Source organism: Shewanella mesophila (assembly GCF_019457515.1).
Lineage (GTDB): Bacteria > Pseudomonadota > Gammaproteobacteria > Enterobacterales > Shewanellaceae > Shewanella > Shewanella mesophila.
Window position 1 is genome coordinate 576715 of record NZ_CP080421.1, and the last position, 461373, is coordinate 1038087.

399 protein-coding genes, 5 tRNA genes, 1 other RNA gene, 3 pseudogenes and 1 riboswitch (1 of these 409 only partly in view) are annotated in these 461373 nt (G+C 44.8%); of the genes and pseudogenes, 222 read left to right on the forward strand and 186 right to left on the reverse strand.

Going from position 1 to position 461373, the window contains the following annotated elements; all coding sequences use genetic code 11:
- A protein-coding gene (locus K0I73_RS02580; RefSeq protein ID WP_220062994.1) for an efflux RND transporter permease subunit crosses the window boundary here: on the forward strand, window positions 1–1539 show its 3' portion. Its footprint begins 1692 nt before the window's first position; the window shows 1539 of its 3231 coding nt (coding positions 1693–3231); its start codon lies beyond the left edge, outside the window; the stop codon is at window positions 1537–1539.
- A gap of 231 nt (window positions 1540–1770) precedes the next feature.
- On the opposite strand, the gene K0I73_RS02585 is transcribed toward K0I73_RS02580, so the two are convergent.
- From K0I73_RS02585 to K0I73_RS02600, 4 genes are all read right to left on the reverse strand, one after another.
- Window positions 1771–4047, reverse strand: a complete 2277-nt coding sequence (locus K0I73_RS02585; protein ID WP_220062995.1) for an aminotransferase class V-fold PLP-dependent enzyme — start codon at window positions 4045–4047, stop codon at window positions 1771–1773.
- Between the two features lie 289 nt (window positions 4048–4336).
- The gene (locus K0I73_RS02590) at window positions 4337–4798 is read right to left on the reverse strand and encodes a NanQ anomerase/TabA/YiaL family protein (protein ID WP_220062996.1); all 462 of its coding nucleotides are present in this window, start codon (window positions 4796–4798) and stop codon (window positions 4337–4339) included.
- A gap of 64 nt (window positions 4799–4862) precedes the next feature.
- Window positions 4863–5885 (reverse strand): DUF3080 family protein, encoded by a 1023-nt coding sequence (locus K0I73_RS02595; protein ID WP_220062997.1) that lies wholly within the window; start codon window positions 5883–5885, stop codon window positions 4863–4865.
- Between the two features lie 76 nt (window positions 5886–5961).
- Window positions 5962–6417, reverse strand: a complete 456-nt coding sequence (locus K0I73_RS02600; RefSeq protein ID WP_220062998.1) for a hypothetical protein — start codon at window positions 6415–6417, stop codon at window positions 5962–5964.
- 116 nt (window positions 6418–6533) lie between these two features.
- Between K0I73_RS02600 and K0I73_RS02605 the strand changes: the two genes are divergently transcribed.
- The 3 genes from K0I73_RS02605 (at window position 6534) to K0I73_RS02615 (ending at window position 9374) form a co-directional block, all read left to right on the forward strand.
- Complete coding sequence (locus K0I73_RS02605) at window positions 6534–7601, forward strand: patatin-like phospholipase family protein (RefSeq protein WP_258405268.1); 1068 nt, start codon at window positions 6534–6536, stop codon at window positions 7599–7601.
- Window positions 7602–7810: 209 nt separating this feature from the next.
- Window positions 7811–8389 (forward strand): LON peptidase substrate-binding domain-containing protein, encoded by a 579-nt coding sequence (locus K0I73_RS02610; protein ID WP_220063000.1) that lies wholly within the window; start codon window positions 7811–7813, stop codon window positions 8387–8389.
- 76 nt (window positions 8390–8465) lie between these two features.
- Window positions 8466–9374, forward strand: coding sequence for a pseudouridine synthase (locus K0I73_RS02615; RefSeq protein WP_220063001.1), 909 nt, complete (start codon window positions 8466–8468; stop codon window positions 9372–9374).
- Between the two features lie 13 nt (window positions 9375–9387).
- On the opposite strand, the gene K0I73_RS02620 is transcribed toward K0I73_RS02615, so the two are convergent.
- Together K0I73_RS02620 and K0I73_RS02625 are read right to left on the reverse strand one after the other, a co-directional pair.
- Window positions 9388–11271, reverse strand: coding sequence for an alkaline phosphatase D family protein (locus K0I73_RS02620; protein ID WP_220064229.1), 1884 nt, complete (start codon window positions 11269–11271; stop codon window positions 9388–9390).
- Between the two features lie 59 nt (window positions 11272–11330).
- Window positions 11331–11999, reverse strand: coding sequence for an MliC family protein (locus tag K0I73_RS02625; RefSeq protein ID WP_220063002.1), 669 nt, complete (start codon window positions 11997–11999; stop codon window positions 11331–11333).
- Between the two features lie 209 nt (window positions 12000–12208).
- On the opposite strand from K0I73_RS02625, the gene yegS reads away from it, so the two are divergent.
- From yegS to K0I73_RS02640, 3 genes are all read left to right on the forward strand, one after another.
- Entirely contained in the window at window positions 12209–13117 is a 909-nt protein-coding gene (gene yegS / locus K0I73_RS02630; protein ID WP_220063003.1) for a lipid kinase YegS, read from the forward strand.
- 225 nt (window positions 13118–13342) lie between these two features.
- Entirely contained in the window at window positions 13343–14587 is a 1245-nt protein-coding gene (locus K0I73_RS02635) for a sensor histidine kinase (protein ID WP_434086695.1), read from the forward strand.
- Window positions 14587–15117: a response regulator transcription factor gene (locus K0I73_RS02640; RefSeq protein WP_220063004.1), complete on the forward strand. Its 531-nt coding sequence runs from the start codon at window positions 14587–14589 to the stop codon at window positions 15115–15117. The genes K0I73_RS02635 and K0I73_RS02640 overlap by 1 nt, the downstream gene beginning before the upstream one ends.
- A gap of 115 nt (window positions 15118–15232) precedes the next feature.
- Here K0I73_RS02640 and K0I73_RS02645 read toward each other — a convergent pair whose 3' ends face one another.
- Window positions 15233–17242 (reverse strand): TonB-dependent receptor, encoded by a 2010-nt coding sequence (locus K0I73_RS02645; RefSeq protein ID WP_258405269.1) that lies wholly within the window; start codon window positions 17240–17242, stop codon window positions 15233–15235.
- A gap of 166 nt (window positions 17243–17408) precedes the next feature.
- Window positions 17409–17996, reverse strand: coding sequence for a response regulator transcription factor (locus tag K0I73_RS02650; protein ID WP_220063005.1), 588 nt, complete (start codon window positions 17994–17996; stop codon window positions 17409–17411).
- Window positions 17997–18196: 200 nt separating this feature from the next.
- Here K0I73_RS02650 and K0I73_RS02655 point away from each other — a divergent pair, with 200 nt between their 5' ends.
- Window positions 18197–20053 carry a sensor histidine kinase gene (locus tag K0I73_RS02655; protein WP_220063006.1) on the forward strand — a complete coding sequence of 619 codons (1857 nt, stop codon included), beginning with the start codon at window positions 18197–18199 and terminating at the stop codon, window positions 20051–20053.
- A 407-nt stretch (window positions 20054–20460) separates the two neighbouring features.
- Complete coding sequence (locus K0I73_RS02660) at window positions 20461–20640, forward strand: hypothetical protein (RefSeq protein WP_220063007.1); 180 nt, start codon at window positions 20461–20463, stop codon at window positions 20638–20640.
- 288 nt (window positions 20641–20928) lie between these two features.
- Here K0I73_RS02660 and K0I73_RS02665 read toward each other — a convergent pair whose 3' ends face one another.
- Together K0I73_RS02665 and K0I73_RS02670 are read right to left on the reverse strand one after the other, a co-directional pair.
- Window positions 20929–21138 (reverse strand): TOBE domain-containing protein, encoded by a 210-nt coding sequence (locus K0I73_RS02665; protein ID WP_220063008.1) that lies wholly within the window; start codon window positions 21136–21138, stop codon window positions 20929–20931.
- A 47-nt stretch (window positions 21139–21185) separates the two neighbouring features.
- Window positions 21186–22085: a DMT family transporter gene (locus K0I73_RS02670; protein WP_220063009.1), complete on the reverse strand. Its 900-nt coding sequence runs from the start codon at window positions 22083–22085 to the stop codon at window positions 21186–21188.
- Between the two features lie 198 nt (window positions 22086–22283).
- Here K0I73_RS02670 and K0I73_RS02675 point away from each other — a divergent pair, with 198 nt between their 5' ends.
- Window positions 22284–22781 carry a MarR family winged helix-turn-helix transcriptional regulator gene (locus K0I73_RS02675; RefSeq protein ID WP_220063010.1) on the forward strand — a complete coding sequence of 166 codons (498 nt, stop codon included), beginning with the start codon at window positions 22284–22286 and terminating at the stop codon, window positions 22779–22781.
- Window positions 22782–22807: 26 nt separating this feature from the next.
- On the opposite strand, the gene K0I73_RS02680 is transcribed toward K0I73_RS02675, so the two are convergent.
- Complete coding sequence (locus tag K0I73_RS02680; RefSeq protein ID WP_220063011.1) at window positions 22808–24007, reverse strand: GGDEF domain-containing protein; 1200 nt, start codon at window positions 24005–24007, stop codon at window positions 22808–22810.
- A gap of 281 nt (window positions 24008–24288) precedes the next feature.
- Here K0I73_RS02680 and K0I73_RS02685 point away from each other — a divergent pair, with 281 nt between their 5' ends.
- Both K0I73_RS02685 and K0I73_RS02690 read left to right on the forward strand, forming a co-directional pair.
- Complete coding sequence (locus K0I73_RS02685) at window positions 24289–25737, forward strand: MBL fold metallo-hydrolase RNA specificity domain-containing protein (RefSeq protein WP_220063012.1); 1449 nt, start codon at window positions 24289–24291, stop codon at window positions 25735–25737.
- Window positions 25738–26065: 328 nt separating this feature from the next.
- Window positions 26066–27274: a cation:proton antiporter gene (locus K0I73_RS02690; RefSeq protein ID WP_220063013.1), complete on the forward strand. Its 1209-nt coding sequence runs from the start codon at window positions 26066–26068 to the stop codon at window positions 27272–27274.
- A 111-nt stretch (window positions 27275–27385) separates the two neighbouring features.
- Here K0I73_RS02690 and K0I73_RS02695 read toward each other — a convergent pair whose 3' ends face one another.
- Window positions 27386–28555 (reverse strand): MFS transporter, encoded by a 1170-nt coding sequence (locus tag K0I73_RS02695; protein WP_258405270.1) that lies wholly within the window; start codon window positions 28553–28555, stop codon window positions 27386–27388.
- Between the two features lie 387 nt (window positions 28556–28942).
- Window positions 28943–29950, reverse strand: a complete 1008-nt coding sequence (locus K0I73_RS02700; RefSeq protein ID WP_220064233.1) for a class I SAM-dependent rRNA methyltransferase — start codon at window positions 29948–29950, stop codon at window positions 28943–28945.
- Window positions 29951–30071: 121 nt separating this feature from the next.
- Between K0I73_RS02700 and K0I73_RS02705 the strand changes: the two genes are divergently transcribed.
- The 3 genes from K0I73_RS02705 (at window position 30072) to K0I73_RS02715 (ending at window position 33073) form a co-directional block, all read left to right on the forward strand.
- A complete protein-coding gene (locus tag K0I73_RS02705) occupies window positions 30072–30650 on the forward strand; it encodes an esterase/lipase family protein (protein WP_220063014.1) in 579 nt (192 codons plus the stop codon).
- 86 nt (window positions 30651–30736) lie between these two features.
- A complete protein-coding gene (gene mnmC2 / locus K0I73_RS02710) occupies window positions 30737–31420 on the forward strand; it encodes a tRNA (5-methylaminomethyl-2-thiouridine)(34)-methyltransferase MnmC2 (protein WP_220063015.1) in 684 nt (227 codons plus the stop codon).
- Between the two features lie 114 nt (window positions 31421–31534).
- Window positions 31535–33073 (forward strand): FG-GAP repeat domain-containing protein, encoded by a 1539-nt coding sequence (locus K0I73_RS02715; protein ID WP_220063016.1) that lies wholly within the window; start codon window positions 31535–31537, stop codon window positions 33071–33073.
- Between the two features lie 48 nt (window positions 33074–33121).
- Here K0I73_RS02715 and K0I73_RS02720 read toward each other — a convergent pair whose 3' ends face one another.
- The 14 genes from K0I73_RS02720 to K0I73_RS02785 form a co-directional block, all read right to left on the reverse strand.
- Window positions 33122–34357: a sensor histidine kinase gene (locus tag K0I73_RS02720; protein ID WP_258405271.1), complete on the reverse strand. Its 1236-nt coding sequence runs from the start codon at window positions 34355–34357 to the stop codon at window positions 33122–33124.
- 43 nt (window positions 34358–34400) lie between these two features.
- Entirely contained in the window at window positions 34401–35096 is a 696-nt protein-coding gene (locus tag K0I73_RS02725; protein ID WP_220063018.1) for a response regulator transcription factor, read from the reverse strand.
- Window positions 35097–35186: 90 nt separating this feature from the next.
- Window positions 35187–36554 carry a magnesium transporter gene (gene mgtE, locus K0I73_RS02730; RefSeq protein WP_220063019.1) on the reverse strand — a complete coding sequence of 456 codons (1368 nt, stop codon included), beginning with the start codon at window positions 36552–36554 and terminating at the stop codon, window positions 35187–35189.
- A 126-nt stretch (window positions 36555–36680) separates the two neighbouring features.
- A complete protein-coding gene (locus K0I73_RS02735; protein ID WP_220063020.1) occupies window positions 36681–36953 on the reverse strand; it encodes an HPr family phosphocarrier protein in 273 nt (90 codons plus the stop codon).
- Window positions 36943–37797, reverse strand: coding sequence for an RNase adapter RapZ (gene rapZ, locus K0I73_RS02740; protein ID WP_220063021.1), 855 nt, complete (start codon window positions 37795–37797; stop codon window positions 36943–36945). The genes K0I73_RS02735 and rapZ overlap by 11 nt, the downstream gene beginning before the upstream one ends.
- On the reverse strand, window positions 37794–38237 hold the full coding sequence (gene ptsN / locus K0I73_RS02745; RefSeq protein WP_220063022.1) for a PTS IIA-like nitrogen regulatory protein PtsN: 444 nt from the start codon (window positions 38235–38237) through the stop codon (window positions 37794–37796). Before ptsN ends, rapZ begins: the two co-directional genes overlap by 4 nt.
- Before the next feature lie 2 nt (window positions 38238–38239).
- Window positions 38240–38527, reverse strand: coding sequence for a ribosome hibernation promoting factor (hpf, locus tag K0I73_RS02750; RefSeq protein WP_220063023.1), 288 nt, complete (start codon window positions 38525–38527; stop codon window positions 38240–38242).
- Between the two features lie 30 nt (window positions 38528–38557).
- Window positions 38558–40051 (reverse strand): RNA polymerase factor sigma-54, encoded by a 1494-nt coding sequence (locus K0I73_RS02755; protein ID WP_220063024.1) that lies wholly within the window; start codon window positions 40049–40051, stop codon window positions 38558–38560.
- A 128-nt stretch (window positions 40052–40179) separates the two neighbouring features.
- Window positions 40180–40911, reverse strand: coding sequence for an LPS export ABC transporter ATP-binding protein (gene lptB / locus K0I73_RS02760; protein WP_220063025.1), 732 nt, complete (start codon window positions 40909–40911; stop codon window positions 40180–40182).
- Window positions 40908–41450, reverse strand: coding sequence for a lipopolysaccharide transport periplasmic protein LptA (gene lptA / locus K0I73_RS02765; protein WP_220063026.1), 543 nt, complete (start codon window positions 41448–41450; stop codon window positions 40908–40910). Before lptA ends, lptB begins: the two co-directional genes overlap by 4 nt.
- Window positions 41437–41994 (reverse strand): LPS export ABC transporter periplasmic protein LptC, encoded by a 558-nt coding sequence (lptC, locus tag K0I73_RS02770; protein WP_220063027.1) that lies wholly within the window; start codon window positions 41992–41994, stop codon window positions 41437–41439. The genes lptA and lptC overlap by 14 nt, the downstream gene beginning before the upstream one ends.
- Window positions 41991–42542 (reverse strand): 3-deoxy-manno-octulosonate-8-phosphatase KdsC, encoded by a 552-nt coding sequence (gene kdsC / locus K0I73_RS02775; protein WP_220063028.1) that lies wholly within the window; start codon window positions 42540–42542, stop codon window positions 41991–41993. Before kdsC ends, lptC begins: the two co-directional genes overlap by 4 nt.
- 2 nt (window positions 42543–42544) lie before the next feature.
- Entirely contained in the window at window positions 42545–43522 is a 978-nt protein-coding gene (locus K0I73_RS02780) for a KpsF/GutQ family sugar-phosphate isomerase (RefSeq protein WP_220063029.1), read from the reverse strand.
- A 40-nt stretch (window positions 43523–43562) separates the two neighbouring features.
- Complete coding sequence (locus K0I73_RS02785) at window positions 43563–44522, reverse strand: calcium/sodium antiporter (protein WP_220063030.1); 960 nt, start codon at window positions 44520–44522, stop codon at window positions 43563–43565.
- A gap of 166 nt (window positions 44523–44688) precedes the next feature.
- On the opposite strand from K0I73_RS02785, the gene K0I73_RS02790 reads away from it, so the two are divergent.
- The 10 genes from K0I73_RS02790 to K0I73_RS02835 all read left to right on the forward strand — a co-directional run bounded on the left by K0I73_RS02790 (window position 44689) and on the right by K0I73_RS02835 (window position 53365).
- A complete protein-coding gene (locus tag K0I73_RS02790) occupies window positions 44689–45516 on the forward strand; it encodes an ATP-binding cassette domain-containing protein (protein ID WP_220063031.1) in 828 nt (275 codons plus the stop codon).
- Window positions 45503–46288 (forward strand): lipid asymmetry maintenance ABC transporter permease subunit MlaE, encoded by a 786-nt coding sequence (gene mlaE / locus K0I73_RS02795; RefSeq protein ID WP_220063032.1) that lies wholly within the window; start codon window positions 45503–45505, stop codon window positions 46286–46288. The genes K0I73_RS02790 and mlaE overlap by 14 nt, the downstream gene beginning before the upstream one ends.
- Before the next feature lie 72 nt (window positions 46289–46360).
- Window positions 46361–46834, forward strand: coding sequence for an outer membrane lipid asymmetry maintenance protein MlaD (gene mlaD / locus K0I73_RS02800; protein ID WP_220063033.1), 474 nt, complete (start codon window positions 46361–46363; stop codon window positions 46832–46834).
- A gap of 32 nt (window positions 46835–46866) precedes the next feature.
- Window positions 46867–47499, forward strand: coding sequence for an MlaC/ttg2D family ABC transporter substrate-binding protein (locus tag K0I73_RS02805; RefSeq protein WP_434086708.1), 633 nt, complete (start codon window positions 46867–46869; stop codon window positions 47497–47499).
- On the forward strand, window positions 47499–47792 hold the full coding sequence (locus tag K0I73_RS02810; protein ID WP_220063035.1) for an STAS domain-containing protein: 294 nt from the start codon (window positions 47499–47501) through the stop codon (window positions 47790–47792). The genes K0I73_RS02805 and K0I73_RS02810 overlap by 1 nt, the downstream gene beginning before the upstream one ends.
- Before the next feature lie 13 nt (window positions 47793–47805).
- Complete coding sequence (locus K0I73_RS02815) at window positions 47806–48063, forward strand: BolA family protein (protein ID WP_220063036.1); 258 nt, start codon at window positions 47806–47808, stop codon at window positions 48061–48063.
- Between the two features lie 9 nt (window positions 48064–48072).
- On the forward strand, window positions 48073–49332 hold the full coding sequence (murA, locus tag K0I73_RS02820; protein ID WP_220063037.1) for a UDP-N-acetylglucosamine 1-carboxyvinyltransferase: 1260 nt from the start codon (window positions 48073–48075) through the stop codon (window positions 49330–49332).
- 202 nt (window positions 49333–49534) lie between these two features.
- Window positions 49535–50884: a sensor histidine kinase gene (locus K0I73_RS02825; RefSeq protein ID WP_258405272.1), complete on the forward strand. Its 1350-nt coding sequence runs from the start codon at window positions 49535–49537 to the stop codon at window positions 50882–50884.
- Window positions 50865–51494, forward strand: coding sequence for a response regulator (locus tag K0I73_RS02830; RefSeq protein WP_258405273.1), 630 nt, complete (start codon window positions 50865–50867; stop codon window positions 51492–51494). Before K0I73_RS02825 ends, K0I73_RS02830 begins: the two co-directional genes overlap by 20 nt.
- A 194-nt stretch (window positions 51495–51688) precedes the next feature.
- Entirely contained in the window at window positions 51689–53365 is a 1677-nt protein-coding gene (locus K0I73_RS02835) for an Ig-like domain-containing protein (RefSeq protein ID WP_220063040.1), read from the forward strand.
- Between the two features lie 489 nt (window positions 53366–53854).
- On the opposite strand, the gene degS is transcribed toward K0I73_RS02835, so the two are convergent.
- Both degS and degQ read right to left on the reverse strand, forming a co-directional pair.
- A complete protein-coding gene (degS, locus tag K0I73_RS02840) occupies window positions 53855–54931 on the reverse strand; it encodes an outer membrane-stress sensor serine endopeptidase DegS (protein ID WP_220063041.1) in 1077 nt (358 codons plus the stop codon).
- Between the two features lie 242 nt (window positions 54932–55173).
- Window positions 55174–56526, reverse strand: coding sequence for a Do family serine endopeptidase DegQ (gene degQ, locus K0I73_RS02845; RefSeq protein WP_220063042.1), 1353 nt, complete (start codon window positions 56524–56526; stop codon window positions 55174–55176).
- 365 nt (window positions 56527–56891) lie between these two features.
- Between degQ and zapE (K0I73_RS02850) the strand changes: the two genes are divergently transcribed.
- The 10 genes from zapE (K0I73_RS02850) to K0I73_RS02895 all read left to right on the forward strand — a co-directional run bounded on the left by zapE (K0I73_RS02850) (window position 56892) and on the right by K0I73_RS02895 (window position 66563).
- Window positions 56892–57998: a cell division protein ZapE gene (gene zapE, locus K0I73_RS02850; protein ID WP_220063043.1), complete on the forward strand. Its 1107-nt coding sequence runs from the start codon at window positions 56892–56894 to the stop codon at window positions 57996–57998.
- 277 nt (window positions 57999–58275) lie between these two features.
- Window positions 58276–58707 (forward strand): 50S ribosomal protein L13, encoded by a 432-nt coding sequence (gene rplM, locus K0I73_RS02855; RefSeq protein ID WP_220063044.1) that lies wholly within the window; start codon window positions 58276–58278, stop codon window positions 58705–58707.
- 14 nt (window positions 58708–58721) lie between these two features.
- A complete protein-coding gene (gene rpsI / locus K0I73_RS02860) occupies window positions 58722–59114 on the forward strand; it encodes a 30S ribosomal protein S9 (protein WP_220063045.1) in 393 nt (130 codons plus the stop codon).
- Window positions 59115–59285: 171 nt separating this feature from the next.
- Window positions 59286–59474, forward strand: a complete 189-nt coding sequence (locus K0I73_RS02865) for a DUF2065 domain-containing protein (protein ID WP_220063046.1) — start codon at window positions 59286–59288, stop codon at window positions 59472–59474.
- 66 nt (window positions 59475–59540) lie between these two features.
- Window positions 59541–60836 (forward strand): adenylosuccinate synthase, encoded by a 1296-nt coding sequence (locus tag K0I73_RS02870; protein WP_220063047.1) that lies wholly within the window; start codon window positions 59541–59543, stop codon window positions 60834–60836.
- A gap of 176 nt (window positions 60837–61012) precedes the next feature.
- Window positions 61013–61633, forward strand: coding sequence for a tetratricopeptide repeat protein (locus K0I73_RS02875; RefSeq protein ID WP_220063048.1), 621 nt, complete (start codon window positions 61013–61015; stop codon window positions 61631–61633).
- 42 nt (window positions 61634–61675) lie between these two features.
- The gene (gene rnr, locus K0I73_RS02880; RefSeq protein ID WP_220063049.1) at window positions 61676–64129 is read left to right on the forward strand and encodes a ribonuclease R; all 2454 of its coding nucleotides are present in this window, start codon (window positions 61676–61678) and stop codon (window positions 64127–64129) included.
- 29 nt (window positions 64130–64158) lie between these two features.
- Window positions 64159–64899, forward strand: a complete 741-nt coding sequence (gene rlmB, locus K0I73_RS02885) for a 23S rRNA (guanosine(2251)-2'-O)-methyltransferase RlmB (protein WP_220063050.1) — start codon at window positions 64159–64161, stop codon at window positions 64897–64899.
- Between the two features lie 674 nt (window positions 64900–65573).
- Entirely contained in the window at window positions 65574–66230 is a 657-nt protein-coding gene (locus tag K0I73_RS02890) for a hypothetical protein (protein ID WP_220063051.1), read from the forward strand.
- A gap of 126 nt (window positions 66231–66356) precedes the next feature.
- Complete coding sequence (locus K0I73_RS02895; protein ID WP_220063052.1) at window positions 66357–66563, forward strand: hypothetical protein; 207 nt, start codon at window positions 66357–66359, stop codon at window positions 66561–66563.
- Between the two features lie 14 nt (window positions 66564–66577).
- Here K0I73_RS02895 and K0I73_RS02900 read toward each other — a convergent pair whose 3' ends face one another.
- A complete protein-coding gene (locus K0I73_RS02900) occupies window positions 66578–67732 on the reverse strand; it encodes an IS110 family RNA-guided transposase (protein WP_220061777.1) in 1155 nt (384 codons plus the stop codon).
- A 119-nt stretch (window positions 67733–67851) separates the two neighbouring features.
- On the opposite strand from K0I73_RS02900, the gene K0I73_RS02905 reads away from it, so the two are divergent.
- Window positions 67852–68274: a hypothetical protein gene (locus K0I73_RS02905; protein WP_220063053.1), complete on the forward strand. Its 423-nt coding sequence runs from the start codon at window positions 67852–67854 to the stop codon at window positions 68272–68274.
- 453 nt (window positions 68275–68727) lie between these two features.
- On the opposite strand, the gene K0I73_RS02910 is transcribed toward K0I73_RS02905, so the two are convergent.
- A complete protein-coding gene (locus K0I73_RS02910) occupies window positions 68728–69471 on the reverse strand; it encodes a DUF481 domain-containing protein (RefSeq protein WP_220063054.1) in 744 nt (247 codons plus the stop codon).
- A 226-nt stretch (window positions 69472–69697) separates the two neighbouring features.
- Between K0I73_RS02910 and rpsF the strand changes: the two genes are divergently transcribed.
- The 4 genes from rpsF to rplI are packed head-to-tail and all read left to right on the forward strand — an operon-like array spanning window position 69698 to window position 71141.
- Window positions 69698–70108 (forward strand): 30S ribosomal protein S6, encoded by a 411-nt coding sequence (gene rpsF / locus K0I73_RS02915; protein ID WP_220063055.1) that lies wholly within the window; start codon window positions 69698–69700, stop codon window positions 70106–70108.
- A gap of 8 nt (window positions 70109–70116) precedes the next feature.
- Window positions 70117–70422 carry a primosomal replication protein N gene (priB, locus tag K0I73_RS02920; RefSeq protein ID WP_220063056.1) on the forward strand — a complete coding sequence of 102 codons (306 nt, stop codon included), beginning with the start codon at window positions 70117–70119 and terminating at the stop codon, window positions 70420–70422.
- An 11-nt stretch (window positions 70423–70433) separates the two neighbouring features.
- Window positions 70434–70661, forward strand: a complete 228-nt coding sequence (rpsR, locus tag K0I73_RS02925) for a 30S ribosomal protein S18 (protein ID WP_011867078.1) — start codon at window positions 70434–70436, stop codon at window positions 70659–70661.
- Window positions 70662–70688: 27 nt separating this feature from the next.
- Window positions 70689–71141 (forward strand): 50S ribosomal protein L9, encoded by a 453-nt coding sequence (gene rplI / locus K0I73_RS02930; RefSeq protein WP_220063057.1) that lies wholly within the window; start codon window positions 70689–70691, stop codon window positions 71139–71141.
- A gap of 274 nt (window positions 71142–71415) precedes the next feature.
- On the opposite strand, the gene K0I73_RS02935 is transcribed toward rplI, so the two are convergent.
- Entirely contained in the window at window positions 71416–73620 is a 2205-nt protein-coding gene (locus K0I73_RS02935; RefSeq protein ID WP_220063058.1) for a S46 family peptidase, read from the reverse strand.
- A gap of 123 nt (window positions 73621–73743) precedes the next feature.
- Between K0I73_RS02935 and dnaB the strand changes: the two genes are divergently transcribed.
- The gene (gene dnaB, locus K0I73_RS02940; RefSeq protein WP_220063059.1) at window positions 73744–75150 is read left to right on the forward strand and encodes a replicative DNA helicase; all 1407 of its coding nucleotides are present in this window, start codon (window positions 73744–73746) and stop codon (window positions 75148–75150) included.
- A 102-nt stretch (window positions 75151–75252) separates the two neighbouring features.
- Entirely contained in the window at window positions 75253–76329 is a 1077-nt protein-coding gene (gene alr, locus K0I73_RS02945; RefSeq protein ID WP_220063060.1) for an alanine racemase, read from the forward strand.
- Between the two features lie 109 nt (window positions 76330–76438).
- Here alr and K0I73_RS02950 read toward each other — a convergent pair whose 3' ends face one another.
- On the reverse strand, window positions 76439–76903 hold the full coding sequence (locus tag K0I73_RS02950) for a chemotaxis protein CheX (protein ID WP_220063061.1): 465 nt from the start codon (window positions 76901–76903) through the stop codon (window positions 76439–76441).
- Window positions 76904–77328: 425 nt separating this feature from the next.
- On the opposite strand from K0I73_RS02950, the gene dusA reads away from it, so the two are divergent.
- The 4 genes from dusA (at window position 77329) to K0I73_RS02970 (ending at window position 79627) form a co-directional block, all read left to right on the forward strand.
- Window positions 77329–78318: a tRNA dihydrouridine(20/20a) synthase DusA gene (gene dusA / locus K0I73_RS02955; RefSeq protein ID WP_220063062.1), complete on the forward strand. Its 990-nt coding sequence runs from the start codon at window positions 77329–77331 to the stop codon at window positions 78316–78318.
- A gap of 282 nt (window positions 78319–78600) precedes the next feature.
- A complete protein-coding gene (locus K0I73_RS02960; RefSeq protein ID WP_220063063.1) occupies window positions 78601–78888 on the forward strand; it encodes a hypothetical protein in 288 nt (95 codons plus the stop codon).
- A 152-nt stretch (window positions 78889–79040) separates the two neighbouring features.
- Window positions 79041–79247: a PspC domain-containing protein gene (locus K0I73_RS02965; protein WP_220063064.1), complete on the forward strand. Its 207-nt coding sequence runs from the start codon at window positions 79041–79043 to the stop codon at window positions 79245–79247.
- Between the two features lie 20 nt (window positions 79248–79267).
- Entirely contained in the window at window positions 79268–79627 is a 360-nt protein-coding gene (locus K0I73_RS02970) for a hypothetical protein (RefSeq protein WP_220063065.1), read from the forward strand.
- A 24-nt stretch (window positions 79628–79651) separates the two neighbouring features.
- Here K0I73_RS02970 and K0I73_RS02975 read toward each other — a convergent pair whose 3' ends face one another.
- The gene (locus tag K0I73_RS02975; RefSeq protein WP_220063066.1) at window positions 79652–80389 is read right to left on the reverse strand and encodes an enoyl-CoA hydratase; all 738 of its coding nucleotides are present in this window, start codon (window positions 80387–80389) and stop codon (window positions 79652–79654) included.
- Window positions 80390–80439: 50 nt separating this feature from the next.
- Between K0I73_RS02975 and K0I73_RS02980 the strand changes: the two genes are divergently transcribed.
- The 3 genes from K0I73_RS02980 to K0I73_RS02990 are packed head-to-tail and all read left to right on the forward strand — an operon-like array spanning window position 80440 to window position 82638.
- Window positions 80440–80907 carry a copper chaperone PCu(A)C gene (locus K0I73_RS02980; protein ID WP_258405274.1) on the forward strand — a complete coding sequence of 156 codons (468 nt, stop codon included), beginning with the start codon at window positions 80440–80442 and terminating at the stop codon, window positions 80905–80907.
- Window positions 80908–80919: 12 nt separating this feature from the next.
- Window positions 80920–81891: a DUF2333 family protein gene (locus K0I73_RS02985; protein WP_220063067.1), complete on the forward strand. Its 972-nt coding sequence runs from the start codon at window positions 80920–80922 to the stop codon at window positions 81889–81891.
- Between the two features lie 3 nt (window positions 81892–81894).
- Window positions 81895–82638 carry a TIGR04219 family outer membrane beta-barrel protein gene (locus K0I73_RS02990; RefSeq protein WP_220064235.1) on the forward strand — a complete coding sequence of 248 codons (744 nt, stop codon included), beginning with the start codon at window positions 81895–81897 and terminating at the stop codon, window positions 82636–82638.
- 67 nt (window positions 82639–82705) lie between these two features.
- On the opposite strand, the gene tolC is transcribed toward K0I73_RS02990, so the two are convergent.
- Complete coding sequence (gene tolC, locus K0I73_RS02995; protein ID WP_220064236.1) at window positions 82706–84031, reverse strand: outer membrane channel protein TolC; 1326 nt, start codon at window positions 84029–84031, stop codon at window positions 82706–82708.
- 276 nt (window positions 84032–84307) lie between these two features.
- On the opposite strand from tolC, the gene nudF reads away from it, so the two are divergent.
- The 7 genes from nudF to parC all read left to right on the forward strand — a co-directional run bounded on the left by nudF (window position 84308) and on the right by parC (window position 92685).
- Window positions 84308–84916 carry an ADP-ribose diphosphatase gene (nudF, locus tag K0I73_RS03000; RefSeq protein ID WP_220063068.1) on the forward strand — a complete coding sequence of 203 codons (609 nt, stop codon included), beginning with the start codon at window positions 84308–84310 and terminating at the stop codon, window positions 84914–84916.
- Window positions 84913–85359 (forward strand): DUF1249 domain-containing protein, encoded by a 447-nt coding sequence (locus K0I73_RS03005; protein WP_220063069.1) that lies wholly within the window; start codon window positions 84913–84915, stop codon window positions 85357–85359. The genes nudF and K0I73_RS03005 overlap by 4 nt, the downstream gene beginning before the upstream one ends.
- 9 nt (window positions 85360–85368) lie before the next feature.
- Entirely contained in the window at window positions 85369–86208 is an 840-nt protein-coding gene (gene cpdA, locus K0I73_RS03010; protein WP_220063070.1) for a 3',5'-cyclic-AMP phosphodiesterase, read from the forward strand.
- A gap of 489 nt (window positions 86209–86697) precedes the next feature.
- Window positions 86698–87276, forward strand: a complete 579-nt coding sequence (locus K0I73_RS03015; protein ID WP_220063071.1) for a YqiA/YcfP family alpha/beta fold hydrolase — start codon at window positions 86698–86700, stop codon at window positions 87274–87276.
- 48 nt (window positions 87277–87324) lie between these two features.
- A complete protein-coding gene (parE, locus tag K0I73_RS03020) occupies window positions 87325–89217 on the forward strand; it encodes a DNA topoisomerase IV subunit B (RefSeq protein WP_220063072.1) in 1893 nt (630 codons plus the stop codon).
- 58 nt (window positions 89218–89275) lie between these two features.
- Complete coding sequence (locus K0I73_RS03025) at window positions 89276–90421, forward strand: PQQ-dependent sugar dehydrogenase (RefSeq protein ID WP_258405275.1); 1146 nt, start codon at window positions 89276–89278, stop codon at window positions 90419–90421.
- Window positions 90418–92685, forward strand: a complete 2268-nt coding sequence (parC, locus tag K0I73_RS03030) for a DNA topoisomerase IV subunit A (protein ID WP_220063074.1) — start codon at window positions 90418–90420, stop codon at window positions 92683–92685. Before K0I73_RS03025 ends, parC begins: the two co-directional genes overlap by 4 nt.
- 71 nt (window positions 92686–92756) lie before the next feature.
- Here parC and K0I73_RS03035 read toward each other — a convergent pair whose 3' ends face one another.
- From K0I73_RS03035 to rsgA (K0I73_RS03065), 7 genes are all read right to left on the reverse strand, one after another.
- A complete protein-coding gene (locus K0I73_RS03035) occupies window positions 92757–92948 on the reverse strand; it encodes a bacterioferritin-associated ferredoxin (RefSeq protein WP_220063075.1) in 192 nt (63 codons plus the stop codon).
- A 186-nt stretch (window positions 92949–93134) separates the two neighbouring features.
- On the reverse strand, window positions 93135–94061 hold the full coding sequence (locus K0I73_RS03040) for a D-2-hydroxyacid dehydrogenase (RefSeq protein WP_220063076.1): 927 nt from the start codon (window positions 94059–94061) through the stop codon (window positions 93135–93137).
- A gap of 330 nt (window positions 94062–94391) precedes the next feature.
- Window positions 94392–95087, reverse strand: a complete 696-nt coding sequence (locus K0I73_RS03045; protein ID WP_220063077.1) for a glycerophosphodiester phosphodiesterase — start codon at window positions 95085–95087, stop codon at window positions 94392–94394.
- Window positions 95087–98275, reverse strand: coding sequence for a mechanosensitive ion channel domain-containing protein (locus K0I73_RS03050; protein ID WP_220063078.1), 3189 nt, complete (start codon window positions 98273–98275; stop codon window positions 95087–95089). The genes K0I73_RS03045 and K0I73_RS03050 overlap by 1 nt, the downstream gene beginning before the upstream one ends.
- A gap of 148 nt (window positions 98276–98423) precedes the next feature.
- Complete coding sequence (locus K0I73_RS03055; RefSeq protein ID WP_220063079.1) at window positions 98424–99305, reverse strand: DMT family transporter; 882 nt, start codon at window positions 99303–99305, stop codon at window positions 98424–98426.
- A gap of 8 nt (window positions 99306–99313) precedes the next feature.
- Window positions 99314–100174 carry an archaetidylserine decarboxylase gene (asd, locus tag K0I73_RS03060; RefSeq protein ID WP_220063080.1) on the reverse strand — a complete coding sequence of 287 codons (861 nt, stop codon included), beginning with the start codon at window positions 100172–100174 and terminating at the stop codon, window positions 99314–99316.
- Between the two features lie 36 nt (window positions 100175–100210).
- Complete coding sequence (rsgA, locus tag K0I73_RS03065; RefSeq protein ID WP_220063081.1) at window positions 100211–101266, reverse strand: small ribosomal subunit biogenesis GTPase RsgA; 1056 nt, start codon at window positions 101264–101266, stop codon at window positions 100211–100213.
- A gap of 115 nt (window positions 101267–101381) precedes the next feature.
- Here rsgA (K0I73_RS03065) and orn point away from each other — a divergent pair, with 115 nt between their 5' ends.
- The 28 genes from orn (at window position 101382) to K0I73_RS03205 (ending at window position 128234) form a co-directional block, all read left to right on the forward strand.
- Entirely contained in the window at window positions 101382–101927 is a 546-nt protein-coding gene (gene orn, locus K0I73_RS03070) for an oligoribonuclease (protein ID WP_220063082.1), read from the forward strand.
- 103 nt (window positions 101928–102030) lie between these two features.
- Window positions 102031–102106, forward strand: a tRNA-Gly gene (locus K0I73_RS03075).
- A gap of 47 nt (window positions 102107–102153) precedes the next feature.
- Window positions 102154–102229 (forward strand) — tRNA-Gly (locus K0I73_RS03080).
- A gap of 9 nt (window positions 102230–102238) precedes the next feature.
- Window positions 102239–102339 (forward strand) — tRNA-Gly (locus tag K0I73_RS03085).
- Window positions 102340–102386: 47 nt separating this feature from the next.
- Window positions 102387–102462 (forward strand) — tRNA-Gly (locus tag K0I73_RS03090).
- Window positions 102463–102501: 39 nt separating this feature from the next.
- Window positions 102502–102602, forward strand: a tRNA-Gly gene (locus tag K0I73_RS03095).
- A gap of 280 nt (window positions 102603–102882) precedes the next feature.
- On the forward strand, window positions 102883–103338 hold the full coding sequence (locus K0I73_RS03100) for a hypothetical protein (RefSeq protein WP_220063083.1): 456 nt from the start codon (window positions 102883–102885) through the stop codon (window positions 103336–103338).
- A gap of 692 nt (window positions 103339–104030) precedes the next feature.
- Window positions 104031–105509 (forward strand): NAD(P)H-hydrate dehydratase, encoded by a 1479-nt coding sequence (locus tag K0I73_RS03105; RefSeq protein ID WP_220063084.1) that lies wholly within the window; start codon window positions 104031–104033, stop codon window positions 105507–105509.
- A 106-nt stretch (window positions 105510–105615) separates the two neighbouring features.
- On the forward strand, window positions 105616–106089 hold the full coding sequence (gene tsaE / locus K0I73_RS03110) for a tRNA (adenosine(37)-N6)-threonylcarbamoyltransferase complex ATPase subunit type 1 TsaE (protein ID WP_220063085.1): 474 nt from the start codon (window positions 105616–105618) through the stop codon (window positions 106087–106089).
- Entirely contained in the window at window positions 106076–107398 is a 1323-nt protein-coding gene (locus tag K0I73_RS03115) for an N-acetylmuramoyl-L-alanine amidase (protein ID WP_220063086.1), read from the forward strand. Before tsaE ends, K0I73_RS03115 begins: the two co-directional genes overlap by 14 nt.
- A gap of 10 nt (window positions 107399–107408) precedes the next feature.
- Window positions 107409–109265 carry a DNA mismatch repair endonuclease MutL gene (mutL, locus tag K0I73_RS03120; protein ID WP_220063087.1) on the forward strand — a complete coding sequence of 619 codons (1857 nt, stop codon included), beginning with the start codon at window positions 107409–107411 and terminating at the stop codon, window positions 109263–109265.
- Window positions 109266–109293: 28 nt separating this feature from the next.
- Window positions 109294–110184, forward strand: coding sequence for a tRNA (adenosine(37)-N6)-dimethylallyltransferase MiaA (gene miaA, locus K0I73_RS03125; RefSeq protein ID WP_434086709.1), 891 nt, complete (start codon window positions 109294–109296; stop codon window positions 110182–110184).
- 92 nt (window positions 110185–110276) lie between these two features.
- Window positions 110277–110552, forward strand: coding sequence for an RNA chaperone Hfq (gene hfq / locus K0I73_RS03130; protein WP_220063089.1), 276 nt, complete (start codon window positions 110277–110279; stop codon window positions 110550–110552).
- Window positions 110553–110572: 20 nt separating this feature from the next.
- Entirely contained in the window at window positions 110573–111871 is a 1299-nt protein-coding gene (gene hflX, locus K0I73_RS03135) for a ribosome rescue GTPase HflX (RefSeq protein WP_220063090.1), read from the forward strand.
- 43 nt (window positions 111872–111914) lie between these two features.
- Entirely contained in the window at window positions 111915–113057 is a 1143-nt protein-coding gene (gene hflK / locus K0I73_RS03140) for an FtsH protease activity modulator HflK (RefSeq protein ID WP_220063091.1), read from the forward strand.
- Window positions 113058–113059: 2 nt separating this feature from the next.
- Window positions 113060–113938 carry a protease modulator HflC gene (gene hflC, locus K0I73_RS03145; RefSeq protein WP_220063092.1) on the forward strand — a complete coding sequence of 293 codons (879 nt, stop codon included), beginning with the start codon at window positions 113060–113062 and terminating at the stop codon, window positions 113936–113938.
- A 327-nt stretch (window positions 113939–114265) separates the two neighbouring features.
- On the forward strand, window positions 114266–114856 hold the full coding sequence (gene petA / locus K0I73_RS03150; protein ID WP_220063093.1) for a ubiquinol-cytochrome c reductase iron-sulfur subunit: 591 nt from the start codon (window positions 114266–114268) through the stop codon (window positions 114854–114856).
- A complete protein-coding gene (locus tag K0I73_RS03155) occupies window positions 114856–116070 on the forward strand; it encodes a cytochrome b (protein ID WP_220063094.1) in 1215 nt (404 codons plus the stop codon). The genes petA and K0I73_RS03155 overlap by 1 nt, the downstream gene beginning before the upstream one ends.
- Window positions 116070–116771: a cytochrome c1 gene (locus tag K0I73_RS03160; protein ID WP_220063095.1), complete on the forward strand. Its 702-nt coding sequence runs from the start codon at window positions 116070–116072 to the stop codon at window positions 116769–116771. The genes K0I73_RS03155 and K0I73_RS03160 overlap by 1 nt, the downstream gene beginning before the upstream one ends.
- Before the next feature lie 110 nt (window positions 116772–116881).
- A complete protein-coding gene (gene sspA, locus K0I73_RS03165; RefSeq protein WP_220063096.1) occupies window positions 116882–117511 on the forward strand; it encodes a stringent starvation protein SspA in 630 nt (209 codons plus the stop codon).
- The gene (locus K0I73_RS03170) at window positions 117511–117966 is read left to right on the forward strand and encodes a ClpXP protease specificity-enhancing factor (RefSeq protein WP_220063097.1); all 456 of its coding nucleotides are present in this window, start codon (window positions 117511–117513) and stop codon (window positions 117964–117966) included. The genes sspA and K0I73_RS03170 overlap by 1 nt, the downstream gene beginning before the upstream one ends.
- A 283-nt stretch (window positions 117967–118249) precedes the next feature.
- Window positions 118250–118825 carry an anthranilate synthase component II gene (locus tag K0I73_RS03175; RefSeq protein WP_220063098.1) on the forward strand — a complete coding sequence of 192 codons (576 nt, stop codon included), beginning with the start codon at window positions 118250–118252 and terminating at the stop codon, window positions 118823–118825.
- A gap of 171 nt (window positions 118826–118996) precedes the next feature.
- A complete protein-coding gene (locus K0I73_RS03180) occupies window positions 118997–121471 on the forward strand; it encodes a S9 family peptidase (protein WP_220063099.1) in 2475 nt (824 codons plus the stop codon).
- Between the two features lie 143 nt (window positions 121472–121614).
- Entirely contained in the window at window positions 121615–122760 is a 1146-nt protein-coding gene (locus tag K0I73_RS03185) for an HDOD domain-containing protein (protein ID WP_220063100.1), read from the forward strand.
- 407 nt (window positions 122761–123167) lie between these two features.
- A complete protein-coding gene (locus K0I73_RS03190) occupies window positions 123168–124385 on the forward strand; it encodes an aspartate aminotransferase family protein (protein ID WP_220063101.1) in 1218 nt (405 codons plus the stop codon).
- 137 nt (window positions 124386–124522) lie between these two features.
- Window positions 124523–125542 (forward strand): arginine N-succinyltransferase, encoded by a 1020-nt coding sequence (astA, locus tag K0I73_RS03195; protein WP_220063102.1) that lies wholly within the window; start codon window positions 124523–124525, stop codon window positions 125540–125542.
- Between the two features lie 9 nt (window positions 125543–125551).
- On the forward strand, window positions 125552–127012 hold the full coding sequence (gene astD / locus K0I73_RS03200) for a succinylglutamate-semialdehyde dehydrogenase (RefSeq protein WP_220063103.1): 1461 nt from the start codon (window positions 125552–125554) through the stop codon (window positions 127010–127012).
- A 424-nt stretch (window positions 127013–127436) separates the two neighbouring features.
- Window positions 127437–128234 (forward strand): DUF1338 domain-containing protein, encoded by a 798-nt coding sequence (locus K0I73_RS03205; RefSeq protein WP_220063104.1) that lies wholly within the window; start codon window positions 127437–127439, stop codon window positions 128232–128234.
- 61 nt (window positions 128235–128295) lie between these two features.
- On the opposite strand, the gene K0I73_RS03210 is transcribed toward K0I73_RS03205, so the two are convergent.
- The 4 genes from K0I73_RS03210 to crp form a co-directional block, all read right to left on the reverse strand.
- On the reverse strand, window positions 128296–129630 hold the full coding sequence (locus K0I73_RS03210) for an ATP-binding protein (RefSeq protein WP_220063105.1): 1335 nt from the start codon (window positions 129628–129630) through the stop codon (window positions 128296–128298).
- A complete protein-coding gene (locus K0I73_RS03215) occupies window positions 129627–130301 on the reverse strand; it encodes a response regulator transcription factor (RefSeq protein ID WP_220063106.1) in 675 nt (224 codons plus the stop codon). Before K0I73_RS03215 ends, K0I73_RS03210 begins: the two co-directional genes overlap by 4 nt.
- Window positions 130302–130408: 107 nt before the next feature.
- The gene (locus K0I73_RS03220) at window positions 130409–130747 is read right to left on the reverse strand and encodes a PepSY domain-containing protein (protein ID WP_258405276.1); all 339 of its coding nucleotides are present in this window, start codon (window positions 130745–130747) and stop codon (window positions 130409–130411) included.
- An 80-nt stretch (window positions 130748–130827) separates the two neighbouring features.
- Window positions 130828–131463 carry a cAMP-activated global transcriptional regulator CRP gene (gene crp, locus K0I73_RS03225; RefSeq protein WP_011864391.1) on the reverse strand — a complete coding sequence of 212 codons (636 nt, stop codon included), beginning with the start codon at window positions 131461–131463 and terminating at the stop codon, window positions 130828–130830.
- Window positions 131464–131910: 447 nt separating this feature from the next.
- Here crp and K0I73_RS03230 point away from each other — a divergent pair, with 447 nt between their 5' ends.
- The gene (locus K0I73_RS03230; protein WP_258405277.1) at window positions 131911–132690 is read left to right on the forward strand and encodes a tetratricopeptide repeat protein; all 780 of its coding nucleotides are present in this window, start codon (window positions 131911–131913) and stop codon (window positions 132688–132690) included.
- A gap of 290 nt (window positions 132691–132980) precedes the next feature.
- On the opposite strand, the gene K0I73_RS03235 is transcribed toward K0I73_RS03230, so the two are convergent.
- From K0I73_RS03235 to K0I73_RS03245, 3 genes are all read right to left on the reverse strand, one after another.
- A complete protein-coding gene (locus K0I73_RS03235) occupies window positions 132981–133868 on the reverse strand; it encodes a phosphoribulokinase (RefSeq protein ID WP_220063107.1) in 888 nt (295 codons plus the stop codon).
- Window positions 133869–133969: 101 nt separating this feature from the next.
- Window positions 133970–134215, reverse strand: coding sequence for a YheU family protein (locus tag K0I73_RS03240; RefSeq protein ID WP_220063108.1), 246 nt, complete (start codon window positions 134213–134215; stop codon window positions 133970–133972).
- A gap of 11 nt (window positions 134216–134226) precedes the next feature.
- Window positions 134227–135192, reverse strand: coding sequence for a hydrolase (locus K0I73_RS03245; protein ID WP_220064239.1), 966 nt, complete (start codon window positions 135190–135192; stop codon window positions 134227–134229).
- A gap of 135 nt (window positions 135193–135327) precedes the next feature.
- Between K0I73_RS03245 and K0I73_RS03250 the strand changes: the two genes are divergently transcribed.
- Both K0I73_RS03250 and K0I73_RS03255 read left to right on the forward strand, forming a co-directional pair.
- Window positions 135328–135834, forward strand: coding sequence for a twin-arginine translocation signal domain-containing protein (locus tag K0I73_RS03250; protein WP_220063109.1), 507 nt, complete (start codon window positions 135328–135330; stop codon window positions 135832–135834).
- Window positions 135835–135896: 62 nt separating this feature from the next.
- Complete coding sequence (locus K0I73_RS03255) at window positions 135897–137489, forward strand: GMC family oxidoreductase (protein WP_220063110.1); 1593 nt, start codon at window positions 135897–135899, stop codon at window positions 137487–137489.
- Between the two features lie 55 nt (window positions 137490–137544).
- Here the strand turns inward: K0I73_RS03255 and K0I73_RS03260 are convergent, their stop codons facing one another.
- Together K0I73_RS03260 and K0I73_RS03265 are read right to left on the reverse strand one after the other, a co-directional pair.
- On the reverse strand, window positions 137545–137985 hold the full coding sequence (locus K0I73_RS03260) for a TIGR02444 family protein (protein ID WP_220063111.1): 441 nt from the start codon (window positions 137983–137985) through the stop codon (window positions 137545–137547).
- A 51-nt stretch (window positions 137986–138036) separates the two neighbouring features.
- Window positions 138037–139950, reverse strand: a complete 1914-nt coding sequence (locus tag K0I73_RS03265; protein WP_220063112.1) for an ABC transporter ATP-binding protein — start codon at window positions 139948–139950, stop codon at window positions 138037–138039.
- Window positions 139951–140126: 176 nt separating this feature from the next.
- On the opposite strand from K0I73_RS03265, the gene K0I73_RS03270 reads away from it, so the two are divergent.
- Window positions 140127–140327 carry a YheV family putative zinc ribbon protein gene (locus K0I73_RS03270; RefSeq protein WP_220063113.1) on the forward strand — a complete coding sequence of 67 codons (201 nt, stop codon included), beginning with the start codon at window positions 140127–140129 and terminating at the stop codon, window positions 140325–140327.
- 56 nt (window positions 140328–140383) lie between these two features.
- On the opposite strand, the gene K0I73_RS03275 is transcribed toward K0I73_RS03270, so the two are convergent.
- Both K0I73_RS03275 and K0I73_RS03280 read right to left on the reverse strand, forming a co-directional pair.
- Window positions 140384–140695, reverse strand: a complete 312-nt coding sequence (locus tag K0I73_RS03275; RefSeq protein ID WP_220063114.1) for a hypothetical protein — start codon at window positions 140693–140695, stop codon at window positions 140384–140386.
- A gap of 139 nt (window positions 140696–140834) precedes the next feature.
- Complete coding sequence (locus tag K0I73_RS03280; protein WP_220063115.1) at window positions 140835–142757, reverse strand: methyl-accepting chemotaxis protein; 1923 nt, start codon at window positions 142755–142757, stop codon at window positions 140835–140837.
- Between the two features lie 290 nt (window positions 142758–143047).
- On the opposite strand from K0I73_RS03280, the gene K0I73_RS03285 reads away from it, so the two are divergent.
- From K0I73_RS03285 to K0I73_RS03310, 6 genes are all read left to right on the forward strand, one after another.
- Window positions 143048–144481, forward strand: coding sequence for an MFS transporter (locus K0I73_RS03285; RefSeq protein ID WP_220063116.1), 1434 nt, complete (start codon window positions 143048–143050; stop codon window positions 144479–144481).
- 282 nt (window positions 144482–144763) lie between these two features.
- Window positions 144764–146167 carry an ATP-dependent RNA helicase DbpA gene (dbpA, locus tag K0I73_RS03290; protein ID WP_220063117.1) on the forward strand — a complete coding sequence of 468 codons (1404 nt, stop codon included), beginning with the start codon at window positions 144764–144766 and terminating at the stop codon, window positions 146165–146167.
- 714 nt (window positions 146168–146881) lie between these two features.
- Window positions 146882–147439, forward strand: a complete 558-nt coding sequence (locus K0I73_RS03295) for a GNAT family N-acetyltransferase (RefSeq protein ID WP_220063118.1) — start codon at window positions 146882–146884, stop codon at window positions 147437–147439.
- Window positions 147440–148241: 802 nt separating this feature from the next.
- Window positions 148242–148541, forward strand: a complete 300-nt coding sequence (locus K0I73_RS03300; RefSeq protein WP_220063119.1) for a hypothetical protein — start codon at window positions 148242–148244, stop codon at window positions 148539–148541.
- A gap of 150 nt (window positions 148542–148691) precedes the next feature.
- On the forward strand, window positions 148692–149015 hold the full coding sequence (locus tag K0I73_RS03305) for a hypothetical protein (protein WP_220063120.1): 324 nt from the start codon (window positions 148692–148694) through the stop codon (window positions 149013–149015).
- A gap of 122 nt (window positions 149016–149137) precedes the next feature.
- Complete coding sequence (locus K0I73_RS03310) at window positions 149138–149464, forward strand: hypothetical protein (RefSeq protein ID WP_220063121.1); 327 nt, start codon at window positions 149138–149140, stop codon at window positions 149462–149464.
- Between the two features lie 1086 nt (window positions 149465–150550).
- On the opposite strand, the gene K0I73_RS03315 is transcribed toward K0I73_RS03310, so the two are convergent.
- The gene (locus tag K0I73_RS03315; RefSeq protein ID WP_220063122.1) at window positions 150551–150976 is read right to left on the reverse strand and encodes a GFA family protein; all 426 of its coding nucleotides are present in this window, start codon (window positions 150974–150976) and stop codon (window positions 150551–150553) included.
- Window positions 150977–151177: 201 nt separating this feature from the next.
- Complete coding sequence (locus tag K0I73_RS03320; RefSeq protein ID WP_220063123.1) at window positions 151178–152647, reverse strand: DEAD/DEAH box helicase; 1470 nt, start codon at window positions 152645–152647, stop codon at window positions 151178–151180.
- A gap of 415 nt (window positions 152648–153062) precedes the next feature.
- On the opposite strand from K0I73_RS03320, the gene K0I73_RS03325 reads away from it, so the two are divergent.
- The 3 genes from K0I73_RS03325 (at window position 153063) to cydC (ending at window position 157196) form a co-directional block, all read left to right on the forward strand.
- Window positions 153063–153395, forward strand: a complete 333-nt coding sequence (locus K0I73_RS03325; protein WP_220063124.1) for a DUF3622 domain-containing protein — start codon at window positions 153063–153065, stop codon at window positions 153393–153395.
- A 184-nt stretch (window positions 153396–153579) separates the two neighbouring features.
- Window positions 153580–155391 (forward strand): heme ABC transporter permease/ATP-binding protein CydD, encoded by a 1812-nt coding sequence (gene cydD, locus K0I73_RS03330; RefSeq protein ID WP_220063125.1) that lies wholly within the window; start codon window positions 153580–153582, stop codon window positions 155389–155391.
- Window positions 155388–157196 carry a heme ABC transporter ATP-binding protein/permease CydC gene (cydC, locus tag K0I73_RS03335; protein WP_220063126.1) on the forward strand — a complete coding sequence of 603 codons (1809 nt, stop codon included), beginning with the start codon at window positions 155388–155390 and terminating at the stop codon, window positions 157194–157196. Before cydD ends, cydC begins: the two co-directional genes overlap by 4 nt.
- Window positions 157197–157202: 6 nt before the next feature.
- Here the strand turns inward: cydC and K0I73_RS03340 are convergent, their stop codons facing one another.
- From K0I73_RS03340 to K0I73_RS03360, 5 genes are all read right to left on the reverse strand, one after another.
- Window positions 157203–157379 (reverse strand): helix-turn-helix domain-containing protein, encoded by a 177-nt coding sequence (locus K0I73_RS03340; RefSeq protein WP_220063127.1) that lies wholly within the window; start codon window positions 157377–157379, stop codon window positions 157203–157205.
- A 136-nt stretch (window positions 157380–157515) separates the two neighbouring features.
- Window positions 157516–160695 carry a bifunctional proline dehydrogenase/L-glutamate gamma-semialdehyde dehydrogenase PutA gene (gene putA, locus K0I73_RS03345; protein ID WP_220063128.1) on the reverse strand — a complete coding sequence of 1060 codons (3180 nt, stop codon included), beginning with the start codon at window positions 160693–160695 and terminating at the stop codon, window positions 157516–157518.
- Window positions 160696–161009: 314 nt separating this feature from the next.
- Window positions 161010–161585: a TIGR04211 family SH3 domain-containing protein gene (locus K0I73_RS03350; RefSeq protein ID WP_258405278.1), complete on the reverse strand. Its 576-nt coding sequence runs from the start codon at window positions 161583–161585 to the stop codon at window positions 161010–161012.
- A gap of 244 nt (window positions 161586–161829) precedes the next feature.
- Complete coding sequence (locus K0I73_RS03355; RefSeq protein WP_220063129.1) at window positions 161830–163098, reverse strand: inorganic phosphate transporter; 1269 nt, start codon at window positions 163096–163098, stop codon at window positions 161830–161832.
- 24 nt (window positions 163099–163122) lie between these two features.
- On the reverse strand, window positions 163123–163803 hold the full coding sequence (locus K0I73_RS03360; RefSeq protein WP_220063130.1) for a TIGR00153 family protein: 681 nt from the start codon (window positions 163801–163803) through the stop codon (window positions 163123–163125).
- A gap of 253 nt (window positions 163804–164056) precedes the next feature.
- Between K0I73_RS03360 and K0I73_RS03365 the strand changes: the two genes are divergently transcribed.
- Window positions 164057–165541: a CYTH domain-containing protein gene (locus tag K0I73_RS03365; RefSeq protein ID WP_220063131.1), complete on the forward strand. Its 1485-nt coding sequence runs from the start codon at window positions 164057–164059 to the stop codon at window positions 165539–165541.
- A gap of 62 nt (window positions 165542–165603) precedes the next feature.
- On the opposite strand, the gene K0I73_RS03370 is transcribed toward K0I73_RS03365, so the two are convergent.
- The 8 genes from K0I73_RS03370 to K0I73_RS03405 all read right to left on the reverse strand — a co-directional run bounded on the left by K0I73_RS03370 (window position 165604) and on the right by K0I73_RS03405 (window position 172481).
- On the reverse strand, window positions 165604–166392 hold the full coding sequence (locus K0I73_RS03370; protein ID WP_220063132.1) for an ion transporter: 789 nt from the start codon (window positions 166390–166392) through the stop codon (window positions 165604–165606).
- A 66-nt stretch (window positions 166393–166458) separates the two neighbouring features.
- Window positions 166459–166791 carry a hypothetical protein gene (locus K0I73_RS03375; protein ID WP_220063133.1) on the reverse strand — a complete coding sequence of 111 codons (333 nt, stop codon included), beginning with the start codon at window positions 166789–166791 and terminating at the stop codon, window positions 166459–166461.
- A 79-nt stretch (window positions 166792–166870) separates the two neighbouring features.
- Window positions 166871–167518, reverse strand: a complete 648-nt coding sequence (locus tag K0I73_RS03380) for a DUF4178 domain-containing protein (protein WP_220063134.1) — start codon at window positions 167516–167518, stop codon at window positions 166871–166873.
- Window positions 167519–167602: 84 nt separating this feature from the next.
- A complete protein-coding gene (locus tag K0I73_RS03385; protein WP_220063135.1) occupies window positions 167603–168289 on the reverse strand; it encodes a PspA/IM30 family protein in 687 nt (228 codons plus the stop codon).
- Between the two features lie 81 nt (window positions 168290–168370).
- Window positions 168371–168784, reverse strand: a complete 414-nt coding sequence (locus K0I73_RS03390) for a YjfI family protein (protein WP_220063136.1) — start codon at window positions 168782–168784, stop codon at window positions 168371–168373.
- A 73-nt stretch (window positions 168785–168857) separates the two neighbouring features.
- Window positions 168858–170588, reverse strand: coding sequence for a polyamine aminopropyltransferase (locus K0I73_RS03395; RefSeq protein ID WP_220063137.1), 1731 nt, complete (start codon window positions 170586–170588; stop codon window positions 168858–168860).
- Between the two features lie 23 nt (window positions 170589–170611).
- Window positions 170612–171511 (reverse strand): DUF350 domain-containing protein, encoded by a 900-nt coding sequence (locus K0I73_RS03400; protein WP_220063138.1) that lies wholly within the window; start codon window positions 171509–171511, stop codon window positions 170612–170614.
- A gap of 13 nt (window positions 171512–171524) precedes the next feature.
- Window positions 171525–172481 carry a hypothetical protein gene (locus tag K0I73_RS03405; protein WP_220063139.1) on the reverse strand — a complete coding sequence of 319 codons (957 nt, stop codon included), beginning with the start codon at window positions 172479–172481 and terminating at the stop codon, window positions 171525–171527.
- 242 nt (window positions 172482–172723) lie between these two features.
- On the opposite strand from K0I73_RS03405, the gene glnE reads away from it, so the two are divergent.
- Both glnE and K0I73_RS03415 read left to right on the forward strand, forming a co-directional pair.
- Window positions 172724–175588, forward strand: a complete 2865-nt coding sequence (glnE, locus tag K0I73_RS03410; RefSeq protein WP_220063140.1) for a bifunctional [glutamate--ammonia ligase]-adenylyl-L-tyrosine phosphorylase/[glutamate--ammonia-ligase] adenylyltransferase — start codon at window positions 172724–172726, stop codon at window positions 175586–175588.
- A 142-nt stretch (window positions 175589–175730) separates the two neighbouring features.
- Complete coding sequence (locus K0I73_RS03415) at window positions 175731–176426, forward strand: substrate-binding periplasmic protein (RefSeq protein ID WP_258405279.1); 696 nt, start codon at window positions 175731–175733, stop codon at window positions 176424–176426.
- A 46-nt stretch (window positions 176427–176472) separates the two neighbouring features.
- On the opposite strand, the gene K0I73_RS03420 is transcribed toward K0I73_RS03415, so the two are convergent.
- The 7 genes from K0I73_RS03420 to K0I73_RS03450 all read right to left on the reverse strand — a co-directional run bounded on the left by K0I73_RS03420 (window position 176473) and on the right by K0I73_RS03450 (window position 183749).
- Window positions 176473–177261 carry an ABC transporter permease gene (locus K0I73_RS03420; RefSeq protein WP_220063142.1) on the reverse strand — a complete coding sequence of 263 codons (789 nt, stop codon included), beginning with the start codon at window positions 177259–177261 and terminating at the stop codon, window positions 176473–176475.
- Window positions 177262–177296: 35 nt separating this feature from the next.
- On the reverse strand, window positions 177297–178439 hold the full coding sequence (gene zapE / locus K0I73_RS03425) for a cell division protein ZapE (RefSeq protein ID WP_220063143.1): 1143 nt from the start codon (window positions 178437–178439) through the stop codon (window positions 177297–177299).
- 108 nt (window positions 178440–178547) lie between these two features.
- Window positions 178548–179984 (reverse strand): OmpA family protein, encoded by a 1437-nt coding sequence (locus tag K0I73_RS03430; protein WP_220063144.1) that lies wholly within the window; start codon window positions 179982–179984, stop codon window positions 178548–178550.
- Window positions 179985–180079: 95 nt separating this feature from the next.
- Window positions 180080–181630, reverse strand: coding sequence for a leucine-rich repeat domain-containing protein (locus K0I73_RS03435; RefSeq protein ID WP_220063145.1), 1551 nt, complete (start codon window positions 181628–181630; stop codon window positions 180080–180082).
- Between the two features lie 171 nt (window positions 181631–181801).
- Window positions 181802–182203, reverse strand: coding sequence for a hypothetical protein (locus K0I73_RS03440; RefSeq protein ID WP_220063146.1), 402 nt, complete (start codon window positions 182201–182203; stop codon window positions 181802–181804).
- A gap of 35 nt (window positions 182204–182238) precedes the next feature.
- Window positions 182239–183012 carry a hypothetical protein gene (locus tag K0I73_RS03445; RefSeq protein WP_220063147.1) on the reverse strand — a complete coding sequence of 258 codons (774 nt, stop codon included), beginning with the start codon at window positions 183010–183012 and terminating at the stop codon, window positions 182239–182241.
- A 173-nt stretch (window positions 183013–183185) separates the two neighbouring features.
- On the reverse strand, window positions 183186–183749 hold the full coding sequence (locus tag K0I73_RS03450) for a hypothetical protein (RefSeq protein WP_258405280.1): 564 nt from the start codon (window positions 183747–183749) through the stop codon (window positions 183186–183188).
- A gap of 65 nt (window positions 183750–183814) precedes the next feature.
- On the opposite strand from K0I73_RS03450, the gene K0I73_RS03455 reads away from it, so the two are divergent.
- Window positions 183815–184792: a transposase gene (locus K0I73_RS03455; RefSeq protein ID WP_220063148.1), complete on the forward strand. Its 978-nt coding sequence runs from the start codon at window positions 183815–183817 to the stop codon at window positions 184790–184792.
- Window positions 184793–185072: 280 nt separating this feature from the next.
- On the opposite strand, the gene K0I73_RS03460 is transcribed toward K0I73_RS03455, so the two are convergent.
- The 23 genes from K0I73_RS03460 to K0I73_RS03570 all read right to left on the reverse strand — a co-directional run bounded on the left by K0I73_RS03460 (window position 185073) and on the right by K0I73_RS03570 (window position 210545).
- Window positions 185073–185822 (reverse strand): hypothetical protein, encoded by a 750-nt coding sequence (locus K0I73_RS03460; protein ID WP_220063149.1) that lies wholly within the window; start codon window positions 185820–185822, stop codon window positions 185073–185075.
- 28 nt (window positions 185823–185850) lie between these two features.
- Window positions 185851–186351, reverse strand: a complete 501-nt coding sequence (locus K0I73_RS03465) for a hypothetical protein (RefSeq protein ID WP_220063150.1) — start codon at window positions 186349–186351, stop codon at window positions 185851–185853.
- Between the two features lie 61 nt (window positions 186352–186412).
- The gene (locus K0I73_RS03470; RefSeq protein WP_220063151.1) at window positions 186413–190381 is read right to left on the reverse strand and encodes a hypothetical protein; all 3969 of its coding nucleotides are present in this window, start codon (window positions 190379–190381) and stop codon (window positions 186413–186415) included.
- A gap of 61 nt (window positions 190382–190442) precedes the next feature.
- Complete coding sequence (locus K0I73_RS03475) at window positions 190443–191126, reverse strand: TadE/TadG family type IV pilus assembly protein (protein WP_258405281.1); 684 nt, start codon at window positions 191124–191126, stop codon at window positions 190443–190445.
- A complete protein-coding gene (locus K0I73_RS03480) occupies window positions 191123–191611 on the reverse strand; it encodes a tetratricopeptide repeat protein (RefSeq protein ID WP_220063152.1) in 489 nt (162 codons plus the stop codon). The genes K0I73_RS03475 and K0I73_RS03480 overlap by 4 nt, the downstream gene beginning before the upstream one ends.
- Window positions 191599–191943, reverse strand: coding sequence for a DUF192 domain-containing protein (locus tag K0I73_RS03485; protein ID WP_220063153.1), 345 nt, complete (start codon window positions 191941–191943; stop codon window positions 191599–191601). The genes K0I73_RS03480 and K0I73_RS03485 overlap by 13 nt, the downstream gene beginning before the upstream one ends.
- 1 nt (window position 191944) lies before the next feature.
- A complete protein-coding gene (locus K0I73_RS03490; protein WP_220063154.1) occupies window positions 191945–192808 on the reverse strand; it encodes a type II secretion system F family protein in 864 nt (287 codons plus the stop codon).
- 9 nt (window positions 192809–192817) lie between these two features.
- Window positions 192818–193669 (reverse strand): type II secretion system F family protein, encoded by an 852-nt coding sequence (locus K0I73_RS03495; protein ID WP_220063155.1) that lies wholly within the window; start codon window positions 193667–193669, stop codon window positions 192818–192820.
- Complete coding sequence (locus tag K0I73_RS03500) at window positions 193662–195356, reverse strand: TadA family conjugal transfer-associated ATPase (RefSeq protein ID WP_220063156.1); 1695 nt, start codon at window positions 195354–195356, stop codon at window positions 193662–193664. The genes K0I73_RS03495 and K0I73_RS03500 overlap by 8 nt, the downstream gene beginning before the upstream one ends.
- A gap of 9 nt (window positions 195357–195365) precedes the next feature.
- Window positions 195366–196676: a type II and III secretion system protein family protein gene (locus K0I73_RS03505; protein WP_220063157.1), complete on the reverse strand. Its 1311-nt coding sequence runs from the start codon at window positions 196674–196676 to the stop codon at window positions 195366–195368.
- Entirely contained in the window at window positions 196673–197569 is an 897-nt protein-coding gene (gene cpaB / locus K0I73_RS03510) for a Flp pilus assembly protein CpaB (RefSeq protein WP_220063158.1), read from the reverse strand. The genes K0I73_RS03505 and cpaB overlap by 4 nt, the downstream gene beginning before the upstream one ends.
- 14 nt (window positions 197570–197583) lie before the next feature.
- Window positions 197584–197775 carry a hypothetical protein gene (locus K0I73_RS03515; RefSeq protein ID WP_220063159.1) on the reverse strand — a complete coding sequence of 64 codons (192 nt, stop codon included), beginning with the start codon at window positions 197773–197775 and terminating at the stop codon, window positions 197584–197586.
- 6 nt (window positions 197776–197781) lie between these two features.
- The gene (locus K0I73_RS03520; RefSeq protein ID WP_220063160.1) at window positions 197782–198453 is read right to left on the reverse strand and encodes a hypothetical protein; all 672 of its coding nucleotides are present in this window, start codon (window positions 198451–198453) and stop codon (window positions 197782–197784) included.
- A 3-nt stretch (window positions 198454–198456) separates the two neighbouring features.
- On the reverse strand, window positions 198457–199320 hold the full coding sequence (locus K0I73_RS03525; RefSeq protein ID WP_220063161.1) for a hypothetical protein: 864 nt from the start codon (window positions 199318–199320) through the stop codon (window positions 198457–198459).
- Window positions 199320–200711: a hypothetical protein gene (locus K0I73_RS03530; RefSeq protein WP_258405282.1), complete on the reverse strand. Its 1392-nt coding sequence runs from the start codon at window positions 200709–200711 to the stop codon at window positions 199320–199322. Before K0I73_RS03530 ends, K0I73_RS03525 begins: the two co-directional genes overlap by 1 nt.
- A gap of 43 nt (window positions 200712–200754) precedes the next feature.
- A complete protein-coding gene (locus K0I73_RS03535) occupies window positions 200755–201057 on the reverse strand; it encodes a pilus assembly protein (RefSeq protein ID WP_220063162.1) in 303 nt (100 codons plus the stop codon).
- A 91-nt stretch (window positions 201058–201148) separates the two neighbouring features.
- Window positions 201149–201421, reverse strand: coding sequence for a Flp family type IVb pilin (locus tag K0I73_RS03540; protein ID WP_220063163.1), 273 nt, complete (start codon window positions 201419–201421; stop codon window positions 201149–201151).
- Window positions 201422–201532: 111 nt separating this feature from the next.
- Window positions 201533–202168, reverse strand: coding sequence for a response regulator transcription factor (locus K0I73_RS03545; RefSeq protein ID WP_220063164.1), 636 nt, complete (start codon window positions 202166–202168; stop codon window positions 201533–201535).
- Window positions 202169–202356: 188 nt separating this feature from the next.
- Entirely contained in the window at window positions 202357–203640 is a 1284-nt protein-coding gene (locus tag K0I73_RS03550; protein ID WP_220063165.1) for a M16 family metallopeptidase, read from the reverse strand.
- Between the two features lie 224 nt (window positions 203641–203864).
- A complete protein-coding gene (locus K0I73_RS03555) occupies window positions 203865–205301 on the reverse strand; it encodes a M16 family metallopeptidase (RefSeq protein WP_258405283.1) in 1437 nt (478 codons plus the stop codon).
- Window positions 205302–205327: 26 nt separating this feature from the next.
- Window positions 205328–206875, reverse strand: a complete 1548-nt coding sequence (gene norR, locus K0I73_RS03560; RefSeq protein ID WP_220063166.1) for a nitric oxide reductase transcriptional regulator NorR — start codon at window positions 206873–206875, stop codon at window positions 205328–205330.
- Window positions 206876–207058: 183 nt separating this feature from the next.
- Window positions 207059–209350 (reverse strand): nitric-oxide reductase large subunit, encoded by a 2292-nt coding sequence (locus K0I73_RS03565; protein ID WP_220063167.1) that lies wholly within the window; start codon window positions 209348–209350, stop codon window positions 207059–207061.
- Between the two features lie 268 nt (window positions 209351–209618).
- Window positions 209619–210545 carry an LpxL/LpxP family Kdo(2)-lipid IV(A) lauroyl/palmitoleoyl acyltransferase gene (locus tag K0I73_RS03570; protein WP_220063168.1) on the reverse strand — a complete coding sequence of 309 codons (927 nt, stop codon included), beginning with the start codon at window positions 210543–210545 and terminating at the stop codon, window positions 209619–209621.
- Window positions 210546–210648: 103 nt separating this feature from the next.
- Here K0I73_RS03570 and hldE point away from each other — a divergent pair, with 103 nt between their 5' ends.
- Together hldE and K0I73_RS03580 are read left to right on the forward strand one after the other, a co-directional pair.
- On the forward strand, window positions 210649–212079 hold the full coding sequence (gene hldE, locus K0I73_RS03575) for a bifunctional D-glycero-beta-D-manno-heptose-7-phosphate kinase/D-glycero-beta-D-manno-heptose 1-phosphate adenylyltransferase HldE (RefSeq protein ID WP_220063169.1): 1431 nt from the start codon (window positions 210649–210651) through the stop codon (window positions 212077–212079).
- Window positions 212076–212912, forward strand: a complete 837-nt coding sequence (locus K0I73_RS03580; protein ID WP_220063170.1) for a hypothetical protein — start codon at window positions 212076–212078, stop codon at window positions 212910–212912. Before hldE ends, K0I73_RS03580 begins: the two co-directional genes overlap by 4 nt.
- A 77-nt stretch (window positions 212913–212989) precedes the next feature.
- On the opposite strand, the gene K0I73_RS03585 is transcribed toward K0I73_RS03580, so the two are convergent.
- From K0I73_RS03585 to K0I73_RS03595, 3 genes are all read right to left on the reverse strand, one after another.
- Window positions 212990–213274, reverse strand: a complete 285-nt coding sequence (locus K0I73_RS03585) for a hypothetical protein (protein WP_220063171.1) — start codon at window positions 213272–213274, stop codon at window positions 212990–212992.
- Between the two features lie 311 nt (window positions 213275–213585).
- The gene (gene pntB / locus K0I73_RS03590; RefSeq protein WP_220063172.1) at window positions 213586–215070 is read right to left on the reverse strand and encodes a Re/Si-specific NAD(P)(+) transhydrogenase subunit beta; all 1485 of its coding nucleotides are present in this window, start codon (window positions 215068–215070) and stop codon (window positions 213586–213588) included.
- A gap of 11 nt (window positions 215071–215081) precedes the next feature.
- Window positions 215082–216608, reverse strand: coding sequence for a Re/Si-specific NAD(P)(+) transhydrogenase subunit alpha (locus tag K0I73_RS03595; RefSeq protein WP_220063173.1), 1527 nt, complete (start codon window positions 216606–216608; stop codon window positions 215082–215084).
- A 641-nt stretch (window positions 216609–217249) separates the two neighbouring features.
- Here K0I73_RS03595 and K0I73_RS03600 point away from each other — a divergent pair.
- The 5 genes from K0I73_RS03600 (at window position 217250) to K0I73_RS03620 (ending at window position 224319) form a co-directional block, all read left to right on the forward strand.
- Entirely contained in the window at window positions 217250–219028 is a 1779-nt protein-coding gene (locus K0I73_RS03600) for an assimilatory sulfite reductase (NADPH) flavoprotein subunit (protein ID WP_220064244.1), read from the forward strand.
- 59 nt (window positions 219029–219087) lie between these two features.
- A complete protein-coding gene (cysI, locus tag K0I73_RS03605; protein WP_434086710.1) occupies window positions 219088–220812 on the forward strand; it encodes an assimilatory sulfite reductase (NADPH) hemoprotein subunit in 1725 nt (574 codons plus the stop codon).
- Window positions 220805–221557, forward strand: coding sequence for a phosphoadenylyl-sulfate reductase (locus tag K0I73_RS03610; RefSeq protein ID WP_258405284.1), 753 nt, complete (start codon window positions 220805–220807; stop codon window positions 221555–221557). Before cysI ends, K0I73_RS03610 begins: the two co-directional genes overlap by 8 nt.
- A gap of 538 nt (window positions 221558–222095) precedes the next feature.
- Complete coding sequence (locus K0I73_RS03615; protein ID WP_220063176.1) at window positions 222096–223814, forward strand: hypothetical protein; 1719 nt, start codon at window positions 222096–222098, stop codon at window positions 223812–223814.
- 91 nt (window positions 223815–223905) lie between these two features.
- Window positions 223906–224319, forward strand: a complete 414-nt coding sequence (locus K0I73_RS03620) for a DUF3010 family protein (RefSeq protein WP_220063177.1) — start codon at window positions 223906–223908, stop codon at window positions 224317–224319.
- A 94-nt stretch (window positions 224320–224413) separates the two neighbouring features.
- On the opposite strand, the gene K0I73_RS03625 is transcribed toward K0I73_RS03620, so the two are convergent.
- The 3 genes from K0I73_RS03625 to K0I73_RS03635 form a co-directional block, all read right to left on the reverse strand.
- Window positions 224414–224947: a peroxiredoxin gene (locus tag K0I73_RS03625; protein ID WP_434086711.1), complete on the reverse strand. Its 534-nt coding sequence runs from the start codon at window positions 224945–224947 to the stop codon at window positions 224414–224416.
- A gap of 104 nt (window positions 224948–225051) precedes the next feature.
- The gene (locus K0I73_RS03630) at window positions 225052–226506 is read right to left on the reverse strand and encodes a S41 family peptidase (protein WP_220063179.1); all 1455 of its coding nucleotides are present in this window, start codon (window positions 226504–226506) and stop codon (window positions 225052–225054) included.
- A 21-nt stretch (window positions 226507–226527) separates the two neighbouring features.
- Window positions 226528–227457: a phospholipase A gene (locus tag K0I73_RS03635; protein WP_220063180.1), complete on the reverse strand. Its 930-nt coding sequence runs from the start codon at window positions 227455–227457 to the stop codon at window positions 226528–226530.
- Window positions 227458–227734: 277 nt separating this feature from the next.
- Between K0I73_RS03635 and cobA the strand changes: the two genes are divergently transcribed.
- Entirely contained in the window at window positions 227735–228556 is an 822-nt protein-coding gene (gene cobA / locus K0I73_RS03640) for a uroporphyrinogen-III C-methyltransferase (protein ID WP_220063181.1), read from the forward strand.
- On the opposite strand, the gene K0I73_RS03645 is transcribed toward cobA, so the two are convergent.
- Together K0I73_RS03645 and K0I73_RS03650 are read right to left on the reverse strand one after the other, a co-directional pair.
- Window positions 228543–229367 (reverse strand): TIGR03899 family protein, encoded by an 825-nt coding sequence (locus K0I73_RS03645; protein ID WP_220063182.1) that lies wholly within the window; start codon window positions 229365–229367, stop codon window positions 228543–228545. The genes cobA and K0I73_RS03645 overlap by 14 nt on opposite strands.
- Before the next feature lie 80 nt (window positions 229368–229447).
- Window positions 229448–230617, reverse strand: a complete 1170-nt coding sequence (locus K0I73_RS03650) for an MFS transporter (RefSeq protein WP_220063183.1) — start codon at window positions 230615–230617, stop codon at window positions 229448–229450.
- 229 nt (window positions 230618–230846) lie between these two features.
- Here K0I73_RS03650 and K0I73_RS03655 point away from each other — a divergent pair, with 229 nt between their 5' ends.
- The 9 genes and pseudogenes from K0I73_RS03655 (at window position 230847) to K0I73_RS03695 (ending at window position 240892) form a co-directional block, all read left to right on the forward strand.
- Window positions 230847–232241: a hypothetical protein gene (locus K0I73_RS03655; protein ID WP_220063184.1), complete on the forward strand. Its 1395-nt coding sequence runs from the start codon at window positions 230847–230849 to the stop codon at window positions 232239–232241.
- A 42-nt stretch (window positions 232242–232283) separates the two neighbouring features.
- Window positions 232284–233435 (forward strand): imelysin family protein, encoded by a 1152-nt coding sequence (locus tag K0I73_RS03660; RefSeq protein WP_220063185.1) that lies wholly within the window; start codon window positions 232284–232286, stop codon window positions 233433–233435.
- 87 nt (window positions 233436–233522) lie between these two features.
- A complete protein-coding gene (locus tag K0I73_RS03665) occupies window positions 233523–235145 on the forward strand; it encodes a di-heme oxidoredictase family protein (protein ID WP_220064245.1) in 1623 nt (540 codons plus the stop codon).
- A 208-nt stretch (window positions 235146–235353) separates the two neighbouring features.
- Complete coding sequence (hemG, locus tag K0I73_RS03670; RefSeq protein ID WP_220063186.1) at window positions 235354–235875, forward strand: menaquinone-dependent protoporphyrinogen IX dehydrogenase; 522 nt, start codon at window positions 235354–235356, stop codon at window positions 235873–235875.
- Between the two features lie 27 nt (window positions 235876–235902).
- The gene (locus K0I73_RS03675) at window positions 235903–236430 is read left to right on the forward strand and encodes a cytochrome b/b6 domain-containing protein (protein ID WP_220063187.1); all 528 of its coding nucleotides are present in this window, start codon (window positions 235903–235905) and stop codon (window positions 236428–236430) included.
- Between the two features lie 603 nt (window positions 236431–237033).
- Entirely contained in the window at window positions 237034–237624 is a 591-nt protein-coding gene (locus K0I73_RS03680; RefSeq protein WP_220063188.1) for a hypothetical protein, read from the forward strand.
- Window positions 237625–238020: 396 nt separating this feature from the next.
- Window positions 238021–238647 (forward strand): annotated as a pseudogene (locus tag K0I73_RS03685) (transposase); the annotation flags it as partial.
- A gap of 88 nt (window positions 238648–238735) precedes the next feature.
- Window positions 238736–239701: pseudogene (locus tag K0I73_RS03690) on the forward strand (transposase); the annotation flags it as partial.
- Between the two features lie 321 nt (window positions 239702–240022).
- Window positions 240023–240892: a delta-class carbonic anhydrase gene (locus K0I73_RS03695; RefSeq protein ID WP_434086696.1), complete on the forward strand. Its 870-nt coding sequence runs from the start codon at window positions 240023–240025 to the stop codon at window positions 240890–240892.
- 775 nt (window positions 240893–241667) lie between these two features.
- On the opposite strand, the gene K0I73_RS03700 is transcribed toward K0I73_RS03695, so the two are convergent.
- A complete protein-coding gene (locus tag K0I73_RS03700) occupies window positions 241668–242996 on the reverse strand; it encodes a sensor histidine kinase (protein ID WP_220063189.1) in 1329 nt (442 codons plus the stop codon).
- A gap of 38 nt (window positions 242997–243034) precedes the next feature.
- The gene (locus K0I73_RS03705) at window positions 243035–244588 is read right to left on the reverse strand and encodes a DUF3369 domain-containing protein (RefSeq protein ID WP_220063190.1); all 1554 of its coding nucleotides are present in this window, start codon (window positions 244586–244588) and stop codon (window positions 243035–243037) included.
- Window positions 244589–244828: 240 nt separating this feature from the next.
- Between K0I73_RS03705 and K0I73_RS03710 the strand changes: the two genes are divergently transcribed.
- From K0I73_RS03710 to K0I73_RS03745, 8 genes are all read left to right on the forward strand, one after another.
- Window positions 244829–245644 (forward strand): cobalamin-binding protein, encoded by an 816-nt coding sequence (locus K0I73_RS03710; RefSeq protein WP_220063191.1) that lies wholly within the window; start codon window positions 244829–244831, stop codon window positions 245642–245644.
- A 91-nt stretch (window positions 245645–245735) separates the two neighbouring features.
- The gene (locus tag K0I73_RS03715; RefSeq protein WP_220063192.1) at window positions 245736–246119 is read left to right on the forward strand and encodes an MAPEG family protein; all 384 of its coding nucleotides are present in this window, start codon (window positions 245736–245738) and stop codon (window positions 246117–246119) included.
- A 297-nt stretch (window positions 246120–246416) separates the two neighbouring features.
- Window positions 246417–250088, forward strand: coding sequence for an ATP-binding protein (locus K0I73_RS03720; protein WP_220063193.1), 3672 nt, complete (start codon window positions 246417–246419; stop codon window positions 250086–250088).
- Window positions 250089–250742: a hypothetical protein gene (locus K0I73_RS03725; RefSeq protein ID WP_220063194.1), complete on the forward strand. Its 654-nt coding sequence runs from the start codon at window positions 250089–250091 to the stop codon at window positions 250740–250742.
- A gap of 1 nt (window position 250743) precedes the next feature.
- Window positions 250744–251964: a phosphoenolpyruvate carboxylase gene (locus K0I73_RS03730; protein ID WP_220063195.1), complete on the forward strand. Its 1221-nt coding sequence runs from the start codon at window positions 250744–250746 to the stop codon at window positions 251962–251964.
- A gap of 550 nt (window positions 251965–252514) precedes the next feature.
- Window positions 252515–253783, forward strand: a complete 1269-nt coding sequence (locus tag K0I73_RS03735; RefSeq protein ID WP_220063196.1) for a dicarboxylate/amino acid:cation symporter — start codon at window positions 252515–252517, stop codon at window positions 253781–253783.
- A 302-nt stretch (window positions 253784–254085) separates the two neighbouring features.
- Complete coding sequence (locus tag K0I73_RS03740) at window positions 254086–254646, forward strand: hypothetical protein (RefSeq protein ID WP_220063197.1); 561 nt, start codon at window positions 254086–254088, stop codon at window positions 254644–254646.
- The gene (locus K0I73_RS03745; RefSeq protein WP_220063198.1) at window positions 254643–257591 is read left to right on the forward strand and encodes a prolyl oligopeptidase family serine peptidase; all 2949 of its coding nucleotides are present in this window, start codon (window positions 254643–254645) and stop codon (window positions 257589–257591) included. Before K0I73_RS03740 ends, K0I73_RS03745 begins: the two co-directional genes overlap by 4 nt.
- 61 nt (window positions 257592–257652) lie before the next feature.
- Here the strand turns inward: K0I73_RS03745 and K0I73_RS03750 are convergent, their stop codons facing one another.
- Entirely contained in the window at window positions 257653–259029 is a 1377-nt protein-coding gene (locus K0I73_RS03750) for a sigma-54-dependent transcriptional regulator (protein ID WP_220063199.1), read from the reverse strand.
- A 3-nt stretch (window positions 259030–259032) separates the two neighbouring features.
- A complete protein-coding gene (locus K0I73_RS03755; RefSeq protein ID WP_220063200.1) occupies window positions 259033–261003 on the reverse strand; it encodes an ATP-binding protein in 1971 nt (656 codons plus the stop codon).
- A 397-nt stretch (window positions 261004–261400) separates the two neighbouring features.
- Here K0I73_RS03755 and K0I73_RS03760 point away from each other — a divergent pair, with 397 nt between their 5' ends.
- Window positions 261401–263197, forward strand: a complete 1797-nt coding sequence (locus K0I73_RS03760; RefSeq protein ID WP_220063201.1) for a flavocytochrome c — start codon at window positions 261401–261403, stop codon at window positions 263195–263197.
- A 251-nt stretch (window positions 263198–263448) separates the two neighbouring features.
- Here the strand turns inward: K0I73_RS03760 and K0I73_RS03765 are convergent, their stop codons facing one another.
- On the reverse strand, window positions 263449–264606 hold the full coding sequence (locus K0I73_RS03765) for a membrane dipeptidase (protein WP_220063202.1): 1158 nt from the start codon (window positions 264604–264606) through the stop codon (window positions 263449–263451).
- A 294-nt stretch (window positions 264607–264900) separates the two neighbouring features.
- Complete coding sequence (locus K0I73_RS03770) at window positions 264901–265572, reverse strand: type 1 glutamine amidotransferase domain-containing protein (RefSeq protein WP_220063203.1); 672 nt, start codon at window positions 265570–265572, stop codon at window positions 264901–264903.
- A gap of 196 nt (window positions 265573–265768) precedes the next feature.
- Between K0I73_RS03770 and K0I73_RS03775 the strand changes: the two genes are divergently transcribed.
- Window positions 265769–266656 carry a LysR family transcriptional regulator gene (locus tag K0I73_RS03775; protein ID WP_220063204.1) on the forward strand — a complete coding sequence of 296 codons (888 nt, stop codon included), beginning with the start codon at window positions 265769–265771 and terminating at the stop codon, window positions 266654–266656.
- A 12-nt stretch (window positions 266657–266668) separates the two neighbouring features.
- Here K0I73_RS03775 and K0I73_RS03780 read toward each other — a convergent pair whose 3' ends face one another.
- On the reverse strand, window positions 266669–267244 hold the full coding sequence (locus tag K0I73_RS03780; protein ID WP_220063205.1) for a TetR/AcrR family transcriptional regulator: 576 nt from the start codon (window positions 267242–267244) through the stop codon (window positions 266669–266671).
- 78 nt (window positions 267245–267322) lie between these two features.
- Window positions 267323–268747, reverse strand: a complete 1425-nt coding sequence (locus tag K0I73_RS03785) for a coniferyl aldehyde dehydrogenase (protein ID WP_220063206.1) — start codon at window positions 268745–268747, stop codon at window positions 267323–267325.
- A gap of 343 nt (window positions 268748–269090) precedes the next feature.
- Here K0I73_RS03785 and K0I73_RS03790 point away from each other — a divergent pair, with 343 nt between their 5' ends.
- From K0I73_RS03790 to K0I73_RS03800, 3 genes are all read left to right on the forward strand, one after another.
- Complete coding sequence (locus tag K0I73_RS03790) at window positions 269091–269468, forward strand: SpoIIAA family protein (protein ID WP_220063207.1); 378 nt, start codon at window positions 269091–269093, stop codon at window positions 269466–269468.
- A gap of 135 nt (window positions 269469–269603) precedes the next feature.
- Complete coding sequence (locus tag K0I73_RS03795) at window positions 269604–270035, forward strand: universal stress protein (RefSeq protein ID WP_220063208.1); 432 nt, start codon at window positions 269604–269606, stop codon at window positions 270033–270035.
- 79 nt (window positions 270036–270114) lie between these two features.
- Complete coding sequence (locus tag K0I73_RS03800) at window positions 270115–270558, forward strand: universal stress protein (protein ID WP_220063209.1); 444 nt, start codon at window positions 270115–270117, stop codon at window positions 270556–270558.
- Between the two features lie 51 nt (window positions 270559–270609).
- Here K0I73_RS03800 and K0I73_RS03805 read toward each other — a convergent pair whose 3' ends face one another.
- Window positions 270610–271200 carry a TetR/AcrR family transcriptional regulator gene (locus tag K0I73_RS03805; RefSeq protein ID WP_220063210.1) on the reverse strand — a complete coding sequence of 197 codons (591 nt, stop codon included), beginning with the start codon at window positions 271198–271200 and terminating at the stop codon, window positions 270610–270612.
- A 156-nt stretch (window positions 271201–271356) separates the two neighbouring features.
- On the opposite strand from K0I73_RS03805, the gene K0I73_RS03810 reads away from it, so the two are divergent.
- A complete protein-coding gene (locus tag K0I73_RS03810; protein ID WP_220063211.1) occupies window positions 271357–272397 on the forward strand; it encodes an alkene reductase in 1041 nt (346 codons plus the stop codon).
- Window positions 272398–272526: 129 nt separating this feature from the next.
- On the opposite strand, the gene K0I73_RS03815 is transcribed toward K0I73_RS03810, so the two are convergent.
- Window positions 272527–273636, reverse strand: coding sequence for a PepSY-associated TM helix domain-containing protein (locus tag K0I73_RS03815; RefSeq protein ID WP_220063212.1), 1110 nt, complete (start codon window positions 273634–273636; stop codon window positions 272527–272529).
- Between the two features lie 161 nt (window positions 273637–273797).
- Window positions 273798–275897 carry a TonB-dependent siderophore receptor gene (locus K0I73_RS03820; RefSeq protein WP_258405336.1) on the reverse strand — a complete coding sequence of 700 codons (2100 nt, stop codon included), beginning with the start codon at window positions 275895–275897 and terminating at the stop codon, window positions 273798–273800.
- A 348-nt stretch (window positions 275898–276245) separates the two neighbouring features.
- Between K0I73_RS03820 and K0I73_RS03825 the strand changes: the two genes are divergently transcribed.
- A complete protein-coding gene (locus K0I73_RS03825; protein WP_258405285.1) occupies window positions 276246–277220 on the forward strand; it encodes a zinc metalloprotease in 975 nt (324 codons plus the stop codon).
- 56 nt (window positions 277221–277276) lie between these two features.
- Entirely contained in the window at window positions 277277–277735 is a 459-nt protein-coding gene (locus K0I73_RS03830) for a hypothetical protein (RefSeq protein WP_220063213.1), read from the forward strand.
- 59 nt (window positions 277736–277794) lie between these two features.
- Here K0I73_RS03830 and K0I73_RS03835 read toward each other — a convergent pair whose 3' ends face one another.
- The 4 genes from K0I73_RS03835 to K0I73_RS03850 all read right to left on the reverse strand — a co-directional run bounded on the left by K0I73_RS03835 (window position 277795) and on the right by K0I73_RS03850 (window position 281359).
- The gene (locus tag K0I73_RS03835) at window positions 277795–278553 is read right to left on the reverse strand and encodes a sulfite exporter TauE/SafE family protein (protein ID WP_220063214.1); all 759 of its coding nucleotides are present in this window, start codon (window positions 278551–278553) and stop codon (window positions 277795–277797) included.
- 87 nt (window positions 278554–278640) lie between these two features.
- A complete protein-coding gene (locus tag K0I73_RS03840; RefSeq protein WP_220063215.1) occupies window positions 278641–279195 on the reverse strand; it encodes a DUF924 family protein in 555 nt (184 codons plus the stop codon).
- A 9-nt stretch (window positions 279196–279204) separates the two neighbouring features.
- On the reverse strand, window positions 279205–280719 hold the full coding sequence (locus K0I73_RS03845; protein WP_350355291.1) for a PH domain-containing protein: 1515 nt from the start codon (window positions 280717–280719) through the stop codon (window positions 279205–279207).
- Window positions 280703–281359 carry a PH domain-containing protein gene (locus tag K0I73_RS03850; RefSeq protein ID WP_220063216.1) on the reverse strand — a complete coding sequence of 219 codons (657 nt, stop codon included), beginning with the start codon at window positions 281357–281359 and terminating at the stop codon, window positions 280703–280705. Before K0I73_RS03850 ends, K0I73_RS03845 begins: the two co-directional genes overlap by 17 nt.
- A gap of 184 nt (window positions 281360–281543) precedes the next feature.
- Here K0I73_RS03850 and K0I73_RS03855 point away from each other — a divergent pair, with 184 nt between their 5' ends.
- Together K0I73_RS03855 and K0I73_RS03860 are read left to right on the forward strand one after the other, a co-directional pair.
- Window positions 281544–281834 carry a winged helix-turn-helix domain-containing protein gene (locus K0I73_RS03855; RefSeq protein ID WP_220063217.1) on the forward strand — a complete coding sequence of 97 codons (291 nt, stop codon included), beginning with the start codon at window positions 281544–281546 and terminating at the stop codon, window positions 281832–281834.
- Window positions 281835–282114: 280 nt separating this feature from the next.
- Window positions 282115–283521 (forward strand): NAD(P)/FAD-dependent oxidoreductase, encoded by a 1407-nt coding sequence (locus K0I73_RS03860; RefSeq protein ID WP_258405286.1) that lies wholly within the window; start codon window positions 282115–282117, stop codon window positions 283519–283521.
- Between the two features lie 100 nt (window positions 283522–283621).
- On the opposite strand, the gene K0I73_RS03865 is transcribed toward K0I73_RS03860, so the two are convergent.
- The gene (locus K0I73_RS03865) at window positions 283622–283945 is read right to left on the reverse strand and encodes a DUF2956 domain-containing protein (RefSeq protein ID WP_220063218.1); all 324 of its coding nucleotides are present in this window, start codon (window positions 283943–283945) and stop codon (window positions 283622–283624) included.
- A 250-nt stretch (window positions 283946–284195) separates the two neighbouring features.
- On the opposite strand from K0I73_RS03865, the gene K0I73_RS03870 reads away from it, so the two are divergent.
- Window positions 284196–285980, forward strand: coding sequence for an ABC transporter transmembrane domain-containing protein (locus tag K0I73_RS03870; protein ID WP_286670429.1), 1785 nt, complete (start codon window positions 284196–284198; stop codon window positions 285978–285980).
- Window positions 285981–286067: 87 nt separating this feature from the next.
- On the opposite strand, the gene K0I73_RS03875 is transcribed toward K0I73_RS03870, so the two are convergent.
- A complete protein-coding gene (locus tag K0I73_RS03875; protein ID WP_220063220.1) occupies window positions 286068–287048 on the reverse strand; it encodes a DUF4382 domain-containing protein in 981 nt (326 codons plus the stop codon).
- 269 nt (window positions 287049–287317) lie between these two features.
- Here K0I73_RS03875 and K0I73_RS03880 point away from each other — a divergent pair, with 269 nt between their 5' ends.
- Complete coding sequence (locus K0I73_RS03880; protein WP_258405287.1) at window positions 287318–287836, forward strand: lipocalin family protein; 519 nt, start codon at window positions 287318–287320, stop codon at window positions 287834–287836.
- A gap of 105 nt (window positions 287837–287941) precedes the next feature.
- On the opposite strand, the gene K0I73_RS03885 is transcribed toward K0I73_RS03880, so the two are convergent.
- The 4 genes from K0I73_RS03885 to K0I73_RS03900 form a co-directional block, all read right to left on the reverse strand.
- Complete coding sequence (locus K0I73_RS03885; RefSeq protein WP_220063221.1) at window positions 287942–289540, reverse strand: AMP-binding protein; 1599 nt, start codon at window positions 289538–289540, stop codon at window positions 287942–287944.
- A gap of 213 nt (window positions 289541–289753) precedes the next feature.
- Window positions 289754–291229 (reverse strand): cytochrome c oxidase accessory protein CcoG, encoded by a 1476-nt coding sequence (ccoG, locus tag K0I73_RS03890; protein ID WP_220063222.1) that lies wholly within the window; start codon window positions 291227–291229, stop codon window positions 289754–289756.
- Between the two features lie 200 nt (window positions 291230–291429).
- A complete protein-coding gene (locus K0I73_RS03895; RefSeq protein WP_220063223.1) occupies window positions 291430–292869 on the reverse strand; it encodes a sigma-54 interaction domain-containing protein in 1440 nt (479 codons plus the stop codon).
- 91 nt (window positions 292870–292960) lie between these two features.
- Window positions 292961–293497: a thioredoxin family protein gene (locus tag K0I73_RS03900; RefSeq protein ID WP_220063224.1), complete on the reverse strand. Its 537-nt coding sequence runs from the start codon at window positions 293495–293497 to the stop codon at window positions 292961–292963.
- A gap of 485 nt (window positions 293498–293982) precedes the next feature.
- On the opposite strand from K0I73_RS03900, the gene K0I73_RS03905 reads away from it, so the two are divergent.
- On the forward strand, window positions 293983–294597 hold the full coding sequence (locus K0I73_RS03905) for a LysE family translocator (protein WP_220063225.1): 615 nt from the start codon (window positions 293983–293985) through the stop codon (window positions 294595–294597).
- 120 nt (window positions 294598–294717) lie between these two features.
- Here the strand turns inward: K0I73_RS03905 and K0I73_RS03910 are convergent, their stop codons facing one another.
- Together K0I73_RS03910 and K0I73_RS03915 are read right to left on the reverse strand one after the other, a co-directional pair.
- On the reverse strand, window positions 294718–295035 hold the full coding sequence (locus K0I73_RS03910) for a DUF3144 domain-containing protein (RefSeq protein WP_220063226.1): 318 nt from the start codon (window positions 295033–295035) through the stop codon (window positions 294718–294720).
- 135 nt (window positions 295036–295170) lie between these two features.
- Complete coding sequence (locus tag K0I73_RS03915; protein WP_220063227.1) at window positions 295171–295707, reverse strand: prepilin-type N-terminal cleavage/methylation domain-containing protein; 537 nt, start codon at window positions 295705–295707, stop codon at window positions 295171–295173.
- A 132-nt stretch (window positions 295708–295839) separates the two neighbouring features.
- Here K0I73_RS03915 and ung point away from each other — a divergent pair, with 132 nt between their 5' ends.
- From ung to K0I73_RS03930, 3 genes are all read left to right on the forward strand, one after another.
- Complete coding sequence (ung, locus tag K0I73_RS03920; protein ID WP_220063228.1) at window positions 295840–296508, forward strand: uracil-DNA glycosylase; 669 nt, start codon at window positions 295840–295842, stop codon at window positions 296506–296508.
- Between the two features lie 187 nt (window positions 296509–296695).
- On the forward strand, window positions 296696–297283 hold the full coding sequence (locus tag K0I73_RS03925) for a hypothetical protein (RefSeq protein WP_220063229.1): 588 nt from the start codon (window positions 296696–296698) through the stop codon (window positions 297281–297283).
- A 359-nt stretch (window positions 297284–297642) separates the two neighbouring features.
- A complete protein-coding gene (locus K0I73_RS03930; RefSeq protein WP_220063230.1) occupies window positions 297643–298605 on the forward strand; it encodes a substrate-binding periplasmic protein in 963 nt (320 codons plus the stop codon).
- 261 nt (window positions 298606–298866) lie between these two features.
- Here K0I73_RS03930 and K0I73_RS03935 read toward each other — a convergent pair whose 3' ends face one another.
- The 3 genes from K0I73_RS03935 to K0I73_RS03945 form a co-directional block, all read right to left on the reverse strand.
- The gene (locus tag K0I73_RS03935; protein WP_434086697.1) at window positions 298867–299550 is read right to left on the reverse strand and encodes a 5-formyltetrahydrofolate cyclo-ligase; all 684 of its coding nucleotides are present in this window, start codon (window positions 299548–299550) and stop codon (window positions 298867–298869) included.
- Window positions 299551–300085: 535 nt separating this feature from the next.
- Window positions 300086–300266, reverse strand: a non-coding RNA gene (gene ssrS / locus K0I73_RS03940) — 6S RNA.
- A 118-nt stretch (window positions 300267–300384) separates the two neighbouring features.
- A complete protein-coding gene (locus tag K0I73_RS03945; RefSeq protein ID WP_220063231.1) occupies window positions 300385–300693 on the reverse strand; it encodes a cell division protein ZapA in 309 nt (102 codons plus the stop codon).
- Window positions 300694–301006: 313 nt separating this feature from the next.
- Between K0I73_RS03945 and K0I73_RS03950 the strand changes: the two genes are divergently transcribed.
- The 17 genes from K0I73_RS03950 to K0I73_RS04030 all read left to right on the forward strand — a co-directional run bounded on the left by K0I73_RS03950 (window position 301007) and on the right by K0I73_RS04030 (window position 323342).
- Window positions 301007–301579: a UPF0149 family protein gene (locus tag K0I73_RS03950; RefSeq protein ID WP_220063232.1), complete on the forward strand. Its 573-nt coding sequence runs from the start codon at window positions 301007–301009 to the stop codon at window positions 301577–301579.
- A 91-nt stretch (window positions 301580–301670) separates the two neighbouring features.
- A complete protein-coding gene (ubiH, locus tag K0I73_RS03955) occupies window positions 301671–302951 on the forward strand; it encodes a 2-octaprenyl-6-methoxyphenyl hydroxylase (RefSeq protein WP_220063233.1) in 1281 nt (426 codons plus the stop codon).
- Window positions 302952–302962: 11 nt separating this feature from the next.
- Window positions 302963–304171, forward strand: a complete 1209-nt coding sequence (locus tag K0I73_RS03960) for an FAD-dependent monooxygenase (RefSeq protein WP_220063234.1) — start codon at window positions 302963–302965, stop codon at window positions 304169–304171.
- A gap of 461 nt (window positions 304172–304632) precedes the next feature.
- Window positions 304633–305727 carry a glycine cleavage system aminomethyltransferase GcvT gene (gene gcvT, locus K0I73_RS03965; protein ID WP_220063235.1) on the forward strand — a complete coding sequence of 365 codons (1095 nt, stop codon included), beginning with the start codon at window positions 304633–304635 and terminating at the stop codon, window positions 305725–305727.
- Between the two features lie 207 nt (window positions 305728–305934).
- Complete coding sequence (gcvH, locus tag K0I73_RS03970) at window positions 305935–306324, forward strand: glycine cleavage system protein GcvH (protein WP_220063236.1); 390 nt, start codon at window positions 305935–305937, stop codon at window positions 306322–306324.
- A 134-nt stretch (window positions 306325–306458) separates the two neighbouring features.
- Window positions 306459–309347, forward strand: a complete 2889-nt coding sequence (gcvP, locus tag K0I73_RS03975; protein ID WP_220063237.1) for an aminomethyl-transferring glycine dehydrogenase — start codon at window positions 306459–306461, stop codon at window positions 309345–309347.
- A 342-nt stretch (window positions 309348–309689) separates the two neighbouring features.
- Entirely contained in the window at window positions 309690–309986 is a 297-nt protein-coding gene (locus K0I73_RS03980; RefSeq protein ID WP_220063238.1) for a hypothetical protein, read from the forward strand.
- A gap of 12 nt (window positions 309987–309998) precedes the next feature.
- Entirely contained in the window at window positions 309999–310454 is a 456-nt protein-coding gene (locus K0I73_RS03985) for a hypothetical protein (RefSeq protein ID WP_220063239.1), read from the forward strand.
- A 789-nt stretch (window positions 310455–311243) separates the two neighbouring features.
- The gene (locus K0I73_RS03990; protein WP_220063240.1) at window positions 311244–312077 is read left to right on the forward strand and encodes a TnsA endonuclease N-terminal domain-containing protein; all 834 of its coding nucleotides are present in this window, start codon (window positions 311244–311246) and stop codon (window positions 312075–312077) included.
- The gene (locus K0I73_RS03995; protein ID WP_258405288.1) at window positions 312070–314316 is read left to right on the forward strand and encodes a TnsB C-terminal domain-containing protein; all 2247 of its coding nucleotides are present in this window, start codon (window positions 312070–312072) and stop codon (window positions 314314–314316) included. Before K0I73_RS03990 ends, K0I73_RS03995 begins: the two co-directional genes overlap by 8 nt.
- The gene (locus K0I73_RS04000) at window positions 314316–315713 is read left to right on the forward strand and encodes an ATP-binding protein (RefSeq protein WP_220063241.1); all 1398 of its coding nucleotides are present in this window, start codon (window positions 314316–314318) and stop codon (window positions 315711–315713) included. The genes K0I73_RS03995 and K0I73_RS04000 overlap by 1 nt, the downstream gene beginning before the upstream one ends.
- Window positions 315710–316585, forward strand: a complete 876-nt coding sequence (locus K0I73_RS04005) for a hypothetical protein (RefSeq protein ID WP_220063242.1) — start codon at window positions 315710–315712, stop codon at window positions 316583–316585. Before K0I73_RS04000 ends, K0I73_RS04005 begins: the two co-directional genes overlap by 4 nt.
- An 11-nt stretch (window positions 316586–316596) precedes the next feature.
- Window positions 316597–318003 carry a TnsD family Tn7-like transposition protein gene (locus K0I73_RS04010; RefSeq protein ID WP_220063243.1) on the forward strand — a complete coding sequence of 469 codons (1407 nt, stop codon included), beginning with the start codon at window positions 316597–316599 and terminating at the stop codon, window positions 318001–318003.
- A gap of 170 nt (window positions 318004–318173) precedes the next feature.
- A complete protein-coding gene (locus tag K0I73_RS04015; RefSeq protein ID WP_220063244.1) occupies window positions 318174–319280 on the forward strand; it encodes a DNA cytosine methyltransferase in 1107 nt (368 codons plus the stop codon).
- A 113-nt stretch (window positions 319281–319393) separates the two neighbouring features.
- On the forward strand, window positions 319394–321271 hold the full coding sequence (locus tag K0I73_RS04020) for a DUF262 domain-containing protein (RefSeq protein ID WP_220063245.1): 1878 nt from the start codon (window positions 319394–319396) through the stop codon (window positions 321269–321271).
- A 14-nt stretch (window positions 321272–321285) separates the two neighbouring features.
- Window positions 321286–322407 carry a DUF3696 domain-containing protein gene (locus K0I73_RS04025; protein ID WP_220064254.1) on the forward strand — a complete coding sequence of 374 codons (1122 nt, stop codon included), beginning with the start codon at window positions 321286–321288 and terminating at the stop codon, window positions 322405–322407.
- Window positions 322404–323342, forward strand: coding sequence for a hypothetical protein (locus tag K0I73_RS04030; protein ID WP_220063246.1), 939 nt, complete (start codon window positions 322404–322406; stop codon window positions 323340–323342). The genes K0I73_RS04025 and K0I73_RS04030 overlap by 4 nt, the downstream gene beginning before the upstream one ends.
- A gap of 557 nt (window positions 323343–323899) precedes the next feature.
- Here the strand turns inward: K0I73_RS04030 and K0I73_RS04035 are convergent.
- The gene (locus K0I73_RS04035) at window positions 323900–324700 is read right to left on the reverse strand and encodes a Crp/Fnr family transcriptional regulator (RefSeq protein ID WP_220063247.1); all 801 of its coding nucleotides are present in this window, start codon (window positions 324698–324700) and stop codon (window positions 323900–323902) included.
- 488 nt (window positions 324701–325188) lie between these two features.
- On the opposite strand from K0I73_RS04035, the gene K0I73_RS04040 reads away from it, so the two are divergent.
- The 7 genes from K0I73_RS04040 (at window position 325189) to K0I73_RS04070 (ending at window position 333752) form a co-directional block, all read left to right on the forward strand.
- The gene (locus K0I73_RS04040) at window positions 325189–326109 is read left to right on the forward strand and encodes a DmsE family decaheme c-type cytochrome (RefSeq protein WP_434086712.1); all 921 of its coding nucleotides are present in this window, start codon (window positions 325189–325191) and stop codon (window positions 326107–326109) included.
- Between the two features lie 14 nt (window positions 326110–326123).
- The gene (locus tag K0I73_RS04045; RefSeq protein ID WP_220064255.1) at window positions 326124–328109 is read left to right on the forward strand and encodes an MtrB/PioB family decaheme-associated outer membrane protein; all 1986 of its coding nucleotides are present in this window, start codon (window positions 326124–326126) and stop codon (window positions 328107–328109) included.
- Between the two features lie 33 nt (window positions 328110–328142).
- The gene (locus tag K0I73_RS04050) at window positions 328143–330689 is read left to right on the forward strand and encodes a DMSO/selenate family reductase complex A subunit (protein WP_220063249.1); all 2547 of its coding nucleotides are present in this window, start codon (window positions 328143–328145) and stop codon (window positions 330687–330689) included.
- A gap of 13 nt (window positions 330690–330702) precedes the next feature.
- The gene (locus K0I73_RS04055) at window positions 330703–331380 is read left to right on the forward strand and encodes a DMSO/selenate family reductase complex B subunit (protein ID WP_220063250.1); all 678 of its coding nucleotides are present in this window, start codon (window positions 330703–330705) and stop codon (window positions 331378–331380) included.
- Between the two features lie 72 nt (window positions 331381–331452).
- A complete protein-coding gene (locus K0I73_RS04060) occupies window positions 331453–332109 on the forward strand; it encodes a TorD/DmsD family molecular chaperone (RefSeq protein ID WP_220063251.1) in 657 nt (218 codons plus the stop codon).
- A gap of 11 nt (window positions 332110–332120) precedes the next feature.
- The gene (locus K0I73_RS04065) at window positions 332121–332573 is read left to right on the forward strand and encodes a hypothetical protein (RefSeq protein WP_220063252.1); all 453 of its coding nucleotides are present in this window, start codon (window positions 332121–332123) and stop codon (window positions 332571–332573) included.
- A gap of 321 nt (window positions 332574–332894) precedes the next feature.
- Window positions 332895–333752 (forward strand): AraC family transcriptional regulator, encoded by an 858-nt coding sequence (locus K0I73_RS04070; protein ID WP_220063253.1) that lies wholly within the window; start codon window positions 332895–332897, stop codon window positions 333750–333752.
- Here the strand turns inward: K0I73_RS04070 and K0I73_RS04075 are convergent.
- Complete coding sequence (locus K0I73_RS04075) at window positions 333714–334307, reverse strand: LysE family translocator (RefSeq protein ID WP_220063254.1); 594 nt, start codon at window positions 334305–334307, stop codon at window positions 333714–333716. The two genes, K0I73_RS04070 and K0I73_RS04075, sit on opposite strands and share 39 nt — an antisense overlap.
- Before the next feature lie 438 nt (window positions 334308–334745).
- Between K0I73_RS04075 and K0I73_RS04080 the strand changes: the two genes are divergently transcribed.
- From K0I73_RS04080 to K0I73_RS04095, 4 genes are all read left to right on the forward strand, one after another.
- Window positions 334746–335180: a hypothetical protein gene (locus tag K0I73_RS04080; RefSeq protein ID WP_220063255.1), complete on the forward strand. Its 435-nt coding sequence runs from the start codon at window positions 334746–334748 to the stop codon at window positions 335178–335180.
- A gap of 195 nt (window positions 335181–335375) precedes the next feature.
- On the forward strand, window positions 335376–337235 hold the full coding sequence (locus K0I73_RS04085) for a hypothetical protein (protein ID WP_220063256.1): 1860 nt from the start codon (window positions 335376–335378) through the stop codon (window positions 337233–337235).
- Between the two features lie 278 nt (window positions 337236–337513).
- Window positions 337514–339565, forward strand: coding sequence for a WD40 repeat domain-containing protein (locus K0I73_RS04090; protein WP_220063257.1), 2052 nt, complete (start codon window positions 337514–337516; stop codon window positions 339563–339565).
- The gene (locus K0I73_RS04095; protein ID WP_220063258.1) at window positions 339546–340415 is read left to right on the forward strand and encodes a toll/interleukin-1 receptor domain-containing protein; all 870 of its coding nucleotides are present in this window, start codon (window positions 339546–339548) and stop codon (window positions 340413–340415) included. The genes K0I73_RS04090 and K0I73_RS04095 overlap by 20 nt, the downstream gene beginning before the upstream one ends.
- A 130-nt stretch (window positions 340416–340545) precedes the next feature.
- Here K0I73_RS04095 and K0I73_RS04100 read toward each other — a convergent pair whose 3' ends face one another.
- Window positions 340546–341421 (reverse strand): DODA-type extradiol aromatic ring-opening family dioxygenase, encoded by an 876-nt coding sequence (locus tag K0I73_RS04100; RefSeq protein WP_350355292.1) that lies wholly within the window; start codon window positions 341419–341421, stop codon window positions 340546–340548.
- 83 nt (window positions 341422–341504) lie between these two features.
- On the reverse strand, window positions 341505–341954 hold the full coding sequence (locus tag K0I73_RS04105) for a DoxX family protein (RefSeq protein ID WP_220063259.1): 450 nt from the start codon (window positions 341952–341954) through the stop codon (window positions 341505–341507).
- 173 nt (window positions 341955–342127) lie between these two features.
- On the opposite strand from K0I73_RS04105, the gene K0I73_RS04110 reads away from it, so the two are divergent.
- Window positions 342128–343060, forward strand: a complete 933-nt coding sequence (locus K0I73_RS04110) for a LysR family transcriptional regulator (protein ID WP_220063260.1) — start codon at window positions 342128–342130, stop codon at window positions 343058–343060.
- Between the two features lie 411 nt (window positions 343061–343471).
- Window positions 343472–343933, forward strand: a complete 462-nt coding sequence (locus K0I73_RS04115; RefSeq protein ID WP_220063261.1) for a hypothetical protein — start codon at window positions 343472–343474, stop codon at window positions 343931–343933.
- A 361-nt stretch (window positions 343934–344294) separates the two neighbouring features.
- Here the strand turns inward: K0I73_RS04115 and K0I73_RS04120 are convergent, their stop codons facing one another.
- The 3 genes from K0I73_RS04120 to K0I73_RS04130 all read right to left on the reverse strand — a co-directional run bounded on the left by K0I73_RS04120 (window position 344295) and on the right by K0I73_RS04130 (window position 346946).
- Window positions 344295–345377, reverse strand: coding sequence for a hypothetical protein (locus K0I73_RS04120; RefSeq protein WP_220063262.1), 1083 nt, complete (start codon window positions 345375–345377; stop codon window positions 344295–344297).
- A 474-nt stretch (window positions 345378–345851) separates the two neighbouring features.
- The gene (locus K0I73_RS04125) at window positions 345852–346412 is read right to left on the reverse strand and encodes a DUF2726 domain-containing protein (RefSeq protein WP_220063263.1); all 561 of its coding nucleotides are present in this window, start codon (window positions 346410–346412) and stop codon (window positions 345852–345854) included.
- Window positions 346413–346511: 99 nt separating this feature from the next.
- Window positions 346512–346946 carry a dCMP deaminase family protein gene (locus K0I73_RS04130; RefSeq protein WP_220063264.1) on the reverse strand — a complete coding sequence of 145 codons (435 nt, stop codon included), beginning with the start codon at window positions 346944–346946 and terminating at the stop codon, window positions 346512–346514.
- Between the two features lie 298 nt (window positions 346947–347244).
- Here K0I73_RS04130 and K0I73_RS04135 point away from each other — a divergent pair, with 298 nt between their 5' ends.
- On the forward strand, window positions 347245–347616 hold the full coding sequence (locus tag K0I73_RS04135) for a TM2 domain-containing protein (RefSeq protein ID WP_220063265.1): 372 nt from the start codon (window positions 347245–347247) through the stop codon (window positions 347614–347616).
- Here K0I73_RS04135 and K0I73_RS04140 read toward each other — a convergent pair.
- Complete coding sequence (locus K0I73_RS04140) at window positions 347613–348638, reverse strand: substrate-binding domain-containing protein (protein ID WP_220063266.1); 1026 nt, start codon at window positions 348636–348638, stop codon at window positions 347613–347615. The two genes, K0I73_RS04135 and K0I73_RS04140, sit on opposite strands and share 4 nt — an antisense overlap.
- Before the next feature lie 210 nt (window positions 348639–348848).
- On the opposite strand from K0I73_RS04140, the gene K0I73_RS04145 reads away from it, so the two are divergent.
- Together K0I73_RS04145 and rsgA (K0I73_RS04150) are read left to right on the forward strand one after the other, a co-directional pair.
- The gene (locus K0I73_RS04145) at window positions 348849–350090 is read left to right on the forward strand and encodes a serine hydrolase domain-containing protein (RefSeq protein ID WP_258405289.1); all 1242 of its coding nucleotides are present in this window, start codon (window positions 348849–348851) and stop codon (window positions 350088–350090) included.
- A gap of 295 nt (window positions 350091–350385) precedes the next feature.
- Complete coding sequence (gene rsgA, locus K0I73_RS04150) at window positions 350386–351552, forward strand: ribosome small subunit-dependent GTPase A (RefSeq protein WP_220063267.1); 1167 nt, start codon at window positions 350386–350388, stop codon at window positions 351550–351552.
- A gap of 118 nt (window positions 351553–351670) precedes the next feature.
- Here the strand turns inward: rsgA (K0I73_RS04150) and K0I73_RS04155 are convergent, their stop codons facing one another.
- Both K0I73_RS04155 and K0I73_RS04160 read right to left on the reverse strand, forming a co-directional pair.
- Complete coding sequence (locus K0I73_RS04155) at window positions 351671–351916, reverse strand: DUF3297 family protein (RefSeq protein WP_220063268.1); 246 nt, start codon at window positions 351914–351916, stop codon at window positions 351671–351673.
- Window positions 351917–352056: 140 nt separating this feature from the next.
- Window positions 352057–352719 carry a glutathione S-transferase gene (locus K0I73_RS04160; RefSeq protein ID WP_220063269.1) on the reverse strand — a complete coding sequence of 221 codons (663 nt, stop codon included), beginning with the start codon at window positions 352717–352719 and terminating at the stop codon, window positions 352057–352059.
- A gap of 138 nt (window positions 352720–352857) precedes the next feature.
- Between K0I73_RS04160 and K0I73_RS04165 the strand changes: the two genes are divergently transcribed.
- The gene (locus K0I73_RS04165; protein WP_220063270.1) at window positions 352858–355152 is read left to right on the forward strand and encodes a peptidase U32 family protein; all 2295 of its coding nucleotides are present in this window, start codon (window positions 352858–352860) and stop codon (window positions 355150–355152) included.
- Between the two features lie 76 nt (window positions 355153–355228).
- On the opposite strand, the gene nqrM is transcribed toward K0I73_RS04165, so the two are convergent.
- Together nqrM and K0I73_RS04175 are read right to left on the reverse strand one after the other, a co-directional pair.
- Complete coding sequence (gene nqrM / locus K0I73_RS04170; protein WP_220063271.1) at window positions 355229–355426, reverse strand: (Na+)-NQR maturation NqrM; 198 nt, start codon at window positions 355424–355426, stop codon at window positions 355229–355231.
- 83 nt (window positions 355427–355509) lie between these two features.
- Window positions 355510–355785, reverse strand: coding sequence for a DUF134 domain-containing protein (locus tag K0I73_RS04175; RefSeq protein WP_220063272.1), 276 nt, complete (start codon window positions 355783–355785; stop codon window positions 355510–355512).
- Between the two features lie 103 nt (window positions 355786–355888).
- Here K0I73_RS04175 and K0I73_RS04180 point away from each other — a divergent pair, with 103 nt between their 5' ends.
- On the forward strand, window positions 355889–356395 hold the full coding sequence (locus tag K0I73_RS04180) for a PaaI family thioesterase (RefSeq protein ID WP_220063273.1): 507 nt from the start codon (window positions 355889–355891) through the stop codon (window positions 356393–356395).
- A 93-nt stretch (window positions 356396–356488) separates the two neighbouring features.
- Window positions 356489–356872, forward strand: coding sequence for a ribosome recycling factor family protein (locus tag K0I73_RS04185; RefSeq protein ID WP_220063274.1), 384 nt, complete (start codon window positions 356489–356491; stop codon window positions 356870–356872).
- A gap of 36 nt (window positions 356873–356908) precedes the next feature.
- Here the strand turns inward: K0I73_RS04185 and K0I73_RS04190 are convergent, their stop codons facing one another.
- The 3 genes from K0I73_RS04190 to K0I73_RS04200 form a co-directional block, all read right to left on the reverse strand.
- The gene (locus K0I73_RS04190; protein ID WP_220063275.1) at window positions 356909–358168 is read right to left on the reverse strand and encodes a PepSY-associated TM helix domain-containing protein; all 1260 of its coding nucleotides are present in this window, start codon (window positions 358166–358168) and stop codon (window positions 356909–356911) included.
- 52 nt (window positions 358169–358220) lie between these two features.
- Entirely contained in the window at window positions 358221–360356 is a 2136-nt protein-coding gene (locus K0I73_RS04195) for a TonB-dependent siderophore receptor (protein ID WP_220063276.1), read from the reverse strand.
- Window positions 360357–360551: 195 nt separating this feature from the next.
- Window positions 360552–361448, reverse strand: a complete 897-nt coding sequence (locus K0I73_RS04200) for a substrate-binding periplasmic protein (protein ID WP_220063277.1) — start codon at window positions 361446–361448, stop codon at window positions 360552–360554.
- A 538-nt stretch (window positions 361449–361986) separates the two neighbouring features.
- Between K0I73_RS04200 and K0I73_RS04205 the strand changes: the two genes are divergently transcribed.
- The 4 genes from K0I73_RS04205 to K0I73_RS04220 all read left to right on the forward strand — a co-directional run bounded on the left by K0I73_RS04205 (window position 361987) and on the right by K0I73_RS04220 (window position 368125).
- Complete coding sequence (locus tag K0I73_RS04205; RefSeq protein WP_220063278.1) at window positions 361987–363303, forward strand: anaerobic C4-dicarboxylate transporter; 1317 nt, start codon at window positions 361987–361989, stop codon at window positions 363301–363303.
- Between the two features lie 279 nt (window positions 363304–363582).
- Complete coding sequence (locus K0I73_RS04210) at window positions 363583–363807, forward strand: hypothetical protein (RefSeq protein WP_220063279.1); 225 nt, start codon at window positions 363583–363585, stop codon at window positions 363805–363807.
- 299 nt (window positions 363808–364106) lie between these two features.
- Complete coding sequence (locus K0I73_RS04215; RefSeq protein ID WP_258405290.1) at window positions 364107–365678, forward strand: sensor domain-containing diguanylate cyclase; 1572 nt, start codon at window positions 364107–364109, stop codon at window positions 365676–365678.
- 260 nt (window positions 365679–365938) lie between these two features.
- Window positions 365939–368125, forward strand: coding sequence for an OsmC domain/YcaO domain-containing protein (locus K0I73_RS04220; protein WP_220063280.1), 2187 nt, complete (start codon window positions 365939–365941; stop codon window positions 368123–368125).
- Between the two features lie 104 nt (window positions 368126–368229).
- On the opposite strand, the gene K0I73_RS04225 is transcribed toward K0I73_RS04220, so the two are convergent.
- On the reverse strand, window positions 368230–368844 hold the full coding sequence (locus tag K0I73_RS04225) for a DsbA family protein (RefSeq protein WP_220063281.1): 615 nt from the start codon (window positions 368842–368844) through the stop codon (window positions 368230–368232).
- A 207-nt stretch (window positions 368845–369051) separates the two neighbouring features.
- Here K0I73_RS04225 and K0I73_RS04230 point away from each other — a divergent pair, with 207 nt between their 5' ends.
- Both K0I73_RS04230 and K0I73_RS04235 read left to right on the forward strand, forming a co-directional pair.
- Complete coding sequence (locus K0I73_RS04230; protein ID WP_220063282.1) at window positions 369052–369300, forward strand: hypothetical protein; 249 nt, start codon at window positions 369052–369054, stop codon at window positions 369298–369300.
- Between the two features lie 29 nt (window positions 369301–369329).
- The gene (locus K0I73_RS04235; RefSeq protein WP_220063283.1) at window positions 369330–369812 is read left to right on the forward strand and encodes a cupin domain-containing protein; all 483 of its coding nucleotides are present in this window, start codon (window positions 369330–369332) and stop codon (window positions 369810–369812) included.
- A gap of 114 nt (window positions 369813–369926) precedes the next feature.
- On the opposite strand, the gene yghU is transcribed toward K0I73_RS04235, so the two are convergent.
- Window positions 369927–370784 (reverse strand): glutathione-dependent disulfide-bond oxidoreductase, encoded by an 858-nt coding sequence (gene yghU, locus K0I73_RS04240; RefSeq protein ID WP_220063284.1) that lies wholly within the window; start codon window positions 370782–370784, stop codon window positions 369927–369929.
- A 200-nt stretch (window positions 370785–370984) separates the two neighbouring features.
- Entirely contained in the window at window positions 370985–373054 is a 2070-nt protein-coding gene (locus tag K0I73_RS04245) for a M13 family metallopeptidase (RefSeq protein WP_220063285.1), read from the reverse strand.
- A 585-nt stretch (window positions 373055–373639) separates the two neighbouring features.
- On the opposite strand from K0I73_RS04245, the gene ptsP reads away from it, so the two are divergent.
- Together ptsP and ptsG are read left to right on the forward strand one after the other, a co-directional pair.
- On the forward strand, window positions 373640–376228 hold the full coding sequence (gene ptsP, locus K0I73_RS04250) for a phosphoenolpyruvate--protein phosphotransferase (RefSeq protein ID WP_220063286.1): 2589 nt from the start codon (window positions 373640–373642) through the stop codon (window positions 376226–376228).
- 37 nt (window positions 376229–376265) lie between these two features.
- Window positions 376266–378017 (forward strand): PTS glucose transporter subunit IIBC, encoded by a 1752-nt coding sequence (gene ptsG, locus K0I73_RS04255; RefSeq protein ID WP_220063287.1) that lies wholly within the window; start codon window positions 376266–376268, stop codon window positions 378015–378017.
- Between the two features lie 90 nt (window positions 378018–378107).
- On the opposite strand, the gene K0I73_RS04260 is transcribed toward ptsG, so the two are convergent.
- The 5 genes from K0I73_RS04260 to K0I73_RS04285 form a co-directional block, all read right to left on the reverse strand.
- The gene (locus K0I73_RS04260; protein ID WP_220063288.1) at window positions 378108–378764 is read right to left on the reverse strand and encodes a nitroreductase family protein; all 657 of its coding nucleotides are present in this window, start codon (window positions 378762–378764) and stop codon (window positions 378108–378110) included.
- A gap of 542 nt (window positions 378765–379306) precedes the next feature.
- On the reverse strand, window positions 379307–379615 hold the full coding sequence (locus K0I73_RS04270; protein WP_220063289.1) for a DUF1840 domain-containing protein: 309 nt from the start codon (window positions 379613–379615) through the stop codon (window positions 379307–379309).
- A 155-nt stretch (window positions 379616–379770) separates the two neighbouring features.
- Window positions 379771–380007 carry an HP1242/YdcH family protein gene (locus tag K0I73_RS04275; RefSeq protein ID WP_220063290.1) on the reverse strand — a complete coding sequence of 79 codons (237 nt, stop codon included), beginning with the start codon at window positions 380005–380007 and terminating at the stop codon, window positions 379771–379773.
- 219 nt (window positions 380008–380226) lie between these two features.
- A complete protein-coding gene (locus K0I73_RS04280; RefSeq protein ID WP_220063291.1) occupies window positions 380227–381294 on the reverse strand; it encodes a PepSY-associated TM helix domain-containing protein in 1068 nt (355 codons plus the stop codon).
- Window positions 381295–381515: 221 nt separating this feature from the next.
- Window positions 381516–383219 (reverse strand): GGDEF domain-containing protein, encoded by a 1704-nt coding sequence (locus K0I73_RS04285; protein ID WP_220063292.1) that lies wholly within the window; start codon window positions 383217–383219, stop codon window positions 381516–381518.
- Between the two features lie 461 nt (window positions 383220–383680).
- Between K0I73_RS04285 and K0I73_RS19090 the strand changes: the two genes are divergently transcribed.
- From K0I73_RS19090 to K0I73_RS04300, 4 genes are all read left to right on the forward strand, one after another.
- Window positions 383681–383803: a hypothetical protein gene (locus K0I73_RS19090; RefSeq protein ID WP_258405291.1), complete on the forward strand. Its 123-nt coding sequence runs from the start codon at window positions 383681–383683 to the stop codon at window positions 383801–383803.
- 510 nt (window positions 383804–384313) lie between these two features.
- On the forward strand, window positions 384314–384994 hold the full coding sequence (locus K0I73_RS04290) for an energy-coupling factor ABC transporter permease (protein WP_220063293.1): 681 nt from the start codon (window positions 384314–384316) through the stop codon (window positions 384992–384994).
- Between the two features lie 279 nt (window positions 384995–385273).
- Complete coding sequence (locus tag K0I73_RS04295; RefSeq protein ID WP_220063294.1) at window positions 385274–386920, forward strand: endonuclease; 1647 nt, start codon at window positions 385274–385276, stop codon at window positions 386918–386920.
- 324 nt (window positions 386921–387244) lie between these two features.
- Window positions 387245–387742 (forward strand): VF530 family protein, encoded by a 498-nt coding sequence (locus K0I73_RS04300; RefSeq protein ID WP_220063295.1) that lies wholly within the window; start codon window positions 387245–387247, stop codon window positions 387740–387742.
- 59 nt (window positions 387743–387801) lie between these two features.
- Here K0I73_RS04300 and K0I73_RS04305 read toward each other — a convergent pair whose 3' ends face one another.
- Window positions 387802–388701, reverse strand: coding sequence for a dienelactone hydrolase family protein (locus K0I73_RS04305; RefSeq protein WP_220063296.1), 900 nt, complete (start codon window positions 388699–388701; stop codon window positions 387802–387804).
- Window positions 388702–389038: 337 nt separating this feature from the next.
- Here K0I73_RS04305 and K0I73_RS04310 point away from each other — a divergent pair, with 337 nt between their 5' ends.
- On the forward strand, window positions 389039–390340 hold the full coding sequence (locus K0I73_RS04310; RefSeq protein WP_220063297.1) for a glycerophosphodiester phosphodiesterase family protein: 1302 nt from the start codon (window positions 389039–389041) through the stop codon (window positions 390338–390340).
- 141 nt (window positions 390341–390481) lie between these two features.
- Here the strand turns inward: K0I73_RS04310 and proC are convergent, their stop codons facing one another.
- The 9 genes from proC to K0I73_RS04355 form a co-directional block, all read right to left on the reverse strand.
- A complete protein-coding gene (gene proC, locus K0I73_RS04315; RefSeq protein ID WP_220063298.1) occupies window positions 390482–391294 on the reverse strand; it encodes a pyrroline-5-carboxylate reductase in 813 nt (270 codons plus the stop codon).
- Window positions 391295–391494: 200 nt separating this feature from the next.
- Complete coding sequence (locus K0I73_RS04320) at window positions 391495–392742, reverse strand: glutamate-5-semialdehyde dehydrogenase (protein WP_220063299.1); 1248 nt, start codon at window positions 392740–392742, stop codon at window positions 391495–391497.
- Between the two features lie 2 nt (window positions 392743–392744).
- On the reverse strand, window positions 392745–393845 hold the full coding sequence (gene proB, locus K0I73_RS04325; RefSeq protein WP_220063300.1) for a glutamate 5-kinase: 1101 nt from the start codon (window positions 393843–393845) through the stop codon (window positions 392745–392747).
- Between the two features lie 10 nt (window positions 393846–393855).
- A complete protein-coding gene (gene putP / locus K0I73_RS04330; protein ID WP_220063301.1) occupies window positions 393856–395352 on the reverse strand; it encodes a sodium/proline symporter PutP in 1497 nt (498 codons plus the stop codon).
- A 3-nt stretch (window positions 395353–395355) separates the two neighbouring features.
- On the reverse strand, window positions 395356–395532 hold the full coding sequence (locus K0I73_RS04335) for a hypothetical protein (RefSeq protein ID WP_220063302.1): 177 nt from the start codon (window positions 395530–395532) through the stop codon (window positions 395356–395358).
- A gap of 651 nt (window positions 395533–396183) precedes the next feature.
- Window positions 396184–397815: a sigma-54-dependent Fis family transcriptional regulator gene (locus K0I73_RS04340; RefSeq protein ID WP_220063303.1), complete on the reverse strand. Its 1632-nt coding sequence runs from the start codon at window positions 397813–397815 to the stop codon at window positions 396184–396186.
- A gap of 194 nt (window positions 397816–398009) precedes the next feature.
- On the reverse strand, window positions 398010–398402 hold the full coding sequence (locus K0I73_RS04345; RefSeq protein WP_220063304.1) for a cytochrome c3 family protein: 393 nt from the start codon (window positions 398400–398402) through the stop codon (window positions 398010–398012).
- Entirely contained in the window at window positions 398403–399593 is a 1191-nt protein-coding gene (locus K0I73_RS04350; RefSeq protein WP_220063305.1) for a DcaP family trimeric outer membrane transporter, read from the reverse strand.
- A 57-nt stretch (window positions 399594–399650) separates the two neighbouring features.
- Window positions 399651–401183, reverse strand: a complete 1533-nt coding sequence (locus K0I73_RS04355; protein ID WP_220063306.1) for a flavocytochrome c — start codon at window positions 401181–401183, stop codon at window positions 399651–399653.
- A gap of 513 nt (window positions 401184–401696) precedes the next feature.
- On the opposite strand from K0I73_RS04355, the gene K0I73_RS04360 reads away from it, so the two are divergent.
- The 3 genes from K0I73_RS04360 to K0I73_RS04370 all read left to right on the forward strand — a co-directional run bounded on the left by K0I73_RS04360 (window position 401697) and on the right by K0I73_RS04370 (window position 404821).
- Window positions 401697–402170 carry an Hcp family type VI secretion system effector gene (locus K0I73_RS04360; protein WP_220063307.1) on the forward strand — a complete coding sequence of 158 codons (474 nt, stop codon included), beginning with the start codon at window positions 401697–401699 and terminating at the stop codon, window positions 402168–402170.
- 398 nt (window positions 402171–402568) lie between these two features.
- Window positions 402569–403834: an MATE family efflux transporter gene (locus K0I73_RS04365; RefSeq protein ID WP_220063308.1), complete on the forward strand. Its 1266-nt coding sequence runs from the start codon at window positions 402569–402571 to the stop codon at window positions 403832–403834.
- Window positions 403835–403939: 105 nt separating this feature from the next.
- Window positions 403940–404821 carry a mechanosensitive ion channel family protein gene (locus K0I73_RS04370; RefSeq protein ID WP_220063309.1) on the forward strand — a complete coding sequence of 294 codons (882 nt, stop codon included), beginning with the start codon at window positions 403940–403942 and terminating at the stop codon, window positions 404819–404821.
- 80 nt (window positions 404822–404901) lie between these two features.
- Here K0I73_RS04370 and mgtE (K0I73_RS04375) read toward each other — a convergent pair whose 3' ends face one another.
- A complete protein-coding gene (gene mgtE, locus K0I73_RS04375; protein ID WP_220063310.1) occupies window positions 404902–406257 on the reverse strand; it encodes a magnesium transporter in 1356 nt (451 codons plus the stop codon).
- A 1409-nt stretch (window positions 406258–407666) separates the two neighbouring features.
- Between mgtE (K0I73_RS04375) and K0I73_RS04380 the strand changes: the two genes are divergently transcribed.
- From K0I73_RS04380 to K0I73_RS04390, 3 genes are all read left to right on the forward strand, one after another.
- A complete protein-coding gene (locus K0I73_RS04380) occupies window positions 407667–407936 on the forward strand; it encodes a type II toxin-antitoxin system TacA family antitoxin (RefSeq protein WP_220063311.1) in 270 nt (89 codons plus the stop codon).
- Window positions 407933–408466 carry a GNAT family N-acetyltransferase gene (locus tag K0I73_RS04385; RefSeq protein WP_220063312.1) on the forward strand — a complete coding sequence of 178 codons (534 nt, stop codon included), beginning with the start codon at window positions 407933–407935 and terminating at the stop codon, window positions 408464–408466. The genes K0I73_RS04380 and K0I73_RS04385 overlap by 4 nt, the downstream gene beginning before the upstream one ends.
- 233 nt (window positions 408467–408699) lie before the next feature.
- Window positions 408700–409850 (forward strand): IS3 family transposase gene (locus tag K0I73_RS04390; RefSeq protein WP_220063313.1). Its coding sequence is split into 2 segments (ribosomal slippage): window positions 408700–408937 and window positions 408937–409850, totalling 1152 coding nucleotides; the frame shifts between segments, so codons are not numbered across the junction.
- A gap of 77 nt (window positions 409851–409927) precedes the next feature.
- Here K0I73_RS04390 and ppiC read toward each other — a convergent pair.
- Complete coding sequence (ppiC, locus tag K0I73_RS04395; RefSeq protein ID WP_220063314.1) at window positions 409928–410206, reverse strand: peptidylprolyl isomerase PpiC; 279 nt, start codon at window positions 410204–410206, stop codon at window positions 409928–409930.
- A gap of 235 nt (window positions 410207–410441) precedes the next feature.
- Here ppiC and K0I73_RS04400 point away from each other — a divergent pair, with 235 nt between their 5' ends.
- Window positions 410442–411335: a LysR family transcriptional regulator gene (locus K0I73_RS04400; protein ID WP_220063315.1), complete on the forward strand. Its 894-nt coding sequence runs from the start codon at window positions 410442–410444 to the stop codon at window positions 411333–411335.
- Window positions 411336–411417: 82 nt separating this feature from the next.
- Here K0I73_RS04400 and K0I73_RS04405 read toward each other — a convergent pair whose 3' ends face one another.
- The 3 genes from K0I73_RS04405 to K0I73_RS04415 are packed head-to-tail and all read right to left on the reverse strand — an operon-like array spanning window position 411418 to window position 414133.
- A complete protein-coding gene (locus K0I73_RS04405; RefSeq protein WP_220063316.1) occupies window positions 411418–411987 on the reverse strand; it encodes a LutC/YkgG family protein in 570 nt (189 codons plus the stop codon).
- Between the two features lies 1 nt (window position 411988).
- Entirely contained in the window at window positions 411989–413380 is a 1392-nt protein-coding gene (locus K0I73_RS04410; RefSeq protein ID WP_220063317.1) for a lactate utilization protein B, read from the reverse strand.
- 9 nt (window positions 413381–413389) lie between these two features.
- Window positions 413390–414133, reverse strand: coding sequence for a (Fe-S)-binding protein (locus K0I73_RS04415; RefSeq protein WP_220063318.1), 744 nt, complete (start codon window positions 414131–414133; stop codon window positions 413390–413392).
- A gap of 463 nt (window positions 414134–414596) precedes the next feature.
- Between K0I73_RS04415 and K0I73_RS04420 the strand changes: the two genes are divergently transcribed.
- Both K0I73_RS04420 and K0I73_RS04425 read left to right on the forward strand, forming a co-directional pair.
- Window positions 414597–416834 carry an acyl-CoA dehydrogenase gene (locus K0I73_RS04420; protein WP_220063319.1) on the forward strand — a complete coding sequence of 746 codons (2238 nt, stop codon included), beginning with the start codon at window positions 414597–414599 and terminating at the stop codon, window positions 416832–416834.
- Between the two features lie 216 nt (window positions 416835–417050).
- Window positions 417051–417830 carry a CLCA_X family protein gene (locus tag K0I73_RS04425; RefSeq protein ID WP_220063320.1) on the forward strand — a complete coding sequence of 260 codons (780 nt, stop codon included), beginning with the start codon at window positions 417051–417053 and terminating at the stop codon, window positions 417828–417830.
- A 51-nt stretch (window positions 417831–417881) separates the two neighbouring features.
- Here K0I73_RS04425 and K0I73_RS04430 read toward each other — a convergent pair whose 3' ends face one another.
- The 6 genes from K0I73_RS04430 to K0I73_RS04455 form a co-directional block, all read right to left on the reverse strand.
- Window positions 417882–420050 (reverse strand): cation:dicarboxylate symporter family transporter, encoded by a 2169-nt coding sequence (locus K0I73_RS04430; RefSeq protein WP_220063321.1) that lies wholly within the window; start codon window positions 420048–420050, stop codon window positions 417882–417884.
- A 217-nt stretch (window positions 420051–420267) separates the two neighbouring features.
- Window positions 420268–422097, reverse strand: a complete 1830-nt coding sequence (locus K0I73_RS04435) for a tetratricopeptide repeat-containing diguanylate cyclase (protein WP_258405292.1) — start codon at window positions 422095–422097, stop codon at window positions 420268–420270.
- Window positions 422090–422359, reverse strand: coding sequence for a hypothetical protein (locus tag K0I73_RS04440; RefSeq protein WP_220063322.1), 270 nt, complete (start codon window positions 422357–422359; stop codon window positions 422090–422092). The genes K0I73_RS04435 and K0I73_RS04440 overlap by 8 nt, the downstream gene beginning before the upstream one ends.
- A 39-nt stretch (window positions 422360–422398) precedes the next feature.
- The gene (locus tag K0I73_RS04445) at window positions 422399–423196 is read right to left on the reverse strand and encodes an SAM-dependent methyltransferase (protein ID WP_220063323.1); all 798 of its coding nucleotides are present in this window, start codon (window positions 423194–423196) and stop codon (window positions 422399–422401) included.
- A gap of 96 nt (window positions 423197–423292) precedes the next feature.
- The gene (locus tag K0I73_RS04450) at window positions 423293–423820 is read right to left on the reverse strand and encodes a GNAT family N-acetyltransferase (RefSeq protein WP_220063324.1); all 528 of its coding nucleotides are present in this window, start codon (window positions 423818–423820) and stop codon (window positions 423293–423295) included.
- A 67-nt stretch (window positions 423821–423887) separates the two neighbouring features.
- Window positions 423888–425468, reverse strand: a complete 1581-nt coding sequence (locus K0I73_RS04455; RefSeq protein ID WP_220063325.1) for a pepsin-like aspartyl protease — start codon at window positions 425466–425468, stop codon at window positions 423888–423890.
- 123 nt (window positions 425469–425591) lie between these two features.
- Between K0I73_RS04455 and K0I73_RS04460 the strand changes: the two genes are divergently transcribed.
- The 5 genes from K0I73_RS04460 (at window position 425592) to K0I73_RS04480 (ending at window position 430717) form a co-directional block, all read left to right on the forward strand.
- Window positions 425592–426017 carry a hypothetical protein gene (locus K0I73_RS04460; RefSeq protein ID WP_220063326.1) on the forward strand — a complete coding sequence of 142 codons (426 nt, stop codon included), beginning with the start codon at window positions 425592–425594 and terminating at the stop codon, window positions 426015–426017.
- A 192-nt stretch (window positions 426018–426209) separates the two neighbouring features.
- Window positions 426210–426560, forward strand: coding sequence for a DUF805 domain-containing protein (locus K0I73_RS04465; RefSeq protein WP_220063327.1), 351 nt, complete (start codon window positions 426210–426212; stop codon window positions 426558–426560).
- Window positions 426561–426753: 193 nt separating this feature from the next.
- A riboswitch (cobalamin riboswitch) is annotated at window positions 426754–426970 on the forward strand.
- Between the two features lie 100 nt (window positions 426971–427070).
- Window positions 427071–429008, forward strand: a complete 1938-nt coding sequence (locus K0I73_RS04470; RefSeq protein ID WP_220063328.1) for a TonB-dependent receptor — start codon at window positions 427071–427073, stop codon at window positions 429006–429008.
- A gap of 114 nt (window positions 429009–429122) precedes the next feature.
- Window positions 429123–429734, forward strand: a complete 612-nt coding sequence (locus K0I73_RS04475; protein WP_220063329.1) for a GDSL-type esterase/lipase family protein — start codon at window positions 429123–429125, stop codon at window positions 429732–429734.
- A gap of 251 nt (window positions 429735–429985) precedes the next feature.
- Window positions 429986–430717, forward strand: coding sequence for an HDOD domain-containing protein (locus tag K0I73_RS04480; RefSeq protein WP_220063330.1), 732 nt, complete (start codon window positions 429986–429988; stop codon window positions 430715–430717).
- A 121-nt stretch (window positions 430718–430838) separates the two neighbouring features.
- Here the strand turns inward: K0I73_RS04480 and K0I73_RS04485 are convergent, their stop codons facing one another.
- A complete protein-coding gene (locus K0I73_RS04485) occupies window positions 430839–431738 on the reverse strand; it encodes a LysR family transcriptional regulator (RefSeq protein ID WP_220063331.1) in 900 nt (299 codons plus the stop codon).
- Between the two features lie 205 nt (window positions 431739–431943).
- Here K0I73_RS04485 and metE point away from each other — a divergent pair, with 205 nt between their 5' ends.
- Window positions 431944–434214: a 5-methyltetrahydropteroyltriglutamate--homocysteine S-methyltransferase gene (gene metE, locus K0I73_RS04490; protein WP_220064260.1), complete on the forward strand. Its 2271-nt coding sequence runs from the start codon at window positions 431944–431946 to the stop codon at window positions 434212–434214.
- Window positions 434215–434307: 93 nt separating this feature from the next.
- Here the strand turns inward: metE and K0I73_RS04495 are convergent, their stop codons facing one another.
- Window positions 434308–435861 (reverse strand): methyl-accepting chemotaxis protein, encoded by a 1554-nt coding sequence (locus K0I73_RS04495; protein ID WP_220063332.1) that lies wholly within the window; start codon window positions 435859–435861, stop codon window positions 434308–434310.
- A gap of 318 nt (window positions 435862–436179) precedes the next feature.
- Entirely contained in the window at window positions 436180–437733 is a 1554-nt protein-coding gene (locus K0I73_RS04500) for a glutamate synthase-related protein (protein WP_220063333.1), read from the reverse strand.
- Window positions 437734–437860: 127 nt separating this feature from the next.
- On the opposite strand from K0I73_RS04500, the gene K0I73_RS04505 reads away from it, so the two are divergent.
- From K0I73_RS04505 to K0I73_RS04515, 3 genes are all read left to right on the forward strand, one after another.
- Window positions 437861–438592 (forward strand): gluconate 2-dehydrogenase subunit 3 family protein, encoded by a 732-nt coding sequence (locus tag K0I73_RS04505; RefSeq protein ID WP_220063334.1) that lies wholly within the window; start codon window positions 437861–437863, stop codon window positions 438590–438592.
- Window positions 438593–438616: 24 nt separating this feature from the next.
- Complete coding sequence (locus tag K0I73_RS04510; protein WP_220063335.1) at window positions 438617–440329, forward strand: GMC family oxidoreductase; 1713 nt, start codon at window positions 438617–438619, stop codon at window positions 440327–440329.
- Between the two features lie 62 nt (window positions 440330–440391).
- Window positions 440392–440595 (forward strand): dodecin, encoded by a 204-nt coding sequence (locus K0I73_RS04515; protein WP_220063336.1) that lies wholly within the window; start codon window positions 440392–440394, stop codon window positions 440593–440595.
- A 19-nt stretch (window positions 440596–440614) separates the two neighbouring features.
- Here the strand turns inward: K0I73_RS04515 and queG are convergent, their stop codons facing one another.
- A complete protein-coding gene (gene queG, locus K0I73_RS04520) occupies window positions 440615–441784 on the reverse strand; it encodes a tRNA epoxyqueuosine(34) reductase QueG (RefSeq protein WP_220064261.1) in 1170 nt (389 codons plus the stop codon).
- A 354-nt stretch (window positions 441785–442138) separates the two neighbouring features.
- Between queG and K0I73_RS04525 the strand changes: the two genes are divergently transcribed.
- On the forward strand, window positions 442139–442912 hold the full coding sequence (locus K0I73_RS04525; protein WP_258405293.1) for a substrate-binding periplasmic protein: 774 nt from the start codon (window positions 442139–442141) through the stop codon (window positions 442910–442912).
- Here the strand turns inward: K0I73_RS04525 and K0I73_RS04530 are convergent.
- A complete protein-coding gene (locus K0I73_RS04530) occupies window positions 442909–444771 on the reverse strand; it encodes a GGDEF domain-containing protein (RefSeq protein ID WP_258405294.1) in 1863 nt (620 codons plus the stop codon). The two genes, K0I73_RS04525 and K0I73_RS04530, sit on opposite strands and share 4 nt — an antisense overlap.
- 281 nt (window positions 444772–445052) lie before the next feature.
- On the opposite strand from K0I73_RS04530, the pseudogene K0I73_RS04535 reads away from it, so the two are divergent.
- Window positions 445053–445555: pseudogene (locus K0I73_RS04535) on the forward strand (IS5 family transposase); the annotation flags it as partial.
- Between the two features lie 274 nt (window positions 445556–445829).
- Complete coding sequence (locus tag K0I73_RS04540) at window positions 445830–446255, forward strand: DUF3069 domain-containing protein (RefSeq protein WP_258405295.1); 426 nt, start codon at window positions 445830–445832, stop codon at window positions 446253–446255.
- A 53-nt stretch (window positions 446256–446308) separates the two neighbouring features.
- Here the strand turns inward: K0I73_RS04540 and rsuA are convergent, their stop codons facing one another.
- Complete coding sequence (rsuA, locus tag K0I73_RS04545; RefSeq protein ID WP_220063338.1) at window positions 446309–446998, reverse strand: 16S rRNA pseudouridine(516) synthase RsuA; 690 nt, start codon at window positions 446996–446998, stop codon at window positions 446309–446311.
- 387 nt (window positions 446999–447385) lie between these two features.
- Here rsuA and K0I73_RS04550 point away from each other — a divergent pair, with 387 nt between their 5' ends.
- From K0I73_RS04550 to K0I73_RS04565, 4 genes are all read left to right on the forward strand, one after another.
- On the forward strand, window positions 447386–449470 hold the full coding sequence (locus K0I73_RS04550; RefSeq protein ID WP_220063339.1) for a M13 family metallopeptidase: 2085 nt from the start codon (window positions 447386–447388) through the stop codon (window positions 449468–449470).
- 164 nt (window positions 449471–449634) lie between these two features.
- Window positions 449635–450414 (forward strand): RelA/SpoT domain-containing protein, encoded by a 780-nt coding sequence (locus K0I73_RS04555; protein ID WP_220063340.1) that lies wholly within the window; start codon window positions 449635–449637, stop codon window positions 450412–450414.
- 108 nt (window positions 450415–450522) lie between these two features.
- A complete protein-coding gene (locus K0I73_RS04560; RefSeq protein WP_220063341.1) occupies window positions 450523–450924 on the forward strand; it encodes an SMI1/KNR4 family protein in 402 nt (133 codons plus the stop codon).
- Window positions 450925–450971: 47 nt separating this feature from the next.
- Window positions 450972–451472, forward strand: a complete 501-nt coding sequence (locus tag K0I73_RS04565) for a DUF4447 family protein (protein ID WP_220063342.1) — start codon at window positions 450972–450974, stop codon at window positions 451470–451472.
- Between the two features lie 192 nt (window positions 451473–451664).
- Here K0I73_RS04565 and K0I73_RS04570 read toward each other — a convergent pair whose 3' ends face one another.
- A complete protein-coding gene (locus K0I73_RS04570; RefSeq protein ID WP_220063343.1) occupies window positions 451665–452300 on the reverse strand; it encodes a glutathione S-transferase family protein in 636 nt (211 codons plus the stop codon).
- A gap of 245 nt (window positions 452301–452545) precedes the next feature.
- On the opposite strand from K0I73_RS04570, the gene K0I73_RS04575 reads away from it, so the two are divergent.
- From K0I73_RS04575 to K0I73_RS04600, 6 genes are all read left to right on the forward strand, one after another.
- Window positions 452546–453106 carry a PH domain-containing protein gene (locus tag K0I73_RS04575; RefSeq protein ID WP_220063344.1) on the forward strand — a complete coding sequence of 187 codons (561 nt, stop codon included), beginning with the start codon at window positions 452546–452548 and terminating at the stop codon, window positions 453104–453106.
- The gene (locus K0I73_RS04580; RefSeq protein ID WP_220063345.1) at window positions 453100–454374 is read left to right on the forward strand and encodes an Nramp family divalent metal transporter; all 1275 of its coding nucleotides are present in this window, start codon (window positions 453100–453102) and stop codon (window positions 454372–454374) included. The genes K0I73_RS04575 and K0I73_RS04580 overlap by 7 nt, the downstream gene beginning before the upstream one ends.
- 85 nt (window positions 454375–454459) lie before the next feature.
- Complete coding sequence (locus K0I73_RS04585) at window positions 454460–455617, forward strand: serine hydrolase domain-containing protein (RefSeq protein ID WP_220063346.1); 1158 nt, start codon at window positions 454460–454462, stop codon at window positions 455615–455617.
- A gap of 79 nt (window positions 455618–455696) precedes the next feature.
- Complete coding sequence (locus K0I73_RS04590) at window positions 455697–456161, forward strand: YehS family protein (RefSeq protein WP_220063347.1); 465 nt, start codon at window positions 455697–455699, stop codon at window positions 456159–456161.
- Window positions 456162–456360: 199 nt separating this feature from the next.
- The gene (locus K0I73_RS04595) at window positions 456361–458049 is read left to right on the forward strand and encodes an NAD-dependent malic enzyme (protein ID WP_220063348.1); all 1689 of its coding nucleotides are present in this window, start codon (window positions 456361–456363) and stop codon (window positions 458047–458049) included.
- Between the two features lie 317 nt (window positions 458050–458366).
- A complete protein-coding gene (locus K0I73_RS04600; RefSeq protein ID WP_220063349.1) occupies window positions 458367–458600 on the forward strand; it encodes a hypothetical protein in 234 nt (77 codons plus the stop codon).
- A 112-nt stretch (window positions 458601–458712) separates the two neighbouring features.
- On the opposite strand, the gene K0I73_RS04605 is transcribed toward K0I73_RS04600, so the two are convergent.
- From K0I73_RS04605 to K0I73_RS04615, 3 genes are read right to left on the reverse strand one after another with little or no spacing between them, the layout of a single operon-like run.
- Entirely contained in the window at window positions 458713–459657 is a 945-nt protein-coding gene (locus K0I73_RS04605) for a DUF4097 family beta strand repeat-containing protein (RefSeq protein ID WP_220063350.1), read from the reverse strand.
- Window positions 459654–460169 (reverse strand): hypothetical protein, encoded by a 516-nt coding sequence (locus tag K0I73_RS04610; RefSeq protein ID WP_220063351.1) that lies wholly within the window; start codon window positions 460167–460169, stop codon window positions 459654–459656. Before K0I73_RS04610 ends, K0I73_RS04605 begins: the two co-directional genes overlap by 4 nt.
- Window positions 460169–460669 carry an RNA polymerase sigma factor gene (locus K0I73_RS04615; protein ID WP_220064264.1) on the reverse strand — a complete coding sequence of 167 codons (501 nt, stop codon included), beginning with the start codon at window positions 460667–460669 and terminating at the stop codon, window positions 460169–460171. The genes K0I73_RS04610 and K0I73_RS04615 overlap by 1 nt, the downstream gene beginning before the upstream one ends.
- Window positions 460670–461373: the final 704 nt, after the last annotated feature.

Sequence of the window (461373 nt, forward strand, 5' to 3'; positions counted from 1 at the left end):
ACGATGGCGCATCCAAAGGTTGTGGTGATAACGGCGCTGCTGATGTTTGCCATGAGCATGGTGTTATTGCCACGGCTAGGCACTGAGTTTGTGCCCGAACTAGAGGAGGGCACTATTAATCTGCGTGTCACGTTGGCGCCTACTGCCAGCTTAGGTACGTCATTAACGGTTGCACCTAAGTTGGAGCAGATGTTGCTCGAATTTCCGGAGGTGAAATATGCCTTGAGCCGTATAGGGGCTCCAGAGCTAGGTGGCGACCCAGAACCTGTGAGCAATATTGAGATCTATATTGGCCTAAAACCCATTGAAGAGTGGCAATCGGCGAGCAATCGTTTTGAGCTGCAACGTCTGATGGAGCAAAAATTAAGTGTGTTCCCCGGACTATTGCTGACCTTCTCACAGCCCATTGCTACGCGGGTGGATGAGCTGCTATCAGGGGTGAAGGCTCAACTTGCGATTAAGATATTTGGCCCCGATCTCGAGGTGTTATCTGAAAAGGGCCAAGTGCTGACCGATCTTGTTAGTCGAGTCTCTGGTGCCGTAGATGTGTCGCTGGAGCAGGTGTCGGGTGAAGCGCAATTAGTCGTGCGGCCTAAGCGGGACCTGCTTGCGCGTTATGGTATCAGTGTCGATGAGGTGATGACTCTCGTGAGTCAGGGCGTTGGTGGTGTCAGCGCCGGACAAGTGATCGATGGCAATGCCAGATACGATATCAATGTGCGTTTAGCACCTGAATATCGCAGTGCACCCGATGCGTTAGGGGATCTGCTGCTTAATGGTGTTAACGGTGCGACGGTACGTTTGGCAGAAGTGGCCGATGTGGTGATTGAGATGGCCCCGCCGAATATTCGTCGTGACGATGTACAGCGCCGTGTCGTGGTGCAGGCCAACGTCGCAGGTCGGGATATGGGATCGGTTGTTAATGATATCTATGCCATCGTACCGCAAGCAGAGCTCCCACCCGGTTATACCGTGGTGGTCGGTGGCCAGTATGAGAACCAGCAGCGTGCGCAGCAAAAGTTGATGCTAGTGGTGCCTATCTCTATTGCGTTGATTGCCTTGCTGCTCTACTTCTCATTTGGTTCCATTAAGCAAGTGGGGCTCATTATGGCTAACGTTCCATTGGCCTTAATCGGTGGTATTGTTGCGCTCTATTTCAGCGGTACATACCTGTCGGTGCCCAGCTCGATAGGCTTTATCACCCTGTTTGGTGTGGCAGTGCTCAATGGCGTGGTATTGGTCGATTCTATCAATCAGCGCCGCGCCGCGGGTGAGCCACTTTATACCTGTGTGTATGAAGGCACCGTCGGGCGTCTGCGACCAGTATTGATGACGGCGCTGACTTCCGCTTTAGGTCTTATTCCTATTCTATTCTCTAGTGGCGTAGGCAGTGAGATTCAACAGCCACTCGCTGTGGTGATCATCGGTGGCCTATTTAGCTCGACAGCACTGACACTGCTAGTACTGCCGACTCTGTATCGTTGGCTGTATCAAAGCAGTACGCTCAAGGGCGATAAGGAGCTAGAAGCCTTGGATTAAGCCACATAGGGGTTGAGTTAACCGAGCCGTTTTACCTGGACCGTTTTATATCGACCAAGGAGGGGCAGAGAATGCCAGATCAGAAAGCGCCTCTAGGCACTCGCTGCATGAAATTGGCTGGTGGAGGCAGTGTATACACCTGTTGAGTCAAGCTGTATCACAATCAATTTAAATGAGCTAAAAAGGGCGCTGGATTGGTGACAATCCGCGCCCTTTTTTTGAAACGATAGGTTAACTACTTAATGCATAGCCACCTTTAAGGTGAGCTATGTTGCTAAAACCTAGGCGGTGCATGGCTTGAGCCGCCACCATAGAGCGACTACCACTACGACAGACTAAGACCCACTCATCTTGCTTGTCATGCTGATGCTGCTGAATAAACTGCACCAGTCGTGTCATTGGGATATTAATGCTGTGTTCGCTCAATTCACCGAGTTCATGTTGCAAAGCGTATTCATGGGGCTCACGAATATCCAGGAGTTTGATTGTCCGTGCTTGCTGAAACTGCTGCTTAAGACTGCTAGCATCGTACTCTTTGATCACGGCTTTATCGCAACTTCCAGTGTAGGCACCGCAGATGATCTCTGTGCCCATCTCATCATTGAGATGGGTATCGAGTTGCGCTTTTTGCTGCTCAAATAGGCCAACTGGCATCACGCCATTGATGGTCTCGTCAAGCAGTGCATTACGAGTAAACTCAGCGCCAAAACTGGTGGTAAACTCATTATTGTAGTCGTGGCTTGGGCACAATAAGGTGTGGTTGCCAATCAAGCTGTGCAGCAGTTTTAGGCTGTAAAACATCTGTTTAGCACAGCTGGAATCAAAGTTGGTTCTGCCTAGGCTGCCCATTAATATCATGTCACCGCAGAAGGCAAACAAGACAGTGCCTTGTGGGTTAACCAGCAATAGGCTGATGCTGTCTTTGGTGTGGCCTGGTGTGGCCAGCTTAATCAGTGTCAACTCGCCAAGCTTAACCGCTTGCACTGGGCGACCGCCAATATCGGTTAATGTATGGTCTGCTGGCCAACCAAGGTGATCGGCTGCCTGCAGCGGTAAGTAGCGCTCGGCTAATGCAGCGCGGCCCGAGACATGATCGGCGTGACCATGAGTGTCGATAAAGGCGATAGGCGTTAATTGCTGACACTGCAACAGGGTGTCAATGCGCTGCTCTAGCTCTGGCAGAGGGTCGATGATCAGCGCTTGTTTACTCTTGTGATCGGCATAAATCCAAGTGCAACTAGCACCTGACTTGAGCTGTACTAAACCATTGAGTGGGGTTTTATCCTGCACATTCGCATCAATCTTTAATGATAGACAACTATTGCCAAGGGCATTAGCGGCCGATTGAATTCGCTCGCAGGCTAGATCGACTTCTGCTTGTGTCATGGCGGGGCCAAATGAGAGGCGAATGGCGGATTCGCTTTGCCACGCGGGCAATCCCATGGCATCGAGAACAAAGCTGCGTGTGACTTTCGAGCTACAGGCAGAACCTGAGCTGACACTAATATTGGCGGCATCGAACAGATTCATGATCTCTTTACTACTAAAACCCGGCACGGCGAAATTGAGTGTGGTGGGAACGCTATTGCTAAAGCTGTGGTTAAATACAATGGTTGGAAATGCGCGCTGCAGCGCCTGGGTGAGCTGCGTCCGGTAGCTATGCAAGCTTGCTATTGGAAAGAACGCACTATCATCCTGGTTGAGCAGCATCTCAAACACCACGTTTAACGCCGCCATACCAGGCAGATTTTCGGTGCCAGAACGAAGGCCGCCCTCTTGACCACCGCCTGCAATAAATGGGGTAAACGGCGCACTTTCGCGAATATATACAAAGCCTATACCTTTTGGGGCGTAGAGTTTATGGCCACTAAACGGTGCGTAATCTATGCTGGTTTCTGCCAGATTTAAGGCTCGCTTCCCGAGTGCTTGGACGCAATCTACCATCCAAAACAGATCGGGATTATGCTGACGAATGAGGCAGTCTAATGCGGCTAAGTCTTGGTAGACACCAGTTTCGTTATTCACCGCCATGGTGCAGATCATTAAGGCATTCGCCGCCTCTTGGGCGATAAAGTCACGATCCAGCTCACCGCTGCCGTCCACTGGAATCGCTTTGAGCTCGGCATTGATACCCAATAGTTGGTTCCAGTGCGCTAACGAGTTCGGTACGGCTTTATGTTCTGTGGCGCCGTAAAGTAGGGTGTAGTTTTTGTTTGGCTTTAGTGATGCCTTAGCGTGAACTAGCGCAGACAAAATAGCCGTTTGTATCCCTTCGGTTGCGCCGCTGGTAAAGATAATTTTGCCTTGGTTTGCACCGAGTAATTGCTTTGCATTATGTCTGGTTTGCTCCATAAGGCTTTTTGCTTTGAGGCCTGTGATATGGCTACTCGATGGATTGCCAAATAGCTCCTCCATCGCGCTCATGGCAGCTTTGGCGGCTTGTGGCAGAACAGGGGTAGTGGCGTTGGCGTCGAGATAAATTTGGCTAAGGCTGGTGGTTTGGCTCATGGGATACTCACAAAATTATTTTTATTATTAGAAAAAAGACCCATATAACAAAATGGAATAACTAATTCGATGCGGCTATATTAGCAGGTTGTGCGTATTGATCAAGATCACATTTTTAGGTTGCGAGTTGGTGGGAGCAGTTGGGAGTATTAGTCTTGTTGTGGAGGTTTTTAAGCGAAGTTAATATCGCTAAATATGGGAACGATTTGGTGGTGTTGATATTAAAGAGCCTCCCGTTGATGGAGGCTTTAGCTATTGCTTCACAGGTTTAAAGGTGGTGCTTTTGGTGTTAAATTTTTACTTTAATCACCACTTTTCTTACCGTTTTAGGTGTGGCTGAAGTGCCAGGCATATGCATGTCTTGTGGGAAAAACAGGGCAAACATCCCTGCTTTTAAGGGGATAAATGCCGCACCGTCTTTATTGGACTCATAATCATACTCTGCGTAGTCGTGTTTCTCAAAGTAGGGTCTTGATGGTGTCTGATCCGCAAGCGGCAGATAACCAAACTCCTCTTCACCGCTGACCACATATTGCACGTCGATATAGCGGCGGTGTACCTCAAAAGGCTCCACTTCTCTTGGCTTAGTTTCATAGTCGTTAACGATAACAAACAGATCTTTGCCGTCGAGTTCATAGGTACCCACTTCGAGTCGGCTGAAGTCGGTATCGACCAAGTGCTTAAGTGCTGTAGCGATGCGTGGACCAAGGTGGGTGTATTGTTCAATATTATCGAGAGTGTCTACTATCATGGCTAAAAGTCGGTGAGTTAAATAAAGGATTAGTTTAGCAAGCTTTTTAGCGCTCTAGGTAGCATTAGCTTCCGGGGATAGCAATATTGCATGATTGCCTAAAATCCTTCCACCATTTAACGTGGTGCTTCATCTGCCGTTTGAGTTGTGCGGGCAAGGCATCGTCGTCATCAGCAAAGTGAGCATTAACATAGTCCTGATAAATGGTGCCCTCAAAAAGTTGCTGCATCGGCTGACTTAAACGGTAATGCAGTTGATTTAGTTGGGATAGATAAGCCTGAGTTTGAGCCAGATAGTATTTGTGAAACACATTTTGCAAAATTGTTTGTTGCTGATTTGCATGGCCCGGACGGCAAGCGGCGCGGGCTTGATGTTGAAATAAATAATCATTGAGTTCCCTCAGCTCAAACACACTCACCGATAGTGATCTTAGGTATTGGTTGAGTAGGGGATGACGGTGAAAGATAGCTAAGGTCTGCTCTAAATCATCGATTTCAATTTGCTGCCAATCTTGGGTGATGATCTGCAGCTTAATGCCATTGAGCTGAGTCAGTGCACTCTCAAATTCAAGCCTACCATACTGCATCTCATCTAGCGTGAGCGAGTCGTAACCGATGAATAACCGCTTGTTGATGCTTCTATCGCGTGTCAGCATTTGGATAAAAACATCGAGCGCCTGCTGCTGCTTTTGCGCAAGGCCTTGCCTCTGTGTGGCGATGAGTGCCGCATCGTCAAGGCTTGCTATGCATGCAGGGGCGAGTTGAATAAAACGAATATGATAAATGAGTCGTTGGCTTGGGGGCGCGACCTTGCCAAGGGAACTGTTGTGGTTCGCAATGAGTTCACCGAGTTTACAATGGTTGAGCTTAAAGCTTTGTAAGATTGAGATGTTCAAACGTGAAGGCATTTGGTGAGCGGCTTTAGGCAAGATTAATGGGGCAAAGTCGGTCGACTCGAACGGAACCTCTAATACTGCTTCAAGCCGTTTGGTGTAATCATGCCAAACGTAGTCGGCATCTCTATCTGGCTGACAGCCACAAAGTAAAAACGCCGCTATAAGTATGAGGGCTGCTGTTTTTGCAGTCATAATCGCATCGCCCCGCTGCATAAATTTATCTTACAATATAGCGGCTAAGCGCATCGGTAACATCATTGTCTGTGCGCTAGGGCTTGTGCATGACTAGGCTAGAGTTGACCTCAAAGGCGATGCCATGAGTTTCAAAGGCTGACTTGAGTGCAGCAGCAGTTTTGGAGTGAGGCTTTAGTGGAAAGCTGATTTTGCCTCTTGTGCCATGAATAAACAGATGATCACCGAGCAGGCGAACTGAGTTTATCTCATCAAAACTTAACCGCAGATCGCGAGGCTGAGTGAAATCACTCTCTACAGACATCTTGATAAAGTTAACCGACTTAGCCGAGAAAATGATTTTTTGGCTGTTAATCGCTACGGCCCAATAAAGCATTGCAATGCTATATGCTGCAAATAGCAGGTATTCTGCGAAGCTCTCTCGTTGCTTAATAAAAAAGTTAATGCCAACCAATACTATCGTTAGGGTAATAATAAAACGCCCTAAGGTTTTATAGGGCCTAATGCAGATGTTTTCGTGTAACGTATCCATTGTCGTTCTCCCTGTGACTTCCTGCCACAGCGGTATTTTAGAACACTGACCAATGACAACCCAAGTAAAATTCCTTTAATATGCTATTTTTTTACAAAATAGAGGGAGACCGCAGGGTGCCTAATTTTAAGCCAAGAGTTCGTTTTCTTGCGGGCCCAACGGCCTTTAAACTGATCCGTGAGCGAGGCCTGAATCCTGCACTATTTTCTCAATTGCTGGCGGCATCGGGTGGCCCTAAATGGATCGGGCTTGCGGCTTTAGATCGTCTGCTATTTAGTGAGTTTTTTAAAGATAGAGATAAACCGCTACATACCTTAGGTGCATCATCTGGGGCATGGCGTTTAGCTTGTCTGGCACAAGATGATCCGCTCTTGGCCTATGATCGCTTAGAGCGAGCCTATATTCAGCAGCGATATGATGTGAAGCCGACACCTCGCCAAGTCTCGGATCAAGTTACAGGGATTATTGATGAGATATTGGGCGATAATGCAGGTCGGGATATCCTTGATAACCCAATCATTAATAGTCACTTTATTGCGTGCAGAGCGAGACATTTAAGTGCTCTGCCTAATCGTGTGGCATTAGGCTTAGGGCTGACAACCACAGCGATAAGCAACCTGCTAAGCCGAAAAACCTTAGGGCTGCATTTTCAGCGCTATCTTTTTGGTCGTGAGCTCGTCGATTCTCCTTTTTCCTCACTGCAAGACCTACCGAGCCATTATGTGGATCTCGGACCAAATAACATTAAGCAAGTTTTGCTCGCTACGGGATCTATCCCTTGGGTATTAGCGCCCGTTAAACAGATCTCTGGTGCACCAAAAGGTGACTACTATGACGGTGGGATTACCGATTATCACTTTGACCTGCCGATTGAGGGCGCGGATGGGTTGACCCTCTATCCGCACTTTAACAGCAATATATTGCCTGGCTGGTTTGATAAATCCCTATCTTGGCGTCGTGCCAAAGCCAATTATCATAATGCGTTAATTTTGGTGCCAAGCCATGAGTTCCTTGCCGCTTTACCCTACGGAAAATTGCCCGATCGTCGGGATTTTTCATGTTTAAGCAGTGATGAAAGAATTCGCTACTGGCAACAAGCCGCGACCATGAGTCGGGTGTTAGCCGATGATTTTTATGCCATTTGGCAAAGAGGTGAGATCGCACAACATATGGAGCCGTTTTAGATTGAGTCATCACTGCAACAAAATGGCTTATGCCTAGGTCTAATGAGAGAATGGAGTGCCGTTTGATTGGCATGGTTAGCCTAATTCAGTAATGAGTTTACAGCAGCAATTTTTGCTAGCTGCTACACTTTACTATTATTGCTTCAGGTCAAAATTCAACCGCTTTTGAGAGGTGTGTTAGGCGAGTGACCCTGGAGAAGGAGGTTGCTATGTTAACTCAAGAGATGGCGTTAATCACTCGTGATGATCTACTGTTGCCTGGCGGCAGGATTGAAATACGAGTTGCGGGACCGAGTGCTTTGAGTTTAATCGCCGAAGTGCTAAAAGGTCATTATTCATTGGCGTTTGCGATGAGTAAACTCAATGAAACTCCCCCCTGTTATCCCATAGCAACCCAGTGTGAAATTATCGATTTTAATCAATTGGATGATGACTCTTTAGGTGTTGTTTTAGAAGGGAAGCAAAGGGTTAAGATCCTGTCTGCAGCAAAACGCCGAGATGGCAATTGGATAGCGAGGACGTTAGCTTGCAGCAATTGGCAAGAGGAGCCAATCCAAGGCGAATTTGAACTCATTAGTGCGGCGTTACAGCAGTTTTATGATGTTAATCCTGCACTGTTTGAGCTTTATGGCGATCTCCATCTTGAGGACGCAACTTGGGTGAGCCAACGTTGGTTAGAAGTGTTACCTCTGTATAACAGAGACAAGCAAGTCTTAGTTAACCAACCTGATTGCCACAAAACCATGAACTTTGTACTCGAATTAATTAAGTCCCATGTAGGTCATTAATCTGATCGCGGTTATCTATTTTTGCTAACATAGCCGCCTCTTTGTTTTTGGCAGCACTTTCTTAGGCAGTATATCTATGGTTCGGGCGACTCAGGCATCCTCAGTTGTATTACCTTTACGTCAGCATGCTCCAGCCACTGTGCTTGAGTTTTTAACCGCTCAATTTCCGCAAATTCCCTATGACGTTTGGTATGCCAGAGTGCTCGACGGCAAGGTGCATTGGCAAAATGGCGATAGGATTACTCTCGACAGTCAATATGTGGCAAAACAGAGAGTGTGCTATTACCGTGAAGTGGTTGAAGAGCCCAAAATTCCGCTCTATGAGTCGATTGTCTATCAAGATGAGCGAATCATTATTGCCAACAAGCCGCATTTCCTCGCGCTTCATCCCAGTGGTCAATACGTTAACGAGTGTTTAGTCAATCGCTTGCGGATAAAAACGGGTTTCGAACAACTAGTGCCTGCTCACAGGCTCGACAGAGCAACTGCGGGGCTAGTGATTTTGATTAAAGAGCCACAATATCGAGACGCCTATCATGGGCTGTTTCGTGATGGCGCGATCAATAAAACCTATCAAGCGCTTGCGCCGTTAACGGCTGAGCTTCGCCAGCAATATGCTGATGGTCTGCTGGCGCGGCCTGTGTACTGGAGTGTAAAAAATCGGCTAGTTAAAGCTGAGCCTTCATTTTTAAGAAAGGTGATTGCAGGAGAGGCTAACTCTCATTCAGAAATTGCTCTGCTGGAGGTTTGTGATGGTATTGGGCGATTTGAACTGTCGCCAATTACAGGTAAAACCCATCAGCTAAGAGTACATATGCAGAGCCTAGGGATGTCCATCCTTAATGACAGATGTTACCCCCAATTATTACCCAATGCCGGGGATGATTATACCCATCCGTTAAAGCTATTGGCACAAAGAGTCGAGTTTACCGACCTTATTAGTCGTCGCCATATCGATATTCAGCTGGATGACCTTAAGTTTTAACCAATAACCAATACTATTCTTTACAGTTTCTCGGTGGGTTAAATTGCGTTTGGGAGTTATCAGCATGCAATACACTGATCTGTTTCGGGGCGCCATTGGCACTAAAGGTCACCAAGCCTACACCACTTTTATTGATCAGCCGCTGGCTGCGATGACCATTTGGTCTGCGGCCTCGAATTGACATACGTTTTCGCTTAGTAAAGAAGTTTAGCGGGGAAAAATGGCCGTAGAGCCAGCCGTTTAACTTATCAAAAACAGGTAACAGTTTTTCGGGAAATTGATTCTTTATCCCGCTGCTGGTGATCTGATAAATTTTAGGGCTCATGGAACGAAATCGGATCCCTATGTCATAGGCAAAAGAGTAATGCACATCACCCGATAGGATCACAAACTGCTGTGGCGTTTTTCGATGTTGAAAGATACTCAGTAACGTATTGGCCGTACCAGGGTGGGCCATCCAGTTTTCAGCATCGACTAGCAGTGACGCGCCAAAAAAGGTGGCGATACCTTGTACCGCTTCTATCAGTTTTACCCCAAATATCGGCGCCGCCGAGACGATAATCACCTTATCTTGACCGACAAGTTGCTGCTGCAGCTCCATTAAGGCTTCCCAATCCATCAGACCCGAGGGTTTAGCGAGGTTCGATTCGCTACGCCAGCGCTGAGTTCGTGTGTCGAGCACCACAAGTTTAGGGCTAGTATTCAGGCTATAGTGCCACCGTTCAAAGGTTAGCAGGGTGTCTATTAAGGCATCATGTTGCGGCTCATCGGGGCTGGCTAAAAAAGTGGTTAACTTGGGGATGATCTCTGATTTAAATTTTTCAGGCTGATTACCAATGCCTTGAAACAGGGCGTAGCCTATCAATGCATTACCTATGATACGTTTCGAAAATGGGTGGCCGTAGGCTGCTTGTTCCCATTTTGCGGTTAGGTTCCAGTCGTCGGTAATATCATGATCGTCAAAAATCATATAGGTCGGCAGGTGAGCCAATAGCCGCCTAACTTGAGTGAGTCCCGCCTTAAATTCGAGTAAATGGGTCCATTCTCGCTGCCAGCGGCTGCTGTTAGGGGCCGATAGTCCGCTAACGTGCTTGGGAATATCGATCAGCTGCCATAGCTCTGGTGACCAATAGAGCAGGTATAGCGCGGTGATCTCCGCCAAACTGGTCAAGTGGTTTTCGGCTATCGATGATGTGAATATGGGGTGATTAATATACCAACGTACTAAAGCGCTCCCTGCTGGATATTCGGTACGTGGGAGCAAGTTTTTATGCCTTTGATACATGGCCGCAGGATGATAGCTGATCTGCTTGCTATTAATCAGGGAGGTTTGTTGAAAATGTTCATCATCGAGCTGCAAGAGTTCGATGGTTTTGCCTATGGCGAAAAGCATAGGGCCTGCCACATCATCTACATAAACTTGATCGCCACTTAACATGAGCAGAGCGGGTCTGGCGGTTTCACTTAGGTCCTGCTCTAGCAATGTATCACAAGCGACTAAGGCGTCGCCGCTATGGTGATGTGCGTTGCGACAAGAACCATGCAGGAGTTTATCTATTTCTGGCTTGATAACAAATTGAGGATGAGTTTGATTTAAATAGGTTAAGCCATCGACCGCACTAAAAAGATCACCGTGAACACTGTCGATAAGTCGATAATCTACGCTGGTATTGAGCGGGTTTAACTCCAGGCGATTGAGATGGATCAGGTACTGATGAGCTCGCTCACCCAATTTAAAATAATGGATCTCTTCTTGGCTTAGATGACTTTTTTCTGCGCCTAAATACAAATCGAGATCATGTAAAGGCGCGCTGGTGACCAGCCACAGCGTGAAGTTTTCTTGATCGCAATGACGCAGGATTGGACCGGCTAGTAGCAAAGGAAGTGCGGGTGCCATTATCTGTTGATTTTCATCCATTAGGTTATTCTGTCTACTCTATCCTGCACCGTTTTGGCCTATTGGGCTAGTTTGCATTTCATCTCTGGCGATTGAAACCCCCAAGTGATCATCGCTTCACCATTATGTTCCCAAAGCTGCTCATTTTGACCTTGATACTTAGCGCCGCTAGCACTGGGCTGTATCGTCATAAACGACACTCTGTCACCATACTCGGCGATGAGGCTGGCAGGAGAGGTCTCAAAGTAAGTGACAATAACCTCGTTAGCTGGGGTGTTATCACAGGTGTAAAGTATTGGCTTTGAGTGTGCAACCAGACGGTATTTAGCTTGTAGCTCTGTGATACGGCGAATGTAGTTACCGGTGACACAGAGCTTTTTATCATCACTTTTCCAACAATCGTTACGGCCTTTTATCCATCCCCGTTGTTCTGCTTTTAAGATGGGAGGATATTCATTGTTGGCTTTGATCACCGCTTGCCGATAAACCTTGCTCATCTGATTATCCAGCGTAGCCAGTTCATCATCTTGGCAAATAAGTGTTTCGATGCTCGTTAATGATGAACTGTTGCAGTCATAGCTGGGTGACACATGAGCGGGTGAGGCATGCTTAGTTGAGATAGAGTTAGGTGAGGCATTGGGAGCGATCGCTGAGCCATTATCTGCCGTTACGCTGCATCCTGCGAACATGATGCTCAAAGCCAGAGGAAGTAAAGTCAGTTTGTTCATGGCGTTAGCTCCCGATTGGTATAAATCCATAGTGCAGTAGAGGATATCCCTTCATTCCGCGTACGGCAAACATTTACGATTAATTAAACTTAATCAGTATCTTAGCTATACTTGTTCGATAACGCGCAAAGCGGAGGGCGATCACTTTTAAAGTGAGGGTAAAAGGGGCATTATTAAAAGTCAGCGATGTAGAGGGGGCTGTAGCCAAGATGAAAACACGTATCATATTAAATGGTAAGAAAGCGACAGTGGAAGGCGTAAGGCTGGCGATTGAAGAGGTTCGTAACCAATATGAGCTTGAGGTTAGAGTAACCTACGAAGCTGGCGATATAGCAAGATTGGTCAGCGAGTCTATTCGTGACCAGTGTTCGCGGATTATTGCCGCTGGTGGTGATGGTACTGTAAATGAGGTGGTTGATGCCTTAATGCAGCACCCGAAAAACGAGCGTCCCGAAGTCGCAATCTTTCCACTAGGTACCGCCAATGATTTTGCTTCGGCTTGCGCTATTCCTGAGGATTTCGTTGAGGCCTTGTCATTAGCTGCGGCTGGAAATACCTATTGGATTGACGTTATCAAGGCAAATGAGCGTCATGTTATCAACGTCGCCAGTGGTGGCTTTGGCGCGCAAGTGACATCTAACACCCCGGTGGCATTGAAAAATTTCCTTGGCGGTGGTGCCTACACCTTATCTGGCGTGATTCAAGCCCTTAATTTTAAGCCCTATAAAGGCGAGTTTATTATCGGTGATGAAACTGCTTCTAGTCATCTGCTAGCCGGTGCTATCTGTAATAGTCGCCAAGCTGGAGGCGGCCAAGTATTAGCGCCACATGCCTATATCAATGATGGCTTGATGGATTTAGTGGCGCTGCATGATTTTCCAATAGAGGCGTTATCTCAAGTTATCGAAGAGTTTGGTGAGCCCAAGGATGACAATCAATATGTTATTTATACGCAAAAATGTTCGGCGTGCTGGCGCAGTGATCCACCTATGCCGATTAATTTGGATGGTGAACCCATCTCTGAAAACGAGGTGAAGTTTGAGCTTGTTGCAGATGCGGTTAAAATGGTTCTGCCATCAGATTGTCCAACCTTAAGGCCGGGCAGTCAGTCATTGTAGCCAATCTGGGCTATTAGTAAGATAAAATAGGATCCTGTCCATCTTAGCGCTTTCATTCACTGACAATAGACAGGATTTTTGCCAGCTTGTAGAGTGCTTATGGCTCATGATTAAACACTACTGTTTTTACCTTGGTCAAATAGCTAAGGGATTGCGAAAAAGTAATCATGAAGCCCATTTTTTCCCATCTCATTAGGCGTTAGCCTCTCTAAATAAGGAAATAGCGTGTCCACGTTTGCTTCGACTCGATATCGCGCTGCCGATCAGCTCGCGCTACTCAGAATGATGGGGTTGGCGTTAAAGTTATGTTTAACCTTCTTGCTGGCCGACACCTTTGGTTTATCCCTGCATAGCCCCGCGTTGAATTTGACCTTGATTTTAGAAGCCTTCTATCTGGGCTTTACCTTTTGGTTAAGAAAGCCTCTATTTAACAGTGATACAGGGCTATTTATTGCACTATTGATCGACACATTGTTGTGGATCACTTGGCTCTATTTTTCCGGCGGCGCCACCAATGCGTTTATCTCACTGCTGCTTTTGCCTATTGCCATCGCTGCCGTGTTGTTGCCAAAGTGGGCGCCCTGGTCGTTAACTCTATTATCAACCTTAGCCTATAGCTTAATGCTGTTTAGTCTGCCTGAGCATGAGATGCAGCACCACGGCATGGACATGAGCTCACATTACTTAGGCATGTGGTTCAACTTTGTGATCTCTTCGTTAGTGCTTACCACAAGCGTTGCCTTTATCGCCCAACGCATGCGCCGTCAAGACGCTGAGCTTGCCTATATGCGTGAAGCTCAGCTGCGCCAAGAGCGTTTGTTGGCATTGGGTACAGCGTCGGCGCAGATGGCGCATCAATTGGCAACCCCCATAGGCAGTTTACGTCTATTAGTCGATGAGCTTACGGAGGAGTCTGACAGTGACAATCAGGTGCTTGATGAGATGCAGGGGGCACTTAATGTCTGTGAAAGCACTCTGTCAGAGTTACGCTTAGCCACGGAATCTATTCGTGCGGGGCAGTTTAATGTTATTTCTATTAATCAATTGCTTGAGGCATTACAGCAGCAAGTGAGGTTATTGATGCCTAGTGTCGAACTCGAAGTAGATTCAAAGCGCTGTGATGGCAATAAACAACTTAGAACCGATGCCAGTCTGTTGCCTGCATTACTCGCATTAGTTGAAAATGGCGCTCGAGCCAGTGAAGAGGTTACGGGTCATAGCAGGGTCACACTGTCATTTGAGTGTCAGGCGGGAGAGATAATGATATGTGTGCGAGATTTTGGTAGAGGCATCTCGAGTTCATTGCTTACCCAGTTAGGGCATAAGATTATCGATAATCCTAAGGGGTTAGGTGTGGCATTGCTATTAAGTCATGCCAGCTTCGAGCGTTTAGGCGGGCGGCTCATTCTTCGCAGTCATAGTGAGAGTGGCGCTATCGCCCAAGTTCATTTACCTGCGCAGGAGGCGTAATGAAACGCTTATTGATTGTCGAGGATGATCTGAGCTTTGCGTCGATTTTAGCCAGGCGAATGAGTAAGCATGGCTTTGAGTGTCAGCTTGCCCACGATGCGACAGACGCATTGTTGCGTTCGCGGCAGTTTAAGCCAACGCATCTCTTGCTCGATATGAAATTAGCCGAAGATAATGGTCTAGCTCTTATCGAACCCTTAAGACGCTCTTTACCCGAGGTTGTCATGGTGTTACTCACTGGGTACGCCAGTATTGCCACCGCTGTTGAGGCGATCCGAATGGGCGCCGATAACTATTTAGCCAAACCCGCAGATACTCAAACTCTGCTAAATGCACTTAATTGCGCGGCTTCTAAGGCCGTTGATCCCATTGTCGATGAGACGCCATTAAGCCCTAAGCGGGTAGAGTGGGAACATATTCAACAAGTCTTGAATGCGAATAAGGGCAATGTTTCTGCCACTGCCAGACAATTAGGAATGCATCGACGTACTCTGCAACGTAAATTGCTTAAGAAGCCTGTTACGCCTTGAAGTGAATAGCACTGCGACAACGCCATCGATAATGAGCCAAAAAAATCCCCGAGTACAGAGGAGTTCTCGGGGAAGGGGAAGCGCAGTGGAGTGGCCCCATAAACTTTACCGGTATTTAGAAGCGGTACTCTCCTGTCAGCCAAGCATTGAGTCCAACGCCAGGCATACGTTCGCCAATGGAGATATCGCTGTTAGCAACGCGATTGTAGCCAGCGAGATGATCTTGATAGTCACGATCGAGTAGATTGTTTACACCTGCTTTTATTAACCAATTGTCGGCATCATAGGCCAGTGATAAGTTGACCAGACCATAGCCTGCGGTAGTTTGCTCGAGTTGAGTTTGTGACACTTTATCTTGTCCACTCACTGCAACACCTTCGATTCGAGCTAACCAGTTACCACGCTGATAATTGAGGCCTAAATTAATTTTTGGTGGCGCAATGCGATACAGATTATCCTCGATATCACGGCGTTCACCGCTGACATAGTTTGCGAGCATCTCTAGTTGCCAGTGAGGCGTTAGTTGGTAAATCGCGGTAATGTCCATCCCAAAGAGCTGGGCATCGACATTGGCAAATTCCATTGGGTTATTATCGCCCATCATCTTTGCCGCCATGATGACGGCGGGATCGGTCGCGGTTACCCCTTGTATATAGTCGTCAATACGATGGAGGAAGATGCGTGGACTCAAGCTGAGTCTGTCGTTGTGATAGTCGGCGCCTAGCTCTAGTTGATAAGCGGTTTCTAACTCGAGGTCCATCTTGCCCACATAGGTGCGACCATCTGCAAGGCCACCCGTCGATTGCATAGGTACCCATAGGTAGCGCTGCTGGTAACTTGCACTATCTTGTTTGCGGGCGAGTCCGATAATCCAACTCAGAGATTCATCAACTCGATAGCGGGCATTAACCACTAGGTCGAAACCTGTTTGTGATTGGGAGCGATCGCTATTGTTGTATCTGTCCATCAATACCTTGATAGCTGGCATGCTTGCTGCCATCGAGTGGTTAACCTCATCGGCATCGGTTTGATAGTGTTTTACTCGCAATCCAAGTTGCCAGTTCCATCGGTCTATATCCTGCTGCCATTGACCAAATGTGCTGAGGGTATTATCGGTAACGCCATTAAAGTTATCGACGCTGAACATAGGTTTGGTTGGATCGGTGATCACCGAGTTATGCTCACTCAATTGAGCATCTAATCCGAAGATCCAAGCATCTTTAGCCAGAGACAGTGCGCTGTCATAACTTTCACTTTCGGCATTGTTATAGCGCGCACTAACATTATCGTTTTTAACTCGTTCACTGAAGTTATTCATGCCATGGCGAGCATCGCTATAGGCTAGATGCCAATTCAGATCCCAGTCGCTAAGATCATGCTGTCCTTCTACTTTAACTCTGTCGGTACGAATAAAATCAATATCCATCGGCAGTGCTGGCGTTCCTGCATCGGTAGTTTCTAAGTGTTGATAGCCGATGGCGATGGATTCATCGTTTACGGAATTGTTACTTAAGTTAAACCGGTATTGGCCACCCACAATGGTTTTATCGTAAGTTGTCGGTGAAATCGCAAGGCTTGTGCCTGTTTGTTGATCGTCATTACCTTGCATCTGGTCGCCATAGACCAATACCGCATGTTTTTTATTACCAAGGTTGGCTTTTGCTCCTATATGGGATTGCTCGCCGTTGTCTTGATATTGCGCCGCGACCTTGCCGCTAACATCATCGAATGAAGCTTGTGATTCAACAACCTTTACGCTTCCACCAATGGTATTAGCGCCTGCTGAAACGGGGGCAATACCTCGGGTCATCTCTACGCGTTCACTATTGATTAAGCTCGCATAGCTAAGTGGTGTGTCCATCGCGTTGGGGCCTGCGCCCGCGAGTGAAACGCCGTTGACCTTTGTATTGACTCGGTCACCAAACAGACCTCGATATTGGGCTATGCCCGTTAGTGGCCCGTTACCATTGACCTCTGTACCGGGCAGCTTTGAGAGCAGGCCACTAATATCGGCAACAGGAGTGCTGGCTTCTGGAGTGACAGTGCTGTAGCTCCCCTGATGGCTTCCGGTGACTTCAATAATTTCAAATACAGACTCTTGCGCTACGACTGCAGGTGCAGTCATTAGGGTAGCGCTAATAGAAAGGGCTAAATAAGAGAGGCGTAATGTCATGTTTTTGTTTTGGTTATCATTAATATGTGACAATTGTGTCAGTACAGATAACCGCTGACAAAGATAATGTCTGATAGTGCGACAAGGTGTCGCAGGCTAAGTCGGTGGCAAAGTAAAATTAAATTTGGCTGTATTTTGCTAATTCAGCCATGTTGTGAACCTTGAGCTTTTTCATCACATTAGAGCGATGCACTTCAATTGTTCGAAGAGATAGGAATAGTGCTTCGGAGATCTGCTTATTGGTCTTGCCTTGCACTAACAGCTCGAGCACCTGATGCTCGCGTTCAGTTAATTTGGCTAGATTCTGTTTTAATTGCAGCGTCTCATAGTGCTGTTGACTATGAGTCATGCTCTTATTTATCGCTTCGGCCAGGGCTTGTCCCGATACGGGCTTTTGGAAGAAATCACAGGCTCCTTTGCGAAAAGCGCATACGGCCATAGGAAGATCGCCATGACCCGTTAAAAAGATGATGCCTAGTGGGCTATTGGCATCGAGCAGGCGCTGTTGCAGCGCTTGACCTGTGATTTCTGGCATTCGACTGTCGAGAATGACGCATCCCGCCTGTGTTAGATCAACAGTGTTTAAGAAGTCGATCCCGGAAACAAAGGGAGTTAACACAAAGCCGAATTGGCGCAGCATAAAGCCAAGCGAATCAAGAACTGCTTCGTCATCATCAACGAGATACAGAGGAGATTGTTGTTTCATTTGAGCTTATCTTTATCATCCAAACAGCTACAGAGTATGTCACTCATCACTTGGCTGGCAACAGGATGTTATAGAGCTTTGAAGCCGATCACTAAACCAACATTTTAAGGTTATATTAGCGATTGTAGTTTGCGACGACTCACATCAATTATTGGCTTTTTCTCCTAAATTAGCCGTTCTGCCATATTGATGAGAGCAAGATGATAAATCCCCTACAGAAATGGAAACAAATATCTATTTGTTTTGCGTTTGCCTTGGTCTTTAGCCATAGCACTGCGGTTTATGGGGTGACATCATCAGTCGATGAAAATCAAGATAGCGTTGTCGTTGAACCCTTACATTTTAGAGTGGGTGTGCTGGCTAATCACGGGGTGCAGAAAGGGATTTGGCGTTGGCAGCCGATGATGGATTACCTGTCCCAATCGGTTCGGGGAACTCGTTTTGAGGTGGTACCCGTTGATTTCGATGAGATGAGTCGGCAGCTACTTGCCCATGAACTGCAGTTTATTGTGACCAATCCTGGGCAATATTTTAATCTCAGCAGTAATTTTCCGCTTTCATGGTTAGCAACGATGAAGAGCCACCAACATGGTGGGGCTACGTTTGCCATTGGCTCGACCATTATTGTGCGTTCGGATAGTCAGATATACACGCTAAAAGATTTAGAAGGAAAGCACCTTGTGGCAAGTGATCCACAAGCATTGGGCGGCTATCAGGCTGCTATTGGGCTACTCCACAAAATGGGTTATAACCCTGAGAATTACTTTGGTTCGCTACGCTTTTTAGGCTTTCCATTAGAACCTATTGTCTATCAGGTGCGTGATGGAACAGTGGATGCGGCGATCACGCCTTTTTGTACGCTAGAGGAGATGATTGAAGACGGCCTAGTGAATCAGGCCGACTTTAGGGTTATCCACCCGACAATGCCGGCAGGCTATGATTGTATAGTGAGTACTCAGCTATATCCCAACTGGTCATTTGCCGCCGCCGATACCGTCCCTTCTGAGATCACCCAAAAAATTACCCAAGCGCTTTATGCGTTGCCATCGGATCACCCCGCCGCGATCAGAGCAAAAACATTGGGCTGGACGGCGCCAATTAGTCAGCTAAAGGTGATTAAGCTGTTCAAAGAGTTACAACTAAAGGCACCACCTCCGCCGCTGCATCAGACCTTTTTAAAATGGATGCAGCGTAATAAAGAGTGGGGATTAGCCATCCTCATGCTCTTCTTGGTGTCGACGATTTATCATCTGTGGTTAGAGTACAAATTTAGGCAGAAAAGCGAGTTTCTTATTGAGACTGAACGCCAGCTCAAAGACAAGGCATTACAGCTTGAACGTATGCAGAGCGCGGCGATTCTCGGTGAAATTGGCTCGGGACTCGCACATGAACTTAATCAGCCTATCGCTGCTATTACGCAATACAGCGAAGGTGGAATGATGCAACTTAATCATAGTGGAGACAGTGACTCAGCACTGTATGAGCTGCTGGCGAAGATAAATGCGCAATCCACAAGAGCCGGGGCGGTAGTTCATCGTATTCGAAGCCTGCTGAAACGAAGCCGATCCAGTTACGAAAGCATCACCTTAGACGAGGTGATTAATAACTCTCTAGTGTTATTTCGAAGAGAGTTTGCCCTTCACAAGGTCACATTATTGCAGCAGATCACTGGCAGACGTTTCGCCATTCTGGGTGATGAAGTGGGGCTTAGCCAAGTGTTAGCTAATCTGATTAAAAATAGTCTGGATGCTATGAATGAGGTTCAAAGTGGCAAAGATAAGCAAATATCAGTGACGCTTCGCTATGATGCCAGCCAGGCCATTGTGAAAATTATAGATAATGGTCCAGGCCTACAACGTCAACCCCAAGAGCTAATGGCATCGTTTTGTTCGACCAAAGATGATGGACTAGGGCTTGGATTATCCATCTGTCGAGATGTCATTAGCCAGCACAAAGGTGATTTTAGTCTTGATAATTGTAACGAATTGGATGATCTACCTTGGACCGAGGGATGTGTGGTAACCATCAAGCTGCCTAAATATGACCCGAGTCTATAATTTTGTCTGAGATTTAGGTCAGCCATCGAGGCTAACTTTACGACCCGTATCGTTGCCATTCGGTACCAATAGAATCACATATTCAAACAGGTGTTTGTTTTAATGAGCGCATGAATTTGATGAACATCAGAGATTAATTAATTATTTTTTATAGGGCATTCTGGGGGCTGGTTTATTTTTTTAGGTGTTTTGAATACAAAATACAGTTATGTTTGTTGTTTAAAATTAGAGTTTTGCTAATTTATTTTGATGTTCTTGCTGTTTTTTGGTTCAGTTGTATGACCAAAAAAATTGTTTGACAAACGATGAGTTAACGCTATAAATCAGTACTGTGGTGTTTGATAAATCAAACGCTCCGTGAGTTTTACTGTGCTGCCAAATGCTTAATTAGCGTTAGGCAATTATTAATGAATGAACATTTGGTATGTATTATGGAAAACAACTTCAATCAAGCATCGACGTTATCAGAGAAAGAGTCTGACCATTTCAAAAGGCAGCGTAATTTATTTCTTAAGCGGATATTAGATGGTGACGAGACAGATCTTAAAGATGAAGAGCCTGATTGCTACGTGCTGGGATATAACTGATTATTAAACCATTGCTGCTCGTTAGGCTAACGAATATAAGTTTAATACCAATCAGTATCAAGATCTGATCGCTTAGCGAGAGTTTAGCGCTTTTCAGGCGCTTTTTTATTACCATCGTGTTTAGCGGTCAGAGCTAATCGTCAAGGGGAACAGGGAGAAGAGCTTAGAGGAGTTTGCTGCTTGGTGGTTATCGACCCAAGCTTTGATTTATTTAAGCAACATTTCCTCGTTAGTTATCAGTTGAAAATAGCGATAATATTGGCTCTATTACCGCTATTTTATGTCGTGTTAGTCAACAGCAACCATAACATTACTCGCTTTGATGATGGCATAAGCACTGCCACCCACTACAAGCCCGAGCTGTTCACAAGATTTCTTGGTTACCACTGATGTGATCTCTACACCCGGTGCGAGTTCAATCACGACTTCATTGTTAACTGACCCGATTTCGATTGCCTTTATTTTGCCTGTTAACGTGTTACGCGCGCTTATCTTCATTCGAATACTCCATGATTTGAACGATAAAGCTAAAGTTTAACACTTAGTTAAGCAGATTGCTTAGTATCTCTTAATCTGATTTTTTGCCTAATTATATCAATAATTTGAGGCATTAATGACGCTAATATCATGCCAGTCATAAGGAGATATTGATGTGGGGTAAATGTTTCATTTAATAGGACCATGCCCGCGACGATACCCGCGACAGGGTTAGCGATACCACCAAAGGTAAAATCAACGACGCTCATGCGTTGCAGTAACCAGACATACATTATGTATCCCAGTACGGTATTGAGAAGTATGATCCACATTAGCCCTATCCCATTGTTTAAGTTGAATCGACTCATGCTCTCTATGTAGCTTTGGGGTTCAATTAAACTGTGAATAAACGCGACTAATGTCAGAATTGTGCCGCCTAAAATCAATTGCCAAGTTAATACCGTCCACCAATGAATTCGGTTGCCTAGCGCTTTGGTGATCGTGCTCCCGACTATGATGCATCCAATTGCCGCTAACATGGCCGCAAGCCCAATGGGGTTGAGGTTAATGGCGCTAGGATCAAACAGAAACCAAGCCAGTATAATTAATAATGCGCCAAAGAATGAGGGGACTTTACCCGGGCGACGTTTGCTGATCATCCAATGAAATAACATGGCAAATACGGGGACAGAGATCATTCCAACCCCAGATATTGCCGATGGCAATGTCAGTGCCATCACAAATATTAGGCTGAAAAAGGTCGCTATATTAATAAAGCCGAGTTTGAGTAACATCGACCAATCTTGCCGTTGTGGCAATGTTGGCTTTATGGCTAGTAATATCAAGCCAGCTGGCAATGCACGAAGTGCGCCAAGCAGTAGTGGTGGCCAATCTGGCAAAGTGAACTGGGTCATAGCATAAGTGGTTCCCCAGAAAAAGGCTGGGATCATAGCCAACAGTACATTCATATTTACCTCTATAAAGAGTATCTTTATGTGAAGATAATTAGTTTGCGCTTAAATTTACTCTTTGTAAAGTATCTCACAGTTAATTATCTTCGCATCAAGATAAGGTTGTTCATTTAAGATATGATAGAGCGTGCGACTAGATGATATGCATTTAGGCGATAGGCTGAGTCATAATTTCTCTGTAGGGCGATATAAAATATGAATTCGATTCAAGATGATGTTGATAACCTTGTAGCCCAGTGGGCGAAGGAAAAACCTCAGTTAGATACTGTGCCTATGGCAATATTGGGGCGCATGATGAGGCTGTTTAAACATATTGAAGCAGACATATCTGCATGCCACAAACAGTTTGGATTGACGATGGGAGAGTTTGATGTGTTGGCCACTATTCGCCGCAATGGTGAGCCTTATTCATTGACCCCTTCTGATCTGCTGTCGTCAATGATGTTGACCTCTGGCGCTATGACTAATCGCGTCGATAAGCTAGAAAGCAAGGGATTGATCGAGCGCACTCACTGCACTCAAGATCGTCGCAGTGTAAAGGTAGCGTTAACCGCTGAAGGCTTGGGTTTAATTGATAAGGCCGTTGAAGCCCATGTCGCGATTCAACAGCAACTGACTCAGGGATTATCTGCCGAAGACAAAGTGCTACTTAATACCCTGTTTAAACAGTGGCTACTCCAGTTTGAGCCATAAACGATGATGTTGAGGTAGGTATAATATCAAGCTGTAGCGTTCAATGGTGTACTTGGTAATGTTGCGCAGCAGATATTATTTCGCCCCGTCCGTTTAGCGTGGTACATGGCCTGGTCCGCCTTAGCTAGCATGGTTTCTGGGGTATCTAGTTGGCTTACGGTTATTGTGCCAAAACTGGCGGTGATAGGAATAGAGGCATCTTGCCAAGTTAATGGTAACGAATTCAGTGTTGATCTCAGTTTCTCAGCGATAAGCGCTACTTGCTTAGCATCTGTCGCGGGTAAGATTATCAAAAATTCCTCACCGCCATATCGGCTAAAGGTATCAATTGCTCGTATCACCTTGCCTAATGCAGTTGCCGTTTGAATAAGGACATGATCACCAGCTGCATGACCGTAGTTGTCATTTATCTCTTTGAAGTAATCCAGATCAAATAAGATCAAGCTGTAGGCGTTGCCATCTCTAAGCCAGCATTGGTGAAGAAGTGCTAATCGTTGATGCATCGAGCGGCGATTCCACAGACCGGTTAGATAGTCTCTGTCCGCTTGCAAACGAATTTTTTGTACCAGTCGCGTTAGTGCATTCCCGATCATGATCACGTTAACTAGCAGTGTCATTATGACAAAAAACCACAGCATAGGGATAGCGTCTGCACTTTGGAGTGTGGCGATATGAGAACTTAAGCTGGGTACGAATATCAGTAGCAGCGCACGTATGCTAAAAATGACCGCTAGAACAATGATGGGACTCAGTAGTAACAAGATAAAAGTTAGATTAAGAGAAGGTGTCAGTGCAATCCGATTGTCTTTCGCTAAAAGTAGAAAGCTGATCGCAGTCATTAAAGAAAATAAGATACCTAAAATTTGATTCGATTGTGAACTCGGTTCCTGAATGAGAATGAGTAGAGCAAATACGGTCAGTAATAGGCTGTCGATTTTGATACTGCTTTTTAGACGAAAAAGCCGTTGGGTGCCATGTCTTAACAATATAAAGCCGGTTAATATCACTATGTCGGCAATGGGCCAATAGAGATAACTGGGATCGCTACCTCTTTGACTGTTTAAAATCACCCCGATTAATACCAGTAAGTTCGCACAAGAAAAATAACTACAAGCTCGCGGCGCAATGCGCAGAGGATAAGCCATCGCTCCCCATGCGATGGTTGCCGTCGTCGCAAGTAGGCAGATGAAAAAGATAAGCTGTTGAGCTTGAGGATCGATAATCATAAAAAGCTTATTAGTTTTTTATCAACTATAGAGGATAACGCGGGTAATAGTGAACTTTATTCTGATGTTTTACCTGCTAATTGGTCGGTAATTTAAGCGCTTGTCTTTTAATGCTTAAACCTAGCAAGTTTTTATTTTAAATGTGGTTTTCGCCCATCATTTGCCATTCATCGAACTATACTTTGATTAGTATAAACCGATAAGTAGACGAAATCTTTGGCTCTATCGCCTATCTGCTTCATAGCCTAATTTCGTCCAACCACTATATGAGGATGGTGAGCATGAAGATGACGCTGACATTTTTAGGAGCCACTCAAGAGGTGACGGGATCCTGTCATCTGCTTAATATCGATGGCCGCCAGGTGTTACTCGATTGCGGCATGATACAAGGCGGTAAGCTCGATGCCATGCGAAATCATGAGCCGTTTCCTTTCGATGCGACGCAGATCCACGCAGTTGTGTTAAGCCACGCTCATATCGATCATTCTGGTCGTTTGCCGCTACTCGTTAAATCTGGTTTTACTGGACCCATTTTCAGTCATAAAGCGACAGTAGAACTGTGTGCGGTAATGCTTAAAGATGCCGCAATGTTGCAATTTCGCGATGCTGAGCGGACCAATAAAAAGCGCGCTAAAAATAATCTTGAACCTATCGAGCCGCTTTTTACCGAGGAGGATGTCGATACCGTCATGCAGCAGTTTGTTGCGCTAGAGTATGATCAACATACTCAAGTGGTCCCCAATTTAACAGTGTGCCTATGCGATGCTGGACATATTCTAGGTTCGGCAATTGTTGAGTTATGGATGGGGCCAAAAGATCAGCGTAAAAAAGTGGTCTTTAGTGGCGATTTAGGTCGAGCGGGCATGCCAATACTCGATGACCCCACCTTGATAGAGGAAGCCGATTTAGTGTTGATGGAAAGCACTTATGGTGACAGGCTCCATAGAAGCTGGGTTGATACATTAGCAGAGTTGAAAACCATTTTTGCCAGTACCATTAAGCGAAGCCGAGGCAATATTCTGTTGCCTGCATTTTCAGTGGGGCGGGCTCAGGAGCTACTCTACCTTTTTCACCTGTATGCTAAAGAGTGGGAGCTTGGTCGTTGGCGGATCTGTTTAGACAGTCCTATGGCGATCAGAGCGACACAAGTTTATGTTGGCAATTACAACTTGATGGATGAAGACTTTAAGCGTTTTACTCGCCTATCACCAGGCCTACATCCTTTATTATCCAATGTAGATTTTATTGATACTACCGACGAGTCAATGGAGCTTAATCATATTCATGAAGGGCTTATCATTATCGCGGGTAGTGGTATGTGTAACGGTGGGAGAATTCGTTGCCATTTAGCACATAATCTTGCCAATCCATTATCGGATGTCATTATTTGTGGGTATCAAGCCATGGGAACCCCTGGGCGTTTGCTCGTCGATGGCGCTGAGAGTTTGACGATACATGGAGATAATATTCCCGTGAATGCCAAGATCCATACCATAGGTGGGTTGTCGGCTCATGCGGATCAAGCTGAACTACTTAACTGGTATCGCCATTTCAACAATACCCCACCAGTCGTCTTGGTACACGGCGAAGTTGAGGCGCAAAAAGGACTGCTTAAGCAGTTACAAGTGGGGGGCGAGATGCCTCCCGTTCATGGCGTCATCGCTGAGTTTGGCGACTGCCTCGACTTGACCAGATTACCGCAACTGATCTGGATTTCTCAGTCATCATAAGTTTAGTGGTGTGAGTGATGCTGATGGTGCGTTAGCGCTGTGGTATAAGGTTAAAAAAACGTTATCATCAGCTTTACAGACTACGTCGTTGAAAGGGACGTAGCTGATTTACTAAACATAGCCATTCTCTTGTCAACGCCCCTAATATGGCAAGACCGCCTTGTTTGCTCCTAGAATCTGTTGCTATTTAATCCCATATCAATTACCAATGCTAGAGGCATGAATAACGGCTGTCAGAAAACCAAAACTTTGATAGATTACGCTTGATGATCTCACTTTGATCCCAACAAAACTGATACTAACCAAACACGAAAGGATTCGCCAAATTATGGATGAGCATATTGTTATATTAGTCATCGCCTTAATCGTATTGTTGTATGGTTATATATCAAAGTGGCTCGCACGTTTTGATATCTCAGGGCCGATGATGTTTACTGGGCTGGGATTGTTATTATCCCCGCTTGGATTGCACATTACCCAAGTTCAGATCGATGCTGAATTTGTGACCATCTTAGTCGAGATTGCCCTCGTACTCGTGCTGTTTAGTGATGCGGCTTTGCTCGACCTTAAGTTGCTTAAACAGTCTTGGAAATTACCTGCTCGGCTCTTGTTTATTGGTTTACCCCTGACCATCGTCGCAGGGACGTTTGTGGCGCAGCAGTTTTTTTCTGATCTGCCATTAACCTATCTGATATTACTCGCATTACTCTTGACCCCTACCGACGCGGCGCTCGGTAAAGCTGTGGTGTCGGATCCTAAAGTGCCCAAAGTGATACGCTCGACGATTAATGTCGAAAGCGGCCTTAATGATGGCATCATCTTTCCAATCTTATTGACTGTCGTCGCTTTGATTGGAAGTGGCGTAGAACATGCCCAAGGTAATGGTTGGATTGGCTATGTCGCCGAGCAGATTATTTTCGGCGCTTTGGTCGGCGCTGCCGTGGGGTACTTAGGTACACGCTTACAAATAGCCTGTTGGAAACGCGATTGGATGGTGGAGAGCTACCAAAACCTCATACCTATAGCATTGGCGATATTAGCCTACTATTTGGCAGAAGATTTCTCGGGTAATGGGTTTATCGCTGCATTTTTTGCAGGGCTATATGCCGGTAATACCAGCGAGATGGCCCGTAGTCACATAGAGGATTTCGCTGAGAGTGAAGGTGAGTTATTTGTGTTGATTAGCTTCTTTATTTTTGGCTTGGCGTTCGTGCCTATTACCTTGCCATTTGTCACCGTTGAGGTGGTGGTTTACGCACTGTTTAGTTTAACCCTTTTACGAATGGTCCCTGTGATGATCTCCCTTATCGGGGCTAAGTTGGATATAGCGACTATGGCGTTTATCGCTTGGTTTGGCCCACGCGGAATTGCTTCAATCCTCTACGTGCTCATTGTCGCTCATGAAATGGAGACAATTAAAGGTTTTGAGACCCTGTATGCCGTGGTTACTGTGACGGTTCTGATGAGTATCCTTGCTCATGGTCTGTCCGCCCAGCCATTGGCTAATTGGTATGCTAAACGCCATAAAGCAGAGTAATGAATCCAAGTACGAGTCTGCTACCGAATGAATCGCGCTGATATTCAGCGCATTTCATTTGGTTAATGGTTTGGTGCATTAACTCGATAACCAGGCTTATACTGATTGGCATTAGCCCACAACAGGGCTTTGGCCAGCGGATATTTTCTCACTACTTTTAATGAGCATATAGATGCTTGTCGTTAACAGGCATCCTCCTAGATAGAAGATAATATTATCACTCGCATCGGATAATTTGACTGCTAGTATCGGGCCTAATACTGAGCCAATACTGTAGCTTAACAGCATCACTTCGGTAGCAGAGACAATTTTAGCTGCTGGCAGTAGATCACAGGCTAGGGTGATAGCGATAGGATAGAGGGCGAAACTACAAGCCCCCAATAATAGATAACTTAAGGCTAGCATATTAAAGCTACTGCTTTTCAATATACCTAATACGCTTAGGGTTCCTAGCAGACAAAACATGGCCATTAATAAGCTTTTGCTCATCCGCGTCGATAGATAACTGACTAATGGTTGGACCAACATTCCACCAATAATGATGCAGGCCATCAGTAGTCCTGTTTGCTGCGCGTGATCTGCTTGTGAGGCGATATAGACAGGCATTAACCCGTAAATTGGACCGAGTAATAACCCTGATACCAAACAGCCCAAAATTGCCGGACGACTGAGTGTTTTGATCTCTTTTAAGGGTAACTTTTGCTGCTGTTGTCTTTCTGGTTGACCAGAGGTGATTAACAGCGGCGCCAAGATCGCGAGTCCGAGCAAGCAAATTGCGAAGAGATAGGGGGTTGTCCCCTCGGTACCCAGAGGGCCAATGGCAAGCTGTCCGAGGGCGCTTCCGCCATAAAGTGCCATCATATATAGGCCTAGACGTTTAGCTCTCGCTTTGGGGGTGTCGGCCATTAATAACCATGATTCGACAACCACAAAAACACCCGCCACGGCCATGCCTGCAATAAATCGCGCAGCTAGCCAGACCGCCGCCGTGGTGATGGCAAGCATAGTCACTACGCTAGAAATAAGTAGGCCAAGAAATAGGATAAAAGCGACTCTATGGCCTGTTTTAGCCAGGATCCGTTCGATAGTAGTGGCCCCTATCAGAAGGCCTAGATAGAAAATGCTGGCAAGCCAAGGAACCAGTGCGCTATCTAGTTTAAAGTGAGCGAGCGACAATGGGATCAAGCTCATCAAAAAACCTGAGGCGACAGCAAAAAATGACAAGCCAATTACGGGTGCTGCAGGATTGTTCAATTTGCAGTTAATGAGGGTTTTATCCACCGATTATTCCAACTTAAATATAACAAATAGCAGTTTGATTCCCGATCTATTGGTTATCTGTTATTTGTTGTGGTTTCACTGGGCGGCGAATGTAAGTTGGCGCAGAGGTTAAGTAAAGCTTTTTTCAATGATTGTGCAAATAATGTTGTAATTATGCCGTATGTAGCGCATTTTATATTCTGTTTGTTTGGGTGATGACATGTATCTGGACTAGTTTTTAAAAGCAACTTTAAAACATATCCCATTGCTAATGGGATGTTATCAGCCATAAAACCCATTAGGTATTTAGGGTTTATGGCTACTTGGCGTTCCTATTAATTATTACTGCTTTAAAGTGAGTGTTAATGCTTAACTGTCAGTTGTTCTTGGGTAATGTTTGATTTGTGGCTATGCCACTTCAAGGGCTACAATTTTTAGTGGATGCTTGCCATCAAAGGAGGGGAAATCAGGATGACAATTTAGCCACTGATGTTGGATCACACTGCGCCCTTGCTTCTCAGCACAGCGAACTAAGGCGTCAAACCAAGCTTGCTTGTCGACTTTAGCGACATTGTTGCAACAGACGATAGTGCCGCCTTTCTTGGTGGCTAACATGGCAGGTTTAAATAGGCTTTGATAATCATTGATTAAATCAACTGTGCCGAAGGGGCTTTTCGCAAACCTAGGTGGGTCCAGAAAAACCAAATCGAACTGAGTCGGGCTGAGCTTAGGGTAGCTAGGCAATTTTTGGTTGCGGCGACCGCCAACCTTCATACCTGCAAGCTGGCGCATCGCCGGAAACGCATCGCTTTGGACAAATTCACACACAGTATCCACTCTGTTTAGTAGGGCATTTTTTCTGCCCGCCGCTAAGGCAAATGAGGAAAAATCGACATTCATGACTCGAGTCGCGCCGCCAACCGCAGCCGCGGTGCCTATGCCACAGGTATAGGAGAAAAGATTGAGTACCGATTTATCCTTACTATGGGCTTTGACATATTCCCGACCTATACGCATGTCGAGAAATAACAGCGGATCTTGGCCCTCATGGCGTAGTTTGCTGCTGAACTGGATACCGTTTTCATGCATCACTTGCTCAGAGGTGGCAAAAGCCTCTAATGTTTCATCTAATGGGTTGAGAATGCGAGAGTTCTTATCCGATCTGTCGTTATAGATCACCCGAAGATCTTCGAACTTCCTGAGTATGATGCTAATCTCCTCAAGTTCTTTGGCGGTTAAAGATTGATGAAAGGTTTGAATTAGCCATGCATTACCATAGCGGTCTATATTGAGGCCATTGCTGCCTTCGACTGTGCCATGAAATACGCGGTAGCAATCAGTATTATTGGCTTTAGCGTCAGCGATTAACTGACTGCGTTGATCTAATGCCTTGGCTAATAATGCATTAAGCGACATGGCTTGAGTGTCCGTATTGATATGAGGTGGGAATAAGGGCGCAATCATAACAAAGATCATTTGTCTGTTGGTGAAATTCTTAGTCGCACATCGATTATAAATGTTTTTTGGGGGGGGTAGAATGAAGTTGGTATTGGTACATGGGATATTTAATACCGGGCATGTGATGGGCTGGATGCGCAAGCGTTTTGAACGCCAAGGTTACGAGTGTATCTCTCCTTCAATCGCCCCCTTCGATGGTCGTCATGGGATAGAGTATGCTGCTGCCCAACTTAAATTGGCGATAGAGACCCAGTTTGGTAGTGAAAGCCCAATTGTGTTGATCGGATTTAGTATGGGCGGCGTAGTTGCGCGCTATTATCTGCAATGTCTTGGCGGTGCGAGTCGAACCAAGGCGCTGTTTTCTATCTCATCGCCTCATCGAGGGAGTTATTTAGCCTATCTACCTTACCCATCTAAGGCGATGCGCCAACTTCGTCCCGACAGTAAGCTATTGCAGCAGCTCAACCTTGAGCAAGACGTTTTGCGAGATGTAGCGCTTTACTCTTATCGTACACCAATGGATCTAACCATAGTGCCGAGTCGAAGTTCTCACTGGGACGTGGCGAACAATAAGGTTTTTATGGTGCCATTACACCTATCGATGATTTTTAGTCGGCGAATTGTGAATGAGATTTTAGCCCTAATACCTAAAGGTTGATGTCAGGTAGGGCTATGTTTATGATCGATGGAATTATACCTAATTCCCTAAATATCATTTGTTTGCATTCTATTGAGTTAGCCTAGATGAATAATATCCATGTCCAGATGACAAAAGATGGTACTCATACCCTGATGAGTAGCCTGTTTGATGATAGCTATCATGCCCATAATGGTGCGATGACTGAATCAGAATATGTTTACATTGAATCGGGTTTTAAGTCGCTATCCACTGACTTTACAAGGGTGAGTATTTTAGAACTGGGGTTTGGTTCGGGTATGAATGCGATCTTAACCTTAAAGCATGCACTCGCTCAAACGGGCAAGATAGTTAAACCGATTCGGTTTGTCAGCGTCGAGGCTTATCCCGTTGCCTCCGAGGTGATCAGGCAACTGAATTATAAACAGCATTTTAATGCGGAACTTGCAGCGCTATTTGATGAGTTACATCAGGCGCCTTGGGATTGTGATGTCGAAATTATCCCTGGATTTATTCTGCACAAGGTGCATGGCAAGCTTGCAGATTATCGTGCGCCAGAGCAGACGATTAACCTGATCTACTATGATGGATTCGCCCCAAGCAAGCAGCCAGAACTCTGGACACAAGACAATTTCGATCGTCTTTACCCTATGATGATGCAAGCAGGGATGCTGGTCAGTTACTGCGCCAATGGTCAGTTCAAGCGTAATTTAAAGGCGGCAGGCTTGAGGGTTAAGTCGCATCCAGGTGCATTGGGACGTCGCGAGATGACACGGGCTTGGAGACCTTGATTGCCTGGGCTTAGGGATTTGTTTGTAACAAGCAGTTAACTTATCTTTCCTTTTGCGCTGAAGTCGCTAGATTAGAGCCATCGTGGTTTAAGTTAATAAGGACGTTGTTACAAAATGAGAAATGCCAAAATAGGCTTGGAATATATCGTTGGATCACTGCTGTTGCTACTCTCCTCATCGGCAATTGGGGCATCGATTAATAGCCAGCTCTCTCTGTTCTCGCAAACTATTGAGACAGGATTTCGGCTAACTCATCCTGTCTTGCCCGTTAACCTATTTGGTGATGCCACTAAAGAGCTGGTCGCTATTGGTGTCGATGAAAATCAAGCTCGATGGTTGGCTATCTATGGCTTTGATCTCATTTCTGCTCAATATAAACAGCAATATAAGCAAGCCTTACCTAGAGAGTTATTTGCTTTCGATATCACTCCTGTCGATGATGATCATCGTCAAGGGTTGCAGTCACTCTATTTCCTTTCCAGCGAGCAACTGCTTAAGTTAGATGTGACTGGGGAGTTGCTGGCATTTAAGTCGCTAATGAGTATAAGCCCACTCATTATGACTTCACGACCTGACTTTATCTCGCGTGGTCGCTTTGTCCATGATTTAAATAAAGATGGTTTAGATGATTTTGTTATCAGCGGCTTGAGTCAAGCAGAACTGCTCATTCAACAAGCCGACACCTCGCTGCTTCGGCAGTTTTTACCGATAAAACCCCAAGTATTATTGTATCGAGATGGTGCCAAGTATATTGAAGCAGACCTCTATTTTGCCGATCTTAACCTTGATGGGAGAAACGATATTGTTAAGGTCGCAGAGGGTGAACTTGAACTGTATGCGCAGCAATCTGATGGAACTGTCTCAACTATCGCCAAGTATTTACCTGTGAGCCTAGCGATAAGTGGTCTCGATTGGTGGAACAAGCGAGATGCTTATGGTGAGGCGTTAGATCAGAGTGACCTGATTTATCGTAAGGTCGAATTGCTAAAGGATGTCAATAACGACGGCTTGGTTGATATGGTTGTACGCTATACCAAGAGTTCTGGCGTACTGGACAGAGTCAATGATTACGAGTTGTATCTTGGTGAAAAAAAGGCCCAAGGGGTGACCTTTGGTAGACAACCGAGTAATGTCATTCGTGCCGATGGGACCTTAACCGGATTTGAGCTGGTGGATATTGATGATGACAATATCGACGAGGTATTAGTCTCTGGTTTCGATATCGGATTATCGCAGATTATTGGGGCGTTAGTTTCTGGCAGCATAGATCAAGATGTCTATCTTTTTAAGATGAATGCGAACGGACAGTTTCCGAAAAAGGCCAATATAAATAAGGAAGTCGAGCTGAGTTTCAGCCTGACCTCTGGTCAAAGCGGGAGCCCGATCGTTAAGCTTATCGATCTCGATGGTGATGGCTATCAAGATCTATTGTTATCTGATGGCGAGGAGTCACTTCGAGTCTATCTGGGGCGAAATGATAGTGATCTGTTTAGTCGTGATAGTGAGACCTTAAAGGTGCGTCTTCCTAGCGATGGAGAGATGCTCAGCGACGATGACCTTAATCATGATGGCAGAAGCGAACTCATCATCAACTATGGCCGCCAAGATAGCCAATCTCTGCAGAGTCAGTTCATCGTCATTATGGCAAAATAGCTTGTGGTGGAGAGGTATTTTTGGCTACGGATTCATATCCACAAAGGTTTATCTGTTCGGCTGTATGATTAACGGATTGAAATGCAGGGTGGCGATACAGCCTTTTTCGGCATCGACCAATGAGAAGCGCCATTGATAGCGTTGACAGAGTGCTTCAACAATTTCCAGTCCAAGCCCATGCCCGCTAGGTGTTTTTTCACTAGCGGCAACACCACGTCCTTTGTCTATGACCTCTAGACTATCTTCATTTACATGGATCAAGATCTCGCCGCCGTCACTTGCATTAATCGCGTTACTCAATAGGTTAATCAATAACATCCTAAATACGGCACTACTTGGACTAATTTGCGGAGACGCGTTCATTGTTAACTTGATAGACAAAGCTTTGGTATCAGCAAGCGGTTGTAGATCCGCCATGACTTGCTCAATTTCCTTGGCGGTCAGCTGCCTGAGCGTATTACCATTAATCCCTTTCTCATGTTTAACCAAGCTTAATAGGGCATTTATGGTGTGCTGCATGTCGCTGGCAGCCTTGTCAATACGCTTCCGCTGTCTGGTGCTAAAGGCTTCATCTTTTGGGTGTTGAAGTAAACGGCTCGCGCCTTGAATAATTGTTAGTGGTGTACGAAGCTCATGGCTGGCATAACGAGAAAAGGCTTGCTCTTGGCGAATAAGTTGCTGTATTTGCGCTTCATAATGATTAAGGCTTCGGGCTAACTCACTGAACTCTAGAGTCGCATCTGCCGAGACACTAAAAGTGACATGACCTTGAGACTGATTTAGTTGTTTGCTGAGTTGATTGATTGGCGCTATTAGGCGGCGAGTCACCTTGGTGATCGCAAAGCCAAAAAGAACAAATAGCAGTAAAGTTACCGAGATGATAAACAGACTAATGTTATTCCATTCACCATGACTCAACTCAACTTGTTCACCGTTCATCATCAAGACTAATGGCACTAGCTGATTATTTTGCTGGTATTGGGTTCGGTAGATGAACATGTCTTGCGTAAAAACATCATGAACTTCATCGATAAAGCCGACGGGTAGTTTTTTAGCGGCTTCAAAAGAAGGTGGCAATTCTTTCAAATCATTAAAAGCTTGTATGGTTGTGCCTATTGCCAAAGGGGACTGGGCACCTGCTTGAAAAGCACTAATGGCGCTAGGCGCCATCTGCACTAATGTACGGCGATTAAGCTCATCTTCAACCCAGTTGAGCAAAGATAGGCTTAATAGATATAAAATAGCACCTACTAATAACGCGATAGCACTGAAATACAATGTCATTTTTCGCGTCAAGCTGCTGGCGCTTTTTTGGCCCTTGGAGTGGTTATTCTGGTGCATTAGGCTCTGATTCAAGTTTGAACCCCACTTTAGGTACTGTGGTGATCATAGGAAACTCAAAGGGTTTATCCACTTGATTTCGTAACTGATACATATGACTTCTCAGGCTGTCGGCACTTGGGGTTTGTTCGCCCCAGAGCAACTGTATCAGTTCTTCCCGTTTGACTATATTTGGCGCCCGGTTCATTAGCAGCTGCAATATCTGATAGCAGGTTGGGGTGAGCACCAGCTTTTGTCCGTTACGATAGGCACTGTGCTCTGCGGTATTTAACTCTAGCGAACCGTAACGCAAAACGCCTTTGGCAACATTGCCCCGATGACGTTTGATTAGGGCCCTTAGGCGAGCAGCGAGTTCATCTAAATCGAACGGTTTAGGGAGATAATTATCGGCACCAGAGCTAAAGCCTTTGAGTAAGTCTTGTTTAGTGTCGAGAGCGGTGAGCATCAGGATTGGAGTGGTGCATCCTTGGTTACGCAAGTTTTCAGCGACAGTTAATCCGTCCATTTTAGGTAGCATTAGATCTAAGATGATGGCATCGAAGTTGTTGTCACTGGCGAGTTGGTAGCCATGTTCACCATTGGTGGCAAAGTCGACTATAGCCCCCAGTGATTCAAGGAAATCGGCTAATATCCCGGCCACATCAGGATTATCTTCAACTATCAGGATTTGTGCATTATGCATCGAACCATCTCCATTTGCATGGCAGTGAGTCTACATTAGTTTGAAAACTTGGTCTAAAGTTCAGGTTTACTCCCGCTCTAGACAGGTTTGTTAGTGCAACAAAAACAGCGTTGCCAAACCAAGAAAAGCAAATAATCCAATAACATCGGTAACCGTAGTGAGCACCATACCGCCGGCTAGTGCGGGATCGATATTCAGTTTCTTTAATAACAAGGGTATACAGGCACCAGCTAATCCCGCGACCGTCATATTGATCAGCATTGCGCCGCCTATCAGGCCGCCAAGGGCGATATCTCCTTTCCATAGCCACACAGCAGCAAAAACCAATATCGACCAAAGCAGCCCGTTGAGAAAGCCAATAGCGAGCTCCTTACCGATCAGCCAGCGGGAGTTACTCTGGCCGATTTGGCCTAGGGCTATGCCGCGAATGACCAATGCTAAGGTCTGATTACCAGCCACTCCACCCATACTCGGTACGATAGTCATTAAAATCGCTATGGTGGCAAACTTCTCCAGGGTCCCTTCAAACATGTTACTGACCGATGCGGCGAGCAGTGCAGCGAATAGATTGATCGTAAGCCAGAGCGAGCGTCTAAATGTACTCTTTAGCACGGGACCGAAGGTATCTGTGTCATCATCCATACCAGCCATACCCATCATTGAGTGTTCGGCATCTTCACGGATCACGTCAACCACATCATCGATAGTAATACGGCCTAGCAATCGATTAGTCTGTTCTTCCACTACGGGGGCGGACACCCAGTCGTGCCGCTCGAACAGCTGAGCGACTTCGCTGTCATCCATGGCTACAGGTATGCCTTCGAGATCGTCATTCATGATATCTCGCACCGATGCATTGGGATCGCAGGTGAGTAGATCTGCAATTCTTACCCCGCCAAGAAGGCTATCATGTTTATCGACCACATATAGGGTATCTGTGGCCTCAGGCAGCTCACCGCGAATACGCAGATAACGAAGAATGACATCGATATTGACATCAGGCCTAAGGGTTACCGTATCGGTATTCATCAGACTTCCGGCGGTATCTTCGGGATAGGAGAGTGCTTGCTCGACACGAGATCTATCTTGTGAACTCATCGACTGAAGAACTTGATTAAATACACTGTCGGGTAAGCTACGCAGAATGTAGGCGAGATCATCGGTATCCATACCTTCGGCGGCCTTAGCGACACGCTCTGGGCTCATCTGGGTAATAAGATGATCTTTTAGTTCCTCACCGAGTTCATCTAAGATTTCGCCCGTATGGGCTTGATCGATAAGCTGCCACAATACTTGACGAGTACGTGGTGGCGATGACTCTAAGATAAAGGCGATGTCGGATGCCGCCATGTCCTGGAGCATATTGCGCACGTGGACAAACATACCGCTACTAAGGGCTTGAGTAAGCCGGTGCATCCGCTGATCTGTGGTTTCACTATCTAATACTTCAATCGGCATGGCTCCCCCGAGGAATCAAAATGACTAAATCAGCTTTTGGGTATGTAAGTTGATGATTATTATAGAACGGAGCGTGCTACTTATAGCGATAAAAAACGTTAGCGGCATCAACTAACGGTGGGCAGATTATACGGCTTCTTCGAATTTAGCGTCAATAAGCGCGCTGATGGCATCGAGTGCTGCTAACGCATCTTTACCCTCACTAGTGATCGTAATGGTTTTCCCCATACCAGTTTCAAGCATGAGTAAGCCTAACACACTTGCGGCAGAGGCTTGCTTATCTCCTTGAATCAAGGTGACTTGAGCATCAAACTTTGCCGCCAATACCGCCAGTTTGGTTGCCGCCCTTGCATGTAGGCCGAGTTTATTGCAGATGGTTAGCTGGCGCTCAAGCTTCATGTCGCTTCAACTCTCTGTGTCGCGCTTGAACCTTGTGTTTGCCCTTATTAAATAATTTAGCGAGCTGGTCGGTGACATAGACAGATCTATGTTGGCCTCCAGTGCAGCCAATAGCGATGGTGAGATAGCTGCGATTGTTACGCTCAAGATGAGGTAGCCAGGTCTCGATAAGATTCTCTATTTGCCAAATAAACTTATTCACTAAGGGTTGCTGACTTAAGAATTGCTGTACTGGCTCATCTAGGCCCGTTAGTGGCCTTAGCTCTTGTTCCCAGTGAGGATTAGGTAAGAAACGTACATCAAACATAAAATCGGCTTCAGTGGGCATCCCGTATTTAAAGCCAAATGATTCAAAGTTGATCACTAACTCTTTATCAATGGTGCCAAGTAAGATCTCTCTTACTCTGTCACTTAAGTCATAGATGTTGAGGCTGGAGGTATCGATATAATGATCGACTAACTTAGCGATCGGCTCGAGCATTCTCCCTTCAAGTCTAATCGCTTCCTTCAGGGAGACTTGAGCACGAGATAGCGGGTGTAACCTGCGGGTCTCGCTGTAGCGTTTAAGCAGCACTTCATCTGATGAGTTAAGAAAGAAGCTTAATAATTCGATATCTTTCGGAAGGTTAGCAAACTGCTTATCTAGCTGGATATCTTGGGTCGGCATATTGCGAACATCGACACTGATGGCGACCAGATCGTTGCTGCCTTTAAGCTGGGCTAACAGTGACTCCATCATCTGCAGTGGCAGATTGTCGACACAGTAGTATCCGAGATCTTCTAACACTCTTAGTGCTACTGACTTTCCCGATCCTGAGCGCCCGGATACTATGACTAACTTCATTGGGTGATCACCTGATAGAGCTCTGCTTCATCTTGAGTTTTCCTTAGTTGTTTCATGATAACTTTATCATTTAACTTCTCAGCCATAGCGGCTAGTGTACTAAGGTGTTGCTCGCATTGATCTGCGGGCACGAGTAACGCAAATAAGATATCGACGGGCTGGTTATCAATTGCATCAAATGCGATTGGTTCAGCACATTTTATCAGCACGGCGACGGGTTGATCTATGTTGGTTAGTCGCCCATGAGGAATCGCAATACCATTGCCTATACCTGTGCTGCCCATTTTCTCTCTCGCCAGAAGGCTTTCAAAGATCTCTTGAGAGGAAAGGGTGGGGTACTGGACAGCGGCTAAGTCGCTGATAAGTTCCAGTACCTTTTTCTTACTGCCCGGAGTGGCGCAGGTTGTGCACTCCGGCCGCAGGATGGTACTAAGTTCCATCGTTAATGTTTAGTTTGCTTCTCTTTGTGTTTAATGACCTGACGATCTAATTTATCGATCAGGGAGTCTATCGCGGCGTACATATCCGCGTGTTCCGATGTTGCGAAGACTTCTCCACCTCGGAGATGTAACTTTGCTTCAACTTTTTGCATCAATTTTTCGACATTTAATACAACGTGGACATTATTGATCTGATCGAAATGTCGTTCAAGCTTTGTGAATTTCTCTTCAACATAGTTCCGTAGAGATTGGGTTATCTCAATGTGGTGCCCTGTAAGGTTTATTTGCATAAATTCACTCCTCCGGTTTCCAGTTGTTGATTACAAACTTTTACGTTGGTTCGATGGCGGTATCAACATAGCCTCTCGATATTTAGCAATTGTCCGTCTTGCGACTTTAATGCCTTGTTCTGCCAAAAGTTGCGCCATTTTGCTGTCGCTTAACGGCTTCTTCTGGTTTTCTGCTGCGACGAGCTTTTTGATAAATGCTCGTATTGCAGTAGAAGAGCACTCTCCGCCATCGTCGGTTCCCACATGGCTAGAGAAGAAGTATTTTAGTTCAAAAATGCCTCTCGGGGTGTGCATATACTTTTGCGTTGTTACTCGAGAGATGGTCGACTCATGCATTTCAACGGCTTCAGCAATATCGTTTAACACCATCGGCTTCATCGCTTCTTCACCAAACTCAAAGAAGCCTTGTTGAAAATCAACAATACAGTTAGTGACTTTTAACAGGGTTTCGTTGCGACTCTCTAAACTTTTCAAGAACCATTTAGCTTCTTGTAGGTGACCTCTAATAAATTGTCCATCGGCCTGACTCTTAGTGCTGCGAGCCATTGCGGCATAATGCTGGTTTACATTAATCTTAGGCATACTATCGGGATTAAGCTCTACGACCCAACGACCTTTTTTCTTCGTCACGGTGACATCCGGGATAACATATTCGTCTCGGCTGGCAGTAATAGCCAAACCTGGACGTGGATTGAGAGTCTGTATCAGTGAGATAGCATCGCGTAAATCGTCTTCTTTTAACTTAGTTTTTCGCATCAATAGGCGAAAATCTCTACCAGCGATAAGATCTAGATGTTCGCTAATCAACATTCTTGCATTGGCAATATGAGGGGTATCATTACCGTATTGTGCTAGCTGAATAGTTAAACATTCGCTGAGATCTCGCGCTGCAACGCCAACAGGATCGAAATGTTGGACGCGCTTTAGTACCGCTTCTATTTCATCCAGTTCAATTTCTGGATCGCCCATGGCCTCAAGAATATCGTCGCAGGTTTGAGTGAGGTAACCGCGTTCGTCGATGGCATCGATAATTGCGGTAGCGATGGCTAAGTCGTTATCAGAAAAGGGAGTAAGATTTTTTTGCCACTCGAGGTGTTCATACAAGCCTTCACTAGTTTCCCCTTGAAAAGGCATATCATCGTCGCGCATTGCCCCCGAACTGGAGTTAGGTGACGCTGTGTATACCTCATCCCATGTAGTATCAACTGGGAGTTCATCGGGCATGGAATCTTGGGTGAGCGCGTCGGATGTTTCTAAGCCAGAATTATCTTCACTCGAGTCGACTTGTAGCTTGTTTTCATAGTCGACCTCGTAGGTTTCATTGTTATCATTGCGCTCTTCTCGAGCGCCGTTGTCGGCGCCCTCTTGCTCCTCATCTAACTCTAAAAGCGGGTTAGATTCTAATGCCTGCTGGATCTCTTGTTGCAGCTCCAATGACGACAATTGCAACAAACGAATTGCTTGCTGTAATTGGGGTGTCATGGTTAAATGCTGACCCATTTTGAGCTGAAGTGACGCTTTCATCGTACTGCTATTCCCTTGTTTCTAATTATAAAATGAGAAAGCTTTGTTGGTGGCCTTAAGTCGTTAAAGGCAAATATTAATTATGTACGGCAAGGTATTTAACCTATGCCGATCGCTTATAAGATTAACTATAGCTTGAATTGTTCACCTAAGTACACTGCTCGTACTTGCTGGTTGTCTAAGATTTCAGCAGGAGTTCCCTCGGCAATCAAATTGCCATGACTCACAATGTAAGCTTTCTCACAAACATCGAGAGTTTCGCGCACATTATGGTCGGTGATTAATACACCTAGTCCGCGATTTTTCAGCTGTTCGATGATCTTTTTGATGTCGATAACCGATATAGGATCGACGCCAGCGAAGGGCTCATCGAGCAAAATAAACTTAGGATTAGCGGCTAATGCTCTGGCGATTTCAACTCGGCGACGTTCGCCTCCCGATAGTGCCATGCCTTGACTGTCACGAATATGAGTGATGTGGAACTCTTCGAGTAGATGTTCTAATTGCTCTTCACGTTGATCGTTGCTGAGTTCTCTTCGTGTTTGCAGTACTGCCATGATGTTGTCACGTACCGAAAGCTTTCTAAAGATACTCGCTTCTTGTGGCAGATAGCCAATCCCTTTACGGGCTCGCAGATGCATAGGGTCTAAGGTGAGGTCGTCTTCATCGATAAAGATACGTCCTTTATCGCTCTGAACTAGACCCACAACCATATAAAACGTGGTAGTTTTTCCTGCTCCGTTGGGCCCTAGTAGCCCCACGATCTGTCCTGTTCTTACGGTCAAACTTACATCTTGAACAACGGCACGGCTTTTGTAACTTTTAGCTAAATTGACCGCTTTTAATGTCATATCTGTCATTGCTTTTCCTGCTGCTTAGGTTGCTCTTCAGCGGGAGTTTTCGGGACTTCTTGGTAATTCTCAGGTTGAATAATAGTGATCACTCGATCGTTACCCGTGCTTTCGGCAATCAGTTGCTGTTGCTCAATATTGTAACGGATCTGGTCACCCGTCACTTGGCTGCCTTCTTGTTCAAGAGTGGCATTACCTATCAGTATCAGAGTACGGCTCGATAGTTCGTAGCGGATCTCTTTGGCGCTGGCTGAAGCTGGCCGTCCATTTTCCATCACTTGGGTGTATGTTGCGGGATTTCCCGTCGCGACCAGGATTTTGCCATTGCTGTTTTCTTTGCTAAATGCACGTAACTCATCTGCTAGGATCTTTATTGAGCCTTGGGTTACTTCAACTGGGCCATTGAAGATAATCTGATTATTCTTAATATCGGCTTCTTGGCTAGCGGCAGAGATCTTAACCTCTTGCAGTAGATCATTGTCCTTGGCTGTGCTACCTAAGCTAACTAGGGTTAGCGCGCAAGCAAGAATAAGGTTATTTAGTTTCATATGTTCCTTCTACCTGACTAGTCAGTCGTACATTTTGTGCATTCAGGTCAGCATGCAAACCTTGGCCTGTGATCAGAAAATCTTTACCTGTAATTCGAATGGTGCGGTCTGAGGTCATGATCATAGTATTTAGATCGAGTTCCAGATAGCTTGTCTCAATGGTTTGGATCGGTTCTTCTGGGCTAATAGCATCAATGATAACATTATTTTCTAGGGTTACTCGTCCGCTATTTTTATCTAAGGTACCTTTGGTTGAGCGTAAGCGCCATTGAGCATCACCATTTGCAGGATAGACTAAGTAAATGGGATCTGAAAAATAGGTCATATCTCGGTCGGAATAATACTCCATATGGCTTGCCGATACGCGACTGTTGATATTGCCTTGCTCGTTATACTGCACGCTTTTTAAGTCGTTGACGATATAATCTGGACGCTCAGATGCATCGAAAATCTGGTCGTTAGCCCCACGTTTTGTCTGCACCTGCCAGTAGAGGATTAATGCCGCACCAAAAAACGCTAAAATCGCCAGCGTGACTCTATTCATATACTCATTCCGTGCGCTGACTCAAACTTATCTTGGCTGAGTAAAATAAGATCCGTTAGCTCTCTAAGTGCGCCGTGTCCACCTTTAATCGTGGTGACCATATCGGCGTGTTGTTGCACATAAGGATGGCCATCGGCGACACAGACGGATAAGCCGACTTGCTGCATCACTGGCAGATCAACCATGTCATCACCTATGTATGCGACTTGCTGTGGGGTGACTTGGTAGAGCTTTAGCAACTCTTGATAAGGCACCATTTTATCATCGACGCCTTGATAGATATGCGTAATGCCAAGGGCTGTCATACGGTCTTCAACAATGCGTGATTTACGCCCTGTGATAATCGCAACCGGAATATCACTTGTTAGCAAAGAGCGCACACCGTAGCCATCGCGAGTATGGAAGGTTTTAAGCTCATCGCCAGAATTGCTCATATACACTAGCCCGTCAGAAAAGACGCCGTCCACATCGCAGATAAGCAGTTTAATCTGTTTTGCTTTTTGCCAGATCGCATCAGCGATTGGGCCGTAAAAACCTTGATGAGCCATGATTAAATTACTCCTGCTTTGACCATATCCAGCATATTGAGTGCACCAATAGGTTGTTGATTAGTATCGGTAACAATCAGGCCATTTATCTCTTTCTCATCCATGATTTTAAGCGCCTCAGCGGCCAAGATACCATCACCGACAGTAACACAACCCTGGGTCATGACTTGGCTAATAGAGGTGGTTCTTAGGTTCACTTCTGCATCGATCACTCGGCGCAGATCGCCATCGGTAAAAATACCCACTAATCGACGGTTGTCGTCAATGACGGCCGTCATGCCCAAACCTTTTTTCGATATTTCATATAAGGCTTCGGTGATACTGATATCTTGTGATACTAGAGGTAGGTTTGCACCTGTGTGCATTACATCGCTAACTTTAAGTAGTAGTTTACGACCTAGGCTGCCACCTGGGTGCGACAAGGCAAAATCATCTTTAGTGAAGCCACGGGCTTGTAGTAGCGCAACGGCTAACGCATCCCCCATGACTAAGGTCGCTGTGGTGCTTGAAGTGGGAGCTAATCCAAGCGGGCAAGCCTCCTCTGGCACTTCGATACATAAGTGCACCACAGAGTGTTTGGCCATGTTCGAATGAGGTTTACCTGTTACAGCAATAATGGGTAAGCCCATACGCTTAATGACTGGCATTAAGGTTAATATCTCGCTGGACTCCCCAGAGTTTGAGATCGCAAGCACGATATCGTTTTCACTGAGTACACCTAAATCACCGTGACTTGCTTCACCTGGATGAACGAAGAAAGCTGGCGTGCCTGTACTGGCTAACGTGGCAGAGATCTTATTGCCGATATGGCCAGATTTCCCCATTCCCATGACAATTACTTTTCCTGTGCAGGAGAGGATGAGTTGGCACGCTTTAGCAAATTCGATTGAATCTACGTATTGATAAAGATTGTCCAACGCATTGCGCTCGATATCGATAACATTGCGTCCCCATTGACGTAATTGTTTTGCATTTACCATCTTGTTCTCTCTTTGTTGTCAGCTGGTGCTGAACGTGAAATTAGGATAGAAAAAGTACCGCTTGGTACGCAACAAAAGTCACTAATAACACCCCTCCATGCCAAGGTTTTAACTGGCGATCCTTGCCCGTTAGCAGAATGAGTATGGCTAAGGCGCTACTTGTCGCTAATACCATATAAAAGTCTCGAGTGCTGGCAGACGCATCCACCGATCCTGGTGCGATAAGCGCTGGCAGTGCCAGTACCGCTAAAATATTAAATAGGTTTGAACCAACAATATTGCCAATAGCAAGGTCGTCTTCCTTCTTTAAAACGCCAGCAACACAGGCGGCCAATTCGGGCAAACTGGTCCCTACGGCAATAATGGTTAGACCTATCACGAGATCGGAAAGGTGGTACGCCTTTGCAATACCAACGGCACCTTGCACCATCCAGTCTGCTGACAGCGGCAGCAATACAATACCAACGACAAGCCAGAGCATAGCTTTAGCGGTTGGCACCCCTTGGGGGATTTCGCTCTCGGCTTCCTCGACAAATGGGTCAGATTCTTTGTTCGTGACCGCATGCCAAATAAGATAGCCCATTAAAGAGAGAAACAGTGCCATTAATATTCCCCCTTCGATGCGAGTCAACTGACCATCGAATAGGAAATATCCAGCAAGTAGCGTTGCCCCAAGCATCATGGGGATTTCACGTTTTAGGGTTTGAGAGCTTACCGATATCGCACCCATGAGTGCAGTGATCCCTAAAATCAGGGTGATATTGGCGACGTTTGAACCTAATACATTACCAATGGCGGTATCTGTCATGCCTTCCATTGAGGCGGTGGCTGCTACAAACATTTCTGGTGCTGAGCTTCCCATGGCTACAATTGTTAAGCCAATAAGCATAGGTGGCAGCCCTAAATTACGAGCAAAAGCTGCAGCGCCATAGACAAATTTATCGGCACTCCATACTAGGGCACCCAATCCTGCAATCAGTAGAAAAATATTAAATAGCATTAAAGTTCATTATTGTTTGGAAGTCTGCCGCGCATTTTCGCTGGATTTGAACAAAATTGAAAGTATTGAGGCAAGATAGTGTCGATTCGGTTGTGCACAATAGGTCAATTACGTACAATTTGTCTCTTTTTCTGTCGTTTTACCATGGAACACATTAGGCCTTACTATGAGTAATGAACAGGTAAATGATAACGCTAGGCCCCTAGTCGAGATCACCAATCTCGGTTTTAGCCGCGGATCTCATGTCATTTATGAGGATGTTAGCCTGTCTATTCCTAAAGGAAAGGTGACCGCTATCATGGGCCCAAGTGGTATAGGGAAAACCACATTGCTCAAGCTCATTGGCGGGCAATTACAGCCTCAGCACGGCAGGATAAAAGTCGATGGTATCGATGTTCATAAATGCAATCGGGGCGAGCTGTTTGAACTGCGCAAGCGTATGAGCATGTTGTTTCAAAGTGGTGCCTTGTTTACCGACATGAATGTGTTCGATAACGTTGCCTTTGCATTGCGCGAGCACTCAGGACTTCCCGAACCCATTATTAAGCGTATTGTGTTGATGAAGTTGGAAGCTGTTGGACTGCGCGGCGCGTCTAAGATGATGCCGAGTGAACTCTCTGGTGGTATGCAGCGTCGTGCGGCGCTAGCGAGAGCCATCGCATTGGAACCTGAGTTAATTCTTTATGACGAGCCTTTTGCTGGCCAAGATCCGATCTCTATGGGGGTGCTGGTTAAACTGATCCGTGAACTGAGTGACGCGCTGAATCTGACTTCTGTGGTGGTGTCCCATGATGTGCAAGAGGTGCTAGGCATTGCCGATTATGTCTATGTCTTGGCTGATAAGCTAGTGATCGCTCATGGTACACCGCAAGAGTTAAGGTTAGCTGACAATCCAAAGTTGAAGCAGTTTATTGGTGGAGAGCCTGATGGGCCTGTGCCGTTTCATTTTCCCGCTCAAGATTACCAAAAGGAGATGTTAGGTGAGCTTGACTGATCATATTGCCAATTTAGGCCGTAGTGCGATAGCCAGTGTTACAGGCCTTGGCCGGGCTGGGTTAATGTTATGGGGAGCCATTGCTAGACTGCCCAAGCCAGCTAAAGGCATTCCCTTGCTGGTTAAACAACTCTATGTTATCGGTGTGCAATCTATGGTGATCATTTTGGTCTCAGGATTGTTTATTGGCATGGTGCTGGCGTTGCAGGGCTATAATATTTTGGTGGGATTTGGCACTGAAGATAGTTTAGGTCCCATGGTAGCGCTGAGCTTACTTCGTGAGCTAGGGCCTGTCGTGACCGCACTGCTGTTTGCTGGGCGGGCAGGATCTGCACTTACCGCTGAAATTGGTTTAATGAAAAGCACCGAGCAGCTGTCGAGTCTAGAGATGATGGCGATCGATCCACTCAGGCAGATCATAGCACCACGATTTTGGGCGGGGGTGATCAGTTTACCCTTACTGGCTTTGATGTTTACTGCCGTGGGTATTTACGGTGGGCATATTGTCGGCGTCGAATGGAAAGGGATCGATAGCGGAAGTTTTTGGTCTATATTGCAAGCTTCGGTCGAGTGGCGACAAGATATCGTTAACTGCTTGATAAAAAGCTTAGTGTTCGCCGTGGTGGTCACTTGGATTGCACTTTATCGTGGTTATCATGTGATCCCCAACCCCGAAGGTATTAGTCGTGCTACGACGCAAACCGTAGTGCAATCTAGCTTAGCTGTATTGGCGTTAGACTTTCTGTTAACGGCGATGATGTTTGGTAGTTAATTAAATATTGTTTATGGATGAACTTATGTGCCGCGCGTCGTGGTATGTATAAAACTGAGTGGTAATGAGAGTATGTTGACTCGAAAAATTGAACTATTAGTTGGCTTGTTTATTCTGTCTGGTTTGATGGCGTTTTTAGTGTTGGTATTCAATGTGGCGAATGTCGAAGTCAAACCTGGCCAGAGCCATTACACCCTGTACGCCAAGTTCACCAACATTGGTGGGCTTAAGGTTCGCTCCCCAGTAAAAGTTGGTGGCGTGGTGGTTGGCCGAGTAACGAATATTAGTCTAGAGCCCCAAGAGTTAGTGGCGGTTGTCGAGCTGGCAATGGATAAGCAGTATGATCAGTTTCCTGAAACCAGTAGCTTGTCTATCCTGACATCGGGTTTGTTAGGTGAGCAATTTTTGGGCCTGACCCCGGGCTTTATTATGGATGATATCGGCATGCTTAAAGATGGTGACAAGATCCAAGATACGCATTCAGCCTTAGTGTTAGAAGATTTGATAGGCCAGTTTTTGTATAGCGTTAAGTCAAAAGATAATTAATAGAGATGATTATGAAACATGTATGGAAAGTGATGCTGTCTGGTGTGGCGATGTTAGTTAGCATTGCAGCATTTGCACAGGAGATCGAAGTCAATATTAAAGACCCCTATGCGATGGTTGAATCGGTCGCGAATAAGACATTTGCCCGCTTTCATCAGGATATTGACACAATTAAGGCGAATCCTGACCACCTTAAGGTGATAGTCTCTGACGAGCTGATGCCTTATATCGACTATAAGTATGCTTCTTATAAGGTGATGGGAACCTATTTAAGGCAAAGTACACCCGAGCAGCGAGATCGCTTTTCTGAGGCGTTTAAAAGTTACTTAGTTGCAACCTATGCTCAGGCATTTACTGAATACACAAATCAGAGAGTGGAGTTTGAACCCGCGAAGAGTTTTGCTGACGAGAAGATGGTCGATGTCAATGTACAGATCATCGAACAGGGACGGCCACCGATTAAGTTGCAATTTAGAGTTCGGCGCTTAAAGGATGATACGTGGAAGGCATTTGATCTAGTTGCGGAAGGGGTGAGTTTACTGTCGTCAAAAAGCGCTGAAATTTCTAATTTAATCCGTCAAAATGGAATTGATTCAGTGATTGAAGATTTAGAGAATCACACCAGCAGCCATATTAGTTTAGGTAAAAAGGATGCCAAGCTGTAATGCTTGAATTTAAGGACGAAGGAAACACCTGCTATGTCAGCGGTGAGTTATCACAAACTGAAGTGATACGGCTTTGGCCTAGAGTCGACAAGTTAGTGACTCTAGGAGTCGCCTCTATAGACTTGTCAGCGATTAATTATAGTGACACCGCAGGCGTCGCACTGTTATTACATATCGTTGCCCTGCAGCATCGGGCTGGCGCTAGTTTGACTCTATGCCATCCACCGCAGCAGTTGCAGAAATTAATAGATTTATATGATTTACAAGACTTCTTCGTCGAAGAAGCCAATTAAAGGTTATAAGTTCATGGAATGTAAAGAAATTGAGCAGCTTCTGAGTGAGGCACTTTCCCTAGAAGAGGTGCATGTGAGCCAAGATGGCACGCATTATAAAATCGTCGCGGTTGGCGAGTGCTTCGATGGCGCGAGCCGCGTTAAACAGCAGCAGATGATTTATGCACCATTGATGGAACAGGTCACTAGTGGTGCGTTACACGCCATCACAATCAATGCATTTACTCCGACGCAATGGAAGCGTGAAAAAATCTTCAACATGCCAGGTTAGAGACTCATTGTGGATAAACTAAAAATTCAGGCTAGTGGTGCACTTGCCGGTGAAGTGGTTATTTCTGGGGCAAAGAATGCTGCCCTTCCTATCCTTATGGCAGGTGTTTTAGCCGAATCAGACTTTGTGGTCAGTAACGTTCCTAACCTCAGAGACGTTAATACCAGCTGTGAGTTGTTACGTTGCTTAGGTGCTGATGTTCAACGCGCTGATAATGGCGAAATCACCATTTCAACCACTGAACTTAATCAGTTTTGTGCGCCATATGAGTTAGTGAAAACCATGCGTGCTTCTATCCTGATCTTAGGACCATTACTCGCTCGTTTTGGTACTGCGGATGTATCGCTACCCGGCGGCTGTGCTATCGGTGCTCGTCCTGTTAATTTACATCTGCATGGTTTAGAGCAGATGGGGGCTAAGATCGAGGTCAAGGAGGGTTATATCAAAGCCCGTGTCGATGGACGCTTGAAAGGCGCACATATCTTCATGGATATGATTAGTGTTGGCGCAACCGAAAACCTGATTATGGCGGCAGCGCTTGCCGACGGCGAGACGGTAATTGAAAACGCAGCGCGTGAACCTGAAGTGATCGATTTGGCTAATTGCTTGATCGCCATGGGTGCAAAAATCACTGGCGCAGGTACAGATACTATCCGTATTCACGGTGTGGAAAAGTTAAGCGGTTGTCATTATCGTGTCATGCCAGATCGTATTGAAACGGGGAGCTTCCTTGTTGCTGCGGCAGTCACTCGCGGTAAAATTCGTTGCACCGCTGCCGACCCTTCAACCTTGGAGTCAGTGCTAGCTAAGTTAGAAGATGCTGGGGCTAAGATCGAGACTGGTGAAGAGTGGATTGAGCTCGATATGCAAGGTAAACGAGCGAGTGCCGTTAATATTAAAACCATGCCTTACCCTGGTTTTCCTACGGATATGCAGGCGCAGTTTTGTGTACTTAATGCATTAGCACAAGGCACTGCAACCATTACTGAAACCATCTTTGAGAATCGCTTTATGCATGTCCCTGAGTTGATCCGTATGGGGGCCAACATGGAGCTTGAGGGGAATACCTGTATCATTAAAGGTATAGAGAAACTTAATGGTGCTCAGGTAATGGCAACCGACCTTCGTGCGTCCGCCAGTTTGGTTATTGCAGGCCTTGTTGCTGACGGTGTTACTACGGTTGACCGTATCTATCATCTAGATAGAGGCTATGAGCATATCGAAGATAAGTTCAAAGGCCTTGGCGGAGAAGTGGTTAGAGTGAGCTAATCATTTGACTACTAATTTGCAATGATTTCAAAGCCATCGATATTTCGATGGCTTTTTTATTTGTCGTATTCTTATGTTCTAAATTGCCAATAAGCTCACTATCGCCTTGGTTGATAGCTGCTATTATGCGCCGATGTCGACATTTATTATTTTTAATATTTATCTCTTCTACGGCTTGGTATTTTTTTCCATTGGCTGCGTAGTGCTATTTCGTAATTTTAAGTATAGCCAGTTGTCTATCTCGCCCACGCTTTGGGCGCTCGCGTTATTTGGTTTCTCTCATGCTTTCCATGAATGGTCAGAGCTGTATGTCATTTTGTTTGAAGATGACATTCAGCCTCAATATCAAATATTAGTGGAGTGGCTAAGGCTGCTTAAATTAGCACTCTCATTTGCTAGTTTAATGATTTTTGCTTGGTTGCTGTTTGGTATCGTCCCAGCGGCTATTGCTAAGGTTGGTCGGGGGCTGATCATCGCGATTTTAGCGGTTTACTTTATGGTGGTGATCTATTTTTCTAGCTCCTTAAACCTGTCCGAGGAGTTGTTTCGAGAGGCCGCCCATTACACTCGACTCTTGCTAGGCTTTGGCAGTGCATTTTTAGCTGGCTGTGGTATTGGGATTTATGGTTATAGCTTAATGAAAGCTGAGCATGAATACGGGCACTATTTTATTGCCACAGGATTAGGCCTATGGATCTACGGCATCATGGCAGGTTTGGTTGCAACAGACCTACATGTTGGGGTTCCAGTGTTACGGACATTAGCCAGTGGCATGATTTTGTTTACCCTATTTAAAGCCTTAAAAGTATTTGATATTGAACGAGAGATGCAGACTGAAGCTAAACTAAAGCGCGCGATAGAGGCTGACAAGTTTAAAGCCATTGGTCGATTAGCCACTGGGGTCGCCCATGAGATCAATAATCCTTTGGCTTCATCCTCACTCGCCCTTGAGTTGTTGGAACGAAAATACCCCATAACCGATAGTGCGCAGCAGGAGTATGTTAACCGAGTTAGGATGGGAATTAGTCGCGCTGCCGATATTAGCAAAGAGTTACTGGCCTATGCTCGGCCTCGTTCTGAGTCATTTTCGTTGGTTAACCTTGCCAAGGTTTCTCAGGCAGCGATAAGGCTGTTGTCTCATAAACGGCGCGATTTTCAGATCACCGTTGAATGCGATCAAGATATCCAAATGAATGGCCAGAAGATTAAGCTCGAAGAGTTATTGATAAACCTGCTGTCTAATGCGATGGATGCGAGCGAACCGGGAGGGACGATCCTGCTGACGATTAACAGTCATCAGGACGCTATCTGTCTATCGGTACGAGATTTTGGCCATGGTATGGATATTGAAACAGTGAGTCGTGCTACCGAACTGTTCTTTTCAACCAAAGCTATAGGTCAGGGCACTGGCTTGGGATTAGCTATCTGTGATGCCATTGTTCGCGCTCACCATGGTGAGATGGGAATACAGAGTGAGTTAGGCAAGGGAACACAAATCGATATTTATTTTCCCATCGATGAGGAAGGTGACGGTGAATATTTTAATTGCTGAAGATGATGCCGATCTGCGTATCAATATGGTGGAGATATTAGAGCTTGAAGCGCATCAGGTGACCGCGGTTGATTGCGCTGAAGCGGCGATTGTGGCTTGTGAGCGGGATACTTTCGATATTGCTTTGATGGATCTGCTCATGCCGGGGATGACTGGGGTCGAGGCGATATCTAATTTGCGGCAACTGAATCCTTTTCTAGCCATAGTCATCATTACCGCCTACGCGACCGTTGATACCGCTGTCGATGCGATGAAGAAAGGCGCTGATAGCGTGATGACCAAGCCCTTTAATGCTGGCGAGCTATTGATGACCATAAAGCGCAGTATTGCAGAGAAGCAGCTATTAAAATCAGCGTCTGATATCGATCCCGATAGTGTTTATGCCGCCTTAGCCAACCCTTTGCGGCGACAAACCCTCAAGCAATTAGGCACCCATAAACAGTTAAAGTTTATGGATCTCTGCCGTTTAGTTGATGTGGAAGACCACACCAAATTTAACTTTCATCTGCGGCAATTAAAGAAAGCGGGCCTAGTGCAACAAAATGAGAACAAGCTCTACCTTTTGACGACGACTGGTCAATTCGTTCTACAAAATCACAACCTGTCATGATTTGCAATTTGTTGATTTAGATTGTTTTTTTATTCTTCTGATAACTGAAATTCACAAACGCTGTGTTGTTGTGAAATCGCCTCATCTATCCCTTTAGTGATAAAGCGCAAATACTGTGCTCATGTCCAAAGAGACATATCAATCGCCCTCCCTGCAAAGTTGGTGATTGTCATAAGCCACGAGAGGATGAACAAATGAACAATCAAATTCCATGTAAAAAGCTACTGTTAGCTAGTATGATTTCTATGCTAGTGGCCTGTGGTAGTGATAATGACGAAACGGTAACGCCACCAGTCGAAGAGAACAGTGCGCCTGCAGCGGTTGCTGATACGGCTAAAGTGACAACGTCTGAAATGGTTACCATTGACGTGTTAGCCAATGACACAGATGCCGATGGTGACACCTTAATGCTTGTATCTGTTGATTCAACCAGTGCAGTGATAAAAGAGGGTAAAGTCGATTTTACTGCAGGAACATCGGCAGGCGAAGTAAAGTTCGCTTATACCATTACAGATGGCACCGATGAGGCGATTGGCGAAGTCACAGTGACCGTTGAGGCCGCCGTCATGCCAGAGCCTGAAGTGCTTGCCTATGTTGGCTCGGCAGCCTGTGCTGGATGCCATGGTGATAAGCATGCATCCTTTTCTAAGACTGGCCACAACTTCAAAATTCAAAAAATTAACGCGGGTGAGCAGCCAAGCTTCCCCTATACGCCAGAAACGACCATTACTGGTGCAATCGACTTATTGGTTGATTCTACGCCGAATAATGATCTTGGTGCGCCAACCAGTTATGACGATGTAACCTATGTTGTTGGTGGTTATCAGTGGAAGATGCGCTGGATGGATAAAGACGGTTATATTGTGACTGGTAAAAACGTTCAATATAACATCCATAACAGTAAGGGCGAGCTTAATACACCAGATAATCATCCTGCAGACCCTGATGTGATGGGTAACTACAAAGATACCGAATTTAATGTGAAATACAGTTGCGGTAACTGCCATACCACGGGGTGGAAACGCACCACAGATGTGGCGGGTGGGGATGATCGTAATCCTGATCGACAAGACGACCTGCCGGGTATGAATGGTACTTTTGCCGAACAAGGGATTCAGTGTGAATCTTGTCACGGAGCCGGTAGCTTCCATGTCAAAGCACCTTCGAAAGACAATATTACCAAGATAGCGACTGCGCGTACTACCCAAGACTTCCTTGCTGATGATATGGGTTATGGCAAAGCTGTGACTTGTGCTGAGTGTCATACTCGTGATGGTGAGAAAGATTACCCATCATTTGTGAGCCACTACAATGAAGCATTCCCTAACGGTACAAAAGTGGGTGGTCGTATTATCGCTAAGGGTGGACTTGCGCAGCATCATCAAACTGCTGATGAGCTGTTAGGGGTTGTACCTGAAGATCACGGCACTTATAAAGCGGGTGATGAAATTGGTCCGAAGAGCAGTATGACGTGTACCACTTGTCACGATTCACATAAGTCGACCAAAAATCAAGATAGTAGCGATGGTCTGCATATGAATGCGGTGAAAGCATGTACTGACTGTCACACTATGGCGTTCACCGATGGCGGCGGTTCAGTTGGGCATGGTGTGATGGCTGAGTGTACCGATTGTCATATGCCGAAGCTGGCTAAGAGTGCAGTAACGACAGCGCCTAAGATGGGGACTTCTGATGTGGTATTTGGTGACATCAAGTCTCACCTATTTACCTTAGACCTTGCAGCAGATGCGAAGCAGTTTACCGATGATGGCAAGTACCAAATGCCTTGGGGTACAGCTAAGTTTACCTGTGGTAACTGCCATGGTGATTACACCGATAAAGCGGCAGCGCTCTCTAAGGTGCATAAATAGCGAAGTTCACTATGTAGAAAGTGGAAAGTTAACCAAGTAAAAGCTGCCTAACTTTCTCTCTCGTTAAGTAAGACCACTTTAGTCTAAGGATCAAAGTGGTCTTTTGTTGTGGGAGCCGGTGGTGTTCAAAAAAGTCGTTAGGGATCAACAGGCCCTAATAACGGGATGTTTATTCAATTTAATCATAAAAGCAGATAAGCTGTTGAGCTTGTATAATTAAATACGGAAGAATAGATAACTAAGGAGAGGTTATGGGGCATGGCAAAAGGATTGCTGTATTAATTGGGCTATTAGTAGCGGCTTTAATCTGCTACGGCATAGGAATGCAACTGGGAGCACTGGTCTTTTTGCTCATAGGTGCAATACTGGAGTGTGCATTTTGGCTCAGGTTATTTAAGACTGACTCAAACAAATAGTCCATCTATAGTGTCCTAAGTGTGCACGCTATAAAAAAGCCAGCTGATTGCTGGCTTTTTTATAGCGGTTAACTTATTGGCCTGAATTTTCACCTATGGTCACAGGAACTTCGTAATATTTACCATCTCGAATGATGGTCATTTTTACCTGAGTGCCTGGTGGGGTTTCGGCTATTCTATCCATTAGCATCTCAACTCCAGGAACCGTTTCTTCATTAAACTTGGTGATCACATCGCGTGGTCTTAGCTTGGCTTGGGCCGCAGGACCCTGATGGTCAATATCGGTGACCAATACGCCAGTTAAATCAGGAAGATTGAGGATTTGCGCCATGACTGGATTAATCGGTTCACCAGTAATACCTAATGCCCCACGAATCACTCGGCCATCTTTGATCAGTTTACCCATAATGCTATGAGCCAGTTTGATGGGTATAGCGAAGTTAATGCCATGACCGCCACCTTCGCCGCCGACTTGGAAGGCCGCCGTATTGATGCCGATAAGTTGACCGCTTGTGTCGATAAGTGCGCCGCCAGAGTTACCAGCGTTAATCGCTGCATCGGTTTGCAAGAAATCAAGATAACCAGAACTAAGGCCATTGCGCCCAGTGGCACTGATAATCCCCTGAGTGATGGTTTGTCCTAGATTATAAGGATTACCGATCGCTAGCACGACATCACCTACTTGAGCTGGAATGTCTAGATTGATCGGTACAACAGGGAGGGTATCACCTTCGACCTTTAGTACAGCGATATCGGTTACGGCATCTGAGCCGACGACCTCGGAGGTAAACTTACGACCATCTTGCAAGGCGACAACGATCTCGTCAGCCTTTTTAATCACATGATAGTTGGTAAGAATGTAACCTTCCTTGCTCATTATCACCCCAGAACCTAAGCCTTGGAGCGAGCCTGAATTGAGAGGACGGCTTTGATCTATGCTTAGGCTGTAGATATTGACCACAGCTGGAGCGGCGCGCCTTACTGCTTGTGAAAATGACAGTTCAATGCCGTGTTGACCGCGAGATTGAAAAAAGCTGTTCTGTTGCTTATTGCCTGTAATAAGTGGCGTAATGACCAGAAAGACAGCAGCCATGATTAGGCCAAATAGTGCTGCTTTGCCAATATAGATCACCGTGTCTTTTAGAGTCATGATTCAGATAATTATGCGAAAAGTAGTGTTAGATTAACATGTTTATTTATACGGCACTAATGGCGATTTTTCAGAAGCTGAGATGACACCATGGCGTAATAAAGAATGTGATAAATCAGTGCTCATATTAATAAAGTCGCTCAAACAGTGTTTTTATCCGTTTTCTCGGTTGAATTAGCTAATATACAGGGCAAATGAAAGAGGCCATGAACATCTCATGGCCTCTTTGCTAGGGCTAAATTCTATCTCAATACAAGGTAAAGGTTGTTTCCATCGCGTAACAGTTTAAGTGCAACGGCACCATGGGTGTCTTTAAGTTCTGCTTTTAGCTCTTTAAGGTCATCTATACGAGTACGGTTAATGCCAACGATAAGATCGCCTTTTAGTAAGCCACTTGCCGCAGCGGCAGAGCCTTGAGCGACTTCCGTTATCTCAACACCTTTTTTCGCATTCTCAAGTGTCGCGCCATCGAGCATTTCATGGATGGCGCCAGCGGCTGTTTCTGTCGACTGACTCGCTTCACCTAACACGGCGGTCACTGTTTTTTCATCACCATCGCGAATTAACCCAAGTTTGACTTTCGCGCCAGCGCCCATTGTAGCCACTTTGGCGCGGAGTTCTTGGAATGACTTAATGGGGCGTTCGTTAACGCTAACAATGATGTCACCTGCCTTAATACCAGCTTTGTCTGCGGCGCTGTCTGACATCACTTCGTTTACGAATCCACCGTGCTGCGTATCGAGACCAAAGCCTTCGGCCAACTCTTTATCCAGATCGCGACCACTGACACCTAGAACCCCACGGCGAACTTCACCATGTTCGATAATTTGGTCTACCAGATTGTTAACCATGTTTGCCGGAATGGCAAAGCCAATGCCCACATTCCCGCCGCCTGGCGCCACAATCGCGGTGTTGATACCAATTAACTCACCATTGAGATTGACCAGTGCCCCACCCGAGTTACCGCTGTTTATTGCAGCGTCGGTTTGGATAAAGTTCTCTAGCATCTCTATCCCTAAACCACTTCTACCCATGGCGCTGACAATACCTGAGGTCACGGTTTGCCCAAGTCCAAATGGGTTACCAATCGCCACCGTAAAGTCACCTACGCGTAACTCGTCAGAATCAGCACGTTTTAAGGCGGTTAAGTTTTTGGCTTTTATCTGCAATAGGGCAATATCAGATTCAGCATCGGCACCGATCAGTTTAGCTTCAATCTCGCGGCCATCTGATAAGCCAATGAGAATTTCATCGGCGCCATTGATGACATGGTTGTTGGTGACGATATAGCCTTCATCTGCATCGATGATCACCCCTGAGCCTAAGCCTTTAAAAGGGCGTTCTTGTACCTGTTCTCTTGGTGCATTCGGGCCAAAGAAATAACGAAATGCATCAGGCACTCTCTGCTTAGAGACATGGGTTCCTGAAACCGCGACAGCAACTACGGCTGGGGTGGTTTTTTCTAGCATAGGCGCAAGGCTCGGAACTTGTTGGCCGCCAACGGCTAATGGAATCGCAGCCTGTGATACGGCTGGCATCACCATAAGAGTGGCACTTAATACTGCTGCTGAAATTAGTGATAGTTTTGTTTTCATCAATTCATGACTCCAAATTGGGGATAATGGACTTATGATCACCCTAGATATAAGGCTGTTTTACCTCAAATCAAGTTGTTAATCTTAAATCTGCTATCCAATCCGACTATAGGTATTTAGCTAAAGTTCACCTTGATTAACAAAGGTTAATTATTTGATCATGATAGGGTTTAGCGATCAATCGATTATCTCACTTCTCCTAATAAGCTAGATACGGCCGAGCATGTCGTTACTGACTGTAAGGCAAGGAGTAATATCTAACTTGTTCATGGTCGGGTTATGTTCGTCAACAGATATCTATGGGAATTACTGACTGTCGTGATACCATTTGGCCGTTGAATTAAGGATAGAAGAGAATATTTACTGTGCCGCATCTCACCCCTTGGGAACATTACCAGCAAGATTTACAGCGTGCCGAGTTCTCTCATGATCTCGCACAAGAGCAAGCGGTCAAATTACTGCAGCGTGTCTATGACGAATTAGTTGCGGCTCAGCAGCCTGTTTCGGGTATTTCTAAGCTGTTTGGTTTTTTGGGGAAATCGAAATCACAAGTCAAAGGGCTTTATTTGTGGGGCGGCGTAGGACGTGGCAAGACCTACCTGATGGACACCTTTTTCGATGCCTTGCCTGGTGATAAAAAGCTAAGGGCGCATTTTCATCGCTTTATGCACCAAATTCACCTAGACTTAGATGGCTTGAAAGGCCAGCGTGATCCCTTATTGGTGATAGCCAAAAGAATGGCCGAGCAATATCAAGTTATCTGTTTCGATGAGTTTTTTGTTTCAGATATTACCGATGCCATGTTGTTAGGTACCCTGTTTGAGGCATTATTTGCCGAAGGCGTCGCCTTGGTGGCCACATCGAATATCATTCCTGACGAGTTGTACCGTAATGGCTTACAACGGGCGCGTTTTCTTCCCGCTATTGCGGCCATTAACCGGCATTGTGAAATCCTCAATGTCGATAGTGGTGTCGACTATCGTCTGCGTACACTTGAGCAGGCTGAAATCTACCATTTCCCATTAGATGCGCAGGCCGATACAAACTTGATTAGCTATTTTGATCAATTGGCTCCCGAATCAGAAGTATCAGAAGCACCAGTTGATATTGATGGTCGTGAAATTGCTATACGTAAACAAGCTCAAGGCGTATTGCTGATTAATTTCAGAGACCTATGCGATGGCCCACGCAGTCAGCGAGATTATATGGAGATGGCCTGCATCTATCATACTGTGTTGCTTAGTAATGTTGAGCAGATGGGCAGTCAAACGACTGGGGATGATATCGCGCGCCGATTTTTGGCAATGGTGGATGAGTTTTATGAGCGTAACGTTAAGTTGATTGTTTCTGCAGAGGTGGCACTAGAACAGATCTACATCGAAGGTTTGTTGTCGTTTGAATTTAGACGCTGCCGTTCACGACTCACCGAAATGCAATCTCATGAATATCTCGCGCTAGAGCACTTGCCTTAATACTTCAAATGGCAAAAGGAATAATTGTTACTTTTAACCATTTCACCACTTCTAGAAGGCAAAGCTGAAGAATTCCTGCAAATTAGCTAAAAAATTAGATGATTTTTAACTCAGCTTTGTCTATAATTCGCGACCTGCCCTCGTTACTCCGCTAATAAGGCGGAAGATGTAAAGCCTTATTCTTTGCTCGAAGGGGTAGAGAATGGCACTTTTTGTGTTGTTATTTAATGATGAATGACGGCATGTGAGACAGAATTTTAACATTGGGTTTTTGTAAATGAAGACTACTTTTACTGCTACACCAGAAACCGTTACTCGCGACTGGTATGTTGTTGATGCTGAAGGTAAAACTTTAGGTCGTATCGCTACTGAGATTGCTGCTCGCCTACGTGGTAAGCACAAGCCTGAGTATACTCCTCATGTAGATACTGGCGATTACATCATCGTTATCAACGCTGAGAAAGTTGCTGTTACTGGTAATAAAGCGAAAGGCAAAGTGTACTACTCGCACTCTGGTTTCATTGGTGGCATCAAGCAGATCACCTTTGAAAAGCTGCAAGATCATAAGCCTGAAATGATCATCGAGAAAGCAGTTAAGGGTATGTTACCTAAAGGTCCTTTAGGACGTGCCATGTTCCGTAAACTTAAAGTTTACGCTGGTACAGAACATAACCACGCTGCACAACAACCTCAAGTTCTTGATATCTAAACAGGATTAAGCAAATGGCTGCAACTCAGTACTACGGCACTGGCCGTCGCAAAACATCTACTGCTCGCGTATTCGCTAAAGTAGGTAGTGGTAACATCGTCGTGAACCAACGTCCACTTGACGAATATTTTGGTCGTGAAACTGCTCGTATGGTTGTTCGTCAACCACTAGAGCTAGTTGAAATGACTGACAAGCTAGACATCTATGTAACTGTTAAAGGCGGTGGAATCACTGGCCAAGCAGGTGCAATCCGTCACGGTATCACTCGTGCATTGATGGAACTTGATGAAGCTCTACGTCCTTCTCTACGCGCTGCTGGTTTCGTTACCCGTGATGCTCGTAAAGTTGAGCGTAAGAAAGTGGGTCTACGTAAAGCACGTCGTAAGCCACAATTCTCTAAGCGTTAATATTTCGCTTCGAAAATTCAAAAACCCAGCATTATGCTGGGTTTTTTTATGGCTAAATTCTGCTATTTTTAGCTCATCTATTCGCTTTTAATCAGTTTACCGAAGACACGCGGAGTCGATCGCTTCGTTATACTGATGGGCATTACTGTTCTGTATAGGAAACACTCGTTTATGTCATTTCAACTTCTGATGTTAGTGTTGGCGATAGTGCTCATTATTGAAGGTATTGGGCCACTTTTATTTCCCAACCGTTGGCAAGCATATTTGAAGGAAATTTCTAATCAAAATCAGCGGGTTTTGCAAAGGTTAGGTGGAGCTTTAGTGACCGCAGGCATCGTCATATTGATTATTTTTTCATAAATTACTTGCCACTTCCCCCCTAAGATCTGCTAAAATCCCGTTTTAACCACTACCTTGCAGCAAATAATGGGCAAAAACGTCGTAGTTCTCGGCACCCAATGGGGTGACGAAGGAAAGGGTAAGATAGTCGATCTACTTACCGAACAGGCCAAATATGTCGTTCGTTACCAAGGTGGCCACAATGCGGGTCACACACTGGTAATCGATGGTGACAAAACCGTTCTTCATCTTATTCCATCAGGGATTTTACGCGATAATGTAAAATGCATTATCGGTAACGGTGTGGTGCTTGCGCCAGACGCTCTGATGACTGAGATCAACATGCTTAAAGAGCGTGGCGTACCTGTAGAGGAACGTCTACTTATCTCTGAAGCGTGTCCTCTGATCCTTCCATTCCATTGTGCGTTAGATATCGCTCGCGAAAAAGCGCGTGGCAATAATGCTATTGGAACTACGGGTCGTGGTATTGGTCCAGCATACGAGGATAAAGTTTCTCGTCGCGGTTTACGTGTAGGCGATCTGTTTGATGCAGAATTGTTTGCGGCTAAACTAAAAGAAGTCATGGCTTACCATAACTTCATGCTGACTGAATACTACAAGTGCGAAGCAGTTGATTACGAAGAGACATTGAAAGATGCTCTAGCAATTGCTGATTACTTGAAGAGCATGTGTACAGATGTATCTGAGCTGCTTGATCAGGCACGCAAAGCTGGCGAGCCAATTCTATTTGAAGGTGCTCAAGGCACGTTACTAGATATCGACCACGGTACTTATCCATATGTAACCTCTTCTAATACTACCGCAGGTGGTGTTGCAACAGGTTCAGGATTTGGTCCACGTCATCTAGATTACGTTTTGGGTATTATGAAGGCATACACCACTCGTGTTGGTGCAGGTCCTTTCCCAACGGAATTGAAAAACGAAATCGGCGACTACTTAGGTACTAAGGGGCACGAGTTCGGTGCGACTACTGGTCGTAAGCGTCGTCCAGGTTGGTTGGACGTTGTCGCGATGAAGCGCGCAGTTCAAATCAACAGTGTTAGCGGTTTCTGCTTAACTAAACTAGACGTTCTAGACGGACTAGAAGAAGTTAAGATCTGTGTTGGCTATCAATACCCAGATGGTACCGTAGCAACCACCACTCCGCTAGCGGCTGAAGGTTATGAGCAGGTAACACCTGTTCTAGAAACTATGCCTGGTTGGAGTGAATCAACTTTCGGTGCAACTTCTGTTGATCAATTGCCACAAGCGGCATTGAACTACATCAAGCGCCTTGAAGAGTTGCTGGAAACGCCAGTCGATATTATCTCAACGGGTCCCGATAGAAACGAGACCATGATTCTAGTGAATCCGTTCAGTTAATATTAAGGGCCGCATTAAGCGGCCTTTTTATTGAGTCAGATAAAAGAAACCGTTATAACTAGGCAAGAGTCTTTAAGGTAATTGCCAAGCGGCCGATAAGATAAGTTATACTGCCCAGTGTTGAATATATGCCGAGAGGCGATGCAGGGCGCGAAATCGATATAGAGAATTTTGTTATGCTACGATTTGTATTCTTTATTATTTTGAGTTCCTTATCTTTAGTGAGCTACGCAGAAACTCAAGCTGTGAATATTTACAGCCAAGAGCAATTAATCGATATGATCCGAGATAAATCTTATCTTACCCAGGTCAAAGGCGATGATTGTCAGTTGGTGCAAGATATTGAAGCGCGCGCTGAAGTATTAAAACAACCCTTATATCAGTACCTTTGGGCGGAGATGCTTAATTATGGCATCTGTGTGCCAGCTAATCCGCCGAGGGGAATTTCACTGCTTCGTGATGCAGCCGAGCAAGGCAGCGCAGAAGCAATGGTGAGGATTGCCGAGTATTACCATGATGGTAAGTTTGTGATCCAAGATAAAGAGCGCGCAGTGCAATACACGCTGCCCGCAGCCGCAAGTGGCGATCTACCAGCACGAATGATGTTAGTAAGATTGTTTGGCGAAGGCTATGGTAGCCCCAGAGATTACGAGATGGGTTATCATTGGCTATACAATGATGTATTTAGTGATGAGGCAACGAAGCAACAAGCCTTAAAATTATTGATGGTGCTAGAAGCAAAAATGCCCGCCAGTGCGGTAGATAGGGCAAAGCAGGAGCATCTGAGATCCCGGTAATTGCCCTACGCAAGAAGCAAGGGCTGACATTTTGGATATTGAATGATCAAAGATCCGCATTTAAAGCGTGAACAACAGAAGTACGACAACCCCATTCCCAGTCGTGAGTATATTTTAGATTACTTGCGTTCAGAGAAATCACCCCTCAATCGTGAAAAAATAGCCCAAGCGCTAAAAATTGTTGATGAAGAACAGTTAGAAGCATTGCGTCGTCGCCTACGAGCGATGGAAAGAGACGGCGAGTTAGTGTTTACTCGTGGTCAAGCCTACGGTTTACCAGAGCGTATGGACTTACTCAGCGGCACGGTTATCGGCCACCGCGATGGTTTCGGCTTTCTAAAACTCGATGAAGGTGGTGACGACCTTTATATTAATAACCGTGACATGTTGATGTACTTTCACGGCGACAAGGTGCTGGCGCAAAAAGCAGGCGTCGACAGAAAAGGTCGCCGCGAAGCACGTATTGTACGCTTAACTCGTCAACGTACAGCGGCATTGGTCGGACGTTTCCACATCGACTCGGGTATGGCGTTTGTTATTGCCGATGATCGTCGTATTACCCAAGAGATCTTAATCCCAGATGAAGATCGTGGCGGTGCCCGTCAAGGCGACGTAGTGGTGCTTGAGTTAACTCGACGCCCCGGTCGCCATATCAAAGCGGCAGGCAAGATCACCGAAGTTTTAGGTAAAGAGCTAGCGCCTGGGATGGAGATTGAGATTGCACTGCGCAATTACGATCTGCCTCATACTTGGTCGAGTATCATCGAAAAGAAACTGCGTAAGATCCCAGATGAAGTGACCGAGGCCGATAAGCAGGGCCGTGTCGATTTGCGGCATCTGCCGCTGGTCACTATTGATGGCGAAGATGCACGCGATTTCGATGACGCTGTGTATGCCGAAACCAAAAAAAGTGGTGGCTGGCGTTTATGGGTAGCGATTGCCGATGTGAGCCATTATGTGCGCACCGAATCCGCCTTAGATACAGAAGCGCGTGCTCGAGGTAACTCGGTTTATTTCCCATCGCAAGTGATCCCAATGCTGCCAGAGAAGATCTCTAATGGCTTATGCTCCTTGATGCCAGAGGTCGATCGTCTGTGTATGGTGGCTGAGATGACTATCTCAGCAGCGGGTAAGTTATCTGGCTATAAGTTTTACCCTGCGGTGATGCATTCCCATGCTCGACTAACCTATACCCAGGTTGCCGATATGCTGGAAGGCGGCGAGGTGAGTGATAAGCTAAAGCCAATATTCCCGCACCTGAAGACACTACAATCTTTGTATCTCACGTTGGATGAAACCCGTGCTCAGCGCGGTGCTATCGCCTTTGAGACCACAGAAACCCAGTTTATCTTTAATGCCGATCGTAAGATCGATCGCATCGAGCCACGTACCCGTAATCAGGCACATAAGATCATCGAAGAGTGTATGATTTTGGCCAACGTCGCGTCGGCTAAATTTGTGCAGAAGCATAAAGGTGAAGTGCTTTATCGTGTGCATGAAGCGCCATCTGAGCAAAAGCTAGCCAACTTTAAGGAGTTCCTTAAAGAGCGCGGGCTAACCATGAGTGGTGGCCTAGAGCCAACGCCAGCCGATTATCAAGGGATAATGGAAAAGATCGAAGGTAGACCCGATGCCGAACTTATTCAGGTGATGTTGCTGCGCTCAATGCGCCAAGCGACTTATACCCCAGATAATCAAGGCCACTTCGGTTTGGCATTGGAGGAGTATTCACACTTTACTTCCCCCATTCGCCGTTATCCCGATCTAGTGCTGCACCGGGTTATTCGTTACTTGTTAGCCAAAGAGCGTGGTGAAAGCATCGATAAGTGGACCCCTGATGGCGGTTATCACTATAAGATTGAAGAGCTTGATCTACTTGGCGAAGAGTGTTCTACCACTGAGCGCCGCGCCGATGAAGCGACTCGCGATGTGAGTGATTGGCTCAAGTGCGAGTTTATGCAAGATCATGTGGGCGACACCTTCGATGCTGTCATCGCCTCGGTGACTCATTTTGGTATGTTTGTTCGTCTTAACGATCTGTTTATCGACGGTCTAGTGCACATCTCTAGTCTAGGCAGTGATTATTATCAATACGATAATATGCGCCAACGCTTAGTGGGTGAAGCTTCTGGAAAGATCTATCAACTTGGCGACCCAGTGACCGTAAAAGTGGCTGGCGTTAACCTTGATGATCGTCAAATTGATTTGATGATGGTCGATGATGAAGGACGCACACCAAGAAGAGCTAAAGCCAAAAAGCCACTAACAGCCCGAGAGCGAGTTAACCTTGAAGGGGCTAAAGCGGGTAAGGCTGGCGATACAAAGGCTAAAAAGCCTCGTCGCAGCGGTGCTAAGGCTGGCGTGAGTAAACCCGCTGCAAGTAAAGCCAGTGGTAGTAAAGCGGGCGGCGCTAAAAGTCGCACAGCCAAAGCCAAGAGCAGTACCGCTAAAACGGGTGCCAAGAAACGTAAACCCGTTAAGCGTAAAGCAAAATAATAAGCGCAGAAATAAGAGAAACCAAATAGATGAAAAAACAAGATATCACCTTCGGCATTCATGCACTTGAAGCTGTGCTAAACCATAGTCCCGAACGTGTGATTGAGATGTGGGTATTACAAGGTCGTGACGATCAGCGTTTGGCCCCTTTACTTGAAATAGCGGCTCAGTATGGAGTGTCGATTCAGAAGACCTCACGTAAGGCGCTGGATGAAAAAGCGGGCAGCACTCAGCATCAAGGTGTATTAGCGCGAGTTAAAGCGGTTAAACAGCTCAATGACAATGATCTATTGGCATTGGTCGAAAAGACCGAAACGCCATTTTTGTTGATCCTTGATGGCGTTACCGACCCTCATAACTTGGGTGCCTGTTTACGTAATGCCGACGCTGCTGGCGTTCATGGAGTGATTGTTCCCCGTGATAACTCAGTTGGTTTAACACCTGTAGTGAGTAAGGTTGCTTGTGGCGCTGCAGAAGTGGTGCCGCTATTTCAGGTGACAAACCTTGCGCGTACTATGAAAGCATTACAAGAAAAGGGTATCTGGATCGTTGGTGCTGCTGGTGAAGCCGAGCACGATCTTTATAAAGCCGATCTTAAAGGTCCGATTGCGATTGCCATGGGTGCAGAAGATAAAGGCCTACGCCGTTTAACTCGCGAGGGTTGCGACTCGCTAGCGTCAATCCCTATGTCGGGTAGCGTTTCAAGCTTGAATGTCTCGGTAGCAACCGGGATCTGTTTGTTTGAGGCGGTTCGCCAAAGGTTGGGGTGATCGGGAATTCGATCTTTGAATTTTGAGTCGGTGACTCAAGGTTGATGAATGCCGATGAGGGAGACTTCATCGGCATTTTTGTATCTGTCGTTTGACGACATGGTCATTTAGTTACGTGGTTTTAGCGTTACCGTCGCTGTTGTTTATAGCCTGCGGCTCGCTTATGTGCAGATACATCTGCTACACGCCGTGAATCCCTCCCTGGAGGCTCGACGATGGCATCCCTGCCATCGACGTCCGCAGATGCATCTACACCCAGTATTTTCATCTCTTCGATTGAACGGTATTTGTGTGTTTCAGGAGCTAATTAGCTAGCTTATTTATGCCCCAAAGTGAGTTAGCACCTGGTTTGCGGAGTAGTTACAAGCAGACTTTCTCGCCTAGAAATTTTCATCCATTTCACTCAAATGTTGCAATGCTTAAAAGCTGGACAGGCATACAGTCATATTGAAATCATGACGATTTTTATCCCAACTTCGTGCGCGTTTTCACATTCCGATATAAATAAATGTGATTAAAATCATGTGGTTATAAAGCATGTAGGTTAGATAATAGGTTTGGGAAACGCGCATGCGCGTTTTTCCGGATGGTATATTTAACAGAATACTGTTAAGTTCTTTACATACAGATAGTTAACTGTGCGCGTTTTCACTGGTCCAACGAGGTAAACGCGCATGCGCACGAATAAGCTGTTAGCTTTCTCCGAGGTTACTTTGATAAGAGCAACAAAAATTAATATTCAAGACGCAATTATCGAAGCAATTGTGTCTGCATCAAAAGAATCATTTGAAAATACCGGGGTTCATATAAGAAAAATGCCTGAGTATTATTTGAATGTTCTTATTGCTCATAGGTTAACTAATATTTTCCCTAGTCTTGGTTATAGGCTCGAGATGCCAGTTAAGGAGGCTCTTCTTGGCTTGGGAGTAAATAGTGCAGAAAACGGTGATGATCTCAGAGATGGTGGGAGATTTGATATTGTTCTTACCAGTAAGAAAAGTAGGAAGCTAAGGCATGTAATTGAAGTGAAGCGATCGTTAAGTAATCGTCAGTTGCTTAAAGACGCAAAGAGGTTGAAAGCTCTAGCGACTGAACGACACCAGTCAAAGCGTCTGGAAACAGGGTTCATTGCAACAGTCAGTAGGCTTAGAATTAGCCCAAGAGCAAATAATATTGATGGACTGCTTGATACTCGAATGAGCAATATTCAAAGGTGTCTTGGAAGTAGCATGAATGTAAGTTGCCGCTTTCAAGTGCTTGATTCAGGGCTATTTGGTTTTCCTGTAAATGAATCGCTTGTTGTGACAGTTTTTTGCTTACAAAAAAGCTAACAAAGCATTGCAGCGGACAAACCGCTGAATGAGGCGTTGGTATGACTCCCCACGTCAAGCAGAACGTAACAATATAGGCCTAAATTTTTAAGCCAATTTTAGTTTACCCCCTATGGGATTGAGTTAATGCAGACGATGAGGCAAGTACTTTCGTCGGTTGTCATGCTGGGATCCGTGGATTACTCATTTTTCAATAAGCAGCGCCTACCTTACTTGATCCGTCGTGGCACCTGTCGTCAGTCTATGTTCGTGGTTCAATACAGGATTAGCCGTATTGCCATCCTAACGCCGTCGGTGGTTGTGCCACACCCGATGCCTAATCAACCGCATTAACTCAAAATCGTTACTCATGCAGGAACTCTCGCTATCCGTAATTTAGGGTCAACTTGTACTAACACCACTTCTCTTGCAATAGCCCAAATATAAGCAATCATCTCTCGTGCAATAGCCGTCACGACGACATTGTAGTGTTTACCTTTATACATTAATCGTTGATAGCGTCTGCATAACCTTAATTGCGCTTGCCATGCGATATCAATAATCTGCTTTGGTAAGCCTTCTTGTCGTTTTTGTAAATCCGTTGAGATGTTAGCTGAGTAACGGTAAGTATGAGCACCTTCTACTAATAATCGGCGAGCACGGCTATTACCGCATTTTGTGATGGCTCCAATATGCCGTTTCCCGCCGCTTGAATGTTCTGAAGGTACTAACCCCAGATAGCTCATCAGTTTTCTAGGGTGATCAAACCGGGTGAGATCTCCTAGTTCAGCAATCACTCCGGTAGCCACTAACAGCCTTACACCTCTAAGAGCTTGGATTGCTTTCACAACAGGATAATAGCGCCAATTCTTTACATGATGTTCCAATTCATTATCGAGCCGCTTAAGCCTTGATAGGCGTTCGGTAATGGTTTGTAAATATTCTTGTAAGACAATCTGTTGACTAGGATGGGGCAAGATGAGTTCTGTTAACCAGCGTAAATGTTGTAGTGACCAGTTAGCGGTGCCTTTATAGTTGATATTATTTCGTAATAGCAGCGCTTTGAGCTGATATTTGGCATCTTTTAAATCTTTCATTGCCGTTTCTCGCGCACGTGATAAGTCACGGATAGCTTCATCTTCTGGCTCTGGTACATATATTGGGGTTAAGTCTTCAGATTTAAGTAACTTTGCTAATTTAAGCGCATCTCGCTTATCCGTTTTGACCTTCTCCCCAGGCTTTTTAGGAACTAGAGAAGGAGCTATTACATAGCAACAATGACCAAGGCTTGTGAGTAAGCGATAAACCCAATAGCCACAAGGTCCAGCTTCGTAGACGAAATGCAATATAGCGTTAGGATATTTTGATTGGAATTGTTGAGCGAGTTTGGTGATTGAGGCCTTCGCACTAGAAACTCTACCGTAATGAACGGCTTGCGCTCCACGTTGTTCTTCAATATAAGCAACTTCAACGAATTCTTTATGCGTATCAAGGCCAATAAAAAGTGTGCTATGTTGTTTCATGCTGATCTCCAATTTTTAGTTTATGAACAAAACTAGTATGGCTCTGGCTTTCAGCTAACCCACGATTGATTGGAGATCAGCATCTTTGTGGGGAGTCATTATGTCTACATGTACGAATCATGAGAAATATCGAAGCCATAATTAAAGACATCGAAGAGTACACACCAGTCAATGACGAGTGGGAGTCTCTTGATGAACTAATAGATGAAGCCTGCAATGCAAATGATCGAAAGGCTGTTAAGCCTTTACTTGGTTTGTTAGAGCGCAACCAAGATCATGATGGCTATGGTGTCTTTTGGTCAATTGTTCACGGTTTAGAAGGTTTAGGTGGTTACGAAACTGAACTGGCAGCCTCTGTATTAAGTAAGCCCCATGAAATGAGCGTATTTATGCTCAACCGGATGATAAACGGTGGCATTCAAGCAATTGATGGTAGGCCGGTATTGGAAATACTTAGAGAAATTGCAACTAATACTTCCTTTCCAAATAGTGTGCGAGAAGATGCTAAGCGCTTGGTGGCCTATCAGCAAGAAAACATGTAACAAGCCAATGCACGCGGAGCCAGCTATGTTGCGCAATTTTTGTGGTGTCGCTACGCTCCTTTATACCACAAAAATTGCTCCACTCCGCTGGCCCGGTGATTGGGGCGTTAGCCATAGAAATATTAATCTTAAACTCACATAGTAGAGCAAAAGTCCTAACTCAAAATGTCCAAAAATGTTTTAGAACTTGGCCGCTCAGTAACGTTAAATCGAAGAGACGTTGGATACCTGGTGTAGATACGCCAGTGAGCTTCCGAAACAGGGATGTTTCGGTAGAGCCTATAGGGATATATTCACGGCGTCTCACAGGCATATCTGCACATGAGCCCACCGCAGGTGATAAATACACCAAGAAGCCATGGTTCAAAGCACCCTTTCAAATACATAAGTCAGGTAGACGCTACCTTATCAAATCAGCATTGAAACCTTGTGCTCATCAAGGTTCGCAAACTTTTATTTAAAGGTATAAAGCAGATTAAAGGTGGTGACGGTATCTGTCTGCTTTGAGCCTTCGGGAACCACGTCAGTGTACTTGACGTTCATGCCTATCTTAAACGCCCAATCTTGGAAGAGGGTGTTCTTGTAACTCATGTCTAGGGTCAAGGTGTTATTGGACTCGCCCACTTCGGCGGTGAGATCGGCGTTGAAACTGGTGTATTCGTGGATTTTTTGCTCAAATTTGGCCGCGGTACGAAGAATTATCTCGCGGTCGGCTTCAGGCTCTGGGATGGTTTCACTGCTTTGTGGCAAGTTGTACCGATAACCTGGGCCGACCTCTAAACTGAGCTTTGTGCTACTGCCGTTGATGGCATCGAAACCGTAACCGGTTGAAACGATGGAGATACGAGTGTAACTACCAAATCTATCGTCGGTAAAATCACCGCGTGCAAACACATAACCTTTGTAGAATTTATAGCTCGACTGAAGTTGGATATCATACTTCTCAGAGGTGGTCGTTTCTGCATCGGCTGCGTAATAAGCTTTAAATACGCCTTCTTGGCGAAACTTATCGGTGTCATAGACCAACTTAGTTCGGCCATTAAAGCTGCTTGAATCTGTGTTACCTGTATTGATCTGCAAGCCAGCTTCTATCTCGGCTGAGAAGTCGCTTGGAGGCTCCTGATAGTCTGGTGGCACCAATGCCCATGCACTATGAGATAGACAAAGCGATGCGAAAAAAAAGCTGGCTCTTAACATTATTTTTATTCTTGAACGAGTCGAATTGATGGAGGCTTTATTTAAGTGGACCATCATACCGTTTCACTGTCCGATGGGCAAAGGCAATAGCGAAAGATATCGCTTGAGTTTAATCCTCTTCCCATGTAATATTCCGCGGCTTAATTCAGTCACTTTAATTAGTTCCTTGCCTCCATTTGGTCTGACTGAGCCAACAACGAGGCTAGATAACCGTAAGGAGCAAAAAATGCGTCATTATGAAATCGTATTTTTAGTTCACCCTGATCAGAGTGAACAAGTGCCAGGTATGATCGAACGTTACACGGGTATTCTTACCCAAGCTGGCGGTCAAGTTCACCGTTTAGAAGATTGGGGCCGTCGTCAATTGGCTTACCCAATCATCGAATTGCACAAAGCTCACTATGTTCTTATGAACGTAGAAGCGACTGCAGAATCGGTTGAAGAGCTAGAAACAGCTTTCCGTTTCAACGACGCTGTTCTTCGTAGCATGGTTATGCGCACTAAAGGTGCCATCACTGAAGCTTCTCCAATGGCTAAAGCGAAAGACGAGCGTGATTCACGTCGTTCTAGCGAAGACCGTCCAGTTGCTGATGCATCTGATGAGTCTGAAGAAGCCGCTGAAAACACAGCTGAGTAAGTTTTTCTGTGACCACCAATCATTTGGTGTTATCTGGAACCATAACCCGTTCTAGAAGCTTTAAAAGCCCAGCGGGCATTGCGCATAGCGTGATTATGTTGGAACACAAATCGCAGGTTTATGAAGCAGAAATGCTCCGAAACGTATACTGTCAGATGCAAGTGGTATTGAGTGGTGAACGCTTTGAAAGCGTTACAGACAAGCTGAAAACCGGTGTGGATATCGAGGTTCGAGGTTTTATTGCCCTACAACAGGGGCGAAATGGCCAAAACCGTTTGGTATTACACGCTGAAAATGTCGAATTGAAAACTTAGGAGACTGTCACATGGCACGTTATTTCCGTCGTCGCAAGTTCTGCCGTTTCACTGCAGAAGGCGTTACAGAGATCGATTACAAAGATATCGCTACTCTAAAGAACTACATCACTGAAAGTGGTAAAATTGTTCCTAGCCGTATCACTGGTACAAACGCTAAATATCAACGTCAACTAGCTCGCGCTATTAAGCGTGCTCGTTATCTTTCTCTACTGCCGTACACTGATTTACATCAGTAATACCGCATCAATTTAGAGGAATATAAAATGAACGTTATTTTACTAGATAAAATCGCTAACCTAGGTAACTTGGGTGACCAAGTTTCTGTAAAAGCGGGTTACGCACGTAACTACCTTTTACCACAAGGTAAAGCTGTTGTTGCTAACGCTGCTAACACTGAAGTTTTTGAAGCACGTCGTGCTGAATTAGAAGCTAAGTTAGCTGGTGATCTAGCTGCTGCAAACGAGCGCGCTGAGAAGATCAACGCACTTGAGCCTGTTGTTATCGCTTCTAAAGCTGGTGACGAAGGTAAGCTATTCGGTTCAATTGGTAACCGTGATATCGCTGATGCAGTAACCGCTGCTGGTGTTGAACTTGCTAAGAGCGAAGTTCGTCTTCCACTAGGTGCTATCCGCACTACTGGTGAATACGAAATTGATGTTCAAGTTCACACTGAAGTTAAAGCTGTTGTTAAAGTTTCTGTTGTTGCAGAAGACTAATACCTCAGTTTAAAAGCTTTAAAGAAAACACCGCACTAAGTTGATTAGGCGGTGTTTTTTTTATGCCTGAAATATGTTAATAAGCTAGAAGCTAGAAGCTAGAAGCTAGAAGCTAGAAGCTAGAAGCTAGAAGCTAGAAGCTAGAAGCTAGAAGCTAGAAGCTAGAAGCTAGAAGCTAGAAGCCGACGACGTCGGCGATCTCGTAGGGCTTAGCCCGTTCTAGCAGCCACTCAGTGGTGATCTCGAGGCTAAAACAGACTAGGCCCTTTGAGCGTTAGTTTCTCACTAACTCCAGTTCTTTGAGCAAGTTGTCGGCATGGTCGACTTCATCCATCATCCAAAGGATATATCTAAAGTCGACGTGAACAGCGCGAGTGATCGTTGGATTGAAGAACCAATCTTTAGTGATGGCTTCATAGGTTGAATCGAAGTTCAATCCCACGAGTTCGCCTTTGCCGTTAAACACGGGTGAGCCCGAGTTTCCGCCAGTGGTATCAACACTGGATAAGAAGTTAACTGGCACAGATCCAAAACTCTCTGGTTTGTCTAAACAAGAGAACAGACGGCACAGCCAAGACGCTGGATCTTGATAAACAGACTCAACTTTATGGCTGCCATAGCGCTTAGCGTTAATTGCATCTAATACCTTTTGCGGCGCATTAAATGGCTCAACACCTGTGTGCTTCGCTAGGATACCTTCAAGGCGTGTGAAAGGCTGCTTGTAGAGCGCATCTTTCGATTGATAGCCATCAACCATACCGTAGGTGATACGCAAAGTGCCGTTGGCATCTGGATACACTGGCCAGTTGTTGGCTTTATAGTAGGCGATAACGGCTTCCATATAAGCTGGTCGCGCTTTGGATAGCTGACCCGCTAAGGTCTTTTTCGCCTTTTCTTGTGCCATATTGGTGTCGTATAAGGCAACGGCAAGACGAATAAAGGGATCGGCACTGGTCTCAAATGCATTAACGTCCGCATCCATCCAGGCTAAACGCTTAGCTTGGTCGGTGAGCGAGGTTAGTGAGTAGAGACCGTCTAATTTATCTGATAGTGTTACGCTGCTATCTTCAATTTTGAGCATCTCGTCGAGTTCGGCAACCCGATTTTCTTGCGCCATATATGCGTTAAGATCCTGCAACCATAAAGTTTTATCGACCGATACCGCAAAACTTGAGTCGATACGTTTGAGACGTGCCTTAAACATCTTCATGTCACGTACCTGATAGCCCTCTTCACGCTCTGCATCGGGCTTGGCTTTCTCTTTTGCGAGTCGATACAGTTGGTTGGCAGCTGTTAACAGGGCGCTAGATTGGGCATTTTCAAAGAAGTAACGGGTTTGCTGGGCGGTGTGCTGCTTAACTAATAGGTTTTCTAGCTGATCAAATTTAGCCTGATAGCTTTGATATTGGCTATCGGCCGCTAACCATTTGCTGAAATCATCTTCGCGAGCTTGCTTAATCCCTGCAATATCGGTGGCCTTAAAGCCATCAAGCAAACCATTGTATTTCTTCATTCGGTTTGCCATCGAGGCCAAGGTGCCTGCATATTTGATGGCAATCGCCGCATCACTATCACCCATAGCTTCAATGGTATCTATGCGTAGTTGATAGCGCTTAGCTAGGGTTGGGTAGAGCCAATCGCTGGCGAATTTCAGTTCGCTGGTTAAACGGTAACGGCTGGTTGAACCAGGATAACCCGCGACAAATACGCCATCGCCAGCTTTAACGCCGTCGGCATTGATTTTCAGGTAGCTATTTGGTTTAAAAGGCACGTTATCGGCTGAATAGGCTGCTGGCTTTCCATCTTTGCCCACATAGGCGCGCAAAAAGGTAAAGTCGCCTGAATGACGTGGATACTCATAGTTATCTATATCTCCGCCGAAAGCGCCAACACTTTTAGGTGGTGCATAGACTAAACGAACATCGCGGATAATGAGTTGCTTGATAAGATAATATTCGAGACCGTTATGAAAACTTCGCACCGAGCAGCGATAATTCTCATCGCTTTCACACTCTTTTATCAGTGATTTACGGTTGGTTTGGATCTCTTCAAAGCGCTTAAGTGGGTCATCGCTCAAACCACTCATCACCTTGCTGCTCACGTCGGTAACCGCTTCAGTAATATACAGACGCTCGTTAGGACCTGCCGAAGGTTCTTCGGTCATCTTTTTGGCTAGGAAGCCATCGGCGATGTAGTTGTGCTCTTTTTTACTATTGTATTGTATTGCACGATAAGCGCAGTGGTGATTAGTGACAACTAAACCTTGGGGCGACACGAAACTGGCGGTACAATACCCGAGGCCGACAACCGCATTCATAGGATATTGAGTCAGATCGGCAAGTTGTTTTGCTGGAATTTGAATACCACGTTCGCTAAGTTTATCGGCGATCGACGGCATTTGATAAGGTTGCCACTGCCCTTCATCGGCAATAGCTATGCCCGATGACAGCATTAAGGCTGCAACCAATGCTTTGCGCATGTTTATTCCTTAATTATTATATGTGTGTTTGTTGGACGAACAGGCGTAGGCGGCCTGTTTGAGTTCTGCTTGACTCGGGTTTTATACCATATTTTGCCTAATCGTTGGAAATTTGGAGATTTAATGGCACAGCAAGGTGGTTTTCAGGCTAAGAAAAAGCCGAGAGATTTACAACTCGATGCATTGAAGATGCCGCCACACTCTATTGAGGCCGAGCAATCTGTGCTCGGTGGCTTGATGTTAGATTCAGACGCTTGGGATAAAGTTGCCGAAGCCGTGGTGAAGGAGGACTTTTACTCTCGTTCACATCGGATGATCTTCGTTGCGATGGAGGCCTTAGTCGCTGCTGGTCAACCGATCGATTTAATCACGGTATCTGAGCAACTCGAACTTGAAGACAGCCTTGAAGATGCCGGTGGTTTTGCCTATTTAGGCGAAATTGCGAAGAATACCCCGAGTGCGGGCAACATTTTATCTTACGCATCGATTGTGCGCGAACGTGCGGTTGTACGTGAAATGATTAAAGTCGCCAACGAAATAGCCGATGCGGGTTTTAATCCTGAAGGGCGTAACTCTGGCGAGCTATTGGATTTAGCCGAAAGCAAAGTTTTTAAAATTGCCGAGCAGCGCGCCAATGCTAATGAAGGCCCCGAGGGTATCAAGAGCATTTTGGAAAAAACGGTCGATAAGATTGAAGAGCTGTACAATAACCCACATAACGGTGTTACCGGAGTATCGAGCGGTTTTGGCGACTTAGATAAGATGACCGCGGGCTTCCAGTCGGGCGATTTGATTATTGTCGCGGCGCGTCCATCTATGGGTAAAACCACCTTTGCGATGAACCTGTGTGAGCAGGCGGCGCTCAATGAAGACAAGCCTGTGCTTATTTTCAGTCTCGAGATGCCTTCAGAACAGATCATGATGCGTATGTTGGCATCCCTTGGTCGCGTCGACCAAACAAAGATCCGTACCGGTCAGCTTGACGATGATGATTGGGCGCGAGTGTCGTCGACTATGGGGATCATGCTCGAGCAAGGAAAGATGTATATCGATGATGGTTCGGGCTTAACGCCAACCGAAGTGCGAAGTCGTGCTCGTCGTATTGCCAGAGAACATGGTGGCCTGTCGATGATCATGATCGATTACCTTCAGTTGATGCAAGTTCCAGCGTTATCAGACAACAGAACACTAGAGATCGCCGAGATCTCTCGCTCGCTCAAGGCACTTGCCAAAGAGTTAGAGATCCCCGTGATTGCGCTGTCGCAGCTTAACCGTTCATTGGAGCAACGTGCCGATAAGCGCCCTGTTAACTCAGATTTGCGTGAATCGGGTTCTATTGAGCAAGATGCGGATTTGATCATGTTTATTTATCGTGATGAAGTGTATAACAACGATTCTGAAGATAAAGGCACCGCAGAAATCATTATTGGTAAGCAGCGTAACGGTCCTATTGGGCGGGTGCGCTTGGTGTTCCAAGGTCAATATTCTCGCTTCGATAACTATGCTGGTCCTCAATTCGAAGAAGATTAATTCTTAATTAGGGGTAAGATTAAGCATGGTTTATTTTGCCCCTTTGCGACTCATTTTAGGTTATTTTCATATTAAGTTTATTTGCTTCTATAAGGTTATTGTTTGAAACCCTTTCCCCGTGCAGAGATCAGTGGTGATGCGCTGACATCTAATTTACAGCGATTACGAGAGCTTGCGCCTCATAGCAAGGTGATGGCGGTCGTTAAGGCTAATGGTTATGGCCATGGCTTACTTAATGTCGCTAAATGCCTGACGACTGCTGATGGTTTTGGTCTTGCCAGATTGGAAGAGGCCTTAGAGCTTAGGGCGGGCGGAATTAAAGCCAAGCTACTTCTTTTAGAAGGTTTTTTTCGCCAAAACGATCTTAATACTCTGGTTGATCATGATATCGATACCGTGGTTCATCATGAGTTTCAAATCGAGATGTTAGAAGCCGCTAAGTTAGATAAGCCTGTGACGGTATGGATGAAAGTTGATTCGGGTATGCACCGATTAGGTTTCAACCTAGCGCAGTTTTCCTCAACCTATCAGCGTTTACTCGATTGTCCACAGGTGGCTAAACCTATTCACCTGATGACTCATTTTGCATGCGCCGATGAGCCTGAAAATCCGGCGACCACTAATCAAGCCAAGCGTTTCAACGAGATGACTAAAGATTTACCCGGTGATAGAACCTTGGCTAATTCGGCTGCCGCACTTTATTGGCAAGAGACCCAAGCCGATTGGATAAGACCCGGTATTGCGCTTTATGGGGTATCACCCGTAGTTGGGGACTTTGGCTGTAATCATGGTTTGATACCTGCTATGGAGCTGGTTTCTCAGTTGATCGCCGTTAGAGAGCACAAAGCTGGAGATCCCGTTGGCTATGGTAGTTATTGGCACGCTAAACAGGATACTAAGCTCGGCGTGGTCGCGATAGGTTATGGTGATGGCTATCCCCGCAATGCACCAGAAGGAACGCCTGTTTGGATCAATGGCCGTTTGGTTCCTGTCGTTGGGCGAGTATCCATGGATATGCTGACGGTGGATTTAGGTATCGATGCAACCGATGCAGTGGGTGACGATGTACTGCTTTGGGGAAAGGCCTTGCCCGTTGAAGATGTTGCAGAGCATATCGGCACGATAGCCTATGAGCTGGTTACTAAGCTGACCCCTCGCGTCGCTGTGTGTTTGGATTAATATTTATCCTAACTAACCGTGAGCACGTGAAAAGGCTCGAGGAGAAAGGGGAAACCTCCTCGATGATGAGATTGTCATTATCACTAATTAGATTGTGGCTTGATGAGCATTAAAGCTCGAAGCAGATCTCAATGTACGCATTTCCATAGTTACTGGTAAATGGCATTATGATTTTTTGGCCGTCAGATTTATGGGCTATGGTATGGTCTTTACCTGAGACGACGATTGGTGTGGCCATTTCGAAGTCATAGCCTTTATCCCCCAAGAGGTTTTTAGCACCACCTGTCACCATATTGGTGATTTCGCCAACCAGATCGGTAACCTCTTCATTAACCTTAGAAGGTCTCTCTCCTAGCATGTTGTTCATGATCTCTAGAATTAATGACTCTTCGAAAGTGATAGAGAGCGAGCCTTTGGTTTGAGGGCCAACCATACCGATCAAACCCGATACGTCCCCCTTTGCGATATTATCTTTTTTCAGATTAGGCTTCCCAGGCTTAAGCTCCATGCTCGCCATGGTCTTGAGGACATTAAGTAGCGATTCTAAAAACGGATTGATAAAGTTCACATTCATTTGGAAAGAGGCTCCTATTTGTCTCTAAATGGGTTGTCGATGCCTGACTATAAGCTTAGGAGAGTTTTTCTTCAAAATCTTAAAAATCTCATATTTTTACCATAGCACAGCGTCATCTTAGCTGTATAAATTGTTGAGATTTAGCTTTCGATTCTTTTAGGATCTGTGACCATCATACAATTATTCAGTCGTCCATTTTTTGCAAGGCCAGCGTCCCTTTCCCATGATTACGATGAGGTTGTTATATTGCTGTTGTTTATGGCTCAGGCTGCTTTTGATTCTATATTGCGTCTTTATACTGATTGGTATTAGATTCAGATTTTTGCTATTGAATAGGAGCAAGCCTGTGCATTTTTTGGTGACCAGTGTAAAATGCGCGGCCACGCCCTTTACTCTGGGCTGTTCAACTATGGGTTACTGTTTTTATGTCACGAAATACCATGCCAGATACCATCAATCGCACTTTCAGCATTGCGCCTATGCTCGATTGGACTGATAGGCATTATCGCTACTTTGCTCGCTTGATGTCTGAGCAAGCTTTGTTGTATACCGAAATGGTAACGACGGGGGCGATTATTCATGGTAAAGGTGACTATCTTGCCTATAACGAGGAAGAGCACCCTTTAGCGTTGCAGCTGGGAGGCTCTAATCCAGCCGATCTCGCCACGTGTGCTAAGTTGGCCGCAGAGAGAGGCTATGATGAGGTTAACCTGAATGTGGGTTGCCCGTCAGATCGTGTGCAAAATGGGCGTTTTGGTGCCTGTTTGATGGCTGAGCCCAAGCTGGTTGCGCAATGCGTCGATGCAATGCGAAACGTGGTCGATATTCCTGTGACGGTTAAAACTCGCATTGGTATCGATGAGCAAGACAGCTATGAGTTCCTTACCGATTTTATCGATACTGTTAGCGCAGCAGGTTGTGACACTTTCATCATTCATGCTCGAAAAGCTTGGTTGCAGGGATTAAGTCCAAAAGAGAATCGCGAGATCCCCGAGCTTAATTATGAGCGGGTTTATCAGTTAAAGCGTGATTATCCACAACTAAGTATTTCGCTTAATGGCGGAGTAAAATCATTGGGCGAATGTACAACCCATCTTGAGCAATTAGATGGGGTGATGGTGGGACGAGAAGCCTATCAAAATCCCTATATACTCGCCGAGGTCGATCAAAGCTTGTGTGGTAGTGAGAAACCTGTTTTGAGCCGAGATGCTGTTTTGGAGAGAATGATTCCTTATATAGAGAAACATCTCGCTGATGGTGGTCGTCTGAATCATATTACTCGCCATATTACAGGCCTTTATCAAGGTGAAGTGGGCTCGCGCGCTTGGCGTCGCTATGTGAGTGAAAATGCTCATCGCCAAGGTGCAGGTATTGAAGTCATACATCAGGCTAGAGCCAGCATGGATTTCAAGTAAAGCTTATTAAATCAATGATTTGTTTTTTTCTGCTGAGGGCCTTCATTTACAGTGAAGGCTTTTTTGTTTGTTTTTTAGTCTTTTCACTTCTAAATAGTGAAAATTACTAACGGGTAGTGAAGCTTGCTATTTCATTCGATAATTCTATCTTCCAAATAAGCCCTGATTATCCCCCTATCTTTTTAATTTTTTTAAAAACAGTTGGTTAACTCACTTTTACAAAGTTGGCATATCCTTTGTATTGTCTTACTTGTCACAACCGAATATGAAAAGGAAGACATTATGAACAAGCTAACTAAAGTATCACTTATTGCCTCTTTACTTGTAGGCGCGAGTTTCTCTGCAAATGCCGATGAGTTTATCCCATCAAATATCAGTGCAACGCTTGAGCGTAACCTTGCTACGCAGATGCAAGAGATGATGGTTGTCGCTCAGCAGGAACTTAGCCTTTCACTACAAGCACAGTTATCTGAGTCTCTATTTGAAACCAGCCTAGAGCAAGCAGTAGATGTTGCGGACAGCGAACAGAGTGATAACACTGGGATCACTAGTGCGATGGCTAAGGAATAATGATGACTTATCTGTTTGAACTAGCAGCGATATTGTTGTTACCTGTATTGGGCTTTGCGTTGTGTGCCGCAGTGGTATGTACCTTCAACTGGCACAAGGTCATTTAATAGAGCAACGAGCTCAATACCCATTTATGTCACCAGGAGTTACCAATGAATATAGATAATCTAGTCAGTCGACTGAAGCGCCCAAGAGCGATTATATGTGGTATTGCAGCAATGATGGCGGATAAATTTGGCTGGTCATGTTTGTGGACGAGAGTGGTATGGGCTGCAGCCGTAATAATGAATCCAGCGATCAGTTTGTTAGTGTATTTTGTACTGGCCTTGGTATTGCCCAAATGGGATCCACAATACTAATTTAGTAAGAGAATAAAAGTGTGAAGGGACATCCGCAATTATATCGGGTTTTAAACAGCGTCATTGGGTTAGGTATCGTTATTCTATTAGCATTGATGCTGTTCGTGTTTAGTCGGTACATCGACGATGGATGGTTCTATGTCAGTGTAGAATCGTTTCAATGGATAGATATTAGTTTGTGGGGGATCGCACTTACCTGCGTCGTGTTGCTTACTATGTTATTTTGGCTGACTTTAGCTTTTAGTTTTGTCGCCGTAGTGTCTGCAATCTGTGTATTGTCTGCCATGGTTATGATGTTTTCAGGTTTTTCTTTGGTATGGCCGCTGATATTATTGTTACTCGCAGCTTGGGGTGTTGGCCAAGCTAGTCATTTAGACTAGAGACTAGCTTAACCTAGATCTCTATTATCGATTTAGGAATGCTTGGAATCTTTCTTTTGCCTCATCGCTTTGTAATCTAATAGCAAACTCTTTTAGCTCCTTATTCATTTGTGCTCGGACTATTTCTTGATCGTAACGCATCAATTTACGGCTGGCTTGCAATGCCTGTGGCGGCTTTTGAGCGAGTTTAATCGCTTGGGTCTTGGCATAGTCAAATAATGAGTCAGATGGAATGATCTTATTAACCAAGTTCATCTGATAGGCATCATCGGCATTGAAGCTTTCACCGAGTAACAATAGTTCGGCAGCTTTTTGCGGCCCAACGAGGCGAGGGAGTAGCAAGCTAGCACCAGCTTCAGGCACTAGAGCTAAGTTGACAAACGGTAGCTGAAACTTGGCACTGTTATCAGCATAAACAAGATCGCAATGTAGCAGCAAAGTAGTGCCTATACCGACAGCGGCTCCTGTGACAGCCGCAACGATAGGTTTGTCAAGATCTAGTAGTGTGAAAAGGAATTTGAATGCTGGATGATCTGGTCCTAAGTTACTATTTTTTAAAAAGTCAGCAACATCATTACCTGAGGTAAAACAATCGGTCTGGCCTTTAATCATAAAGGCATTAATTCCATTGTCGGATTCCCCTTGGATAAGGTATTCTGTGAGCTGAGTGTACATATCGAGGTTAAGCGCATTGCGTTTATCTGGGCGATTTATCGTGATGATGCGAACGCCTTGCTCATCCTGAATTTGAATGGTACTCATTGGTCAATAGTCCTTATTATGGCAAATGGGATTAAAAGGAGTTTAAGACATTGAAACATATTTTCAAACATGCGTTTAATTTTATTTTGCTATCATGCACTTCATTCTCTGTCTTGGCAAACGTGATGCTTGTTGAAGGTTACATTAGGGCGATGCCTCCGAGTGTTCCTAATACAGCGGCTTACTTTACCCTTATGAATCATGGCCCCGAGATCAAACTTGTTGGGGTAGAAACCGCTATTGCTAAAGAAGCTCAACTGCACACCATAGTTGAAGAGGCTGGCGTTATTAAGATGAAGCAACGGATGAGTTTCACTATTGCAGCGCACGGCAATCTTGAATTGGCGCCTTCTGGTGATCACGTTATGCTCTTAGGATTGAAACAGCCGTTAAAGGTTGATGAAGACGTTGATTTAACGCTTAAGTTTGATGATGGCACTGAGCAAGTCATTAGTATAAAAGTGACTAAGCAAGATATGACAAAGCAACATGGTGAAATGGAACATCATCACCATTAATGGAGTAATTGTATGCAGATGACATGGAAACGAGGCGGACTAGTAGCCGTAGTTTTATTTTTAATTGGTTATTTTATCAGTGTGTGGTGGAGTGTTGAGCCTGAACCGCTAACCCCGCAGCAGTTGAATAGTTCGACGGGGAAAAATGTGGTTGGCTATGCTACGACGACATCGCTTATTCTGACCGTTGAAACCTTATTGGATAAGAATGGCGGCTGGTTATCTAATGACATTATGCCACCATCCTTATTTATGGATAATATGCCAGCATTTGAGTTTGGCGCTATTGAACAGGCTCGAGATCTCGCGTTAGTAATGCGCAAGGAGTTTAGCCGTTCTCAATCGCAATCTACAGCGGACAAAGACCTGCTGGCGGCACATTCAAAACTCAATATTGAACATACTAGCTGGTTGGTGCCTAGCGCCGAAGGAGAGTATCGAGATGCCATTAAGTTATTAAAGCTGTATCGGGCTCGTATCGCCGATCCCAATACTCCAGATGCCCAATTTTATGCTCGCGCAGATAATCTTAATGAGTGGTTAAAAGAGATCCAAAAGCGTCTTGGCAGCATGTCACAGCGTTTGTCTGCCAGCGTAGGTCAAGAACGACTTAATACCGATCTTGCTGGTGAAGCAGAAGCGAGTCAGTCGACACCAAATCTATCGAGTCAGCAGATAAAAACCGGTTGGTGGCAAATAGATGATGTGTTCTACGAGACGCGTGGAGCAACATGGGCACTGCTCAACTTCATGAAGGCGATTGAGGTCGATTTTGCCGATGTATTGAAAAAGAAAAATGCTGAAGTGAGTTTGCAACAGATTATTCGTGAATTGGAAGAAACTCAGCAACCAGTGTGGAGCCCGATGATCCTAAATGGCTCAGGCTTTGGCATAGTGGCCAATCACTCTTTAGTGATGGCAAATTATATTTCCCGCGCAAATGCTGCGGTAATCGATCTAACTAACTTATTAACTCAAGGTTAAATGATGAAAAAAACACTACTTGTATGTGCGTTGCTAGGTTCTTTCGCGGCAACTTCTGCCCAAGCTGCAACGCTAGTTGGCTTTAAGGTCGGTGGTGATTACTGGCAAGCTGACACTAGTGGTACTTTTGCTGAAAAAGGCCAAACTCAACAAGATTTTGATTACAGTTCATCTTCTCAAGGTAGTGTGTGGGTGGCAGTTGAGCATCCAATTCCGCTAGTGCCAAATTTTAAGATCCGTGAGAATCGTTTGGAAGCCGATGGGAACGCAACTTTAGCTGGTGATTGGGCATTCGGAGAGCATACGTTTCAAGCGGGAGATGTCACGACTGTAACAAATCTGAGTAATACCGACTTTGTACTTTATTATGAGATCTTAGATAACGATATGGTTGCACTCGATGTGGGGGCTGCTTACAAGAAGATGCATGGTTCATTTCGCGTAGCTGACGCGGGTCATCCTGAGCAGAAAGATTTAAGTGACGGCATTGTGATGGCCTATGTGAATGCCGAGGTGGGTATTCCTGGTCTCGGTTTATATGGCTTTGCTGATGTAATGCTAGGTATCGATGAAACGAGTGTATATGATTATTCAGTGGGTTTAGGTTGGATGTTTGATGGCGTTGCGTTAGATACTAAACTTCGTGTTGGCTACCGTGACTTTAAATTTGATGCGAATGGTTTTGACGGTGTCACTGCCAACTCACAATTTAAAGGTGCCTTTGCCGGTGTTGAATTAGTCTTCTAATTTAAGTTGGTATAAGAGCCATAAAAAAACCGCCAATGGCGGTTTTTTTGTCTGTAAATCAGCTAGATTACTGGCTTACTTCTGGAGCCTTTAGGCCATTGTTGATGGCGATGACGTCATCTTCGTTTAGTGTTCCAGCAGCTTGCTTAAGCGCTAATATCGAGTTTACGTAGCCGTAACGCGCATTAGATAGTTGACGCTTCGAATCGTATAGATCACGAGTTCGGTTTAGTACGTCAACAATGGTACGAGTACCGACTTCAAAACCCGCTTGTGTGGCTTTAAGTGCACTCTCTGAAGAGATCACTGATTGCTCGTAAGCTCGGATTGAGCTAATCGAAGCACCGACGTTGTTGAAGTTATTACGCACGTCTTTAACGACTTTACGGTAAGTTTGCTCCATTTTTTCACTGGCTTCAACATATTGGTATTGAGCCTGATTGACTTTCGAACTAACTCTGAAGCCTTCAAAAATCGGCACGCTTAAGGTTAAACCTACGTTGGCATTGTCATAATCATCTTTACTGCCAATCTCATTTTTTTGCTCAAGGTTAGTGGTGTAACCTGCGTTCAAACTTAGCGATGGCATATGGCCAGCTTTATATAGTGAGATGGTTTGCTGAGCAATATCTTTACCGATACGAGTGGTCATCAAATCTACGCTGTTGGTTTCAGCCATTTTTAACCAATCGCTAGAGCGTTCTGGTGATGGCGTGACAGCGGTAAAGCGAGTCGTGTCGAGGATATCGATCGATTTATGATCTAGACCCGTAATTTCGCGTAATGCTTCGTAGCTGTTGATTAACTGGTTCTCAGCTAAAATCTCTGATGCGCGAGCCAAATCGTATTGTGCTTGCGCTTCATGTACGTCGGTGATAGCTGTTAATCCAACAGCGAAACGTTGTTTGGTTTGTTCTAGTTGGCGTTCAATCGCACGCTTTTCAGCGCCCTTAAATTCGTAGTTATCTTTAGCCGATAACACATCGAAGTAAGCACTTGTTACGCGAATAATAAGGTTTTGCAAGGTTGAAGCATAAGCCGCATCGGCTTGAGAAGCCGCTAGTTCTGCTAGATCTAGGCCGACCCATGCACTGTGGTCGTAAACGACTTGCTTAAGTGATACACCTGCATTGAGACCGCTGGTATAAGTGCTATCTGATACATTTGACCAGTTCTTACCATAGCCGACAGTGGCACTGATAGAGGGCAGTAATGGAGCACGATTTTCTTCAATCTGCTCATACAGTCTGTCACGTTGAGATTGGGCTTGAAGCGCAATAGGGTCATTGGTTAGCGCTTGTTGGTATATCTGTAGTAGATCATCGGCGTGCACGGCTGAAGTGGTTGCCGCAAGACTCAAGGCTGCACATAGGGTGCGGATCTTAAATTTCATTACCTGTCCTTTTTTAGACATAAATACTCCTTACTTGGAGCAATTTACTTAAAAGTTAAGTGATGCTTTACTCAATTGGTTGAGTAAAGCGGTTTGCGCTTCCCGACGCTTCCCGATACATCTAAACTTAATAGACTTAAGATATTAAGAAATTAACCAATTTTAAGTCAACTATGAAGTGTAACAGTTTTTGATTTTATGTCTGCAAATATTGATGGATTACGTGATATATTGAACCATATTAGAGATGAGTCATATTTATCTGCGAGCCGTAGCATGAGCCAGAAATTTACCAGTGACGATATAGAGATGCTGAGTCAGCGAACCTTATACAAGGGATTCTTTCGATTGGACGAGTATCGGTTTAAGCATCGCTTATTTCGCGGTGGCTGGAGTGAAGTTGTTACTCGCGAAGTTTTCGAGCGTGGACATGCGGTAGTGGTTTTGCCCTATGATCCAAAAGAAGACAAAGTGGTCTTGATCGAGCAAATTCGAATTCCTGTCTTTGCCGCAACAGAGCAACCTTGGTTGCTCGAATTAGTCGCAGGTATGATTGAGGATGGCGAGAGCGCTGAGCAGGTGGCTCATCGTGAGTTGCACGAAGAGGCTGGCTTAGTCGCTAATCAGATGGAATTTATTAGTCGTTACTTTTCTAGCCCTGGAGGAACGAGCGAACGGTTTGATTTTTATTGGGCCGAGGTCGAGTCTATCAGTGCTGCTGGCATTCATGGGTTGAGTGAAGAACATGAAGATATTAAGGTCCATGTGATGTCTAGAGAAGCGGCTTATCAGGCTGTTTGTGATGGCGTGATTAATAATGCATCGACAGTGATCGGCTTACAATGGTTACAGCTTAACTACCTGAAATTAAGAAGTAAGCCGTGAGTATCTCTCTAAATAAAAGACACAATAGCTATCAAGTGGATGTGAGCCGCTTTTTGGCGCTATGTTCTCGCAACTATTTTAATATATTGCGATGGTTGCCTGCTTCTTCTCTGCAAGGCGAGAGCTGGCAAGTTGAAGGTGATTTCGGCCGCTTAGACGTCAAATTGCTTGAAAATACCCAATATACGCAATTGATTGAGATTTCCAGAGCGATAGAGATCTCGCAATTAATTGATACCCCTAAAGTTGTAGTACGTGTTTATCATGACGCTAAATTAGCAGAAGTGTTAACTAGTCGACAGATTTATCGTTTAAGAGCGGTATATGATTATCCAAATATACGTATGCATCATCGCGATGAAAAGTATCAGGTAAATGCTTTTCTTGAAGAGTTATTAATTATTGACAATCATGTTCGTGTTATTTGTCAGTCGGAATTTTAGGGTTTTAATGTGCTAAAAGAGGCTATCTCTTATTCTATTAACAACAATGAGAGTGTCAGACTTGTTCAAGTGACTGATCCTCATCTGTTTGCAGATCCCGAAGCTCAGCTTTTAGGCGTTAATACCGCGCACAGCTTAGAGGCCGTTCTTAATACGATTAAGGCCGTCGATTATCCCGCGCATTTTATGCTGGTTACAGGCGACATTAGCCAAGACTATTCAAACGAGTCTTATCAGAATTTCGTAAAAGCGATCGCTCCCCTAAAATTAGCGTGTCACTATTTACCAGGGAATCATGATGATCCTAGGATCATGAATCTGCATATGCAGGGTCCGAACATTCATGGTGGTCGTCGTATTCTGGCTGGAAACTGGCAGATAATTATGTTGGATTCGACGGTGCGGGGAAAGCCTGGTGGCCACATGGCCGAAAGTGAGTTTGACTTAATTGAATCGGCTGTTAAACAACATCCAGATAAATACACCTTGTTAGTGATGCACCATAATCCGATTTTGGTTGAGTGCAAGTGGCTCGATCAGCATTGTATGGATAATGGCAGTGACTTTATCGATAGGGTCAGCAAACTTCCTCAAGTTAAAGGACTGTTGTGGGGGCATGTTCATCAGAGCCTAGATCAAACTCATTCTTCAGATGCTGGCAGTATGCGGTTAATGGCGACTCCATCTACCTGTATTCAATTTAAGCCGAAATCCCCCTATTTTGCTTTAGATGCTCAACAGCCTGGTTATCGATTACTTGAGCTGAAGGCCGACGGTAGTATATTGACCAATGTTTATCGCGTTCCTGGAAATAAATTCTCCCCTGATCACGACTCTAAGGGGTATTAGGTCTGTTGATCGTTCAAGGTTGTTTTTGCAGCGAATTGTTGGATATCTATACAAGGCAGTAGTTTTGTAGTGGCATTATTCTGCATAAATAGCTGAAACGGCAGTAGAAATAACCAACAAATGTTGCCCGAAGGGTTCGGCTAAAAACATTTTACTCTTTGTTAAGTGAATTTTGCGTAGCATGATTATGCTACAGTCCACTGCCTCGATTAACACGTTGTTGTCTCGAACAAGATTCAACCAATAAAGTTCAATAGGCCCTAGCATATTTCAAAGACCTTGAGCAGTTATGGGCGACGTGGGTTGATAATACTCAAACACGAAAGCTTTATTTGGCTAAACGCGCAGCGAATGTTAGCATCCTTATACTTGCGGTAAGGTTTATTTGACTCTGCTTATTGTAAGTCGCTCGGCTGCGATTACTTGATGATAGTGTAAAAACACTATTTTTATTGTCGCAATTTGGACAACAACGGTTATCGAGGAAATATGCTGCTTTATATCCATGGGTTTAATAGTTCCCCTCAGTCCGATAAAGGGGTGATTACCGCCGAATATATTGCTAACCATTTTCCGCAACTCTCATTTTTTCAACCTCAATTACCCTCAATACCGAAAGATGCGATGGCTTTGCTTATCGACATTGTTGAGCGAGAGAGGGCTAAAGGTGAGCCACTTCATTTTATCGGGTCATCTCTTGGTGGCTATTTCGCTAGCTATTTAGCTGAAACCTATGGTGGAAAGGCGGTGCTCATTAATCCTGCGGTAACACCATTTGAGTTGTTTGATGAGTTTCTCGGGCCACAGTACAATCCCTATACAGATGAAACCTATGAGGTGTTGCCTGCGCATAAGCAAGAGGTTGCACTTTATGATACTGAAGTCATTTTTTACCCTGAACGTTTTTTTGTATTACTGCAATCAGGTGACGAAGTGCTTGATTATAAACAAGCAGTGAATAAATACCATTGTTGTCAGCTGCTGATTGAAGCGGGTGGTGACCATAGTTTTATCGGCTATGAACAACAGTTGGATAGGATCTGCCAGTTCCTGTTTCTTGACAAATAGACATGTAGGGCCGCAACATGGCCTGAATAACTATATATTGTGTGTGCTATGACTAACCAATACACCTCTGATTCAATTGAAGTCCTCAATGGGCTCGACCCTGTAAAACGCAGACCCGGCATGTACACAGATACCTCTCGTCCTAATCATTTGGGACAAGAGGTTATCGATAACAGTGTTGATGAAGCATTGGCTGGTCATGCGACCAAGATCGATGTGATTCTCCATAAAGATAACTCGTTAGAGGTTATCGATGATGGTCGTGGTATGCCCGTGGATATTCACCCTGAAGAGGGGATCTCAGGCGTCGAGTTGATCCTAACTAAGCTGCATGCGGGTGGTAAGTTTTCTAATGAGAACTATCAGTTTTCAGGGGGCTTACATGGCGTAGGGATCTCGGTGGTTAACGCGTTATCTAATCGCGTTGAGATCACGGTTAGGCGTAATGGCCAAGTCTATGACATGGCATTTGAACACGGTGATAAAGTTGAAGACTTAGTCGTTACAGGTACCTGCGGTCGACGTAATACAGGCACTCGAGTGCATTTTTGGCCAACGGCCAGCTATTTTGATTCGCCTAACTTTTCAATTCCAAAATTAATCTATTTGCTACGCGCCAAGGCGGTATTGTGCCCTGGATTGCGAATTAAATTCTCTAATAAACAGTCTGGTGAAACCGAAGAGTGGTTTTATGAAAGTGGCTTGACCGACTATTTACAAGCGTCTGTTAATGGCGCTGAGATGTTACCGAAAGAACCCTTTATCGGCACCATGACAGGTAACACCGAAGCGGTTGATTGGGCGATAACTTGGTTACCCGAAGGTGGTGACTATCTTAACGAGAGTTATGTTAACCTCATTCCAACGCCGCTTGGCGGAACTCATGTTAATGGTTTTCGACAAGGTTTGTTAGAAGCCATGCGCGAATTCTGTGAGTTTCGCAATCTAATTCCTCGTGGTATTAAGCTTTCACCTGAGGATATCTGGGATCGCTGTAGCTTCATTTTATCGATTAAGATGCAAGATCCGCAGTTTGCGGGGCAAACTAAAGAGAAATTATCGAGCCGTCAAAGTGCGGCATTTGTGTCGGGAATTGTCCGTGATGCTTTTAGTCTATGGCTTAATACCAATACAGAGCAGGCTGAAGCATTAGCTGAACTGTGTATTAACAATGCACAAAAACGTCTAAAAGCAGCAAAGAAGGTTGCACGTAAAAAGGTAACCTCTGGACCTGCGCTTCCCGGAAAACTGACCGATTGTAGTGGTCAAGATCCGATGCGAGGCGAACTGTTTTTGGTCGAGGGTGACTCGGCTGGTGGTAGTGCGAAACAGGCTCGAGATCGCGAGTTTCAGGCGATCATGCCACTGCGAGGTAAGATTCTTAATACTTGGGAGGTCGAGGCGTCTCAGGTGCTTGCATCCCAAGAGGTACATGACATTTCAGTTGCCATAGGATGTGATCCTGACAGCAGTGATATCTCTGAACTGCGCTACGGTAAAATTTGTATTCTAGCCGATGCCGACTCCGATGGACTGCATATTGCTACTCTGCTTTGTGCTCTTTTTATGCAGCATTACAAAGTCTTAGTCGAGAAGGGCCATATTTATGTGGCCATGCCACCTCTGTTTCGAATCGATATTGGTAAAGAGGTTTTTTACGCGCTAGACGAAGCCGAGAAGCAAGGTATTTTGGATCGTATAACGGCAGAGAAAAAGAAAGGTAAAGTTCAGGTAACTCGCTTTAAAGGTTTGGGTGAGATGAATCCATTGCAGTTACGCGAAACCACAATGGATCCTAATACTCGTCGTTTGGTTCAGCTAACGATTGAAGACGGTGATGATACTATGGCGCTGATGGACATGTTATTGGCCAAGAAGCGTTCAGGAGACAGAAAAACTTGGTTAGAGACCAAAGGTGATTTGGCCCTTTTGATAGACTAAGTTAAAAATAGTAGTGAGAGATGATTTGACTCAAAATAATAATATGAACAATAAAACAATGAGTTGTAGGTTTTCTTTAGCCCTAGTGACCTTGGTGGCAGCGATTGTTTCAGTCTCGGCAAGCGCCGAAAGTCAGCCCATTATGATCACAGTGACTAAAGGGTTTGGCCTGTCTTTATATGCCTCGGATTTGGGGGATGCAAAGCAGATGGCGCTCGGGGATAAGGGTACACTGTTTGTTGGCACCCATAAATCGGGCATGATCCAAGCATTAGTCGATAGCAATGCCGATGGCAGAGTGGATAAGCGCTACGTTGTAGCCAAGGGGCTTGAATATCCAGAAGCACTAGCGTTCCATAATGGCGATCTCTATGTCGCCGAAGAGGAACGTATTATTCGTTACGTCGATATTGAAAATCGTTTGCGTCGTCCAGGGCGCGGTAAGGAGGTCTACGATCGCTTGCCTGGTAAGCCCAACAAGAGTCACCGAGCGATGCATTTTGGACCAGATGGTCGTCTCTATGTCTCTGTCGGCGCGCCATGCAATGTCTGTGAGCCTCAAGCGCCGTTTGGCAGTATTATCGCTATCGATGTCGACACGGGCAGCAGTGAGCAAATCGCGACTGGCATACGCAATGTCACTGGATTTGACTGGTCTCCAGTAGATGATAAATTGTGGTTTGCCGACTTAGGACGCAACTGGATGGGTGACAGGCTCCCACCCGATGAGATTAATCGTGTGGATAGCGTGGGCGCACATTATGGTTTTCCTTATGTTCATGCTACCAGTGTGCTGGAACCATCCTATGAAAAGCCAAAAAGTTTAAAGGTGACCCCGCCAGTATTTGAGTTGCCTGCCCACGTTGCACCTATGGGATTAATGTTTTATCGAGGTAAGCAATTTCCCGAAAAATATCATGATCAGATGTTCGTTGCCGAGAATGGTTCATGGAACCGATCGAGCAAAATCGGCTATCAAGTGACTATGTTGACTATTGAAGACAATGAGGTCACCGATCGTCAAACTGTCGTCAGTTTTCTTGACGGCGAATTTCCCGTTGCAAGACCTTATAGCTTGTTAACGTCCCCCGATGGTGCAATGTATATTTCTGATGATTTGAAAGGCAATGTTTATCGCTTGTTTTATAAAGATAACAATGCCCAAGAGAGTGATGCGAGTGAACAACAGGATCAAAACCAATGAGTGATGCGATAGATTTAAGCCTCGATGGCGTCGAGCAGATGCCACTGAGACGTTTCACCGAAGAAGCTTATCTTAATTACTCAATGTACGTCATCATGGATCGTGCATTGCCCCATATCGGCGATGGTTTAAAGCCAGTTCAACGCCGAATTATTTATGCCATGAGTGAACTTGGACTCTCGGCTCAATCGAAGCATAAGAAGTCTGCTCGTACTGTGGGTGATGTGTTAGGTAAGTATCATCCTCACGGTGATAGTGCCTGTTACGAAGCTATGGTGCTGATGGCACAGCCATTCTCCTATCGTTATCCGTTAGTCGATGGTCAAGGTAACTGGGGGGCACCAGATGATCCTAAGTCATTTGCGGCGATGCGTTATACCGAAGCTCGTCTGTCTAAGTTTTCAGAAGTCTTATTAACCGAACTGGGCCAGGGAACGGTAGATTGGGGCGTTAACTTTGACGGCACCATGAAAGAACCCTTGGTTTTGCCAGCACGTCTGCCTCATATCCTACTCAATGGCATTACGGGGATTGCCGTGGGGATGGCGACAGATGTGCCGCCTCACAATGCTCGTGAATTAGTGAGCGCCTGTATTGAGTTGCTCGATAACCCCAAGACCGAACTCGAACGCATAATGGAGTTGGTGCCAGGGCCTGATTATCCTACCGAAGCCGAAATTATTACGCCTAAGGCTGATATCGCTAAGATATACAGTACTGGGCGCGGTTCTATCAAGGCGCGCGCGGTGTACACCATAGAAGCGGGTGAAATTGTAATTACCGCATTGCCTCATCAAGCCAGCAGTGGCAAGATTTTAGAACAGATAGCGGCACAGATGCAGGCGAAGAAGCTGCCTATGGTTGCCGATCTTCGTGACGAGTCCGATCATGAAAGTCCAGTTCGTATGGTGGTGGTGCCGCGTTCAAATAGGGTCGATTGCGATCAGTTGATGGCGCATCTGTTTGCGACCACAGATCTTGAAAAGAATTTCCGCGTCAATCTTAATGTACTTGGTCTAAATGGTCGCCCACAGGTCAAGGGGCTTAAGCAGCTACTTACCGAATGGCTCGAATTTAGATTAACGACGGTAAGGCGTCGTTTAGAACATAGACTCGATAAGGTATTAGCAAGATTACATATTCTTGATGCCTTGATGATAGCGTTTCTCAATATTGATGAAGTGATTGAGATCATCCGTTATAACGATGATCCTAAAGCTGAGTTGATGTCGCGTTTTAGCCTGACTGATGAACAAGCCAACGCGATCCTTGACCTGAAACTACGCCATCTGGCTAAGCTTGAAGAGTTTAAAATTAAGGGTGAGCAAAGCGAACTTGAAGCCGAGCGTGACAAGCTAGAGTTGCTGCTTAGTTCAGATCGTCGCATGAAGACCTTGATCAAAAAAGAGCTGATGCAAGACGCTGAAAACTATGGTGACGATAGACGTTCGCCGCTGGTCGAGCGCAGCGAATCTAAGGCGTTGACCGAACAAGAGTTGATGCCAGCCGAAGCGGTAACGGTTGTATTATCTGAAAAAGGCTGGGTACGTTGCGCGAAAGGGCATGATATTGATCCGACAACGTTATCTTACAAGGCGGGTGATGGCTTCCTTTGTGCGGCGTCGGGGCGAAGTAATCATCCGACCGTCTTTATTGGTACAACCGGACGAGCATTTGCAACAGATACGCACACCTTGCCATCGGCCCGTAGTCAAGGCGAACCGTTAACCACACGTTTCCAGCTCTCGCCGGGTGAAACCATCGAGCATGCCTTGATCGGCGAAGATGGCCATTGCTATTTGCTGGCCTCGGATGCAGGCTATGGCTTTATTGGTGACTACAAAGATATGGTATCGCGTAATAAGGCGGGTAAAGCGCTATTGAGTTTGCCTGCTAACGCTAAGGTGTTGCCACCTAAGCGGGTAGATAAATCTCGTAATGAATCGATTCTGGCTATAACCAACGAAGGTCGGATGCTACTCTTCTCTGTCGATGCGCTTCCACAGTTATCCAAAGGCAAGGGCAACAAGGTGATAGGCATTCCGAGTGAACGCGCTAAGAGTCGTGAAGAACTATTGACTCATCTACATGTGGTACCAGAGGATACCCCTGTCACGTTATGGGCGGGTAAGCGTAAACTCACCTTGAAGGCGAGTGATCTTGAACATTATCGCGGCGAACGTGGACGTCGAGGTGCGAAATTACCAAGAGGACTACAGCGTGTCGATAAAGTTGAATTAGGCGATGATGAGGCTGTTCTATAGCCTTGTTGTCTAGATGACGAGAATAAAAAAGCTGCTTTATGCAGCTTTTTTATTGGAATTTTATCGAGGTATTAGGCGACTTCATAGAAGTTAGGCACTACATCCAATCTTGCTTGGATAATCTCACTCGCCATACGAGTACATTTGCCACACTGGCTACCAACGCCTAGGCGCTGTTTAACATCCGCCAACGAGGAATCGCCTTGGTCGACAGCCTGTTTTATCTGGGTGTCAGTGATGGCATAGCATAAGCAAACATACATACTAATAGCTCTTTCAGTTTCGATAGCTGTAATTGTAAGTGAAAACAATTCTCAATACCAATAACTATCGGTTATAAATCTGAACTTATTTGGCTAAACAGAGCTATTAAAAAAGGTGATGGAGCTCTCACTTCGTTGCCTGTAAAAGCTCGCTTCAACTGCATCACTTCTGCTTAAAAGTGTGGCTTAATATCCTCGTTCAAAATTGACTTGATTGTTCAATGGCTCATTATTGATGAGCTTGTGATAGTTATTGGCAAATATTTCGACGACTTGTTCTGGAAGACTTGGCGCCGCAATATGCGGAGTAATAATCACATTGTTGAGTGACCATATGGGGTGCTCTTGCGGCAAAGGCTCCTGATTAAACACATCTAAAATAGCTTGCAGTTGTTTACGCTTACTTAACTCTTTGTGGAGAGCATCAAGATCGAGCACATCACCACGACCGAGATTGAATAGGATAGCATCATCTTTGAGTAGGCCTAACGTCTGTTGGTCTAAAATACCCTGAGTGTCCGGCGTACTGGGTAAAATAGCAGCAATCGCATCCGCTTGAGCAATATGTTGAGGTAAGTTGGCTAAGGTGTCTATATGGTCAAAGCCTATGGTCGGCTTGGCGCCTCTGTTGATGCCAGTCACATGCATACCAAAGTGTTTGGCCGTTTGTGCAATATGCTGCGCAATACTGCCTGTACCGAGTAACAATAAATGTTGTCCTTGCAGGGTTTTAAAATTCCCTGGTCGCCATATTTTTTCTGCTTGCTGTGATTTATATTGTTGGTGATGACGTTGATGTGCAAGCAGATATCCAAACAGATATTCACTCATCAAGGGGCCAAAAATGCCTTTAATATTAGTGAGTAAGTAATCCCTACGTAGCCGAGGTTTGATTAACAGGTCCACCCCTGCATAAGTCGATTGCAGCCAAGTAATGCTTTTGGCATGTCCAATTAGCGGCGCAGCTAAAGGAGGCTCCGCAAGCCAAATATCTGCTGTTAAGATACTTTGGGGATCATCACCGAGTATGGTTAAGTTAGGCAAATGGCATGAGGTGAGGAGTTCTCGATATTTTTGATTGTCACTGGTGAGGAGCATCAGTCTGTGTTCCATAGTGAGTCCTTATTGCTGTTATTCTTGTTATTTAATCTGTTGTTATCTTAGCGTGACGTTTGTATTTAACCTGAACTCGGGATAATAAACGTATCTCAAATAGCCCTTTATTCCGCTAATTGCGTTGGATTCACTTGCAATAGGCGGGCTATTGACGCGTAAATACGCCTTGTTAGCAAAACAAATGACAAGTTTGAGATGAAGTAAGCGTAAAACGGCTAATTCATTTAGCGTTATGCCATCTCTTAACCAGAGTTCAGGTTATTTAGATCAGGTTTACAAAAATATTGATAGGTGTCTAGGGTAAATCAATAGCCTGTTTGTCGTTGATTAATAACTATCGATAGTTTGTTGGCTTAAGTCTGGATAGTTACTAAAAATCCCATCGACACCCAAACCCATTAGGTAGTTGATATCTTCTGGGTTATCGACAGTATAAACATAGACTTTAGCACCGCGTCGATGGGCATCGGCAACTAGCTCCGCTGTAATAAAGCTTAAACTGAGATGCAGTGAATAGGCTTCTAAGTGACTGACGATTGCTGCATCATCTTCTGGAATACCTTCGAGTAAAGGCGCAACTAATGCGTGAGGGTATTGTTGCTTAACAGCTTTAATAAAATGATGATTAAAAGAGGATATAAGCAATTGCTCTGGCTTAAAGTTGAGCTTGGTTAATATCTGAGGGTACAAGTTTAGAAAAGGTTTAAGCGATCTCATTCCTTTTAATTCAATATTTAATAAGCTATCAAAATCTTGCAGGTAAACGAGTAATTCCCAGAGTTTAGGTATCGGCTCACCATCGACGTTGAGTGATGCTAAATAGCTTTGGCTCACCTCTTCAATCAGGCCTGTGCCACTGCTTTTGCCATCGAGGCGTCTGTCATGAAATACGCATAACTCACCCTCGACATTATGCACATCTATCTCAATAGCTGTGATGCCAAGTTCAATCGCCTTCTTAATTGCGGCTAAGGTGTTTTCGGGGGCGTAACCGCTGGCCCCACGATGTGCAAATACTCGCATCAGCTTCTAATGAGTCCTTGAGTCTCTTTTGTTTGATTACCCTTAATATGAACTTCTAATTGAGGGTAAGCCAGCTCAAGATGGTTCTCTTTCAATTTTTTACTGACCTTATTATGCAGCGTATGCCGAAGCGGCCAGCGAGCGCTCATATCTTTAGCGTAAGCACGGATCTCATAATCTTGAGTATGCTTGCCAAAACCTGCAAACCATACTTCAGGCTCAGGTGTGAGTAAGGCTTCCTCACACTCTTTAACTGCCTGATATAAAACGGCTTCAACTTTTGCAGGATCCGAATCACGAGCGACAGAGACATGGACGATAACGCGAGTGATAGGATCTGACAGCGACCAGTTAATTAGCTGTTCTGTAATAAAGGCTTTATTGGGAATAATGATCTCTTTTCTGTCCCAATCAACAATAGTCGTCGCCCTGATCTGGATCTTGCTCACAGTGCCAGAGAGATCGCGAATGGTGATGGTATCGCCGATACGAACCGGCTTTTCAAATAGAATAATGAGACCAGAGATAAAGTTGGCAAAAATCTCTTGTAAACCAAAGCCTAAACCAACAGATAAAGCGGCAACTAACCACTGTAGCTTGGACCATTCCATCCCTAGCGTCGAGAAGCCGCTAAGCATGCCAAAGAAAACCACTAGGTATCGAGTGACCGTTGTGACGGCAAAACCCGTTCCCTGAGAGAGATCGAGGCGTTGTAATATCATCAACTCGAGCAGACCAGGTAAATTGGTGGCGACCATCAAAGAGAAGCCAACAATAATTAGGCCTAATAGTAAGGATTTTAAAGTGATGGGTAACTGCTGAGAAATACCATCGACAACCGTTGAGCTGGTCCATAGGGTGATGCCATCTAGGAAGGAGAACACAGCACTATGTGTCTGAGTCCACAAACCGATTAAGCTTATCAAGAACGCCAAAGTCAGTAATGAGCGTACCAAACCTAAAGATTGGCTCGATATGGTTTCTAGATCAACGACAGGCTCTTCATAGGTATCGCCTTGTTCGTTGTTTGGGCTGTCATCCTCTTTCTCTCGTTGCGCTAATATTTCAGCACGTTTGGCTTTCGCACGGTTAAACGCAATACGTCTGCGCTCAATAAGCATCCACCGCTTAATTAATAGATATAACAGCATAAAACTTAAGGATAGGATGAGCGATAGTTGCAGCTGCAGTAACATCTGAAATGCGGTGTAGTAATAGCCTCTAAAAGCCAATATGGCACAGGCTACAGGGAGGATGAGCAGTACAGCCCAAAGTGCTTTCTGCAACAAGCGTTTATTTTTATCGTCTTGATGGTACTGATGCTCTTGTTTCGATAGTTGCAATATATCTTTGTAAAACCAAAACAACATGATGGCAAATAGGATAAATGCGCCTCTACCTATGCTATTTCTGATCATCGAGGTCTCGAGTATTTCTGTAAAACCAAGAATGCCTATGATTGGCATAGTGATGAGAGTAAAGCTATGCAAGCGCTCTTGAGTTGCATGAATGAGTTTGGCATCTCCCTTGAAGTGGCCAATTAATATGCCGTTATCTAATGCCAGCAGGTGGGTGATTCTATACAGCCAATAAAGCGCGCCAACAGTGAGCATTGCCATACCAACCGATGAGACTAAGTTCTGGTTAGAGAGGAAGAAGATAACCCCCGCAGCAATGACTGGAAGAGGTTTAATCGCGCTATATAATATCGAGGTGATGAGCGCCGAAAAGGTATAGATAAATTTATCTTGGGTTACATTACCGACAAATGCGGCGTTGTGGTTCATAGTGCGGTGAAAAATAGGTGTCAGCAGATCTTGGGTGACTAGACATAGCACTAAGAGGATCAGCCAGCCTGACCATAATGAACCTTGTTCAGATAGGGACTCCGACAGCTGTTGCCATGGTGCTTTTGTTAATAGCCATTGGCTGCTTTGTAGCAGATCGCTAAACCAGAAACGATCTATGCTGTTGGCATTTGCAACCCAAAAAAGGTGCTCATTTAACGTGGTTTTTAGGGTGCGATACTGTTGGCCTAACTGTTCATAAATAACACGTAGTTCTGCGAGTTCACCTATATAGAGATCATAGTTTTCCAGCAGTTGATGCTGAAGTTGCTGTTGAGAGGCAAGCAGTTTAGTCTGCAGTTGAGTCTGCTCTATCTCAGGGTCAATCGTACCAGTATATAAGGCTTGATCTTGCTCTATTTGATAGCGTGATAGGCGTGCATTTGCTATCTCATTGCTAATGTGGTCCTGATTGGGTGGCTTGGGGAGAGAAGACAAAATCCGTAAAAAGCGTTCTCCAAATGCAGAGTTAAGTTTAACTAAGGCTATTTGCTGCTGAATATTGGTCAGTTGCTTTGCCTGAAATTGATACTGAGTTTCAGCCTGCTCCTGCTTAGTCGCAACCAGTGTCATATCCTGAGTGAGCTGTTGTAATTGTTCGCTGTAGGCTCGATTCTGTTCGTTGAGTTTAAGTGCAACCGTGTCATCGGTGACTAATCGCTCTATTTGGCTTGCTGCAATAGTTGCCGCCGTCGTTTTGTGACGGGCAATCGAGATCGCACTATTAAGCTCTTCGATTAGACGCTCTTGTTGAAGCAACTGCCGACGAACCACGTTCAGTTGCAATTGGTTTAGTGCTATCTGTTTCTGGCTGCTCGCAAGTTCCGCTTCTAATGTTGACAAGTTTTGGCTAGCAAGCCGTTTTTGCGCTTCAATCACTAGATTATTCTTATCGGTCGCCGTTTTTTTGTATTGGGCCACAGTCAGGTTTGCTTGGGTGATCAGCTCTGGAAGTTGATGTTGGCGTTGGATCTGTTGGTTGATCTGTTGGCTCAGATTCGCTTCAGTTTCTTTAAGCTCTGAAAGGCGTAAATAAGCCATAGACGCTTGCTGACCAAGATCGTGGTTTTGCTGCCAGGTCAATGCAGAATCCGCTTCTTTGAGCTGCTCATTGAGAAGTCGTTTCTTGCCATGGTATTGATTTTGAATTGCTTCAAAACTCGCTTGTAGAGAGCTTTGTTCACTAATTTGGGTTTCAAGTAAGGCGAGTTGCTCTTCTATTGATTTTTCTGCAACGGGATTGGATGGTCCGAGGCCTAATCGCTTATCAAGAGAAAGCGGCGAATTAGCATAGGTGCTGATGGAAAAAAGGCACAAAAAAATCAGTGAAATACGAAACATAGTTGCTTTATTCGCGTTAACGCGTGAATGGACAACTCATAGTATACCAACTTCTTTTCAGATGTGATCCTTAAGTGTTAATTCGATTAAGGAAATTCAGGTTAACTTCAAACATTGGTGGAGAGGTTGGCTGGCTAAATTGGGCAAACTATTTAGCTATTCGCTGTGCTTTACGGCTTTGTTGAGTTTCATAGATCGCGGTGATAACCACCAGAGCGCCACCGATAATGGTCTTCAAGGCTAACTCTTCGCCTAATAATAACAGTGCGAGCACCGCCCCATATAAAGGTTGTAGGCAGGAGACCAAACTCACTGTCTTTGCGCTAAGCTGACGCAGTGCGGAGGTGAACAAGGCATGGGGCGCCGCGGTAAAAAATACCCCTAACAGTAGAATCAACCACCAAACATGACTATCAATGGCGGTAATGTCAGCCTGATGCCAAGGCAGAAGAAATGGTACAGCAACTGCAGTTTGATAAAACATGGCTTGTGGGCCGCTATATGCTGAAAAGTAGCGTTTATGCAGTAGATTTCGTGTAGTAAATAACACGGCAGACAAAATACCGATAACAATGCCTAAAGTGACATCATTGCCTAATGTTGCTTCAGGAATGAGTAGGCTTACACCACAAAGTACGCTTATGCCGCTAATCAAATCCGCTAGCTTGAGTCTGGCTCTTGTAAAAAGGGGCTCTATTAATACTGTCATTACTGGATAGGTGAAGAAGGCGATCATGCCAATCGCAACCGACGACAGCTGCATAGATGCAAAATAGGTGACCCAATGCAGGCTGACGATGATGCCCAGGCCCACTGCTACAAAATAGTCCTTTTGGTTTTTGAGGCGAAGTTGAGTCCCGGTACTTTTGACAATAAGGGCTAAGATCACGGCCGCCACAGCGCAGCGCAGCAAGGTAATGTCGAGTGCGCTAAGAGGGATCAGTTTTGAGAATAATGCCGTTCCACCAAAGAGCAGTACGGCAATATGAAGCTCGATTAACCCTGTGTGGTTGCTTGATCTCGTGTCCAATATTATCTCTAGTCTATTTTTGCAAATGCCTGACCCATCCGCGTTACAGCTTTGGGTTTTACACCGTCAGCAAATTCTTCAAGCGCATCTTTGGCAAACAGCATTACGACAGTGCTACCGAGTTTAAATCGGCCCATTTCATCGCCTTTATCTAGGGTTAAGGCTTCTGGACCTTCCGTTGGATAGTCCCAAGTAAACACTTGCTTACCCGTTGGTGGTGTCACAGTGCCTGCCCATACGGTTTCTATGCTGGCGACAATAGTCGCACCAACGAGCACCATAGCCATTGGCCCAATTTCTGTTTCAAATATGGCTACTACACGCTCATTACGAGCGAACAGTCCTGGCACATTCTCAGCCGTTAACGGGTTTACCGAAAACAATTCGCCAGGGACATAGGTCATTTTCGACAAGGTGCCTTTAATCGGCATATGAATCCGATGATAATCTTTAGGCGCTAGATAGATGGTTGCAAAATCGCCACCTTCGAAGCGTTTGGCATCATCGCTTTGATCGCCTAGCAGCGCAAGTGATGAGTATTCATGCCCTTTGGCTTGGAAAATACGCCCCTCTTTAATTGGGCCGCATTGGCTGACTGCACCATCAACAGGGTGAACAATGTAATCATCATCTTGGCACAATGGACGGATCCCAGGTTTTAAGGCGCGAGTGAAAAACGCGTTGAAACTGGAGTATGCTTCGGGTTCACTCTGAGCTGCTTCGCTCATATCGATCTTATATTGTTTGATAAACCATTTGATGACGCTAGTCGTTATGCTACCTAGCTCAGCAGCGGCCAATTTACCGACAAGTCGCGATAGCAGGTGTTTTGGCATTACGTATTGCAAAGCAATTTTCAGTTTGTCCACGTTATTTATCCTTCAAATACAATATGGCTTTTTTTGTTAGTCGTTATCATTTCTGAAATGGCGCGCATGGCGCTGCTCATCGAGACTATCTATGATGCGATGATAGTTATTATATCTGTCTTCAGATATCTTCCCTTCTTCAAATGCGGCAGTAATGGCACAGCCGGGATCATGTTTATGTTTACAATCTCTAAACTTACAGGCGCCAATATAATCTCTAAATTCAACAAAACACCAGCCGACGCGTTCGGCAGGGAGATGCCATAATGCAAACTCGCGAACACCTGGAGAGTCGACTAGATCTCCGCCACTAGGAAAGTGTAATAGTTTAGCGGTCGTTGTGGTGTGTTGGCCTAGGCCTGAGTTAGATGATACATCGCCTGTAATTAACTCTGCATCAGGAAGTAATGCGTTAATTAATGACGATTTACCTACGCCAGATTGGCCGACAAACACGCTAACTTTATCTTTCAGTAGTGACTTTATTGTTTCTACGCCGTCACCTTTGATGCTACTGACTTGATACACCTGATAGCCAATATCTTGATAACGTTTCAGTGCAGCTTCAACTTGAGGAGCTTCTTCTTCACTGAGTAGATCGATTTTATTGAGAATGATCACGGGTGAAATCCCCGTATCTTCAGCGGCAACCAAGTACCTGTCGATTATCTGGGTAGTAAAACTTGGCACGACCGATGACACTATTAAGATTTGGTCAATGTTGGCGGCAATAATTTTAATGCCATCATAGAGATCGGGCCGAGATAACGAAGAGTGCCTTGGATGTACTGCCTCGACAACACCGGCTATGGTAGCGGTTGTCTCGTTAGCTAAACGGACAATCACTTTGTCACCAGTAACTAAGCTTTCGATATTTCTGCGAATATTACAGCGAACGAGCAGGCCATCTTCGGTTTCAATATCTGCATGTTGACCGAAACGGGATATCACAGTACCGAGTAGTTCTGGGCCGAGTGAGCTATCCTGTAGTTCAGGAGTTGTATCTCCAGCGTCTTTTCGCTGCAAACGCTTTTCGTGATTGGCCCGCATACGGCGGCGTTGGCCTTGGCTTAGGGGTTTCTTTTTACTCACAGTGTCATCATCGTCAAAATAAGGTTATTTTGTGTCGTCTAAAAAAGCAGTATGATACACGGTCTTAAACAAAAAAGCCTGAATTTAGGCGAACACTAATTTATAAGGCAGATATATGGCTGCGGATGAAAGTAATCTGATTTGGGTTGATTTGGAGATGACTGGGTTAGAACCTAACATCGATAGAATTATTGAGATCGCCACTATTGTAACTGACAAGGAGCTAAATATTTTAGCTGAAGGTCCAGTGCTTGCGATTTTCCAACCTGATGATGTGCTAGCAAATATGGATGATTGGAATCAAAAGCATCATGGTGAATCAGGGCTAATTGATCGAGTAAAAGCGAGTAATGTTAGTGAATCTCAAGCGATTGAGCAAACTATCTCCTTTCTGGAACAATATGTGCCAAAAGGTGTTTCACCTATGTGCGGTAACAGTATTGGCCAAGATAGACGTTTTTTAAATCGTTATATGCCCGAGCTTGAAGATTACTTTCACTATCGCAATATTGATGTTAGTACGATTAAAGAACTGGTTCGTCGTTGGAAGCCAGAAGTGATGGAAGGGCTCAATAAGCAAGGTACCCATCAAGCGCTGGTTGATATCCAGGAATCTATCGCCGAATTGCAATTTTATCGTGACAAAGTATTTAAAATTTGACCAAACGATAGAATTTTTTAAAGAAGGGGTTGCAGCCGAGCGAAATTCTCCTATAATGCGGCCTCAACTTTTTGCTAGCGACCTAGTTAGTAAAGTGTGAAATGCGACATTAGCTCAGTTGGTAGAGCGATACCTTGCCAAGGTATAGGTCATCGGTTCGAACCCGATATGTCGCTCCAAATTAAAATTTATAGCGTCACCAAATGCTATAAATAACAAGTTTTACGCGACATTAGCTCAGTTGGTAGAGCGATACCTTGCCAAGGTATAGGTCATCGGTTCGAACCCGATATGTCGCTCCAAATTTGATTGCGACATTAGCTCAGTTGACTCTTTGTATAGAGCAAAAGGGCGATACCTTGCCAAGGTATAAGTCATCGGTTGTTTGTTTCTAATCCGATATGTCGCTCCAAATTAAAATTTATAGCGTCACCAAATGCTATAGATAACAAGTTTTACGCGACATTAGCTCAGTTGGTAGAGCGATACCTTGCCAAGGTATAGGTCATCGGTTCGAACCCGATATGTCGCTCCAATCTTATTTTCAGTTTTAGCTTCCCCTTTAAAATTAATCATGGCATTAGCTCAGTTGACTCTTTGTATAGAGCAAAAGGGCGATACCTTGCCAAGGGATAGGTCATCGGTTATTTGTTTCTAATCCGATATGTCGTTCCAATCTTCCTCTTATTTCTATCTATCTCTCCCAAATCAAATCACTACATTAGCTCAGTTGATTGCCTAAATTTATGCCATTGCAATTCAATATGTTTGCCTAAAGATCACAGAATCATTATAAGCGTGATATAGCCCCAACTTCTTTAACCATGGCTAATGTAGTTGCGACAGAACTACCTAAACTATGACATTGTTCAAAAAAAGATTAGCAAAATGCTCTCATAATAGAATCGTCTATGTATTAACGCCTCACCTAATGGCATCGATTGGAGAAAGTAAGATGAGATTTCAACAGCTTAATGAACAGCTAGCATATGTCTCTAAATGTCGTTTAGAGATGGCTAAGTTGTATCGTCGTTTGCATGGTGGTGTCGACTCATCTCGAGTGAAGTTAATGCTTGAATACCTACAGCAGCATCAGAAAGAGGTATCCGAGAAGATCGATAACTATATTGAAGAGGCTCCTACTCGGTTGCTTGAGCTCTGGTACAACGATATCGTTTTTGAGGATTTCGTGAAGCGCTGCCAAGATCTCGTTGTAAAAGCCAATATGGATGAAGATGATCTACTTGAGTTACATTTAGATTTAGATAATCGACTCATCGGGCTATTGCAAAAAACAGCTGAGTCATCTGTTCCTGGTGATGTTAAAAATGCACTTAATGATTTGGTTCGTGTTGAGAAGATCCAGCAGCAACGGTTAGTCCATAATAGTATTCGTATGGAAGATATTTAGTCGCTGTGTTAGTTATTCTTATATTAACCACTAAGCATCTAGAACGGTGGCTTAGCTAATTTGGCCAACCTAGTTATGTGATTCTTAAAGCCTGATTTGGGTATCGACTCAAGTCAGGCTTTTTTGTTTGGCGTAATTTATACCAATCAGTATAAGAAAGTGAACTATTTGGCGTGTTTTTAGCGCTTTCGATGCTGTGTTAACGAGTTTGACTCTAGTTCAGCAATGCTCTTCACTCGTTGCAATTAACTGGGTCTTGCATGTTCCCGAGATACTTAAGACATTCCCTTCATTCCTGGAGGTCAGATGTTGTGAATGCCCTTCATGCACGACTTTATGGATATAGGGCGAAGCACGACTGAAGGGATTTAGGAGGTAGGGTAACGCATGGCGCAGTTACCGAGGATGCTAGAGCCGAGGAGCAATTAAGGCCTCGCCTCATAGGCGCTAAACTCTCGCTGAGCGATCAGACCTTTATACTGATTGGTATTGCATGAGCGTGCATCGTCTATGGATTGAACTTGTCGTAAAAGCATCTCTGCGAGACCCCATTTTTTGTGCAAGATCAATCTTCCTTCAATAAGCTCTGCTTCTAATGAATCTAATCAGCAATAAAGCGGTCAATATCGAATATGCTTAAGCCTTATCTAAGGTAACTGTTTTATAAAAAGCTTTTCTTAAGGAGATTCCCTATGTTGTTTACTGAAGCCCTGCTTCCTCAAGAATTATATTCTGCGCAAATGATTAGGGATGCTGAAGTCAGCTTTATAGATTCACAAGAAGTGAGTTTGATTGAACTGATTGAGCGGGCTGGGCAGGCAGCATTTGAATTATTAAAAAATGTTGAGCGCCTTAGCGGTAATATTTCAGTCTTTGCAGGTTATGGAAACAACGGGGCCGATGCTTACATTTGTGCCACTTTACTGTTAGAAGCGGGTTGTAATGTCCAGTTATACGCCATGGAGAGGGCAGAACCTAGAGTAGGTATTTCTCATGCTAAAGCCGCTTTTATTGCCGCCGGTGGGCGAGTGCTCGATGACGTTAAACTCGCATTAGATGGCGCAGATGTCGTTATTGATGGCCTGCTGGGAACGGGCTTTCATGGCGAAGTCGAAGCGCCTATCGCGAGTATTATCGATGCTATTAATAAGCATAACGGCTGGATACTCTCTTTAGATATACCTTCTGGAATCAAGGCTGATACAGGGGCTGGTGTCGTTGCGGTGAAAGCTGATGCGACCTTAACCTTTGGTGCGGTCAAACAAGGGTTAGTCACTGGTAAAGCACGTGATTGTGTAGGGTGTTTATGGCTTGCAGATATAGGTCTGACGCCATTTTTACCGCAGACAAGCTGCTTTAATATAGCCCATCGAATGACAGATCTTGGCTTACCTACACGAGCTAGAAATAGCCACAAGGGAGCGTGCGGCAAGGTGACGGTTATCGGTGGCGATGTGGGAATGGCTGGAGCGCCGAGATTGGCTGGAGAAAGTTGTCTGCGAGCGGGCGCAGGTTTAGTGGCGGTAGTATCACGTCCTCAACATTTACCTGTCATCAATTCCGGTAGGCCTGAGCTAATGTTTTGGGGATGCGAGCTCGTTGATATGGAAGTTTATCAACGGCTTGGCTGGGCTGATGTGTTGCTCATTGGGCCCGGTTTAGGTAAGCGTGATTGGGGATATAATCTATTAAAAGCGACCGGATTAAGTGATAAACCTAGTGTGGTGGATGCTGATGCACTGAATCTGTTATCGCTTGAACCGCAAAAACAGAACAATTGGGTGTTAACACCTCATAGTGGTGAAGCTGCTCGACTGTTAGGCGTCAGCATTGACGAGGTTGAATGTGATCGGTTTGCAGCTGTATATGCACTACAGAAAAAGTATGGTGGCGTCATAGTATTAAAAGGCGCTGGAACCTTGATTTATGATGGTACCCATTGTCATGTGGCGCCTGTAGGCAATCCAGGATTAGCGAGCGGTGGCAGTGGCGATGTACTAGGCGGTATTATCGCAGCCTTAATGGCTCAAGGTATGAACAATATGGATGCTGCTAGTGCTGGTGTCGTGGTGCATGGCGTGGCTGCCGACATGGCCGCTAAAGAGGGAGAGAGAGGAATGCTCGCTTGCGATCTTTTCCCCTATATTCGATTGCTGGTAGATAAGATTTAGGCTGCTGAGGTTAAAAAGCGCTAATGTTTGTTTAGCTAGCGATCACTTTCGGGTAAAGTATCTGGTTATAAGAGGGTTGTGATACATGGGTTGCGGCGAATAAGTGATGGTGCCAGTGAAAGTTTATCTTGAAAATGAGTCTGAAACGGTTAGCTTAGGTAGCAAGTTAGCACAGGCGATTAAACCGCCTCTGACCCTCTATCTTAGTGGTGAATTAGGTGCGGGAAAAACCACATTTAGTCGTGGCTTGATTCAAAGTTTAGGCCACTGCGGGGCAGTAAAGAGTCCGACTTATACGCTTGTCGAACCCTATGAATTAAATGGAATAGATGTGTTTCATTTTGATTTGTATCGATTAAGTGATCCTGAAGAGTTAGAGTTTATGGGCATAAGAGATTATTTTGCCGCGTCGAGTTTATGTATCGTTGAGTGGCCTGATAAAGGCGCAGGCATTTTACCCGAAGCCGATTTATTGATTGATATAAAGTACCTTAATGAGGGGCGAGAGGTTAATCTTACTCCACAAACCCTTGCAGGTCAGACGTTGTTAGATAGCCTACATAATAATGATAAGAATTGATCCTATTATAAAATCTGTTTTAATCCTGTTGCTGTTATGCGTGCCGATAATCGCACACAGTGCCAATAAGTTAGAAGGTGTGCGTATTTGGGCGGCGCCTGAGTCGACTCGGGTGGTTTTTGATCTGAGTGAAGCGCCTAAATACACTCATTTCACCCTTACCAGTCCATATCGTCTCGTGGTTGATTTGAGCTCTAGCGCGACAAAAATAGACCTGAGTAAGATTGAGAATAATAGTAAGCTTGTCAAAAAGGTGCGTATTTCCCAGCCTCCGTCGAAAGGTACCCTACGTCTGGTTATTGATCTCGTTAAGCCTGCGAAAGCCAATCTTTTTGCATTGTCTCCCACCGCGCCATACGGCAATCGTTTAGTCGTTGATCTTGATAGTGGTGCTGGTGGCGCCAAGCAGGCTCCAAAAGTAACCCCTTCTGAAGAAATGAGAGATGTTATCGTTGCCATTGACGCCGGTCATGGGGGCGATGATCCTGGTTCAATAGGCCCATCGGGTACTTATGAGAAGAAGGTCGTGCTTCAAATTGCGAAGAAAGTCGAAGCAAAAATTAATGCGACTCCAGGCATGAAAGCGGTGATGACACGCTCTGGTGATTATTTTGTTAACTTAAATAAACGCTCTGAAATCGCGCGCAATAGTAAAGCCGATCTGCTGGTCTCGATTCATGCCGATGCGTTTACCTCACCTCAGCCGCAAGGGGCATCGGTCTGGGTATTATCGATGCGCCGTGCAAACAGTGAAATTGGTCGTTGGTTGGAACAAAAAGAGAAGCATTCTGAGCTCTTAGGTGGTGCTGGTGAGATTATTCAAAACACGGACAACGAACAGTATTTGGCCATGACTTTGCTGGATATGTCGATGGATCGCTCTATGGCCATCAGCCACAACATTGCAGGTGATGTATTGTCTAATTTGGGTAGAGTAACCAAGTTACACAAGCATCAGCCTGAAGCGGCAAGCTTTGCGGTGCTCAAATCCCCAGACATCCCTTCCATATTGGTTGAAACGGGTTTTATTTCTAATCATAAGGAGGAGCGGCTGCTAACTCAGCGGGAGCATCAAAATAATATCGCAAACGCGGTACATAAAGGGGTTGTTCGTTATTTTGAAAACAATCCGCCAGCAAATACGCTAATGGCTAAAAATAGCGCCACCAGTCACAAGGTGGCAAAGGGTGAATCCTTGTCTGTTATTGCGCATCGTTACCAAGTATCGATAGCCAGTATAAAAAAGGCGAATAAATTAACCTCAAATACGTTACGCATCGGCCAGAAACTGGTAATCCCTCGCGCTTAAAGGAGTCAAAATGTCGATTAAAATTTTGCCTCCACAGCTTGCTAACCAAATCGCAGCGGGGGAGGTGGTTGAGCGTCCAGCTTCGGTGATTAAAGAGTTGGTGGAAAATAGTTTAGATGCTGGCGCGACCAGGGTCGATATTGAGATCGACAAGGGCGGTAGCAAGCTGATTAAGATCCAGGACAATGGATCTGGGATCCCAAAAGAGCAACTCAACCTCGCCCTATCACGTCATGCGACTTCGAAGCTGGCGACCTTAGATGATCTCGATGCTATTTTAAGCTTTGGTTTTCGCGGAGAGGCCCTTGCGAGTATTAGTTCAGTGTCGCGTTTGACTCTGACTTCGCGCACCGCCGAACAAGCTGAGGCGTGGCAGGCTTATGCCGAAGGCTCTGATATGGCGGTTAAGGTGATCCCAGCTGCCCATCCTGTGGGCTCAACGGTTGAAGCGGTTGACCTTTTCTTTAATACACCAGCTCGGCGTCGTTTCCTTAAAAGTGATAAGACTGAGTTCACTCATATTGATGAATGGTTAAAGCGCATTGCGCTGGTGCGCCGGGATATCCATTTTATGCTAAAGCATAATGGTAAGATGGTTCGTCATTATCGTCCCGCTAAAAATGAGCAGCAGTACCTGCAACGATTAGCCCAGATCAGTGGCAAACAGTTTGCCGAGCAAGCATTAGCTGTGGATTGTGAACACAATGGCTTACAGTTAACAGGTTATATTCAATCGCCCTATTTTGAAGCGAACTCTAGCGATACTCAGTATTTTTATGTCAATGGTCGATTAGTTCGCGATCGTTTAGTTAACCATGCCGTTAGACAGGCATTTGCACAGCAACTTGAAGGTATTCAAGTGGGTTATGTGCTGATGCTTAATCTCGACCCGCATCAGGTGGATGTGAATGTTCACCCGGCTAAGCATGAGGTGAGATTTCATGAAAGTCGTTATGTGCATGATTTTATTCTGCAGGCATTACAGTCTGCATTGTCCCAAGCTGAACAACTGCCACTAACATCTGAAGAAGGTTGCTTAGCGGTCGGGGATGACGCGCAAGTCGACGAGGGTTATGGCACCCAAGCAATTAAACCTAGTCTTAATGAGTTGTCTGTTCGTCATGATCGGGGAAATGGGGCATTATCTTGGTCGGCACCAACAATTCAATCGGGAGTCCGCGAGCGTGCTTCTGTTGCTTATGCCGGAGATTACAGCAATCGAGGCGGGAGAGCCGATAGCTATCGCGGGCCCGAGTTACCGTCGCAAGCCGCGCTCAATAACTATGCTCAATTGATGACAACGCCTAATTTAAGGTGTCATGAAGACAAGCCTGTGGACGCTAAAGCTATGCCGGCTGTGCTTGCGGGCAAGTTTTGGGTAATAACCGAAGCCGATGAGCTACGATTGATCCCATTTTCAATGGTTGCCGACGAAGTCGCTCGTAGCCAAATTAGCAGCAAGCTATCATCGGGACTTGTTGGTCAGCCACTATTAATGCCAGTATCGATAAAAGTCGATGATGATTGGCAAGAGACCATAGCCCAAAGAGAGCTGCTTATTAGAAAGTTAGGAATAGAGTTAACTATTCGTCTTGGTCAGTTGATTATTAAAAAAGTGCCCCCATATCTAAGGCAGAGTCAGTTGGCTAATGTGATACCTGAGTTTTTACAATGGATTCGTTTTGAAGAACCTGCAGATGAAGCGATCACCAACTGGTTAGTCGCACAGAGCAGAGCGAGTTTTAGTTCAGCGGTAATACTTTGGACTGAGTTCTGTCAATTATCAGAGTCGCAGCAACAACATATTATATCTGAGTCTAAGGTTTTACCTTGGCAGAATTGGTTAGGTGAGCAAACGAGTGAATAGCAACAACAAGCCGACAATCTTGACCCTTATGGGACCGACGGCCTCCGGTAAGACGGCGCTAGCTATTGAACTCGTCGAAAAGCATCAGTGTGAAATTATCTCTGTGGATTCGGCATTGATCTACCGTGGCATGGATATTGGTAGCGCTAAACCTAACGCCGAGGAGCTTAGCCGAGCACCGCATCGGCTGATTGATATTCGCGATCCCAGTGAGAGCTATTCTGCGGCGGATTTTCGTCGTGATGCGCTTATTGAGATCGAAGATATTATTGATGCAGGTAAGACCCCATTGTTAGTGGGCGGCACCATGCTCTATTTTAAGGCGCTATTGGAAGGCTTGTCGCCATTACCTGCAGCTAATGAGCAGATCCGTGCTGAAATAGCGAAGCAAGCTGAAACCCTTGGTTGGCAAGTCTTGCATCAAGAGTTGCAACAGGTTGATCCTGTCTCTGCGCAGCGGATTCATCCGAATGATCCGCAGCGATTATCGAGAGCGTTAGAGGTTTATCGTATCAGTGGTAAAAGCCTTACTGAGTTAACTGAAGTTAAATCAGAAGCATTACCCTATTCGGTTGTGCAATTTGGCATCGCGCCTAACGACCGTAAAGTGTTGCATCTCGCTATAGCAGAACGATTTAAGTTAATGTTAAGTCAAGGTTTTATCGAAGAGGTCGAGGGGTTAAAAGCGCGATCCGATCTGCATTTAGACCTTCCTTCGATGCGTTGTGTTGGTTATCGCCAGGCTTGGCAATATCTCGATGGCGACTATGACTATGATACTATGGTCGAAAAATCTGTTGTTGCGACTAGGCAATTGGCTAAGCGTCAATTAACATGGTTGCGAGGGTGGTCTGAGCTAAATTGGCTAGAGAGTGGCAATGAATCAAATCTAGCCCGACTAAAACAGTATTGTCGCTAGCTAATTCATTCACTCTATATAATACTAAAACCAAACCAGAAATTGATGCTGTATTAGGTTTTATTTAATTTTAATAAAAAGGAAATTACATAATGGCAAAGGGGCAATCTTTACAAGACCCATTTTTGAACGCATTACGACGTGAACGCGTTCCGGTATCTATCTACCTTGTTAACGGTATCAAGCTTCAAGGACAGGTTGAGTCATTCGATCAGTTTGTTATTTTATTGAAGAATACTGTCAGCCAGATGGTATATAAGCACGCTATTTCTACTGTGGTACCTGCGCGCCCATTTAACGTTAGCAACCACCACACACCAAATCAAGCTGGCGGTTATAACGCACCGCAAGATGATAGTGCTGAGTAATTTCCTGAGGAGTTTGCTTTTTGTTTGATCGCTATGAAGCGGGAGATGCTGCAGTTCTTGTTCATATCGACTTTTCGGATGAAGACAGTAGAGAAGATATTACTGAGCTTCGTTTATTAGTTGAGTCGTCAGGTGCTGAAACCGTTGGTGTGATAACGGGAAGTCGTCGCTCTCCAGATCGTAAGTTTTTTGTTGGTTCAGGTAAAGCGGAAGAGTTAGCAGCGCTTGTTGCTGCAACAGAAGCCACTGTGGTGATTTTTAATCATCCACTAAGCCCTGCGCAAGAGAGAAATCTTGAGCAGGTGTGTCAATGCCGTGTATTAGATCGCACTACATTGATCCTTGATATTTTTGCCCAACGCGCACGTACTTATGAAGGTAAGTTACAGGTGGAGCTAGCGCAATTGCGCCACATGTCGACGCGCCTTATTCGAGGTTGGACCCACCTAGAAAGACAAAAAGGCGGGATCGGCCTGCGCGGCCCAGGTGAAACACAGCTTGAAACTGATAGGCGTCTATTGCGTGGTCGTATTAAGACCATTAACAAGCGTCTGGAGAAGGTCGATAAACAGCGAGAGCAGAGTCGACGAGCTCGTCAGCGGAGTGAATTAGCCACGGTTTCTTTAGTGGGTTATACCAATGCGGGTAAGTCAACACTGTTTAACTCGCTCACAGTTTCTGAGGTTTATGCCGCAGATCAATTATTTGCTACCCTTGATCCAACGTTAAGAAAGTTAGAGTTAAAAGACGGTCCGGTGATTTTAGCCGATACCGTTGGTTTTATTCGGCATTTACCTCATGATCTTGTTGCGGCATTTAAGGCGACGTTACAAGAAACCCGTGAAGCTGATCTGTTACTGCACATTGTCGATTGTGCTGATGAAAACATGGGTGATAACTTTGAGCAAGTTCAGCTTGTACTCAAAGAGATTGGTGCTGATGATATTCCACAATTGGTTGTCTGTAATAAGATTGACCTATTGGAAGATGTGGGCCCTAAGATCGATTACGATGATGAAGGGGTTCCCACGCGTGTTTGGGTTTCGGCTCAACAGCAAAAAGGCTTGGAAATACTCGAAGAGGCAATCAACAAAATTGTTGGACGTGTCATTTTAGAGTTAACCTTGCAAATCCCAGCGACGGCTGGGCATTATCTTGGTCAGTTTTATCGACTGGATGTGATACAGCAGAAAGAGTATGACGATCTGGGGAACTGTATTTTGTCTGTACGTTTATTGGAGGCCGATTGGCATCGATTAACGAAGCAGAGCCAAGGGGAGTTGGAAACCTTTATTGTTGAAACAGCAGCAGTAGAGTAGTTTTTAGTAATCTCGTTTATTTCATACACCTATGGAGTGATAAATGGCTTGGAACGAGCCCGGTAACAAGGGGCAAGACCCTTGGGGAAACAAAAACGGCAATGACAAGGGGCCACCAGATCTTGACGAAGTGTTTAAGAATATCTCTAAACGCTTTGGCGGCAAAGGTAATGGTTCTGGCGGTGGATTCAGTGCATTAGGATTCGTTATTGTATTAGGCATCGCAGTGGTTGTATGGGGACTGTCAGGTTTCTATACGGTTAAAGAAGCTGAGAAAGGCGTGGCATTGCGTTTTGGTCAATATATTGGTCAAGTAGAGCCTGGTCTACAGTGGAAAGCGACCTTTATTGATGAGGTTTTTCCTGTGAACGTGAGTAACGTTCGCTCTATACCTGCATCAGGAAGCATGCTTACCGCTGACGAAAACGTGGTATTGGTTGAGCTTGATGTGCAATATATTGTAGTCGATCCTTATCGCTACATGTTTAGTGCCGTTGATGCTAATTCAAGTTTACGTGAAGCGACCGATAGTGCGTTGCGCTATGTGGTTGGTCACAACAGGATGGATGACATCTTGACCACTGGTCGAGATCAGATTCGTCGTGATACTTGGGATGAAGTGAATCGCATTATCGAGCCCTATAATCTGGGTATTGAGATCCGTGATGTCAACTTCTTGCCTGCGCGTCCACCTGAAGAGGTGAAAGATGCGTTTGATGATGCCATTTCAGCACAGGAAGATGAGCAGCGCTTTATTCGTGAAGCCGAGGCTTACTCTCGTGAGATTGAACCAAAGGCTCGCGGTACTGTTCAGCGTATGGAGCAACAAGCTAACGCGTATAAACAACGTGAAATTCTTGAAGCTCGCGGTAAAGTGGTTCGTTTTGAACAGCTTTTACCTGAATACAGAGCTGCACCAGAAGTGACTCGTAATCGTCTTTACATCGACGCTATGTCTAAGGTTTATTCTGGAGCCAATAAGGTTTTGGTTGATGCTAAAAGCAATGGCAATATGATGTATCTACCTTTGGACAAGTTAATGGAGCAGGGTAGGTCAGCTAAGCAACCTAAAGCGGTTGTTAGCGAGTCATCTACCGATTCTGTCAATAGCGTAGTTAATAGTGTTGGAATGCCACTTGATGGGCGTCCTTCTCGTAGCGACAATATTCGCCAGGGGAGAAACTAATCATGGGTAGATTTTCAGTAATTATTGCGGCGATTTTGATCGCTATCGGCTTGTCATCATTGTTAGTGGTAAATGAAGGCGAGCGAGCCATTGTTTCTCGTTTTGGTAAGATCTTGAAAGATGATGGTGTAACGCGGATCTATCAGCCGGGCTTACATATTAAGTTGCCAATGATCGATAAGATTAAATTCTTAGATTCACGTATCCAAACAATGGATGGTGCAGCCGATCGTTTTGTGACATCAGAAAAGAAAGATTTGATGGTCGATTCGTACGTTAAGTGGCGTATTTTAGATCATGAAAAATACTATCTTGCCACGAATGGCGGTAACAAGGTTCAGGCTGAGTCTTTACTGCAACGTAAGATAAATAACGATTTGCGTACTGAGTTCGGTCGCCGCACTATCAAAGACATTGTTTCTGGTAGTCGTGATGAATTGCAACAAGATGCCTTAAGAAATGCGTCTGATAGCGCCAAAGACTTGGGGATCGAAGTCGTCGATGTGCGTGTAAAGCAGATTAATTTACCGGCAAACGTGAGTTCAAGTATCTACCAGCGTATGCGTGCCGAACGTACCGCGGTAGCGAAAGAGCATCGTGCGCAAGGTAGAGAGCAGTCTGAAATCATTCGTGCAAAGACTGATGCAAGCGTGACTATCCAAATTGCGGAAGCCGAGCGTAAAGCCTTAGCGGTTCGTGGTGAGGGGGATGCGATTGCAGCTAAGATTTATGCGGACGCTTACAATAAAGATCCTGAGTTTTACTCATTCTTACGTAGCTTAGAAGCATATAAGGCAAGCTTTGAAAGTGGTTCTAACGTCATGGTGTTAGAACCTGACAGCGACTTCTTTAAATATATGAAGCACGCCAAAGGCAAATAAGCATTATAATTTTAAAAAGCCCGACTAGTTCGGGCTTTTTTTATGTTTGCTTTACTAAATAACTAATTTAGATAAAGTTGTTATTTGTTTTTTAGCTATTTATACAGGATGAAAATGGGCTATATGCTGACTTTGTTGTTAAGCATAATGCTCAAGATAGGCTATTTTGCTTACATAGTTAACTTTGTTCTTTGTTTTACTATGATCTGCTTCTAATTTTTGGCTATAATGAGCCCCGCCTCAAATTTGATTTTTGCTCTTTGGGGTAAAACCCCATTTTCAAAAATTTTTAAAACAAAAATTCCAACACTCTCTGGAGATAAGTGGATGAGCAATGCGCCAGTCGATACCGGACGTCGCAGATTTCTGACCGCAGCAACCGCCGTAGTAGGTGGTGCTGGTGCCGTCGCTGTGGCGGTTCCGTTTATAAAGTCATGGAATCCGAGTGCCAAAGCGAAAGCTGCAGGTGCGCCGGTTGAAGTAAATATTAGTAAAGTCGAGCCGGGTCAGCTGATCCGTGTTGAGTGGCGTGGAAAGCCTGTATGGGTTGTCCGTCGCACAGAAGAGATCTTAAAAGGTCTTGCCACACATGATGATAAGCTACGTGATCCAAGCTCAACTGAAGAGCAGCAACCTGTCTATGCGCAGAATGCCGTTCGTTCAATTAAGCCTGAGTTCTTTATCGCTGTAGGTCTTTGTACTCACCTAGGTTGTTCTCCTACGTATCTCCCCGATACTTTTGGTGAGCAGGTTGAAGGTGTTGCGTCTGGTTTCTTCTGTCCATGTCATGGTTCTAAGTTTGATATGGCAGGTCGCGTATTCCAAGGCGTACCAGCTCCATTGAACCTTGTTGTTCCACCTCATCAATATATTGATGACGGCAACGTGATTATCGGTGTCGATCAGGGGGCTGCGTAATGGTTAAGAATATTATTGATTGGATTGATGCACGCATCCCGATGACGGCAACTTATAACCGTCATGTCGGACAATATGCTACGCCAACTAACTTTAACTTTTGGTACTTCTTTGGCTCGCTAGCCATGTTGGTACTTGTTAACCAGCTACTTACTGGTATCTGGTTAACCATGAACTATGTTCCAACTGCTGAAGGCGCATTTGCTTCTATTGAATACATCATGCGTGATGTTGAATATGGCTGGTTGCTGCGTTATATGCATTCTACGGGGGCATCTGCCTTCTTCGTTGTTATCTATCTGCACATGTTCCGTGGTCTTATCTACGGCTCATACCAAAAGCCTAGAGAGCTTCTCTGGTTGTTTGGTATGTTGATCTTCCTAGTGTTGATGGCTGAAGCTTTCATGGGTTACCTACTGCCTTGGGGACAGATGTCTTACTGGGGAGCTCAGGTAATTATCTCGCTATTTGGCGCGATCCCTGTGATTGGTGATGATTTAACACTATGGATCCGTGGTGACTTCGTTGTTTCTGGCGCGACACTAAACCGTTTCTTTGCATTGCATGTTATTGCGCTGCCATTGGTGTTGGTTGTGTTGGTATTCCTACACTTAATCGCGTTACACGAAGTGGGTTCTAACAACCCTGACGGTATCGAAATTAAGAAGAACAAAGATGAGAATGGTTGGCCAAAAGATGGTATCCCATTCCACCCTTACTACACAGTTAAAGATATCATGGGTGTCGCTGGCTTCCTGATCGTCTTCTGTTATGTGCTGTTCTTTATGCCTGAAGGTGGTGGATATTTCCTCGAGAAGCCAAACTTCGAAGCGGCGAACCCGATGAAGACACCGCCGCATATTGCGCCAGTGTGGTACTTCACGCCATTCTATGCGATTTTGCGTGCGATCCCTGACAAGTTGTTAGGTGTTGTTGGCATGGGCTTAGCTATTGCTGTGTTGTTCGTATTGCCATGGTTAGATCGCTGCAAGGTTAAATCTGTGCGTTACCGTAGCATGATCCATAAACTGAACATAGGTCAGTTTGCTGTATCTTTCATTGCTTTAGGTTACTTAGGTGCGGTTCCAGCAACGCCAGCGTTAACAATTGCTGCACGTATTTTTACTCTGACATACTTCGGCTTCTTCCTTGCTTTATGGATTTATAGCAAGAACGAGAAAACTAAGCCTGTACCAGAGAGGTTGACTCACTAATGAAGAAATTATTAATTGCATTAGTTACATTGGTGCCATCTATTGCCTTTGCTGCAGGTGGAGCACATGTACATTTAGAAAGTGCTAACGTCGATCTTAAAGATACAGAGTCACTGCAGCGTGGTTTAGAGTCATTCCAGCAGTATTGCTCTGGTTGTCATAGCACTCAATACCAACGCTATAATCGTGTTGCTGAAGACTTAGGCATTTCAATAGATGATATGCGTAATAAACATATGTTTATTGAGGGCGCTAAAGTTGGCGATCTGATGGAAAATGCGATTCCTGAAGTTTATGCGGCAAAATGGTTTGGCGCAGCACCTCCGGATTTAACTCTGGTTGCTCGTGTGCGTGGTGAAGATTGGATCTACACCTACCTGAAGAGCTTCTATCAAGATGATAGTCGTCCTTTTGGCGTCAACAATACCGTATTTCCTTCGGTAGCAATGCCTCATGTTCTGCAAGAGTTACAAGGTCTATCTGTTAAGCAAGAAGATGGCACTTTAGTCGCTACGGGCGGTAAGTTAACTGCAGAAGAATATGATCAAGTGGTTCGTGATATCACCGGTTTCCTCGTTTATTCGGGTGAACCAGTTAAACTTGAGCGTGAAAGCTTAGGTTGGTGGGTTATGGGCTTCCTGTTTATTTTCTTTATTGTGGCCTACCTCCTAAAGAAAGAGTATTGGAAAGATGTACACTAACCCCCAATAAAGGTTAGAATGTATTATCCGCATATTCTAAACGGGGGGCTTTGCCCCTCGTTTGTTTTTTGCTTTTTTTAGCTTTTTGATTTTAATTTTGGAGGGTATCAATGGCTGTTGCTGCCAATAAACGCTCAATCATGACCCTGTTTTCAGGCGCAGACGATCTCTATAGTCACCAAGTCCGTATTGTCTTGGCTGAAAAAGGAGTAACTGTCGATGTTCTGCAGGTTGACCCTAGCGAGATGCCTGAAGATCTAATTGAGCTAAATCCATATAATACAGTTCCTACACTCGTTGATCGTGAACTTGTCCTATATAACTCACGTATTATTATGGAATATCTAGATGAGCGTTTTCCTCATCCGCCACTAATGCCTGTTTATCCTGTGTCACGTGGTCAGACTCGTTTGATGATGCATCGTATCGAAAACGATTGGTACACTTTGGTCGATCGTATCCGTAATGGTGATCGCGCCGATGCTGCTCGTAAACAGTTACAAGAGAGCCTAACTTCTATTTCGCCAATCTTTAATGAAATGCCTTATTTCATGGCAGAAGAGTTTGGCTTAGCAGATTGTTACCTAGGACCACTACTTTGGCGTTTGCCTGTATTGGGTATCGAACTCGATAGCCGTACAGCAAAAGAAGTTAAAGCCTATATGACGCGTATTTTTGATCGTGAATCATTCAAAGCATCATTAACAGAAGCCGAGCGCGAAATGCGCATGGGTATCTAATGAAGCCGATGACACCTAATCGTCCATATTTGCTACAGGCATATTATGACTGGTTAATGGACAATGAACTGACACCACATGTAGTGGTGGACGCTTATGTTCCAGGTACACAAGTGCCGCAGCAATATGTTAAAGATGGGCAGATAGTGCTTAACATTACCGCTAGTGCAGTAGGTAATCTTCAGATAGGTCATGACTTTATTGAGTTTAATGCTCGCTTTGGCGGCGTACCTCAACAGGTTTTATTACCTATGGCTTCAATCGTTGCTATCTATGCACGGGAAAATGGTGCAGGTACTGTCTTCGATCAGGAAGAGGCGTATCAGTTGGCGCCAGAAGCTGAAGATACTGGTCTGTCGGTTGTCGACGATAAACCTGCGGCAGAGTCTGAGGTGAAGTCAGCGACAGAAGAAGCTAAGCCTAAGCGTCGAGGTCACCTTACCGTGGTTAAGTAGCTAGTAGCTAAGTAGGTATGACGTTGTGATGAAAACCAGCCAAGAGGCTGGTTTTTTTGTCGCTAAAATTGACTCGTTAACCTGTGTATTGGCCGACGTCTTTGACAGATATCGTGGCTGAATGTCGTCGCCAATAAACAACCATTACTTCATCTATTTGGCTTGAATTCGTTGTCAAAAAATACGCTGAGTCGTGCACTTTGTTATACTGATTGGTATGACTCTGTGTTAGCATCTGCGCCAATAAATAACCTCTTAATATGTCTGGTGTGCGAACAATAATATGATCTTAATGATCGACAACTATGACTCTTTTACCTTTAACTTAGTGCAGTATTTTCAGCAGCTAGGGCAAGAGATCGTCGTTAAGCGTAATGATGAAATCACATTAGATCAGATTGAGGCCTTGTCGCCGACATTATTAGTGATCTCTCCAGGCCCTTGCTCGCCTAATGAGGCGGGTATTTCATTGGCTGCCATTAAACATTTTGCGGGCAGACTGCCGATACTAGGGGTTTGTTTGGGGCATCAGGCCATTGCACAAGTGTTTGGCGCAAATGTTGTACGTGCCAAGCGAGTGATGCACGGTAAAACCAGTTCCATAGCTCATCGTAGTATTGGTTTGTTTACCAACCTGAACCAACCACTCAAAGTGACTAGGTATCACTCCTTGCTAGTTGATAAGGTACCTGAGGAGTTTGAGCTTGATGCTTGGTATGATGACCCTGTGCATGGCCGAGAAATTATGGCGATGAGCCATCGTAGTTTGCCCATATATGGCGTGCAGTTTCATCCTGAATCAATATTGACTGAGCAAGGGTTAGAATTGCTAAAGAACTTTGTGGAACAATCTCGCTAATCTGTGTTACTTGTTAACCGTTGCCCCTAAATTGTCGATTTCCTTTTCAAACTGTTACAAGATTTATCAGTTAACATCCGCGTTTCTCCGTTATTTTATGATATAAAAGGCAGCAAAATAACTGCCTAAGCAGCGAAAGCTGCTTGTGCAAAATAACGATAAGGAAGCAAGATGAAGGGTGCTTTTCGTGGTTTTGGTCTAAGTATATTGACCCTCACCATTTTAGGGGGATGTGCCGCCACTCCCCAAGATGAATCATCTCAGGCGATTAATTCAGTGTCTGTCTCTTTAGTTACACCGCCAAGGGTTGAGCAGCAATTAACGCTCAATCAAATTATGGCTAATCCCGATTGGATGGGCATTTTCGCTAAAGGTGAATATTGGAGCGATGACAGTCGGTCTGTCTATTTTGCTCGCCAGCCACATAGTTCACCGTTACGGGATTACTACCAGCAACCTCTTGATGCGATGAACGCGACACAGCTGACCATTGAACAGCTACATCTTGCCGATCAGCAGCGAGGTGTTTATGACACCAGTCGCAGCCATAAAGCTTTCATCTATCAAGGTAACTTGTTTGTGAAAGAGCTCGCAACAGGTGCGGTACGTCAGTTAACTCGGCAGAATACCAATGTTGATGGGGTTCGTTTTTTAGATAATGGTGATATAGCCTATTGGCAGGGAGAGCAGGTATTTAGGATCCATCAAGATACTGGCTTATATGAGCAGCTTGCGAATATCAAAATGACTAAAGCCCCTGAGGGTGTTCAAGATCCCGATAGCTATATCGCCAAGCAGCAGCATAGATTGATCGAGTATGTGGCATTACAACAAAGTAATGCTAAGCAAAAAGAGCAATATCAAACCGAACTCACTAAGTTAGATCCAACTGTTGCAGCTAAAACCTGGTATCTCGGTGATGCTGAGGTAATTTCTGAGATGAGTTTGTCACCCGATGGTCGTTACATGCTCTTATCTCTTGTCGATAAAAATTACAGTTGGCGTAGCGAACATGACATCATGCCCAACTATTTGGGCAGTAAAGGCTATGTTGATGCAGTGCCTGCACGAGCCAGAGTTGCCGAGGATAATCCTCCTGGGGAGCGTTTAGTGTTGCTGGACTTAAAGCAGCACGATAAGCGTGACATCACCATCGAAGGACTCGACGGGTTCGATGCTGATGTGCTTAGCGCGGTTAAAGCTGAAAACGCTAAAGCGAAAGGTGAGTCCTATAAAAGTCACAAGTCGCCACGTAAAGTCCAACTCATGCAAGATTGGGGCTGGAGTCAGAGTGCAATTCAGTGGCAAAGCGATGCTAACCAAGTTGCCATTATGCTTGAAGCTGTTGATAACAAAGATCGTTGGTTAGCTAGAGTCGATTTGAACGCGGGCAAGCTAATTACCGAGCATAGGTTGCATGATGATGCGTGGGTAAACTACAACTTTAATCAGTTCGGCTGGTTACCTAACAGTGATACCCTCTATTACCTTTCTGAAGAAACGGGATACTCACACCTTTATTTGAAAGCCAAAGGCAGTAAGGCTAAAGCATTAACTCAAGGTAAGTATGTGGTTAGTGATATCACCTTGGGGCCTAAAGCTAAGTTTATCTATTACAAAGCCAATAAAGACCATCCAGGCATAGATAATGTATATCGCGTCGAAATCGCTTCAGGTCAGAGTGAGCAATTGACCCAATGGGATGGTCAGCTTGATTATAGCTTGAGCCCAGACGGGGCTAAATTGTTGCTCAATGCATCACGCCGTACTCAGCCTAGTGAACTCTTTATTCAAGCAATTGGCGGTGAACTGAAACAGTTGACTCACTATACCAGTGAGGCGTTTAAGCAGTATCCTTGGCAAGCGCCAGAAGTTGTTAAGGTAGCATCCACCCATGGCGCTGAAGATATCTATGCTCGGGTCTATTTACCGCAAGGTTATAATAAAGCCAATGCAGACAAGTATCCTGCCGTTATCTTTAACCATGGTGCCGGGTATCTGCAAAATGCACATTATGGTTTTTCGGGTTACTTCCGTGAATTTATGTTCCATAACCTATTAACTCAAAATGGTTATGTTGTTATGGATATGGACTATCGGGGATCTAAGGGGTATGGACGTGACTGGCGCACTGCAGTGTATCGCAACATGGGCCACCCTGAAGTTGAAGACTTGAAAGATGGCGTAAGTTGGATGGCAAGCAATGCTAACGTCGATGCTAATCGTGTGGGAACCTATGGTGGTTCATACGGTGGCTTCTTAACGTTTATGGCGCTATTTACTGAACCTGAACTGTTTCAAGCGGGCGCAGCGCTAAGGCCTGTGAGTGATTGGGCTCATTATAATGCGCCTTATACCTCTAACATCTTAAACACGCCTGATATCGATGCTATCGCCTATGAGCGCAGTTCTCCGATAGAGCATGCGGCTGGATTACAAAAACCGCTGCTTATCATGAGCGGTGTGCTTGATGATAATGTGTTCTTTCAAGATAGCGTGCGGTTAGTGCAGCGTCTGATAGAGCTTGAGAAGCCGATGTTCGAGACAGCTATTTATCCGGTCGAACCACACGGCTTCCGTCAACCATCGAGTTGGTTAGATGAGTATCGCCGTATTTTCAAACTCTTCGAACAAGAGCTTAAATAATCCGAGTTCAGCTAAATAATAATTGAACGGGTCTCCATTGGAGGCCCGTTTTGTTTGGCGTTAATCAATTTTCTTCCAAGTCAGTGATTTGGTGTAATATATGCTAAGTTTAAGTCGATTAGCTTGGGTGGAGACAGTGTTAGGTGGGTAAATCCGTTTCGGGTGGCGTACGCCCCGGTATAATTATTGAGATCGAGCATCGGCTGTTGAAGCAAGTTATAGTGGGTAAGCAAAAAGCTGCCGCATCTATGTTTGACGAGCTAGATAGAGAACTTGAAGGCGATGCCAATAAGCTCGCCATTGAGCGAGATGCGGTATTTGAGCGTTTATCTAAGCAAATTCAAACTAAACAAGTATTTGAGGCCGTATCTGCCCAGTTAATTACTACGGTTAATTCCACCCTAGATAACCAATTGGCGTCTCCAGAGCTGTTACTAAAGCACTCCGGGATCAATGAAAATCAGATGTTGATGCTAGAAGCCTTGCATCAAAAGAATCTCGATTTAAACCGATTGCGTCTGCTTATCAGTGATCTTCCTTGGCTTTGCCGAGATTTAACCAATATCGTTAACAGCGCTTCTTTTCGTCATCAACGCCAACAACGTTCCGATGTCAAAGTCACCGAAATAAAATTAGTGCTTAATTTCATCGGTGTTGAAAATTTGCGGATGCTGATCCCCTATTTTTGCTTACGCAATTGGTTGCCTACTGGTCATGCTAACCTATTATGGACAACTCGAAAGCTATGGCGTTACGCCATGTTAACTGGAATTGCATCCAAAGCGCTCGCCGAGTTAAATGAGCAAGATGCTGCGCTAGCATATACGTGTAGCTTGCTGCATCAATTAGGGACCTCTGTCGTTTTAAAAAACGGGGCTAAAGTCTATGAGAATATCTGGGGTAATTGGCTTAGAGAAGCCAGCAGTAGCCGGGATAAAGAGCTTTATGACGCCGTTTTGGCCACTGAGTTTCCAGCAGATAATATCTACCAACAAGTGCTAAAACACGCACCAAAGCTTAATTGGCAGCTGTTAGGCTTGCTCAATTTTAAGCAGAGCGCCTTGACTCAAGTTCAAGCAGAATTAGACCAGACCCTAAGTTATAGCGAGTTATCCGACTATGCGGCGCTGGTTGCTCGGGCCAGTTGCTTTGCTAAGGTGCTAATGTTAGAGGAGATGCGGATGATCTCTCCTAAAGAAAAACGCTTAATGTATGATTATTATGAATTATCAGAGCAAGAGCTTATTCGTCTCAAAGGGCAAAACTATCGAAAACTCGACTTAATCTAAACTAGCTTAGGGTTTTGAAAATGATAAGGCAGCTATCGGCTGCCTTTGTTGTGTTAAAAAACAGCAAAATTAAGAAACCTGAAAGCGAAAGGGGAACGGTAAGATGTTTACATATGCACTATTGATGCATGCTTAGTAAATATGGTCGCAAATAAACTTTTTTATGACTAATTATGCCGAAAACCCCCACAGTAAACGCTTGTATAACTCTTAAGCTCAAATCTTTATGCACTAATCATGCTTCCTATCATTACCTAGAGTGTAAGAAACTGGTATTTTGATCACATTTTCGTTATTAATGTCACTTAAGATAACTAAACAACCGTCGCCGCTATAGGCAATCATTAAGATAAAAGACGGGTACGACAGGCTTTTTAGCCATCGGCAACAAATAAAGGATGAGAGGAATGAGTGTGAACAATACGTTAACCAGAGCCCAATTTGATGAAGTAATGGTGCCTAACTATGCACCATCTGCTGTTATTCCTGTGCGTGGAGAGGGAAGCAGAGTTTGGGATCAGGATGGCAACGAATACGTCGATTTCGCAGGCGGTATTGCTGTTAACTGTTTAGGTCATTGTCATCCCGCGCTTGTGAGCGCACTAAAAGAGCAAGGCGAAAAGCTTTGGCATCTTTCTAATGTTATGACAAACGAGCCTGCGTTAGCACTAGCAACTAAGCTGGTCGATGCGACCTTTGCTGATAAAGTGTATTTTGCTAACTCTGGCGCGGAAGCAAACGAAGCCGCGTTGAAACTGGCTCGTCGTTACGCTTTAGAGAAGTTTGGTGCTGAAAAAGATCAAATTATCGCTTTCGATAAAGCCTTTCATGGACGTACTTTCTTTACCGTTAGTGTCGGTGGACAAGCGGCTTATTCAGATGGTTTTGGTCCTAAGCCACAGAGCATTACCCATTTACCATTCAATGATATTGCCGCGTTAGAAGCAGAAGTGTCTGATAAGACTTGTGCGATTATGCTAGAACCGCTTCAAGGCGAAGGTGGCATTATCGATGCGGACATTGAATTCTTGAAAGCCGTACGCGCCCTTGCCGATAAGCACAATGCATTGGTTATTTTCGATGAAGTACAAACCGGTGTTGGTCGTTTAGGTGAACTATATGCCTATATGCGTAATGACGTTGTGCCAGATATCTTAACCACAGCTAAAGCCTTAGGTGGCGGTTTCCCAATCGCCGCTATGTTAACCACCAATGAGATCGCTGAACATCTTAAAATTGGTACTCACGGTTCCACTTATGGTGGTAACCCATTAGCCTGTGCTATCGGTAATGCTGTGCTAGATGTTGTGAATACGCCAGAAGTACTTGATGGTGTTAAGCGTCGCGAACAACTGCTACGCGATGGTCTGAACAAGATCAACGACAAGTACCATGTTTTTGAAATGGTCCGTGGACAGGGTCTACTGATCGGTGCTGTATTGAATGAGCAGTATCAAGGTCGTTCTAAAGAGTTCCTGGTTGCATCTGTCGCTGAAGGCTTAATGACGCTAATTGCTGGTGCAAATGTTATTCGTTTTACCCCTTCTCTGGTTATTCCTGAGGCCGATATTGCCGAAGGTCTTGCTCGCTTCGAACGTGCAGTAGCGAAAGTGGTTGCTGGCTAATAGATAGATTAAGCGCGGATAGGTTATTCGCGCTTTTTTTTGTCAGTAGAAATACTTGAACCTCAGATGCTAAATGCCTGTCTTATGTTTAACAGGGGTTAGCATTTGAGTGACGAGCAAAACTGAGGAGACCAAAGATGTTAATTATCCGTCCCATTCGTGCCAGCGATTATGAGGCTCTATATCAAATCGCTGTGGAATCAGGTCATGGATTCACGTCTTTACCCGTCAACGAAGCGCTATTAAGAAGTAAAATTGCTCGCGTCGAGGCGTCATTTGTTAAACAGATCGAAAAGCCATTTGATGAAGGCTATCTCATGGTGCTCGAAGATACCGAGACTGGTGAAGTGGTCGGTACCTGTGGTCTGGAAGCGGCGGTAGGCATGGTGGATGCGTTTTATCATTACCGCTTAGGCACTGAAGTTTATTATTCAGAACAAATAGACGTACGTAACGAAGTTGAAACGCTAACGTTGTGCCACGATTACACTGGTTCTGCTGAGTTGTGTACGCTGTTTTTACGTGAGTCTTATCGTAAAAATAATAACGGCCGTATGCTGTCACGTAGCCGCTTTCTCTTTTTAGCGCAACATGCCGCCCGTTTTGGTGATGTGGTGATTGCAGAGATGCGTGGTGAGAGCGATGCAGAAGGTAATTCACCTTTTTATGGCTGGTTACAGAAGAACTTCTTAGGAATCGATTTTGTGCAAGCGGACTACTTGTCGGGTCTTGGGCAAAAGGCTTTTATGGCCGAGATGATGCCTAAAAATGCCGTCTATGTTTGCTTGCTGCCTGAAGAAGCGCAGAAGGTGATTGGCGAAGTGCACACCAATACACGTCCAGCATTGAATCTACTTCAAGCGGAAGGTTTTAGATGCCGTGGCTACGTCGACATTTTCGATGGTGGCCCAACGGTAGAGTGTAACCTTAACGATATTCGTGCGGTTAGAGAGAGTCGTTTATTGACCGTGAATATCGGTGATATGCCAGAATCAAAAAGCAGTTTTATCCTCTCAAATACTTTGTTAGCGGATTATCGCGCGACGTCGGCAAATTTGCTGGTCAGTGATGAAACCGATGAAGTGACTATTTCATCCGAACTAGCAACCGCATTGATGGTTGCCCAGGGTGAGCAGATCCGCGTCTTGGCAATTTAGGAATTTATAATGAGTCAATTTATTAACGGCCTGTGGGTTGCCGGTCTTGGTCACGATGTGACATCGAAAAACCCTGCTAATAATGAAATTATTTGGCACAGTAAAACGGCGACAGCAGAGCAAGTTAACAACGCGGTTGAGGCTGCACGTAATGTGCAGTTCGACTGGTTTATGCTTGGTCTTGAAGGTCGCTTAGCGATTGTCGAGGCTTACCGTGATCAGCTAGATGCCAACAAGACTGAGATCGCCGAAACTATTGCCCAAGAAACAGGCAAGCCTCAGTGGGAAACCGCTACAGAAGCGGGTGCCATGATTGGTAAGATTGGCTTATCGGTTGCGGCGTATAACAAGCGTACAGGCACCAGCGAAAGCGACACGCCAGCGGGACGAGCGGTATTGCGCCATAAGCCGCACGGCGTTGTTGCGGTATTTGGACCATATAACTTCCCAGGTCACCTACCTAATGGTCATATTGTTCCTGCCTTGCTTGCGGGCAATACCGTGGTGTTTAAGCCTTCAGAACTCACCCCAAAAACGGCAGAACTAATGCTCAAGCTTTGGGAGCAAGCTGGGCTTCCAGCTGGTGTGATCAACTTAGTTCAAGGCGAAGTCGAAACGGGTAAAGCATTGGCCTCACATCCTCAGATTGACGGTCTATTCTTTACCGGTAGTTCGCGCACGGGGCATATTTTACATCAACAATATGCAGGCCACCCAGGTAAGATTTTAGCCCTAGAAATGGGCGGCAATAACCCGCTTATTATCAAAGGGGTTGAAGATACTAAAGCCGCGGTGCATGACATCATTCAGTCGGCTTACATCTCTTCGGGGCAGCGTTGTACCTGCGCTCGCCGTCTATACGTAGAAAAGGGAGCCCAAGGGGATGCGCTATTAGCTGAACTGACCAAAGCCGTTAAGCTGATAAAAGTGGGTCCGTGGAACGCTCAGCCTCAGCCATTTATGGGATCGATGATCTCTGAAGCAGCGGCTAAAGGTATGGTTGAAGCACAACGCAATTTAATTAACCTAGGCGGCACCGCCTTGGTTGAACTCACTCATCTTGAGGTGGGTACAGGCTTGGTTTCACCAGGCCTTATCGATGTCACTCAGGTGATTGAACTGCCTGATGAAGAGTATTTTGGTCCATTGCTACAAGTGGTTCGCTACAGCGATTTCGATGAAGCGATTAAGCTGGCCAACGATACTCGCTATGGTCTTTCTGCCGGCATTTTGGCCGATAACCGCGATGATTACGAATATTTCCTCGCGCGTATTCGAGCGGGCATAGTTAACTGGAATAAACAGATTACTGGCGCGTCTGGCGCGGCACCATTTGGTGGCGTCGGCGCCTCGGGTAATCACAGAGCGAGTGCATTCTATGCCGCAGATTACTGTGCTTATCCAGTGGCTTCGGTCGAAGCCGATGCTGTTAGCCTGCCAGCAACCTTAAGTCCAGGCTTAACTGTTTAATATGAAATGATGGGATATCTTATTGAGATATCCCATTTTTATAGCTCGTATATTAAAGAGATGACGCTGTACTCTGGTTATACTAATTAGTATAAAGATGTTATCGCTCAGCGAGAATTTAGCGCTTATGAGGCAAGGCAACGAGTGAAGAGCATAGTTGTTCTACGGTCAAACTCGTTAACACAGTATCGAAAGCGCTAAAACTCGCCTGTTAGGCGTGTTTTTGGCTTCCTACTTCTGCGTTGAATGGCCTCACAAGGGAATAACCATTCCATCATCCATTCGCCTTGAATTAGTTGCCAAAAAACACGCTGAGTAGATCACTTTCTTATGCTGATTGGTATTAGTTAATATCGTGATAACAATAATGCTAACGTGGCGAGAGCTAATGATTGGCACTAGGATACCGTTGAGGATTAAATTGATGCACACAGATGTAAATAAACTATTTGCTTCCTTATGGGAAGATTATGTTGAGATGACGCCTTCCGCGGCGAAAGTACACCAATTACTGGCCAAAGGTGGCGACATTATTAACGATCATATTGCGCTACGTACCTTTAATATTGATAAAGTAAACTTGAGCGTACTGGCGAAGCATTTCGAGTCAATCGGATATGTAGCATGTGGTGATTATCACTTCGAAGCGAAGAAGCTAAAGGCGAAGCACTTTGAGCATTCAGATCCGACTCAGCCAAAGGTTTTTATTTCTGAATTGATGGTTGAAGAGTTTAGTCCTGAACTACAAGCCACAATAAAGGGGTTGGTTGATCAAGTTGAAGAGGCTGCTACTACCGCCGACAACTTCCTATATTCTGGTCGCCACTGGGAATTAGATTCTAGCACCTATGAAGCATTGCTTGCCGAAAGTGAATATGCCGCATGGGTAGCCGCATTTGGCTATCGTGCAAACCACTTTACGGTCTCGATTAACCATCTTCCAGGTTTCGATACCATAGTTGAAGTCAATGATGCGCTTAAACAGGCTGGCTTTGTGCTAAACAGCGTCGGTGGTGAAGTGAAAGGATCTGCCGAGGTGTTGCTTGAACAATCTTCAACCATGGCGGATAAGATTGATGTGGCCTTTAAAGACACCGTAAAGCGTATTCCAAGCTGTTTCTATGAGTTTGCCCTACGTTATCCAAAAGCAGACGGTGAGCTCTACACAGGCTTTGTGGCGGCTTCTGCTGACAAGATTTTTGAAAGCACGAATGCGATGTAAACATATTGATGAAAAAACAAAGCCGATGTTAATTCATCGGCTTTTTTATTAACTATAACAATTACTGTTTCTTAAACAGTAAGCTGATCTTTAATCCACCGAGAGCGTGGCTGCGATCGAAGGCCAGTTTAATCTCATATTGTTCGGCAATATCTTTGACAATCGAAAGCCCTAAACCATGACCCATAATGGCTTCGTCTAGACGCTTTCCTCTGCCTGTAAGCAATGATAGCTCGTCATTCGGGACCCCTGGGCCATTGTCTTCAATAATAAACTCAATATTATCGCCCTTGTTGATGACGTTAATGGATACCTGTGAATTGGCCCATTTGTAGGCGTTATCGAGTAAGTTACCTATTAACTCCATGCCATCTTCACGGTGGATAGGCAGACGTGGAATGGTATCGGGGATCTCAAACTGACAAATCACCTGTTTTGCTTGATGCACTTTATCTAATGTTTGAGTCAGGTCGAGCAGATCTTTTGGCAGTTGCATCTGAGCGGCAGGCAGCATGTCACCGGTTATTCGCGCCGCAGCTAATTTACGTTCGATCATCTTATGAATTTGATCTAGCTGTTTTTGCAGTGCAATGGCCGAGTCTGGATCTTTCAAAGCAAGAGTTTCAACTTGCTGTTGCATTACCGCGAGTGGTGTCTTCAAGCCATGACTAAGGTTACCCAAGTTATTACGGCTACGCTCCATCTGTTTACTCGCGTATTGCAGTAACTCGTTATATGTTTGGGCAATCGGTGCAAGTTCGGGAGGGATCTTGTTGATGTCTAATGAGGTGATCTCACCCTCGCGTAGCCTGATGAGTGCTTGCTGCATGGCACTTATTGGTTTGAACGATTGCCTTAAAACAATAAAAATACCGCAAACCATGGCCACTAACATGGCGAGGTTAACCCCTAACTTAGTGCCGTAGACTTGGGTGAATACTTGACGGCCAATACTCAAGTCTTGAGCGACTGTCAGGGTCGTTTGTATATTCGCAGTCTTACTACTGATGCCGATTGAAAGCAGTTGAATGTCGTGATTCTGAGGGCCTTTTGTCTGCCAAACCCGGGTTTGACCTTTTGTCAGCGGGCGAACATCTAGGCGTTGATCCCACAGAGAACGAGATCTCAGCTCGATATCATCCACATTGAGTTGATAATAGCGGCCAGAATAGACAGGTTTATAGAAACTGGAGAGTTGGCTATTGTCTATGCTTATCTCGCCATCTTCAAAGGTGATAGCAACCAATACTTGCTGTAGATCTTCTTCTAAGCGGGCAATAATTGAGTCATGAAACGCTTGTCGCAACATGGACTCAAAAATGACAATTGCCACGAAGGTGGAGATGATCACTAAAGCCGATAACCATAGGCTTAGCCGAGTCCGAATCGATATCATTGTTTCAGGCCATGGAAGATATATCCTTGGCCTCGCCGAGTTTCGATAGCGGTTTTCCCGAGTTTCTTACGCAGATGGGTAACATAAACTTCGACTACATTGCTCTCTTTTTCATCATCAAACTGATATAGTTTATCGGTCAATAATGCTTTAGATAGTAGCTTTTTAGGTGACATTAAAAAGATTTTTAGCAGTCTAAATTCCATGGCAGTAAGTTCAAAATTTTGCTCTCCCACCATTACGCTTTGCTGATTCTCATCTAAGACAACGCCTTCGAAACTCAGTTCTTTGGTCGGTGTGTTGGTTTTGCCATGCGCGCGGTTGATCAGAGCATGGATCCGAGCCAGTAACTCTTGGGTATGAAATGGTTTGCCAAGGTAATCGTCGGCGCCGGCGTTAAAGCCTTCGACCTTTTCGTGCCACTGACTGCGTGCAGTTAGCATGATCACTGGTGTGTTTAGCCCTTGAGTACGCCATTTTTGCAGCAGATCTAATCCATTACCGTCGGGAAGGCCAATATCAAGAATGATGCAATCATAGTGAGTCTCTTTGGTCAGGTAGTCTGCTTCACTGACTTTATCTGTGACGTCGGTGACATAGCCAGCTTGTTTGAGCTGCTTTGCGAGCTCTTCAACTAAAAGGGGATTATCTTCAACTAGCAGCAATTTCATAGTAAGCATCTACCTATTTTTAGGTTGTAAGTGACTGACTGAACATTAGGTCAATGTTTAGGTTAATCAGATAATACACCCTTTAATTTACTGGATGTAGCATAGGGTTATTTTTTGTCGATTCGACATGCGATGGGGAGCTGGGTGTATTGTTGTGGTTTACCCGTTGTCGCATCAATACTCAATGAGATCATCTCTCCTGAGTCACTACGTATCTGCAGATCATAATGCCACTCGCCTTGGGTTTGATAAAGATGGGCATCAAGTAATTTACCAGAGCAATAACGCTCCATATGGGTAAGTGCAAAGTCGAGAGAGACAATTTTGCCTTCACTAACAAGCTGTTTAGCTTGATTGTGTTCCAGTTCGATAAGCGGCAGCGCCTGAATCGACGAGACAGATATGAGTGAGAGCATTAATGCGCTAACAGTGTATATCGGTTTCACTAACGCTGTCCTAAAAAAATGGCCTGACAAGATGTCAGGCCACTTTATATAAGATCTCTTAAATCTAACTTAATACTAGCTTAGCGAGTGCCGTATACCACGATTGTTTTACCGTGCGCTTGAATAAGATTTTGTTCTTCAAGCATTTTAAGGATACGACCAACGGTTTCACGTGAACAACCAACGATCTGACCAATCTCTTGACGAGTGATCTTGATCTGCATTCCATCAGGATGGGTCATAGCATCTGGTTGCTTAGCTAGGTGCAGTAAAGTCTGCGCAATGCGACCAGCAACATCGAGGAAGGCAAGATCGCCTACTTTTTGGCTGGTGCTTTGTAAACGATACGCCATCTGCGAAGACAGTTTCATTAAGATTTCAGGATTAACTTGGATAAGTTGCTTGAATTTCTTATATGAGATCTCTGCAATTTCACATGCTTGTTTCGCACGAACCCATGCAGTACGCTCAGCTTGCTCTTCAAACAAACCTAGTTCACCGATGAAGTCACCTTGGTTGAGGTAAGAGAGGATCATCTCTTTACCTTCTTCATCTTTAATCAAGACAGCGACAGAACCTTTAACGATGTAATACAAAGTATCAGAGTCTTCACCTGCATGTATCAGAGTGCTTTTGGCTGGGTATTTATGAATGTGACAGTGTGATAAAAACCATTCCAAAGTTGGATCCGGTTTAGGCTTACCAATCAGAGCCATGCCTGTGTTCCTCGACTGATTAATGTAAATACAAGAATATGCTAAATAAGCAGATTACGTCAATTGAGCTAGAAAAACCTCGTTGGAGATCAAACTTTACCGTAAATATTCAAGGTGCTACTCAATTCTACTGCCACTCATATATGAAGGTTCATTTTGATACATTAGTAATATATGTCAACTAATACCTTAAAAACTGGATGTTATTTGCGTGACAATGCTGCGTAAATCACATCTAACTCAGTCTCGCTGTCTTTACTCGAATATGGCTACAAGGAGATTAAAAGCACTTTAATGTGCTTTTCTCTCGACTTGAGAGGTTAATTATTGCTAACGTTGTCCTGCATTCGTTTTATGTTAATGTCAGATTGAAACAACTTCAGAGTCGAGATTGAACCTATTAACGATTGTGCGGCGTTGATGGATTAGTCTAGGATAAAGTAAATCGTGAAAATTAGTGCTTGGATAATGACTGTTGGGTTATTGGTTGGCATATCAGTCAGTCAAGGTGTGTTGGCATTTTCTCTTCCGCAGACAGAGCAATCGTTGAAAGCAAGCAAGTTAGCCCATATTCAGCTTAAGGCGACTCAGGGAGAATCTGAGGCGCAGTTTTTACTGGGTTTAATGTATCTCTCGGGACGTTTTGTAGAACAAGATCAAAATCTCGGGGTGAATTGGGTTATAAAGGCGGCTGAACAGGGTCACTTGAAAGCCGCTCAAACTATCGCTGATTTGGCCTTCGATGGAAAAATCATCAAACGAGATCTTGCCTTAGCTGAACATTGGTATCAGCAACTCGCCGCAAAAGATGATAAATGGGCCCAATTTCGCCTTGGTTTTATTTATGCCGCTGGTGGCCAAGGGATCGAACGTAACTGTGGCAAGGCGGTTGATCGATTTTTAGCCGTAGGTGATGATGTTTCTCTTGGGAATGTGGTGTGGATATTATCTACCTGTCCAGAGCCTGAGTATCGCAATGGTGACAAGGCCATTGAGATAGGTAAAGGACTCGTTGCCGCCAATAATCAAGACCCGACTAATTTAGATAACTTAGCCGCCGCTTATGCGGAAATTGGTGATTATGCTTCGGCGATCAACACTCAGCAGCGCGCCATTGAGGCCTTGAAGCATACGGCTGAGTATAATCGTTACGATGAGTTTGAAGCTAGGCTACTTCATTATCAGCAACAAAAACCCTATCGAGAAGTGATCCCTTTGAGTGAGTAGTTACTCAACTCCAGCTTATGTAAACTAGAGTGTAATGCGCCAATGTCGAGAGAGGTTGGCGTTTTTATTTGCGTAAAATTAATGGACGTTTGTCTTTGGTATTACTGACGGGATGACAAGAGGGGGATTAGGGACGCTAGCATACTCAAGGAAGCAAACAGATCAAGATGGGGGAATTCACTCCCAAGAGTATACTAACTATCAGTCTTTCGCCTGAAATCCCGATAACGATAAGTCTACGCCTACAGACTTAAACGAAGCTTAAGTTAATTCACCTGAACTCGGCATCACTATTCATTATCTAAGTCGAGCAGATGCTGTCTCTTCTCTAATAGATCGCGGATCAGCGGTGTTAATATCAACTCCATTGCCAAGGACATCTTGCCACCAGGCACAACCAAGGTATTGATGCGAGACATAAACGAGCCATCGATCATCTTTAAGTAATAGGGAAAATCGACATTCTTTATGCCGCGAAAACGTATCACTACAAAGCTCTCATCTAAGCTGGGGATCGTTTTGGCACTAAACGGGTTTGAGGTATCTACCGTTGGTACGCGTTGAAAATTAATATGGGTTCGCGAAAATTGTGGTGTCATGTGATTGATGTAATCGTCCATGCTACGCACTATTGACCCCATCACTTTTTCGCGGCTATGACCTCTGTCTGAGGTGTCTCTAATGATTTTTTGGATCCACTCAAGATTAACAATAGGCACCATGCCAATAAGCAGATCGACATGCTGTGCGACGTCGCACTCTTCGGTAACTACGCCACCATGCAAGCCTTCGTAATAAAGCATGTCGGTGTTTTCTGGCAGTGGACGCCACTGGGTGAAGGTGCCCGGCATTTGATTGAAGGGAACCGCCTCATCAAAAGTGTGTAAGTAGGAGCGAGTCTCCCCCTGACCCGTTGCACTATAGTCTCTGAAACACTGTTCTAGCTTCGGGAAGTCATTGGCTTCAGGGCCAAAATAGCTGATATTTTTGATCTCATTTTGAGACTGACGAATTTTCAACTCCATCTCTGGGCGGGTGTAGTGATGAAAGCTGTCTCCCTCGATCACGGCAGCATTGATTCCGAGCTGACGGAATATATGACTGAACGCTGTCGTCGTGGTTGTTGTGCCGGCTCCAGAGGAGCCTGTAACGGCAATAATAGGGTGTTTAGCTGACATTTATTTACCTAAGAAACGCTGAAAATAGACACCGTTGCAAAGCAGCGGTGGAGCAATAGTTATACGGCACAGACCCGTTAAAGGTCAATCTCCCTGTTAATTCATGGGTGCTGCGCAAGCGTGTTATCTTTGTGTCGAATCGCTATAGATTCGTCATCTTCACTGTATTCCACCACAAGTTCAGAGCGCGATAATGCTTGCTTACATTGTGCTATAGCACTCGCCATCGCGTGATCATCCATCGCAGCAAAACTGCCATCTTCCATCTGGGTCAATAAAAACTCTTTTATTAAGTTCTCCAATGTTGCTTGGGGAAGCTGCAATAACGACTGATATGGCACTAACATGGTTTTTATCCTTAGCCGAACAGAAAGTGGAGAATACGTTTTTCTAAATAGTATTTGGGATGCAAGGGACTACCCCCATCAATAAAGCCAACGTGTCCCCCGTTGCTATGCAGTTCATAGGTGACGGCTGGGGCTAAATCATCGTGGGCTGGGATCACTTCATCATTCATAAAGGGATCGTCTTTAGCGTGAATCACCAGTGTTGGCTTGGTGATATGGCGCAAATAGGGAAGGCCACTGGCACGCTGGTAATAATCTTCAACGCCAGTAAATCCATGCAGTGGCGCCGTCACCCTGTCATCAAATTGATGAAAGGTGGTTAATTGGGCCACTTCAGCTTGTGTGACAGGCATTTGGGTATTTAGGTTTGGAAGGCTGAGTTTATCATGCACTTTTTGTTGTAGCTGCTTGATTAAGTAACTCTGATAGACTTTTGAAAAGCCACTCTTGAGCCTTGTTGCGCAGGCGCCGAGTTGCAATGGGGCCGATACGATCACGCCAGCGTTAACTAGGCTTGTCTCTCTGTGTTCACCCAAATACTTGGTCAATACATTGCCGCCAAGGCTATAGCCCACTGCGGATATCGGGCTATTAGGATATTGCGCTGCAATCATGGTTAAGCTGGTGTGTAAGTCTTGAGTATCGCCACTGTGGTAACTTCGAGCCAGACGGTTGGTGACACCCGAGCAACTTCTATGGTGATGGACGACTGCACATATGCCCTTATCAGCCAACATGGTGAGAAGGCGCCTAATATAATGTGAGTCAGCGCTTCCCTCTAGGCCATGAACCAGTATGACTATGGGGTTACCTTGAGTTGGCGTACCCAGCCAATCGAGATCAATAAAATCACCATCATCTAGCTCCAGCCGTTGCCTTGTTAACTCAGGTCTGTCCACCTTAGTCAGTACAGGCAGGATCGTTTGGATATGAGGGTTTCTCGCCCACCATGGTGGCGTAAATAGAGGCTTTGTCATCATTGGCTATTGCTGAATATTAAAACGTGTGTTTAATTATGAGAAGTAACGCTAGTGTAACACAGATCCTTGGACTGAAATTAAGGCACCTTTTGGCCTAACATCCACGGCGTAATATTAAGGATAGCGGAGACAATGAATAGACGTACTTTTTTAGTCACGGCTCTCGCGGGGACAGGAGCGCTAGCGATCGGGGTTAATCTCTACAGTCCTTCCTACGTGGGCGTGAACAAGAATCTCGATAGTGAGCATCGACTGGTATTTAGCTTACTTGTCCCCGTGTTTCTTGATGGCGCTCTACCACAAACTGGATCCTTACGAGTAGCGGCGCAAAACCGTACTATAGATGCAATTGTGGCAACGGTGGCCTTGTTACCCGCAGATGCTCGCGAGGAGTTGGAACAACTGTTAACACTGCTAGAATCTCGTCTGGGATTACTGCTGCTCACTGGCAGTATGACACCGCTGCTACTTAGATCGCCCCATGAACTCATCGAGATGTTAGAAAAATGGCGATCGAGTTATCTCGATATGATGGTAATCGCTTACCAAGGATTAAGAGAGCTGGTGATGGCCAGTTATTACGCTTGTCCAGAGCATTGGGGGCGATTAAATTATGAGAAGCCCATCTTGTTCGGCTAACCCGCTATCGTCGGTTTGTCACTTCATAATATAAAAAGATTATTCAGCTCGGAGGTAGAGTCTTGGCCATACAAGATCCCATAGTAGAAGGTTTAGCCAAGGGCTGGAATCATATTGATGCCAGCCAAGTTAGCACTCCCTTAACGCTCGAAGCCGACGTGGTTATCGTTGGTAGTGGCGCAGGTGGCGGCGTAGCTGCAGAGATCATGGCTGAAGCTGGCTTATCGGTGATCATTGTCGAAGGCGGGCCACTGAAGTCGTCCGAGAGCTTTAATATGGAGGAGCGACGAGCCTATCCAAACCTCTATCAACAAGCTGCGTCGATGAAAACCAAAGATAAAGCGATTGGGATATTTCAAGGCAGGGCGGTGGGAGGTTCAACCACAGTTAATTGGACTACATCGATCCGTACACCTGATAATGCATTAGCGTTTTGGGCAAAAGAGAAATCTGTTAAGGGGCTATCCACAGAATCACTTGCCCCTTGGTTTGCCAAGATGGAACAGCGACTCAATATCAGTAAATGGGAGTTTGAGCCCAATCGTAACAATATGGCGCTAAAGCAGGGATGTGAGGCATTAGGTTGGGATCACACAGTGATCAAACGTAATGTGGCTGGTTGTTGGAATACGGGATATTGCGGTATGGGGTGTCCTGTTAATGCGAAGCAATCGATGTTGGTGACTACCATTCCAGCGGCGTTAGAGCGTGGAGCCACCTTAGTTAGCCGTGCAAAAGTGGCCAAAATTGAATATCACCAAGATAAAATTTTTGGATTGAAGGCCCAAGCACTCAGTGAAACATTAACGCCTACTGGCGTTGAGTTGTTATTTAAGGCCAAACATTACATCTTGAGTGCCGGCGCGATTCATACTCCTGCCTTGATGATGCGATCTAAACTGCCCGATCCCTACGGCATTATCGGCAAACGGACCTTTTTACACCCAACGGTACTGAGTGGTGCGCTGTTTAACGATGCGATTAACGGTCATAGCGGTGCGCCGCAATCTATCTATTCAGATCAATTTGTTTGGCAAAATGGGGCCGCTGGCGATCTGGGTTACAAGCTGGAAGTACCGCCTGTTCACCCGATTTTAATCGCGTCGAAAACCTTAGGTTATGGCCAAAGCCATGCGGATCTGATGGCGCAGTTTAATCAACTTCAAGTCACGATTGCCTTGGTCAGAGATGGTTATCATCCCGATAGCCAAGGTGGACAGGTCGAATTAACTGAACACGGATTTACCCTAGACTACCCTCTCAGCAATGCTTTCTGGGAAGCGGCTCGACGGGCATTTGCCAGCATGGCAGAGCTTCAATTTGCCGCTGGTGCCGAAAAAGTATTACCCATCAGCGAGGGCATGTCGATGCTATCAAGTTGGCCACAAGCCAAAAAAGCGATTGCAGAGATGAACTTAGCACCGCTAAAAACCATAGTGGCGAGTGCACATGTGATGGGAGGTTGCCCAATGGGAGAAGACCCTAAGATGTCGATGGTGAACAGCGAAGGGCGCTCACACTACTTTGAAAATCTGTCGGTGATGGATGGCTCGTTATTTCCAACCAGCTTAGGCGCTAATCCGCAGCTGTCAATTTATGGGATCACCGCAAGAAACGCGACACTGCTGGCGGAAGAGCTTAAGTCAAAAAGCTGATGTAGGTTCCTCAGCTCAACTTTACTTAGTTTAATTTACTTCAGATCACTTTACCTCAGGAACTCAAAAGCTCCGGGTAAAGGTTTGCGTCGATACCAAACAAACTAAGATAGCGTGGCAGATTATGCGAGGTTTCTTCGGCCGCATACTGTCTTAACTTATGTAAAATCAGCCCTTGTTCTTTACGCTCTAGCATCAATTCAACATCGAGCATTTGCTGATATTCATTCTCTGCTAGATTGTGTTTACTTAGTTTTCTAAGGCGGCGGTAAGGTTGTAATATCCGCTGCTCCCACCTGTCTATTTGCTCAAAAAGTTGCTGCCATGCGTCGGTACTGAGCCAATAACTTTGGCTGTCTAGCCAACGGGAGAGTAGCAGCAGATTAACGTTAACGCCGTGCGCGTCTTGTAATTTAATACACGCTTCCTGCAGCTTGGCATAAAGCCCATCACACTCTTGCCATAGCGACAAATCGAAGTGGTTTAGATAGGTCATTATTGTCATCCTTGTTACAAATAAATGTTTAGATCTGTGAGTATTGGCCGCTTAGATTAACTCGGCTTTGACACTTTGCTCTACCGTCTCGATCTCTTCTTGCAGTTCAAGCCATTCGAGTTCACTCTCTTCAAGGGCCTGAGTTAGCTTAGTTCGCTCACTTAATACCTCGGTGAGCTTGGCTTTATTATCGGCATCATACAAGCTGGTATCTGCGAGCATATTCTCAAGCTCACTTAACCTTTCGGTATACTGCTGCTGGCTTTTTTCCAGTTTGTTTTGCACTTTCTTCATGGGCGAAAGTTTTTGTCTTAATTCCGCTTCGAGACGTTTTTGCAATTTTTTATCTTGAGCCGGTGATGCCTCTAGCGCAGTTTCGCTCTTATTTTCACTCTTGGCGGCATCGAGTAACCACTGATGATAGTCATCCAGATCGCCATCGAAGCTGCGCACTTCGCCCTGATCGACCAAGTAGTAATCGCTGCAACTGAGGCGCAACAGGTGCCTATCGTGGGAAACGATGATCATTGCACCTTCAAATGACTGCAGCGCCATCGTCAGCGCATGACGCATCTCAAGATCTAGATGGTTGGTGGGTTCATCGAGCAGCAATAGGTTAGGGCGTTGCCATACCAGCAGCGCTAACACTAAGCGCGCCTTCTCTCCGCCAGAGAAGGGACGGACAGGAGCGAGCGCCATATCACCGTTAAAACCAAAGCCGCCTAAGAAGTCGCGCAGCTCTTGCTCTCTATGATTAGGTGATAGACGACTTAGATGTTGCAATGGCGAATCATCTAAGCGGAGAAATTCAATTTGATGCTGAGCGAAGTAACCAATATTAAGCCCTGGATTGGTTTCATAGATACCGCTCATGGGCTTAAGCTGTTCAGATAACAACTTAATGAGTGTCGATTTACCCGCGCCATTACGGCCAAGTAGGCCGATACGCGCACCAGGGACTAAGTTTAGGTGTACATGATTTAAGATGGCTTTATCGCCATAGCCCACTGAGACCTGCTCCATTTTTACCAATGGGTTAGGGAGCGCCTCAGGTGCTCTGAACTCCATATAAAATGGACTATCGGCTTTAGAGGGCAAGAGTTCAGTCATGCGTTCGAGTGCTTTTAGGCGACTCTGCGCTTGCTTAGCCTTACTGGCTTTATAGCGGAAACGGTCGACAAATGACTGCATGTGCGAGCGTTCTTTCTGTTGACGCTCAAAAGCCACTTGTTGCTGCGCCATGCGCTCGGCTCTAATACGTTCAAAGGCGCTGTAATTACCTTTGTAGTAGTTAAGTTTATGGTGCTCTACATGGACTATCTCGTCGACAATCGCATCGATAAAGTCTCTGTCATGACTGATTAAGATTAGTGTGCCCTGATAAGACTTAATCCAACCTTCAAGCCAATACATGGTATCTAAATCTAAATGGTTGGTTGGCTCATCGAGGAGTAGTAGTTCTGAGCGACACAATAGTGCTTGGGCCAAGTTAAGGCGCATGCGCCAACCACCGGAAAAGCTCTTAACGGGATTTTTTTGCTCACTTTCACTAAACCCCAAGCCAGCTAATAAGCTTGCTGCACGAGAATGAATAGCATAACCGCCAATGGCATCGATCTTTCCATGGAGTAACGCGATTGCATGGCCATCGTCATCTAGTTGGGCTTGATGCAGCTGCTGCTCAAGCTGACGATATTCTCGGTCACCATCGATAACATACTCCAGCGCACTGACATCCAGCGCTGGCGTTTCCTGTGCCACTGTAGATATTTGCCAGCCGCTTGGAACATTGATCTCACCCTTATCTAAGCTCAAGTGCCCTAAAATTAAGGCGAGTAGTGATGACTTACCTGTGCCATTGGCACCAACCAACCCCACTTTATGCCCGGGATAGATGGTTAGTGACGTTTCGTCCAATAAGGTTTTGGTGCCACGAATAAGCTGCGCTTGAGTAATGGTGATCATTGCGGTCGATTTGATACTACATGGAGACAATTGGGAGAGGATAATAGCGTAGAAACGGCTATTTTAGCCACTCTTTAGGCGGAACTATTTCCAACTAATTGGAGTCTTTTTGATCTGCTTATGGCAAAATGCATCCATCAACACAGCTATTGTTATGTCAGCAGGTTAATTGCAGCGTGAGTAGAATCAGAGTCAAGAAACGTTTTGTTGCTGGGGCAAAGTGCCCTAAATGTAAAGCGGCCGACACCATTGTCTTATTTAAAGAGCAGGGCGTTGAGACCGTTGAGTGCGTCGAATGCGACTATCGCGACCAGCAAACCGAAGAGCAAGTGGCCGCTAAGGCAACAGGCGGCGTCATCGGTGTGTTTAAGCCATAGCCGCGCCGAGTCTACTCTATGCTAGAAGCTAGAAGCTAGAAGCTAGAAGCTAGAAGCTAGTCTCTAAAACCATCTTGTAAGAATAGATGCCGGGTTTGGTTAAAGCGTGATTCGTCGGTGTCGATGAAATCGATGGCAAGTTGTGCATTCTCTTGGCGAAACTTGTCTAACTTGGCTATCTCATATTCATTCATTACGATATTCATCGCTTCAATAGTCCATTCGCACTCACCTAAGCCAATATCGACCTCATCGGGATCATAATGGCTTACCATCCAATCTTGTAATTGCTCGGCTGAGATCTGCTTGTTTTTCCACAGCATTAATTGCTCAACTAGCTGAGCTTTGCTGATGTTTGCTTTTGTCATTATCTCTAACACTCTATTTCTTATACTGATTGGTATAAAACATTGTCAATTAATGGCAGCTAGGATAACCATTAATGGCCAAAGATGCGACGGCTTAAGCGAGGTTAAGCACTTAAGCCGTTTGGCTGAGAAAGGTTCACTAAAACTTAAATCGTGATACCAATTCGTTTAGCTGCACCGCCATCTCTCGCAGATCGCTACAATCTAAAGAGGTCTGGCGTACGACTTCACTGCTGGCTCTTGAGATATCTGCAATCGCGGTAACATGGGGGTTAATCTCACCGACCACATTCGATTGTTCGCCGGTTGCGGTTGCGATCTGCACACTCATCTCATTCATTGCCAAAATATTCTCAGAGATACTTTGCAGATGTTCGCCAGAGGTGATCGCCTCCTGCTGGCTTTGTTCACTTAAGGCGGTGCTCTGGGCAATGGCTTCAACTACATCGCGGGTTTTAGCTTGCAGCTTTTCGATGATATGACGAATATCTTCAGTTGATGCGTGGCTGCGTGATGCTAAGGTTCGCACTTCGTCGGCGACCACAGCAAAACCGCGTCCTTGTTCGCCAGCTCTAGCGGCCTCAATGGCAGCGTTAAGCGCCAGCAGGTTCGTTTGTTCAGACACTGCGCGGATCACTTCTAACACGGTATCAATGGAGTTGGCATCTTCCGCCAGCTGACTAATGGTTTGGCTGGTATGGTTGAGCTGCTCACTCATGGTGGCGACACTGGCTATGGTGTTTTGCACCGACAGGTTACCTTGGCCGACAGATTCATCGGCGACTTGCGCATTTTGCGCGGCATTATTTGCACTGCCTGCGATCTCTTCGGCTGTCATACCCATCTCATGGATTGCGGTCGCCACTTGTTCAATTTTACTCACCTGCTCATTGATCTCATGTTCCATATGTTTGGCTTGATTATCTATGCGCTCGACGGCATCAAACAGATCATTCCCAGTTGCAGAAACACTCTGTAAGGTTTTACTAAGATAGCCAACAAATTGGTTGTACCCCTGTGCCATACTGCCGGTCTCATCTTTTCGGGTGTCATCGAGCCGTATGGTCAGGTCGCCTTCTCCTTCGCCGATAGACTTGAGCATTTTGGCTAACTCACCAAACGGGGCGATGAGGCGGTTAATTAGCCAGGTGCTGCTGACCATGATAATTAGCGCCAGTACTATCCCCATAATCACTAACGACCAAGTTGCATCATTGATGGCGCCATACAACTCATCTTTGGGTATTTCTGCAATCAGGTACCAACCTATGGTGTCGAGATAACGACTCGCCACTAAGGTATCCACACCGTCTTTGCGGTATTCAGAGGTTGCAAACACTTTTTGATTCATCAGTTGACTGACATCGATATCGCCCAGTTCGCTAACACTCTTACCTACGTTGGCGGTATCGGCGTGGATTTTGATTATCCCTTTCCCGTCGGTTAAAAATACCAAGCCATTCTCGCCGATATGATACTGCCTAACATTGTTAGCTAAGCTGTCCAGCGATAGTCCCACCCCAGCCACACCGCTAGCTTGACCGTTAATTTTGACCAAATAATTAATAAATAAAGTCAAGGTATGGTTAAGGTCATCAACATCAATGGCGAGATCATATTCTTTACCACTGGCGAGAAAGTTATAGAACCATTTATCGCGACTGTCTGTTGGCGAAATGGTTTTAAATAAGCCCTCGTGAGTAAAGTAATTGCCTGTATTTTTAGAGACTAAGAAAGCGGTAATGGTATTGAATTTTTGCTGAATATTCGCAAGTGACTCGATCAGTTCAGGTTGAATATCTTTTGGTTCGCTTTGGTTAATATAAGATTGATATTTAAGATTATTCACCATCACTTTGGAGATAGTTATCGGCGTTAACAGTTGACCATTGACGTCATTAGCGACCTCGCCAAGTGCAGCGGGTAGTTCTCGATTAAGGGTGCCGTCTAAGATGATGTTGCGACTATTAGTCATCGCATAGAGACTAATTAAAAAGATGGATAAAACCACTGATATGATAGTAGCGAGTACAACTTTTTGGCGAATATTGAGTGTTAGCATAGCGCTTTCTCCTTATATGGAAATAAGTATAGGAGAGAAACGCCATGCTGGAGCGGAATGTCTCAATAGAAATGACTGATAAATTTGAGGTTATTAGCAGCAAAGAATTAGTTCGAAAAAGTACTATAACTTAAATAACTATGGTTGAATTTGGCCCCAGATCTAGGCCTGTTATTGGATGTGGTATGGATCGCAATCAATGAAAAATAGTTGTTAATGGCGGTTACAAGTGTTGCGTTGTGACTGGGCTCGCGGTAGTTTGATGTGTTTTTTATCTTGGATCACATCAAATGAATAATAAAGTCACATCCAAACCTAGCAGCAACACCAAAACCGTTTTTCCGCGGATGTTCTGGATCGCTAACGGGGTCGAACTACTTGAGCGCGCCGCCTATTATGGCGTGTTTATTGTTATCACTCTTTATCTATCGCGTATATTGGGTTTTAGCGATGTTGAAGCGGCTTGGCTTGCGGGCTCCTTCTCTGCAGGTCTCTATTTCTTACCCACATTCAGTGGCGCGCTGGCCGACAAAATTGGCTTTAGAGGCGCCTTGTTATTGGCGTTTGGCCTATTGACCATAGGTTATGCGTCACTCGCCATTTTCCCGATATTAATCGAGACTCAAGGGCTGGTGGAATACGGTAAAGACACCGTCTACCATGGCTTGAGAGAAGCCGATATTCGCTGGGCGATTATTCCGATCTTAGTCGTCATCATGATCGGTGGCTCCTTTATTAAGGCGGTGATCACCGGAACCGTTGCGTTGTCGACGACCACAGAGACGCGTGCCAAAGGTTTCTCTATTTTCTACATGATGGTTAATATAGGGGCGTTTTCGGGTAAAACTGTGGTTAAACCCCTGCGTGAGTCTATGGGCGATCTGGGGTTAATTAACCTCAACTACTTCGCTGCCACCATGACATTTATCGCTTTTGTCAGTATTTTCCTGTTCTTTAAAAGTACCGACAACGAGCGCTCAGGCAAGAGCCTTGGTCAAATTTGGCAAGCATTAACTAAGGTGCTGGCGAATGGCCGTTTGATTTCGCTTACTGTGATCATTTCTGGCTTTTGGATGGTGCAACATCAGCTTTATGCCACCATGCCAAAATATGTGTTACGCATGGCAGGCGAAGGCTCATCGCCGTCTTGGTACGCTAACGTGAATCCGCTGGTAGTCTTCTTGTGTGTGAGTCTGGTTACCGCAATGATGGCTAAACGTAGCGCGCTTTCTTCGATGACCATAGGCATGTTTATTATGCCAGTATCGGCACTATTAATGGCATCGGGCAATATGTTTGCTGGCAGTGAAACCATTTTAGGTATGCATCCTATTGCGGCTATGATGATCATAGGGATCGTATTTCAAGGGTTAGCGGAGTGCTTTATTTCGCCTCGTTTCTTGGAATACTTTTCATTGCAGGCACCTAAGGGCGAAGAGGGCTTGTACTTAGGTTTCTCTCATCTGCATTCGTTTATTAGTTCACTGCTAGGCTTTGGTTTGTCAGGATATTTGCTCGAAGCGTATTGCCCAGATCCTCGTACCTTTAGCGACCATGCTTTGTGGGTTGAAGCCTCATCACATGCACACTACATCTGGTATGTGTTTGCCGGTATTGCTAGTGTTTCAGCAGTATCTCTAATTATCTATGGCGCAGTAATTAAACGTCTCGATGCCAAAGACAGTGATAGCGATAAAGGTGAGGCCGAACTCGCCAACGCTTAACTCTTCAAATCTTATACTGATTGATATTAACCCCTGCGCTGCATTTATGCTGGCCAAGCGCAGGGGCTTTTTATTGATTAACCCGTTTAACCACTCTTACCTAACGCACTTTCGGTAAAACATTGCTATAATCGCCGCCAATACAGGGCAGGGCTTAACGCATTTGGTGATCATAGATGTGGTTGGGTTAGCTAGCCTATCTAAAAGCGATAACATTCGATTAGCTGCGCACGCACGATTAATACTCGGCCTAGCTCAGCATGATCCGACTAGGAAAATACCGTGAGCCAAGCCGACAAAAACACTGCTACTGGGTTTAATAGCCTGCCGTTAAAACCAGAGTTACTCAATACCTTAACCACCATAGGTTTTGCATCCATGACGCCTATTCAGGCGCAAAGTTTACCAGCGATCCTTAATGGCGAAGATGTCATTGGTCAGGGCAAAACGGGCTCAGGCAAAACCGCGGCCTTTGGTTTAGGTCTGCTGAATAAGCTTGATGTAAAACGTTTTCGTATTCAGGCACTAGTCATGTGCCCAACCCGTGAATTGGCCGACCAAGTAGCAGCCGATCTACGTACCTTGGCGCGTGGTATTCACAATATTAAAATCTTAACCCTTTGCGGCGGCGTACCTATGGGGCCACAAATTGGCTCACTAGAACATGGCGCGCACATCATTGTGGGTACACCAGGTCGTATTATCGATCATCTCGATCGCGGCCGTTTAGATCTTGAGAACGTTAACATGCTAGTGCTCGATGAAGCCGACCGCATGTTAGAGATGGGTTTTCAAAAAGAGCTAGACGCCATCATGCTTGAAGTGCCGCGTGAACGTCAGACTTTGCTATTTAGCGCCACTTTCCCTGAGCAAATTCAAACCATTAGTGAACAGTTCTTGGTGAATCCCGTGATGGTTAAAGTGGAAGGTAACCATGACGGTAACACTATCGACCAGCATTTTTATGAGTGTGGTAATAACAATGATCGCATGAAAGCCTTGCGTCTGCTGCTACTGCATCATAAGCCAGAAAGTGCCGTAGTGTTCTGTAATACCAAACGCGAAACCAAAGATGTGGCCGCAAAATTGGCTAATGATGGCTTTTGTGTGGTCGCCCTTCATGGCGATTTAGAGCAGCGCGATCGTGATCAGATGTTACTTCGATTCGCGAACAAGAGTGCCAGCGTGATGGTGGCAACTGACGTAGCCGCTCGCGGGCTGGATATCGATGCACTGGATATGGTGGTCAACTACCATGTTGCCTACGACACTGAAGTGCACATTCACCGTATTGGCCGTACCGGCCGCGCCGGCAGCAAAGGCGCAGCGCATACTTTTTATAATCATGAAGATGGCTATAAGATTGCACTGCTTGAAGATGAAATCGGCCGTGACATCGTTGATGAAGCGCTGCCGAGCGAAAGCTTACTCGATACCTATCCACCTCAGCCTCGCATGGTGACGATTCAAATTGACGGTGGTAAGAAGAACAAAGTACGTCCTGGCGATATCTTAGGTTGCCTAACGGGTGACAACGGCATCGAAGGCTGCGAAGTGGGTAAGATTAAGATCACCGAATTCCGCTCCTATGTTGCCGTTGATCGTAAAGTGTTGAATAAGGCGCTCAATAAGATCGTCAAAGGTAAGCTCAAGGGTAAGAGTTATCGGGCGTGGGAACTGCGCTAACTTATCGCGCTAATTCATTGCGTTAGCTAGCGATTGGCTTAATTAGCTATAAGGATTTAGCTTGCGTGGGTGTTTGCTATTAACACTGATTTGATGAGAGGAGCTAACTAACATTAGCTCCTTTTTTGTGTTTTTTAGGGTTTAGCGTATGGCTGGATTGGGATTGGTTAAGTGGGGGGAGCCCTTCATCGCAAATTATCACCCTCGGTGGATGCACCAATGTCGTGAACACATGGATGTGATAGAACGACCTAATGTGCAAACGCTTCTACGACACGGTGAGTGAAGCGTAGCTTAGCGCTAACGAACGAGAGGCATGGACGACGAACTGGTTTTTAGACATGGACGTAGTTCAAGCACATCCTTGTGGGCTTTTCGCCAGCATCTGACGTGAATGGATTCACAAATGCCGCGGTGACATGGATGCCAGAGAGTGGCCATGCTGGCAAAGGCCGCAGACGAGTTTACACTTAGTCATTTCGTCTCTTCGATTTGGCTGTGTTTGGTACCATAAGTGAATTCATGTACGGCTGCATATATTGAAACCTGAATCAGGTTGTGGATCTAATGGCGCTGAGTATTGATATTCGCTAGAAGCTGGTTATGTTGTTGATAAATCATGGTTGGCTATCGCTTTATTCTGATGCTTTCCCTCGTCAGCTAGTCGTGCTTCTGTTATCTTCTCTGCTTCTACTTGTTACACTGATTATATATATGAAATCAAAAGTTATTATTGAAACTTCACGCACGAGTTTAATGATGCTAGGTCCTAATGATGCGTCCTTGATGGTTGAGTATTACTGTCGCAACAAACAGCATTTAGCGCAGTGGGAACCAAAGCGTGAGCCTGATTTCTATGGTGTTGGCCATTGGAAAGCAGCATTGATTGAAAGCTATATGATGTATGAGGCTGGATCTGCTCTTAAGTTGGTCGCACTGAATAAGGAGAGAAGCGAGGTAATTGGTGTCTGTAATTTTACTAATATCATCGGCGGGATATTTCAAGCATGCAACCTAGGTTATGGCTTGAGTGAAAAGTATCAAGGGCAAGGTTATATGCAAGAGATACTCGAGGCGAGTATCGAACACATGTTTTCTAAGCTCGGGCTGCATCGAATTATGGCCAACTATATTCCGACGAACCTTCGCAGCGAAGCGCTGCTGACTCGACTCGGTTTTGAGAAAGAAGGTCTCGCGAAGTCTTATCTTAAAATTAACGGAAAATGGCAAGACCATATACTGACCGCTAAGGTAAATCATGCTCAGGATTAACGGGTTTTATCTGAGCGTTTGTACTGGTTTAGTGGGTTTGAAGGTCGCCCCCTTTGCTGTTACTTAACGCCTGTCCGGCTAGGAATGTGCAAGCACTCTTTTGGCTCGGTGAGTGAAGCATAGCTTCGTGCTTATGAACGAGAGACAGGGATTGTCGAACTGGCTTTTAGATAGGGATATCGTTGCGAGCACATCCATGTGGGCTCTGCGAAATCATCTGACCTCCAAGGACGGAGGGAATGCCGAAAAATGTCTGGAACATTTTCGGCCATAATTTCGAAGGCCAAAACCGCACTTACACTGGGTCATTTTATCTCTTCGATTTGACAGTGTTTGGTGTGACTTGAGAATTAAAAGCTAAGAAGCTTTGCCCCAATTCCGTGTTTCGACTCGTTATCTCAATCGAAAATCCCTACTTTTGTGCCATACAAAATCTCATCCATTTACCTAGTGTTTGGCCTTACCAGAAATCGGCTAATAATGTATGGGTATACAGTCGTATTTAAATTTAGATTTTTTGGTATAAATTTTAGACAAAATCAGTGCACACTAATTCCATTCGCAATAAATAAAATCCCATAAAATCAATTAACTATGGTGACAGGTTTTTAGTTAATAGGTTTGGAAAACGCGCATGCGCGTTTTTCCTGATGGATTACTTATATGAAAAGCGGCAAAATGCTGATAAGTTCTTTGCATACAGATAGTTAACTGTGCGCGTTTTCACTGGTCCAACGAGGTAAACGCGCATGCGCACGAATAAGCTGTTATATTTTTTGTGATTTTATAAGGGAACTTTATCTTGAAAGTAATTCGTCATGAATTCAATGAGGCTATCAATAATGCAACTTCAATTGATTTATCTGAATTGCAATTAAAAGAATTAAAAAGTTATTTACTATCTTGTAAAGCGGTATTGAAAGCATCTCATCCATATCATCCTCAAATTAATAGTGCGCTAACTTTATTAGAGCATAATTATGGCAATATATTTAAATGGTATCAAAAGCCATTAGGTTTAGTTCTCATTGCTGGATTGGGTGGTGTTGTTACTTATGGCTTATTAATCCTTTTAGGCTGGGTTAATTTACCGCAAGGTTAGGTTTGCTTATTTGAAGCAAAATATAACAAGGCAAATCAATCAGACGCATAACGGTTGTCGCCGTTTTTGCTAAAACAAAAAGCCAGCAAAAACATCGCCAACCTACGCGCTGTTGTTTGCGGCGTTAGTTTCCAAAAATAGGATCGAGAAATGTTCGGTATATTCAAGAAAAAGGAAGATGAATGGCCATTCGATCAGCCGAAGAACTGTGCTGTTTTTACTATTCGGCAAATCATAGAAGGTGAATATCCGATTCAAGTTGTATATCACGACTTGGAAGATGATGGGTGGCAGTTTGTAAGCAATATTGAATACACAATGGAAGATGCCAAACTGGTTGGCCTAGAAGAAATTACTAAAATTGACCCTACTGTATTCGAGGTCGCCAAGATCGAACCAGGCTACCACGCTTGGCGAAACAAAGTCGGTGACAAGTGGACAATCGCCAAAACTCCCGAGCAACCCGATGAGTAAACTAACAAACGGCTGCACCGGACAAATTTTCGCTGTCACCTTTTTTGCGCGGCAAAAAAGCCGCCATCAAAAATTTGCTCGGTGAGCCGGGCGTTAGAGCTACCACAAGGATTGGAGTCAAATTGAAACTTTTCATTCTATTTCTCGCACTGTTTTCGGCTGCTGCAAGTTCCCAAGAAACACATGACTCACCTGTTAAAGCTGTTGGCAGTTCTTGCTTTAAAGAGCCTACTTGGCCTAATGAAAGTGCCAGCAAATATTTGTGTGTCTTTGAGCTAAATACTGTTAGCCCTTTCTTTGAAGAAAACAAACGTGTGGAAGTTATAAATAGCTTTGTGAAATCTCAAAGCTCGAAGTGCGTGGTATCTGATGGCGTTGAAATGACAGATCCAAAAGCGACTATCGATCATGCTATGTTTTTAATTGTCTATCATGTCAGTTGCGGTTAAGTTAGGCTCTAACAAGCTAATAAATAAGGACAAAAAACAGTTTGCTGTTTTCGTTCCTCAACATTTCAGCCAACAATTTTTTGCCCATTATTAGGGCGTTAGCCATAGAAATATTAATCTTAAACTCACATAGTAGAGCAAAAGTCCTAACTCAAAAATGTCCAGAAATGAGTTAACTTGTGATTGCCCAAGAGGTACCAGTAAGGTCAAATCGAAGAGATAGAAAACTCGGTGTGAACACAGTTGTGACCTTCCGAGGCATGGACGCCGAGGTAGAGCTCACATGGAAGTGCTCGTAGCGCGTCACAAATGTGTTTGCACATGAGGCCTGCTGCAAGCGATTCAAAACAATGAAGGTTAACGCTACCATCAGCCATACCAAAAACCAATTCAGCCAAATGTTATAAGCCAAAAATGCCAACACCTTCATTCAAAGGTAAACCCACTTTTGTCCAAAAATAAGTCAGATTGTGCTAGTCGCACAATTACCGTTAAATCGAAGAGACGATAGATATGGGTGTAAACACGTTTTTGGCCTTCGAAATCAGGACCGAAAATGTTCCCGACATTTTTCGGCATTCCCTACATCCATGTAGGTCAGATTATTTGGTAGAGCCCACAGGGAAGTACTCGAACAACCTCCCTGTTAAAGGCCAGTTCGGCATCCCTGCTTCTCGTTCGTTAGCATGAAGCTGTGCTTCACTCACCGTGCCAAAAATGTGTTTGCACATAAGCCTGCCGTAGGCAATTCAAAACCATGAAGGTCAACGCTGCCATCAGCGAAGTAAAAACCTATGCTGTTAAAGGTTACAAGCTAAAAAGCCAGTACCTTCATTCGAAGATCTACATACTTTTGTCTAAAAATAAGTCAGCTTGTATGTACGAGTCACACTATTAACGCTAAATCGAAGAGACGATAGACGCCCAGTGTAGATACACTGGTGAGCGGCCCTGTCAGTGCGGCATTAGTGAGTCCATTCACATCAGATGTTTCGGCAGAGCCTACAGGGAATGTACTTGTGGCGTCTCACTGGCATCTGCACATGAGCCCACCGCAGGAGATAAGCTCACCATGAAGCCTTAATATTATCCTTCACTGCGGCTCTGGCGGTATTTGGGCAGATCATCGCTTATCTTGAGCCAGTCTGCCTGCTGATCTGTGTGAATATGATATCTGGGCGCCACAGCGTTTGGGTTATCCAGCGAGGCGATGCTCAGGGTGTAGTAATCTGGGTAATCGGTACTGCGGTAGCTGATACTGGTGCCGCATTGGTTACAGAAACCACGGCGAATGGTGGTTGATGAAGCATATTCCGTTGGCGATCCCTTAAGCCAAGTGATCTGCTCGGTTTTAAAATCCACCCAGCAGGCGGCCATCGCGCCTGTGCTCTTGCGGCATTGGCTGCAGTGACAGTAATCACTGTCAAACGGCATGGCAGATACTTGATAACGCAGTGCGCCGCAAAGGCAGCCGCCTTGGAGTGCTGCTGTATTTTTGATTTTTGAAGTCATAACTTTCCCTGTTTATTGCTAGCTATTAAGAACTATAGCCAAGCATACCCATAACTTATATAGGCTGTTACCGTCCTTGAATGCTGACGAGAAGTCAATGTTGCTCTGTAGGCAGATGATTTGGGCAGAGATGTAACGAAACAAAGGTTAATCGTCAAAAAGGGGCGCAGACCTGCCTGGCCCCAGCTAACAATTATGCTACTACTTTGTCAGTGCTGCCGCATTTGGGCGGCGAGTACGACGGCGTGCTGGTGCGTTACCATCTCTGTGTTCGCTCTTGCCTTGGTAAGGACTCTTGCTTTCTCCTTGCCCTTGGCGATTCTGACCTTGACGATCTTGACTCTGGCCTTCGGCGCTAGGCTTGCTGGCTGCGCCACTGCGACGCTTACTTTGGCCTTCGCGGTTGGCTTGTGGCTTATCGTCATTGCGGTTGTGTCCGCCACTATTACGCGGTGCGCGGTTGCCGCTTGGCTTGGTATTACGTGGACCACGGTTTTGGTTGTGGCGCTTAGGCGTCAAGTCTGTTTCTGGCAGCTTGTGAGTCGATTCAAACCCTACCACTTCGGTGCGAGGCAAGTTTTTACCAATAAGGCGCTCAATATCGGCCAGCAGTTTAAACTCTTCGCTGCTGACCAAGGAGATAGCTTTGCCATCGGCACCCGCGCGGCCAGTACGACCGATACGATGCACATAATCCTCTGGCACGTTGGGCAGATCAAAGTTGACCACCTGTGGCAGTTGGTCGATATCGAGACCACGAGCGGCAATATCGGTCGCCACTAACACACGCACTTCACCAGTTTTAAAGTTGGCGAGGGCTTTGGTTCGTGCACCTTGGCTCTTATTGCCGTGAATCGCCGCCGAGGTGATACCTTTGGCATCTAAGTTCTTGGCTAAACGGTTGGCGCCATGCTTGGTACGACTAAATACCAATACTTGTTGCCAATCATTTTGTTTAATGAGTTGCACCAGTGCCGCCGATTTTTGAGTTTTGTCCACAGGACAAATTAACTGCTCAACAGTGTTAGCCGTGGTGTTACGTGGGGTCACCGAGATCTCGACTGGGTTATTCACTAAGCCTTTGGCTAAGGTGCGGATCTCATCGGAGAAGGTGGCCGAAAACATTAGGTTTTGGCGTTTTGGCGGCAATATGGCCAATACCTTTTTGATATCGTGAATAAAGCCCATGTCTAGCATGCGGTCGGCTTCGTCGAGTACTAAGACTTCGAGTTGGCTAAAGCTTAAGGCTCTTTGATTATAAAGGTCGAGTAAACGTCCTGGTGTTGCCACCAGAATATCGACGCCGCGATTAAGCTGGCTGATCTGTGGGCTAATACCTACACCACCAAATACCACCGCGCTGCGAAGCGGAAGGTATTTACCGTATGTGGTGACGCTTTCTGCGATTTGTGCTGCGAGCTCTCGTGTTGGTGTTAATACCAAGGCGCGCACTTGCTTAGCGCGAGCACGCTCGCCTTTGCTCAGTAGTTCTAGCAGTGGCAGGGTAAAGCCTGCCGTCTTGCCCGTGCCGGTTTGTGCCGCCGCCATCACATCCTTGCCTTCTAACACCGCAGGAATTGCCTGTGCTTGGATAGGGGAGGGTGTTTCATAACCTTTTTGGGCTACAGCTTTTAAAATTGGGGCGGATAAACCTAGGGAGGTAAAACTCATAGATGGGTCTCTTGGGGCTGCCAAGGGCAGCGAAATTCAGGTGCCAGGTACGCTGGCGGGCGTGCATCTTACAGGATCTGGTTAAAAATCGCTAATTATTCGGTGGAACTCGGCGGCAAAATATACAGTTTTAGCGCGACATATAGTCTTGTCTGTGGTTAAAAGTATAGGTTAATTGCTTTGCTGGTGTAAAAATCGACTCGCTATCGTTTGTGGTGTGCTGGTGGAATGGCGATTATTTGTCAAGCGGGTTAAGTAAAATCAATTTAATGCTATTATTCTCTCGCTCATGATTGAGTTTTGTGCAAAGGAGACTACAATAGCCGCCTTTCTGCTTTACATCATATTTATGTCAGCAGCACCCAACCCATATTGATAGCGAACTAGACACTCGAAGATCGAATTAGGAAATACAATGACGCAACAAAAGAAATACGGTCTTCGTGTGATCGAAGCCGAAGGTACATGGACTGCACAAGTGACTCGCCGCATGACTGCACGTAAGACGGTCGTCTCTAAATCTCAAAAGGGTTTTGCTACTGAAGCAGAAGCCAACGAGTGGGGCAATAAAGCACTACAACAGATTGTTGAAAATCTAATGGTGCGTAACGAACGTCGTGCTAAGCAACGTAATGAGCGTAACGAAGCGCTAGCGGCAAAAGAAACGGCGGCACAAGAGTGGCGTGATGCGCACGGCGATAACGAAGCAGACGATGATGAAGACGAGATCTATATCAAGCAAGATTAATTTTTGCTGAAAATATGTCGTGAAAAAGCCAGCCAGTTGCGCTGGCTTTTTTGATCTAGCTCAATTTTTGTGAGCCTCATAACATTTACGTTAGCCGCTATTTATTCCCAGTTCATTGCCTGCGATACTTCACCAATATTGAATATGCCCCTCTAGCCCTTGAACCCGTTCTCTTCGGAGCCCCATGGATAAAAGCTTAGAAAAAGTATTGTCTGCTTGGTTGAAACAACAAAAATCGACTTGTGGTATCTACCTTAATCTTACCGTTATGTTTGGTGTGCTGACGGGGGTTGCCTTAGTACTGCAAGCTTACCTACTCGCCACTATGTTACATGGAATGATTATTGAGTCTTTGCCTAAAACTCAGTTTATTAATCACTTCTATGCCTTGCTTGCAGTCATCGCGCTTAGAGCATTATTAGCCTACGCCCGAGAGCGAATTAGTTTTAAGGCTGGGTGCTTACTAAGAGGCGCGATTCGTAAGGCTGTTTTAGATAAGTTGACCGAGCTTGGTCCCATCTTTATTAAGGGAAGACCGGCGGGAAGCTGGGCGAGTATTGTATTAGAGCAGGTCGAAGATCTACATGACTTCTATGCTAAGTACCTGCCACAAATGATGTTAGCGGGATTTATTCCGTTAACCATTTTAGCCGTGGTGTTTCCTATTAACTGGGCGGCGGGCATTATTTTGTTAGCCACTGCGCCGCTTATTCCGCTATTTATGATCTTGGTGGGTATGGGGGCGGCCGATGCCAATCGGAAGAACTTTAGCGCGCTGGCGAAGCTCAGCGGCCACTTTATGGATCGCCTAAAAGGGATGAGTACCATCAAACTCTTCGACCGCGGCGACAGCGAAGTTAAGGCGATTGAAACGGCTTCAGAAGAGTTCCGTGAGCGCACTATGTCGGTGCTGCGGATGGCATTTTTAAGCTCTGCGGTGCTTGAGTTTTTCGCTGCGGTATCGATAGCCGTGTTGGCGGTTTATTTTGGGTTTAGTTTTCTCGACCATTTAGATTTTGGTCACTACGGCGCGGGGCTGACGCTATTTACTGGCTTGTTTGTGCTTATTTTAGCACCAGAGTTCTACCAGCCTCTGCGCGATATGGGCACCCATTATCACGCCAAAGCCCAAGCCATTGGTGCGGCAGAAGCCTTGATGGAGTTGCTTAACCATCAAGTTGAAGCGGATAAAGCATCTAGGTCAATGCAGCCTTTTTCTGCAATTGCTCCACTGCAGTTAGAGATGCAAGATGTTATCGTTAACAGCCTCGATGGCAAAAGGCTAGTCGGGCCTATTAGTCTTGAATTAAGTGCTGGACAACATATTGCACTCGTTGGTCCAAGTGGTGCGGGTAAGAGTAGTTTACTTAATATGTTACTCGGTTTTTTACCCTATCAAGGCTCAGTATTGGTCAACGGCATTGAGTTGAGTCAACTCGATAAGGTGAGTTATCGCAGTCATCTGGCGTGGCTCGGCCAAGAGCCACAACTGTTTCATGGCACGGTTCGTGACAATATCGCGATGAGTGATCCAGAGATGAGTGATAGCACCATTTTGTCACTGCTCGATAAAGCCAACATTGGTGATTTTGTCGATAAACAAGTATTGGGATTGTCTCATCCCATTGGTGAACAAAGTGCAGGGGTTTCTGTTGGCCAGGCCCAGCGTCTGTGTCTCGCCAGAGCACTGGGCCAAGACGCCAAACTGTTCTTACTCGACGAACCGACTGCAAGTTTAGATAGCCACAGCGAGCAAGCGGTTCTATCTGCGCTCAGCAAAGCGATGAGCCACGCATCATCATTGATGGTGACTCACAGATTGGAGACCTTAGCTCAGATGGACACTATTTTTGTGTTAGACAAAGGGCTTGTGGTGCAACAGGGGAGTTATAGCGAGCTCGTTCGTCAGCCTGGGGTATTTCGCGATATGTGCCACGATCAACAAGGGATAGAACAAGGGGCAGTAAAAGGAACCGAAGATGAGGTGCGACTATGAAGCGTAACGGCGCGGCGCATCTGCTGCCATTTTTAACACTGTTTCGGCGTCAGTGGTTGATGATGCTAATCGGTTTAACTTTGAGTATTACCACCTTAATGGCTGGCATTGGCTTGTTGTCACTGTCTGGCTGGTTTTTGTCGGCCACTGCGGTTGCGGGTTTGAGCGTGGCAACGGCGCAGGCATTTAACTATTTTACCCCAGCAGGTGGGGTGCGCTTTTTATCCATAGCCCGAACAGCCAGTCGTTATGGCGAGCGTCTTGCCACCCACGAAGCCACCTTTAAATTACTGACAACCCTTCGTTGTTGGGCGTGGTGCAAACTAATGCCGCTCAGTGCGAGTGACCTTAAGGGAGTGCGTAGGGGCGATCTGCTTAACCGTTTGGTATCAGACATAGATACGCTAGATCATCTCTATCTGCGTTTAGTGACTCCAATGGCGGCCTCACTACTGATGATCGCGGCGCTCTATCTTTTTCTCGGTTGGTTTGATTCAACACTGGCATTGACCCTGTGCAGTCTGCTGTTGCTGTTGTGGCTACTGCTGCCGTTAACGTTTTACCAGTTGGGGCATAAACCCGGCATTGAACAACTGGACGCTAAGCGTCATTTTCGAGTACTGATGCTCGAATATCTGCAGGGACAATCTGAGCTAACTCTCTTTGGTGCTGTGACACGTTTTCGCGGCGAATTAGATAAGGCTCAGTCGCGACTCTTTGCCAGTCAATCTGCGATGGCCAATGTTACCGCGCTCAGTCAGGCCGCGTTAGTCTTATGTCACGGGCTAGCCGTAGTTGCACTATTATATTTAGCCGCAGATGGTGTTGGCGACAACCTGCCGCCAGGCCCCATGCTCGCTCTCGTTGTATTCTCGACCTTGGCCTGTATCGAGATGTTGATGCCACTGGCTGGGGCATTTCAGCATCTATCTGCCTGTGTTTCAGCGGCTGAGCGAGTTAATCAGCTGGTGGATCAAACGCCAAGTATCCAGTTTGAGGAAACCTCGAATCGGCAAGTTACCCAAGGTGCGCTTGTGCTTAAGGATATTGATTTTGCTTATGTTACAGGGCAGAAGGTGCTCAATGGGATCAATTTGACCATTAATGCGGGCGATAAGGTCGCGTTACTTGGGCAAACGGGCTGCGGTAAATCGAGCCTGTTATCGTTAATTACTCGGGAGTGGCAGCAACAAGCGGGTGAGCTGACCTTAGATGGGCAATCTATTGAGCACTACAGTGAGCGTGAGCTACGCCGCGGTATGACAGTGGTGAGCCAACGTATCTATCTGTTTGCTGGAACGCTGCGAGATAACTTAACCTTAGCCCAGCTTGATCAGATCCCCCAAGGCTTAACTCGCACAGAGACAAAGGCGGCCGTTGCTGCTAATGATCTTAAGCTGATAGAGGTGCTTAATCGAGTCGGGCTCGCTACATTGACTCAAGGCGATAAGCCGCTAGATATTTGGATTGGTGAGGGAGGGCGTCAGCTTTCAGGAGGCGAGCAGCGCCGTATTGGCGTCGCTAGAGCTTTGTTGCGCGATGCACCGTTACTGTTACTCGATGAGCCAACAGAGGGGCTAGATCAACGCACCGAGCGTGAGATCATGGCGCTGCTGTTAGCATTTGCACAAGGTAAAACTCTATTGATGATAAGCCATCGTCTGACGGCGATGGCACAGATGGATAGGATTCACCTGATGGAAAACGGGGTTATTCGTCGCAGCGGCGATCATCAAACTTTGTTGCAACAAGACACGCATTACGCCAGTTTACATCGAAGGCTGAACAACTCGAGTGTAGACTAAATGAGATTAACCTAAGCGTTTGGCAAACTCTAAATAGCGCAGCACTTCGGCTTCGTTGAACAGGTAACCATCTCCTTCTGCGACATTCGATAGCAGGTTTTCTCGGGCATAGCGTTTAATGGTTGCGGGCGTTTTATCGAGTAGGGTGCAGACTTCATCTAGGGTGAGTTGTTTTTCGCTCATGCTATTGTTCCTATTTGGATGTTTTGCGTTTGGCATTTGATGCTTGATGTTTAAGTATAGGAGCTGATCTGCAAGGCGGTTCAAAATAAAAAAGCCAGTGGTGTGAACCACTGGCTTTACTGACAAGTCGCTAAAACTACTCGTCGCTATCGCCCAAGGAGAGTAGCGTCGCGTTACCACCGATAGCGGTGATATTGTTGGTGCGGGTCTTCTCGGTTACGAAACGAGTGAGGTAGTGTGGACCACCGGCCTTTGGTCCTGTACCAGAAAGACCTTGACCACCAAATGGCTGTACGCCCACAACTGCGCCAATTTGGTTACGGTTAATATAAACATTACCCACGTTAACCTTGTCGGCCACTTCTAGCGCATGGCCTTCGTTGCGGCTATGGATGCCCAATGTTAAACCAAAGCCAGTAGAGTTAATCTCATCGATAACTTTTGGCAGATCGGATGCTTTGTAGCGGATCACGTGCAGGATAGGACCAAAATGTTCTTTCTCAAGTACCTTGATTGAGTCGATCTCTACAGCTGTTGGTGCAACAAAGTGACCATTTTCGCTGCCCGCTGGTAACTCAAGCTGATTAATCAAACGACCCACTTGCTTGATGTAATCGATATGGGCATTTAGGTTTGCCTTAGCGGTGGCATCAATTACTGGCCCCACATCGGTTTTGACGAAGCTTGGGTCACCTATGGTCAGTTCGTTCATCGCCCCTTTCATTACGTCGATAACGCGCTCTGCAATATCTTCTTGCAAGAACAATACGCGCAGCGCCGAACAGCGTTGACCCGCACTGGTGAATGATGAAGAGACCACATCGTTAACCACTTGCTCTGGCTGTGAGGTTGAATCGACAACCATGGCATTTTGGCCACCCGTTTCGGCGATTAGCGGAATGATCGCCCCATCACGCTGAGCTAGGGTTAAGTTGATGCGTTTGGCCGTAACGGTCGAACCAGTAAAGCAGACGCCACCAATACGCTCATCGGCGGTGATCGTTGCGCCAACCGTTGCCCCAGTACCCGGTAGGAACTGCAGCGCTTCTTTAGGAATACCCGCTTGGTGAGCCAGTTGCACCGCGCGGAAGCCAACGATAGAGGTTTGCTCGGCAGGCTTAGCGACAACCGTGTTACCTGCGGCAAGCGCTGCGGCGACTTGACCTAAGAAGATAGCCAATGGGAAGTTCCATGGGCTGATACAAACAAACACACCGCGGCCTTGCAGGAATAGCTCGTTAAGTTCGCCCGTTGGGCCAGGAAGTAGTTCAGGTTTAGCCATCATCTTCTTCGCTTGTACGGCGTAATAGCGACAGAAATCAACCGCTTCGCGAACTTCGTCGATACCATCTTGAATGCTCTTACCCGCTTCGCGAGTACAAAGCGCAATAAGCTCTTCACGATTTTCTTCTAACAGATCGGCGAGTTTTTGCAGTGCATTAGCACGTACTTCAACAGGCGTTGAGCACCAACTACCAAAGGCATTGTGAGCGCTGGCAAGCGCCTGCTCAACCGCTTGGTTATTGGCAAATGCGACTTTACCGACCACCTTAGTGGTATCGAATGGACTGACGACTTCTATGGTTTCACCGCTGAGGATCTCGCCATTGACGATAGGGCCTGCAGACCATGTAGTGTCTTTAAATTTGTCTAAAGCCGCGAAGAATGGCTCTGACTCAGAAATGATATTCATGTTGATTCCCTTAGAGTTTTTACGTTCGGCACCAAATATATCTTCTGGCTGAACTATCTTGTTATTAGCTAGGGTTTTGTAGCCTTGTAGGGTCGTCAAAGGATGGACAACCAAAGATTCAATCGGTGTCTTAGGGTCGACTAACTTGTGTACAAATGAGGTGTTAGCGCCATTTTCAAGTAAGCGACGAACTAAGTAGGGCAGTAGATCTTTATGAGCACCCACAGGGGCATAAATACGCACCGTACTGACACCGCTTTCAGCAAGTAGTGTGTCGTATAGCTCTTCGCCCATGCCATGTAAGCGTTGGAACTCATATAAGCGATCGCCTGCCATATCTGAAATAGCCGCAACAGTTTGCGCGTTGTGACTGGCAAACTGAGGATAGATGGCACCACGAGTGGCATCAGATAATAGGTAGCGCGCGCAGGCAAGGTAAGAGACATCTGTGCCAGCCTTGCGTGTGTAAAGTGGGTAGCCACTCTCACCCGCGACTTGTGCCCATTTCAGCTCGCTATCCCAGTAAGCGCCTTTTACTAGACGCACAGGGATTTCATCGCCTTGATTTTTAGATAAACGGGTAAGCCAACATAATACTGGCAGAGCACGCTTAGAGTAGGCCTGAACGACGATGCCGAGTAATCCCCATCCCTTAGCGGCATCTGAGTTATACAACTTCTCAAACAGTTTTAAAGATAGCTCTAGGCGGTCGACCTCTTCGGCATCGATAGAAACACCGACATTGAGGCTGCGGGCTTGGGTGACGAGCTTGACTAAGGTGTCGTATAGCTCTGTCATGGTTCTGTCTTCGTTAGCCACTTCATAACGAGGATGTAGTGCAGACAGCTTGATAGAAATCGTCGGGCGTGGTGCCTCGGTTTCATCGTAATTTTCGGCACCTAGGGTCGCGATGGCGTTTGAATAGTCATCGAAATATTTCTGTGCGTCCTTCATGGTGAGCGCTGCTTCACCTAGCATGTCATAGCTGTGGGTATAGCCCAGCTTACGTTTGTTAACGCTGTTTTTAAGGGCTTCTTTTACTGTGCGTCCAAGTACGAACTGCTTGCCCATGATCTTCATGGCGGCGAGCATGGCTTGACGGATCACTGGTTCGCCTAAACGGTTGACTAAGCGGTTAAGTAAGCTGCTTGGCTTGCCGTCGATATTCTTATCCAGATTAACGATTTTACCCGTTAGCATTAGTCCCCAAGTGGAGGCGTTAACCAGTGTCGAATCACTCTTGCTTAGGTGTTCATCCCACTTGGCGCCAGAGAGCTTGTCTTCGATCAATGCATCTGCAGTTTCCGCATCAGGAATACGCAGCAGGGCTTCGGCTAAACACATCAGGATAATGCCTTCCTGTGTTTCTAGGCTATATTGTTGCAAGAAAGCATCGATACCGACCATAAGGCCTTTTTTATCGTATTGGCGAACCTTACCGACTAAGTCATGGGCGCGCTGAGTGACTCGCTGGATCTCTGCTTCACTTGATGGAACCAGTTTAATCAGTTCAGCGAGGTATTGCTCTTCATCGACAATATAGTTGTTAGTGATCGCTTGAAAAAGCTCATCTAGGGTAGCTGAGTCGTAACGACCAGTCAGAACTTCACTTGCTTGGAACATAGTAATTACTTCCACCTGGACCTAATTAGGGACAGTTTTGGCTTGAACAAAATGTATGTGTTAAGACGCTTATTATTTTTTGTATACAATCTGGCGCCTTTTTCGCGCCGATTATACCTCCAAAATGTGATGAGGAACACTGTTGTAAGTGGGAATGTGAACTTTGCTTGATCTGGTCGGGGGAGATGGTGCGCTAGCTCAGTGTTTACGGGGCTTTGGCGGGAGATGGATGTTGTCGATTTGTTATCGTTTTTGAGGCAAAACAAAAAAGCCAGCAATCAAAGTGCTGGCTTTAAATCTGTTATCGCTTGGGATCACCAGCGATTCTTTTGGCGACGGCGAGGTCTAGGGAGATAGGCAATGATAACGCCTAAGATTAATCCGATACCTGCGATCATCCCGCCTTGCTTGAGCTGTTCGAAACGCTGATTATTTTGTATCTGAGCCAATTCACGCACAGCGCTATCACGTTCGTTGCTAGCGGTAGAAAGTTGCTCTTCAGCACTGGCAAGCTGTGAACGTAGTTGACGAATGGTTTGGTCACTACTATTGGTTTGTGCGATAAGCTCGTCGAGTTCGGCCTGAACTGTCTCTAGCTTAGTCTCCACTTCAGGAAGCTGCACCCTAAAGCTCTTGTCTCTAGAGACGAGCTTGCCATCAATCCAGCCTTCACGGCCCTTATGGTCAATAATTTTAACGTAATCATCTTGAGTCTCACCTAGATAGGTGATGGGCTGGCCAGCTTCGACACTGCCTAAGATACGGTACTGAGTGCCAGGGCCTCCATGGAGGAAGGTGAAGACGTTATCCGAAATATATCGGGTTTGCTCAGCTGCCAAAAGAGTGGGTGACAGCAACATCAGTGCAACGATAGATAGTAGTCTTAACACTTTGAGTTCTCTTCAACGAAATATTGCCACATGCTAGGGATTTAGACACAATTTTGCAAGGGTTAGTTAAATTGAACCTAGGATAACAAAGCTATCTCAAACAGGCCTTTATACTGATTGGTATTATCCCTCTCATTGCGTTGTATTGGTAATAGGTTGACTACAGAGCTTGGTATCAAGCGCCTGAAACAAAAAAGGAAGCCGTTTGGCTTCCTTTTTAGATGCATCTCTATATTAAGGTGGATTATCCGAAGATACCCTTAATCATAAAGAAGAACACGATAGACAGTGCAGCACCAGCTGGTAGTGTGACTACCCAAGATACGACGATGTTACGTACAACGCCAATATTGATAGCAGCAATACCGCGAGCCATACCCACACCTAATACCGCACCGACTAAGGTTTGTGTAGTAGAGATAGGAAGACCTGTACCCGATGCAATAACAACGGTAGAAGCTGCTGCTAGTTCGGCGGCAAAACCACGGCTAGGTGTCAGGTGAGTGATGTTCTTACCAATGGTTTGCATTACGCGCTTACCAAAGATAGCTAGACCCATCACGATACCGACGGCACCAAGAGGTAGGATCCACCAAACAAGCGGTGCTTTGCTGCTGATCTCTCCGCCACTGTTAACAACCGATACAACCGCTGCTAGGGGCCCAATGGCGTTAGCAACATCGTTGGAACCGTGAGCGAATGCCATACAACATGCTGTCACAACCATTAAGATAGCGAACACTTTCTCAACGTTACCAAATTGGGTTTGACGGTCGGCTTTGTCGCTCATTTTTAGGCGCTTGATGGCAACCATGCCAGCTAAGCCAACTAGCACTGCAATAGCAATAGCTAGAGCATAGGCTTCCACGTTAGTAAAGTGAAGACCAACGTGTTTTAGACCTTTCTTGATGGTAACCAGTGACATAACAAAGCCAGCGAGTGCCATATAGAAAGGGACATAACGTTTAGCATTTTCGAGAGGCTTATCGGTATTGAAAATCAGCTTTTGCACACTTTGGAATATCATAAAGGCGATAAAACCAGAGATAGCGGGTGTGACAATCCATGAGCCAACAATACCAAATACTTTACCCCAAGCGACAGAGTCTGCGCTCACACCAACAGAGGCGAAACCAACGATTGCACCTACGATAGAGTGTGTTGTCGATACAGGCCAGCCTAATGCTGAAGCTACGACTAGCCAGATACCTGCAGCAAGAAGAGAGGCAATCATACCGTATACCAGCAGTTCTGGAGAGTCGATGAAGTAAGCCGAATCGATGATCCCTTTACGGATCGTACTCGTTACTTCACCACCTGCTAGATAAGCACCGGCAAATTCGAAGATCATTGCAATAATGATCGCTTGTTTAATAGTAATAGCGTTAGAACCCACAGAGGTTCCCATAGCATTAGCGACATCGTTCGCGCCAATCCCCCACGCCATTAAAAATCCAAATGCGGCTGCAATAGCAATAAGCCATGGCCCATTGGTGACTAATACATCAACCATGTTGATACCTTGATAACTTGTGTTTTAGACGCGAGCTAACATTAGCTCTAGGCGGGAACCGACGCGCTCAGCAAGATCTGCTAAGTCTCCAACCCACTCAATTATCTTATAGAGGAACATCACATCGATAGGATTTAGCTCATTTTCAATGCTAAATAACTGACGACGGATCTTGATTTGTAGATCATCGGTATCTTCCTCGATCTGGTCGAGTTCACCGATCATTTTAGCGACAAGATCAACCTCACGTCCGCGAAAACCAGTTTCAAGTAGGTCATCGAGTTCGTTAATGGCTTGCTTTGCCTGCGCAACCGCGTCTAAACAACGCTGTAGATATGCAGAAAAAGGCTCTTGTATTGCTTCAGGGACAAGTAGTTGACGGCCAATGATTCGGCCTGAAATGTCTTTCGCTTTATTAGCGATCTTATCTTGCTGGGTAAGTAGCTCCAGTAAGTCAGTTCTTTCAACTGGCATAAATAAGCCACCAGGCAGAGTCAGACGGATCTCTCTTTTGAGTTCATCTGCTTCTCTTTCCGCTTGGCTGATTTGCTTGCGAAGTTGAACAGCTTTGTCCCAGTCTCCTGCGACAGTAGCTTCAAAAAATGGCACTAGAATCGACGCACAATCGTGCACTTTATCTATGTGTTCTTGTAACGGTTTTATTGGCGATTTTGCAAACACGCCCAAAATAGAGTTTACTGGCATTGCCGTGTACCTATTTAGGTTATTCCACTGTTGGAAAATGCGGGCGCATGTTAACCCAAGCGTCCGCGTATTGAAACTGTGTTTTTATATAAAAACTCACAGTTTTTATTCTAACGAGTTATATATAAACTTCAAAGCGTAATCCTAAAGGGTGTTTATTACAGCAATATTACACTATGACTGTTTGATTAAATTATAATTAAACTTTCATGACACATTCTGATTGGTTAATCAAAAAGTGAGCAATTGGCGAATGGAAGCCGAAATAGAACTTAAATTATTTTTCCCCGAAAAAGCACGAGAAGCCTTGGTATCACTGTTAGATAGTCTACCTCATAGTGAGCCAAAAGGATCAAAACATCTTAGTAATAGTTACTTCGATACCCCCGACTTGCAACTACGTCACTGGGACATGGGATTGCGAATTCGAGGCTGTGACGCTTGTTTTGAGCAAACAATAAAGACGGCGGGGACTGTAGTCGGCGGAGTTCATTCCCGGCCCGAATATAATATTGATATTGATCAAGCAAAGGTCAATTTATCGCTTTTCCCTGAACAAATTTGGCCAAGCGGCGCAAATATTGAGCAGGTTGAGCAGCAATTACAGTCGCTGTTTGAGACCGATTTTACTCGGATGAAATGGCATATTTACCTGCAAGATAGCTTAGTCGAAGTGGCACTCGATATCGGCACAGTCTCTGCAAATGGGATGATCGAACCGATTTGTGAGCTCGAATTTGAACTACTCGCGGGGGACACTCAGGCGTTATTAACTCTTGCTGAAGGCGTCGCTAAACAGATCCCCACTAGACTCGGACGAGCTAGCAAGGCCGAGCGAGGTTATCGTCTTGCCGCGATGGCGAGTCCGTTGCAATTAGAGGCATTGGAGTTTATTAAATTAGGTGAGGTTAATAGTCTAAAACAAGCATTTATCACCTTGCTAAGTACCGGGATCGAACGTTGGCAGTTACTCGAATCTATGCTTCTAGACGCTACAGATTGTCTTGAGCAATTGCCACTACTGAGCTATCGACTTCGAGCATGCGCACGTCTGATCCGCTGTTCATTGTCCCAGTTTGATCTGTTGGATGCAGAGCTAAACCAAGAGTTTGATTGTATTGAGCGCCATCTTGAATATGTCGAGTCTGGGCTGAGCTTAACCGAGCTCCTTGATAATGATGCTGCTTTACTTGCTAGTTTACCCCAAGCACAGCAGATAGCTATTGCCGCGAATCAAGGCTTAGTGGGATTAAATATGCCTAGTGCGATAGATGCCATGCTCGCTGATATTTGTTATGGCCATCTGCAACTCAAACTGGTGAATCTCTTGTTCGAGGTTAAGGCGGGTAAAATTAATCTCGATGTTGGCATGGGGCTGCAACATTTTGCAAATAAGATGCAGGAAGCATCTTGGCAACGTATTACGCAAATGATGCCCTCACAGGCCAACCTTAACAGTGAAGATTATCAGTCATTTGCGAGGGCACTCGATGAAAGCATCTTTGTGGGAGTCGCTTACGGTGAGCTTTATGATGGCAAGGCTAGAGATCAGTTTCGAGCGCCGTGGCGTGATTTAGTGCTGGGGATTAGAACCTTAGCCGCATATAGAAGTTTGAATCAGCTAAGTAACAAGCTCAATATCGATCTTCAAGATTGGCTAGAAAATAAGGAGCATAGTTTGTTATTTGCGATGGAACACTCGAGACGTTCGGCTCTCAAAGCTCAGCCTTATTGGTAGACGAGGTTCCCATTAAAGCCCTGACTAAGTGCACTTCTCAGGGCTTTTCTGTTTTATTGGCTTTATTTCTCATTTACTTGTTGTTTTAATTCGGCAATTTGTTGCAGAAGAGCTTGTTGGTTTAGTTCCATTCTCGCCAATGCGAGTTCGATTTCGCTGCGTATCTCCTGATTTTGGACTTCTATTTTTTCGTTTTCATCGGGAGCAATAAAGATCGATGCCATATAGCCCGAAATGACCCCAAAGAAACTGACGCCACAGACAATCACGATCCCGCCAATAAAGTGTCCGACGGTAGTGACTGGGTAGTAGTCGCCGTAACCAACCGTTGAAATAGTCACCAGCGCCCACCAGATTGCATTCTCTGCGGTGTGGATGTTAGCGCCCGGCTCGCCACTTTCGACAATTAGAATTAACACAGAGGCAAAGGTTAATATGGTGACCATAGCGACTAATAGGCTGGCTAATGTCGCTTGACGCCGCTGCTTCATCATAGGAACCAAAATTGAGCGGGTCATTCTTATTAATCTAATGACGCGTAATATCTGGAACAGACGCGCCATTCTGAGCGGTTCGACGGCGGGAATACTGGCAATAAGGTCGATCCAGTTATGCTTGATGTATTCGAGTTTACTGTCGGCGCGGAATAAGTTGATCAAGAAATAGCTGATGAAAATGGTACAGATGCTGGTATCGACAAACAGGAGTACTCGACGGGTTTCACTGTCTAGTTTGGCGAAGGTTAGCATCAGCACTATGATCACGGAGATCAGTGATAACACCATCATCGCCAATTGAAATGGCGTTGGCGCCTGATTGATTGGAAGCAACCAACGCTTCTTTTCTGCCATAAAATAATCCCTTAGCTTTGGCCAAATCGAGTTTTGACTCTTTGTCAGTGGTTTCGATTAATCAGTTTATTCTTTTCCATCCACAAAATGAACCAAGTCATCGAGTACTCTGCGCTTTATTTCCAGTTGTTCACTCGCATCGAGTTGGTATTTCTCGGCCAGTTTTTCATAGTCATCTAGGCTTAATGAGACGGTGAGACGGGGCCGTTTGGGGCGTTTAGTGACCGATAGCCCAAGGATGGCACGTATTTGATCCGACGGAGAGACGCCTGAATCGAGTGCTGCTTTACGGATAGAATATTGAAATTTTTCATCAAGATCGAAGGCGACTTGAGTTGCTTTAGCGGCCTTTTGATTTTGCAGCCATTGCTCTGGAAGTGGATTTTTGCTTTTAGTCATTAACTCACCTTAGGTCATATCGCCTATCGATTATTCATACGCATAATGTCCCCTGTTTAACATTATGCCCCGTCTGTTGTTATGCCTTACCTGGCCAGTATTCGCGGATATCACTTAAGGGGCGATATAGTGTCAGCATTACATCGGTTTCGCCACCCTCATAGACTTCGACTTCAACGGCAAAGCGCTCTTCATCATCGAGTAGTTGATAGCTTTCAAACTGATCGCCAGTTGCACCGCTTTCATCTTGTGGTGGACGTTGGCCTCGGTAGTCTTGACGGTGAAAATAACCGAACTGGGCAAAATTTATTTGATGGTATTGTGCTGCTAACCAAGGTTCAAGTTGCTCGACAACCGGCGTTTGCACCGTGAGATGAGCCTGAACATCTTCTTCAAAGATATCACTAAAGGCGTCGAGATCGAATAGCTGCTCTACCTGTGCTCGATTGATCTTCAGAGAAAAGCCCAGATAAGTTTCATCGTCCTCATCGAGTGATAAAAACAGGGTGTCATTGCCATGGCCTTTTAATACCCACTCAGTGATTTGTTTGCGCTCAAACTCATAGGTATTAACGGCTTCGACTCGCAGCTGTTGGCCACGTAGCTGCACGGGTAGGGCAAAGCTATCGTCCATCGATATCATGTCACCTACTTGCAGGTGATTGGGGTGATTTAGTTGTCGTGGCGGTGGTGCTTTTTTACCAAAAAGCCCTTTCAAGAATCCCATGAAATACTCCTAACGCTGAAGGTGATGGCTAAAAAGCACCTGTAGGCTAGGCCTAGAGGTGCTTTTTTAAATAGGCTAACTCGTTTACTTACGAGCTTTAAGGCGCTCTAACACAGCATTAGCATTAGATTTCTGCTCGCCTATCCCAGCTTCTGCTAATTTTGCGTGCAGCGATTTATCACTGTTCTCTTCAGCTAGTGTCTCAGAGGCTTTGAGGCGGTCATCAAACTGCTGCTGACGAGCCTTGATGCGCTCTAGAGAGTCTTTAGCATTGAGCAGTTTTGAGTTGCTGCTGGCAAATGAGTCTGTGATCGTTGCGGTTGCCTTTTGTACGCTCTCGGTGGTTTTAACCATAGAAAGTTGACGTTGGTAATCCGCTAGTTGGCGCTCTGTTTTACGCACGAGTTCTTTAAGACGAGTAGCATGAGCGCTGAAGCTATCATTTGCAGTCTGCTGCTCTGCGAGTTCCTGATCTAGCATGGCAATCTTTTCTGCCACTTCTAATGCCAAGACTTCATTCTCTTTTTCAAGTGCTTGTGTAGCATAACCTTCATGCTCAGAGATAGAACGCTTTAGGCGGTCGACTTCTCGGCTAGCCTGCATCTCTTTCGCCATCACGTCGGTAAGTTCGCGTTTGGCTTTGGTGAGATGTTTCTCTGCATCACGGATCTCTTGTTCGAAAATACGAGTAGAGTTGGCATCGACGATACTTTGACCAACCTCGGTTGCACCACCGCGAAACGCGGTTAAAATCTTATTTAGAATGCCCATAATGAGACTCCTTTACAGTGTAACGGCTAGCTAAAGCACTGGTGCTTAGGTCACCATCACATGATTTAATTTGGTTAATAGTTAGTTTAAGAAATCAGCGAGTTCATCGATAACTTCTAGACAGTTATCGGATAACACAGATAACTCTTGCTCAATTTCAAGCATGCTCGATTGCACTGACAGAGCGCCATAAACCACATATTTGTCGTCAATCTTTGCAAAAGATGACAGTGGCATTGGAATGTTTAGCTCTAACATGGTTTCGAACATCTCACTGCGACGTTCTTGGTTAACTTCATCTTCGCCCCAAAGGTAACTAATACACAGCACTTGGTTTTCCGTTACCGATACAAACAGTGGGATCTCTTCACGTCCTATAATATTGACCTGCAATACTTCAACATCACCGTCAATGGGATAGCAATCAAACTGAAAGCCTGTCTGGCTGTTGTCACCAAGAGCGTTGAGGTGGTTTGCAATATTGTGAATGTTCATATTTGTCCTCTATGACATATTATGTCTGCGGTTAAAGATAGCACTGCGACATAATATGTCAAGTGCTATTTTGCTATTCAAAATGCGTCAGGTTTTCACTTTCAGACCAAGCCTGCTGATGGTAACGATACAGTTGCGTTGAGCCTATTGTGTTGATCTTTACCTCATCAGCTTGATCGTAATAATTGCCAGGAAATTCGAAGCTACCCTTAATCAGCCCTGGTGTCAGCCAATTTTCGTTAATCGACAGCCTAGTTAATGTTTGTAGACGTTGCTTGGCATCTTTGCCTGAAATAGTTGCAATACTCCAGCCCCACTCACCAAAACTCGGCACGTTGTGATGGTATTGCTGTACATTAAAGCCGGCACTCGCGAGGGTTTTACCTACAGAAATAAAGGCTTTAGGAGCATGGTAAGGGGAGGTTGACTGGACCGTTAGCGCGCCGTCCGCACTCAAGAGTTCCTTGAGCTTACGGTAGAACATGTCTGAATAGAGTTTGTTGAGATCGGGATGACTGGGATCGGGAAGATCCACAATAATGGCATCAAACTTGTCGCCACGCTTTATCAGTTTGTCCGCACCATTAAAGGCATCATCGAAGATCAACTCTAGCCGTTTATCGTTAAGAGCATTATCGTTGAGTTGGGCTAGTGCATGGGAAAGTCTGGTTGGCATCTGTTGATCGCCAGACTTAAATAGTTTAACTAGATCCGCATCGAGATCCATCAGGGTTACATGCTCTGGCTGCCACTTAAGCACTTGCCTTAGCCCTAGGCCGTCTCCGCCACCTATGATCAAAATATTGTTGTGTCTTGCACTCGCTTCGAGTGTCGGGTGGACCAAAAACGAGTGATAGATGTGCTCATCTTGACTGGCAAACTGTAAACGGCCATTGATATAGAGTGAATAAACCGGTGCTAGATTATTACCCCGTACACGCTCGGTAAAGGTGAGTTGCTGAAAACGGGTTGATTTGGCGAAAATTACTTTGTCTTTGTAGAGCAGATTATTGAATTGCTGTTCCCATTGTGGCCCGTGTGTCGCTAAAATCAGCAGAACCACACTGGCAATGAGATGCCCTGTTAGTAATATTTTTACATGACGAATTTTATGCCAAAAGCGCCAAATAAAAATAAAGCCTGCCAATAGATTAAAACTTGCCGTCAGTGCTGCCGCCAGCTGAATATCGATGGCAAGCATGAGTGTCACCCAGATCGCTGCCCCAATCCCGGCACCTATATAGTCGGCGCCATAAATAGTCCCTGCGTTATGTAACAGATGCTCTTCACACAGGGATTGTCTCACCCTGGCGATGAGCGGAATTTCCATCCCTATCATTAAGCCCAACAATATCCCCCAGAAATAGGGTAAGTACTCACTCAGTTTTTGAAGTGTGCCAATAAAGCCACCCTGAGGCAGTTGGTCGGGTGGCAGCCCTATGGTGCTGGCGATAATCATCGGCAGTTGTTGGCCAAAACCAATCACGGCGGCGGTGATCAGAATCGCCAAGGCGCCACACAGGGCTACGCTGAGTTCTAATATGGCAAATCCTGTAAAGGCACAGCGGATTTTACGGGCAGCAAATGCGCCAATCCCCATGGACACAATCATCAGGCCTATCATGGTGTAGATAGCGGCTTCTAATGCGCCAAGTACACGACCAGCGTAATGGGAGAGTAGGTATTCGTATATCAGACCACAGGCAGCTAATACGGCCATAATGCCAAGCAGGAGGAGATCATCGAACCAGGTTAGTTTTTTAGCGCCAACAGAGGTTGGCGCTGGAGAATGAGTTGATTGCATTAAATCCTTTAAAGCGCGAGCTGTTAGATCATTAGACTGGTGAGAATAAGTGCAATTGCCACGCTAATGGCGAGTTCTACCGTCGCAATACCAATATTGTGTTGCTGTTCTACTTCGGCCGCTAAATTAATGTTGGCAAGTACTAACTTTTTCACTAACGCTTGAAGTAATGATAGTGCCACTAACATGATCACCGAGAATAACAACCAACCCATAATATTGCCTAGATAAGCCTCTGGCGCAAAAATGATGAAATGGCTCGCCGCGTTAAAGCTTAATGCCATCGCCAGCATATAACCGCTATGGCGGATTGCGACTGCGGTATGACCTTCGGCAAGTGCTTGTTGCATCGAAGCATTCTGGTTACGTTTAGCGTAGCCCTTTTCACGCATTCTCGTCAGCAGTACCAACATCAACTGAGAGATAGCAAAGGCGCTAAAGATAGCGATAAAGGTATCTATGGTGAGGTCTTCAACCCAGATGAGTACCGCGCGAATGATTATCGCCGTGGCAATTGCAGCGGTTGCATCGACTATCGCGACAGAGACGTTACCTTTTAGGATAAGCGCGTTTTTATCTATCTCATTAAGGGCTACTTTGTCATGTAGTCGGCGGCCAAACTTAATTAAGACTAGTCCAAAAATACCATAGGCACTCATGCCTATCGCCTCGGTTAAATAAGATTGAGCCGCTTCACCCGTTATTGCACCTGTTAGCACAATACCTAAGCCTGCCACAGCCCCAGCAGTACTTATCCCAAAGGCGAAATTATCTCGCTCAGCGAGTTCGTGAGTACTATTAACTTTGACGCTCCAACCTTGCAGGTAACGCATTGCTGTTAATAGCACTATCGCAATTGCAAGATCGATACAGAGTATGATTGCTAGCTCTTGTGTGATGCCGAAGTTTTGAAAAATTGTCATCTCGATTTCCTGTTTATTTGCCTCGACGGACACCGCGAGTCGTGCGACTTCCTGAATTTCTAAAATTACTATTCTTTGAATAGTTTGAACGGAACTTACTGCCACCCGTAGCCTTGCCTACAGTATTGGCCTTCGGCACACTGCTACTTTGACGAGAAAGGCTAGTAGAGCCCGTCCGTGATTTAGCATAAGGGCTGTCAAAACGCTTACCTTGATTAGCAAACTGCTTCTTGGTGCGCTCAAATGTTTGATTCTGTGCACTCGCCTGTTTTGGTGAGGTATAACGATAGCGACCGACGTCGTTGTAGTAACTATAGTTACGGCGGCTAGACCAACGGTCGTAATAGATTGGGCCCCGTATGACGTTCGAAAACATCGAATACATGCCATACCACGCCCAAAATGACATGCCATTGGATCCAGTTTGCCAGCCACCATAGGCGGGATTACCGACCAATTGGCTACCAGCACCAAAATCTTCGGCGCCATTGGCGAGTACGGCGGCCTCTCGGCTAATAGAGTTGACCCGCGCCAAGGCCCCATCAGACATATCGGCGACAACGTTAACGGGATCGGAGAGCATGTCGTTAAACAGGCTTGGGTCGGCAGCTTGGTAGAGATTATTTGCCTCGTCGAGTTGTTGATCGAGATCGACGAAATTATTGCCATTGCCAAGTTCGCTCAAACGGCGCTTTAGCGAGGTATACATGGGTCCCTTGCTGGTGCCATCTTTGGCTAACTCATTGAGCAGGGGAACCAGATCGGTTTTTTGACCTTCGAGTATATTGGTGTATTGCTTGAGGAGGTTGGCGTTGCGGATCTCGCCATTGTCCAACATCTGACCTAAGGTGTTGATACGTTCCTGAGATAATTGCTGAAATTTTGCGATTTTTTCAGGCCTATCATCACCACAACCCGTTAAGGATATGAGTAATATCAGGGTGACAACTCGCATTAGCATCACTGCCATGTGTTCTCCATAAAATTTAGTTTAGATTGAGACTGATAATGGATGATCAGTTAATCACTTCTTTGCATAATATCGCGATTAGATGGATTATAGTAACCCTTAAGCGTGATCAATTAATTATCTATCGCTGTTTGATCACGGCCCAGTGCCGAGATGATCACCGCTTAGTTTCAATTGACACATATCTATATCATTCAAGACATATTATGTCGACCGTTTAAATGTTAGGGATTGTTTGGGCTATGGAAAATATTCGAGATCAAGTGTTACCCCAAGTAGTCAATCAAGCTGCTGAGCAGCACTGGCAGCGTCTTATTGATGTGTGGCCTGATATGCCCGAACAACTGACGACAACGCAAGAGATAGAGTTGCGGAAGATCATGGGGCTTAGCGAATTCGTTGCGGAGCAATTATGTCGCCATCCCAACTGGATCATGTCATTTTTTGAAGGCCAACTTCAACTGTTGGAACGGTCCACATTTTCATCTGAGCTGGGATCTCTGCTCGGTGGCGCAAGTGATGAAGATCAGGCGAAAGCGATATTACGTCGCTATCGAAATCGGCAGATGGTGCGTTTGGCTTGGCGTGATTTTCTCGGATATAGCGATCTCAATGAATCATTATTAGATCTCTCGGCATTAGCCGAAGCCCTCATCATCGCTGGGCGTGATTGGCTCTACGGCCAGATGTGCCAGCAATATGGTACCCCTTGTGATAGCGACGGTAATCCACAACCGTTAATGATTCTTGGCATGGGAAAGCTGGGGGGGCGCGAGCTTAACTTCTCCTCCGATATCGATCTCATTTTTACGTTTCCTGAGCATGGTGAAACGGTCGGTGGTCGCCGCTCTCAAGATAACCAGCAGTTCTTTATTCGCATGGGGCAGCGTTTGGTTAATCTATTGCATCAAGTTACGGTCGATGGGTTTGTCTACCGCGTCGATATGCGCCTGCGGCCCTATGGCGAAAGTGGCCCATTAGTGGTGAGTTTTAGCGGTCTTGAAGATTATTACCAAGAGCAGGGACGAGATTGGGAGCGTTATGCCATGGTTAAGGCTCGAGCATTAGGGCCTTGGAATGCGTTCTCCGATGAGTTACACGATATGCTGCGCCCGTTTGTTTACCGACGTTATATCGATTTTTCGGCTATCGAATCCCTGCGTAAGATGAAGCAACTTATTACTCAGGAAGTAAGACGTCGTCAGCTAACCGATAACATTAAGCTGGGGGCGGGCGGGATCCGTGAGGTTGAATTTGTGGTGCAAAGTTTTCAGCTGATTCGAGGGGGAAGAGAGCCCGCGCTGAGGCAGCAGAGCCTATTTGCGGCGATTGATACTCTCTACAGTCTTGGCCAGTTGGAATACCTCGCAGTCGATGAGCTTAAGCACAGTTATCTCCTCCTTCGGCGTGTCGAAAACCTGCTGCAAGCCATTGGTGATAATCAGACCCAAACCTTGCCCCATCATCAGTTAGATTGGCAACGACTCTGTTTTGCTATGGGAATGGCGGGGGAGGCCGAGTTACGCACTCATATTGAAGATGCGATGAGTAAAATACATCGCTATTTTAGAGAAACCGTGGGGGGTCATGATAATGATGAGATCAGTGATCTGTGGACCCAGCAATTGTGGAATTTGCAAGATGATGAAGATGCTGTCAGCCTGATGGCAGAGCAAAGTATCGAAGATCAAGATCTGTGGCCTGCACTCAAAAATTGGCGGGACACGGTAGCCAAACGAACGATTGGGCCGCGGGGGCGCGATACCTTAGATAAATTGATGCCGCTGCTATTGCAGGAATTTACCCATCTGCCTCATCCTTCTAAGGCATTTGCACCGGTATCTAAGGTGTTAGATCAAATTCTGACTCGTACCACCTATTTAGAACTCCTGTTTGAAAACCCTGGCGCGCGGCAACAACTGGTGAGCTTGTGCCTTGCCAGCCCATGGATTGGTGAGCAGCTGGCGAAGTTTCCCATGTTGCTCGATGAACTTATCGATCCCGCCCAGCTTTATGATACGACCTCTCTCGATGACTACCCGAGTGAACTACGCCAATATCTACTGCGCGTCCCCGAAGAGGATATGGAGCAGCAGATGGAGGCGCTGCGCCAGTTTAAGTTATCTCAACAGTTAAAAATTGCCGCCGCCGATGTCACAGGCGTCTTGCCTGTGATGCAGGTGAGCGATCATTTAACTTTCTTAGCGGAAGCCATTATTGAACAGGTGGTGGCACAAGCATGGCAACAAGTCAGCGCGCGTCATGGCGTACCAAGTTATCTCGACGCCGGCGACATGGGTTTTGCCGTCATCGGTTACGGTAAAGCTGGAGGTATTGAACTAGGTTATGGCTCAGATCTTGATTTGGTTTTTTTGCACGATTATAACCGCGAAAAATACCCAAATAGCATAGAAACCAATGGGGATAGACCGATAGATATTGGTCACTTTTATCTCAAGTTAGCCCAACGTGTGTTGCATCTATTTTCGACTCGCACCACCTCGGGTGAACTCTATGAAGTCGACATGCGTTTACGTCCATCGGGTGCCTCTGGCTTATTAGTCAGTGAAATTGAATATTTTGGAACTTATCAAAAAGAGGAGGCGTGGACATGGGAGCATCAAGCATTGGTGCGAGCGCGATTCCTATTTGGCGACAATGCGCTGGCGGCCCGATTTAGTCAGCTAAGGGCTGAAGTATTAGCGACTAAAAGAGATACAGTACAGCTGGCAAAAGAGGTACGAGAGATGCGTCAGAAGATGCGAGCGCATTTACTGAAAGTCGATGAAGGTTATTTCGATTTAAAACAGAGTGCTGGAGGCATTGCCGATATCGAATTCATTGCGCAATATTTGGTGCTCGCTAATACTCACGCGCATCCAGAGTTGGCTATCTGGTCCGACAATGTCCGTATTTTCGAGGTGCTATCTGAGCTTGAACTCTTACCTCATCTGAGTGCACAGCATTTGACGCAGGCTTATTGTTATCTTCGTGATGAGAACCATCATCTTACCCTACAACAACAAATCGGCATACTTCCGATAGAAATGGTGGAGTTGCATACCCTGAGAGTGTTGGATATTTATGAGCAGATCTTGGGCAGTTAGCAACAGGTTGATTTAGTCTCAGTCTGCTACACTCAAATTAATCTGTGTTTAGCGGTATATTCATGTGACAATATTGAGACTCTTGTTCCTCTATTTGGTTTGTTTATACTCCAGCTTTGGGACTGTTGCGTTAGCTAACAACTTGTCCCAACTCACTTATTTTACCGAATCCTATCCACCTTATAACTACCGAGAAAATAATCAATTTACGGGGATCTCTGTCGACCTGCTCGATGCTGCGATTACTAAATCTGCACCTGAATTCGATCGCACCCAGATCCAACTTGTACCTTGGGCTCGAGGTTATAAACTGACCCGAGTGGGTAAAGATACGGTACTATTTTCTACTACACGGACGGCCTATCGTGAGCCAGTGTTTGAATGGGTTGGCCCAATAGCCGCCACAAAAATCGTGCTGTTTGCGGCGAAAGATAGACAGCTAAAAATTACCAAACAGAGCGATCTGGAACAATATAACATTGGCGCGATCAGAGATGATATTGGCGAGCAGTCATTGCTCGCCATTGGGATAAGTAAAAGTAAGATACGTCGAGCACATGATGCGACTTCTTTGGCGCAAATGCTTGAACGCAACCGTATCGATCTGTGGGCATATGATGAGGTCGTCGGTCGGTGGCTGCTCAAAAATGGAGGGTTGAACACGGATAAGTTTGAAGTAGTGTATGTACTAAAAGAGAGTCAGCTCTATTATGCTTTTAGTCGCGATAGCGATCCGTTATTACGCCAACAACTGCAACAAGGCATAGATAAGGTTAAAACCAATGTGCAAGCGAATGGCTGTACCGAATATGAAAACATCGTAAACAAGTACCGTTAGCTCTATTCATGTTTTAAAGCCCCTTATGTACTAACGAACTCAGTCTCTAATTATTCCTATGTATAAGCAGTTTTCCACTTGGGTTTAGTGCTGTCCGTACAGAGAGTTGTAGGGTAATGGTGACGCACACGCTCAGGACCACAAAGATAGCCAATAAGATTATCAGTTGATATTTAATGGCCACCATAGGGTCGCTACCGCCGAGAATTTGACCTGTCATCATTCCTGGCAGAGTCACTAATCCCGTGGTTGTCATAGATGCTAATATCGGCGCAAAAGATTGTTTCATGGCCGATTGTACAAAGGGCTGTGATGCTTGCTTTGGCCTCGCGCCTAAGGCTAAAGCGGCTTCATATTCACTTCGATTATCTTCTAGTGAAGTGAATAAGCGTTGCAGTGCTACAATATTGCCATTGAGGCTATTGCCAAGAAGCATTCCAGCTAACGGGATTAGGTATTGCGCGCTATACAGTGGCGTTGGTTTGAGCAGCCACAACAGTAAAATGGCTAATATTGGCAGCAGCGCGACACATAAACTGACCATCATAGGTGCAAACAGCGTTTTAGGTGGCAATTTGGCTCCCGATAACACCGCGCTTGCGCCGATCATGATCATCGCACTGAGCCAAATCAAGTTGAGCCAACTGTTATTAAGATTGAACAAGAATTGCAGATAGAGGCCGACCAATAGCAGTTGTAATGTCATCCGAACTACTGCGATGACGACCTCTTTGGTGATCGCTAGTTGGAAATGCCTGCCGATTGTTAAGGGTATTAGCGTCAGTAGCATGAATAAGCTTAAGTCAATCCAACTGATATCAATCGTGGCTTGCATACTAAACCCTCTTAATGAATTCGCTTATGGGGTGACTAGCTCAGAGTTTCGCTGATACGGTTACCGGCCGAATCGAGACCGAGATATTCCTTTGATTGCATCTCAATTAGACGACTGATGGTGCGCTTAAATTCAAATGCTAATGCGCCAGGCGTATAAAGTTCAGTCAGGGGAAGTGCAGCATGGAGATAAAGCGCGACGCCTTGATCATAAAGCTCATCAATCAGGGCGATAAAACGTCTGGCTGGATCATCATTGGCGGCATAATTTAATTGCCGCTCGCCAGCTTGAGTGGCGACAGCGCCATCTTCGGTGCCACGGGCTCTGATCCACGAGCGTGGGCGACCGCCTAAAGGGGGAATGTCGCTGATTAGTATGGTGCGATAACGACTGGCTAACTGAATGTAATCCAGTTGAGATCTTGGTCCTTCACATAGCGCATCGAAATTTGCCCATAAAAGATTATCACAATGTTTTATTACCGGAATATCTCGTCCTAATATGGTGATGGGCTGGGTTTCAACTTTAACGTTATTTCGAAGTCGGTGAAATAGCGATTCAAAATCAACATGGGCGTCGTGGAAATAGGTTTGTTGTTCGTTGAGCTGTTGCAGTCTGTGGTCGACATGACCGTCGAGATGATAAGAGTCTGTGTACTTAAGTAACAACGCGATAGTAGGCATAAACCGATCCCGAGCGAGACCATTTTCATAGAGTTTGTCTATCGGGGTATTTGAGGTGGCAACCAAGGTGATCCCTTGCTTAAATAGTGCCTCAAAAAGTTTACCTAAAATCATCGCATCACCAATATCTGACACGAAAAACTCATCGAAGCAGATAATAGAACACTGGCTTGCAATACGTTGAGCGATGCGTGACAAGGGATCACGATGCCCCGTTTCATCTCGCATCTCATCGTGGATCCTCGCCATAAAACGATGAAAGTGCAGCCGAACGGCCATACCTTCAGGCAGGCTTTGGTAAAAGGTATCCATTAGCATGGTTTTCCCTCTGCCAACATCGCCCCAAAGGTAAAGCCCTTTAGGTTGATTCTGTTTACCTAAAAGCTGCTTATAGAGGCGATCTAATAGCTCGATCACTTCGATTTGGCTAGGATCATGAACAAAGCCGTTTTGGCGCTGCAGTAATTCGAAGTGCTGGCTTGGAGAGAGAGGCATAAACTTGCAAGGTGATTGGCTCAGAGTATGACTATGCTAGCATATTTGTACTGCAATAGGGGCGCCGAACGGGCGTTCGGCGCACATCTAAAGCTATATCAATCAGTATTACTTATTATCGGAGCGAAGTACCAGTTCGACACGGCGATTAAGCTGCTTGCCTGCATCGTTACTATTGTTTGCAACGGGGGCATATTCGCCAATCCCCTTGGCGGTGAGTTGTTGCTTGTTTATGCCGTGCTGACGAGTCAGTGCTTGCACTACTGCTTTAGCCCGCTTTTCCGATAACACTTGGTTGTAACTCTGCTTACCTTGGTCATCGGTGTGACCGATAACATAAAAGTCTTGCTTCGGGTGAGCCTTAAGATAACTTGCCACAATCGTTATCACTTCGGCGGCCTCTGGTAACATCTCATCGCTATCAAACTTAAACAATAGGCCGTCGAGTGCGACGTGACCAGTTTGCGCAATCTTGTCGGTTAGTCCTTCTAGATCAATAACTAATCTATCATCTACTAGGCTGGTTTCTTCAACGAGCTTAAGCTCGCTCCATAGGGCATTCTCGTAACCTATAATGTAGACCATGGCATGCACATTACCCTCTGGGCGAGCTAAGGTATAGAGAGAGTAAAACTGATTTTCATCTCGCCCGATATGTGCAAATGTTTTGATGCGTGGATGAATATTTCGTGATTGACCACATTCATTACCTTGGCAGTGAAATCCGCGCACAAAACCGAGTTTTTCTAACGCCGCCTTGTAATTGGCATTGACCTCATACTCAGAATAACCACGAGGAAGTTTGTAGTTTATATCGGTGATCTTACCTTCAAGGGTTTTGATTTTGTGTTGATCTTTATCGACGCCATCGAACACTAAGGTTTGGCCAAATCCTTGTTGTAGGTAATCATGGATATAGGCACCGGGTAGTCTGGCTATCATGGGATGATCGCTAGCGCCTTGTGTATCCTTGCTCGTTCTGTCTTTAAATGACTCTTGTTCTACCGCCGCACCGAGATAGGTTTGATTGGTTGTTAGCAGATCCAGTGGCTCATCGATTGCCTCGATAATGTCCAGTTGCAGCCCAGCACCATTGTGCCAATTAGCCGCATAGACTGAGAGGTAAACTTGTTTGTTTTTAAGGGGGAGCTTAGCCGTGAGTAGTGCCGGAGATTTTTTAGGAATATTGTGAAGCGGATTAACTTGTTTCGATAGTTTGTTCTTGTTACCACAAGCATCTCGCTGACACTCAAACAGTATGTTGCCTCCTAGCTTTATAATTTGCGCTTTATAGTTATTAACGGCATGGCTAGGGTCATAGCTGGTGGGAAGTTCATAATAGATGCGTTTTAGCTGTCCGGCATAAGTTTGAGTTTGATATTCCCCCTTATCAATACCTGAGATAAAGGCGAACGGAATATAATGACGAGTCTGTTTTTGATAAACCTGACTATCGGCAAGCGGTGCGAAGGGCAGTTGCTCTGGCTCTGCTTGAGCGCTGACGGCTAAAGTACAACATAGCGCTAATAACAGTTTTTTTATCATTGTATTTCCTTTTACTGTTTATGGGCTAAAGGCAATTGATTGTCTATGCCGCTTAGTTTCCCAGACCTAATTTGTTAAGGTTTAACTTTTGATGCTTAGCTGTTTGGGGCTGTGCAATTCGTTAACACTGTCAGCGATTTGTTGCCCTTGTCCACCTGTTGCATTAACGCCATCATCTCATTGGGGTTAAGTCCTTTATACATTAGGGCGACATTAGGCTGATGTGCTAAAGGGGCTAACCGCGAGCAATCTGTAATGTTCATGATCGAGATAGAGCTAGCTTGACTCTGTGCCAGTGCCTGCCAATCTTGAGTGTCGATATTTGACAGCGTCAGGTTGGCTGATAATCGGCTAATATCGCCAAATTTGGTTATCTGATTTCGCTCTAAGTTGAGCATCTCTAACTGCGCTAAGCTCGATAAGGGAGATAAATCAGTGAGCTTCCCGCCCATTAAACTGACTGTTTGCAGTTGTTTGAATTTTTGTAGGTCGTCAAGATTTACTGTGGATGACAGACGGCAGTTAAGCTGGGTAAGTTCATTGCTGTTAGTCAATTGAAGCTGCTTGGCGGTAGCTTTTATACAGCTTGCTATTTGTGGGTCGTTAAATGACATTGCATCGATGGAAAATGACGGCGAGCGGATCAGTGATATATCTAAGGTGACTCGCTCATTGTCGGTTTCGATAACACCGGTAATACGGGCTTGGTATGGCAGGCTTATATCTGCTGATGCTGCATCAGGCAGCTGTAACCGAAGTTGGTCATTAATACTGAGTTGATTGGTCAGCGTAAGTTGCTTGAGTTCAGAGATATCGCTGACTTCAAGAGTGCTAAGATCGTTAAAATAAGGGAGATCATTAGCCGTAAATTCATAGCTTAGCGTCAGTGTTTCAACTGACTTGTTCTGTAGCAGCAGTGCTTGAGGCTTTGGCTCAGGAGCTCTTGTTAGAGCCGTCTGCGACGTCGCGTTATCAAATTCATCTGTCGCCCCGTGTTGTATCAGTTTCTCAACCAGTTCAGTCTCGACACTCTGAACGTCTTCAACCAGAGAGGGGAGGGCCTCAGACAAATAGCAGAATTTAGATATCTCAAACATGTCTACAAGCATATTGACCTGAGTTTGACCAAGATTGAACGCCATTAATGCCGAGAACGCTTCGGCTTCATCTCGTGTTGTTAGCAGGGAGTCGATGTTATCGACATAGTCTTGCAGTTCAGTTGTAGTTTGTTGAAATTGCGCTAATTGCTCGGGTTGGTAGCAGTTATTGTCTTTGTCGATGTTTGCGAGAAAATGCTGATAATGAGGTAAATACTGGTTAGCGAGTGCTAACATTTGCTCGGCAGTCTGTGTCATGTCGCCAATGAATTCGCTTTGTAGCACGATTTTGGCGCTTTGAGTCTCGTCTAGCTTTTGTGATAACAGCTCCATTTGCCGAGCATGCTGTTTACTGAGTCTATGAGATTGCTCGACGATAGTGCTGGTATCTTGTTGGAAATTCAGGATGGCATCGCGGGTCGACATTGCGAGTAGCTCGCTGCTGTATGTGATCGCTGTGATAACAAGCACAATAGATATTACCGAGCTTAATTGTTTATCTGTGAAACTGCGGTAGAGTGCTAGTTTTAATAACCGCCTGATTGCCATTCGCTTCCCTGTTTATACAATCAATTTAACCTTGATTGACGACTCTCCATAAAAGTTGCCCACAAAGCTGATTTATAAAACCTGATTTATAAAACCTAGGCCACAAAAGATGGGCCATGAGATATTAATTCAGGGGGGAACAAGCCCCCTGATTGATCGTCAAGCCGAAATTTAGAAATATAAGTTATCGACTAACTTTTCATTGACGTATAACTCGCATTTATCGGCAGTGCTGCTCTTTGAAGACTGCACAACACTAGCGATGGCACCAAAGGCGCCGCCTTGATTACCTAACACCGAACCAAAGTAGCAGTGACTGCGTACAGCAAAATCTTTGTATTTTGCGTTTAAGTTCTGAGTTGGAGTGTAAGGAGGAAAACGGCCTTGCATAATGGGGTCGCCGTTTACGGTTAAGATCAAAATATTTTTCTTGTCATGATAGCTGCCGTTAAATTTGAGCACTGTACCATCGACTTCGACCGTTTTTTCGAGTGCCATACGAGGGCCTGGATCTGAAGCACAACCAGTAAGAATCGCGGCAAGTGCTAAGGCAGAAAGTGAAGCATATTTCATTTAAATAGTCCTTTATATCAAGAGTAAATCGTCCATCAAGGAGTGGATGTTAATCTAGACAAAAAAGCATCACAATGAGATGTAACCTTATTTGCTAAAAATAAAACTTTAGTTTTACGCACAGATCTTATCCTAAAGTTATGACCCGCTGTATTATCCTTTCGGGTGTATTTTGATTGGACGTTAGACTTATTCGCACCTTCCTTAGGCAAAAAAGTCCATGACCAATTGCCGTGCTGCGTTTTCATTGGATAGTCAAAAAAACGCAGCAGGTAAACAATGTGCTTAAGCGGGAAATACATCGCATTAAGGGTAATGACTTCACCGTTTTTTAGCTTAATATCACAAGCGGTAATATGATTGCGCACATGTAGACGATGCATTTGAGATTTATACTTTACCGTGAGGTGCTCAATGTCATCGCGTTGTAACTCCAACGTCCCCAACGGTTTTTTGATTATCGCATTAGCAGGAATGGCTAGACGCTGCTGGCTCACATAGCAACGTAATGTCCCACTAATACCGTAACGTCGCCTAACCAGCCAATACCGCCCTATTAAATAGACAGGTAATAATCCCACGTTGATTAATACTAATGCACGAGCAAGCTCAGTATTAGGGAAGTTAAGAGGTAACACAGCCAAACCGACCATCAAAATAAGCAATAACAGCGAAACACCTAAAGAAAGAGGGTAACCTATATTAGCGACATATAAACTCACATCACTCTGTGCATTAAAGTTACGCATCCCTTTAATGTGCAGGTTATAAAACCAAGATTTATCATCTAACTCTATTTTTTTAGCCATATTTACTTCTAATTATTTGCTCTTTCTATAAATTTACTCTTTATTCTCATAATAGTTTTACACTGACCATCGCAGAGATAAAACGACAACAAGTAAACAGAGGTTAATGTATGCCACATAATGCGAATAAGCGTTTAATGCATAAAACTGTGCCCCTTTCGGGGCGAGTTAAATTAATTACCAGTCGTAGGGCACTCTGTTGGCTCAGCTGCAGACTCATTCAGTAATACTAATGGTGCTGAAAGCTTAGATTTACTTTTACTGACAACACTAGAGCCACTTTTAACCGTTAGCTGATAAGTCTTATGTGTGTTAGGGCATAAATCTCGTCCAGATAACTCATCTCCGCTGACACTAATAACATCACCTGCAAACTCGATATAATAAGTTGCAATACCGTCATCAGCCCTAATACCCGTTAATTGTACAGTGTGATCACCATCATCTAATGCAACTGTTAATGGGCCCACATTTCGTTCTGGTTGGTTATTATCATACACCACCCGGTTATCCACACTGAGTTTAAACACATCATCGTTCAAATTACCGTTATCTCCAAAAGTAATAAGTACAGCTGCTGGACCGGAGAATGGATATTCATTGCTTAAACCACCAGCTACTTCAACTGTTACATAACCAGAGGCAACCCCACTAGGGAGAACAACCGTTAGTGAGTCAGTAGATGCAGATTTGACTGGGGCAGTTAGGCGTTGACCATTAAATATATAGCCACCCATAGTTAATGTGCATCAGAAACGACTTTCTACTAAGCTTTGAATGAGCATTAGACAAGGAGGTTGTTATGCCACGCCCTCGCCGTACCCAAATTAGTCTTGAAGACACTCCCTATTATCATTGTTGTAGCCGTGTAGTGAGGCGAGCCTTTTTATGTGGTGATGATGCCTATTCGGGGAAAAATTATGATCATCGCCGCAGTTGGATTGAATCGCTGCTATTTGAGCTTGCAGCGGCTTTTGCCATTGATGTGGCCGCGTTTGCCGTAATGTCGAATCACCTTCATGTGGTGCTACGTATCGACATTGAGACCGCAAATCGCTGGACTGACCGAGAAGTGCTTGAACAATGGCATAAGCTGTTTAATGGTGATGACCTAACCCGTAAGTTCACAAAAGGTGAGTTAGTTGAACCCCATGAAGTGGTTAAACTCAAGCATACTATCGCGATTTACCGAAGTCGATTATGTGATATTTCATGGTTTATGCGCTGTTTGAATGAACCGATAGCAAGGCAAGCGAATCAAGAAGATAACTGTATGGGTCGATTCTGGGAAGGACGCTTTAAATCCCAAGCTTTGTTAGATGAAGGCGCGGTTTTAGCCTGCATGGCCTACGTTGATTTGAACCCCATTCGAGCCAAGATGGCCGCGACACCTGAGCAGTCAGAGCATACCAGTGTTCAACTACGCATTCAGGCTGCCTTAAAGGGGGAACAGCCCAAAAAGCTACTCCCTTTTATCGGCAATGAACGCGACAATCAACCGAATGGTATTGCTTTCTCCTTAACAGACTACCTCGAACTGGTAGATGATACTGGACGTAATATTCGTGACGATAAACGTGGCGCCATCAGTGAAAAAAGTGCCAACGTACTGACAAGATTGAATATCCCCCATGAAAATTGGGTTAAGCTCATTAGCGAATTTGGTCAATTTTTTCATGGTCCGGTGGGCACATTACAAGCACTCACCCATTACTGTGAACACTTAGAGAAGCGACGACGGCACTTTGCGATGAGCTGCAAGCATTTCAAAATAGACTGATATTAACGCTTTAATGCAAACAAAACCTGTTGTTCTTCTGGTGCAATTGGTTGGTTTAGTGCAGCTGAAATACGCTATTTTCAAGTCAGCAAGCTTAATGTCGTCATACATCGATATTCCGGCAATATTGCTTCGACCTAAAATGGCCAAATTACGTTACGCCGATTGAACATGAACAGAAAGCGTATTATGTTTTTGTTTTATAATGGGTGGCTTGTTTTTTTGTTTTTATAATGGGTGGCTTGTTTTTTTTGCTTTTTCCACTACAGTTAACATCTTGTTATTTCGATAAATACAAACCAACTAAATATAATAAAAATAGCCCCAACAATACCTTTAATGGCGTTGGATAAGAAAAAGTAAGCTCGGGCGAATGCTTGTCACTGATGTATTCAATTATTTCAGGTAACGCAAAAAGATTTGCTCTTGATATATTTATCTCTTCACCGGTATTAAGCGTTATTCGTGCATGAGTATAGATATCAGCTTTCGATATTTGTCTATACCATTTCCCAGGGGTTTCACGTTTATAACTAAATCGGTAGCGCTGAATATGGATAGCGCTGATACGGCTCAAACGAATGTAACTTTGTATTGTAGATTTGCAAAACGCATCAGGAAGCGCTAAAGCCTCTTTAGTTAAACTCGTCACCAACCCTGATTTAAAGTTAACCCAACAATGGAATATTAATACTACGGCTGTACTGATTAATGTTACTGGCAAAATAGCATCTGGGGATGCCTGTAACACAAACATCAATATCAAAGGTACACCAATTAAACTGGTTAATAACAATAGCCAAGTTAACATTGAAAAAGGCGAAATGAGGATCCGAGAGACAAATGTGACTTTATGACGCTCATCTAATTTCATTTCGAGTGTCGTATTACTTTTAAAAATACTAAAACTCTGTTTAATCCACGGCATCGGCAAGGGCTCTACTTTACAACAATCATTAACATCAGAAACTAATACGTCACTGAACATTGTTAAAATAAAACCAACAGTCAACTGACTGCTGGTTTTCATCTACAAAGTGGTAATTTATAACGCAATACTAAAAGGGTAAATCATCATAAAAATACCATTGGCCATCATCTTCAAATAGCACGCACCTTACACCACCGATACTATTTTGACCATTCTTCATTTTGAACTCATAACTATAGTTAATATCTACTACACGTGTGGTATTAGGGTAGTTTCCTTTTAAATTTGCGCTTGGCTCAATAAACCCTGACTTTTCAGGTGTGAACACCAAAAAATCTAAAAGCTCCACTCCATCTGCAGTTCTTTTATAACCCCCTAAACTAAGCTTAATCAACTTTTTAGCTCTTTTCCCATCCTGCCATTGTTGCATCATAGGGTGATACCCTTTGATAATTTCATCTATTTTTTCATCACGAATATCTCGCATTACTTGATCGCAACGCGGCTTTAACTCATCAACTTCTTTAGGTAAACTGGCCTCGGTGGCTATTGCTGAAGCCCCTATAATTAAGCTACAAACTGCTGCTAAATGGCAATATATGAATCTTTTACCCTTAAAAAATGTCATGTAATGACTTCCCTCTTGTCCAAACCTAAACAAAGGCAGTTTTCGCTGCCTATATAAAATTTTATTCTTTCCATAAAATTGGAACAGCAATACTACCATTTGCTTCTTGGATAATATAATTGCACTGACTAACTACTTTGCCACTGCCAGGATTAACCTGTACCCGCCAACTGAGTACTTGATTTTCTTGAGTTAACAAGTCCTTTGCGGATTGGCTTGGTCCATCAATAATACTTACATTATCAGAAAAACATATATAGTAGGTGCCGCGAGCATCTGGTACGGTATTTGCCGTCATAGTAACCGTCATTTCACCCGGCTCAGTTAGGCGATAAAACTCTTTTAAGCGTTGTCCCTCCTTATCCATTGCGACACCAGCGTCACCATTAATACCAACGGTAAACTTATCATCGGTTACGTTTCCGTTATCACCAAATTGTACGGTAATGCCTGCTTGAATGATTGTTAACAATAAAGTATTAGAATTTACCCCTGCTACTTCTGCCTGGATATTACCCGTTACTGTATCAAGCGGAAGTATAATTTCTACACGATTATTAGTAACCGAGACAATGTTAGCAGTGGTGCGTCCTGTTTTACTGGCTACAGTAACAACGGTTTTATTTGGGATGAACCCTACACCTTCAATAACAACCTTTTGCCCAGGTAGCGCTTCGTTTGGCAAAATGTTAGAGAGCTGAACTTTATCAACAAATTTAATCTTTTCTGGTGCCTGTATATGTATATTGCCAATAAAAGCAGATAACTGTAGCTCCCCTTCCGTATTTTTTAACTCGTCACTGTTAATTTTTATAGTCACTTCGGTGGCATCGCTATTTACAGCAATATCAACCATTTTCACTTTAATTTTTTTACCTTTAGTGTCAATTAATTCAATTTCTGGAAGTAAGAAGTTACACGTCAACCAACCACAATCCTCATAGCCTAATCCATGACCAGTAATAGTAAACGTTTGATAAGTAGTTAATTGATCTTTAATGAGTAAAATAGGGTCTACACGACGAATGACAGATGGCCATTCAGCATCGAATTTAACTAAGTTAGGTACATCGATAAAGTCATGTAAAGATTGGCCCATTTGATTCGCTAGGTTCAAACCACCTAATGCTTCAATAACAAGGTCAATCTCACCAACAACCGGAATAAACTTTACCGATATCCAAATTGCTACTTCTTTACCAGCGGTTTCTAATACTTTATTTCCTAGGCGAGTTCTTAGAAAGTCTGATAAGGGTTGTTGATAACCTTGACCTGTTAAATCTTTATAAACCAAGTCTGCAAAAATTTTTAGCCTATCCCAGTTGCTTGTTGCATTGGATAAATCAAAAGCTGCTTTTGTATAAGGGTAAATAGCCTTCAATAGATCACCTGTAAATTGTTTATCTTTAAACAAACCAGAATTACTGATGAATTTATCCATTACAGGTAATAGAAACTGCTCTACTAATGTTCTAGCAATTAAATAATTTTGCGCCGTTTTCTCAATATCTTTAAGTGCCTCTCCACTAAAACCTGGAGTCACAATACTTACATGACATTTTCTATAGCTACAGTGATCAAATGACTTTTTTTCAGCAATGTTAAGGAACCCCCAACCTTGCGGACCTATTATTGTTGGAGAGAACCATGAATCTGCATGGGCGATTAACGGTGTCGCACTTGGAGATGCAAGATCTAAATATGAAAACTCTGGGCTTAAAAATAATGCGGTGTCATTACTTACCTCAAAATTACCAGTATAAACATATAGCTGCTCGATGCTATGTAACTTTTCAGTTGGATTTAAATCAATGGTGTTTTTAGCTCTGGCCCAATATGCTGTAATAATTGGTCCATTTGCAGGAGAGCCATTAGACGAGTTATTAGAGTCGGCTTGATTACGGTATAATCTTATTTTAGAACCTACTTTAGTTTGAACCGACTGCACACCTTGTGTATCTAACAATAAATTAACGGCATCCCCTGCTGCAGCAACCAGCTTAAAAAATTCAATATCATTAAATTTTTCTGGTTCCGTTATATGTGCCTCAATATAATTTTGAAGCAAGATAACGGCTTCAAGTTGCTGAGTTTGAGAAAATAAAGCATCATAATTAACGATTGGTGTTTCAGCATCTATCCGGCTGAACCCCCAAGCTTTTGCTGCTGCCGCTGTTGCAAAGCTTACAATGATTTCAGATTGTCCATAATAAATTGCATTTAATACCTCATCATCACCATAAAATATTGCAATCTTATCAAAGCCACTATTAGATACGGGCAACACAACTTCTCCAGAAGCTTTAAAAGGAGTTGAATCTACATTCTGGCTACCTAATGATATTGCTGATAATGTTGTTATATCTAACTGTAAATCTTCTGCGTTTATCCTTAAAGTTACTGCATTGTTAACAATAAGTTTTATGGTGTTACTTTTTCCGTAAGTATTTTGCACATATAAATCACCAGATATAATTGAATTAGGAATATTGACAGTAATTTCTGTAGGCGTAATTGTCTTTGGTATTATTTCAATACCTGAAACAAAAACTGTAGTCTGTTCATTAAAGTTTTTGCCTTTTATCACTAGGTCCGCATTAGGTGCAGTCTGCAACTCCTCTTGACCAAACAGTAAAGGTATATATTGATTTCTATATTGAATAGTAATGACGTTAGTTGTTCTAGTGTTTAATGCTACAAAGTACATCTTGTTGACATCTTCAGGTAACACAAAATCAATACTACCGTCTAAATTTACACTCACAGGAATATTAATTGGCACACCTGAGTCACGACTGAATACTAACAGGCCATCAGTAAGCCCTTCACCCGTTAAACGGTGTTTTTTATTCGAAATCATGACATCTTTTATTGGTAATTGCCCATCCAAAAGATAATAGATATTAGCTAGTTCTTTGTAATTTTCAGTTGCATAAGCTGCTGACTGAACTTTAGAAAGTGGCTCTTGATCATTTACATCTAGAATAAGATCATTGTCATCATCTAAATCGATAAAATCAGCAATTGTATCTGCGTCAAAATCTTGAGGTGAGCGACTATTCTCACCTACTTCTAACTCATCACTTATGAGATTACCATCCGAATCCAAGTCAACTAAAGCAGCAAAACCATCTTCATCTAAATCAGAGGCCCCTTCTAATCTGTCACTTATACCATCACCGTCTGAATCATCATCTAGCCAATTTGGAAGTCCATCGTCATCCATATCATGCAACATTACATTGTCGTATTTATATACATAAAACTCTTCGCTGTCATAAACACCATCTAGGTCAGTATCTTGTGAATACGACTCAAATCCAAAAGCAGGCTCGATTTCATCATTTATAGCATCAACATCATTATCAAAAAATATATCTAACGTGTAATCATAATCTGAACGCCCGCGGAGCAGTTTATCATTTACAACTAAATAGTAAGTTCCAGATACTCTGGGTTTTACTTGAATAGCACGCTTATAACGGCCAACAGGGTTATAATTAGGTGCCCAAGCATTGATAGCTATCCCTTTATTATCAAGTACAGCCATGCCAGGAGAAAAGTCATCGCTTTGTGATGAAAGCAAAATGGTTACGGACTTTTCTGATTCTAAATCTAACTTATAAAAATCAAGATCATTTACTTGTTGCACTGCACCAGAAACTCTTAATGGAATATTGTTCAATTCTGTTGCTACATCTTGATTATTATTAAACTCTTCCTCATAGACCAATTTGTATTCAGATTGACTCGCATCAAATGGATAATCATCCAATTCATCTGGCACCCCATCACCGTCTTCATCCTTGTTTTCCCAAGTGCCAACAAACTCTATTGGGTCGGTTGGATCCGGATCCGTTGGGTCTGGGTCGGTTGGATCTGGATTAGTCGGATCGATAGGATCGGTTGGCACTTCTGTGCCTTGTCCTTCGCCTTCTTTGAGTTCACCGTTGCAACCACTTATCGCTATGGTTGAAGTGAGTAATAATGCTAGCCAGTGGTATTTGGTTAGCTTGAACGTGTATTTCATCTTTGTATGTCCCTATATGTTGGAATACCCAAATAGTACTAATTAATGTTTGGTCGTTGGTTTACATGCGAAATGGCGTTTGCATCCGCATCAGCCCTTGAGAAGTTAAGGCTAAATAACTGTCGCCAGTCGCAAGTCCTAGCGCATTACAGGCAAGTTGATCTCGACTCGGCTGATAAAGTACCGAGGTGACGATCTCCTCTATGATGTAATTGGCGAAGGGCACTATGAGTTTTTGACACCAGCGCACTTCAATCTGCAGTAAGTTGGCATCCTGTACATTGAGCTGGCGATTATTGCCGACATTTTTGAGGCCGGGACTTCGATACATCAAGTTATTGTTGGGGATCTCGTAAATATGGCCACTAGGGTATCTACTTCTGACTTTAAATTGATCGAATGTGGCTTGATCTGGGCTAAGAACGCGGATTTCTGCTTGGACGTTCGCAGCTACTTGCGCCCTAACCAAAGCCTCAAGTGTGTCAGTCATGCCTGTGCCGTGAGCAAATAGCGGCATCATGCCTTGGGCAAGCCCTTTGCGGATATCTCTGATATTGCCGTGATGCAGTGTTCCTGCTCTCACCGCCGATACGGTGGCTGCATCTAAGGTGCTCTTGCTGGCATAGATAAATCCCCACTGGACGATCAACATCATGGCGACGAGGATGATAGGCATTAAGAAGGGCAGGGCGAGATTAAACTCGACCATGCTTTGGCCTTTCTGCCTAGTTACTTGCAACATCATAGTGATGCCTGTGCCTGTGCCTCGGCTTGAGGTTGGCTCTGCAGTTGATTCAATGCATCGAGTAGTGCTCGAATTTGACGTCCAACAGGTGAATTTTTATCGCCTTGGCCGCTGGCACTTGTCAACACATTAGTCGATTGCTTAATGCGAACCAATCCCATGTTATACCAAGCTTTTTGATTGTTAGGCTCAAGTTCTATGCAACGCATATAGGCCGAGATCGCCGCCTCATGGCGACTGGTGCGAGTGTAGATATTTCCGAGCCTAAACCAGGCTGGGGCATAGTTAGGAACACTTTGCAGAACCTGTAAGTAGAGACTCTCAGCTTGATCTAGCATGGCTAACTTATAGGCTCGCTCAGCTTGAGACTGAATCGCGATGATCTGCTCATTACCTTGATGCTCCTCCTTTTTTGGAGTTGAAGAGCATGCTGCCAGTAAAAGGGCAAATATGGCGATGAGTGTGCGCAACCTTATTCTGTCCATGTTAACGTATCTCCTGGTTTGATCTGCTTCTGGCTAGAGTTGCCTGCCATTAATTCCAATACTGTGGTCGCTCCTCTGCAAGCACTGCTGCGCCAAGGCTTTAGATCTCTAGTGACTTTAAGTACCTTGTTGTGTTTATTGAGGTAAACGATATCCAGTGGATAACGCATACCTATGGTGTGTACTGAGTTACAAGGTGAGATAAGCAGCCCTTGTTCGCTTGAAAGCGGACGCCTACCGAGTAAGCCTCTTAGTCTTAGCCATGGAGTATTTGCGATAAATACCTCTGATATCGCATGCCCTTTTGGCGTGGTTATTGTTGATTTTTTCATGTTATAGCTCATACATAAATTTCATTAAAATCGGGAATGCCAAAATCATAAAGGTTACTGGAAAGATGAAGATGATCAGTGGGAATACCAGTTTTACCGGGGCTTCTAGTGCTTTTTTCTCTGCACGTTGAAAACGTTCCACTCGGCGTTGATCCGATTGAATCCTTAAGGTTTGACCCAAGCTGGCGCCGGTTTTTTCTGCCTGAGCAAGCGCACTGACTAGGCTGTTGACTTCGGATACTTGAACTCGGTTTGCCATATTACGAAACGATTGGGCCCTAGACATACCCGCTCGCATATCACGGATCACCTTTTCAAATTCGATTCTGAGCGGCCCAGCAGGCCCGCGCTCGACGGCTTGGCTAAGGGCGCCTGTCATGTTGAGTCCCGCTTCGATCGACATTGTTAAGTAGTCTAGATAGACGGGTAAGCTTTTAACTATTTGCCCTTGGCGCTTCTTACGTAGGTCGTTGAGGGTCATTACTGGGAGGAAGTAACCGAATACGCCTGCTAGTAATAGATATTGAGTAACGTAGGTGTCAAGTAAGGCACTGCAGATAATGGCTAAACCTAGCGCAAACAGGGTGCTTAAAATACGAATGGCGAAGTATTGCTCGGCCGTCATGATGTATGACAAGCCTGATACTTGTAACTTCTTTGAGACTCGCTCTAGATAATCAACACTTAAGTTTTCACTGATATAAAAAGCGACCAGCCTGACAAGCGGCCAAATAAGTTTTAACCCCGGAGAGAGGGGATCCATAAACTCGCGACTTTCAGTTGGTACTCTGCGATAGATTCTAATGCAACTAACCGCGAGAAAGACGACGGAAATTACAAAACAGGCAACAATGAGATTGACCATAAATTTATCCTATACGTCTATTGCTACGATTTTACGAATCGACAGGTAACCACTTGTCAGCATGATGGTGATCATGGCGATTAGCGCCCAACCTAAGGGTTCGGTGAGAATTCTCCCCATAGCACTAGGTTCCATGTGATATAGCACCACTCCGATGAAGATGGGGAGCAGGGTCATCACTACACCCTGCATCTTACCTTGTGAGGTGAGTGCATCGATTTTGCCTTCCATCTCTATCTTTCGTCGCAGGGTAGATGATAGACGTTGGAGAACTTCTGCCAGATTTCCACCGACCTCTCTAGATATCTGCATCCCTGCTGTAACGAGTTGAAATTCATCCTCAGGAATACGTTTAAACATATTGTCTAATGCCGTATTAAACTCTACGCCGAGTCTTTGTTCTCTTAAAAACAGTTGAAATTCCTGTTTTGCTGGCGCTTCCATCTCTTCTGCCATAAATTCGATGGCACTGCTGACGTTGGCCCCCGATTGCATTGATGAGGCGATCATGTTGAGCGCGTCGGGTAGCTGGTGGACAAACTTACGTCGACGTCGCTTGTGAAGGAACTTGTAAGCAAAACGAGGCAGTAGCGCCAAAATGATACTGATAATAAAACCCAGTACCCATGAACCTAAAAACACTCTAATTAAAAAGGGCACTGCGATGAGTGTGAGCATATTTATCCAGAACAGCTGCCGAGGCTCGATAAAGAGAAACATATCGAATAGGTTGGTTCTGGCTGAACTGGTAAAAGTTTCCTGATAGCGCTTGGCGAATCGGGTTGATAGATGTTTTAGCGCCCATATCAACAAGCTGACCGAGAAGAAGGCTAGAATAGCCGCGAATATCGGACTACTCATGACCAGTTTCCTTGTCAAAAATGTCGAGTTTAACGGCAACACCTTGCTTTCTTAGTTGCTCATAGAACTCTGGTAAGGTGCCTGTTGCGGTGTAATATCCTTGTACTTTTCCTTGTTCGTTGAAGCCCGTTTGTTGAAACTTAAAGATCTCCGATAGCTGTACCATCGAACCTTCGATCCCTGTGACTTCACAGATGCTGGTAATTCGTCTCGACCCATCGGAGAAACGAGATTGCTGCACTATGATATTAACCGCAGAGGTGATCTGTTCACGTATTGCCATTACTGGCAGATCCATTCCTGCCATCATCACCATCACTTCGAGGCGGGAAATACAGTCTCGTGGTGAGTTTGAATGAGCTGTTGTTAGTGAGCCATCATGCCCCGTGTTCATTGCCTGCAACATATCTAGCGCCTCACCACCACGACATTCGCCAATAACCACTCTATCTGGTCGCATACGTAGGCAGTTTTTCACCAGATCGCGGATCTCCACCGCTCCCTTGCCTTCTTGGTTAGGTGGCCGGGCTTCTAGCGCCACTAGATTGGGTTGGTAAAGCTGTAGTTCGGCTGCATCCTCTACTGTGACAATGCGTTCGTTGTCGGGGATAAAGTTTGATAGCACGTTCAGTAACGTTGTTTTACCTGAGCCCGTACCGCCAGAGATGACGATATTACGTTTTTGCATGACAGCCATTTCGAGAAAGTCCGCCATGGCTTCGCTCATCGAGCCGAACTTGACTAAGTCGGTGCAATTGAGCCTGCGTTGCATAAACTTACGTATTGTTATGCAGGGACCTTTTAGCGCTAGAGGAGGGATAACGGCATTAACCCTTGAGCCATCTTTTAGGCGAGCATCGACCATGGGCGAGCTTTCATCTATTCGCCTACCTATAGGTGTTACGATCCGCTCGATCGCACCTAAGACAGCTTGATCATCTGAAAAGGCAATATCTGAAAGATAAAGGTTACCTGCCTTTTCATAGAAGATCTGATCATGGCTATTAACCATGATCTCTGTGACATCGATATCGTCGATCAGTGCTTCTAAAGGACCTAGGCCTATGGTCTCGTCAAGTACCTCTTTGGTTAACGCAGCTACTTCGATCTCTTGTGGAAGATTGATGTTGTCGATGATCTGTTTGATCAATACTTCGCTTTGCGCTCTGAGTTCAACGTCACTCATTTCGTTAACGTTAACGCGGCGCAGATCCATCTGCTTAAGCAGTTCGGTATGTACCTTACGACGCCATTCGTTGCGCAGTTGTATCTTGGCGGCTAGCTCTGAATCTATTGTCGTTGGTGGTGCTACATCCTTTTTGGGGAGTGGCACTGCCGGCGTTGGAGCAGGCTGAGGCGCCGAGTCGGTCGCTGGTTTACTATTAAACTCAGGATCGCTGCTTTGCACTCTTAACTGGTAATCACCCACCTGTATTTTATCTTTGAGTGATAGCGGGCCAAATTCTTGATGCTTTTCATCATTGACCCTAATACCCGTTCGGCTCTTGTTATCTAGAATGAAAATCCCTTGTTCATTTTGGCGTAACGTCGCGTGATGCTTAGAGATCTTAAAGCCTCTTAACACGATCAGTTGTTCTGGGTCTTTTCCAACAATGCACTCACTATGAATACATTGAAACTCGCCAACCTTGGTGCCTTTTGTTGTACTCACTAAGACATTAAACATGTGACACTCCTAGTCCAAGATATAGAAAGCTTCGAGCTTAGTTGCTTCTTCGGCCATCTCTAGGCCACGATTGAGTTGAGCATCGTGATCTTCTTGCCCCGGATAGACAACGACTGGGGTGACAAAGATGACTAATTCGGTCTTGTCATCTTTAAAGTCACGTGACTTGAATAGCTCTCCGAGGATGGGGATATCGCCGAGAATAGGAAACTTATTGACGATTTTTGACATTTCGCTGTTAACCAAACCGGAGATCACTATGGTCTCGTGATTTTTAACATTGATGACAGATTCGGTGCGTCGGGTTAGCATGCCGGGAACGCCGTCAACGGCAACGGAGGGATCGATAGAACTGACCTCTGCCATCACTCGGCTGACAATATTGAGCTCATCATCAACAACCGGCTCGATATCTAGTTTGATGCCATATTCTTTAAATTCGACATCGACAGCACCTAAACCGCTGACGCTCCGAATTGGAAACTCACCACCAGCTAAGAAACTGGCTGACTCGCCACTGCGAGTGGTTAGGTTAGGCTCGGCGAGCATACGAGCATCACCCTTTTCCGATAACAGTTGGATCTGCGAGCCGATACCAGAGACGATACCCAGTGAGCTCCATCCGCGAGTATCTAATACGCCGATATTACCTGTGATCGCTTCGGTTATTGCTTCGGTGTACTGGCCTGGAGAGGCGACATTGAATATGGGGTTAGCGGTAAAACCTTTTGCCACACCATAGGCGGGGCCCGCCATGGCGGTTTCCCATTTTATGCCGACATTGTTTAGTGTCGACTTATTGAATTCGACGATTTTGACCTGCATCTTCACCATGGGAGCCATGGTTTTAGCAAACTTTAGATACTTCACCAGAGATACAATATTTGGACTGCCCTCAAGGATCTTCTCCAGTTGCTCTTTTTGCCCAAGTGCTGCTTCACCTTGCACTATGATTAGGCCGTCACTTTCGGTGACGGTCAGCGATGGAAAGGCGCTGAGCATCTTCTTTACCATTGCAGTTGTGCGTAGACTGTTATCGGATGTCACAGTAAGACTTAGCTTGATCAACTTGCCATCTTTTTGCCAAAGCTGAAGATCGGTATTTCCCGGTGCTTCGCCGATAAGTAACACTCCCTTATTATCAACGACTTTAGCGCTAAGTACTTTGCCGTTACCTACCACAATGCGTTCTACGTTGCTGGCCTTATAGAGTTCAACAGCTCCAACATAGAGTTTCATCTGTTTATTATTGTGTGCCATGGTGACAGAGGGCAGCATGAGGCAAACCCCAAAAAAGGCGATGATTTTTAATAGTTTCATAATACGGCTTTATCTTTTTGTTGACTGAGCTGCTCTAACATCTCGTTTGAAAGGGGGTAGGTTTGGGTACTGGTCTTGATGCCGCTGCCACCGGTGATCACTTCGACACTATTTTCTAGTCTCTCTTCTGAGGTATCGAAAATCTGTCCCTCATGTAACGAGACAAACTCTAGGGCTGAGGTCTCTTTTTGGTTTCTTAGTAGGGTAACGAAATTACCTTTCTCCTTGGCTAGTGCGACTCGCGCGGCATCTTCAACCGATAGGGCTAATGTCACTGTGTTGTAGGCATTTGGATTATCATAGAGGGTATCGACTAGCTCGGGGTTGATATCAATACTGCGTCGTCCGGTCGCTAATACCGTTGCATCTTCGATAAGAAGTTGTAACTTTTCACGATCTTTGCCGTCTTTATCTTCCTTAAAAGCGAGTAACACATCGATATGATCTGAAGGCACGAGCATGCCTGCCGATGAGTTAATTTCATCGATATCTATGGTAATGGCTCGCTGACCCTCTTGGAGAATGTCTGAGAATTGGGCTACTCGCATACCGGGTAGATAGGTTCCAATGAGTGGTCTGCCCGGTAACATTGGCTCAAGTATCATCTGGCCCGCAACTTCGCCGAAGCGACTTGGGTGAATAGCATCCAGAGGCAGGGTATCGGCACGAATTTGCCGAACCGACATATTTTGATCTGAAATAATATCCCCTTTACGCAGCTCTTTGGTAGCAACGATGACGTCAGCCATCTCAATATTGTCACGTGACAGTTCATCACGTAGTTGTTGCTCTTTGGTGATAAAGTAATTTTTGGTTGCCCACGCTGAAATACCACCTAATACCAAGGCAATAACTAGCAATATCCAATTGAAATCAATTGATTTAAGTTTCATTGTAAAACCTGAAATTAGTTAGGAAGAATCGATAAAGACTTGCTATAGGCAAAAGCGGTGTACCAATCGGTTAAGGTATCTGCGCTAATTTCTAAAACATTCTGATTATTGGATACCGGCGTTAGCAGTGCCGCGATGAGCGCCCCACATACCACTAGATATTCGACACTAGCCTGACCCCGGCCGTGTTTTCTGTTAAATCGCATTGGTTATCATCCTTGTGTAACTTGATTGGCAACTATGTATACTTGTGAATTTTTGGTATCGAAACTAATGTCGACACTGTCCGTTCCTTGACTCATTTGTAGGGCGGCTTTACCTGCCTTGGTATCAAGAATGGCCGAGTTTTCAACCCAACCTCTTTGTTGAAAGTGTCTGCGGTAATAGTGGTAGTTACTCGATAAACTCTGAGTGCTGCTGAGGATGACTGTTCTTCCCTGTTTATAGAGATCCTGTGATTGGATATCGGACAGTACAGCCGTGCCGCTAGGTTTGGGGAATTTGTCACGATTTACTTTAGCCAGCTGGGTGTCATCCATGTTCTTGGTGATGCCGACATAAGCGACAACTCCTTGATATTGCTGATTGATACGTGCTGTGAGTAGATAAGGTGGTTGGAGGCTATTGATCACATAGTCGCCGTTAAACATGCGGGCATCGAAGCGTTCACTGTCTGCCTGCCACTGCTTTTTAAAAAAGTCGGCCATCACCATCAAACTACGCTTATCTTTGACCACCCATGTCTTCATTGGGTAGCCGTTGTATTGCATCTCATCGGCAACAATTTCCACTTCCGAAGTGTCTGGAAACTCGACATTGGGCCAATCTTTGCCGTAAGCGAAGACGCTAACAAGGGTCAATGCGACGAACAAACTGGATTTCATAGATTAGCCTCCACAATTTTTGGTGCCATAGGTGCATAGGCGGTTACTAGGTAAGACATCAGGTTTCACAAAACCCAGCTTGAGTCGATTGGGCTTGAGTTCTTTGCCAAAGGGAATGATGCCGACAAGACGTTGCGCGGTTCTGATCACGCCAACATCCATATAGTTGGTCAGTACCAAACGGCGTACGCGGTTTTTAACATGGTGAGGTCCTGCGGCGTTCCACCCCGATGCGAGTAGGGCGCTTTGACCTTTGATCTTGAGGTTTAATTTGTCAAAAGGGGCGAGATATAGGTTCTCTAAATCCGTACTTACGCTGGCTCGGTAGTATTGGTCAAGTTCGAGGTCAAATCCTGTGTAAGAGATTAGATCAACCGCCTTCTCTACACTCTTACCGTAGAGGCCAGGAGTATCTCCGCCACGATTACTCGCGGTGAGTCTATCTAGCTCATTTTGGTTATTTGGTGATTCTTGAGTTGATTTTAAAATGGTAGCCTGTTGAGTATCTTGCTCCATTTGATGTTTAAGCAAGGGGTGAACATTCTGCTGCCAGTCCCATTTATCTTGATATCGGCTCGTAATTTGCTGGCCGTCAGTTTGATAAAAACGCCAAGGAATCTGTTTCATTAGCTCCGTTTCAGAGCGCTTTGCCACATACAAACCACTTCGGCTTGGCATCTGGTCTGGATTACGTTCTTTCCAAACGGTACGCTCCCATGCGCTGTAATGGGCCGCTTGTTCTGCTCTGTGCTGTGCTCCAGTAATTTTTGAGAGAAATGGCATCATGATCAGCAACGGGATCACCACGAAACTTAAGCCTATAATGCTTTCGATCAGAGCTTGACCGCGTTGAGAGAATATAGCCATTACAACATCCTCGTTAAGGCTAGTACGATGCTACGCTCGCCATTGCTGGAGTCGGTTAAACGAGTCTGCCAGAACGGATTATAAAGATTACCGTACTCATGGCGGCCATCGGCCCTGACCCAAGCAGATAGATCGCGAGGACGTGAATAATAAGCTTGTGCGGTCGACAGTGCGGTCATTCTATCGCCCAGCATCTCTTCATCGACAGCGGGATCTATTCCCTTTCCAACAAGCGTTGCAGTGTCAGTGGTGCGGACCTTGTCGCGAGACTTGGAGACGACGATAGCAATGTTATCTGTTTGGCTCTTTTTATAAGCATCGTTCGATAGGCCATAGAAAGGCCGTACACCACCGTAATCACCATGAGTTTCTTGGTTGTAGGCCGCGTATTTGGCTGCAGTTCCATTTGTTCTTCGACTTTCTCCCCAAGTGTTTCTGTTACCAACGCTCCATATGTCTGCACGATCATCTGAGGTAGTTGCACCCCAACCGAGTGGGATTTCGTTGTAGCCACGCCAGCGACAGCCAGACCAACTGCAACGGAATCTAGATAGATGAAAACTGATAGTATCCATAGAGGTCCAAGTTTCCGCCTCATTTTCACCATTGCTGATCAACTCACTGCCGCCAGTCTTATGGGTTTTCCAGCGCAGAGGGAAAGCGGTAAGTGACCAAGGGAATCCGAGCTTGTAGCTGCGTTTCTCACTGAATGAATCGCGAGAATTCAAGGTGACCCCAATGAAATCTCTAAATTGAGTACTCTTACCTGAATTGGCTTGCCTAGAATGGCGGTTTTGGAATTTCATCCAGACGTCGCGAACATCACCAAGCAATTGTGGATTTTGCATCAAATCTAGCTTTGCGTTAGGGTCATTAGCCTTTACAACATCGCCAGCAGAGGCAACACTCGATGCAAGTCCTGCGTAATGAATAACTTGTTGTGAGCTGCTTAGTGCCCAGAGCATTTTATCTTCGAGAAAAATCATCCCTTCGAGGACAGGTTGAGCGACCTGATTTATGGTACCAACGGCGCTCTTAATTCCTGAAAGTACCTGACCAAGATAAGGCACCCAGCAGAGAGTGTTACAGGCATTTTGGGCGAATCGGTCCGTCATGTTAAACCAAGAGGAAAGCCCCACCATTTGGGCGATTGCGACTTGGTTTGCTACCGATGCGCGGTTGGTATAAGCCTTAAAGTTGAAGTCTCGAGCGGCGAAGGTGGCAACGCTGTAGGCGGTGTTATCGGCGGTATTTTGCAGCTTGGTGCCATTAAGGTTTAACTTTGATGTGTTAAAGCTGTACATGACGGTCATTAGCGCAAGTGACATTAACATTAACGATAATGCCATCGCTTGGCCACGCTGTTTAAAGCGTGTCGATATTGAATTCATAGGGGGGATCTCTTGGAGTTAAAACGTCAGCGAAACAGCGATATTAATCTACGCCGCTACCGCCTCCAGAACCCGTTCCACCGCTTGCGCCGTTGGCTCCTTCATTGTAGTTGCCTAAGTTGTAATCTTTATTGGCGACTTGAGTTGCTTTGCCAGCTGAGCTCTTGGCTGCGCCAATTTGTGCGCCTGAATCCTGGCCTGAAAGTTCGGCTGCTAAGCCTGCAACTTGATTGCGCATGGTTTTCCCGAAAAAGCTATAAACCCCAATGGCTGATACAGCAATTAAGGCGACTATGATGATGTATTCTGTCATTCCTTGACCCAGTATTGTTGATTTTTTCACCATAAACTCCTTTTATGATCGGATTTAAAGCAAGAAGCACGCTACTTCTTGCTTATATAGTATTAGTGGCTTGGAGTAGCGCTAATAGGTATTTCTAGTTGCTTTTAGCGCTGCTATTAGCCGCCTTGTCGTAGGAACCAAGGTTATAATCTTTATTTGCTACTTGGTCTGCCTTGGTTGCAGCACCTTGTGCATTAGTAATTTGACCGGAAGAATCATTTCCCGACATTTCTGCCGATAGTCCAGCGACCTGATTACGGATGGTTTTACCGAAGAAGCTGTATACACCGATAGCCGAAACGGCAATGAGTGCAACGATAATGATATATTCAGTCATACCTTGACCGCGTTGTTTTTTATTTAACATCTCTTTTCTCCTTGAGAATACATTTTTTAGACTAGGCTATTTTATCGTCACAACTTTGTTACTCAATTATCCAGATGGATAATATTTTGTATTCTACTCTATCCATTGTAATTACATTTGCTGTTGGTATTTTACCAATAGTTGCCCTCTGCTTCTGCAATTTGTTTTTTTATAGATGTTTTGCAGATGCATTTTTACTGTGTTGACTGAAACATTCATCTTGTTAGCGATTTCAGAATTTCTCAGTCCTTTACAGACAAAAGAGAGTACTTCTTTCTCTTTCTTGGTTATGCCTGAAAATAAGGTCACTTGATTACTTGAATGTGATTTTTTTTGCTGAGTTAGGATATATTTTGAAAGTGCTTTTAGGCTGAAATGTAAGTTTTCTCTCAGAACATTACCAACCATTTTCAATATGTTGTGAGGCGGTTCTTCGGTGTTAGTTGCAGCAGAGAAGCCGAGTTTTAAAAGAATCAGCTCATCATCTAAAGATAGCGTTTCACAGATAGCGACATGTTTACCATCTTCCATTACCGCTGGTGGAATATTGATAAGATCATTTTGGACATTATTGATAAAGTGAAATAGGATCTTTTGCTCATGTTTAGAGTTTTTCCATGAGACGAGTGGATCGGTATTTTGGTGTGTGAGTATATTTGTTTTTAAGTTGAGTAAGCCCGCAGTGCTTCTTAATAATTGGATATTTCTAGGACATCTACTCAGGGTAAATAATTCACCATTATACATTTCACTTCCTTATGAGACTTATAATGTACTACTTTGTTACTAGGATTATGTTTGAAACGACTAAATCGTACGACTTTATTGTTATGTTAGTTGTATCAAAATATGTTGGCTATTTTATCTATATATTAATTAAACACAAGCCCGTAGGTTGCTAGCCTTACAATGTGGCAGAAATGAAACAAGTAAGTTTATGGTGTCACTATCTGCCAATCTGGTAGTTTTTCCTGGAGATCGGGTTTTATTTTATCGAGATCGCCACGAATAACGATCACTGGGGAAGCATGGAACACTTGCTGTGCAGCTTGCTGTAATGTCAACGAGTTGAGGCGTTGCCATTGAGCTTGCTGATTCACTATCGCTTGCCACTCTTGCTGTTTACTCAGCAGCTGAATATAGCGCGCTGTACGATGAGCGGAATCATCAAACATTAAGTTGAATTGGTTTTGATTGTAATCTGCTAGGGCTTTAACCTCGTCGTCTTCGGCGAGCTCAATTTGGGCTAGTTGTAAATGATCTAAAATCCCTTTAATAAAAGCCCCTGTGTGCTGTAACTGGGTACTACCATAGTACTTTAAAATTGTCGCCATGGGGTTGTCGAAGCAACGTCCATAAATTCCATAGGTGAGTCCTCGTCGTTCACGCAGATCATAGTAAAGTCTGCCTGAAAAACTTCTTCCTAGCCAACGGCTCAGAAGTTCGCAACTAAAAGAGCTGTCTATCTGGCCACTATCACTGCTGTGAGCCTGTAATGGCAAATGGTAACCAAGGCGAACTTGGGTTTGTACGCTGCCCGGCGCGTCGATAACGTAGAGGGTTTTACCATAGGGTTTAAAGCTATCTAGCTTTGGTTCACTGAAACTCGATGGCACAGGCAGTCGTTTCATCTGCGCTGCGATAACTGTTTTTTGCTGCGACTCAATTGACGCGTCGCGTTCGATGATTAGGTGCCACTGGCTTTGGATCGCTGCTTGATGAACAATCTTTTCAAGAGACTGATGTGTTAGCGTTTTTTGCTGTGCTTCATTATTGAGCGCGCCATTATAGGGATGGGTTTGTCCCAATATTTTTTCCGCCCACAGCTTCTCTATTTCGTTACCATTAAACGCGTTGATATGTTTATCGAGTGCGAGTTGTCGTCTTAGTTTGGCGATATCTAAATTGCTAAAACTTTTAGCTGACCATATATCGACTAATAGCGATAAGGCCGTTTCAAGCTGGTCATCAGGGCAGGCCAAGGTAAGCGTAACGCTATGTAGACTCACTTGTGAGTTAACGCTTTCTATGCAGTTGAGAGGTGTTTTTGCAGATGGCTTATTTGCTAGCCAAAGCCCTTTTTCAGTAAAGACCTTGGCCAAGATATCCGCATCTTGATAAGGCTGGTTTGGGCTAACTGCGACTAAATGAATGCGGTTAAGCGTAGAGAGTCTGCCTGGGAGTATATGCAGGAGATGAAAGGCGTCTAGCACACTCACTTGTGGCGCCAAATGGTGTTCTGCTAGGCTCGAATCTTGTGATTCAACTATAGGTGCGTTGATTAAAGGTTTGAAGCTAGGGGGCACGGGGGATTGAACTTGTGTAAAGGTTATTTTGGTTTGCTGACAACCACCGCAAATTAGCAAGATGAGAAAAAAACTGAGTAAGGGGCATGACTGTATACTGCACTGCTTTATGCCGCACAGCTTCACGACAAACGGCCTCATAGCACTTGCTCCTCTAATGAGTCTGTCCATCCTGTCGGTAGCCATTCGAGTACCGCTTTACTCCAGCGAATATACCAAGGCGGCAGCAGATCTAAACGGACGACACCAGGCTGTAAATATTGTCGAGTGACCCGAATAATATCGTCGTTGGTGACGGCCTTGATGCGTTCCCATGGGCCAGATAGTGGGGTAAATCTATCTTGTTTAAGGGTCGCGCTGAGCGTTGTCGCTAAGCTGATATCGTTATCTAGTTTTACCAGCTGCTGCTGTAGTGATCGTAGTTTTAACTGCTTAAGTTGTTCGGATGTGAGCCCATCGGCTGCAAGGTCATCGATAATCGCTGTGATCTGCTGGGTGAGCTGATCTAGGGCGGTGTTGGCCCTTGGTACCATCACCAGGTTCATCACGCCAAAATGTTCCATAGTCAATGGCAATGAGTAATACAGCAACTGTTTAGGCTCCTTAAGGCTGAGTTTAGCCAATACACTTGAGCGGCTTTGTAACAGGTAGGATTCAACTAAACTGATGGCGGCGGCATCTTGATGCGAACGACCTACAGTGTGCCATGCCAGCAATAAACCTGGCCAAGGGCCTCGAGCATCGATGATCTCATGGTGCACAGACTGCCTATTCACCTGGAGTGGATGAAAGCCTTGGGGTGTGTTGCTTGGCATCGGCCAGTCAGCAAAATACGCTTTTACCCAGGTGAGTGTCTGTGATGGCACTTGCCCCACTATGCTTAGTTGCAGGGTATCAGGGCGGTAAAATGTCTGATGAAACTGAGTTAGGCTCTCGGTTGTCGCCGCTTCAATATCAGTTTTAGATCCGATCACTGCATGACCATAGGGGCTGCCTTTGACTTGACTTAGCAAGAATTCCATAGCAGGACGAATATAGGGCTGATTATCTATGGTGGTCGCCATCTCCTCTAGCACGGTTTGTTGCTGATTTTTGACGGTTTGCTCCGTTAATGCTGGACGAATAAAACGATCTGCTTCTAACCATAGTGCTAGCTGTAGGGCGCGGCTTGGGACATTCACATAGTAATTGGTGTAATCGAAGAAGGTACTGGCGTTAAATTTGCCACTCAGGGAGCTCATCGTTTGGCTGTAGCTGTCTCCGGGAGCATTTTTACTGCCTTTGAAAAGCATATGTTCAAACAGATGTGCGTAACCAGTTTGACCGACTGCTTCGTTGCGGGAGCCGACCCCGAATTGACTTGCCAGCGCGACACTCTGCTTATTTCTAAGGGGTAACAGCCTTAGCTGCAAACCATTATCGAGGCGCTGGTATTGTATGGTTTGTTCTAGTTGGTAGAGCGGCGCGGCTAATGTCGTTAACTCCTGCTCGCTCGCTTGAACAAGAGTCGATATAAAGGGCATTGCTATTATCAGCAATGGATTAATCAAGCGCCAAGCAGTGTTCAATTTCACCGATACCGCCCTGTATGGGGAATATGTTATTTTTTAGAATGCTTTAACCCTAGCCGTTTTGCTAGTCTGTGTAAATTTCCTGAATCGATATTTAACACCCGAGCGGTCGCGGCCCAATTATTCTCATGTTGAGTTAGCACCTGATTAATATAACCCGCTTGAAATTGTTCGGTGGCCTGCTTGAGGTTGCCAGCGATAAGGCTTGGTTGAATCTCTAGCGAGGACGGCTCAGAAGACTGGGCATTGGCTGAAAACTCAAAGTGTTCTGGGGTAATAAGCGCGATATTATTCGTGGACTTTGCTCTGGCCAATATCCCCGCACGGTAGATGCTATGTTCTAACTCCCTGACGTTACCCGGCCAAGCATATTCACCGAGTAATTTGAGGCTTGCTGAACTGAGTCTTAGGCTTTGTAAACCCAGCTGTTGGCGACTGCGCTCGACAAAGAAACCGCATAGTAAGGTGATATCTTGGCCGCGCTCTCTCAGTGGTGGGGCAACTAAAGGAAAGACGCTGAGTCTATGATAAAGATCGGCGCGGAATCGGCCTGCCAAAACCTCATTCTTTAGGTTTTTATTGGTCGCGGCAATAATACGAACATCGACCTTAAGACTGCGATCATCACCTATTTTTTGCAGGTCTCCATATTGCAAGACCCGCAGTAATTTAGCTTGCAGCGTTAGTGGTAATTCACCTATTTCATCTAAGAATAGCGAACCTTTGTCGGCCATCTCAAACTTGCCGCTACGATTACTAATGGCACCAGTAAATGCACCTTTGACATGACCAAAGAGTTCACTTTCGGCGACGGACTCAGGCAATGCGGCACAGTTTAAATAGACTAATGGTTGGGCTGCGCGGGTTGAATTTTGGTGGATCGCATTGGCGATAAGTTCTTTACCCGTCCCCGTTTCACCGAGAATCAGTACATTCAGATCCGTCGGTGCAGCTACAGCAATCTCTTGCTGCAATGTTTGCATCACAACAGATTGGCCAATTAACTCGGTTTCTAAGGCATTGATTCGCGAGTTACTCGGTGCACTATCCCATTGGAGTTGAACCGCTTGTTTCTCCAGCTTATCAATCAAGAGGGCGTTATTAAGTGACGCGGCCGCGATAGCACTTATTCCCCTTAGTTGCTCATTACTAAAAGAGTTAAATTGTTCTGGGTCGAAACCATCTATGGTGACGGCACCAATCAAGCTGCCGTCGGCGATCAACGGCAGGCCTATACAGGCGTGTACGGTAAGATTGTCACCTTGGTTCGGAATCAGTCCATCATAAGGATCGGGCAGATCGCTATCGGAAGGAAAACGTACAATGTCGCCCGCGCGAGCTATGGCTTCGAGTCTCGGATGATCTTGTAAAACAAAGCGTCTGCCGAGAACATCAGGACTAAGACCATCAATCGCAAGTGGGGTAAATTGTTGTCCGCTAAATTGGAGTAGGGCTGCTGCATCGCACTTTAGGCATTGGCGAACAGTATCGAGTAAACGGGAAAATCTGTCATGGTTCGACAAGCCCGAGGTGATATCTAGGGCCATGCGAGTCAGTTCAGTTTGACTTAGCGCCATGTGAAATCTCCGAGTGTATAAGGGATGGCGGATATATCGGTTAACCATTATGACACACAAATATTAGTAATTTTACTCTTGGATAGTGTTAGCCGTTTAAATTCATACCCTGCTAATTGTGATAATTAGTCGTCAATAAAAAGGGGTCGCAATGACCCCTTCAATTAATGGTTTGTGAACACTCTATGCATTAGCAGAGAGTGGCTCATGGCTTAATGCTGGCTGTGACTTCTTATTGATGGCTTTTTTGATAATATCAACAAGAAATACCCCCATAAATAAGCCGCCTGCACCAAACAGTATGTCGCCTGGCATACGCATCCAAACTAAGGTTTCAACGAGTGGGCTGTGGATCACCTCTGGTGACCGCGCAAACCAGTAGCCATTCTCGAGTACCGCGAAGAACTGGGTGATCCCCACAGGTAGGAGTGACATAAACACCATGGCGGCAAGGCCAATGTTAAGGCTCCAAAACGCGCCTTTAAGTAGCTTTTCATTCCAGACAATTTGCCCAGTCAGTCCGCGTAAGCAAAACAGCATCAGTCCCATTCCTAACATGCCATACACTCCCATAAACGCGGCGTGACCATGGGTTGCTGTGGTGTTCAATCCTTGGATGAAGTACAGGGCAATAGGTGGATTGATTAAGAAACCTAACACACCTGCACCCACTAAGTTCCAAAATGCGGTAGCGACAAAGAACATGATGGCCCATTTATAGCGGATCATCCATGGACTTGCTGCACGTAAACGGTAGCTTTCCATAGCTTCGAAACCAATGATGGCTAATGGAACCACTTCTAGGGCCGAGAAAATAGCGCCCCATGCGATAACCGCCGTTGGCGTACCAGTGAAATAGAGGTGATGCAAGGTACCAATCAGGCCACCGGTTAAGAATATCACTGTGGTAAATAACACGGCAGCGTTAGCGCTACGGCCACGGATCAAGCCTAGACGAACCAGCATGAGTGCGATAACCGAAGTCGCAAATGTTTCAAAGAAGCCTTCAACCCATAAGTGTACGACCCACCAACGCCAATACTCGGCAATAGCAAGGTTGGTGTGCTTACCCATGAACAAGCCTGCACCATAGAAGAGGCCAATGGCGACACAAGAGGCATACAGTACCCAGATGACAGGGCGCATTTCGCCTTTAACTTTCAATGCTGGGCGAATAGCTGCAGTCACTAACGCTAGCCAAATGAGTAGCCCTGCAAGCAGCAATACCTGCCAGACGCGGCCGAGATCGATATATTCGTAACCTTGATGGCCGAGTAAAAAGTTGGTGTCGAGATCGAAATATTGTTGAACACCTATCCACTCGCCAGCCATAGAACCGAGAACGACGATAACTAAAGCAACCCAGAGTACATTTACACCTAGGCGTTGGAATTTAGGTTCATGCCCTGAGAGCGCTGGGGCAATATAGAGGCCGGTACCTAGCCAAGCGGTTGCGATCCAAAATACTGCCAGTTGGGTATGCCAAGTACGAGTCACTGAGTAAGGGAGAATTTCAGACAGCGGGATACCATAGAAGTTTTGCCCCTCGACAGCATAATGCGCTGTGATCCCGCCTAAGAAAATTTGCAGTAAAAATAGACCAATAGCGGTAACGAAGTATTTTCCTACCGCTTTTTGTGATGCTGTAGGTTTAGTTAAAAACAGTGGGTCTTGACTCGCTGGCTTAGGTAGATCTTCATGCTTACCTGCTGCATGGTGCCAAACTAAGGCACCGATACCTGCGATAAGAGTAACAATACTTAAAATAGACCAGACGATATTATCTGACGTTGGTGTATTACCGATCTGTGGATCGTAGGGCCAGTTATTGGTGTAGGTGTAATTCTCACCCGCTCGTTCGGTAACGGCTGCCCATGCTCCCCAAAATAGGAAGGCATTGAGTTTTTGCCGTCTCGCTAAATCAGGAACCGTGCCTTCTTTCATCGCATACTGTTCTCTCAGCGTAGAGAGAACAGGATCATCACCAAATAATGTGATGTAGTGTTGAGCCACTTGCTCAATCGCTGCTATGCGGGTGGCGGACAAGGTAATCGTTGTGACGCCGTTAGGAGTTATGACCACACTATTTTTTCGCATATCTTCGCGTAGTGCTTGCTCTAATCCTGCTTGAATTTCAGAGTTTAGCTCTCTAAATGGTATGTCATAACGATTTTTTGCCGTGATATCTAGCCAAGCTTGAGCTTCTTTGTGGAGCCAGTCAGCGGTCCAGTCTGGCGCGACATATGAGCCATGTCCCCAGATAGATCCGAGTTGATGCCCCCCCATTGAGCGCCAGACCAGTTGTCCTTGCTCTATATCATCTTGAGTGTAAAGCGCTTGTCCTTGTTCATTCACAAAGGCGGTGGGGATTGGGGGTTTCTCACGATATATCTCACTGCCGATACTCAGCAATACAGTAAAAGATGCAATTAGCACTAGTAGTAAAGCTATTGCCGTTAGCCGTTGTTTGCTCATAAAGCCTCTCTGTACAAATTTAGTAGGGGTATTAATAAGCTTGTATAGAGCAGAGTTTGTGCCAATTTCTTAATTTATTGTTTTATATGGTTTTACTTCTTTGTTGTCGTATTGTTGTTGTCAATATGATATTGCTTGTTAATGTCATAAGTACACTAAAGTGTCTATTTGACATTTTGTGGAGTGTCGAATTGATAATGAGGGTGTTGAGCTAACAGCCGTTATCAAAAAGCCAGCGAAATACTGGCTTTTTAACATGAGTCATCTGCTATTTATACAGTGACGGGTCGTCTCGATCAGGGCGGGTCTTAAAGCGGCGATGTAGCCACATATATTGGGCACGATTTCGATCGATTATCGATTCGATGATCTTATTGCCGCGAATCGCATCCTCAACTTCATTGTCGCCAGGGAAGTTTTCTAAAGGCGGCAGGATCTCAATGGTGTAGCCGTTATCGTCGGCATTACGCTCAACCACGAAAGGAAGCACCTTAGCTTTACCTAATCTCGCTAAGGTGGTTGCCCCAGTGATCGTGGCCGCTTCTGCAACATCATAGAAAGGAATAAACACAGCGCTAGAGCGGCCGAAATCTTGGTCTGCGGTATACCAGATCACATCTGGATTACGCAGACTTCTTACCATTTGACGTAGATCGCGTTTGGGTACTAAGCCTTTATTTGAGCGCAGACGTCCATTGACCTGTAAATATTCCATTAGCGGATTGTTGTGCGGTCGATAGACCCCAATACCGGGTTGAAACTGGCCAAAGATCCGTGCGCCCATCTCTAGGGGCAGGCAGTGTACGGCAAATAAAATGACCCCTTGGCCATCGGCAATCGTTTGTTCTACATGTTGCTGACCCTTTATGGTCATATGACGTTGAACCTTCGCGTCTGACCACCACCATGCATTGGCGATATCGAAGATCGCTTTACCTGTCTCTTCAAAATTGCGTGTTAGCAGTTGAGCCTGATCGGTAGCGGACATATGAGGAAAGCACAGGGCGATATTGCGCTTAGCGGTATTCACACGACTGCCTACAATCGTTTTAGCTAAACGTCCTATCCATTTACCTAAAGACATCTGCATTGATAGTGGTAACAACTGAGTTAGGCGCATCAGTCCGACGCCCAACCAGATCAGCCAATATTTAGGGTGGAAAAACTGTGAGGAGAATTGTGCTTTATCGACCACGGACGTCTCAGATCTATTAACGAAAATTACTGCTTATTCTAACTCAAAAAATCGCTAAAATTAGGTATAATCATGGATTAATTTAAAAAAAGACAACCGCAATATGAAGATTTCTCTGCCAGCATTTGAAAAAGCCAAAGTTCTCGTAGTCGGTGACGTGATGTTAGATCGTTATTGGACTGGTGCGACAGGCCGTATTTCTCCTGAAGCGCCAGTGCCAGTGGTGCGGGTTAATCAGGTTGAGGATAGACCCGGTGGTGCGGCTAACGTCGCCTTGAATATTGCGGCCTTAGGTGGTCAGGTTCATTTAGCTGGTATCGTCGGAGAAGATGAAACGGCGGAGGCATTAACTCAGGGGGTCAAAACCCTTGGCGTTGAGCCCAAATGGCACCGAGTGGCTGACAAACCGACGATCACTAAGCTTAGGGTTATGTCGCGAAATCAACAGCTATTGCGTTTAGATTTTGAGGAGCCTTATGCCGCCTCCCACAGTCAAGCGCTGCTGACACAAGCCGAGTCAGAACTTGAAAATGTTGCCGTGGTGGTGCTTTCCGACTATGCCAAAGGCGCTATCGATAATCCGCAAGCTTTTATTGCATTAGCGAGAGCAAAAGGCGTTAAGGTCCTTGTCGATCCTAAGGGCAGTGATTTTTCTCGCTATCGCGGCGCGAGTTTACTGACACCGAATATGGCTGAGTTTGAACAAGTTGTCGGCAGCGTCACTAGTGAAGCCGATCTTGTGGCAAAAGCTCAAGCATTGTTAACCGAATATGATTTAGACGCTATGTTAGTTACGCGATCGGAGAAGGGCATGACGCTGATCACGCGCGCATCTCCTGAGTTACATATCCCGACCGTGGCTCGAGAAGTTTATGATGTCACTGGTGCGGGCGATACAGTGATTTCTGCGTTAGCCACGGCGCTAGCTGCGGGAAGTGACTTGCCACAGGCTTGTGCTATTGCTAATACGGCAGCGGGTATCGTGGTTGGCAAACTCGGCACCTCGACCGTGAGTCGTATTGAACTGATTGCGGCATTAAATCTAAGCCATGGCGAAACGGGTTTTGGTGTGCTCAGTGAAGATCAATTGGTTTACGCCCTCGAGGAAGCCAAGCTTCGCGGTGAACGTGTGGTGATGACTAATGGTTGCTTCGATATTTTGCATGCTGGGCATGTTAGCTACCTTCAGCAGGCTAAAGCGTTGGGCGAGCGTTTAATTGTGGCGGTCAATGATGATAATTCGGTTAAACGTCTTAAAGGCGATGGTCGTCCGGTAAATACCCTAGATAGACGCATGGCGGTGCTCGCAGGACTCGCTTCGGTTGACTGGGTGGTCTCTTTCAGTGAAGACACGCCTCAGCGTATTATCGCGAGGTTATTACCCAATATGCTGGTTAAGGGCGGTGATTATAAGGTTGAGGATATTGCTGGTGGTAAAGAGGTTATCGAGGCGGGCGGCAGCGTCGAAGTGTTAGGTTTTGAAGATGGCGTATCAACCACGGCCATTATTGAAAATATCATGGCTAAGCAGTGATAGCAGAGGCGCTGCTGCTTGCATCGGCTTGGTTTTGGGCGCCTATGCCTCAAGGCCAAGCTTTAGTATGTCAGACGCCTCAACTTATTGAATGTCTAGCTCAGCTGCCCGAAGATGTTCGGCAACAACTGCCTCAAGATCCTAGCCTGTTACTGCAAGAGATGGGACTGCGAGGCGCTATGGCTAGGCCGGTTCGGCATCAGTCTATTACCGGGGTAATACTGCTCGCTACCGATAACATTCCTCGTGCCTCTTCGGCACTTGTGAATGGGCAGGTGTACAGTTTAACCTTGCAACATGCGGTACAATTGACCCTGTTACATGAGTTAGGTCATCTGGCTATTGCCTCATCTCATTCACCTCATCTGAGCCGTCAACGGTTATCAGCCTATCAACATGAATGGCTCGCCGATATCTATCTGCTTTGGTCTTTAGCAAAGACAAACCAATCAAATGAGTTAGCTTGGCAGCAATATCATCGGCGAAACTTAGCCGTGTTTGACAGCACTTTAGCTATGTCTCACTGGACGACGCCTATGCTTGCGCAGTTGATGCAGCGTTATAGCTGGGAGCAGTTGGCTGAATTTGAGCAGTTCGATATATTGATCGACGATCTTTACCCTCGACTGACCCAATATAATCAAGATGAGCTCGATGAGTTTTCGAGTCTAATTCAGCGGGTTTTTGGCTCAGGGGTGATGCACAGCTTACCCCATTATATGTTTTGGCGTCGCCCTGAGATGGGGCGCTATATTCGTCCCACGATAGAGGCGGTAATGGGCAAGCAAGCTGCGGCGTCTTGGCTGACACAAAATGCCATGAGCAGTGAATGAAGCAAAACGTAAAAAGGAGCCTTGAAGCTCCTTTTTATTTTAGGCATTTTTTACTTAGTGATGATTGTAATTACGGATCATTGTTGTCTGGGAGGGCGACGCTCACGCAATACGACATCTGGGCTAAAATCGATATCACCATCATCGTCTATGGTGACCAATTGCTCATCTTGTTTGGCAACCGCAGTGCTAGTGGTTGGGGTTTGCCTAACAAACAATAACTGATAACCCAGTTTTGCTAATGTATAAAATGCGAAACGTTGTGCAGTGGTTAATCTATCCCAATGCTCACCAGATTTAGCATGGGCAATGCGTCTATCTTCGCGAGATAGAAAACTGTTGTCGATTGCTGATGCGTGCATTTCAGTTGCCTTTTTAGGGTGATCTAATTTAAGTATCGTCGATAATATAATCAGATGTGGGAAATTTATGCAAGTAGTTCGAACTGACTCATTGATCCTAGCAGGGTATTTAGGTAAAAATTTGTATAAATCAGCTTGAAATGAATGTATTGGCAAAATACCTGCATAATAAATCAGTCATATTTTCACCGATCTTATACTGATTAGTATTAATGAATCGTGACGCTAAGGTTATGCAGCATTAGTTGTAGTGGAATGGGTATTAAAAGGGAGCGACTAGCGCTCCCTTTTAATCTTGACTATCGATAGATTTAAAGCGCTTTTAAAATCGCTTCAACACTGGCTTTTGCATCGCCAAACAACATTTGGGTATTGTCTTTAAAGAACAATGGATTTTGCACACCGGCATAACCTGTGTTCATTGAGCGTTTAAAGCCGATAACATTTTGTGCTTTCCACACTTCAAGCACAGGCATTCCTGCGATTGGACTGCCTGGATCTTCCATCGCTGCTGGGTTAACCGTATCGTTCGCACCTATGACTAACACTACATCTGTGTCGTTAAAGTCATCGTTGATCTCGTCCATCTCTAGCACGATATCATAAGGCACTTTAGCTTCGGCAAGCAGTACGTTCATGTGACCCGGTAAACGCCCTGCAACAGGATGAATACCAAAACGCACTTTCACACCGCGATCGCGCAGTTTTTGGGTGATCTCTGCAACCGGATATTGCGCCTGCGCAACGGCCATACCATAGCCTGGAGTGATAATAACCGAAGTTGCATTTTTCAGCATATCAGCCACATCTTCGGCATTGGTTTCGCGGTATTCGCCCATCTCTTCATCGGCTGTAGAAGCAACGCCATCGCTACCAAAACCACCAGCGATAACTGAGATGAACGAGCGGTTCATCGCTTTACACATGATGTAAGAGAGGATCGCACCAGAAGAGCCTACGAGCGCGCCAACTACGATCAATAGATCGTTTGATAGCATGAAACCTGCTGCCGCCGCTGCCCAACCTGAATAGGAGTTGAGCATTGAAACAACCACAGGCATATCTGCACCACCGATCGACGCCACTAAGTGCCAGCCGAAGGCGAAGGCAATCAGGGTCATTAGTAGTAGCGCCGGCATAGTGCCGCCAGCGTTAACGAAGTACACCATCAAGGCGAATGATACCAATACCGCTAGCAGATTAAGCTTATGGCGATGGGGTAGCATCATAGGTTTCGATGAGATAATGCCGCGCAGTTTACCGAAGGCAACAATCGAACCTGTGAAGGTGACTGCACCGATAAAGATCCCGAGGAACACTTCAACCAAGTGAATATTAAGCATTGCACCGGTTAAATGTACCTTATCTGCTGTGCTTGCAGCATCGCGGTAGGCCTCCTTGACGGCAGCTAATGTGCTGTCAAGATCGCTACCAACGGCCACGACGACTTCATTTACTGCTTGTGGATGTAGGTCAATAAAGCTATTAAAACCGACGAGCACCGCTGCCAAGCCCACAAAACTGTGAAGCACGGCAACTAACTCTGGCATTTCAGTCATTTCGACTTTTAATGCCAAGCGCACACCGATCGCGCCACCAATGACCATGGCGAGGATAATCCATTGCACACCATTGGTGTCTGGGTTGAGTATGGTTGCGCCGAGGGCGATAGCCATACCTATGATTCCGAATAAGTTGCCATGTTTGGCCGTTTCTTGCTTCGACAATCCTGCGAGACTGAAGATGAAGAGTATGGCTGCAACTATATATGCTGCTGTTACCAGTCCTTGAGACACGTTAAACCCCCTTAATCCTTACGGAACATCTTCAGCATGCGCTGAGTGACGGTAAAGCCGCCAAAGATGTTAATACTGGCAATAAGCACAGCGATAAAAGCCAGAACAGTGACTAAGGTCGAGCCTTGGCCGATCTGTAGTAAGGCGCCGACAACGATAATGCCTGAAATGGCGTTAGTCACTGACATCAGTGGTGTATGCAGTGAATGGGATACGTTCCATACGACGTAGTAACCCACCACACATGCCAACACAAATACTGTAAAGTGCGACAAAAACTCTGGAGGCGCGACAGAGGCAACGGCGCCAAAGCCAACCACGCCTAACGCAGCTAAGATGTACTTGAGCTTTGAAGGCTGTTTCACCTCAGCCGTTTTAGTTTCCACTTTCACAGCAGGTTTTTGCGGCGCAGCAGAAACTGAAATCGCTGGTGGCGGGAAGGTGATCTCGCCCTCTTTAGTCACAGTCATATTACGCATGACAACATCATCAAAGTTAAGTACGGCATTGCCGTCTTTTTCTTTGCACATTAACTTCATCAAGTTGACTAGGTTGGTACCATACAGTTGTGATGACTGAGCGGGTAGGCGCCCAGGTAGATCTGTGTAACCAATCACTTTCACACCATTGTCGGTGACAATCAACTCACCGGATTGGGTGTACTCACAGTTACCGCCAGTGGCCGCGGCGAGATCCACAATCACAGAGCCAGGCTTCATGCTATCGACCATCTCTTTGGTGATGAGCTTTGGCGCGGGGCGACCGGGAATTAATGCGGTGGTGATGATGATGTCGACCTCTTTTGCCTGCTCGGCAAATAGGGCCATCTCTGCGGCAATAAATTCATCCGACATGGTTTTAGCGTAGCCATCAGATGAACCACCTTCTTCGTCACCGAAGTCGAGTTTTAAGAACTCTCCGCCCATAGATTCGATCTGCTCAGCCACTTCTAAGCGAGTATCAAATGCACGTACAATAGCGCCTAAAGAGCCTGCAGCACCAATGGCAGCAAGACCGGCAACACCTGCACCAATGACTAACACTTTGGCTGGTGGCACTTTACCTGCGGCGGTAATTTGTCCGGTAAAGAAGCGGCCAAACTGATGCGCGGCTTCAACGACGGCGCGATAACCGCCGATGTTGGCCATAGAAGATAGGGCATCGAGCGACTGAGCGCGTGAAATACGCGGAACCATGTCCATTGCCATCACAGTGACATTGCGCTGGGATAGTTTTTCTACTAATTCAGGGTTTTGAGCGGGCCAAATAAAGCTAACAAGCGTTGTGCCTGCTTTTAGCTGCTCAATTTCGGCGTCCGTTGGTGCGTTAACTTTAAAAATAAAGTCAGCGTCCCATACCTTATCGACGACACTCGCTCCGGCAGCTTCAAAGGCTGAATCATCGAAACTAGATAGCTGGCCTGCACCAGCTTCAATTGCAACTTCAAAGCCGAGCTTTTTAAGTTGCTCTACGGTCGCCGGGGTCGCTGCGACCCGGGTTTCTCCATTGAGACTCTCTCTCGGTATTCCAATCTGCATGACTATTCCCTGATAGTTAATGAATAATAGCCTGATCTATTTTCTGCTGTGTAACGCAGTTAAATACGCTATCGGTTTATCTTTCGATAATAACTTCTATCTTTCTAAGGTGTTTGGGTGAAGCGTTGAGCTATTACTCACACCTTTGTCGTCTTCATGTGGACCAACACATGAGAACCCATTCAATCTCACTTGGATTGCTTTTTTAGGCAAAACAAACAGAAAAATTATCGTGTTGTAGGGCTAAATCCATTTAGCTTAAAGCTCAGAGCTGGGCTTAGTATCAATAAGCCGTTAGCCCAAATGGATAATAAGTGTGGACTCTATTCCCATTCGGGTGACATTGCTTTTATGTCGATGCTCAGTTGTACAAATTTAAACCATTGTAAATAAGAGAAAATTGACTTGTGGCATCGGCCACTCATTGTGGCAATTGTGTGGCGAGACACAAGTGCATATTTCTCATAGTGACTATTTCTTAACTGGTCGGAGCAAAAACTTTTAACCAGTCCACACTTTTGTAGCTTAATTCTTGTACTTTGTATATTCCAAAATCGAATTAAAAATTAGATTTTATTCTTTTTTGCTTTTTGAATATAGGATTAAGCTGAGTGAATTACACTGATAAAGGGCCGTCTTCCATGTTGTTAAAAGAGCTTTCATCGTTGGCTTCTCCATTGTCCCAAGGACAGGTGGATAAGCTTAAGCAACTCACTTCTGAACTGAATGCCGTGCAGCTGGCATGGGTGGGCGGTTACCTTTCTGCCACCGCAGAATTTGGCATCAATACGGGAAGCGCCGAAAGCACGCCAGAGCAAACCATTACGATTCTATATGGCAGCCAAACGGGCAATGGTCGTGGTGTTGCCAGCGTTCTGGCTGAAAAAGCCCAGGCTCAAGGCTATGCGGTTAATCTGGTCTCAATGGCCGACTATAAAGTGCGTCAGCTTAAGCAAGAAACCCTATTATTGGCTGTAGTCAGTACTCATGGTGAAGGTGAAGCCCCCGATGATGCTATCGAACTGCATAAGTTTTTAGCGTCGAAGCGTGCCCCGCGTTTAGAGCATCTTAATTATTCCGTGTTAGCGTTGGGAGACTCTAGCTACGAGTTCTTCTGTCAAACGGGTAAAGATTTCGAGCAGCGTTTATCGGCATTAGGTGCAAGATCCATAGTGCCGCTTGCCGAGTGTGACGTTGACTATGAAGCTGCTGCGAGCACGTGGCAACAGCAAGTATTAGAAGCGATTAAGCCTTTAGTGTCGGTCTCTAGCGCGAGCGTGGTCTCCATAGGTAGCAGCGTGACCACTTCGGCTTATACCAAACAGAAGCCTTTTAGTGCTGAGTTGTTAACCAGTCAAAAACTCACAGGTCGAGACTCAGACAGAGATGTACGCCATGTCGAGATAGATCTTGGTGACTCAGGGCTCAATTACCAAGTCGGCGACGCCTTAGGAGTATGGTTTAGTAACTCAGACGCTTTGGTCAGTGAGATCTTGACTGGCTTGTCACTCGATGGCGAAACAGACGTAACCATAGCTGACGAAAACCTTTCTCTATTCGACGCGCTAAAAGATAAGCGTGAATTGACTCAGCTTTATCCTGGTTTAGTGAAAAACTGGGCGCAGCTCAGTGGTAGTGAGTCTTTACAGGCGTTAAGTGACGATAGAGAGCAAACACGTCAGTTTGTGCTTAATCATCAGTTGGCCGATCTGGTTGCTAATTATCCAGTGAAGATTACGGCGTTTCAATTGATTGAGTTGTTACGCCCAATCACGCCGCGTTTGTATTCGATTGCCTCGAGCCAAGCGGAAGTCGAAGCAGAAGTGCATTTAACTGTGGCTTTAGTTGAAGAGGAGCGTGATGGCATTACGCGTTACGGCGGTGCATCTCAGTTCCTTGCTAGCGCAGAAGAGGGCTGTGAGGTGAAGGTTTATGTCGAGCCTAACAATCATTTCCGTCTACCCGAAAATCCAGCAACACCAGTGATCATGATTGGTCCTGGTACGGGCGTTGCGCCGTTTAGGGCCTTTATGCAGGAGCGCAGTCAGCAAGGGGCGAGTGGCGAGAGCTGGCTATTCTTTGGCAATCCACACTTCGAGCAAGACTTCCTCTATCAGACCGAGTGGCAGCAGTATCTCAATGACGGTACTTTGACTCGTTTAGACTCGGCTTTTTCGCGCGATCAGGCCCATAAGATCTATGTGCAGCACCGTATTGCCGAGCGAGGCGAAGCCTTATGGCAATGGTTAGAAAATGGCGCACATCTTTATATCTGTGGTGATGCAGAACGTATGGCGAAAGATGTCCATCAGGCATTGATTGATGTGGTGAAACAATACGGCGGTAAAGATGACGAGCAGGCAGCAGAGTATTTAGAAACGCTTCGTAGCGACAAGCGTTATCAAAAAGATGTCTATTAACCCTAGGTCTTGATACCCGTAAATTTGACTAAAAAGATTAACGAGCAGTGATAACAAGATTGCTCGAAAAGGATAAGGCAGTAGCCATGAGCGAACAAAAATTATCAGTAAACGAGTACCTAAAGACTGACAGCAATTATCTACGCGGCACCATAGAAGAGGGGCTAGATACGTCACTGACCGGATCTTTTAGTGACGGTGATCAGCAGCTTATTAAGTTTCATGGTTTCTATCAGCAAGATGATCGTGATTTACGTAACGAACGTAAAGAGCAAAAGCTTGAACCTTTATATAGCTTCATGCTGCGTGCTCGCGTGGCTGGTGGTGTGTGTACGCCTAAGCAGTGGTTAGGGGTCGATAAGATTGCCTCGACATTGACCAGCTCAAATAGTATTCGTCTAACGACGCGCCAGACGTTCCAGTATCACGGTATTCCTAAGCGCAACTTGAAGACACTGATTCAAGATCTCGATAAAGAAGCACTCGATTCAATTGCCGCCTGTGGTGATGTGAACCGTAACGTGATGTGTAATCCAAATCCGGTGGAGTCTAAGCTGCATCAACAGGCTTATTATTGGGCGAAGAAGCTGTCGGATAACTACTTACCTCGCACTAAAGCCTATGCCGAAATTTGGTTAGGCGATGACAAGGTTGCGGTGAGCGAAGGACATGAGGTTGAGCCTGTGTATGGCAAGACCTACCTGCCGCGTAAGTTTAAGATGGCAGTTGCAGTGCCGCCAGATAATGACGTCGATGTGTACACCAATGACCTAGGTTTTGTTGCCGTTGCCGAAGAAGGCGAGCTGGTTGGCTTTAACTTAGTCGCGGGTGGCGGTATGGGGTCAACCCATGGTGAAGTGGCTACCTTCCCACGTCTTGGTGATGACTTTGGTTTTATTCAAGCCGAAGATTGCCTCAAATTTGCCGAAGCGGTCCTTAAAGTGCAGCGCGATTGGGGTAACCGCTCCGATCGTAAGCAGTCGCGTCTTAAGTACACCATAGTTAAACATGGTTTCGAGGCGTTTAAGGCAGAAGTTGAGCAGCGAGCGGGTATCAAGTTTCAGCCTAAGCGTGATGTGGTGATCGGCGATCGCGGCGATCGCTATGGTTGGATCAAAGGGGTCGATGATCAATGGCATTTAACCTTGTTCATCGAAGGTGGCCGCATTAAAGATCTGCCTGGTCAGCCATTGCAGACGGGATTACGTGAGATCGCATTAGTGCATAAAGGCGATTTCCGCATGACCTCAAACCAGAATATTATCATCGCAGGCGTCGCCGAAGCCGATAAGGCCCAAATTGAAGCGATTGCTCGCAGCCACGGCTTGATGGGCAAGTTGATCACCGAAACCCGTGGTCACTCTATCGCTTGTGTGGCATTGCCAACATGTGCCTTAGCGATGGCGGAAGCTGAGCGTTATTTCCCTGATTTTTTGACTAAGGTTGAAGCGCTGCAAGAGCAGCATGGTTTTCTCGATCAAGGCATAGTGATCCGCATGACAGGTTGCCCTAATGGTTGTGCTCGACCATTTGCCGCCGAAATCGGCTTAGTGGGTAAGGCGCCTGGACGTTATAACCTTTATCTCGGTGCGAGTTTTGAAGGCACGCGCTTGAATAAGCTTTATCGTGAGAATATTCAGGAAGCTGAGATCTTATCTGAGCTGGATGGGCTGTTTGCGCGCTACGTGAGTGAGCGTGAAGCGGGTGAAACTTTTGGTAACTTCACTGTGCGCGTTGGCGTAGTGAAGGCGGTTTTAGATGCCGCTAAGGATTTTCATGGATAAATCCGTGATCTCTGCCGATGCACTTTTGGCGCTACTCAATGCGCCCAAAGTCGAGCAGCAAGCCGAACTGGTTAGGGTAAATAGGTATCTTGAAACCTTGAGTCCTGCTCAGCGAGTGGTGTGGGGACTGGCCTATTTACCAGGTAATCATGCGCTTTCATCGAGCTTTGGTATCCAAGGCGCGGTGATGTTGCATCTGGTGAGTCAGATCCAAAGCGATATTCCAGTGATCTTAACCGATACAGGCTATCTGTTTAGCGAAACCTATCAATTCATCGATGAATTGACCGAGCGTTTAGGGCTTAACCTTAAGGTGTATCGAGCACCTATGAGCGCTGCTTGGCAAGAGGCTAAATATGGTCGCCTTTGGGAGCAAGGGCTTGATGGTCTGGAGCAGTATAACCGGCTCAACAAGGTGATCCCTATGCAGAATGCGCTGCAAGATCTTAATGTTGGAACCTGGTTTGCAGGGCTTAGACGGTCACAATCGAGCACTCGTGAAGCGCTTCCTGTATTGGCTATTCATGGCAATCGCTATAAATTATTGCCGATCTTAGAGTGGAGTAATAAGGATGTGCATGAGTATTTAACCACTCATCAACTGCCATATCATCCACTTTGGGAGCAAGGGTATGTGTCAGTGGGAGATACTCACTCGAGTAAGCCATTAGAGCTTGGAATGACAGAAGAGGAAACCCGTTTTAACGGTTTGAAACGCGAATGTGGTTTGCACTACGAGATCTAATGGCGACTCGTACGAGGAGCTGAGTTCTGCAGAGCTATTATGCCAACAAGCAGACACTCTTAGGCTAAAGGATTAGCACTTTATTATGAATTGTGCACTTTTTTTGCACAATGTTATGCACAGGTCGTTGAGTTGATCTATAGTGGTAAGTTCCCGTAGATGGTTTTGATATGTTGTCTGTATCCGATTTAATTTGGATCGCGTAACTTTTCTTCCTCTTTTAAGTTACAGGCAGAGCCGCCAACAATATCGAAACACCCTCGCTCTGGCGAGAGCTTGATGTTTGATTGGTTTGCTGGCGCATGCTAATTAATAGCTTTAGGCCCTGGATAGTCCGTTGTGGCTATCCAGGGATCTTCCAATCACAATCCCTAATATCCATTTCTCGATATCTTTAAAGATACAAGTTAAGTCACAAGAGTTATTTTCCTTTCTATTCATCCATATAGTATTATCTGTGCCACGATTTGTGTGTAAGCGAGTTTTAGGCTGAATTTATAGCCCTAGACGCTATTATGATATTTAAAGGGAGTTTTTAATGAAAAAGGCATTAGTGGCGGCGGCAGTGATCGCTATTGGGGCAGGCGCATACTGGGCTACTCAGCAGAAGGGAGCCGAGCCTAATAATGCGATGTTGGCATTCGTGCCGGCGGATACGCCAGTTTTTTCGGCGCAGTTTAAGCCATTTCCAATCAAAGACTACATAGATTCAATTCCTGATGCTCAAAAGCAATATCCTCAAGAGCTTCAGGACCTTATGCAAGATGAAAATGATCCACGAGCTAAGTTTTTCCTCGGGTTATTTAATCGTTATATGACTGGCATAAAAGATGGGCAAACATTTGTCGATACCTTTGGCCTACCAAATAGCCTTACGAGTTATTTTTATACCTTAGGCGCTTTGCCTGTACTTAAGCTCGATATTGCTAAGCCCGACGTGCTTTGGGCACAGCTAGATGGCATCGAAGCCGAAAGTGGTCTAACTCACCAGCTGCGAACGATAGGAGGCATTAGTTACCGTGCCTATCCGCTACTGGATGAAACGGAAAATGAGACGATCGATCTGGTATTGGCTATCGATAAAGGGGTGTTAACGATCACTTTAGCAACCAGCTTTAGCGATCCAGCCCTGATTGAAACAGCGCTTGGGATCAAAGCTGTCCCTAATCCACTGAGTGAAACGGGTATTGTCGAAGATATTTTTGCTAAGCATGGTTTCTTAAAAGATGGTCTCAGTTATATCAATCATCAAGAGCTAGTTAAGGCGATCACTACCAGCGATGGTAATCAGCTGGCTAAACAGTTGAATCATTTTTATTCCATCACTAAAGAAGATCCTTTTGCAGATCTGAGATCCGAAGTCTGCCACACTGAGTTAACAGGCATAGCGCAAAACTGGCCTAGAACCGTCATCGGTTATACTGATTTTGAGATTAAAGATAAGCAGACTCGCATGGGCTTTAGCACTGTGATCGAAAGTAATAATCAGGTGATCATGGGCGCACTAAAGCAGATCCGTGGATTCTTACCCGCCTATACCCAGGATGTGAATAACAGCGTGTTTTCATTTGGCTTAGGTGTCGATGTCAACGAGTTTGTTCCTGCCTTGACTAAGGTATGGAACGAGCTGCTAACGCCTTCATATCAATGTGACCCATTGCAGCAGATGCAAGCGGAGATGGAAGATCAATCTCCTGCTATGTTAGGTATGTTCACCGGTATGGCAAATGGAGTTAAAGGTTTGTCTATGTCTCTTATCAATTATGAATTGAGTGAGGGAACTGAGCAGGTCGAACTTAAAGGCTTAGATGCCATAGTGACGTTATCGGCTGATGATCCTGCGACCCTATTTAACATGGTGAAACCTTTTGCTCCTGAGCTTGCAAATATCCAGCTACCAACAGATGGCAGTGCAGTTGATCTCAACAGCGCATTGCAACTGCCGCCATATCTTGGTTTTACCGCCAATATGGCACTTAAAGGCAATCACTTAGCTATCTATAGCGGTGGCAAGAGTGAAGAGATCGCAGATGGTTTAGCAAAAGAGACATTGTCGGCGAATGGTTTGCTGAGTATGTCGGCTGACTACGGCAAGATGTTTATGCCTATGATGACTCTTATGGAGATCAGTGGTGAGACGCTCCCGCCTGAGTTTACTAACCTTAAAGATTACAATATGAAGGTTAAGCTCGATGTAGATGTGAACGCTCAAGGTATTGTTATCGATTCCTTTGTGCAGACCCATAACAGCAAGTAATACCATTAGTAAAAGCAAGTTTCTCTTAAAGCCTTATCACTATGACTTAGCATGATGATAGGGCTTTATATTTTGGGTAGAGGTAAAGGTTTTGATTACGACAGGTGTATTTTTAAAGGGCAACGAGGTGCGTCTAGTTAGCCTTGAAGGGACGCGTGCCGCGCATCGAATGGTGGTCTCTAAGGTCAATAAAATTGCCATTCCCAAGGCGCCAACCGTAGAAGATATCAAGGCTTTTCGTGAAGCATTCGGCGCATATTGCACTGAGCACAATGTGCAGCAACTAGTGCTAAATCGCCGTGCTACCACGGGGCAAGGTGCTGGCGGGGCGGGCACATTTATACTCGAAGGGGTGTTATTGACGATTACGCCAGTGCCGCTCATTTTTGTGCATCCTGCGACGCTCAAAGCCACAGATAAGAGAAATAGCGAATTAAAAGCGGATAAGCCCAAGACGCTCGATTTAGGCAAGGCCTACGACCTTGCCTTCGAAGCGCTAACGTGATTAGTTAACATGAACTTGGGTTAAGAGATGGAATAACGCCAGATGAATTATCCCGAGTTCAGGTTAATTATATTAAAATAGATAGTTACAGAGCTTAGCCTTGTTTCTCTTCAATGTGCTTCTCAACGCCGAGCTGCGCTAATGTTGCTGCAATATCTTCAGCTGCCGTTTCAGGGTTGATGTCATCATCAATTTTTAAGATGGTGCCATCTTTACCTATATAGAAAGTGACGCGGCTAGCGACTCGAACCAAATTAAGTACATCGTACGCCTTGGCAACCTCTTTGGTTGGATCGCTGAGCATGGGAAAATCGGCTCGCTGCTCTTTGGCAAATTTCTGATTGTCCTCTAAATCATCGACGCTCGCCATCATATATACCGCATTGTATTTACGAATAAGATCGCCTTTCTGCACTAATGATTTGCACTCGAGAGTACAGCCTCGTGTGTTTGCCATGGGGTACCAAGCTAGGACTAAAGTTTGCTTACCAAGATAATCACTGAGCTGATAAAAATAACCATCGGTGGCTTGTAGGCGAAACTCTGGCGCCTTGTCACCCACTTTGAGGTCAGTTGCCTGCGCTAAGGTAACTGTAAAGGCGCTGATGATGAGGCCTGCACTGATCATTAAGTTTTTAAGAAGGGTATTCATGTTGGACGTCCTTTTGTCGGTAATTTTGTCAGGTACGGTATTGCACCTGAGGATTATTGCTAATTGCTAATGGCTAATGGCTAATGGCTAATGGTTTGGTTGTGCTCGTTAACTAAGGCAAGGATCCCTTGCCAGTAGAGTATCTCATCGATGGGGAGTTCAATATCGGGCTTGGTGGGAACTCCCGACAAACGCTGTCCTACCATGTCATAGATGATACTACTGGTGACAGACACTGTGATGCCACTGCTGGGTAATCTGAAATGATGATGCTTGCCGAAATCTCCCCGAGTAGGTTCGCCAATTAAGATGGTCTTGGGCCACTGTTTCGCAAAATGCGCTATCCATTGGCATTGCTGACGACAGTCGGGTCCGATTAATAGTACCAATTTCCCCGGTTTAGGTTGAGGCAATAGATGTAGCGGAAGAGCTTGTTGCTGCCATTTTCGAACATGCCACTGGCTAAAACCGTCATCGAACTGAGTCTCTATCTGCTGCTCTGTCAGATCAACTTCATACTGATCCTGTCTCGACAATGAATCGTAGGGGATAAACTTCATTGGCGTCAGGTAGTCGCCTCGAACGTTTGCAGCACGTCTATAACGAGCGATGGCATAGGTGTTTGATAGGTTCACTCCACTGAGTGGCGCCGCCACTGTTGGACTGTAATAACTGGCTAGCCAAGCTAATAACTGTTCGCCATTGCCATAAGCATGACGTAAATCCAATATGGTGATCGGTGAAAACAGGGCGCGCTTCAGAGAATGTTCGAGCGGGTTGTCGAGCGTAAATTTGCTGAGATCTGAGAAGCTAAAAAATCCCTCTGGCGTATTGTTGAAGTTTGTCGTTGTCTTCGATGGTTGCAGCGCTCTAGGTATGTCCCGTTCTACGGTCAAGCTGATTTGGCGAACATGCTCTCGATGATCACTGAGTGTCAAACGAACCGTTTCGCTACTCGAAATACCTATCTCTTGTCGTAATATCGATAACATCCGCAGTATCTTGGCTTGCTCGGTCGGCACGGACTGTATCGATGATGGCAGAAATTGTTGGCTGGCATCAACCCAGCGTTTTAATGGAAGGCCATCTATATGAGTGATAAAAGGAAAATCCGCATCTAGAGGCTCATCGTTACTGTTTAAGGCCAACCAGTCATCATCCATCTGACGCAGTGTGATGGGGAGATATTGTTTGGCTCGAATGTCAGACACTCGACTAGAAATATCATCGAGTGGCGCGAGCACTTTAAGGAGTTGGATGGCAAATTCACCGCGATTGATGCTTGATCTAGCTGAATTAGCGACTTGCATCGCCCGTTTTTTTAACTGCTCAAAATGCTGGGGAGCGATAGCGGCCAAAGAGGAGTGAGTGGCAATTGTCTGCTTAAGCAGTAAGAGATCCGTGTGGATCTCATGTTGACTAAGTAGCGCCTTTGGCGGCTCACTCCTAAGTGCGATAAGGGTGAGTTGAATACAGCTGATGAGCATGATCAGTCCGAACCCATTGATAATGGTTTGATGTCCGAATTTCATCATGCTCCTTAGTTTATTTTAGGGTTATAAGATGTCGTTGATCGACACGCCGATACCGATACGGTTGGTATGAGCATTATAGTCGATAAGGCTCTCGCCGTAGCCATTAAAATATTGCGCATAGAACCTGAGTGTGCCCATTATCGGGTAGCTCCAAGTCGCTTCTATCGCACCATAATTAGGCTTTTCAAGGTTGTTTCTCACTAACAGGCTAAACCTATGTTCATCAATTCCATAGATGGCGTGAATTTCGAAATTCCCCATGTAATCTAAGATGTCAGGGTTGTCATCACCTCTAGGTGAGGTGGGAGACTCCTTTTCATCTTCAGGGATGCGCCACCATACTTTTGCCGCCAATGCTAATGGGCCGTCATCAAACACCATAGTGCCATAAATACGGTTCCAACTGCGGGAGAGATCACCCGATTGTCCATTCGATTGATGCACAGCGCCGAATCCCCAGAGAGAATTGGTCAATGAGCCAATTTTCCAATCGTTGTTGAACATCATAAATATTTCGGGTTCATGGTTGGTTTCACGAAAGGGCGATGACACCTCTTTATTGTAAACTTGCCAGTAGGATTGGTTGGTATAGGCGAAAAACAGATGGCCATTATCACCAAAGACGTTATACATCAGGGGAAATTTGAAGCTAATTTGAAACTTAGCTTCAACCTTGTCCACTTCAGAAGAGGTTCTTTCTATCTCCTCTTTAAAGGGATCTTCATTGGGTGTGCTGTTATAAGTCACGGGCAAGATGTAGTTTACCTTGTGAGGGGTGATCACAAAAGGTAGCTCAGCCGTTGCTAATTCATCTTTGATCCTCTCATTGAGTAATGAATCGCTACTCTCTTTTGGTGGCTCTTCCGCTGGTTTTTCTGCGCTATAGGTTTGCGAGGCAAAGGCCAGTAGACCAAATAGAGACAGGCATAAGCAATAATGAGCAATTTTCATCCTTGGGTTCCTTGTTTGCACCATTTAGCACAGATCTTATGTTGGGGGGTGTGCGTAAAATTAACAGCAGTTTTAACATCTGAAGCGCAATTCTGCACCTTTTTATATTTTTCAGTTTATCTCACTTCTATACCATTGATCTATTTTACAAAAATAACTCACATCATCTCTGTTACTATTTTTAATAACTAAAAGGAATAAATGTTAACTATTAGCTCTTTTTTAGGGAATAAGAATGGCGGTATATTAGTCTGACTACACTGTAAGAGATGCGAACATGGAACTATTTACTTTACCCAGGCAGCAGGCACTCGGCAAGGTCTGGCTAGTTGGGGCCGGACCTGGAGACGTTGAGCTATTAACGCTTAAGGCTTATCGCATCTTAAAAAAGGCCGATGTGGTATTGTTTGATGCCTTGGTGAGTGACGAGATCATGGCATTGGTGCCTGCAGATGCTGAAAAGATTGCCGTAGGCAAACGCGCAGGTAAACACAGTGCGGCGCAGGACGAGATCAATCAACTCTTAGTCACCAAAGCCTATACTCGTCAAAACGTGGTGCGGCTCAAGGGCGGCGATCCGTTCATTTTTGGTCGTGGCGGCGAAGAGTTAGAAACCTTAGTTGAGGCTGGTGTGGCGTTTGAAGTGGTTCCAGGTATTACAGCCGCCAGCGGCACCTCTGCTTATGCCGGTATTCCTTTGACCCATAGAGATCATGCTCAAGGGGTCACTTTTATTACCGGTCATTGCAAACTTGAGAGTCGTCCAACCGACTGGAAAAGTTATGCCAATAGCCAAAATACGCTCGTTATCTACATGGGTATTTTAAATGCAGGCACCATACAGCAAGGCTTGATCAATGCGGGCCGCGCTGCCTCTACGCCAGTGGCGATTGTCTCTAAAGCAACCACGGCAAATCAGCGTAGCTTTATTGGTACTTTAGGTGAGCTAGAGCAGTTAGCGGCATCACCAGAACTTAGAATGCCAGCGCTGATGATTATCGGTGAGGTTGTTGGTTTAGCTGCTAGCTTAAACTGGTTTAATCCGAGTGACGCTAATCTCTCTGCTGAAGAAACCCTTGCCGTCACTAATCAAGTTTAAAATCTTTAGTGAATAGGGCGCCTAGCGCCTTAGCATACTCTTCGTCTGCTTTGGGGCGAACCAGCTGGGCTAATTCATCCCCAGTAGAGGTTAAGCGATAATAGCTTAAGATCAGATGCCCATGCTTGGGGGTGAGGAGCTTTTTACTGCCCGCTAGGGTAAAGCTGATTGGGTTCTTTGAATTGAGCTCCCCGGTTTCAAACTCACTTCGATGAAGCAAGCCTGCATCCATAAGGGTGAGTATTGAAGAGTAGGGCAATCCAAACAGCGAAAAGGCGATATTAACGCTTTCAGATTTTCTAAACAGTTGCCCAATGCCTCCTGTATGGCGATAGCCATTGATAAGCTTAAGCTTAGAGTCACCATTAATGGTGACCGCCATGGTTAAGATCTTCTCGAACATCTGCGCTTCTTTATGAGTCAGCTGTTTGAGTGTCGCTAAACTTCTTAAACTAAAATTCCCTGGGTTGCTGACTTCATTGGCTAATATACGTCCCCATAACTCTTGCATATTGCGATTATGGATCTGCTCTGCCAGCTTAAAGAACTGATGCACCCAGTCAGGATCTAAGTCCGCACCGGTGACATCGGACGAACTATGAGAGATAGCAATAGCATAGATGGTCTCAATATTACTCTGATATTGACTAGCCAGTTTAAGCGCTCTATGTTCGGCGCGCTCAATGATAGATGCATTCGATGGTCGATAGCCCTCCTCGCTACCCAAACCTAATTGTCGTCCTAACAGCAAGGTTTTCTTGCGCGCAGAGACATCAAGTTGGTTGGAGGATACCTTGACGACTTCAGCCATGTTTACATCGCTCTATGTTCTATGTGCATTACACAAGTTTATCTCAAAAATACCACATACCCTAGCACCCCGCAGGGCAATTAAGAGTTAGCGTTTACAGGCCAGTTAACTTGCTTGTCTGTACTTGGATGGCGCGGGATGTTGAACGCCAAAATTAAGGAGCACAGCGCAAAACCTGCGCCGATAAAGAACACCATTTTATTGGAGTAGAGCCAGAGTATTCCCAGTAGTGCAGGGATAACCACCGCCGCGATATGGTTAATGGTGAAGCTAACCGACATGGTCGCGGCGATATCTTTTGGATCGGCAATCTTTTGGAAATAGGTTTTTATCGCAATCGCCATGGCAAATAGGAGGTGATCCATAACGTACAGTGCTGCAGCAAACTCGCTCTGTTCGACAAAGGCATAACTGGTAAAAATGATGATCAAGCCGATATATTCTAAGGTCAGGGCATTACGCTCGCCGATGCGGCCAATAAAGCGCCCAATCGCTGGTGCAAACAATAGGTTAACCACGTAGTTAATCAGAAATAGCGCGGTGATCTGGCTAACGCTGTAACCAAACTTTTCAACCATCATAAAGCCGGCAAAAACCATGAATATCTGTCGTCTGGCGCCTGAGAAAAAGGTCAGCAAATAATAGAGCCAATAGCGCTTACGTAAGATCACCTTCTTGTGTTGGATCTCCCCCTGAGGAAACTGTGGGAAATAACCCGTTAAGATAATTACCATCACCAGCCCTAGCATACCTATGATGGCATACATCCACTGATAATCGAGTTGCAGCCAAGTCATGATAATCCAAATACTGGCGTATCCCGTGAGCGCCGCAGCCGATCGCCAAGCCAGTGCTTTACCTAAAAAACCAGCCGCCTCTTGTTTGTCGACCCATTGTAATGTCAGTGATTGATTTATCGTTTCAAAGTAATGAAACCCAACAGACATCAATATGGTGGTGAGATAGAGGCCAACCACCTGTGGAAAAAATCCAGTAATGGCGACGCCTATGGTCAGCAAGGCTAATGATAAAAGCGCGAATGTCTGCTCTTTTAGCAGCAGTAAAATAAAGATGGCGGTGAATGCAAGAAATCCAGGAACTTCTCTCAGACTCTGTAATATCCCTATCTCTGCGCCAGTAAAGTTGGCGCGTTCGATAACGAAGTTATTCAGTAAGACTTGCCAAACAGAAAACACCAGTGACATAACAAATGTCATTAATAACAAAAGTTTTTGTGGACTTTTCTGCATGAGTTGTTGCTTCGTTATTTGGCGGGAACAGGTGCCGCTAGTCTACATCATGTTTATTTAGCCACCAAGATTGATTCAATCTTTGCTAATTCTTTCTGTTTGATCTTTTCCTGTGCTCTTTATTTTGCATGGCTGTTATTAACAAATGTAAATTGTAATGAGAATGATTTGCATTTGATGTATCTTGCTCGCATTTAGGGGGAAGCTGTTTATTCAGCGTGGAGAAAATATGAAGTGGAATTTAAATGCCGTGGCACTAGGGATGAGTGTTTTTTTATCGACTAACGCCTTGGCCGCGGTGGATCCTGAAGCCTTGCAACAGGCGGTTGAGCGTCAAGAATATGAGCTTAAGTTACTCAAGCAGCAATTGGCGGCGATGGCTGAACAACAGCAACAGCAACAGCAACAACAGCAGCAAGCAAAGCAGCAGGAAGTCGTCAAAGCTGCAGTGCAATCGGAAGAGGCTAAGCGCCCTTGGAGCCGATTTAAGTTCGAATCATATGGCAGCGTTAATTACACCAGTGACGAATACTACGACAATGTTCAAGATACTTCGCCTGAGCGCCGAGGCCGTTTCGATCTCGAGCGTATTGTGACCGAGTTTGGCTATCAGTTTACTGATGAATGGGACATGGAGGTCGAAATTGAATATGAACATGGCGGCACCGGGAGCGCGCTAGAATACGATGGTTTTGATGAGTTTGGTGAGTTTGAGTCGGAGGTCGAAGCGGGCGGTGAAGTGATGATCGAAAAGGCTCAGCTTCGCTATCGTCCTAATCAACACTTTGGGATTAAGTTCGGTAACATCCATCTGCCTATCGGCTTGTCTAGCATATTACATAAACCTAACCAGTACCTGACTGTACTGCGTCATCGCAGCGAAGCGGCTATGTTACCCGCGGTATGGAATGAAACCGGGGTAGGCATTTTTGGCGAATATGCCGATTTCCACTATCAGGCTCAAGTGATTAGTGGTTTGAATTCTGAATATTTCCGCACCTATGATTGGATAGCGTCAGGGCATCAAAAGCGTTTCGAAAGAGTCAATGCCGATGACTTAGCTTATGCCTTACGCCTAGATTATGGAAGTTTCAAACAGGGTACAGCCGTTGGTGTGGCCTACTATTACGGTAACACTAGCGGTAATCGCCATAAGAGTAACAAGGTAAGCGGCGATGGTAGTGTCAGCATTCTTGCCGTGTCAGGAGCCTATGTTGAAGGGCCATGGATCTTACGTGGTCAATATCTGCATGGCACCTTGAGTGATGCCGATGCGATCACTCAAGCGAATAAATCGACCCCAGGCTTAAAGCCGGGTAACTTTGCCCAATTGGGCAGCGAGTCTGAAGTCTTCTTTATCGAAGCGGGTATCGACTTGCACCACTTCTTTGACCTTCCATTAACGGTATTTGCCAATCTCGATTATGCCAATCCGCTTGCCGATGTGGACAGCGGCAGCGCAACCAAACGGTACGAAAACACGTGGACCAGCCTTGGGGTTAACTACTCACCAATTCCAGAAATAGTCATTAAGGCTGAGGCGGGGCGTCAGCAAGTTGCCGTTGCGGCCATTCCAGATACCAACTTTTTCGCTTTAGGTGTTGGATATCAATTTTCACTATAAGTGGCGCTGACCGTCATTTCGAATAAATAAATGGAGTTATCAATGAAACAACTTAAATACAGTGCGATCGCCTTAGCCCTTATCTCTTCTTTAGCCGCTTGTGGTGGCTCTGGTAGCGACGATACACCAGTCGTGGAGCCAGAAACGGGCTTTAGTTTTTCGGCTGACGAGATGATAGTCAATCTAAGTGATGACGTGATTGTTAGCGGATATTCGATTTTAGCCGATCGCGGTGCGGCATTACTCTTAGCGACCCAAACCTTAGTGGCTACACCAACTCAAGCCAATTTGGAGGCGGCGCAAGCCGCTTGGAAAAATGCGCGTCAACCTTGGGAGCAGGGGGAGTCGCATATTTTTGGCCCAGTAGATTCATTAGGCATCGATCCCCATTTAGATAGCTGGCCGCTAAACACCACAGATCTGCAAACTGTGCTGGCAAATAGCTCAGGCTTTGATGCAGACACCATCAAAGTGTGGAACGATGATGTTCAAGGGTTCCATACCATGGAATACCTGCTCTTTGGCGATGGCGTCACTAACAACGTTAAAAGTATCGACGAGCTTAGCGTGAACGAGCGCGATTATCTCATGGGACTTGCCGAAGTGTTTCGTGACTACACTCGGATCCTCGCCGATGCTTGGTTAGTGAGTCATGATGGCCAGTCTGGTGCTGCCTATGGTGAGTTGCTCAAGAATCCTGGAGTGAATGACAATACTTTTTATAGCTCTCAAGTGGGGGTCATAGAAGAGTTAATTCAAGGGATGATCGGCATCGTCGACGAAGTGGGTAACGGTAAAATAGCCGATCCCTTCGGTAGCTCGGTGCAGACCGCCGACACCTCCAAGGTCGAGTCTCAATACTCTTGGAACTCGCTAACCGATTTTAGCGACAACATCATTGGGGTGCGTAATGTCTACCAAGGTGAATTTACAGGTGAAGCCGATAAGCAAGGTATTGTCGATTTTGTTAACGCGGCAAACCCCGAGTTAGCCAATCGTGTTGGCCGTGAAATCGATGATGCTATTTTGCAGATCCGCGCCATAGCTGGAACCAATGACATGCCATTTCGTCAGGCAATACAAGATACCGAAGGGCGAGTAAGGGTACAAAAGGCGGTAGATGCGCTGTCCAAGTTACAAACTAGCCTACAAAACGAGGTGCTGCCATTACTGCAAGAGTGGCAAGGGAAATAGGTTAATACAAAGGGGAGGCGCTATGCGTTCTCCTCTTTTTTTGCCATAAAGCCCCCAGTTTTATTAAGGCTAAATGTGAGTAAGTTAATGATTAAAAACAGTATTAAATACCAAACACTCGGCGCGGTAGCCATCGTTTATTGTTTAAGCGGTTGCGGTGGTTCCGGTGATGAAGTGACAACCCCAACGCCAGATAAAGTCTACCCAGCCTATACCGATGTAACGGCATTGGGTGGAGAGACGACAACCTTCGATTCGGCTTCATCTGGTCATGGATTTTCCACGCCTGCGGTCAACCTTAATCCAGCAGAACTCAGCCAGCATCTCGCCGGTGACGTCAACTTTGAAACCGCCTTTACCACGGCACCTAATCGCGAGCATCCAGAGCTTGATGGCTTAGGCCCTGTGTTTAACAATGCCGACTGCAACTCTTGTCATCAGCGAGATGGTCGTAACTCAACGCCGGTGGTTCCCGCAGGAAAAACCCGTATTAAACTGGGCTCAGATGCGGGGATCTTTCTAAGAATAAGTAAAGCGCCCGCAATCTCCTGTACCGTGGTTTCGTTAGCCAATGATTACTGCGCGCCGATCCCCGTGCCAAATTTTGGTGGGCAACTCTTCCATCGAGGCGTGCTTCAGGCGCGTGCCGATTGGGAGCAAAATCTGTTTGGTGGTCAGGCAGATGTGTATCTCTCCTATGAGACTCATACAGTGACGTATCCCGATGGCAGCAGCGTCAATTTGAAAAAACCACTGTTTGAGGTAGAGAACCCTTTTGACGCGCCGGGTGAAACTAAGGCGAGCAGTAACCTGACTTCGAACCTGTTGCAAGATGATGTGCTGATGGGCTGGCGAAACGGCATGCCTGTCTTTGGTCTAGGTTTGTTAGAGGCGATTCCTGAGGCCGATATTGTCGCCCTCGCCGACGAGAATGATGCCAATGGTGACCATATTTCTGGTCGTCCTAATTATGTTTTCGATGCGGTTAAGGCGCAAAAGGGAGTTGAACCTCCAGTGTCACTCGGGCGTTTCGGTTGGAAAGCCAATACCCCAAGCGTACGGGTGCAGTCTTTAGGTGCGCTGAGAGGCGATATTGGGATCACCAACCCGTTGTTTCCTGACGAAAGCATTGTCGGCACCTCGTTGCATGATAGCTATTTAACCCGCACAGGTTTTACAGATACGGGCAGTGATGAAAGTGGTGCTCCAGAGGCCAGCGCGGAGTTTAGTGATGATGTAGTGTTTTACGCAGAAACCTTAGCGGTGCCAGCACGGCGTAATGTGCAAGACACTGATGTACGTGAAGGTGCACGCCTATTTACCCAGCTCAACTGTACAGGGTGTCATCAACCGAGCTTTGTGACTAAATCATCGGGAGATATTGGTGGTATGCCAATGATCGATGCATTAAAAGGGCAAACTATTTATCCATTTACCGACATGTTGCTCCACGATATGGGAGAGGGACTTGCAGATGGTCGTCCTGATTTTTTAGCTAATGGTAATGAGTGGCGTACTCGGCCGTTATGGGGCATAGGTTTAACTCAAACGGTGAATCCACAAGCGGGTTTTTTGCACGATGGGCGAGCCAATACCATAGAGGAGGCGATTTTATGGCACGGCGGTGAAGCGCAAACCAGCACAGATAATTTTATGGCTCTGAGCGCCAGTGAACGGGCGCAGCTAATCGCTTTTGTGATGTCGTTATAGTTTAGGTTATACCGACAACCATAAGGTAAAAGCGGAGCTTAGCTCCGCTTTTTACTGTCTGTATTTTGCACCGATGGAATTAATTTGTGATATAGGTAAACTTACTCGATGTTTTGCACTTATCCCTCGTGATCTGTTTCAACTAAATGTTGGCCTAGATGGCTTATGATGATGTTATAGATTGAAATTAATAATGTTAGAGGTATCAGTGAGTAAAATTTTAATCATCTATTCCAGCGTTCATGGACAGACACGCAAAGTCACTGACTATCTAAAACGGCAGTTAGAGTCTTATGGCAATGAGGTGACATGCGCCAGTATTGAACAATCGCCCGCGCTCGATGTTTTCGACAAAGTGGTGATCGGTGCCAGTATCCGCCATGGTAAACATAATCCTGCGGTTTATGATTTTATTAGCCGCAATATCAATCTGCTTAGTGATAAGGCTGGTAGCTTTTTTTCGGTGAGTTTAGTGGCGCGAAAACCGGCTAAAAATACCCCTGAAACCAACCCTTATATGCAAGCGTTTCTAGCGAAGACAACTTGGAAACCTAAGTTGTTAGCCGTCTTTGGCGGTAACTTAGATTATCAAGGTTATAACGCGCTCGATAGAAACATTATTCGTTTTATCATGTGGTTAACTAAAGGACCAACTGCGGCGAATACTAAAGTGGAATATACCGATTGGGATAAAGTCAGTCAGTATGCGCAGCAATTGCACCAACTCTAATTTAAATCCGTATTGAGGAGATGATAGATGGCTAAACTGCTCACCTCATTGGGCAAGAAGGTAGTTGAATATCAACATCTGATGCTGATCCTATTATCGCTATTTTTAATCTCCACCAGTGGTTGGCTACTCATGGGCCGCGCCATTAGGACTAATGCGTCTATTTGGGACTATTTACACATTTACCTCGGGATGTTGGTTGCCTGTTTCTCGATTTCTATCTTGCTGACCAATGTAGTTAAAGGTAAATGGCGTCAGTATTTTCCTTGGCTTGCAGGCGACTTTAGCCAACTGAGCAATGATATTTGCGGCCTCAAGCAAGGTAAAATCCCCTTAGCGGGAGGTCGAGGACTGTTTAGTGTTATCGAAGGAATTGGCTTAGTTTTACTCGTTTTAGTGTCGTTTACTGGTGTAATGTGGTTTGTGACTCAGGGCAGCAGCGAGGCGCTAAATTGGCGCAGTTATCACCATAGCGCCGCCCATGGGTTTATCGGTTTTATCATAGTGCATAGTATTTGTGCGGCTGCGCACCTACTGGATTTTATCCGTAATTAGACCGAATTAGGTTTTAGGTTTTTTGGGATTGCTTTGGTTTGAGTCGGTTTGTGCTCGGTGGTGCCTGGGGTTAAGTTGAATGTGTTTGAAGGGCGAACCTTCAATGGTAGTTAATTGCCTGCCGCAGGCCTTATGTGCAAGCGCTCTTTTGGCTCGCTACGAGCACGTCCTTGTGAGCTCTGCGAAACCATCCATGATTTCGAAGGCCAAAAGCGCGCTTACACCTATATCTAACGCCTCTTCGATTTAGCCGTATTTGGTGTGAATTCAGAATTAAAAGTGCCCCCAAAATGAGTTAACAAGTTGTCGGTGGATCAGTAACGAACGGACTTTATGGCCTAGCAATTTTCATCGCTACACCCGTGTGATGTAATTCACTACTCCCCATTAAAAACTAGATAAGTATACAGCTATATTAAAATCATCAGGATTTTGAACGATTTTCATCCTGTATTCGTGCGCGTTTTTCCAGATGATATATTTAGCAAAATGCTGATAAGTTCATTATATACAGATAGTTTACTGTGTGCGTTTTCACTGATCCAACGAGGTAAACGCGCATGCGCACTAATAAAATGTTAGCTCTCATCAAAAGAGGTAAGCATGACTAATATAGAATTTGTTAACAGCGCTAATCCACATAGCTGGTTTCTAGTAGCGGATGACCTTCATTCTCAAGCTGAATTTTTGATGAAAAGTTTTGGTCAAGGTGAGTTAATACGCAGAGATGTCGTAAATGGAAGGTCCGATTCTTGGGACAATATTAACAGGCCTGTATTTCTGTTAGCTTCTTTCGCATTAGAGAATGCAATCAAAGCATTCCTTGTGTACGAAAATCCTGACTGGATATCTAATGGTGTGATATCAAAGAAAATGAGAAGTCATAGCCTTTCGAATTTGGTTCAGATGTCCAATCTAATACCGTATAAAGATAGAGGTCATGCGATATTAACAATCTTTGAAAATGGCAATGAATCATGGGCTCGATATCCTTGTTATTTGACAAAGGATTCCACAGCAGATCCAATAGCACTAGATAAAAAATTATGGGCTCGATACCAGTGGCTTATAGGTGCATACGGGAAACGACTAGTGAAACTGCTAGAAAAAAACTGGGAGGGGCCTCATGGTTTTTCAGGTCATTATGAGATATCGGGTTGCTTTTTTGGCGTTAACTTTGAGAAAAAGAGCTAACAAATAAGGATAGGCCGCGCGCAGCCGCGTCCTTATCCCGAGTGTTGAACAAGCCCGATTGATACCTTTAATTGTAAATAACAGATCGAGAGTTCGGTCTGTTTGAATGATTGGTCAGTAGTTTGTTTTCACCAGAACATATCTAGCCCTTAGCAAAGCAGCCAATTAGACAAGTCCCGCTATATCAGTGTGTTGTATTTACTCCCCTTCTTTTAACTCAGTGTTACCGTTATCCTTATTCTTCCAGCGCTAGGCTGTGAACATTGAACTCGTCGGTCGTCTGTTGAGATGAATGCCCATGAAGCGCATTGCAAAATAAATGGACACCCATAGTTAATGTGCATCAGAAACGACTTTCTACTAAGCTTTGAATGAGCATTAGACAAGGAGGTTGTTATGCCACGCCCTCGCCGTACCCAAATTAGTCTTGAAGACACTCCCTATTATCATTGTTGTAGCCGTGTAGTGAGGCGAGCCTTTTTATGTGGTGATGATGCCTATTCGGGGAAAAATTATGACCATCGTCGTAGTTGGATTGAAACGCTACTGTTTGAACTTGAAACCGTTTTTGCCATTGATGTGGCCGCGTTTGCGGTGATGTCGAATCATCTGCACGTGGTGTTGTATATCGATGTGGAAACCGCTAATCGCTGGACAGACCGCGAAGTACTAGAGCAGTGGCATAAGCTGTTTAACGGCGATGACTTAACGCGAAAGTTTGCAAAAGGTGAGTTAGTTGAACCTCACGAAGTGGTCAGACTAAGGCATGCTATTGCGATTTACCGAAGTCGGCTGTGTGACCTTAGTTGGTTCATGCGATGTTTAAACGAACCCATTGCTCGGCAAGCAAATCAAGAAGATAACTGTACGGGTCGCTTCTGGGAAGGACGCTTTAAATCCCAAGCCTTGCTCGATGAAGCCGCAGTATTAGCCTGTATGGCTTACGTTGATTTGAACCCCATTCGAGCCAAGATGGCTGATACACCTGAGCAGTCAGAGCATACCAGTGTTCAATTACGCATTCTGCAAAATAAATGGACACCCATAGTTAATGTGCATCAGAAACGACTTTCTACTAAGCTTTGAATGAGCATTAGACATGGAGGTTGTTATGACGCGCCCTCGCCGTACCCAAATTAGCCTTGAAGACACACCTTACTACCATTGTTGCAGCCGCGTTGTGCGGCGTGCTTTCTTGTGCGGTGATGATAAGTTTTCAGGCAAGAATTATGACCATCGTCGTAGTTGGATTGAAACGCTACTGTTTGAACTTGAAACCGTTTTTGCCATTGATGTGGCCGCGTTTGCGGTGATGTCGAATCATCTGCACGTGGTGTTGTATATCGATGTGGAAACCGCTAATCGCTGGACAGACCGCGAAGTACTAGAGCAGTGGCATAAGCTGTTTAACGGCGATGACTTAACGCGAAAGTTTGCAAAAGGTGAGTTAGTTGAACCTCACGAAGTGGTCAGACTAAGGCATGCGATTGCGATTTACCGAAGTCGGCTGTGTGACCTTAGTTGGTTCATGCGATGTTTAAACGAACCCATTGCTCGCCAAGCAAATCAAGAAGATAACTGTACGGGTCGCTTCTGGGAAGGACGCTTTAAATCCCAAGCCTTGCTCGATGAAGCCGCAGTATTAGCCTGTATGACTTACGTTGATTTGAACCCTATTCGAGCTATGATGGCTGATACACCTGAGCAGTCAGAGCATACCAGTATTCAGCTACGGATTAAGGCCGCTTTAAAAGGTGAGCAGCCCAAAAAACTATTGTCTTTCATTGGTAACGAGCGAGCGCATCAACCCAAAGGCATCGCTTTCTCATTGCAAGATTATCTTGAGCTTGTGGATGATACAGGGCGAATTATTCGTCATGATAAGCGTGGTGCAATCAGTGAGAACAGTGCCAAGTTGCTGACGAGGTTGAACATCCCCCGTGATAACTGGCTCAAGCTGACCACTGAATTTGGCAAGCTATTTCATGGCCCAGTAGGTACGCTGCAAGAACTTACCCATTACTGTGAGCATTTAGAGAAGCGACGACGGCATTTTGCAACGAGTTGTCAGCACTTTCCTGCTGACGAGTACTCTCCCTCGATTTTTCTCAACCCATCGATTAATTCCTTAAAGCTATATAGGGCAGGGTCATCACGACTTAAAAATACCATTTTTAAGTGAAGTAGGCCGATTTCGTCAAAGATCTAAAGCTTAGGCATGTCTAATCGACCTGTTAATGGGCTGAACACCTTGCGTCACTTGAACATAAACCGAAAGGGCATTATGTTATTGTTTTATTATGGCTGGCCAGATCCTCACTAAGACGTTAGCGGCTCACAGCGAATACGACGGATTTAGTTCACACTTTAACCATAGCATCACTATAGGAGTGAAACCTTGAAAACAAAGACTCTAATTACTCTAGTTGCGGTGATAGCCTTACCACTCAACGTTCTTGCTAAAGATAGCCATTCTGGTGGTCATGGAATGGTTTCAGATGAAGTCATTGCACATCAACGCGAGAATTTAGAGAAAAATTCCGATGGAAAGGGCTTTGGCCCACAATCCCCAAGGGACATTGACTCGATTGAGGGTACCAATATGGTTTCGTTCGGTACAGCACCAGAATACACAGCTATGAACTTGTGCAACATTCATTTCCACAAGAATGCCGAGCACAAAGGCGGTGAATTTACCAAATACGCAGGTAATGGTGATGGTCATGGTTATCAATCAGGTTTCAAATATTCCGGTACTCTTTCCAAGGCCGAGTTAGCCCCTCTTGATCATGAGGTATGCCCTAGCGAACATGGTGGACTGCAGTCTGGAGACACAATCGAAGTGCATTACGTTCACTCGTCCGCCCAGATAAAACCCGGCCCAACTTTAGGTGCATGCCTGAACGAAGCCATCAAGAACCCGCAATTACGAGTTGAAACTCAAGTCTATGTCTTGGTGAATGATTCTAATGCTTTGGATTTCACGAAACTGACAGCCCATGGAGAGAATAATGGTTTTCAGCAAGCCTTGGGTATTCCAAGTAATACTGGAAGCCCGATTCAATATGCAGGTTCTACGACTGGTCCAAGTTACAACGAGCAAGGCTCTCCTTTTCAGGTCTCTTGGAGCGTTCGCCCTAAAGTAGCCAAGGTTAATATCAGCACTGTAGGCGAGTGGTGTAAAGGAAATGTCTTCAACGAAGATCATGCTCATGGTGTAAGAAACCTAGTAAAAAACCTAAAGCTCATTTCCAAGATTGAGAACTGATCCCCAATCAAGAACAGAATGCGCTAACAATGCCTTCCAGCGGACGCAGTCGCAGTCGCTGAAGGCGGCGTTAACCCATATTTTTATCTGAACCAGACGCATTAGAGTTAAGGCTTTAACTCGGAAATGTCCAAAAATGATTCACCATTGACAGTCCTGTGGATACAAAATAAAGCTAAATCGAAGAGACAAAATGACCCTGTGTAGATGCGGCTGCGGACGTTGATGGCAGGGATGCCATCGTCGAGCCTCCACGGATGGATTCACGGCGTGTAGCAGCAGTATCTGCACATTCCTCGCCGGACAGGCGATTAATTACAGTAAAGATACAAATTTCAAAGACACTCTACCAACACTAATTCAGCCAAATGTTAAACCACAAAAATGCCAACCTTCATTCGAAGGCCAACAAACTTTTGTCCAAAAACGATTTAACTTTTGATTGTCCGATTGATACCCGAAAGGCTAAATCGAAGAGATAAAATAACATCGTGTAGATGCGGCTGCGGACGTTGATGGCAGGGATGCCATCGTCGAGCCTCCACACGGACGGATTTACGGCGTTTAGCAGAAGTATCTGCACATTCCTCGCCGGACAGGCGATCGATAATAGTTAAGGTAAAACTATAAACACACTAAACCAATATCAATTTGGCCAAATACGACAAGTTTAAAATGCCAACCTTCATTCGAAGGTCTGCTCATTTATGTCCAAAATCTTCCCATAGGCTCAAATCGAAGAGAGTGATAACTCGGTGTCAGAGCACATCAGATATTAACCTTTGTCTAATGGCAAGGTTATCTTAAGTGTTAAGCCCGTTTCTGTATCTGGTATGGTGATTTCGCCATTAAAATTACTCACTATGTTATAGACAATATGCATGCCTAGGCCACTACCGCCTGTGCCGCGGTTGGTGGTAAAGAAGGGGTCAAATATATGGGTTTTGACTTCAGGTGTGATACCAATACCATCATCGGCAAAGGTAATATTAACCTGCTGGTTTTTAAGCCCTATCGTGACAGTGACTAGACCGCCATTACCGTCGGGGAAGGCATGGGTTAGGCTGTTCATTATCAAATTAGAAAACAGTTGAGCCAACTTTCCCACATGGATATGCATAGTGACGCTATCAAGTATCTTGAGTCTATAGCTGACTTTGGCTTTTCGCATGGCAGCCGCATGGGCGACAAAAACACTATCTATGTATTCGCCGAGATCGATTTCTGAATTGTGCTCATTACTCTGATCAACGGCTAACTGTTTAAAACTACTTATTAAACTTGCCGCTCGTTGCAGGTTGCCATCGATGAGCTGTGCGCCTTCAGTTATCAACTCAATCAGCTCTTGTAGTTCTTCTCTGGTCACTTCATCACTATTGAGGCGTCGATCCATTTCGCTTGCAAACTCAATCAGGCTAGATGCACCTGTCACGGCAACGCCTATCGGGGTGTTAATTTCATGGGCAATGCCCGCAACCAGTGAGCCTAAAGCGGCCATTTTCTCTTTTTCTAATAGACTTTGTTGGGTTTTCTTTAGTGCTGCAGTTCGCTGTTCAACTAAGCTCTCGAGTTGGTTCTCTCTATCTTGGTGTTGTAGCTCTGCGGCGCAACGAGTGGCGAATATTGAGAGCAAAGACAGCGCCAACAAGCGCTTATTGGCATCGATGGGCTTTTTATCTAATGCGACCAGTATCCCTAAGGTCTCACCATGGGTATCGACCATAGACATACCGATATAGCTGTCTGCCTCCATATCTACCAGGAGTTGATCTTTGGGGTAGAGTTGACATATATGACTGCCATGAAAGCACATGCTGTCGGTCGTGACCTCGTGGCAAGGGGTATCTTGGAGTGGATAACTGATATTTCCCATGTAGTCGTTACCAGCCCATATGGCAATGGTTTGGTTACATACTGTTTGTGTTTCATCTTTGACGATACGGCCCGCGATAACATAGAAGACATCCAGCGCTTGAGCGAGATCTTTCACCAACACCTTAAAGAAATCATCACCGGTTTTGCGAGAGGTGTTTTCAGATATTTTTCGCAGTGCCGCCTCAGCTAATATGCGGCTTTCTGTATCATCAAAGAGTGTTGTCTTCATAGTGTCGCCTATTACGGTCATTTAACGGCATCAGTTATTCAAGATAGATTAGGGGTATCTGGATAACGTTCATAAATCTGTTCTAATTGATCTAGATTTAAAAACAGTATGTTGATGAGCCTTGGGTCAAAGTGCTTACCGCTTTCAGACTTTACGTAGTCGAGTGCATCAGACAGACGCCAAGACGCTTTGTAGCAACGTCTACTCACTAAGGCGTCAACTACATCCGCAAGTGCAGATATTCTTCCTGCAACATCGATATCCTCGCCTGCTAACCCTTGAGGGTAACCCGTGCCATCCCATTTTTCATGATGTTGATGGGCGATGGTCGCGGCCATTTGTAATATACGTTTATCGGAACTGGCCAGTAGTTCGTAACCGATAAAAGCATGTTGTTTCATGATCTCCCACTCATCGGGTTCAAATTTACCTGGTTTGTTGAGTATGGCATCAGGGATCCCTATCTTGCCTATGTCGTGTAGCGGCGCAGCTTGGAGAAGATCACTGATATAGCGCTCTGGTAAGGCTAATCCTCGTCCCAGCAGCGCAGATATTTCACCGACGCGTTTAACATGAGCCCCAGTTTCTTTGGAGCGTTTTTCGACCGCTTCTCCGAGAATGTAGATGGTCGATCTTTGGGTGTCCTCTATCTCTTCTCTAAGTAACAAGCTTTCATAAGTGATAGCGACATTGGCGGTGAATATCTCTAATAACTCTTGCCCTTCGGCTTCAATTTTATTGTCAAACGAGAGGTAGACAACGGTTTCACTGCCCACTTTACTGCGGTAATAGCAGGTGACTGAATAGTCATCGAAGTGATGCTGTTTGTTTTGCAGCGCCCTATGGATAGAGGCTTTAGCCGCTGGTGGCAGATTATCAATGCTGTTGTTTAATTGCAGAGCTGAATAGGCATCGGTTGCCGCTAAGATCTTAAGTTGACCCTCATTGGAGCTTGCCGCATAGCTTTCGGTGATGCTGGCACATAGCCCATCACCGTTAAAGTTTAACAGGTCATTAAGCTGTTCAAGTACTGCCGAGGCGAATTCTCGTAGGTTCTGCACATCGTAAACGGATGAAATGGCACTGATTGCTCGTCTAAGGGAGAGTTTTGCTCTTTCAAGCTTAATAATATCTCGATAGCCTCTAAGGCTTGCATAGAATACGGTGACGAGTTTCGCGTGGGTTAGTTCGGTTTTTTCTTTGTAATCATTGATATCGAAATCTCGAATCACTTTTTCTTCAGGAGCCTGACCCGGCTGGCCGGTACGCAGTACAATTCGAATATTGAGATTACCCAACTCTTCCCTTATCCAGCGGGTTAGTTGCAGCCCCGCATCGTTGCTTTCCATCACGACATCGAGCAGCGTCATCGCTATGTTGGGGTTGTCTGTTAGGATCTGCTTGGCTTGTTCGGCGTTGAAGGCCGATATGAATTCGATATTTCGTCCACAAAATTCAAAACCACGCATCACTAGTTTAGTCACTTGATGAACCGCATCGTCATCATCAACAATCAGGACCTGCCAAGGGGGAAGTGTGTTACTCGGTTTGGCTAGTTTAGGTTTATTGCTGAATTTCAGTGATGTAGACAAAGGTGGATACTCCGTTGCTTTGTATTTTCGCTAGTGAGTCATTAGTTGATTAAAAGTATAGACACTATATTTAAGAGTGTTTCCATTAGTCTAAATGTCTGTGCTGGTTAATATTTCATCTGACACAATGCTACTTTAGCTTGTGTACAAACGCTATACTAGTCATCTCTGTTTTCGTGGCGTAAGTTCGAAAACTGTGTTCCTACAATATTGTTCTTAATCACTTTGATACGAGTAGATATGTTTTATAGATGGTTGATCTTATCCTTACTGTTATTTTCAGGTCTTTTATCTGCCGCGCCCGCGAGCCGGATTATTGCGCTTTCCCCTCATGGGGTGGAGATGCTTTATGCGATAGGTGCGGGAGACAGTATTGTGGCGACGACAGATCATGCCGACTTTCCCGAGGCAGCAAAACAGATCCCACGCATTGGTGGTTACTATGGTATCCAGATAGAGCGGATTATTGAGCTTAATCCAGATCTTATTGTGGTGTGGGGTAGCGGTAATAAACTTGAAGATATTGAGCGCTTAACTCAGCTTGGTTACCCTATTTTTAATAGTGACCCCAAATCCTTAGAGGCGGTTGCCGATGATCTAAAGGCGCTTGGTGAGCGTACAGGTCATCAAAAGTTGTCACAGCATGTCGCAGAGCAATACCTTGCCAAGCTGCAAGCTTTACGCCTTAGTAATAATGAAAAGAGTGCGGTAAAGGTGTTTTATCAGCTGTGGTCAACGCCGCTAATGACAGTGGCAAAGGGCAGTTGGATTGAGCAGATCATCGAGGTGTGTCACGGCGAAAATGTATTTGCCGATGCCGACAATGAGTATCCTCAGGTGAGCCTTGAGGCCGTGCTGCTGAAAATGCCGCAGGTGATTTTGCAAAGCCAAGATGAGGGTAATATCAATGGTATCGATTGGTCCAAATGGCAAGAGATCCCAGCGGTGAAACAAGCACATATTTACCCGCTAAATGCCGATCTACTGCACCGCGCAGCGCCAAGAGCTATTTTGGGTATCGAGGCGCTCTGTGATGCGCTCGATAAGGCGCGATGATGACTAGCATATTAGAAGCTAGCACTTAGTAGCTAACACCTAGACCCAACGGCTAACCTCTACAACCTGAGTGATAAAAGGAATATCAAGCATGACAATACTATTAACTTGCTTATTGATAGCAATGCTATTGCCTTATCTGGCTAAAGGGCCTGTGGCAGTGGCGATGGCCAAACTGGGGGGATATGACAATCATCATCCTCGAACTCAGCAGGCGCAGTTAACCGGATTTGGCGCCCGCGCTGTAGCTGGGCATCTAAATGCCTTTGAGTCTTTGCTGCTGTTCGGTTTATCGGCGTTAACTGTCATCGCGTTGGATAAGGTCAACGATACCGTCGCGCTTCTTGCTATCGTCCATGTGCTTGCGCGCATCCTGTACCATATTTTGTATCTGCTTGATAAAAGCACCATGAGATCGATCTCTTGGTTTGTCGGAGTGTTCTGCACATTTGGCATCTTTGCCCAAGGGTTTTAATTTTTCTTATTTCTCATGTCCCGCCCTCTGAAGAGATCGACCACAAGAATCGCATTATTCTTGTGGTTTTTTGTCTCTTTCCTGTTTGTTTCTTGTACCAATTTGTGCACTCAGCGCGCTTTTTAAACGTCTAAAAGCTGCTATCTTCGGCCTTAATTGCCAAGCCTGCTGCTTTGATTTACTTTAGTGGGATTATATTGCAGACCCTGTCTAGTGATCTCTTAATATCGACTGGATTTTATACGGGCTAACGTCGATCTATTGTCGAGTATTAGACCCGTTTGGATAAGGATACAGATGCCAAGCTTGAATCGAATAGTGCTGATTAATACGCACCTCCCCGGCGTAGTGGAACTCGCCCTCGACGGACATACTAATATTTGTGGTACTAATGCGTCGGGTAAGACCACCCTACAACGTTTAGTTCCGGTATTTTATGGTGAATATCCGAGCCGAGTCGTGCCCTCTACTCGCGACAGCTTCGAGCGTTGGTACCTGCCTCATGATTCAAGTTACATCATTTACGAGTATAAGCGTGATGATGGGCTATTTAGCCAAGCGGTATTGGCCTCAGCGGGTGACGGTAAAGGGGTTAACTACCGCTTTATCGCTAAAGCGTTTGAGTTAGACGATTACGTTAAGTCGCAGCAAGGCGATTCGATTCTATGCCATAACATGGCTGAACTTGGGCGTGAGATGAAGCGAGCCGGCGTCGCGGTCAGTAACTTGCTCAATACCCGTGAATATCGTGCCATTATCCAAAATGATCGCGCCCTGTTGAGCACGGGCAGTAATCGCAGTGAGCTTAGGGCGTACGCGCGTCAATTTTCACTGTGCCAGAGCGAGCACTCGCTGCGTCATATCGAGAAGTTAGCCAAGGCGGTGCACTCGAAAGAGGGCAAGATGGAAACGATCAAATCGATGATCGCCGCCATTCTTGAAGAAGATGGGGTTAACCCGCCGACCTCGCGACTCAATCCACAGCGTGTAGAAGCTTGGATTAGAGAGAGCCAGCTTATTCAAGGCTTCGAGCAGATCCGGCCCGAATTCGACAAGTTAGAACAAGAGTTCAACCAGTTGCTGAGCGCCGAGCAGCGTCTTGCGAGCTTAAAGCGGGGCTATGGTAAAGATGAATCCGCAGAAGTTGAGCGCCAAGAACTGCATCAGCAGCGCTCTAAAGAGCTGGGCACTAAGCTACGTCAACTCGATGATGAGTGGAAAGAGGTGCGTGACGAACTTAACCTCGATCTCTCGGCGGCAAAAGGTGACGTGGCTAAGATTGAGTATGAACTCGATGCCATCGAAGATCAGCATGGTTCGTTTCTCGATGCCGATATTGAGCAAGCCAAGCTGGATCTTGAGCAGTTACCTAGCTGGCGGGGCAGTTTAGAAAACTTAACCGAGCGTCATAAGCTGCAAACCGAAAAACACCAAGATATTGAGGCGGCCTATAATGCGCGCCGTAGTAAGATTGGTGAAAATCTTAACCGTGAGCTAGAGCTACTCGATAAAGAGCAAGATAAACACCGTGAGGCCAGAGATAAACAGCAAGAGTTAGGTCGTAATGAGCTAGCCGCACTGGAGCAACAATGGCGCGAACAGATGGATGCCGGACGAGCTAAGCACAGCGAACAGAAATATCAGCTTAAACTGACCGCGGCAGAGTTGACCATGCAGGTCAATAATGTCACCTATAGCGAAGAGGAAAAATTGGCGCTTGCGGTATTTGATGAGCGGATCTCGCGCGCCGATGAGGAGCAGGAGGTCTGTAACCTTAAGGTCGATAGGCTTAGCGGTGAAGAGCGTAAGCTCAGGGCTAAGCGCGATCAAGCCAACGAGGCATTGCGTCAAGCTGGCTTGCGCGTTATTGAGCGTCAGACTCAGCTCGATGAGCTGCATCATGTGCTTTTCCCACAGTCGCACACCTTACTCGAATATTTGCGCAAAGAAGTCTCCAGCTGGGAAACCAATATAGGTAAGTTAATCAATCCAGAGCTACTACATCGTAGCGATCTGCATCCGACACTTGCCGAGTCTCAAGACAGTTTCTGCGGAGTAACGCTCGATCTAAAAGTGCTTGATATCCCTGAATACGCGGCGTCTGAGCAGGAGCTACGTGGTCGCTATAGCGAAGCGGAAGAATTATTAAATGCAGCCAAAGCGCTGCAGGCCGAGGCGGAAGATCAGCTGGTGGCGATTAACGCCGAACTAGATAAGCTCAATCGTGAACTGACCTTTGCTAAGACGGCTTATAAGAATAGCCGTGATGATTTACGCCGCCTATTCGACGAGAAACGTAGCGAGCAAGAGAAGATCAATAAGGCGCTAAGTGGTCGTAAGGCCGAGGCGCAGAAGCAACTTAGCCGCCTCGATAGCGAGGTTAAGCAGCTTGCATCTCAACATCAAGCGTGGATCGAAGAGCAAAAAGAGCAAGCCCTCGAAGCGCGGATGGAGAAAAATGCATACTGGCAGGAGGTTGTCGGCGTGCTCGACAATCAGCTAGCACAGGTTAAAAACAATATTAATCAGCGCCGTCAAGATGCCAAAAATGAGCAGAAAGCCTGTGAGCAATGGTACAAGAATGAGCTTAAATCTCGCGGCGTAGATGAAGACAAGATCGTTAAGCTTAAGCAAGAGATCCGCGATCTCGAAACCAATATAAGCAAGGCCGAACAGCGCCGCAGCGAAGTGCTGCGTTTCGATGACTGGTATCAGCACACTTGGCTTTCACGTAAACCTAAGCTGCAAACAGAGTTAAGTCAGGTCAAGATAGCCGCATCCGAACTAGAGCAGCAGCTAACAGCTAAGGCCAATGAGGTTAAACATCAGCGTCAAACCCTCGATGGTGAACGTAAGCAATCGGATGCGATTCAGGTTGAGGCGTCCGAAAACCTTACTAAGCTACGTAGCGTGATGCGTAAACTGGCGGAGTTAAAACTGCCAGCCAATAACGATGAGCTTCAAGGTGGTTTGACCGAACGTCTGCGCCAAGGTGAAGAGTTATTATTGCGCCGTGATCAGCAACTTGGGGCGGTTAAACAGTATATCGAGCACTTCGATTCGGTAATTGCCAGCAAGTCGGGTTCGAGTCTGTCAGAAACCTGGGAGCGCGCTCGTGAAGAGTCGAGCTTTATCAACGATAAAGGTATTCGTCTGCTGGATTATCGTAAATTGGTGCCCCAGCTTGAGCAGTTACTCAATGTGATGGTGCCGCAAGCGGTAATGGGGCTGCGTGAACAGGGGCGTAACTTCGGTATCGATCTGACCGCCTTTTATGATGTACTGGCCGATATCGATCGCCGTATCGCCTCGCAAAGTGCCCGTATTACTCGCGAAGTGGGTGAAGAACTGTTTCTCGATGGGGTCAGCGAATCTGCGGTACGTATCCGTTCACGCATTAGTGAACTGGAGTTTTGGCCTGAGCTTGAGGTGTTTGTTAAGGCGTTCCGTCAGTGGAAGGCCGATGGCTTTGCCGAGTTGCCCGATGAGCACTACACCAACAGTATGCGCCGTGCCCTCGATATTATAGGCCGCGCTGCGTTAACTGGCGGGATCGCTAAGTTGCTCGAGATTGAACTACGTCTGAAAGAAGGTAACAGCGACCTTATCATTCGAACCGACAGACAGTTAAATGAATCCTCGAGCCACGGAATGGCTTATCTGATCTTGTGTAAATTCCTGCTTGCCTTTACCCGACTGCTCAGAGGGCGTGCCGATGTCACTATTCATTGGCCTATCGATGAGCTCGGCACCTTACACCACGGCAACGTGAAAAAGATTTTTGATGCCTGTGAAAACAACAATATAAGTGTATTAGGTGCGTTCCCGAACCCAGAGTCAGAGGTGCTTAACCTGTTTGTTAACCGTTACATCATCAACAAGCAGACCAAGAAATTACAGGTGGTTAAGCCGCAAGTTAATCCTATCGCCGACAAGTTAAGCCAACGATTTTCCAAGGAGGCTGTGTAAATGAGTAGCACCACACAAACCGTATTAGTTGGTCAGGGCGCATTGATTGAAAGCTTGTTGCGCGGCGAGTTTATCTGCCGCACCAGTAACGAAGAGGCGTGGCGCGCGCTTAAATCTCAATCGACACGCGATAGCGTTGAGCAATACCTGAATCAGATTAACCGTACCGTCGCTTCGGCTGGTGAAGGTGAGGTGTTTTTCTGTGGTTATCAGCAGCTAGGTGACGATGAGCGTAAAGTGATATCGAGCCAGTTTCGCGATATCTGTAATGCATTGATCCCGCTGGTGGAATGGTTGGTTCTAGTACAAGAGGCGAGTGGTCAAGATGCGCCGTTATCTGAAGGCGCTGCCGTGCGTTTAAGCGAGTTGCAGATGCGCATCGAAGACACTCCCGCGTTTCGCGAGCAACTGGCTAAGATCAGTCACTATCGTCTGTTTGGCTCTAGCAGTACTCAAGTGGATGCCCAGATTAAGTTGGTGTTTAAGCGTTTGGTGGAGCTTGGGTATTTGTTGCGTCCTAATATCGAGAAGCAGATCTATATCGCTACGGGTAAGCTCGATTATCTCTATGAGGTGATCCGCTTTATCGATGAAACTGAAGGACTAAGCTTAGAGGCACAAGCCGAAACCGCCACCCAAAGGGATCTTATCTGATATGAGTAGTAACTTACACCAAGCCGGGGTAACGCTACTTAAACAGCTTGGGCGGCATGCCGAGTTGGTGATGGATGTTTACCTATCGGGTTCGGTTGCCGAAGATGGCGAGAATGCCGCCGCAGTAGAGAAGCTGCGTAAGGCCGATATCTTGTGGCGCCCAGAACCCGATCAAGAGCTGCGCCTTAAGCGCTCGGTGCGTGCACTATTGGAAGAAGCCTTAAGCGATGAACGCAATCGGCAAATCGACGCCAATGTCGGCTCTGGGCTTGCCACGATTAAGACCTTAGCCGATCACTATAAAGAAGCTCGTCATGCGGTGGATTACAGTGCTAGCGAGGCCTATCTGGCTGATTTAAGTGAGCATGTCTATAGCTTTGCCGAGGGAATACGCTATTCGATCCGGGTACTTTGGAGCCGGATTAACAACGAGTTTGGCTATGTCGGTACCATTAATGCCAAGATCCGTGAAAACGAATTAGCTCAGAGTCAGGTTTCTGAGTTGCTTAACGGCTTAGACATGTTCCAGTTTAGTGAATTGGGGGAGATAGCAGGTGATATCCGTGAGCTGCGTAAGTTACTGATCACCACACTCCAGGAAACCTTGAGTGACTGTACTCAGGAGCTGAGTGTCGTGCAGGGCCGTTTACTCGAACTACTCGGTCGTTTTAGGCAGATCCAGGGGCGTACTCGTTTGCTTAAAGGCTGGTTACTCTACACCGACCAACATCCCGACTATCAGGTGGCCGATCACGTTGGTCATAAACAGCTGCCGACACTCTTTAATCGCGCCGATGCGATATTGGCTCCCGCCGCAGTCGATGTAAATAATACCGGATATGAGCGGGACCTGTTGCAGATGGTGGCGCAGATCAAGGCGATCTCCCGTGTGGGGCGCGAGGCGATTGTGCGTGAGCACGATGTGCCATTTGCCTTAGTCGATGCGGAAGATTTTGATATTCCAGATAATCCATTAAAACTGGCGGTCGATGAGTACTTCTGCGCCGTGATCGATTCTGGATTGCGCCAGTCGGCGCTGGAATATCACCATGAGCTCGCATTGGAGTGGGATCAAGAGAGTTGGCTGTATCAGGTGATCTGTGGCTATGAAGGCCTACCTGAAGATCATCGTCGTTATTTTGAGCTTGAACCTATAGGTGAACCTCACCCCGTTTATACCGGAAACTTTATTATTCGTGATGTGGAGCTTTGGTTAGCTTAATCGCGCAATGATTATGTATTAGGTCGACTTAACTATCTAAGTTTCCCCTGTTAAGACTGCTAAATCAATTGGTTATACTAGTTGGTTTAGTGGTTTTTATTTTGTGCTGCAAGAGTGCTAGGGATGCTTTATATGCCAGTAACATCAGTGCGATCCACTACCAATACTTACCTTGCGGTAAATTCATTTGTCTTAAGTGATTTTCGTGGCTTTTAATACTGTAATTTTTATGGTTTGCAGTTATTTTAGCTGTGATTTTTGACGATTTTTCATGTTTTAGGTTGATCAATATGGGTAAAAGTAAAAGTTGATTTTTGGTTTTAACTTATCTCGCATTATTATTTGTTTTATTTCAGTTTGTTATGTTTGATTTTTAATGTTTGTGAGTTGTTGGTTATTTAACTTATTTGAATTGGTGTTGAAATTGATGCCAGCATGATTCACTATCTTTGCCTACTTACTGGGGTTACCCGCCTCGAGTCTTGATTCTCAAATGATGAGAAGCTCAGAGAAAAGCGTACATTAGATACGCTAAATTAAAGGCAAGCATATGACAAAATCACTTTCAACTCGGATCTTTATTGGTCTGTTTTCTGGCTTAATTTTTGGCTCCATTATTCAGTACTTTCTTGCGGATATCTCGCTCTTTTCTGGCACTTTGATCTCGATCGCTTCAGGCGTAGGCACTATGTTTGTCAACATGATCATGATGATGGTCGTTCCGCTGGTCTTCGTCAGTATTGTTTGTGGTGTGTTGGAGTTAGATGATCTTAAAAGCTTTGGACGCTTAGGTGGAAAAACCTTTGGTTTTTACATCATCAATACCTTAGTCGCTATCTTTGCGGCATTGGCGGTCGCACTGCTATTAAAACCGGGTCTTGGGGTCGATATGTCGGGTGGCACTGGGGCAGAGATCACCGCGACCGCACTGCCTAATTTGATGCAGCTTATTGTCAATATTGTGCCTAATAACCCCGTTTCGGCATTCACCTCTGGCAACATGCTACAAGTCATCTTTATGGCATTGTTAGTGGGTGGTGTGCTCAAGTCGATGGGCAGCGCGGTACCTTTGCTGACTCAAGGTTTCCAAGAGGGTAACAAGCTGATGATGAAACTCATCAGCCTAGTGATGCAACTGGCGCCTTTCGGTGTATTTGCGTTGATGCTTAAACTTGGAGCTACCTTAGAGGCCAGTTTGTTCATGAGCGTTATCGAATATATGGTAGTGATTATCTCATTATTACTACTGTGGATTTTCGTGGTATACCCTGTTGCCGTGAGTCTATTTACGCCGATTAGTGCGAGAGAGTTTCGTGCAAAGACTCAAGAGCAGATCCTGTTTTCACTATCGACAGCCAGCTCAAATGCCACTATTCCTGTGACCATGCGCACCTTGACCGAAAAGTTGGGGGTTAAGCGCGCCGTAGCTGGCTTTGGTGTTCCGCTCGGGGCGACGATGAACATGGGCGGCGTGTCGATTTATATCACGATCGCTATCTTCTTTGTGGCTAACTCTTTTGGCGCGCCTATCGCGATGGATCAACTGCCAGCACTGCTATTTAGTATCTTCCTATTGTCTGTCGGAGCCGGTGGTGTGCCAGGTGGCGGAATGGTGATGATAGGTGTGCTTATTCATCAGATGGGCTTACCTATCGAAGCCTTTGTTATTGTGGCTGCGCTCGATCGACTCATCGACATGGTATTGACCTCATGCAACGTGGTGGGTGATGCCGCCGTGTTAACCATTGTCGATGCCACAGAGAAAGAGCACGAGGCCGAAGAGGCTGGCGATAGCATTGTGCAAACCAATCAAGCCTAAATATTACTGTTTGAAGCTAAAAAGCTCGCCTTATGGCGTAATGCCGACCGTTTAAGAGCACTTAAACGATTTTGCAGGTGATTGATCATCCCTGCCAGTATTCTGGTGGGGATTTTTTATGTTTGCTCAAGAGCTTGAATTAGTACATGAGTCTGTTAGCTATTACTGCTTTAAGTGTTTGGTAAATATTTTGATTTATTGTGAATTATTGGTATCTTTGAATCGGGCAGTATCAGTACAACAATAATAAAAGTAGTTGTATAGAAAGCTATATAACCTTGGAATTAATGAAAGGGATTTTAATGAAACCACTATTGAATTTAGTGCTAATGCTTGTCATTGGCACGCTTTTCGGCTGTGCTCAGAAAATTGAGGGTATCTCTAAAGATGTGGACAAACAGCTTGCTGAAAACAGCGGGTATCTATTAATAGGTATTGATACTAACCGAGGGCTGCATAGCATCATTATTGGTGGTACCAAATCATTGATGCTGACCGACAAAGATCTCCAGTTTGGGAGCAACTATATATTAGTCGACGTGCCTGCGGGCCAATATCAAATAGAAGATATTAAGTTTGGTCGCTATGTCTATATGGAGCTCGAGGAGGGATATTGGGATTTTGAGGTGAAGCCCAATCAAGTCAGTTATGTTGGCGATCTATACGTAAAGACCGTTGGGTTTTGGATGGTATCTTCTGCGGAAATTCTACTTGAAAACCGCTCGACCTCAGCACAACTATTTTTAGAAGAGAAATTCCCTAACATCTTAAAGTCTCGTCAAGTTCGTTATTCGGGACCTGGTGAGGATAAGTTTTTAGAGTATGCCGAAAGGCTGCTTACAGGTAAGGAGGCCGTACTATGAGAACACTGATTGCACTGTGTTTATATTGCTTGGCGTTTTATGCTCAAGCTACACCTATACCTGCAAAAGAACTATTTCGTTCTCCAGTTATGTCCCAAGTAGGCTTCTCACCAGATAATCGCTATATATCGGCACTAATTGTTGAGGAGGGAAAAAGCTACCTATCTCTGATAGGTATAGATGATAAGATTTATCAGCATTTGGTTGTTTTTGATTCCAATGAACAGCTCAATAAATATGTATGGATTAATAATAAGACTTTATACATTAGCTACAATCATCGTGGCCAACCTCGTCAAGCGGTGTCATTGTTATCTGAAAACGCAGACAAGATAAGCGCAAAATTGGTGAATCTTCCAAATGATGGCTATCTGGTTGATCCCCTTATCGCTGATCCAAAGCATGTCTTATACGCTAAAAACCGTTATGACAATCGTCCCAGTAATCGCCTTTATAAGTTGACCTTAGATGAACTGATAAATAAACAGTTTAACTCCGCTAAATTTGAAGAAAAAAAACTGAAGGATGTTGCTGCATTTGCTTTCGATAGTGTTAGCGAACAGCTTTTTGCCGTGACTGCTGATATTGAAAATATGCACGGTGAAGTACTTTATCGGTCGCTAAATGAAAAACGTTGGAATTTGCTGTATAAAATCGATGATTCAGAGGTGAGCTTTACTCCAATTGGGTTTATTCGTAATAAAACTCTGGCGGTGCTAAGCAATAAAAATACCGATAAAGTTGCCTTATATGAGTTTGATATTCCAAGTCAGACATTGGGGAAAGTCTTGTACGAACACCCAAAATATGACTTAGTTGGTGGTGAACTTGATGACTCGGGAAAGACTGTTAAGTTAGTTCGCTATGTCGAAAATGGTCATCATGTGAGTCATTTTTTCGACAACGGTATTAACGAGGTAAAATCGCTGTTTAATAACGCGTTTCAAGGTAAGGAAACTGTTATCAGTGCATATTCAAATGATGCCAAACATATGCTTATTTTTTCCTATGCCTCTGATGATCCAGGCACTTACTATTTATTTGATCTAGAAAACAAGAAAGCTGAGTTACTCACGGAGCTATATCCTGACTTAGCCCAATATGAGCTTAGGCAGACTGAAGTATTTACTGTTACGAGTACCGATGACGTTGATGTTGAAGCCTATTTAACACTACCTAATCAAAATAACGCTAACGGTGTGCTTTTGGTTATGCCCCATGGTGGACCGATTGGTGTTCGAGATTTTAACTATTTCGATAGTGAAGTGCAGTATTTTGCCAGTCGTGGCTTTGCTGTTCTTAGGGTTAACTTTAGAGGTTCTGAAGGTTACGGTAAACAGTTTCTAAACAGCGGTAAGAGAGAATTTGGTAAGGCTATTGAGCAGGATATTACTGCGGCGGTAAACCAAGTCAGAAAGCAACATAAGTTTAATCAGATGTGTGCTATTGGTGCTAGCTATGGCGGTTACTCATCGCTGATGCTTGCGATTAAGCATCCAGGCAATTATCAGTGTGCAGTGGGTGGGTATGGTATTTATGATCTACCACTGTTGTTTAATGGAAATAACATAAAAGTATTGGATGAGTATCGCAAAGGTGTTTCTAAAGTTGTGGGTGAATTGAGTGACGATTTGATCGAGTATTCCCCTGTTTATTTGGCTAAAGCGATTGAAAGTCCCGTATTGTTGATCGCGGGGAAAATGGATCGTATTGCTGATTTTGAACATTCGATGAGGATGGAATATGTACTTAAAAAGCAGGGGAAAGAGGTTGAAACACTCTATTACCAACAAACTGGTCATGGCCAAAACTCATGGTATTGGCAGCGTCATGAATCCATCTATATCGCTGATTATCTTAAACGTACCTTAAAGCTCAATGAATACCATTTGATGAGTGGAATTGATGATGAGGAAGTTAAACAACTGGGTGACGATATCGTGCTAATTGCCGATGCATTTTATTTTGATGATCGAGTTGAAAACAATAAGCCCTTAGCCCTGAGATATTATCGAAAAGCCGCGAATATGGGACAGGGTCGAGCGGCTTACAATTTGGGACGCTTGCTTGTCGATAAGGGGCTCGAACTCAAGAAAAACATCACTTTTGGCGCGGGTGTTATGGCTGGTGTTAATGATGAAGAGAATGCGCTAGAAATGATTGAAGAAGGTATTGAGTGGGGTGATAAGGCTGTTAAGTTTGGTTATGCTAGTGCGGGGTATTGGCTCGGTATTGTTTATGATTTGGGTGATTTAGTTGACAAGAATTGGGCGCTATCACTTAAGTATTTTACTGCAGCGGCGGAGCTAGAATATGATGCTCAAGCGCTATTGAGAATGGCGAGAATCTATTGCCGAGCTCCTGAACCAATACGGGATATTCAGCATTGTAGCGAACTACTTTCACTCTCTGAATTAGAAAAGCAGCCAACTGGTGAGCGGAAAAATGCAATAACATCAGAGTCTCATAAGACTCTAAATTGGGTGATTGGAGATATCTTTGCGAAAGGACATTATAACCAAAATGAGCTGTTGTTGTTGCAAAATGTCGTTCAGAATGAGTATCAAGCCTCACCTGTCAAGATTGATATAGACGATTTTCAATTTGGCGAATTGACTTATAACAGCTATCGTAATCGCTTTGAAGTCTCTAATGATGCTAAATCTTTTGTCGGTAAAAATAAGCTGAATTTAGGAGCGGTATTCGATGTGGAATTTGAACGTGGGGGCGGCAAGGTGGGCCTGATTGGTAAATGGATTAAGCAAGGACCGAACGGAGAGCCCCAGGTTTTTGACAGTTCCTTTGTCTATGGCGATGCCGAGGTAAAGAGTTGGGATATTCGATACACATTCGGTGAAGATGAGCTATTTAAAGGTTCGTTAACTCTAGAGATTATCGATCTAAATAATAACCTTTTAGCGAGTAGAACCGTCGAATTGCTTTAACATATTATCAGTGCAAACCGGCCTTTTCTTTGTCCTGAGAAAAAGCCGTTTTTATATAAAATTAACCTTTTAGGCGTCTACTTAGCGCACTTTGACTGATCCCTAATATCTGTGCCGCCGCCGTTTGATTATTGGCGGTGCGGCTCATGGCTTCATCCATAAGGGCCTGATTCATCTGCGCTAGGGTGGGTAACACCTTGGGGAAGATAATCTGATCTTGGGGTATTTCGGTCAGGGATTTGTGCTCATTTATCGCTTCAATGAAAGGTGATGTGTTAAGTGCGATGCCATCGCTGCGGCTGACGGCGTCAAACACCATTCCTTTTAACTCGTGTAGGTTGCCAGGAAAATCATAATTGGCCAGTCTCGGCGCTAAGTCTGACGGTTGGATCGGCGCGGGTAAATTCATTTCGGCTGCGGCTAGGGCAATGAAATGATTGATCAACATAGAGATATCCAGCTGACGAGCCGCTAGTGGGGGTAATTTAATTTTATGGGCGCGTAAACGGTAAAGCAGATCACTGCGAAACTGACCCGTTTGATGAAGTCTGAGCAAGTCATCTTGAGTCGAAACCACAAACTTACATTTTACTGGGTAGGGGGTATCGCTACCTAAAGGATAATATTGTTTGGTTTCTAATAGTTCTAATAGCTTAACTTGGGCACTAAGCGGTAGCGCCCCAATCTCATTAAGATAGAGCACGCCACTGCCGACTTGATGGAGTAAACCCGCAACGGCTTCTAGTTCGCCATTGCTGTGATGATAGAGTTGGCCACACATTTTCTGTTCGAACGATTCGCTGCTAATACCCGCTAAGTTGATGCTAATAAAGGGCTCGTTTGGGCTATAAAGGTTATGGCAAGACTTGGCGAATTCGCTTTTACCTGTTCCGCTAGCTCCATAAATGAGTAAGGGCTCAGGACTACATGAGACGGCTTCGAGATAGCGAAATTGATCTAATAGCTGTGGTTCGCAGGTCAGTATATTGTTAAAGGCTTGGGGGTTATCTAAGCTACGACTTAAAAACTTCTCTTTGATGTAGAGATAGTTTCTCTCTAGGCCGACCACTTCGAGTGCACGGCGCACTGTGTGGGCAAGATCGTCCACATTGTCTGTTTTAATGAAGTAATCATAGGCGCCTTTTTTAATGCAGCGCACCGCGGTGTCGACCTCATTTACGCCCGTCACAATGAGTACTCGCGTATTGGGGAAGTCACTGCGGATCATTGCTAATAGCTCTTCTCCAGAGTGAAATGGCATGGTGAGATCGAGCAGTACTAACGCATAGTCACCCACTTGAAGTCGGTTCTTCACTTGGCGACTATCGACGCAGGTATCAATATCGGCTTCGGGAACCAGACGGTTAAGGGTTACGGCGAGTGTTCGTAGCCAAGAGGCTTCATCGTCGACTAAAAGAATATTTCTGGCCAGTTTCATGTGCTAATCCTGTTGTTCCAATGCGAAGGTTAGGCGGATCTGTGTGCCTTTACCTAAACTCGACAGCATCTGCATTTCTCCTTGATGCTCTTTGATTATTCGGCTGCATACCGATAATCCAAGTCCGCTGCCACCTTGGTTGCGTCTAGTGGTGAAAAAGGGTTCTGTTATACGTTTTAAGGTGGCGCTATTCATTCCATCGCCATTGTCTACGATACTCAATATGGCTTTATTATCTTCGACATGGGTTTCTATCACTATGGCTCCCGACTGCTGTGAACAGGCATGACAAGCATTTTGAATAAGATTAATGAGTACTTGATGTAGCTGCTGATCATCCCCCTTAATACGGGGACCCGGTTCATGCAGCATAGTGGTGATTTGATGATACTTGGTTTGATTCGCCGTTAGGCGCAGCGCCACCTGCACCACATCATTGAGACACACTTGGGTATATTCATTGGCAATATGGGGCATGGCGTAACGTTTTAGATCGTTTACGATACGACTGATCCGTTTTGCTCCCTCTTCGATGGTATTGCAGCTATGATTGAGCTCCTCCATGGCGACTTGGGGTTGTAGCCCTGCAACCAGCCAAAAGGGATTTTGCTTCTGATAATGTACTGTGGCAGGAGTTAAGTCTTTTATCGCTGCGCTAAATAGCGATACTGCATGTACGATTATGCCTGTCGGATTATTAATTTCGTGGGCAATGCCAGCAGATAACTCTCCGAGGGATGCGAGCCGGCTGGCTTCTTCGTTGGCTTGCCTCAGGCGATGTTGCTCTGTGGACTCTTCAAGCAAGATAACCACTTGATCTGTGGCTATCGGGTGTATTTGCAGTTGCCAGAACTGTTGCTGGAATAGCATATCGGCAATGAAGGACTTCTGGCTTGATAGCACATCAAGCACCGCCGTTTTGAGAATGAAACTGCGATTGTCGATATAGTAAAACTCGTCTGAAACCAGCAAGTGGATGTTGTTGTCGTTGCTCCATAAGCGTTGTAGCTCTTGGTTGACTATGGTTACTCCATGAGGGATGCCATCGAGGACGGATTGGAACTGTTTCGATAATTCTGAGATCTCCACTTCGATTCGACTGCGTTGAATTAACTCGGCGTCGAGTGCCTTAGTATGGCGACGTAGGCTAGCACTGATAAATCCAGTGTAGATCATCCCTATCGCTGAGATAATAGCGACTAAAATGGCAACAGAGAACATTCGCTGTTGAGTTGAGGTTAAATCGACTTTCTCTCGACCTGTACCAAACCATTTATTGACTAACTTGTCATATTCACCAGAGAGTTTAAGTTGCCTAAGGGCATCGTTGATCTGGTTCATCAACACGTTTTTTTTGCCGTTGCAGACAAAGTTAAAGGCGCCGTAGATTAACGCATCACTGGAGCTGCGTACCGACGGGTAGAGGGGGAGCAAACGCCTTGCGACGAAGCTTTCTGCAATAACAACATCGACTTCATTATTAATTAACTGTTGAAAACCCGTCTCGTAGAGGTCGACATCCACGCGCTTAAAGTTTTGTGGATAGCCAGATAAGTATACATCTACAAAAGCACTTTTTTTAATGGCCACACGCTTACCTACCAGATCGGCCCAGTTGTTTATCAGTGCTTTACCTTGCAAGGTATACGCTTTGGCATGGGTGGCATAGATGGGATCAGATTGACTTAATTTACGGTCTACATTTACTGGGCTCACCACAGCGATAACATCGATATCGCTATTAGGATCATGCACATCTTTTAATAACTGTTGGAAGCTCTTGCGGCGCACTATGATGCGCTTATCAATGAGCTGGCCAATTCGATTAATCAATTCGATGTTAAACCCTTGATCGACGCCGTTATTGCGCCACTCTAGTGGGGCTGTCTTTGAGTGAACGCCAAAGACAATGCTCTCCTGTGCCAGCAGGGGCGAACTGACGATAGTGATAAGAATGAGTAATAGATATTTCATAGCGCGATTCTACCCACAACTTGCCGCAGAAACTGTGCAGCATTGCGCGAATTAGCAAATCGTTATGTACCTTTTATGCAGATGTTTATTCAACGTGATCTATCGCTACATAGGTTATGCAAAATTGCATATACCTCTTTGTAGCTATGCATCTTTGCATAGCTGATTTTACTGCTTGTGATTGAGGTGTCATTTATCAATCTACTTCTGGTTATTCTATTGCTGGGCCAAGGGCTATAGGTAAATATTTAGTGGAGCGAGAGTAATAGTCGTTCAAATTGAGATGAGTTTGACGCTACTTTCGAAAGTGAATATCACTTCAACCTTAATAAAATAATGAGAGAGCTTCTATAGTTAATGGACTTAATTGTCGTTAAATATAGAAAGGGGAGCAAAAATGAAAAAGATGAAACTTGCAGTCTGTCTTGCCACATTAATGGGCACAGCCGGTCTAGTGGGCAATGCGGTTGCGGCTGATAACTTAGCCGAATTCCACGCTCAAAACCAAGAGTGTGATAGTTGCCATACACCAGACGGTGAACTATCTAATGACAGCCTAACCTATGAAAATGCACAATGTGTTTCTTGTCACGGCACACTAGCTGAGGTGGCTGAAACCACTAAGCATGAACATTACAATGCTCATGACTCTCATTTCCCTGGCGATGTAGCATGTACCTCATGTCACAGCGCTCACGAAAAATCTATGGTGTATTGCGACTCTTGCCATAGCTTCGATTTCAATATGCCTTATGCTAAAAAGTGGGAACGTAACGAGCCTACTATCGCTGAATTAGCAAAAGACAAATCAGAACGTCAAGCGGCTCTTGCTAGCGCACCGCATGATACCGTTGATGTTGTGGTTGTCGGTTCTGGCGGCGCAGGTTTCTCTGCTGCTGTTTCAGCTCACGATAATGGCGCTAAAGTCATTCTTATCGAGAAAGAACCCGTTATCGGTGGTAACGCTAAGTTAGCCGCTGGTGGTATGAACGCGGCTTGGACCGATCAGCAAAAAGCCAAAGACATTACCGATAGTCCAGAGTTAATGTACAAAGACACCATGAAAGGTGGCCGTAACATTAACGATCCTGCCTTAGTTGAAATTTTAAGCTCACACTCTAAAGGTTCTGTTGATTGGATGACAGGAATGGGTGCTGATTTGAATGATGTAGGCCGTATGGGTGGTGCATCCGTTAACCGTTCACACCGTCCAACCGGTGGTGCTGGTGTTGGTGCTCATGTTGTTCAAGTGCTTTACGATAATGCGGTTAAACGCAATATCGATTTACGCATGAACACTCGCGGTATCGAAATTCTTAAAGACGATAGCGGTAAAGTTAAAGGTATCCTAGTTAAGGGTATGTATAAGGGTTACTACTGGGTTAAAGCCGATGCGGTTATTCTTGCTACTGGTGGTTTCGCTAAGAACAATGATCGCGTCGCTAAGCTTGATCCTAAGCTAAAAGGTTTCATCTCTACTAACCAACCTGGTGCGGTAGGTGATGGTATCGATGTGGCTGAAAATGCTGGCGCAGCGATGAAAGACATCGAATATATCCAAGCTCACCCAACACTATCAGTTAAAGGTGGCGTAATGGTGACCGAAGCGGTACGTGGTAACGGTGCAATTTTAGTTAACCGTGAAGGTAAGCGTTTCGTTAACGAAATCACTACACGTGACAAAGCTTCTGCGGCCATCCTTAATCAAACTGGTAAGTCAGCCTTCTTGATTTTCGATGATTCAGTACGTAAGTCACTGAAGAAAATTGATAAGTACATTGGCTTGGGCGTAGCACCAACCGCCGATAGCTTAGTTAAACTAGGTGACATGAAAGGTGTTGGAATTGACGGTAAAGCCTTGACGGAAACCGTTGCACGTTACAACAGCTTTGTGACTAGCGGTAAAGATGCTGATTTCGAGCGTCCAAACCTACCTCGTGCACTCAACGAAGGTAACTACTACGCTATCGAAGTGACTCCTGGTGTTCACCACACTATGGGTGGCGTAATGATCGATACTAAAGCTGAAGTCATGAATGCTAAGAAACAGGTTATCCCTGGTCTATATGGCGCTGGTGAAGTTACTGGTGGTGTTCACGGTGCTAACCGCTTAGGTGGTAACGCTATCTCTGACATCATCACTTTCGGTCGTCTAGCGGGTGAAGAAGCCGCGAAATACTCTAAGAAGAACTAATCTTCTTATCAACCTAACTCATAGGTTATTGACATAGCTTATTAATATAGTTTGTCGACATAGTTTAGTAAGACCCAAAGGTGGCTAGGAAGCCACCGCTAAAAAACCACAGTATTGCACTGTGGTTTTTTTTGTTTTGTGCCGGGGAGGTTTTTGGTGACCTCTTTGCTTGGAAAGTGTATTTGAAGGCTATCTATCACCTGCAGCAAGTAACTGATGCACCATGAGGTTATGGCTTGAAACTAACCCAATTACCCTAAAACCTGGGTCAACACGCGTTGCCAGTTACCGCCCATGATCTTATTGCGATCGCTGCTACTAAAACCGGCGCTCGATAAGGCACTGTCGATATGCTCCATGCGATCGATATTGTTAAGTTCTGGGATCACCACGTGTTCGGGCTCAATATCAAAGCCTAATACGCCGCGAGCGCGCAGGCTATGCCACCACTCGATGTACTCTTTCACTCCCTCGGCATTGTTGTTACCCAGCTTAATCAGGTTTTTATGGCCGCGAAGGGGGTAGTCATTAGCGATAGCAACGGCGTCGATACCACCGATGTTGGCCACATGTTTAAGGTGCGCTAAATAATGCTCAGCGGTTGGCACTCTATCGTTTGTCAGCCAGAAGGTCATCATAAACACGCCAAACAGGCCACCCGTGTCGGCAATGGCTTTAATCACCTCATCGGGTGAGCAGCGAGCATGATTAACGATAGCGCGCACGGCGCCATGGCTTTGCACTATGGGGACTCGGCTTGCCTTTGCGGTATCGAGCGCCGATTGTGGGCTAGAGTGACTGACATCGATTAGCATCTTACTGTGATTGAGCTTGTCGATTAACTGATGACCCGCGGCAGTTAAGGGTAAATTGAGCCCCTGTTTACCATCGTTATCTAATGCGCCACCGCTAAATTTATTGCCATAGTGATGAGTCAGTTGCAATACTCGTAGGCCACGCTGATAAAACTCATCAACTTGATTAAGATCGCTGTCGATACTCTCTTCGACACAATCGGCGCCTTGGATCTGAAATATCACCGCTGTGCGTCCAGTGTCGTGGGCGAGCGAAATATCGCTGGTGCTTTTGCCGAGCAGGAGCTTATCAGGGTTGGCGTTAACCCGTGTTAATGCATCGCTAATACTTTTAACGCAGGCATTGTAAGTGCGCTTATAATTGGTGGTGCCGTCGGCCTGTTCAATGGCTTCGATGGCTGAGATATCACACAAGTAGGCATCGAGTTTCGAGGCGCTAAGATCGGCTAAATCATCGGGAAGAAAAGAGAGACCATCGATATAGAGCGGCTTAGCCATTGGCTGTGCAAATGCGTTGAGTGGCACGAACTGGCTAACTATGCCTGCTGTGGCTAATGCTTTGATAAGATTACGTCTGCTGACTTCGATTGCCATCTAGCTGTCCTTTGGACCCTCGCTTTCCCTTGGGTCATTGTTTTAGTGCTATTGAGTGAGTCAGTGATATTAACATCAACAATGTGGTTAAGGTAAGATAGCGGCACGGCGCTGCGGAATGAAGCAACTAGTTTTAATCAGAGCAGTTTAAGGCTGCGAAAATGCCAAATAGAAACGCCAAGTAAGATAACTCACTTGGCGTTTGCTGATATCGTATTTTATCGCTATCGCTGAAGGTGTGTCCGTAGCCAGTAGCCCGCAACTCATAGCCCTTTGCTGTTAGCTATGTATTGCTTATGCTAGGTGCTTAACGATAGCTCTACCTACTGCTCCAGCACTTGCCGGATTTTGACCTGTGATCACTCGGTCGTCTTCGATAACAAACTCATTCCAAGGTTGCACCTTGTTATAACGTGCCGCAGTGCGTGTTAATGCCTCTTCGAGCAAGAAAGGAATTTTATCGATAGTGGCATAATCCACTTCCTCTTCACGGGTAAAGCCAGTAACCGACTTGTCGGCAATCAGCTTTTGACCATTGCTCAAGGTGATAGGCAGTAAACCTGCAGGGCCGTGACAAACCGCGCCAATCACGCCGCCTTTCTCGTAGTGAGATGCACTCAATTTAGCGACGCTCTCATCTTCTGCTAAATCTGACAGTAGACCAAATCCACCTGGATAGAAGATCGCCGCGTAATCGTCGATATTGATCTGTGATGCTGGGATGGTGTTGTTGACTCGCGTTTGGAAAGATTCGTCAGCCAAGATTGCAGCATTGACGGCATCATCTTCAAGATCGGTACCGTAAAGCGGCGCCTTACCGCCCTTGATTGACACGAGATCATATTCAAGGCCTGCATCAAGCATCTCATGCAGTGCATGTGTCAGCTCAGGTGCAAAGGTGCCATTGGCTTCATCTGTGGTGCCTAGGGTTGCATGGTTCGTCAATAGGATAAGTACTTTTTTCATCGTTAGATAACTCGTTTGCTGAAAGTGGAGCTATTGTAATTGTTGCAGAGTGTTATGATAATCGGTTTGATTTGCAAATTACTCTTGTTATATGGCAATAATGTTCAAGCGACAACTGGAGCGATTTTAGGCTGTGTTGCTGTGGAGTGTGTTTTGACCTCGATTGTGGGATGAGCTTTGAGGAGAGTTAAGCGTTATGGATAGCTTTGAAGGTATTGTTGAGTTTATTGCCGTGGCTGAGTCCAATGGTTTTTCGGCGGCGGCTCGGCAATTGGGGAGTTCGACCAGTCATGTGAGCCGCCAGATCTCACGCTTAGAGACTCGGCTGGGTTGTGCGCTGTTTGCACGAACCACCCGTAGGGTCAATTTGACTCAGGCTGGGCAGAGTTATTACCAACAGTGTAAAAATCTGCTGGTGGGATTAAAGCAAGCCAACGAAGAGGTGAGTCAGCAACAGCTCAAGCTTAATGGCACATTAAGGGTCAGTGCCGCTGGAGCATTTGCCGAGCAATATATCGCGCCTGTGTTGATCAAGTTTGCCGTAGAGCATCCAGAGTTAACCATAGATATGGACTTTAATAGTCGCATGGTTAATTTTGTCGAAGATGGTATCGACTTTGCTATTCGTTTTGGCGCGCTAAAAGACTCAGGTTTGGTAGCGCGTAAATTGGCGAGTCGGGATATGATGGCGGTGGCTAGCCCTGAATATTTAGCTGAGCACGGTGCGCCGAAAATGCCTAACGATCTTAAGCGCCACAGCTGCATTATTTCTAATAATGATCACTGGTTGTTTCATCATCCAGATACTGAGGCTGAGCTTAATATAAAAGTGGAGGGACGTTGGCGCAGCAATAATGTACCCGCCGTTATCGCTGCTGCCGAGCAAGGGTTAGGCATAGCCTATCTGCCCAAGAGTAGCTTTGTCACCTCTGTTCAAAAAGGCAGCTTAACGCCAGTATTAAGACCATATTGGACGAGTGGATTAACCAGCTGGATTGTTTATCAAAATCGACGTTTTCTCCCCATGAGAGCCAGAATGGCTATCGACTATTTAGTTGCGCACTTCCAAGATTGGCAAGAGTAAGCTTGCCACATATCAAGTTGCCGCCATTCCATTCCAAAAAAGCTTGAAGCTGGCTTCTCTATGTTCATCGAGTTGCCAGTGTTGTGGGTGGTCGATGAAGTAACGTGTCGCCGCCAGATATTGGCCGTGGCAATTGTCTTGCATTAACCCAATAGGATAATCGGCTATCAGCCCCTGTTGCTGACCAGCTGCTATTAATGTGGTGATAAAGCCCAAAATGGTATTCATCGCTTGGAAGCGAATCGATGGATCTATGGTGGGTGACATAGAGTAGAGCTGGAAAAACTCCTGCTTAAGTGGATTGGCAATGGCCCAGCTAAGAGCGCAGAACCACAGATTCCTAGCGTTGGTTTTTAGATCGGTCGATTGGTTAGCGCTACCGACGATAGCATCGGCAAATTCCTGTTTAATCGATAAAAAAAGATAGTCTAATAGCGCATCTTTGGATGCAAAATGATGAAACAGCGTGCCCGTTGCCACGCCAGCTTGGCGCGCGATGGCTGCGGTGGTTGTGGTATGGAATCCCTGGGCAACAAATAGCGCTAATGCGGTATCTAGGATGGCTTGTTTCTTATCGGTAATGCTCATATTTGTCTCTATTTTAGCGCACCATTTATGGTGATAAATGGCGCTTCGTGTAACTCAAGCCGCGTTAATAAAAAGGCGTTAGCGTAAAAACAGCTTCATCAGCAGTTTCTGTATTGGATTACCATAGGGCGGATGCACTAGCTTTCCGGTGTTGAGTTTGCCTCGGCTCAAAATGGTTTTTGCATGGCTCATGGTTAGGAAACCCTCTTTACCATGATAGTGGCCCATTCCCGAGGGGCCTATGCCACCAAATGGCGCATCATCGGCGGCAACATGAAATACCGTTTCATTGATACAAACGCCACCTGAATGGGTGTGAGACAAGATATATTGCTGAGCCGCCGCATCAAAACTCATGATATAGAGCGCCAGCGGGCGAGGTCGATCATTAACATAATCGATAGCGTCATCTAAGGTGTCATATTCGATAATGGGCAGCAGTGGACCAAAGATCTCATCTTGCATCAAAATCATCTCATCACTGACCTGAGTGATCAGTTGGGTCGGGATTTTTCGCTGATCATTATCGATTGCTTCACCGTTGGCTGAGGTGATCTGCGCGCCTTTGGCTTTGGCATCGTCAATTACCGTCATGAGCCTATCAAATTGGCGTGCATTGATGATGGCGCCGTAGTCCTCATTCTTGCTAATGGAGCCATACATAGCATTGAACTTAGTTTGAAAAGCGAGTTGAAAGCCTTCGACTTTTCCCTTGGGGACTAACACATAATCGGGTGCTACACAGATCTGTCCAGCGTTTAAACACTTACCATAGATCATGCGCTCTACGGCTTCATTAAGCGGCATATCTGGCGCGACAATTACAGGTGATTTACCGCCAAGCTCTAAGGTGACAGGAGTAAGATTTGCGGCAGCGGCGCGCATCACATGACGACCAACACTCGTTGAACCAGTAAATAGTAGGTGGTCGAAAGGCAATGACGAGAAAGCGGCGGCAACCTCAGCTTCGCCTTCGACAACGGCAACAAGTGTTTCATCAAATAGACTGCTAAGTAGTTGCTTTAATACGGCGTTAGTCTGGGGAGTAAATTCTGAAAGCTTCAACATGGCGCGGTTACCCGCTGCCAGCGCCGTAATGAGTGGGCCAATTGACAGCATCACAGGAAAGTTCCACGGCACGATAATACCTACGACGCCTACGGGTTGATATTGAACCGTGATTTTAGCTGGGGCGAGTAAGATGCCAGCATGACGACGGCTAGGTTTCATCCAGGTTTTAAGGTGCTTGAGGGTGTAATTGATATTGTTGATACAGGGCATGATGTCGGAGATACGGCTGTCATCTTTCGATCTATGACCATAGTCCTGACTCAATGCCGTGATGATCGCTTCTTGGTGTGCTAGCAACGCCGTTTTTAGCGCTTGGAGTTGTCTTTTACGCTCATCTAATGTCGGGGCTGGTTGCTGTCGATAGCTGGCTTTTTGTTTGGCCAATGTCTGTTGCAGTTGCTCATTTGGGTTAAGTTCAAGTGGCATGTTCATTAAGCCTTTCCTTATTCAATAGATGGCAAACTTTAGCCAAGATAGTCTGGTTGTTCTGTTAGCACGGGATGAGGCTGTTTGGTCATCGTGAATTAGCCACATATGCAACCCTTGCAAGGTGCTTTGTGCTGATCTTGATAAATAACAAAACTCTTCAAAACAGGTTGATTGAAACACCAGACCGACTAATCAGTCGGTTTGATGTTAGCGAGTTTATAGCCTAAGGTCAATTATTGAACTACCCAGCCACAAAGTGTGATATCGATCACAAAAAATAGATGCCATAAAACTACACTTAAAGAGGTAACAGAGCGTCTTTATTCATGAACAACAGGAGGTTGATATGAGCGAAGTAATTCATGGTATCTCTATCGGTATCGAGCGTAATGGAGAGCACTTTTATCTAGGCCTTAAGGCGGTGGGAAGTTTGTCTCACGATGATTACCGACGTATGACTCCAGTACTCGAATCCGCTCTTAGTGGTATTGAAGATCCCGAGATTTATGCGTTAGCTGATATCACCGAACTCAAAGGTATCTCTTTGCATGCCGCTTGGGATGACCTAAAGCTGGGTTTAAGGCATGGTAAAGAGTTTAAGAAGGTGGCAATTGTAGGTAAAGGTGATTTGCAACAGTGGATGGCTCGGGTGGTTAATTGGTTTACACCAGGAGAGTTCAAGTTTTTTGAAGATAAGGAGAAAGCGCTCGATTGGCTAAGCTAATTTAATTTTAATGTTAGCTCAGGTTTTTGTGGCTAATAATTTGTTTTAATAAATAAAATTTTAGCCATAAACCTTGTCAACGAGGTGTCATTATCCAGTGATAGTGTATCCGCTATTAATGCTAAGGAGTTTACTATGAGAGCAGGTCCCATTTTATGTCCGACAGATTTTTCAGAAACGGCATCACATGCCCTTGCTTATGCCATTGAGATGGCGAACCTGTATCAGGTTGGATTTCGCTTGTTGCATGTGGTTGAGCAGCCGCTGGGTGATGAGAATTTTCAAATCCTAGCGATCACTCCCGATGAATTAGCTAAGTCGATGGAAGATGCCGCAGCGCAAAAGATGAAGTCGCTACTGGCCAAACTCGATAGCAAGTTAGCCGTTGATACCATGATACGCCGTGGTGAAGCAGTGACTGAAATCTTAGCCGAAGCCGAAGAGAGCCATGTCGGTATGATAGTGATTGCCAGCCATGGTCGCACTGGGGTATCACATTTTTTACATACCAATGTGGCCGAGTCTGTGGCAAACAAGGCTAAATGTCCGGTGTTGGTTGTTAAGTAGCCATTACCTCTACCGTTTATCGACCTGAAAATCCTTCATCATCATAATGATGTGGTGAAGGAAGATGAGGAGAAGGGAGATGCGTACACGTCAAATATTATGCCCGACAGACTTTTCTGAAACGGCATCCCATGCATTAGGCTACGCCGTAGAGATGGCTTCCCTTTACGGGGTTGATTTACGGATTATTCATGTGGTGAGCGAGCCCTATGGTGCCCATAACTATGGCATTATCGTCGAGAGTGATGAGGAACTTGAACAGCACCTACATGCCTATGCTAATGGTAAATTGGATAAGATAGTTCAAGATACTCAAGCGAGTATGCCTGCAGGATTAAAAGTAATTGGTCAAGTAAGGACTGGCGGTGTGTTAGGTCAGGTGATCTTAGATGCCGAAGAAAACGATGTGGGTATGATAGTGATTGCCAGTCACGGCCATACCGGGCTTTCGCATCTGCTTAATCCTAGCGTCGCCGAAGAGTTGGCCAATAAGGCCAAATGCCCTGTGATGGTGGTGAAATAAATAGGCTCTCTAGCCTGCGCTAGAGGTTAGCGGTAGAACTTTTGTCGACCTCTAGCTAAAGCGTAAACAGGTATCTTGATAGAGCTGCTCAGCCAGATCGTTTAGTACTTCTGGCTCGGGGTGGCTTTGGGCAAAAGTACGTAAACCATAGATCCCCATAACAAAGTAACGCGCCAGATGCAGACTACTCTTAGGCGGGGTAAGTTGGCCGTTCTCTATTGCAGCTTGAAAGTTAACCGCCAAGGCTTGATGCCAGCTTTGTAAATACCGATTGATAATGTTGCGCACGTCATCATCTTGTTCTGCGAGTTCGTTTAATGCCTTAGTCAGAAGACAGGCCTTAGCGGTATCACAGCTCAAACACTCTTGGACTATGTTGTCGAGATACGCTTTTAACTGCTTGGTAAAGTTGGTGCCGTTATTGAAAAACAGGGCAAACTCTTCATTACGATCACTGACATATTGTTCCAAAGCGGCCAGTAGTAATCCGCGTTTATTATCAAAGGCGCAGTAGATAGAGCCAGGGTGTAAACCTGTGGCTTTGGTCAGATCTTGCATACTGGTTTTAGCATAGCCTTTTGCCATAAAGGCGGTCATGGCTTGCCGTAACACTTGCTCTCGGTCAAATTCGGCGTTTCGCATCTTCTAATCTATTTTCAACATAATATGGCCTAGTGTAATCATTTTTGAATGTTTGTTCAAAAAAGTTCTTGAATGCGCATTCAAGTCAGTTTATCTTGAATGTATATTCAAGAAAGGCGTTTTATTAAAGCAAGTTTTATCAAAGAGAGTTTTATCATGACAGCTAACCTGTTTACTCCCGTTAAACTGAACGACAGTATTACATTAGACAATAGAATTTTGATGGCGCCGCTCACGCGCTGCATGGCAGATGATGAGCTTGTGCCGACTCAGACAATGGCTGATTATTACGGTCGCCGCGCAGCTGCAGGACTGATCATTTCTGAAGCCGTAATTATTCGCCCCGATGGTCAGGGTTACCCGAATACGCCGGGTCTGTTTACACCAGCACAGATCGATGGCTGGCGCTTGGTCACGAGCGCGGTGCACAGTAACGGCGGCAAGATCTTTGCTCAACTCTGGCATACCGGCCGTGTGGCTCATTCCCATTTCTTTGGTGGACAGATTATTGCGCCTTCGGCGATTGCCATTGAAGGCAGTGTGCCAAGACAGCGTGAATTAACCTATGAGACACCCAAAGCGGTGACCCATGAAGATATTGAGCAGTTGATTAGCGACTATTCGCAAGCGGCAGCCAATGCGATAGATGCGGGCTTTGATGGGGTAGAGATCCACGGCGCTAACGCTTACCTTATCGATCAGTTCCTGCATCATGATAGTAATCGTCGCACCGATGAATATGGCGAAACCCCAGAAAATATGGCGCGCTTCCCATTGGCGGTTGTCGATGCTATTTGTGAGCGCATTGGCAATGAGCGCACAGCGCTGCGCGTATCACCTGGTGCCTATGTCAATATGAAAGGTGATAGTCGCGATCGTCAGGTATTTGATTATTTCCTTGCACAGTTAGAGAAGCGGGATCTGGCATTTTTACACATTGGTATCTTCGATGATGCCATGGAGTTCGACTATTTAGAGGGTAGTGCATCAAGCTATGCTCGTAAGCACTACAGTAAGACGCTAGTGGGCGTTGGAAGTTATACGGCGCAAACTGGAGCTGAAGCAATTGAGGGCGGGAAGTTTGATCTGTTAGCGATTGGTCGCCCATTTATCGCGAATCCTGACTATGTTGAGCGAGTGCGTGATAATCAGCCTTTGATTGAGTATTCAGATGAGATGTTAGCTAGCCTAGTTTAATTCATTCTAGTTTCATTTAATCTGCAACAGGGTATCCCTCGTTATTGATGCTAAGCCAGCAATTCACTGCTAAGTGATTGCTGGCTGTTAATTGGTGAGCCTCATTGTCGCTGTCTCAGCTAGAATAGCCTAAATGGGACTCAGCGTTTGTCGAGTTTGCCTCGCCTGGCGTCGGTTACCCCGTCGCTGCCAATAGAGGTAAAGTCCTGTTAACGATAACCATAGCGGACTCAAGCCCAAGACAGCCCATAGCACGCGGGTAGTCAGTCCGCCAAAATAGCCAAAGTGCAGTTTACGAAAACTATCTAGAAAAACCCTGAGCCCGCTGGCCTCGCGAATATCACTCTTCGATAGCAGTTTACCGTTGGTTTTATCAAAACTAACCACACTCGCGTACTCGCTATTAAAGGGATTTGAGCTATCGACTTCACCGTAGAAGGTGATGTCACGTTTGGGCTCATGTGGCATAGCCAGATAACCCGCTTTAAAGCTCTCTATCTCCTTGGTGCTCTGCAAACGAAGTGATTCAAAAGCGATATCTGGGCTGTAAAGCGGCGCACTGATGTAAATATGCTCTTCATCAGCATGTTCGTTGACTTCGTGAATAATGCCGGCAATATTCCAATAGCCCCCCGTAAAGGCGACTAGTATTAGTACCGGAGAGCTGCTTATGCCGATCATCTTATGTAGATCGCTATAGAAGATTCGTTTGGCGGCAGTAAAGCGTAGGGTAAAAAATTTCGCCCAAAAGCGGCGATAGAGAATGATGCCGCTGATCCCAAGAAACAACATGATTAATGCGACAATAAAGCCAACCGTAGCCCCTTTTACATGCAGCAGAAAAGAGTAGTGCAGTTCGAGTAACCAGTCGGTGAGGTAATGGGTTGTCGATTGCGGCGTCGACAATAACTTATTTTGATATTGGTCGATGTAGACTTTGGACCACTCATCTGTGCCACGTTTTATCAAGTAACTCGCATCGGAACGACTTTTATCATCAAACAGCTCCCAACCGCCAAGTTCATAGCCAGGATTATTGTAAAGTACCGTCTGCATCAGTCTGTCTAAGCTGATCCGTGGGGAATCAGGTTTGGCATCGACTAACATATGTTGGGGGCGGAGCCAGCTATCTATCTCCACTTTAAAGACCAAAATGCTGCCTGTTATTGAGATAATCATTACAGGGATCAGGGTGATTAAGGCACTAAGGGAGTGCCATTTAAATAGTTTTTTTCTCATCGCGACTATTAACCTCTTATTCCTAATTGCTGGCGGCCTAGCAATGTTGGAGAAATAAAATGCAATAAACCGTCATGCAGTCGATCTCCATGACGGTTATTGTTACTATTTGAATTAATTCACATTTTAATTAGCATTAGATTTGGCACAGTTGAAAATGGCTACATTTTCCAACTGACAGTGGCGCTATAGTTTGCTGGGGCGCCGTAGAATCCCTGTGCCCAATAGAGGCTATTGATGTATTTCTCGTCGGTGACGTTGTTGGCATTAACGCTTAATTCCAAGTGGTCATTAAACTGATAACGTGCCATTAAGTCGACGATGGCATAGGCGTCTTGGCGAGTAATGATCTTTGCGCCTGCGTTGGCAAAATCTTTGCCTACAGTGCCTTGTTTGCGATAGATATCATCTTGCCAGCGCATATTCATGCCCACAGATAGTCCCTCTATTACTGCGACATCATAGGTTGCTGCAAATTTTAATAGTTTGCTTGGGGTGTAGGCGGCTACGCTCTCATTACCCTCGATGTCAAAATCGGTGAAGCCTAGGCTAAGGTTTAAACCATCGAACAGTTCTCCAGCGACTTCAAATTCATAACCCTTGCTGTTGATCCCATCGGCGCCTATGTAACGTTGCTGAGTCGGAGGAAGTTCAGAGGTGCTAGGATCGGGCACAGCCAAGTTGACTTGCTGAATGTCGAAGTAGGCGATACTGGCGAGTAGGCGGCCGTCGAACAGTTCGCTCTTAAAGCCAACCTCCTTACTTTCACCTGTGACGGGCGCTAAGTTTTGCTCGTTGATATCGAGCTCAGTTTGCGACTTAAAGGTCTCGGTATAGCTGGCATAAGCGACAAGTTCGGGAATAAATCGATAGACCATACCGAGATAAGGAATAAACTCACTGTCTTTGGCATCTTGTGTTTTACCGTAGGCTAAGCCTTCTGCTTGCCATTTGTTAAAACGCCCGCCTGCGATCAGATGAAAGCCATCGAATAGATTAAAGCGACCCGTAATATAGGCTGCCTGTTGTTTGGCGCTGACATCGCTACCACTGGGTTTATCGGTAAATGTTGGCTTAGGTGTATTGCCATCCCAGGTATTGAGATCGGGTATTGGTGGGAAGCCATTACCTGTGGTGTAATCGTAGAGAGAACGGTCGGTATAGTTAACCTCGGCGTAGTTAACCCCAGTTACTAGTTGATGTTCTCGGCCGAATAGCTCGAAATCACCGCTGATATAAACATCGGCAAGATCATGTTTCTCATCTAAGTCATATTCGCTGCCATAGCCAGTTAGGCCAAGTTCAGTGGTTTTATCTGGGGTGCCATAAATATAGAACAGTTCGGTATCTTCATCTGTGGTTCTATGTGAATAGGTACCACGTAACCGCCAATTATCGTTAAAGTAATGACTCAGTTCGACGACGGTGTTTTGCTTAATCACTTTCCAATTTGACCAATCTGCAGAGGTGTTCGTCGAGCGATCATAATTGGTTGCGCTGCCGTCGGTGTAGAAAAGAGGCAGTGCTCCCCAGTTATTGCCCTTGGCATCATTGTCGGTATAACTGTGGCTAACCGAGATGCTGGTGTCGTCACTGAGGTTGGCTTCAATAAAGGCATATAGCACGGTTTTATCGGTTTCGTAGCGATCTAAATAGGAATCTTTAGTCTGCTTTACGGCAACGATTCGCGTGGCAAAGGTGTCATTAAGGCGGGCGCTACCATCGGCTTCTAGCCTAGTGTTATTCCAACTCCCATAGCTTGCGCTTAGGTTGAGTTGATTATCTGCTGTGGGTCGCTTACGAATAAAGTTCACCGTAGCGGAAGGATTGCCCACGCCTGTCATTAGGCCGTTAGCACCGCGAATCACTTCGACGCGATCATAAATGGCCGTGTCTTCGTCGGCATGATTATTACCATTAGTGAGCGGTAAGCCCACGCCATCAATTTGAAAATTGGTAACATCAAAACCGCGGGCGGTGTAATAGGTTCGGTCTGTTTCAATGCGTTCGACATTAATCCCTGTTGCACTGTCTAATGCGGTATTAATATCGTTAAGCTGAAAATCCCTTAGCTGAGCATCGGTGATCACAGATACCGATTGTGGAATGTCGCTAATAGCGAGATCGAGCCGTGATGCGCCGCTGACCGAGTGGGCGTTATACCCTTGTATGTATCGACCCGTCACTTCAATTTTTTCGATATCATCTTTTGTCGAAGTTTTATCAGTCGGTTCATGAGTATCGGTTTGGGCATAAGTCATTGGCGCAGCAATACTTAATGCACAGAGTACGGCAAGACTCGTCGGTTTCAGTTTCATCATTTGTTTCATCATCTCAAGGCGGAAAAATAAACTGGGCAAATAGTCATAATGCTGATGTTTGCCTAGCGTTAATTTAACAAATGATACCTAGATATCGGTAAAACCTAAATGTTAATCATTATCATTTACACTTGTTCGATTTGTAAAGAACCTCATCGATAAATGGCGCTGACCTCTGGTCTGCTGTGTTTGCCGATGACGGCAAGTTTGCTGCGTTTTTCTATACTAAAGTTATCACTTGTTAGAAAGGTATTTTGGCTTGTGCCGATATGCCGAGGAAGAAAGCTTATGAGCACCTTAAAAGTTGTGATGGTTTTTGTGCTTACCATGATTATGCCTCAATGGGCGTTGGCTGCTGATCCTGAATCACAGCCTCGCTCCATGTCCCCAGCATTTGATGTAGCTAATGGCAATGCGGCATTTTTACGTTGCGGTACCCGAACGCCTAGTGATTTAGAAGTTAAAATGCTTAATGACTATGTCAATGCGATGAAGAAGCCTGCTGGTGTGGGTAACGGTAATGGCAATGGTAATGGCGGCGGAGATGGTGGTGGCACTTCGACGGCATATACTCCTATAGGTAAGGTTATCCCTGTTTATTTTCACGTTATCACTGCCGATGATGGCTCTGGGGATGTGAGTTCTTTAATCGGCGATCAATTAAATGTACTGCAACTTGCTTTCTCCGGTGCCGACGGCAGTGGTGGCTTTGATACCAAATTTACCTTTGAGCATAAAGGTACCACGCTCAGTGCTAATGATGCTTGGTACACTGCAGGCCCTGGTACTTTAGCCGAGAGTGAGATGAAACAAGTATTGCGTCGTGGCGGTGCTGAGACCTTAAATATTTATGTTAATAACATGGGCGGAGGCCTATTAGGTTGGGCTACGTTCCCAACGGACTATGCTCGATATCCTGTGAATGATGGCGTGGTTGTACTGAATCAATCTCTGCCAGGAGGCACTGCAGCCCCCTATAACGAAGGCGATACCGCTACTCATGAAGTGGGTCATTGGCTAGGGCTTTATCATACCTTCCAAGGTGGATGCCAAGGTGGCGGCGACTTGGTCAGTGATACGCCTGCTGAACGATCTGCTGCTTATGGATGCCCAATTGGTCGTAATAGTTGTAAACGGAATGCCGGAGATGATCCTGTAGAAAACTTTATGGATTATACCGATGACAGCTGCATGTTTGAGTTTACTTCTGGGCAATCTGAGCGTGCAGATATCTTAAGTGGAACCTATCGTTGGCCTAATTAATCATAGCCTGCGGTGCCGATATCCAGAAGACTCAATATGATACTTAAGATGTGAAGGTGAAGATTCAAGGCGTTATAGATAAGATTAAAGCAGTGGGCATACGCTCTACAGCATTTGGCCTAGGGATATGTTCCCTAGGCTTTTATTTGTTTTTCGGATTAGGTGACTCATTTACATATGCGCTAGCAGATGAGCGGCTTCGTCCACCGCAGTCGATAACATGTTCCCCCAATCAACTGACTTCATGGCAAGGCGTGCTCGTTAATTATCGGCGCGACGATAGAATTCTCTCTACGTTAATCAACACTTTTGATGGAACCCAAGAGTCGTTAATTATTACCTATCAGTTAGAAGACTTCCTCATTGATGGTCAGCCTTTTAGCGTCGATGATTGGGTTAAAATCGAAAGCGCTAAAGGGGTAGTTAGACCTCAAGTCTCGGTACGAGTATGGCTATGTCACAAGGGGGACAAAATGCAGGGGGCTGTGATTGATTGGCAGTCTCCTAAACATTAGCGGCATACCCTAGGCTAAAAATAGCCTTAACTCAGTTGGCCACAACCTTTTGCTTATGGTTAGCTCATCATGGCAGCTACGCTACCGCACAAGGTCATGATAAATAGGAACCATTTTAAGGTGCTTGGGCTCACTTTTATGGCAAGTTTTACCGCGATATGCGCGCCAACCATAGTGCCAGCAGCTAATATCAATCCAGGAAGCCAAAGAATAAGATCTTCTGCAATGAAAATAACCAACGATGCCAAGGTAAACATCAAGGTGCATAGTACCTTTAAGGCATTTGCTCTGACCAAGTCGTAACGTAAACTTCCCGCCAAAGCAGCAAGCAACACAAAGCCAACGCCAGCCTGGACGAAGCCGCCATAAATACCAGCAATCGTTAGCCAAATCCATGAACTTGGGGTTTGGCTGACTTTGTTTACTGGTGTTCCCAGTGCAGGGGAGATCATGGCGGGTTTGACTAAAATAATTAGCGCCATTATTAACATGGTGCCGAGCAGTAACGGCTTGATAATCCCCGCTGGTGCGTATGCCGCAGCGCCCGCACCTATAAATCCACCAAGGATGGTTGGCACTAAAATAGGGCCTTTATCATGGGTATCGAGTTTGCCGTGCTTTCTAAAGCCTATTAGCGCAGTGATTGATTGGACGGTAACACCGACGCGGTTGGTGGCATTAGCAACTTCTGCAGGCATTCCCATCACCATTAATGCCGGCAGGGTCAAGTTAGAACCGCCGCCTGCGAGCGTGTTAATGATGCCTGCCAAGAAGCCTGTCGCAAGCAGTAGTAGTGCATGGGTAACTGTAACATCCATCTTTAATCACCTAGTTTGAGCCTAGCTCTTATTGTAAGAAAATCAGTTGTTAGTATTTGGGGGGTGGTTCTATCTTTTGCCACTGAGTTAAAAGCTCGAACCTGGTTGCTCTAAGAACATGAGCTCTTCCGCTGTAGATTGTCGTCCTAAGATCGGGTTTCGATGAGGATAGCGACCAAATTTGTCGATAATGGCCTTGTGTCTACGTTCAAACTCTAAGTTGGTTGCTGCGGCCTCGCGGCTAAATAGCACCATAGCGACCTCGTGAATAGCGCTCGATTCACTGTGCATATAAGGCATATAAAGAAAGGGCACCTGTTTGGGTTTAAGTTCATTATCTATGCCTAACGCCACCGCTTCTTGAGCTAGCGTGAGTGCCATGGGATCGGCTGCAAAAGCCGCTGGTGTATCGCGATAGATATTGCGGCTGAATTGATCCAGGATGATGATCTCCGCCAATCGTCCAGCAGGGCTGGTGCGCCAATGATATAGCTCGCCTTGTTTTGCCTGTTCTAACAAATTACCGAAACGCAGTTTGATTATTTCATCAAAATTGAGATCCTTCTCGAACCAAGATTTTGGTTCAACCTCCTCGAACCAGAAATGGATAATATCATCGGGTGTAAAGGCTATTCTGTGCATAGTGACTCCTTATATCCAATTGGTGTGATCCTGCTTGGTTAAGCTTAATGCGGTTTCCGCGATCAACCTAGCATCTGCAAGGGGGAAGTAGGGGATTTTCTGTTCGCCACACGCTAAGCCAATATAGAGGCTGGCTAACCGGTTCTGCTTCTGCCCTTTGGTTTGGCTTATGCGTACATGCTGTACTTTTTTTAGGGGGATCAACTGCCAGCTTTGGCCTAACACACCAGTATGGATCCATAGAGCATCTCCCTGTAACAGATAACCCCATTGGCGATATCTGAGGTATAGCCCTGCTACAAATATTGTCGAGCCAAGCCAAAGTAACTCGGTGAAAGGGTTAAGGCCTAAAATCAATGAGTGAACCAAGGGGATAAGGATTGGCAAAAGGGCACGTCGCCAAAACCAACCCAAATGGATGCCGTTATAATGGGTTGGCATTGCGGTAGCACTGCTACTGATGCCCTTGAGTTTTGGCAATGTTTGGGTAATTTGCAGCCTAGTCATACTGGGGATTAGCATATGGCGTTTAGCCACTTGCTCGACTTCTGTACCTTGAACTTGTTTAAAATTAACCGTCCACAGCTTAATGATTCGTCCAATAACGGGTTGGTCAAAGCTGATCAATTGTACCCTTGCTAGGGCTAAGGCATCTTGTTGTTTTGCCAGTAATCCGCCAGTTCTATGTAAGGTTTTATGTCGCTGGCTTAGTTGGTAGGGGTGATATTTTAATACGGCCGAAGCGATAGATATCAGTGATAACAATAGATAGAGGCTCACCAGCGCTAGCACGCTAAATATCAGCTCATTAAGTAGGCTGGAGGCTATGTGGTGTTGATACCAATTTAGAGTCGCAGTTGCAAGTTGGCTACCGGCTATCTGGCTCCAATCCAGTTGCCCAAGTATCGAACCCGAAATAATCGATAGCCAAAACAGGTTGTTCTGATACAGGCCAAAAATAACCAATTCTTTAAGGCTTTTTCTTACCACAACCCCATGGATAGTGGGTGTGCTTGCCTGAGTTAGCGCTTGCTCATTGGTGGCGCTTGTTGTTGCAGAATGTTGAAATAACAACTTCTTTAGCTGCATGGCTTGGCGATAGTTGACTGCAGATAACACGGCTTCATCTTTCTTCGAACCCGCGGTTTCTACTACTAAACTAAATAACCCTAGGGGGCGAAAATAGAGTGGCTGTTCGAGGCGAACATTTTGGATCTTGTTCAGCGGTATTTCATGGGCGTTTTTGAATATTATTCCCTGCTTAATACCGAGCTTTGCATCGACTAGCCGATAGCGGTATTGGGTCCACTGCGCCGTGGCAAAGGTAAATATGGCTAGGATAACGCCGACGATAGCGATAATGACCCAAGGGGAGCTAACCCCCTGTTGCCAGCCCGTATATACGATAGGGATCATAGCGTACCCATTATTAATCATGGTCTTAAGCGCTTGTAGACTAAAGCTGATGATGGACCAAGGGGATAGGCTTGCCCAACTGGAAAAACGCTTACTCATCATCATCATTTCCTGCCACTGGATGAGATGGCACTGCTTGAGATGGACGTTGTGGGGATTGCGTCGGTAGTGATTCTTGCTCTGGGGGCGAGACATCTTGCTGCGCTTGACGTACGGCCGCGGCTTTGGCAAGTAAGTGCTGGCGCAAAGACTCGGCTATATCAGAGTTTAAGCCTGGCAGACTGATCTCAGCGCTACCGCTTCCCGCGCTGAAACACTTAAGAGTATGTTGTTTAAAATAGCGTTCTAATGGCCCCTGAGACAAGCTTACATGTTGTAATCGAGTGTAGGGCAGTGATATTTTTTGATGCCAAACAATCCCTTTTTGCATGACAAATTCATGCTCAAATGCGCCATAGGCAAGAGAGAGTGCGTACCGATGACGCCCATAGCTTATGATGCCAGCCAATAGCAGGGCTAAACTCACAACGGCTAACAAAATTGTCATCGGTAAGTTAATCACTATGCCCGCTATCGGCAGGACGATAAGGAAAGGGATGAACAAGGTGAGGTTTTCTATTTGCACCTGTCTAACATAGCTAGGTTCTACTGGCGTCAGTGGGATCTGGTCGAAACTAAGCCATTCTTTGGGGGATAGCTGGGTTCTTGTAAGGTCTATTTTTTGGCTAAGCGGCTTAACATCTTCCATTTGTTATCCTAGGCATTTTAGTTTTTGTTGTTAATTTAGACTATATCAGCATCTTACAGGACTTAATTAGTGATATGCACCATACAAATTTTAGTGTTAAGCATCATACAATTTTGTTAGTAACTATGGTTAGGTCTGTTATGTTACAGAGTGTTGATTTTCATTATGACTATGAGGTGTTTGAGTGAGTGATGTCGTGTCAAAACAGAAAAAGGCGTTTCTTCGAAAGCTCTATCTCGCCCATCTTATCGATAACGATCGGCATAATTTATTGTCTCTAAATAAACTCACCGGAATGCCGAGGCGCACCTTGCAAGATGCCATTGCCGCACTTGTCGATCTAGGTATCGAATGTCATTTTATTCAAGATGGTGAGCGTCATGACGCAGGTTACTATCAAATTAGTACCTGGGGGCCAATAAGCAGTAGCTGGGTTTGCACTCATATTGATGAGCTATTGAAGCTGCTTAACTAGGTTCTGTTGACCATTTTAGGAGACCATTCAAGGTTGTTTTTGCAGCGAATTGCAGGGAGTTTATATAGGGTAGAGGCTTTGCGGTGTCGTTATTCTACATAAAAATCAAAGAGCGCCGTAGAAATGATCTGCGAACGTTGCCCAAAGGGGTTGGCTAAAAACATTTTACTCTTTGTTAAGTGAATTTTACTGAGATTACTAGGCCGCAATCCACTCGCCTCGATTAACACGTTTTTGTATAGAACAAAATTTAACCAGTAAAGATCAACAGGATCTAGGCATGAAGAGTACGCTTCATCAGAGTTTATGGTTTGATACCTTAGGTGAGTCAATGGAGTGTCGCGCGCCATTGACTGCAGATATAGAGGCCGATGTGGCCATTATTGGTGCTGGTTATACAGGGCTTTGGACCGCGTACTACCTAAAACAGAAATCGCCATCCCTAAAGATTGTAGTCGTCGATGCTTCGGTTGCTGGAGAGGGCGCATCAGGCCGCAATGGTGGCTGGCTGATGGGCAGCTTTGTTGGTGACACTCATTACCTTGCAGGCCTTTCTGGCACAGGCTTTTCTCAAGCAAAACGGTTAATTCAAAGTCCCATAGATGAAGTGTCAAGGGTACTTAAACAACATCAAGTGGACTGCGATTGGGTTCATAGCGGTAATGTGCGCGTTGCCGCCCGTTATCCCGAGCAACTTCAAGCACTGCGGGCTGAAATAGCGCTATTACATCGACAAGGATTTACCGAGCAGGATTATCGCTGGTTGGAGGGCTGTGAGTTCAATCAAGCGATCAATATGCGTAAAGGTGCTGCGGCGATCTATACCCCTCACTGCGCTACCATTCATCCGCTGAAGCTGGTGCGAGGTCTTGCACGTATCGTTGAATCTCTGGGGGTCACTCTATATGAGCATAGCCCTGTAACTGCATTTGGCAGCGGCCTGGTAAAGTGTGAAACAGGGTCTATTCGCGCCGATATTATTGTGCCCGCGCTCGAAGGTTATCAAGCCGAGGTGAGTCAATTAGGGCGCTACACTCTGCCTGTTCAAAGTTTATTAATCGCCACAGAACCACTGAGCGAGAGTCTATGGCAGCAGATAGGTTTGGCGGATCGCGCCACTTTTAGCGATGCGGCTCGGCAGGTGACTTATGGTCAGCGAAGTAAAGATAACCGTTTGGTGTTTGGTGCCCGCGGCGGCTATCGTTTTGGTGGTGAGACTCAAACTCAGTTTGCGACTGGCAGTGACGCATTTGCTTGGCGAGCGAGGTTAATGGTCGATCTTTTCCCTGCACTTAAAGATATTAATATCACTCATCGCTGGGGCGGCACGCTTGCGATGGCGAGAAAGTTTGCCCCCCATGCCATCTTCGATAAGCGGAATGGTATCGCACTTGTTGGTGGTTATGGCGGCGAAGGTGTCGGGGCGTCCAACCTGTTTGCCCGAACCTTAAGCGATCTTATTCTTGAGCGTGAAACTGAGTTATCCCATATGCCTTGGGCGCATTTGAGTGAGATAAAACAAGTATTAACCCCTTGGGAACCTGAGCCATTTCGCTGGTTAACTTATCAATTGATTAATAAGATTTTTAGCTGGGAGGAGCGCCTGTGCCTGCAATCGAACCCGTCAAGCCTGCAAAAGCGTATCGCGATCCAGTTAGCCCAGCGCCTAGATAGCTTGATGCACTAATTCGATGGATTGATTGGATGGACTAAGTTCGACGAACTAACTTGATGCACTAGTTTAATGCGTTAGCTTTATGCCTTGGTTTGATGTTCTGGCTTTTGAGCTAGCGCATCAAAAGATAAGCGAAAAATCCAACCCAACTGAGTAGCAGCAGTGCCCAAGGAAGCTTGGGGGGATTTCCGTTTGAGTCGACAATTTGAACCTCATCGGTTTGCTCTGAATCGCGATTTTTGGCTTTTATTTCTTGTTTGCGGGCTTTATCTTTCTCACGCGCCTTACTCTTTTGCTGTTTTTTGTATTCGGCGATCCCTTTCTCAATACCCAGTGCAATCAGCTTGGTTTGCTCTTTAGTCTGTCCGGGCTTTTGAGTGGCTTTAGCGACTTTCATTGCTTCATTCTTGGTTTCGTTGGAGATGCTTTTATTCATGAACCTTTGCTCTTTTTGTTGTCGGGTGAATTATATCATAAAGCGTCATCATAAAGTGGCGTGGACGAGTACTGGCCTTATCATTCAAACAGGTAATCTAAATTGAGGCGAGATAAACAAATATCATTTCATGGCGATATTTTTGGTACTCTTGTGATTATTGACCTAGTAACCTTAGCCAAATATGAGCGATAACAAATCTGCCGCCCCATCTGAGCGCGCTCTATCTTCGATTGAAAATGTATCTGCAATGCTATCGCCTGTTAGTAAGCGGGCAATATTGCCTTGGATCGCTGCCTTTTTAAAGCCTTATCGTGGTCGGGTGATTGCCGCGATCGTATTTCTGTTTATTGGCTCCTTAGCTTGGTTATCCCTTGGCCAAGGAGTGCGTTTAATGGTGGATGAGGGTTTTTTAAAAGATAATGGCGGGCGTCTTAATGAGATCATCCTGTTGGTGATAGGGATCACCGCCCTCAGTAGCTCTGCAATTTTTTGTCGTTTCTATTTAATGACTTGGCTCGGTGAGCGAGTCAGCGCCGACATTCGCTTAACCGTTTACGACCACCTGTTAAACTTGTCCCCCGGCTTTTATGCCAAGCTCAGAACTGGAGAGGTGATCTCGCGTTTTACTGCCGATTCAACCCTGTTACAGTCGGTGGTTGGTTCAAGCCTTTCTATGGCGCTTAGGGCCAGTGTGACTGTGATTGGTGGCATAGTGATGATGGCGATCACGAGTATAAAGATGACCGCCTTAGTCTTGCTCGCCGTCCCTATGGTGCTTGGGCCTATCTTCTTTTTTGGTCGCAAAGTGCGCGATCTGTCGCGCCAGAGCCAAGATAGAGTCGGTGATCTTGGTGCCTATGTCGATGAAACTCTGCATGAGATCCATACGGTACAAGCCTATTCCCATGAAGATAGAGATCGCGTGCTATTCAGTCAGCGAGTCGAAGCTGTCATGGATGCCGCTAAAGGGCGTATCAAGTACCGCTCTATTTTGATTTCACTGGTGATGTTTCTTAGTATTTTGGCTATAGCATTAGTGACTTGGGTTGGTGCTCATGATGTGATGCAAGGTGCAATCACTGGTGGTGAGCTGTCTGCTTTTATGTTTTATGCCGTGATGGTTGCAGGCTCCGTTGCGACCATTAGTGAAGTCATCGGCGAGATACAGCGAGCCGCTGGCGCGACGGAGCGATTAATTGAGTTAGTTGAAACGCCGATTGATATTCCACTGCCTGCTAATCCTATGACGTTGCCAGCCAAAGTGCGCGGCGAACTTTCATTAAACGAGGTGCGATTTTCCTATCGAGATATAACCACGTTAGATCGACCTAGCGAACTTAGCCAAGAGGTGATCTGCGGCTTAAGCCTACAAATAAAAAGTGGCGAACGGGTGGCGTTAGTCGGCGCAAGCGGCGCAGGAAAAAGCACCTTATTTGAACTGCTGCAACGCTTTTATACCCTTAATAGCGGCAGCATCACGCTCGATGGTATCGACATTGCCAATTTATCAGCGCAGGAGTTACGTCAGCAGTTTGCCCTCGTGCCTCAGGAGTCGGTGATCTTTGCTACTAGTGTGTTAGAAAATGTTCGCTATGGTCGGCCAGATGCCAGCGAGGATGAAGTGATTAAAGCCTGTATTGCGGCGCGTGCCCATGAGTTTATAAGCGAATTTCCTCTAGGCTACCAAACCTATTTAGGCGAGCGTGGTGTTAGGCTTTCTGGCGGTCAGAAGCAACGAATTGCTATTGCTAGGGCCATTCTTGCTGAGCGTCCCGTGTTACTTCTCGACGAGGCAACCAGTGCACTCGATGCTGTTAGCGAGCAAAAGGTGAAGCAGGCTCTAGATGTATTGATGCAGGGCAGAACCACCATAATTATCGCTCATCGATTGGCGACGGTACTCAATGCCGATCGTATTCTAGTGATGGATAAAGGTCAGCTTATTGGTAGTGGTACTCATCAGGAGTTAATGCAAACCAATGAGCTTTATCGAGAGTTTGCGACGTTACAGCTATTAGATGATGATGTGTGAATTCGCTTGTTTGTCGTCACTATCCATACAAATAGCCAGGGCCTAGTGATTAGACTGGCTATTTGTAATCGTGCTGATAGGAGATGCCTAACCGTGCCCTCCATGACCCCCATGGCCGTTACCACATTGGTGCCTTGTCTCTTGGCCGTTATCATCTACGGTGACTGAGCCTGCATCTTCAAATAGACTAAATGTTCCCTGAGATAGATCATCGGTCGCTGGATCGTCTAAGTGACCAAGGCAAGTATAGGCCACTCGATAGTCTCCCGCGGGTAGGTAGCCCATGGCAAATGACCAATCGCCATTCATATCTTGATGCAGGGGAGCTACGGTCACTGGTGAAAACTTGCCGTCATTTCTGGCTGGGCTCATATCCGCCATTTGGGTGAGGTTCGCTAGGCTGTTTTGATAAAGATAGGCCATATGGTAGAACTGACCGCCAAGGGGGACTTTATCTGCATGGGCAGTTTCACAGTCAGCTATCCACTGTGGGTCCATTTCGCCAATGAGGTGTCCCATTTCTCTTTTATCAACTGAATAGATACCATCGTGGTTAAGATGATATTGGTTGTCGCTAAAATGCATCGATTGGTATAGGCCAATCTCCATGGTCAAGAAGAGATTCTCGTGCTCATTTAACATAAAGTCATGTAATGGCAGATGGTTGTCTTCGACTATGAGTGGTTGTCGCCCTTGACCATTCTCTATCGCACAACCCTCAGATTGATTGCCATTAATTAAGCTAAAGTGCACATCGTGGTAGTGCCCTGCAGGTAGCTCAAGATTGCTAATAACGTTGTGGCTCTGCATACCTTGGAAGTCGAGCAGATTGAATCTGTGTTGGGCCATGTCGTGTTGGTGCACTGTGCCATGTTCATCTGTCATGATCAGTTTATCAAGTACCAACTCGACCTTACTCACTTGACTCATCGGTGAGTCTGAAATTGCAATATTGACCAGACCGACGGCAGGTTCTGACTGCGGGGGCGCCGAATTATCTGAACCGCCACAAGCACTGAGCATTATTGTAGTAGGGATAAGCAGTGGGACTAAGTGTAGGGTACGCATCTTATTCGCCTTGTAATGACTTTATGAGTTTTACCTAATTCGCAGTGATTATTTTATAACCAATTTTGACTGTGTTAGGGCTGGAGGCGATTGAAATTTAATCTTTGTGACTTAGCTACAGGTTTGACAAGATTTTTTTGTTATCAGTCATAATGTGCGATAGGGAGCGTAAACGGCTTCACATTTTTGTGAACATTTTTGGCGGTGCCAACGTACTACTTCTATGTGCGTTACCCTTTGGTCTTTGGCTATACATTTTTGGAGTTAAAGTGAAAAAACTGGTTTTGTTATGCTTGTTATTTCTGAGTGCTTGCACCAGTGTTCCCAGTGGTGTTAAACCTGTCGATGATTTTGAGTTAGCTAAATACCTTGGCACTTGGCATGAGATAGCCAGATTAGATCATAGCTTCGAGCGTGGGTTATCCAACGTCACCGCTACTTATAAGATGAACTCTGATGGCGGCGTTCAGGTGATAAATCGTGGATTTTCTGATGCCAACAAGGCGTGGAAGGAAGCGGAAGGCAAAGCTTACTTTGTGGATAGCAATGATATTGGCCATCTCAAGGTGTCATTTTTTGGCCCTTTCTACGGTGCTTATGTGATTTTTGAGCTAGATAGAGCGGATTATCAATATGCGTTTATTACCAGTTATAACCGCGACTATTTGTGGTTCTTATCGCGTACGCCTCAAGTAAGCGAAGCGCTCAAACAGCAGTTTATAGCGCAGGTCAAACAGATGGGATTTGCCGTTGATCAAATAATCTGGGTCGATCAGCAAGATCAATAACATTAAAAGATAACCCAAATATAGCCAAAATATCGTTAAAGGGGAGCCACCAGACTCCCTTTAAAAGGCAACCTTCTTTTGGTCTTTCAGGTTCAAGCTGTCGCGTTATTTTCTAAGCTCTCTTCGTAAGATTTTGCCTACCGTTGATTTTGGTAAGGCAGGCATGAACTCGATGAGCTTAGGTATCTTGTAAGCGGTGAGTTGCGTACGGCAATGGGCTAAAATATCGGTTTTGGTCGCTTCGATATCATGGCTAGCAGCGCGTAATACAATCGCTGCCTTTACCGCTTCGCCACTGTGCTCATTTTCTACTCCGATAACGGCGCATTCGAGTATCGCTTCATGTTGTGCTAATACCTCTTCTACTTCGTTTGGATACACGTTAAAGCCTGAGACTATGATCATGTCTTTCTTGCGATCGACAATTTTGTGCATCCCATCTTCAACCGCTTGAGCGATATCTCCAGTTTTAAAATAGCCATCTTTTGTCATCACTTTGGCGGTTTCCTCTGGCTTTTGCCAATAGCCGCTCATGACTTGAGGGCCTTTTACCGCGAGTTCTCCGGTTTCACCAAAGGCGACTTCCTTGTCATCGATATCAAGGATTTTAATCTGAGTGCCTAATACGGGTTTGCCTATGGTGCCGAGTCGCTCAAGCCTTGGGGCATTAAGTGATACTACGGGTGAGGTTTCTGATAGCCCATAGCCCTCCGAAATGGTGCAACCCGTGGTCGAACTCCAAGCATTTGCTGCTGCTTGGGTAAGGGCTGTGCCGCCAGAGATAGTTACTTTAAGGTGACTAAAATCCAAAGCTTTGAATTCGGGTTGATGACATAAGCCAACAAATAGAGTGTTTAGGCCCGCAAAACCGGTAAAAGGGTGCTCAGATAGAGTGTTGATTAATGAGGCGATATCGCGTGGATTTGGGATCAATACCGAGCAGCCACCCCGTTCAAAGTAGAGTACTAAGTTAACCATAAAAGCATAGATATGGTAGACAGGCAGCGGCGCGACAAAAATCTCTTCACCTTGTACTAATCGGTCGCCGAGTCGTGATTTTATCTGCATGGCGTTAGCAATTAAGTTGCGATGGCTTAACATCGCCCCTTTAGAGAGCCCTGTGGTGCCTCCTGTGTATTGCAATGCAGCGAGACCTTCTAAGTTTGATTTAACTGGGATTAAACTAAGTTGGCTACCTTGCGTGAGAATATCGGTAAATTTTAAGATCGGAAAATCGCTGGCAGCTTGTGTTTGCGGCGCTATCAGATCTAAGGCATGGGTCGAAATAACCGTTTCGATGGCAGTCGATGCAATGACGTTGGTTAACGTGGGTAATAGATCGCTCAGTACCACTAAGGCTTTAGCGCCCGAATCATTAAACTGGTGGATCAGCTCTCGCTCGGTATAAAGTGGATTGGTGTTTACCAGCACAAGTCCAGCACGAAGTGCACCATATGCCGCTATAACAAATTGCGTGATATTAGGTAATTGAATGGCAATACGATCGCCCACTTCAAGGGATGTATGATGTTGTAAATAGGCGGCAAAGTAACGTGAGTCGCGCTCGATATCGGCAAAGCTGCTCGATTTGCCTAGACAAACGTAGGCGGTCTTATCCTTGTATCGTTGGGCCGATGTTTCAATAAGATCGATCAAGGAACTGTACTGGGTAAGATCTAGGTGGGAATCGACATCATATACCATGGTTTGCCTCTAATTATTGTTTTAGCGAAAATCAAACAGGTGTTTAGATTGTGCTAAAAATATATACAGGTCAACAGCAAATGTCATTGTGTCTTGCTAGAATCGATAAGCTTAAGATTTTGTATCTATAGTCTTTTGTTATTGTAGGCCTTTCTCGGTGGTTGGACCATGCAAACATCCTCATCGTTGAGAATGTTTGCATGTTAACTTTTCCTAAGGAGTAAAGAATTGCGTTTTTTGAGAGACGGTATCTAAAGGTTCGTTAAGATTCATTACCGTGAAACTGAACGACTGTCTGAGCAGCTTTTCACCATGATTGGCATTGCGTTGTTGATAGACGGTAACCGGATAGCTTAGTTGTTCACCAGCCTTGATGCTTACCTCAACATCAACTTCTTTATTGATATAGTGTCCAAGACGGTCTTCGATATAGATAAGATACTGTTGATCTTGCTGTGTCTTGTTGCGGATCTTCAAGGTATAACTGTTTTCGATTTTGTTGTCATCAACTTCACGATAAAGGCTCTGCCTGTCTCTAATCACGTTTAACTGAATGTCATCTTTGTTATAAACATCGACGGCAAAAACGCTAAGCATGATCAATACCGCGGTGCCGTAGCCAATGAATTTCCACGAGTTTAATCGCTCTGCTGGTTTGCCCTTCAACTCATTTTCACTGGTATAGCTAATGAGATTTCTTGGGTAACCGAATTTGTCCATGGTCTGGTTACAGGCATCGACACAGGCACCGCAGTTGATGCATTCGTACTGTAAGCCATTACGAATATCTATGCCTGTAGGGCAGACATCGACGCAAAGGTTACAATCGACGCAATCACCGAGTTCGGTTGCTTGTTTACGTTTTCTAGGGCCACGAGATTCACCACGATTGGTATCATAGGTGACAGTAAGGGTGTTGCTGTCGAACATCGCCGATTGAAAACGAGAGTAAGGGCAGCAATGCAAACACATTAGCTCGCGCATAAAGCCCGCATTAAGATAGGTACATAATGCGAAAAACCAAACCCAAGTCGTTATCCAAAAGCTGGCATTAAAGCTTAAAATGTCCCGATAAAGCGATGTTGCGGGCACAAAATAAGCGATGAACCCACATCCCGTCATTAGCGCCATAACGCCCCATAACAGATGTTTGCTGGTGCGCTTAGTCAGTTTATTTAACGTCCAAGGGGCTTTATCTAAGGCGTAACGTTTGTTGCTATTGCCTTCGATCTGTTTTTCTATCCAGACAAACATAAAGCTCCAACTCGTTTGTGGGCACAGATAACCACACCATACTCTTCCCCAAAAGACGGTAATAAAAAAGAGTAGAAAAGCGGCGATAATGAACACCCATGCCATCAAGGTGAAATCTTGTGGCCAAAGCGTGGTGCCGAAAAATGAAAATTGCTGGTTTTCAACATCAAACAAAATTGCTTGCTTTCCTTGATATTGAATCAATGGCACCAAGAAAAAACAGATAATTAATAGCGTGTTAATCCCAGTTCTTAATCGCTGGAAATGGCCTTTCTGCTCCTTAATGTGGATCTTGCCTTTCTCGCTTGGAATAAAGGTTATCGGAATTGAGTCAGACGATTTTTTCTGAGCTTGGGCGTCGCTATTCACGCTAGAGGGCGAGGGTAGCTTGGATGTCGGGCCGATCTTAGGCCTTGGGGTAACACTATCTGTCATAGGAGGTTCCGAACTTAGAAATACAGAGTTAAGTTCGCCTATAGTGCAATTTTAAAACCAAGTTTAATCATGGTTATCTCATTGATTACATTGTTGTTTTATTTGTCGCTATAGATTTTGAACGCGATATATCGCCATTTTGCGAAATATCGCGAAAATGTAGGTGTTTGAAATGCGTTTATTATCCGACTTCAGAACCGTTAGCTTGGGCGTTTAATATTAAGTTTCTTCATCCGCGATCTTAACGTACTGGCTGGTAACCCTAGTACACTAGCAGCCCCGTTGGGCCCAGATATCCGCCAATTAAGTTGTTGCAAGGTATGGCGAATATGGGCAGCCTCTGCCTGTTGTAGTGTTTTACCATGGACAATGTTCTCGGTAGAGTTCTCTCCGTGCAGTACGGGGATCTGTAATATCTGTCCTTGGGTCAATATACTTTGGCGTTCGATAATATTTTGCAGTTCTCTCACATTTCCGGGCCAACGATAAGCCATAAGGTTCGATAGGCCACTTTTACAGACACCTTTGATTTTTTTACCTAACTTTTTATTTAGTCCCGTAACGATATGACTTACTAAAGTGGGGATATCGCTGAGTCGTTCTCGCAGCGCAGGAACATGCAGTGGGAAAACATTGAGTCGATAATAGAGATCCATCCGGAATAAGCCTTGCTCAACGCGTTTCTGTAGGTCGTGGTGGGTCGCGGTAACGAGTCGAATATCGACTTTTATAGGAGTACTACTGCCGACGCGTTCAAACTCCTGTTCCTGTATTACTCGCAGCAGTTTAGATTGTGCTTCAAGGGAAAGCTCTGCGATCTCGTCGAGGAATAGCGTACCTTGGTGGGCGAGTTCAAATCGACCCTTTCGGCGGCTGGTGGCACCAGTGAAAGCCCCTTTCTCATGACCAAATAGTTCGCTCTCAAGCAGCGCTGGAGAGAAAGCTGCACAGTTAACGCTGACTAGTGGCTTATTGCTGCGGTCACTTAGCCGATGAATATTACGGGCGACCAACTCTTTACCTGTACCGTTTTCACCACTGATCAATACAGTGCTATTGGTGTTCGCTACCAACTTTATCTGCTGTATAAGCTTTTGGATCGGTGGGCTTTCGCCCGCAATATTCACGTCTCCCGTATGGCTGGCTAATTCAGTCAATAGATAGTCATTTTCGTTGGCCAGTTTTTCCGACAGGGCTTGTACTTGCTCTAACGCTTGGCGTAGTGAGTCTTCGGTTTGTTTTTGAATACTAATGTCACGAAATATCGCGACCACACCGATAAGCTCCTGATTTTTATATACGGGTGTCGAAGTGTAATGTACTGGGAAACTGCTGCCATCTTTGCGCCAAAACAGCTCGTGGCTTATCTCTCTGGCGATCCCATCGTGCAGAGTGTTGTAGATCGGGCACTCTTCTTGAGGATAGTGACTGCCATCGGCATGGCTGTGGTGGTGACAGTTATGAATATTGGTGCCGAGTAATTCTTGCGCCGTCCAGCCTGTCATGCGCTCTGCCGCTGGGTTGATAAACACGGCATTACCATTTAAATCAAAACCATAAATTCCTTCACCCACCGCATTGAGGAGCAGTTTATTCTCTGGGAGAAAGTCCATCTGAGGATCGATTTTCGATGAAGCCATGGCCGTTATCTCTTTACGTTGTAATAAAATACTAGCGTTAGTTTATAATAAGTCACGAGATACCGCGAATTATCAGTAAAAGCATGAGATGTTAGTTGCTATCGAGTAGGGAGATAACTTGGTGGTAATCAAGCATCCGAGGAAGCACGATGCCATTTGGGTTGCTCGGTGAGTAAATCACATTAAAAGGCACACCAAAGGCATTGTAGTTAGCTAAAAAGGCTTCAATTTTTGCATTACTGTGAGTTAAGTCGCCGAGCATCAGCACCATGTGGTCACGCTTGAGAAGGTTAACCACGGCTTCTCGATGAAGCACGCCATCCTTGTTGCCTTTACAGATATTGCACCAATCGGCACTCACATCGACAAATACAGTCTTACCTTGAGAAACTAAGGTGGCGATTTGCTCTTGAGCTAACGGTTGCCAAACTAAGCTTTTGTAGGCGTTAATATCTTCCTTGGGGTAAATAAAGTAGGTCACCGCTACATTTATGGTGGTAAAACAAACGAGCAGGATCAGCACCGCTAGCGGAATTGGGGCGCCTTTAGCTTTTTTGAACCCTAGAAAAATAATGAGTAGCAAAAGTACAGTTAGAGTGATGCCGCTGACAAGAAGGATAGTATTCATAGTGGCCTGAGGGTGTCATAAAGAGTGTCGAAATTTATCTGAGTCTAACAGTTTAAACAAATTTGTTTGCAAATGATGTTTTGCCTAGGGTCTGTTGAACTTTGCTGGCCGAACCCTTCGGGCAGTGTTTGTTGGTCATTTCTGCCGCGTTCTCAGCTTTTCATGTAGAATAACGACACCACAAAGCTTCTGCCTTGTATAAATAACCAATAATTCGCTGCAAAAACAACCTTAAAAGATCAACTGGCCCTAGCCAGATGAACATTTGTAAGCTGCAGCTCCTTACCATTATAAAGTGACAATTCTTATCTCTGGTAATGAGTGCTGCGATACTCGTGAGTTATTGTAAACCGCTATTTTAGTTGAGATAGATATGTCACCTACGGTTGAGTCGTCAACTATTTTGTTAGCGTTATTTGACTCATATTGAGATTGAGTCGTGTCATAATTAGTGCAATCTAGCGTTAAGCTAAAGAGGAATTATTATGAGTTTCAGTGCCTGGCTAGGATTGTTGGCCATCTGTTGTTTAGGAGCCATGTCTCCCGGCCCAAGTCTTGCTATGGTAGTGCGTCACACGCTAGGAGGTGGACGGGCTAAAGGGATTATTTGTGCTTGGGCGCATTCTATTGGAATCGGCGTTTATGCGCTGGTGACCCTGCTCGGGTTGGCGGTCTTATTAAAGCAAGCTCCCTTGATTTTTAACGGCATCGCGATATTAGGCGCGCTCTACTTGGCTTATATGGGGGTGCAAGCGCTACGTTCTAAAGGCGGTATGTCTGAAAAACTCGCGGCAGGCAAAGAGACCGATGCGATCACCGCTGCGCGAGATGGGCTAGCTATCTCACTTTTTAATCCTAAGATCATGCTGTTTTTTTTAGCGCTATTTAGCCAATTCGTCATGGTTGCCGATGATCTTTTGAGTAAGTCGCTGATCGTGCTTACGCCACTCGTTGTCGATGGCCTTTGGTACACTATTATTGCTTTTTTACTTTCGCACCAAGCGGTATTGCCTAAGCTAAAGGAGAAAGCGGTATTGATAGACAAACTTTCGGGGCTGGTGCTTATCGCATTGGCGGTGAGAGTGTTAGTCACTCTCTAGGTTTTAGGCTTGAAGGGGCTTGAGAGCGTCAAATGGCCTAGAGTAGACAGAGCACTAGATACAAAAATGCCATCACTTTCCTGAGCGGAAACGATGGCATTTTCTATGAGATCTACAGCCTTAACCGTTAAATACTTTTACCGCGTCATCCTGTACAGGTTCGGTTGTTACCGCTGGAGGATTATCGATATGGTCATCTAAGTTATCGTTGAGCATGTCGCGGTATTCTTTACTAAACCACTCCAGTGCATTGTCTTTTTCTGCTTTCAAATCTGCCGATTTTAGTGATGCTTCAAATGCATTAAAGCGAGCTGCGGCGAAACGCAGTGCGGTACCGACTTTGCCAACATCTTGTTCTTTACTGCTAAGTTCGTTAGCTAGTGCAATAAATTGGTCTGCTATTTGAAAAATAGTGGTTTCTTTTGTTTGTTCTGACATGCTTTTTGCTCACAAATGAGTGGATGTAATGAACCGATATTAACTTAAATTAGCCAACAGTGAATCATTGAATTTGGCATTATGGGATCAAAATCGGTTATTCGATGCGACTTGCTGTGCTGATTACAATGGCTACTAGCTATTAGGATCGCTATCGACGCTCACTTGACCATTGCGAGAGTCGTAGTAAATACTCAAGTTTTGGTTGTCGTTAAAGTTAAAACGACATTGATTAGGTGAAATATAGTTCGCCTTGTAGTCGGTTTCATCACTACTATTAGAATTTGAGACACCAGGTTCATCGCCTTCAAACAGTGCTTCCCAGACAGAAATGCAGTCTTCCACATTGTCGAGTTGTGGTGATGCTTCGTCGTCTGTGAAATAGTGTTGAGCAGGCCATCCAGCATCGTTAAAATCCATCTCTCCCGCTTCGGAGCCACCAAAGGTGGGTAGGTTTTCCGCCGGACCCGATCCTACTCTAGTTGCCCAAACTGCACGAGCTAAGTTAATTCCGGACTTAAATGCTCCACCAGTGGCTTTAACGCTCGAGACTTGGGCATCTTGAGATACGTTTAAGAATTTAGGCAGCGCGGTAACGGCGATAATACCTAAAATGATGATCACGACGACAAGCTCAATCAGGGTAAAACCCCGTTGTGTTGATGTTTTCATCGATAGGCATGCTCTAATTTATGGGATTGTAGTCAGTATAATCATGCTGGAAACGCTGACGTGGTTATTGTTTCCAAGTATGCTTTATCGACTGATTCTAAATGGTTTTAAAATAGAGATAAAGAGAAGGATATGGAGAATATCGTTAATTGGCGTGACTTTATAAGTCAGCAGTCACAACTTGGTTATTTTCATCAGTTGCAAGACTTTGTTGCGGCAGAGCGTGCTAGCGGAAAAGCGATTTATCCCTGTGACGATGAGGTGTTTAGCGCGTTCAATCTCACTCCTCTGGATAAGGTGCGTGTCGTTCTCATAGGCCAAGATCCCTATCACGGTGAAGGGCAGGCTCATGGCTTATGTTTTTCGGTGAAACCAGGAGTAAAAACACCGCCTTCACTGGTTAATATGTACAAGGAGCTGGCGACCGATATTGACGGATTTGAGACGCCAGATCATGGCTATCTGGCCAATTGGGCTAAGCAAGGGATCTTGATGTTAAACACTGTATTAACCGTAGAAGGCGGGAAGGCTCACTCCCACGCCAAGGCAGGCTGGGAAACTTTTACCGACAATGCGTTAAAGTTGTTAGATGCACAAGCTAGACCGATCATTTTTGTTTTATGGGGCGGGCATGCGATTAAAAAAGCTAAGTTGGTGACTCAGGCCCATCATCAGGTGATATCAGGGCCTCATCCGTCACCTTTATCGGCTTATCGTGGCTTTTTTGGGTGTGGTCACTTCTCGCAAATTAATGAATTGTTATTACAACACGGGGGCTCGCCTATTGATTGGCAAGTATGAGTCGTATGATTTAATTATTCATACTTGCTGTAACGATGAATCCTCATTATATTCATATAAGTGCGTAACAAAACATTAACCTCTGCCGGCATAGGAATACGACTTCGTATAGCTAAAGGGAAGTAGTTAATAGCGTTACTGCTCATTGTTTGATCTTTTGCTATGGAAGCAATATGGCGGGCTAGATATGGATATTTGGGTAAAGCGAGGAAAGCTTGTTCGTTGGAATAAGGAGCAGAGAGTGGGGTTTATTGCCCCTGATGACGGTTCTGATGAGCAGCGTATTTTAGGCATAAACCTTCTCCCCTACGAGCATATGCCTCAAGAAGGGGAGCGCGTAGTCTATCGTCAATGGAAGGATAAGCTTCGCGGGGTAAAAGTGACCAAGGGTGAAATTGACCTTGGGAATCCCATCAAATTAACCTCACCCTTTGAACCTCAAACTCGGTTTGAAGGATTCCATCGGATAGGTTGGCCGATCAAAATAGGTCTAGTGGTTTTGCCGTTAGCCTTAGCCAATCTACTCTACTTAATGGTGATCAATTATGCCCCTGAGGGACAAGCTGATATTCAGCCTCCCGCTGGACTATTCCCCCCAGGATCAGAATACTATATTGGTAAACAGGATCTTAGCCAGATTGTTTTTGAATGTGATGCTAGGCAGCAATGTTTGCAGATGACCTCATGCCAAGAGGCTAAATATTTTATTCGCAACTGCCCAGAGTTTGAAAAAATGGTGGGTGATCTCCCCTGTGAAAAACTATGGTGCAAGTGATCTTATACTGATTGGTATTACTTTGATTTAACCTGAACTCGGATTAAGAGATGGAATAACGCTAGATGAACTAGCCGTTTTATGCTTATTTCATCTCAAACTTGTCGTTTGTTTTGATAGCAAGGCGTATTTATGCGTCAATAGCCCGCCTAATGCAAGTAAATCCAACGCAGTTAGCGGAATAAAGGCCTGTTTGAGATACATTTATTATCCCGATTTCAGGTTGATTTAATGCAATTGGCAATACTTTAGCTCGTTTGGCAATTGAAGCAAAGTAGGGACTGTTGAATAGTAAAACCGAGAGAGTGAATTTAGACTAAAATTTGTGGTAACGACAAATAAAGGGTGTTTACCTAACTATGTTGAGTTTCCTTGCTCGTTATCAGTTTTCTAGCGCTAATGATCATCGTGTGGCATATACGAGAAAGCGAGGGTGTTATGTTTCTGTCGCGGTGACTCGTGCACTGTTTTGGTATTTAGCCTTGCTCTGTTTGATGTTCTCTTGTGTCGTTATTGCCAAGTCTCCTCCTATCGGTCCGCTTCACTTAGCCGATGCAAGAAAGGTGTTAGAGCAAGATAAACGGGTGAACTTATTGAGCAGCGTGTCTAGCGAATACCCACCGTTTTATTCACCAGACATTGCAAGTAATGGTTTAGTTTATCATCTAACAGAGGCTGCATTTCGACATGCAGGGTATTCACTGTCACATCACTTTTATCCCTTTGCACGTGCTAAGGTCATTATAAAGAGAGGTCTTGCCGATGTGCTCGTGGGTGTTTGGTATCGTGAATCTCGTGAGGCTTGGATAGCTTTTTCTGATCCCCTGCTGTCAGCCAACATTTTGTTGTACAAGCGTGTGGATTCTCAGATCAATTATAAGAGCATTGAAGATCTCCGTCAGTACCATATAGGCGTTGGAAGGGGGTATGCCAACCCTATCGAATTTCAAGATGCTCAACTACAGACGGAAGCTGTAAGTACCGATATTGTCAATCTCAGAAAATTATTGGCTGGAAGAATCGACCTAGTGCTGATCAGCGAAGATGTTGCCAACTACTTGATCACTAAAGGAGGCGATGAATTTAAGGGTAAGTTTGAGCCAATAGGTGAACCGCTTAGCGTCGAGCAGTTTCATTTAGGGGTATCTCGAAAACTAGCTAACTATCAGCAGATACTCGATGACTTTAATCGCAGTCTGCGCGAGATGCATCGCAGTGGAGAGGTGCAACGCTTGCTCACTGAGTATGGCTTTGAAACGAATGATTATTGGAAGGAAAAGATAATCTTAGAGGCTCCCCTTAAGTCTGTGTCAAAACATTAGGGCCTGTTGATCTTTCGAGGTTATTTTTACAGCGAGTTGTTGGTCATTTTTACCAGGCAGAGACCTTGTTGTGTAGTTATTCAAAATAAAGAGTCGATAACGCTGTAAAAGTGACCAACAAACCTTGCCCGAAGGGATCGGCTAAAACCGTTTTACTCTTTGATAAATTGCTTTTGCTTAGATAGCTAGGCTGCAATCCATTCGCTTCAATTGAAATGCTTTGAACTCGAATAATATTCAACCAGCAGAGATCAACAGGCTCTAGATACTTTTTGATATTGATAATACGCCCGATGGCGTTACTATTATCGGCAAGGGAACATCCCAGTGTTGTGTTGGTAGCCTCTCTACCCGTTGACAGTCATGGGCATAGCCAACAGGTAGCGGGCGTCCGCTGGTTTGCCAATTCGCTAAGGTTCTATCATAGAAGCCACCACCCATCCCCATACGGTTACCTTCATTATCAAAAGCAACTAATGGGGTGATGATAAGGTCAATTTCACAAGCGCATCTCATCTCGCGTATATCTAACTTAGGTTCCCAAATGCCTAAGCTATTTTTAGTCATTTTTGAGCTCGGTGTATAAGCTAAAAAGATCAGGTTACCAGCGGTAAAAGGATGCAGTCGCGGTAGATAAACCTCAATCCTCCTTTGCCACAACGCCTCAATAAGTGGTTTTGTATCGAGTTCACCATCATTTGTGAGATAGAGCGCCACGCGTTTTGCCCCCTGCTCTAGTATCAAGTTCAAAGCAAGCTTTGATGCTTGGTGAGCAAACTCGGATTGCGCTTTACTCGATAGCGTGCGCCGAGCCGAGCGCACCTGAGTACGCAGCGCTTTACGGGTCAGTTTGGTCTGCGCATTTTGAATATGAGATGTAGCCACTGAGTTATCTGTTGTGGGCAATTCTGTTGTTGGCGATAAAGGTGCAGGCGTTGGTTTCAATATGTTACTCCCAGCAATGATGTTTTAGTTTAGCGTTAGCTGTGAGTGATATTCAATAGATGCTACAGAGATTAACTAGCGAACTTGCCGAGCGGATACAAAAAAGGCTAGAAGGAATTATTTACCTTCTAGCTTCTAGCTTCTAGCTTCTAGCTTCTAGCTTCTAGCTTAAAGTGTCTCTATTTAAATTGCTCCCCAAGATGCCGTTAACTGTGCAGTCCTTGAGCCCATAGATGTTTCAAGGTGGATATTTGCAGGCATAAAAAACCACCGCTGGTTAAGGCGATGGTTTCTCTGACTAAATTGCTCCCCAAGATGCCGTTAACTGTGTAGCCCTTGAACCAATAGATGTTTCAAGGTGGATATTTGCAGGCATAAAAAAACCACCGCAGGTTAAGGCGATGGTTTCTCTGATTAAATTGCTCCCCAAGATGCCGTTAACTGTGTAGCCCTTGAACCAATAGATGTTTCAAGGTGGATATTTGCAGGCATAAAAAAACCACCGCAGGTTAAGGCGATGGTTTCTCTGATTAAATTGCTCCCCAAGATGCCGTTAACGGTGTAGCCCTTGAACCGTAGGTTCAAGGCGGGTAAATGATCAAATCCTAAGGCTTCTCGGTTCGAGCCGAGCTTGCGCAATGTCATCAAAACATTCACCCTGAGTTTGTAAATATCGGCACAGGGACATAACCGACTCACGCACACCACAGGGAGCAAAAACGTTTCATTGATACTCTTTTTGAGTATCGAATTGACCTCGACAGGGTCAATCTTATTAAAGCTTAGCTAATTTTCTACTAAGTGTTAGCCAATTTGCTAAGCGTTAGCTAACGATTAATCATCTTGAGATGAACGCTCAACCAGCGCACTCTCTAAAGTTGATTGCAGCAGACCAATTTTGTCGTCCATCTGCTTTATATAATCTTGATTTTTTTGCTGTTCTTCTAACAGCTCATAGCCAATATTTAACGCAGCCATGATAGCGATCTCTTCCCTACTCAAATTATTAGTACGGGCACGAAGAGAGCTTAACTGTTTTTCCAGATTAGCCGCTACATGGCGCAAAGCATCTTCTTGACCAATAGGGCAAGCGATGGAGTAGGTACGGCCCATTAAGCTAATTTCTATAGCATGGCTACTCATTGCGATGTAGATCCTTTTATCATGTTGTTGAGCGGACTATATCGGTCTGAATCTTAAAGTGCAACAAGCGTTGGAGCCTAATAACGCTTTGTTAGATTAAATGTTGTTTAGATAACCAATAATCGCCTCTCTGCCGCAGAAAACGCGGAAAAATACAACTAAAGATGATAAAAGCGCTTATGTCGCTAAACTCGGTCTCAACTCTTTCAGGAGGCATGCTTGTTAAGCTGCTCTCGCTCTTTGGTTGTTAGTCTTGGTCGAACTGGCCACTTCTGCTAGCATGTGTACAGATAAATAATGATTGGAATAAGTTATGGCAACGCCCCCCTCTTTGAGTATTGATAGTTTATTGGCAGAGCTTAATAGCGCTGAAATTGCACAGCATCCTGTAGAAGTACATGGCTCATTAGTTGGGCTCATTTGTGGTGGTGTGGGGCAAGCGAAAAGTGAATGGTTGAAATCGCTGCTCGAACTTATTAACGATGGCCAGCTGCCGCCACCTTCGTTAACTCAGTTACTAGAAGAACTCTATCAAGATACCTTAGCCCGTATTACCGATGAAGACTTTGGCTTTACCCCTATGGCACCAGAAGAGGAGGAGCCTCTCGCTAAGCGAGTTGAAGCGCTGTCCTTATGGGTGCAAAGTTTCTTAACGGGCCTTGCTATCGTGCAGCCAAAGTTGAACCGTGCTTCTCGGGATGTCAAAGAGGTCATAAACGATCTTGCCGAAATCGCTCAGGTGGAGTTCGATGTTGGCGATGATGATGAATCTGAAGCAGCCTATATTGAGCTAATGGAGTTTGCCCGCATGGCAGCGCTGCTGTGTTATGCGGAATTTGGTCGCGAGCAACACGAAAATATAGATCAAGATTCAACAATTCATTAAGACCATTTCTAGCCTGACAGTCGTGAGTTCGGCTGTCGTTAGCTAAACAGGGGTAGGCATAGCTAAATGCCTGCTAACAAAGAGAAAGTGAATGACCGCTTCGACCTTAACTCATACACAGAAAGCTCAGACTCAGAATACGCCAGTGCCAGATGAGTTCGACATCGCTATTGTTGGTGGTGCCATGGCTGGTGCGACGTTAGCGTTAGGGCTAGCCAAACTGTCAGAAGAGCTTAAACGTCCTCTTAAAATAGCGCTAATTGAGGCGAGTCGCCCCGGCGCTGAGCATCCAGGCTTCGATGCTCGCTCGATTGCCATCGCCCAAGGTTCTGTTTTCGAACTCACGCGCTTGGGACTCTGGCCAAAGCTTATGCATCTTGGCACCGCTATTGAAAACATTCATGTCTCCGATCGTGGTCATTTCGGCATGACTACCCTCAATGCCAATGACTTTCATCTGCCTTATCTCGGTCAAGTGGTGGAGTTACAGCGAGTCGGTGCGGCGCTATTTAGCTTACTCGATAAACAGCAGGTTAAGCTTTACTGCCCCGCTAAGGTTGCCACTATTACAGCCGGGGTCGATAGCAATCAACTGCTGTTAGATGACGGTCATCAGTTTAACGCTAAGTTAGTAGTGGCCGCCGATGGACTCAATTCTATTGTTAGGCGCGACTTTAAATTACCACTTGAGCAGGTCGATTTTGAACAAGTCGCGGTGGTGGCTAATATCGCTACCGATAAGCCTCACGAACAATGGGCGTTTGAGCGCTTTACTGGCACAGGGCCATTAGCCCTATTGCCAATGGCTAATGTCGACGGTCAGGCGAGGGTATCCCTTGTGTGGGCCTTATCACCAGAAAAAGCACAGCAGATGTTAGCGGCATCGAAAGCGCAATTTTTATCAACACTGCAAAGTGATTTTGGTTTTAGGGCTGGGGAGTTTATCGATGTGGGTGAGCGTCACGCCTATCCTCTAAAACTTTCTTATATGCAAAGGCCTATCTATCAACGCACCGTCTTTATTGGCAATGCCGCCCAGACGCTGCATCCTATCGCCGGGCAAGGCTTTAACCTAGGATTGCGAGATCTAGTGTGTTTAATCGATCAGGTGCGCACAGCGTTAATCCATGATGAAGATATTGGCGGTGCTAAGCTGACTCACCAATACCTCGCCGAGCGCACTGATGATAGAGAGTCCACCATTAACAACGTCGAGTTTTTAGTGCGCGGCTTCTCTAATCAGTATTGGCCACTGGTCGCCGGACGTAACTTGGGCCTTCGACTGCTTTCGTGGTGCCCACCGCTTAAAACGCCTATCGCTCGAAAGGCAATGGGCTGGAAATCACCTCAGACAACGACTTCGTTTTTATAAAGGATAATCCTATGTTCAGTACACAAACCTATGATGTAGCCATTGTTGGTGGTGGTATGGTGGGACTGGCAACCGCCATAGGCCTTGCAATGGAAGAGTTGCGAGTCGTGGTTATCGATGCGGGCGAAACCCAAGCCGTTTCGGGAGGGGCTCGTTTGCGCGTCAGCGCGATTAATAAGGCGAGCCAACGTTTACTCACCCATCTTGGCGCTTGGGCTTATGTCGATGAATCTCGTATCGGGCCCTATCAAAAGATGGCCGTATGGGACAAGGATGGCCTAGGTAAAATAGGTTTCGATGCGCACAGTATTAGCGAGCAGACCCTAGGCAGCATTATTGAAAACGATAACATTGCTCATGGGCTAGCGACTCGAGTTGCTGAACTGAGTGAAATCACCCACCTTGAAAATCGCCGTTTAGATAAAATTGCCTTTGGCGAGCGAGAAGCCTGGCTCACTTTAGATAATGGCGACAACTTGTCGGCAGCCTTAGTGATTGGCGCCGATGGGGCTAATTCGTGGGTGCGCGATCAGTGTAAGATCCCGATGACCTTTTGGGATTATGGTCATCATGCCCTCGTGGCCTCGATCCGCACAGAACTCCCCCACAACGACACCGCTAGGCAGGTATTTCTTAGCGAGGGTCCATTAGCATTTTTACCTCTATTTGAACCCGATCTCTGCTCTATCGTGTGGTCGGTGCCACCTACCAAGGCGCAAGCGCTATTAGATGGCGACACCACAGAATTTGAGCGCAGCCTCACCGCTGCATTCGACGGTAAGCTTGGGATGTGTAAGTTAGCCAGTGAGCTACAAGCCTTTCCGCTGCGCATGCGTTATGCCCGCCACTTTGCTCGCCACCGTTTGGTTTTGGTTGGGGATGCGGCCCACACCATCCATCCGTTAGCTGGCCAGGGCGTTAACTTAGGTTTCCTCGATGCCGCCGCCACCATTGAATCCCTCGCAGAGCTTAAGCGTAAAGGTAAAGATATTGGTGATTATGCTAATTTGCGTCCACTAGAGCGCTGGCGTAAAGCCGATGCATTGGAGATGATTGCCGCAATGGAGGGCTTTAAGCGCTTATTCGATGGCAGTAATCCAATTAAGAAAGCGCTGCGAGATCTTGGCCTAAACTTGGTCGATAACTTTTCTCCTGTGAAAACACTGTTTATGCAGCAGGCGATGGGTAACAAATCTCGTCTGCCGACGCTGTGCAAATAGCCGCTGAGAAAATAACAGATTTTTATTATTTTATTTTTAAATACAGACGCTTGAGGTTTTTTCATTTCGACGGCTCTTTTTTATGTAAAAAAACTACATTTTTAACATGAGAAAAAGTAATGCTAAAACCGTTCGGATTAGAAAATTCTCTTGTATACAAAACTGTGACGCAAGGTATAATTTCGCCGCATTTTGATACCATTGACCATGTTTAGACTAAGCGTGGTCGATGCATCTTATTCAACGCAATTGATGCAAAAATTCATCTTTGCAATCACATCCTGGCCCAACGTACCCTACGTTCAGGTGTGTCTATAAAGCACACTTAGGTGCCGCATAGTTAAGACTAAATTGATAAATGAGTTGGTTGCCGAACCTATCGGTCAGGTCATTACCTTTACGTTTTCGTTATGTGGTTGCTGCCAGGCAAGACCCGAAAAGGGCATAAAGAAGAGATAATAATGGCTAATAAAACTGTACTCTTTAATAAGCACTTGGAATCTAATGCCAAGATGGTTGACTTCCATGGTTGGGACATGCCGCTAAACTACGGCTCTCAAATTGAAGAACACCACGCTGTACGTCAAGACGCAGGTATGTTTGACGTCTCTCATATGACAGTGGTTGATGTCACGGGTAGCGAGGCCTGTGAATTTCTACGTAAGCTATTGGCCAACGACGTAGCCAAATTAAAAGTACCTGGTAAGGCGCTTTATGGCGGCATGCTAGACCACAATGCTGGCGTGATCGACGACCTCATCACCTATTATCTCACTGACACTCATTACCGTGTGGTCGTTAACTCTGCGACTCGTGAAAAAGACTTAGCTTGGATCAATGAGCAAGTTAAAGGCTTCGATGTCACGATTACTGAGCGTCCTGAGCTGGCGATGATTGCCGTTCAAGGCCCTAACGCTAAAGCCAAAGCGGCAATCGTATTTACTGCCGAGCAAAATGCTGCAGTAGAAGGAATGAAGCCTTTCTTTGGTGTGCAATCTGGCTCCTTGTTTATTGCCACTACTGGTTATACCGGTGAAGCGGGTTACGAGATCATTGTCCCTGAAGATGAAGCGGCCGCCCTTTGGCAAGCATTACTCGACAATGGCGTTAAGCCATGTGGTTTAGGTGCCCGTGACACGCTTCGTTTAGAAGCAGGCATGAACCTATATGGCTTAGATATGGACGAAAGCGTTAACCCGCTCGCGGCCAACATGGGCTGGACCATCGCGTGGGAACCACAAGATCGTGACTTTATCGGTCGTGAAGCGTTAACCGCTATTAAGGCCGCTGGAACAGATAAGCTTGTGGGCTTGGTGATGGAAGAGAAGGGCGTTATCCGTCCTGGCATGTCAGTGTTCTTTACCGACGCTGATGGCGTTGAACAACAAGGCACTATTACCAGTGGTACATTCTCGCCAACCTTAGGCTATTCTATTGCAATGGCGCGTGTACCTAATTCTGTTGGTGAAGTCGCAGAAGTAGATATGCGTAAAAAGCGTGTGGCTGTTAAAGTTATCGCACCTAGCTTTGTACGCAACGGTAAACAAGCTTTCTAATAAGTTGACGAGGCAATAGCCAATTGGGCTATTTGAGGGATTAAAGTCGCAAATGAGATTGTTCAATTGCGCGCTAGCTCCACAAATAGCCAAAGAATTTGGGCTAACCTCGTCAACTAGCAAGTAACCGAACTTATGTCTTAACAGTAACAATCAACGCATTGTCTGATTAGTAAATTTAGCATTACGGAACAAGGAACAAAAACAATGAGCAATATTCCAGCTGAACTCAAATACGCTTCTTCACACGAATGGATCCGCAAGGAGTCAGACGGTTCATACACTGTTGGTATCAGCGAACATGCCCAAGAACTACTCGGTGATATGGTATTCGTTGAGCTACCAGAAGTTGGCGATACGGTTAGCGCTGGCGATGACTGCGCCGTTGCTGAGTCTGTAAAAGCCGCATCTGACATCTACGCACCAATCTCTGGTGAAGTGATCGCAGTAAACGAATCACTAGAAGATTCTCCAGAGCTAGTTAATAGTGATGCATACGGTGACGGTTGGTTCTTCCGCATAATGCCTTCTGATGAATCAGAAATAGACAGCTTGCTTGATGCCGAAGGTTATCAAGAAGTTATCGACGAAGAGTAAGCGTCGATATCAACAAAGCCCCGTGACAATGTGACATGGGGCTTTGTTCGTTATACAGCCCAACATTAAAAACGAGACCGGTAACACCACCCCCCTACAGGTAGGATACTGGCAAATATGGAACTAGGTTTAACATGACCAAAGAAACACTCACTCAGTTAGAGCAGCACGAACTATTTATCCGTCGTCACGTTGGCCCGGACAGCGCTGAACAGCAAGAGATGCTGAACTTCGTTGGTGCAGAATCTTTAGAAGATTTAACACAGCAGATCGTACCTGAGTCGATTCGTCTAGGCCGCGACCTTGCGGTTGGCAGTGCATGTGGCGAAGCCGAAGGTATGGCCGCTATTCGCGCCATTGCCGATAAAAACAAGGTGTTTAAAAGCTACATCGGCATGGGTTACCACGGCACACTAGTGCCAAGTGTTATCCAGCGCAACGTGCTTGAAAACCCAGGTTGGTACACAGCCTACACTCCATATCAGCCAGAAATCGCTCAAGGTCGTCTAGAAGCTATTCTAAACTTCCAACAGGTGTCGATGGATCTAACCGGTCTTGATTTAGCCTCAGCATCATTACTCGATGAAGCAACCGCAGCTGCCGAAGCAATGGCGCTGGCGAAACGCGTCTCTAAGGCTAAAAAAGCCAATATCTTCTTCGTTGCCGATGACGTATTCCCACAAACTGTCGACGTGGTGAAAACCCGCGCCGAGTGTTTTGGTTTTGAGGTTGTGACTGGCCCAGCAGAAGAGGCCGTTAACTACGAGCTATTTGGCGCTATGTTCCAGTACAGCAACCGCCATGGTGAAATTCGTGATTTCACCGAGCTATTTGCTGCGCTAAAAGAGAAAAAAGCGGTCGTTACCGTTGCAGCCGACATCATGTCACTGGTCATGCTTAAATCACCAGGTGCCATGGGCGCAGATGTTGTTTTTGGTAGCGCGCAGCGTTTTGGCGTACCAATGGGCTTTGGTGGTCCACACGCGGCATTCTTCGTCTCTCGTGACGAGCACAAGCGTTCACTTCCGGGTCGTATTATCGGTGTATCACAAGATGCTCGCGGTAATCGCGCACTGCGTATGGCAATGCAAACTCGTGAGCAACATATCCGCCGCGAAAAAGCCAACTCAAACATCTGTACTGCACAGGTGTTATTGGCCAACATGGCCTCTTTCTACGCCGTATTCCATGGCCCACAAGGGCTTAAAACCATTGCTCAGCGTATTAACCGTCTTGCCGATATCTTGGGCGCAGGCCTAAGCGCTAAGGGCGTAGAACTGGTCAACAAGACTTGGTTCGATACCGTTTCATTTAAGCTTGCCGATAGTGCTGCCGTTGTTGCACGCTCAGCTGCTGCGGGTGTTAACCTACGTGTTGATAGCGATGGTATCTTAGGGGTAAGCATCTCTGAGCCAACGACTCGCGCCGATATTACTCAGCTATTTGATGTCATTTTAGGTGAAGGTCATGGCTTAGACGTTGCTGCAATCGATGCCAGCATTGTGGCTAATGGCAGTAGTTCAATTCCTGCTGAGCTTGTGCGTACCGATGCTATCTTGACTCACCCAACGTTTAATCGCTACCAAAGCGAAACCGAGATGATGCGTTACATCAAGCGTCTCGAAAACAAAGATTTAGCCCTAAACCACTCTATGATCTCGTTAGGCTCATGCACCATGAAGCTAAACGCGGCAACAGAGATGATGCCCGTTAGCTGGCCAGAGTTTGGCAACATGCACCCATTCTGCCCACAAGATCAGGCGCAAGGTTATGCCGAGCTTATCGAAGAGCTATCAAGATGGCTTGTTGATATCACGGGATACGACGCGGTTTGCATGCAGCCAAACTCAGGTGCACAGGGTGAATACGCGGGCCTATTAGCCATTAAGAAATACCATGAATCACGTGGCGACGCGCACAGAAACATCTGTCTAATCCCACAATCGGCTCACGGTACTAACCCAGCGTCAGCACAGCTTGCGGGCATGAAAGTCGTGGTTACCGCATGTGACAAAGCGGGTAACGTCGATCTGGAAGATCTCAAGATTAAAGCTGCCGAAGTGGCCGAAAATCTTTCATGCATCATGGTCACTTACCCATCGACTCACGGTGTGTATGAAGAAACCATCGGCGAGATCTGCGAGATCATCCATAACCATGGTGGTCAGGTTTACCTCGATGGTGCCAACATGAACGCGCAGGTGGGCTTAACCTCTCCTGGTTTCATCGGTGCCGACGTGTCTCACCTTAACCTGCATAAAACCTTCGCGATCCCACATGGCGGCGGCGGACCAGGTATGGGTCCTATTGGTGTTAAAGCTCACCTTGCGCCATTTGTTGCTGGTCACGCCGTGGTTAAACATGGTCGTGAATCAGACAACAACGGCGCTGTATCGGCTGCACCATACGGTAGCGCTAGCATTTTGCCTATCACTTGGATGTACATTAAGTTACTGGGTTTCCAAGGCTTAAGACAATCTACCCAAGTGGCACTGCTTAACGCTAACTACATGATGAAGAAGCTATCTGCTCATTATCCAGTGCTTTACACTGGCCGTAATGACCGCGTTGCTCACGAATGTATTATCGATCTGCGCCCGCTTAAAGAAGCGTCTGGCGTGACCGAAATGGATATCGCTAAGCGTCTAAACGACTATGGTTTCCACGCGCCAACCATGAGTTTCCCTGTTGCTGGAACCTTAATGATAGAGCCAACCGAATCTGAGTCTAAAGTTGAGCTAGATAGATTCATCGATGCGATGATCTCAATTCGTGGCGAAATCGCCCGAGTAGAAGCAGGCGAGTGGCCAGTGGATAACAACCCACTGCACAATGCGCCACACACCATGGCTGACATCATGGACAGCGAGTTTGATTCACGTCCATACAGCCGTGAAATGGCGGTCTTCCCAAGCGCCGCGGTTAAGGCTAACAAGTTCTGGCCAACGGTTAACCGTATCGATGACGTTTATGGCGACCGTAATTTGATGTGTTCTTGTGCACCGATTGACGACTATAAGTAAAATGGTCACTTAGCCTCGATAATGCTGCGTTGAACCTCGCTTCGTGTGTAGCGACATCTAAAATTTAGACAAACCTATAAAAAAATAGACAAACTCCGGTTTGTCTATTTTTTTGCCTTTTCATCCTAATTAAAAAGTCCAATGATGACGATTGGGGGTCAACTCAAGGTCATTTATTACTGTTTGACTGATTTGAGAAGTGTTGTAATGGCAACACAGTTTGCTCGAAGCAGTCGTGGAAATCTTCTTGTCTAGCGAAATTTTAGTGACACTTCCGAGATTTTTTCCTAATTCTAGTTCATTCTTAAACGATAGTTTTTGATCGGTTTAGGAGCTCCCGATATGTATGCGACTGTACTTGAACAGCATCTTAGAGATTACTCACCTAATGTATTCTTCTACAGCCCTTTGCAGGTTGATGATGCTTTTGTGTTTGTTTTACATCGGTTGTTCCGAACGTTATCCGAAATGGTGGGAGATGGGATTGTTGAGGTATTGCATGTTGCGGTTTGCCCTAAGACACACATTCCAACCGTTCAGCTGATGCTACCACCCCAGCTTAATGAGAAAGACTTTGGCGCATTATTTGATGATACGCAGAGACTATTGCATCAAGCAGCTGCTCAAGCAGTCAACTGAGAAGAAGTTGTAATGAATATCTTATTTTTATGTACATCGAATTTAAATCGCAGCAAAACAGCTGAAGACTACTTTGCGGAGAAAGATCCACTACGCGTCTATCGCTCAGCGGGTTTGAGCGAGAAAGAGTGCAAGCGAAACGGCACGACCTTGTGTAGTGAAGAATTATTAACTTGGGCTGATGTCGTATTTGTCATGGAGAAGGAACATGTTCGCCGTATTGAAAATTACACTGGGCAGCGCTTTTTGGACAAAGTCATTAACCTAGATATACCAGACGTATACCAACATGGTGAACCTGCTTTGATAGAACAACTTGAAAAGCGCAGAGATGCAATGCAATTTGAAGAGTTGTTTGCTCGTATTGAATCGCAATCTTCAGCTCGCGCTGCACTTCGTTTATTTGAGGTAAGTGCTACTGAGCTTGCTGAAACTTATCAATCTGGGAGTACAGAAGGAAAATTTTAACATTGGATTCAAATTTTGGATTGTGTTTGGGAATTCTATCTCCAATCAAATCAGTTGCAATGACTCATACACGATCTGAAAATCGTACGGTAGGCTTTGGTTACGTAATAATGCTTTTTTGCACTATATCGTCAATATATTAGGCACAATACTGGAAATTAACACTATTATGGAACTCGATAGAAAAAGTAATGCAGCTATCTTAGAGGTTTATAGGTAAGCGATTTTTACAGACGCGTCTTCACGAAAGACTAGAGCAACGCTAGCAATGAAGAGCTGGCCGTAACTATTAAACCGGGTTTAACCGAAAAGCAATCTTAAAAAGTAGTGGTTTTAATGAATATTCCAGAGCTTATTTATTCAGAGACCTACGCTGAGCTCTATCAAAAGGAATGAAGTAACGCATTAATGATGCATGAAGTTCCTATCAGTCAAGGAATAGCGGAAGGGAGTTTTGGAAGCCACCTCCTTTGATTAATGGCTTTAATACCTACTTCAAATTCGAACGTATTTTGATCAATTTCTCATTTGAAAGTTCCGATTTACTTATTCAAGTAGACTTTAAATCTGGATCTCTAGATGTCTATTTTCTGTGGTTTTTATATAACTTCCCAAGATGATAATTCATTGGCATTTTAAGTGCTTACGTTTGTGCATGAGGAGAGTTTTGACAGGCATTTAATTATCGCTATATTATTATAAGTTATTGATTTTGATCGAAAATTTGATATTTTTGCAAATGTGATTTACTCTTTTAATCAATAATTGATTTATTGATTAAGTTTTACGATGAAGAGACGTCAAAATATTACCAGAGAGGTGCGCGATGGCTGGGTTCGTAAGTTTGAAAAATTAAATAAACACAGTCGTCTTTATTACTCCTTTATTACCACTCAAGATATAAAATCAATGGGTAGCAAATCGCGAACCCCCGACTTTGAAGAGCGAGGGCAAGATCGAGACTTATTATCTACTAATGAGAGAATGTTTTTTTACCGCTTACGTTTTTCAAAGAAGTTTGTATCGATTAAAGAACAGTATCCTTTGCTGCCGCTTGAGCGAGTCATCGGTGTCGCTAAGCAATTAGGGGTTCGTTATCCAACATATCCATATTCACGAAGTGTAGAAGTCGTAATGACAAGCGACTTTGTGTGTAAAACTTTGTCTGGGAAGTTAGTTGTATACTCGATAAAAGACACAAAGGCTTTTAAAAATCTATCAGAAGCTCAGCGAAAAAATTTAGACAATAAATTAAAAATAGAAAAGGCGTTTTGGGAATCGAAAGGGGCAACTTGGTATCTTATATTGAGTGAGCAAATAAAAACAATTTTTGCCCAAAATTTAGAGCAACTTTTTCCTTCATGCTCTCTTTCCGTAAAGTTACAAATATTTCATCCGAGATGGCTACAACTGTTTAGCAAAAAAGGTTTAAGTTATAAAAAGCAACGTTTGAGCGAGCTAGTCACAGCAATCGCTTTAGAGCTCGGTATCAGTTATCAAGAGTCTGTTGAGATTTGCCAGTTTTGTATCTGGAATAAGCATATTAAAGCAAACCTATCTTCTATTAAATTAAGGTATGAGTTATCTCTTGAGCAATTAGGTTGTGATGTTAATCGTGGCTGATGAACTACAACTTGACGATCTTTTAACTCCAGGCGTTGAGAATGAGTCAGCTTTAATTGTTGAGCCTCACATTGTTGTGTTTATTGACGGCACCACAGATCGGGTGCTTATGGTAAATATGACTAAGGAGCAAAAACCGAGCCTGTTTAGTTTAAAGGCTATTTATGACGAATTAGATAGTTTGATTTTGAGGAAGGCTATTTTAGATACACCTGCTCATTTACTTGTAAGTGATGAGAGCTTAACGGCTGAGCAAAGAGAGTTAAGAGACGCTAAGTTCCGAGTTATTGAGCCAATCATACGAAACATAGAGGAGTATTCACTTTCCAATACTTATGGGAAAAATACGGTAAAAAATTGTTTACTGATAGCTAAATCATTAGGCGTTACAGTGAATAGAACGCAATTGTATCAATGGGTTAATCGTTTTTTGAAAGCAGGCTCAAATAAAAATGCATTCCTAAGAAAACCCGGCAGTGGGCATGGAAAAAATAAAACATACCTCAAAAAAACTGGGCCAGAAAGAGGCGATGGCACTATTGGGCGAATGATTAATGATAACGATAAGCGGCATATTGAAACAATTATTAGAAAGAAAATATTCACAAGGGCACCACTTAGCTATGCTGAAGCTTATCAAGTTTATCTCGACACTTATGCAAGTGACCCTGTCATTGATATTCATACCGGTGAGATCTCAAAGTTAAAACGCTGGGATGCCGAACTACTATTATCTCTAAAACAGTTTGAAAACTATGCGTCCAAGTTTAGGAACAAAAATAAAGCTAAGGAGCAAGAGGCACAAGGAACTTCTGATCAGCACCACAAAGATGTGGCAGGTTTAAAAGGAAATCTAGAAGAGTTTTATGCTGAAGGTCCTGGGCATGTATATCAAATTGATGAGACACCTTTAGCAATTGAATTAGTGGATGAATTCGATCCAACTCGTCAGAAACGAGTTGGGCGGCCAACTTGTTACTCTGTTGTAGATTTATTCAGCTCAGTGTGGGTTGCACTATTGTTAACATTTGCAAAAGCGTCTGCTCACACAGCGCGTGAAATTATTTTTATAGCCTTTCGAGATAAAACAAAGTTCTGTGAAGAAATCGGTATAAAGCTTAATCATCCTTTTAATATCTCTGGTAAATGCAGATGCATTATGGTCGATAATCATGAGTTTAAAGCTGAATTAGAGAGATCCTTAAGCCAAGATGCACATATCGAACAGATTTATAATACCGAAGGTCGGTCAAACCAGAAAGGTGCAGTAGAGCGAAAACATAAGTCTCTAGAGGACTTCTTGTTTGGGCTTGTTCCTGGGGTGGGAAGGAAAAATATAGCTGATTATTTAAAACGAAATTTGAGAAAAGATGCTCTTTTAAATATTCGTGAGTTGTATCAGCTACTTATTGACTTTATCACTACCTATAATAACTTTGCGCCTGTTGAGAGCCTGACTTTAACAAAGGAAATGAAGCAAGATGGGGTACAGAAGGTTCCAATGTCTAAATTTGAATGGGGACTTAAGCATAGACCCGGCTATTTAAAACCTGTTAATGAGACTGAATTATATTTTTCACTTTTAGAGGTTGGGCAGGTCACAGTACATCGAGAATATATACTGCTACCTGGTCGGTATTTTAAGTCCGCTGGCAAATCATCTAAGGGATTGAAATACAACTGCCAATGGATATTGGAAAACGGAGTACAAGACGTTAAAAGAGGAAAAGAACTGCCGAAGTATCCTTGTCGCTTTATGCGTTACTCATTAGGCGTTATCTATATAGATACGCCAGATGGTTTGAAGCCTGCTTATTTACAACCAGTTGACCGATTGTATGAAAACATGCCAGCAGAGTTAGTTGCTAATTATAAAAAAGAAGAGAAAATTGAAAATAATAAACTATCAATATCTTATCAAGAAAATTTAAGTGCTGTCCGAATTAATGCTGAAAATATTGTTGCGAATGCACTACTTGAAAAGCAGCAGATTAGTGCTAATGCAGCAAACTCTCAAGACTTATCAGCAAATAGAGATGAAGCAATCAAACGTGAAATTGAAGCTTCTTCAAATCAATTTAAACAAATGACAGGAGCCGGGATCGATCAGGCTCGAAATAGTGATAGCGAGATTGAGAGCACAGACCCATCTGTGGAACAAACTTCATCAGAAGCAGCGCATCCATTCGCACAGAAAATGAAAGAGCGGCTAAAAAACAATCGTCGAGGTAAAAGTTAATGGGGTTTCAAGTTGCGCAATATCACAAGTTAAACTCACCTATTCTCAGCGGTAATCCTTTGATTGAATGCCTACCAATACGTTTGTCTCAGGAAGCTTTCTGGGATGCTGTCGTTGACTTGGTTGAAGTTCCTGAGCAACTGGATAGTTTCGATGTGGAAACGAGGGAGTTATTGGCGTCAGAGATTATGAAATCTGTTTGTCCAACTTCAGAATATTTTGATATTTATTGTGATCTCCTTAATACCTTAAAAGAAGGGTTTATTAGTCGAAACCCGTTAGATCCTAACACTGAAAAGTGGAAGAACAATATAGCAACGAAAACGTATCAGCGAACAAGAACAACGGCCCCTAATATTAAATTTACCGGTATATCTGGAATGGGAAAAACTACCGTTGTTGATAGCATTCTTGCGCTTATTCCACCTGTTTTGATTCACCCTCATGATGGACCTCTTGGCGTTGAGACGACTCATATTAACTATATAAAAGTCAATATTCCCGGAGAGGCAGACAGCAAGTCCATATGTTTGGCTATAGCTTCAAAAATAGATGCCGTGTATGGGACAGACTATGAAACGCAGTATGGGTCGCTGAAAAGATCAGTGTGTATAGATAAGATTATTACTTTATGTACAACGCTATTAATAGGAATGATCATTTTTGATGAGATCCATAACATCTGCTTTTCATCACCCAATGAGCGAGCATTGATTTTTACCTTATTTGACCGTTTTTCTCATGAAGCAAGAATACCAACTATCAAAATTGGTACATTTAAAGCAAACCGACTGTCTAACAAAGTTTTTACTAATGCTCGTCGCCTAGGGATGCCAGTTGATTGGGCTAATTTTTCCGCTGAATCTGAAGACTGGAAAATGCTGGTAGAGTATGCATGGAGTTATCAATTAACTAACGAATATCAAGAGTTAACTCAAGAGCTAGTTCAAAGAGTTTACGAGTACACTTGTGGTGTACCTCATTGTTTATTTTTTCTTATTGAGCAGGCAAACAAATATTGTTTGAGAAACGGAATACATAAATTTTCAAAGGAAGTGTTAGCCACTGTTTTTAATTTGAAATTTTCGATTATGAAGCCTGCAATTTTAGCATTAAAACATGGGAAAATTGATGCTTTCGATGACCTGATGACGACAAATTCAGATTTAGATGTCGAAACTACAAAGCTCATTAAAAAGTTATTGAAAATTGCTGATGAGAATAAATTTACAGGCCAAGAGTCAAAAGCAATTATCGAACAGATTGAACCTTACATGATGGAGTACAGCTTTACTAAAAAAGAGTTAGCTACTTTTAAACGGCTAGAGAAGCAAGTTGCATCAGTACCAACAAATTTACCGAAAGAAGACGATGGTTACGAGGATTTGCCAATATGAGTATGCCTCATTGTAAGATATTGCCTGGTGAACATACTTTTTCATGGATGTTAAGGAGTTATTTAGCATCAGGAGAAGACGATTTTCTATCTTTTCAAAAGCGGCGAGGTATTTTTGATCGAGGTATAACAGCCAACAAAATATTTTGCGGCACGACATCTCAACTCTATAAGTTACTAGAAACTAATCATGATGTTTTTTCCAATAATCTATCACTAGTACCTTGGCAAATATCGACTGGAAAGCCCGTATCTGAATTAGAAAAATTAATATCCTTTTACACGCATATGAATGAGCAGCAGATGTTCTCATTTTCAACAGATTGGCATAGCTGCGCAGATTGCAGAGAAGAAGATTTAAACCACTATGGGACTAGTTTTTGGCATGCGAAGCATCAAATAACCAGTAGTTTTAGATGTTACAAACACAGGTGTGTGCTTCAGACTGCAAACCCACCAATCAAAAATTTGTATTATGAACAGTTGCCTCATCAGAATATGAATTGGTCGCCTTTAGTGATAGAACCTTCCAGTACAATCATATCATGGCAGGATTTTATTGATTCATATTTAGAGGATGATGCATCGTTACAAATACCGCTATGGGATTTAAAGGATAACATTGTCTCCAGGCTAAACTTGCCTGTCTCAAAGCGTGCGGGGAGATTGAAGGTATGTCAGGAATTGAATGTGGATTTCGAAAAAGTATTGGGGGATGAGTTATTAAGATACCTTTTTAGGGATTTTGCCAGACCAACAGAGAGAGGAACTATCAATATACTGAGATCGATGTTTGCGGGCCAACATAAAAGTCATGGTGTTAGAAATTATGTGTATTGGTTGGCTCTTGCTTACTGGTTAGAAAATCGCTAGAGCACGGTCCTGTGTACTCTTTTTTCCCAAAGCCTTTACCCGATGAAACTGTTTATAGCCTGCTTTGCCGATTTCACCTGGTTTCTGCTCAAGCTTCATTTAAAGGCAATACATTGAAGTTGTTTAAAATAAATGGTTCTCGCCCCAATAACGAATTCCCATCATTTTTGAATGAGTTTGAAGGATTAAGTGGGATTGATATGCCTACTCTTATTAACCAGATGACGAGCTTTCATTATTACGAACCATTTTTATCGCCTGATATGTGCTTAAGGCTTTATGACTCACTCAGGACGGGTAAAACAGAAAGTTTACAGAGTCAATTAGGAATAGTGGCAAGTAGATTCACGTATGGAAAGGAGTTGAAATCTTGCCCCTTATGTATGAAGGAAAATATTGATACTTACGGGACCACATATTGGCATCTGGAACATCAAATTACAGGGGCATTATCGTGTCCTAAGCATAAGTGCATTTTGAACAGCGAAGTGTGCTCTCCAATAAAGTTGCTTTTACCAAAGGAAAATAAAAATCTAAATATAGAAGTATTTGATGGTGAAGAATATCGATTTTCGTCTTTACTGGCATCTGAACTACACGATCTCAACTGCGATATCCATTTACCTGATTTATATAATGCGTATTGGGATCGTTTGAGGGAGCTTGGTTTGCTCACGCAGTGTGGGCGTGTCAGGCAGGCAACGCTACACAAGCTAGTTCAAAAATACTTAGAGAGGCTATGTGATAAAACACAGCATTTTCGAACACTCTATCACCAAGTCAAGAAGGATTATTTTCCTCAGTGTTTACTTTATCAAAGAAGTGTTCAGCACCATCCTTTACAGCATTTTGCATTTATCTTCTCTTTATTTGACAGTTGGGAGCATTTAAAAAAATTCATAGCATCGGAACATACGTGTGATGCCTTGCCTAACAATCAATCGATAAAAGTAGAGCTGGATTGGTCCTATTTTATTAACCTGCTTATCAATGGTCAAAGTCTTCGAAAGGTAGCTGCGTCAGCAGGCGTATCTATCGCAACATTAAAAGCAAGGGCGATTCAATATCAAGTCCCTATAGCTACTCGCCCCAGTAAGGTTTTCGACAAAGAGCGACGAATTATTTGGCGGAAGCTACTCATAGGTAAACCAACTGAAGATATTGCAACGGATTTGGGGATTTCTCAGGGAGCTGTGGAACAAGTACTCAAGTGCTACCCAGAAATCAAAGAGTTGAGAGCTAGGATTAGGTATAAAGCCAAACGAGATGAAATGCTGGCAATATTGGAAAAGTGTATCAGAGACAACCCAAGCTTTACGCGAAATCAGATTAAGCAAGCTGAGAATGCAGCGTATATGTGGTTGTTTAAACATGAGAAGAGCTTACTGTATACGTTTTTACCTCCACGTTTTTGCTAAGGAGATTAATCTGAAATTGTTTCATAATTCTAGTTGATGTGGTGTAAGTCTTTGTTTTATTTAGTGTGAAAATTATTTATTTTCATAGACTTAAAGGTGTTATAGTTCTTGTTGATTCGTGTTATTATAACTGGCTAAACTTATTATTTTGTGGTGTAAAAAGCGATTTTATGACGAAACCTTTATTATTCTCATTCTTCTCTGGTTCAGGCTTTTTAGATTTAGGCTTTGAAAACACGGGTTTCGAAATCGCGTTTGTTAATGAATTCCATAAGCCTTTTCTTGATGCTTACAAGTATACGAGAAACCAAATGAAACACTCCTCACCGTGTTTTGGTTATAGTAATGAAAGTATCGAGGAGTTTTTGTCTGGACCCCAAAGGGAGTGGTTTAGTCAGGTTGTAGCAGATGCGAAGAAATCGAAAAGGTTAGTGGGTTTCATTGGGGGACCACCGTGCCCTGACTTTTCTGTCGGGGGGAAGAATAAAGGACGTGAAGGAGATAATGGTAAGTTAACCCAGACCTATATTGATCTGATTTTGAAAGATCAGCCAGACTTTTTTATTTTTGAAAATGTGAAGGGGTTATGGAGGACCAAGCGGCATAGAGAGTTTTATGAAGAGATTAAGCTGCTATTAAAGTCTTCTGGTTACCAAATTACAGATAGACTCACTAATTCTCTCGAATATGGAGCACCGCAAGATCGAGATCGAATTTTAATGTTCGGTATCAAGTCTTCATTAATCGATTGCGATTTAGAAGATACTTTTGACTGGAAAAGCAGACTAATAGCAGATTCTAAGAAATTACTGGATAAGAAGTTGTGGCCAGCAACTGATGACTTTATTGAAAATTCCAAGACTATTTCACCTTTACCGATAAGTGATGAAATGTCTAAGTTGACAGTTCAGTATTGGTTTGAGAAAAATGATGTTGAGAATCATCCAAACGCTAAACACTTTTTTAAGCCCAAATCTGATAAGTTTAAAGTAATTAAAGAGGGTGATAATTCTAAGAAGTCTTTCAAAAGGCTTCATCGCTGGAGGTATTCGCCAACAGCTGCATATGGTAACAATGAAGTACACCTGCATCCTTATAAAGCGAGGCGATTAAGTGCAGCAGAGGCTTTAGCTATACAAACACTTCCTCCAGAGTTTCACTTCCCTGAAAACATGACATTAAGCAATATGTTTAAGACAATAGGTAATGGTGTGCCTTATGTAGCGGCAAAAGGTCTAGCTGAAACGGTTTTGAGTTTTTTGAATAAACATGTTTGACTGGAGCGAATTAACTTCATATTTTAAAATGATTTATTCGAATTTTTCAGTATTTAAACTGCTTAATGTTAAGATGATTTATAGTAATTACTGGCTTTTAATAAGGAACGAATATGCAATTTATTGATGTTCTACAATACTTGGAGAGAATGGTCGGTCTTCATTTGCAACCTATTAATAATTCAACTGAAACAATAACTATATTAGAAGTTGATTATGATAATAGTCGATACTTAGTTAAGTCGAGTACAAATAAAAGAACTCGCACTTTTAGTGAATTAAAAAAAATATGGAGTGTTTTCGAGCAAAAAGGGTATGTAAGTGTTGATCAAGCTTTAAACGGATCTGGCTCTAGTCGTCATCAACCTGAAACGATCTTAGCAAATCTCCCTTTTGTAGAGCACTTCAAATATGAAAAGAAGAAGCACTTATTTCTAAAAGACTCTAGCACTCATGAGCTTGGGACATTAAAAGAGCTCTCCAATATTGAAGCAAAAAAAGTCAGAAAAAGAATAGATAGGTATAGAGATTTTGATATATCTCAGTTTTATATAATTCATAGGGAGCTTGTAAGCTCTCTAGAGAATCGTCTAAATACTGTTTTTACGAAATATCCCGGCGAAAGTGATGTAGACTCAGTTCAAGAAACAATAAATAGAATTAAAGATCTAGAGATCAAGTTATCTGAAGCTGTGGTTAATATAGATTTAGCGGAAGCATATAATACAGATATAGATGATGATTCTATTCCATTAGGGACTGATAGTGATGAAGATAATATTATTGATGAGCAGATTAGTGTAGATTCCGACTTTGTTAATGTCTCAAAAGGAATAGTTCCCACTAGAATAACTCAAATTAGCCCTACAGTATCACTTCTATACGACAGGGTATTACATGACGAAATAGATCTTAAGCCTGAATATCAGCGTAAAGATCGGATTTGGCCTATTAAAGATAGGGCTAGGTTAATAGAATCTATTTTATTAGGTTTACCCTTGCCCGTATTTTATTTTGCGGAAAGGGCTAATAAGGATCCAAAAGCTGATGTGGACTTTGATTGGGTAGTAATTGATGGGCTTCAGAGAACTACAACTCTTGTTGATTTTATGAAAGGTGAGTTCGCACTCAAAGAGCTAACTCAAATTCCACAATATAATACTTTCATGTTTAAAGACCTACCAAGAAAAGAACAGCGTAAAATTCGAGAGTATCAAATTCAAGGTCACCTCATTCAAGTCTCAAACGATAGTGAAGAAATGATAAGAGAGTTATTCCACAGAATAAATACGTATGGAAAAAACTTAAGTTATCAAGAGATAAGATCTGCTCTTTATCCAGGATCATCAAGTAGATTTTGTAAGTACTTTGCCAGTGATGATACATTTATTAACAGCATTCCTGCAAAAATAAGCTCAGATAGAATGTTAGATGTTGAGTATGTCCTTAGAGCAACATCATTTCTTATTTTAGGCTTTAAATCATATAACTATAAAACTAATGATGATTTCTTATGTGAAGCAATGAAAACTCTCAATCAGTACAGTTTTGAATTAGATGGTTCTCCAGAAGACGCTGCTCCAATTTTTAAAGATATTGATTATCGACTTAAAAACTCTTTAAGAGCTATTAAAGCGATATTTGGTAATGATGCTTTTAAGAAGGAAGCCGGAGGGAAAGTAAATAAAGTCTTGTTTGAGCTATTAGTATCTTCTTTTGCCATGATGTCTGACGAGCAAAGATATTTAGCATTAGAGCCAAAAAACTCAAAGTTAATTAAAAGTGAGCTACTCAGATATATCGATAAAGATGTAGATGATGTTGAGTGGGAATCTTCTGTTTATAAAGAGCAGGAAAGAGGGTTTGATTACGCAATTTCGAACTCAACAGGTAAGCGTGTTACAGTTTTGTATAGATTTGCGGCCTTTACAAAGATATTAAATAAAGTTGAATCAATGAAGTTTCAACCGAAAGGTCTGTTGGAAAAGTAAATTAGGGAAGATCTATGATTAATAAAGTGTCTTTAATCAATTTTAAGTGCTACAAGAAACAAGATTTTGATTTCACTAACTTGACTGTCTTTTGTGGCAACAATTCGGCTGGAAAAAGTACGGTAATCCAAGCTTTACTTTTAGCGTTACAGAACAACTTTGCTTCTGAATTGTTACTTACAGGTGATTTTATTCAACCTGGAACATACGATGATGTTCATAACCGAAATGCAGATGACGACTCTTTAAAGATAGAATTTTATCTTGATCAAGGAGCTATTGCTTGGGGGTATGAGGAGAAAGAGTTTTCTTCTACTAAGCGGAAGTCAGTTGATGAGGATCCTTTACCTCTTCTTCGATTAAGCAATGATGAGTTGCGAAATCAGCTAGAACAATTTTACTCGGACAATTTTACATATTTGACTGCTGAGCGCTGGGGACCAAGGAGTTATTACCCTTATTCTACTCAGAGACGCTCTAAGGGCTGGTTGGGAATAAATGGTGAATATACAGCTCAAGTATTAGATAGTTTTCAACAAACAATTCAACGTTTTCATGCTGAAGACCCTAGGCTTCACCCTAATATTGCTGCTGGGTCTACAACTTCCTTTTCTGATAACTTGTTTCATTGGATGGGAGAGATATCACCTGGCGTATTTATCAAAGCCAGCGCATTGAAAGATGCAGATATTGCAACCAATCAATACTCATTTGGTGGGCAAGAATACAGAGCTGTTAATGTTGGTTTTGGTTTGAGTTATGTTTTACCTGTAGTATTAGCTTTATTAAATGCAAAATCTGGAAGTTTGGTGATTATAGAAAACCCAGAAGCACATCTCCACCCTAAGGGGCAAAGTTATTTGGGGAGATTAATAGCTCTGACCGCTCAAGCTGGGGTTCAAGTAATTATAGAGACGCACAGTGATCACGTAATAAATGGTATAAGAATCATGCCTCGCTTATCTAAAGTGGATTGTAAAAATCTGACTTTATACCAAGTAATTTCAGGTGAAGAATCAAGTATTGTTAAGAAAATAAAAGTGGATGAAGATGGGCAACTATCGGAGTGGCCGGAAGAGTTTTTTGATCAGCAATTAATCGATATGGACATACTTCTTAGTGGAAAAGATAAATGAAAACACTGATAGGGATATCAACTTTTAGCTTTGCTTCTCCAAATTTTAGAAGCTTTGAAGAGTTAGAGAATCAATTTAAAAGCTTGCCAAATTTAAGGAAGCTTTGTGCATATACAAAAGTTTCTTTCGAGGTTGCGAATGATATTTTGCACAATAAAGATTTTGGACTTTCAATTAATGAACAGGTTTCTAATTTTGAATATGGAACTGATATAGGAGCCATAACTCGGTTTAGACTATTGTTGGACAGAACGTATTTAAGAGGGATGAATCGTTCGTTTTCGCATGATGAGTTATTAGAAAGAGCTGATAAAGAGCCAAACACCGATGAACGTGAGAATACCATCGTTTATTCCCCATCTTCTTCTGTCAACGTAAAATATTTGTTCACTAATGAAACGGTTTTTTATCAACATTATGAGTTCATTTTAGGTCATTTCCCTATAGACAATAAGAGCTATTATGAAAGAGCTACATCTTTTTTTAATAACCTAGAATTCCACAAAGATTGTTTCTCTACATTAGGACGTGTTACTGATGGTTTTTGCAACTATAGTATCGCATTCACAAAATGTTTGAGTGCTTTAAATGAATGTAGCCCAATATCTATAAGGTCTACTAAAGACAAACTAACTCATATAGCTACAAAAGCTACTTTTGATTGTACCGTGGAAGGTTCCCCTCATAAAAATTTTAGATTTGATTTTGCGATTGATGGGAAAGAATATGATTCACTTGATTGTCAATTTCATTTGAAACCTTCTAAAAAAAACAAGCAAGGGAACAATAGTTTTCATCATAAAAGACTATACTTTGGATTTATACCAATTTCAGAGACGCAGTGGAAAATTGCTGTGGCGGCTATTGGGCCTCATATTAATAAAGATAGTAACGATCGCTATGCGCCCTTGAAAGATAAAAGAAAAAAGAAGTAATTGGGATGAGTTCTTAATTGTCTAAATTTTAAATGTCCAGTTTGGTTTGTTTTTATCTTCTCAATTCGGCCTTTGAGAGGTAAATTGTCAGTAATTTAAATGTCGAGGCACATTCGTCTTGCATTAGCATCGCCAGCGACGTAATTATGTAATAGCTGCTTAGTGTGAGTCACGAATTAAGTTTGTGACCAAATTAGTCTAAAAACAGAGAAAGGCGGATCAGAGATGATTCGCCTTTTTGTTATTCTTTTCCTGATCTAGATTAGATGTTGGATTATCTAATGAGCTTATTTGCGTATTCATCTTAATATTTAGTATGGTTGTTAATAATAAATTAGGTCGTAAAGTCCTATGGTCCTTACTAGTAAAACGGAAGTAAAGTTCAGGTTCTATTCAGTTGTTGTCACTTTTATAGAGGCCTTTTACTATATATGAAGTTCAGTTTTATATCATTCTGATGAATAAGGTTTAATTGTCATTATAGGATGGATTTAAATAAGTAGAAACAATTGATACGATTCAATGTTTTACATTGAATGTTGGAATTTTTCAATTATTTAATTTTTAGTGTTATTCATGAGGATCATATTTTGAGACTTGAATTTTAACATGTTATTAGATTTACATCCGCTAGCATCTTCCCTACCTAAAGGGCAAGGTGAAAGTTCTGAAAATAATTTTTGGTTGACATAAATTCTATTGTCTTTCTTTTTTATTAAGTTTTGTTTTTTTAAGTCACCGAGCATTAAGTCTAGCTTTATTATACTTATATGTAATATGTCGGCTATTTCTTCTCTTGTTAGTTTTATATCGACTCTAAGCCACTCATTATAGAAGTTAATTTCTAATGCCGACAGTATGTCAAATAAAAATTTTATTAGTTTATCTTCAGGGGATGATGTTAATAGAAAAATAGCTAGTGCGGTTTGTCTCTCTGTAAAATAATTTGAATCAAACATGAATCGAGTAAAAAGATTTATATTTAATTCTATTAAGCCTTTTATTAGTGATTTATTAATTAAGGTTAACTCGCTGTCCCTTGCAACTTTTATCGTCTTACAACAAGTGCAATTGTCATCCAGAAGTAAATGATAATCTGTTAGTCGGTTCGGGATGATGGCATTAACAAATTTAGGTCTTGTGTAGTCATTAGTTCGTTTTACATAGAATAACAGCCCATCGTTTAAGTATATGAAATTATTGAGTAATATTGATTTTGGTATAGACTCTCCTTTCTTGAATATTTTCTTTTCTCCATTTAACGTTAAAAACTCAACGATTTCAGAATTCACTTCCTCAGGAAAGAATATAGTTGATTTTCTTTTCATTTCAGAGGTTAACGATATTGCTTGAGCCATTTTACATACCTATTTGTATGATGAGTAAGTGCGAGTTTTTATTGGTTTTACTTATTAACATTACAAATTAAAAAATCATTAAACAAATTATGTTCTTTGTTGTTGTTATTTATGTGACATTGGTCACGCGTTAATTTTAATTTGTGATGAACTACTAGTTAACATCGTGGCATCACTAAGTTTAGTAAGTGTTAAGTAAGTCACATCTAATATCAAGTTGTATATATAGATATTAATGTTTTGACTGCTAACCTTTGATTTAATGGTGTCAGGATGCTTTTTAAGCGTCTAAATATGGGTAAGGTCATTTTTCATGTTTATGAAAATTAAGTTCATTCATTTTTTCTTTAAAATTTTCATCTAATGAATGGGTGTTCAGGTAAATGAGATTATTCTTGTTAGTTAACTTCTGAGTAATAAATTTCATCGGCCTTAATGAATATAGTGTAGAGAGGTATTTGACAATGCGATCTATCTTACAGTTAATCATGTTTATTAGTTGTGGATTGTTTTGGTTACCAAATTTGTATGCTGTGCCTTGGGATAATTTGAGCAGCGAAGCGCTTGAAACCAAGTTGTTAGAGAAGTTTGAAGCGGGAATGTATTCGCCTAAAGGCGCTGATTCTTGTCTGATGTGTCACCGTAAAAATGACAAAGTAATGGCTATTTTTGATGGTGTTCATGGTCAAACGTCGTTAGCTAAATCTCCAATGTCAGGATTGCAGTGTGAAGCTTGCCATGGTCCTCAAGGAGCCCACAACAAAGGGGGCAAAGAGCCTATGATTAGCTTTGGGCATAAAAGTAAACTGTCTGCCAGTGCCCAAAACACGGTCTGCCAAGGCTGTCACAATGATGTTAAGCAGATGAGCTGGCATAACAGCACCCATAATCTTGAAGAGGTTGCTTGTAGCGACTGTCACCAGGTACACACAGCCAATGACCCCGTTATGAACAAGTTGACGGTCAATGACAGCTGTACTAACTGTCACGTTAAAGAAAAAGCCGACATGAACAAGCGTTCATCACACCCTCTTAAATTCAACCAGATGAGCTGTGTTGATTGTCACGCTCCCCATGGTTCGATGAATGAAAGTGCATTAGTTAAGTCAAGCGTTAACGACACTTGTTTCTCTTGTCACACAGAAAAGCGCGGCCCTTTCCTTTGGGAACATGCGCCAGTCACCGAAGATTGTGTTACTTGCCATAACCCACATGGCAGTGTCAACGATGATTTGTTGAATCATCGTGCACCGCAACTATGTCAACAGTGCCACGCTAATGACGGTCATGCGAGTCGTGTCGCTACTGAACCAGGAGTGGATGCATTTGGGGGCGGTAAGAGTTGCTTAAATTGCCATAGTCAAATTCACGGTTCTAACCATCCTTCTGGCAGCTTGCTGCAACGCTAATGGAGAGCACGATGATGTCATTCAGAGTTAATTTAATCACGCTGTCTATATTGGCGGTATCAGGTTCAAGTTATGCAGCTGACTTTGGTGTGGGAAACGCTAACACATCAAACGTTAATCAATCGCAGTATGAGTGTCAGCGGTGCACCGACAACAAAGGTTATCGAGGTAAGGTGACCATATCGGCGGGATATAACGATGTTAACGATATTCATGCTGGTAACGCATTAAGCACCGCCGAAGATGGAGCTATTGCGGCGATGAGCGGCAATGTTCGATATCAAGACGTATCGGGTTTTAGTGGCAAGGTACAAGCGGATCAGCTGGGAATGGATAATGGGTTCCTCTATCTCCAAGGGGGGAAAGCTGGTTTATATAAAGGTGCGCTTAATTACAGCACGTTAAAAACCTACAACGCAGGTGATGTGCAAAGTCATCTATGGCAAAACAATGGCATGCTGACGCCAAGTGCGAGCGTGAACCAATTCGACTTAGCCCTAGAGCGTGAAAAAATCGGTTTAGATTTTGAATATGGAAGAGATTTTTACAAAGGCTATTTGCGCTATAGTCAAGAAGAAAAATCTGGTCATCAATCAAGTAGTGTCGTCACTCCAAGCCCAATTAACTTTGGATTACCGGTAGATGCTACTACTCAGCAATGGGATGCTGGCATCGTCCTTCGTGGCGACAACTGGCTTACGGAGCTAAGTTACTTTGGTAGCGCCTATGACAATGACATTAATGATTTAAGCTTGCCTTACGCTAATGATTTATTTGCGGCTGCACCAGACAATCAAGCTCATCAAGTGTCGTTAACGGGTCGATACCAACTTGACCGCACTGTCATGAGTGGCCAATTGATTACCGGACGAATGATACAAGATGAAAATCTTATCCAGATGAGTGGTAACCCACTGCAAAACTGGGATGGTCAAGTGGACACCTTTGATGGTCGTTTTAATGTGAGTTCTATGGTCAGCAATCGTTTACGCCTTGGCGGAAGTATCGACTACAGCGAACGAGACAATAAGAGTTCTGTCGCTGAGTTTGCCCAGTACAACTTTAATAGTTTGACGGGGGCATTTAGACAAAACACCCCTCGGGATTATGAACGTAACACCTATAAGGTTAATGCCAGTTATCGAATCGCCAGCGGCTACCGTTTACAAGGAGGTTATGACCGTAAGGAAGTTGACCGCAGTTTCAGTGAACGCGAAGAAACATATGACGACAGCTTGTGGGTGAAATTTAATATCCGCGCGTTAGAAAACTTCAGTATCAAGGTTAAAGCTGAACATGCTAGTCGCAGTGGGTCGAAATATGATGCTGATGAGTTCACTTCTTCGGAACAAAACGCATTGATGCGCAAGTACTACTTAGCAGACAGAGAGCGTAATTCCATTGAGTTCAACATAGCTCACACCCCAATTGATTGGGTGAGTGTCGATATTAATACGCGTTATGCCAAAGATGATTATGACGAGACACAGATAGGATTAACTGAATCTGAAGACTATGGTTACGACATCAATTTGAGCTTGCAACTCAGTGAGCACCTAAATGCTTACGGTTTTGCTGGTCAACAATGGATTAATTCGAATCAATCGAATTCAAGCCAAACCAATTGGTATGCAGATGTTGAGGATGACTTCATCAATCTGGGAACGGGTATGAGCTACAACGGCTTAATGGAAGACAAGTTAACGCTTGGTATGGATTATCTGTTCAGCAACTCTAATAGCAATACTTATGTCACGAGTGATATCACATCACCTTACGATGATTACTACAGCTATAACCACAGTGCGAATATTTATGCTGACTATATCTTAAATGAGCTGATGACACTGAATTTAAGCTACCGCTATGAACGTTACTACGACACTGATGCGGCAGTAACCGATGTCAACAGTATCCCGGGGTTAGTGACCTTAGGTGATATCAACCATAACTATAACGCACACCAAGTGATGTTGTCGTTCAGCTACAAATTGCGTTGATACGCATCGTAAATACTACGAGAGGAAATATTAATGGAACGTAGAAACTTTTTAAAAATGAGTGCAGCAATTGGGGCAGCGGCAACAGTCACTGGATGTAATAATAGTGCAAAAGATGCCAATGTTACCCCGCCAGATCTTCCTGATACTGCGGGTGAGACAATTAATTGGTCAGCCTGTTTAGTTAACTGTGGTTCTAATTGTCCTATTAAGGTTTTTAGCAAAGACGGTATCATTACTCGTATTGAGACCGATCATGAAACAACAGATCAATATGGTGTCAATCATCATGCACGAGCTTGCCCTCGTGGTCGCTCGCTGCGCCAACGGACTTATGCGACAGATAGGCTGCGTACTCCAATGAAGCGTGTTGGTAAAAGAGGCGAAGCCAAGTTTGTACCTATTACTTGGGAACAAGCATATTCTGAAATCGGTAATAAACTTCAAGCGATTAAAGACAGTTATGGTCCTGAATCTATCTACATGCATTATGGTACAGGCGCCTACTATGGCTTCTCTTCAAATACCGCAACTTGGGGAAGATTGCTTAATCTAAATGGTGGCTTTTTAGATCACCATTGGGATTACTCATGGGCTGGTGTTTACTCCGCTTGTATGGCTACTTATGGAGACCAATGGGATAGCATAGGTGGTAGTTCATTAAGTGAGATAGAGAACTCAGATCTGTTTATTGGCTTCGGATTTAATCCTAACGAAATTCGTATGAGTGGTAGCGGTGAAGGCTATGACTTTGTAAAAGCGTTAGAAAATAATCAAAAAGGTATAAAAGTTTGGATGGTTGAACCTCGTTATACCGATTCAATGCGCGGGAACGAGGATGAGTGGTTAGCTATTCGCCCCGGAACAGATGCTGCACTTATTGAAGCCGTAATTCATCAAATGATTAGCAGTGGGTGGGTTGATCAAAACGCTAAGGCTTTTTTAGATAAGTATGCTGTTGGGTATGATCGAGCTTCTCTAGTGAATAGCAAGGCATCAATAGCCCTTAGTTCAGATCCTTTCATTGCTTCACATGCTCAATATGTTGACCCTGACCAAAACTATTATGATTACATTATGGGCCAAGGTGTATTTGCTGCAGCGGGAGCTAAAACTCCAACTTGGGCTGCTAATATATGTGGCGTGCCAGAAAACAAAATTAAGCAGTTAGCTTTAGCTATTATGACGGCTGATGCTCCATATATTTCTGCTGGCGCAGGTATCAGTCGCCATGCCAATGGCGATCAAGCTACTCGTGCCGTATACACGCTAGCGATCATGACTGGAAAAATTGGCAAAGCAGGTGTCAATAGCGGTGCTATGCCAACAAGTTACAGCTTTGGGGTTGCTGGAATGCCCAAAGGCTCGAATCCAGTCGATGTCACCATTCCTGTATACACTTGGTCAGACGCAGTAGTGAGAGGTAAAGACTTTAGTGGCACAACAGATGGTGTTCGCTTTAAGGCGAGTGGAAGCCAAGAACGGTATGATAATAATCCTGCACAATTAGGCACAAATATTAAGGCTATTATTAACTGTGCTGGGAACGCGCTGATAAATCAACATTCTGATAGTAACGGTACAGCCAAAATACTTGAAGATGACAGTTTGTGTGAACTCGTCATTGTCAGTGATTGCTGGATGACGCCTTCTGCTAAATTTGCGGATTACCTGTTACCTGATAGCACTTGGCTTGAATCTGTCGACTACGCAAATGATTCTTACGCGTCAGGACAGATGGCTTACGCCACCTTCATGAGTACATCGTTAAAACCTTTGGGTGACGCGCAATCAATGTATGACATCTGTGCAGGTATTGCAAAAGCGATGGGTAAAGGAGCTGAATTTACTGAAGGATTATCGGGTCAACAATGGTGCGAAAAGCTGTATCAACAGACCAAGTCAATGAATACAGACGTTGATATGCCAGACACCTATGAAGAAGCGCAAAAAATTGGTGTTTTTCGTAAGTACATGTCTTCACCTGTCATTGCTTATCAGTCTTTCATTCAAGATCCCGTGGCCAATCCAAGACCGACTATTTCAGGGAAGTTTGAGATTTTCTCTGTGTCACTGGCTCGTAAAGCGGCAACTTGGTCTTTACCTAATGGGGATAAGATCACACCACTGCCTCAATATGTGATCACATGGGATGGATATGAGGATCAAGACAGTATTGATGCTGGTTTCCCATTACAACTGTGTGGTTATCACACCAAAGGCCGTACTCACTCTAGTTACCATAATGTTGCTTGGTTACGAGAAGCCGTTGAGGATGCTGTTTGGATGAACCCCATGGACGCTGCGGATCGTGGATTGTCAGATGGAGATACAGTGCATGTGTACAACGATAGAGGCTCAATGGAATTACCTGTGAAATTGACCCCAAGAGTAACGCCTGGTGTTTGCTCTTTAGGACAAGGTGCTTGGTACAAGCCTGATGCAAATGGAAAGGTCGGTCCTTCAGGACATATTCTAGATGTAGGGGGCTGTATCAATACTATAACTAAATATCATCCTTCACCTGTAACGAAGGGTAATCCACAACATACCAATCGTGTTCAGGTAGTTAAAGCTTAAGGGGTAAGTAGAAATGACACAGGAAACTCAATTAGGATTTTATTTTGATAGCAGTAAGTGCACTGGTTGTAAAACTTGCCATATTGCCTGTAAAGATCGAATGGTTGGTAAAACCCGTAATAAAGATGACGTGACCAATAGCGGTGTTTCACCTTTACCTGGGATGCTATGGCGTAGAGTCTATGAATACGGAGGCGGTTCATGGGAGCAAAATGGCGATAGCAGTTATGAACAAAACGTTTTCGCTTACTATGCCTCTATAGGGTGTAATCACTGCTCTGAACCCGTTTGTGTAAAGGCTTGCCCAACAGGGGCGATGCATAAGCGTAAAGAAGATGGTTTAGTGTTGGTTGAAGAATCTTTATGTATTGGTTGTGAGAGTTGTTCACGTGCTTGTCCTTACGATGCGCCTCAAATTGATCTTGAGAGGAAGGTGATGACTAAGTGCGATGGATGTATTGATCGCTTAGCAGAAGGGAAAAAACCTATTTGTGTTGAAGGGTGCCCTTTACGCGCATTAGATTTTGATACGATGGTAAACCTCCGTGCTAAATATGGTAATGGTGATGGTCATTTTGCTCCGTTACCTTCAGCTTCAATAACTTCACCTAATTTAATTGTGAAAGCGTCTAGAAAAGCGCAGCCTTCAGGTGCTGGGAATGGACGAATTTTAAATATTCGAGAAGTTTAAATAAGTTGAATAGGGTGTGAGACTCATCTTGCACCCTATTATTTTTTCATCTGCAAAGCGACTGTGAACAATATGAATAATGAAAAGCTTCAAGATATACAGGCTATTGCAAACGTTATGCACTCAGTGTTGACGGTTTATCCTGAGTCAGATCTAATAAATACTTTTAAAAGTAATAGTATAGGTGAAAGTTGGCCTCGTTTATCCAATACTGATAGAGAAAGAGTTGGGTTGGAACACCTAATTTCTTACATTGAAAGTTGGGCAAATAATGAACAGGAAATTATTCAACTAAAACTTGACTATGGAAACTTATTCTATGGACCTGGAACCCCGATAGCACCGCCATGGGGATCGTCTTATACAAGTGCTTCTTTACTACTAAATGATAGCAGTACCAAAGAGTTGCAAGAATTTTATGCTGCTCACAATATAAATATTGCCATGAAGAGTAATGAACCAATCGATCATATTGGTCTGATAATGGCAGTGCTCGCTTTTCTATTTGAAAAGTTGCAAAAACAATCAGAAGACGAAAGGCTTAAAAAAGTGATAACAGAGTTGCTTGCGGAGCATTTACTCCCATGGGGAGATAGGTGTTTAGAGCTAGCTTATCTAAATGCTGAAACAGAATATTTTAAAGGTATTTCCCTTATAGGAAGAGATTTTCTTTTATATATAAGAGATTTATTTAATGTTACTCCTAGGGCTGTAGCTATTTATCGCTAAGTGGTAAATCAATGACTTTTGTTCGTTCAATTATTCATCAGTGGAATAAAGCTCAATTAGGGCATAGCCTACAGTTGAGCTTGCAAAGTTGTGAACAAGTAAAGCAACTATTCGGTGGGGCGACAGAACTAAGTACCGTTGCAAATGTAATTGTTGCATTGGTTTATAGTGAAGGTGAGCCTCAATGGCTTACTAAAGTTCAACATAATTTAGAAACGCCGTTAAATGAAAGGTTAGTTCTCAATTGTTTATTCACGAGCAGCCATCTTCTGTTTATGAAAGTGACTCAAAATCTTGAGCTAAGCCAAGCAGAAAGACTTGTTTTCACCCTAGTGAAAACGTGGGTCTTAAATCATGATATGACACAAGAAAGCAATGAAATATGTAATGTTATTATTAAGGTTTGTTGCCAAGTTGATGCCCTTGCATCCAAAAAAAGAAGCCAGTTAAAAAACATGTGTTAACCTGATTTTGATGTTGTTTAGAAGACCATGTATGGCATATAAGTAGTAGTTCTACTTAATATCTGCTTACCACCATTTATATACGGAACTGCCCCGAGTCTTGTGGAGAAATTTCATCATAGCTTTTAGAGTAAATTGTGTAATGTATTGATATTACACATGGTGCACTTCGGAGTTGAATTCGCGGCTAGTTGGTTTTAGATTAAATTGATTTAATCAAACCGTATTACGCCTATTCACTTGAATCTCATAGAATATCTTTGGGAATTTACCGGAATGTGGCCTTAGCACTCAAAAAGACATCAAGGATATCTGTTGGCAATGAACGATCCAAGAAAGCCTATGTTTTGGCGAGACTCACGGATGCCCTATGTGGAGCTTCGAGTGGTTGGTGACGGGCGAAAGGTCTGTTATGCCCCACACAGTCATAGCCAATGGTCCTTGGGAGCGATCGTTGAGGGTAACAGCACGTTTGTCTACCGAGATAACCAATATAAGGTCAGTGCTGGAACTCTGGTAATCATGAACCCAGAGTGGATTCATGCTTGTAATCCGATCGATAACCAACCTTGGGGTTACCTGATGCTGTATATCGATACCAACTGGTTAACCAATCTACGATATGAGATTGGTCTTTTAGATACTCCTTGTTGGCAGGATATTTCCACGGCTATCCTATCAAGCCCTGAATGGTACGCAGGCTATTGTCGGGTGGCAGAGTGTTTGCTTAGAACAGATAGTGAATTGTTGGAAAAGCAAACCGTTGTGGTTGAGTACCTCACTGCCTTGATGTTCGAATTAGCTGACCAAGAGGTGGTATCGCAACCCAAGCCCCCCGATAACTTGCAAGTGTTGGCAGCCTATTTGAAAGAGCATGCTATAGAGGAGGTGTCCTTGGATACGTTGTGCGAGATCTCCGGTTATAGCCCAGGTCATCTTATCCGCACATTTAAACATTACTTTGGCTTCACCCCGCATGCGTATCTGATTAACTATCGAATCCAGCGCGGACAACATGAGCTTAAACAGGGTATCCCTATTGCGGAAACGGCTTTTAACACCGGGTTTGCCGACCAGCCGCACTTTCAACGCACCTTTAAGAAATTGCTGGCTGCAACACCGAAGCAATACCGACAGTCATTACTCAATCAGCAGATAGATACAACTGGCGGCGAGTAAAAAAGCGAGCACTCGGTTCAGCGTAACCAGTACTATAGGGCGTTGAACGTATCGACGTAGGTAGACTCCAGCATAAACCCAACAACTCAGAGATAGCCAGCAGATTGGCATATATAGCGTCGCAAACACGATGACCTCATGTAAGTCGTGACCACTGGTGTAAGCTCCAATGCCCGAAGCTGATGCCAACCAGGCTTTGGGGTTGACCCACTGCATGATAACGCCGGTTATAAACCCTGGTGCTTTGCGTTTTTCATCTTCTGGTAGGCGTCCATCATCACGAAACAGCAGAAAACTAAGATAAAGTAAAAATGTAACGCCGGCCCAGCGTAAGAATGCATTAAATCCAGGTACCACTGACAGCACAGAATATAGCCCCATGCCTATGGTAATGAACAGGGCTATGAAGCCTAGGGTTGCACCTGTGACGAAAATTAACCCTTTGGAAAGGGGATAGCGGCTGCCGCTGCTTAGACACACCAGATTTACGGGGCCTGGTGAAATCGATGCGGCTATGGCAAATGCAATCATTGGTAAAATTAATGAAATTGTCATGTTTCTTCTTTGTGTTTATTGGATTTTTCAGAAGTTTGCGATAGCGTCAGTGTGAAGTATTGAACAAAATTGCGGTGACGCTGTTCAGGGCGGTGAGATGTCGATTACATACTATGTCTTGGGTAAAACCAACAAGGCGATATGCACGACGTGCGTATGATTGTTTGATGATTTATCGAAAGGTAGGAACAATAGGCGCAGAGTAGATTTTTTATGTGTAATAACTGGTGTTAGGCAGTTCTATAACAGTCTTGAATGGATTAGCCGCGCTGAGAAAACAGCTCGAAGGTTTGGATAAGACCTATGACATACGGATAAGACCTATGACATACAGCATCCTTCAAAGAACTGATTGCGCCTTATGAGGCGACTTTAGCTGAAATTGAGTCGTTGTATAGCCATCTTCAGCATGATGAGGTAGCAAATCAAGATTTAGAATTGGCTGAGGTTATTGAGCTTTACCCACAAAATATAAGTCAGCTAGCCTGTTTATATCGCCAGTTTTATCGGCCTCACCAGGTTGTTGCGCTAGCTGAGCGTGCTGTTGAACTGTCGAGTTCACTGGTGCTAGCAGATTGTTTTGCACATCTGTACTTCACATTACTTCAGTGTTTCTCAAGCGTGCATGAGTTAAATAGCTGGGCGTTTGATTTAGAACCATTGAGTAAACAAATGTTGGCGTTTTCTGAGGCAGGTTATCAAAGCAATCCTCCATTATGGTCTGAAGCTTACGCGTGGAATTTAGCGATTCTGGCTTTTTGCATTACCGAGCCATCACGGGAAAACCAACAACGTCACAACTATAAACAAAGCTTCTCAGTCTTTGAGCAACATGAACTGGCCATTTCGCAAATGTGGCAGCAAGTAGATTAAAAGTATGACTTAATTAGCGATCACTCTCTGTGATTTGCTTTGAAGTCTCTATTGGCTTTGGTAATGAATTGTGACCTCTTAAGTCACACTTTTCTGATCTGGCCGATTCTGCTTGTTAAAATATGGTTTCACTTTTCTCTAGCTCTGGTTAGTATATTAACACTGCGTTTTTAATGGATTAAGTGGATTTAATGGATGTCCCTTCACAATGATGTATTAGAAAATTGTCTACCGTTTATTATTGGTGTTACTGGACATAGAGACATACCAAATTCAACCAATTCAGAACTGCAATCACCCTATAAAGATGATATTCGCCAAGCACTGCTGTATTGGCGTGAGGTGGTTGGCCCTAATACTCCCATTTGGCTAATGACTGGTTTGGCTGCTGGCGCTGATTTACTCGCCGCTGAAGTGGCGCTAGAGATGCAACAATCGGCTGAGCTTGGTGCGTTTAAAGTTATTGGCTGTTTACCCATGCCCTTAACTAACTATCAAGCAGACTTTAAAGGGCTTAGTTATGCCCCTGACGCCCTTGAGCAACTGAATACCGTTATTGCAGCGCTTGAGTTAAGCAATAATGAACTCATTGAAGTGCGCCATAATTTGAACAAAGATGATTATGAAGCAGCCATTGTTGACCGCTCCTATGGTGCGTTACGCAACAGCTTATATCTTAATCAAGGCCTTTTTATCTCCAAATACAGTAATGTATTACTGTCGTTATGGGACGGTAAACCCTCACTGGGTGCTGGCGGTACTGCTGATGTTGTGATGTACAAACTTGGGGCCGAAGTGACATGGCCGCAAGGAACTGAAAATCCAGCTTTGCAACCCACTTCTGACTTTGATGGTCAAACCTCAGGTTTAGTACATCACATCTGTGTTTCTCGGTTGACACAAAATGAATCGACTGATGTCGATCCTGCATTTGAGTTTATCGAGCATAGCCAAGGTAATACTGGCGTATCGGTTGGTAACTTGTATTCAAGCTTGCGTAAAAGCGAGCAAAGTGACAGTTACTTAAAAGACTTCTTATCTAAGGAGTTTGTTAAGTTAGTAGCTGAATTGACAGTGCATAACACTAAGGCTCGTCAACACAGTGCAGAACAAGCAATTGACGAAAGTATGGGTCTAAAAGCCACGGCTCCTATCTTTAAAACTGCCGATGCACTTGCATTAGCATCTCAAGCTGAATATCGAAAATTCGTATTAATGTTTTTTTTACTGGCTATACCTGGGTATGGCTTATATGAAATTGCTGGAAACTGGGTTAACTCTGAAATCGGTTTGGGCATATTTGCATTGATTTTTTTGGTGATTTTAAGCTGTTGGTGGGTCATCAAACAGACGGCCAGAAAAGACATGAAATGGAATTATCAACTTGCTCGAGGCGTAGCTGAGGCAATGCGTATTCGGGGTTTTTTGAATATGGCCGATATTGACCCTTCATCTACAACGCTTATTCCGCGTCGTTTTAGGTTACACCTACCTTTGCTCAACCATGCAATTAGTGTCGCAGAGCTGGACTGGTGGCGCCATCAAGCTCCATTTCAGCGACAAGATATCGAACAAAAGTGGTTGCGAGATCAACTTGGCTTTTTAAGTTCAAGACTCCAATTAAGCGCGAGCTCATTTAAAGAGCTTATTTATAAACGTCCGAGGTATGCCGCCAGTATGGCAAACCGATATGCTCGACGTTTTTTTTATAGCTCTATTGGCATTGGTATTGTACTGCTGGTGTTGATGTCGCTGCAGCTAACAATGCAATTAACGATATTCACTCAAGTTAACGAATGGCTGATGTTGATACTTCAATACAGCTTAATGATGGCGGGTTTGATTATGTTGTGGAGCGAGCTCGCAGGTTATGAGATGACCGCAAAAGGCTATGAAAGCCTTGAGGACTTATACCGCCGAGCGTTGGTATTACTAGAAGGCCAGTTAACGCCGTCAAAAAAACAAATGTTATTAGATCTAGCGAGAGAGGCCATGTTTGAACATGTCTCTTGGACAAGTTCAGAGATGAATAATGATTTAAAGCAAAAACAATAAAATATCTGAAGTCGTAGGAAATAGAGACAATGAGTTCACCAATATTAGGGCGTTACCCCACTAAAACATTAGCAGAAGTCGAAAAAACACGATCCAAGTTAGCGGTAAGTAACGACTACCAAGTTGAGTGGCACAATAGCCATGAATTTGATTTGATATGTGAAGACGAAGATATCCATCTGACCATTGATATACATCAAGACAAGGTGACAGCAGTTATTCCGCTGCAGCATAAAACTAATATCGGCCACTTTATTACAGTAAGCCTAGACCACACAGTGCAGGTGTTTAAATTCTATGGTGAGCATGTTGCTAGTCTTGATGAGCATGACGATGTGATTATCGGTGTGTTTGAGCTTGCAGATGGCAATATAGCAACTGCAAGTAAAGATGGCAGTTTACGTTTTTGGAATCCGAGATCGGGCGCCTGCTATTCAACGATTGAAGCGAAAATTGACAATCTTGACTCAATACAATTCTTCGTTAACCAAAAGCAGTTAGCTATCAGTGAGCCAGAAGGTATCAGCATTTTCCGTTTTTCTGGCGATCAAGTTGTACAGTTAAAAGGGCAAAAAAAGCCGTTAAAGTCCCTTTGCCAGCTAAGTAGTGGTAATTGGTTAACTTGGAGTGACGGTGAAAAACCAACACTTTGGTCGGACTCAGGGCAAAGTTTAAAGCGATTTAATTTTAACTTCTCATTTGAAAATGGTTTCATTGAGAAAGTGGCAGAACAGCAATTGCTGATTAAAAACGCTAATGAGCAAGTCTCATTATGGCAAAACGATGGCACACTAATTGATTCGCATGTTAACTCCGCTGAAGTCTCTGACTTATTTGCCGCTTTATCAAAAGCATTAACCCAGGTTGAACAACATATTGAAAAGCAGCCAACAATTAACCATTACCCTCATTTAAGAAATTTTATCGGTAGCAATGAAAGCAAAAGCGTTTTAGTGCCCGCTCGGGAACTGGAGTCGCAAAAGCTGAATTTTGACAATGATGCCAAACAAAAAGAGATATGGGACTTTTTTAATCGTCCTATTCCGCGAGAACTGACCACTGCGATGAAAAGAGAGGTGAAAGCGGCTCGTTCGGCAGAAAAAGTGCTTAAACAAAAAATTGAAACAGCACAAGAAGCGCAGGAAATTCACAAGAAAAAGCGTGGCTTTAATAAGATTATTAGCTTGGTGATGCTGTTTTTAACCTTAGTTGTTGCTGGCGTTGGTGCCGTTTTATGCACAGGGGAAAATGCACCAGACTTGTTTAATCAGTTGGCGGGCGATTATGTTTCTGGATTCAGGCCTCTTAAGCTCGATGTCGTTATGATCATTTGTGCTGGGGCAGCAGGTCTGCCGTTGTTATTGTGTTTGATCTTCTTTATGAAAAACCGAAGTCAAAAAACATTGCAGCTTTTGGAAACCGGAAACTTAACGCTACTTAATGCACTTTTACCCGAGTATTGTCAGCTAATTGATAAGGTAAAAGCCCATCGTGCTCAACTATGGAAGAGTGTACCGCTAAGAAAGAATCGTAATCTCTATAGTGGTGAATCTGTTAATGCGACCATACAAAGTGTTATTGAAAATGAGATCGAAAAACAAGCCCTTCATAGCTGTGGTCTAGAAAAAGAGGATGTTATTTACTCAAATCACGAAGCCATTGTATTAAGTGATTGGGCATTGATTCAGTCTGATGAAAGGCGTGCTCCAGCATTAACTAAGCTACATGGTGAAAATGAATTTAGTTTCTGGGGAGATAAAAATGGATCATTGGTGTTTGCCGTTCAATATATCCAATTTATTTTCTTAACCGCAGACAAAATTGATCTGTTTACCGGTTTTTATGACTTTATTAACAAAGAATTAAGCGGTAAATCGTCAAAAAGTTTCTTCTACAAAGATGTGACCACAGTTAATAAGGACGATGTGGAGCGTCAAACTGGCATTGGTAAAAAGACGATTTCGGCAATAGACGTTAATCTCGTTGTGAGTAGTGGCGATAAGATTCGGTTAACTATTCTTACTCAAGAAAGTTTACGAAGTATTGTCGAGGCAGCTAAAGATAACGAAGAGAAAGAGAGAGTCAGCAACCATTCTATCTTGAAGGCACTGGAAGCAAGAAAGAAAAGCATTCTTGAAGACACAGACATGGATGATGAGGAACGTGAAGAAGAGTTAGATGATATTGAAACTCAAATTAAATCCATGAATAAAGATAATGCGGCTTTAGATAGCGAGATCTCAACTAATAAAGCTGAAGAGGCAATTAAGAATATCCGTCATCAACTCAAGCTGCATAAGCAGGAACGCAATGAAGAACTTGTTTCTTAGTTACAGCTCAAAAGATCGTGCGCTTGCCTTGTCACTCAAGGCAAGTTTAGAACGTTGTGGTCATCAGGTATGGTTTGATCAGGAAAAAATTGCGGGCGGCGAACATTATGCCGCCCGCATTCCTAAAGGCTTGAATGACGCAGAACTGTTTTTGGTACTGTGTACAAAAAACTCTATGGGTGATGCGCGAGTTAATTACACTGGCTCGAGTGAAGTGATAAAAGAAATTGAGCTGGCTTTGCAGTTTGGTTGTCGGGTGTTGCCATTAAAGGCTGACGATACGCCAAATACGGCATTTGATAGCGCTTATCAATATCACATGTCGACATTACAGTGGATAGATATTTGTGCAGCGGTAGCACAGAATGATTTCACCACTGTCATCGCTCAAATATTGGCTGATAGCAATACAATGCCCCGCGAGTCACTTGATGCGCAATACCTTAAACAAGCGACTGGAGCGTTAAAAACAGCCAATCCAGAGGCTGCGTTAGCCATCTTAGAGCATCACCATTTTCAAGCCGATTCGAGAGATGAAGCAAAGTATTTACTCTTGATGGCTAGGTTACAAATGAGGACCTTCAAGCGGTTGTCTAAAAGCCAAGCCGATACCTTTGTTACTAGTTTTACTCACTTGCTTTATACCGATATGGCGCCGGCAGCGGCCTATAGCCTGGGAGCGCTTTCTCGGCATTATTATCAAGAGAATTTTATTGCGGATGCAACACCCGGGTTTAATCAGTTGAAAGCGATTGGTCAAAGCAAAGGTCGAGTGAAAGCTAAGTATAAAAAGACAGTGGAGCCGATTTTACCTGCGGGTAATCGTTTCTCTCTGGATTGGGACTTCTAGTCTGATAGTGTATATGTGCTTTAGAGATTAAAAAGCGAACCTTTGGGTTCGCTTTTTTGTGGGTTGCTGGAAAATGTGTCGTTTCTGCATCCAGCTTTCATTGATGAGCAAAACCTCTGCTTAACAATCGCTAGCTTGGTGAACTTTCTGCTTGGCTGTGCCACACAAACGAGCTTGAGCGCTTGTTAAAAATGGTGACGTTTTGATGTTCATCACTGGCGCGACCAGCTAAACCGTAGCACACGTGAAGTGGCAACAGGTGCTCTTCGCGGGGCTGACAATAGCGGGCATGAGGGGCGCTAAGCCAGTCTACCATTGCTTGGGTTCGTGCCGCTTCGGTGAGCTGCTTATCGCTCAAGGTTGTCTGCAGCCAGTGTTCAAACTGGTGGTTTTTAACCTGGCGATCCTCGGTGTTCGGCGCAAAAAACTCTCGCATATTATGAAATGAAAACCCAGAACCTATCACTAATAAATTATCGTGATCTAGGGCCTGTAATGCTTTGCCTATGTTCAGGTGTTGCTGTGCATCTAAGGTGTTAACCAGTGACAGCTGAATAACCGGAATATCCGCCTCGGGATACATCAGCATTAACGGCACAAACATACCGTGATCATAGCCGCGCTGATAGTCTAATGTCGCCGTAATATTGGCACTTTGTAACGCCTTTTGTATTTTTTCTGCGAGTATCGGCTCTCCTGGACTTGGGTATTGCAACTGATAGCTCGCAGCGGGAAAGCCTGAATAATCGTAAATCATTTTAGGATTAGCGTTTGCGGTGATTGTCGCCACCGACTCTTCCCAATGAGCGCTAATCACTAAAATGGCGCTAGGGCGTGCTAGCTTGCTAGCCAAGGATTTTAGATAAACGACTAAATCGGCATGACTAGGGTCATCAAGCAGTGGCATAGGGCCACCACCGTGGGAAATAAAAGCGATGTTTAGGTTGTGCATCTTCTCTCCAAGCTCATGCTGGTAGGTCGTTGCGGGTTTGCCCTTGATTAACATGCTTACTTAACCTCAGCGATAGCCTTAGCCATTACATCAGTCATCGCGTTAACTATTATATTAGGCGCGTGACGTGATCTGTACTAGCGATTGAGCTTGTTAGCGATAAGCTTATCAAGGCTTAGCGAACCTGCACCTTGTACTACTATAGCAAGGAGCGCGATCAAGAGTGTTAACGCATATTCATAGCCGTTGTTTGACATAAATAGACCATTGCTAATATGTACGGTGAATATAGCAACTAGCATAGTAAAGGCTGCTACCGCTGCCGCAGGGCGAGTCACTAGACCTAACACCAAGGCTAAACCACCAAAGAACTCAGCGCTGCCAGCCAGTAATGCCATTAAATAACCCGGCGTCATGCCAATGCTCGCCATCCATTGTCCCGTTCCTTCTAAGCCGTAACCACCAAACCACGCAAATAGTTTCTGTGCGCCGTGAGCGGCTAGAATTAGGCCTATTGGTGCTCTGAGTATTAAGCCTGCAAGTCCAGCATTCGTTTCAAATAGTATGTTTAATCGTGATCTGTTCATACTTGTGCCCTTCATTAAATTGAGTTGATTCGGTTCCCATCTTGGGATGAACACACTTTACTATCAACATAATGCAGGAGTAAGATGGATTTTGTAGAATAATTATCAACATATTGTTTTTAATCGGCTAAGCGATGGGACTAAGTAATGGGACTAAGTAATGGGACTAAGTAATGGATAGAATTGACGCCATGCGCGCCTTTGTCTCGGTCGTGACCGAAGGCAGTTTCAGCAATGCAGCGACCGTAATGCAGCTATCACCGCAACTGGTGAGCAAATACGTGTCTAAATTAGAGGAGCGCCTCGATGTGCGACTACTACATCGCACCACTCGGAAAGTGAGTCTTACCGAAGCAGGTACACATTACTTTCAGCATGCGCAGCAGATCCTATTAAGTATCGATGAGATGGACTCTCAATTAGGCGGCCTGCAACAAAACCCCAAAGGTACCCTGAGGATAAGTGCGCCGGTATCATTTGCGTTAAAACATCTAAGCAAGTTGCTTGCTGAGTTCCAATTGCAGTACCCGCAAGTTAATGTCGATTTGCAGCTTAACGATCGCAAAGTCGATATTGTCGATGAAGGTTATGATATAGCACTGCGTATTGGGCGGCTTAAAAGCTCGTCACTTATTGCCAAACCCATAGCACCAATTCGATTAATGTTATGCGCCGCGCCGGCATACCTCAAAAGACATGGCGTTCCGCGCCGACCTGAAGATATACAGCATCACCGCTACTTGCATTACAGCTACATGGAAAAGGAGGGTAAAGACGAGATATCTCAGTGCATCAGGGCGAAAAACAGTGAATCTAGTGGTCAATTTCATTGTAATAATGGTGATGTGTTGGTGGGGGCTGCGATTGCAGGCGCGGGTATCGTGCTACAGCCTACTTTTATCGCAAGCGAGGCCATTAGTCGTGGTGAATTGGTGGAAATATTGCCTGAGTTTGCCCCTGAACCTATAGGTTTATATGCGGTATATGCCAACCGAAAACTACTGCCAAATAAAGTGAGATGTTTTATTGATTTTATCGATGGCTACTATGGCTCTCCGCCCTATTGGGACCAAGCGATTATGAGCACGCAGGCGCAAATGTCTTAAGGTAACGAGCAAACCATAAACAGACAAAGCCAATTTACACACTACATATAGATACTCAAATCGACTCACGGATATCTAACTGGCGCTGTTTTAGTTTTTGTTGATAATAAATTGTACTTATAAATCATAACTATTTCTTTGTCTGACTATCGGCAGTAACGCCATTACGCTGCTTGGGTTTCTCGCCAGCGACGCAATTATGTTGGTTTGGTTAGTTATCTAAAGCATTAAGAAAGCGACCATCTGGTTGCTTTTTTGTTGGGTGCTATCAATTGGTTGTGGTTGCATCTAGGGTGGTTAGCCAGCAAAATCTACACTATCACCAGCGTCATACATGGCTCGTTTTACTAAAAAGGCTTGAGCGCGCTAAATGCAAAAGGCTAAATGTAAAAGGCAAAGGAAAACAAAAGTATGCAGCAAGGATTTCCCATTACGGTAGCGGCCGATGGCCAATTTTCGAGTTCGCTTAACCCCTTGTTGACCCAGCTGGAGATGTGGATCAATTTTCAGGCATTAAAGGCGGATTGGTATAGTAATGAAGATTTCATCTTGTCTTTCGATTTTACCTTGGTTCGATCGCTAGCAGAGAAAGCCGAGCATTTGACGAGCGCACCAGCGGGCACACAGGCGGAAACACAGGTGAAGAATGAGAACGGTGAAGAAAGCGCTGCGGCCGATCTTGAAAAGCGTTGGAGAGTCGAATCGGGTTATGCCTACCAGTATGACTGCAGCAAGCTAACGACCACGGCTTTTATTGCAGTCGATGATCTGCTTGAGGACGGCGTTGGTATAGAGCAGGGGATAAAGGCGAGACTAGTTGCAGTGGCTAATAGTGTTGCACATCAGCATGGCCTCATTCCTTTATCTGAGTAATGGCTACTTAACCTCGATAATGCTTCGTTGAACCTCGGCTCTAGTCCTCATTGACACCAGTCAACTCCGGGCTAAAGCCTTCGATTCGCCTTGCCTTATCATCGGCAGTAACGCCATTATGCTGGTAGCTGACTTTACGTGAGGTTTAGCTGTCAAAAGCGAATGTTTTTGTTGCCTTATAATTTGAATATAAAATATTTGTCTGTTCAGGTTTGAAATTACTGTCTGAGTACAGCTATTGAATTAAGACACTGCGAAGCTAGTTAGCGTGAGTTAAAACGCCTATAAAAAAGCACGCTTTAAGTGCGTGCTTTCAAGTTTCAGTGCGGATAAATATTATTTATGCAAACCTTATCCGATTTTAAACCTTAGCAACAGGCTCTTTTATCACCCCAACAAACTGTGCTTTTTCAATTTTTTGATCGATATAGTTAGCGTTAAGTTTTATTTTAACTGGTCTCCCTGTTCTTAGTGCTTCAAATAGAACGTCCACCTCAGATTTTGCTCCCTCAATGTTAGTGGCTACTCGCAAAGGGAATTCTCCTGCGGGGCAGCTAACATTAAAAGTCATGAAGTCTTTATGACGCTTCATTCCCTGCATAATGCACTCTACCGTTAAAGGTTGACGGTCTCGAACTGGTCTAGGCTTTTTAGCTATTTCTTTAATTGCTTCTTTGTCTAGCACGGCACTCGCAATGGTAATTTGTTCTGCATCTTGTGCACTCCGAACAACAGCTCTATGCCCTGCGTTGAACTGAGCAGAAGCTGTCTTTATACGTGTTAAGGTTTCTTCGCTAGCCTCTTCAGTGATTTTCTGTTGCAAAGCGGCAACAGTTACCTTTTGAATTTGTTGATTTGCATCTTGCAGTGCTGCAATACTTTGCTTTTGTGTTTCTGCTGTTACCTTTTCCGACTCAACTTTTAATCTGGCCAGTTCAACATCCTTTTGAACTTTGACTTGCTCTGTTTGATTTGATTGATAGCTATCAAATGCAAAATAACCACCTGCGCCCAAAACTAACGTGATTAAAACAGCTGCTTTATCTCTACTATTCATACCGCTCATAATGTTACCTAAAGATCCCAATGCCTTATTGGCCCAATCGTCAATTGTAGAGTTACTATCCGTAGATCCCTCTTTAATCTCAAAAATAAGCTCTAGGTCTTGTTTTTCGGTTGCCGATAACTTGCGTAAGTCTGCTACCCCATATTTTATCAAAGCAAAGGCAAGGTAAACATCATTTTGGAACTGTACAAAACCTTCCATTACAGATGTCGGTAAGCTGCTGTGGTAACGTTTACCTTTAATATTTAGCTCTATTTTTGGCCAATTTTTAAATTTAACATTAGCTGGGAAGTCCAGCTTTCCTTCAAGAACAGCCATCGAGAAGTCAATAAATTTTTGCTGGCTTGAAATCTCAAATAGCTCAGTAACACTTGTCATATATAGCTTTGCCTTTAGTTTTGTTATTGTTTTCTTGTTAATTAAATGGTTTGTACTGACTGACCAAGTTTAAATCTAGTAAAGCTCTGCCAACTATTAATTTGTCTGAAACGCTTTAAAGCGATCTAAGGGGGAGGGCTTTAGGGATTGAGTCGCTGTATGCTGGGCTTGTGTTGATAAGCGCTGGGCGGTGTGACTCGTGAGCTAATGCTTCTTCCTTGATTCTTGTTGCTATACACAACTCGCATTCCGTTCGTTGTATCGACATTAACTTGTTTTTAACATCATTTCCAATGCTTACGTCAAACTTTTACTGAAATTTTCTCATTAAAAATGGCTTGTATCGCTTCTCTCTTTTCACTCCTCACTCGTTCTTGTGAGTTTGCCTGTTCTCTAAAATGTTAGCCTTTTAAAGGCTATCCCCGGTAATCCGCCCGAATTCAACTCCGAAGTGTCGACATCTATTTAAGAACACTAACTTTCTCGGCTAGCGGTTATAAATGGGATCGCTTCTACTTCGGGTTGTGGACTTATTGTCTGGATTCGGGATTGAATGTCATTGCGAACTGTTTCGATGTGATAACTACGTTTAGCGTCGAATCGAAGGAGAGGAAGGTCAGCGGTTTGGCAGGCGTCTTCGACCAGTTGGTCGCGTTGTTGTGTTTTGGTCTGCTTGTGGCTCTTGTCATCGAGTTCTATGGCTGCGACTACAGCTAGGGTTTGTTTGTCGCACAGTACGTAGTCGAAGTGTTTGCTGCTGATTTTATTAAAAGCAATTTGCCAATGTTTTCGGGTCATGCCCTTTTCTGGCGTAAGTACATCGGCGATGCGAACCTTGCCAAGTATTCGATACTGGTCACCTACGGCTTGGTCGAGTATGCCAAGGAAGGAGCGTTCTGCTGCGGTGAATAACACTTTTTGTTTGCGGTAGTTGTAACTGTCGTCCCTCGAAGGCTTGATCAGTAGCGTAAGCAATCGGAGGAAAAAGATCGCGACTAATGCAATGATTAATGGGTATAGGGTACTTAGCGTCATAAAACTTCCTTGTGTTTTAAGTCCGTGGCTTGGCAACTAAAGTGAGCCAGCGTAAACGACTGATCGGTTTACTCTGTCTTACTGCATAATGTTGTTTAGTTAATCTACCTGCATCCAATCTACCTCAACGCCAGCTTGCTCAAACATCTCTTGGCTAACTTTAATCTTATCGCCCCAGCGTGACAGGAAGTCTTCGCTGGGTTGTGGGCTGTGTACGGCGCGCAGTCCTGTTTGGATGATTTTGGCGGCGCAGTTAGGGCAGGGGAAGTGGGTCACCCAGATCTCGCAGCTGCTGAGGTCGCGCTTGGCGTGGAGAATGGCGTTCTCTTCGGCGTGCAGAGTTTTAAGCAGTTTCATCTCGCGGTTGTCGGTTTCGGCGCTATCAGATATGCCGTGGGGGTAGCCGTTAAAACCTAATGAGACGATGCGATTGTTTTCGGTGATCACTGCGCCCACTTGGGTGGAGGGATCTTTACTCCAAGATGCTACGAGCTCGGCCATCTGTAAAAAACGTATTGCCCATTTTGTCATCATTCCGTTGGCGCTCCTATGCTATTTGATGCAATTCATCTAGGCGCTATTTTCTATGGAGAACAATGATAAAGCAACCTTCAATTAGCGCCGTGATGGCGTGTCTCGCTTCCCCCATCTCTTGCTTCATGTTTGTGTCTTTTTTACGCGGCTTTATTTTAGTTTTGTGAACTACACACCTATATTTCAGCGAACACTTGTACGCATAATGTATGGCTCAGTATTTGGTCAAAGTTATGGTTAACGTATTTGAGCCGCTTTTTGATTATCGTTTTACTTGTATATGACACAGGAGTTAGCAATGCCCACCAATTACGGCCCATTTTCGCAATATATCGACGTGCAATGTTCGCAGTGCAGGCAGAAGATAGGGCTTAATGTTGCCATCTGCCCGCAATGTCATGCTGGCCAAGGCTTAGAAGCACTTGCAGGTATCGACCCGAACGTAAAAATTAAAAACCAAACCCTCACCATTTGGTTTGGTCTGCTATTTGGTGTGTTCGGCTTACACCAGTTCTATTTAGGGCATTACGTAAGAGGCAGTTTGTACTTAGTATTTTGTTGGACCTTAGTGCCTATGATTGTTGGCTGGGTTGATGCGATGAGAACTCTGACCATGAGTTCGTTTAAGTTTAACCAGCGTTATTGCCGCCGTTTGGCCCATTATCACTAATCGCTAGCAGGTTCTGGTGTGGCAATCTTGACACAGGAGTCATAGTTATCAGGAGTGCAAAACCTGATTGGAGTGTAGATTATTTCGTCATAATCTTGCTTGGTGACAATTTTATGCAGGGTCAAAATGGCTTGTCTTCCCATTTCATAAGGGTTTTGACCAATATTGATATGTGCAAGACGATCTTGCAGCATGGATAATTGTGAAGGAGAGGCGTCTGAGATAATAATCACCACTTCATTGTTATCAATTTTACTTTGGTAGGGGACAATCATTTCGCGGTAGAGTGCTTCATTATTTTGTGCCCAACCACCGACGGCAATAAAGGAGTCTGCTTTTACTGGCTTACCTTTCATCACCGACTCCATCTGTTTCACCGCTTGGCCCAGTTGGTCGAAATTTAAAAAAGGCTCTCTCACTTCAGTCCAACCTCGATCGTTGTTGAGCAACTCTCCTGGAGGCGCTGGGTATACTTTTCCCGATAACGCGGACCGCACGCCCATGAGTCTTAAATTCAAATTAGGAGAATCGGGTCGTCCTGTCTGCATGATGAGGGTTCCCCCATTGGGGCGGAGTTTTTTGAGTTGTTCACCTAATGCCTTACCAAGTTCAAAGTTGTCGGTACCTATATAGGCTAGTCGTAAATCTTCAGGTTTTTCTTTAATGGAATCATCGAAATCAGAGTCATAGGTAATCACTGGGATCCCAGCTTCTTTGGCTCTTCTTATGCTGTTTTCTGCAAGAAATTTGGATTGGGTAATGGCGACAGCGATCCCGTCTATCCCTTCATCGATCAGTTGGTTTATCAATTGATTTTGTACTCTTACATTGGCAACGTCAGGGCCACGATAGATACACTCTACACCGTCTATTTGCGCGGCTGTGTTTTTACAACCAATTTCGCTTTGATCAAAAAAAACACTGTAATATTTGGGAACAACGGCAAATCTAAGTTCTTTTCCGCTAACAGGTAATATTGGCAATAGACTAAATACGATTAAGGTTATGAGTAATCTCGCCACACTTCCTCCAAGAAATTATGAGCCTATTATTAAAGCTTTTAATTTTACATTTTCACAACTAAATGTAGCAAAGACATTGCTTTAAAGATATGGACTCAAATAGGTATTGATAACTTATTTGTAACTTATTGGTAACCGGAATAATTGCTCGATATCTTGAGGTATGCTTATACTAAGGCGTTCTGTTTTCCATGGAGTTAGGAGGCTATTTTGATTCAGTTATCTCGTGCAGGTATAGGGTTGTCGGGTTCGCATATTATGCGGCTGTTAGGTTATGGGATGCTTACAGGCATAACTATGGGCTTTGTCATGGCATGCAATTCAGATGCAGACACGGCTGCGCTTAATCCTATCGATAAGGCTCAAATGCAAGCTACAGTAGAGCAGCTGGCAAACGAGATGCTGGTTCCCGGCGCCGTTGTCATTTTGCGGACCCCGAGTGGTGAGTTTACTAGTACTTATGGCGTCTCAAGTTACGCTGGTTCTGAGCCAACTAGCCTGACACAGCATATACGTGTGGGTTCAAACACTAAGACTTGGGTTGGCACAGTGATTTTACAGCTGGTGCAAGAGAAAGCGCTTAAACTTGATGATCCTGTGTCTCTGTATTTGTCTGGTGTGCCAAATGGAGAGCAAATTACTATCGCTCATTTGCTGACAATGCGCAGTGGTTTGCACAACTACACTACAACCTTAGAGCTGAACCAGACACTCGACGAGCAGCCGACTAAAGCCTGGACTCAAGACGAGTTATTGGCGTTGAGTTACCAATATCCACTGGACTTCCTACCTGGCACTGAATTTGGCTATTCAAATACCAACACTGTGCTTCTTGGGCTTGTTGCCGAGCAACTCGATGGCAAACCTTTAGCCGTTATCATGCAAGATAGGCTGTTTGTTCCCCTTGGGCTGCAACACACCCTACTGCCTGATATTCACTCGAACGCAATTCCCTCGCCCTTTTCTCGGGGGTATATGTACGGCAATAATGTGCTGACAATGGATCCGCCGTATATGTTACCGGAGGAGATGCAGACCGAGGCCCGAGCTGGTGTTCTCGCGCCTATCGAGCAAACCCATGCTAATCCATCTTGGGGCTGGGCGGCTGGTGCGGGTATTTCTACCGCCAACGACCTTGTTATTTGGGTGCAAGCCTTGGTGAATGGCGATCTGCTGGATGCCGATTTACAGCAGCAACGATTAAACAGTGTGGTGGCGATAGACTCGAGTAACCCTAATAGCGCTTCCTATGGCTTAGGTATCGCTAAGTTCGGTCAACTTTACGGTCATACAGGTGAGCTTCCTGGGTATAACACCTTTATGGGTCATGATCCTGATAATGAGGTGACCTTAGTCGTGTGGACTAACCTCGCGCCCACCATCGACGGACGCGATCCTGCCACGGCCATAGCTGCTAGCTTGATTAATATGCTTTATAAGCCATCGAACTAATGGGTGAGCCAGAACGCTGGCTCATTAGCTAATTTGCTGATAAATTAGTCGCTGCTTAGCCAGCATGTTCGTTGGCGATGACCTTTTATGACTCTTATTACTATGATGAGGAGAATTTGATGATTGTTGCTTCCCTTTACTGGGCAACATACGCACGATAATCCACTTTGACGTATTGTCGCTAGACAATGCTGTGTGGTGCATATTGCCCGGTAGTTGATTGTATTTATACCGGGAACTTAGCTAAATAAGTATCCCCGAATTTTATATTCAGGCGCTTTGCGCTGGGGTTATTATGACAAAATTCAATCGTTTCGCGGTCATTCGCGCAACTCAAACATCGACAAGCTCAAATTCGAGCATAGATCCAAAGCCAAACACTCATTTAGATACTCCTTTAAACACAGTAGCGGCTGACGCTGCTGTATCTGGGTTATCTCTTAGTCAGCTTGGTTGGAATCGTTACTTTCAAACACAGTTGGCTAACATCGACATTGATAATGTCACCCTAGCCCGGGTGGTGTCGCATCATCGCCAACACTACGAACTGCTCTCACCCAATGGCTCGCATAAGTTGGCGACTCATGGACAGCTCCCTGCTATGACCGTGGGCGATTGGGTTGTACTCGATGATAAACTGCACTTTGTTCATCTACTTGAACGCCAATCTTTATTTAGTCGAAAAGCTCCCGGTAATAAGCTTGACCAGCAGTTGATTGCCGCTAATTTGGATTGGGTTTTCATTGTATCGTCAGCCAATCAAGACTTTAACTTAAGCCGAATTGAGCGTTATTTGGCTTTGGTTAATGAAGCCGGGGTTACACCCGTTGTGGTATTAACTAAACAAGATCTATGCGATGACATTGACGTATATATTACTCAGCTGAGGCAACTTGATGGGCGATTGTTAATTGAGTCGGTTAATGGCCTCGATGGAGAAAGTGTTGAGATACTTAATCGGTATGCAGCAAACGGCAAAACGGTGGCATTAATCGGCTCATCTGGGGTAGGTAAATCTACCTTGGTCAATAGCTTATTAGCGCAGCAGCAACAGTTAACATCGAGTATCCGAGAAGATGATGCTAAAGGTCGCCACACGACAACGGGGCGTTCACTGCATTTTACTCGTGCTGGCGGCTTGCTTATCGATACGCCGGGTATGCGAGAGTTGCAATTGGCCGATTGCGAAGAGGGAGTTAAACATACCTTTAACGACATTGTTGAATTAGCGCATCAGTGTCGCTTTGTCGATTGCCAGCATTTGCAAGAACCTGGTTGTGCTGTTAAGCAAGCGATTGAGAGGGGAGAGCTCAATTTGCGACGTTTGCAAAGTTATCAAAAGCTACTTAGAGAGCAAGCGCTTAATGGTGCAAGCATTGCACAGAAACGCGCTCAAGGAAAAAGTTTTACTAAGCTGATTCGACGGGTTCAAGGTGACGCTCGGTTTAATAAGCGCTGCTAATACTTTGTCACTGTGCAGATATTAACGACATAGTGATAAGTAAATCGTGATAAATAGTTAAAAAATGAAAAAGCCAGCGGTTAATCACTGCTGGCTTTTGCGTTGGCGCTTAATCGTATTAACGATAGAAAGCTTCAACTGTACCTTTTCGGGTCATTAACAGTGGCTGTCCACGACGGTCTAACGATTTTGTTGGGATTTTTACCCAACCTTCGCTGATGCAATACTCTTCTACATCAAAACGCTCTTTGCCATTAAGGCGAATGCCGATGTCATGTTCAAAAATGGCAGCTACGTGATGTGGGCTACGTGGATTAACGGAAAGGCGATCCGGTAAGGCTGGTTGCGATGTAGTGTCGTTCATAATCGTTGTCTGTTAATGAATAAAACGTGCGCTATTGTAGGCAAAACTGCGCTTAGGCTCAAGAAATTAAGATGGCTCGCGGATCTTAATTTGAGTTAATCGATGGGGATATTATGGGTGGGTCTTTTGGCTATTCCTTCTCAAGCGCCGAATCGCAGATCGGCACGATTTTGTAGCCACAATTCATGCTTTGTCATTACTTTGCTGAACATCTTGCTTTGCAGGTAGTTGTTGAGCCACTGGCGAACATGGGGATAAGGAGCTTGCAGATACCATTGGCGCTCGACGCGGGCAAACTGGCGGATAAAAGGCAGCAAGGCGATATCGGCAAGGCTCTCTCTGTCGGCCATCAGGTATTGATGTTGGCTTAACCGTTGCTCCAGTTGAGCGATATAGACTTCGCAGGCTTCACGGCATTCGATGATATTGGTTTCGCTGTAGCGTTTAGCGCATTTGTAATTTTCTAAGCAGCCTTTGAACTCGCTATCAAACAGATAGATTAGGGTTTGCATCTTATCGAGCATCTCTTCATCGCCCATGAACAGCAGATCGTCTGGATCGCCCATGCTAAGTGCCCACAACATCACTTCATAACTTTCCTCTATTACTGTGCCATTTGGGGTGACTAGCACCGGGACGGTACCTTTGGGCGATACGGTCAACATTTCAGCGGGTTTATCGCTTAATACTATGTCCCGTAGCAATACTGGCTGCTGAGATTTATAAATTGCGATTCGAGCGCGCATGGCAAAGGGACAATTTCTTAGGGAATAGATGATTGGTAACTCATTCTTTTTATTCATTTTTAAAAACTATTCCTTGGTGAGTTACTTAACTGTTTACTAATGCTCAATCTTATACTGAGTGATATTAACCATATTAATCGGCAAAATATACGGGTACCATTCTCCCTTTTCCGTTAACAGAGACCCGTTAAAGTGATGAAACCCAAGATTGAATTATTAGCCCCTGGTGGTGATGTTGAAGCGATAAAAGCCGCCATTATTGCAGGTGCTGATGCAGTGTATTGCGGCTTAGATACGTTTAACGCCCGTAATCGCGCCGCTAATATTTCATTCGATCAACTTGTGGGGATCATCAGACTTGCCCATCAATATGATTGCCAAATTTTCTTAACCCTTAATATTGTCATCTTAGAGCAAGAGTTTAAAACCTTATTTAAGCTTCTGAATAAGCTGGTTAATACCACTCTAGATGGCGTGATTGTGCAAGATATGGGCTTACTGTATGTGCTGCGTAACTACTTTCCGACCCTTGATATTCATGCATCGACTCAGTTGACTACTCACAATGCGGGGCAAATTCCGTTCTTAAAAAGCCTCGGCGTGAGTCGGGTGAACTTATCTCGTGAGCTTAATTTGCGAGAGATCACGGCGCTCGCCAAAGTAGGACAAGAGCATGACACCTTACTCGAAGTGTTTGTGCATGGTTCTCTGTGTGTGGCATTTTCGGGTCTTTGCTATTCAACTTCAGCGAGCGCGGGTAACTCAGGTAATCGTGGACGTTGCAGCCAAGCGTGCCGTGAAGAGTATGAAACGACCGAATCGGGTCATAATTTCCCATTGAATATCAAAGATAATTCGGCATTTTTCGACTTGCCAGCATTGATTGAAGCGGGAGTCTATTCCTTTAAAGTAGAAGGTCGCATTAAAGGTGCTAGCTACGTCCATACTGTGATCGATAGTTTCCGTAAGCAGATTGATGGTTATGTTGAAACTGGCGAGCTGACACAAGATGGCGAGCGCTTATATAAGGTCTTTAACCGCGACTTTACCAATGCATTTTTACGCGGTGACTTAAACCAGTCGATGTTTATCGATAATCCCCGTGACAACTCTAAAAATCACATTGTCGATAAACTCAAAGCCGAAAAAGGCGAGTCGATCTCTGTGGTACAAATTCACGATGCTAAGCAGCAGTTGCAATTAGACAAGCAAGAGATTAATGCGTCGGTGGATGAGAAGATTGCTCACCTGAGTATCGACAAAATCAAGCTCAGCCTGTGCTTTGCGAGTGAGCAAGGCGAACCGCTGCGCTTAACCGTTGTCACCGAGCAAAGTGATAGCTTGTTGCCTGGACAGACGGCGAATACTCAAACTCAAGTATTTACCTCGGCTAGCTTAATGTTACCGAGTGAGGAGTTAAGCGTTGACAAAGAAGCGATTGAAAAACGCTTTAGAAATATCAACAACGCTAACTATGAGTTAGCCCTGCTCGATACCGAGCTGGTCAAAGATGGCTTAAGCATTCCATTTCGTGAGATCACCACCCTAAAGAATGAGCTGCTTGCTTACTTAAATGAGGGCAATGCGGTGATTGCTGAGGTGCAGCCGCCTAAACTTGCGCATCATCCTAAAGCCGATGGACAGCAGCCAGCGCTGTCGATGCTGATCTGTGATGAGGCGGACGTTGCGCTAGCCGATGTAACCGATGGCGATATCTACTTTAAGCTGCCCGATGCTTACAAGCGTGGCTGCACTAAATATGTCGATTTCTTGCAGCAAAACCCACGGCTCATTCCTTGGTTTCCACCTGTGTTAATCGGTAAAGATTTCGATGTTGCACTGAATATTTTACAGCAGGTTAAGCCTGAGCTGATTGTTACCAACAACACAGGTATTGCTTATCATGCCGGGCAACTTGGAGTTAAATGGATTGCTGGGCCATTTTTAAATACCACTAACTCTTATGCTTTGCTGGCACTCAAGCAAGGGGCTGGATGCAGCGGTGCCTTTATTTCAAACGAGATAAACAGACAGCAGATTAAGCAGATCGCTAGACCGAACAACTTCAAGATGTTCTATAGCATTTATCACCCGATCTTGTTGATGGCCAGTCGTCAGTGTTTCTTCCAGCAGAGCGTGGGCTGTGAAAAGCCGCGTATCGATAATGGCTGTATGTTGTCGTGCGATAAGTCGACCAGTATTAAAAACCTCAAAGGTGACTCTTTTGCCATCGATAAGCAAAAAGCGGGTTACCCGAGTATTTACAACCAAGATCAGTTTTTAAATACGGACATTATTGATCTGAGCGACATGTTTGATGGCTTTATGATAGATCTGACCAATATTGGTGCGGGTGACAGACAGTCTCCTGATAAAATTGAGTTAATTAAACAGTTCGAAGCCCTGCTTAATGGCCAAAGCGAAGCCAGCGTTAAGCTGTCGAGCCTAGTACCTGAGTCAACACACCTGCAATATCAAAACGGGCTGTAAATTTTGCTAGTGCAGCAAGCCTTACAATAAGGCTTGCTGCACCAATTAGTGTGGTTATTTTATGCAACGACTAGCATTATTTTTGAGTAGGTTCTTGGATCTGATATAGCTTTTGATGTTCGTCGCAAGTGACTTCACAATCACAGCTTTTTTCTATACCGACATTTGCCAGTCCTGCGCAACTCCCTTGAATACGTTTCCGACCGAAAAACACACCTATTGCCATTGCGGCTGTCACTAGCAAAAACAGGAAAAACGTAATAATAAATTCCATGATCTTCTCCGCTATGAGTTGTTCAACTTTTAATTTTTAACTTTTAATATTTAATGGGTTGTTTGGTGCTGCTTAGGTGGGTTTCAGCGTAAAACGAGCGCTTCGCCATTGACTAACGCTGAGGTTATTTTCTTTCGTGCGGCTTTTAATATGTTGGCAAATGTTTGCCTTGAGATCTGCATCTGTAGCGCTGCATCTTGCTGAGATAATCCCTCTATGTCGACAAGACGCACGGCTTCAAATTCATCATTTTCAATCTTGACTTTTGTAAGCTCTGAAGCGGGCATTCCGTTGGGTTTAAAAAGGCTGAACTTTGGCCAATGGTCGGGGCAAATATGACGTTTTATTTTTGGTCTCATTCTACTTCAAGGTAAATATTCAAATGTGTGTAGATGTGATATTCTAAATCACTTATTGGCATATGCCAATTATTAAATTTATCTAATGCACTTGAGAAAGAAGATGAGTTATAACCAAAAACTGGAAAAAGAGCTGCTATTAAATCGCTTAAATTTAGTCCTGCCTGACGTGCAGCTTGATGACCTAGGTGCTGTGGATAAGAGGTTTAGTCATCAAAATTGTATGTTGTGTGGTACGCAAGCGCTGCTGGGGTTGAATCTCCACTTCTACAGTACACCAGATCAACTGGTGTGGGCTCGCGCTAGAGGGACGATTCACCAACAAGGTTATCAAGGTATTTTGCATGGTGGATTTCTATCTTCATTACTCGATAGCGGCATGTGTCAGGCTCTTTTTCAGCAAAATATTGAAGCGGTTACCGCGGATATGAATATTCGTTATCTACATGAAGTCCCGGTAGATAGTCAGATTTTAATTAAAGGTAAGATCATTTCTGCTCGTGCCCCTTTGTATAAAGTCGAAGGTGAGCTTTATGTGCAGGGCAAGCTAATGGTTAAAAGCACGGCGCGTTTTATGAAAAAAGGTTTCGGTAAAAAGGCTGCCTGTTAATATCCAAACATCTTGTAGCTTATTCGCGGCATGATGTCGCTAGCGTGCCGGCCACGGCTTGAGTTTTTGATTGTGGCCTGAAACAATGATTCCATGAATGAACCTATCACTATAATGCTGCCTTCTCTTATCCATCGGATCGGCCGTGAAAACGTCACGCAAGCCCAGACGCTGGCTAAGTCATATGGATGCCAACTTAAACGTGTTCGTCGTTCCAGAAATTGGCAGATCTGTGGAGGCGCGATTGATATCCAATCTTTTACTAAACAGTTAGTTAATTTTGAAGGTTTTCGCTACCTAATCCAAAAAATTGAAATGGCATTACTGCAACATTCAGACAAATTAGAATCTATCGATGCCAAATTGATTCGACTCATTGATAATAACCCAAGCATCACTTTGGCCGAGCTGATGGAACTAACTCAATGCACTATTACCGAAGCTAGGTTAGCTCGTTTTCAAATCGACTCTTGGTAGCAAATATCCTTAGTTATTGCTACTCGCGAAGAAATATCAGACGCAGAATATTTGTTGTAAAACGAGTGAGCTACATATTCCAAGTAAAATGATGCTTGGCCACTTTAGCCAGTGGCTTTCTATCCACATCCTTTTTACACTATGCAAAGTGCCTTCTATACGTAAAGCGCCAGATTGTTTTAAACGCAGTAGATAGAGATAGACTCCTGTCAGACTGAGACTCGTCAGCGCAAGGCCAAAAACAAACCAAACATAGCTGATGACCCAGCTATAGAATGAACCAAAGTGTAGCGGATCTGCGGCTTCCGATATTCTAAAATGCCAGTTTAATGATTCAGCTTGGAGGCCAGCAATAAAGCGACCCGATTGGGCATCAAATACTTGTTTATTGGCGCGATCTCTAACTAACCAAGCTTGCTCTTGTCCTTCAATTTCTATTAAGCCTTCAGGGGCAATAAAGCGTACTTTATTAATAATAAATTGAGGAGACTTATCTGTTACTTGTTGCAGTGCAGAAGACAAGCTTGTCAGTGATATGCTATTTTTTTGTATATCTTGAACTTGCTGAACCGTTGACGTTAATTGGCTTTTTATTTTTGGATAGTTTGCCGCTCCGCCCCATTGTTCAATTAAGTACCACAGCCCAGTGACTGAAATGACGACCATAAACCATATGCTCCATAATCCGACTAATTTATGAAGCTCGGACCAGAATCGACGTTTGTGAGCCGCTAATTTTCGAGGTTTTTCTCCCCAAACAGACTTAGGGACGCGTTTTATCCGTTCAAATGAAAAGAAGTATTTCCACCAGTGTCGATAGGCATAAAGCGCTGTTATTAATAAGAACAACAGTAGTAATGCGAAAATACCCACTAAAGTGACTCCGACTTTGATGGGCAGCATAAAGGTGCGATGTATCTGGCGAAAGAATTGTTGCCAATTAAACCATGCAGCCTGACCTTTTATTTCATGAGTGATGCCATCAAGGTAAAGTCTAAATCGTTGATTCTCTGTGTTGCGAACAACGACTTCGACGTTATGCCAAGGTCTTTTAGGGCGTTCAATACTGCTGATTTGTAAGTTTGGATAACGGCTTTGGGCCGATGCCAATAGTGCAGGCCAATCAAGATCATCTTGTGGGGATATCATCTGCTTGGCTCGGACCGCTGAATTGGTTAGCCAATCAATATCGGTAGAAATTGTGGCAAAAGTACCTGTTAGTAAGATAAAAGAAAGCAGCAGGCTTAGGTGAAAGCCTGCCCAATGGTGCAGCGTAAACCAGGTTTGTTGTTTCATTTTATTTAACCAGAGTTTGCCCTACGAACATAAAGTAAACTCCAGCATCCAATTAAAATTGATAAGTTAACTGCGCAATAACTTCACGAGGGCTTCCTGGGAAATGGCCATTGCGCTCACTAAACCCGCTCACAGCGTATTCTTCATCGAAGAGATTATTCACATTCACGCTGACGAGAATATCATCCCAGCTGGTGGTCCAACTCATATCAAATACGGTGAATGGCTGGACTTTTTGACCGGATAAACTGAGTTGTTCACTGACATAGTTTGCACCAAAAGCGATAGACGAATCGATTTCAGATATCGCATAACGTGTCCATAAGCCTGCTTGATGTCTAGGAGCATTTGCAAACCTATCACCATCTCCAAAGGTGTTGGTGATAGAGTCTCCGGTAACGCCTTTAATCACTTGGGTGTCGTTATAGGCGTAGTTGGCTGTGATCGTCCAGTTATCGGTAATATCGCCGACGGTGGTGGCTTCAAAACCATTGCTTTCGACTTCGCCTATGTTTAGCAATGCGGCAATACCATCCCCAGTTCCAGTATCATTAGGATTTGACATCACTACATTTTGTTTGTTGATTCGGTAAATGGCGAAGGTGCTCATGATTTTGCCGTCAAGCCATTGGTTTTTTAATCCAATTTCAATCTGTTTTGCTGTCTCTGGTTGTAAGCTTGCGTTACCAATTACATCTTCTTGGTCTGTCGATGATACAGGATTGAAACTCTCGGAATAGTTGGCATAAATCGACATATCTTCTGTAGGTTGATAGGTCACCGCAAATCTAGGTGTCACGTCGCTGTCGGAATAACTGTAGTTAGTCTCTTGGTTATATTCTTTGAAATGGTCGTATCTAAAGCCTGCAATGACAAGCCAGTTTTCGGTTAATTTAATGACGTCTTGTAAGTAGATACCGTAGCGGTCAGAATCTATGCCATCTCTATTTTGGTTTTTTAAGTTGTACTTGCTAGGGTCTGTTTCTCCGTAGTTAAGGTCGAAAATGTTAAGGTTCGCAACGCCATCGGCCTGATATTTAGCGAGAAAATAGTCGTACTTAGTATTTACTGTGTGGTAGTCACCACCAAATAGCAATTGGTGTTTCACTACTCCACTCTCTATTTCGTAAACAAAATCTGTGGTCAGGCTCGTTTCTTCATTTGCTCGGTATTGTTTACGATATTCTCTACGAATCGTTTTGTCGTCGATGTTAGCTATGCCGTCACCATTTACATCTACCCAGCTACGGGACTCATGGTAGGCTTGGTCGCGTTCGTTATCTAAATATCGAAGCGTTGAATTTACAGACAGATTATCAGTAAAGTAATGGCTTAACTGTGCCTGCAGTACCAGAGCTTTCATGTTCTGGTAGTCACTTTTTTCATTAGCATTGTAAGAGGACGGTACAATAAAATTACCGTCATCATCTACTGGCACACCACGCAAGCGATTACCGCCTAAGTCTTGTTTAATGTAATCTACAGTGGTGGTTATTTTAGTGTCGTCACTTAAGTCAAAGGTTAATCCACCGACAATTTCGGTGTTTTCTGCATCAGCGTTGTTTCTGAAGCTATCTTGTTCTTCGTAGAATCCGCCCAGTCGATAGGCAATATTTTCCGATAGGCCGCCAGTCATATCTAATGATGCGCCACGAGTGTCGAAATTACCTGCGGTGACTTTCAATTGATGCATTTCGTTGTAGCTTGGCTTTTTAGTTACATAGTTGATCATGCCCCCGGGTTCACCGCCACCATATAGTGCGGAAGCGGGGCCTTTTAATACTTCTACTCTTGCGACATTAAAGAGTTGTGGGACACCAAATCCAGAGTAAGGGTCACCTCTGACGCCATCGTAGAAAACGTTGCCATCATCGCGAAAGCCACGGAATGTCACACCGGAATAACTAAATTCACTAACTCCTGCAATTGAGCGGTATAGATCAGTAATATTTCTAGCGGCTTGATCAATAATGAGCTGTTCAGTTAATACCTGTGCAGATTGCGGTAATTCCAATAAGTCTAAATCTGTTTTTGTTCCAATTTTACTTTGAGTTTCTAGATAGAACTGCTGCGCTCGTCCCGTCACTTCAATCGTTTCCATTTCAGTCGTTTGTTGTGAGATGACGGCGCCAGAAACAAGGCTGCTTGAAACGGAAAGACAATATATCAAGTATTTCTTAGTAAACATTAATGATTTCCAAGGACTACAATTCGAGATTTTGCGAATGTTAACTATTATCATTTGTGTTTGCAATTGTTGCGTGAAGAAATCGTAGATTTAGTCAGGAATGGATTGGACGTGGAGAGCGTTATAATTGGTTAATGTTGCTGTTTTTAAGAGGTTTATGAGGTCGGAATTTAAGATTACGTTTTTTGAGTTGAGTTATTTTACATAACTATTAGAACCATGCCCTGTAATGTTAATTGCACCGTCTAAGCCAGTTGAGGGGATTATTTCTTTGCATGGTTTGAGAGTCTTAGCCACGGATATTTGTTGCCATTTATTGACCACCCGAGCTAAGGCTCCATGATTGGAAAGAGTTGAGATGGCTTGATCTATCTCTTCTAATAGCTCGGAATGATGTGCTTTTTTGCTGATCATAAAATGGATTTTATTACTGTCAACGATAAGTGCTAAAGGCGTGATCGCGACATCTTCCGAGTGATTTGCTACGTAAGGTAAAGAGATAGCATCACCAATTAAAATATCCCCTCTGCCATAGGCTAGCATTTGTACAGATTGAACGGTTGTTGGGCTAATCACTAATAGATTTTGACGTATTAATTCAGCTTTAGACTTGAGGTAGTCTTTTCCGTACCAACCATAAGAGGGGGCTAAGAGGGTGAGTTTTTTATTGAAAATATCCTGCCATTGATTAATGGTTATTTCGGAGGCTTTATCTGCAGTGACAAATAGTCTTATCTCTTCATCACGGTAGGACTTGGAAAAATAGGCGTACTCGTTTCTATCTTTGGTATAGCTGGCACCCATCAGCATATCTAACGAGCCTACTTTTAACATCTGGTGAGCCCTTTTTACCGGCATCTTTATAAAATCTACTTCACATCCAAGATTCGCCGCGATTAGCGTTAGCATATCCACATCAAGACCTACTGCATTATCTGATGTATCAATCCAAGAATAAGGAGCCCAATCATTAAATCCGACTTTAATTGGTTCAGCGCAAAGTGTTACCGTCTCTTTGCCCCAAGTAAGATTGGGGAATAGGCAAAATATTACCGTTAGTGCTGTTAATTTTTGCAATGTGACAAACATCATTTATCACTCTCATGCTCATTACGGTCTGTTTATTTGATGAGGTTAGCCATCGTTGAAATCTAACGGCCTAAATTCATGGTTGATGTTGCTGCTTATCAGGTTAATCCTAGTATTGCATCGACATCTTCGCCAGTTCAAGACTTGTAGAGTGAAGATATTGATCGTCATAAAGCTAGCTGATGTAGATTGAATATGTGATGTGTTAGGTGAAAAGCTAGAACTACAAAAGTTGGTGGGGGGGCATTTTTCTATCTCTGCTTTTATACATCAAGCTGTCGAGACGTTATGCCGTTAAAGTCACATCGGCTATCTAATGCTTGATGATTAGCACGTATTAAGCTTTTACTCTAAATATCACTGAGTTCACATAAATTAAGTCTATTACCGACTTAGGTTGATCCTGCTCTCTTTCTGGCTTATTACCGCTGTTTTGTATTAGCACTCCGTTGTATAAACCTTAAGTTACAGAAAGGTTAATGCTTAACAAAAACTCGTGCTTGTTGATATATCGCATTGGGCGGACCAAGGGGATAAACTTATGTTTTTTGTTCATATGATGTTGCTGTTGACGGTGATTTTTGTCGGGATCCGTCATGGCGGTATAGCGTTTGGTTTACTCGGTGGATTGGGCGTATCTGTTTTAGCGTTTGTGTTCGGTATTGCACCAGGAACGCCGCCTATCAATGTGATGCTGATTATTCTTGCTGTGGTGGCAGCCTCTGCAACCCTAGAGGCGACTGGCGGCCTTAAGCTATTAGTTCGTTATGCTGAGCGGCTATTGCGTAAACATCCTAATCAAATCGTATTTCTCGGTCCCTTATGTACCTATTCATTAACTGTGTTGGTGGGTACTGGCCATTCTGTTTATCCGCTGCTTCCGGTTATTTATGATGTGGCTTATAAAAAAGGGATCCGTCCTGAGCGGCCATTAGCTATCTCGACGATAGCATCGCAGATGGGGATCACTGCGAGTCCAATTGCGGCTGCGGCAGCTGTTGTTATCGCGACCTCAATGGAAAATCATCTCGATATCAGTCTTATCGATGTGTTGATGGTGACGATTCCTGCCACCTTGACAGGTGTGCTTGTGGCAGCCGCATGGAGCTTAAAGCGTGGTAAGGATTTAGATAAAGATCCTGAGTTTCAGGCACGACTTCAAGATGATGAGTTTAGAGAAAGCCTGATCGATCCTGAAATTGAATCGTCAAATCAAGTTGAGCAAGAGCGCACCGCTAAACGGGGTTTAACGGTTTTTCTATTAGGGATTTTGGCCGTCATCATTATTGCGATGTTCAGTAAGCAGGTATTGCCCAATAAAGTCGGTATGTCTGTTGCGATACAGTTTATGATGCTGTCGGTGGGGGGTATTATTCTGCTGGCAACTAAGGTCTCACCCAAGAAGATAGTTAATAGCAATGTGTTTAGTGCTGGTATGACGGCGGTGATCATCATTTTTGGTATTGCTTGGTTAAGCGACACCATTATCAGCCATCACAAATCTTACCTCGTTAGTATGGTGAGCGATCTCGTTAGCCTTTACCCCTGGACTTTTGCTATCGCGATGTTTGTGGCCTCGATATTTCTAAAGAGTCAGGCGGCAGTGTTAACGATTATGTTGCCTCTTGGTTTCTCCTTAGGGATCCCTGCTCCTGTGTTAATCGGGGTATTGCCTGCTTGTTATGCTTATTTCTTTTTCCCATTCTATCCAAGTGACTTAGCAGCGATAAGTTTTGACCGCAGTGGCACAACTCGTATCGGTAAGTATGTGGTCAATCATAGCTTTATTATTCCTGGGTTTATCGGGGTATCGACGGCAACCTTAGTTGGCTATTTTATTTCGATGGCAATTAATTGATCTATTTTGCTCGGTAGATTCGTTGGCATAAACGCTAGCTTCAACGCTAGCGTTTATTTTTTGATGCTTATTTTCTCGCTAGCCTATTTTACGAGGCTCGTCGTAGATGCAACTCATTGCAGCATATTGACGCTGGTACACATTTACCGTGCTTAGCGTTCTGCGCGTCAGTCAAGATGGAGAACTGATGCTTCTATTGATCTCTGTCAACGCTTGTTGGTGAAAAAGTGTTCACTATATTAGCTAACATGAATAGTGCTTAGCAAAAGGCGGCTATCAGTGACAGATAGGAAGTTAATCTTACTATTAAAGACTTGTATTACTGTCGGTATCAGCCTGATTCTTCTTGGGATCTATCTACATAACTATAGCGACGCCATAGAAGCTATGGGAGTTAACGGAATTATTATTAGTGCGCTTTGCGTAGCATTTGGGATGGTTTTATCTTTACCCACCAAGATGTACCTTACCTTCCTATTGGTTAAGCGTGAATCGGAAGGCTAACATTATGACCTCTCGCTTGGTGCGCTTAACATCACCATAAACACCTTATGGTAGACATGACAACTCAGCTCGATAGCGTAATTGTTTCTCGCTTTTCCAATGCTTTGTTTATGTTATCAATATAGGCTTGGTACCGCCGTTTTTATCCTTATGGGCTGACCAATGTGACAGTAACGAAAAGTCAGATTAATTAATTGAAAATAATGTAAAATATCTTAGTCTTAATAAGATAGATACTTGGCGGGTAACTCTCAATTCGTCATCAATGTATATAAAGTCACAATAAAGATAAGAAAACGATGATGGAAATAACCAATAGCGCTAAATCTCATTTTACTTATACAAAATATAAACGCACTTTTATTTATGCGACCTTGTTGCTGGCGTTTCTATTTATTGTGATCGCTGCCGTTTATGTTTTTTCTCGTCATAATATGGCTCGAGAGCGAGAAGTCACTCAGTATGCAGAGCTTGCTAATATACAAAATAGTTTAGTGTCAGAACTGAGTATCGTTGGAGCCGATTTAGTCTATTACTCCCATAGTCAATTGGCTATTTCAACCCTTGTAGATGAGAGTCCTACGGCTAAGACCTATCTGACATCCTTAATGTATCAAATTGGCGATCTGCATAAACATTATGATCAGGTGCGTCTTTTTAATCTTGATGGTGATGAGGTGATCCGTATTGATTTAGATAACGATAATTCATTGAAACTTATCCCTGATAATAAATTACAAAACAAAAGTGATCGTTACTATTTCCGTGACCTTGTCTCGGCCGATCCAAAAGTGATCTACACCTCGCCTTTTGATCTCAATATTGAGCATGGAAAAGTGGAGTTTCCCATTAAACCAACAATCCGCTTTGCTACTCCCATTCACTCCAAGCAAGGAGCATTTATTGGCGCTGGCGTGATCAACTACAACGGTAGAAAACTGATTGAAATTATCGAAAAACTCAATATTCACAAAGGAGATAGTGCCTATCTTATCAATAGTGATGGATATTATTTAAGGGGAAGCCACGCCTATCAAGAGTGGCGCTTTATGTTTCCAGAACAAGAGCAGATTCGTTTTGCAGACGATTATCCTTCGATTTGGCAACGGATGCGGCAAACGGATAAGGCTAAGGTCACCACCGAGGCTGGAGAGTATTACTTTAGCCATTTTCAGCTATCGCCCAATTCGACCTTTAAAGTGGTTAATGGCGAGAGTGTATTTCTAGTTATGTTCGTGCCTCACGCTAAAATCGAGGCCGCACAGAAGACATTAAATATTGGGACGGTTTTGGCATTTATTCTGATCGCGCCAATGTTTATATTTTTAGCCTATAAACTGGCTAGCTCACAGGTTGAGCAGAATAGATTGTTTAAGCAATTAAACTTTGAGGCTCGGCACGACGCACTGACGGGTCTCTTCAATAGACAAGCTATCGTAGACTATTTGGAAAAATGTATATGCAGTAGTCAGCGACGAGATGCTGACTTGGCGGTAAGCTTTGTTGATGTCAATGATCTCAAGAAAACCAATGATCAATATGGTCATGAAGCGGGTGATGAGTTGATACAAGGTATGGCGACTGTGATTAACATGTCTATTCGTGAGTGTGATTATGCCGCTCGTATTGGTGGTGATGAGTTTTTAATTGTATTTGTTGATTGCGATGAAAAAAATGCCAATATTGTTATGCAACGTATTCAATCTGCCTATGGCGTGCTGGGGATCAGCAAAACAGATAGAAAATGGAACATGAGTTTTGGTTGTACCCAGCGCTTATATGAATCAGACGATGTTGACAGTATGATTGAAAGAGCGGATCGGGCAATGTACGAACATAAAGCTGCTCAAAAAAATCCACCCGTATCTTAGCTCGCATTTATTGATGTTTGGACTGGCTTGTAGACACCGGTAAAAATGGCGAAGCCCTTTAATACTCTCGAAGGTATCCACTGTGACCGATATAGAGCTAGCTGCTTGAGTGAGCATTCGCTAGTGGCTTAATCTTGGTTTATTACGGTTTTAAATTAATTAACCCAAGACTAATGAGTCAAAAACACCGATAATTCCCCCATTAAGCTTTTTGGCTTCGGCCATGCGAGACGCTCACCACCAAGTGGAAATCATATTCAATGGAAATCAAAGTTAACTTTCTCGACAACCTGAGACTCGAAGCCAAGTTTGACGATTTTACCGTCACTGCCGATCAGCCTATCCGTTATAAAGGTGATGGCTCTGCGCCGAGTCCTTTTGACTACTTCTTAGCTTCGTCAGCCTTGTGCGCCGCATACTTTATCAAGGTGTATTGTAAAGCGCGTGATATCCCCACAGAAAATATTAGACTGTCACAAAACAACATTGTGGATCCTGAAGATCGTTATAACCAGATTTTCCAAATCCAAGTTGAACTGCCAGAAGATATTTCAGCTAAAGATCGTGAAGGGATTTTACGGTCAATCGATCGTTGTACCGTTAAGAAAGTGGTGCAAACTGGGCCAGAGTTCAAAATCGAGACGGTTGAAAACCTCGATGCCGACGCCAATGCCATGCTGATGGGTCAGCCTGAGGGGGATGCGAGCACCTACATTTTAGGTAAAGATCTGCCGCTTGAGCAGACTATCTCTAATATGACTGGTATTTTGGCTGAGCTTGGGATGAAGATTGAGATCTCATCATGGCGCAATATAGTGCCAAATGTGTGGTCACTGCATATCCGTGATGCGGCCTCGCCAATGTGCTTCACCAATGGTAAAGGGGCGACCAAAGAGAGCGCTCTGTGCTCGGCATTAGGTGAGTTTATTGAGCGCCTCAACTGTAACTTTTTCTATAACGACCAGTTCTTTGGTTTAGATATCGCTAATAGCGATTTCGTGCATTACCCCAATGAGAAGTGGTTTGCGCTCACCGATGATGACGCGCTGCCAGCAGGCCTGCTCGATGACTATTGTTTAGATATCTACAATCCAGATGATGAGCTGTTTGGTTCACACCTTATCGATACCAACTCAGGCAATATTGACCGCGGGATCTGTAGCATTCCTTATAAGCGTCGCTCCGATGGCGAAACGGTTTATTTCCCGTCGAACTTAATCGAAAACCTGTTTTTGAGTAATGGCATGAGTGCGGGTAACAACCTGCAAGAAGCCGAGGTGCAATGTTTATCTGAGATCTTCGAGCGTGCAGTTAAGCGTGAAATCATCGAGCAAGAAATTGTGCTGCCCGATGTTCCTATGCAGGTATTAGAAAAGTACCCAAGTATTTTGGCGGGCATCAAAGGGCTAGAGGATCAAGGCTTCCCCGTAGTGGTGAAAGATGCCTCCTTGGGCGGTCAGTTTCCGGTAATGTGTGTCACCTTGATGAACCCGAAAACTGGTGGTGTGTTTGCATCATTTGGCGCACATCCAAGTTTTGAAGTGGCCTTAGAGCGGAGTTTAACTGAGCTTCTGCAAGGGCGTAGTTTTGAAGGGCTAAATGATGTGCCTAAGCCGACCTTTAATAGCATGGCGGTGAGTGAGCCTGAAAACTTTGTCGAGCACTTTATCGATTCAACCGGGGTGATCTCTTGGCGCTTCTTTAGCAGCAAACATGACTTTGAATTCTGCGAGTGGGATTTCTCTGGCACCAACGAAGAGGAAGCTAAGGGACTATTTGGCATCTTAGCAACCTTAGGTAAAGAGGTGTATGTTGCTGAGTTCGATCAGCTTGGTGCCTCGGCTTGTCGTATTTTAGTGCCTGACTATTCTGAGGTTTATCCCGTTGAAGATCTGATTTGGGATAACACTAACAAGGCGCTGGATTACCGTGAAGATATCTTAAACCTACATTCACTCAGTGATGATGAACTGGTTGATCTGGTTAATCGTTTCGAAGAGAGTCAGCTCGATAACTACACCGATATCCGTACCCTTATTGGTATCGTATTTGATGAAAACACGGTTTGGGGTCAGCTAACCATTATCGAGTTAAAGATTATGATCTTCCTTGCGTTAGGTGCTCATGACGAGGCGATGGAGCTGGTTGGCGACTTCTTGCAGTTTAACGACAATACCGTTGAACGCGGCTTGTTTTATCAAGCCGTCAACGCAGTACTTGAAGTGACCTTAGATGAAGAGTTAGAACTTGAACACTTTATCCATAACTTCAAGCGCATGTTTGGTGAAACCGTGATGGAAAATGCCGTTGGCTCTGTCACTGGCGAGGTTCGATTCTCTGGGCTGACTAAAACCAGCATGCAGCTTGAGGGTATTGAGCCGCACCTAAGATTGATTGAAAGCTACAAGAAGCTTCATCAAGCTCGCAAGCTCAAAGCGGGCCTATAGTGTATTAGTCCTCCAGCTCATAAGCGAAAGGCTATCAATGAAAAAGCGAACCTTAAGGTTCGCTTTTTCAATTTTGGGGCAAAGGGAGCTAATCGAACTCACGCTTACGTAAATTCAATGGCTTCTCGTACCAGCTGAATAGCGGTGTCGGCGTTTTGGTAGTCAACAGGGATTGGCGTGATGCCAGCTGTGGTGTGCACAAACAAGGAGGGGAAGCTATTGCCGCCGATGGAACGTGCAAATTGGATCTCAGCTAATAGCGTTTGCTCCGTCGTTTCATCCAGTAAGTCAGAGGTAAACTTAGCTGCATCTAAGCCGAGTTGATTGGCTGATTCGATCAATACCTGGTTGTCGCTCGGGTTACGGGCTTGTAAGTAGTAAGCCTGTTGGATGGCGGTTAGCATTTGCGATTCTGCTTGCTGAGCACGGGCGGCGAGTATGGCGCGACAGGCAGGGTAGGTTGAACGCCTTGGGGTATTGGTAGTCCAAAACTCATGATTGAACTCAGTGCCCAGCAGGTTTTCGATTCTGTGCCAATGAGCGGCAATCTGTTGCTGCATAGTGGCAGGCATAGGTTGGTCGCTATCTGGCGCGAGCCCGCCAAGCAGGTAAACTATCTTCATTTCGCCTGATAGCGCTCGCTCGATTTTTTCCCAGATAGGTTTGAATCCCCAGCACCAGGAACACATGGGATCGTAAACATAATACAACTTATTCATATCAGTCGGTTTCTCTTTGGTAGTAGCACTAGATTATCATGGCTCAGAAGCATTGAATTGATAACAGCTTTATTGTCGAGATGCGAACCCAAATAACCTTAGACGACTTTTAGGGTTCAAATTGGTGGCGTTGAGCGGTAAAGTACCCGGCATGATAATGCCGCGACAGTGTCGTAGGCACAGATGGATAATTGTGAGTGTCTAAAGATGAATGATGAACAGAATGTGATTGATAGCTTAGCAGCCTTAGAGCGCTTTTTATTGTCAGTGGAAAATGGTGGCTTAGGGCTAAAAGGGGTTGAAGGAGTCGGTATGGCGACCAACAATGCCGATGGTCGTCACTTTGTTGCCGTGTTTGACAATAATCATAAGTTGCTGCATGCGCGTTGGATCACTGATGAAGTATTCGAAACCGGTAAAGATATGGTACGTAATGGTGTTAAGCCAAAGCATTAACCAACTAAAACTCACACAGAGTATTTTTTATGCAAAATGCAGATGAGTTCATAGAGCATTTACAGTTAGCGCAGCATGTCGAAGGTGGTTATTATTGTTCATCCTATCGCTCTGCGCAGCAGTTTGATGACTCGCGCCAACTTTGGACCAGTATCTATTTTTTACTCCGTACTGGCGAAGTGTCTAATTTCCATCGCTTGACCGCCGATGAGATGTGGTATTTTCATGCGGGACAATCATTAACCATCTATATGATTGATGAGCAAGGAGAGCTGACAACCGCGAAGTTGGGGCTTGATCTTGCTGCTGGCGAGCGACCCCAATTTTTGGTGCCTAAAGGGTGTATTTTTGGTTCAGCGATGAATCAAGCGGGGTTTTCTTTGGTTGGCTGCATGGTTTCTCCCGGCTTTACCTTCGAAGATTTTGAGTTGTTTAGTCAAGAAAGTTTATTGGCTGAATATCCACAGCATCAAGCAGTTATTGAGCGCCTGAGTCGCAAAACAAAGAGTTAACGCGACGGTTAGTCTAGCTGTTAGCAACAAGAGAAAGGGACGCTTAATGCTCCCTTTCTCATCTTAATGCATGTGGAGATAACCGGTTTTGGCTCAGCAACCTAGGCTTGGTGACTAAGGCTGCTTGCTGAGTACCTTGTCAATATCTGCAGCGCTATGACGCTCAGCGAGCTGTTCCCACTCTTCGCCAAATGAGCGGTTAACGATACGTCCGCGCTGAACACCTTCGCGAGACTGTATCATTTTTGCCCAGCGCACCACATTGGTATAGGTATCGACTTGTAAGAACTCGGCCGCATCATACAAATTACCTAACACTAGGTTGCCATACCAAGGCCAAATAGCCATATCGGCAATAGTGTATTCATCGCCTGCAATATATTGGTTATTAGCGAGTTGTTTATCCAAAACGTCTAATTGGCGTTTTACTTCCATAGCGAAGCGATTAATTGGGTATTCTTGTTTTTCATCGGCATAGGCATAAAAGTGACCAAAACCACCGCCTAAAAATGGGGCAGAGCCTTGGGCCCAAAACAACCAGTTAAAGGTTTGGGTGCGAGCATTACCGCTCTTAGGTAAGAATTGCTCAAACTTTTCAGCAAGATGAACCAGTATTGAAGCCGACTCAAAGACGTTAACCTCTTGAGCGCCTGAACGATCGATTAACGCGGGTATTTTTGAGTTTGGATTAACGCCAACAAAGCCCGATGAGAACTGATCTGACTCACCAATATTAATGAGAAAAGCATCATACTCGGCTTCTTTTATTCCTAGCGCGAGCAACTCTTCTAGCATTATGGTGACCTTTTGACCGTTCGGGGTGCCGAGAGAATAAAGTTGAAAAGCGTGCTCACCGGCTGGCAGCTCTCTATCGAACCTCGCGCCCGACACGGGACTGTTGATATTTGCCCATTTATTACCGCCACTCGCGTCATTTACCCATACTTTTGCTGGAGTATATTTGTTTGTCATTCTATTTCCTTATCGCTTGCGTTATATCTGAGATTAACTATTCGCTTGTTTAGTGATATCGGGGCATTTTTATCAGTTAAAACCCTGTTCAATATAACTCTTTGCTATGTATTGGTCTGACAGAGCATAAGAGCTCGATAAAAATGCCAGTCAAGAGACTGGCATGTTAACGGACGGGTAAAGTCTACGTATGTTGGCGATTACCAAATACGTACGCGCTCATCTTCTGCAAGGTAGAGCTTGTCGCCTGGTTTCACATCAAAGGCCTTATACCAAGCATCGTGGTTACGCGGTGCTAGTGCACGATAACGGCCAGGAGCATGAGTGCCACCACGCAATTGATTTAGCATGCTCTGTTCGGTGCGTTTTTCTTTCCATACTTGTGCCCAAGCGAGGAAGAAACGCTGATCGCCCGTTAGACCATCGATCACCGGAGCTTCTTTGCCGTTTAGGCTGAGCTTATAAGCATGATATGCCATTGATAAACCGCCCACGTCACCGATGTTTTCACCGAGGCTATTACGGCCATTGACGAAGTTATCTGGGATAGGTTCATACTTGCTGTACTGCTCGGCTAGACGATCGGCTTTCGCATCGAACGCCGCGCGATCGGCATCTGTCCACCAGTTACGCTGAATACCGTTAGCATCAGATTTAGAGCCTTGATCGTCGAAGCCATGACCCATTTCATGACCAATCACAGCGCCAATGCCACCGTAGTTAACCGCTGGATCGGCGTTAGGATCAAAGAATGGGGGTTGTAAAATCGCAGCGGGGAAAACAATCTCGTTAAATGAACTGTTGTAATAGGCATTGACGCGCTGTGGTGTCATGCCCCAACGGTTACGATCCGTTTTTTGTAACTCTTTGGCCACACTGTCGGCTCTAAAGTACTGTCTGAGGTTCTGAATATTGCCCACTAAATCTGTTTTTGTCAGCTTAAGGCCATCAAACTCTTGCCATACATCTGGGTAACCGATCTTAGGATTGAAGGCCTTGAGTTTTGCATGGGCATTGACCTTAGTTTCATCGCCCATCCAGTCAAGACCGTCGATACGTTGGCCTAATGCGGTGCGCAGATTCTCTACCAGTTCAGCCATCTGCTGCTTAGATGACTCAGGGAAGTAGCGCTTCACATAGACTTTACCAATCGCAAAGCCTAAAGACTGAGTGTCTGACATCTGCTCAACGGCACGCTTCCAACGTGGACGCGGCTCTTGTTGACCGCTTAAGGTCTTGCCAAAGAAGTCAAAGCTCGCCGCGTAGATATCTTCAGACAGTAGCTCGGCGTTGTTACTGATGGTGTGGAAAGTTAGGTAGTCTTGCCATACGCCAAGATCTTCTTTATTCACGAGATCGATCATCGCTTTGATTGGATCGGGTTGTGAAATGTTTAACTGTGGGACTTGGTAACCCGTTTGGCTAAAGTAGAGATCCCAGTTGAAACCTGGGTACTCTTTAGCTAAATCTTCACGCTTGATTTGGTTAAGTGTTAGGTCGCGATTACGGCGCTTCTCTCTTGGCCATTGACCTTCAGCCATTTTGGTTTCCAGCGCTAAAATAGCGTTAGCACTCTTAGCTGCTTCTTTTACGCCGGCAAACTCAAGCATCTTAGCGATATGAGCGACATAGGCTTCACGGATCTTAACAAAGCGTTCGCTATCTTCGAGGTAATAAGAGCGATCAGGCAGACCTAGGCCACCGGCTCCTACAGACATCTCATATTCGTTAGGGTTAAGGCGGTTAAACCACATACCACCGCCAATCGGCGAGCTGCCACCCACTAACCAAGATTGACCAAACATCTTGGTTAGATCTTCGATCGATTTGATGGCGGCAATATCATCTAAGGTGCTTTGAATTGGGCTGATCCCGAGTTTGTTGATGGTCTCGGTATCCATGTAAGCATGGTAAAAGTCGGCGATAAGTTGCTCTTCGCTATTAAGGTCGGTGCGGCTAGCAATATCGTCGATGATCTCTTTTACCTGTTTCTCACTGCGCTCTGCTAATCCAGTAAAGGCGCCGTAACGAGTCTTATCAGCGGGCATCACATAGTGATCATACCAATTGCCACTGGCATACATGAAGAAATCATCACCAGGTTTAACCTCTAAATTACGGGCGGTTAAATCGACACCGAAGCTCCCCAATTCTGCTTTGGCTACTGGAGTGCTGGTTTCAGCGACGGTTTGAGTGTTGTTGATATCGGATGTGCCACAGGCACTAAGAAAAGAGGTTGCTAGCGCAATGGCGATTAAGGACTTTTTCATTGTTATATTGATTTCCTTGCTAGTGGAGAGGTGCTGTTAATTAAACGGCTCTATCTTGTAAGACTAGTGATAAATGTCAACCTTATAATTGTTAGCAAAGTTTGTGTCATTGATACTGTGTGGGTAGTGACCGAGGTGACTTGCTGCAAGACGATAGTGCGATTGGTGGCTAATGATTGTCATCACTGCGCTGATGACGTTTAAAGCGAGTAGCAGCGAATATACTTTCTAACAACCAAGGTTGTAAGCGCTTACATTTGTTCTTGCCTATTCTTGTCAGTGAGATTAATCTGGTTTTAATTCTCATGTACAAATGACTGCATTCGATTGCAACTTGTGACGTCCACTGTATGTTTGCTAAGTTGAGCTGTTGTAAAAGCGGCATCGACTCTGCATTGGGTGTCGGCTATGGGATAGAAAAGCACGTCAATGTAAACAGGCGGCAAAATGTCGCCTAGCCAGCTGACTTGTCGCTATTTTTTTGCAGTAATTAGTTGGCGAGAGCCGCTGGCTAAACTTAAATTATATGCCTGACGCTGACAACAAACCTTAAGGTTTGTTGTCAGCGTTACATTTGGAGTGGCAATGAATAATAATACTTCCACCATGATCCAACTGTTATCACCTTTTAATGGGGTGAGCTGTCCATTAGAACAGGTTCCAGATGCCGCATTCGCGCAAAAGTTGGTGGGTGATGGCTTTGCAATTGATCCAACCTCAAACGTTTTACACGCCCCCTGTGATGCCAAGGTCACTCAGGTTCATCCCGCTCAACATGCAGTCACATTAACCACAGATGCAGGCGTTGAGATCTTGCTTCATATTGGTGTGGATACCGTAAAGCTAAAGGGTGATGGGTTTAACGCATTGGTGAAGGTTGGCGATACTGTAGCGGCCAAAACACCTTTGGTGGAAGTTGATTTAGACAAAGTCGCTTGCGGGGTTAAGAGTTTACGTACCGTTGTGCTACTGACCGACCGAGAGCGTATTGTTAACTTAACGCCCACAACTGCTAAGCGTTTAGCGGTCGGTGATCTGCTGTTTAGCGCTGAGCTAGCTCAAGCGGGGGCTGCAGTAGTGAAGTCTGACGACATGCTTCAGTCTGCTGCGATAAAAATTGTTAATCCAACGGGGATCCATGCTCGTCCAGCTGCGGCGATAGTCGGAGTGCTAAAACCATTTACCTGTGACGTCATGCTTGAAAAAGCGGGGGAGCAGGTCAATGCCCGTAGTGTCGTGGCCTTAATGGGGTTAGATATCGCCTTTGGTGATCAAGTAGTCATATTGGCCAAAGGCCCTGATCAGCAAGCGGCTATCGATGCATTGAGCGCGGCTATAGCCTCAGGTCTAGGCGAAGAGGGGGCCAATGAAGCGGCCAGTGATGCGGCAGCTAGCGCGTTCGATCCGTTTGCTGAGCCTTCACTGCTGTTGCAAACCAGTCAAGACCCGCGCCAATTACTCGGGATTGAAGCCTCTCCAGGCCAAACGAAAGGGCGTTTATATGTGATCAACGCCGAAGTGCCTAAGTTCGAGACCTTCGCAAGTGACTCCACTGCGGAACAGCAGAAGCTGGATCACGCCATCAAGATCGCCGATGCAACACTGATTGAGTTAGTCGATGAATTACGCGGCAAAGCCATGGGACAAAAAGCAGATATTTTTGTTGCTCACCAAGAGTTACTGGCCGATCCCGAGCTCTATGAGAAGTGCTTAGTTGAGTTACAACAAGGTAAATCAGCTCCCTATGCCTGGGACAAATCGGTTTGCCGTCAGGCTGACAAATTGGCCGCGATGGGTAACCCATTGCTGGCTGGCCGTGCCGCGGATTTGGTCGATGTTGGCAATCGGGTGTCGCGTATTTTAGCTGGGCTACCGCAAGACACGATTCCAGAAACATTACCCGAAAACACGATTATCGTTGCCAAAGATTTAGCTCCATCAGAAACCGCCAAACTGAATCCTGCTCAAGTGTTGGGTATCTGCACCACCTTAGGTGGGGCGTCTAGTCATAGTGCGATTCTGGCTAGAGCCATGGGAATTGCAGCCATGGCCGGGGTGGAAGCGAAGGTGCTGGAGTTACATGGCACCGAAGTGTTACTAGACACTGCAAAAGGATATCTACTGCTGGAGCCGACAGATTCGGAGATGGCTGCACTCAGTCGCCAACAAGCGGCAAACGAGAAGCTTAAGGCGTTAGCCTTTGCGGATAAAGATAATACGGCAGTGACCACTGACGGCGTGCAAGTCGAAGTGGCGGGTAATATTGCTAAGGTTGCCGAAGCTGAAAAGCTGGTGGCGATGGGCGGTGAAGCTGTTGGCTTATTGCGTTCAGAGTTTCTCTATCAAGAGCAAACCTCCGCGCCTTCAGAGGTGGAGCAAGAACAAGCGTATCGCCAGGTGCTGACCACCTTAGGTGAGCGTCCACTGGTGGTGAGAACATTAGATGTTGGCGGTGATAAGCCCTTGTCATATTTACCGCTGCCGAAGGAAGATAATCCGTTTCTTGGCGAGCGTGGTATCCGTGTTGGGCTCGATAAGCCCGCCGTGCTGCGACAGCAGCTCCGCGCCCTACTGAAAGCGGCGAGTGCTGGTCGACTGCGCATTATGTTCCCTATGGTGGCTTCACTGTTTGAGCTGAAATTGGCCAAGCAGGTGCTGCAAGAGGAAGCTGAAAAATTGGCTATCGATATCAGTGGTATCGAGGTCGGTATCATGATTGAGGTTCCCTCTGCGGCGGTGATGGCGGATCTATTGGCTGAACATGTGGATTTCTTCTCTATCGGTACCAATGACTTAACCCAATACACCTTAGCGATTGATCGTGGTCATCCTAAGCTTGCAGCCATTGCCGATGGTTTACATCCCGCAGTGCTGCGCCTTATCGATATCACAGCGAAAGCCGCTCATGAGAAAGGCAAGTGGGTTGGCGTTTGTGGTGGGTTAGCAGGTGAAAAAGATGCTGTGCCTATTCTTGTCGGACTCGGTATCGATGAGCTGTCGGTGAGCGTCCCTTCTATACCAGAGGTAAAGCATCAAGTGCGTAGCTTGAATCAGCAAGCATGTCAGAAAGTGGCTGCCGACGCTATGGCCTGTGCTGATGCAAAGGCGGTGCGTGAATTGATGCATGCCCCTAGCACGTTAATCGCAGTCACTGGCGGTGTAGCCTCGGCGTAAACGCTTAGCAGCTTATTAAAATTAAAAGGTTCGTACTATGACAACAACTACAATCAGTGCAGCTAAATCGAAAAAGGCCGTGATGGCAGGGGCTTTTTCCGTATTACAAAAAATTGGCAAATCGGTGATGCTACCCGTGTCTGTGTTACCCGTGGCTGGTATTTTACTCGGTGTGGGCAGTGCAGGCTTTAGCGTGGTGCCAGACATCGTTAATACCTTGATGGTGCAAGCGGGTGAGGCGATCTTTGGCAATATGGGACTGCTATTTGCTATCGGTATCGCACTTGGTTTTGCAAAAAACGATGGTGTCGCTGCGATGGCTGCATTAGTGGGTTATGCCATTATGACAAAAACCATCGGCGTGATGTCTCCCGGTACTGATGTGGGGGTGTTAGGTGGCATGATCGCGGGAGCGATCGCCGCTTACTCCTTTAATCGTTTTTTCAAGATTCAGCTCCCAGCCTACCTCGGCTTCTTTTCTGGTAAGCGTAGCGTACCAATTATTACCGGTTTTGGCGCCATATTAACCGGCGTGATCTTATCGTTTGTTTGGCCGCCCATTGGTCATATCATCGAAACCTTTTCTCACTGGGCTGCCAATCAAAACCCAACCTTAGCCTTCGGTATTTACGGTGTGGTGGAGCGTTCGCTTATTCCTGCGGGTTTGCATCATGTGTGGAACGTCCCCTTCTTCTTTGAGGCGGGTAGCTGTGTCGACAGTACGGGCAAAGCCGCTAACGGTGTATTGACCTGTTATTTGCAAGCCGATGAGGCTAGCCGTGCTGCGGGGAATGGCTTTGGTCAGCTTGCGGGGGGATATCTGTTTAAGATGTTTGGTTTGCCTGCTGCGGCAATGGCCATTTGGCATACCGCAAAACCAGAGAACCGTGTGATGGTCGGTGGCATTATGATCTCCGCCGCCTTGACTTCATTCTTAACAGGTATCACAGAGCCGATTGAGTTTGCGTTTATGTTTGTTGCGCCGCTGCTGTATGTAGTGCATGCCTTCATGGCTGGTCTGGCTTATGTGTTAACCAATATGCTCGGCGTGGTGCATGGCACTTCGTTTTCCCACGGTTTGATAGATTTTCTTGTGCTATCAGGTAAGTCTGAAAACATCGGTCTGTTGGTGATGCTCGGTCTGGCCTATGGGGTGCTTTACTATGTGGTATTCCGCTTTTTGATCACTAAGTTTGATCTGAAAACACCTGGTCGTACCGATTCAGAAGCTGAACTGGTTGGCGGTGAGGGGACTGAGCGTGCGCGTAACTTTATCGAGGCGTTTGGTGGTCCGCAAAATCTAGTTAATGTGGACTCTTGCATCACCCGTTTACGTATGGATGTTGTGGATGCCAGCCAAGTAGACCATGCTCGCTTAAAACAGTTGGGCGCTAGTGGGGTGCTAGTTTCTGGTAATGCGGTGCAGGCGATTGTGGGAACCATAGCTGAAGTTACCCGTACCGAAATTGATGAGATGTTGGCGTCTGGCGGCTTTGTTGCTCAAGAGGCTGTAACGGAGCAACCCGTGGTTGCTGCTGCGACGACGGATGTCGATGGGGTGCAAGCTACGCAGTTAAAGGCGTTGCTGACGGGGCTGATCTCATGTCGCACTATTGCCGATAACCGCTTGCGAGTCGAAGTGAGTGACAGTAGCTTGCTAGACGCTAAGGCTCTGCAAGCACAAGGTGTACAGGAGGTTTTGGTGTTAAACGATAAACTGGTTCATCTACTGTTTGTTGGTAATACCCTGGGATTAGCGCAAGCGTTGAATGATATCCCCGGTGAATAAGCTGAAGGTCTGTTGACGAAAAAGCGCTTATTGCGACGGCAATAAGCGCTTTTTTATTGATTAGATTATGTCTAATTACCCTATACCAGACTATATAATGGTGATCACAGATTCGGCGGCTAAACGCGATTTAGGCAGGCTAGCATTGTAGTCTTCGTCGGCGTGATGGTAGCCAATCGCTAGGCCGACTTCACAGATAAAACCATCCAGTTCTGCTTTAAATATTTCACCGATCAGTTCGCTATCTACTCCTTCCATTGTGGTGGAGTCGATGCCTAATCTTGCTAAGGTGTGTAAGGTATTACCTAAAGCTAAGTAGGTTTGCGATTTTGTCCAAGCCGCAGTATTGCCGTGTTCATCTGTGTTGAGTTCGGCGAAGGCAAACCCGGCAAATGCTTGCTCTCTATCTTCTGGTTTTGTACGGCCATCCTTAATGCCTTTATCCACGACCTTGGCGTAATCATCGCGGGTGTAGTTGGGATTGTGAGCAAACAAAATAATGTGCGATGCAGACTTTACATGAGGCTGATTAAACTGGAATTTGTTGGCAAAGGTATCATACATACGCTGTTTTGCCTCATCACTTTCAATGACGATGAACTTCCAAGGTTGCGAGTTAATGGATGAGGCAGACAGGCGCATCGCCTCATAAATGACATCGAGATCGGCTTGTGGAATGCGTTTTGATGCATCATATCTTTTGGTGGTGTAGCGGTTTGCTAAGTCTGCAATAATTGGGTGAGTCATAATTTTTCCATTTAATTAAGTAAGCTTGCCAATGACAATGCATTGGCAAATGATTATGCGATTAGCGTCATTTCATTAAGAGTGAATTGTTCAACACAACCTTCGGTTGCAGCGAGATAGTGGTATGGCTGCTGCCTAGATGTGCTTGTAAGTGTCCACTCTATGTCCAGTTTTCATAACATACAAAGTATGCTGGGTGTTGATTGTCTTGATGATGGTCACAGTTGATACAAACCTCTTCGACCTACGTTACCTCGATGAGCTTAAGCAACTCTGTTTTTAGGTATTCAACTTTGTCAGCTTTAGCGATGAGCTGTGCCACGATCGTTAGCTTGCCCATTTCCATTCCTTATGTTCTGTCTATTTTACGTTGTAAACCCAGTGGACCGTTCATGCTTGCCGCCGATGAAGCCGATAATAGGGCTAACCGAGATGATAAGAAATAGGCTTATGAATGAATTATTATCAATCTATTTTTGATAATAGGCTCGGCTTAAGGCCTCTTTTGAGGCGGATTCGGTATCCCTATGATGATGAGTGAGCTATTCCCACATCACATTCGACTGGTTTTTTTTAGCCGACTCTAGCAGTTCAATAAGGGGTAAGGCGCGATGACGTAAACTGACATACTGTTCATTGTCATCATCATTGTCATCACCTAAAGGCTCTGTAGGAGTTTGGGGCGCAAGAGAAATGGCCTGTGATAATTTTTGAAGCGCAGCAGGGACATCTTCGGCCCGAAATGATCCAGGTACTGAGCCGCTGTGTCCCATTATTTTTAACAGTGATTTGGCTACATCACCAAATAGGGTGATATTAGCGTATTGATCGCTTTTGAAAGTGACTAACATTGGACGCCTCATAAACAGTGATAAATTTTAGTGACAGTACTTTGACTACGCATTTTGACTAGAACAAGCCAGTGTCAGTCACGACTTTAATAAATAGGACAGGGGCTTAGGTTGTTTTAATCTGCCCCTGGGGAACGGCAATTATGGGGTTTACATTATTTGGTTAAACGCTGATATAGTGTGTCTTTCAATTCTGCTCTGTCGTGCTTAAGTTGGTTCATGGCTTCATCGTCTATCGGAGCACCGTTTAATTCGAGTTCTCGAATCTCTTTATCTAGTGCATTGTATTGCTTAGCTGAATCAGCAAAGGTGGGATCAGCTTTGGACAACGCAACTATGGCAGCTTGGTGCTCTGGAAACTCATTAATGAGAGAGTGATCTTCTCCTAGCATAGTAACTCCTTGTAATTAGGCAGTTAAAAAAACAGTATTGTTACCACCTAAGTAAAGCTAACCCCATGACGAATTACAAGGGGTTAATCAAGCTTTATGGATGAAAGTTGAAGTGGATCAATTGTTTTATTTGTTCATAAAGTAAACCACAGGTTTAAGTCGCTCTGGCGCGAGAAATAGCTGCGCTAGCGGCTATTTCTGCGGGGGAGAGAACCGTGACTATGATGCTTTTAATTTGCGTTTAACGGTACGGCGATAAAAGGTGACGGCGCTGAAACCAAGGATCAATGAAGCGATAGCGGCTACGAAAGTAATTAATGTGAGGTAACTCAAGGGCATGTTGAGCGCATCATGTAAGGGCCTGACAAAGGCGGCCACTCTGCCTGACAATGGGCGCTGACTGTGTTTTAGTGCCGACTCAATTTGTCCCTGTTCAAAGTTGATTGTCATACGATCGGCTTCTCTTAGCCAAACGTCGTCATGAGCGTCAAAGCGAATGCTATAAACAAGTGCTTCGGCTGGCGCGACTGGCTCTTTGTTTCTGCTCATAGGTTTACTCACCGCGACCAATTGTGAGTCTGGCCAATAGGTTTGCGCTGTGACAAGTTGGCTATGCCAATTATTTGCTTGACTCAATGGATATTGAACTTCGGTTTTGGGCTGTTTTAGCGCGCCAGTCCACAGACCTTTATAGGTAATTAAAAAGCCACTAATACACAGAGTAAACAATGGAATAGAGATAAATAGTCCCAGTTGAATATGGCTTTTTAACAAGCTACTCGAACGCGTATTTTTGGGGAAGGACTGCTTGAGTCGAAAGCCGTTACGCACTCGCCACCACAAATAGATGCCGACTAAGGTAATGATCCCCCCAAGTAGTGATGCCCATGCATTAAGGTATTTGCCGAAGTCTGCGAGTAAGAAGTTTCTATGCAGCCAAAACAGGGTGCTGTACATAGGGATATCTGACGATTGGCTTACCGATAGTTCATTAAGCTCATTATCAAAGGCAATTGACTTACCCCTAGTTGCCGCTTGGATGAAAGGAGCGTGTTCGGTTGGAAAGCGCACTGTGTTCATCTCTGGATAACGTGCAAACAAGGTTTCGACAGCACTGGCTTTCTGAGCGATAGACAGTGGTTGATACTCTTGGCCATGATCGTTTAGACGTTTGATGATTTCAACACTCCCTAAATAGACACCGGAAGTGAGTGCGATCAGCATGGCGATGCTAACAAAAAAGCCTACCCAGTTATGAAACCACTTTAACGCAGGGACTAGATTCATCTTGATGTTCTCAATATATCGAAGTTAATTACGACTGAAGATATGGAGTAAAAAATGAGTTGGTGCAGTTTGGATAAGAGGGTTTTTATCTGTGCTGCGAGTAAACATTCGTCAAACCAATGGTCGCGAATGATAATTAATATCAATTAGGGGTTCAATTAAAGAAATGTAAAGATTGGTGCATTAGTGCGCGTTAGGCACAAAAGCGAGATTTGTATCCACTAAGTTAGTCGACGGCGAGAGTCTTCAACGTCGTCAACGGCGAGAGATTGAGCGAGTTGTTTAGATCGTTTGTGTTGGTACATGCGTTGATCTGCCATCGCCAGACACTCTGATTGGTTTGTACTTTCCAATGAGTGTGCGATGCCGTAGCTAATGCCAGCCGTTTTCCATTTGCTCTTGATGTCGCTGTGACATAGCGCCAGCATCTTCTCGGTTTGAGTGAGCCGATCTTTGATGGCATCTGACGAATTGACACTCAGCAGCCAGACAAACTCATCACCGCCAGTACGAAATACTTCTCCCTTATTACCTAAGGTTGAACTCATTAGTTTGGCACCGTATCTCAGTAGTTTATCACCCTGATCATGTCCGAGTTTATCGTTAATCATCTTTATGCCGTCATAGTCGATGAAGGTGATGATGTAATTTGTAGCCAGTTGGTTGAGCGATTCATGTAAAGCAAACCGGTTACCAATATGGGTTAAGGGATCGATTCTGGCTTGTTTGTATGCTCGGCTGTAGTCCTGCTTTTTTTGTTGTAGCCAAGCGGCTAAGGATAACAGTATGCAGAAACCATCTGCCGCTAAGGCTGAGACCACAACCAACTCTGGGTGTAGTAGACCCGAAGTAAGGTTACTGTGTGATATCACGTAGTAGAGTAATGAAAACCCATATAATAGATTGCCGAGTAAGTAATACTTTGCTCTAAAATCTTTATATACCAACATTTTTAAGCCGATAGCAATGGCTAATGGCACCCAGAGCATCGCTATTATATGCGAGATAATAAATGAAGTTGAAAAGCTTAACAGCGGCATCGCTAGGCCAAATAGCAGACAAATGAGCGACACGCTATTGAACAGCTTAGCCAAACGCTTGTGTAGATAATCTAAGTTAAATAATAACTTGGTAAATTGGCTTGCCGAAGCGATGGCAAAGGGAAACATCACCATCCCCAGATAGGTGGTGTTTAGCGTTTGAATGTCAAAAATGTCATCGACTAACCCCGAGGCGGCCGCCCATCCTAAGCCATGTAGGCCAATGTACCCCGCACAGGCTAAGGTGACGGTTAAACGTGTTTTAGCGTATAAGGTTAACGCGATTAACGCGAGGGTGAGCATCACGGCAATAGCGAACAGCGTGGTCAAATTGGTAACGAATTGCTCATGAAAGAAGCTGGCACTGTTATACAGATCCACCGTTAAGGGAAGGGCGTAATGCTTGGCATCAACATATAACCACAGCTGGCCACTTTCTTGTTGATTTAGCGGTAATTCAAAGACCTGTGTATGCATTAGCCATGGTGTATTGTTGTCGCTAAGCTGAGAAAAACCGATCGCCCTTGGTATTGTGTTCTGCTCTGATTCCCAGAAGGCCATGCCTGTATCAATAAAATTGGCATTGATTTTTATAAACCAGTTGTTGGGCTGAGCGTCTTGATTTGCTAAGGGGATGCGCGCGATATACGCACCCGAATGATTCACCAATGATGACGAGATCGGTGTCGATGTTTGATACAAATGCTTAAGAGCTGTGATCGATTCAGGCTGGGGAGCATCTCGCTCTACCGTTCGCCAAATTTCTGTCTCTGGCAGTTGAGTCGCCATTGCACTGTAAAGAGGGTATCGTTGCTGAGCTGCGCTCGAAAACACGATTCCTAAGGCCATAAATAGCGCAACTAGTATAAGTAAAATACGCTTCACTGTGATTTCATCTAATTGTTTAATCTTATATTTGTTAAGCCTAACATAGTTGACTGTATCCTTGGATTAATTAGACATCAAAATGATTAATACCGAGATTAGCCCCGCTAAAACAGTGAGGATCTACCTGCTATTAAGCTAGCCGGATAAGCATCAATAGAGTGTGTGACCGATAGATTTGTATAGTCTATCGCGTTCTAGGCTTAGCGTTAATTATTCTAATGATTATATAGGCTTATTTTAAATAATAAGTGTTAAAATAGATGGGCCTAAGCAATCTGATAGGAAACCAAACTCATACCAATTTTATCTGTTAAATTAAAAGTTTGTGGTAAACACGTGTATTGCCTATTGAGTAAGTAAAAACTAGTTTACTTCAGGACATCAAACGCTCGTTAAAATGACTAAGCTTTTATCGGTTAGCCTTGGCTAAGATGCCCCAGTAAACACTGGAGCAAAAAATGAGTAAAGAACACAGAAACGGTAAAGAAAGCAAGAAACAACCTTTAAAATCGGCCAAAGAAAAGCGCAATGAGAAGCACGCTAAAAAGGCTGGCAAAGGATTGTTAGACAAAATTAAATAAAATGTCTCTCTGAAGTAGCGTTAAGCGGTTGTAAGTCTGTCTAGTAGACTATGGTTCTCCATCTTGTTTATACCTGCGGCAGACTTTTTGTAAAGCACACCAATATCGCTAATGCTTACTTTTATACTTACTGGCACTGTAATTGAGTCAAAGCTATTTTGATTGGTTGAGCGGTGCCAGTCTTATCATTTCTTCGATTTACCCCACCTATTCCAAGACTTGCCATAATGCTGGCGTCCCAGTAATGAAAATAGTCGTCGAATAATATTAACGTCATTGACTCAATACTCTTCTTGTTGCCTATTGAGATATTTGCGTTGATTGATATCACGGCTATTTGGTTAACCCCGAGTTCAGATTAGCTATCTTGGGTCTTCCAAAACATGCTAGTCGCATGATGCAAGTTATTGCTAACTTTAAACTATGTGGTACGTTTTACGTTTAAATGAATACCTTTGACACTAGTAGGCCCCCACTCGGGTTGGTTAATGTGAATATTGGAACCAAATCATGAGCGACTTTTTACTGCAACGCTTGAGTGAAATAGATTGGAGTATAACGGGGGGGCAATTACTGGTTATGGCTCTGCTTTTGGTATGGCTATGGGCTATTTGGCCCAGTGAAGAGATGAAAGTTTTGCTTCACGATAAAGTGCTGCAGTCGCGTTTACTCTTGACGGCATTTGCGGTCAATGGTTTGTGGTTGATCAATGCCAGTATTACTTCAGGTATCCATTTACACTTTTTAGGCTTAGTTACTTTAATGCTGATGTTTGGTTGGCGTCTAGCCACATTTATCTCGCTATTGCCTGTGCTTTTCTTCGCTACTTTCGTTCTCAAGCAACCGTTTGATTTTGCGGTTTATGGGCTCGTCGCAGTGTCGCTCCCGCTATTTCTTTGTTATGTGGTTTATAGTCAAGTATTCAAATACCTGCCGCATCATCTGTTCGTTTACATCTTCTGTGGTGCATTTATGAATGGCTTTTTGTCGATTATTTTTCACATGCTGCCTTGGTCTTTCTGGCTTTGGATGAGTGGCGATTATGACTGGAGTTACTTAACGGATAATTACCTACTGCTGATCCCGCTGTTGGCATTCCCTGAGGCACTACTTAACGGCATGGCGGTGACACTCATGGTGGTTTATCGGCCTACTTGGCTCTATGACTATTCTGACCGAACCTATTTTTGATCGGGCGTGCCGCAGCCCTGTAACACGGCGATTAAATCCTCCTTTGATTGGTTAAACTGACCATCTACTCCCATCAGCAAACAAATACAACACTTGCCATCGTTTTATATAAAATTTAAGCAATGGTTATCAAAATGATAAGTTAAATGTATCAAGATGTAACATATTTTGGTTAATATGCCTCCCATGCACTTCTCTCAACCCATCGATATGGATGAGAAGTGCGGGGTCAGTTCATTTATGTACTGAATGAAAATATAAAAAATAAGAGCGAAACCATTGATGGATATATTTAAATTAACAACCGCAGCACTGCTGACTGGCTTGGCATTTAATGCCAATGCAAATTTGCTTATCAGCGAGGTGCTGTATGACGCGCCTAATAATGACAGTGTTGAAGAGTTTATAGAGCTGTTTAATGGGGGCTGTACTAGCATAGATTTAAGTCAATATCAGCTAAGTGACAACGGCAGTAGTTTTGCCTTGCAAGGTAGCTTAGCGCCTGGGGACTATTTTACCGTTGCCGCAAACGAGGCGGGTTTTACTAGCTTGTTTGGTTCAGCGCCAAACCTGTCGCCAATGTCATTAACCTTAGGTAATTCTGGGGATTATGTTCGTCTAAATAAAGGCGCGGAAGAGGTCGATGTCGTTGCTTGGGAAGGCGGTCTATCAGGCTGGTCTCTCAATGTGCGTGATGTGTCACTACAACGGACCAGCGTTATCAATACTAAGTCAGCAATTGATTGGAGTGCCAGTGACAGTGCGGGCACTCCAGGCTCGGGTGATCTCAGTATTAATTGCGATGGAAGTGGCAGCGGTACTGGTGTCAGCGATAATCAACTGGGTAATGGTCAGCCTAAGATTAACTTAAGCGCCAATCAAGGCCAGACGCTTAAGTATTATGTCGATCTTCCCCAAGGGGCTAGCAATGTGAACCTTGTCATGAGCGGTGGCACTGGGGATGCCGATCTCTATGTACGTCAAGGTAGTGAGCCGACAACCAGCGAGTATGACTGTGCTCCCTATCTATCTGGCAATAATGAGGAGTGTGCCATTACTCAGCCTATCGTTGGGCGTTACTATGCCAATATCCAAGCTTATGAGTCGTTTACTGGCGTTTCTTTGGTGGTTAACTATACGGTTGTAACCAGTGGTGGCGGAGATGGTGGTTCTGGTTCTGGCGATGGCTCCAGTGGTGACAACGGTGATTACGTTTTTGCGACCTATTATGCTAATGCTATCGGTAAATCTGGCTCGGCGCTAAAGGCCAGCCTCAATCAGACCATTAAAGGACATACGCGTTTTAGCTATAGCCAAGTATGGGATGGACTGAGTTATGCCGATGAAGATCCAAACAATAGTAATAATGTCATCTTGCTATACACGGGACGCTCAGAGCCAAAGGTGAACCGCGCTGGCTTAAGCAGTTCACTCGATGCTTGGAATCGTGAACATGTGTGGGCTAAGAGTCATGGTTTTCCGAGTAGCGGTCAATATGCATATACCGATCTGCATCATCTGCGGCCTGCCGATGTTACAGTCAACAGTAGCCGTGGCAATAAAGACTTTGCTTTAGGGGGCAGTGAATTATCTGAAGCGCCGGGCAATAATACTGATTCCGACAGTTTCGAACCCAGAGATGAGGTGAAAGGCGATGTCGCACGTATGGTGTTCTATATGGATGTACGCTATGAAGGTAACGACAGCAGTGGTACGCCAGATCTGAGTGTTGTCAGTGGTGTCACTGGAAATGGTGAACCGTTACTCGGCGATTTGTGTACCTTGCTTAGTTGGCATCTACAAGATCCTGTGAGTGACTGGGAGCGTCGTCGTAATAATCGTGTGTTTGAGTGGCAGAAAAATCGTAATCCCTTCATCGACAACAGCAGTTGGGCCGTTGACCTCTATGGTGCGTCCTGCCAATAGTTATCAACAATCTGCCTAGCCGATGTTAAAGCGAGCGCAGCCCTGAGGCTGCGCTTTTTTGTGTTATCTGCTAGGAAATTGGCGAACGTGACCAATTGGGCTGGGTGTAATAGGGGTTTTATTGTTATTATTAAGCCATCGTACGTGCCTAGCGGCAGCGTGTTTTAATGGCCCATCAACGTAGCGGGCGATATCGACAAGTGATTTGCTTGGCATGAAGTAAGTGTTATTGCATGGTCATGCCGCGATAATGGCTGCGCAGAATGTGTTTAACGCGACCAATTTTATACAGTAAACACCGCCTTTGCGGTAGTTGGAACTCCCATGATTGAACTGCAACAAAATAACCCATTACATGGCCTAGGATTAGAGGCTATGGTGACTGAACTAGTGGATTTTTACGATTGGAAAATTCTCTACGCCGCGCTGCGTCTAGAGTGTTTTAATACCAATCCGACCATGGAAGCCTGCCTTAAGTTTCTGAAAAAAACCGAGTGGGCCAGAGAGCGGGTGGAGAGTTTTTATCTGTATCGCTTTAAACGTATGCCTAAAGGAAGTGCGGCGCAGTTTGAGTTAAAACCTCGCGAGCGTGGTTTTGCTGATGGCATAGTGCCACGCAAGCCTCAAGAATTGACCGTTGAGCTCATTGCAGAAATGCGTGCTAAAGCGACCGCAGATTATGAGGCGATGAAGAAAAACAATACTCGTCCTAATTACGGTAAGGATAAGCCGCGAGCACAAGATAGCTATGCGCAAAACAAGCGCTCTGGCAGCAAGCGTCCCGCACCGTCACAAGACCCTAGCAATCCTTGGGGTAAATAGTAATTTAAGTAACAACAGAAAGGCGAATGCGTTAACACATTCGCCTTTCTCGCCCGATTTTAAGATGGGACAGAGGAGAGATGTTGGCGAAAGAAGGCTAGGCTTCTCTCCCAGGCGAGCACTGCACTGGCCTCATCAAACCTCTGGGTTGAGTCATTGTGGAAGCCATGATTGGCATTTTTGTACATATACATCTGGTAGTCGACGCCATATTTTTTTAGATCATCCTCATATTCAGGCCACGTTTTATTTACCCTTTCATCGAGTTCTGCTAATTGGATTTGCAGCGGAGCCTTAATGTTTTTCCTCAGCTCAGCGACGGCGGGTGTACCGTAAAAGGACACGCCTGCACTTAAGAGACTCGAATCGACCGCCGCGAGGTAGTTAACGATATATCCGCCAAAACAGAAGCCTACCGCTCCCAGTTTACCGTTACCGAGAGGATGGCTCTTTAAGAATATTGCCGCGGCAATAAAATCATTCTGTATCTTGTCGCGATCCATTGAGCGCTGCATTGCTCGGCCTTCATCATCATTGCCTGGGTAGCCTCCGAGCGTAAACAGAGCATCGGGTGCGAAGGCAATGAAGCCCGCCTTAGCAAGGCGTCTAGCGACATCTTTAATGTAGGGGTTTAGCCCTCTATTTTCATGCACGACTAAGACAAGGGGCAATTTGCCTGTAGCATTAGTTGGGGTCACTAAGTAGCCACGACCTTTGCCGTGGCCTTGTGGCGAATCGAACGCTTCATAGGTGGCTTTAATATCGGGATCGTTAAATGAGATCTGTTCGGCCAGTGCATAGTTAGGCATCAATGCAGAGGTCAATACCGTCATGGAGTAGCCTACGGCAACCAGTGTGCCGAGCTTTTTCATAAAGGTACGTCGATCCATGGCACCATGGGCATATTCATCGTACCAATCGAACGCTTCTTGCGGAATATGATGTTGTTGCTGGTTCATATGACTTCCTTTTTAGTTATTTGTAGGCCGACTTCTTGTCGCTAAAGATTACGCTAACAAGCTGATGTGCGATCAGTTTTGTGAATTAATAAGGTAGCCGTGGTTAGCGTCGTTTTCAATGATGAGGCGTTTTGCAAGATTTTAGATGTTGCTGATTTATCAGTAACTATCAATAACTAATATAGACAAGCTCTTGGGTACGAACATTTGGGATTAAGTTGATGAGCCAATGATTGATGTTCATTCGTAGACGCAAACGTCACATTAATGTTGTTTTGCTGTAACAAGTACCTTTTAGCATCCTGCCACTGACTATAGATAAGTGAAGGGAACGTAAATGAAAATTCAATCGGTCACATTGGTGGGAATGCTCGGCATGCTATTAGGTTCATGGTTGATCACTGGATGTGATAGTCGTGATGATAACGAGAACGAGGGCCAGGCAAAAACAGGATTGAGTCATGTGATGGCTGTCGATAAGCAGGTGGTGGCTCAAGTCGGCGTACGCCCCCTGTTTCTTGTAGATCAGATGCAAGATAGTGAATTAAAAAGTCAATTGCAGCAGTGCCGCAAAGGGCCTTTTTATCGCAGTGACTTCTCTATCGGTCATCGGGGGGCATCGATGCAGTTTCCCGAGCACACCAAAGAATCCTATCAGGCAGCCATCGACTCAGGGGCTGGAGTGGTTGAGTGTGATGTGACTTTTACTGCCGATAAGCAGCTCGTTTGTCGCCACTCACAGTGCGATCTCGCTACAACCACTAACATTCTGGCTATCGAAGATCTTGCCAATAAGTGTTCTAGTCCATTTCTGCCAGCCGATCCGGCTAACGGCATTCAGGCCAATGCGACCTGCTGCACCAGTGATATTACGCTGGCTGACTTTAAGCGTTTAAAAGGCAAGATGGATGCAAGCAACCCTCAGGCGACGACGGTTGAGGCCTTTATGATGGGCACTCCAAGCTGGCGCACCGATCTCTATGCGGGCGAAGGGACTTTGATGACCCACGCTCAGAGTATTGAGATGTTTAAAGCGGCGGGCGTGAAGATGACCCCCGAGCTGAAATCTGCCGATGTGCCCATGCCATTCGATGGCATGACGCAGCAGGATTATGCGCAGAAAATGCTAGATGAATATACCGAGGCTGGGGTCGCTGCCTCACAAGTTTATCCGCAGTCTTTTAATCTCGAAGATGTGAAGTATTGGCTGGCGAATGCGCCAGAGTTTGGACAACAAGCCGTATACTTAGATGATCGATATGATCTAGCCGATTTTGATCTGCAAAATAGTGCAACCTGGTCACCTGGGATGGAGCAATTGGCTAATGATGGTGTGAAAATCATCGCCCCACCGCTATGGGTGCTGGTGGCATTAGATGTTGAGGGCAACATAGTGCCATCTGAATATGCTAAGGCCGCTAATGCGGCGGGGCTAAAAATTATCACCTGGACATTAGAGCGCTCTGGTTTATTAACTCAAGGCGGTGGCTGGTACTATCAAAGCATTACCGCTGCCATCCATGATGAGGGTAAGGCTTTTGAATTGCTTGATGTGTTAGCCAAAGATGTTGGGGTTATAGGTGTATTTTCAGATTGGCCTGCAACGGTCACTTACTATGCCAATTGCATGTCGAATTAGCGGCATGGAAAATTAGCCTAAGCTGACAGGGTTTAGTGAGATAACCCTAATTTATTGGCTATGACTATCAACGAAACAACGCAAATAAAAAAGCGCAGCCTCTATGGCTGCGCTTTTGTCGATTTGGCTAGATTGCCTTTATTAACCTAAAGACAGCTCTCTTGCGCGCTCCGCGGCCGAGTTCATTGCATTGGCGACTAACTCATCGAGCTCACCATGCTGAAACGCTAATATCGCTTGCTCGGTGGTGCCTTTTGGCGAGGTCACTTGACGGCGAAGCGAGGCAAAATCCAGCTGACTACTCGCCGCCATCGAAATGGCTCCCATCGCACTTTGCAGTACCGCTTTGGTTGCGGTCTGTTTTGGCAGACCTTGGTTTATTGCCGCCTTCTCCATCGCTTCTAAAAACAGGAAGAAGTAAGCGGGTGAACTCCCCGCAGTGGCAACAATGGTCGACATCTGTTTCTCATCTTTAAGCCAGACGGTATCACCTACGGCATTCATTAGCGCGTCGGCAATTTTGATATCTAGCTCATCGGTTTGCTGCGGCGTGTACATGCCGGTTAAGCCTTTACCTATTGCCGTTGGCAGATTAGGCATAGAGCAGACGACCCGATTAGAGTTGCCGAGTTTTTTGCTGATTGTGGCATGTTTTACCCCAGCGGCAATCGAGATAACCAATTTGTCTTCGCTCAGTGCCGACATTACAGGTGCAATGTCTTCACATACTAAGGGCACGACAAACGGCTTTACCGCAAGAATGATCACATCGGCGAAGGCGACCGCAGCGCTATTATCTTGATGTACTCGTACATTAAATTGATCGACAATGCCGCTGCGAGTCGCTTGGGTTGGTGCGCATACCAAGATATTTTGACCGTTATGACCATGCTTGAGCAAGCCAGAAATAATCGCCTTAGCCATGTTTCCGCCACCGATAAAGGCGATACGCATCTGTGGATCTAATTGTAAGTCGTAGTGAGAGATAATAAGGCTCCTATAGTGATATAATGGTTGCGTTAGTTGTTGTTTATATTGTTTTTTATGTAATCATCTGAGTTAATGGCAAAACGACGCCTTATATGATGAATCGCCATGTAAGGTGTCGTTATATAAAGTGTCGTTATCAACGGCATGCTATTTGGGACAGTGCATTAAGCGCGAACTTGTCCGTCACCACTGACTAAATACTTTTCTGTGGTGAGCGACTCAAGCCCCATTGGGCCATATGCATGTAGCTTAGTGGTTGCAATACCGATCTCGGCGCCTAAGCCGAGCTCACCGCCGTCAGAGAAGCGTGAAGAGGCATTAACCATTACCACTGATGCATCGACCGTACGCTGGAAACGCGCCGCAGTAAGCTCATTGGTGGTGCAAATCACTTCGGTATGATGACTACCAAAGCGCCTGATATGATCGATTGCCTGATTAAAATCTTCAACCTGACGAACAGCTATCTCAAGGTCTAAATACTCGTGACCAAAATCACCATCATCTATTAGATTGCAATTGTTAAAGTAGCTGGCCGCGTGCTGGCAGGCATTGATCTTGACCTCATGCTCAGCGAGGGCGCTCGCCACTTTTGGCAAAAACTGGGCAGCAACATCTTGATGAACGATAAGTCCCTCTAGCGCGTTACAGACACCTGTGCGCTGGGTTTTACCGTTGAGTAGCAAGGCTAATGCGGTATCTAGGTCGGCATCTTTGTCGACGTAAAGATGGCAAACTCCCTTAAAATGCTGAATAACAGGGATCTTACTGTGATCTGTCACGAAGTTGATCAGGCCTTCACCGCCTCGTGGAATAATCACATCGATATAATCACGCTGCTGCATCAACTCCATCATTAAGGCGCGATCGGGATCGGGCACAACGGTGATCAATGCTGGCGGCAAGCCGTAATGCTTGAGTACCGTCTGTAAAATGTCGGCAATTACTTTACTGGTTTGAAGTGCTTCTTTACCACCTCGCAGCACGACCGCATTACCTGATTTAAAGCATAATGCGCCAGCATCGGCGGTGACATTAGGACGCGCTTCATAAATCATACAGACGACACCAAGAGGCACTCGCATCTTACTGATGTTAAGACCATTTGGGCGCTGACCAATATCACGAAGTTCACCAATCGGATCGGGCAGGGCTGCGATAGCTTCAATGCCCTGCGCCATGGCTTCTATTCGATCAGGCGTCATTTTCAAGCGATCTAGCATAGCGTCGCTAAGCTGATTTGACTCCGCGTGAGCCATATCGATCACATTGGCGCTTAAGATCTCATAGCTGTGTGCTCGCAGGGCGCGCGCCATGTCGAGTAATACCGTGTTCTTTAGCTGTTCGTCTAAAATGGCAAGGGTTTGTGCTGCTTCTGCAGCTTCTTTCGATAAACTCTTTATTAAGCTCATATTTACTCCAATATGGCGATATTTTTGTCGGAGATGATCGGGCCAGTCTTTTGCTGAACATCGTTAGCAAAATCGCGATCGTCTTGCTCCGCAATAAAATTAAGTAGGCAGCTGCTGTAATTGGATTTGGCTTTTGCTAATTTAGTGCCATCGCCTTTGCGCACTAATACCGTATCACCGACGGAAAAGTTACCTTTTACGGCCACTACATCGTCGCTGGTCAGCTGCGTATTTTTTTGTTCTAAGTCTGCGTCGAAGTCATTTTCGACGATTAACTCACCTTGTGCCTGTGAGGTGTGGGTCATCCAATGCAGGTGTTCTTGCATAGGATGTTCAAACGGGGTGAACAGGGTGCCTGGATTCTGCCCCTTCAATAGCTGGTTGAAGGTATTGGAATCGAAACCGTCTACAATCACGGTTTCAATGCCGTGAGATATCGCCTTTTCAGCAGCCTGAATTTTTGTTCGCATTCCACCAGTGCCCACATCACTGGTGGCACCGCCCGCCATGGCATAGATGTCCGCGTTGATGTCTGTTACTTGCTTTATCAGCTTGGCATCGTCATGAAGATTAGGGTTTTTAGTGTAAAGTCCCTTAACGTCCGAGCAGATAATGAGCGAATCGGCATCAGCTGCCGCTGCGACCATTGCCGAAAGGTTGTCGTTATCACCGACTTTGAGTTTGTCAGTCGTCACCGCATCGTTTTCGTTAATGATCGGCAGTAAGCCATGGTCTAATAGGCTAAATAGCGTATCTTTAATACTGATATAGCGCTCACGATCTCTAAGATCGCCATGAGTGACCAGCAGCTGGGCGGAAGGAAAGTCAAATAACTTATCCCATGTGGCCATCATGTCGGCTTGCCCTGCGGCTGCCATTGCTTTTTTAGTCGATACATCTGGGTTGGTGACGCCTGGGAATCGGTGCCAACCTGCGGCAACCGATCCCGACGATACTAATACCACCTGACATCCTTGAGCGCGGCAGTTTGCAATAAACTGCGCTATACCTAGCAGGAAGTGACTGCTACAACCCTTCTTATGGGGAGCAATCAAGGCACTACCCACTTTGACGACTATGCGTTTCCAGTGTAAATCTGCCATCGTGCTTCCCCTATTTTTGCTCTGCTAGTACTCGGCCCGCTTTGTTGAATGTCTTAACTGTGTCTTTACAAGGGTCGGTATCTAATGCACTTACCACCCAGAGCACTAAGCTACTCACTAAGAAGCCAGGGATCATCTCGTATATCACAGTGGTTAAGGCTTTACCGTCTGCAAGTACTGGGGCGTAAATCCAAAACAGTACCATTGCTGCACCCGACACAATGCCTGCGATTGCTGCTTTGTGGGTCAGGTTTTTCTTGTACAGACTAAATAGCACGAGCGGACCAAATGCTGCACCAAAGCCTGCCCAAGCGTTACTGACTAACGACAAGATGCTGTTTGAACGATCTAACGCCAGTAAACTTGCCACAAATGCCACACCAGCAACGCCATAGCGTCCCATCTTAACCATCTCTTTTTCGGTCGCTTCTTTCTTCGATATCACACGATAGATATCTTCAGTTAGTGAGCTAGACGACACGAGTAGCTGTGATGAAATCGTACTCATAATCGCGGCCAAGATAGCGGCTAATAGGAACCCGCTGATCATGGGGTGGAACAGCAACTCTGAAAATACGATAAAGATGGTTTCAGGATCGCTCAGTTTCATATCAAATTTATTGGCATAGGCAATACCCACTAAACCTGTGGCTAACGCTCCAATAATGGTTACTGTCATCCAGCTCATACCGATATTTTTAGCAGTTTTAATATCGCCTACACTGCGAATTGCCATAAAGCGAACGATGATATGTGGCTGACCAAAATAACCTAAGCCCCAGGATAAACTGGAGATGAGTCCGAGTAGGGTGACATTTTGCATCGCCTCACCAAAGTGAGGGATAGACTGATAAGCAAAATCCATCATCTTATCGGCGCTGGTAAACTCTTGGTATGCCACTACTGGAACCAAAATCAGGGCCACAAACATGATACAACCTTGGACAAAGTCGGTAAGACTTACGGCCAAGAAACCACCTAGTAGGGTGTAAGAAACTACAACCCCTAAGGTGACGATTAACCCGAGCTCATAATGTACTTCGAACGCCGATTCAAATAGCTTACCGCCAGCGACCAATCCTGCTGAGGTGTAAAGCGTAAAGAAGATCACTATGATCACCGCAGCAATAATACGAACATTACCGCTTGGATCATGGAATCGTTTCGCAAAAAACTCAGGAATGGTCAGTGCGTTATCAGCCACCTCGGTATAGACACGCAGTTTAGGCGCGACAATCAGATAGTTAATTAATGCACCGAGCAGCAAGCCGACTGCAATATAAATAGTCTCAAACCCCACCAAGAACATGGCGCCGGGCAGTCCCATTAACATCCACCCGCTCATGTCTGAGGCACCCGCGGAAAGTGCGGTGACTTGTGGACTAACCTGACGGCCACCCAAAATATAACCTGAAACATCGCTGGTCGATTGTCTATAAGCAAATAAACCAATGGCTAACATGGCAAGAAAATAGATGGCCAATGATACATAACTTAGGTAGTTCATTGCTTATTGACCTCCTAACGCTTTGTTATTTTGAATCCCATCGGGTTTCAACATGACAAAGAGATAGGTGCTTAAAATTGCGATTAAGCAGAATAGCTGCATCCCTTCTTTACATTTTAAAGCCATAGTTGACCATAACTGGTGGATGAGATTTTCTTCCGTTGCATTGTCTGACGACATGGTGCCCTCCTGAGCGTTATTTTGTTTAAGTTTACTACCAATCACTGTGAAATAGTTACAGAACTAATAGTTAGTGTTGTAACTATATTAACACTGTTTTAGTTCGAACTTCCACCTGTAAGCCGATGTGGTTAGGTTTTTAGAGGCGTTTTAATGTCTTGGGAGTTGTTTGTGGCGTAAGTTCTCCCCCCCAGAATTTTTGCGTTAAGTCGGCCGATAACTTGAATGTTAAAGTCGCTGGATTCAGCTTAGTGACTAGGATTGAAGCGATATTGGATATGGATAGTTAGGACTGTTTCGCTGAATGAGATAATAGTGGTGAGGTGTCTGCATTTTACCTAGGTAAAAAATTAAGAGCGGGCAATAATTGTCATTTTCTATCTGTGAAGAGGATAGGTTGGCGATTATTAAATTTTACTAGTATAAGAAGGTGTAATCTAGATTACTTGTTATACCTATAAATATTGGATGGGTGTTCGAAGAGGGATTAGCGATCGAATGTATGGTTTATGGTGGATTAACCTTTTCTTGCTCAATCTTAAACCTCATTTTTTCGAAGAGTCTTTTGAGCAATATGCCCATCCTTTTTTATCGACGCTGCTGTGAGTTTACCGATTAATACCTGTAGTACTTTAAGTTATACAGGCTAATTTACTCGTCCTCATACTCTTTCAATTTACGGTAGAGGGTGGCTAAGCTCATGCCCAGCTTTTTGGCTGTCAGTGCTTTGTTGTTATTTAGGGTCTCTAATACCGAGATAATGTAGTCTTTTTCGATGCTATTTAGCGGCTTAATTCCATTGTTGACTGACGGCTTGGTGATGTTTTGATGAAACTCTTCTGGCAGGTCTTCAGGCATCACTTGAGGGCCGGGGCTCAGTACCACGGCTCGTTCTATGGTATTGGCTAATTGACGAATATTTCCAGGCCAATCGTAATTAAGTAGTAGATCGGCAGTTTTATAGTTAAAGCCTGTAATGTTTCGGTTTAGTTTTTCATTAAAATCGCCTAAGAAATAACGAGCTAATGGCAGTATGTCTTCACCACGATTTCTTAACGGTGGAATGATGAGTTTAATTACATTCAGACGATAATAGAGGTCTTGTCTAAATTCACCAGCCTCTACAGCGGCTTCTAAATCTTTATTTGTGGCCGATATTATTCGAACCTCAACATCTTTGATGTTGTTATCACCCACACGGCGGATCTGTTTCTCCTGAATAACACGTAGCAGCTTAGTCTGCATCGTTGGGGACAGCTCCCCCACTTCATCGAGAAATAACGTGCCACCATCAGCGCTCTCAATCAGGCCAACTTTATGATTGTCGGCGCCAGTAAAAGCCCCTTTTACATGGCCAAATAGCTCACTGTCTAATAGTGTCTCCGTGATTGCGCCGCAGTTTATTGCAAGTAACGGTTTATCGCTTAGATCCGAATGCTGATGAATAAACTCGACCAGCTTTTCCTTACCTACACCGCTCTCGCCAGTAATTAAAATCGAGGTGGGTACCTTGGCTACGGTCATTGCCATATCGATGAGTTTCTGCATCGGGTAGCTATTGTTGATAGGGTAGCCACTACGGATATAATTAGTTTTAACATTTAAATCTAGATTTTGACTAAAGTTGCGTGGAAAGTGCTCTTCTACTTTCAATATATCGTGCACTTCAGCTTGGACAGTGTCGATATTAATGCCGTTAAAATAGGGCAGATAAGGATCAATTTCTTCGTCCCATTGTTCAATGTATTTACCAATTAGGTGGCAGTGACAATCTCCCTTAGCTTGGCATTCTGATTCAATAAAATAGACTGTACGTTGCTGGACATGGGAGACGTAACCGCTAGCGAAGCCCACCTGTTCCCAACATGTGACATATTCAGACTGTCCGTTTAAGCGAAGTTGTTGCTCGGCTTCATATGAACCAATGAAATAAGTCTCGACTAAGGGGGCATCAGATGCGCCATCGGTTCGATGGCTACTGAGTACTTCGCCAAAGCCAAACATCGAACAGATCATTGGCCCTAATTTACCTTGCTTGGCTTCTGCCCATACCTCTGGCATCTGGCGTTTTATCTGTTCTGCGAGTAGCCATCCTCTTATGAAGCCCGAGCGCGTAATTGTGGTACGTGCCATTTCGTAACCAACAGTCGCTTGTAACTCTTTTCTTAATAAGCCGTGTGAAACCATATCAGTTAGGTAGGTTCTTCTTCCAAGAAAACTCATGGTGCCGCCATGGGGCTTGAAGGATAGAAGTTCGCGAAGGTCTAATTGTGATGTTTTCATTTAAATCATAAATTTAACATTAATGATGTCAGCTTAACATCATGTATTTTATGTTTCAGTGATGATCTTCTTAGTTATTTAACATAGTTATTCAAGGTAGAAATTAAGAGGTTTAATATATATATAAAATGACGCTTTAATGGATATTAAAGCGTCATTTAAATTTAACTATATGAGTTTAAAACGCTAATAATTTAAGGCACTTTAAAATCAAATTCGTGGCAATTATTGCAGTAGTTTTCTGATGCTTCATGTTCAGCATGACAGTTTTCACACTCAAGGCTTGTTCCGTAATGCGGTGAGTCATGTTTATCTGGTGCACCATGATAATCCGTTTTTTGTTTAGGAAGTTCGTGGCAAGTAAGGCATTGATCTATTTCGACCGCTTCAAAAGGTTTAGTCGTATGACAACTTTTGCATGTTAAACCTGCATCTTTGTGATGAGATTTAACTTTGTTCATTGCAAACGCTTGTGAAGAGCATGCTAAGACGGCAAGTAATAGAATTGCTAGACTTTTTATGTTCATCATATTTATCCAATCATGAGGAAATGCAACCATGCAGGTGATTGCATTTCCTTCATTCATCTAGAAGGTGTACTTGAGATAGGTTTGGAAACGAGTCATATCGCCTTCTCGTGTTCCCATGTTTTCAACTTCTCCAGATCTCACCCCGATAGCATATTCAACATCTGAGGTAATATTCCAGAACAGATTGGTATGCCAAGAGAAGGCCGTTTTATTGGCATGTTCCGTCAAAATGCCATTTTCGAATCCCTCTTCATCTTGCTTGGAGTAACCAGCTCCCACAGCTAAACGTAAGTCCTTCTTAAGTGAGAATATAACCCCACCATTGATACTACTGAATTTTAGCGTATCGACGTCGCCTAGATTGTCGATACCTGCTCCAGCATTAAAGCCAAGGCCAGCATAGCGACCTATGCCGTCACCATACATAAGCCCCAGTACTGCTTTATGGCCATCACCAAATTTCAGACTGCTGTTTAGCGCTAAACCGTAGCCGAAAGTATCATTTCCATCAAGCTCGAAGCGACGCACGACTGCACGTGGTGACACAGTAACGTGCTTATTGGCATAAAAATATTTAGCCACGATATCTGGCATTAAATCTTCACTAGAAGAGCCGGCGTTTACCTGAGTAAAAGGTCCTGCCTTTGTTAAACCTAATGTTGGGTTTTCAAAGCTCACAGAGGCGTATTGACCCTTAGCTATATTGTATTGATAGCGCACTTGAGGTTGACGAACAAAGCTACTACCGGGATCGCTGGCAAAATCGAGTGAAGGCATTGAGCCTGCGAAATCCATGAAATTGGTCCATGTTTGCCCAGCTAAAAGGGAGTGCGCACCATTTTCCATTTTAAAATAAGCGTGGCGGATACGAAATCCGTGGCTGTTAGACCAAGTAGGTCCGTCACTATCGATGTCGGCGAAAAAATCGCCTTCAAAATGTGATGTTAACTTACCATAATCAGTCTCAGTGCTAGACTTTAGGAATATTCGGCTTTCCCTTGCCGTCATTCTAAAATCACTTGATTCTGCATTAGGGGAGCCGTCAATTGGGGTTGAATAGACGCTATATAGATCTCCATTATATGGCGCGTTTATTGTGCCGTCTGAATCAAAAATTCCGGTTAGTTTTATATAACCGCCAATGGTGAGATCAGTATCGTTAACATTAAAGTCATAGGCTAGTGCAGGTGTTGCTGAAGCCAAAAGAGCTGAACAGATAGCGATACGCAATTTTGTATTATTTAACATTTTTTATCCCTCGATAAATATTAATTAACGGCCAGAAGATCTGGCCGTTAGCAATTGCTATGCATTCGCAGCCATTTGTCCTGCAATGCGTCCAAATACGATGCAATCAGGAATAGCAACAGTACCTAAGCGACAAGCACCGTGCGTACCGCCAGTTGATTCGCCACATGCATATAAACCAGGGATAGTTTCTCGAGTGGCAACATTGATAACTTGAGCTTGAGTATTGATTTCTACACCGCCCATAGTGTGGTGAGCTTTAGGCCATAAACGTACGGCATAGAATGGTGCCTTAAGAATGGCTTTTTGTTTCATAGAGAAAGGTTTACCAAATTCAGGATCATTTTTTTGAGCTACATAGCTGTTGTAGCGCTCGATTTGAGCCTGCAGTGTTTTCGCTGACATTTTGTAATGTGCGGCGAGTGCATCTAACGTATCGAAAGTATGAACAACTTCGCGTTCGAGTAGTTTTGGCATAACGTGCATAGATGCTGTAACACCAACAGAGTCACAAATGGCGACAGCCACATTGCCCGTTTTGATGATGGCATCTGCGCGAACTTTACGATCGGCAAGCTCATTGACGAAACGCTCGCTGGTTTCTGGGTTGATCATTACCCCATGAGTAAAGGCGGAGTAGGCGGCAAAGATGGGAGCTAGGCCAAAGCCTTTTTCATCTGGAGACGCCCAAGGACCAAGCTGGATCCATGATAGCTGTACAGGGTTTGCCCCCACACGAACCATCTCTTTTAAGCATTCTGAAGTCGCGCCACTGTGGTTAGTAGTTGCCAGCTCTTCAGTTAGTCTTGGATCTTGAGTCGAACGATAAAGTACATCGGCGGCAAAACCACCTGAGGCCATCACGACTCCTTTCTTAGCTTTAATAAAGTGAGTCGCGGTAGCGTTTTCTTTACCTGGCTTAAATTTAGTCACTACTTCTAGACCGACAACACGTCCTTCGTTATCGCTAATTAATCGTTTAACATAGACTTTTTTATGCAGTGGAATATCAAGCTCTTTACATTTAGCTAGCATAGGTTGGACGATACCCGAGCCAGATTGGTTGTATGTTGTATGAGTTCTAGGTATTGAGTGACCGCCAAACTGCGCCAATTTGTCTTTCCATTTAACCCCTAGATAATCTCTGCACCATTCGAAAGCTTCATTGGATCGTTCCGCTACCATGCGTGCTTGCTTAGGATAATTAAGTCCAAGACCGGCTTTATACATATCGCCTAGCATCGCATCAACAGAATCGGTGACACCATTGGCCTTTTGAATATCGCTACCCACAACGGCCATACCGCCGCCATTAATAGTTGAGTTACCACCAGGTACGGGCATTTTCTCTAATATAACCACCGATGCTTTGGCATTTTTTGCTTCGATAGCCGCCGATAGCCCAGCAAAGCCACTGCCTACAACGACAACATCATAGGTTTCATCCCACTGTTCTGGCATCGTGTTACAAGTCGGCGCTGTTTTTGCTGAGGCAAACCCTGACAGTGCGAGTCCTGCTGTTGCTGTTGTGATGCTGGTAGCTTTTAAAAAGTTACGTCTAGATAGATTAGTCTTAGTATCTTTGCTCATTATCATTACCCTTATTTTTCAATGTCATTTAAACAGGGTTGCCTTATTTAAAAGACAAACTGCTTATTTTCATTTTTTATTACTGAGAAATATATGCAAAGGAATAAGAGCATAGAGCGTGCCAGCTATTTATTTGCTGCTTAATTGCTGATTTGAAAAGGTTTTTATTTGGTGCGCTTTCTCGGTGTGATCTGCGTCTCTGCATTGTTGGGAATGAGTTTCTCAGATTGATATATAGTGATAACTGCTTATTTAAGACAGAGATCACTTATTGTTTTGGCTGTCTTTAAATTTAATATTTAGTTTATTATTTTATTCTGTTTTAGCGCTTCAGTTTTTATTTTATCTAACAGCTAAGTCTGATGGTTGTTTTATATCACACTAATATTATATGTATGATATATGTATTGTTTCTTCATTTTATATCTTTATCTAGGTTTTATATGTTCATTCAGTAAGTTCATTGCATTCGTCTATACTTTAGTTTTTATGATTGATCATTAGGTAATAGCTATGAGTCAAAGATTAAAAATAATATTAACCTTGGCTGCAATGGGGATGGCTCCCACTGCATCGGCAAAGGTTGATGGCCCAACTATGCTGACATTGGATGAAATTGGTGTCTCTGAGGTGTTAGCTTGGTCTTGGGGAGCTTCTCAGTCTGGATCGTTTCATACTGGCGGCGGTGGCGGTGCGGGAAAAGCCAATTTTCAAGATATTTCACTGACGCGTTATACCGATTCGCTATCGGCAGCCATTTTACGAGCGGTTGCCATTGGAGAGATCATTCCAAATGTAGAGATGAAGCGCGAAGGGCTGCGGATCCGTATGCAGCAAGTTATGGTGACATCCTACAGTGTCGGTGGTATGAGTGATAAAAAGGCGCTGCAAACAGAGAACATCACGCTCAATTTTTCCAGAGTTACCTATGAAGTCGATGGCAGTCCGGCTTACTGCTTCGATATTGCGTTAAATAGTCCCTGTTAACTCCTGTTAGTAGATAGCTAATCTCAGCTCGCAGACTGAAAATGCCCTACTCCAGTTATTTCAATGAAGTGATGTAAGGCATTTTTCAGGGGCATTACCAGGCTAATCACTAATATCGGCGATGTTTAACAGTCAATAATGAGCCGCTATGTTTATCTATGCCAGCGAAACTGGGTAGATGACGAATGTTAAATCGGTTTAAGTAATAGAAATCTAGCTCGTCCCCCAGCCTAGTCACGTTTTTATCCCTCTGTATTTGTTAATATCTCTAACTTGACATTCATCTGATATTTTCTCTTTGCTTACATCTAACCAGAGCGCGTTTTAAGAGATGGAGTAAGGCGAGATGAATGAGGCGTTCATTCTCCCTATTTTAGGTTAATTTATTCGAGGGCATCATGCAGCTAGCTCCCATTGAGCGTGTAAAAAGCGCTTTTGTTGCAGGAATTTGGGCGACACTCGTTAGTATTTCTATTGGTTTTGGTTTTAAAATTTGGCTAGCGCAGTGGGTGATAAAAAGCGATTTGGCGCTCTATCACACTGTGGTCGATATTATCTCCATGTCATTGATCCTTATGACTGGTTTTCGTTCATCTATGGTGGTGAGTTATTCGCAAACTCAAAACGATAAAGATATCACCAATATTTTTCGCTATACCCTGATCGCGATGGTGCTGCTAACGTGGGGAATCGTGTTGCCCTATATTAAGCATAAGTTGCATCTTGATGTGGCCTACTTTCATTTAGTGGGCATTATTTTGGGGATGGGGTTTAAGGTCTACTTTGCCAATCAGATAGCCATGTATCGCATGTACAGCATCTCAAATAAGGTGACCTGGATGGAACCGTTAGGGCAGGTGATTGCCTTTGGGGTTGCTTTCTATCTGTTAGACCAAACGGCTATCGCATCTCTATTCTATAGCTTGATGTTGTCCTCATTGGCTGTCGCTGGGTACATGTTTATCAATCGCCGTAAGCTTATCGCCACAACGCCATTGGGGTCGGTTAGCATGACCCCCAGCCTCAAGAGTTTTGTGCAAAAGAGCATCACATCTGCGCTCGAAGCGGGCGCGGGGCTGTTGATGATCTATATTACTGTGCTGTTAACTATCGGCCATTTTAGTGTGGATGAATTGGGGGATTTTCAGGTGGTAGTTAGGCCGGTTATCGCCTATTTGACCCTGCTGTTTGTATTCCCTATTTATCGCTTCGTTTTGCCAGAATTAGCGGTGTGTGTGCGTGGCGAACAGTTTGAGCAAGTGCGTTTGATAAAACGTTGGGTATATAAAACTGCGATTACAGTGTCATTGAGTTTCTTTATGACCATGCTGCTTGCCGGGCAGCAACTGGTTGATTGGGTGTTTCCTGAGCCCTATGCCAAAGCCGCGCCCGTGTTAATGCATTTCTCGATGTTTTTCATCTTTATGATGCTGAATGCGTATCAGCTCGCTTTTATCAAAGCCCATGGATTATTTGTACAGAGTCTAGCCATACGTCTGAGCGGCATCGTCGCGCTTATCGTCAGTTACTACCTCTATACGCTATTTACTGACAATGTGGTTGCGGTGGTATTAGCGCTTGGTAGCGGCTATATGCTGATGTTTATTCTCTCCAGTTTTGTCGAGCGTAAGGTGATGCTTGAGCGCCAACTTCAACTTGCTTGATAAGATATGATTGCAAGCCAAGTGATAGGCGTACCCAACATAAGCTACCGATTTTACTCAGACTGTTATACTCAATAGACATTAATTATTGGGATTGGGGCGACTATGGACTGGCAGTTAGTCAGTGATTTCATGTCATACGTGTTATTTACCTATAGCGGGTCACCTATTACGGTTTCGCAAGTGTTACAGGTGCCGTTACTGCTGTTTTTAGCCTGGTTTGTGGTGACCCGAATAGGCAAGTTGATTCGACGCGCACTATATAAAAGGAAGGTTGCACCAGATGCAGTGCATCTGTTTTCACGTATTTATCTAGTGTTGGCTATTGCCATACTGTTAGTCACCAGCCTCGAGATCCTCAATATTCCCCTTAAAGCATTTGCCTTTGTCTCTGGTGCGGTCGCCATTGGGGTGGGCTTTGGTGCGCAAAACATCATTAACAACTTTATCAGCGGCTGGATCTTAATGTGGGAACGGCCCATTCGCATTGGTGATTTTTTAGAGATAGGCGAAACCAAAGGGGTGGTGGAAAGCATCAACACTCGTTCGACCTTAATTCGGCGCAGTGACGGTGTGCATATGTTGGTGCCCAACAGTCAGTTGCTAGAAAACACTGTGACCAACTGGACCCTTATCGATAATAATGCACGTTCAACGGTCAGTGTTGGCGTGGCCTATGGCTCAGATGCTGTCTTGGTTTCTCGTTTGATTAAGCAAGCGATGGATGAACGCGACGATATTATTAAGCAGCCCGAGCCCGTGGTACTGTTCGCGGATTTTGGTGATAACGCATTAATGTTTGACGGCATTTTTTGGGTGTGTGCTAATTCTGAAGCCGATACTCGTAAAATTCGCAGTGATATTCGCTTTAGGTTATATCAACTGTTTAACGAGCATGACATCGTCATCGCCTTCCCACAACGGGATATCCATATCGACGGCGCAATTAGCATAGAGCGCTCAGTTCGTAATGAACAAGTAAAATAGCCATCATTAACTAGGGTTACCTTCATTTGAAGGGTACCTAAAAATTAAACCTTAGTTAAGCCCTTTGTATTTGGCTAGCATTACAAGATAACGACCGTTGCTAGACCTAAGAAGGCAAAAAATCCCACGACATCGGTGACAGTGGTTAACACTACGCCGCCAGCGAGCGCGGGATCTACGCCCACTTTTTTGAGCAAAGGCGGGATGGTGGTGCCAGCTAATACCCCTGCAATTAGCACGATGATTATGGCGGTTCCAAATACGATGCCAAGTTGCCAGTCGCCAAACCATTGGAATGCAATCATGCCCACAACACCAGCCCACAGCATACCGTTTAAGGCCCCTATGCTAAATTCATGGCCAATAAGCTTAGCCATATTTTTGCGGTTTATCTGATTAAGGGCCAAGCCTCGGGTCACAAGCGTTAAGGTTTGACTACCCGCCACGCCGCCCATGCTCGCTACCACAGGCATTAATACGGCAAGCGCGACGATTTTTTCAATCGAGGTTTCGAATAACCCTATGACCCAGGCTGCAAGAAAGGCGGTGAGCAAGTTGATCCCTAGCCAAATAGCACGGCGGCCAGAACTTTTTAGGATCGGCGCGAACATGTCGGGATGATTGTCTAAACCCGCTCGTGAAAATACCTCTTTATCGGCTTCATCTTGAATAACGTCGATAACATCATCGACGGTAATTCGGCCGATAAGTTTATGCTGTTCATCAACCACTGGGGCTGATAATAGGTCTTTATCTTTAAAGGCTTGCGCCACATTACTGGCTGAGACCAGAGGGGTAAAACTGGTCACTTCGGTCGACATTACTTCGCGAACGCTGATGCTTAAGTCATTTGAGACAATTTGGCTGAGAGGGGCGACACCTAAGAGCACATTGTTACGGTCGACAACCATTAAGCTATCTAAGTGGTCGGGCAGTGAGCCTTCTCTTTGACGTAGGCGGCGTAAATATCTGAGGGCGGCCTTGAGTGAAACATCGGCGCGAACAGCTGTGATATCGACATCCATCAGACCGCCAGCGCTTTCATCTGGGTAGTGTTTGACTAATTCGTAGCGTTCTCGACGCTGTGAGTCCATCGCCTGTACCATGGCTGAAATCACGGTTATCGGTAAGTCACTGTCAATATCGGCGAGCTCATCCATCTGCACCGCACTCAGACTCGCCGTCAGCTCGGCTTCATCGGTTTGTGCAATAAGGCTTCGACGCAGATCTTGATGTAGCTCTAATAATACTTTGGCGCGGCTGCTGGTGGGCACTAAGCGCCATAGGGTTAATCTGTCTTTTTGTGGCAATGATTCGGTGAGGCGTGCTATTTCGGCGGCTGAGGTATTAGCCAAAATCTTATGCAGTGTTTGTTCATCATTTTCAGCCATGGCATGGTTAACTGAATTTATAAGATGCTGAAATTTTATGGTCATATAGGCAAAGTCCTGTTATTTGGTACAAACGCCAGCCAATCATGTTTCATTAGATGCAGACAGAAAATTAGTAGAAATTAAACAGTATGTTAGTACATCCGATTGTGAATCTATTTAACGAGGAGATGATGACGGTCGTTATAGTATAACCAACTGCTTGTTTGCTATGGTTATCGATTGATATTTCTAAAAAATAATCATGCGCATAGAGCAAAGGCGCTTAAAACTTTAATGTTAATACCATACAGGACAGACGCTCGTTATACCACTTAGCGCCAGATCTTCCTATTATCGAGAGAATAGAGATTAAGCGCTATATTGAGACATTTGGTATCGATGCCTTATCATCGGCTTTGATTAAGTCAGGATACAAGCTGTCAGTTAAAATCACTATATAATCTGAATCGGCAGAGTTAATAACTCACTGTTTTTAATGGTGTTGCTTTATTTGGGTGAAGGTTTGCCATTTTTTGACTTAGTAGCGTTTGGCGGCATTTTCATTTATTGAAAGTCTGTGAAGGTAGAACCTTCGCTGTTGCTTAACGCCTGTCCGGCGAGAAATGTGCAAGTACTCTTTTGGCTCGGTGAGTGAAGCATAGCTTCGTGCTTACGAACGAGAGGAAGGGGGAGCTTGGCGACAGCCATATGCTGGTGAACGAGAGACTGGGATGTCGAACTGGCTTTTAGATAGGGATATCGTTGTGAGCACTTCCATGTGGGCTCTGCGAAATCATCTGACCTCCAAGGACGGAGGGAATGCCGAAAAATGTCAGGAACATTTTTGGCCATGATTTCGAAGGCCAAAACCGCGCTTACACTGGGTTATTTTCTCTCTTCAATTTGACAGTGTTTGGTGTGACTTGAGAATTAAAAGTTAAGAAGCTTTTGCACCAAAATGGGTTGGCCTTAGGGTGACGGTCTGGCATCTTCTGGATTAGCTTAAGTAGCGTTTGGCTGTATCTTATTTGTTAAGGGTATTTGAAGGTCGTACCTTCATAGCAATCAATCACCTGCGGTGAGCTTGTGTGCAAGCACTCTTTTGGCTCGCTGTGAATATGTCCCTATACGCTCCACGGTGGCATCCCTGCTACCAAGGGCCAAAACCGCGCTTACACTGGGTTATTCACTCTCTTCGATTTGACAGTGTTTGGTGTGACTTGAGAATTAAAATCTAAGAAGCTTTTGCCCCTTTATTCGCTAGAGTAAATACTCATTCACATGCTGCGAATGTGCGTTTGCAATACTAAAAGTTATCTGAACTCTACACCCGACGAATTAATCCGTCTCAGTGTCGCATCAAAATCCTTATTCTTTTTAAAGTCCGTAATCTTTCCGTACAAGTTGAATATGTTCAATGTTTGAACTATAATTTCTGCCATTACGGAATATGTCCGTACACTGGAGGAGTTATGGCAACAGCACGTTTAGATATCCGTCTTGATGAAGAGATAAAAGCGAAAGCTGAAAAGGCATCAGCATTGCTTGGTCTGAAAAGTTTAACTGAATATGTAGTTAGGCTTATGGACGAAGATGCAACACACGTAATTGAAGAGCACGAAAGTATCGTGGTTCAGGATAGTGTCTTTGACGCATTTATGGCTGCTTGTGACAAAGCAAAAGCGCCAAATCAAGCTTTGTTGGAAGCTGCAAAACTCACAGATGAGAGCGGTATCAAGTGAGTTGGGGCAAAGAGTTCGTAGAACTTAGTAAATCATATCACGACCGCAACTCATTCGACTGTGGTGAGCAAGAGCTAAATACATTTATCAAAACTCAAGCAGCAAAGCATATGGAAGCAGGTATTAGTCGAACTATGATTCTTCCTAGCGCTCAGCCATTGCTTAATCAGAAGTTTGCAATATGCGCATTTTACAGTGTTGCGCCTAGCTCAATCAGCCGAGAAACCTTACCAGCGCAACTAGCAAAGAAACTTCCTCGATACCCAATTCCAGTGTTTCTTTTAGCTCAGTTAGCTGTGCATAAGGAATTTCACGGTTCTGGGCTAGGGAAAGTCAGTTTAATCCGTGCACTGAAGTACCTTTGGGAAGTTAACCACCATATGAGGGCATATGCTATTGTCGTGGACTGTCTCACTGATTCAGCACAGGCATTCTATACAAAATTTGGCTTTGAAGTATTGTGTGAACATAATGGACGTATTCGCATGTTTCTACCAATGAAAACGGTAGAAACACTTTTTAACCAATGAGTTAATAATATAGAAAATAATAATTAGCCAGTGTTAATCCTGAACTCGTAGTAGATCAAGGCTGTATGGCTGTAAGCTAGCGCATTCATACTCTGGTAAGAGCTAGTTAATCCTGCCAGCTCATAAATGCCCCTTTATGCGTTAGCGCCAGCAGTTCGTCCAATACAGTGGTAAGCCCCTAGAACAGTAGACACTTCATAGAGTTATAATGAACCAAAAATATGAGGTGTTACATGCGCGGAAAACGTTATCCCGATGAGTTCAAAATTGAAGCAGTCAAACAAGTCACTGAACGTGGTTATAAAATCGCTGATGTGGCAGAAAGATTAGGTGTCACAACCAAAAGCTTGCACAACTGGATTAACAAGTTCGATAAGCCAGAGAAGCAACACATCACTATCGATAATCAGCAAGACGAAATTCGTAAACTAAAAGCAGAGCTTCGGCGAGTCACGGAAGAGCGAAATATACTAAAGGAGGCCGCCGTGTACTTTGCAAGCGAGTCAAAGAAAGGTACACGTTCATAAAGTCTCGACTCGACCAATATCCAATAGCCGTACTGTGCCGAGTGCTCAATGTTCATCGTAGTGGTTTTTATGCTTGGCTAAAGCAGCCCTGCAGTAATCGAACCATTGAAGATAAGCGCCTTCTGGGCAAAATTAAGCAATTTTGGCTGGAGAGCGGTTGTGTCTACGGCTATCGAAACCTGACTTTAGACTTGAAAGACGATGGTGAAAATGTCGGAAAAAATCGTGTTTATCGAATAATGAAGGAAGCCCAAATAAAGGCCGTACGTGGTTACAAACGCAATCCAAGCTTTGGAGGTGGGAATGTTAGCCATACTGCACCAAATACATTAAATCGTGGCTTTGATGTCGCAGAACCGAACAAGGTTTGGGTGACCGACTTTACCTATATCCGTACGCATGAGGGCTGGCTATATTTAACTGTTGTTATTGACCTCTTCTCTCGTCAGGTCGTAGGCTGGACGATGAAAAACACACCTAAAGCTGACTTGGTAATTGATGCACTATTAATGGCCATTTGGCGACGTTCACCGAAAGGTAAGGTTTTGATACATTCCGACCAAGGAGTGCAATATACCTGTTCTGATTGGCGTAGTTTCTTAAAGGAACACAACTTAGAAGCCAGTATGAGTCGACGAGGAAACTGTCATGATAATGCTGTCGCGGAAAGCTTTTTCTCGTTGCTGAAGAAAGATAGAGTTAAGAGAAAAATCTATAAAAACAGAGATGAGGCTCGCTCAGAAATATTTAACCATATCGAATATTTCTATAATCCAGTGCGTCGTCATGGTAGTAATAATGGACTGTCACCTGTGCAGTTCGAAAAACAGTACTTTGAGAAACAGTTAAGTGTCTAAGATATTTGGGGCTTACCAGTGATTAAAGTTAAGACAAACATTAATTAGCTTGCCTTAGTCTCTGTAGACACTGATTCTTACGTTCTATATAAAACCTTGACTACATGCCAGCCGAACTTAGTTTTCACTAAATGAGGTGTTATGAGCTCGCCAGTAAAGCATACCTTATCGAAAGCAGGAACCATTTGACCTTTCTTAAACTCGCCTAAGCTACCGCCTTTCTTGCCCGAAGGGCAGGTCGAATGCTTCTTGGCAAGTACGTCGAATTTAGCGCCTTTATCAAGTTGCTTGATGATATCTTCAGCTAGTTCTTTGTGTTTGACTAGGATGTGAAGTGCAGATGCAGTTTTTGCCATCAGAATGTGACCTTTGGATAGCGAGTGTTAACGGAGTGGGACGATTATACATCAGCTTGTTGCCTAGGTTAAATCTGACTCGTGGATTTAATTACTACAGTAGCGTATAACCTTCGAAGAATAATTTCCGTTTTTATTGATTGAACGCAGTTTTGACTTTGGCTTAAGTGCTGTGGTGGTTTGAGAGGTTTGTTATAATTGTCATCTTTTAGGCTGATGTTGTGAGGGAAATAGAATGGCGCGTTGTGTAGGCTCTGAGCTTCAACTTATTCATCTGTTTGTGCACTTAGTCAATGCGGGTGGTTTTTCTCAAGCCGCAAAAGAGCTGTGCATGCCAATCGCAACCGTGAGCCGCAAAATTACCAAGCTAGAGACGCTACTCGATACTCAGCTCATCATGCGAAGTACGCGTAAGCTCAGGCTAACAGAAGAGGGAAGCCAGTTATTTTCTCGTTATCAAGATGCGGTGGCTCATTTTGATAGTTGTAATGATACTCGAATCGAAAAGCCCGAGGGGACACTAAGGATCGCGGCACCAGTCTCGATCACGTCGATGATTTTTATCGGTGTGATTAATGCGTTTTCAAAAGCCTACCCTGATATACAACTGCATATTACCCAAAATAACAGCACTATCGATTTAATTGATCAAGGCGTCGATGTGGCGATTGTCGGTGGGGCTCAGCCAGATTCCTCTTGGGTGTCAAAATCCTTAGGAGTGTTGGATTACGGTTTATATGCATCACCCGGTTACTTAGCTAACGCGCAAGTAGTGACTCATCCAAATCAATTGATTGAACACAGTTTAATTAAAGTGTGGCCACTGTTTAATTGGTCAATGAAACATGCTGATGGTGATAGTTTTTATTATGAAGGACCGGCGAAGTTAACCCTTGGTGATCTTCACGGAGCAATTAAAGCTACGGTCGATGATGGGGGCATCTTGTATGGTCCTGAGTTGTTTGTTAAACCAGAGCTATCAGCGGGCAAATTATTGAGAGTATTGCCCAACTGGCGTGGGGAGCAACGACGTATCTCACTCTTGTATCATCAACGCAGTCAGCAGCCATTGAAGGTGAAGTTGTTTATTGAGTTTATGCAGCAGAAAGCCAGCTGCCTGTTTGATTAGCCTGAGTCATGGATAAAAAAAAGCCACCGTATAAACGGTGGCAAAGGCAGTTCGAGGCTGCTAATGGGGTGGTTAATCTTTGTTAAGTCAGGTAGACGTTCAGGCTGCAAGCACCATGAGCCCCCACCACTAAAGCCTGTTCAATATCAGCGGTCTTTGATGGGCCAGCGATAAATACGCCAAATTCGCCACTTTCTAAGCCAATTTGCTTCACTGCTTGATGCATGTTGGCAACGACGGTATCGGCTGTGACAACCAAAAATAGGTTTTCACAGATGAAAGGCGTTATCCTATGACCTAGGTTTTTGTTGTTTACCCAAATAGCGCCATTTTCAGCTACTGCGAGGTCCCCAGGGATCACTGCGTAGTCGATATCTCTTAACTCGTGAGCCGTCTCAGGAATCGTGCGGTTGCCTGTAATGCCTTCAACGGTGGATATCACTTGTTGGCCCTGAGCCATCAGTTCATCCACTTTAGCCTGCAAACCGCTAAGACCCGCTTCGCGATGTAGGGTGCCCGCCACTGCGCCTAGATTGGTTTCAAATTGTCCAATGACATCATCAAGGCGAGGGCTTACATTAATTTCAGGCATCGCTTGAGGTTCAACAGCAACCCTTTTTAGGGCATGCAAGATAGATTGTTTGCTAGACATATTACTGACCTCTATTTTTGTTAAACCAAGTTTCGAAACTTGATTTAGGAGCGATTGGGAGTTCACGGTATTTACCCCATGCCCCTGAGAATGGCTTTAACATCGCGCCGGGCAGAATGCGTAAAGCGGTACGCGCGACACTCATCGAGCAGTTGAGCATGGTTTCGCTGGCCATAAAGTTACCCACGAGTGGCATATAACTGCGCTTACCATAAGGTAGCTTACCTGCTTTTGCCTTGAGTCTGCGGTGATGATGGATGATCTTATCTAATGGCACTTTGGTTGGGCAGACGTAAGAGCAACTGCCACAAAGGGTACAAGCCCAAGGGATAGAGTTGGTATCATCATTTTGTGCGCCTACGGCAATACCGATAGGGCCTGGAATCGTATAGTTGTAGCTGTAACCGCCTGAGCGGCGATAAACAGGGCAAGTGTTTAAGCAACCACCGCAGCGGATACACTTAAGTGATTCAGCCAAGATCTTATCTTGCAACATGTCGGTGCGACCGTTGTCGACGATGATAATATGCATCTCACCGTCGGTCTGTGGACCGCGATAGAAAGAGCTGTAGGTGGTTACCGGTTGACCCGTCGCATTACGTGCGAGTGTGCGCAGTATTACCGCAGCGCTATCTAAATCGGGAACGATCTTATCAATCCCCATAGAATGCAGTTGCAACTTAGGTAAGTTAGCGCCCATGTCGGCGTTACCTTCGTTAGTACACACTACGACAGTGCCTTTATCGGCGATAGCCATATTGACCCCTGTCATGGCTGCATCGGCTGACAGGAACTTCTCGCGCAGATGGGCTCGTGCCGCACGAGTAAGGTAGAGAGGGTCTGCTGCGCCAGCTTTTGTGCCTAACTTATCATGGAACAGTTCGCCAACTTCCTCTTTCTTCATGTGAATCGCGGGGACCACAATATGTGAAGGCGGCTGCTCTGCTAACTGAATAATACGCTCACCTAAGTCGGTGTCGATCACTTCGATACCATGGCTTTCAAGGTAGGGGTTAAGGTGGCACTCCTCCGTCAGCATCGACTTGGATTTAACCAGCTTTTTAACTTGTTTATCGGCCAAGATTTTATGCACAATTTGATTGTGCTCTATGCCATCTTTAGCCCAATGAACTTGAATGCCATTGGCGAGACAGTTCTTTTCAAACTCTTCTAAATATTGGTCTAAATGGGTCAGAGTATGCAGCTTGAGTTGTGAACCTAGCTCACGAAGTTGCTCCCACTCTGGGATTGAAGAGGCGGCGCGATCGCGTTTTTCTCTGAGCATCCATAACGCTTTAGAGTGCCAATCTACACGTGCTTCATCTTTACAGAAAATTTCGGCTTTCTTAGCATGAACCGCTGAGCCAGCCCCTGATGTATGATTAGTCGACATAGTGTGCTCCTACAGCGCAGCGTTGATGACTTGGGCAATATGTAAGGTTTCGATCGGTAGTTTCTGGCGTCTCATCATGCCATCTAAGTGAAGTAAGCATGAGGGGTCGAAACCGACGGCATATTTTGCGCCTGTTTCGGCATGAGCTTGAGCCTTATCTTTGCCCATCTTCGCCGATACGGCGCCTTCATCGACGGCAAATGTACCACCGAAACCACAACACTCGTCGTAACGGCCAGGGTAGACTATTTCAATGCTAGGAATCGCTTTGAGTACGGCCTCCACTTTATTGGTGCGCGGGCCCATCTGCTCACTTGGGGTGGCCAGATCCAGCATGCGAATACCATGGCAGCTGAGCTGTAAGCTGATCTTGTGATTGAAGGGCTTATTAAAGGCTTTAATGGGCGCAACATCATGCAGAAACTCGGTGAGTTCATAAAGCTTGTCGATAACGGCCTGAGCTTCGGGGCTGGTATCGAACTCATGGAAGTTTTCTTTTGCTGCCACTAAGCAGGATGCGGCAGGGCAAACGATGGCATCACATTCGACACCTTTGAAGGCATTTAGCAGCTTTAAGGTCGTTTTTTTCGCTTCATCAAAGCAGCCTGAGTTGGTCATAGGCTGGCCACAACAGGTTTGCCCCTTGGGCAGTATGACTTGATGTCCGAGTTTTTCTAATAGTTCTACGGTGGCGATACCAACATGGGGCATCATCTGGTTAACCAGGCAGGGTATAAACAGTGCTATCTTCATGAAGCGCTCTCTTAATCGGTAGCTGCATGGGAGCATTTGTGCGCTGGCGATCTATCTTGTCGATCTGCCGTTACACAAGGATGAATCGATCCCATCTTGCAGGGGTTGTTCGTGACGATAATTTAAGCTTATACCCACATAATGAGTAGTGCTAATTTAGTAAATATAAAAGGACATTTTTTCATTAATGAAATAGTGTTGTTGCGCTACATTTTACTGACCACGTTGTAAGATTTTTACTTTGTTCTGGGTCAATAAAGTCTTATTTTAAACGGCCATATCAAACGGGTGTTTAATTTTTTTGTTTGAGCGTACACGTGTAACTTTATGAAAAGTTAAGGTTTTAATTTTTTCGTTGGCTTGTAACTGTAAAATAAAGTGTTTTTTGTTAATTAGAATGTTTGATCTAACTCGCATTTTGTGACGTAATGCACATAAGTTTAATGGTCTGATGAGTCTGAAGATGAGTATTAGAACAACATTTAAAAAAGTACTACCGAGTATTTCTACCACAGAACAAGAAGCGCTCGATGCTGGCGATGTTTGGCTTGAGGGATCAATTTATCAGGGGGTTCCTGACTTCGATGCGCTGCGAGCGGTACCCGGCGCAAGCTTCTCTGCCAGCGAGCAAGCGTTTCTCGATGGCCCAGTACAAAAACTTATCGAGATGGTGGATGATTTTGCGCTGCAAAATGATACTCATCTGCCTGAGCCGATTCTTAATTTTCTCAAAGAGAATAAGTTCTTCTCTTTGATCATTCCTAAAACCTATGGCGGACTCGAATTTAGCCCTTATGCTAACTCGACGATAGTGGCAACGATTGCTGCGAAAAGTTCGGCAGTAGCAGTGACTGTCATGGTGCCTAACTCATTAGGCCCAGGTGAGCTACTGATGCACTATGGTACCGACGCCCAGCGAAATTTTTGGCTGCCACGTCTGGCTAATGGCCAAGAGATCCCCTGTTTTGCATTGACTAGCCCTGAGGCGGGTTCTGACGCGGGTGGTATTCCTGACATAGGTACAGTTACCATGGGTGAGTATCAAGGCAAGCAGGTGCTTGGTTTGTCGGTAACCTGGGACAAACGTTATATCACTTTAGCGCCAATCGCTTCCGTATTGGGATTGGCCTTTAAGGTTGAAGATCCTCAAGGTCTGCTCGGCGGTAAAGAGAAGCTAGGTATCACCTGTGCGCTTATTCCTAAGTCGCATCCAGGCGTTCAGTTAGGCAATCGCCATGATCCTATGGGATGCCGTTTCTACAACGGTACCACTCGCGGTGAAAATGTCTTTATCCCCATGGATTTTATTATTGGCGGTCAACAAAATATCGGCCGAGGCTGGCAGATGTTGGTAGCTTGTCTTGGCGCTGGACGCGGGATCTCTTTGCCTGCACTCGGTGTATCGGTCAGCCAAGCTTCATTTAAATCATCGGCCGAATATGCCGCTGTACGTGAACAGTTTGGTTTGTCGATTGGCAAATTTGAGGGGATCCAAGAGAAGCTTGCGGATATTGCGGGTAAAACCTATCTGCAAGAAGCGATGCGAGTGTTGACCACCGAAGGGTTAGGGCTTGGACTTAAGCCATCGGTCGTAACTGCGATTGCAAAGTACCACATGACTGAGATTGGTCGCGATGTGCTTAATTCGGCGATGGATATTCAAGCGGGTAAGGCGATTCAGCGTGGACCACAAAATACCTTGGCTTCCGGTTATATGGCGCAACCTATCGCGATCACAGTGGAAGGCGCTAACATTCTAACCCGTAACTTGATGATTTTCGGTCAAGGTGTCATGCGTTGTCATCCCTATTTGCAAAGTATGGTTGAGTCTATTCACAGTGATGAAAAAGATGCCGATAAGACCTTTAATCGTATCTTTAGACAAACGCTAGGTTACAGTGTTGGTAACAGTTTACGTGCATTCCGCTTAGGGTTACTCCCGTTTACTGCGGGTGCTAAATCCAACCTGAGCGAAGTTGCCGAGTATGAGAAAGCGGTACACAAGTTGGCTTCTAAGCTAGCGGTTTATGCGGATTTTTCATTGCTGGTGCTAGGTGGCAAGCTGAAACAGGCTGAGATGTTGTCGGCACGTCTTGGTGATGTGATGAGCTATCTTTATGCTGCGATGGCATCGATTCGTTATTATGAGCAGAAGGTTAGTGGGGAGCAACGCAGTGAAGCGACACCATACTTCCACTATGCGACTCGATGGGCCTTGTGCAACGCAGAGAAGGCGCTACTCGATTTCCTTGATAACTTCCCGTCTGCAGCCACGCGCCAGTTTATGAAGCTGGTGACTGTGACTTATTCGCCTAAGATGAAGAAGATCAATGACGATCTTGTGCGTGAGCTTGCTCATCAGGCGCAGCTTAATACCGGCTTTAAGCGTCAGTTGACCCACTTAATTAAGCCTGTCGCCGGTGATGGTAATTATATTAATGAGCAAGCTTATTTGGCGAAGATAGCCTGTTTACCACTGCTGGCTAAGGTGAAGAAGGGCTTAAAAGCGCGCGCCTTTAAGTCTGGGGTGCGATTTGCGTTGACCTTGGATGCGGCGTTAGAAGCTAAGGTGATTTCTGGTGGTGAGCATAAGCAGCTACAAGATTATAATCTTAAGCGTGAGCGTGCTATTCGTGTCGACGAGTTCGATTTCGATATGAACCTAATGGATGATCGAGTTGAGCTTAAAATAGCGAACTAAATTGGGTTGTTTAACGCCGAGCAAAGCCGTCTACATAGACGGTTTTTTGCTATTCAATAGAGGATAGTCGATATCAGTTTCTTATATTGATGGGGATGCGCATTGTGATAAATAGACCTCATTTTAAGGTATGATATCTGTCTTTATGTGGTCAGTTCATGGATATGGGTGATGAGACTAGTTGATGAGATAGGTAAATAGGAAGGCGCATACTCGGTGTTGAAACGACAAAACTATCATAGGCTTGGCCCCGATTATCGCAGCGGTGAACAGGTCAGCTTTAATGATATCAAAGAGGTTTTTGGCCTCAACCATATTCGGCTCGGCAGCTGGGTGGAGACCGAAGAGAAGCACAAGGCAGCCAATCTTATTTTTGATGCTTTTGCTGATTTGGCTTTCATATTGAAGCTGCCACCTAAAGCCATAGGGCTGAGGCAAAGTTTGAATTTAGCTTTTGGTACGGGAGGGCAGGTCGGCGTTCAAGCGCATTATATGCCTGCTCACCGTGAGTTAGCATTAGCTAAGAATGCGGGGGCAGGAGCACTAGCGCACGAGTTTTGGCATGCATTCGATCACTATATCGCACCTAAAGCCTATAAGACTGCCATACGGGGTATTGCTTTCGCTAGCAGTTGTTGGCTTAGTGATATGCCACCCATTGTTCATCCATTGAACCAACGTTTAGAAGCGCTATTTAAAACGTGTTTGCTTAGTGAGGATGGGCAAGAGGGGCATGACTTTGTCGGCCGAGCTGTTGCGCTCGACAAGCAATATGGACGAAACTATTTCTCTAAACCGACAGAGTTGATGGCGCGGGCATTTGAAGCCTGTATTGAGATCCACCCCGATATTAGTAATCCCTATTTAGTCAATGAAACATTGGATTCTGAGCTGGCTAAAGCGGGAGGCTATCCCGATAAGTCCCATCGCCAGAAGATATTCCTGCAGCTGCTTAATTACTTCGAGCCGTTAGGTGAGGCCTTAGGGCGAGAGTAGTTCGCCCTATGTTGCAGCAAGTTCTGCTATTATTCGACCCAGTGCTAGCGATTATTCTACCCAATGTAAAACGTCTCTAATCACTGACCAGCGTGGTTTTTCTTCTACAGCGCCTTTGCCGAGCATCCAGTAGTTATATAGTTTTTGCTGGTGGCCATCGACTTTACGCAGTTTTTGCCAGTTATTGACATAGTTTAATAGTGATTGATTATCTTGAGCGACCGCGTATGCAACTGGGTATTGCACCTGATTCTCTAGCAGCGCAATGCCATATCCAGGGAAGAACAGTGTCCAAGCCGAACCCGCTTCAGCGCTGATCACCACCGCATCATACTTATCCGATTTCTGCCTGAAAAAATGCTTATAGCCATCGATTTTGACGAAGTTTAAATTGGTATAGTAGGCCTTGGCCTCATCGATAAGGTCGCTGTGTTCAACATAGGCGATAGTGGTATCTTGCATCGCTAGAATCGTTTGATCGCGCTTGAAGCTATTAACCTTATGATCTTTGGTCGCAACGGCTAGGTTAAGTTTTAGCACAGGCTCGACATAACTGAGCTTATCCATTTGGGCGATATCCATCGCCAGGCCTGACATGGCTATATCGAAAAATCCCGCCTTGAGTGACTCTGCGAGCTTATCTTTATCAAAAGGGATAAACTCGACTTTAACGCCGAGATCTTCAGCCAGTTTGGTGGCCATTGCACTATCGAATCCCACCAGTTGCCCTGCGTTATTATAGTAGCTAAAAGGCACGTTACTTGGGATATAGCCCACTTTAAGGACGCCTCGCAGCCTGATCATTGCAACATTAGCGATGGGCGACGTTGGGGTTTTACCGACAACAGGAAACTGTTTGTTAACTATGGTTGGTACTTTATCTGCGACCTGCATATTGGCGATAACGCCGCTGGTGACATCGGGGCTGTGAATGAATAATCCCATCCCGAGTCGGCACACTATGAGTGTTAACGCTATGCTGGCGACGATGCCAACACTCATTTTTATTAATTGTGGTGGACGAACTCGTAAACGTTTTTCAAATAGCGCGACGGTAAGGAGTGTGAGCGCAAATAGATTCATTACGGCGGTGATAGAGTTAAATTTACCTGTAATAAACCCTGACATGACAAACAGCTGGAATAGATCTTGAGGCAGGTGAACAAGGTCTAACATAAAGGGGATCGCGACATAGACACTGCCAAACAGTGACAACAGACCGCTTATTGACAGCGATGGCAGATCGCTAATTTCGACTGGCGTACCGTTAAACCAGCCTGCAAACAGCACAAACAGGATCACGGTGAGTTTGCCGACATTAGGGAAGGTAAATGCAATGGGCACTAATATTTCGATAAGGGTTTCGGCGTCATCGCTTAGGCTGTCATGTTCGCGCATGATCTGTTTGCACTCTTCGACAATCACTGGGATCACGATAAAAATATTGCCCGTTGCAAAGGCCGTCACTACGCTGGATTTAGAGATACGAAGCGCTTGGGCATAAGTGACTGGGGTTACTGAGGCGATGATCCAGGGTAGCACCCAAAATGTGAGTAGCAGGCAAAGGGCGAAGTAGCTGATAAGGTAAACCTGCATACTGGCAAATTCATCCACTCCCATGGTGCCAGCCGCCGAAGCTGACATTGCAAAAATGCCAATAGGCAATACTTTTACTAGCGCCTGAGTGATCTTAGAGAAAATCTCACTGCAGGTGTGCATAAAGGTAATCAGCTGCTGCTTGTTATCGCCTTCCATTCCAATAAGCGCTAGCCCCATTGCGATACTAAATATCACCATCGCGGGGACATAGCCTGCGGCCATCGACTCAAATGGGTTTGAGGGGATATAAAGCTTGAAGTAATCGATAGCCGCGACTGGCTCTATAATACTGGTGCTGAAGAAGGAGGCGGTTTCGACAAAGGGGAAAGAGAGTGGCATTAGGCACACAAACCCTAAGCCAACCAACCACAGCAGAAGCATGATCACTCCTGCTCGGCTAAATATCAGACTTGCCGTCGAGCGTCTTAGCTTACCTATACCACCAACCAGGGAGACTAGAATATAGGGCAATACTGTCATCTGCATTAGTAAGATAACGCCAGTGCCGATACTCGTTAACCAGCCAACGGATTCACCAAAAAAAATGCCTACGGCAAAACCGATAAGCATGGCAACAATCATCTGAGTAGAGCTTTGCATGGTGAGTAGTTTTTTGAGCACGAGATCATTCCAATTGAAAATGGTGAGTAGATGCCGCTATGGCCTAGGGCTATTTATAACAATAGCTTAACGATTGTCTATTATAGGTTCTCTTGAAAAGGATATAAAAGGCCTTACCAGCCCCGTATTTGCGCTCTCGCACATTTTCGTCGAATAAAATCATCGGTTAGGTACGCTTATGACGCTAAGAAGACTGAGTTCTCTTAGCGTCACGGGCTTAATTTGATTGCGGGGTTTTAGCTGTTGACGGGATGACAGTTTCTGCTTGCGGATCGAAGATGTAGAGTCGGTTACGGCCACCATGCTTAGATTGATACATGGCACTGTCTGCGTCGTTGAATAGCCGCTCCAGCTTGTAACCAGACAGCTTAGTGTCAGTGATACCGAAGCTCGCGGTGACCTGAAAGTCGTGGCCAGATTTACTGTAATCTATGTTAGCGATTGCCTCTCGGCAAGCTTTTGCCAATTTTATTGCCGTATTGAGATCGCAACCTGGCAGGGCGATACAAAACTCCTCGCCGCCGATGCGGGCAAAGATATCGTTTTTACGCCCTTGTGCCTGACAGATCTTGGCGACTTTCTTGAGTACCCAGTCACCACAGGCATGGCCATATTTATCATTTATCTGCTTAAAGTGATCTAAATCGAACAAGATGTAGCTCAAATCGGCCTGAGTGCTTTCACAATAGGTTAGTGCGCTTTGCGCCACCTGAGTGAAATGGCCGCGATTAAATACATGGGTCAGGGCATCGTATTCGGCCAGTTGTTTCAGGCGCTTCTGAATAGTCCACGACTTGTAGGCCCAGAAGCCCAGCAAGGTGATGATGGCGATAAGCAGCGAGATAAACAGGCGGGTATTTTCGGCCTGGGTCTTGGCCAGCTTCTGCTCGGTGAGTAGCAGGTGGTTTTGTCTGTCCAGCAGGGCGATGCGGCTCTTCTGTTCTGTCGCCTGATGCTCGGCGAGCTGGAAGGCCAGATGCTTTGTCTTGATATCGTCTAGGTATGCCTTGTCGGCCTGGGCGTATTTGACGTGATAATTCAGTGCTGACTTGAAGTCATTGCGAGATTTAGTGATTTGGTACAGTATGTAGTACGTGTTAATTAAGGGTTTAGAGTTACCTGTTTGGCTTGCTAAAGATAAAGTTTTTAATGCATATTCTTCTGCTTTTATAGGCTTGTTTTCATTAAAATAGGCCTCCGAAAGCAAGGAGTAAAATTGAGATAAAATAGGTACATATTTAGTTTCTTCTATAATTCTCAGTTTACTTTCTAATAATTCTATTGCAAGTTTTGATTGGTTACTTTCTAGGTATAAGGGAGCCACATATGTATAAATGGCACCTTCCATCATAAGTTCTTTTCCTTGATGGCATACCTTTTTTGCATCATCGATTCTTCGATCATTTGCTTCTAGACGCTTTAATTTTAAACTAGCTTCTAGAAATAAATTATGCGCTAAGCATAAGGTTCTTGGATTATTACTCGTGGCCAAAATACGCTCCGCATACTGTAATCCCAATTCAAATTGTTCGATTTGATTGTAGAAAACTGCTGCAACAGCATAGGTTCTTTCCCTTAACTCTATATTTTCAACTTCTTTGACTGAATTGAGTAGCTGACTTAGGGTTTGCAAACCTTCATTCCAATTTTTTGAAATGGCATAAATATTGACTTCGGATAGCCTTGCTTTAAACGATAAAGAAGGGGAGATTTTTGAATCAATTATTAGCGTGTATATAGAGATGGCTTCATCAAATCGGCCTGCGTATGAAAGTTTATATGCTGTTAGATAGTCAAAATAGCCTTTTTGCTCTCTATTAAATGTGGACTTTCGGGCATCTAGTCTTTCCATGAACTCATTAAATCTTTCTGGATTGCTGGTTCTCGCCTCTTCTGCGCTTTGCAATAAAGTATCTATGTTTGATTGTGTGCTTTCTAGCTCTGCATTGGCGTTAGGTATGCAGTTCAAACAAAAGAACATCAAAAGCCAATATATGGCTTTTGGTGTTCTTGTTATTAATTTCGTCATTTTCAATTTATTAGTCATGTACAACGGCTTTGAGTTCTACATTTTCTTCTTTTGGCTCTTCTTCATTTGTTGGTTCTTCATCTTCTGCTGGAACCATTAAGCAAACCACATCGGGACAAACATCTAACTCTCGCTTTAGACTAATATTGTCACGATTAAGTAGTAACGTTTTCAATGTTGTGCTGAGTGTTGATTCTGTAATTGCTTTGTCAAAATTAGCTTCTGTTTGTAGCGCTGCATCCTGCCCCATGCGTTCCAGTAGTTGAATAATGTTCGACATTGTTTGTCCTTATTGTTGTTGGTGGTTAGTTTTAGTGTGTTAGTGGTTACTTACTTGTTGAGCCGCTTCTAGTTTAGCTAGCTTATCCAAGATGGTTTGATTGGGTCGCATCTTTTCGCTCGGCGGGATCACTAAGGTGGTATGCATAAAAATCTCGGCATCGGCCAAATCACGCAGCGGCAGCGTTTGTTTGCGGACCTTATCTATGGGCAGCACGGCCGCCTCGTAGAGGATCACCTGGTGATCTAAGGGGTAAGTCTCTGCCAGTAGCTCTATCAGCACCTGACGATGAGCCTTGCCCGTGGCGAATCTGGCCATGCTCTTGTCGCCAGCCAGTCCTATTTGCCAGAGGATCAGGTAACAGGAGGGATCGAAGCGGCGCTGATAAAACATAAACTGACTGGCTTCAAACTGCTGGCAGCCAAATTGGCCTGGATCTATGCCAAGGTCGGCTATGAGGCAATCCTCGGCGGAGATGCCGGGTACCATGACCGCCTCGAAGCCTTCTGCGCGCGCCAGCTCCAGGGATCTATGGGGCGCTTGGGCGAATACGCCGGGGTGGCCATAGAAGGCACCGACGACATTCTTACCTTGCCTGACCTCAGACAATATGGCGTCGACCATCTCACGATAGGTGATATGGCGTGACTTGCCCTCGCCATAGTAAACCTGTAGCGAGCGGACATCGCCGTGCATCTCTTTTAGCCAGAGTTCTACTATGCCGTTGGAGACTCCCGAGAAAACGACATCGGCTTGTTCAATATAGCTGCGTGCCAGCGGACAGATATGGGCGCCTAAGGTCATCCCTATGCCGACACAAGCCAGGCTTCCCGCCATGAAGTTAGATCCTGATGTGATGTATGTTAATTAAGGGTTAAAGCTAACAGTAATTTGGCTGATTTTAAACTGTTAATTACCTTGTGTGTCTGGTTTCTATTGAGGTTTTTTGACCAAACTCAAAAAGTATTCTACTTGGCTTTCGCGGCTTCTAGATTCAACCTCTTGGATTGGGTGACCGGATGGGCGTTGCTTGAATCCAAGTTTTTTCACAATTCTTTTTGTGGCGAGGTTTTTTGTAGAAAAACTTGCTTTAATTTCTGTGATATTTAGTGATTTCTTACTGTGTTCTATCAGTGCTGTGACCGCTTCGTCGGCAAGCTGCTTACCTTGAGCCTTGGGGATCATCATTATGCCAATCTCTGCAGAATTCGGCGTGGCTTTGTTCCAATTTAGTCCGATAACCCCCATTGTTACGCCAGAAGTCTTATTCGCTATTATCCAGAGCATGTAGCTAGGTGGTATGTTTGGGTGTTGCAATGCCCTTGTCATCGCCTTAAGTGAAGTTTCAAATGCCTTATCTGCTTGGGTTTGGGAGAAAGGCTGACTGATGTGGCGCATCACCCGCTCATTACAATAGAGGTGGCGGTACAACTCTCTGTCCGTCTCAGCGATAGGCCTCATAGTCAGGCGCTCGCTGCAAAAAACATGATTTGGCAAGTCTTGGGTAAGTCTCGAAGGGAGCTGAGGGTTACTTGGCAAGTTGGGCCTCCGACATCGATAGCGGTTTCTGCTCGGCGAAGCGAATGACGCCCTTGTCATCGACCGAGCGATCAAAAATCACATAATAGCCGCTCATCAACGGCAGGCCGAGGATAGATTGATCCGGCCAATTAGGCAGCTGTGACAGCAGTTTAAAGCAGGCCTTACCCTTGGTCGGCGTATTAATCTGCCAGTAGTGTTGGGGCGTGACGGTGATGGCGATGGCTTCGCTGTCTTGTAGGCTGTCGTTATTGTCACATGAGTGTATATCATTCCGAGGGCCGACAAAATAGAAGGTCAAATTGGGCCACTGCTTTAGCTGCAGTTCAGTCATGTCTATGCCTGTTTGCTGAAAGGCGATGTCACTAAAGGGCGCGATTTGATGAATAAACTGAGGGTTTATCTCCTCAAGTACTTGTGTCATTGCGCCGAATAGATGGCGAGTGAGTACGATGGCCGAAGCCCCAGTATCGATAATGGCGTTGCTCTGGCCACGCATGGCATTATTGATATGCACCCCGTGGGTATGCAGATGCTGGCCGTCGGGGCACAAAGGATGGCTTGCTAGGCTGGGTTGCTTGTCAGCTGACGAGGCGCTCGTTTCATCCAGGGACTGGGTAAGCAGGCTGGGGACCATCTCATTATCGCCAATCTGCAAGCCGACGAGATTGACGTTATAGTATTTATCTTCCATGACTGCGATGCTTTTAAAATCTCCCTGATAGAGTTCGGTATGCTCTTCGCCGCCGCCTAAGATAAGCCAGCCTTGATTGAGAGGGTCTTGTCCCAAATAAGCAAACTCACCTGCACTGTTAGGTGCTATGATCTCATCGCTGCACAGATGGATACTCGATCTACTGGCATAAAAGCCAAACTTATTACGGGTTAAACCGTGCTCGGTCAAATCATTAAAATAGGGGGGCAAATCATCACTAGGTTGACGCGTTAAGAAACGCTTAAATTGGCGCAGATCCTCACTATTAAAGTTAGCCTCACTTTGCAGGGTAACCTCTTGATTCATTATCGGCTGATAGTGACTAGTGCACAGGTGGATCGCTTCACCAAATGGCCAGGGAAAGGTGAGTGCAGGGGTGATGCCGTAATGGGTGAAATAGCTTTTCAGATCATACACTTTATTGAGTGAATGATAGGCTAGCCCCAGTATGCCATCGGCATCGGCGAAACTTATTTTCTGTTGCCGAGAGGAGACCACGGCTACTGGGCATTGCTCCAGTACTATGGGTTTATGCGCATGGGGGACGTGGGCGTCACGTGTATCTAAGCCTCTTTGGTTCTCGCGAATACCGACGCGTGTGTAGATCACTGGGCCGTCCCATCCACCAATGCCGTACAGTACTTCTTGAGCAAAGCTGGTGGGTGTTAATGCGCTATCACGCTGGTTTATATCATCACTGCCAGAGACTACCAGTGTACTGCTGCCGGTATCTAATATGAGATTCAGTGGATGTTTTTCGGCGCCGATGCTTAGCTGGGCGCTGTAGCCGCCTTTGGCATACACATTCACAATTGGGACCTTAAGGGTACGGGGCGAAATCTTGTTTGAACTCATTGGTATCCTTTGTGCGTGGGACGTTGGCATAGTGGAAATATCAGTGATTGTTTTACGCGATCCTATAGCGGGGATCAAATGATAGTTTAAGCAGCCTGTCGTGTCGTTGTTAATGATGGCAATATGTTTTCCGCAGAATTTGTACCCCAGCAGGAATTACTCACCAGTTGGTCGTCACTCTACTGCATTCAGGCCTTCAAAGGGTTAGCCAGCGCCATAGAACCAGAGGTTTTCCTCGACACTTTCGCCAGTAACTACCAACAGGTTTGTGAGGGCGAAACTCAGTATCAAAAACTGGAGCCATCATCGATTGAGGGAAAACAGAGCTTCAGTGCAATGCTGACGTGTTCAAAAATGTCTCATGCTCACAGAGGCGAGAGTGAGCAGGGCATGGCTATGGGAGAGATAGGTTATTACACTGTGATTGCTGGCAATGAGGATCTGTTTTTATTACATCGTTCCGCTCGAGGGGATGCCTTGCTTTCTACTGCTCATTTTTCCGTTACGCCGCCACTTAAGATGGTGGCTGATATTAGCACTCTGCGCTAAGGCCACTTTATCCTTGGTATGGGAATTGTTATATCAAGTCTATCTAAGGTCTTAAACTTTATTGTCATTAAAATTAAATTAAAATTTTTTAATTATTAATATAGTATTGGCGTGCTGTGGGGTGAATGGAGCTATTGGATAACTCTTGGATCCTTATTGAGTATTTTATTTTACGTAAACAAAAGGAATAATATGGAACATTTTATTGGTGCGTTTAAAAAGTTTGCCGATTTTACAGGTCGCGCACGTAGAACAGAGTTTTGGATGTATATTTTGTTTTACTTTATCTTTTACGTCGTGCTGGCCGTGGTCGATGGCATACTCGGGAGCTTTGCATTAACAACGATATTCTCTTTGGTGATGTTAATCCCCAGCTTGTCTATTTCGGCGCGACGTTTACACGATACTGGACGTTCAGGTTGGTGGCAGTTACTCAACCTAATTCCACTTATTGGTGCCATCGTACTTATTATTTTTTATGTACAAGACAGCGTCGAAGACAACGAATATGGTGGCAATCCCAAAGCATTTGCTGCGGCTTAATTGTATATCGTCATTATAAGGAGGCTTAGGCCTCCTTTTTTTATCGTCTTTGTCTGTTATTTTATGGTGTTATTGTCGGTACAAGTCATTAGACATTTATACGTTTAGACGTCTATAATGGCCTCGTTTTTGATAGTCGTAAATGACCTTGTATGGATTGCAATGTTATAGATGGTTGATTAAAGGCAAGCAAATTCTAGTTAATCTTTTGTGGTGCCCAACTATGTGCTGTGTGTAATTGGGATAATCGGGAAGCCTGTGAAAATCTGGCACTGCCCCCGCAACGGTGAAAGGTGAAAGTTGGGTGCGCTGAATTGAAGCGTTAAAAAATCCAATCTTGTCGTATCAAAAGTGATTCGCTTTTTGTACTTATCCTCAGTCCGGAGACCGGCCCATTAGGTGATTTTGAGATTTCGGCGGGCAGATCTCGAAATGCGATAATTTTCACCTGCTTCTGGTGTTATTTACCGTGACTTACTGCCCCGTTTCCCTTTTAGGAGTTAAAGGAAAATGGGTACCAAACCTACAAAAATTGCCGTACTACTCGGTGGCATATTATCTGTTTCAGCACCACTGCAGGCTGCCGAACACCTTACCCCAACAGCGACCAAGGTTGATGAGACTATTACTATTATTGGTCGAAGCGAATCAACCCCGCTCAATATCGCAGCCAATGTGAATGTGATTGATGCGGCCGCTATCGAGATGAGCGGTGCGACTAGCTTGACGGATGTGCTGCGCGGTCAAAGCGGTATTCAAATCTCAGATTCAAACTCTGGTGCGGTGTTTGCTATGCGTGGTTTTAGCGCAGATCAGGCTGCCAACAATACCTTGATTTTGATCGATGGTCGTCGCTTGAACAATATCGATATTGCTGCGCCAGCCATAAATGCAATTCCACTCAATCAAATAGAGCGGGTTGAAATTTTATCGGGTAGTGCTGGTGTGCTTTATGGCGACCAAGCTGTGGGCGGTGTGATCAATATTATCACTAAGGCGCCAAATAGCGCTGGCGGCAGTATTCGTGTTTCTGGTGGCAGTTTTGATACCTATGAAGGTCAGGCCGATGTCTCGGTTGCTATTAATGATAAATGGCGACTTTACGCCGCAGGTAGTTACAACCAAGGTGATAACTATCGCGACCATAACGCCAATGAAACCGCATCGATTTTAGGCCGCCTGCAATATCAAGATGACACCGACCGTTTCTTTGTTGAGACCAGTTACTACGACAACGAACGTGAATTAGCAGGGTCATTAACTAAAGAACAGTTTGAGCAAAACCCGCGTCAAGCCAACTCATTTTATCCCGATGATGTTCAACACGAAATGACCAGTGCGGTGAGAGCGGGATACCAACACCAATTCAACCGTCAATGGTTACTGTCTGCCGATCTAAGTTATTCCGACACAGATGTGAACTCGATAAGTTGGAGCAGTGAGGGCAAAATAAAGCGCTCGCTATTTGAGTTTAATCCTAAGGCAATTGCGACTTTTGTGACCGACAACGGTGATATTAGCCTTGTTGCCGGGGCCGATTTTAGCCAAGGCAAGGCGGATTATGATCTGGCTTACATTACTCGCAATAACACCCAGCGTTTGATGAGTGCGTATATTCAGGCCGATGTGCCATTAACCCAAACCTTGAGCTATGTCGTGGGTGGGCGTTACAGTGATGTGCAAGACGATCTGACCGATGTAGTGCTGTATCCCGAGGGCGAAAAACTCGACAATAGTGCGAGTGCATTGGAGTTAGGTTTTAATTATCGTCCAAGCAAGTCGCAGCGCTTTTATCTGCGCGCTGATGATAACTTCCGTTTCGCAAAAGTCGATGAGCAAGCCTATACCTTATCAGAGGTTAAGGGACTCAATCCGCAGACGGGTCGCTCTTATGAAGCCGGTTGGGACTGGACACTGAGCAGTCAAACATTGCGTGTTAGCGCCTATCGTTTGGATCTGGAAGATGAGATCGTTTATGTGTGGTCACCAGAAGGTGGCGCTAACATGAATGCCGATGCATCACGTCGTTACGGTGTTAGTGCCGATTGGGATTGGCAGATTGCTGGCTCAACACAGGTTGGCCTCGAATATAACTACATCGATGCTAAGTTCACCGAAGGGGCTAATGACGGAAAGGTGTTACCTTGGGTGGCTGAGCATACTGGCCGTGGTTATGTGAGTGTTGATTTTGCTCAGCATTGGCAGCTGTTTGCTGAGGGGCAGTATACTGGTTCACATTATGAAGGTGGCGATACAGGTAATTATTCGCCAAAAATAGAGGCCTATTTATTATCAAACCTAGCGCTGAATTATACCCGTGACGCTTGGTTAGCTAGCTTACGGGTAGATAACCTGTTTGATGAGCAATACGCTAGCGCCGTTTATTACGGTGGCTACTATTCAGGCAGTGGACGTGCAGTTCGTTTAACGGCGAGCTATCGCTTCTAAATCGCGTGCTCAATAAAGCGTTCTACTAAGCCAGTCAGCTTTAGTGACTGGCTTTTTTTATCTCTGTTGTTCATCATGGCCTAAGTATCATTAAGATCGGGAAGGCTTGAAAAGATGAAGTTTAAATGGCTGCTCGTAGTGGTGGCGATGGTTATCGTCGGTGTGTTTTGGCCTAATAATAATCGAACATTAGCGCCACTTTCTCCTGACGCTAACATCTTGGCCTTTGGCGATAGCTTGACCCAAGGCGTTGGTGCCTCGAAGGGAAATGATTATCCTAGCGTGTTAGCCAGATTAACTGGATGCAATGTCGTCAATTATGGGATTTCAGGAGAGACAACGGCTGAGGGACTAAGGCGGTTCGCAACTGTGCTCGATGAAACCTCACCCGAGTTGGTGTTACTGCTCGAGGGCGGCAACGACTTTCTGCGTAATGTCGATGAGAGCGAGGTAGAGGCCAACCTTTCGTTAATGATTGAACAGGCACAAAGCAGATCCATCGCTGTGGTATTAATTGCGGTTCCTCAAAAGAGTATTTGGCTCGAACCTGCTAAACTCTATTCACGCCTTAGTGATAAATATCAGCTGCTATTAATTGAGGATTTTTTAACAGAGCTGCTAAAATTACCAGAGGTTAAATCCGATACGATTCACCTTAATGATCTTGGCTATCGACGTCTTGCGAAGCACATTGAGCAGCAACTTCGGCATGCTGGGGCATTGTAAACATGGGAAGCCGTTTGATATGTCAGTTCATCTGCTGTGCAGCGTCATCGAACTGTAAATCGGCAGAAATTTGTCATCTCATGGCGCTTAAGTACGAGATTTGATGGGTGTCAGTGCGACAATGTTGAAATATTTGGATTAAAGTTCGCTTTTACCCTAAATCGACTTGACCACGGCGGGCATTTTGTGGGTAAATTCTCGGATAACAAATGGCGACTTGCCAGAATAATAAATCAGGTTAATAACTTCTCATGACAGATCTTGAGCATCAAGTATTCACTCAAGTACGTGCAATTATCGCCAATGAAGAGCAGGTCATTGGTCGCCGTGGCATTCTGATCCCATTAAAAAAAGCTATCATTGCCGATGGTGATATTCGCAATGTGATTGATATTGTGTCTTCCGATCCCGCGCTAGCGGCCCACATGCTATGGCGTAGCAATGCTGCTGCCAATGCTGGCAATACAGTGTCATCAAAAAATCGTTCATTAAAAGACGCCTTAGTACGCTTGGGGCAAGTGAACATTTATCGCTATGCGTTTACCTTTTACCTTAAAGAGCGTCTGGATGAACTGCCACAACCCTATAAAAAATTGGTGTTTGGTTATTGGGCATTGACAGAGAGTATTGCGACCGATGCCGTAGATAGTTTGCATCAAATGGAAGGCGTTAATATCAACCCAGATGAGGTGCAAACCTTAGCGCTCTTTAGCGTATTTGGTGAGATCATCGCCCTTACCGCATTTGCCTATTTAAATGCCGAATCAGAGCAGTCGTTCCCGCTGTCTATTATCAAGTCGTTAATTGATAACCAAAAACAAACCCTAACCCTAGAAGCATTCGTCTCTTTGGGATTGGATGATGAACTTAAAGAAGAGTTCATGATCGCCCATAACCTGCGTCAGACGCGCAACCCTGATTCTCCTGGTTTGGTGTTGCGCCGAGTTCTGTCGATGCGTAATCAACTGCTTAATCCATTGTAGTTAGAGTCGTCGTTAGAGTTACCGAAATACTTTATTCATTTTTAAAGCAAAAAACTGCCTCTGGCAGTTTTTTCGATCCGGCTTCAACACCACTAACCAAAGTCGTCCTTACTTCTTTGATTCAGCCATTCTGTTTAGTTATTCCCTCTGCAGCAACAAGACTCAACCATTGCTGTGCGAGCCGCGCATTGCTACTCCTGTGACGATAAGCGCCAAATAGTGGTCTTTTTAGTCCTTCTTGCCCGAGTTTTAGCGCCGTCAATGATAAGCCATGGGCTTCATTTATCGACCAACTAGGCAGGGCGGATACACCGTCTTTACAAGCAATACGTTGCAAGAGCATAGCGGTAAGATCGCAGCGGATCTGTTTACTGACTGGGATCCCCGCAGGTTCTAAAAAGTAACGGTAGATGTCTAAACGCGCCAGTGGCACTGGATAGGTGATAAGCGATTGCTCACTGAGCTGAACTGGCGTCACATGGCGCTGTTGTGCTAACGGGTGGTCGTTGGCGACCAATAGTTTAACTTCAAAATCAAAAAGGTGCTGATAGGCGATATCCTTGTCTGGTATTGGATCTGACGTCAGCACCACATCTAGTTCTCCTTGCTTAAGCGCCGTTAGCGAATCAAACAGGTGGCGGCTCGAGAGTTCAAGGTTGGTGTGAGGGAAGTTGCTATTGAACTCTTCGATTACTGGCATCAGCCAGCGAAAGCAGCTATGGCACTCAATACCGACAAACAGATCGGCGGCGTCGTCACTCAGTCCATTTTTGAGATCGACCTCAGTTTCAATCACCTTAGGCAGAATCTCCTCTGCCAGTGTAAGTAAGCGTGTTCCTTCTTGGGTAAAAGAGAGCGGTTTACTCTTTCTAACAAAAATTGCCGAATTGATTCGGGTCTCAAGCTCTTTTATCTGGTGAGATAAGGCCGATTGAGTGACAAAGCGCTTTTTAGCTGCGCCAGCGAGACTGCCACTCTCTTTGAGGGCCACCAATGTTCGTAAATGCCTAAGCTCTATCATTTTTACCTCAGATGAATTTTGCTCATGTTGTGCTTGAAATCAATTCGATTGCGAGGTGACAGGTTAACACAATAAACTTCTAGACGTCCAGACGCCTGTTTATGCTTGTGTCATCTTAATCGTCATCAGTTGCTTGATGTCCAAGTTAACAGCGTCATTATGAATTTTGCTCATCTTAAATAAAAGGGTATACAGTATGCAGTCTATAAGTGTTGCTTCACTAGGTTTTCCAAGGATTGGCCGTCAGCGTGAGCTTAAATTTGCACTAGAAAAGTATTGGCGCGGCGAAATCACTCAAACAGCACTTGAAGAGGTTGCCAGTTCATTGCGTCAAACCCATTGGGAGTGGCAGGCAGAGGCTGGGGTTACTCATCTGCCTGTGGGGGATTTTGCCTATTACGATCACGTCTTAACCTTAAGCGCCACTATCGATGCGATTCCCGCACGTCATCGTGACGGCGATAAGGTCGATTTAGATACCCTGTTTCGAGTGGCTCGTGGACGTGCGCCAACGGGCAACGCGACCACGGCCTCGCAGATGAAAAAGTATTTCAACACTAATTATCACTATATCGTGCCGGAGCTGAGTCAAGATCAAACTTTTAAGATTGTATTCGAGCAACTTTTTGACGAGGTCGAGCAAGCAACGTCCTTGGGTTATCAGCCAAAGCCAGTAATACTCGGGCCTTTGTCTTATCTTTATCTGGCAAAATGTAGTGGCCAAGTTTTTGATAAACTGAGTTTGTTACCCCAGCTAATCGAGGTTTATCAGGCCATTCTTAGCCGCTTTGCCGACCAAGGCGTGACTTGGGTGCAATTAGATGAACCTATCTTGGCGTTAGAGTTAGAAGATGATTGGCAAGCACCTTTCGCTGACACCTATCAGGCATTAAATGATGTCGATGTTAAACTCATGCTAGCAACCTATTATGGCAGTGTCGCACACCATCAACAGCTGATCAGTGATTTGGACATTGCTGGCGTTCATATCGATCTGGTGAGTGCGCCGCAGCAGTTACCTCAATTTGCCGCAGACTTAAAACCTGAACAAGTATTAAGTCTTGGGGTGATCAATGGTCGTAATGTGTGGGCTGCTGAGCTTGATAATATTAAGCAACTGCTTGCGCCTGTAGTTGCTGATTTTAGCAATCAGATATGGATCGCACCTTCTTGTTCACTGTTACACACCCCTGTTGACCTAGATATTGAAACTGAACTTGAGGCGTCTCTGCGTGAGCAGTTAAGTTTTGCAAAGCAAAAACTAACAGAGCTCCATCAATTGAGAACCTTGTTAGTCGAGCCCGAATCCGTGGCATCTCAAGCGATAGTGACGCGCTGTATTGAGAGGCGAACCGCCAGAAAAAATGCGGCTAATGATCAAGTAAATGCGCGGGTGGCTGCATTAACCCTCGCTGATTTTGAGCGTCAAAGCGGATTTGAATTGCGTCAAGTGAAGCAGCAACAACGCTTTCGGTTACCTTTGCTGCCCACCACAACGATAGGTTCATTTCCGCAGACTCCCGCGATACGAGGACTTCGCAGTCGCTGGCGCAAAGGTGAGTTAACCGACGCTGCATATACTGAGCAATTACAGGCGGTGACGCGCGACACGATTTCTCGGCAGCAAAAGTTAGGCATCGATGTTTTAGTTCACGGTGAAGCGGAACGTAACGACATGGTGGAGTATTTTGGTGAGCAGCTAGAGGGAGTTGGTTTTACCCAATTTGGCTGGGTACAAAGTTATGGCTCCCGCTGTGTTAAGCCCCCGCTGATCTATGGTGATGTGTCGCGCCCCCAAGCTATGACGCTCGATTGGGCGACTTATGCTCAGAGCCTGACGGATAAGCCTGTAAAGGGGATGTTGACTGGCCCTGTCACTATTTTGCATTGGTCGTTTGCTCGCGAAGATATTAGTCGTGAGCAGATCGCCAATCAGATCGCCTTAGCTATTCGCGATGAGGTGGTTGATTTGCAAAATGCGGGCATAGGGATCATCCAGATCGATGAACCCGCCTTTCGTGAAGGTCTACCGTTAAAAGCATCTCAATGGCAGGAGTATTTAGATTGGGCGGTAAATGCCTTCAAACTGAGTGCGGCTGGTGTTGAAGATGATACTCAGATCCACACTCATATGTGTTATAGCGAGTTTAATTCCACCATCGCCTCGATTGCAGCTATGGATGCCGATGTGATCACCATAGAAACTTCCCGCTCTAACATGGAGTTACTTAATGCCTTTGAAGACTTTGAGTATCCAAATGAGATCGGCCCTGGAGTCTATGATATTCATAGCCCTAATATCCCTAGTGTCGAGCAGATGGTGGCGCTTATTGAAAAGGCGGCGACTAAAATTCCAGTTCGTCAGTTATGGGTGAACCCAGATTGTGGATTAAAGACTCGAACCTGGGATGAGGTTGAGCCTGCACTGCAGAATATGGTTAAGGCGACCAAGGAGTTGAGGCGACGTTTGGGCTGATCATTATCGATATAAGAAAGTAGCCATAGATCAGCCAATCTAAATAGGGGCTGGAGCAGAAGGAGTTGCTCCAGCGTGTTATGGCTTCACTTATTAATGTTTAAAACGTACCACAAGTTCATGTAATTCGTCTGCGGTAGACTTGAGCTTAGTCATTGAGTCTGATGTCAGGCTTGAGCTATTAGCGCTCGTATGAGCTAAATCAGAGATATTCACGATTTGCCGATTGATATCTTCGGCAACATGAGCCTGTTCTTCTACCGCCGCAGCCATTTCGGTCGACATATGGGCGATCTGCTCTATGGCTCCAGAGATGCCGTTTAGCATGGATCCACTCTCCATGACTCTTTCTAACCCTTCATCCGCCGCTTGCGCGCCAAGGCTGGCGGTATCAACGGCATTTTGTGCTTTTGAGGTTAATTTGTTAACAATTGAATAGATCTCTTGGGTGGTTTCTTGGGTTCGTTTTGCAAGGTTACGAACCTCATCGGCAACCACCGCAAAGCCTCTACCTTGATCTCCTGCTCTGGCGGCTTCTATTGCCGCATTTAATGCGAGTAGATTGGTTTGTTCGGCTATCTGTTCAATTATTTTTGCGGCTTGCGCAATGCTGGCTGTTTGTTCTGATACATCCGCCACCGAGGTTCCTATGTTAGAAACCGCATCTCTTAGTTTTTGAATGGACTGGCGTGTGACTTCTGCAACATCGTTTCCTTTAATGGCCAAACCATTGGCCGTTTCGGCATGGTTCGCTGTTTCGGTAACATGTTGTGATACTTCGGAAATAGTGGTTGTCATCTCATTCATCGCCGTTGCGACTTGAAATGTTTCAGCTTGTTGTCTTTCTATTTCGCTACAGGTTTTCTGGGTCAGTTGCAGGCCGTCCTCAGATCCTTTGGTAACGTGTGATGCTGCATTTTCAATACGAGTAATCACAGTCCCTAAGTGCGCATTTAAACTTAATATAGCCACTTGTAATAAACCTAAATCACCATTTGAGTCTGTGTAGGTTTTTGCGGCAAGCTCATGAGAAAAGCTATCTTTCAACAGTTTATTTAATGATTTTAGTGTTGTTCTGTTTTTATAAGAAACTAGCATTGCAAACGCAACAACGCCAACGACGAGTATCATTTCAGAGAACCCCTGATATCCCATTGTGAACAGCGACGCGGCCAATAAAAATGCCAGTATCAGTAGGATATACTCTGAGGCAACATAGAGAGACTTGGATTTGTCTTTGCCCGCATTAATTTTTGCATAAAGAGCTTCGGCTCTGGCGACATCTTGTCGTTTAGGGCTGGAGCGAACTGATTCATAACCAATGATCTTTCCCTTGCAGGTCATCGGGGTGACATAGGCATCTACCCAATAGAAGTCGCCATTTTTACAGCGATTTTTAACCATTCCCATCCAGGGCTTGCCTGCTTTGAGGTGTGACCACATCACGCGAAAAGCAGCGGCAGGCATCTCTGGATGCCTGACGATATTGTGTGGTTGTCCCACTAGCTCACTTTTGTCGTATCCGCTGACTTCAACAAAGACGTCATTGCAGTCAAGTATGGTGCCCGACGTATCTGTGACAGAAATGAGTTTGATTTCGGCAGGGAACGTCCTTTCCTGCTTAGTGATTGGTTGATTTATTCTCATACAAGTCCCTTTAGCAATAGAATATTTGCCGTTCTCAATGTGCTCTATAAATATAGCATTTGTTATATAAACCACATGAAAAGCGAATACATCCAAGGCTCGAAGCCGTAAACAAACTAGGCCATTTAATTGACAAGGCTGAAATGTCATAGAGATTTTTATCGAGTTCATAGAAGGCTAATCATGGTCTCGTTGACTCGTTGTCCTAATCGATAGCTCAATCGTCCTTGAGTGCCTAAGGTTTCTCTTCGAGGTGATGCCTTTTCTTCTTGAGCTTTTAAAGACCCCCTTATCCTCCTAGTTTTTTATCTGCGCTGCTTAAAGGCCGCTTACTCCTGCGTAGTTGATGCCTGATAACAGTGCCATCTCTTTGTGCCAAGTTGCTAAATCATCATGATTAAAGTCACTTAGATTGTGATGGCCGCATGCCCTAGCCATGACTTGCATCAACTGGGTTGATGCACCGAGAAAGTTGGCTAATTGCTGGGCAGACTTTGCGACATTGAGTCGCGCTCGTAGGTCTGCATTTTGGGTTGCTATGCCTGCGGGGCAGTTGTTGGTATTACAAATGCGAGCGGCGACACACCCAATAGATTGCATGGCACTATTAGCAATCGCGATACCATCGGCGCCTAAAGCCATGGCTTTAACAAAGTCCATTGGTAGGCGAAGGCCGCCGGTAATGATTAAGGTGACTCGACCACTTGCACCTTGGCTATCTAAGTATCGACGCGCCCGCGCTAATGCGGGGATAGTGGGTACGCTGATATGATCTCGAAATATTTGCGGCGCAGCACCGGTGCCGCCTCCGCGTCCATCTAAGATGATGTAGTCGGCGCTGGCATCGAGTGCAAATTGAATATCACGCTCGATATGGTTGGCGCTGAGTTTAAAACCAATGGGTACACCGCCGCTGATCTCTCGAACTCGATTGGCAAAACGCTTAAAGTCTGCCACAGAGTTTAGATCCTGGAATGTGGGCGGTGATATGGCATCTTCTCCTGCGGGTATTCCTCGAACTTTTGATATCTTGCCCTGATTTTTAATGCCGGGAAGATGGCCTCCTGTGCCCGTTTTCGCTCCTTGACCGCCTTTGAAATGAAATGCTTGAATCGAATGTAATAGTTCCTCTTTGTAGCCAAACATTGCGCTAGCAAGTTCATAAAAATAACGCGAGTTAGCCGCCTGCTCTTCGGGTAGCATGCCGCCTTCACCTGAGCAGATCCCCGTTCCGGCAAGCTCTGTGCCCATAGCTAAGGCTATTTTTGCCTCTTCTGATAGGGCGCCGAAACTCATATCGGAGACAAATAGAGGGATATTAAGCTTAAGTGGCTTGCGAGCCTCAGGGCCGATGATCAGTTCAGTGTTAACGCATTGATCTTCAAAGAGAGGCTTATGCGCCAACTGAGCTGTCATTATTTGAATATCATCCCAGTGTGGAAGCGTGTTTCTCGGTACTCCCATTGCCACCATAGGGCCGTGATGTCCAAGTGTATTTAATCCGTCTCTGGCAAGTTGATGGATCAACTCGACAGTGGACTCTTCGGTGGTCGATATGGGACTTGGCATTGCATTTTTATTACTTGAATCTGAGGTCAGTCTTCCCGGTCCTAGGGTGCCAACTTGCTCGGAAGTAAATTGCTTATGAGTGCCATCACAATAGGGCGTGTTACTTGTGTGTTTACAGGCGCAAAGATAGGTATCCTGATCTTTTTCAGCGGTAAACTCCTTTGGTTCAAAGCCACTGCCGGCATGGGAACCATCACAGAATGGTTGGTTTTTTGAGCGACCGCAGGCGCAGAAATAATATTTTTTACCTTGCTTGAGTTTGACCTTTTTGGGCTTATTGTCTGCGATAATCGGTCTGTCCATTGTTGCACCTCATTTTTTGTTTTGCCGCAATCACTTGTATTTAGTCTAGAAGATCTTGGTGATTACTGCCGATGAGGATAACTTGGTGTAGGATGAGTTGAGCTTAATTGTTGTGTAGGGAAAGGATATGGCACGAATAAGAGCAGCAGTCACTAAAGTGGAGAGGTTTCCCCACAGTGACCAAAAACAGGTGGGAGAGCAAGTCGTCGATGGTTCACCGAATACGACTAAAGGTCACGAATGTTTATCCTCTGTTTCCGCCCCTCTTCAGCCTTTATTTGCCTATGCTAGTGGCTTAAGTCGGCGTGACTTCTTAAAACGCACCGGCGCTGCGACTATCTTGTTGTCTGTGTTAGGGGCTAAGCCGAGTCTATTAGCCGCGAAAGAGACAGAGCCATTTTCGATTCACTCCAAACCCGATAATTTTGACGTGATCACTCATGCGATAGTTGAAACGGTGCAAATGCATCTTTTTCCCGATGATGGTGATGGCCCTTCGGCAAAGGATCTTAATGCTGACCGCTATCTGTTGTGGGCGCTCGATGATCCCGGCAACATCGAAGATGGTGATAGAGACTTTATTATTCAAGGTGCTGCTTGGCTGGAAGATCTGGCAGATACTGAGCTAAAGCAGAGTTTCTTAGTCTTAGATTGGTCTGCGCAAGCTGCGCTGCTCACACGCATCGCTAATAGCCGAGCCGGGGAGAACTGGCTGTCTCTGTTACTTTATTATCTACTTGAGGCGCTCACCCTTGACCCCATTTATGGTGGTAATCCTGATGGAGTTGGCTGGCAATGGCTCGAACATCAAAGTGGCTTTCCTCGTCCAATGGTAGGCAAAACCTATCTCGATTTTTAATCTTTAGCTATTGGGATGACTCTCATGTCAAATGCGCTACAAACTAATTCTAACTCCCAGTTTGATGTCTGTATCGTTGGCAGCGGCGCAGGCGCAGGCCCTATTGCCTATGAGCTAACTAAGGCGGGGTTTTCTGTGGTGGTGTTAGAAAAGGGCAATTGGTTTACCGAAGAGGACTTTGTCAAAGATGAGCAGTTAGCGCGTCATCGAGTCTTTCGCTCTCAGATTGAAGATGAGCGCCATGTGCTTGAAGAACCAACGGTTGATGGTAAGTGGTCGAGCGATACAAGCGCTCAGTTTTGGGGAGGTAACATTGTTGGTGGTGCCTCTAACTTTATGAGTGGCTATTTTCATCGTCTTAAGCCGCAGGATTTTCGCTTAGTATCTGAGTTCGGTGCGATTGAAGGTGCCAACACGGTCGATTGGCCAATTAGCTATGCTGATTTGGAGCCCTACTATGCCAAGGTGGAACAGATTGTTGGCGTGAGCGGTAGAGTGGTTCAACATCCCCACTTAGAGCCGCGTTCGACCCCTGATTACCCTTTACCGCCGACGGCTGAACATCCCATTGCCGCCAAATTTGATTTAGCGTGTAAATCGTTAAAATTACATCCTCTGCCGATGGCGCGGGGCATTCTATCAGTGCCATTAAATGGTCGTAAGAGCTGTGAGTACTCTGGTTATTGTGGCAGTTACGGATGTCACTCGGGTGCTAAGGCGAGCTCTCGTGCGGCGCTGTTAAATGATGCGGTGGCGACGGGCCGCTGTAAAATAGTGACTCAAGCTAAAGTGTATCGACTAAACACCAATGGGGCTGGTGAGGTCAGTAGTGCGAGTTATTTCGATGCAAGAGGTAAGAGTATAGATATCTCTGCTCGGTTGTTTGTGGTGGCCTGTTACTCAATAGAAAGCGCGCGGTTATTGCTAGCCAGTAAAGGGGAGAAGCATCCCAATGGTATAGGTAATCGCTATGATCAAGTCGGTAAAAATTTACATTGCTGCGCTGGTGGCACAGGCCATGGGGTATTTAAGTTAGATAGATTAGCGCCTGACGTTGCCAGCAGATTGAAAATAAGAGGTCCATTTTTCAATCGCGCGTTGCAGGATTGGTATGTGATCCATGATAAAGACGCTTTCGATAAACCAGTTAAAGGCGGCACTCTGGATTTTGTTTTCGATCCGCCATCTCCTACAGCGGAAGCCAACAGCCTAAAATGGCAACGGGGTAACTTGCTGTGGGGCACCCCACTGAAGCAGCGGTTAAAGGCGCATTTTACCCAATCGAGAGATTTTAAGTTTGAGGTATTTTGTGACTGGCTGACTAACGATGAATGTTATGTCAGTTTAGATCCTGATGAAAAGGATAAGTGGGGGCAGGCCGTGGCTAAGGTCAGGGCCGGTTTTCATCCTCATGATCTCAAGGTCGCGCAATACTTGGTTGATAAAGGTGTCGAGGTGATGAAGGCGATGGGCGCCGATGAGGCATGGGGTAATGTGTTTACGTCACCGACATCCAATTTAGTGGCTGGTGGCTGTCGGTTCGGTGATGATCCTAAAATATCTGTCTTAGATAAAAATTGCCGAGTGCATGATTGCGCCAACCTCTATGTCAGCGATGGTTCATTTATGCCTAATGGCGGCTCAGTTACCCCAACCTTAACTATATATGCTAATGCGTTTCGCGTTGCCGATAAGATGATCGAACATTTAGGCGGATATCGCGCTGAACTAGGTTAAGTCGAAGGCTCAAATTCTTTCTATACTCAAGTGGACGAAACAATTAACTTGGGGCAATCACTATGAGTCATACCTACAAAATCATTGAACTTGTTGGATCTTCGCCTATTAGTTCCGATGAGGCGATTAAAAACGCCATTACCGAGGCGAGTCAGTCATTGCATCATCTACGCTGGTTTCAGGTAGTTGAAACCCGCGGTCACCTAGAAGCTGGCTTAGTTGCCCATTGGCAGGTGACAGTGAAAGTAGGGTTCACCCTAGACTAGTGCCTTATTTTGATAGGTATTAGGCATCTCTGGGTAATCCTTTTTCAACGGCTCGGATAACACGTTGGGTCTTACGGTTAGCTTGGGAGGGGGGACTGAGCTGCTGTGCTAGTGCCCAGTCGATATGTTCGATGACCATCTCATCGACCTCATCACTGCTGCGTCTATGAGTTAGTGCATTAATTATGTTCTCCGAATGTGGCGCGTTCCCTAGCGCCACTGCGATATTACGCAGCCAGCGTTTATGGCCAATTCTTCGAATAGCACTGCCTTCGGTATAACTTAAAAACTCGGCTTCGTTCCAGCCAAACAGGGTGAGTAGGTCGGGATGTTTGAGTGGATCTCGAGTATGAAAATCACTCTCTTTTGTCAGCGGTGCTTGAGCATTTACTGGGCAGACTAACTGACAATCATCACAACCATAGATGCGATTGCCGATGAGTGGGCGGAACTCTTCTGGAATTGCGCCTTGCAGTTCAATGGTGAGGTAGGAGATACAACGCCGACCATCAACGATATAAGGGGCGACTATCGCATTCGTCGGGCAAGATTTTATGCACGCGACGCAGGTATTACACGCTTCCTTTATTGGCAAATCGACAGGCAGTGGTAGGTCGATGAGGAGTTCGCCCAGGAAGAACCAACTCCCTGCATCGTGGTTGAGCAACAGACTGTGTTTGCCAGTCCAACCTATCCCTGCTTTATCTGCTAATGGGCGTTCAAGTATCGGTGCTGAATCCACAAAGGGGCGAAAGTTGGGCTTGGCTAAGCCTAAACTGTCGAGTTCTGTTTCGATCTGTTGTCCAAGCTTTTTAAGTCGGTTGCGGATCATCTTGTGATAATCACGCCCGCCAGCGTAGCGAGAAATATAGGCTAAATTAGGGTTACTAAGGTTGGTCGCAAAACCTGCCTCGGGCGGTAGGTAGTCCATTCTGGCTGAAATGACCCGTTGGGTACCTGGATGCAATTCATGGGGACGCGCACGCATCATGCCATGGGCTTCCATATAAGCCATCTCTCCGTGATAGCCATTGTCGAGCCAAGTTTGAAGCTTCGCTTCCTCTTCAATTAGGTCGGTATCACAGATGCCTATTTGAGCAAATCCAAGCGCCTTGCCCCACTCTTTAATTTTTAATGTTAACTGTTGCAGTTGTATGGGAGTGAGTTGAGATGGCAAGTGTGTGGACATAGTGGCAATGATAGTGGCAATGAGTGATGGATAACGCACTCATCATATCAGTTAACGGGGGAGGACAAAACCTTGGACGAAATGGCTGTTGCGCGATAATGTAGAAAAGTGAATCATGGAAAAGTGGTGCATTTGAATTAAAATGACCCATGAAGTTCGATTGTCATCATGGGTTATATTAGGGTTAAAACAGGAAAACTGTCGGCACTAACTACGGTAGATGTAAAGTTGTCCATCTATGCTACTTTGCCCCCGACTACAAGATATCTGCGAGATAAATAATGTTGAGCTCTGTTTGATATTTTCACTAGCAAGGCTCAACGTAGCGATAACAAAACTGAAGGTGGTACTTGATTGACCTATCGTGAACTGTTTCTTTTGTGTTCGCTAACTTGTCTGCCGTTAAGTGATGGCGTTGCGGGCGTACGAATACTCACCGAAGAGTGGGCTCCTATGAGCTTTCAGGAGCAGGGAGTCGCCAAAGGATATGGTGTGGAATTGGTCGAGTTATTGGCTAAACGGTTAAATGTAGACGCTAATATTGAGGTGCTACCTTGGGCTCGAGCTTATTCGATAGCCGCCTCTCATCCCGATGTGATGTTGTTTGCAACCTCTCTTAATGATGAGCGTCGTAAGCAGTTTGATTTTATTGGCCCCATAGCAACAAGCCGTATCTATATTTACGCTAAAGCCAGTGATGATGTGCAGTTAGATGATATTTTACAAGTCGATCAACTCGGTAGTGTCGGGGTTTATAGGGGATCAATCGGAGAGTCTATTTTGATGCAAGTAGGGGTGAAACATCTCACCGTCGCGAGTTTTCCACAACAATCAGCGAAACAGTTGATGCACGGTCGAATCCGTTTTTGGTGTCAGGCCGATCTCTCCGTAAGCCAGTTATTAAATGAAGTCTCTATGGCAGAAAGCATGGTTAAGCCAGTGTTTGAACTTTCGAAAATTGATCTCTACCTCGGCTTCTCCAAGGGAACCTCTCCTCAAGTGGTTAATCAATGGTATGAGGCATTGAAAAAGCTGCAAAGTGAAGGTGGACTAGCGAAACTTTATCAGGTGTGGTTTCACCATTCTAATGCACCAACGCAAATACACTTTATTGAGCGGCAAGATTAAAGCGTATTTTGATCACTTAATATAGCGCAGTTGCGTCCTGCAGCTTTGGCGTTATATAAAGCCTTATCTGCTCGTTTCAACAACATATTAAAGCCATCATCATCATCAGTCTGAGTTGCAATCCCTGCACTGATAGTTAGTTTGAAATTAGGAGCAATGCCATCAAAATTACTACTTTCTATCTTGGTGACCAGCCTTTGAGCTATACTCAGTGTTTGTTCTGCTGAAGTATTAGGTAAAATAATTAAAAACTCTTCCCCGCCTACACGGCCAACTAAGTCTTGCTTTCGCATTAACGTATTACTGATATTAGCGAGTGCAACCAGAGCTTTATCACCTATGTCGTGACCGAGTTGATCATTGACTTTTTTAAAGTGATCGGCATCGAATAGAATTAAAGAGAGTGGATGGTCGGTGGATTCTTTCGACTTAAAGTAAGCTTCTCCCTTAAAGTAGGTTGAGCGTCGATTTGGCAGTTGTGTTAGGTGGTCTGTCGATGCTAATACTGAGAGAAGTTTAGATTTTTTTGATTGTTTATAGGATATTACAGACAAGAACACCATGATAATACCGGAAAGTATGCTCACTGCTAGCTGTAAATACTTATTTTGATTTAAAATAACTAGCTCATTTTCTTTTATCTTCTGTATCTCCAATAATTGCTTATTTTCTCGCTCAACTTTCTCCGTATTGAAGCGTGTGCGCATCTCTGTAGTGTGATTGCTTTGCCTAGTCGCATCTAGTGCTTGATGATTAGCAATATAATCTTGTAGTGCAGCCACTGCTTGTTGCCAATTTTGTTGTGATATAAAAGCCTCACTTTGCACAAGATATAGCTGCTCTAAACCTCTAGTATTTTTAATTTTGGTGAAAGCTGTTTCAGCTTCTTTAAGATATGCGTGTGCTTTTTCCATTTCGTGGTGATGAAGTGCTGCTTGGGCTTGAAAAAGACGCATAAAACTGTAACTCGCTCCGTCAGATGCGTTGATTATTTGAGTTGCCTCTGCAAGATATTCTTCCGCCTCTGCGACGCGATCTAGTTTTATTAATATTCCCGCAATATTAATGGCTTGATAAGCGCTTGCGATATCATCTGACTTATTTTTCCAATAGTGGTAGCTTTGCAAGTATTTTTCTAATGCGGCGCTATTTTCTCCTAACTCTTCTAATGCGTAGGCTATTTCTGTTTTCATAAGATTGGCAGTGTCATTATCGCCTTGCTTACTAAATTGAATTTCCAGTTGTCGAAAGTATATTATCGCGGTTTGTGGATCGCCAAAGCGACGATAGCTGGTGGCAAGTTCGGTAAGATTATATTGTGCCCAGACCTTAAGATTAAGTGATTCATAAAGATGTTGAGCGGCAATGAAATCCTCTAAAGCCCCGGCGAAATTTCCTTGAAACGAATACATCGCGCCTCTTAATGAACGAGAATCTGCAATTAACCTTGGGGACTCGATAAGATAGGCCTGATGAACAACGTCATTATATTCTTTAAGTGCGAGTTCAACTTTACCTATGATTTGATGCATATATGCTCTGCATAGTCTAAGATCGGTTGCTGTTTCAGTAGATTTCGTGATCTGTTTTGACGCTAGCTTTAAGTTTACAAATTCGATTGCCGCTTCAATTGCTTTGTTATCGGTTAAGTCAAAGTCATTCCAACAAATTACAGTCTGTAACTTGAGATAATTTTCAGTGTCCTCTACTGAGATGTTTTTTTTCAGGTAGTTCAGGGTGACTTTTATTGTTTCAGAATCGGTTAGTTCACCACTATCAAATACCTCAAAAGCCTCTTCAACGTTTTTGGGCTGAAAAGGAGCGGACTGAACAGGAGATGGAAGGCCGACAAGTAGCATACAGATACTCGCTAGCAAACCTAAACGCGTCGATGATGTTGAGATTATCATTATTATCATTATTATCATTGTTATCATTTTATTAGTTTGTTCACCCTGTAAAGTGACCTGTTAGCTATAGGATATATCATTTTTTCTGTAACTATATTATAAGGATGACACATTTTTTATAGTAAAAGTTTATTTTTTAAGCATGAAATCGGCTTTGTTTTCTAAATCGATTGAACTAAATCTGTAGCTAATGATCAGATCGACATCATTCATAGACTCATAAATCAACCGTGCCAAAGCCTCGCTATAAAACAACCAACTGGAAACCGTACAATCAAGCATTGGTTAACCGTGGCTCGCTGACCTTCTGGATTGATGAGGAAGCCATCTCCGCTTGGAAAGCCACAACTGAACTAGGCAAAAAAGGTCGGCCGTTTGTGTTTAGTGATTTAGCAATCACCACCGCACTCATGGTAAAGCGTAGTTTTTCTATGCCACTGCGAGCCCTGCATGGCTTTATCAATTCCGTATTTAAACTGGTAAACGTGTCATTACTTTGCCCCATTACACTTGTATCAGCAAACGCGCTAAGACAGTTAACATCTCTTTTAAAACTAAGACTCGGGGCATCATTCAGCACTTAGCTATCGATGCTACAGGGCTAAAGGTCTATGGCGAAGGAGAGTAGAAAGTGAAGAAGCATGGTACGGATGGCAAGCGCCGAGTTTGGCGCAAACTGCATATTGCCGTTGACACTCATGCATCGGATAAAGCAGTTGCTCGGCGGGAGCTTGAGCATGAGAAATGACAATGCTCAAGTAGGGAAGCTTACGCCATGATCAAAGCATTAAAAAAACTGACTAGGCTAGGTATGCCTGAAACACAGTATCTTGACTAATACTTAAACAGTTGAGGAGGCTTTGTTTGTTGGTTCGATTTAGGAAACAAAGCCCATAAAACCCTTCTGGTAAATTATTTGATTGAATTTTTGCTTTTCATTTAGGGTGAAGGTATAACGTTCGTTTTTGCTGGTTTTTGCTAAATGATTATTGTGGAGTAAAAGTAAATTGAATTCTGAATATAAGCAACGTGCCGAGATAGTGGCGTTCAATGTCTGCAACCATGTTATTCCCATGGATAAGGTGCCAGCTAATTTGATGGAGGCCTACGCGAACCTGTTTAATGAATTACTGGAAGACAAAGACCAGAAGTTTATTGCAACGTGGAATGCGCTGCCATCAAGTGCGAGTGCACTATTACCTCAAGCAGACTTCCATGGTTTCTATATAGCAAATGCCTGGCTACAACTTAGCCGTGTTGCCCAAGACATTGCAGAATTAGCCGATAGTGATGAAGCGGTGGATGAGAATGAGTACAACAATATCTTTACTCGTTTATCGGATGCATCGCTTAAAGAAAGCGCTAAAAAACTGAAAAAGGCGCGCACAGATAGAGCATTGCTTAACAGCATAAAGAGTGTCATAGCGGGATAGAAAATGAGCCATGGGCGTGACCCATGGCTCAACGAGTATTATTTACATGCGTGTTATATCGACTTAATCTCTTTGTCGGTAAGATAGCGCCATTCTCCTGGTGCTAAGTGCTTATCTAGCTCAATCTTCCCTACACATTCACGATGTAGTCCAACCACCTTGTTACCCACGCCTGCGAACATACGTTTGACCTGGTGATATTTACCTTCGGTTATCGTTAACCTCGCTTGATGGCTGTCAATTATTTCAAGCTGGGCTGGTTTGGTTAACCCATCTTCACTTCTCAGTTCAATGCCTTGGGTGAACTGCTCAATAAGCTCCTCAGAGAGTGGATCGGCGACTTGAACTAAATAACGTTTACCACACTCCTTTTTTGGCGAGGTTATTTTGTGCGACCACTGGCCGTCATTGGTAATGAGTACTAAACCCGTGGTGTCGACATCCAGTCGCCCTGCTATATGCAAATCTTCAGTTTTAGCGATATCGAGCAATCCTAAAACCGAAGGGTACTCTTCGTCGATAGTGGAGCAGATGGTGTCAATAGGTTTGTTTAGCATGATAAACCTAGGCCCAATGATGGTGAGTAATTCGCCATTTAAGTGAATTTGATGGCTTTGCTCTACCTTGAAACTGGAATTTTTAACGACGACACCATCGCAGGTTACATCGCCTCGATGAAGCGCTTTTTTGGCTAACGATCGTGTTAATGAGGTGGACTCGCAGATAAATTTGTCTAAACGCACAATTTTGTAGCCTATAAAATCATAATAGCCACCATTATGAAGTGAGACTAGGTAAAGAGAAAGATCTAGAATGGCAAATAGGCAAATCGTTTAACCGCGCCGATAAAATGAGGCGGTGAGAAGATCCCAATTCAATCTAGGGTTTTATATTGAGTCATTTACCGCGGCTTGAATACGCCTTTTTTGATGGGGCGTGGGTTAGGAAACCTTTACTTACATATGAAGCGGGTAATTATTGCGATCAATTGCACGGGAAACTTGTTCACATTGGTGTAAAGCTATTAACATACGTATCTTAAAACCGTTTTAGCACCACTTTGGCTTTGCGATCTCAGTAATGCTGCTGCATAAAACAATAAATTAAATAAGCATCAAAAAGGAATTAACATGAAGAAAGTTCTTGTTGGGGGCTTATGCGCCTCTCTTATTGTGGGGCTTAGCGCTTGTAACAGTGATCAAGCTGAAGTTAACGCGCCAGAAACCGTTAAATCAGAAGCCGCTGTGGCTGTAGAAAAAGCACTGAATTCAGGCATCGACTTTGCTAACTTTGATAAGTCAATTCGCCCACAAGACGATTTTTATTCATATATTAACGGTACTTGGGTTAAAAACACCGAGATCCCAGGCGATCGCACCAGTACTGGCGCATTCTATGACTTACGTGAAAAGTCACGTGATGATGTTAAAGCCATTATTGAAGAAGTTGCAGCCACACCTAACCTAACTCCTGGTAGTGATGAACAAAAGGTCGCCGACCTGTATCGTTCATTTATGGATACAGATACCCTAAACAGCCTAGGTATTAAGCCAATTCAAGGCGAGTTAGACAAAATTGCAGCGCTTAAAAATAAAGATGAGTTAGTTGAGTATTTTGCTCACAGCCAAGTGATAGGTGGTGGTACGCCACTGGCATTCTATATCGATATCGATGCTAAAAACTCGAGCCGTTATGCGACTCATCTTTGGCAGTATGGCTTAAGTTTACCTGAGAAAGATTACTATTTTAACGACGCAGAGCGTTTCGTTAATATTCGCAAAGCATTCGTTGAGCATATCGAGAAGATGTTTACGCTTGCTGGGCTTGCCAATCCTAAGGCAAGCGCAGAGCAGATACTCGCCTTAGAAACTGCGATTGCTAGCCGTCACTGGGATGTTGTAGAAACCCGTGACAGCACTAAGACTTATAATCTATATCCAGTTGCGGATCTTGCAACATTGGCCCCAGATGTTAACTGGAATGGCTACCTTAAGGTGTTAGGTGCAGATAAGCAGACCGACATTATCGTTAACCAACCTAGCTTCATAGAAGGTTTTAACGAAGTTCTTAAAGCCAATGATCTATCAACTTGGCAAACTTACATGACTTGGCAGACGCTGACTCACTTCGCTGGCAATTTAAGTGCCGATTTAGACAGAGAGAACTTTGAGTTTTTCTCTAAGACGCTAAATGGTCAAGCCGAGCAACAACCTCGTTGGAAGCGTGGCGTGGGCGCGGTGAACTCTGTATTGGGTGAAGTGGTTGGTAAGGTTTATGTTAAGCGTCATTTTACTCCTGAAGCTAAAAAGCGTATGCAGGCATTGGTTGAGAACCTTCGCGGTGCTTATGGCGAGAGTATCGAAAACCTGTCGTGGATGAGCCCTGATACTAAAGTGGCAGCTAAAGATAAGCTTGCTAAGTTCGATCCAAAAATCGGTTATCCAGATCGCTGGGAAGATTACAGCAAATTGACCATCAAGGGTGACGATCTAGTGGGTAATAGTATTCGTGCTAGTGAACTTAGTCATGAGAAAGAGCTTGAAAAACTAGGCTCGCCAATTCGTAAGTGGGAATGGCATATGACACCACAGACGGTGAATGCTTATTACAACCCAACCATGAATGAAATTGTATTCCCAGCGGCTATCTTGCAACCTCCGTTCTTTAACATGGAGGCTGATGATGCAGTCAATTACGGCGGTATTGGTGCCGTGATTGGTCACGAAATGGGCCACGGTTTCGATGACCAAGGCGCTAAGTTTGACGGCGAAGGCAATATGCGTGATTGGTGGACTGAACAAGACTTAAAAGAGTTCGCTGTACGTGGTAAGGCTTTGGTTGAACAGTATAATAACTATGCTGTATTTGATGACTTAAACGTTAACGGTGAGCTGACGCTTGGCGAAAACATCGGCGATCTTTCTGGTGTGACGATTGCTTACAAAGCTTATAAGATGTCACTCAATGGCAAAGAAGCACCGGTTATCGACGGTCTTACTGGTGATGAGCGTTTCTTCATCGGCTTTACTCAGATCTGGCGCGCTAAGATCAAAGAGGAATCAATGCGTAACCGCGTGGCGACTGACCCACATTCGCCTGCGAAATTCCGTTCATTGGGTGCATTATCCAATATGCCAGAGTTTTACACTACGTTTGACGTGAAAGAGGGCGATGCTATGTATATCGCACCTGAGAAACGCGTGAAAATTTGGTAAAAAGATTTTGATTTTATTATAAAAAGAGCGCAAGTTGCGCTCTTTTTTTATGGGCTGTTATCAAGGGTTTTAGATGAACAATGTTTCACTTTCTATTCAGGGTTGGTTAAGTGATGAGGGGCTAGATTAGAAGCATAAGGTTAGGGATGTTACCGAGGATGGTTATGAATAGATTATTTCGCACCTTTTTTATCTTTTTGTTATTGCTGTCGACCCGCAGTAGCTTCGCGACGAGTTATGATGCCCAGGCGGAAAGAACTGAATCCCGTAGCAATTTCGCATTTAAGCAATCTTTTTCAAAAAACCTCGATGGCCTTATCGCCATCTCCACCACTGCATCTTCGCCCGTTCGCCAAACCAGTAGTAATTTAGATAAGCTTTATTCTCAGGCCAATGATGCACAGTCTGAGTTAAGCCAATTGCTCGCCTCGCTTAATGGTGCTGAGCATTGCGAGCTTATCGTGCCAGAAATTAAAAGTTATCAGCGAGCAGCACAAAAGGTCGAATCCAAATTCGATGGTGATGCGAGTCAAATCACAGATTTGGCTAGAGCCAGCTTAGTGGCTGATGATATTCATAATCTGATGACCGCATATGAAGACCTCAGTCAGCAGGCTAAAATTGTTCAAGTGAAGAACCGTTTTGCTGCACCTAAAGCCTCTGGATACCGCGATTTAAACCTATTAGTAAAACTACCGCAAACAGGAATGATTGTCGAAGTTCAGCTTCATCTTAAGGCTATTTCTGAGATTAAAAATGGTGAAGAGCATCAAGTTTATGAAGCGGTGCAAGCTATAGAAGCGATTGCCAAACAACAAGATAGGCATCTTAGTGACATTGAGGTGGCAAAAATTACCCAATTGCGCCAGCAATCGCACAAGCTTTATCATAAAGCATGGCTTAACTATAAACGCTTGGATAATGCGAGTTTAATCGCGGCCTAATTTTTGACACTGGGCTCTTGGTTTACATGGACGTTCAAATTGGATTAACAAATTCAATCCAAAGCGATTATACTTGCCGCCATTAGCCCGATAATTAGCGAATTACAGATGCACGATCTTATTGAGCAGCTACAGGATTTAAGTGAAACCGTTCCTGTGCCATTAGAACTACCAACGTTTGAACAACTTGTAGAAGTCGAAGAACAGATCCTCATCGGTCTTCCATCAGAGCTGAAAGAGTATTTGTTATACGCCAGTGATGTTGTTCATGGCACGCTTGAGCCTGTAACCGCCAGTGACCCCCATTCACACACTTATCTGCCGGAAGTGACCTCTTATGCTTGGTCAATCGGCATGCCAAGAGAGTACATTGCTATTTGTCAGCAAGGGGATAGTTTTTACTGTATCGACCAAGAAGGTCAGGTAATGCTATGGCGTGACGATGAGCTTGATGAAGAGTGCTGGGAGTCATTCTGGCAATGGGCTGAAGAGGTCTGGATCAACGCCTAAAGATAAGCGTTAAATCATAAGAATTAATCTCGATTTTGGAAAATACAATGTCAAAGAAAGCAGAATTAAATGCGATTGAAATTAAATATCTTCGCCACTCATTAGGTTTAAGCGCAGCGCAAGTTGCTGAGCTGTCAAAAGCGAGTGAAGAACAAGTTCTTGCTTGGGAAGCGGGCGAAGCTGAGGTATCAGGGCTGGCAGCAAAGAAGCTACTCGAGCTAGATGAAACGATTGAGATGCAAGTACTTAATACCTGTGATGGTATTGAAGAGTTATTTAGCAAAGAGCCCAAGCGTACCCTGAGCTTTGTTGTTTACCCGACTCAAGCAATTTACACCGCTTATAACCCAGAGTTCTTGAGCGCGTTACCCTTAACCGAGTTGTACAACACTGCCGCATGGCGGATTAAGAAAGAGTGTAAATTAGTGCTCGAAGTAGATGTCACCTTAGTAGCGTTAGATGTTGAAGCCTATAAAGCGTACCGTGAAACGTCTGGGTTAAAAGAGAGCCGCGAAAGCCGCGCAAAATGGGCGGCGACTCAGCTTTAATGCCGAGATAATTCAATCTATCTATCAATAAAAAGGAAGTCTACGGCTTCCTTTTTTGTCATATGAAAACTGGAAAATCTAGGACTGTATCCCCGAGTGATAGTGTTCGTTTTTAGCATCATCTCTGATAATCAGTGTATGAGCAGTGGCAAGTCGCTATCGACCGCCACCGCAATGAAGGTGTCGTGCTGGCTATGCCCCATCTTTCGCTGCGATAGCTTCTGTCTTGGCCAGTGCCTTTGCAAGCGCTGGACGCATCTGTAGTCTGTCTCTAAAAGCGGTCAGTTTGGGTGGCAGCGTTTGCTCAAATACCGTTGCCCACATCAGTGTATGCGCTAACAGAATATCGGCGACCGAGAGCTCATCACCCAGCAAATAGTGCGTGTCTGGCATCATTGCTTCTGCGAGGGTTGCCGCCTTATCAAACTCCCATTTAGCAACAGGTAAGATATTTGGCTGACGCTGCTCATCAGGCAGTGCAAATTTGTGTTTACCCATGGTCCACAACGGCTGTTCTAATTCGCAAATAATGAAGCTTACCCATTGATGGTAGTGTCCCGCGCTCGCGGTACCTGGTGTGGGTAAAAATCGGCCGTTACCATATTTTTCCGCCAAATATTGGCAGATGGCGGCGGACTCGGTAAGGACTAAATCCTCGTCTGTTATGACCGGGATTTTACCGCTCGGATTAAGTGCTAAAAAGCTGTCGCTGCGATTGTCGCCTTTTGAAAAGTTGATAAATGAAAAGGTCCAATCTATGTCTAGCTCTTCTAACAACCAAGATACACGCAGCGCGCGACTTCTTGGCGTACCATATAAAGTGATCATTGTTTTGCCCTTATTATCTCGAAGTTGTTTTAAGATATTCGATAGGATGAGAATAGTAAAAAGCTATTACGCCATCTCATTCATTTTATGCTGTGATTGTTGCCGATAGACTGTTGTACTATTTAAATATTGTAAGGGAGCAAGCTAGGATGCATTAGTTGACAAGCTAATGATTTTGATTGATTAATCTGTATGGTAAGTTAGATGCTTCGTCGCTGCGGATTAATGGGATAGAGGGAATGTAAATGGAAGATGACATACTGTTAACAGCAAACTTTAAGCAGAATCTACAGCGGTATTGGTTGGCTGCTGGCACTGTTCTGATATGTGTCACTGTAGTAGGGATCCCACTATTACTTATTTGGTTTCCGATCGGTTTATGGGCAACTCAGCGCTATATCGATAATATGAGTGCCGAATTAACAGCGCAAAAGTTGATTGTCCGAAAGGGGATTTTTACTCGCACCGAGAATACGGTGCCGCTGGATAAAATCACCGATATGGCATTGATTCAAGACCCAATAATGCGATTCTTTGGTTTACATAAGTTGACCGTAGAGACCGCAGGACAATCGGGTTCTGGTGCATTAATTAATTTACTTGGTATCGATGAGGTTGAGTCGTTTCGCGCGAATGTTCTACGTCAAAAGAGCATACTGGAAGAGCGTAAGCGTGGTTCTGAGACTGTGCCCAATAATGATCAGGATGAAGCCTTAATTTGTTTGCGTGATATTGCAGCTTCCTTAGGCCGTATTGAAACTATGTTCGCCAAATTGGAACAAGTTAAAGGAAACGATGAATGTTAAATAGAGCACAAACTTTGGCGACGCGAGATCCCATGGTACGTATTAATCGCGTGTTAAAAGCCACTGGGCCAGGTCTGCTTATGGCTGCGGCGGCAATAGGCGCATCCCATCTGGTTGCTTCGACCCGAGCGGGGGCGGAATTTGGCTGGCAGTTAGCTTGGGTTATCCTTGCTGTTAACTTACTTAAATATCCATTTTTTGCCGCTGGGGCTCGTTACACCGCAGCCACTGGTGAGAGTTTATTGCATGGTTATCAAAAGCAGGGAAGAGGTTATCTACTGCTATTTAGCGTGTTAAACAGTATTGCGGCTGTTGCCAGTACCGCAGGGGTCGCCATGCTGAGCGCGGCCATGTTGACGCTTTTTATTCCGCTATCCATCGATATATTAGCGTTAATCGTATTGGTATCGAGTCTATTAATGTTGATATTGGGTCATTATCAGCTGCTGGATAGAGTCACTAAGGTGATTATGTTGGTGCTGACTATGACCACATTAACCGCCGCCGCACTTGCATTTAATGCTGAACCTATTATGGCTGAAGGTTTTGTTTCTCCCTCTCCTTGGGATTGGGCGCACGTCGGCTTTTTAGTCGCCATGATGGGTTGGATGCCTGCACCGATAGAGGTCAGCGCATGGAACTCATTGTGGTTAATTGAGAAACAGAAGCAGCAAGTGGTGACTAAGGCGCAGGCATTATTTGATTTTAATCTGGGTTACCTGACTACCGCTGTGCTGGCTGTGGTGTTTTTATCCTTAGGTGCGTTAGTCATGCATGGCAGTGGTGAGCACTTTTCTCCTTCTGGTGCTAAGTTTGCCGATCAATTGATCACCCTTTACAGTCAGGTATTAGGTGGTGAAACTCGTTACTTAATCGGTATTGTGGCGCTGCTGTGTATTTTTAGCACTACGGTGACGGTTATCGATGGTTATAGCCGCACACTGGCATTGAGTTGGCAGCTGTTAACCCAAAAAGCAGAAAGTGGTAATGAGCGTGGGTTAACCGTAATTATGCTTGGTGTAAGTCTGTTGGGACTGGGTATTATTTTGTTTTTTAAAGGCGCCTTACTGCCGTTATTGCAGTTTGTAATGACCCTAGCCTTCATGACAACCATTTTATTTGCATGGCTTAATTATCGCTTAATGACCAGTGACAGGTTGGCGGTTGACGATCGTTATGGCGTTAAAATGCGCCTACTATCTTGGTTGGGAATGCTTTATTTGTTAGGGTTCGGCATGCTATTTATCTATTGGAAATTATCGATTTAAAGTCAGGCGATTTAAAGTCATTCGATTTAAATGGCTTGATGGAGTTCATCTTCTAAACCGTTATCTTTTTAATAAGGATGTTTACTTGATTCAATATATCTACCGCGCCAATTCGTTTATTGGTGCGCTGCTGTTTATTACTCTGTTAATGATGATGGTAACGAGTCATATCTCTGCCGCTAGCGAGCGCCCACAGGCCTCCACTGATATAAAAAACTCTGATCTGACCTCTTTAGCTGAGGCGTTCGACAATAGCATCTTGGCTAACGAGCGGCCTTTTTATGGGGTGATGTTACTGGTACAAGATGGCGAGGTTGTTTACCAATACAAACATGGATTTGAGGGGATGGAACAACCAGATAGTGATAGTTATTTTTTACTCGCTTCCCAGTCAAAGATGATCACGGCGGCAGTCGTCTTGGATGCCGTCGATAAGGGTAAGATCTCACTGGAACAGACGCTTAATCACTATTTAAAGTCGGCTAGTGCGCCTTTATACGACCCCAATATCACCATTAAGCAGTTACTTAGCCACACATCTGGGATCGCCCCAATAGGCAAAGACAACCGATTTATGCCAGGTAGCCAATTTCAATATTCGAATTTTGGCTATGAGATGTTGGCAAAGGTGCTGGAAATTCAGTATCAGCGGCCGTTCAACGCGATCGTTAATCAGTTTTTGTTGGACAAGGGAATTAATGGGATATTGGCACAAATGGGTCCGACAAAGGCGAAAGCCGCGAGCCTGTATAAAGATATTCAAGGGTTAGAGATGCGACCTCATGGCTCGTCCGGTGCGGTTGGCAATCAAATGGGTAATTACGAGATGGTTGATTACGAGATCACTGCAGATCTATTACCCGGTGGTGGCTTGCTAGGCTCTACTAAGGGGTTAGCTCAATATTTACGAGCGTTACATGGTGGATTACTGCTACCTAAAGCCTTATATCACGCTATGGTGACTCCTGTGATTAAGCGTAATCATCGTTGGAGTGAGCTCTATTATGGTTATGGAGTGCAGATTAATCAGCAACAGCTGGTCGAATATAGCCACTCGGGATACCTACCAGGGTTTCAATCGTTAAGCTTAAGTTATCCTCAAAACGATACCTATTTTGTCTTGTTGGAAAATAGCTCTTGGCCTTTAGATGATATGGATAAGGTCTTTGGCCTGCAAGATAAGTTAAGAGGAATACTGCGCCAACACTTGATACTGGCGCAGCTTGCTGAAAATAAACCCTGAGTAAAATGAAAATTCGGCTATAATGTTGCGCAATGATGATGGCGCAGCCGCGCAATCCTAAAGGTAAAGACAACTAAGTATGATTAACAACGATATATTACGCCGCTTACGTTTTGTGTTTGACTACCAAAATGCCAAAATGATAAAAATTTTTGCCAAAGTTAAACACGAGGTAACACAAGAAGAACTCCTCAATATGCTTAAGAAAGAAGCTGAAGAGGGTTATCAACCTTGTAATGACAAGATGCTTTGTCGTTTTCTCGATGGCTTAATTATCGAAAAGCGTGGCTTAAAAGAGGGAGCTGAAATTCCTGAGCCTATCGCGCAGTTAAACAACAACCTTATTTTCAAGAAGCTTAGAGTGGCGCTTGAAATGCGTGAAGAGGATATCATTAGCGCCCTAGCACTGGCGGATTTCAATATGAGCAAGTCTGAATTAGGTGCGCTATTTAGAAAGCCTGGCCATAAACATTTTAAAGAATGTGGTGATCAGGTTCTGCGTAACTTTTTGACAGGCTTGTCACTTAAATATCGTGGCAAATAGGCTCAAACATATTTGAGTTTGAAGCACAGCTAAGGCTGTGCTTTTTTATGCCTTAAAATCATTGCGTTTTAAACGCTGGCTTTAATAAAAAATAATCAAAAAATGATCGTCGAAAAGGCAACAAAGATCACACTTTGTGGTAATCTTGGCAGAATCATACGACCGCAACTTCACTATTACAAATACAGAAAGGTTACCAATGGACGATAATAAACGCCCGCTATATCTTCCTTTTGCCGGACCCGCGATCCTCGAAGCGCCGTTAATCAACAAAGGCAGTGCATTTACCGAAGAGGAGCGGATCTTTTTTAACCTTGAAGGTCTCTTGCCTCATGTGATTGAGACTATCGAAGAGCAAGCCTCTCGTGCTTACGATCAATACAAAAATTTTAGTAATGATCTCGATAGGCATATCTATCTTAGAAACATTCAAGATACTAACGAGACTCTGTATTATCGTCTGTTGCAAAATCATATTACTGAGATGATGCCTATTATCTACACCCCAACCGTGGGTCTAGCTTGTGAGCGTTTCTCGAAGAACTACCGCCGTAACCGCGGACTGTTTATCTCCTATCCCAATAAAGATCGTATCGATGACATCCTAAATAATTCAACACGCCAGAAAGTGAAGATTATTGTGGTTACCGATGGCGAGCGTATTCTGGGCCTTGGCGACCAAGGTATTGGTGGTATGGGAATTCCGATTGGTAAGCTATCGCTATACACAAGTTGTGGCGGCATAAGTCCTGCTTATACGTTGCCTATCACCCTCGATGTCGGCACAGATAATCCGCACTTGCTTGAAGATCCCATGTACATGGGCTGGCGTAATCAGCGTATCGGCGGTGAAGAATATACCGAGTTTGTCGAAGCCTTTATGCAGGCGGTACATCGACGCTGGCCTGATGCCTTGATCCAGTTTGAGGATTTTGCGCAGAAGAATGCCATGCCTTTGCTTGAACGTTATAAAGACCAATATTGTTGTTTTAATGACGATATCCAAGGTACAGCCGCAGTGACAGTGGGATCTTTACTGGCAGCCAGTAAAGCGGCCAAGACTCAGCTATCTAAACAGCGTATTGCTTTTTTAGGGGCGGGCAGTGCGGGTTGTGGTATTGCAGAAGCCATTGTGGCGCAGATGGTGTCAGAAGGGATCAGCGATGCGCAAGCGCGTCAGCAAGTGTTTATGGTTGACCGTTGGGGATTGCTGCAAGATAACATGCCTAACCTGTTGCCGTTTCAACAGAATCTAGCTCAAAAAGCGGCTGAAGTTGATGGTTGGCATACCGATAATGAAAACATCTCATTATTGGATGTCATGCATAACGGTAAGCCAACGGTACTTATCGGTGTCTCTGGGGCGCCAGGTTTGTTTAGTGAAGAGATAATTAAGGCGATGCATAATCATTGTGCGCGGCCAATTATCTTTCCATTGTCGAATCCGACCAGCCGTGTAGAGGCGACGCCAAAGGATATCTTGCACTGGACTAATGGTGAAGCCTTAGTCGCTACAGGTAGTCCGTTCGAACCTGTGGTCATTGAAGACAAAACATTTGAGATTGCCCAGTGCAATAATAGCTATATCTTCCCCGGCATTGGTCTTGGGGTATTAGCCTCTGGGGCTAAACGTGTCAGCAATGAGATGCTGATGGCATCGAGCAGAGCCTTAGCCGAGTGTTCGCCACTGGCAATCGAAGGCGAAGGTTCGTTATTACCCGCACTCGAAAATATTCATCACGTTAGTAAGCATATTGCGTTTGCCGTTGCCAAAGTTGCTGTGGAGCAAGGTCATGCACTGCCGTGCAGCGATGAGTTACTGCTACAAGCTATTGAAGACAATTTCTGGACTGCTGAGTATCGTCGCTATAAGCGTACCTCTTTCTAGACATTTTTGTTGGTCTAAACCTAAAAAGCTGCCGATGGCAGCTTTTTTTATGGCATTAGATTGCAAATAAACTCAGATGGTTAATCGAATTTAATCTTGCGTTAGATCACAAAGTTAATCAGAGGCTTTTGAAGTGCTCGTCATTCCAGAACAATAGCTAGCTATTTTAAGTTTGAATTAATCTCAGTGGGTAAAGGTAGGCCTAAACCTTATATCTGCCCTTTATCATAGCGATGAAATACAAGGAAAAATCGTCTGTAAGTCGTCATGCTGGAGGCTTATTTTTTAGGTTATAAGCCTAATAATTGGGAGTTATCATGAAGTATATTGCGCTTTTATCATCACTATTATTTGCCGCTTCGGTTGCAGCCGTTGATTGCACCGATTGTCACGAAAAAGTCGACCTAGCAGTTCATCAGGAAGCTGCCGCAACCTTGGCAACTTGTAATGATTGCCATGGTATGGCTGACGCGCACACAGTAGATATGGAAATTCATACACCAGAATTAACTATTACTGAATGTGCAGATTGTCACGGGATGGAAAAGTAAGTCGATTTCATTGAAGACCTGATTTGGCCATTTTAGAATAAGCCACCTGTAGGAGGTGGCTTTTTTATTTTCAATGAAAAATCGGCTTTCAGCGACGCTTACAAGTGTTAGGTTAACTCGACTTTTTTAACCTGACGCTACCACTGATAGTACTCATTTTGATATCGGCGTTACCATTAGATAGTTGAAAGTTAAGTGTACTGTTCGGAGAGTATTTCTGTTTGTAGGGTTTATCGTCTGTTAATGAGTTTTGGATTTTTCCACCTGGCCCCCCATCGATCTCAAAACTAGCATCACTGTTGTCTGGCAAGGTTAGGTTGATATCGCCGCTGACACTGCTTAAGCTGGCTTTGCTTGTTATAGATTGCATAGAGAGTGTTACATCACCACTGACACTTTGGCTCTTAATATGACTGATATCCTCTAGTGTTAGGTTGGCGTCGCCAGACACGATCTCAATAGCAACTTCATCAGCCTTACTATTTGCAGTGAGTTGGCCGCTAACCAATTTGTAACTGACGTTGCCGATACTCTGATTGTCCTTGATGTTACCTGATACTGTTTCAAGCGATAATTTGCCCTTAGATGTGTTACTTTGTATATCGCCAGAGACCGTATATATGGTTACCTCATTCGCGAGATTTGTCGCCTTAATGTTTCCGCTAACGGATTGAATATTAATGTCACCATTGAGGTCGTTAACGTGATAGCTCGTCGATACGCCTTCTGCAGATAAATTTAGTTCTCTTGGCACCATAATAGTTAACTTTGAGCCATCCTTGTTATTGCCTGAATAGCGCCGTGGCATTTTATCCTCAATACTGATTATGTTGCCTTTTTTCTCGACTATTAACCCTTCACTGAGTTCGTCGAGTGTACCTGTCACCTGGATTTCATTGTTCTCCCACGGAGTAATTTGCACGTCACCCCGATGAACTTGGAGATTAAGTTTCGGGTTACTCTCGGTGGTTATTTTCTTATCGACGCTTTGCGCGGCAAGTAAAACTGGGCTCATCATCAACATCGGGATAATGGCTAATTTATAGTTGATCTTCATATTATTTCGTCCCTATTTTTTTGGTTTATAGGCAATCGTTGTCCTTGCCTGAGCAGATCTATTTCCCGTTCCTGAGTCCAAAGCCACAGTTGCCATAGTTGTTTATCGGTTGGGTTAAGCTGTAATGTTCGGTAAATTTGCTCGGCTGCCGCTTTTAGTTGCTCGACGCCTTGCTCTACTGGTTGGCCGTATTGGCTACTTTGCCAATTCACCTTTTGTACTTGATTTTGTAATTCAAGAACCTGTTGCTGATGCTGAGCCCTGATTGATTCAAGGGATGTTAGCAAGGGAGTTAGCTCTGGCGCCATGAGATTTGATGTTACATATTGTTGTCCCGCAATCATTGAAAGTAACAGTAAACTGGCGATGGCAACTGGTCGCCAATAACGGTTTTGATTGGTTATAGGTGTCTCTAATCTGTGCTCTATTTGAGGCCAAAGATCATGGGCTGGAGTGAGCTCTCTCGAGGCATTAGCGATAAGGGTATCAAGTTGGTTGTCGTGGGTTGTCATCAAATCATCTCCTGCAACAATTTCTTTGCTCGGTGATATTGGGCTTTACTTGTGCCCGCAGCGATGTTGAGTTGCCTAGCTATTTCTTCATGCTGATAACCTTCTAACGCAAACAGCACAAATACTATTCTGGCTCGTTCTGGTAACTGCAATAATAGTTTGTCGATCACTTCGTAGTGCAGTTCGGTGCCACAGGCTTCACTAAGCTGATCTGCGGGTAATAATCTCGCCCAAAAGCTTTTCTGTTTTTTGATTGTGGTTAGCGCTTGATTTACGCTTAACCTGTGGAGCCAAGTGCTAAACTGACTACTAGCATCAAACAGTGGCAGCTTTTGCCATAAGCGAATAAAGGTTTCTTGAGTGGCTTCTTCTGCTAGGTCGGTTTGGCCAGCAAGACGAAAGCACAGGGCGTAGACGCGGCGATGATGAAGTTGATAAAGCTCGTGAAACGCCACCTTATCGCCCTGCTTTGCGCGGTCAATTAGCGATGCTTCTGACATCTGCTGTGGTGTATCCGAAGGCTGCAATGCGCTCAACGCTTATTCCCTGTTTGCGATTTAATATCTATTAGACACGTCCAAGTTGATAAAAGGTTTAAAGCGAATGGGTATTTTTTTACCTATATTGTGAAACGCGACATCACTCGGTGAAAAAACCTTAAGAATCGAGTTATAAGGAGAACTTTATCGACCTAATCGTTAACCGAGAACCTTGAATACCATAAATTCTCCCTAATTAAGCACAACTTATATGATTTGGCCTTTCAAACCAAATGATTGAACGGGTTAAATTTGTTTATGAGTATCAATATTAGCCGAGGGATAGGCGGAAAAATTGTTTAACGTTTCAATGTTGGTGTCTTTCAAATACCAATTGCGCCCCAACAAGATCGGCGAGTGGCTGCCAACTGTTTTGAATAGGGGAGTTCGCTTCGCGGACCTTCTGCCAAGTATTTTGCCGCTGCATAATTCAGCTAATTCATCTTTGATCATATCTAAGCTAAAAACGTCCTCTTTTACAGGAGTGAGCAGCTCCCCCAAGCTTCGGCGAGTACATTAATCTTAGAATCGACATAAACCGCAGATAGAGTTATTAAGTCGCTGTCACATTTTCGCCTGTCTTGATTGTGATTCCCGACTAAATCGATATGGGTTCCCTCCGTTACCCCATTGATAGGGAAAGCGCAGTTGGTGAGCCAGTGGCG

Bases quoted from the DNA above. Each gene is read 5' to 3' on its own strand.
- K0I73_RS03405 (WP_220063139.1), bottom strand. From the start codon at position 172,481: ATGGCAGTGATGCTAATGCGAGTTGTCACCCTGATATTACTCATATCC.
- K0I73_RS04105 (WP_220063259.1), bottom strand. From the start codon at position 341,954: ATGAACAGATCACGATTAAACATACTATTTGAAACGAATGCTGGACTT.
- K0I73_RS02665 (WP_220063008.1), bottom strand. From the start codon at position 21,138: ATGAAGATAAGCGCGCGTAACACGTTAACAGGCAAAATAAAGGCAATC.
- K0I73_RS03315 (WP_220063122.1), bottom strand. From the start codon at position 150,976: ATGACTTCAAAAATCAAAAATACAGCAGCACTCCAAGGCGGCTGCCTT.
- K0I73_RS04005 (WP_220063242.1), top strand. From the start codon at position 315,710: ATGAGTATGCCTCATTGTAAGATATTGCCTGGTGAACATACTTTTTCA.
- K0I73_RS02660 (WP_220063007.1), top strand. From the start codon at position 20,461: ATGAATGAACATTTGGTATGTATTATGGAAAACAACTTCAATCAAGCA.
- K0I73_RS03770 (WP_220063203.1), bottom strand. From the start codon at position 265,572: ATGAAAAAAGTACTTATCCTATTGACGAACCATGCAACCCTAGGCACC.
- cobA (WP_220063181.1), top strand. From the start codon at position 227,735: ATGGAACTATTTACTTTACCCAGGCAGCAGGCACTCGGCAAGGTCTGG.
- K0I73_RS04095 (WP_220063258.1), top strand. From the start codon at position 339,546: ATGAAGAACTTGTTTCTTAGTTACAGCTCAAAAGATCGTGCGCTTGCC.
- K0I73_RS04040 (WP_434086712.1), top strand. From the start codon at position 325,189: ATGTTTATTAGTTGTGGATTGTTTTGGTTACCAAATTTGTATGCTGTG.
- ung (WP_220063228.1), top strand. From the start codon at position 295,840: ATGGAGAATATCGTTAATTGGCGTGACTTTATAAGTCAGCAGTCACAA.
- K0I73_RS03235 (WP_220063107.1), bottom strand. From the start codon at position 133,868: ATGTCAGCTAAACACCCTATTATTGCCGTTACAGGCTCCTCTGGAGCC.
- K0I73_RS04500 (WP_220063333.1), bottom strand. From the start codon at position 437,733: ATGGACAGACCGATTATCGCAGACAATAAGCCCAAAAAGGTCAAACTC.
- K0I73_RS02905 (WP_220063053.1), top strand. From the start codon at position 67,852: ATGAGAAATATCGAAGCCATAATTAAAGACATCGAAGAGTACACACCA.
- K0I73_RS04335 (WP_220063302.1), bottom strand. From the start codon at position 395,532: ATGTCGTCAGACAATGCAACGGAAGAAAATCTCATCCACCAGTTATGG.
- K0I73_RS03665 (WP_220064245.1), top strand. From the start codon at position 233,523: ATGATTAAAAACAGTATTAAATACCAAACACTCGGCGCGGTAGCCATC.
- K0I73_RS04175 (WP_220063272.1), bottom strand. From the start codon at position 355,785: ATGAGACCAAAAATAAAACGTCATATTTGCCCCGACCATTGGCCAAAG.
- K0I73_RS04435 (WP_258405292.1), bottom strand. From the start codon at position 422,097: ATGACTAATAAATTGAAAATGACGAAATTAATAACAAGAACACCAAAA.
- rpsI (WP_220063045.1), top strand. From the start codon at position 58,722: ATGGCTGCAACTCAGTACTACGGCACTGGCCGTCGCAAAACATCTACT.
- K0I73_RS02690 (WP_220063013.1), top strand. From the start codon at position 26,066: ATGGATGAGCATATTGTTATATTAGTCATCGCCTTAATCGTATTGTTG.
- K0I73_RS03915 (WP_220063227.1), bottom strand. From the start codon at position 295,707: ATGAAAACATCAACACAACGGGGTTTTACCCTGATTGAGCTTGTCGTC.
- K0I73_RS03885 (WP_220063221.1), bottom strand. From the start codon at position 289,540: ATGGTATATGATGTCGATTCCCACCTAGATCTTACCCAGTACAGTTCC.
- K0I73_RS03735 (WP_220063196.1), top strand. From the start codon at position 252,515: ATGACAAAATCACTTTCAACTCGGATCTTTATTGGTCTGTTTTCTGGC.
- rplI (WP_220063057.1), top strand. From the start codon at position 70,689: ATGAACGTTATTTTACTAGATAAAATCGCTAACCTAGGTAACTTGGGT.
- K0I73_RS04035 (WP_220063247.1), bottom strand. From the start codon at position 324,700: ATGGCTCAAGCAATATCGTTAACCTCTGAAATGAAAAGAAAATCAACT.
- K0I73_RS04345 (WP_220063304.1), bottom strand. From the start codon at position 398,402: ATGAATGAAGGAAATGCAATCACCTGCATGGTTGCATTTCCTCATGAT.
- K0I73_RS04420 (WP_220063319.1), top strand. From the start codon at position 414,597: ATGAGTATTAGAACAACATTTAAAAAAGTACTACCGAGTATTTCTACC.
- K0I73_RS02675 (WP_220063010.1), top strand. From the start codon at position 22,284: ATGAATTCGATTCAAGATGATGTTGATAACCTTGTAGCCCAGTGGGCG.
- K0I73_RS03635 (WP_220063180.1), bottom strand. From the start codon at position 227,457: ATGAAAATTGCTCATTATTGCTTATGCCTGTCTCTATTTGGTCTACTG.
- K0I73_RS03630 (WP_220063179.1), bottom strand. From the start codon at position 226,506: ATGATGAAATTCGGACATCAAACCATTATCAATGGGTTCGGACTGATC.
- K0I73_RS04065 (WP_220063252.1), top strand. From the start codon at position 332,121: ATGACTTTTGTTCGTTCAATTATTCATCAGTGGAATAAAGCTCAATTA.
- K0I73_RS03390 (WP_220063136.1), bottom strand. From the start codon at position 168,784: ATGAACATTCACAATATTGCAAACCACCTCAACGCTCTTGGTGACAAC.
- K0I73_RS03905 (WP_220063225.1), top strand. From the start codon at position 293,983: ATGAGTTTCAGTGCCTGGCTAGGATTGTTGGCCATCTGTTGTTTAGGA.
- K0I73_RS04155 (WP_220063268.1), bottom strand. From the start codon at position 351,916: ATGAACGACACTACATCGCAACCAGCCTTACCGGATCGCCTTTCCGTT.
- astA (WP_220063102.1), top strand. From the start codon at position 124,523: ATGTTAATTATCCGTCCCATTCGTGCCAGCGATTATGAGGCTCTATAT.
- K0I73_RS03645 (WP_220063182.1), bottom strand. From the start codon at position 229,367: ATGGCTGAAGTCGTCAAGGTATCCTCCAACCAACTTGATGTCTCTGCG.
- K0I73_RS02610 (WP_220063000.1), top strand. From the start codon at position 7,811: ATGTTAACTCAAGAGATGGCGTTAATCACTCGTGATGATCTACTGTTG.
- K0I73_RS03815 (WP_220063212.1), bottom strand. From the start codon at position 273,636: ATGAGAAAAAAACTATTTAAATGGCACTCCCTTAGTGCCTTAATCACC.
- K0I73_RS03545 (WP_220063164.1), bottom strand. From the start codon at position 202,168: ATGTATAATGGTGAATTATTTACCCTGAGTAGATGTCCTAGAAATATC.
- K0I73_RS04160 (WP_220063269.1), bottom strand. From the start codon at position 352,719: ATGAATAAAAAGAATGAGTTACCAATCATCTATTCCCTAAGAAATTGT.
- K0I73_RS04230 (WP_220063282.1), top strand. From the start codon at position 369,052: ATGAATGATGAACAGAATGTGATTGATAGCTTAGCAGCCTTAGAGCGC.
- parC (WP_220063074.1), top strand. From the start codon at position 90,418: ATGAGTGATGCGATAGATTTAAGCCTCGATGGCGTCGAGCAGATGCCA.
- K0I73_RS04580 (WP_220063345.1), top strand. From the start codon at position 453,100: ATGTTAAATAGAGCACAAACTTTGGCGACGCGAGATCCCATGGTACGT.
- K0I73_RS04365 (WP_220063308.1), top strand. From the start codon at position 402,569: ATGCAGCTAGCTCCCATTGAGCGTGTAAAAAGCGCTTTTGTTGCAGGA.
- K0I73_RS02890 (WP_220063051.1), top strand. From the start codon at position 65,574: ATGCGCACGAATAAGCTGTTAGCTTTCTCCGAGGTTACTTTGATAAGA.
- K0I73_RS02810 (WP_220063035.1), top strand. From the start codon at position 47,499: ATGCTTGAATTTAAGGACGAAGGAAACACCTGCTATGTCAGCGGTGAG.
- rpsF (WP_220063055.1), top strand. From the start codon at position 69,698: ATGCGTCATTATGAAATCGTATTTTTAGTTCACCCTGATCAGAGTGAA.
- K0I73_RS03180 (WP_220063099.1), top strand. From the start codon at position 118,997: ATGAAGGGTGCTTTTCGTGGTTTTGGTCTAAGTATATTGACCCTCACC.
- K0I73_RS03585 (WP_220063171.1), bottom strand. From the start codon at position 213,274: ATGCACGCATCAGCAATCGACAACAGTTTTCTATCTCGCGAAGATAGA.
- K0I73_RS04555 (WP_220063340.1), top strand. From the start codon at position 449,635: ATGAATAGATTATTTCGCACCTTTTTTATCTTTTTGTTATTGCTGTCG.
- K0I73_RS03190 (WP_220063101.1), top strand. From the start codon at position 123,168: ATGAGTGTGAACAATACGTTAACCAGAGCCCAATTTGATGAAGTAATG.
- K0I73_RS04480 (WP_220063330.1), top strand. From the start codon at position 429,986: ATGACAGATCTTGAGCATCAAGTATTCACTCAAGTACGTGCAATTATC.
- K0I73_RS03900 (WP_220063224.1), bottom strand. From the start codon at position 293,497: ATGAATACTATCCTTCTTGTCAGCGGCATCACTCTAACTGTACTTTTG.
- hldE (WP_220063169.1), top strand. From the start codon at position 210,649: ATGAAGATTTCTCTGCCAGCATTTGAAAAAGCCAAAGTTCTCGTAGTC.
- K0I73_RS04100 (WP_350355292.1), bottom strand. From the start codon at position 341,421: ATGTTAATCAAGGGCAAACCCGCAACGACCTACCAGCATGAGCTTGGA.
- K0I73_RS03040 (WP_220063076.1), bottom strand. From the start codon at position 94,061: ATGGAACACAGACTGATGCTCCTCACCAGTGACAATCAAAAATATCGA.
- astD (WP_220063103.1), top strand. From the start codon at position 125,552: ATGAGTCAATTTATTAACGGCCTGTGGGTTGCCGGTCTTGGTCACGAT.
- K0I73_RS04610 (WP_220063351.1), bottom strand. From the start codon at position 460,169: ATGACAACCCACGACAACCAACTTGATACCCTTATCGCTAATGCCTCG.
- K0I73_RS03280 (WP_220063115.1), bottom strand. From the start codon at position 142,757: ATGCTAACACTCAATATTCGCCAAAAAGTTGTACTCGCTACTATCATA.
- K0I73_RS02950 (WP_220063061.1), bottom strand. From the start codon at position 76,903: ATGAATGTGAACTTTATCAATCCGTTTTTAGAATCGCTACTTAATGTC.
- K0I73_RS02865 (WP_220063046.1), top strand. From the start codon at position 59,286: ATGTCATTTCAACTTCTGATGTTAGTGTTGGCGATAGTGCTCATTATT.
- K0I73_RS03875 (WP_220063220.1), bottom strand. From the start codon at position 287,048: ATGCGTACCCTACACTTAGTCCCACTGCTTATCCCTACTACAATAATG.
- K0I73_RS03400 (WP_220063138.1), bottom strand. From the start codon at position 171,511: ATGACAATTTTTCAAAACTTCGGCATCACACAAGAGCTAGCAATCATA.
- K0I73_RS03105 (WP_220063084.1), top strand. From the start codon at position 104,031: ATGTTGTTTACTGAAGCCCTGCTTCCTCAAGAATTATATTCTGCGCAA.
- K0I73_RS04275 (WP_220063290.1), bottom strand. From the start codon at position 380,007: ATGCTAGGAGAAGATCACTCTCTCATTAATGAGTTTCCAGAGCACCAA.
- K0I73_RS04595 (WP_220063348.1), top strand. From the start codon at position 456,361: ATGGACGATAATAAACGCCCGCTATATCTTCCTTTTGCCGGACCCGCG.
- K0I73_RS03625 (WP_434086711.1), bottom strand. From the start codon at position 224,947: ATGATCAGTGCAGGCCTCATCATCAGCGCCTTTACAGTTACCTTAGCG.
- K0I73_RS02715 (WP_220063016.1), top strand. From the start codon at position 31,535: ATGAGAAATGCCAAAATAGGCTTGGAATATATCGTTGGATCACTGCTG.
- K0I73_RS02960 (WP_220063063.1), top strand. From the start codon at position 78,601: ATGAACAAGCTAACTAAAGTATCACTTATTGCCTCTTTACTTGTAGGC.
- K0I73_RS02875 (WP_220063048.1), top strand. From the start codon at position 61,013: ATGCTACGATTTGTATTCTTTATTATTTTGAGTTCCTTATCTTTAGTG.
- K0I73_RS03745 (WP_220063198.1), top strand. From the start codon at position 254,643: ATGAGAACACTGATTGCACTGTGTTTATATTGCTTGGCGTTTTATGCT.
- mutL (WP_220063087.1), top strand. From the start codon at position 107,409: ATGTCGATTAAAATTTTGCCTCCACAGCTTGCTAACCAAATCGCAGCG.
- K0I73_RS04195 (WP_220063276.1), bottom strand. From the start codon at position 360,356: ATGTTTACTAAGAAATACTTGATATATTGTCTTTCCGTTTCAAGCAGC.
- K0I73_RS03100 (WP_220063083.1), top strand. From the start codon at position 102,883: ATGAGATTTCAACAGCTTAATGAACAGCTAGCATATGTCTCTAAATGT.
- K0I73_RS03210 (WP_220063105.1), bottom strand. From the start codon at position 129,630: ATGATATCGATTCGGACTCGGCTAAGCCTATGGTTATCGGCTTTAGTG.
- lptC (WP_220063027.1), bottom strand. From the start codon at position 41,994: ATGAATAGAGTCACGCTGGCGATTTTAGCGTTTTTTGGTGCGGCATTA.
- K0I73_RS02590 (WP_220062996.1), bottom strand. From the start codon at position 4,798: ATGATAGTAGACACTCTCGATAATATTGAACAATACACCCACCTTGGT.
- K0I73_RS03215 (WP_220063106.1), bottom strand. From the start codon at position 130,301: ATGAAATTGCTGCTAGTTGAAGATAATCCCCTTTTAGTTGAAGAGCTC.
- K0I73_RS03480 (WP_220063152.1), bottom strand. From the start codon at position 191,611: ATGGACAGAATAAGGTTGCGCACACTCATCGCCATATTTGCCCTTTTA.
- yghU (WP_220063284.1), bottom strand. From the start codon at position 370,784: ATGACAAACAAATATACTCCAGCAAAAGTATGGGTAAATGACGCGAGT.
- K0I73_RS04270 (WP_220063289.1), bottom strand. From the start codon at position 379,615: ATGTTAGTCACTTTCAAAAGCGATCAATACGCTAATATCACCCTATTT.
- parE (WP_220063072.1), top strand. From the start codon at position 87,325: ATGACTAACCAATACACCTCTGATTCAATTGAAGTCCTCAATGGGCTC.
- K0I73_RS04495 (WP_220063332.1), bottom strand. From the start codon at position 435,861: ATGAGAATAAATCAACCAATCACTAAGCAGGAAAGGACGTTCCCTGCC.
- K0I73_RS04550 (WP_220063339.1), top strand. From the start codon at position 447,386: ATGAAGAAAGTTCTTGTTGGGGGCTTATGCGCCTCTCTTATTGTGGGG.
- K0I73_RS03740 (WP_220063197.1), top strand. From the start codon at position 254,086: ATGAAACCACTATTGAATTTAGTGCTAATGCTTGTCATTGGCACGCTT.
- K0I73_RS03655 (WP_220063184.1), top strand. From the start codon at position 230,847: ATGAAGTGGAATTTAAATGCCGTGGCACTAGGGATGAGTGTTTTTTTA.
- K0I73_RS04380 (WP_220063311.1), top strand. From the start codon at position 407,667: ATGGCAACAGCACGTTTAGATATCCGTCTTGATGAAGAGATAAAAGCG.
- K0I73_RS03925 (WP_220063229.1), top strand. From the start codon at position 296,696: ATGGATATTTGGGTAAAGCGAGGAAAGCTTGTTCGTTGGAATAAGGAG.
- K0I73_RS03650 (WP_220063183.1), bottom strand. From the start codon at position 230,617: ATGCAGAAAAGTCCACAAAAACTTTTGTTATTAATGACATTTGTTATG.
- cydD (WP_220063125.1), top strand. From the start codon at position 153,580: ATGGATAAAAGCTTAGAAAAAGTATTGTCTGCTTGGTTGAAACAACAA.
- degQ (WP_220063042.1), bottom strand. From the start codon at position 56,526: ATGAAAACAAAACTATCACTAATTTCAGCAGCAGTATTAAGTGCCACT.
- K0I73_RS04355 (WP_220063306.1), bottom strand. From the start codon at position 401,183: ATGAGCAAAGATACTAAGACTAATCTATCTAGACGTAACTTTTTAAAA.
- K0I73_RS04460 (WP_220063326.1), top strand. From the start codon at position 425,592: ATGTTTTCCGCAGAATTTGTACCCCAGCAGGAATTACTCACCAGTTGG.
- K0I73_RS03930 (WP_220063230.1), top strand. From the start codon at position 297,643: ATGTTGAGTTTCCTTGCTCGTTATCAGTTTTCTAGCGCTAATGATCAT.
- ptsG (WP_220063287.1), top strand. From the start codon at position 376,266: ATGACAACAACTACAATCAGTGCAGCTAAATCGAAAAAGGCCGTGATG.
- K0I73_RS04405 (WP_220063316.1), bottom strand. From the start codon at position 411,987: ATGTCTAGCAAACAATCTATCTTGCATGCCCTAAAAAGGGTTGCTGTT.
- K0I73_RS02935 (WP_220063058.1), bottom strand. From the start codon at position 73,620: ATGCGCAAAGCATTGGTTGCAGCCTTAATGCTGTCATCGGGCATAGCT.
- K0I73_RS03340 (WP_220063127.1), bottom strand. From the start codon at position 157,379: ATGAGCGAAAAACAACTCACCCTAGATGAAGTCTGCACCCTACTCGAT.
- K0I73_RS04055 (WP_220063250.1), top strand. From the start codon at position 330,703: ATGACACAGGAAACTCAATTAGGATTTTATTTTGATAGCAGTAAGTGC.
- K0I73_RS03155 (WP_220063094.1), top strand. From the start codon at position 114,856: ATGGTTAAGAATATTATTGATTGGATTGATGCACGCATCCCGATGACG.
- K0I73_RS03675 (WP_220063187.1), top strand. From the start codon at position 235,903: ATGGCTAAACTGCTCACCTCATTGGGCAAGAAGGTAGTTGAATATCAA.
- K0I73_RS03420 (WP_220063142.1), bottom strand. From the start codon at position 177,261: ATGCAAGCCACGATTGATATCAGTTGGATTGACTTAAGCTTATTCATG.
- queG (WP_220064261.1), bottom strand. From the start codon at position 441,784: ATGTCCACACACTTGCCATCTCAACTCACTCCCATACAACTGCAACAG.
- K0I73_RS02870 (WP_220063047.1), top strand. From the start codon at position 59,541: ATGGGCAAAAACGTCGTAGTTCTCGGCACCCAATGGGGTGACGAAGGA.
- dusA (WP_220063062.1), top strand. From the start codon at position 77,329: ATGTCACGAAATACCATGCCAGATACCATCAATCGCACTTTCAGCATT.
- K0I73_RS03795 (WP_220063208.1), top strand. From the start codon at position 269,604: ATGAGAGCAGGTCCCATTTTATGTCCGACAGATTTTTCAGAAACGGCA.
- K0I73_RS03115 (WP_220063086.1), top strand. From the start codon at position 106,076: ATGATAAGAATTGATCCTATTATAAAATCTGTTTTAATCCTGTTGCTG.
- K0I73_RS03045 (WP_220063077.1), bottom strand. From the start codon at position 95,087: ATGCGAGTATTTGCACATCGTGGGGCCAGCGGTTACGCCCCCGAAAAC.
- K0I73_RS03660 (WP_220063185.1), top strand. From the start codon at position 232,284: ATGAAACAACTTAAATACAGTGCGATCGCCTTAGCCCTTATCTCTTCT.
- K0I73_RS03465 (WP_220063150.1), bottom strand. From the start codon at position 186,351: ATGACATTTTTTAAGGGTAAAAGATTCATATATTGCCATTTAGCAGCA.
- rapZ (WP_220063021.1), bottom strand. From the start codon at position 37,797: ATGAAGTTAGTCATAGTATCCGGGCGCTCAGGATCGGGAAAGTCAGTA.
- ccoG (WP_220063222.1), bottom strand. From the start codon at position 291,229: ATGACAGATAGTGTTACCCCAAGGCCTAAGATCGGCCCGACATCCAAG.
- K0I73_RS03610 (WP_258405284.1), top strand. From the start codon at position 220,805: ATGGATAAATCCGTGATCTCTGCCGATGCACTTTTGGCGCTACTCAAT.
- K0I73_RS03475 (WP_258405281.1), bottom strand. From the start codon at position 191,126: ATGATGTTGCAAGTAACTAGGCAGAAAGGCCAAAGCATGGTCGAGTTT.
- K0I73_RS04590 (WP_220063347.1), top strand. From the start codon at position 455,697: ATGATTAACAACGATATATTACGCCGCTTACGTTTTGTGTTTGACTAC.
- K0I73_RS03175 (WP_220063098.1), top strand. From the start codon at position 118,250: ATGATCTTAATGATCGACAACTATGACTCTTTTACCTTTAACTTAGTG.
- K0I73_RS03775 (WP_220063204.1), top strand. From the start codon at position 265,769: ATGGATAGCTTTGAAGGTATTGTTGAGTTTATTGCCGTGGCTGAGTCC.
- K0I73_RS02685 (WP_220063012.1), top strand. From the start codon at position 24,289: ATGAAGATGACGCTGACATTTTTAGGAGCCACTCAAGAGGTGACGGGA.
- rnr (WP_220063049.1), top strand. From the start codon at position 61,676: ATGATCAAAGATCCGCATTTAAAGCGTGAACAACAGAAGTACGACAAC.
- K0I73_RS03265 (WP_220063112.1), bottom strand. From the start codon at position 139,950: ATGATCACCATTACTCAAGCGCAGCTTATTCGTGGCACCAAAACCTTA.
- K0I73_RS04350 (WP_220063305.1), bottom strand. From the start codon at position 399,593: ATGTTAAATAATACAAAATTGCGTATCGCTATCTGTTCAGCTCTTTTG.
- K0I73_RS04505 (WP_220063334.1), top strand. From the start codon at position 437,861: ATGGCACGAATAAGAGCAGCAGTCACTAAAGTGGAGAGGTTTCCCCAC.
- ptsP (WP_220063286.1), top strand. From the start codon at position 373,640: ATGAATAATAATACTTCCACCATGATCCAACTGTTATCACCTTTTAAT.
- crp (WP_011864391.1), bottom strand. From the start codon at position 131,463: ATGGCTCTGATTGGTAAGCCTAAACCGGATCCAACTTTGGAATGGTTT.
- hflC (WP_220063092.1), top strand. From the start codon at position 113,060: ATGGGTAGATTTTCAGTAATTATTGCGGCGATTTTGATCGCTATCGGC.
- K0I73_RS03725 (WP_220063194.1), top strand. From the start codon at position 250,089: ATGAGTAGCACCACACAAACCGTATTAGTTGGTCAGGGCGCATTGATT.
- K0I73_RS04530 (WP_258405294.1), bottom strand. From the start codon at position 444,771: ATGCTACTTGTCGGCCTTCCATCTCCTGTTCAGTCCGCTCCTTTTCAG.
- K0I73_RS03495 (WP_220063155.1), bottom strand. From the start codon at position 193,669: ATGAGTAGTCCGATATTCGCGGCTATTCTAGCCTTCTTCTCGGTCAGC.
- K0I73_RS02655 (WP_220063006.1), top strand. From the start codon at position 18,197: ATGATAAATCCCCTACAGAAATGGAAACAAATATCTATTTGTTTTGCG.
- K0I73_RS03540 (WP_220063163.1), bottom strand. From the start codon at position 201,421: ATGTTAAATAAAAAACAACGCGGTCAAGGTATGACTGAATATATCATT.
- K0I73_RS03730 (WP_220063195.1), top strand. From the start codon at position 250,744: ATGAGTAGTAACTTACACCAAGCCGGGGTAACGCTACTTAAACAGCTT.
- sspA (WP_220063096.1), top strand. From the start codon at position 116,882: ATGGCTGTTGCTGCCAATAAACGCTCAATCATGACCCTGTTTTCAGGC.
- K0I73_RS03365 (WP_220063131.1), top strand. From the start codon at position 164,057: ATGGAAGCCGAAATAGAACTTAAATTATTTTTCCCCGAAAAAGCACGA.
- K0I73_RS04185 (WP_220063274.1), top strand. From the start codon at position 356,489: ATGAATGAACCTATCACTATAATGCTGCCTTCTCTTATCCATCGGATC.
- K0I73_RS04470 (WP_220063328.1), top strand. From the start codon at position 427,071: ATGGGTACCAAACCTACAAAAATTGCCGTACTACTCGGTGGCATATTA.
- K0I73_RS04340 (WP_220063303.1), bottom strand. From the start codon at position 397,815: ATGAAAACATCACAATTAGACCTTCGCGAACTTCTATCCTTCAAGCCC.
- K0I73_RS02755 (WP_220063024.1), bottom strand. From the start codon at position 40,051: ATGAAAGCGTCACTTCAGCTCAAAATGGGTCAGCATTTAACCATGACA.
- K0I73_RS04050 (WP_220063249.1), top strand. From the start codon at position 328,143: ATGGAACGTAGAAACTTTTTAAAAATGAGTGCAGCAATTGGGGCAGCG.
- mlaD (WP_220063033.1), top strand. From the start codon at position 46,361: ATGTTGACTCGAAAAATTGAACTATTAGTTGGCTTGTTTATTCTGTCT.
- glnE (WP_220063140.1), top strand. From the start codon at position 172,724: ATGGAAAATATTCGAGATCAAGTGTTACCCCAAGTAGTCAATCAAGCT.
- K0I73_RS03380 (WP_220063134.1), bottom strand. From the start codon at position 167,518: ATGGGATTCTTGAAAGGGCTTTTTGGTAAAAAAGCACCACCGCCACGA.
- K0I73_RS04415 (WP_220063318.1), bottom strand. From the start codon at position 414,133: ATGAAGATAGCACTGTTTATACCCTGCCTGGTTAACCAGATGATGCCC.
- yegS (WP_220063003.1), top strand. From the start codon at position 12,209: ATGAAAACACGTATCATATTAAATGGTAAGAAAGCGACAGTGGAAGGC.
- rplM (WP_220063044.1), top strand. From the start codon at position 58,276: ATGAAGACTACTTTTACTGCTACACCAGAAACCGTTACTCGCGACTGG.
- K0I73_RS03305 (WP_220063120.1), top strand. From the start codon at position 148,692: ATGTTCGGTATATTCAAGAAAAAGGAAGATGAATGGCCATTCGATCAG.
- K0I73_RS04615 (WP_220064264.1), bottom strand. From the start codon at position 460,669: ATGTCAGAAGCATCGCTAATTGACCGCGCAAAGCAGGGCGATAAGGTG.
- K0I73_RS04025 (WP_220064254.1), top strand. From the start codon at position 321,286: ATGATTAATAAAGTGTCTTTAATCAATTTTAAGTGCTACAAGAAACAA.
- K0I73_RS02780 (WP_220063029.1), bottom strand. From the start codon at position 43,522: ATGGTAAATGCAAAACAATTACGTCAATGGGGACGCAATGTTATCGAT.
- K0I73_RS02790 (WP_220063031.1), top strand. From the start codon at position 44,689: ATGAGTAATGAACAGGTAAATGATAACGCTAGGCCCCTAGTCGAGATC.
- K0I73_RS02625 (WP_220063002.1), bottom strand. From the start codon at position 11,999: ATGAACAAACTGACTTTACTTCCTCTGGCTTTGAGCATCATGTTCGCA.
- K0I73_RS03515 (WP_220063159.1), bottom strand. From the start codon at position 197,775: ATGCGATTTAACAGAAAACACGGCCGGGGTCAGGCTAGTGTCGAATAT.
- K0I73_RS04130 (WP_220063264.1), bottom strand. From the start codon at position 346,946: ATGATGACAAAATGGGCAATACGTTTTTTACAGATGGCCGAGCTCGTA.
- miaA (WP_434086709.1), top strand. From the start codon at position 109,294: ATGGGACCGACGGCCTCCGGTAAGACGGCGCTAGCTATTGAACTCGTC.
- K0I73_RS03870 (WP_286670429.1), top strand. From the start codon at position 284,196: ATGCTATCGCCTGTTAGTAAGCGGGCAATATTGCCTTGGATCGCTGCC.
- K0I73_RS02990 (WP_220064235.1), top strand. From the start codon at position 81,895: ATGAAAAAAACACTACTTGTATGTGCGTTGCTAGGTTCTTTCGCGGCA.
- K0I73_RS03895 (WP_220063223.1), bottom strand. From the start codon at position 292,869: ATGGCTTCATCGAAAATCGATCCTCAGATGGACTTTCTCCCAGAGAAT.
- K0I73_RS03805 (WP_220063210.1), bottom strand. From the start codon at position 271,200: ATGCGAAACGCCGAATTTGACCGAGAGCAAGTGTTACGGCAAGCCATG.
- K0I73_RS03810 (WP_220063211.1), top strand. From the start codon at position 271,357: ATGACAGCTAACCTGTTTACTCCCGTTAAACTGAACGACAGTATTACA.
- K0I73_RS03840 (WP_220063215.1), bottom strand. From the start codon at position 279,195: ATGCACAGAATAGCCTTTACACCCGATGATATTATCCATTTCTGGTTC.
- K0I73_RS04575 (WP_220063344.1), top strand. From the start codon at position 452,546: ATGGAAGATGACATACTGTTAACAGCAAACTTTAAGCAGAATCTACAG.
- K0I73_RS03250 (WP_220063109.1), top strand. From the start codon at position 135,328: ATGAATAGACGTACTTTTTTAGTCACGGCTCTCGCGGGGACAGGAGCG.
- hfq (WP_220063089.1), top strand. From the start codon at position 110,277: ATGGCAAAGGGGCAATCTTTACAAGACCCATTTTTGAACGCATTACGA.
- K0I73_RS03435 (WP_220063145.1), bottom strand. From the start codon at position 181,630: ATGGCAATCAGGCGGTTATTAAAACTAGCACTCTACCGCAGTTTCACA.
- K0I73_RS03600 (WP_220064244.1), top strand. From the start codon at position 217,250: ATGTTGTTAAAAGAGCTTTCATCGTTGGCTTCTCCATTGTCCCAAGGA.
- putP (WP_220063301.1), bottom strand. From the start codon at position 395,352: ATGAACTACCTAAGTTATGTATCATTGGCCATCTATTTTCTTGCCATG.
- K0I73_RS04560 (WP_220063341.1), top strand. From the start codon at position 450,523: ATGCACGATCTTATTGAGCAGCTACAGGATTTAAGTGAAACCGTTCCT.
- K0I73_RS02895 (WP_220063052.1), top strand. From the start codon at position 66,357: ATGCAGACGATGAGGCAAGTACTTTCGTCGGTTGTCATGCTGGGATCC.
- lptA (WP_220063026.1), bottom strand. From the start codon at position 41,450: ATGAAACTAAATAACCTTATTCTTGCTTGCGCGCTAACCCTAGTTAGC.
- K0I73_RS04290 (WP_220063293.1), top strand. From the start codon at position 384,314: ATGAGCGACTTTTTACTGCAACGCTTGAGTGAAATAGATTGGAGTATA.
- K0I73_RS03950 (WP_220063232.1), top strand. From the start codon at position 301,007: ATGGCAACGCCCCCCTCTTTGAGTATTGATAGTTTATTGGCAGAGCTT.
- K0I73_RS03680 (WP_220063188.1), top strand. From the start codon at position 237,034: ATGACTAATATAGAATTTGTTAACAGCGCTAATCCACATAGCTGGTTT.
- rpsR (WP_011867078.1), top strand. From the start codon at position 70,434: ATGGCACGTTATTTCCGTCGTCGCAAGTTCTGCCGTTTCACTGCAGAA.
- K0I73_RS03990 (WP_220063240.1), top strand. From the start codon at position 311,244: ATGAAGAGACGTCAAAATATTACCAGAGAGGTGCGCGATGGCTGGGTT.
- K0I73_RS03760 (WP_220063201.1), top strand. From the start codon at position 261,401: ATGAAAAAGATGAAACTTGCAGTCTGTCTTGCCACATTAATGGGCACA.
- K0I73_RS03505 (WP_220063157.1), bottom strand. From the start codon at position 196,676: ATGAAACTATTAAAAATCATCGCCTTTTTTGGGGTTTGCCTCATGCTG.
- putA (WP_220063128.1), bottom strand. From the start codon at position 160,695: ATGTTCCAAGCAAGTGAAGTTCTGACTGGTCGTTACGACTCAGCTACC.
- K0I73_RS03850 (WP_220063216.1), bottom strand. From the start codon at position 281,359: ATGGAAGATGTTAAGCCGCTTAGCCAAAAAATAGACCTTACAAGAACC.
- K0I73_RS04165 (WP_220063270.1), top strand. From the start codon at position 352,858: ATGAAACCCAAGATTGAATTATTAGCCCCTGGTGGTGATGTTGAAGCG.
- K0I73_RS03295 (WP_220063118.1), top strand. From the start codon at position 146,882: ATGAAATCAAAAGTTATTATTGAAACTTCACGCACGAGTTTAATGATG.
- K0I73_RS04515 (WP_220063336.1), top strand. From the start codon at position 440,392: ATGAGTCATACCTACAAAATCATTGAACTTGTTGGATCTTCGCCTATT.
- K0I73_RS19090 (WP_258405291.1), top strand. From the start codon at position 383,681: ATGAGTAAAGAACACAGAAACGGTAAAGAAAGCAAGAAACAACCTTTA.
- K0I73_RS03170 (WP_220063097.1), top strand. From the start codon at position 117,511: ATGAAGCCGATGACACCTAATCGTCCATATTTGCTACAGGCATATTAT.
- K0I73_RS03820 (WP_258405336.1), bottom strand. From the start codon at position 275,897: ATGACTTATGCCCAAACCGATACTCATGAACCGACTGATAAAACTTCG.
- K0I73_RS03910 (WP_220063226.1), bottom strand. From the start codon at position 295,035: ATGTCAGAACAAACAAAAGAAACCACTATTTTTCAAATAGCAGACCAA.
- K0I73_RS04190 (WP_220063275.1), bottom strand. From the start codon at position 358,168: ATGAAACAACAAACCTGGTTTACGCTGCACCATTGGGCAGGCTTTCAC.
- K0I73_RS03260 (WP_220063111.1), bottom strand. From the start codon at position 137,985: ATGACCTATCTAAACCACTTCGATTTGTCGCTATGGCAAGAGTGTGAT.
- K0I73_RS03375 (WP_220063133.1), bottom strand. From the start codon at position 166,791: ATGACTAAAAGCAAAAATCCACTTCCAGAGCAATGGCTGCAAAATCAA.
- K0I73_RS03240 (WP_220063108.1), bottom strand. From the start codon at position 134,215: ATGTTAGTGCCATATCAGTCGTTATTGCAGCTTCCCCAAGCAACATTG.
- K0I73_RS03825 (WP_258405285.1), top strand. From the start codon at position 276,246: ATGAGCACCTTAAAAGTTGTGATGGTTTTTGTGCTTACCATGATTATG.
- K0I73_RS03050 (WP_220063078.1), bottom strand. From the start codon at position 98,275: ATGTTTCGTATTTCACTGATTTTTTTGTGCCTTTTTTCCATCAGCACC.
- K0I73_RS03565 (WP_220063167.1), bottom strand. From the start codon at position 209,350: ATGAGCAAACAACGGCTAACGGCAATAGCTTTACTACTAGTGCTAATT.
- K0I73_RS04245 (WP_220063285.1), bottom strand. From the start codon at position 373,054: ATGAAAAAGTCCTTAATCGCCATTGCGCTAGCAACCTCTTTTCTTAGT.
- gcvP (WP_220063237.1), top strand. From the start codon at position 306,459: ATGACCAAAGAAACACTCACTCAGTTAGAGCAGCACGAACTATTTATC.
- K0I73_RS03460 (WP_220063149.1), bottom strand. From the start codon at position 185,822: ATGAAAACCAGCAGTCAGTTGACTGTTGGTTTTATTTTAACAATGTTC.
- K0I73_RS03500 (WP_220063156.1), bottom strand. From the start codon at position 195,356: ATGTTTAATGTCTTAGTGAGTACAACAAAAGGCACCAAGGTTGGCGAG.
- K0I73_RS02735 (WP_220063020.1), bottom strand. From the start codon at position 36,953: ATGAAGCTTGAGCGCCAGCTAACCATCTGCAATAAACTCGGCCTACAT.
- cpaB (WP_220063158.1), bottom strand. From the start codon at position 197,569: ATGAAACTTAAATCAATTGATTTCAATTGGATATTGCTAGTTATTGCC.
- K0I73_RS04445 (WP_220063323.1), bottom strand. From the start codon at position 423,196: ATGGCGGGAAGCCTGGCTTGTGTCGGCATAGGGATGACCTTAGGCGCC.
- K0I73_RS02700 (WP_220064233.1), bottom strand. From the start codon at position 29,950: ATGTCGCTTAATGCATTATTAGCCAAGGCATTAGATCAACGCAGTCAG.
- K0I73_RS04300 (WP_220063295.1), top strand. From the start codon at position 387,245: ATGATTGAACTGCAACAAAATAACCCATTACATGGCCTAGGATTAGAG.
- K0I73_RS02600 (WP_220062998.1), bottom strand. From the start codon at position 6,417: ATGGATACGTTACACGAAAACATCTGCATTAGGCCCTATAAAACCTTA.
- K0I73_RS03750 (WP_220063199.1), bottom strand. From the start codon at position 259,029: ATGAAACTGGCCAGAAATATTCTTTTAGTCGACGATGAAGCCTCTTGG.
- nudF (WP_220063068.1), top strand. From the start codon at position 84,308: ATGAGCCAGAAATTTACCAGTGACGATATAGAGATGCTGAGTCAGCGA.
- K0I73_RS02670 (WP_220063009.1), bottom strand. From the start codon at position 22,085: ATGAATGTACTGTTGGCTATGATCCCAGCCTTTTTCTGGGGAACCACT.
- K0I73_RS04110 (WP_220063260.1), top strand. From the start codon at position 342,128: ATGGATAGAATTGACGCCATGCGCGCCTTTGTCTCGGTCGTGACCGAA.
- zapE (WP_220063143.1), bottom strand. From the start codon at position 178,439: ATGCCTCTCTCTCCAAGCCAGCACTTCGAATTACTGCAGCGCCAAAAC.
- nqrM (WP_220063271.1), bottom strand. From the start codon at position 355,426: ATGGAATTTATTATTACGTTTTTCCTGTTTTTGCTAGTGACAGCCGCA.
- K0I73_RS04180 (WP_220063273.1), top strand. From the start codon at position 355,889: ATGAGTTATAACCAAAAACTGGAAAAAGAGCTGCTATTAAATCGCTTA.
- K0I73_RS03715 (WP_220063192.1), top strand. From the start codon at position 245,736: ATGACAATACTATTAACTTGCTTATTGATAGCAATGCTATTGCCTTAT.
- K0I73_RS03205 (WP_220063104.1), top strand. From the start codon at position 127,437: ATGCACACAGATGTAAATAAACTATTTGCTTCCTTATGGGAAGATTAT.
- K0I73_RS03385 (WP_220063135.1), bottom strand. From the start codon at position 168,289: ATGGGCATTCTAAATAAGATTTTAACCGCGTTTCGCGGTGGTGCAACC.
- K0I73_RS02640 (WP_220063004.1), top strand. From the start codon at position 14,587: ATGAAACGCTTATTGATTGTCGAGGATGATCTGAGCTTTGCGTCGATT.
- K0I73_RS03395 (WP_220063137.1), bottom strand. From the start codon at position 170,588: ATGCAATCAACTCATTCTCCAGCGCCAACCTCTGTTGGCGCTAAAAAA.
- K0I73_RS04260 (WP_220063288.1), bottom strand. From the start codon at position 378,764: ATGACTCACCCAATTATTGCAGACTTAGCAAACCGCTACACCACCAAA.
- K0I73_RS03285 (WP_220063116.1), top strand. From the start codon at position 143,048: ATGAATAATAAAGTCACATCCAAACCTAGCAGCAACACCAAAACCGTT.
- petA (WP_220063093.1), top strand. From the start codon at position 114,266: ATGAGCAATGCGCCAGTCGATACCGGACGTCGCAGATTTCTGACCGCA.
- K0I73_RS03530 (WP_258405282.1), bottom strand. From the start codon at position 200,711: ATGAATTCAATATCGACACGCTTTAAACAGCGTGGCCAAGCGATGGCA.
- K0I73_RS03490 (WP_220063154.1), bottom strand. From the start codon at position 192,808: ATGGTCAATCTCATTGTTGCCTGTTTTGTAATTTCCGTCGTCTTTCTC.
- cydC (WP_220063126.1), top strand. From the start codon at position 155,388: ATGAAGCGTAACGGCGCGGCGCATCTGCTGCCATTTTTAACACTGTTT.
- ubiH (WP_220063233.1), top strand. From the start codon at position 301,671: ATGACCGCTTCGACCTTAACTCATACACAGAAAGCTCAGACTCAGAAT.
- K0I73_RS03785 (WP_220063206.1), bottom strand. From the start codon at position 268,747: ATGAACATGCCACTTGAACTTAACCCAAATGAGCAACTGCAACAGACA.
- K0I73_RS04570 (WP_220063343.1), bottom strand. From the start codon at position 452,300: ATGATCACTTTATATGGTACGCCAAGAAGTCGCGCGCTGCGTGTATCT.
- K0I73_RS04360 (WP_220063307.1), top strand. From the start codon at position 401,697: ATGAGTCAAAGATTAAAAATAATATTAACCTTGGCTGCAATGGGGATG.
- K0I73_RS03710 (WP_220063191.1), top strand. From the start codon at position 244,829: ATGTTTTATAGATGGTTGATCTTATCCTTACTGTTATTTTCAGGTCTT.
- K0I73_RS02585 (WP_220062995.1), bottom strand. From the start codon at position 4,047: ATGAGCCAAACCACCAGCCTTAGCCAAATTTATCTCGACGCCAACGCC.
- dnaB (WP_220063059.1), top strand. From the start codon at position 73,744: ATGGCACAGCAAGGTGGTTTTCAGGCTAAGAAAAAGCCGAGAGATTTA.
- K0I73_RS03525 (WP_220063161.1), bottom strand. From the start codon at position 199,320: ATGGCTATATTCTCTCAACGCGGTCAAGCTCTGATCGAAAGCATTATA.
- mnmC2 (WP_220063015.1), top strand. From the start codon at position 30,737: ATGAATAATATCCATGTCCAGATGACAAAAGATGGTACTCATACCCTG.
- proB (WP_220063300.1), bottom strand. From the start codon at position 393,845: ATGGCAGATTTACACTGGAAACGCATAGTCGTCAAAGTGGGTAGTGCC.
- tolC (WP_220064236.1), bottom strand. From the start codon at position 84,031: ATGAAATTTAAGATCCGCACCCTATGTGCAGCCTTGAGTCTTGCGGCA.
- K0I73_RS04075 (WP_220063254.1), bottom strand. From the start codon at position 334,307: ATGACAATTTCATTAATTTTACCAATGATTGCATTTGCCATAGCCGCA.
- K0I73_RS04045 (WP_220064255.1), top strand. From the start codon at position 326,124: ATGTCATTCAGAGTTAATTTAATCACGCTGTCTATATTGGCGGTATCA.
- K0I73_RS03520 (WP_220063160.1), bottom strand. From the start codon at position 198,453: ATGAAATCCAGTTTGTTCGTCGCATTGACCCTTGTTAGCGTCTTCGCT.
- K0I73_RS04120 (WP_220063262.1), bottom strand. From the start codon at position 345,377: ATGACAAGTGTTACTGAGCTATTTGAGATTTCAAGCCAGCAAAAATTT.
- K0I73_RS03355 (WP_220063129.1), bottom strand. From the start codon at position 163,098: ATGGTTGATGTATTAGTCACCAATGGGCCATGGCTTATTGCTATTGCA.
- K0I73_RS03960 (WP_220063234.1), top strand. From the start codon at position 302,963: ATGTTCAGTACACAAACCTATGATGTAGCCATTGTTGGTGGTGGTATG.
- K0I73_RS03945 (WP_220063231.1), bottom strand. From the start codon at position 300,693: ATGAGTAGCCATGCTATAGAAATTAGCTTAATGGGCCGTACCTACTCC.
- K0I73_RS03800 (WP_220063209.1), top strand. From the start codon at position 270,115: ATGCGTACACGTCAAATATTATGCCCGACAGACTTTTCTGAAACGGCA.
- mgtE (WP_220063019.1), bottom strand. From the start codon at position 36,554: ATGCCGATTGAAGTATTAGATAGTGAAACCACAGATCAGCGGATGCAC.
- K0I73_RS02650 (WP_220063005.1), bottom strand. From the start codon at position 17,996: ATGAAACAACAATCTCCTCTGTATCTCGTTGATGATGACGAAGCAGTT.
- K0I73_RS03720 (WP_220063193.1), top strand. From the start codon at position 246,417: ATGCCAAGCTTGAATCGAATAGTGCTGATTAATACGCACCTCCCCGGC.
- K0I73_RS03860 (WP_258405286.1), top strand. From the start codon at position 282,115: ATGAAGAGTACGCTTCATCAGAGTTTATGGTTTGATACCTTAGGTGAG.
- K0I73_RS04475 (WP_220063329.1), top strand. From the start codon at position 429,123: ATGAAGTTTAAATGGCTGCTCGTAGTGGTGGCGATGGTTATCGTCGGT.
- K0I73_RS04565 (WP_220063342.1), top strand. From the start codon at position 450,972: ATGTCAAAGAAAGCAGAATTAAATGCGATTGAAATTAAATATCTTCGC.
- K0I73_RS04000 (WP_220063241.1), top strand. From the start codon at position 314,316: ATGGGGTTTCAAGTTGCGCAATATCACAAGTTAAACTCACCTATTCTC.
- K0I73_RS02725 (WP_220063018.1), bottom strand. From the start codon at position 35,096: ATGCATAATGCACAAATCCTGATAGTTGAAGATAATCCTGATGTGGCC.
- K0I73_RS03360 (WP_220063130.1), bottom strand. From the start codon at position 163,803: ATGCCAGTAAACTCTATTTTGGGCGTGTTTGCAAAATCGCCAATAAAA.
- K0I73_RS04600 (WP_220063349.1), top strand. From the start codon at position 458,367: ATGAAGTATATTGCGCTTTTATCATCACTATTATTTGCCGCTTCGGTT.
- K0I73_RS03430 (WP_220063144.1), bottom strand. From the start codon at position 179,984: ATGATAAAAAAACTGTTATTAGCGCTATGTTGTACTTTAGCCGTCAGC.
- K0I73_RS04235 (WP_220063283.1), top strand. From the start codon at position 369,330: ATGCAAAATGCAGATGAGTTCATAGAGCATTTACAGTTAGCGCAGCAT.
- K0I73_RS04280 (WP_220063291.1), bottom strand. From the start codon at position 381,294: ATGAATCTAGTCCCTGCGTTAAAGTGGTTTCATAACTGGGTAGGCTTT.
- K0I73_RS03755 (WP_220063200.1), bottom strand. From the start codon at position 261,003: ATGAAATATCTATTACTCATTCTTATCACTATCGTCAGTTCGCCCCTG.
- K0I73_RS04020 (WP_220063245.1), top strand. From the start codon at position 319,394: ATGCAATTTATTGATGTTCTACAATACTTGGAGAGAATGGTCGGTCTT.
- K0I73_RS02985 (WP_220063067.1), top strand. From the start codon at position 80,920: ATGCAGATGACATGGAAACGAGGCGGACTAGTAGCCGTAGTTTTATTT.
- K0I73_RS04205 (WP_220063278.1), top strand. From the start codon at position 361,987: ATGTTTTTTGTTCATATGATGTTGCTGTTGACGGTGATTTTTGTCGGG.
- K0I73_RS04305 (WP_220063296.1), bottom strand. From the start codon at position 388,701: ATGAACCAGCAACAACATCATATTCCGCAAGAAGCGTTCGATTGGTAC.
- K0I73_RS04440 (WP_220063322.1), bottom strand. From the start codon at position 422,359: ATGTCGAACATTATTCAACTACTGGAACGCATGGGGCAGGATGCAGCG.
- K0I73_RS02910 (WP_220063054.1), bottom strand. From the start codon at position 69,471: ATGTTAAGAGCCAGCTTTTTTTTCGCATCGCTTTGTCTATCTCATAGT.
- K0I73_RS04085 (WP_220063256.1), top strand. From the start codon at position 335,376: ATGTCCCTTCACAATGATGTATTAGAAAATTGTCTACCGTTTATTATT.
- K0I73_RS03700 (WP_220063189.1), bottom strand. From the start codon at position 242,996: ATGAAGACAACACTCTTTGATGATACAGAAAGCCGCATATTAGCTGAG.
- K0I73_RS04015 (WP_220063244.1), top strand. From the start codon at position 318,174: ATGACGAAACCTTTATTATTCTCATTCTTCTCTGGTTCAGGCTTTTTA.
- K0I73_RS03865 (WP_220063218.1), bottom strand. From the start codon at position 283,945: ATGAATAAAAGCATCTCCAACGAAACCAAGAATGAAGCAATGAAAGTC.
- K0I73_RS04115 (WP_220063261.1), top strand. From the start codon at position 343,472: ATGCAGCAAGGATTTCCCATTACGGTAGCGGCCGATGGCCAATTTTCG.
- gcvT (WP_220063235.1), top strand. From the start codon at position 304,633: ATGGCTAATAAAACTGTACTCTTTAATAAGCACTTGGAATCTAATGCC.
- K0I73_RS04605 (WP_220063350.1), bottom strand. From the start codon at position 459,657: ATGAAGATCAACTATAAATTAGCCATTATCCCGATGTTGATGATGAGC.
- orn (WP_220063082.1), top strand. From the start codon at position 101,382: ATGGCTGCGGATGAAAGTAATCTGATTTGGGTTGATTTGGAGATGACT.
- K0I73_RS02705 (WP_220063014.1), top strand. From the start codon at position 30,072: ATGAAGTTGGTATTGGTACATGGGATATTTAATACCGGGCATGTGATG.
- K0I73_RS04060 (WP_220063251.1), top strand. From the start codon at position 331,453: ATGAATAATGAAAAGCTTCAAGATATACAGGCTATTGCAAACGTTATG.
- hpf (WP_220063023.1), bottom strand. From the start codon at position 38,527: ATGCAAATAAACCTTACAGGGCACCACATTGAGATAACCCAATCTCTA.
- K0I73_RS04485 (WP_220063331.1), bottom strand. From the start codon at position 431,738: ATGATAGAGCTTAGGCATTTACGAACATTGGTGGCCCTCAAAGAGAGT.
- K0I73_RS02835 (WP_220063040.1), top strand. From the start codon at position 51,689: ATGAACAATCAAATTCCATGTAAAAAGCTACTGTTAGCTAGTATGATT.
- K0I73_RS03325 (WP_220063124.1), top strand. From the start codon at position 153,063: ATGACGCAACAAAAGAAATACGGTCTTCGTGTGATCGAAGCCGAAGGT.
- K0I73_RS03370 (WP_220063132.1), bottom strand. From the start codon at position 166,392: ATGGCAGAAAAGAAGCGTTGGTTGCTTCCAATCAATCAGGCGCCAACG.
- K0I73_RS03985 (WP_220063239.1), top strand. From the start codon at position 309,999: ATGAATATCTTATTTTTATGTACATCGAATTTAAATCGCAGCAAAACA.
- ptsN (WP_220063022.1), bottom strand. From the start codon at position 38,237: ATGGAACTTAGTACCATCCTGCGGCCGGAGTGCACAACCTGCGCCACT.
- K0I73_RS02900 (WP_220061777.1), bottom strand. From the start codon at position 67,732: ATGAAACAACATAGCACACTTTTTATTGGCCTTGATACGCATAAAGAA.
- K0I73_RS02620 (WP_220064229.1), bottom strand. From the start codon at position 11,271: ATGGCACCCGCACTTCCTTTGCTACTAGCCGGTCCAATCCTGCGTCAT.
- K0I73_RS02815 (WP_220063036.1), top strand. From the start codon at position 47,806: ATGGAATGTAAAGAAATTGAGCAGCTTCTGAGTGAGGCACTTTCCCTA.
- lptB (WP_220063025.1), bottom strand. From the start codon at position 40,911: ATGACAGATATGACATTAAAAGCGGTCAATTTAGCTAAAAGTTACAAA.
- K0I73_RS03450 (WP_258405280.1), bottom strand. From the start codon at position 183,749: ATGGGTGGCTATATATTTAATGGTCAACGCCTAACTGCCCCAGTCAAA.
- K0I73_RS03015 (WP_220063071.1), top strand. From the start codon at position 86,698: ATGCTGCTTTATATCCATGGGTTTAATAGTTCCCCTCAGTCCGATAAA.
- K0I73_RS03980 (WP_220063238.1), top strand. From the start codon at position 309,690: ATGTATGCGACTGTACTTGAACAGCATCTTAGAGATTACTCACCTAAT.
- K0I73_RS02615 (WP_220063001.1), top strand. From the start codon at position 8,466: ATGGTTCGGGCGACTCAGGCATCCTCAGTTGTATTACCTTTACGTCAG.
- K0I73_RS04030 (WP_220063246.1), top strand. From the start codon at position 322,404: ATGAAAACACTGATAGGGATATCAACTTTTAGCTTTGCTTCTCCAAAT.
- K0I73_RS02965 (WP_220063064.1), top strand. From the start codon at position 79,041: ATGAATATAGATAATCTAGTCAGTCGACTGAAGCGCCCAAGAGCGATT.
- K0I73_RS03845 (WP_350355291.1), bottom strand. From the start codon at position 280,719: ATGATGATGATGAGTAAGCGTTTTTCCAGTTGGGCAAGCCTATCCCCT.
- kdsC (WP_220063028.1), bottom strand. From the start codon at position 42,542: ATGGCTCATCAAGGTTTTTACGGCCCAATCGCTGATGCGATCTGGCAA.
- K0I73_RS03275 (WP_220063114.1), bottom strand. From the start codon at position 140,695: ATGACAAAAGCAAACATCAGCAAAGCTCAGCTAGTTGAGCAATTAATG.
- K0I73_RS03485 (WP_220063153.1), bottom strand. From the start codon at position 191,943: ATGAAAAAATCAACAATAACCACGCCAAAAGGGCATGCGATATCAGAG.
- K0I73_RS04450 (WP_220063324.1), bottom strand. From the start codon at position 423,820: ATGAGGCCTATCGCTGAGACGGACAGAGAGTTGTACCGCCACCTCTAT.
- K0I73_RS03445 (WP_220063147.1), bottom strand. From the start codon at position 183,012: ATGGCTAAAAAAATAGAGTTAGATGATAAATCTTGGTTTTATAACCTG.
- K0I73_RS03245 (WP_220064239.1), bottom strand. From the start codon at position 135,192: ATGACAAAGCCTCTATTTACGCCACCATGGTGGGCGAGAAACCCTCAT.
- K0I73_RS04215 (WP_258405290.1), top strand. From the start codon at position 364,107: ATGATGGAAATAACCAATAGCGCTAAATCTCATTTTACTTATACAAAA.
- K0I73_RS03780 (WP_220063205.1), bottom strand. From the start codon at position 267,244: ATGAGCATTACCGATAAGAAACAAGCCATCCTAGATACCGCATTAGCG.
- K0I73_RS03160 (WP_220063095.1), top strand. From the start codon at position 116,070: ATGAAGAAATTATTAATTGCATTAGTTACATTGGTGCCATCTATTGCC.
- K0I73_RS03035 (WP_220063075.1), bottom strand. From the start codon at position 92,948: ATGTATGTTTGCTTATGCTATGCCATCACTGACACCCAGATAAAACAG.
- K0I73_RS02680 (WP_220063011.1), bottom strand. From the start codon at position 24,007: ATGATTATCGATCCTCAAGCTCAACAGCTTATCTTTTTCATCTGCCTA.
- K0I73_RS02975 (WP_220063066.1), bottom strand. From the start codon at position 80,389: ATGAGTACCATTCAAATTCAGGATGAGCAAGGCGTTCGCATCATCACG.
- K0I73_RS03615 (WP_220063176.1), top strand. From the start codon at position 222,096: ATGAAAAAGGCATTAGTGGCGGCGGCAGTGATCGCTATTGGGGCAGGC.
- K0I73_RS02785 (WP_220063030.1), bottom strand. From the start codon at position 44,522: ATGCTATTTAATATTTTTCTACTGATTGCAGGATTGGGTGCCCTAGTA.
- K0I73_RS03535 (WP_220063162.1), bottom strand. From the start codon at position 201,057: ATGGTGAAAAAATCAACAATACTGGGTCAAGGAATGACAGAATACATC.
- K0I73_RS03025 (WP_258405275.1), top strand. From the start codon at position 89,276: ATGAGTTGTAGGTTTTCTTTAGCCCTAGTGACCTTGGTGGCAGCGATT.
- K0I73_RS02805 (WP_434086708.1), top strand. From the start codon at position 46,867: ATGCTGTCTGGTGTGGCGATGTTAGTTAGCATTGCAGCATTTGCACAG.
- K0I73_RS02645 (WP_258405269.1), bottom strand. From the start codon at position 17,242: ATGACTGCACCTGCAGTCGTAGCGCAAGAGTCTGTATTTGAAATTATT.
- degS (WP_220063041.1), bottom strand. From the start codon at position 54,931: ATGACTCTAAAAGACACGGTGATCTATATTGGCAAAGCAGCACTATTT.
- K0I73_RS04320 (WP_220063299.1), bottom strand. From the start codon at position 392,742: ATGAGCTTAATAAAGAGTTTATCGAAAGAAGCTGCAGAAGCAGCACAA.
- K0I73_RS03455 (WP_220063148.1), top strand. From the start codon at position 183,815: ATGCCACGCCCTCGCCGTACCCAAATTAGTCTTGAAGACACTCCCTAT.
- K0I73_RS03440 (WP_220063146.1), bottom strand. From the start codon at position 182,203: ATGAAATATGCTTCACTTTCTGCCTTAGCACTTGCCGCGATTCTTACT.
- hflK (WP_220063091.1), top strand. From the start codon at position 111,915: ATGGCTTGGAACGAGCCCGGTAACAAGGGGCAAGACCCTTGGGGAAAC.
- K0I73_RS04220 (WP_220063280.1), top strand. From the start codon at position 365,939: ATGGAAATCAAAGTTAACTTTCTCGACAACCTGAGACTCGAAGCCAAG.
- rsgA (WP_220063267.1), top strand. From the start codon at position 350,386: ATGACAAAATTCAATCGTTTCGCGGTCATTCGCGCAACTCAAACATCG.
- K0I73_RS04455 (WP_220063325.1), bottom strand. From the start codon at position 425,468: ATGAGTTCAAACAAGATTTCGCCCCGTACCCTTAAGGTCCCAATTGTG.
- K0I73_RS03790 (WP_220063207.1), top strand. From the start codon at position 269,091: ATGAGCGAAGTAATTCATGGTATCTCTATCGGTATCGAGCGTAATGGA.
- K0I73_RS03765 (WP_220063202.1), bottom strand. From the start codon at position 264,606: ATGGCAATCGAAGTCAGCAGACGTAATCTTATCAAAGCATTAGCCACA.
- K0I73_RS04400 (WP_220063315.1), top strand. From the start codon at position 410,442: ATGGCGCGTTGTGTAGGCTCTGAGCTTCAACTTATTCATCTGTTTGTG.
- tsaE (WP_220063085.1), top strand. From the start codon at position 105,616: ATGGTGCCAGTGAAAGTTTATCTTGAAAATGAGTCTGAAACGGTTAGC.
- proC (WP_220063298.1), bottom strand. From the start codon at position 391,294: ATGCGTATCGCCTTTATCGGTGGCGGAAACATGGCTAAGGCGATTATT.
- gcvH (WP_220063236.1), top strand. From the start codon at position 305,935: ATGAGCAATATTCCAGCTGAACTCAAATACGCTTCTTCACACGAATGG.
- K0I73_RS04510 (WP_220063335.1), top strand. From the start codon at position 438,617: ATGTCAAATGCGCTACAAACTAATTCTAACTCCCAGTTTGATGTCTGT.
- K0I73_RS04225 (WP_220063281.1), bottom strand. From the start codon at position 368,844: ATGAATAAGTTGTATTATGTTTACGATCCCATGTGTTCCTGGTGCTGG.
- K0I73_RS04410 (WP_220063317.1), bottom strand. From the start codon at position 413,380: ATGTCGACTAATCATACATCAGGGGCTGGCTCAGCGGTTCATGCTAAG.
- K0I73_RS04125 (WP_220063263.1), bottom strand. From the start codon at position 346,412: ATGACGCTAAGTACCCTATACCCATTAATCATTGCATTAGTCGCGATC.
- K0I73_RS04200 (WP_220063277.1), bottom strand. From the start codon at position 361,448: ATGATGTTTGTCACATTGCAAAAATTAACAGCACTAACGGTAATATTT.
- K0I73_RS02720 (WP_258405271.1), bottom strand. From the start codon at position 34,357: ATGACATTGTATTTCAGTGCTATCGCGTTATTAGTAGGTGCTATTTTA.
- K0I73_RS04465 (WP_220063327.1), top strand. From the start codon at position 426,210: ATGGAACATTTTATTGGTGCGTTTAAAAAGTTTGCCGATTTTACAGGT.
- K0I73_RS03595 (WP_220063173.1), bottom strand. From the start codon at position 216,608: ATGCAGATTGGAATACCGAGAGAGAGTCTCAATGGAGAAACCCGGGTC.
- K0I73_RS04135 (WP_220063265.1), top strand. From the start codon at position 347,245: ATGCCCACCAATTACGGCCCATTTTCGCAATATATCGACGTGCAATGT.
- norR (WP_220063166.1), bottom strand. From the start codon at position 206,875: ATGGCGCTAAGTCAAACTGAACTGACTCGCATGGCCCTAGATATCACC.
- ppiC (WP_220063314.1), bottom strand. From the start codon at position 410,206: ATGGCAAAAACTGCATCTGCACTTCACATCCTAGTCAAACACAAAGAA.
- K0I73_RS04370 (WP_220063309.1), top strand. From the start codon at position 403,940: ATGGACTGGCAGTTAGTCAGTGATTTCATGTCATACGTGTTATTTACC.
- rlmB (WP_220063050.1), top strand. From the start codon at position 64,159: ATGAAAAAACAAGATATCACCTTCGGCATTCATGCACTTGAAGCTGTG.
- K0I73_RS03835 (WP_220063214.1), bottom strand. From the start codon at position 278,553: ATGGATGTTACAGTTACCCATGCACTACTACTGCTTGCGACAGGCTTC.
- K0I73_RS04310 (WP_220063297.1), top strand. From the start codon at position 389,039: ATGAAAATTCAATCGGTCACATTGGTGGGAATGCTCGGCATGCTATTA.
- mgtE (WP_220063310.1), bottom strand. From the start codon at position 406,257: ATGACCATAAAATTTCAGCATCTTATAAATTCAGTTAACCATGCCATG.
- K0I73_RS04070 (WP_220063253.1), top strand. From the start codon at position 332,895: ATGAACGATCCAAGAAAGCCTATGTTTTGGCGAGACTCACGGATGCCC.
- K0I73_RS03320 (WP_220063123.1), bottom strand. From the start codon at position 152,647: ATGAGTTTTACCTCCCTAGGTTTATCCGCCCCAATTTTAAAAGCTGTA.
- K0I73_RS03470 (WP_220063151.1), bottom strand. From the start codon at position 190,381: ATGAAATACACGTTCAAGCTAACCAAATACCACTGGCTAGCATTATTA.
- K0I73_RS02595 (WP_220062997.1), bottom strand. From the start codon at position 5,885: ATGACTGCAAAAACAGCAGCCCTCATACTTATAGCGGCGTTTTTACTT.